285 protein-coding genes, 1 other RNA gene and 1 pseudogene are annotated in these 330,592 nt (G+C 61.6%); 114 read left to right on the forward strand and 173 right to left on the reverse strand.

What is annotated here, in order from left to right; all coding sequences use genetic code 11:
- Positions 1-98: 98 nt before the first annotated feature.
- From G4923_RS09705 to G4923_RS09750, 10 genes are all read right to left on the reverse strand, one after another.
- The gene (locus G4923_RS09705; protein WP_240455283.1) at positions 99-530 is read right to left on the reverse strand and encodes a superantigen-like protein SSL4; all 432 of its coding nucleotides are present in this window, start codon (positions 528-530) and stop codon (positions 99-101) included.
- 97 nt (positions 531-627) lie between these two features.
- Positions 628-724, reverse strand: an RNA gene (ffs, locus tag G4923_RS09710) — signal recognition particle sRNA small type.
- Between the two features lie 102 nt (positions 725-826).
- Positions 827-1,615 (reverse strand): sulfite exporter TauE/SafE family protein, encoded by a 789-nt coding sequence (locus G4923_RS09715; protein ID WP_111912060.1) that lies wholly within the window; start codon positions 1,613-1,615, stop codon positions 827-829.
- Positions 1,616-1,707: 92 nt separating this feature from the next.
- The gene (gene arcD / locus G4923_RS09720) at positions 1,708-3,144 is read right to left on the reverse strand and encodes an arginine-ornithine antiporter (RefSeq protein ID WP_042650365.1); all 1,437 of its coding nucleotides are present in this window, start codon (positions 3,142-3,144) and stop codon (positions 1,708-1,710) included.
- Between the two features lie 387 nt (positions 3,145-3,531).
- Complete coding sequence (locus tag G4923_RS09725) at positions 3,532-4,293, reverse strand: SDR family oxidoreductase (protein ID WP_163136850.1); 762 nt, start codon at positions 4,291-4,293, stop codon at positions 3,532-3,534.
- A gap of 182 nt (positions 4,294-4,475) precedes the next feature.
- Positions 4,476-5,399, reverse strand: coding sequence for a 3-hydroxyisobutyrate dehydrogenase (gene mmsB, locus G4923_RS09730; RefSeq protein WP_163136852.1), 924 nt, complete (start codon positions 5,397-5,399; stop codon positions 4,476-4,478).
- Positions 5,400-5,457: 58 nt separating this feature from the next.
- The gene (locus tag G4923_RS09735; protein ID WP_163136854.1) at positions 5,458-6,555 is read right to left on the reverse strand and encodes an enoyl-CoA hydratase/isomerase family protein; all 1,098 of its coding nucleotides are present in this window, start codon (positions 6,553-6,555) and stop codon (positions 5,458-5,460) included.
- Positions 6,548-7,345 (reverse strand): enoyl-CoA hydratase, encoded by a 798-nt coding sequence (locus G4923_RS09740; protein WP_111912052.1) that lies wholly within the window; start codon positions 7,343-7,345, stop codon positions 6,548-6,550. Before G4923_RS09740 ends, G4923_RS09735 begins: the two co-directional genes overlap by 8 nt.
- A 142-nt stretch (positions 7,346-7,487) precedes the next feature.
- Positions 7,488-8,645: an acyl-CoA dehydrogenase family protein gene (locus G4923_RS09745; protein ID WP_139745683.1), complete on the reverse strand. Its 1,158-nt coding sequence runs from the start codon at positions 8,643-8,645 to the stop codon at positions 7,488-7,490.
- Between the two features lie 109 nt (positions 8,646-8,754).
- Entirely contained in the window at positions 8,755-10,266 is a 1,512-nt protein-coding gene (locus G4923_RS09750; RefSeq protein ID WP_163136856.1) for a CoA-acylating methylmalonate-semialdehyde dehydrogenase, read from the reverse strand.
- A 275-nt stretch (positions 10,267-10,541) separates the two neighbouring features.
- On the opposite strand from G4923_RS09750, the gene G4923_RS09755 reads away from it, so the two are divergent.
- The 9 genes from G4923_RS09755 to G4923_RS09795 all read left to right on the forward strand — a co-directional run bounded on the left by G4923_RS09755 (position 10,542) and on the right by G4923_RS09795 (position 22,431).
- Positions 10,542-11,690 (forward strand): isovaleryl-CoA dehydrogenase, encoded by a 1,149-nt coding sequence (locus G4923_RS09755; RefSeq protein WP_163136858.1) that lies wholly within the window; start codon positions 10,542-10,544, stop codon positions 11,688-11,690.
- 55 nt (positions 11,691-11,745) lie between these two features.
- Positions 11,746-13,365, forward strand: coding sequence for a carboxyl transferase domain-containing protein (locus G4923_RS09760; protein ID WP_163136859.1), 1,620 nt, complete (start codon positions 11,746-11,748; stop codon positions 13,363-13,365).
- 10 nt (positions 13,366-13,375) lie between these two features.
- Positions 13,376-14,230 carry an enoyl-CoA hydratase-related protein gene (locus tag G4923_RS09765; RefSeq protein WP_163136861.1) on the forward strand — a complete coding sequence of 285 codons (855 nt, stop codon included), beginning with the start codon at positions 13,376-13,378 and terminating at the stop codon, positions 14,228-14,230.
- Positions 14,227-14,364 (forward strand): hypothetical protein, encoded by a 138-nt coding sequence (locus G4923_RS09770; protein ID WP_163136863.1) that lies wholly within the window; start codon positions 14,227-14,229, stop codon positions 14,362-14,364. The genes G4923_RS09765 and G4923_RS09770 overlap by 4 nt, the downstream gene beginning before the upstream one ends.
- Positions 14,361-16,322 (forward strand): acetyl/propionyl/methylcrotonyl-CoA carboxylase subunit alpha, encoded by a 1,962-nt coding sequence (locus G4923_RS09775; protein ID WP_163136865.1) that lies wholly within the window; start codon positions 14,361-14,363, stop codon positions 16,320-16,322. The genes G4923_RS09770 and G4923_RS09775 overlap by 4 nt, the downstream gene beginning before the upstream one ends.
- Positions 16,319-17,290 (forward strand): hydroxymethylglutaryl-CoA lyase, encoded by a 972-nt coding sequence (locus tag G4923_RS09780; protein ID WP_163136867.1) that lies wholly within the window; start codon positions 16,319-16,321, stop codon positions 17,288-17,290. The genes G4923_RS09775 and G4923_RS09780 overlap by 4 nt, the downstream gene beginning before the upstream one ends.
- A 69-nt stretch (positions 17,291-17,359) precedes the next feature.
- On the forward strand, positions 17,360-17,773 hold the full coding sequence (locus G4923_RS09785) for a MerR family transcriptional regulator (RefSeq protein WP_111912089.1): 414 nt from the start codon (positions 17,360-17,362) through the stop codon (positions 17,771-17,773).
- Positions 17,774-18,080: 307 nt separating this feature from the next.
- Complete coding sequence (locus G4923_RS09790; protein WP_205597155.1) at positions 18,081-20,981, forward strand: DUF748 domain-containing protein; 2,901 nt, start codon at positions 18,081-18,083, stop codon at positions 20,979-20,981.
- Between the two features lie 853 nt (positions 20,982-21,834).
- Positions 21,835-22,431 (forward strand): acetate uptake transporter, encoded by a 597-nt coding sequence (locus G4923_RS09795; protein ID WP_163136871.1) that lies wholly within the window; start codon positions 21,835-21,837, stop codon positions 22,429-22,431.
- A gap of 78 nt (positions 22,432-22,509) precedes the next feature.
- On the opposite strand, the gene G4923_RS09800 is transcribed toward G4923_RS09795, so the two are convergent.
- Together G4923_RS09800 and G4923_RS09805 are read right to left on the reverse strand one after the other, a co-directional pair.
- Positions 22,510-23,319, reverse strand: coding sequence for a M90 family metallopeptidase (locus G4923_RS09800; protein WP_163136873.1), 810 nt, complete (start codon positions 23,317-23,319; stop codon positions 22,510-22,512).
- A 19-nt stretch (positions 23,320-23,338) separates the two neighbouring features.
- Positions 23,339-23,770 (reverse strand): GNAT family N-acetyltransferase, encoded by a 432-nt coding sequence (locus tag G4923_RS09805; protein WP_163136875.1) that lies wholly within the window; start codon positions 23,768-23,770, stop codon positions 23,339-23,341.
- A gap of 312 nt (positions 23,771-24,082) precedes the next feature.
- On the opposite strand from G4923_RS09805, the gene G4923_RS09810 reads away from it, so the two are divergent.
- Positions 24,083-25,579 carry an alanine/glycine:cation symporter family protein gene (locus G4923_RS09810; RefSeq protein ID WP_163136877.1) on the forward strand — a complete coding sequence of 499 codons (1,497 nt, stop codon included), beginning with the start codon at positions 24,083-24,085 and terminating at the stop codon, positions 25,577-25,579.
- A gap of 73 nt (positions 25,580-25,652) precedes the next feature.
- Here G4923_RS09810 and G4923_RS09815 read toward each other — a convergent pair whose 3' ends face one another.
- Positions 25,653-26,459, reverse strand: a complete 807-nt coding sequence (locus tag G4923_RS09815; RefSeq protein WP_163136879.1) for a crotonase/enoyl-CoA hydratase family protein — start codon at positions 26,457-26,459, stop codon at positions 25,653-25,655.
- A gap of 160 nt (positions 26,460-26,619) precedes the next feature.
- Between G4923_RS09815 and G4923_RS09820 the strand changes: the two genes are divergently transcribed.
- From G4923_RS09820 to G4923_RS09840, 5 genes are all read left to right on the forward strand, one after another.
- On the forward strand, positions 26,620-28,407 hold the full coding sequence (locus G4923_RS09820; RefSeq protein ID WP_163136881.1) for a putative nucleotidyltransferase substrate binding domain-containing protein: 1,788 nt from the start codon (positions 26,620-26,622) through the stop codon (positions 28,405-28,407).
- 2 nt (positions 28,408-28,409) lie between these two features.
- Positions 28,410-29,036, forward strand: coding sequence for a 3'-5' exonuclease (locus tag G4923_RS09825; protein ID WP_163136883.1), 627 nt, complete (start codon positions 28,410-28,412; stop codon positions 29,034-29,036).
- A gap of 106 nt (positions 29,037-29,142) precedes the next feature.
- A complete protein-coding gene (locus tag G4923_RS09830) occupies positions 29,143-29,454 on the forward strand; it encodes a DUF485 domain-containing protein (RefSeq protein ID WP_163136886.1) in 312 nt (103 codons plus the stop codon).
- Positions 29,451-31,106, forward strand: coding sequence for a cation acetate symporter (locus G4923_RS09835; protein ID WP_139745698.1), 1,656 nt, complete (start codon positions 29,451-29,453; stop codon positions 31,104-31,106). Before G4923_RS09830 ends, G4923_RS09835 begins: the two co-directional genes overlap by 4 nt.
- Positions 31,107-31,317: 211 nt before the next feature.
- Positions 31,318-32,910, forward strand: a complete 1,593-nt coding sequence (locus G4923_RS09840) for an ABC-F family ATPase (protein ID WP_106886930.1) — start codon at positions 31,318-31,320, stop codon at positions 32,908-32,910.
- A 258-nt stretch (positions 32,911-33,168) separates the two neighbouring features.
- Here the strand turns inward: G4923_RS09840 and ppiD are convergent, their stop codons facing one another.
- The 6 genes from ppiD to tig all read right to left on the reverse strand — a co-directional run bounded on the left by ppiD (position 33,169) and on the right by tig (position 41,605).
- The gene (gene ppiD / locus G4923_RS09845) at positions 33,169-35,082 is read right to left on the reverse strand and encodes a peptidylprolyl isomerase (protein ID WP_163136888.1); all 1,914 of its coding nucleotides are present in this window, start codon (positions 35,080-35,082) and stop codon (positions 33,169-33,171) included.
- 149 nt (positions 35,083-35,231) lie between these two features.
- On the reverse strand, positions 35,232-35,504 hold the full coding sequence (gene hupB / locus G4923_RS09850) for a nucleoid-associated protein HU-beta (RefSeq protein ID WP_005315375.1): 273 nt from the start codon (positions 35,502-35,504) through the stop codon (positions 35,232-35,234).
- A 240-nt stretch (positions 35,505-35,744) separates the two neighbouring features.
- Positions 35,745-38,099: an endopeptidase La gene (gene lon, locus G4923_RS09855; RefSeq protein WP_043130769.1), complete on the reverse strand. Its 2,355-nt coding sequence runs from the start codon at positions 38,097-38,099 to the stop codon at positions 35,745-35,747.
- Between the two features lie 140 nt (positions 38,100-38,239).
- Positions 38,240-39,514, reverse strand: coding sequence for an ATP-dependent protease ATP-binding subunit ClpX (gene clpX, locus G4923_RS09860; RefSeq protein ID WP_005324108.1), 1,275 nt, complete (start codon positions 39,512-39,514; stop codon positions 38,240-38,242).
- Between the two features lie 70 nt (positions 39,515-39,584).
- Positions 39,585-40,208: an ATP-dependent Clp endopeptidase proteolytic subunit ClpP gene (gene clpP / locus G4923_RS09865; RefSeq protein ID WP_005324106.1), complete on the reverse strand. Its 624-nt coding sequence runs from the start codon at positions 40,206-40,208 to the stop codon at positions 39,585-39,587.
- 86 nt (positions 40,209-40,294) lie between these two features.
- A complete protein-coding gene (tig, locus tag G4923_RS09870) occupies positions 40,295-41,605 on the reverse strand; it encodes a trigger factor (RefSeq protein WP_106886931.1) in 1,311 nt (436 codons plus the stop codon).
- A gap of 430 nt (positions 41,606-42,035) precedes the next feature.
- On the opposite strand from tig, the gene G4923_RS09875 reads away from it, so the two are divergent.
- A complete protein-coding gene (locus G4923_RS09875; RefSeq protein ID WP_106886933.1) occupies positions 42,036-42,470 on the forward strand; it encodes a YccF domain-containing protein in 435 nt (144 codons plus the stop codon).
- Positions 42,471-42,560: 90 nt separating this feature from the next.
- Positions 42,561-43,151, forward strand: coding sequence for a 5'-deoxynucleotidase (gene yfbR / locus G4923_RS09880; RefSeq protein ID WP_106886934.1), 591 nt, complete (start codon positions 42,561-42,563; stop codon positions 43,149-43,151).
- Positions 43,152-43,251: 100 nt separating this feature from the next.
- On the opposite strand, the gene lolE is transcribed toward yfbR, so the two are convergent.
- From lolE to G4923_RS09895, 3 genes are all read right to left on the reverse strand, one after another.
- Positions 43,252-44,493, reverse strand: a complete 1,242-nt coding sequence (lolE, locus tag G4923_RS09885; protein WP_163136890.1) for a lipoprotein-releasing ABC transporter permease subunit LolE — start codon at positions 44,491-44,493, stop codon at positions 43,252-43,254.
- Positions 44,493-45,191 (reverse strand): lipoprotein-releasing ABC transporter ATP-binding protein LolD, encoded by a 699-nt coding sequence (gene lolD / locus G4923_RS09890; protein WP_042650389.1) that lies wholly within the window; start codon positions 45,189-45,191, stop codon positions 44,493-44,495. The genes lolE and lolD overlap by 1 nt, the downstream gene beginning before the upstream one ends.
- Before the next feature lie 97 nt (positions 45,192-45,288).
- The gene (locus G4923_RS09895; RefSeq protein ID WP_163136892.1) at positions 45,289-46,524 is read right to left on the reverse strand and encodes a lipoprotein-releasing ABC transporter permease subunit; all 1,236 of its coding nucleotides are present in this window, start codon (positions 46,522-46,524) and stop codon (positions 45,289-45,291) included.
- 308 nt (positions 46,525-46,832) lie between these two features.
- Between G4923_RS09895 and G4923_RS09900 the strand changes: the two genes are divergently transcribed.
- Entirely contained in the window at positions 46,833-47,408 is a 576-nt protein-coding gene (locus tag G4923_RS09900; RefSeq protein WP_106886938.1) for a PilZ domain-containing protein, read from the forward strand.
- Positions 47,409-47,448: 40 nt separating this feature from the next.
- Positions 47,449-50,901, forward strand: a complete 3,453-nt coding sequence (gene mfd / locus G4923_RS09905) for a transcription-repair coupling factor (RefSeq protein ID WP_163137056.1) — start codon at positions 47,449-47,451, stop codon at positions 50,899-50,901.
- Positions 50,902-50,981: 80 nt separating this feature from the next.
- Here mfd and fbp read toward each other — a convergent pair whose 3' ends face one another.
- Entirely contained in the window at positions 50,982-52,016 is a 1,035-nt protein-coding gene (gene fbp / locus G4923_RS09910; RefSeq protein WP_025326809.1) for a class 1 fructose-bisphosphatase, read from the reverse strand.
- Positions 52,017-52,377: 361 nt separating this feature from the next.
- Here fbp and G4923_RS09915 point away from each other — a divergent pair, with 361 nt between their 5' ends.
- Positions 52,378-53,994, forward strand: a complete 1,617-nt coding sequence (locus G4923_RS09915; RefSeq protein ID WP_163136894.1) for a peptide ABC transporter substrate-binding protein — start codon at positions 52,378-52,380, stop codon at positions 53,992-53,994.
- Positions 53,995-54,041: 47 nt separating this feature from the next.
- On the opposite strand, the gene G4923_RS09920 is transcribed toward G4923_RS09915, so the two are convergent.
- From G4923_RS09920 to sixA, 3 genes are all read right to left on the reverse strand, one after another.
- The gene (locus G4923_RS09920; protein WP_163136896.1) at positions 54,042-54,962 is read right to left on the reverse strand and encodes a DMT family transporter; all 921 of its coding nucleotides are present in this window, start codon (positions 54,960-54,962) and stop codon (positions 54,042-54,044) included.
- A gap of 197 nt (positions 54,963-55,159) precedes the next feature.
- Entirely contained in the window at positions 55,160-55,366 is a 207-nt protein-coding gene (locus G4923_RS09925) for a DUF1107 domain-containing protein (RefSeq protein ID WP_005324080.1), read from the reverse strand.
- A gap of 133 nt (positions 55,367-55,499) precedes the next feature.
- Positions 55,500-55,967: a phosphohistidine phosphatase SixA gene (gene sixA / locus G4923_RS09930; RefSeq protein ID WP_163136898.1), complete on the reverse strand. Its 468-nt coding sequence runs from the start codon at positions 55,965-55,967 to the stop codon at positions 55,500-55,502.
- A 162-nt stretch (positions 55,968-56,129) separates the two neighbouring features.
- Between sixA and G4923_RS09935 the strand changes: the two genes are divergently transcribed.
- Positions 56,130-58,904 (forward strand): insulinase family protein, encoded by a 2,775-nt coding sequence (locus tag G4923_RS09935; RefSeq protein WP_163136901.1) that lies wholly within the window; start codon positions 56,130-56,132, stop codon positions 58,902-58,904.
- 318 nt (positions 58,905-59,222) lie between these two features.
- On the opposite strand, the gene G4923_RS09940 is transcribed toward G4923_RS09935, so the two are convergent.
- A complete protein-coding gene (locus G4923_RS09940; protein ID WP_163136903.1) occupies positions 59,223-59,870 on the reverse strand; it encodes a thiopurine S-methyltransferase in 648 nt (215 codons plus the stop codon).
- 206 nt (positions 59,871-60,076) lie between these two features.
- Complete coding sequence (locus G4923_RS09945) at positions 60,077-61,438, reverse strand: leucine-rich repeat-containing protein kinase family protein (protein WP_163136905.1); 1,362 nt, start codon at positions 61,436-61,438, stop codon at positions 60,077-60,079.
- Positions 61,439-61,577: 139 nt separating this feature from the next.
- On the opposite strand from G4923_RS09945, the pseudogene G4923_RS09950 reads away from it, so the two are divergent.
- Positions 61,578-61,736 (forward strand): annotated as a pseudogene (locus G4923_RS09950) (methylated-DNA--[protein]-cysteine S-methyltransferase); the annotation flags it as partial.
- A gap of 29 nt (positions 61,737-61,765) precedes the next feature.
- On the opposite strand, the gene G4923_RS09955 reads toward G4923_RS09950, so the two are convergent.
- The 6 genes from G4923_RS09955 to G4923_RS09980 form a co-directional block, all read right to left on the reverse strand.
- Entirely contained in the window at positions 61,766-63,049 is a 1,284-nt protein-coding gene (locus tag G4923_RS09955) for a hypothetical protein (protein WP_163136907.1), read from the reverse strand.
- Between the two features lie 587 nt (positions 63,050-63,636).
- Entirely contained in the window at positions 63,637-63,909 is a 273-nt protein-coding gene (locus G4923_RS09960; RefSeq protein WP_163136909.1) for a hypothetical protein, read from the reverse strand.
- A gap of 381 nt (positions 63,910-64,290) precedes the next feature.
- Complete coding sequence (gene guaA / locus G4923_RS09965) at positions 64,291-65,880, reverse strand: glutamine-hydrolyzing GMP synthase (protein WP_163136911.1); 1,590 nt, start codon at positions 65,878-65,880, stop codon at positions 64,291-64,293.
- 83 nt (positions 65,881-65,963) lie between these two features.
- A complete protein-coding gene (gene guaB / locus G4923_RS09970; RefSeq protein ID WP_041205879.1) occupies positions 65,964-67,427 on the reverse strand; it encodes an IMP dehydrogenase in 1,464 nt (487 codons plus the stop codon).
- Positions 67,428-67,695: 268 nt separating this feature from the next.
- The gene (locus G4923_RS09975; RefSeq protein WP_163136913.1) at positions 67,696-68,331 is read right to left on the reverse strand and encodes a YitT family protein; all 636 of its coding nucleotides are present in this window, start codon (positions 68,329-68,331) and stop codon (positions 67,696-67,698) included.
- A 629-nt stretch (positions 68,332-68,960) separates the two neighbouring features.
- Positions 68,961-72,167: an alpha-amylase family glycosyl hydrolase gene (locus tag G4923_RS09980; protein WP_240455284.1), complete on the reverse strand. Its 3,207-nt coding sequence runs from the start codon at positions 72,165-72,167 to the stop codon at positions 68,961-68,963.
- A gap of 386 nt (positions 72,168-72,553) precedes the next feature.
- Here G4923_RS09980 and G4923_RS09985 point away from each other — a divergent pair, with 386 nt between their 5' ends.
- Positions 72,554-73,468 (forward strand): DMT family transporter, encoded by a 915-nt coding sequence (locus tag G4923_RS09985; RefSeq protein ID WP_111911009.1) that lies wholly within the window; start codon positions 72,554-72,556, stop codon positions 73,466-73,468.
- A gap of 161 nt (positions 73,469-73,629) precedes the next feature.
- The gene (gene xseA / locus G4923_RS09990) at positions 73,630-74,994 is read left to right on the forward strand and encodes an exodeoxyribonuclease VII large subunit (protein WP_111911007.1); all 1,365 of its coding nucleotides are present in this window, start codon (positions 73,630-73,632) and stop codon (positions 74,992-74,994) included.
- Between the two features lie 60 nt (positions 74,995-75,054).
- Here the strand turns inward: xseA and hutW are convergent, their stop codons facing one another.
- The 12 genes from hutW to pspA form a co-directional block, all read right to left on the reverse strand.
- Positions 75,055-76,428, reverse strand: coding sequence for a heme anaerobic degradation radical SAM methyltransferase ChuW/HutW (gene hutW, locus G4923_RS09995; RefSeq protein ID WP_163136915.1), 1,374 nt, complete (start codon positions 76,426-76,428; stop codon positions 75,055-75,057).
- A 265-nt stretch (positions 76,429-76,693) separates the two neighbouring features.
- Positions 76,694-77,182, reverse strand: a complete 489-nt coding sequence (gene yfiB / locus G4923_RS10000; RefSeq protein ID WP_106887963.1) for an outer membrane lipoprotein YfiB — start codon at positions 77,180-77,182, stop codon at positions 76,694-76,696.
- A gap of 34 nt (positions 77,183-77,216) precedes the next feature.
- On the reverse strand, positions 77,217-78,458 hold the full coding sequence (gene dgcN, locus G4923_RS10005; RefSeq protein WP_163136923.1) for a diguanylate cyclase DgcN/YfiN: 1,242 nt from the start codon (positions 78,456-78,458) through the stop codon (positions 77,217-77,219).
- Complete coding sequence (yfiR, locus tag G4923_RS10010) at positions 78,455-79,003, reverse strand: regulatory sequestration protein YfiR (RefSeq protein ID WP_163136925.1); 549 nt, start codon at positions 79,001-79,003, stop codon at positions 78,455-78,457. Before yfiR ends, dgcN begins: the two co-directional genes overlap by 4 nt.
- A gap of 195 nt (positions 79,004-79,198) precedes the next feature.
- Positions 79,199-80,746 (reverse strand): transcriptional regulator TyrR, encoded by a 1,548-nt coding sequence (tyrR, locus tag G4923_RS10015; RefSeq protein ID WP_106886955.1) that lies wholly within the window; start codon positions 80,744-80,746, stop codon positions 79,199-79,201.
- Positions 80,747-80,886: 140 nt separating this feature from the next.
- Complete coding sequence (locus G4923_RS10020) at positions 80,887-81,225, reverse strand: 4a-hydroxytetrahydrobiopterin dehydratase (protein WP_163136927.1); 339 nt, start codon at positions 81,223-81,225, stop codon at positions 80,887-80,889.
- Between the two features lie 40 nt (positions 81,226-81,265).
- On the reverse strand, positions 81,266-82,060 hold the full coding sequence (phhA, locus tag G4923_RS10025) for a phenylalanine 4-monooxygenase (RefSeq protein ID WP_163136929.1): 795 nt from the start codon (positions 82,058-82,060) through the stop codon (positions 81,266-81,268).
- 222 nt (positions 82,061-82,282) lie between these two features.
- A complete protein-coding gene (locus G4923_RS10030) occupies positions 82,283-83,314 on the reverse strand; it encodes a YcjF family protein (RefSeq protein WP_163136931.1) in 1,032 nt (343 codons plus the stop codon).
- Between the two features lie 30 nt (positions 83,315-83,344).
- Positions 83,345-84,751, reverse strand: a complete 1,407-nt coding sequence (locus tag G4923_RS10035) for a YcjX family GTP-binding protein (RefSeq protein ID WP_163136933.1) — start codon at positions 84,749-84,751, stop codon at positions 83,345-83,347.
- Between the two features lie 76 nt (positions 84,752-84,827).
- A complete protein-coding gene (gene pspC / locus G4923_RS10040; protein WP_106886959.1) occupies positions 84,828-85,229 on the reverse strand; it encodes an envelope stress response membrane protein PspC in 402 nt (133 codons plus the stop codon).
- 94 nt (positions 85,230-85,323) lie between these two features.
- Positions 85,324-85,560: an envelope stress response membrane protein PspB gene (gene pspB, locus G4923_RS10045; protein ID WP_106886960.1), complete on the reverse strand. Its 237-nt coding sequence runs from the start codon at positions 85,558-85,560 to the stop codon at positions 85,324-85,326.
- Positions 85,561-85,563: 3 nt separating this feature from the next.
- Entirely contained in the window at positions 85,564-86,241 is a 678-nt protein-coding gene (pspA, locus tag G4923_RS10050) for a phage shock protein PspA (protein ID WP_106886961.1), read from the reverse strand.
- 195 nt (positions 86,242-86,436) lie between these two features.
- Here pspA and pspF point away from each other — a divergent pair, with 195 nt between their 5' ends.
- The 6 genes from pspF to G4923_RS10080 all read left to right on the forward strand — a co-directional run bounded on the left by pspF (position 86,437) and on the right by G4923_RS10080 (position 93,316).
- Positions 86,437-87,480, forward strand: a complete 1,044-nt coding sequence (gene pspF, locus G4923_RS10055) for a phage shock protein operon transcriptional activator (RefSeq protein WP_163136935.1) — start codon at positions 86,437-86,439, stop codon at positions 87,478-87,480.
- A 170-nt stretch (positions 87,481-87,650) separates the two neighbouring features.
- On the forward strand, positions 87,651-89,246 hold the full coding sequence (gene sapA, locus G4923_RS10060; protein ID WP_163137058.1) for an ABC transporter substrate-binding protein SapA: 1,596 nt from the start codon (positions 87,651-87,653) through the stop codon (positions 89,244-89,246).
- A 76-nt stretch (positions 89,247-89,322) separates the two neighbouring features.
- The gene (locus G4923_RS10065) at positions 89,323-90,282 is read left to right on the forward strand and encodes an ABC transporter permease (protein ID WP_106886964.1); all 960 of its coding nucleotides are present in this window, start codon (positions 89,323-89,325) and stop codon (positions 90,280-90,282) included.
- A gap of 137 nt (positions 90,283-90,419) precedes the next feature.
- Positions 90,420-91,313 (forward strand): ABC transporter permease subunit, encoded by an 894-nt coding sequence (locus tag G4923_RS10070; RefSeq protein WP_005325348.1) that lies wholly within the window; start codon positions 90,420-90,422, stop codon positions 91,311-91,313.
- Positions 91,314-91,395: 82 nt separating this feature from the next.
- A complete protein-coding gene (locus tag G4923_RS10075) occupies positions 91,396-92,394 on the forward strand; it encodes a peptide ABC transporter ATP-binding protein (protein WP_005325353.1) in 999 nt (332 codons plus the stop codon).
- A gap of 136 nt (positions 92,395-92,530) precedes the next feature.
- Positions 92,531-93,316 carry a peptide ABC transporter ATP-binding protein gene (locus tag G4923_RS10080; protein WP_111910994.1) on the forward strand — a complete coding sequence of 262 codons (786 nt, stop codon included), beginning with the start codon at positions 92,531-92,533 and terminating at the stop codon, positions 93,314-93,316.
- A gap of 145 nt (positions 93,317-93,461) precedes the next feature.
- On the opposite strand, the gene miaE is transcribed toward G4923_RS10080, so the two are convergent.
- Together miaE and G4923_RS10090 are read right to left on the reverse strand one after the other, a co-directional pair.
- Positions 93,462-94,220, reverse strand: coding sequence for a tRNA isopentenyl-2-thiomethyl-A-37 hydroxylase MiaE (gene miaE / locus G4923_RS10085; RefSeq protein ID WP_005325367.1), 759 nt, complete (start codon positions 94,218-94,220; stop codon positions 93,462-93,464).
- Positions 94,221-94,348: 128 nt separating this feature from the next.
- Positions 94,349-95,362: a LacI family DNA-binding transcriptional regulator gene (locus tag G4923_RS10090; protein WP_276208948.1), complete on the reverse strand. Its 1,014-nt coding sequence runs from the start codon at positions 95,360-95,362 to the stop codon at positions 94,349-94,351.
- A 250-nt stretch (positions 95,363-95,612) separates the two neighbouring features.
- Between G4923_RS10090 and ascF the strand changes: the two genes are divergently transcribed.
- Positions 95,613-97,067 carry a PTS cellobiose/arbutin/salicin transporter subunit IIBC gene (ascF, locus tag G4923_RS10095; RefSeq protein WP_163136937.1) on the forward strand — a complete coding sequence of 485 codons (1,455 nt, stop codon included), beginning with the start codon at positions 95,613-95,615 and terminating at the stop codon, positions 97,065-97,067.
- Positions 97,068-97,098: 31 nt separating this feature from the next.
- Positions 97,099-98,529: a 6-phospho-beta-glucosidase gene (locus G4923_RS10100; protein ID WP_163136939.1), complete on the forward strand. Its 1,431-nt coding sequence runs from the start codon at positions 97,099-97,101 to the stop codon at positions 98,527-98,529.
- A gap of 106 nt (positions 98,530-98,635) precedes the next feature.
- Here the strand turns inward: G4923_RS10100 and purF are convergent, their stop codons facing one another.
- The 7 genes from purF to lrp form a co-directional block, all read right to left on the reverse strand.
- A complete protein-coding gene (gene purF / locus G4923_RS10105) occupies positions 98,636-100,156 on the reverse strand; it encodes an amidophosphoribosyltransferase (RefSeq protein ID WP_163136941.1) in 1,521 nt (506 codons plus the stop codon).
- Positions 100,157-100,174: 18 nt separating this feature from the next.
- Positions 100,175-100,666, reverse strand: a complete 492-nt coding sequence (locus G4923_RS10110) for a CvpA family protein (protein ID WP_163136943.1) — start codon at positions 100,664-100,666, stop codon at positions 100,175-100,177.
- A gap of 187 nt (positions 100,667-100,853) precedes the next feature.
- Complete coding sequence (serS, locus tag G4923_RS10115; RefSeq protein WP_163136944.1) at positions 100,854-102,149, reverse strand: serine--tRNA ligase; 1,296 nt, start codon at positions 102,147-102,149, stop codon at positions 100,854-100,856.
- 288 nt (positions 102,150-102,437) lie between these two features.
- Positions 102,438-103,775, reverse strand: coding sequence for a replication-associated recombination protein A (locus G4923_RS10120; RefSeq protein ID WP_163136945.1), 1,338 nt, complete (start codon positions 103,773-103,775; stop codon positions 102,438-102,440).
- A gap of 148 nt (positions 103,776-103,923) precedes the next feature.
- Positions 103,924-104,532, reverse strand: coding sequence for an outer membrane lipoprotein periplasmic chaperone LolA (lolA, locus tag G4923_RS10125; RefSeq protein WP_163136946.1), 609 nt, complete (start codon positions 104,530-104,532; stop codon positions 103,924-103,926).
- A gap of 69 nt (positions 104,533-104,601) precedes the next feature.
- The gene (locus G4923_RS10130) at positions 104,602-107,109 is read right to left on the reverse strand and encodes a DNA translocase FtsK (RefSeq protein ID WP_163136947.1); all 2,508 of its coding nucleotides are present in this window, start codon (positions 107,107-107,109) and stop codon (positions 104,602-104,604) included.
- Between the two features lie 192 nt (positions 107,110-107,301).
- Positions 107,302-107,793: a leucine-responsive transcriptional regulator Lrp gene (lrp, locus tag G4923_RS10135; protein WP_005300047.1), complete on the reverse strand. Its 492-nt coding sequence runs from the start codon at positions 107,791-107,793 to the stop codon at positions 107,302-107,304.
- Between the two features lie 150 nt (positions 107,794-107,943).
- Here lrp and ald point away from each other — a divergent pair, with 150 nt between their 5' ends.
- From ald to G4923_RS10150, 3 genes are all read left to right on the forward strand, one after another.
- A complete protein-coding gene (ald, locus tag G4923_RS10140) occupies positions 107,944-109,059 on the forward strand; it encodes an alanine dehydrogenase (protein WP_106886973.1) in 1,116 nt (371 codons plus the stop codon).
- Between the two features lie 183 nt (positions 109,060-109,242).
- The gene (gene trxB / locus G4923_RS10145) at positions 109,243-110,193 is read left to right on the forward strand and encodes a thioredoxin-disulfide reductase (RefSeq protein ID WP_106886974.1); all 951 of its coding nucleotides are present in this window, start codon (positions 109,243-109,245) and stop codon (positions 110,191-110,193) included.
- Positions 110,194-110,249: 56 nt separating this feature from the next.
- Entirely contained in the window at positions 110,250-111,491 is a 1,242-nt protein-coding gene (locus tag G4923_RS10150) for a diguanylate cyclase (RefSeq protein ID WP_163136948.1), read from the forward strand.
- Between the two features lie 102 nt (positions 111,492-111,593).
- Here G4923_RS10150 and G4923_RS10155 read toward each other — a convergent pair whose 3' ends face one another.
- Complete coding sequence (locus tag G4923_RS10155; RefSeq protein ID WP_111910984.1) at positions 111,594-112,064, reverse strand: outer membrane lipoprotein; 471 nt, start codon at positions 112,062-112,064, stop codon at positions 111,594-111,596.
- 17 nt (positions 112,065-112,081) lie between these two features.
- Here G4923_RS10155 and aat point away from each other — a divergent pair, with 17 nt between their 5' ends.
- From aat to infA, 3 genes are read left to right on the forward strand one after another with little or no spacing between them, the layout of a single operon-like run.
- Positions 112,082-112,789 (forward strand): leucyl/phenylalanyl-tRNA--protein transferase, encoded by a 708-nt coding sequence (gene aat, locus G4923_RS10160; RefSeq protein ID WP_111910983.1) that lies wholly within the window; start codon positions 112,082-112,084, stop codon positions 112,787-112,789.
- A complete protein-coding gene (locus G4923_RS10165; protein ID WP_111910982.1) occupies positions 112,786-113,502 on the forward strand; it encodes an arginyltransferase in 717 nt (238 codons plus the stop codon). Before aat ends, G4923_RS10165 begins: the two co-directional genes overlap by 4 nt.
- On the forward strand, positions 113,472-113,789 hold the full coding sequence (gene infA, locus G4923_RS10170) for a translation initiation factor IF-1 (RefSeq protein WP_231557514.1): 318 nt from the start codon (positions 113,472-113,474) through the stop codon (positions 113,787-113,789). Before G4923_RS10165 ends, infA begins: the two co-directional genes overlap by 31 nt.
- Before the next feature lie 69 nt (positions 113,790-113,858).
- On the opposite strand, the gene clpA is transcribed toward infA, so the two are convergent.
- On the reverse strand, positions 113,859-116,111 hold the full coding sequence (clpA, locus tag G4923_RS10175; protein ID WP_106886978.1) for an ATP-dependent Clp protease ATP-binding subunit ClpA: 2,253 nt from the start codon (positions 116,109-116,111) through the stop codon (positions 113,859-113,861).
- A 60-nt stretch (positions 116,112-116,171) separates the two neighbouring features.
- Entirely contained in the window at positions 116,172-116,489 is a 318-nt protein-coding gene (gene clpS / locus G4923_RS10180; RefSeq protein WP_005325410.1) for an ATP-dependent Clp protease adapter ClpS, read from the reverse strand.
- A 228-nt stretch (positions 116,490-116,717) separates the two neighbouring features.
- Between clpS and cspD the strand changes: the two genes are divergently transcribed.
- A complete protein-coding gene (gene cspD / locus G4923_RS10185) occupies positions 116,718-116,936 on the forward strand; it encodes a cold shock-like protein CspD (protein ID WP_005300025.1) in 219 nt (72 codons plus the stop codon).
- A 126-nt stretch (positions 116,937-117,062) separates the two neighbouring features.
- Here the strand turns inward: cspD and asd are convergent, their stop codons facing one another.
- Positions 117,063-118,175: an aspartate-semialdehyde dehydrogenase gene (gene asd, locus G4923_RS10190; RefSeq protein ID WP_163136949.1), complete on the reverse strand. Its 1,113-nt coding sequence runs from the start codon at positions 118,173-118,175 to the stop codon at positions 117,063-117,065.
- Positions 118,176-118,504: 329 nt separating this feature from the next.
- Between asd and sugE the strand changes: the two genes are divergently transcribed.
- Entirely contained in the window at positions 118,505-118,819 is a 315-nt protein-coding gene (gene sugE, locus G4923_RS10195; protein WP_106886980.1) for a quaternary ammonium compound efflux SMR transporter SugE, read from the forward strand.
- 81 nt (positions 118,820-118,900) lie between these two features.
- On the opposite strand, the gene G4923_RS10200 is transcribed toward sugE, so the two are convergent.
- Entirely contained in the window at positions 118,901-119,599 is a 699-nt protein-coding gene (locus tag G4923_RS10200) for a B3/B4 domain-containing protein (RefSeq protein WP_163136950.1), read from the reverse strand.
- Between the two features lie 310 nt (positions 119,600-119,909).
- Between G4923_RS10200 and ycaO the strand changes: the two genes are divergently transcribed.
- The 3 genes from ycaO to pflB all read left to right on the forward strand — a co-directional run bounded on the left by ycaO (position 119,910) and on the right by pflB (position 125,224).
- Positions 119,910-121,670: a 30S ribosomal protein S12 methylthiotransferase accessory factor YcaO gene (gene ycaO, locus G4923_RS10205; protein WP_163136951.1), complete on the forward strand. Its 1,761-nt coding sequence runs from the start codon at positions 119,910-119,912 to the stop codon at positions 121,668-121,670.
- Between the two features lie 381 nt (positions 121,671-122,051).
- Positions 122,052-122,900 (forward strand): formate transporter FocA, encoded by an 849-nt coding sequence (gene focA, locus G4923_RS10210; protein ID WP_106886983.1) that lies wholly within the window; start codon positions 122,052-122,054, stop codon positions 122,898-122,900.
- Between the two features lie 41 nt (positions 122,901-122,941).
- The gene (gene pflB, locus G4923_RS10215) at positions 122,942-125,224 is read left to right on the forward strand and encodes a formate C-acetyltransferase (RefSeq protein ID WP_163136952.1); all 2,283 of its coding nucleotides are present in this window, start codon (positions 122,942-122,944) and stop codon (positions 125,222-125,224) included.
- A gap of 121 nt (positions 125,225-125,345) precedes the next feature.
- Here pflB and phnX read toward each other — a convergent pair whose 3' ends face one another.
- From phnX to phnW, 3 genes are read right to left on the reverse strand one after another with little or no spacing between them, the layout of a single operon-like run.
- Positions 125,346-126,185, reverse strand: a complete 840-nt coding sequence (phnX, locus tag G4923_RS10220; RefSeq protein WP_163136953.1) for a phosphonoacetaldehyde hydrolase — start codon at positions 126,183-126,185, stop codon at positions 125,346-125,348.
- Positions 126,178-127,575 carry an aspartate aminotransferase family protein gene (locus G4923_RS10225; RefSeq protein ID WP_163136954.1) on the reverse strand — a complete coding sequence of 466 codons (1,398 nt, stop codon included), beginning with the start codon at positions 127,573-127,575 and terminating at the stop codon, positions 126,178-126,180. Before G4923_RS10225 ends, phnX begins: the two co-directional genes overlap by 8 nt.
- Complete coding sequence (gene phnW, locus G4923_RS10230) at positions 127,575-128,714, reverse strand: 2-aminoethylphosphonate--pyruvate transaminase (protein WP_163136955.1); 1,140 nt, start codon at positions 128,712-128,714, stop codon at positions 127,575-127,577. Before phnW ends, G4923_RS10225 begins: the two co-directional genes overlap by 1 nt.
- Before the next feature lie 229 nt (positions 128,715-128,943).
- Here phnW and phnR point away from each other — a divergent pair, with 229 nt between their 5' ends.
- From phnR to G4923_RS10255, 5 genes are all read left to right on the forward strand, one after another.
- The gene (gene phnR / locus G4923_RS10235; RefSeq protein ID WP_163136956.1) at positions 128,944-129,651 is read left to right on the forward strand and encodes a phosphonate utilization transcriptional regulator PhnR; all 708 of its coding nucleotides are present in this window, start codon (positions 128,944-128,946) and stop codon (positions 129,649-129,651) included.
- Positions 129,652-129,785: 134 nt separating this feature from the next.
- Positions 129,786-130,805, forward strand: a complete 1,020-nt coding sequence (locus G4923_RS10240; RefSeq protein WP_139744385.1) for a putative 2-aminoethylphosphonate ABC transporter substrate-binding protein — start codon at positions 129,786-129,788, stop codon at positions 130,803-130,805.
- A 252-nt stretch (positions 130,806-131,057) separates the two neighbouring features.
- Complete coding sequence (locus G4923_RS10245) at positions 131,058-132,152, forward strand: putative 2-aminoethylphosphonate ABC transporter ATP-binding protein (RefSeq protein WP_163136957.1); 1,095 nt, start codon at positions 131,058-131,060, stop codon at positions 132,150-132,152.
- The gene (locus G4923_RS10250) at positions 132,149-133,915 is read left to right on the forward strand and encodes a putative 2-aminoethylphosphonate ABC transporter permease subunit (RefSeq protein ID WP_163136958.1); all 1,767 of its coding nucleotides are present in this window, start codon (positions 132,149-132,151) and stop codon (positions 133,913-133,915) included. The genes G4923_RS10245 and G4923_RS10250 overlap by 4 nt, the downstream gene beginning before the upstream one ends.
- A gap of 18 nt (positions 133,916-133,933) precedes the next feature.
- Positions 133,934-135,340, forward strand: coding sequence for an FAD-dependent oxidoreductase (locus G4923_RS10255; RefSeq protein ID WP_163136959.1), 1,407 nt, complete (start codon positions 133,934-133,936; stop codon positions 135,338-135,340).
- A gap of 123 nt (positions 135,341-135,463) precedes the next feature.
- Here the strand turns inward: G4923_RS10255 and G4923_RS10260 are convergent, their stop codons facing one another.
- The 10 genes from G4923_RS10260 to sdhC form a co-directional block, all read right to left on the reverse strand.
- Entirely contained in the window at positions 135,464-135,919 is a 456-nt protein-coding gene (locus G4923_RS10260) for a YcgN family cysteine cluster protein (RefSeq protein WP_163136960.1), read from the reverse strand.
- A 255-nt stretch (positions 135,920-136,174) separates the two neighbouring features.
- The gene (locus G4923_RS10265) at positions 136,175-137,239 is read right to left on the reverse strand and encodes a hypothetical protein (protein ID WP_205596978.1); all 1,065 of its coding nucleotides are present in this window, start codon (positions 137,237-137,239) and stop codon (positions 136,175-136,177) included.
- Positions 137,240-137,430: 191 nt separating this feature from the next.
- On the reverse strand, positions 137,431-138,303 hold the full coding sequence (gene sucD / locus G4923_RS10270) for a succinate--CoA ligase subunit alpha (RefSeq protein ID WP_042649072.1): 873 nt from the start codon (positions 138,301-138,303) through the stop codon (positions 137,431-137,433).
- Positions 138,303-139,469 carry an ADP-forming succinate--CoA ligase subunit beta gene (sucC, locus tag G4923_RS10275; protein WP_106886993.1) on the reverse strand — a complete coding sequence of 389 codons (1,167 nt, stop codon included), beginning with the start codon at positions 139,467-139,469 and terminating at the stop codon, positions 138,303-138,305. Before sucC ends, sucD begins: the two co-directional genes overlap by 1 nt.
- A 106-nt stretch (positions 139,470-139,575) precedes the next feature.
- A complete protein-coding gene (odhB, locus tag G4923_RS10280; protein WP_163136962.1) occupies positions 139,576-140,766 on the reverse strand; it encodes a 2-oxoglutarate dehydrogenase complex dihydrolipoyllysine-residue succinyltransferase in 1,191 nt (396 codons plus the stop codon).
- A gap of 92 nt (positions 140,767-140,858) precedes the next feature.
- On the reverse strand, positions 140,859-143,669 hold the full coding sequence (sucA, locus tag G4923_RS10285) for a 2-oxoglutarate dehydrogenase E1 component (protein ID WP_163136963.1): 2,811 nt from the start codon (positions 143,667-143,669) through the stop codon (positions 140,859-140,861).
- 114 nt (positions 143,670-143,783) lie between these two features.
- A complete protein-coding gene (locus G4923_RS10290) occupies positions 143,784-144,500 on the reverse strand; it encodes a succinate dehydrogenase iron-sulfur subunit (RefSeq protein WP_025326736.1) in 717 nt (238 codons plus the stop codon).
- Positions 144,501-144,517: 17 nt separating this feature from the next.
- Positions 144,518-146,284, reverse strand: a complete 1,767-nt coding sequence (gene sdhA, locus G4923_RS10295) for a succinate dehydrogenase flavoprotein subunit (RefSeq protein ID WP_106886997.1) — start codon at positions 146,282-146,284, stop codon at positions 144,518-144,520.
- Between the two features lies 1 nt (position 146,285).
- Positions 146,286-146,630, reverse strand: coding sequence for a succinate dehydrogenase, hydrophobic membrane anchor protein (gene sdhD / locus G4923_RS10300; protein WP_005326929.1), 345 nt, complete (start codon positions 146,628-146,630; stop codon positions 146,286-146,288).
- Entirely contained in the window at positions 146,624-147,013 is a 390-nt protein-coding gene (gene sdhC / locus G4923_RS10305) for a succinate dehydrogenase cytochrome b556 subunit (protein WP_025326734.1), read from the reverse strand. Before sdhC ends, sdhD begins: the two co-directional genes overlap by 7 nt.
- Positions 147,014-147,436: 423 nt before the next feature.
- Between sdhC and G4923_RS10310 the strand changes: the two genes are divergently transcribed.
- The 3 genes from G4923_RS10310 (at position 147,437) to G4923_RS10320 (ending at position 149,722) form a co-directional block, all read left to right on the forward strand.
- A complete protein-coding gene (locus G4923_RS10310; RefSeq protein ID WP_041205909.1) occupies positions 147,437-148,723 on the forward strand; it encodes a citrate synthase in 1,287 nt (428 codons plus the stop codon).
- Between the two features lie 95 nt (positions 148,724-148,818).
- The gene (locus G4923_RS10315; RefSeq protein ID WP_106886998.1) at positions 148,819-149,133 is read left to right on the forward strand and encodes a DUF4377 domain-containing protein; all 315 of its coding nucleotides are present in this window, start codon (positions 148,819-148,821) and stop codon (positions 149,131-149,133) included.
- A gap of 94 nt (positions 149,134-149,227) precedes the next feature.
- A complete protein-coding gene (locus G4923_RS10320; protein WP_163136964.1) occupies positions 149,228-149,722 on the forward strand; it encodes a GNAT family N-acetyltransferase in 495 nt (164 codons plus the stop codon).
- 62 nt (positions 149,723-149,784) lie between these two features.
- Here the strand turns inward: G4923_RS10320 and fabB are convergent, their stop codons facing one another.
- Positions 149,785-150,996, reverse strand: a complete 1,212-nt coding sequence (gene fabB / locus G4923_RS10325; protein WP_111910965.1) for a beta-ketoacyl-ACP synthase I — start codon at positions 150,994-150,996, stop codon at positions 149,785-149,787.
- Positions 150,997-151,086: 90 nt separating this feature from the next.
- Between fabB and mnmC the strand changes: the two genes are divergently transcribed.
- Positions 151,087-153,102 (forward strand): bifunctional tRNA (5-methylaminomethyl-2-thiouridine)(34)-methyltransferase MnmC2/FAD-dependent 5-carboxymethylaminomethyl-2-thiouridine(34) oxidoreductase MnmC1, encoded by a 2,016-nt coding sequence (mnmC, locus tag G4923_RS10330; protein ID WP_205596979.1) that lies wholly within the window; start codon positions 151,087-151,089, stop codon positions 153,100-153,102.
- A 99-nt stretch (positions 153,103-153,201) separates the two neighbouring features.
- Here mnmC and G4923_RS10335 read toward each other — a convergent pair whose 3' ends face one another.
- Positions 153,202-153,807, reverse strand: coding sequence for a DUF922 domain-containing protein (locus G4923_RS10335; protein WP_111910963.1), 606 nt, complete (start codon positions 153,805-153,807; stop codon positions 153,202-153,204).
- Positions 153,808-154,128: 321 nt separating this feature from the next.
- Between G4923_RS10335 and dcuC the strand changes: the two genes are divergently transcribed.
- The 5 genes from dcuC to G4923_RS10360 all read left to right on the forward strand — a co-directional run bounded on the left by dcuC (position 154,129) and on the right by G4923_RS10360 (position 160,639).
- Positions 154,129-155,481 (forward strand): anaerobic C4-dicarboxylate transporter DcuC, encoded by a 1,353-nt coding sequence (gene dcuC, locus G4923_RS10340; protein WP_111910962.1) that lies wholly within the window; start codon positions 154,129-154,131, stop codon positions 155,479-155,481.
- A gap of 101 nt (positions 155,482-155,582) precedes the next feature.
- A complete protein-coding gene (locus G4923_RS10345; RefSeq protein ID WP_163136966.1) occupies positions 155,583-157,244 on the forward strand; it encodes a bifunctional metallophosphatase/5'-nucleotidase in 1,662 nt (553 codons plus the stop codon).
- 270 nt (positions 157,245-157,514) lie between these two features.
- On the forward strand, positions 157,515-159,158 hold the full coding sequence (locus G4923_RS10350; protein WP_162627260.1) for a hypothetical protein: 1,644 nt from the start codon (positions 157,515-157,517) through the stop codon (positions 159,156-159,158).
- 131 nt (positions 159,159-159,289) lie between these two features.
- Positions 159,290-159,793, forward strand: coding sequence for a M48 family metallopeptidase (locus G4923_RS10355; protein WP_111910960.1), 504 nt, complete (start codon positions 159,290-159,292; stop codon positions 159,791-159,793).
- Positions 159,794-159,874: 81 nt separating this feature from the next.
- The gene (locus G4923_RS10360; RefSeq protein ID WP_163137060.1) at positions 159,875-160,639 is read left to right on the forward strand and encodes a DUF2927 domain-containing protein; all 765 of its coding nucleotides are present in this window, start codon (positions 159,875-159,877) and stop codon (positions 160,637-160,639) included.
- 95 nt (positions 160,640-160,734) lie between these two features.
- Here G4923_RS10360 and G4923_RS10365 read toward each other — a convergent pair whose 3' ends face one another.
- Positions 160,735-160,989 (reverse strand): DinI family protein, encoded by a 255-nt coding sequence (locus G4923_RS10365; RefSeq protein ID WP_025326722.1) that lies wholly within the window; start codon positions 160,987-160,989, stop codon positions 160,735-160,737.
- 255 nt (positions 160,990-161,244) lie between these two features.
- Here G4923_RS10365 and G4923_RS10370 point away from each other — a divergent pair, with 255 nt between their 5' ends.
- The 7 genes from G4923_RS10370 (at position 161,245) to G4923_RS10400 (ending at position 169,560) form a co-directional block, all read left to right on the forward strand.
- Positions 161,245-161,514 (forward strand): type B 50S ribosomal protein L31, encoded by a 270-nt coding sequence (locus G4923_RS10370; RefSeq protein WP_025326721.1) that lies wholly within the window; start codon positions 161,245-161,247, stop codon positions 161,512-161,514.
- Entirely contained in the window at positions 161,511-161,636 is a 126-nt protein-coding gene (ykgO, locus tag G4923_RS10375) for a type B 50S ribosomal protein L36 (protein WP_010674479.1), read from the forward strand. The genes G4923_RS10370 and ykgO overlap by 4 nt, the downstream gene beginning before the upstream one ends.
- Before the next feature lie 447 nt (positions 161,637-162,083).
- The gene (locus G4923_RS10380; RefSeq protein WP_106887010.1) at positions 162,084-162,791 is read left to right on the forward strand and encodes an oligogalacturonate-specific porin KdgM family protein; all 708 of its coding nucleotides are present in this window, start codon (positions 162,084-162,086) and stop codon (positions 162,789-162,791) included.
- A 545-nt stretch (positions 162,792-163,336) separates the two neighbouring features.
- Positions 163,337-165,799: a hypothetical protein gene (locus G4923_RS10385; RefSeq protein WP_163136967.1), complete on the forward strand. Its 2,463-nt coding sequence runs from the start codon at positions 163,337-163,339 to the stop codon at positions 165,797-165,799.
- Positions 165,796-166,869 (forward strand): beta-galactosidase BglB, encoded by a 1,074-nt coding sequence (gene bglB / locus G4923_RS10390; RefSeq protein ID WP_111910956.1) that lies wholly within the window; start codon positions 165,796-165,798, stop codon positions 166,867-166,869. The genes G4923_RS10385 and bglB overlap by 4 nt, the downstream gene beginning before the upstream one ends.
- A 35-nt stretch (positions 166,870-166,904) precedes the next feature.
- The gene (locus G4923_RS10395) at positions 166,905-168,548 is read left to right on the forward strand and encodes an alpha-glucoside-specific PTS transporter subunit IIBC (protein ID WP_111910955.1); all 1,644 of its coding nucleotides are present in this window, start codon (positions 166,905-166,907) and stop codon (positions 168,546-168,548) included.
- Between the two features lie 178 nt (positions 168,549-168,726).
- A complete protein-coding gene (locus tag G4923_RS10400) occupies positions 168,727-169,560 on the forward strand; it encodes a sugar phosphate isomerase/epimerase family protein (protein WP_163136968.1) in 834 nt (277 codons plus the stop codon).
- Between the two features lie 153 nt (positions 169,561-169,713).
- Here the strand turns inward: G4923_RS10400 and G4923_RS10405 are convergent, their stop codons facing one another.
- Positions 169,714-170,046, reverse strand: coding sequence for a SemiSWEET family sugar transporter (locus tag G4923_RS10405; protein ID WP_111910953.1), 333 nt, complete (start codon positions 170,044-170,046; stop codon positions 169,714-169,716).
- Positions 170,047-170,326: 280 nt separating this feature from the next.
- On the opposite strand from G4923_RS10405, the gene kduI reads away from it, so the two are divergent.
- The 3 genes from kduI (at position 170,327) to G4923_RS10420 (ending at position 172,599) form a co-directional block, all read left to right on the forward strand.
- On the forward strand, positions 170,327-171,163 hold the full coding sequence (gene kduI / locus G4923_RS10410; protein WP_163136969.1) for a 5-dehydro-4-deoxy-D-glucuronate isomerase: 837 nt from the start codon (positions 170,327-170,329) through the stop codon (positions 171,161-171,163).
- 82 nt (positions 171,164-171,245) lie between these two features.
- Complete coding sequence (gene kduD / locus G4923_RS10415) at positions 171,246-172,007, forward strand: 2-dehydro-3-deoxy-D-gluconate 5-dehydrogenase KduD (protein WP_163136970.1); 762 nt, start codon at positions 171,246-171,248, stop codon at positions 172,005-172,007.
- A 67-nt stretch (positions 172,008-172,074) separates the two neighbouring features.
- Positions 172,075-172,599, forward strand: coding sequence for a YgjV family protein (locus G4923_RS10420; protein WP_163136971.1), 525 nt, complete (start codon positions 172,075-172,077; stop codon positions 172,597-172,599).
- Between the two features lie 124 nt (positions 172,600-172,723).
- Here G4923_RS10420 and kdgR read toward each other — a convergent pair whose 3' ends face one another.
- The gene (gene kdgR / locus G4923_RS10425; RefSeq protein ID WP_106887019.1) at positions 172,724-173,518 is read right to left on the reverse strand and encodes a DNA-binding transcriptional regulator KdgR; all 795 of its coding nucleotides are present in this window, start codon (positions 173,516-173,518) and stop codon (positions 172,724-172,726) included.
- A 313-nt stretch (positions 173,519-173,831) separates the two neighbouring features.
- Here kdgR and kdgK point away from each other — a divergent pair, with 313 nt between their 5' ends.
- On the forward strand, positions 173,832-174,794 hold the full coding sequence (gene kdgK / locus G4923_RS10430; protein WP_163136972.1) for a 2-dehydro-3-deoxygluconokinase: 963 nt from the start codon (positions 173,832-173,834) through the stop codon (positions 174,792-174,794).
- The gene (locus G4923_RS10435) at positions 174,778-175,398 is read left to right on the forward strand and encodes a bifunctional 4-hydroxy-2-oxoglutarate aldolase/2-dehydro-3-deoxy-phosphogluconate aldolase (protein ID WP_106887021.1); all 621 of its coding nucleotides are present in this window, start codon (positions 174,778-174,780) and stop codon (positions 175,396-175,398) included. The genes kdgK and G4923_RS10435 overlap by 17 nt, the downstream gene beginning before the upstream one ends.
- A 76-nt stretch (positions 175,399-175,474) precedes the next feature.
- Here G4923_RS10435 and araC read toward each other — a convergent pair whose 3' ends face one another.
- From araC to G4923_RS10455, 4 genes are all read right to left on the reverse strand, one after another.
- Positions 175,475-176,386 carry an arabinose operon transcriptional regulator AraC gene (gene araC, locus G4923_RS10440; RefSeq protein ID WP_111910948.1) on the reverse strand — a complete coding sequence of 304 codons (912 nt, stop codon included), beginning with the start codon at positions 176,384-176,386 and terminating at the stop codon, positions 175,475-175,477.
- Between the two features lie 132 nt (positions 176,387-176,518).
- Positions 176,519-177,520 carry an L-arabinose ABC transporter permease AraH gene (gene araH / locus G4923_RS10445; RefSeq protein ID WP_111910947.1) on the reverse strand — a complete coding sequence of 334 codons (1,002 nt, stop codon included), beginning with the start codon at positions 177,518-177,520 and terminating at the stop codon, positions 176,519-176,521.
- 50 nt (positions 177,521-177,570) lie between these two features.
- Entirely contained in the window at positions 177,571-179,067 is a 1,497-nt protein-coding gene (araG, locus tag G4923_RS10450) for an L-arabinose ABC transporter ATP-binding protein AraG (protein ID WP_163136973.1), read from the reverse strand.
- A 66-nt stretch (positions 179,068-179,133) separates the two neighbouring features.
- Positions 179,134-180,117, reverse strand: a complete 984-nt coding sequence (locus G4923_RS10455) for an arabinose ABC transporter substrate-binding protein (RefSeq protein WP_163136974.1) — start codon at positions 180,115-180,117, stop codon at positions 179,134-179,136.
- 361 nt (positions 180,118-180,478) lie between these two features.
- Here G4923_RS10455 and G4923_RS10460 point away from each other — a divergent pair, with 361 nt between their 5' ends.
- Genes G4923_RS10460 through araA form a run of 3 tightly spaced genes read left to right on the forward strand, consistent with a single transcriptional unit; the run spans position 180,479 to position 184,365 of the window.
- Entirely contained in the window at positions 180,479-182,155 is a 1,677-nt protein-coding gene (locus G4923_RS10460; RefSeq protein ID WP_163136975.1) for a ribulokinase, read from the forward strand.
- The gene (locus tag G4923_RS10465) at positions 182,152-182,850 is read left to right on the forward strand and encodes an L-ribulose-5-phosphate 4-epimerase (RefSeq protein WP_139744405.1); all 699 of its coding nucleotides are present in this window, start codon (positions 182,152-182,154) and stop codon (positions 182,848-182,850) included. Before G4923_RS10460 ends, G4923_RS10465 begins: the two co-directional genes overlap by 4 nt.
- 15 nt (positions 182,851-182,865) lie before the next feature.
- Positions 182,866-184,365, forward strand: a complete 1,500-nt coding sequence (gene araA / locus G4923_RS10470; protein ID WP_163136976.1) for an L-arabinose isomerase — start codon at positions 182,866-182,868, stop codon at positions 184,363-184,365.
- Between the two features lie 110 nt (positions 184,366-184,475).
- Here the strand turns inward: araA and G4923_RS10475 are convergent, their stop codons facing one another.
- Positions 184,476-185,366 (reverse strand): LysR family transcriptional regulator, encoded by an 891-nt coding sequence (locus tag G4923_RS10475; RefSeq protein ID WP_111910941.1) that lies wholly within the window; start codon positions 185,364-185,366, stop codon positions 184,476-184,478.
- A gap of 113 nt (positions 185,367-185,479) precedes the next feature.
- On the opposite strand from G4923_RS10475, the gene G4923_RS10480 reads away from it, so the two are divergent.
- The 4 genes from G4923_RS10480 to G4923_RS10495 all read left to right on the forward strand — a co-directional run bounded on the left by G4923_RS10480 (position 185,480) and on the right by G4923_RS10495 (position 189,255).
- Entirely contained in the window at positions 185,480-186,631 is a 1,152-nt protein-coding gene (locus G4923_RS10480; protein ID WP_111910940.1) for a methionine aminotransferase, read from the forward strand.
- 8 nt (positions 186,632-186,639) lie between these two features.
- The gene (locus tag G4923_RS10485) at positions 186,640-187,455 is read left to right on the forward strand and encodes a carbon-nitrogen hydrolase family protein (RefSeq protein ID WP_111910939.1); all 816 of its coding nucleotides are present in this window, start codon (positions 186,640-186,642) and stop codon (positions 187,453-187,455) included.
- Positions 187,456-187,508: 53 nt separating this feature from the next.
- Positions 187,509-188,279, forward strand: a complete 771-nt coding sequence (locus G4923_RS10490) for an ABC transporter substrate-binding protein (protein ID WP_111910938.1) — start codon at positions 187,509-187,511, stop codon at positions 188,277-188,279.
- A gap of 262 nt (positions 188,280-188,541) precedes the next feature.
- Positions 188,542-189,255 (forward strand): metallophosphoesterase, encoded by a 714-nt coding sequence (locus tag G4923_RS10495; protein WP_163136977.1) that lies wholly within the window; start codon positions 188,542-188,544, stop codon positions 189,253-189,255.
- 291 nt (positions 189,256-189,546) lie between these two features.
- Here G4923_RS10495 and G4923_RS10500 read toward each other — a convergent pair whose 3' ends face one another.
- The 25 genes from G4923_RS10500 to G4923_RS10620 all read right to left on the reverse strand — a co-directional run bounded on the left by G4923_RS10500 (position 189,547) and on the right by G4923_RS10620 (position 213,935).
- The gene (locus G4923_RS10500; protein WP_205596980.1) at positions 189,547-189,912 is read right to left on the reverse strand and encodes a hypothetical protein; all 366 of its coding nucleotides are present in this window, start codon (positions 189,910-189,912) and stop codon (positions 189,547-189,549) included.
- Entirely contained in the window at positions 189,909-191,567 is a 1,659-nt protein-coding gene (locus G4923_RS10505) for a LamG domain-containing protein (protein ID WP_163136978.1), read from the reverse strand. Before G4923_RS10505 ends, G4923_RS10500 begins: the two co-directional genes overlap by 4 nt.
- A 57-nt stretch (positions 191,568-191,624) precedes the next feature.
- The gene (locus tag G4923_RS10510) at positions 191,625-197,033 is read right to left on the reverse strand and encodes a phage tail tip protein J-related protein (RefSeq protein ID WP_163136979.1); all 5,409 of its coding nucleotides are present in this window, start codon (positions 197,031-197,033) and stop codon (positions 191,625-191,627) included.
- Positions 197,033-197,434 (reverse strand): DUF6950 family protein, encoded by a 402-nt coding sequence (locus tag G4923_RS10515; protein WP_163136980.1) that lies wholly within the window; start codon positions 197,432-197,434, stop codon positions 197,033-197,035. The genes G4923_RS10510 and G4923_RS10515 overlap by 1 nt, the downstream gene beginning before the upstream one ends.
- A gap of 5 nt (positions 197,435-197,439) precedes the next feature.
- Complete coding sequence (locus G4923_RS10520; protein WP_163136981.1) at positions 197,440-198,024, reverse strand: hypothetical protein; 585 nt, start codon at positions 198,022-198,024, stop codon at positions 197,440-197,442.
- On the reverse strand, positions 198,021-198,617 hold the full coding sequence (locus tag G4923_RS10525) for a hypothetical protein (RefSeq protein ID WP_163136982.1): 597 nt from the start codon (positions 198,615-198,617) through the stop codon (positions 198,021-198,023). The genes G4923_RS10520 and G4923_RS10525 overlap by 4 nt, the downstream gene beginning before the upstream one ends.
- Before the next feature lie 2 nt (positions 198,618-198,619).
- Complete coding sequence (locus G4923_RS10530; RefSeq protein WP_163136983.1) at positions 198,620-200,749, reverse strand: hypothetical protein; 2,130 nt, start codon at positions 200,747-200,749, stop codon at positions 198,620-198,622.
- Positions 200,727-200,963: a hypothetical protein gene (locus G4923_RS10535; RefSeq protein WP_420884900.1), complete on the reverse strand. Its 237-nt coding sequence runs from the start codon at positions 200,961-200,963 to the stop codon at positions 200,727-200,729. Before G4923_RS10535 ends, G4923_RS10530 begins: the two co-directional genes overlap by 23 nt.
- 101 nt (positions 200,964-201,064) lie before the next feature.
- Complete coding sequence (locus G4923_RS10540) at positions 201,065-201,502, reverse strand: hypothetical protein (RefSeq protein ID WP_163136984.1); 438 nt, start codon at positions 201,500-201,502, stop codon at positions 201,065-201,067.
- Positions 201,499-201,972 (reverse strand): phage tail tube protein, encoded by a 474-nt coding sequence (locus G4923_RS10545; protein WP_163136985.1) that lies wholly within the window; start codon positions 201,970-201,972, stop codon positions 201,499-201,501. Before G4923_RS10545 ends, G4923_RS10540 begins: the two co-directional genes overlap by 4 nt.
- Complete coding sequence (gpU, locus tag G4923_RS10550; protein WP_163136986.1) at positions 201,972-202,373, reverse strand: phage tail terminator protein; 402 nt, start codon at positions 202,371-202,373, stop codon at positions 201,972-201,974. The genes G4923_RS10545 and gpU overlap by 1 nt, the downstream gene beginning before the upstream one ends.
- A gap of 32 nt (positions 202,374-202,405) precedes the next feature.
- The gene (locus tag G4923_RS10555) at positions 202,406-202,570 is read right to left on the reverse strand and encodes a hypothetical protein (protein WP_163136987.1); all 165 of its coding nucleotides are present in this window, start codon (positions 202,568-202,570) and stop codon (positions 202,406-202,408) included.
- Positions 202,571-202,604: 34 nt separating this feature from the next.
- Entirely contained in the window at positions 202,605-203,213 is a 609-nt protein-coding gene (locus tag G4923_RS10560; protein ID WP_163136988.1) for a phage tail protein, read from the reverse strand.
- Between the two features lie 7 nt (positions 203,214-203,220).
- Positions 203,221-203,514 carry a hypothetical protein gene (locus tag G4923_RS10565; protein ID WP_163136989.1) on the reverse strand — a complete coding sequence of 98 codons (294 nt, stop codon included), beginning with the start codon at positions 203,512-203,514 and terminating at the stop codon, positions 203,221-203,223.
- Positions 203,511-203,825 carry a DUF2190 family protein gene (locus tag G4923_RS10570; RefSeq protein ID WP_163136990.1) on the reverse strand — a complete coding sequence of 105 codons (315 nt, stop codon included), beginning with the start codon at positions 203,823-203,825 and terminating at the stop codon, positions 203,511-203,513. Before G4923_RS10570 ends, G4923_RS10565 begins: the two co-directional genes overlap by 4 nt.
- A 58-nt stretch (positions 203,826-203,883) precedes the next feature.
- On the reverse strand, positions 203,884-205,986 hold the full coding sequence (locus tag G4923_RS10575) for a ClpP-like prohead protease/major capsid protein fusion protein (protein ID WP_338120451.1): 2,103 nt from the start codon (positions 205,984-205,986) through the stop codon (positions 203,884-203,886).
- Entirely contained in the window at positions 205,898-207,460 is a 1,563-nt protein-coding gene (locus G4923_RS10580) for a phage portal protein (protein ID WP_163136991.1), read from the reverse strand. The genes G4923_RS10575 and G4923_RS10580 overlap by 89 nt, the downstream gene beginning before the upstream one ends.
- Positions 207,457-207,666, reverse strand: a complete 210-nt coding sequence (locus G4923_RS10585; RefSeq protein ID WP_163136992.1) for a hypothetical protein — start codon at positions 207,664-207,666, stop codon at positions 207,457-207,459. The genes G4923_RS10580 and G4923_RS10585 overlap by 4 nt, the downstream gene beginning before the upstream one ends.
- Positions 207,663-209,513: a phage terminase large subunit family protein gene (locus tag G4923_RS10590; protein ID WP_240455285.1), complete on the reverse strand. Its 1,851-nt coding sequence runs from the start codon at positions 209,511-209,513 to the stop codon at positions 207,663-207,665. Before G4923_RS10590 ends, G4923_RS10585 begins: the two co-directional genes overlap by 4 nt.
- A gap of 70 nt (positions 209,514-209,583) precedes the next feature.
- Entirely contained in the window at positions 209,584-210,120 is a 537-nt protein-coding gene (locus G4923_RS10595; RefSeq protein WP_205596981.1) for a terminase small subunit, read from the reverse strand.
- 121 nt (positions 210,121-210,241) lie between these two features.
- Entirely contained in the window at positions 210,242-210,781 is a 540-nt protein-coding gene (locus G4923_RS10600; protein ID WP_163136994.1) for a DUF2514 family protein, read from the reverse strand.
- Positions 210,781-211,272: a lysozyme gene (locus G4923_RS10605; RefSeq protein ID WP_163136995.1), complete on the reverse strand. Its 492-nt coding sequence runs from the start codon at positions 211,270-211,272 to the stop codon at positions 210,781-210,783. The genes G4923_RS10600 and G4923_RS10605 overlap by 1 nt, the downstream gene beginning before the upstream one ends.
- Positions 211,273-211,274: 2 nt before the next feature.
- Positions 211,275-211,481 (reverse strand): hypothetical protein, encoded by a 207-nt coding sequence (locus G4923_RS10610; protein ID WP_033132437.1) that lies wholly within the window; start codon positions 211,479-211,481, stop codon positions 211,275-211,277.
- A gap of 216 nt (positions 211,482-211,697) precedes the next feature.
- Entirely contained in the window at positions 211,698-212,777 is a 1,080-nt protein-coding gene (locus G4923_RS10615; RefSeq protein WP_163136996.1) for a DUF3800 domain-containing protein, read from the reverse strand.
- A 489-nt stretch (positions 212,778-213,266) separates the two neighbouring features.
- A complete protein-coding gene (locus G4923_RS10620; RefSeq protein ID WP_205600436.1) occupies positions 213,267-213,935 on the reverse strand; it encodes an SOS response-associated peptidase family protein in 669 nt (222 codons plus the stop codon).
- A 127-nt stretch (positions 213,936-214,062) separates the two neighbouring features.
- On the opposite strand from G4923_RS10620, the gene umuD reads away from it, so the two are divergent.
- The 3 genes from umuD (at position 214,063) to G4923_RS10635 (ending at position 216,856) form a co-directional block, all read left to right on the forward strand.
- A complete protein-coding gene (gene umuD / locus G4923_RS10625; RefSeq protein ID WP_163136997.1) occupies positions 214,063-214,482 on the forward strand; it encodes a translesion error-prone DNA polymerase V autoproteolytic subunit in 420 nt (139 codons plus the stop codon).
- A gap of 2 nt (positions 214,483-214,484) precedes the next feature.
- A complete protein-coding gene (gene umuC, locus G4923_RS10630) occupies positions 214,485-215,759 on the forward strand; it encodes a translesion error-prone DNA polymerase V subunit UmuC (RefSeq protein ID WP_163136998.1) in 1,275 nt (424 codons plus the stop codon).
- Positions 215,760-215,953: 194 nt separating this feature from the next.
- On the forward strand, positions 215,954-216,856 hold the full coding sequence (locus G4923_RS10635; RefSeq protein WP_163136999.1) for a flagellin N-terminal helical domain-containing protein: 903 nt from the start codon (positions 215,954-215,956) through the stop codon (positions 216,854-216,856).
- A 66-nt stretch (positions 216,857-216,922) separates the two neighbouring features.
- Here G4923_RS10635 and G4923_RS10640 read toward each other — a convergent pair whose 3' ends face one another.
- The 10 genes from G4923_RS10640 to G4923_RS10685 form a co-directional block, all read right to left on the reverse strand.
- Positions 216,923-217,447 carry an antitermination protein Q gene (locus tag G4923_RS10640; protein ID WP_240455286.1) on the reverse strand — a complete coding sequence of 175 codons (525 nt, stop codon included), beginning with the start codon at positions 217,445-217,447 and terminating at the stop codon, positions 216,923-216,925.
- Positions 217,448-217,541: 94 nt separating this feature from the next.
- Positions 217,542-217,928 (reverse strand): RusA family crossover junction endodeoxyribonuclease, encoded by a 387-nt coding sequence (locus G4923_RS10645; RefSeq protein WP_205596983.1) that lies wholly within the window; start codon positions 217,926-217,928, stop codon positions 217,542-217,544.
- Positions 217,915-218,907 carry a DUF968 domain-containing protein gene (locus G4923_RS10650; RefSeq protein WP_338120453.1) on the reverse strand — a complete coding sequence of 331 codons (993 nt, stop codon included), beginning with the start codon at positions 218,905-218,907 and terminating at the stop codon, positions 217,915-217,917. Before G4923_RS10650 ends, G4923_RS10645 begins: the two co-directional genes overlap by 14 nt.
- Positions 218,904-219,101 carry a DUF3283 family protein gene (locus tag G4923_RS10655; protein WP_005324004.1) on the reverse strand — a complete coding sequence of 66 codons (198 nt, stop codon included), beginning with the start codon at positions 219,099-219,101 and terminating at the stop codon, positions 218,904-218,906. Before G4923_RS10655 ends, G4923_RS10650 begins: the two co-directional genes overlap by 4 nt.
- Entirely contained in the window at positions 219,098-219,796 is a 699-nt protein-coding gene (locus G4923_RS10660; RefSeq protein WP_234922228.1) for a phage antirepressor KilAC domain-containing protein, read from the reverse strand. Before G4923_RS10660 ends, G4923_RS10655 begins: the two co-directional genes overlap by 4 nt.
- A gap of 88 nt (positions 219,797-219,884) precedes the next feature.
- A complete protein-coding gene (locus tag G4923_RS10665) occupies positions 219,885-220,163 on the reverse strand; it encodes a hypothetical protein (RefSeq protein ID WP_163137000.1) in 279 nt (92 codons plus the stop codon).
- The gene (locus G4923_RS10670) at positions 220,163-220,648 is read right to left on the reverse strand and encodes a hypothetical protein (RefSeq protein ID WP_205596984.1); all 486 of its coding nucleotides are present in this window, start codon (positions 220,646-220,648) and stop codon (positions 220,163-220,165) included. Before G4923_RS10670 ends, G4923_RS10665 begins: the two co-directional genes overlap by 1 nt.
- On the reverse strand, positions 220,626-221,636 hold the full coding sequence (locus tag G4923_RS10675) for a helix-turn-helix domain-containing protein (protein ID WP_163137001.1): 1,011 nt from the start codon (positions 221,634-221,636) through the stop codon (positions 220,626-220,628). Before G4923_RS10675 ends, G4923_RS10670 begins: the two co-directional genes overlap by 23 nt.
- A gap of 52 nt (positions 221,637-221,688) precedes the next feature.
- Positions 221,689-221,955, reverse strand: a complete 267-nt coding sequence (locus tag G4923_RS10680; RefSeq protein ID WP_163137002.1) for a hypothetical protein — start codon at positions 221,953-221,955, stop codon at positions 221,689-221,691.
- The gene (locus G4923_RS10685) at positions 221,945-222,091 is read right to left on the reverse strand and encodes a hypothetical protein (protein WP_163137003.1); all 147 of its coding nucleotides are present in this window, start codon (positions 222,089-222,091) and stop codon (positions 221,945-221,947) included. Before G4923_RS10685 ends, G4923_RS10680 begins: the two co-directional genes overlap by 11 nt.
- 106 nt (positions 222,092-222,197) lie before the next feature.
- Between G4923_RS10685 and G4923_RS10690 the strand changes: the two genes are divergently transcribed.
- On the forward strand, positions 222,198-222,452 hold the full coding sequence (locus tag G4923_RS10690; protein WP_163137004.1) for a hypothetical protein: 255 nt from the start codon (positions 222,198-222,200) through the stop codon (positions 222,450-222,452).
- A gap of 191 nt (positions 222,453-222,643) precedes the next feature.
- Here the strand turns inward: G4923_RS10690 and G4923_RS10695 are convergent, their stop codons facing one another.
- Both G4923_RS10695 and G4923_RS10700 read right to left on the reverse strand, forming a co-directional pair.
- Positions 222,644-223,165 carry a phage regulatory CII family protein gene (locus G4923_RS10695; protein WP_205596985.1) on the reverse strand — a complete coding sequence of 174 codons (522 nt, stop codon included), beginning with the start codon at positions 223,163-223,165 and terminating at the stop codon, positions 222,644-222,646.
- A gap of 7 nt (positions 223,166-223,172) precedes the next feature.
- Positions 223,173-223,346, reverse strand: a complete 174-nt coding sequence (locus G4923_RS10700; protein ID WP_163137005.1) for a Cro/CI family transcriptional regulator — start codon at positions 223,344-223,346, stop codon at positions 223,173-223,175.
- Positions 223,347-223,433: 87 nt separating this feature from the next.
- Between G4923_RS10700 and G4923_RS10705 the strand changes: the two genes are divergently transcribed.
- On the forward strand, positions 223,434-224,084 hold the full coding sequence (locus G4923_RS10705) for a LexA family protein (protein ID WP_163137006.1): 651 nt from the start codon (positions 223,434-223,436) through the stop codon (positions 224,082-224,084).
- 113 nt (positions 224,085-224,197) lie between these two features.
- On the opposite strand, the gene G4923_RS10710 is transcribed toward G4923_RS10705, so the two are convergent.
- Positions 224,198-225,334 carry a hypothetical protein gene (locus G4923_RS10710; RefSeq protein ID WP_163137007.1) on the reverse strand — a complete coding sequence of 379 codons (1,137 nt, stop codon included), beginning with the start codon at positions 225,332-225,334 and terminating at the stop codon, positions 224,198-224,200.
- A gap of 328 nt (positions 225,335-225,662) precedes the next feature.
- Between G4923_RS10710 and G4923_RS10715 the strand changes: the two genes are divergently transcribed.
- Genes G4923_RS10715 through G4923_RS10730 form a run of 4 tightly spaced genes read left to right on the forward strand, consistent with a single transcriptional unit; the run spans position 225,663 to position 228,314 of the window.
- A complete protein-coding gene (locus tag G4923_RS10715) occupies positions 225,663-226,007 on the forward strand; it encodes a DUF4406 domain-containing protein (RefSeq protein WP_163137008.1) in 345 nt (114 codons plus the stop codon).
- Complete coding sequence (locus G4923_RS21245) at positions 226,004-227,698, forward strand: phage N-6-adenine-methyltransferase (protein WP_240455287.1); 1,695 nt, start codon at positions 226,004-226,006, stop codon at positions 227,696-227,698. Before G4923_RS10715 ends, G4923_RS21245 begins: the two co-directional genes overlap by 4 nt.
- On the forward strand, positions 227,695-228,111 hold the full coding sequence (locus tag G4923_RS10725) for a hypothetical protein (RefSeq protein ID WP_163137009.1): 417 nt from the start codon (positions 227,695-227,697) through the stop codon (positions 228,109-228,111). The genes G4923_RS21245 and G4923_RS10725 overlap by 4 nt, the downstream gene beginning before the upstream one ends.
- A gap of 8 nt (positions 228,112-228,119) precedes the next feature.
- On the forward strand, positions 228,120-228,314 hold the full coding sequence (locus G4923_RS10730; protein ID WP_163137010.1) for a helix-turn-helix transcriptional regulator: 195 nt from the start codon (positions 228,120-228,122) through the stop codon (positions 228,312-228,314).
- Here G4923_RS10730 and G4923_RS10735 read toward each other — a convergent pair.
- Entirely contained in the window at positions 228,261-229,454 is a 1,194-nt protein-coding gene (locus G4923_RS10735) for a tyrosine-type recombinase/integrase (protein ID WP_163137011.1), read from the reverse strand. The two genes, G4923_RS10730 and G4923_RS10735, sit on opposite strands and share 54 nt — an antisense overlap.
- A 180-nt stretch (positions 229,455-229,634) precedes the next feature.
- Here G4923_RS10735 and sbcB point away from each other — a divergent pair, with 180 nt between their 5' ends.
- Entirely contained in the window at positions 229,635-231,062 is a 1,428-nt protein-coding gene (gene sbcB, locus G4923_RS10740) for an exodeoxyribonuclease I (protein ID WP_163137012.1), read from the forward strand.
- Positions 231,063-231,208: 146 nt separating this feature from the next.
- Positions 231,209-231,715, forward strand: coding sequence for a hypothetical protein (locus tag G4923_RS10745; RefSeq protein ID WP_163137013.1), 507 nt, complete (start codon positions 231,209-231,211; stop codon positions 231,713-231,715).
- Between the two features lie 58 nt (positions 231,716-231,773).
- Here the strand turns inward: G4923_RS10745 and G4923_RS10750 are convergent, their stop codons facing one another.
- The gene (locus G4923_RS10750) at positions 231,774-233,489 is read right to left on the reverse strand and encodes a glycoside hydrolase family 36 protein (RefSeq protein WP_163137014.1); all 1,716 of its coding nucleotides are present in this window, start codon (positions 233,487-233,489) and stop codon (positions 231,774-231,776) included.
- A 130-nt stretch (positions 233,490-233,619) separates the two neighbouring features.
- Between G4923_RS10750 and G4923_RS10755 the strand changes: the two genes are divergently transcribed.
- The 3 genes from G4923_RS10755 (at position 233,620) to cdd (ending at position 235,782) form a co-directional block, all read left to right on the forward strand.
- Complete coding sequence (locus tag G4923_RS10755; RefSeq protein WP_106887037.1) at positions 233,620-233,979, forward strand: CidA/LrgA family protein; 360 nt, start codon at positions 233,620-233,622, stop codon at positions 233,977-233,979.
- Positions 233,976-234,662, forward strand: coding sequence for an LrgB family protein (locus G4923_RS10760; RefSeq protein WP_106887038.1), 687 nt, complete (start codon positions 233,976-233,978; stop codon positions 234,660-234,662). Before G4923_RS10755 ends, G4923_RS10760 begins: the two co-directional genes overlap by 4 nt.
- Before the next feature lie 238 nt (positions 234,663-234,900).
- Positions 234,901-235,782, forward strand: coding sequence for a cytidine deaminase (cdd, locus tag G4923_RS10765; RefSeq protein ID WP_163137015.1), 882 nt, complete (start codon positions 234,901-234,903; stop codon positions 235,780-235,782).
- Positions 235,783-235,856: 74 nt separating this feature from the next.
- Here the strand turns inward: cdd and G4923_RS10770 are convergent, their stop codons facing one another.
- The 3 genes from G4923_RS10770 to G4923_RS10780 form a co-directional block, all read right to left on the reverse strand.
- Positions 235,857-237,521: an AMP-binding protein gene (locus tag G4923_RS10770; protein WP_163137016.1), complete on the reverse strand. Its 1,665-nt coding sequence runs from the start codon at positions 237,519-237,521 to the stop codon at positions 235,857-235,859.
- A 99-nt stretch (positions 237,522-237,620) separates the two neighbouring features.
- Entirely contained in the window at positions 237,621-237,899 is a 279-nt protein-coding gene (locus G4923_RS10775; RefSeq protein ID WP_005332956.1) for a YfcL family protein, read from the reverse strand.
- 108 nt (positions 237,900-238,007) lie between these two features.
- Entirely contained in the window at positions 238,008-239,123 is a 1,116-nt protein-coding gene (locus G4923_RS10780) for an ATP-NAD kinase family protein (protein ID WP_163137017.1), read from the reverse strand.
- A gap of 109 nt (positions 239,124-239,232) precedes the next feature.
- Here G4923_RS10780 and G4923_RS10785 point away from each other — a divergent pair, with 109 nt between their 5' ends.
- Positions 239,233-239,955: a TerC family protein gene (locus G4923_RS10785; RefSeq protein WP_404835121.1), complete on the forward strand. Its 723-nt coding sequence runs from the start codon at positions 239,233-239,235 to the stop codon at positions 239,953-239,955.
- Positions 239,956-240,033: 78 nt separating this feature from the next.
- Here G4923_RS10785 and aroG read toward each other — a convergent pair whose 3' ends face one another.
- The 5 genes from aroG to G4923_RS10810 all read right to left on the reverse strand — a co-directional run bounded on the left by aroG (position 240,034) and on the right by G4923_RS10810 (position 245,987).
- Entirely contained in the window at positions 240,034-241,089 is a 1,056-nt protein-coding gene (aroG, locus tag G4923_RS10790; protein WP_106887042.1) for a 3-deoxy-7-phosphoheptulonate synthase AroG, read from the reverse strand.
- A gap of 208 nt (positions 241,090-241,297) precedes the next feature.
- Positions 241,298-242,578 (reverse strand): 3-phosphoshikimate 1-carboxyvinyltransferase, encoded by a 1,281-nt coding sequence (gene aroA / locus G4923_RS10795; RefSeq protein ID WP_025326697.1) that lies wholly within the window; start codon positions 242,576-242,578, stop codon positions 241,298-241,300.
- A 310-nt stretch (positions 242,579-242,888) separates the two neighbouring features.
- Positions 242,889-243,977 (reverse strand): 3-phosphoserine/phosphohydroxythreonine transaminase, encoded by a 1,089-nt coding sequence (gene serC, locus G4923_RS10800; protein ID WP_163137018.1) that lies wholly within the window; start codon positions 243,975-243,977, stop codon positions 242,889-242,891.
- Positions 243,978-244,201: 224 nt separating this feature from the next.
- Positions 244,202-245,131 (reverse strand): electron transfer flavoprotein subunit alpha/FixB family protein, encoded by a 930-nt coding sequence (locus G4923_RS10805; protein ID WP_163137019.1) that lies wholly within the window; start codon positions 245,129-245,131, stop codon positions 244,202-244,204.
- A 103-nt stretch (positions 245,132-245,234) separates the two neighbouring features.
- On the reverse strand, positions 245,235-245,987 hold the full coding sequence (locus tag G4923_RS10810) for an electron transfer flavoprotein subunit beta/FixA family protein (RefSeq protein WP_163137020.1): 753 nt from the start codon (positions 245,985-245,987) through the stop codon (positions 245,235-245,237).
- A gap of 126 nt (positions 245,988-246,113) precedes the next feature.
- Here G4923_RS10810 and G4923_RS21250 point away from each other — a divergent pair, with 126 nt between their 5' ends.
- The 5 genes from G4923_RS21250 to G4923_RS10835 all read left to right on the forward strand — a co-directional run bounded on the left by G4923_RS21250 (position 246,114) and on the right by G4923_RS10835 (position 249,814).
- Positions 246,114-247,784, forward strand: a complete 1,671-nt coding sequence (locus G4923_RS21250) for an electron transfer flavoprotein-ubiquinone oxidoreductase (protein ID WP_163137021.1) — start codon at positions 246,114-246,116, stop codon at positions 247,782-247,784.
- Between the two features lie 10 nt (positions 247,785-247,794).
- Positions 247,795-247,881 carry a 4Fe-4S dicluster domain-containing protein gene (locus G4923_RS21445; RefSeq protein WP_369123945.1) on the forward strand — a complete coding sequence of 29 codons (87 nt, stop codon included), beginning with the start codon at positions 247,795-247,797 and terminating at the stop codon, positions 247,879-247,881.
- A gap of 1 nt (position 247,882) precedes the next feature.
- Positions 247,883-248,086 (forward strand): 4Fe-4S dicluster domain-containing protein, encoded by a 204-nt coding sequence (locus G4923_RS21450; protein ID WP_163137023.1) that lies wholly within the window; start codon positions 247,883-247,885, stop codon positions 248,084-248,086.
- Positions 248,087-248,272: 186 nt separating this feature from the next.
- Positions 248,273-249,220, forward strand: a complete 948-nt coding sequence (gene corA, locus G4923_RS10830; protein WP_005332981.1) for a magnesium/cobalt transporter CorA — start codon at positions 248,273-248,275, stop codon at positions 249,218-249,220.
- 132 nt (positions 249,221-249,352) lie between these two features.
- On the forward strand, positions 249,353-249,814 hold the full coding sequence (locus tag G4923_RS10835; protein WP_163137024.1) for a DUF2919 domain-containing protein: 462 nt from the start codon (positions 249,353-249,355) through the stop codon (positions 249,812-249,814).
- An 18-nt stretch (positions 249,815-249,832) separates the two neighbouring features.
- On the opposite strand, the gene G4923_RS10840 is transcribed toward G4923_RS10835, so the two are convergent.
- Entirely contained in the window at positions 249,833-250,579 is a 747-nt protein-coding gene (locus G4923_RS10840; RefSeq protein WP_163137025.1) for a hypothetical protein, read from the reverse strand.
- 287 nt (positions 250,580-250,866) lie between these two features.
- Between G4923_RS10840 and G4923_RS10845 the strand changes: the two genes are divergently transcribed.
- The 5 genes from G4923_RS10845 (at position 250,867) to G4923_RS10865 (ending at position 257,161) form a co-directional block, all read left to right on the forward strand.
- Positions 250,867-252,102, forward strand: coding sequence for a siderophore amonabactin export MFS transporter (locus tag G4923_RS10845; protein WP_163137026.1), 1,236 nt, complete (start codon positions 250,867-250,869; stop codon positions 252,100-252,102).
- Positions 252,103-252,160: 58 nt separating this feature from the next.
- Positions 252,161-254,134 (forward strand): siderophore amonabactin TonB-dependent receptor, encoded by a 1,974-nt coding sequence (locus G4923_RS10850; RefSeq protein WP_163137027.1) that lies wholly within the window; start codon positions 252,161-252,163, stop codon positions 254,132-254,134.
- A gap of 75 nt (positions 254,135-254,209) precedes the next feature.
- Positions 254,210-255,226: an amonabactin ABC transporter permease subunit 2 gene (locus tag G4923_RS10855; RefSeq protein WP_163137028.1), complete on the forward strand. Its 1,017-nt coding sequence runs from the start codon at positions 254,210-254,212 to the stop codon at positions 255,224-255,226.
- Positions 255,227-255,249: 23 nt separating this feature from the next.
- Positions 255,250-256,314, forward strand: a complete 1,065-nt coding sequence (locus tag G4923_RS10860; protein ID WP_420884901.1) for an amonabactin ABC transporter permease subunit 1 — start codon at positions 255,250-255,252, stop codon at positions 256,312-256,314.
- Between the two features lie 43 nt (positions 256,315-256,357).
- Positions 256,358-257,161 (forward strand): ABC transporter ATP-binding protein, encoded by an 804-nt coding sequence (locus tag G4923_RS10865; RefSeq protein WP_163137030.1) that lies wholly within the window; start codon positions 256,358-256,360, stop codon positions 257,159-257,161.
- A gap of 75 nt (positions 257,162-257,236) precedes the next feature.
- Here G4923_RS10865 and G4923_RS10870 read toward each other — a convergent pair whose 3' ends face one another.
- The gene (locus tag G4923_RS10870; RefSeq protein WP_163137031.1) at positions 257,237-257,962 is read right to left on the reverse strand and encodes a 4'-phosphopantetheinyl transferase family protein; all 726 of its coding nucleotides are present in this window, start codon (positions 257,960-257,962) and stop codon (positions 257,237-257,239) included.
- A gap of 210 nt (positions 257,963-258,172) precedes the next feature.
- On the opposite strand from G4923_RS10870, the gene G4923_RS10875 reads away from it, so the two are divergent.
- The gene (locus tag G4923_RS10875; protein ID WP_163137032.1) at positions 258,173-259,111 is read left to right on the forward strand and encodes an ABC transporter substrate-binding protein; all 939 of its coding nucleotides are present in this window, start codon (positions 258,173-258,175) and stop codon (positions 259,109-259,111) included.
- Positions 259,112-259,186: 75 nt separating this feature from the next.
- On the opposite strand, the gene G4923_RS10880 is transcribed toward G4923_RS10875, so the two are convergent.
- Genes G4923_RS10880 through G4923_RS10910 form a run of 7 tightly spaced genes read right to left on the reverse strand, consistent with a single transcriptional unit; the run spans position 259,187 to position 274,699 of the window.
- Positions 259,187-260,737 (reverse strand): amino acid adenylation domain-containing protein, encoded by a 1,551-nt coding sequence (locus G4923_RS10880; protein ID WP_163137033.1) that lies wholly within the window; start codon positions 260,735-260,737, stop codon positions 259,187-259,189.
- Positions 260,734-267,033, reverse strand: coding sequence for an amonabactin biosynthesis non-ribosomal peptide synthetase AmoG (gene amoG / locus G4923_RS10885; RefSeq protein WP_163137034.1), 6,300 nt, complete (start codon positions 267,031-267,033; stop codon positions 260,734-260,736). Before amoG ends, G4923_RS10880 begins: the two co-directional genes overlap by 4 nt.
- 14 nt (positions 267,034-267,047) lie before the next feature.
- Positions 267,048-267,797 (reverse strand): amonabactin biosynthesis protein AmoA, encoded by a 750-nt coding sequence (gene amoA / locus G4923_RS10890; RefSeq protein WP_111913637.1) that lies wholly within the window; start codon positions 267,795-267,797, stop codon positions 267,048-267,050.
- Between the two features lie 29 nt (positions 267,798-267,826).
- Positions 267,827-270,916: an amonabactin biosynthesis non-ribosomal peptide synthetase AmoF gene (gene amoF, locus G4923_RS10895; protein ID WP_163137035.1), complete on the reverse strand. Its 3,090-nt coding sequence runs from the start codon at positions 270,914-270,916 to the stop codon at positions 267,827-267,829.
- On the reverse strand, positions 270,913-271,845 hold the full coding sequence (locus G4923_RS10900; RefSeq protein ID WP_111913631.1) for an isochorismatase family protein: 933 nt from the start codon (positions 271,843-271,845) through the stop codon (positions 270,913-270,915). The genes amoF and G4923_RS10900 overlap by 4 nt, the downstream gene beginning before the upstream one ends.
- Before the next feature lie 23 nt (positions 271,846-271,868).
- Positions 271,869-273,539: a (2,3-dihydroxybenzoyl)adenylate synthase gene (locus G4923_RS10905; RefSeq protein WP_163137036.1), complete on the reverse strand. Its 1,671-nt coding sequence runs from the start codon at positions 273,537-273,539 to the stop codon at positions 271,869-271,871.
- A complete protein-coding gene (locus G4923_RS10910) occupies positions 273,536-274,699 on the reverse strand; it encodes an isochorismate synthase (protein WP_163137037.1) in 1,164 nt (387 codons plus the stop codon). The genes G4923_RS10905 and G4923_RS10910 overlap by 4 nt, the downstream gene beginning before the upstream one ends.
- A 321-nt stretch (positions 274,700-275,020) precedes the next feature.
- Here G4923_RS10910 and G4923_RS10915 point away from each other — a divergent pair, with 321 nt between their 5' ends.
- Both G4923_RS10915 and G4923_RS10920 read left to right on the forward strand, forming a co-directional pair.
- The gene (locus tag G4923_RS10915) at positions 275,021-275,572 is read left to right on the forward strand and encodes a lipoprotein (RefSeq protein WP_163137038.1); all 552 of its coding nucleotides are present in this window, start codon (positions 275,021-275,023) and stop codon (positions 275,570-275,572) included.
- Between the two features lie 148 nt (positions 275,573-275,720).
- A complete protein-coding gene (locus G4923_RS10920) occupies positions 275,721-277,718 on the forward strand; it encodes a hypothetical protein (protein ID WP_163137039.1) in 1,998 nt (665 codons plus the stop codon).
- 63 nt (positions 277,719-277,781) lie between these two features.
- On the opposite strand, the gene glgC is transcribed toward G4923_RS10920, so the two are convergent.
- Entirely contained in the window at positions 277,782-279,056 is a 1,275-nt protein-coding gene (glgC, locus tag G4923_RS10925; protein WP_106887061.1) for a glucose-1-phosphate adenylyltransferase, read from the reverse strand.
- A 187-nt stretch (positions 279,057-279,243) separates the two neighbouring features.
- Here glgC and G4923_RS10930 point away from each other — a divergent pair, with 187 nt between their 5' ends.
- Positions 279,244-280,884 carry an EAL domain-containing protein gene (locus G4923_RS10930; protein WP_163137040.1) on the forward strand — a complete coding sequence of 547 codons (1,641 nt, stop codon included), beginning with the start codon at positions 279,244-279,246 and terminating at the stop codon, positions 280,882-280,884.
- Here the strand turns inward: G4923_RS10930 and G4923_RS10935 are convergent.
- The 9 genes from G4923_RS10935 to recR all read right to left on the reverse strand — a co-directional run bounded on the left by G4923_RS10935 (position 280,847) and on the right by recR (position 290,560).
- Entirely contained in the window at positions 280,847-281,341 is a 495-nt protein-coding gene (locus G4923_RS10935) for a hypothetical protein (RefSeq protein WP_163137041.1), read from the reverse strand. The genes G4923_RS10930 and G4923_RS10935 overlap by 38 nt on opposite strands.
- Before the next feature lie 172 nt (positions 281,342-281,513).
- On the reverse strand, positions 281,514-281,876 hold the full coding sequence (locus G4923_RS10940) for a DUF2750 domain-containing protein (protein ID WP_010674427.1): 363 nt from the start codon (positions 281,874-281,876) through the stop codon (positions 281,514-281,516).
- Positions 281,877-281,990: 114 nt separating this feature from the next.
- On the reverse strand, positions 281,991-283,619 hold the full coding sequence (locus G4923_RS10945; RefSeq protein WP_240455288.1) for a methyl-accepting chemotaxis protein: 1,629 nt from the start codon (positions 283,617-283,619) through the stop codon (positions 281,991-281,993).
- 161 nt (positions 283,620-283,780) lie between these two features.
- Positions 283,781-285,085 (reverse strand): inosine/guanosine kinase, encoded by a 1,305-nt coding sequence (locus G4923_RS10950; protein WP_106887064.1) that lies wholly within the window; start codon positions 285,083-285,085, stop codon positions 283,781-283,783.
- A 186-nt stretch (positions 285,086-285,271) separates the two neighbouring features.
- Positions 285,272-285,649 carry an MAPEG family protein gene (locus G4923_RS10955; protein WP_163137042.1) on the reverse strand — a complete coding sequence of 126 codons (378 nt, stop codon included), beginning with the start codon at positions 285,647-285,649 and terminating at the stop codon, positions 285,272-285,274.
- A gap of 64 nt (positions 285,650-285,713) precedes the next feature.
- Entirely contained in the window at positions 285,714-286,688 is a 975-nt protein-coding gene (hemH, locus tag G4923_RS10960; protein ID WP_025326668.1) for a ferrochelatase, read from the reverse strand.
- A gap of 154 nt (positions 286,689-286,842) precedes the next feature.
- A complete protein-coding gene (gene adk, locus G4923_RS10965; protein ID WP_106887067.1) occupies positions 286,843-287,487 on the reverse strand; it encodes an adenylate kinase in 645 nt (214 codons plus the stop codon).
- 253 nt (positions 287,488-287,740) lie between these two features.
- The gene (gene htpG, locus G4923_RS10970; protein ID WP_106887068.1) at positions 287,741-289,654 is read right to left on the reverse strand and encodes a molecular chaperone HtpG; all 1,914 of its coding nucleotides are present in this window, start codon (positions 289,652-289,654) and stop codon (positions 287,741-287,743) included.
- 306 nt (positions 289,655-289,960) lie between these two features.
- Positions 289,961-290,560 carry a recombination mediator RecR gene (recR, locus tag G4923_RS10975; RefSeq protein WP_025326665.1) on the reverse strand — a complete coding sequence of 200 codons (600 nt, stop codon included), beginning with the start codon at positions 290,558-290,560 and terminating at the stop codon, positions 289,961-289,963.
- A gap of 891 nt (positions 290,561-291,451) precedes the next feature.
- On the opposite strand from recR, the gene hypF reads away from it, so the two are divergent.
- From hypF to hypA, 5 genes are all read left to right on the forward strand, one after another.
- Positions 291,452-293,863, forward strand: a complete 2,412-nt coding sequence (gene hypF / locus G4923_RS10980) for a carbamoyltransferase HypF (RefSeq protein ID WP_163137043.1) — start codon at positions 291,452-291,454, stop codon at positions 293,861-293,863.
- A gap of 5 nt (positions 293,864-293,868) precedes the next feature.
- Entirely contained in the window at positions 293,869-294,120 is a 252-nt protein-coding gene (locus G4923_RS10985) for a HypC/HybG/HupF family hydrogenase formation chaperone (protein WP_111912945.1), read from the forward strand.
- Positions 294,114-295,232 (forward strand): hydrogenase formation protein HypD, encoded by a 1,119-nt coding sequence (hypD, locus tag G4923_RS10990; RefSeq protein WP_163137044.1) that lies wholly within the window; start codon positions 294,114-294,116, stop codon positions 295,230-295,232. The genes G4923_RS10985 and hypD overlap by 7 nt, the downstream gene beginning before the upstream one ends.
- A gap of 85 nt (positions 295,233-295,317) precedes the next feature.
- Complete coding sequence (gene hypE, locus G4923_RS10995; protein ID WP_163137045.1) at positions 295,318-296,322, forward strand: hydrogenase expression/formation protein HypE; 1,005 nt, start codon at positions 295,318-295,320, stop codon at positions 296,320-296,322.
- 84 nt (positions 296,323-296,406) lie between these two features.
- A complete protein-coding gene (hypA, locus tag G4923_RS11000) occupies positions 296,407-296,748 on the forward strand; it encodes a hydrogenase maturation nickel metallochaperone HypA (RefSeq protein ID WP_163137046.1) in 342 nt (113 codons plus the stop codon).
- Here hypA and G4923_RS21255 read toward each other — a convergent pair.
- A complete protein-coding gene (locus G4923_RS21255; protein ID WP_338120454.1) occupies positions 296,726-297,094 on the reverse strand; it encodes a hypothetical protein in 369 nt (122 codons plus the stop codon). The two genes, hypA and G4923_RS21255, sit on opposite strands and share 23 nt — an antisense overlap.
- Between G4923_RS21255 and hypB the strand changes: the two genes are divergently transcribed.
- On the forward strand, positions 296,987-297,835 hold the full coding sequence (gene hypB / locus G4923_RS11005; RefSeq protein WP_338120455.1) for a hydrogenase nickel incorporation protein HypB: 849 nt from the start codon (positions 296,987-296,989) through the stop codon (positions 297,833-297,835). The two genes, G4923_RS21255 and hypB, sit on opposite strands and share 108 nt — an antisense overlap.
- Before the next feature lie 393 nt (positions 297,836-298,228).
- Here hypB and G4923_RS11010 read toward each other — a convergent pair whose 3' ends face one another.
- From G4923_RS11010 to hybO, 11 genes are all read right to left on the reverse strand, one after another.
- A complete protein-coding gene (locus G4923_RS11010) occupies positions 298,229-298,870 on the reverse strand; it encodes an ATP-binding cassette domain-containing protein (RefSeq protein ID WP_163137048.1) in 642 nt (213 codons plus the stop codon).
- 114 nt (positions 298,871-298,984) lie between these two features.
- Complete coding sequence (locus tag G4923_RS11015; protein ID WP_163137049.1) at positions 298,985-299,776, reverse strand: ATP-binding cassette domain-containing protein; 792 nt, start codon at positions 299,774-299,776, stop codon at positions 298,985-298,987.
- Complete coding sequence (locus tag G4923_RS11020; protein ID WP_163137050.1) at positions 299,770-300,585, reverse strand: ABC transporter permease; 816 nt, start codon at positions 300,583-300,585, stop codon at positions 299,770-299,772. Before G4923_RS11020 ends, G4923_RS11015 begins: the two co-directional genes overlap by 7 nt.
- Positions 300,575-301,585 (reverse strand): ABC transporter permease subunit, encoded by a 1,011-nt coding sequence (locus G4923_RS11025; protein ID WP_163137051.1) that lies wholly within the window; start codon positions 301,583-301,585, stop codon positions 300,575-300,577. The genes G4923_RS11020 and G4923_RS11025 overlap by 11 nt, the downstream gene beginning before the upstream one ends.
- The gene (locus G4923_RS11030) at positions 301,570-303,198 is read right to left on the reverse strand and encodes an ABC transporter substrate-binding protein (RefSeq protein ID WP_163137052.1); all 1,629 of its coding nucleotides are present in this window, start codon (positions 303,196-303,198) and stop codon (positions 301,570-301,572) included. Before G4923_RS11030 ends, G4923_RS11025 begins: the two co-directional genes overlap by 16 nt.
- Before the next feature lie 104 nt (positions 303,199-303,302).
- Positions 303,303-303,833 carry a hydrogenase-2 assembly chaperone gene (gene hybE / locus G4923_RS11035; RefSeq protein WP_111912965.1) on the reverse strand — a complete coding sequence of 177 codons (531 nt, stop codon included), beginning with the start codon at positions 303,831-303,833 and terminating at the stop codon, positions 303,303-303,305.
- Complete coding sequence (locus G4923_RS11040; protein WP_111912967.1) at positions 303,815-304,345, reverse strand: HyaD/HybD family hydrogenase maturation endopeptidase; 531 nt, start codon at positions 304,343-304,345, stop codon at positions 303,815-303,817. The genes hybE and G4923_RS11040 overlap by 19 nt, the downstream gene beginning before the upstream one ends.
- Positions 304,345-306,048 (reverse strand): hydrogenase 2 large subunit, encoded by a 1,704-nt coding sequence (gene hybC / locus G4923_RS11045; RefSeq protein WP_163137053.1) that lies wholly within the window; start codon positions 306,046-306,048, stop codon positions 304,345-304,347. The genes G4923_RS11040 and hybC overlap by 1 nt, the downstream gene beginning before the upstream one ends.
- Positions 306,045-307,232 (reverse strand): Ni/Fe-hydrogenase cytochrome b subunit, encoded by a 1,188-nt coding sequence (gene hybB / locus G4923_RS11050; RefSeq protein WP_139744840.1) that lies wholly within the window; start codon positions 307,230-307,232, stop codon positions 306,045-306,047. The genes hybC and hybB overlap by 4 nt, the downstream gene beginning before the upstream one ends.
- A complete protein-coding gene (gene hybA, locus G4923_RS11055) occupies positions 307,225-308,274 on the reverse strand; it encodes a hydrogenase 2 operon protein HybA (RefSeq protein ID WP_205596987.1) in 1,050 nt (349 codons plus the stop codon). Before hybA ends, hybB begins: the two co-directional genes overlap by 8 nt.
- The gene (gene hybO / locus G4923_RS11060; protein WP_025326646.1) at positions 308,271-309,404 is read right to left on the reverse strand and encodes a hydrogenase 2 small subunit; all 1,134 of its coding nucleotides are present in this window, start codon (positions 309,402-309,404) and stop codon (positions 308,271-308,273) included. The genes hybA and hybO overlap by 4 nt, the downstream gene beginning before the upstream one ends.
- An 884-nt stretch (positions 309,405-310,288) precedes the next feature.
- Between hybO and G4923_RS11065 the strand changes: the two genes are divergently transcribed.
- Together G4923_RS11065 and G4923_RS11070 are read left to right on the forward strand one after the other, a co-directional pair.
- A complete protein-coding gene (locus tag G4923_RS11065; RefSeq protein WP_139746076.1) occupies positions 310,289-311,503 on the forward strand; it encodes a hypothetical protein in 1,215 nt (404 codons plus the stop codon).
- A 517-nt stretch (positions 311,504-312,020) separates the two neighbouring features.
- Positions 312,021-313,229, forward strand: coding sequence for a tyrosine-type recombinase/integrase (locus G4923_RS11070; RefSeq protein ID WP_163137055.1), 1,209 nt, complete (start codon positions 312,021-312,023; stop codon positions 313,227-313,229).
- A 145-nt stretch (positions 313,230-313,374) separates the two neighbouring features.
- Here the strand turns inward: G4923_RS11070 and iolB are convergent, their stop codons facing one another.
- The 10 genes from iolB to G4923_RS11120 form a co-directional block, all read right to left on the reverse strand.
- A complete protein-coding gene (gene iolB / locus G4923_RS11075; RefSeq protein WP_111912979.1) occupies positions 313,375-314,196 on the reverse strand; it encodes a 5-deoxy-glucuronate isomerase in 822 nt (273 codons plus the stop codon).
- A gap of 52 nt (positions 314,197-314,248) precedes the next feature.
- Positions 314,249-315,139 carry a myo-inosose-2 dehydratase gene (gene iolE, locus G4923_RS11080; protein ID WP_111912981.1) on the reverse strand — a complete coding sequence of 297 codons (891 nt, stop codon included), beginning with the start codon at positions 315,137-315,139 and terminating at the stop codon, positions 314,249-314,251.
- Positions 315,140-315,175: 36 nt separating this feature from the next.
- Entirely contained in the window at positions 315,176-317,086 is a 1,911-nt protein-coding gene (locus G4923_RS11085) for a bifunctional 5-dehydro-2-deoxygluconokinase/5-dehydro-2-deoxyphosphogluconate aldolase (protein WP_111912997.1), read from the reverse strand.
- Positions 317,087-317,160: 74 nt separating this feature from the next.
- On the reverse strand, positions 317,161-318,291 hold the full coding sequence (locus tag G4923_RS11090) for a Gfo/Idh/MocA family protein (RefSeq protein ID WP_111912983.1): 1,131 nt from the start codon (positions 318,289-318,291) through the stop codon (positions 317,161-317,163).
- A gap of 141 nt (positions 318,292-318,432) precedes the next feature.
- A complete protein-coding gene (locus tag G4923_RS11095; protein ID WP_111912985.1) occupies positions 318,433-319,167 on the reverse strand; it encodes a 3'-5' exonuclease in 735 nt (244 codons plus the stop codon).
- Positions 319,164-321,035, reverse strand: coding sequence for a DUF294 nucleotidyltransferase-like domain-containing protein (locus G4923_RS11100; RefSeq protein ID WP_204356817.1), 1,872 nt, complete (start codon positions 321,033-321,035; stop codon positions 319,164-319,166). The genes G4923_RS11095 and G4923_RS11100 overlap by 4 nt, the downstream gene beginning before the upstream one ends.
- Positions 321,036-321,106: 71 nt before the next feature.
- Complete coding sequence (locus G4923_RS11105) at positions 321,107-322,804, reverse strand: solute:sodium symporter family transporter (RefSeq protein WP_111912987.1); 1,698 nt, start codon at positions 322,802-322,804, stop codon at positions 321,107-321,109.
- Between the two features lie 117 nt (positions 322,805-322,921).
- On the reverse strand, positions 322,922-323,908 hold the full coding sequence (gene iolG, locus G4923_RS11110; protein ID WP_111912989.1) for an inositol 2-dehydrogenase: 987 nt from the start codon (positions 323,906-323,908) through the stop codon (positions 322,922-322,924).
- Between the two features lie 398 nt (positions 323,909-324,306).
- On the reverse strand, positions 324,307-326,241 hold the full coding sequence (gene iolD, locus G4923_RS11115) for a 3D-(3,5/4)-trihydroxycyclohexane-1,2-dione acylhydrolase (decyclizing) (protein ID WP_111912991.1): 1,935 nt from the start codon (positions 326,239-326,241) through the stop codon (positions 324,307-324,309).
- 148 nt (positions 326,242-326,389) lie between these two features.
- Positions 326,390-327,244, reverse strand: a complete 855-nt coding sequence (locus G4923_RS11120) for a MurR/RpiR family transcriptional regulator (protein ID WP_111912993.1) — start codon at positions 327,242-327,244, stop codon at positions 326,390-326,392.
- A gap of 364 nt (positions 327,245-327,608) precedes the next feature.
- Here G4923_RS11120 and G4923_RS11125 point away from each other — a divergent pair, with 364 nt between their 5' ends.
- Positions 327,609-329,120 carry a CoA-acylating methylmalonate-semialdehyde dehydrogenase gene (locus G4923_RS11125; RefSeq protein WP_111913001.1) on the forward strand — a complete coding sequence of 504 codons (1,512 nt, stop codon included), beginning with the start codon at positions 327,609-327,611 and terminating at the stop codon, positions 329,118-329,120.
- Positions 329,121-329,361: 241 nt separating this feature from the next.
- Here G4923_RS11125 and G4923_RS11130 read toward each other — a convergent pair.
- A protein-coding gene (locus G4923_RS11130) for an IS3 family transposase (protein ID WP_103259777.1) occupies positions 329,362-330,524 on the reverse strand; the annotation gives its coding sequence in 2 pieces (ribosomal slippage) (positions 329,362-330,269 and positions 330,269-330,524; 1,164 coding nt in all).
- Between the last annotated feature and the right edge of the window lie 68 nt (positions 330,525-330,592).

A 330,592-nucleotide genomic window follows, 5' to 3' on the forward strand; every position in this document is an offset into this window, starting at 1 on the left:
TTACCTGATTGTTTACTACAAATGGCGGCGTCCACATCAACACAATGATGGGAGCGTGCCAGCAAAAGGCGAGGATCGGCCTAACCCAGTTTCCGGATTTAGTTGAAGACGACACTATCCCCTAGCGACTTGATGAAGTAGCCGATGTAGTTCTTCTGATTGCTGAGTTCTTTGGGGGCCCACGAGAGCGCCTTCTCTTTCAGATAACGCTCACTGAGTTCTGAGAGTGCAGGGGATGAAATGGCAGAAGGAGTCGCAGAGACTGCCTTAGGGACAGGGTTGGCCGCTGAGGGTGTCTGTTGCGATAGCTGCTGCTGAGGCTCCGGCGAGGAGCTTGATTGAAGTTCTGGCTGGGCAGCCACAGGCTTTACCCGAGAGCGCGCGCAGGCAAGCAACTGGGCCACCTTGCTTCGTGCGACCAGCTTGTCCCGAGTACGGAGAGATTTCTTGATGTCTTTGCGGCGACCACAGGGGAGCACTGTCACCTTGTGGTAGTACCAGATACCTTGCGGAGAGAGCCAGAGATTCACTATGAAGACTCCTGATCCATCCACACAAAGTGGATTACCAAGAGGTCTGAAGGGGGCTATTAGCTGTAACTTATTGATTTTCAGAAACAGGTGGTGGCCCCACCAGCCACATCCCGGCACTCGAGTCCCCCGCCTTGGCTGCTACCTTCCGGTCCTGACCAGGTTGACGAGTTATCAATGCGAGAGGACCAATGGGACCACCGGCGAGGAGAATAGGCAAACTGGCCTGCCAATGCAATGGCTTTCTGCCAGGAGACGAACCGTTCGCCTTATTTTTCAACAATCTGCCGAATGGATCAGCTAAACAGCATGAATTTGGCCCCCACCACCAGCATCAGCAGGGCGAACGCCTGCTTGAGCCGCTTGGGAGAGAGGCGATGGGCCAGCTTGGCGCCGACACGGGCAAACTGGGTGCTGGTGAGCACTATGCCAAGCAGGGCCGGCAGATAGATGTAGCCGACACTCCACTCGGGCAGATCGGCGTGACCCCAGCCGGCATAGAGGTAGCTCAGGCTGCCCGCCAGGGCGATGGGCATGCTGCAGGCGGCAGAGGCCGCCACGGCGTTGCGCATGGGCACCGAGTTCCAGCTGAGGTAAGGCACCGTCATGGAGCCCCCCCCTATGCCAAACAGCGCCGAGAGCCAGCCGATGACGGTGCCCGCAATGCCGGTGCCGACCGGCCCTGGCATCTGGCGCTCCGCCTTGGGCTTGAGGTTCAGCCCCATCTGCAGGGCCATGGTCCAGGCGAAGCAGCCGATGATGATGTTGAGGGTGCTGGCGCTGAGCTGGCTGGCGGTCAGGCCGCCGAGCCAGGCGCCGATGAACATGCCCGCCCCCAGGCGTCGGATCATCACCCAGTCGACGGCCCCCGCCTCCTGATGTGCCCGCAGGGAACTGAAGCCGGTGAAGATCATGGTTGGCAGGGAGGTACCAAGCGCGAGGTGGGTAATGATCTCCGGGGCCACCCCCTGGGCATGAAAGCTGAGTACCAGCACAGGCACTATGATGAGCCCGCCACCGATCCCGAACAGTCCCGCCAGCATGCCCGCGAAGGCCCCCAACACCAGATAACCCACAAACAGCATAAAAATTCCTTATATAGCTAAATGGCGGTCTAGTTGACCGCCATTTCCCATAAAAAAAGAGATGGCGTCATGCCATCTCTTTATTGTGCCGATTAATGCAGGGGAATGGTACCGTCCATCACCTTGTAGAAGGCCAGCACGGCGCAACCGAGCAGGGCCGCCGTCATCCCGCGCTCCAGCCGGTTGAGGCTGCGCAGGCCGTGGTGCTGGCGCGCCTTCCAGTAGATGAAGATGCCGGGGCTGTAGAGCAGCGCCACCAGCAGCAGGTACTCCACCCCGGCGGCATAGACCAGCCAGCAGCCGTAGACGGTGGCCACCAGGGCCAGCAGCAGATCACGCTTGCGCTGATGGGGCTGGTGCTCGTAGGTGGTGCCCTGCAGCGCCAGCTTGAGGCCATAGGCGCCGGAGAAGACGTAAGGCACCAGGGCCGCCGAGGTGGCGATGTTGACCAGCGCCAGATAGGTGCTGCTCTGGAAGTAGATGATGATGAGGAAGGCTTGCACCAGGCAGGTGGAGCACCAGAGCGACACCTGAGGCGAGCCGTTCTTGTTCTCCTTGGCAAACCAGGCCGGGAAGACCCCTGTCTTGCCCGCGATGTAGGGTACTTCCGCCGCCAGCACGGTCCAGCTCAGCAGGGCCCCCATCACGGAGATCACCAGGCCGATGTTGATGAGCCAGGCGCCCCAGGGGCCGACCACGGCTTCCAGTATCATGGCGGTGGAGGGATTCTTCAGGGCCGCCAGCTGCGGCTGGTTCATGACACCGAGGGAGAACAGGGTCACCATGACGTAGAGCGCCAGGGCGCCGAGCAGCGCAAGTACGGTGGCACGGCCCACGTCCTTGCGATGACGGGCACGGGCGGAGACCACCACGGCCCCCTCTATGCCGATGAAGACCCAGAGCGTCACCTTCATGGTGGACTTGACCTGATCCATCACGGAACCCAGCTCGGTGTTGCCCTGCCCCCAGATGTCCAGGGTGAAGGTCTCCATGTTGAAGGCGAGCAGGACGGCGACGCAGAAGACGATGAGGGGCACCATCTTGGCGATGGTGGTGACTATGTTCACCAGGGCCGCCACCTGGATGCCGCGCAGCACCAGGGCGTGCACCGACCAGATGAGGAGTGAGGCGAGGGTGATGGCGACCGGGGTGTTGCCGTCGCCGAAGATGACGTTGTCCGGCGTGTCGAAGAAGTAGCTCAGGGCGCTGAACACCACTATGGCGTAGGAGACGTTGGCCAGCAGCTGGCAGAGCCAGTAGCCCCAGGCGGCGTTGAAACCGACGAAATCACCGAAACCGGCCTTGGCGTAACTGAAGATGCCCCCATCGAGATCCGGGCGACGCATGGAGAGGTTCTGGTAGACCAGGGCGAGGCAGATCATGCCGATCCCGGTGATGGCCCACCCCAGGGCGACGGCCCCGGCGCTGGCGTGCGCTGCGATGTTTTGTGGCAGACTGAAGACCCCGGCACCGACCATGGAGCCGATCACCAGCGAAATGAGGGCGCCGAGCCCTAGTTTCTTGTCCATCTCAAACCTGTTTTATTAAGCGGCGGCTGAGCATCCGTATTCATACAGCGCGCGACATGGGAGGGGCGATAAATCCGTACCCCGTGAAAAAGGCGGCAACTATATTGCATGACTATTCCGACCGCAATCCTTCGCAGTGCCAATCATGCACCGCCTTGACCGCGCGCAATTCTACAGCACTCACTCACCCGGCCTGTGAGCTGGTTCAAATTCAGAAAGACCCGTTGATCTTTCACGTTTTTCCATGATGTCAGCCCTGTTTTTCGAAGAAGCCCTGCATGCCCATGCAGCGAGTCTCCCTGGGCGTCAGGCAGGTCTTTGGGTTTAAACGGCCATAAAAATGCCCCTGTGCCAGTGGCAAGGGGCATGGGCGGATCGCCGCCGGGGTTAGAGTCGCAGACCGCCGTCGAGATCGATGATACGCCCGGACAGGTAGTCGTTGGCGAGGATGAATTGCACCGTCTGGGCCAGTTGCTCCCCCTGCCCCAGGGCGCCGACCGGAATGGCCTGCTGCATCCGGGCCATCGCCTCCGGCTTCATGGCCGCCGTCATGTCGGTGGCAAAGACACCGGGGGCTATGCCCATCACCCGGATGCCGTGGCGGGCCAGCTCCCGCCCCCAGGTCACCACCAGGGAGGCGACCCCCGCCTTGCTGGCGGCATAGTTGCTCTGGCCTATATTGCCCGCACGGGCGATGGAGGAGATGTTGATGATGACGCCCCCCCGCCCCCCTTTCGCCATCAGCGCCGCCCCCTCGCGGCCGCAGAGGAAGGTGCCGGTGAGGTTGACGTCGATGACGGCCTGCCACTGGGCCAGGCTCATCTTCTCCACCAGCGCCCCCTCTTTGACCTTGATGAGCATGCCGTCCCGCAATATGCCGGCGCAGTTGACCAGCCCATGCAGGGCGCCGAGCTGCTCCTCCATGGCGGCAAAGGTCGCCTCCACCTCGGGCTCATCCGCCACGTTGCAGACGAACAGGGCGCAGCGACCATCCCGGCTGCGCACCTCGGCCTCGGTCACCTCCAGATCGGCGCGGTTGACGTCGACCAGGGCCAATATGGCCCCCTGACTGGCCAGACGCAGGGCGATGGCGCGGCCAAGCCCCCGTCCCGCTCCCGTGATGGCGATGACTTTATCTGTGATATCCATAAATGCTCCTTGTTGCCTGGACCCGGATGACGGGAAAGAATGAATGGCAGGCTCCCGCATCACATAGCGCCGGGCTCGTCCTGGGGTTTATCCAGATAGAGTTCGAGAATGCTGGAAAAATCCCGTGCGCCCTGCCCCTTTGCAGCGTGCAAGTTGAAGAGAGTGATGAGAGGCCAGCGTTCTCACTTCTCACCCTGAGCCTTACCGAGATACAACGCTAGGATACTGGAGAAATCCTTGCACTCCTGACCCTGGCTTGCGTGCAGGTTAAAGAGGTTGCGGGCCAGCGCCCCCATGGGCACGGCGCTGTGGGCGTGCTCGGCCAGCGCCATGGCGAGCCCCAAATCTTTGACCATCAGCCGGGTCATGAAGCCCCCCTCATAGTTGCGGGATGCGGGGACATTCTCCATCACCCCGGGCCAGGGGTTGTAGCGCTCCAGGCTCCAGTTGTTGCCCGAGCTCTTGCCCATGATGGTGGAGAGCACGCCCGGATCCAGCCCCTCCTTGACCCCGAGCGCCAGGGCCTCTGCGGTGCCCGCCATGTGGATAGCGAGCAGCATGTTGTTGCACATCTTGGCGATCTGCCCCGCCCCGAGCGCCCCGGCATGGAACAGGTTCTGCCCCATGCAGGCGAGCACCGGCTTGGCCGCCTCGAAATCGGCGCTCTCGCCACCGACGATAAAGGTGAGGGTGCCCGCCGCGGCACCAGCCACCCCGCCGGAGACGGGAGCATCGAGGAAGCGGATGCCCCGCGCCTTCGCCGCCGTCCCCACAGCGCGGGCCGAGGCCACGTCTATGGTGGAGCAGTCGATCACCAGGGCCCCCGTCGGCAAGGCCCCCAGCAGATCCTGACCGCCCCTCTCTCCTGCACTCTCGCCGAGCCAGAGCGCGCGCACATGATCCCCGGCAGGCAGCATGCTGATGGCCAGATCGCAGCCGGTGACTGCCTCCCGGGCATCCCCGGCGACGATGCAACCGGCCTTGATGGCCCGATCCAGGCTCTCGGGCACCAGATCAAAGACCTGCACTGCATGGCCCGCCCTGGCGAGGTTCGCGGCCATGGGTCCTCCCATGTTGCCGAGCCCGATAAATCCAATCCTTGTCATTCTTTGCTCCTTGCTCAGTTCATTATCCGGCACCTCGGCCGGCGCGCCCTTGGCAGCGCTAGGCCAGGGGGTTGGTCCCCTCGGGCCAGCGATAGAAATCGTCGAGCCACTCGGTGCCGGGCCGGGGCGGCTGCCAGCGGGGGGACTTGTCCTTGTCGATGAGCAGGGCCCGCACCCCTTCCACGAAATCCCCCTTGAGCACGCAGTTGACCGAGAGCGCCAGCTCGTCGGCAAACACCTCGGCCAGGGACTGGCGGCGCGCCGTCCAGTACTGGCGCCACAGGATGGCGCGGCTGATGGGGCTGCCGGTGCGGCAGGTGTCGCGGGCCCGGGCCAGGTCGGGCTCGTCCAGTTCGGCCCTGTCCAACCTGTCCAGCACCCCTTGCAGGGTGCGTCCGGCCAGCAGGGCATGGATCCTGGCCTGATGAGGCAGGATCACGGGGGCCGGCAACTGCTCGCCAGCCTCGGCGTGCAGCCCGCCCAGCAGCCTATCTATCTGCTCGCGTGGATCTCCCTGGTCGGCCCAGTCGAGGGCGGCGAGCCGCGCCGGCAGCTCCGCCCGCTCACGGCTCGCCATGGCGTGATCCGCAAGCCCCAACCCCAGGGCGTCCGCCCCGTTGAAGCGGGCACCGGTCAGGCCAAGCCAAAGCCCGAGTCGCCCGGGCATGCGGCTCAAGAACCAGCTGGCCCCCACGTCCGGGTAGAGGCCTATGGTCACCTCCGGCATGGCGAACAGGCTCTTCTCGGTCACCACCCTAAAGTCGGCGCCGGCAAAGAGGCCGATACCGCCCCCCATGCAGATGCCGTCCGCCACGCAGACGAGCGGCTTGCTGTAGCTGTGGATATGGTGATCCAGCCGGTATTCCTGTTCAAAAAAGTCGCGGGCATAGGCAAAGAGCGCCTGCTCGCTCTCCTCCTGCTGGCGGTAATAGAAGGAGCGGATGTCGCCACCGGCGCAGAATGCCTTCTCCCCGGCCCCCTGCAACAGCACGCAGACCACGGCAGGATCCTGCTCCCACGCGGTGAGCGCCCCTTGCAGGCGCTGGATCATCGGCAGGCTCAGGGCGTTGAGGGAGGCGGGGCTGTCCAGGGTCAGGATGCCGATGAGGTGCCCGTCCGCCGTGGGATGGGTTGCCAGGCGCACGGGTTCAGTCATGGGACTCTCCCGCGCTCTTGTCATAACGCCAGCGCGGGGCACGCTTCTCGAGGAAGGCCGCCACCCCCTCGCGCTGGTTGGCATCGTCAAACAGGGCGAGGAACAGGCTGCGCTCCAGGGGCAGGGCCGCATCCCTGTGGCCGCTGCGCCCCTGGTTGATGAGCTGCTTGCAGGCGCGCAGGGCGCTGGGGCTCTGGCGCTCCACCCGCTGGGCCATCTGCTGCGCCGCCGTCCAGGCGTGCCCTTCGGTCACCACCTCCTCCACCAGCCCCATCTCGTAGGCCAGGGTGGCGCTCACCTTCTCGCCACAGAGGATCATCCGCTTGGCCCAGCCCGGCCCCACCAGCTCGGTGAGCCGCTGGGTGCCGCCGGCGCAGGGCAGCAAGCCCACCGAGGCCTCAGGCAACCCCAGCAGCGCCTGCTGCTCGGCGATGCGAATGTCACAGGCCAGCGCCACCTCCAATCCGCCCCCCATGGCAAAGCCATTGATGGCGGCTATGCTCACCCCGTGGAAGCGGGCCAGCGCCTCGAAGGCGCGACCGAAGGCCTCTGCCACCTCGCGGGCGTGCTCCGGGTTGCCGTCGGCAAACATCTTGAGATCGGCGCCGGCGCAGAAGAACTTGTCCCCCGCCCCGCGGATCACCAGGGCCACCACATCGGGGCGGCTGTCGAGCTCCACCATCATCTGCAAGAAAGCCTGCAGGCTGGCCAGAGTCCAGGTGTTGGCAGGCGGGTGGTCGAGCGTGATGTAGGCCACGTGACCGTGATATTCGAGCCTGATCCTTGTCATTGCACTGTCCTTGTCATTAAACCTGCCGCCATGATGACAGGGTTGAATGGAGCCGAAATTCGGCTGGCTCACAAAGCCTGACGACGGCGCGGCGCCTGTCCGTCGCCCCCCAGCAACAAGAGGCGGAGGACGCGCTGCCCCCCTACTCCAGCGACAGGCCGGGATCCCCCAGCAGACGGCGGGCGATGATGAGCCGCATCACTTCGTTCGTGCCTTCCAGAATACGGTGCACCCGGGTGTCGCGCAGGTAGCGCTCGAGCGGATACTCGCGGATATAACCATAGCCACCAAAGAGTTGCAGGGCCTCATCGCAAACGCGATAACCCACATCTGTGGCGAAACGCTTGGCCATGGCGCACCAGGCACTCTTGTCCGGACTGCCGCTGTCGAGCTTGGCGGCGGCCTGGCGCACCAGCAGACGGGCGGCGGCCAGCTCGGTGGCCATGTCGGCGAGGCGGAACTGCACGCTCTGGAATTCGCTGATCGGGTGTCCAAATTGCTGGCGCTGCTGCACATGGGCCAGGGCGTCGTCCAGCGCCTGCTGGGCTGTGCCCAGCGAGCAGCTGGCGATGTTGATGCGCCCCCCATCCAGCGCCTGCATGGCAAACCTGAACCCTTCCCCCTCCTCCCCCAGCCGGTAGCGGGCGGGAATGCGCACGGCGCTGAAATTCACCTCCCGGGTCGGCTGGCTGTTCCAGCCCATCTTCTCCTCCGCCTTGCCATAGCTCACACCCGGCGTCTCGGCGGGCACCATAAAGGCAGATATCCCCTTGGCCCCCTCGCCCCCGGTGCGGGCCATCACCACCAGCACCTCTGTGCTGCCCGCCCCCGAGATGAAGACCTTGCTGCCGTCGATAAGGTAGTCATCGCCGTCCCGCACCGCACGGGTCTTGAGGGCAGCGGCGTCCGATCCCGCCCCCGCCTCGGTGAGGCAGTAAGAGCCCAGCAGCTCGCCGCTGGCCAGCCTCGGCACCCACTCTGCCGCCACCTCGGCTGGCAGCCAATTGCCCAGCATCCAGCTCACCATGTTGTGTATGGTCAGGTAAGCCGTGGTGGAGGTGCAGCCCATGGCGAGGCGCTCGAAGATGAGGCTGGCGTCGAGTCGGCTCAGGCCCAGCCCGTCATATTGCTCCGGGGTGTAGAGGCCACACAGGCCCAGCGCCGCCGCCTGCTTGATGGTGGGGATGGGGAATTCGTGCTCCCTGTCCCAGCGCGCGGCGTGGGGCTTGAGCGCCAGATCGGCGAAGGCACCGGCCGAGTCGACACAGGCCCGTTGGGATTCGGTCAGGGTAAAATCCATCTTGTTCGCTTCCTCGTTATCTCGATTGCTTGTCGCAGATCCACCGTTCGGCGCAGGGGGATAGCCATGGTGGGTGTCGGCGGGAGTGCCGTCATCCATCGGCCATTGCTCACCGCAGGTGGATGGTCATGTTGGGGCCGGTCGGTATGTCCTCGTCGAACCAGCGCTCGGTCACCGTCTTGGTCTCTGTGTAGAAACGCACCGCCTGCTTGCCATAGGCGTGCAGATCCCCGTAGAAGGATCCGCGCCAGCCGGTGAAGGAGAAGAAGGGCAGCGGCACCGGAATGGGCACGTTGATCCCCACCTGACCCACCGCCACCTCGTGGCGGAACTTGCGGGCCGCGGCGCCGCAGTTGGTAAAGATGGAGGTGCCGTTGCCATAGGGGTTGTCGTTGATGAGGGCGAGCGCCTCGTCCAGGCTCTCCACCTCCAGGCAGGCGAGCACGGGGCCGAAGATCTCCTCTTTATAGATGCGCATCTCGGGGGTCACGCCGCGAAACAGGGTCGGCCCCACCCAGTTGCCCACCGGGTAACCGGGCACGTCGCAAAAACGCCCGTCCAGCAGACACTGGGCCCCCTCGGCCATGCCTGCTTCAATCAGCCCCTCGACTCGTACCTTGGCTTCAGGGCTGATAAGGGGACCATAAGCTGCCTCTGGATCGTGCCAGACCCCGGGTTTCACCTTGGCAAACTCGGCGGCGAGATCCGGGATCCAGTCGCGGGCACTGCCCACGAAGACCGCCACGCTGATGGCCATGCAGCGCTGACCGGCGGCGCCCACCCCTGCCCCCACCAGGTTGCTCAGCACCTGCGCCTTGTTGGCGTCCGGCATTATCACCATGTGGTTCTTGGCGCCGACGAAACACTGGGCGCGCTTGAGGTTGTCGGTGGCGGTGCGATAGACGTGAGCCCCGACCCGGGCCGAACCCACGAAGCTCACCGCCTTGACGTCGGGATGGGCGAGCAGCGCATCCACCTGCTCGGCGCCGCCGTGCACCACGCTGAGGATGCCCGCTGGCGCCCCCGCCTCGGTGAACAGCTCGGCCAGCCGCATGGGGGTCAGGGGATCCTGCTCCGAGGGTTTGAGCACGAAGCCGTTGCCGCAGGCCACCGCCAGAGGGAACATCCAGAGCGGTATCATGGCCGGGAAGTTGAACGGCGTGATGCCAACGCAGACCCCCAGCGGCTGCACCCAGGAGTGGCCATCCACCCGGCGCGCCACGTTGCCCATGGTCTCCCCCAGGGTCTGGCTGGCGACGCCGCAGGCCTGCTCCACCACCTCGATGCCGCGCCACACATCTCCCCTGGCGTCCGCCAGATTCTTGCCCGTCTCCTGGGCCAGCAGGGTCGCCAGCTCGTCGTGATGGGCTTTGAGCAGATGCTGGTAGTTGAACATGACCCGGGCCCGCTCGGGGGCCGGCACCTCCCGCCACAGCAGGTAGGCGTCGTGAGCGCGGCGCACCGCAAGCTCCACCTCGGCCGGGGTGGCTCTCGGCACCCGCGCCAGCAGACTCTGATCCGCCGGGTTGGTCACCTCGATCCAGGCTTCGCTCGCGGAAGGGTACGCCTCGCCACCAATATAAAGCGGCAGATCCCCGTACTGGGTGTGGTGTTGGCTCATGCCGCACTCTCCTTGGCTGCCCGGGGGCTGGCACTGTGCCAGAGTCCTTCAGGCAGGCCGGCAGACCGGATGCACTCGCTGATCATCTTGCTCACTCCTTGCGTTTGCCCGCTCGGGGCTATGCCCCTTGCAGTCGGCACTCAACGAATTTACCTTAGACTAACAACTCATTTACGTTTACGCTAACGTAAACTTAAATCACGAATGGACTGACCAGTTTCCCTCCGTTTCGGAGGCGTGAGATTGGTGAGCACCAGAGACCAAGGAGAGCAAGGATGCATGCCCTGATGGATGAAACCCTCCGCGCCCTGACCGAGCAGGTCGAGGCCTTCTGCCAGAAAATGATAGCCCCGCGCGCCGCCGAGATTGACCAGAGCAACGCCTTCCCGCGCGACCTCTGGCCCTTGATGGGTGAGCTCGGGCTGCACGGCATTACGGTGGCGGAAGAGTATGAGGGGGTGGATCTGGGTTATCTCGCCCATGTGCTGGTGATGGAGCAGGTGAGCCGTGCCAGCGCCTCGGTCGGCCTCTCCTACGGCGCCCACTCCAACCTCTGCATCAACCAGATCCACCGCCACGGCACCCCTGATCAGAAGGCCCGCTACCTGCCCGACCTGGTCAGTGGCAAGCACGTGGGGGCGCTCGCCATGAGCGAGCCGGGGGCCGGCTCCGACGTGGTCAGCATGCGGCTCACCGCGATGCGCGAGAATGATCACTATGTGCTGAACGGCAACAAGATGTGGATCACCAACGGCCCGGATGCGGACACCTTCGTCATCTATGCCAAGACGGATGCCAATGCCGGGGCCAAGGGGATCTCCGCCTTTATCGTCGAGGCGGGCACCCCGGGTTTCACCACGGCCCAGAAGCTCGACAAGCTCGGCATGCGCGGCTCCAGCACCTGCGAGCTGGTGTTCGACAACTGCCTCGTGCCGGCAGAGAACCTGCTAGGCACCCTGCACGGTGGCGCCAGGGTACTGATGAGCGGCCTCGACTACGAGCGGGTGGTGCTGGCCGCCGGCCCCCTTGGCATCATGCAGGCCTGCATGGACGTGGTGCTCCCCTATGTGCGCGAACGCAAGCAGTTCGGCCAGGCCATCGGCGATTTCCAGCTGGTGCAGGGCAAGCTGGCGGACATGTATACCCGGCTCGCCAGCAGCCGCGCCCTGGTCTATTCGGTGGCTGCGGCCTGCGATCAGGGCCATACCAGCCGCAAGGATTGCGCCGCCGCCATCCTCTTTGCCGCCGAGAATGCCACCCAGATGGCGCTGGATGCCATCCAGCTGCTCGGCGGCAACGGCTATATCAACGAATACCCCACAGGCCGCCTGCTGCGGGACGCCAAGCTCTACGAGATAGGGGCCGGCACCTCGGAGATCCGCCGCTGGCTCATCGGCCGCGAGCTGTTGGGAGATAACGCATGATGCTTCTCCCTTTGTCACCTGCCATCGGCAACAACAACCAGATGGGAGAGAACGCATGAGCCAGATCCACTCCCGCCTGGATACAACGAGCGCCGACTTTGCCGCCAATCGGGAGGCCATGCAGGCCCTGGTTGCCGATCTCAACGCCCGCCTCGCCGAGATAGCCCAGGGCGGCGGGGCCGCCAACAACGCCCGCCATCAGGGCCGTGGCAAGCTGCTGCCCCGCGAGCGCATAAATCAATTGCTGGACCCGGGCTCCCCCTTCCTCGAGCTCTCGGCCCTGGCCGCCTGGCAGGTCTATGAGGAACCCGTGCCCGCCGCCGGCATCATCACCGGGCTCGGCCAGATTGCGGGCCGGCTCTGCCTGCTGGTGGTGAACGACGCCACCGTCAAGGGGGGCACCTACTACCCGCTCACGGTGAAAAAGCACCTGCGGGCCCAGGCCATCGCCGAGCGGCTGCGCCTCCCCTGCCTCTATCTGGTGGATTCCGGCGGCGCCTTCCTCCCCATGCAGGACGAGGTGTTCCCCGACCGGGAGCATTTTGGCCGCATCTTCTACAACCAGGCCCGCATGTCGGCCCAGAATATCCCCCAGCTCGCCGTGGTGATGGGGCTCTGCACCGCAGGGGGCGCCTATGTGCCCGCCATGGCGGATGAGTCCATCATGGTCAGGGAACAGGCCACCATCTTCCTGGCGGGCCCGCCCCTGGTCAAAGCCGCCACCGGCGAGGAGATCAGCGCCGAGGCCCTGGGGGGCGCCCTGGTGCACTGCGCCCACTCCGGGGTGGCCGACCACCTGGCCGAAGACGATGCTCATGCCCTGGCCATAGCCCGCACCCTGGTGAGCAATCTGGGGGAAAACAGCATGCCAGCCTCGGGTTTGCCTTCATGCCACCCAAGCTACGATGAGCCCCTCTACCCCATAGAGGAGCTCTACGGCCTGGTGGGTACCAGCCTCAAGCGCCCCTATGACGCCCGTGAGCTCATCGCCCGCCTGGTGGATGGCTCCGTGTTCGACGAATTCAAGGCCCTGTTCGGCACCACGCTCGTCACCGGGTTCTCCCGCATCCAGGGCATGCCCGTGGGGATACTCGCCAACAACGGCGTGCTCCACAGCGACAGCGCCCAGAAAGGCGCCCACTTTATCCAGCTCTGCAACAGGCGCGCCATTCCCCTGCTGTTTTTGCAAAATATCACCGGCTTTATGGTGGGAAGCCAAGCCGAGCGGGAGGGGATCGCCAAGCACGGCGCCAAGCTGGTCACCGCCGTCGCCTGCAGCAGGGTGCCCAAAATAACCCTGCTCGTCGGGGGCAGCTTTGGCGCCGGCAACTATGGCATGTGCGGCCGCGCCTATGAGCCCGATTTTCTGTTCAGCTGGCCCAACAGTCGCATCTCCGTCATGGGGGGCGAGCAAGCTGCCAACGTGCTGGTGCAGGTGCGCCGGGACAAGCTGGCGGCCGACGGCAAGACCCTGGGGGAGCAGGAGGCGGACGCCATCCGCGCCCCCGTCATCGCGCAATATGAACGCCAGGGGCACCCCTACTACGCCAGCGCAAGGCTGTGGGATGACGGCGTCATCGATCCCGCCCAGAGCCGCACCGTGCTGGCCCTGGCGCTGGCCGCCTGCCAAGGGGCCAAGCCCGGGCCCGAGCAATACGGCATCTTCAGGATGTAAGGAGTTCGACATGTCCGATCCACTGTGCAATGACCCCCTGGCTGGCTGTCGGCTTGAGCGCCACGGTCCGCTGGTTGAGCTGGTGCTGGCGCGCCCCGCCCGCCACAACGCCCTCGATGCCGATCTGATGCAGGAGCTGCTCGATTGCCTGGATGATCTGGCCCATAGCCACGGCCAGCCACTGGCCGAACGCCCCCATGTCCTGCTGCTGCGGGCAGAGGGCAGGCACTTTTGCGCCGGTGCCGATCTCAACTGGATGCGCAACCAGCTCAATGGCGACTTCGATCCCAGCTCGTTTGAAAAAAACCGGGAGGATGCCCGGGTGCTGGCCAGGCTGATGCAAGCCCTGGACGAGCTGCCCTTCCCCACCGTGGCCCTGGTGCAGGGGGCAGCCTATGGCGGAGCGCTCGGCCTGCTCTGTGCCTGTGACATAGTGCTGGCCAGCGACGACGCCCGCTTCTGCCTCTCAGAAGTGAGCCTGGGGCTGGTGCCTGCGGTGATCAGCCCCTATGTGGTGCGCGCCATGGGGATGCGCCAGGCCCGCCGCTACATGCTGAGCGCCGAGCCCTTCGATGCCATCACCGCCTGCCGCCTCAACGTGGCGCACCGGCTCTGTGCGCCGGAGAAGCTGCTCTCGGAGGGACGGGCTTTAGGCATGCGTCTGTGCCGCAACGGCCCCCAGGCGATGAAGGAGACCAAGCGACTGCTGGCCGCCATCGAACACCAGCCTGGCCATCAACACGAAGAGATAACCGTCGAGACCATAGCCCGGGTGCGGGTCGGACTCGAAGCCCAGGAGGGGATGCAGGCCTTCTTCGACAAGCGCCCCCCCAACTGGCGCCCCCGTTTCAAGGATGAGACATGACTCCATACCAACCCATCAAGCGCCCTCTTGTCGCCAACCGCGGGGAGGATAACCGGGGGACGAATCAACGCCTTGCCCCCCACGATCTCTTCATGAACGAGTGTGCCTTTATGAATAACGAGGAGCAGACATGACAGATCAGGCTCCCATCAAGCGCCTGCTGATCGCCAATAGAGGCGAGATAGCCGTGCGCATCATCCAGACCGCCCGCCGCCTCGGCATTCACACCATAGCCCTCTACTCGGACGCCGACGCCCGCGCCATGCATGTGCGGGAAGCGGACGAGGCCTGGCACCTGGGGCCTGCCCCCGCGCGGGAGAGCTACCTCGATGCCGCCAAGGTGCTGAAGATTGCCCGCGAGGCCGGGGCCGATGCCGTGCACCCCGGCTACGGTTTTCTGTCGGAGAACAGCGACTTTGCCAGCGCCTGTGCACAACAGGGGCTGCGCTTTATCGGCCCGAGCGGCGCCGCCATCCTCGCCATGGGGGACAAATCCGGCGCCAAGGCGTTGATGCAGGCGGCCGGCGTTCCCGTGCTGCCCGGCTATCACGGCGCGGATCAGACGCCGGCCCTGTTGCGTTATCAGGCGCACCAGGTCGGCTTCCCCCTCCTTATCAAGGCCGCCAGCGGCGGCGGCGGCAAGGGGATGCGCCGGGTCGAGCAGATAGACGAGTTTGACGCAGCCCTGGCGGCGGTTAAACGGGAAGCCCTGGCCGCCTTCGGGGATGACAGTGTGCTGCTCGAGCGCTATCTCGCCCGCGCCCGTCACGTGGAGGTGCAGGTCTTCGCCGATACCCTCGGCAACGCCATCTACCTGGGGGACAGGGACTGCTCCTTGCAGCGCCGCCACCAGAAGGTGATAGAAGAAGCCCCCGCCCCCAACATAGCCCCGGCGCTTCGCCAGGCCATGGGTGAGGCCGCCGTGGCCGCCGCCCGGGCCATCGACTATGTGGGGGCCGGTACCATCGAATTTCTGCTGTGCGGGGAGGCGTTCTTCTTCATGGAGATGAACACCCGGCTGCAGGTGGAGCACCCTGTCACCGAGGCCGTCACCGGCCAGGATCTGGTGGCCTGGCAGCTGGCAGTCGCCGAGGGCAAGCCCCTGCCGCTCACCCAGGAGGAAGTGGTGCTGCGCGGCCATGCCGTGGAGGCGCGCCTCTACGCCGAGGACGTAGGCGCAGGCTTCTTGCCCGCCAGCGGCCCCATCCATTGGCTGCGCTGGCCACAGGGGGTACGCATCGACACCGGGGTCGCCGCGGGCGATGAGGTGAGCCCCTATTACGATCCCATGATCGCCAAGCTGGTCGCCCACGGCCAGAGCCGCGCCGAGGCCTTTGCCAGGCTGGCCGATGCCCTGGCGGCCCTGAGTCTCGGCCCCCTGGTGCACAACGGCCCGCTGCTGCTGCGCCTGTGTGAGGAGCCGGATGTGCTGGCCATGGCACACCACACCCAGTGGCCCATTCCCACCGAGCCCTTGGGTACCCCGGACCTTGCCTGGCCGCTGGCCACCCTCTGGCTCGCCAGTCGCACCGGTCCCTCCCCCTGGCAGCAAGCCCCCGGTTTTCGGCTGGGTCAAAGCAAAAGCTGGACAGCAGCAGTTCGGATCGGCGAGGAGGCCCGGGTGCTGACCCTGGCCGAGCGCGCCGGTCGGCTCACCTGGCAGGGGGAAGCCTACCCCTATGAGCTGGGCACTGATCATATCCGCCTGCAGCGGGCGGGCCGCTGGGTGCGCTGCCCCGTCACCCCGGCGGCAGAGGCCGCCTTAGTGCTGCAACTGGATGGCAGGCGCATTCCCTTCGCCGCCGATGATCAACGACATAGGCAACACCATGATCACGAAACAGCCCAGGGCGCCCTGGCCCCCATGCACGGCATTGTGGTGGCGCTGCTGGTCGAGGTCGGGCAATCCGTCAGCAAGGGGCAACCCCTGCTGGTGCTGGAGGCGATGAAGATGGAACATGTCTTGAAAGCAGACAAGGAGGGGGTGATCACCGCCCTCTGCTGCCGCCAGGGGGAGCAGGTGAGTCAGGGTGCAGTCCTGGTGCACTTTGCCGACCCGAGCGCAGAGAAGGCTCAGGGAGGTGCAGCATGAGCAAGGAGCATGGCACGCCCGTCGACAGGGTCAGTCTGGTGGAGGTGGGACCGCGGGATGGGCTGCAGAACGAACCCCGCCTGTTGTCGCTGGCGCAGCGGCTTCTGCTTATCAACCGCCTCGCCGAGAGCGGCCTGCAACGGATCGAGGTGGGGGCCTTCGTCTCCCCGAAGCGAGTGCCGCAGATGGCAGACTCCGCCGAACTTTTTGAGGCCCTGCCCCGCAAGGGAGCGACCCGTTACGGCGCCCTGGTGCCCAATTTGCAAGGTCTGCAGGCCGCGATCCAGGCCAGGGTCGACGAGATTGGCCTCTTCACCGCCTGCTCAGACGGCTTCACCCGCGCCAATATCGGCATCAGCGTGGAGGAATCCCTGGTGAGCTTCGCCCCGCTGGTGGCGGAGGCGCGCCGCCTCGGCATCAAGGTGCGGGGATACCTTTCCACCGTCATCGCCTGCCCCTATGACGGCCCGACCCGCCCGAAACGGGTCGCAGCCCTGGCCGAGCGGCTGCTGGATCTCGGCTGTCACGAGATCTCCCTTGGTGACACCATAGGAGTCGGCACCCCTGGCACTGTGGCGCCCATGCTGGATGCTGTGCTGCACGAAGTCCCGGCCGGCCGGCTCGCGGTGCACTTTCACGATACCTATGGCCAGGGGCTCGCCAACCTGCTGCCGGCGCTCGAGCGCGGCATCCGCACCATAGACTGCTCTGTGGCGGGGCTCGGTGGCTGCCCCTATGCCCCCGGCGCCTCCGGCAACGTCGCCTCGGAAGAGGTGGTTTACCTGCTGCACGGCCTTGGCATGAGCACAGGAGTGAACCTCGACAAGCTGGCCGCCACCGGCCAGTGGGTGAGCGAGCAGCTCGGCCGCCCCAACGGCTCCCGGGTCGGGCAGGCGCTCCATGCCAGGGCCAGAGAGCAGCAGCCAGGACTCGATGAGATAGCACAAGGAGAGTGCCATGACCCCTGAAAGCGCCCCCGCCAGGAAGAGCGGCAGCATGTCGTCATGTCAGGAGGTAACCCCATGCAGGATCAGGCCATGAGAGCCGGCAGCTTCTGCGGCAAGGAGCGAACCTACAGCATCTCCGAGCTGGCTCAGGAGTTCGACATCACCCCGCGCACCATCCGCTACTACGAGGACGAGGGGCTGATCACCCCGGCCCGGGAGGGGCAGACCCGCATCTACAGCCACAAGGACAGGATCCGCCTGAAATTGACCCTGCGTGGCAAGCGGCTCGGCTTCAGCCTGGCGGAGATCCGCGAGCTGTTCGACATGTATGACACCGACCGCTCGAGCCGGATGCAGCTGCACTCCATGATCCAGCTCATAGAGGCGCGGCGCCACTCCCTGCGCCAGCAGCTCGAAGATATCCAGATGGTGATGGCCGAGCTGGATGCCGCCGAGCAGCGCTGCATTCACTCCCTGAGCGGCTTGAAGACAGACGCGGATTGACCCGCTACGGGGAACCTTTGCCCCCAGCACAGATGGGGCCAGGGTGCAGGCAGGCGCCCTGGCCCTGACAAGGCCCGCCTGCCCGGCTCCCTAAGCCCCGCTGGCCTGCGCACAGCCCATCAGAGCGGGCGTGAAAGGCTGCCGACGGCTCAATATCCCTCCCATCCCGAACAAAAAGGCAGGGCCCCACTCTGGCGCAGGAGGCCGAGCCTTGCTCAATAATTCGGCTAACCCGGACAGAGCAAGGCGCAGCCCGAGAGCCATACCATGATCGAACGGCGATTAATTGCTACCATGTGCGCATCAAATGGAGACCATCATGCTCAAGCCTCTGCCCGCTCGCCTGTTGCGTTACGCCCTCTATCTCTGCGCCGGTCTGCTCATCTGCGTCTCCATCTTGCTCTGGCAGGCCCCCAACCTCATCCAGCGCCACCTGCCGGGCTGGCTCGCCACCCATTATGGTCTGCAGCTCACCCTGGGGAAGATAGAAGTCGGGCTGCGCTCCCCCTCCCTCACCCTGGGGCCCAGCGCCCTGCTCGATGAGCAGCAACATCCCCTGGTGTCGTTCGACGGGTTGCGGCTCATACCCAGACTAAAGGAGAGCTGGCGCCAGAGGGCCCTGGTGCTGGAGGAGCTGACCCTGACCGCCCCCAGGGTGGATCTGATGCGCCTGGAGGACAACAAGGGAGAGGTTCGTTGCAACCTGACCGAGGCGCTCGCCCCTTTGCTCTCGCCAGTGCAAGAGCAGACGCCACCGACCGCCACCGAGCCCGTGGTGGTAAGCATCGGCAAGCTGGCCCTGGTCCAGGGCCAATTCCACTACCGGGATAGCCGCAAGCAGCGCAGCCCGGGCTGGGTACCGCCCCTGACGCTCGGCAAGATCGCCCTGCAACTACCCGATTTTTCCAGCGCACCGACGGCCCTCAACCGCTACCAGCTGAGTGCGACCCTCAATGAGAAGAGCCCCCTCAAGGCCGACGGTGAGTTCAACATCATGACGGGGGCCGGCAAGGGGCAGCTCAGCCTCGGCAAGCTGGCCCTCGCCCCCTTGGCCCCGCTTTGGGCCCCCTATGTCAAGGCCACACTGGCCAAGGGAGAGGCCAGCGCCGAGCTGGCGTACCGGCTCACGTCAGGCAAGCAGGGGCTGGCATGGCAGATCTCCAAGGGCAAGCTGACCCTGGCCAACTGGCAGCTCAAGAGAAACAAGGGAAGCGAATTCGCCCGCTTCAACCAGCTGGCCCTGACCGGGATCCGGGTCGATGGCAGCAAGCAGTCCCTCGAGGCCGGGGCCCTCACCCTCAAGGCCCCCGCCGTCACCGCCGTGCTCGATGAGAAGCAGCAACTGGACCTGGCCGCGCTGCTGATCTCGCCGCCCAGCACCAAAGCGGCGGTCAAACAGCCGAAAGCGAGCAAGCCCTGGCGCTGGCAGCTCAAGCAGGCCCGCATCAGCCAGGGGGCGCTCAAGCTGACCGAGTCCAGCAGCGGCAAGCCCCTGCTGCGGGATCTCTCGGGGTTGGAGCTCACTCTGGGGCCCCTCGGCAGCCAACCCGGCCAGAGCAGCCCCCTCACCCTGAAGGGCACCCTGCATCCCCAGGCGACGGTGGCCTTTGATGGCACCCTGGATCTTAGCCCCTTAGCCCTGAACGGCACCCTCAAGCAACAGGGCTTGCCGCTCACCCTGGCCCAGCCCTATCTGCAGGATCTGCTGCGCATCAGCGTGCGGGACGGCCAGCTTGCCAGCCGCACCAAACTGGCCCTGGCCACCGATGACAAGGGGGCCCTCAGCAAGCTGGACATCAGCGGCGGGCTCGACATCGAGGGGCTCGACGTGCTGGATCGGGCCGACAACCAGCGGCTGCTGCAGATAGACAAGCTGCAACTGAGCGGCCTCCACTATGACGGCATCAGCCAGCAGCTGAAGATAGCCGACATACTGCTGAGCAAACCCTTCGCCCGCATCGAGATAAGCGAAACTGGGGTCACCAACGTCCAGCAGTTGCTGCTGCCGCAACCGGCCAGCAAGCAGAGCGCGCCCGCACCGCACATCCTCATCGACCAGGTCCGCACCACCCAGGGCAACCTGCGATTTGCCGATCGCAGCCTGAGCCCGGAATTCGTGGTGGACATCGCCTCCCTCGCGGGCCAGAGCCGCCACATCACCAATGTCCCGGGGCAGCGCTCCGAGCTCGACTTCAACGGCAAGGTGGACAGATATGCCCCCGTCACCATCAAGGGGGGTGCCAACCTGCTGATCGCCGATCCGGTGCTCGATGTCGCCGTGGCCTTCAACAACCTGGAGCTCACCACCTTCACCCCCTACTCCAGCACCTATGCCGGCTACGCCATCGACAAGGGGCAGCTCTCCATGAAGCTCAACTACAAGCTGCAGGGCAACCGGCTGGAGGGGGACAACGACATCACCATCAAGAAGCTGCAGCTCGGCGAGAAGGTGAAGAGCGAGCAGGCCAAGGATCTGCCTCTGGGCCTTGCCATCGCCCTGCTGAGCGATGCCAGCGGCGTCATCAAGATGAACCTCAAGGTGAAGGGCAACCTGGATCAGCCGGATTTCAGCCTGGGCAACATCTTCTGGGACGTGCTCGGCAACACCCTCGGCAAGGCCATCACCTCCCCCTTCTCCCTGCTGGCCTCCCTGACCGGCGGCACCAAGGACCTCGATGAGCTCCCCTTCCTGCCAGGCGATCCCGCCCTCACCCCGACCCAGCAGAGCAAGCTGACCACCCTGGCCCAGGCACTGAAAGACAGACCCAGGCTCAGCATGAACATCCGCGGCAAGGTCAACTTCAACCAGGAGCGCCCCATATTGCAGCGCCAGAAGCTGGAGCGGGTGCTGGCCAAGATCACCGGCAGCCCGGTGGATCTCGCCCTGCTGGAGCAGGACCCCGCCCTGCAGAGTGCCCTGGCCGAGGCTTATGAGGCCAAGTTCAGCGAAAACCTCGGTACCCTGGCCGATCGCCTGACGCTCCCGGCGCAGAGCCCGGCTCTGCGCGCCCAGGCGGTGATCCTGTTGCGGGACCAGCAGCTGATCACCGCCAAGTCCCTGCGCAACCTCGCCATGCGCCGGGCCCAGAACACCAAGGAGTATCTGGTGGATACCCAGGGCATCACGCCGGATCGCCTGTTTGTGCTCGACAGCCAGGTCAAGGAGACGGACAAGGAAGCCAAGGTGGTCCTCACCCTGGATAATTGAGCCGCGATGATGGCCCCGCTAAGGGGGGATTTCCCCCCTTCTGGTTCCTCTTCTCTGATCGCCGCTTAGCTCGCCTCCTTGCTAGCCGCACGCCCTTGGCCCTGCGCCATTCCTCCCCAGTGAAGAGGCTGACAAGCCGGCACCTGTCCACCCCATGGGAAGATGGGCAAACCCGGCGCGCCACACCGGCCTCCTTCCTGGCGGTGGGCAGACCGCCTCTGTGTGCCCGCGCCCTCCCCTCAAGCCGGTTGGCGGCAAATACGCGCGCCTTCCTTCTTGTCCCGCCTTGTCCCGCGCTTTCTGGAAGAGAATTCTCGGCTTCGCTGGCCGGATCCCTGTGTCGGGACCAGCAGCGCCACACTCTCCTCTATCCAGCCTCTGTCCGGTCCCAAGTACGCCCCTGCCTGGCGTAGGGACCAGTAACGCAACTCCGGCCTCAACCCTGCCCCAGGGACGTATTTCCTGCGAAACAGGGCGCTGGCAACACCATGCAGCGGAAGGCTCTGGGTCATCAAAGGGTGTTGAACAACTCTTGTCTGATGGCATATGAGATGAATTTTCCACCCGGGCGTCACTTGCTCAAGGGCGAGGCGGTACCCACAACCCGGTCATAGCGGCAGAGGCGTATTTTGTTGCCCGCTTTCATTTCGGAAGCCGCGCATACAAAAAAGCAACATTGAAAACGTTATCCATTCACCTGTCGTCTACCTGAATGGTACGAATGGTTGGTCACTTAAAATTTCGTGTCATTTTTTTACCATTTAGCCCCCTCACCCCCTTGCTCGGGACCAAGAGCCTGCCTAAAATCGCGCGTCTTTTATCAACCCCCACCTCTATTTTTGGAGAACGCCACGTGAGCGAAAAATTGGCCAACCCTGCCCCTCTGGGTCTGATGGGTTTCGGTATGACCACCATTCTGCTGAACATCCATAACGCAGGTTTCTTCCCCATCAGCGCCATGATCCTGGCCATGGGCCTGTGCTATGGCGGTCTGGCCCAGATCATCGCCGGTATCATGGAGTTCAAGCGTGGCAACACCTTCGGTGTCACCGCCTTCATCTCCTACGGCACCTTCTGGTGGAGCCTGGTGTTCCTGCTGGTAATGCCGACCATGGGTCTGGCCGAAGCCACTCCCCACGCCTACATGGGCTGGTACCTGCTGATGTGGGGCATGTTCACCCTCTTCATGCTGGTTGGCACCGTCAACTTCCCGCGCGTGAAGCAGTTCGTGTTCGCCTCCCTGACAGTGCTCTTCTTCCTGCTGGCCGCCCGTGACTTCACCGGCAGCACCCTGATCGGCACCATCGCCGGTTTCGAAGGCATCATCTGCGGCGCCAGCGCCATCTACCTGGCCATGGCCACAGTGATCAACGAGCAGTTCGGCCGCACTGTGCTGCCGATTGGCGATCACAAGAAAGCCGCTGCCGTGTCGCTCAAGGCTGCCGCATAATCTGCCGCGCCCTGGCGCTCGCGCCCATGCAAAAGGCACCCTCGGGTGCCTTTTGTTTTTCTGTCGCCGCAATGCCGGTCAGCTGTGCTGCTCGGCATCCCCCGCCAGCAATCGGGTGGCCGGGAAGCGGGCGGCAGGCTGCTGACCATAGAAGCGGGCGAGCTGCTCGTAGACGGCGGGATAGACGGCCCGCAGACGCAGGGGCTCGGTGAAGAAGCTCTCGCTACACACCGCGAAAAACTCGGCGGGGTGGGTGGCGGCATAGGGGTCTATCTGCGTCACCTCTCCCCTGGCCAGCTCTGCATTCATCTCATCGAACGCGCTCTGCAGCGCCTGGGTCCATTGCCGCTGATCCATGCCGCTCGGGAGCGGCGGCCCCCCGTCGGCATCCCCCCCCAGCATGTCGAGCTTATGCGCCAGCTCGTGGATCACCAGGTTGAAGCCATCCCAGTCCCCATCCTGCTGCAGTTCGCTCCAGGCCAGCACCAGGGGCCCCTGAGGCCAGGATTCGCCGGCGTTCTCCTCCTCCCACTCGCTCACCAGCCCGAACTCGTCCTGCACCTCCTGGCGGCGGGTAACGGGCTCGGGGATGATGATCACCTCGTGAAAGCCGCGATACCACTCCAGCCCCAGATGCAAGATGGGCAGCACCGCCTGCAGGGCCAGCACTCCCTGCTGACGGGGGCTGAGCTCGACCCCGAGCTGGGTCAGCGTCTTGCGGGAGAGGAAGTGGCGGGCCAGTTCAATCAACTGCTGCTCTTCATCCTGGGAGAAGCCCTGCAAGATGGGCACGGCCGCCAGGGCCTGCTGCCACTCCAGCGCCTGCGGGGCATGACGCTCCCCGGGAGAGGCAAGACCGAATACCGCTTTCAACCTGGACCAGAACACACAGACTCCTCATGCCACATCAGAATAATTTCACGAACCGTTTCGGCCGCTCGCCATACCCTTGCGCCAGGTAGAAGCGGTGAGCCCCCTCGCGCTTTAGGCTGCTGGAGAGCTCCAGCTGGCTGCAGCCCGAGGCCAGCGCCCGCGCCTCGGCCTCTGCCAGCAGCAGGGCGCCAATGCCGCCACTCCTTGCACCTTCATCGATAACCAGCGCCGAGATCAGGCCCCAGGCTGGTGCAAGGTGCACGGGTTGCAGCCGATGCCAGATCAGCACCCCCACCATGTCCCCATGGCGCTCTGCCACCAGCACCTCCCGAGCGGGATCCGGCTCGGCCAGCCGTCCGTCCACCTCCTCGCCCGGGATGGGATAACCCAACTGTGCGAACAGTGCTGACAACAGGGCGCCATCCCCCCGCTCGGCGAGACGAATGGTGCAGTTATCTTCTCTCATTGTCACTCCTGGCCTCCTATTTGCACTGTGCCCTGCGGGCTCCTGGATCTGGAAAAGATGCACCTGATGGGTAAGTTCCGAATCTTGTCCAGTTCCACGCACCATTTGTTAATGTCAATTCACAAATTAACAAAGTGACAACACTTTTCACTAGGAAGGGCCGATACAAACCGATATGTTAAATCCCGCGGACTAACCAGTCGAAAGTCCCGCACAATACTGAGTGGCCCCCTTGGTCACCGCATATTTCAATGTTAAGGGAGCGAGGCATATAGACCTCGCCAAGACAGCGCAACAAAGGAGTTGTTGTACATGAATGAGATCGTCAATGCCATCAATGGCGTGATTTGGAGCCCAGCGCTCATCTATCTGTGCCTGGGGGTGGGCCTCTACTTCTCCCTGCGCAGCCGTTTCCTGCAACTGCGCCACATGAAAGAGATGGTGCGCCTGATGTTCCAGGGCAAGGGCAACGATGCCGGTGTCTCCTCCTTCCAGGCACTCTCCATGACCCTGGCCGGTCGGGTCGGTACCGGCAACATCGCCGGCGTCGCCACCGCCATCACCTTCGGGGGCCCGGGCGCCCTGTTCTGGATGTGGATGGTCGCCTTCCTCGGCGCCAGCTCCGCCTTCGTGGAGTCCACCCTGGGTCAGGTCTACAAGGAGAAGATCAACGGTGAATACCGCGGCGGCCCGGCCTTCTACATCGAGAAAGGGCTCGGCATGAAGTGGTACGCCTGGACCTTCGCCATCGCCACCATCTTCGCCTGCGGCGTCTTGCTGCCTGGGGTGCAAGCGAACTCCATCGGCTCCAGCCTGCAGACCGCCTTTGACATCGATCCGAACGTCACCGCCGCCGGTCTGGCGCTGCTGCTCGGCTTCATCATCTTCGGCGGCGTCAAGCGCATCGCCAACTTCGCCAGTACTGTGGTGCCCTTCATGGCGCTGGGCTACATCATCGTCGCCTGCGTCATCATCGCCCTCAACATCGGCCAGCTGCCGGGTGTGATCCTGCTGATCTGGAAGAGCGCCTTCGGGATGGAAGCCGGTTTCGGTGCCATCCTGGGTCTGGCCATCATGTGGGGCGTCAAACGCGGCGTCTACTCCAACGAAGCGGCTCAGGGCACAGGCCCGCACGCCTCCTCCGCCGCCGCCGTGAGCCACCCGGCCAAACAGGGCCTGGTGCAGGCGTTCTCCGTCTACATCGACACCCTGTTCGTCTGCTCCGCCACCGGCTTTATGCTGCTGATCACCGGCCTGTACAACGTACAGGGACCGGACGGCGCCGCCATCTATACCGGCATCGCCGGCATCGCGGCCGGTCCCGGCTATGTGCAGACCGCCATGGAGAGCATGATGCCCGGCTTTGGCAACTACTTCGTCGCCATCGCCCTGTTCTTCTTCGCGTTCACCACCATAGTGGCCTACTACTACATCGCCGAAACCAACATCGCCTTTATCAACCGCAAGATTAACCGTCCCTGGCTCACCTTCCTGCTGAAGATTGCGCTGATGGCGGCCACCGTCTATGGCACAGTCAAGACCGCCGATCTGGCCTGGGGTCTGGGTGACATCGGGGTCGGCCTGATGGCCTGGCTCAACATCGGCGCCATACTGATGCTGCAAAAGCCCGCCTTCGCCTGCCTCAAGGATTACGAGGCACAGCTGGCACAGGGGGTTGATCCCGTGTTCCACCCGGAGAAGCTCGGTATCAAGAACGCGGATTACTGGATTGACAACCGCGCCGAGGTCAACCTGATGCGCGAGCAAACCGGCCACCCCTTCGAGGCGGACCCGGATACCGTCAAATAATCAGACGGCACAATGCAAAATGGCAGCTTAGGCTGCCATTTTTATTTGTGCTCTCTTGAGAGTGAGCGCCGGTTCAGAGCGCGTTGCGGCGGGGTCCGAACGGCAGGCGCCAGCGAAACAGGCTGTTGAGGGTCGCCCGCCACTGATTGGGGCGCCCCAGGATCTGCTTTTGCAACCGGGTCTCTTCCTTCAGCATCACCTCATCGCTGCGGGCCCAGGCCTGATGGTAGAGCTGTTTGATCCCCGCCAGCGCATCCGGCGACTTGGTGATCAGGGTCCTGGCGAACTCCCGCGCCGCGTCGAGGGGATCCTCGCAGACCCGGCTCACCAGCCCGAGCGCCCGCGCCTCATGGGCATCCAGCTCGCGGCCGCTCATGGCCAGTTCCATGGCGGTGTCCACCCCCATCAGATTGCGCAGGGTGACGCTGCCACTCATGTCGGGGATGATGCCCCACTTGATCTCCATCACCGAGAAGCGGCAATCCGGGGTGCTGAAACGAAAATCGGCCCCGAGCGCAATCTGCAGGCCGCCGCCGAAACAGACCCCCTGGGTCACGGCGATCACCGGCACCGGCAACTGGTGCCAGCCATAGGCGACCCGCTGGGCCAGGTTGGTCGCCTCATCCGCCTCGCGTCTCAATATTTCCAGGGCCGCCACCGGCTGTCTCAGCATGGATTTCACATCCAGCCCGGCGCAGAACGCCCGCCCCTCGCCGTGCAGGATCACAGCCCGCAACCCCTTGTGGCGCGCAAGCTGGTTCAGCGTCTCGTCGATGGCGCCGAACATGGTCCTGTCCAGCGCATTGAGCTTGTCCCCCCGGGTCAGCATCACCTCTGCGATGCCGTCCCGGATCTCGCACCTGATCCTTGGCTTGTCCATTTCCTTCCTCTTCCTTGTGCCAACACTGGTCATACCACAACGTTACCAGAGTGGTATCGGCAGGTACAGGGAGGCCAGCCCGGCTCTGCGACTAAAGTCGGCTGGCCCCGCCCTGGCCCCTTTGCCAGACTGGCCCCATGCCCACAGGCCGAGAGTTTTCATGTCACTTCTGTTCGATTTTGCCCGCCCGCCCTTTGACTGCCTGGACGAGGCGGCCCGTGAACGGCTCGGCCAGCGCCTCAGCATCTGCTACTTTCGCGCCGGCCAGACGGTGCAACAGCCCGGGGATGAGCCCGCCGGCCTCTACCTCGTCATCAAGGGCGCGGTGGAAGAGTCGGCACCCCACCAGCCCTTCGGCGACTATGGCGTGGGGGACATGTTCGATGTGCGCGCCCAGTTCGACGGCCGCTGCCGCCATCGTTTCAGCGCCCTGGAGGACACCCTCTGCCAGCTGATCCCCCGCGACACCTTCCAGGGGTTGTGCGACGCGCACCCCGCCTTTGCACACTATTTCACCGCCACCCTGGCCGAGCGTCAGCGAGAGCAGGAGCGCCGCGGCCAGCTCGGGCAACAGAACCTGGCGGAATTCATCCTGACCCGCATCGACCCCGGCCACCTGCAGCCGCCCCTGCAGCTGGACAGCCAGACCAGTCTGCTGGCCGCCAGCGAAGCCATGGCCAGCCGGGGCACAGATTGCCTGCTCTATCCCGCCGCTGACGGCAGCCTTAGCCTCGCCACCCGCAAGACCCTGCTCCATGCCCTGACCCTCAAGGGTCTGCCCCTGACGGCGCCGCTGGCGGTGCTGACCCCGGCGCCGCTGATCGGCCTGACACAAGGCAGCTATCTGTTCGACGCCCTGCTGCTGATGACCCGCCACCGCATCAAGCGGCTGGTCATCTGGCAGGGGCAGGAGGTGGCGGGGATACTGCACCTGACCCAGGTGCTGGGACTCTTCTCCGCCCACTCCCATGTGCTGACCCTGCGCATCGCCCGGGCAGACAGCCAGGCGGCCCTGGAGGCGGTAGCCAGGGAGCAGCAGCAACTCATTCGCACCCTGTTTGCCCAGGGGATCCATACCCTGTTTCTGATGAAGCTCATCGCCACCATCAACGAGCAGTTGATCGCCAAGGCCTTCGCCCTGGTGATCCCCCCCGAGGTACAGGAGCAGGTGTGCCTGCTGATGCTGGGCTCGGAGGGGCGCGGCGAGCAGATCCAGAAAACCGATCAGGACAACGCCCTGATCCTGCCGGATGGCCTGCATTGGCCAGACCGCCAGGCCGATCTGGCCGCCTTCAGCGCCCTGCTCGCGCGGCTCGGCTATCCCCCCTGCCAGGGGAAGGTGATGGTCAGCAATCCAGAGTGGGTCAAGGGTGCCCGGCAGTGGCGGGCTGAGATAGAGCAGGCATGCGTGCGCGCCAGCGAGGCCGATCTGCTGTGGCTCGCCACCCTGGCCGATGCCCAGGCCATCATGGGGGATCGCCCCCTGCTCGCCCCCCTCGCCCGCCACCTGAGAGAGCGCCTGGCCGACAGGCCGGATCTGCTGGCGGAGATGGCCCGGGCGGCGGTCGCCTTCCACACCCCCCTCACCCTCTTTGGCCGGCTGGAGCAGGCCCCCGAGGGGCTGGATCTCAAGCGTGGCGGCCTCTTCCCCCTGGTGCACGGCATGCGCGTGCTGGCCCTAGAGGCAGGAGTGCTGGAGACCTCGACCCTGGGGCGGATCGACGCCCTGGTGGCCGCGGGGCGCCTCAGCCCCGACTATGGCGCCAACCTGGCGGAAGCCTTCCGGCTCTTCATCCGCTTGCGACTGCGCAGCCAGCTCAAGGATGGCGACAGCCGGGTACAGGTCGCCGAACTCGCCCACGGGGAGCGGGATCTGCTGCGCCATGCCCTGCATCAGGTGAAGAAGTTCCAGCAATGGCTCACCTTGCACTTTCGTCTTAGGCAATAGGCATGTGGCACCACTGGCGACGTCGTTGGCTGGGTCGGGGCTTTTGGGACGGGGAGTTTGCCCCGCTCTTTGCGACGCCCCCAAAGGAGGAGTGGGTGGCGCTCGATTTCGAGACCACCAGCCTGGATCCCGCCAAGGCGGACATTGTCTCCATCGGGGCTGTGCGCATCCAGGGCAACCGGGTGTTGACCGGCGAAGCCCTCACCATCAGGGTGCAGCCACCGGCCAGTCTGAGCGCGCAGTCCGTGGTGATCCACGGCCTGCGCCATCAGGATCTGCAACAGGGCATGACGCTGGAGGCCGCGCTGCGCCTGCTGCTGGCCTTCATCGGGCCCCGCGAACTGGTGGGCTACCACATCGCCTATGACCTGCGGATCCTCAATCTGGCCTGCCAGAAACTGTGGGGGCTGACCTTGCCACAGCGTGGCATAGAGGTGAGCCGGCGCTATCACGACCACCTCTATCGACGCTATCCCGACGCCGTCATCGACCTGCATCTGACCGCCATCTGCCAGCACCTGGGGTTGCCGCCCCTGCCCCTTCATGACGCTCTGAGTGACGCCACCGCCGCCGCCCTCATCTTTCTGCGCCTGCATCAGGGCGGCCCCCTGGCTTATCCCAAAGTCTAATTGTTCGAAAATAACATTTTCTTCACATTTTGATTACATGAGCAGCCCCCTGCTCGGTAGGGACACCCTTCAATCACAGCTGACACAACCGTCACGGAGAACTGCAATGGAACAGCAACGTTATCTGAGGATCCAGCAAGATCCCAACTTCAAGGAGCTGGTCAGCAAACGCCAGCGTTTCGCCTGGACCCTCTCCATCCTGATGCTGGGGCTCTACCTGGCGTTTATCCTGCTCATCGCCTTCGCCCCGGGCTGGCTCGGCACCCCGCTCAGCGAAGGCTCCAGCATCACCCGCGGCATCCCGGTTGGCGTGGGCCTCATCCTCTCCTCCTTCGTGCTGACCGGCATCTATGTGCTGCGGGCCAACGGCGAATTTGACGAGCTGAACCAGAAGATCCTCAAGGGAGTGCAATCATGAAAGGCAAGTCTCTGCTGCTGCTCACCGGCCTGGCCTCCACTCCCTTGCTGGCGGCCGATGCGCTGACCGGCGAGGTGCAACGCCAGCCCCTCAACATCTCGGCCATAGTGATGTTCGTGGCCTTCGTGGCCGCCACCCTCTTCATCACCTACTGGGCCTCCAAGCGCAACCGCTCGGCCTCCGACTACTATGCGGCCGGTGGTCGCATCACCGGCTTCCAGAACGGTCTGGCCATCGCCGGTGACTACATGTCCGCCGCCTCCTTCCTAGGCATCTCCGCCCTGGTCTACACCTCGGGCTATGACGGCCTCATCTACTCCATCGGCTTCCTGGTGGGCTGGCCCATCATACTGTTTCTGATCGCAGAGCGGCTGCGCAACCTCGGCAAGTACACATTCGCCGACGTGGCCTCCTACCGCCTCAAACAGACCTCGGTACGCAGCCTCTCCGCCAGCGGCTCCCTGGTGGTAGTGGCCCTCTACCTCATCGCCCAGATGGTGGGTGCCGGCAAGCTCATCGAGCTGCTGTTCGGCCTGCAATACCATGTGGCCGTGGTGCTGGTCGGCATACTGATGGTGCTCTACGTGCTGTTCGGCGGTATGCTGGCCACCACCTGGGTCCAGATCATCAAGGCGGTCATGCTGCTCTCCGGCGCCTCCTTCATGGCCATCATGGTGATGAAGTCCGTCAACTTCGACATCGGCGCCCTGTTCAGTGAAGCGGTCAAGGTCCATGCCAATGGCGCCGCCATCATGAGCCCGGGTGGCCTGGTGGCCGACCCCATCTCCGCCATCTCCTTAGGGCTGGCCCTGATGTTCGGCACAGCAGGTCTGCCCCACATCCTGATGCGTTTCTTCACCGTGAGCGACGCCAAGGAAGCCCGTAAATCGGTGTTCTATGCCACCGGCTTCATCGGCTACTTCTACATCCTGACCTTCATCATCGGCTTCGGTGCCATCCTGCTGGTCAGCACCAACCCGGACTTCAAGGACGCCACCGGCGCCCTGCTGGGAGGCACCAACATGGCCGCCGTCCATCTGGCCGACGCCGTGGGTGGCAGCCTGTTCCTCGGCTTCATCTCCGCCGTGGCCTTCGCCACCATACTCGCCGTGGTCGCCGGGCTGACCCTGGCGGGTGCCTCTGCGGTCTCCCACGACCTCTATGCCTGCGTCATCAAGGAAGGCAAGGCCAACGAAGCCGACGAGCTGCGCGTCTCCAAGATGACCACACTAGTGCTGGGCGTGGTCGCCATCGGTCTGGGCATACTGTTCGAGAAGCAGAACATCGCCTTCATGGTGGGCCTGGCCTTCTCCATCGCGGCAAGCTGCAACTTCCCGGTGCTCTTCCTCTCCATGTTCTGGTCCCGCCTTACCACTCGCGGCGCCGTCTACGGTGGCTGGCTGGGCCTCATCAGCGCCGTGACCCTGATGATCCTGGGCCCGACCGTGTGGGTGAAGGTGCTGGGCCATGCCCAGGCTATCTTCCCCTACGAGTACCCGGCGCTCTTCTCCATGGGGTTGGCCTTCGTCGGGATCTGGTTCTTCTCGGTCACCGACAAGTCCCAGAACGCCAGCGAGGAACACCAGAAGTTCTTCCCGCAATTCGTCCGCTCCCAGACCGGGCTCGGTGCCTCCGGCGCCTCCGCCCACTAAGGTTGTCTGACCGCCCCAAAGCCGGCCCTGTGCCGGCTTTTCTTATTCTGGGCCTCACCTTCGCCTCCCCTTTCCCGTCCTCCCGGCAAGTGGCGGCTTTCTCGCCAGCCGGCCCCCGGTGCAATGGGCCCCGATCACAGTTCTTGCTAAAACTTTCGGGGGATCTGTGCCATAATGCGCGCCATTTGACAGACAACCTGGGACATCTCCTTTGTTAAGCAGCAACAACATCACCATGCAGTTCGGCGCCAAGCCGCTGTTTGAGAACATCAGCGTCAAGTTTGGCGGCGGCAACCGCTACGGCCTCATAGGCGCAAACGGCTGTGGCAAGTCCACCTTCATGAAGATCCTCGGCGGCGATCTGGAGCCCACTGGCGGTAATGTGAGCCTGGACGTCAACGAGCGCATCGGTAAGTTGCGCCAGGATCAGTTCGCCTACGAAGAGATGCGCGTGCTGGACGTGGTCATGATGGGCCATAGCGAGCTGTGGGCCGCCATCGCCGAGCGCGATGCCATCTATGCCAACCTCGAAGCGACCGACGACGACTACATGAAGGCCGCCGAGCTGGAAGGCCTGGTCGCCGAGTATGACGGTTACACCGCCGAGGCCCGTGCCGGCGAGCTGCTGCTGGGTGCCGGCATCCCCATCGAGCTGCACAACGGCCCCATGAGCGAAGTGGCCCCGGGCTGGAAACTGCGGGTGCTGCTGGCACAGGCGCTGTTCTCCAACCCCGACATCCTGCTGCTGGACGAGCCGACCAACAACCTGGACATCAACACCATTCGCTGGCTGGAGCAGGTGCTCAACGATCGTGAAAGCACCATGATCATCATCTCTCACGACCGTCACTTCCTGAACTCCGTCTGCACCCACATGGCGGATCTGGACTACGGCGAGCTGCGCGTCTACCCGGGCAACTACGACGAATACATGACGGCGGCCACCCAGGCCCGCGAGCGTCTGATCTCCGACAACGCCAAGAAGAAGGCCCAGATTGCCGACCTGCAATCCTTCGTCTCCCGATTCAGTGCCAACGCCTCCAAGTCGAGCCAGGCTACCTCCCGCCTCAAGCAGATCGACAAGATCAAGATTGAGGAAGTGAAGGTCTCCAGCCGTCAGAACCCCTTCATCCGCTTCGAGCAGGACAAGAAGCTGTACCGCAACATCCTGGAAGTGGAAGGGGTGTCCAAGGGTTATGGTGAGGCACCGCTGTTCAAGGGCCTGAGCATGATGCTGGAAGTGGGCGAGAAGGTCGCCATCCTGGGTACCAACGGCATAGGTAAATCCACCCTGATCAAGACCCTCATGGGCGAGCTGGCACCGGACAGCGGCACCATCAAGTGGTCCGAGAACGCCCAGATCGGCTACTACGCCCAGGATCACGCCGACGATTTCGACACCGATCTCAACGTGTTCGACTGGATGGCCCAGTGGAAACAGGCCAACGAAGACGAGCAGGCGGTACGCTCTGTGCTGGGTCGTCTGCTGTTCACCCAGGACGACATCAAGAAGCCGGTCAAGGTACTCTCCGGTGGCGAACAGGGTCGCATGCTGTTCGGCAAGCTGATGATGCAGCGTCCCAACATCCTGATCATGGATGAGCCGACCAACCACCTGGACATGGAATCCATCGAATCCTTGAACCTGGCGTTGGAGATGTACCAAGGGACCCTGATCTTCGTCTCTCACGACCGTGAGTTCGTGTCGTCCCTGGCGACCCGCATCATGGAACTGACCGAGAACGGTATCCGCGACTTCGGCGGTACCTACGAGGATTACCTGCGCAGTCAGGGCGTGGTGTAACCCCCCGGGTTTTCCATCATGAAACCGGCGCCAATGGCGCCGGTTTTTTTATGCCTCCTTGATCACGCCCCCACTGGGGATAGGGAGAAAGCGCGCTGTTATGCCCTATCCGGCTTATCCCCTGCCAGCATAGGCAGCACAAGCCCGTGCCAGTCTCCTTCCCTCTTCAGCCCGCCCGCGCTTGCCGAGCAGGCACGTGTGCGGGACATAAAAAAACGGCTCCATCAAGGAGCCGTTTTCAATGAGGGCGAGGGTCGATTACTCGACGGTCGCCTCCACGTCGGTGAAGTACTCAATCTTGGCCGCTTTGCGCAGCTCGTCGATCAGCGACTTGTAGTCTGCCTGGGCCTTGCCCTGACCGAGCTGGCCTTGCAGCAGGCTAACCATCTGGGACGGCTCCTTGGTCACATTGACCTTGTCCAGCGCCACCACCACGCGATCGCCATTGGCTTCGGCCACCAGCTCGACGCTCGGCTTGCCATCCTTCGGATGGGGCATGCGGAACGCCTGGGCCAGCAGGTTCTGATCCATCTCCTGGGCGAAGCGGGAGACACCCTTGTGGCTCTCAACCTTCAGCCCGAGGGCGGTCAGATCGGCCTGGATGTCCTCGCCGGCGTGCAGCTTGTCAAGCAGGCCCTGGGCCTTGCCACGGGCTACTTCGCTGGCCTTCTCATGCTTGATGGCCGCAATCACCTGGTCTTTTACCTCCGCCAGCGGCTTGGCCGCCTTGGGCTGGTGACCCATGATGTGCAGCACCAGCGCCTTGCCATCGGCGAGCTCGATCACGTCGGAGTTGGTGTTCTCGTCGCGCAGTTGCTCGGAGAAGGCGGCAGCAAGCACCTTGGGATCATTGAGGGGCGCCTGGGCATCGGCCTGGCTGAAGTAATCAGACGAGACCACCTTCAGACCCATGGCTTCGGCGGTCAAGTCCAGCGAATCCGGGTTCTCGAAGCTGCTGTCGGCCATCTTCTGCTGCTCGGCGAAGAACAGTTCCTTGGCCTTGTCCGCTTGCAGACGGGTGATGGTTTCGCTCATCACATCCACGAACGGCTTGGTCTTGGCAGGCTCGACGGCCAGCAGCTTGATGATGTGGAAACCGAACGGGCTCTTCACCACAGCGGAGAGATCCCCCGCCTTGGCCAGCGCAAAGGCAGCCTGCTCGAAGGCCGGATCCATCACCCCTTTCTCGAACCAGTCCAGTTCGCCGCCCTTCTTGGCAGAGAAGGTATCGCTGGAGTTGGCTTTGGCCAGGGTAGCGAAGTCTTCACCGCCCTTGACCTTGGCCAGCAGCTCGTCGGCCTGCTTCTGGGCCGCCTTCTCATCCTTGCCAAAGGGGATCAGGATGTGTGCCACACGGCGACGCTCGGCACGCTGGAACAGGTCCTGGTGCTGATCGTAGTAATCCTGGGCATCCTGCTCGGTCACCTTGATGTTCTTGCCAAGGTTGGCGGCATCGAGCAGCAGGTAGTCGACCTTGACCTTCTCGTCGTTCATGAAGCGGCCACTATTGGCCTTGTAGAACTGATCCACCTCGGCGTCGCTCACCTCGACCTCACCCATGTAGGCGGAGGCAGCCAAGCGCACCAGGCGCAGGTCCCGGGTCTGGTTGTAGAGCTTGTCGAGCTGCTCGGCCTCGCCCTTGAGGGCGAACTCGGAGCCCAGCAGGGCGCCCATCAATTGCTGGCGCACCATGTCCTGGCGCAGGGAGTCGCGGAACATCTCGGGGGTCATGCCGGCACGGCGGATCAGCTGCAGGTAACGATCGTTGTTGAACTTGCCGTCCTCGGCAAACTCCGGCATCTCCACGATGGCCTGCTTGATCTGCTCGTCACTGACCCGCAGGCCGAGCTGACGGGCCTTGTCATCGATCAGCGCCTGATCGATCAGCCTGTCCAGCACGCCGCGGCGGAACTGTTTCATGTAGTCGGGGTTGGCGGCTAGCTGGTTGAAGGCCTCACCCATTTGGGATTCCATGCGGGCCCGCTCGTTGCGATAGGCATTCTCCAGTGCGGGGGCACTGATGTCATTGCCGTTGACGGTAGCGGGGGCGGTACGTGCCGGGCCATTGAGGTAGCTGCCTACACCGGCCAAGGCAAAGGAGAGGATGATCAGGCCCAAGATAACCTTGGCTACCTTGCCCTGCGCCCCTTCGCGTAGTTTATCCAACATCATGTTTGTACTTATGCTCCCGAACTCGATGGGCATGAATAATGAAAAGGCGCACCGATTGCGATGCGCCTTGGTCAATCAGTATGAGGGAGAGCCCTCTCACTTGTCTGGTCAGCGACCAAGGTCGGAGCCGATGAGAATCAGCGCCCGGCTTAGTTGACCGCGTCTTTCAGGGCCTTGCCGGCTTTGAAGGCAGGAACTTTACCGGCAGCGATTTCGATGGTCGCACCAGTTTGCGGGTTACGGCCAGAACGAGCGGCACGCTCGCGAACGGCGAAAGTACCGAAGCCAACCAGAGCAACCTGGTCACCCTCTTTCAGGGCTTCACCCACGGCGTCAATGAAAGCATCCAGCGCACGGCCAGCGGCAGCTTTGGAGATATCAGCACCGTCTGCAATCTTGTCAATCAGTTGAGATTTATTCACTCTTATATTCCCCTTTTATCGAACATCGCTGCGGCACTGATTTCCCTGGCCACAACAAGTGGAGGTTTTATAACAAGCCTCCTGATCAGTTGCAAGTGACAATCTGGCGCAAACCCGCGCCACATCACGCATTGCGACTCATCATGAGTACCCGATCGGTGGTCAAGGCTACTTCCGTTATCCGGCGCATGCAAGCCTTAACCACCCCCCGAATGCGCCAAATTTGCGGCGCATCAACATTTACACGACAGAAACGCGTTCGAAACCCTGCGGATTGTCCTGCAACGCCAGTGCAAGCACCTCATCAATCCAGCGAACCGGATAAATTTCAAGGTCTTGTTTGACATTGTCCGGGATCTCCTCGAGATCTCGCTCGTTCTCTTTCGGGATGAGCACCCGCTTGATGCCACCACGGTGAGCCGCCAGCAGTTTTTCCTTGAGACCCCCGATGGGCAGCACTTCGCCGCGCAGGGTAATCTCCCCCGTCATGGCCACATCGGCACGCACCGGGTTGCCGGTGAGGCTGGAGACCAGGGCGGTACACATGGCGATACCGGCGCTCGGGCCGTCTTTCGGGGTCGCCCCTTCCGGCACGTGCACGTGGATGTCGCGCTTCTCGTAGAAGTCGGCGTTGATGCGCAGCTTCTCGGCACGGGCCCGCACCACCGTCATGGCAGCCTGGATGGACTCCTGCATCACATCACCGAGTGAACCGGTGTAAGTGAGCTTGCCCTTGCCCGGCACGTTGGTGGTCTCTATGGTGAGCAGATCGCCCCCCACTTCGGTCCACGCCAACCCGCACACCTGGCCTACCTGGTTCTGATCGGTGGCCTTGCCGTAATCGAAACGCTGTACCCCGAGGAACTCCTTGAGGTTCTCCTGATTGACCTGAACATGCTTGATGCTCTTGTCCAGCAGGATGCGTTTGACTGCCTTGCGACAGATCTTGGAGATCTCGCGCTCCAGGCTACGCACCCCCGCCTCGCGGGTGTAGTAGCGGATGACGCCGACCAGAGCAGAATCCTCGATGGTGATCTCGGACTCTTTCAGACCGTTGCGCTGGATCTGCTTGGCCAGCAGATGCTGCTTGGCGATGTTGAGCTTCTCGTCCTCGGTGTAACCGGACAGACGGATCACTTCCATCCGGTCCAGCAAGGGACCCGGGATGTTCATGGAGTTGGAGGTGGCCACGAACATTACGTCCGACAGGTCATAATCCACTTCCAGATAGTGATCGTTGAAGCTGCTGTTCTGCTCGGGATCCAGCACTTCCAGCAGGGCGGACGCGGGATCACCGCGCATGTCCGAGCTCATCTTGTCGATTTCGTCGAGCAGGAACAGCGGGTTCTTCACGCCGACTTTTGCCATCTTCTGGATGAGCTTGCCGGGCATGGAGCCGATATAGGTGCGGCGGTGACCGCGGATCTCAGCCTCGTCACGCACGCCACCGAGCGCCATGCGCACGTACTTGCGACCGGTCGCCTTGGCGATGGACTGACCCAGCGAGGTCTTGCCCACACCGGGAGGCCCGACCAGACAGAGGATGGGGCCCTTGAGCTTGTTCACCCGTGCCTGTACCGCCAGGTACTCGAGGATGCGATCCTTGACCTTGTCCAGGCCATAGTGATCCGAATCCAGCACCTCTTGTGCCTTGGCGAGATCTTTCTTGACCTTGGAGCGGGCCTTCCAGGGCACCTGCACCATCCAGTCCACATAGCTGCGCACCACAGTGGCTTCGGCGGACATGGGGGACATCATCTTCAGCTTGGCAAGCTCGGCCAGGGCCTTCTCACGGGCATCGTCCGGCATCCCCGCCTCGTCAATCTTGCGATTGAGGGCTTCGAATTCGTCCGGGCTGTCTTCCAGCTCACCCAGCTCTTTCTGGATGGCCTTCATCTGCTCGTTGAGATAGTACTCCCGCTGGCTCTTCTCCATCTGCTTCTTGACCCGGGAGCGGATGCGCTTCTCGACCTGCAAGAGGTCGATCTCCGACTCCATCATGGCCATCAGAAACTCGATGCGCTCGGACACAGAGGCGATTTCCAGCACCTTCTGCTTGTCTTCGAGCTTGAGCGGCATGTGGGCAGCCATGGTGTCAGCCAGGCGCGCCGCATCGTCGATCGCCGAGATCGAGGTCAGCACCTCGGGCGGGATCTTCTTGTTGAGCTTGATGTAGCCTTCAAACTGGCCGATGGCGGAGCGCACCAGCACATCCTGATCCTTCTCCTCGATGGGGGCAGACGCTATGTACTGCGCCTCACCGACGAAGAAGTCCTTGTCATCGATCATCCGCTCAAGACGGGCACGCTGGCCCCCTTCCACCAGCACCTTGACGGTGCCGTCAGGCAGCTTGAGCATCTGCAAAATGTTGGCCACTGTCCCGACGGAGAAGATCTCCTCCACCGTCGGCTCGTCAGTTGACGCATCCTTCTGGGCCACCAGCAAGACTTTCTTGTCCTGCTCCATGGCCGCTTCCAGACAGCGAATGGATTTTTCCCGCCCCACAAAGAGTGGAATGACCATGTGGGGGTAAACCACCACGTCACGAAGAGGCAGGACGGGAATCTCGATGCGTTCTGAACGCTCTAGGTTCATATATGTCCTCTCGGCTTGTTATACCGTTGGCAAAGCGCTTGGCTGAGTATATGGGGGCGCAAAGATGAGATTCAATCGCCTTGGCCGTAAAAAGCATGAAAGGGGCAAAATGCCCCTTTATGTGATTAAAAATCAGTCAGTTACTCTGACGCTGCGGCCTGTGTCTCGGGATTGTCGTAGATCATCAGGGGCGCGGAGTCCCCCTTGATCACCGTCTCGTCGATCACCACCTTGCTGACCCCTTCCAGGGAGGGCAGGTCGTACATGGTGTCGAGCAACACGGCTTCGACTATGGATCTCAGGCCACGGGCACCTGTCTTGCGCTCCATCGCCTTGCGCGCGATGGCGTTCAGGGCGTCGTCACGGAACTCCAGCTCCACCTCTTCCAGGGCGAACAACGCGGCGTACTGCTTGGTCAGCGCGTTCTTCGGCTCTTTCAGGATCTGGATGAGGGCAGCCTCGTCCAGCTCGGTGAGCGTTGCCACTACCGGCAGACGACCGATGAACTCGGGGATCAGACCGTATTTGATCAGATCTTCCGGCTCCACCTTGGCAAAGTTCTCGCTCAGGGTCGCCTTGGCATTCTTGGATTTGACGTCAGCGCCAAAGCCTATGCCGGTCCCCTTGACGGAACGCTGCTCGATCACCTTGTCCAGGCCGGCGAAGGCACCACCACAGATGAAGAGGATCTTGGAGGTATCGACCTGCAGGAACTCCTGCTGCGGATGCTTGCGGCCCCCTTGCGGCGGCACTGAGGCGATGGTGCCCTCGATCAGCTTCAGCAGTGCCTGCTGCACCCCTTCCCCGGAGACATCGCGGGTGATGGAGGGGTTGTCCGACTTGCGGGAGATCTTGTCGATCTCGTCGATGTAGACGATGCCGCGCTGGGCCTTCTCCACGTCGTAGTCGCACTTTTGCAGCAACTTCTGGATGATGTTCTCCACGTCCTCGCCCACATAACCGGCTTCGGTCAGGGTGGTGGCATCGGCCATGGTGAAGGGCACATCCAGCAGACGGGCGAGCGTCTCGGCCAGCAGGGTCTTGCCGCTGCCGGTCGGGCCAATCAGCAGGATGTTGGACTTGCCAAGCTCCACACCACCGGACTCGCTGCCGCTGCGCAGACGCTTGTAGTGGTTGTAGACGGCAACTGCTAGCACCTTCTTGGCGTACTCCTGCCCGATCACGTAGTCGTCCAGATGGGCGCGGATTTCATGAGGGGTCGGTAGCTCGCTACCATCGCGCTTGGGAGAGATCTCGCGGATCTCCTCGCGGATGATGTCGTTGCACAGCTCGACACACTCATCACATACGTAGACGGAAGGGCCAGCGATCAGCTTACGCACTTCATGCTGGCTTTTGCCGCAGAAAGAGCAATAAAGCAGCTTGTCGCCCTCACCCTTGCGTTTCTCTGTCATTCAGCGACCTCGTTTTATCAATAGAGGATGGATCGTCCTGTTGAGTTTACAACAGGACGGGATACCCTGCTCAGCCGCGCTGGCTCAGGATGCCGTCAACCAGACCATAGGCCACGGCCTGCTCGGCCGACATGAAGTTGTCACGGTCGGTGTCGCGTTCGATGGTGGCCATGTCCTGTCCGGTATGGAAAGCCAGACGATCGTTCAGGGTATTCTTGATTTTCAGGATCTCCTGGGCATGGATCTGGATGTCAGATGCCTGGCCCTGGAAGCCGCCCAGCGGCTGGTGGATCATCACGCGAGCGTTAGGCAGGCAGAAACGCTTGCCCTTGGCACCGCCGGCCAGCAGGAAGGCACCCATGGAGCAGGCCTGCCCCATGCAGACGGTGCTGACGTCCGGCTTGATGAACTGCATGGTGTCATAGATGGACATACCCGCAGTGACGGCACCACCCGGCGAGTTGATGTAGATGCTGATGTCCTGATCCGGGTTCTCGGACTCCAGGAACAGCAGCTGAGCCACCACCAGATTCGCCATGTGATCTTCAACCTGACCGGTCAGGAAGATCACCCGCTCTTTGAGCAGACGGGAATAGATGTCATAGGAACGCTCCCCTTTCGCCGTCTGCTCGACCACCATAGGGATGAGCGCATTGCGTGGGGATTCAGTCACATCGTTATAGTTCTTGTACATAAGGCATTGTCCCTAAAATAAAATGGCCCGAGTGGAGATCACACGAGCCATTATACTTAACAGTTTTGACCTTAAGTCAAATGTTCTTAGGCAGCGGCACCGGACTTGTTGATCACTTCGTCGAAGGCAACTTCTTTCTCGGTCACTTGCGCCTTGGACAGGATCAGGTCGATGGCTTGATCTTCGATGGCCAGGTTACGAACGCCGTTCAGCATCTGCTCGTTCTTCTGGTAGTACTCGATCACTTCCTTCGGATCTTCGTAGGCGGTGGCCATGGACTCGATGATGCTGGTCACACGGGCGTCGTCAGCCTTGATCTCGTTGGTGCGGATGACGTCACCCAGCAGCAGACCGACGCGTACACGACGCTCGGCTTGCGCCTGGAACAGCTCGGCCGGCAGCTCGGGAGCGTTGCCGCCCTGGAAGCCACCGAAACGCTGCAGGGCTTGCTGACGCAGGGTGTCGATTTCCTGGGCAACGGCAGCCTTCGGCAGATCGATCTGGTTGGCTTCAACCAGGCCGTTCAGCACTTGCTCTTTCACGCTGTTTTTCAGGGCTTGAGCCAGTTCGCGCTCCATGTTCTTGCGCACTTCGGCTTTCAGCTCTTCAACGCTGCCGCTCTCGATGCCAAAACGCTTGACGAACTCTTCGGTCAGCTCAGGCAGTACCTGCTCTTCAACCTTGTTCAGCTTGGAGGCGAACTTGGCCGCTTTGCCCTTCAGGGCTTCGGCGTGGTAGTCAGCCGGGAAAGTCACCTCGATGGTGAACTCGTCGCCCGCTTTCTTGCCCAGGATGGCGTCTTCGAAGCCAGGGATCATGCGGCCGGCGCCCAGTTCCAGAGTGAAACCTTCAGCCTTGCCACCGTCGAACTCTTCACCGTCGATGGAACCGACGAAGTCCAGGGTGACACGCATGCCATTGGCGGCAGCGGCATCGACGTCAGACCAGGTGGCGTGCTGCTTGCGCAGGGTGTCGATCATGTTGGCCAGGTCGGCATCCTTGACGGAGGCAACCGGCTTCTCAACCTTGATGCTCTCGAGACCGGCAACTTCAAACTCAGGGTACACTTCGAAAGTGGCGGTGAATTCGAAATCCTGGCCTTCCTTGATCTCTTTCGGATCCATGGTCGGTGCACCGGCCGGGCTCAGTTTGCTCTCGATGATGGCCTTGATGAAGTTGTTCTGCATCATTTCATCGGCAACGCGGGCATGGGCCATGGCGCCGAACATCTTCTTGATGATGGCAACAGGAGCCTTGCCAGGACGGAAACCGTCGATGCGACGAGTCTTGGCCAGGCCATTCAATTCTTTACGCACGGCAGCGTCAACGGTAGCAGCCGGTACAGTGATGGTAAGACGGCGTTCCAGACCTTGGGTTGTCTCTACAGAAACTTGCATTCTTTTACCTCGTTCAACTCAGCACTGTGTGCTGACCCTTTATTACCCCTGGGCAAAGCCCGGAGTCTTCCTGTTTATAAAGACAACGACTGTCTTTGTGATGAGAAAATATGACGCGACATTATAGCGGCGCACATTGGTCGCGTCGAGCCGCACATCCCCCATCCGGGGCACAGACAGCACAATTTGCGCAAGACTGCCTCCTATATGGGGAAGCCTTGAGCCGAGTTCAAGCATCAGGTTCGCAATAATTTGCACTTGCTCACCTTTTTGCACGCCACCCTATGCTTTTTTCATCTCCCGGCGTCGCCGGGAGCGGTGCGCTCAGGGGGTCTGCGACCCAAATTGTCCGCCTTCTCGCATCAGCCATTGCGTCCCTCGGCGCCGCTCGCTATGGTGACTGCCAATTTATGAGTCTGGAGAGACCCACATGTCCTTTTTCCGCTTCTTGTTCAATCTGCTCTGGTTTGTACTGGGGGGCGTCTTTATGGGGCTGGCCTGGTGGCTGGCCGGGCTGCTCTGCTTCGTCTCCCTGATAGGGATCCCCTGGGGGCGAGCCTGTTTCGTCATCGGCACCTTTACCTTCTTCCCGTTCGGCAAGCAGGCGGTCAACCGCAAGACAATGACGGGGCAGAGCGACATAGGCACAGGTGCCCTCGGGATGATTGGCAACATCCTCTGGTTCCTGGTGATCGGAGTCTGGCTGGCCATAGGCCACATCGCCTCGGCCCTGGCCTGCTTTGTGACCATCATCGGCATCCCGTTCGGCATCCAGCACCTCAAGCTGGCCCTGATTGCCCTGGCCCCCATAGGCCAGATGATAGTCACCAACCACGAGGCCGAATCCGGTCGCTATATTCGCTAAACAAGAATGCATCGCCAGGCTATGCCTGGGATGTCAAAAAAGGGCAGACTAGGGTCTGCCCTTTTCCATTGCCCCAATTCGAGGTCCCCCATGCTGCCCAGCCACTTCTTCGCCAACCTCGCCCGCATGCGGCTCATCTACCGCTGGCCCCTGATGCGCAACATACAGCCGGAGAACATCGCCGAGCACAGCCTGCAGGTGGCCATGGTGGCCCACGCCCTCGGTGTCATCAGCAACCGGCTGTTTGATGGCAAGGTGGATGCCAACCACGCCGCCGTCATGGCCCTCTACCACGACAGCAGCGAGGTGCTGACGGGCGACTTGCCGACCCCCGTCAAATATTTCAACCCCGAGATAGCCCGCGAGTACAAGAAGATTGAGCTCGCCGCCGAACAGCGTCTGCTGGGGATGCTGCCCCCCGAGCTGATGGAAGACTTTCGCCCCCTGCTCGACTCCGGTGCCCAGGACGACGCCCTCGCCCGGTTGGTGAAGGATGCCGACACCCTCTGCGCCTATACCAAGTGTCTGGAGGAACTGAGCGTCGGCAACCGGGAGTTCGAGCCCGCGCGCAAGCGCCTCGAGCAGATGCTGGAGGCCAGGATGAACCCGGCCATGCGCTACTTTATCGATGTGTTCGTGGCGAGCTTCTCGTTGCCGCTCGATGAGCTCAACGCCCACTGAGCCAGTCCGAACGACCAGAAGACAGAAGGGCCCGCCGGTGTGCACCGGCGGGCCCCTCTTTTTCAGCATATTGCCAGGTTTGGCAAACCTGGCCCTAGGATCAGTGGCCCAGCTCCCGGGAGGGCACCAGACCGCTGGCCCGCCAGGCGGGATAGAGGGTGGCCAGCAGGCTCATCAGGATGGCGGCACTGGTCACAATCACCAGATCCTGCATGTGCAGCTCGGTCGGTAGGAAGTCGATGAAATAGATGTCCGGGTTCAAGAAGCGATGGCCGATGAGCTTCTCGATAAAGCCCAGGATCTGGGTCAGCTTGCTCGAAAGCAGGCCCCCCAGCAGGGCACCGAGCAGGGCGCCTGCCACCCCGTTCACCATCCCCTGGATGACGAAGGTGAGCCGGATCTGGCCCGGGCTAGCCCCCATGGTCTTGAGGATGGCGATCTCGCTGCGCTTCTCGTTCACCGCCATCACCAGGGTGGAGACGATGTTGAAGCAGGCCACCGCCACCACCATCAGCATCACCACGTACATGACGGTGCGCACCATCTGGATGTCCTGATAGAGGTACCCCTGGCGACTCATCCAGCTGCTGATATAGACGTAGTGTGGGAATTTGCGGGCGGCCGCCACAGTGATGGACTGGGCCTTGAGCACGTCGTTCACCTTGAGGCTGAAGCCCTCCACAGCGCTGCCCATGCCGGTGATGGACTGGGCATCGGCCAGGTGCATGAACCCGAGCACGCCGTCGAGCTGGCCGCCTATTTCCAGCAGCCCCACCACGGTCAGTGTCTCCCGCCGGGGATTCTTGATCCCCGTCTCGTCTCCCCCTTGGGGCAGCAGCAGGGTCACGGGGTCACCTATCTTGACCCCCAGCTTGTCGGCTATGGTCTTGCCGAGGATCACCCCGTGCTCGCCCGCCTGCAGTTCACGAAACCCCAGCCCCGTCATGTAGTTGCCCGCATCCGACAGGTTCGCCTCGAGCTCGGGCAGCACGGCGCGCACCTGCACCCCCTTGATGGCGGAGCCGTGCTCCAGCAGGCCATCGAGGCGGATGACAGGGGCCGCGGCCTCGATCCCGGGCTGGGCCAGCAGGTAGTCCCTAAGCCTCGGCCAGTCGGGCAGCGGCGCCTCCATGCCGATGAGTTCCCCGTGGGGCACCACCGAGAGCACCCTGTTTTTAAGTTCCCGCTCGAAGCCGTTCATGGCGGAGAGGCCAAGAATGAGGGCCATCACCCCGAGGGCTATGCCAATCAGGGAAGAGGCGGAAATAAAGGCGATGAAGCCGTTGCGACGGCGGGAGCGGCTGTAACGCAGGCCCAGAAAGAGGGGCAGCGGCTTGAACATCAGGCGACCTCCGCCATGATGCCGCTCACCAGGGTCACCCGGCGGTGCAGCTTGGCGGCGAGGCTCAAGTCATGGGTGACCACCACGAAGGCCGTACCCAGCTCCCGGTTGAGCTCGCAGAGCAGCTCGTACACCGCAGTGGCGCTGGCGTGATCCAGGTTGCCGGTGGGCTCGTCCGCCAGCACCAGGCTCGGCTCGTTGACCAGGGCACGGGCGATGGCCACCCGCTGGCGCTCGCCACCGGAGAGCTCGGAAGGCCTGTGATTGAGGCGATGGGAGAGCCCCACCCGTCCCAGCATGCGGGTCGCCTTGTCGGTGGCGCTCGCCACCGACTCGCCGGCGATCAGCAGCGGCATGGCGGTGTTCTCCAGCGCGGTGAACTCGGCCAGCAGGTGGTGGAACTGATAGACGAAGCCCAGCTCCTGATTGCGAAAACGGGCCTGGGTCTTGCTGTCCCAGTGGTGGATGTCCTGCCCCTTGAACAGCACGGCACCGCTCGAGGGGTTGTCCAGCGCCCCCATCAGGTGCAGCAGGGTGGTCTTGCCCGAGCCCGAGCTCCCCACCACCGCCAGCATCTCGCCAGGGGCGACGCAGAGATCTATCCCCTTGAGCACCTGGGTCTCCAGATTGCCCTCTTTATAGACATGGTTGAGGGCCTGGCAGCGCAGCAGAGGCTCGCAGGACTGGGGTTCATTCATAACAGGGGCTCCACTTATACCGGTGACAACATTGGCACCGGTCACAACGCCGGCACTCGCACCGGAGGTAACAACAGAAGATGATGGATTCACGGCGCTATTCATAACGTAATGCCTCGGCCGGTTTGACCCGGGCCGCACGGGCCGCCGGATAGAGGGTGGCACTGAAGCTCAGCAGCACGGCACCCAGCAAGATAGTCATGACCTGGGCGGGTTCGACGATGACCGGCAGACCGCTGCCCCCCGCCGCCATATAGAGGTTGAGCCCCGCCGCATCGAGCAGGGGGTTGAGTCCGAACGACAGGGCCAGCCCCGCCAGACCGCCAAACAGGGCACCGATGACGCCGCTCGACGCCCCCAACACCATGAAAATCTTGACTATCCCCGACTCGCTCATGCCCATGGTACGCAGTATGGCGACCTCGCCTTCCTTGTCGGTGACCACCATCACCAGGGCGGAGAGGATATTGAAGGTGGCGACCGCGATGATCAGCACCAGCATCAGCCCCATCATGCGTTTCTCCATGGCCACGGCCTGGAAGAGTTCACCTCGCTCCCGGCGCCAATCCTGCCACTCCATCCCGTCCGGCAGCGCGGTTTTCACCACCTGGTCGGCGGCGAAGGGATCGTCGAGCCAGAGGCGGATGCCGCCCACCGTCTCCTCGGGCAGGCGCAGCAGGCGCTGGGCGTCACCAAGGGCAATCAGCGCCACCTGGCTGTCCACGTCGGCACCGACCCCGAAGATGCCGGAGACGGTGAAGAGCCGCTGGGCCGGCACCCGGCCAAAGGGGGTGAAGCGGGTCCCTTCGGTCAGGATGAGACGCACCTCGTCGCCAATGGAGACCTTGAGGCGGTTGGCCACCCCCTGCCCCAGCACTATGTGGTATTGGCCGCGTTGCAGGCTGTCCAGCCGCCCCCCCAGCATCTGGGCATGGAGGATGTCATCCTTGGGCCAGCGGGCCGGGTCTATCCCCTGCACGCTCACGCCGGTGAGCTGGCCCGGGCTTTGCAACATGCCTTCGCTGTCGAGCATGGGGGCCGTGGCCACCACGTGGGGCAGCGTGTCGAGATCGGGCAGGCCTGGCGGATGGGCATCGATACGCCCCGCCGGATTGGTCACCACCACGTGGGGGATCACCCCGAGAATGCGCCCCTTGAGCTGCCCTTCGAAACCGTTCATCACCGAAATGACCACCATCAGGGCCGCAACCCCGATGGCGATGCCAAAGGTGGAAAACAGGGAGATAAAGGAGACGAAGCGGTTACTGCGTCGCGAGCCTGCATAACGCAGGCCTATGGCCAGCGAGAGTGGCTGAAAAAGTCCAGTCTTCAAGGATATCTACGTTGCCAACAAAATAAGATGCCGGATAATAGGGTCTGTTGACGCCTCAACGCAAGCCGCGTTGCCGCAGCAGATGACGCCGGGGCAGGCGCAATGGCCCATTCTCCTGAGCCTTAAAGGCAGCCCATGGCGCCATGTTTCGCCCAATGCGCAGCCCCCGCCGCCATGTTGCGCGTCCCGCCGTGACGGGAGGGCCCCGGGGGATGACCGGACCTGGCTCGCGCCAGGCCGGGGACGCCGCCGCGGGCAAGGTCAACAGCGCCGTTAAAAATCGTCTATGACAACAAGGGATAGCCTCCATGCAGGAACAGTTCTTCAGCGTCACCCATGCCACGCCGGTCAATGTGATCCCCATGCCGGCCGACTTTCACCTGCCGACGCTGGAGGCCCTTGATGCCGAGCTGCCCGAGCCCTTTCGCATCGCCTCCGCCATCACCTCCATCGATCTGGTGAGCAGCCGCCTGCTGCGCAACCAGAACGAGTCCATGCACGATCTGGTGGAGATCATCAATCAGCAGTCCCGCAAGATCGACATGATCATGGGCTTCGTGCTGGCGGCGCAGGATCACCCCGAACATCGCTTCCACACCCTGCGCTTTGGCGCCGGCCAGCTCACCTACCTGCACCCGCGCCAGGGCCACGGCGAGCCGCCGCAACTGCACCAGCTGGTACGACTCAAGATCTTCCTGCGGGAAGAGGCCTCCGCCGTCTACTGCTATGGCGAAGTCAAGCAGCGGGAGCCCGGCGAGCACGGCACCCATGTGGTGCTCGACTATGTGCGGATCCGCGAGGATGACAGGGAGCTGCTGGTGCGTGCCAGCCTGCATGTGCAATCCAAGCAGCTCAAACTGCGTGCCCAAGAGCGTCAGCGCTAATCACAGCCAACGTCAACGTTAAAAGAATCGAACGATGCCAATGAAACTCCCCGCCTTGCCCGCCAAAGCGGGCCAGAAAATAACCCTGGGCCAGCTGGTCGGCAGCAGCCTGGCACTGGTCGCCGCCCGCCTCACCCGGGAGGCCAACCGCCCCGTCCTGCTGGTGACCGCCGATACCCCGAGCGCCCTGCGCCTCGAACAGGAGCTCAGCTTCCTGCTGGCCGATCAGGGTTGCCCCGTGCTGATGTTCCCGGACTGGGAAACCCTGCCCTACGACACCTTCTCCCCCCATCAGGACATCATCTCCCAGCGGCTCGAGACCCTCTATACGCTGCCGCAGATGAGCAGCGGCGTGCTGATAGTGCCCATCTCCACCCTGATGCTGCGCACGGCGCCCCAGGCCTATCTCGACAAATACAGCCTGATGGTGACCAGCGGCCAGCGCCTCAACCTGCAACAGCTGCGAGGACGGCTGGCGGAGGCGGGCTATGTGGCGGTGGAGCAGGTGCTGGAGCACGGCGAGTTCGCCGCCCGCGGCTCCCTGCTGGATCTCTTCCCCATGGGTAGCAGCCGCCCCTATCGCATCGACTTCTTCGACGACGAGGTGGACTCCATCCGCCCCTTCGATCCCGAGAGCCAGCGCTCCAGCGAGCCGGTCAAGTCGGTGAGCCTGTTGCCCGCCCGGGAGTTTCCCACCGACGAGGCCGCCATCGAGCTGTTTCGCGGTCAGTTCCGCGAGCAGTTCGAGCTGTCGCGGGCGGAGGGATCCGTCTATCAGGAGGTGAGCAAGGGGCGCTGGCCCGCCGGCATCGAATACTATCTGCCGCTCTTCTTCAGCCTGACCGCCAGCCTGTTTGACTACCTGCCAGACAACACCCTGCTGCTCACCGTGGGGGAGATCTACCCGGCGGCCCAGCGCTTCTGGAACGACATAGGCCAGCGCTATGAAGACAGGCGCTGGGACAATACCCGCCCCCTGCTGCCTCCCCAGCAAATTTACCTGCCGGTTGAGCAGCTCTTCGCCGCCCTCGGCCAGTACGGCGCCGTGCGCCTGCAGGAGGCGGCCACCGACGGCGGCGCGGGCCAGCACGACTTGCCCATTGCCCCCCTGCCCGACCTGCAGCTCGATCACAGCAAGGAGCAACCCCTGCTGGCCCTCAGCCAGTTCCTGCAAGGCTTTGCCGGCCGCACCCTGTTCGCGGTGGAGTCCGAGGGGCGGCGCGAGGGGCTAGGCGATCTGCTGGCGCGGATCAAGCTGCAACCCAGGGAGTTCGCCTCCCTCGAGGAGTTCGTCGGGAGCAAGGCGCGTCATGGCCTGCTGGTCAGCCCGCTGGAGCGGGGCTTCCTGCTCGAACCTGCCGGGGCAGAGGCCCTGGCCCTCATCACGGAGACCGAGCTGCTCGGCGGCAAGATCAGAAGCAAGCGGCAGCGGGAGAAGAGCAAGAACCTGAGCTCGGATGCGGTGATCCGCAACCTCGGCGAGCTGACCCAGGGCCAGCCCGTGGTGCATCTGGATCACGGGGTCGGCCGCTATCTCGGGCTCGAGACCCTGGATGCCGGCGGCCTGCCCACCGAGTTCCTCACCCTGGAGTACGCAGGTGGCGACAAGCTGTTCGTGCCGGTCACCAACCTGCACCTTATCAGCCGTTACACGGGTTCGGATAACCCCCCCAGCCACAAGCTAGGCGGCGAGGCCTGGGTCAAGGCGCGGCGCAAGGCGGCGGAGAAGGTGCGCGACGTGGCCGCCGAGCTGCTCGATGTCTATGCCATACGCGCGGCGCGGGCCGGCTTTGCCTTCAAGCACGACAAGGAGAGCTACCGCCAGTTTGCCGCTAGCTTCCCGTTCGAGGAGACAGAGGATCAGCTCAATGCCATCAATGCGGTGCTCGGCGACATGTGCCAGGCCAAGAGCATGGACCGGCTGGTGTGCGGCGACGTGGGCTTTGGCAAGACGGAGGTGGCGATGCGCGCCGCCTTCGTGGCGGTGCACGGCGGCAAGCAGGTGGCCGTGCTGGTGCCCACCACACTGCTGGCCCAGCAGCACTACGACAACTTCCGCGATCGCTTCGCCAACTGGCCGGTGCGGGTGGAGGTGCTGAGCCGCTTCCGCTCAGCCAAGGAGCAAACGGCCGTGCTCAAGGAGCTGGCCGATGGCAAGGTGGACATCATCATAGGCACCCACAAGCTGCTCGGCTCCGACCTCACCTTCAAGGATTTGGGGCTGCTCATCGTCGACGAGGAGCACAGATTCGGGGTGCGGCAGAAGGAGAAGATCAAGGCGCTGCGGGCCGATGTGGACATCCTCACTCTCACAGCCACCCCGATCCCGCGCACCCTCAACATGGCGATGTCCGGCATGCGGGATCTCTCCATCATCGCCACCCCGCCCGCCAAGCGGCTCGCCATCAAGACCTTCGTGCGCCAGCACGAGCCGGCCGTGGTGCGCGAGGCTGTGTTGCGGGAGCTCAAACGGGGTGGTCAGGTCTACTACCTGCACAACGACGTCGAGAGCATAGAGAAGTGCGCCGCCGATCTTGCCGAATTAGTGCCGGAGGCGCGCATCGGCATCGCCCACGGCCAGATGCGCGAGCGCGATCTTGAGCGCATCATGTCGGACTTCTACCACCAGCGCTTCAACCTGCTGGTGTGCACCACCATCATAGAGACCGGCATAGACGTGCCGAGTGCCAACACCATCATCATGGACAGGGCCGATCACCTGGGGTTGGCCCAGTTGCACCAGCTGCGGGGCCGGGTCGGCCGCTCCCACCATCAGGCCTATGCCTACCTGCTCACCCCCCATCCCAAGCTGATGACCAAGGATGCCGCCAAGCGGCTGGAAGCCATCGCCTCGCTTGAAGATCTCGGGGCCGGCTTTGCGCTCGCCACCCACGATCTGGAGATCCGGGGCGCGGGCGAGCTCTTGGGGGACGATCAGAGCGGCCAGATCGAATCGGTCGGTTTCACCCTCTACATGGAGATGCTGGAGCAGGCGGTGGAGGCCCTCAAACATGGCAAGGAGCCGTCGCTCGAGCAGCTGATGAGCCAGCATACCGAGGTAGAGCTGCGCCTGCCCGCCCTCTTGCCGGACGACTACATCCCGGACGTCAACATGCGTCTGTCCATGTACAAGCGCATCGCCAGCGCCGCCGACGAGCAGGAGCTGCGCGAGCTGAAAGTGGAGCTTATCGATCGCTTCGGCCTGCTGCCTGAGCCGACCAAGACCCTCATGGAGATCGCGGCCTTCCGCCAGCGGGCCACGGCCCTTGGCATTCGCCGGGTGGAGATGAGCGATCGCGGCGGCTATCTGGACTTCACCCAGGAGACCCGCGTCAACCCGACCTATCTGGTAAAACTGCTCTCTGAGCAGCCACGTATCTATAAAATGGATGGACCTACCCGTTTGCGCTTCCAGGTACCGAACCAGGACAGAGCCATGCGCCTGAAACTGGTGGATGCCCTGCTGACGGATCTCGCCAACAACAGCCTCTAGTGGCAGCGAGTGCCAAACAAAACGGGAGCCAAATTGGCTCCCGTTTTTTATCTGCTCATCGCAGGCACGACATCCGGGCATCACCCCTGATTGGCCGGATCCTCGTGGGCGGAGAATTCCCGCATAAAGGCCTCGGCCCGCTCCACCATCCTGGTGGAGCCGACGAAGTAGGGGGTACGCTGGTGCAGCGCCGTGGGCTGGATGTCCATGATGCGGCCAAAGCCGTCGGACGCCTTGCCACCGGCCTGCTCCACCAGGAAGGCCATGGGGTTGCACTCATAGAGCAGGCGCAGCTTGCCGTTCGGGGAGTTGGTGCCGGACGGATAGATGTAGATGCCGCCCTTGAGCAGGTTACGGTGAAAATCCGACACCAGGGAGCCGATGTAACGGGAGGTGTAGGGCCTGTGGGTCGCCTCGTCCCGCTCCTGGCAATATTTCAGGTACTTCTTCACCCCGTCCGGGAACTTGATGTAGTTGCCCTCGTTGATGGAGTAGATCTTGCCCTCCTCCGGGATGCGGATGTTCTCGTGGGAGAGGCAGAAGCAGCCGATGGAAGGGTCATAGGTGAAGCCGTTGACCCCGAAGCCCGTGGTGTAGACCAGCATGGTGGAGGAGCCATAGACCACGTAACCGGCGGCCACCTGGCGGTTGCCAGGTTGCAGGAAGTCCTCCAGGGTCACCCCGGCGCCCGGCTTGCTGACCCGGCGATAGATGGAGAAGATGGTCCCGACTGAGACGTTGACGTCTATGTTGGAGGAGCCGTCCAGAGGGTCTATCAACACCACGTACTTGGAGTGACGGGAGAGTTCGGAATCGAAGGAGACGAAGTCCTCTTCCTCCTCGGACGCCATGCCGCACACCTCGCCACGGGCCTCCAGCGCCGCCTTGAAGCGCTCATTGGCGTAGACATCCAGCTTCTGCTGCACCTCCCCCTGCACGTTTTCGGCCCCCATGGAGCCGATGATGTCCGCCAGCCCCGCCTTGTTGATCTCCCGGTTCACCACCTTGGCAGCCAGACGAATGGAGCTGAGCAAGGAGGTCAGCTCGCCGGTCGCGGTAGGGTAGTCCGCCTGCTTTTTGACGATGAACTCGCCCATGGTGATCATGTTTCGCATTCTTGTTCCTTTAAGATCGTTTCCGTTGGCCGTTGAAAACGTTTGCAAGTGTCGGCAAAAAAAGTGCCGATCCTCGGCAGCGTTGTTTTGTAACCTAATGTAACGCCTGTTTTTTGTTTTTGCAGCGAATTAAGCCGCCGTATAAATCGCCAGAAAACCCCGTCGACAGGGGTCCTAGCGCTGAAAAGCGGGCTTCAATCGGCCTCTTTCTTCATGTTAATTCGTGACAAGAATACTATTTCACCCCGCCCCTCCCCATCCGGTTCTCTCCCCCGACGCCAGCCGCTCCCCCTCTTGAGATCTCGCCCTCAATCCAGCACACTGGCACGGCTTTGGAAGCAAAAAAACATAAGGATATTCAATGAAAAGGACTCTCATTGCCGGCGCGGTTGCCGCCCTGATCTCCCTCCCCGCCCTGGCGGCCCAGGTGCCCGCAGGCACCAAGTTGCTACCCAGTGCCCAGCAAACCTTCGTGCGCAACATAGGCACAGAACCCGCCTCCATCGACCCCCAGATGGTGGAAGAGAGCGCGGGCAGCGACATAGTCAACGATCTGTTCGAGGGGCTCTACACCCTGGATGGCGACGGCAAGCTGCAGGCGGCCGGCGCCCTTGGTTACGAGCTAGATGACACCGGCACAATCTACACCTTCAAGCTCAGACCCGATGCCAAGTGGTCCAACGGCGAGCCGGTGACGGCGGCGGATTATGTCTATGGCTGGCAGCGGGCGGCGGATCCCAAAAACGCCTCCAACTACGCCTGGTTCATCGAGCTGACCGGCGTCGCCAACGCCAGCGAGGTGGTGCAGGGCAAGAAGAGCCCGGATGCCCTGGGGATCAAGGCGCTCGATGATCACACCCTGCAGATCACCCTCAAGGCCCCTGTCCCCTTCTTCCTCAAGACCCTCTCCCACTACACCACCTTCCCGGCCCCCAGGGCCACCATAGAGAAGTTCGGCCACGAGTGGGTCAAGCCGGGCAACATAGTCTCCAACGGCGCCTTCGCCCTCAAGGAGTGGACCCCCAACGAGCGCCTCATCGCCGAGCGCAATCCCCACTACTGGGACAATGAGCACACTGTGCTGAACAAGGTGATCTATCTGGAGATCGTCTCAGATACCGCGGCCTACAACCGCTATCGCGCGAGCGAATTGCACTACACCACCTATCCCCTGGAGCAGTATCAGCAGATCAAGCGCCAGAGCCCGGACGATCTGGTGAGCGCCCCCATGCTCGCCACCTACTACTACGTGTTCAACACCCAGCGCAAACCCTTCGACGACGTCAGGGTGCGCAAGGCGCTCTCCCTTGCCATAGACAGAGACACCATCACGGAGAAGATCCTGGGACAGGGGCAGCTCTCGGCGTTCAGCCTGACCCCGCCGAGCGTCGATGGCTTCGAGCTCAAGCCGCCCGCCAGCGAGCTGATGAGCAAGGAGGCGCGGATCACCCAGGCCAAGGCGCTGCTCGCCGAGGCGGGCTACGGGCCGCAAAATCCGCTGGATGTGGACATCCTCTACAACACCAACGAGGGGCACAAGAAGATAGCGCTGGCCATCTCCTCCATGTGGAAACACAACCTGGGGGTCAAGGCCGAGCTCAACAACATGGAGTGGAAGACCATGGTCTCGGCCCTGAACGAAGGGGATTTCGGGGTCAGTCGCTATTCCTGGAACGGGGATTACAACGATGCCTCCACCTTCCTCGACATCATGACCTCCAGCAGCAGCGCCAACAGCGGCAAGTGGTTCAACAAGGCCTATGACGCCCTGCTGGCCAAGGCCCATGACGCCAAGGATCCGGCTGAGCGCAACCGGCTCTATCAGCAGGCCGAGGCGCTGATCGACGAGGAGGCCCCCATAGCCCCCGTCTACTTCTATGTGAAGTCACGGCTGCTCAAGCCCTTCGTCAAGGGCTACCCCTACCATAACCCGCAAGATCTGGTCTATGCCAAAGACCTCTATCTGACGGCGCAATAAGCGCCCCCCAGATAGCAAAAGACCGCCTCCAAGGGCGGTCTTTTCGTTCAATCTTCCTGGCAGCCGGCCATCGCGAGCCGGGCCCGCCGCCGCACGACCACGGGTTTGACCAGCAGCTGTGCCAGCAGCACCCCCAGCAGTGTCATGCCGCCGCCGATGAGGTGATAGCTGGTGAGCGTCTCTCCCAGCCAGCTGATGGCCAGGGCCGCCGTCATCACAGGCAACAGGTTCATGAAGATGGCGGTGCGGCTGGCCCCGAGCAGGGCGATCCCCTGCATCCAGAGCCAGGGGGAGAGGGCCGAGGTCGGGATCCCCGCATAGAGGATGAGCCAGAGCGCGCTGCCATCCGGCCACTTGCCATCCACCAGCAGGTAGAAGGGGGTGAGGAACAGCAGGCTGCAGAGCACCTGGCCGTAGAGCATGGACCAGTTGTCGAGCCCCAGATCCCAGCGCTTGAGCAGCACGCTGTAGAGCGCATAGGTGGCCGCCGACAGCAGCATGTAGACGGATCCGATGTGAATGCCCTGGGTGAACAAGCGGGTCGGATCCCCCTGCCCCAGCAGGATGGCGAGCCCCAGGATGGAGATGACGCCGCCGACGAGGGCCCCCCAGGTGGGGCGCTCGCGCAGCAGCCAGATGCTGAGCAGCACCGTCATCAGCGGGGTCAGCCCCATCATCAGCCCGATCTCGGTGGCCCCCAGGGTCTGGGCCGCGTAGTAGCCGAAGGTCTGGTTCAGCACCATGCCGAGCAGGGCCAGCATGGCCAGCCGGGAGAAACCGGCCCGCAGCTTGTCACGCATGCGCCAGGCCCGCCGTGCGAGGAAGGGGGTCAGCACCAGGGCCGCCACCATCCAGCGCGACCAGGCCAGGGCGGCCGGTGAGAGCACCCCCACCGCCAGCTTGCTGACGATGCCGTTGCCGGCCCAGATGGCCATGCAGGAGAAGGGGAACAGGAAAGCAAGGGGCATCGCTATGTCCAGAGAAAGGGGGCGGATATTTCGCGGGAGTATAGAGAGGCAAACAGGATAAGCAAGCACCCTGATGCGGGACGCGGCAACCTTATTCGAAAATCGATTTAAGAGGCCTGAGAGGTGTCACAGAGGCCCAGATGCAATCATGCCCGCACTGGGCGGGCATGAGGGGGAGATGACACCATAGATGCGATTCAAGCGGCATCCATGTGCAGCCTCGATATCAGCTCGTTGACTTCGAGCACCGTCTGACGGTGGGGAATATCGGCTTGCAATGGCATCATCAGCAGGCCCGACTGGAAATCGAAGCGCCCCCTGCCGTGGATGTAGATCCGTCCCTTGAAGAAGGTTTTGACATGTTTTGCCACCATCAGTGGCAGGTACTTCTTGAACACTCTCATCGTTTGCAACCTCTTGCAGTTGTATCCGTATGACAGCAGCTTATGCGAGATAATTCCGTTAAATTTGTATAAAAAACCGGAAAAATCGACTCTCTCTTCCCCAAAAAACCAAACTGTAACTTTTTATTAACTTTTACCGTATTGTATGCGGTCCTTCCAGCCAGAGCAAGGCCCCCTTGCCATCTTGCCACTCGATGCAGGCCAGGCCCGAGGTGGCAAACATGGGCGCACCCGCCGCCGGACAGAGGCTCTGCACCAGATACCCGACCAGGGGCAGGTGGCTGACCATCAGGATGTTGTCGTGGGTCGCCGCCAGCGCGGTGAGATAACTCGCCACGAAGGCCGGATCCCCGTAGGGGGTGATCTCGCCGCTCTCCTCGACCTTGAGGGCCTCGGGCAGCTCGACAGAGATGGCCTGCCAGGTCTGTCTGGCACGCAGGTAGTTGCTGTGGATCACCAGGCTCAGGGAGCCGGCCAGCTGAGGTGCCAACCAGCTCGCCATGTGGATGGACTCTTCGATGCCTTGCTCGGTCAGTGGACGCTGTTCATCAGTCTTTGCGTTCATGCCAGCCTGGCCATGACGCATGATGTAGATTTTCATTACAACCTCGCCCAGGGGGCCTGTTTAAATAGCGGGGGGATCTTACCCCGCCATGCAGGGGGAAACAATTGCGCTACCTCTCAGAAAAGGGTTTGCCTCGTGAGATAGCGGGGTCGATAATCATGTTTAAATTCAAATAAATTCACCGCGAGTCACGCCCCAATGAGCCCATATGCCAGTCCCAACGACCATCGGCGGTATCACTATCTGGAGCTGGCAAACCGGCTCAGGGTCTTGCTGATCTGCGATCCCGAGACCGATAAATCGGCCGCCTCCCTGGCCGTCAACACCGGCCACTTCGATGACCCTGTCGATCGCCAGGGCATGGCCCATTTCCTTGAGCATATGCTGTTCCTCGGTACCCGTACTTATCCCAAACCCGGCGAGTACCAGCAGTTCATGAGCCGCCACGGGGGCAGCAACAACGCCTGGACCGGCACCGAGTTCACCAACTTCTTCTTCGACATCGACAACGGCTTCTTCGAAGCGGGGCTGGATCGCTTCTCCCAGTTCTTCATCTGCCCCACCTTCGCCCCCGAGTGGGTCGACAAGGAGCGCAACGCGGTCGACTCCGAATACCGCCTCAAGTTGCAGGACGATGTGCGCCGCAGCTATCAGGTGCACAAGGAGACGGTCAACCCGGCCCACCCCTTCTCCAAGTTCTCGGTCGGCAACCTGGATACCCTGGCGGACTTGCCCGGCCGGGATCTGCGCTCCGACCTTATAGCGTTCTACGAAAGCCACTACAGTGCGGATCGCATGGCGCTGGTAATGCTCTCTCCGGCATCTATTGAAACCCAGCTGGCCTGGTGTGATCGCTTCTTCAGCACAATTCCGGATCGTCGCCTGGGCCCCCCCGCCCTCTCGGCGCCCCTCTACCGGCTCGATGATCTCGGCATCCGCATCCAGATAGCGCCGGTCAAGGAGACCCGCAAGCTGGCGCTGACCTTCCCGCTGCCGAGCGTGGATGCCCTCTATGACAAGAAGCCCCTCACCTTCCTGAGCCACCTCATCGGCTACGAAGGGGAAGGCAGCCTGCTCTCCCTGCTCAAGGCGAGAGGCTGGGTCAACCAGCTCGCCGCCGGAGGCGGCATCAGCGGCGCCAACTTCAAGGACTTTGGCATCAGCTTCGGCCTCACGCCCCTCGGGCTTGCCCATGTGGACGACATCATCGCCGCCCTGTTCGGCTACCTGAAACTCATCGAACGCCATGGCCTGCAGGCCTGGCGTTATGACGAGAAGCGCAGCGTGCTGGAATCCGCTTTCCGGTTCCAGGAGCGGGGCCGGGCGCTGGACACAGTCTCGGGGCTGGTGCTCAACCTGTTCAGCTATGCCCCGGACGATCTGCTCCACGGCGACTACATGATGCGCGAGTACGATGAGCCCCTGATCCGGCGCTTCCTCGCCAAGCTGACCCCCCACAACCTGCGCGTCACCATACAGGCGCCGGAGGTGAGCACGGATCGCCTGGCCCGCTGGTATCAGACTCCTTACAGCGTCCAGGCCATCACCGAGGCCGAGAAGATCCGCTGGCAGCAGAGCGAGCCGGATCCCGCCCTGCATCTGCCCTCCCCCAACCCCTTTATCAGCAACCGCCTCGATGCCAGAACGCCGTCCCTCAGTGCCGACATGCCGGCCTGCCTGGTCGACCGCCCCGGCTTTCGGCTCTGGCATCTGCACGAGCACCTGTTTGGGGTGCCCAAGGGGAGCCTCTATATCTCCATCGACAGCGAGCATGCGGTCAGAAGCCCGCGCCACATCGCCATGGCCAGGCTGGCGGTGGAGCTGCTCACGGATCACCTCAATGCCCTCACCTACCCGGCCGAGCTCGCCGGGCTCGGCTACCAGATCTATGCCCATCAGGGGGGCTTTACCATCAACCTGAGCGGCTTTGCCGACAAGCTGCCGCTGCTGCTCGACATGATCCTCGGCAACCGTACCCTGGGCTATCCGGATCCGGCTCGCTTCAGCGAAATCAAGGAGCAGCTCATCCGCAACTGGGAGAACCAGTCCAAGACCAGGCCCATCTCCCAGCTGTTCAACCAGCTCACCAGTTTGCTGCAACCAAACAACCCGCCGTTCGAACAGTTGCTGCGCCATCTGCGCACCATAGCACTCGACGAAATGCCCGACTTCGTCGCCCGACTCTTTGCCGAGGTGCACATAGAAACCCTGGTGCACGGTGACTGGACCGCCGCCGAGGCGCTTGAGCTGGCCGCCCTGCTGGAGCGTCACCTCGGCGTCAGCAGCCAGCCCAGTGCCGAGACCCGCCGCCCTCTCATCTCCATTCAGGACAGAGGGACCCTCATTCGCGAGCAGGGGTGCGATCACGAAGACTCAGCGCTGCTGGTCTATTACCAGTCCCGCACCACCCGGGCGCGAGATCTCGCCTGCTTCACCCTGGCCAACCACATCATGTCCTCCACCTTCTTCCACGAGCTGCGCACTCGCCAGCAACTGGGATACGTGGTGGGGGCCGGCAACCTGCCCCTCAATCGCCATCCCGGCCTCATCTTCTATATACAGTCGCCGGTGGCCGGGCCGCAGATCCTGCTGGATGCGGTGGAGGAGTTCATCGATCTCTTCCCGCTGGCCATGCTGGAGTTCACCGAGCAGCAGTGGCAGGACAGCAAGGCGGGCCTGCAGGCCCAGCTCAGCGAGCGGGATGCCAACCTGCGCAGCCGTGGCCAGCGGCTCTGGGTCAGCATAGGCAACAAGGATCTGGGCTTCGATCAGCGGGAGCGGGTGCGCGAGGAGGTGGGCAGGCTCAGCCGCGCCGATCTGGTGCGCTTTATTACCCAGCTGCGCTCGCGCACCTCCGACAGGTTGATCCTCTGCAGCTATGGCCTGGGCCACGAGCACGACGAGCGGATCACCGGCCAGTTCATCGACGACCCCAAGGCGTTCCGGCTCAATGCCGCCACCTTCGAGGCCTGATCAGGCCTCGATACCCGCCCCATTCCCCCGTCCCACGACAGATTGCAGACAATAAAAAGCCGACCCCTGGGGGTCGGCTGGAAAAACCATAATCAATTGCGACCAGAGCCGCCAAAAGTGAACATGAGCGTGAAAATCAGACACTGAGTCGATGAACGGCCGAATGGTTCAAACCAGAGCGTATCGGTCGACACCTGCAGTGATTGAGAAACAGCCTTATCTTAGGCATTCCCCCGATCTGTCACGTTGATCTATGTCAAAGGAGGTAACAAAGTGTCGCGCGCCTGCGGCTTTATCAGGCGGGATCACATTGTCACCTCAGCCCCGACGGATCAGGCGATAGGCCACCTCATCGAAATAGGAGAGCTGCCCCGAGAGCACCCTGGGGTGATCCAGCTCGGCGGCACGCCCCAGCACCTCCACGCTAAAGTCGCGCTCAAACAGGGTGCGCACCTCCATCTCCCCCACCGAGAACGGCGGCTGCACCTGCTGCTCCGGCTGATACTCGAGGGTCACCAGCAGCACCTGACCACCCGCCTCCATCATGCGGCTCATCAGGGTCGCATACTGGCGGCGCATGGCCGTCGGCAGGGCGATGAGGGCGGCCCTGTCATAGGCGAGCCGGTAGCGGCGTCCAAGCTCGGGGGCGGCGAAAAAATCCCCCTGATAGATGCGCAGATCGTCGTGCTGGTGACACTGATAGGGGCCCACCTCGGTCAGTGCCTCGGTCAGGCCGTTCTCGCTGAAAAACTGGCTGATGGCCAGGGCCGAGAGTTCGAAACCATCCACCGGATGCCCCTGATCGCTCAGCCAGAGCAGGTCGCGGGACTTGCCACACAGGGGCACCAGCACGGGCTCACCCTGCTGCTGGGCCGACCACCAGGATTGCAGCCAGCGGTTGAAATCTGCCTGATGAAAGCCAATCCGGTTCTCTTTCCACTTCTGATGCCAAAACGCCGCTTCCATCATCATCCTCTCGTCATCTGCAATGATGCATCAATATCACAACTTCATCGGGACGGCGCAACCCTTGTTGCCCCCTGCCCCGCCTTTTTGCAAAACAGAGGGTTACAACTTCAGCGGGGGCCGCGAGGAGTCGTTTCCAAGAAGTTCATCTCATGGCCAGACTCTATATCGGGAGCGAATGCCCGGTGACGCCCGGGCGGCCTGGCTCAGGCACAGACGGGCTCCGCCGTCATGGTGGTCGCCACGGCGTCTATCCGGGCAACAATCTCTGCAAACGAGGGGCGCTGCAACACAGCCTCCAGGAGACACTCTTCGGCCAGTGAGTGAAGCGCCCCAAGCGCCTTGTCATTGGGGCGGCAGCGCGCCAGCAGCTCCTCCAGCAGGCAGCCAAAGGCCCTGACCTCCAGACGCTCGAGCCGGGCAGCCCGCTCACGGTCAGCGCCGTCATAACAGGAGGCGGCGCCGAAATCCCCGAGCAGCACCCGGCCCTGTTCCTGAACAGAGTGCAGCAGAGAGTGCAGCAGGTTGTGGGCGTAGAGATCCCCGTGCAGTATCCCCCTCTCATGCAGATGCCGGGCGGCGGCGGCCACCCCCTGCACCATGGTAATCAGGGCGTTCGGGGTGAAGGTCAGATCCGCCGGATAGACATCCCGGGTGCAGGAGTCCAGGCTCGGCGGCCCCGCCAGATTGACAAACCGGGGGTCTATCAGCGTCATCACCAGGGTCGGCATGCCGGAGGGGTGATCGCTGACTCGGCCCACCACCCCGATGAGGTTGGGGTGCCTGCCTGCGGCGAGCGACACCGCCATCTCGCAGCGAGGCAGGCCATCGCTGGTCACGGCCCCCTTGAAGAGCTTGACCGCCACCCCCTGCGTCCCCTCATCGGAGAGCAGTGCTGCGCTGTGGATAACCCCGGACGCCCCCTGCCCCAGTTGCTCCCCCAGCGTCAGCGCCTGCCAGGGGATCTCGGCCGCGGCTGCCGTCTCGCCGAGTCTGCGCTCCTGCTTGTCGCTAAAGGGATTGCCTGCATAGGCCAGCCAGGCGAGGCGTGGCAAACCGAGCAGCCACTCGGGAAGCGCCTCCAGCCGGTTGGCGGCGATGCGCAGCAGCTCGAGCCGATGGCAATTGGCCAGAGTCTCTGGCAAGGCGGTCAAGCGGTTGCCCGCCAGCATCAGCTTCTGCAATCCGGCGCACTGGCCCAGCTCGTCCGGCAGTCGTTCGATGACGTTGTCGGTCAGGATCAACCAGCGCAAGCCAGCAGGCAGGGATGCGGCCGAGACAGTGGCAATCCGGTTGGCCTTGAAGCCCACCATGGTGAGTGCCGGGCAGCGTCCCAGCACCTCTGGCAGTTCGGTAAAGCGGTTCTCGGAGCAGAAGATAATGCGCAGCTTCTTGCACTCTGCCAGTTCGTTGGGCAGCTCGCTAAGCTGGTTGCCGGTAAGATCCAGCACCTCCAGGGTCTCTTTGAGGCTAAAAATCTCGGGGGGGAACACCGTCAGGTTTTCGGCGAGTTTGAGGTGGCGAGCGCCAAGCAGTTCGCCCGCGCGCAGCTGTTCCAGGGTATGCATAACCATTTCTCAATCTTGTCGTGGCCCTGCCTAGCGGCGCTAAAGCAGACCATATGGTACTGCCGGACATGAGCCCGGCGGTTTTAAAGGAGGGCATTATAGAGAATTGGGATCGAGATCGCCTGTTTTGTTACAGATGGCCGCCAGTGCCATCGGCCTCGTGGTGGGCGCCAATCCCGTCGCCTTGATGATCCCCTGCCACAGACTCATCCAGCAAAATGGCAAGTTCGGCGGCTATCACTGGGGCGAGACCCGCAAACAGGCGATACACGCCTGGGAAGCGGCGAGGAATGAATAAGGTACGGCCAATAACCACAAAGCTCAGGTCTACGAGTAGTCTTCCAGGGTAGCTCTCACCTCTCCAAACTCCGGTATTCCATACCCATTACGCCCAATAATAGGTTTGTATATTAGTTCAAAACTCACACTTATTTTATGCCCTGAATAGGGTCTGTCCTCATCTGTCTCACCTTGAATTTCTGCAGATGCGTCAACTACGATGCTTCCATCCTTTGCGTTTCTAATACTTATAAACTCAGCATACTCAACCCCGAATGAGTGAGCATTAGTTTCAGCAATTACGCTATTAACCCCATCATCACTAACCAAATCAAAAATATTACTTGAATCATCTAAAAAATCTTTTGCTACATCCTCCTTTAGTTCAGATGAAATAAACCTAAATCTATCCAATAGTTCAAACGTACTAACCAAATGATCAAATAGCACCCCCTCGTTGATATTCTCTTTGTGTTTTTCTATAATGTTTTTCAAGTCGCTTAACAATGTGTTGCCATCGTATACAACAAAAGACACCCCCCCTAATTTATGCAATGTAAAATCATTATCCATCAGTAATGATTCAACATCCTCGTAACCAAAAGATACCGATATAGACTCAGCCATCAACCCCAAAGAAATGTGTAACCCATCTTCACGTAGTGATTTCGATAAAACATCTAAAAACAGGTAGAGTGTAGGAAAGTGTAAATCAACTAATTCTTGATGATGTTTAGCTTTTGCTATTTCATGAGCCTGTTGTTCACGTTCATTTTTACGCTGTACTTCATCGACTATCAATTTTAATTCTTTAGCTTCAAGCTCAGATTTCTCTTGCTTAGCATTAGCTTCTTTAAGTTCAGCCTTTGCTTTGTCTGCATCAGTACGAATTTTTTCTGCTTCAGCATCTTTTTGTTTCAACTCAGCTTCAAGTTTTCTACCAATATATGGATTGGCAGGATCTGCTTTGTACAACTCCTCATTTAACTCGGCTTTCTTTCTAGCTTTTATAATATCAATATTGACAATTTCAATGTGCCTCCACTCCTCGGCTTTCTTTAAAATTTTGTGACTGACTACATTCAGATATGGCAGACCAAACGCATACAACAGCGCAACTAAAAATGGCCAAAGCCATACACTAAGATTTTCAAATGTAAGAATGTTTTCGAAAGCAATCAACCTTACCTCTAGTGTACCACCGCCCCAAAAAAGCAATAGAAAATGCTTCCAATTAAATATAGCCCAAGCCCCAATGAAAGCACCCAGCACAGGGCTTGTGATTTTTACTTTGTTATCGCTAAACCAGCTTTTTAGTAAATCTTGCACCATAAAAATTCCCCCAGCACGCTAACTGCATCGCAAAACCATACAACATAATAAACACCATCTAAGCGAATTTTTTAGTTCTCGATGGACTAACAGCAACAATATAATTTCCATTAATTTGTAATTTATTACAGATACTTAGCTGTGCTTAAATGAAAGGCGGTACTAATCCAATAGCAGAGCCTTACGTATAACTCTGCTTCATCTTCACAACCACCTAAAAACTCATTTTAAATCAATACATTACCAAACCATCACTGATAGGTGATCACACTCGCTCAAACTACCTCCCGACTACTTAAAGCCTGCTGCGTGCTACCTATGACGTTGCTTTGGTGTGCTTAATAGGTGACTTCATAGAGGCAATCTCCGAACGACCATCCTAGCGAGCAAGGCAGATAAGCAAAAGCGGATGATGATAATTTGCTGAGCAAGATCAACAAATTAAATAATAAGTACAAATGCTGGCCACATATCAGAGGCGCAGAATCGTAGATGAAGAAAAGATGCCCTAAGGCGTCTTTCTTTATTGCTGGTTGTTGGGCCAACCGGTTAGAGACCATGTCCTCCCGCCTTGCCCCGCACCCAAATCAGATCGGGGTGATGGAGGTGATATGAGCAGAGCCATCCAGAGACTGGAAGATCTGCACCACGGCTTCCCCGTGGATCGGGTTGGGCAAGGGCACTGTGGTTTTGCATTTGAAACGGTAGTTGGTGCCGGCGACGACCTGGGTGGAGACTTCAAAGGGTGTGTACTGCACCCCGACAAATCCTTCCAACGCCTGGTTGAATATGGCCTGATCTTTGGCGCTCAGCTTGTGGTATGCGGTCCATCCACCCAACAACACAGCTTGTTCTGACATAGCAAACCCTCCGTGATCTCTTGTCCCTACTCGTTTGGCTGTTCGGGTTCCGCCCCGTTGATTCAAGTGGTGTCCGGTCTCCACCGGAGTGCCATCAGTGCCGCTTGGCGTGATGACGATGGGCCAGTTTTCGCGGCTGTTTGCACGTGAGCCTAGGCCCTCCCCCTTGCCACGAGCGATTGATGATAATGGTCTCAATTGGCATGAGAGAACCTGGTGCGGGATCGCGGAAATGCCCCTGTCACATATGACAGGGGCAAAGCGGCGAAAAAGCTGCTCGGAAAAAGAAGATGTGTGGCGCAAACGATTGAAAAAAGAAAAGACGCCTCAAGGGCGTCTTTTTGACAGTTTTGCATTATCGGCAAGGAAAGCGGTGAGCGCTTATTCCCATTCGATGGTCGCGGGCGGCTTGCCGGAGACATCGTACACCACGCGGGAGATGCCGTTGATCTCGTTGATGATGCGGTTCGACACCAGGCCCAGGAAGTCGTACGGCAGATGGGCCCAGTGAGCGGTCATGAAGTCGATGGTCTCGACGGCACGCAGGGCGATGACCCAGTCGTACTTGCGACCGTCGCCCATGACGCCGACGGAGCGCACCGGCAGGAAGACGGCAAACGCCTGGCTGACCTGGTTGTAGAGGTCGGCCTTGCGCAGCTCTTCGATAAAGACGGCATCTGCCTTGCGCAGCAGGTCGCAGTACTCTTTCTTCACCTCGCCGAGCACCCGCACGCCCAGACCCGGACCCGGGAAGGGGTGACGGTAGAGCATGTCGTAGGGCAGACCCAGCTCCAGACCAACGCGGCGCACTTCGTCCTTGAACAGCTCGCGCAGCGGCTCCACCAGACCCATCTTCATCTCTTCCGGCAGGCCGCCGACGTTGTGGTGAGACTTGATGACGTGGGCCTTGCCGGTCTTGCTGGCGGCAGATTCGATGACGTCAGGGTAGATGGTACCTTGCGCCAGCCACTTGGCGTTTTTCAGCTTCTTGGCTTCGTCGTCGAACACTTCCACGAAGACGCGGCCAATGATCTTGCGCTTGGCTTCCGGCTCGTCTTCACCTGCCAGGGCAGAGAGGAAGCGCTCTTCGGCATCGACCTTGACGATCTTGAGGCCGAAGTGATCGCCAAACATCTCCATGACCTGGGTGCCTTCGTTCAGGCGCAGCAGGCCGTTGTCGACGAAGACGCAAGTCAGGCGATCGCCGATGGCGCGGTGCACCAGCATGGCGACCACGGAGGAGTCCACGCCGCCGGAGAGGCCCAGGATCACTTCATCGTCACCCACCTGCTCGCGGATGCGGGCGACGGCGTCGTCGATGATGGTGGCCGGGGTCCAGAGGCATTCGCAGCCACAGATCTCCTTGACGAAGTGCTCCAGCATGCGGGCACCCTGACGGGTGTGGGTCACTTCCGGGTGGAACTGCACGCCGTAGAAGCGACGGGCCTCATCGGCCATGGCCGCATGGGGGCAGGTCGCGGTCTGGGCTATGGTGGTGAAGCCGGCGGGGATCTCGGTGACCTTGTCGCCGTGGCTCATCCAGACGTCCAGCAGGGCGTGGCCGTTCTCTGCGATGGCGTCTTCGATGTTGCGCAAGAGGGCGCTGGTCTTGCCGGAGTGGCCCAGCACTTCGACCTGGGCATAACCGAATTCACGCAGGGTGGAGGATTGCACCTTGCCGCCCAGTTGCTCGGCCATGGTCTGCATGCCGTAGCAGATGCCGAACACCGGCACGCCGGCGTTGAAGACGTACTCGGGGGCACGGGGGCTGCCCGCCTCGGTCACGGATTCCGGGCCGCCGGAGAGGATGATGCCGCTCGGATTGAATTCGCGGATCTGCTCTTCGGTTACGTCCCAGGCCCACAACTCGCAGTAGACGCCGATTTCACGGACACGACGGGCGATGAGCTGGGTGTACTGGGAACCGAAATCCAGGATGAGGATGCGGTGCTGGTGAATGTCTTTAGTCATTTTATTCCTGCATCAGGCTGATTTGTCACAAAAAGCGTGGGGATAAAAACGTGTTAAAGAAACGGGGCCAGAGCCCCGTTTCATCAGCCCATCCGGTAGTTGGGGGCTTCTTTGGTGATGGTCACGTCATGGACGTGGGACTCTTTCATCCCGGCGCCCGAGATGCGCACGAACTCGGCCTTGGTGCGCATGTCGTCTATGGTGGCGCAGCCGGTCAAGCCCATGGAGGAGCGCAGGCCGCCCATCTGCTGGTGAATGATCTCCTTGAGGCGGCCCTTGTACGGCACGCGCCCTTCGATACCTTCCGGCACCAGCTTGTCGGCGGCGTTGTCGGTCTGGAAGTAGCGATCGCTGGAGCCCTTGGACATGGCGCCGAGGGACCCCATGCCGCGGTAGGACTTGAAGGAGCGGCCCTGATAGAGCTCGATCTCGCCCGGCGCCTCTTCGGTACCGGCAAACATGGAGCCCACCATGACGCAGCTTGCGCCCGCGGCGATGGCCTTGGCCACGTCGCCGGAGAAGCGGATGCCGCCATCGGCAATCACAGGCACGCCTGTGCCTTCCAGGGCGTCAACGGCGTCGGAGATAGCGGTGATCTGGGGCACGCCGACACCGGTCACGATGCGGGTAGTGCAGATGGAGCCAGGGCCTATGCCGACCTTGACGGCATTGACGCCGGCAGCGACCAGCGCCAGGGCACCGGCGGCGGTGGCCACGTTGCCACCGATGATTTGCAGCTCAGGATAGGCGTCGCGGGTCGCCTTGATGCGATCCAGCACGCCCTGGGAGTGGCCATGGGAGGAGTCAATCAGCAGCACGTCCACACCGGCTTCCACCAGGGCGGCGACGCGCTCTTCGTTGCCTGCACCGGCGCCGACGGCGGCACCGACCCGCAGACGACCGCGCTCGTCTTTACAGGCGTTCGGCTTGCGCTCGGCTTTCTGGAAGTCTTTGACGGTGATCATGCCTTTCAATTTGAAGTCGGCGTTCACCACCAGCACCTTCTCGATACGGTGCTTCTGCATCAGGGCAACCACCTCTTCGCGAGGGGCCCCTTCACGCACGGTGACCAGACGATCCTTCTGGGTCATGATCTGTTCAACGGTCTGGGAGAGATCGATCACGAAGCGCACATCACGGCCGGTGATGATGCCGACAAGCTGGTTGCCGTCAGTGACCACAGGGTAACCGGCGAAACCATTCTTGTGGCTCAGCTCCTTGACCTGGGCAATGGTCATGTCAGGGCGTACGGTGACGGGGTCGGAGACCACGCCGCTCTCGTACTTCTTGACCTTGCGCACTTCGGCAGCCTGCTGCTCGATGGACATGTTCTTGTGAATGAAGCCGATACCGCCTTCCTGGGCCAGTGCGATAGCCAGACGGGCTTCAGTCACTGTGTCCATGGCAGCGGAAATCATCGGGATATTCAGGGAGATAGCAGACGTGAGCTTGGTACGCAGGTCGGCGGTATTCGGAAGAACAGTGGAGTGTGCTGGAACCAACAGTACATCGTCGAAGGTCAGCGCTTCTTTGGCAATCCTGAGCATGGCAATATCTCACCGTTGAGGAGTGGGGGTGTAAAATATTGCCGACAAATTTTACTCATGCATTGGTCACTGGTAAAGAAGTTTTTTGAATTTTTTATGGTGTAGCCCGGTTTAACGGCGCCAACGGGGCAAAAAACCAATAAATTCAGGCGTAACCATGCCTTTTTTCGCGACAAGATGATCTTTTTTGCAGTTGGCAGCCAAATGCCCGCCAGGCGCCCCTCGGGTCACTTTTTAACAATTCCTCTCCCCCTCTCGGGGCCGCCACTCAGCCCCCCTGATAACGACCGGGTTTGTGCCAGTTCATCAGCATGGCGTTCATGGCGAGCGCGCTCAAGGTGGACCAGAGCAGCAGGGAGAGCGGCAGCGTGAGCAGGGAGAGCGCAAACACCAGCACATCGAGCAGCATCTGGCTCTTGCCCGCGTTGATGCCGGTGCGCCTTTGCAGCCAGAGCGTCACCACGCCTATGCCCCCCACGGAGGCGTTGTGGCGGGCGAGGGAGAGCACCCCCATGCCGAGGAAGGTGCCCCCCACCAGGGCGGCAAACAGCGGGTGGATGTAGCTCACCGTCAAGAGCAGCGGCACCCCCTGGGTGGCGGCCGAGAGCGCCACATTGACCACCAGCGTCTTGAGCATGAAGCCCCGCCCCATGGTGAAGTAGCTGAACACCAGAAAAGGCAGGTTGGCCAGGAAGAAGAGCACCCCTATGGGCAGGCTGCTGACGTGTGCGAGCAGCAGGGCTATGCCCGCTATGCCGCCGGTGATCATGCCGGAGCACTTGAGCAGATTGAGGCCGACTGCGATAAACATGACCCCGAGGATCATGCCGTAGACGTCGTCCTTGAGGGTGTGGGCCAACCCTCTGCCCACAGCCGCCGGCTGCATGATCATTTCACCTTCCATATGACTCCTTGACACGAATTGATTGTGGCGTCCCTTGCCCGAAAAGCAGACCGTTCCGGCACGGATGGCGGCGGTGCATTCAGCCTGCTGGCACCAGCCCCCGACCTTACGGCCCCCTGCCCCTGACATCGCCATCATGGGCATGACAAGTCACAGCAAAAAGAGCGCCAATCAAAACAAGAGTCCGAGATACCATCAAAAATCGAATTTAAATTCCGCATAGCCATAAAAAAACAGATAGATCATACCAATACAGGGATCAACTCCCGTGCCGGATCAGCATGTTTACCCAATTAACCCAAAAACATGTCGTGGTCCTTCCTGATAAATTCGTTTAATCGGTTGATCATGCCGATAAAATGTCACTTTACAGCATGGAAGATGCCCGTCAGGAGGGCGCCATGGGGCTGTCTGACATGTTTCTGCGGGATTGGGCGCAAGGGCAAATAACAAAGAAATGCACCAAATCAGGGCGAGCGCACCAAAGGCGTGCAATTTGGGGCCCTGCGCTTGCCTCGCCCGGCGCGACCTGGGTGGGATGCGCCGGCCCTCATCCCCCGCTTCATGCCTCGGCGCCATAAAAAAGTCGGCCCCAAGGCCGACTCGCTGCACACCATCACAGGCGCCCCTTATTTGAGGTACTTGCCGTCCACCCCCACCTTGCCAGGGCCACCCAGCACCCAGACTCGGGCCGAGTAGGCAGGCACCTGGAAGCTCAGGCTGCCGTTGCTGACGCTGACCGTGGTGCCGGTAACCGCATCCCTGTAGGTGCCGTTTTTCAGGCCGCTCAGGCTTATCTGCTGGGCCGAGTTGGCCGCGAGGCCCACGGCGGCGTAGCTGCCTTGCGCGCTCAGGTCACGCACGAAGCTGATGCCGCTCCCCCACTCGTTCACCTGGCTCATGGGCGCCTTCTGCAGGGCGGGCACCGCCTTGCGGATCTGGTTCAGGCGCTTGATGTGCTGATAAAGCGGGTGACTCGGGGTGGCCGGGTTGTCCAGCACGTCCCCAAAGTAGGCACGGCCTGTCTGATCCACCGTCATGGTGGCCCCGTCGATGTCCTGGGGCTTGCCAGCCTGGAACATCACCTCCTCCCCGTAGTAGAGGGTCGGGATGCCACGGGCTGTCCAGAGCAGGTTGTAGGTCATGGCCGCATTGCCCTCTTCCCCGCCGTAGCGGTACTTGAAGTCATTGTCCGGCCCCACGTCGTGGTTCTGGAAGAAGGTAATGAGCTTGGTGGCATCCCCATAGACCCAGTCCATGGCGAAGATCCCCCCCACTCCGCCAAAGCTCCCCTTGGTGACGTTGTCACGGAAGGTGGAGAAGAGGGAGAAGTCCAGCACCGAGAGACCCGAATCACCGCCAGCGCGAGGGTTGGCCGGGTTCGGGGTGGTGCGGGTGTACCACCAGGGACGGATCACCGCGGAGGCGTTGTCGTTGGCCAGCTCGGATCCCCAGCCGGTACCCTTGACCAGGTTCTCGCCGAACACGAACAGCCCCGGCTTGTGGGCCTGCCAGTCGTGCACATAGGTCAGCAGTTCGTCCCGCTCTATGTGCTTGAGGGTATCGATACGGATGGCATCCACCCCCATGTCGAGGTACTGACGAATGGCGCCGTTGAGGTAATCCTTGACGTTCTGGTTGCCGGTGGCGAGATCGATGCAGTCCCCCGCCATGTGCTTGCGCTGCAGGGCGAGCGGGTTTTCCCAGTCGCCGCCGGACATGAAACCGTCCAGGTGATACCAGCTGGGATCCAGGGTCTGGGCATCGATGCCAAAGAAGCGGTTCGGGTTGTAGCCTGCACTCGGCACGCTGGCCCCTGTCTTGGGATCGATCAGGGGCTGGGTGCCGGCCGGATCGGACTGGCAGCGGGCCTTGTACCAGTCGGGGGCGGCGGGGTTGTCATCATCACAGCGGTTGGCGCTGGCGTAATCCCCGAGGTTGCCCTGATAGGGGCCGTTGTTGATGAGCCCCTGGCTGGATCCTGCCGGCACGTAATATTTGACCGGCAGGCGATCGATCCAGGTCTTGCCACGCAGGCCGTACTGGCTGGAGTGGTTGATCACCACATCCTGTATCACCTTGATCCCCTTGGCGTGGGCGGCCTGGATGAACTCCCGGTAGCCCGCTCCCGGCGACTCCAGTCGGGGATCGACCCGGTAGAAGTCGTAGGCGTGATAGCCGTGATAGTCGAGGCCGGAGCGGTTCTCCACCGGCGGCGTCACCCAGATGGCGGTGAAGCCGAGATCCTTGATGTAGTCGAGCTTCTCGATGAGCCCCTTGAAGTCGCCACGCCAGTGGGGATCCCCCGCCTTGTAGCGGTCCCGGTTGTAATAGTTGTTGTTCCCGTCCCCATCGTAGAAGCGGGCGGTCAGCAGGAAGTAGATGCTCTCGCCACGAAAATCGCCCCCCGCCACCGGGGTCTCGCCAATCTGATAGCTGAAGCTCTGCTCCCCTTGATTGCCGGTCACATCGACACTCAATGTCTTGATCACCAGATCGGTGCCGCTACCCTTGTCGCTGGCGACAATGGCCTGGCCGGCGTAGCGGGGGGACGCCGTGGTGGGCTGGCTGCCGTCCGTGGTGAAATGGACCCTGGGGGCGCTGTCGTTATCGTCGCTCACCGAGAGGGTGATGGACTGCGCCTCTGCATAGCTGCCCGGGGCCGGGGTGGCGGTCACAGTGGGCGCCTGATTGTCGGCGCCAGCCAGGGGTGCCACCTCCAGTGTCTTGTCCTGGCTATCGAAGCAGATGCGGTAACTGGTGTCGGCGCTCACCTTGTAGTCCTGGGCCGGATAGGCTTCGGTCCAGTCCCCCTTGCGATCAATCTTGAAGCGGGGATTGCTGCTGCCAAAGGCCTGCTCGGTGCAGAAGGTCACTCCGTCCTCGCTGGTCATGACGGTCAGACCCCAGTTGTTGGGGGTACCGCGGAAATACCAGCTGCCGCCGGTCTGGGGGGCGGACACCACCAGGCTCACGCTGCTGCTGCTCTTGGCCCCCTGATCGTCGGTGACCGTCAGGCCATAGGTGAAGGTGCCCGCCTGAGCCGTGTTGACGCTGATGCTCTCCGTGGTTTCGCCGCTGCTCCAGAGATAGCTGACAATCTGACCATCGGGATCCGTGGAGTCGCTGCCGCTCAGGGTGAGCCCATCCCCCACAGCGATATTGAGGACGCCGCCCGGGGTGATGACAGCGATGGGGGGCTGATTGTCGTCCCCGAGCGGCGTGATGCTGTAGGCCTGGGTCTCGTCATTGACCTGGAAGCGCACCATTCCGGTGCCGCTCCAGAGGATGTCGCCGCCGCTGCGCTCCAGCACACCATCGGCATTGCTGTCGCCGAAGTTGATGGCCCAGTCCCCCGCCTGATCGAACTTGAGCCGCTGGTTGGTCTTGCCATCCATATAGGCTTCGGCCTGCCACAGGTGGTCGGCCACCAGCGTCATGGGCAGGCTGGCCCAGCCATTGAAGGTGCCGCGCACCTGAAGCTGCGGCAGCGTCCTGGCAAACCCCGATGCCTCGCAACTCGCCACCGCCGTGGTGGTGATGGCCTGGGTGCCGGCATGAATGCGGATCTGATAGTGGGTGTTGGCAGTGACCGCGTAGTCGGCGGTTGGGTAGCTCTGCTGCCAGTTGCCGTATCGGTCGATCTTGAAGCGCGGGCCGCCGCTGGCGTCCCCGCTCTGGAAGAACTGACAGGTGTCAAAGTTGAGCCCATCGGTCGACACCATGGAGGTCGCCGCCCATCCATTCGCGGTGCCCCGGAAGAACCACTCCGCCGCCGCACAGGGCGCCGTGATCAGGGTTCCCAACAATCCGGCCGCGAGTATCCATCTAGCCATTGATAGTCCTTTATTTTCATTGTTTTGTGTGTGACGCCGGTGTGCCCCGGCATTCCCCATCCGCTACATTCCCGCCTTCGAATGAGTCACGCCAGTCTAGGGCGTGCACAGGCCGACTCATGGCAGATACGTATGAAATGTGACCTAAATCGCCCCGCAAATAATGCATATGTGATTGATAGCGCTTTCATTTCTCTCGATGGCGACAGAGGGTGACCCCTCTTCACTGGGCACAGAATCCGGTGCTCGGCCGGTGAACAAGCCATCCCCGACGAGAGCGGATCGCGACATGCCCCCCTTCGCCGTTGCCATTCGGGGAGCTTGCCGCCATGATGCAGAGCCTCTCCTTCTCATGTCGGGCAGGAAGAGCATCCAAGGGAGTGGAGATGAGAACATCGGATTACGTGCGACTGCTGGTGCTGGCGGCCATCTGGGGCGCCAGCTTCCTGTTCATGCGCATAGCGGCGCCCGCCTTTGGCTCGGTCAACACCACCTTCCTGCGGGTCTTCTTCGCCCTGGTCGGGCTCGCCGCCATGCTGTTGCTGCTGCGCACTCCCATGCAGTTCCAGGGCAAGCTCAAATCCATCATGGTGCTCGGCATCATCAACTCGGGCGTGCCCTTCCTGATGTACGCCATCGCCGCTCTCTGGCTGCCCGCCGGCTACTCGGCCATCCTGAACGCCACCACACCGCTGATGGGGGCAGTGATCGGCTTCTCCTTCTTCAACGAGACGCTGACCTTGCGAAAGTGGAGCGGCGTCATGCTGGGGCTGATGGGCATAGCCCTCATCACCACCACGGGAGAGGTGAACCTGACCGGCAATCTCGTCACCGGCGTGCTGGCCTGCCTCATCGCCACCGCCTGCTATGGCTGCGCCGGTTTCCTGACCCGACGCTGGATCAGCGAGCGGGGCGGCCTCGACGCCAAGCTGGTGGCCTTTGGCAGCCAGCTCGGCGCCTGCCTCTTCCTGCTCCCCTTCTTCGGTTACACCCTGGTGACAGGCCCCGCCGTCAACTGGGCCCTCCCCGAGGTGTGGGCCAGCGTGCTGGCGGTCGGCTTCATCTGCACCGCCCTCGCCTATCTTATCTACTTCAGGCTGATCGCCGATATCGGGCCCCTGCGCTCCCTGACGGTCACCTTCCTGATCCCGCCCTTTGGCATCTTGTGGGGCTATCTGGTGCTGGGCGAAACCCTCACCGGTGGTTTCGTGGCGGGCGGCGCCATCGTCTGTCTCGCGGTCTGGCTGGTGGTGAGCCCGAGCAGGGCCACCAAACCGGCCAAGGCGCAGCCACAGGGCTGAACGCTATCTGCCGGGCCCCGTGGCTCGGCAGATAGCACAGGCAGACTGAAGCCAGACGCCGCTTCTGCCACAGACACGGACTCGGCGGATGGGCTGAACTGGGGTAAGATGTGCCCCATCGTTTTCTCCCCGCTCCGGCGGACACAGCAGCAGGGCCAGCCTTGAACCACCTCGACGAATCCAGCCAGAGCAGGCAACAGCAGATCTTCACCGTCACCCGCCTCAACAGCGCCGTGCGCATGATACTGGAGCAGGATCTGGGGCTGGTGTGGCTGACGGGGGAGCTCTCCAACCTGGCGATGCCAAGCTCGGGCCACTGGTACTTCTCCTTGAAAGACATCTCGGCCCAGGTGCGCTGCGCCATGTTCAAGGGCAACAACCGCCGGGTGCCGTTCCGACCGCAAGATGGTATGCAGGTACTGGTGCAGGCGCGGGTCTCCCTCTATGAACCCCGCGGCGACTACCAGCTCATCATCGAATCCATGCAGCCCGCCGGGGACGGCATGCTGGCCCTGCGCTTCGAAGAGCTCAAGCGCCGCCTCGACGCCGAAGGGCTGTTCGACGAGGGCCGCAAGCGCCCGCTCCCCCGCGAACCCCGCGCCGTGGGGCTGGTCACCTCGGCCACCGGCGCCGCCCTGCACGACATGCTGACGGTACTCAAACGCCGGGCGCCAGACCTGCCAGTCTTCATCTACCCGACCCAGGTGCAGGGCAGCGCCGCCACCGCCCAGATAGTCGCGGCCATCACTCTTGCCAACCGCCGCGCCGAGGTGGATGTGCTCATCGTCGGTCGCGGCGGCGGCTCCCTTGAGGATCTCTGGTGCTTCAACGAGGAGGTGGTGGCCCGCGCCATTGCCAACTCCACCATCCCTGTCATCAGCGCGGTGGGCCACGAGGTGGATGTCACCATCAGCGACTTCGCCGCCGACTTGCGCGCCCCCACCCCCTCCGCCGCCGCCGAGCTGGTGGCACCGGACAGAAGCGCCCGCGCCCAGCGCCTGGGTCACCTCAAGCAGCGTCTGCTGCAGGCCATCTCCCGGCGCCAGACCGCCGCCCGCCATGGCTTCGCGCTGCTGCAAAAGCGGCTCGACCATCAGGATCCCAAGCGCCTGCTGGAGCAGCAGTCCCAGCGTCTGGACGAGCTGTCCGGCCGCCTGCAGCAACTGCTCAATCTGCGCCTGCATCAGGGGGAGCGGCGCCTCGCGAACCTCGAACTGCGGCTGCAGGCCAGGAGCCCTTCAACGCTGCTGGCCGCTGGCAAGCGCCGCCACCAGTTGGCCGAGGAGCGGCTCCATACCCTGATGAACAAGCGCCAGGATCTGGCCGCCCACCGCCTCGCCATGCTGAGTGCGCGGCTCGACGGGATAAGCCCGCTGGCCACCCTGGGGCGAGGTTACTCCATCACCCGCACGCCAAGTGGCGAGGTGATAAGCCGTGCCGCCCAGGTGAGCCCGGGCCAACAACTGGTCACCACGCTCGCAGAGGGGGAGCTGCGGGTGCGGGTGGAGGAAGTGCACAACCAATAACGAAAGGGGGGCCATCAAGCGGCCCCCCTTTCGTTCCCTCCTTAGTCTTGCCCCTGCCCGCTACACCGGCGAATGATGCCGGGCCCCGCCCGGATGAGCGGCGGGGGTTGCCGCCTCACCTCCCAGGGGATTTGACTGCAGATACTCGAACAAGCCCGCCTGCAGATTGACGTTCCAGAAGCGCCCCGCCAGGGTCAGCGCCAGTGCCTCCCCGGTCAGCTCGGCCAGGCCATGCTGCTGCCAGCGATCAAAGAGCGGCAACAGATGCGCCCGCAAGGGGGATGGCAAGCGCCCGAGGGCAAGCCAGCCGGTATCGAGGCCACCGCGCAGCAGGCCGTCCATAGACGCGTTGGGGTTGGGCCTCATCACCATGCCGGGCGCTCGCAGATCGGCGGCCAGCGCCTGGTGCCAGGCCCCTAGATCCCGGCCATACATGAGACCGTGGCCATGAATGCTGCCCCCCGCCCCCGCACCGAAGGGGAGGATCTCGGCGCCGCGCTTGGCCATCTGGTTGTAGCGGCTCTGCTCGGCCTCGCTTCGCCGCCAGTGGCTGCAGGAGAGCCGCTGCCAGCCCCCCTGCTCCAGGGTGCGGGCGCCATAGGCATACATGGTCGCCCGCTGCTGACCATCGGCGGACCAGCCGAGCCGGCCCTTCTCCTGCGCGCGATCCAGATTGGTGCCCTGCATGGGGATGAGCTGATAGAGATCCACCCCGTGCACGCCGCTGGTCATCACATCCGCGATGTCCTGGCGCCACAGGGCGTCATCCTGCCCCGGCAGGCCGAAGATGAGATCCGCCACTATGACGGCGGCGTCATCCCGGGTCAGCTCCTCCAACCGGGCGAGCAGTGTCTCCCTATCGTCGAAACGGGCCGCTTGCTGGCGCACTTCTGTGTTGAAGCTCTGCACCCCGAACGAGAAACGGTTGAAGCCCCCCGCCAGGGCCGTCTGCCACTTCTCATCATCAAAGCCGTTGAGCCGCCCCTCCAGGGTCACTTCCGCATCGGCCGTCAGCGGAAAACGGCGGATCGCCTCGGCGAGGCGCGCCAGATCGTCCGCCGCCATATCGGTGGGTGTGCCGCCCCCCACATAGACGGCCGAGAAGGGGTGACTCTGGCCAAAGGGAGAGTCGGCGGCCCGGTGCAGACTGTCACACAGGGCCGCCATATAGCGGCTCATGCGCGCCGGGTTGGCGCCATTTTCGAAGAAGTTGCAGAAGCTGCAGCGCTTGCGGCAGAAGGGTACATGGATATAGAGCGCCCGCTCCTGGGCCTCGCTCGGTCGCTGCCACCAGGCTTGCCAGCCGGCGTCGTCCAGCGTCAGGGGGCCTGCGCCGCCCCGGCTGGCATGGGCCGAGGTCTTGGCGCCAAAGGCGAACTTCAGGGGATCCGGGGTGGCGAGCCCCGTCATGGTCGGGGTGAACTGTGGCGTCATCACTGGCAGGTTACCGTCTGGAAATAATGCAAATGATAACGAATATCAGTTAAGCCCTGTGTTGTGCTGGATCAAGTCAGGGGCATTGAGAGGACGTCATCTCCCCCCTCTGCCTGGGCGCGAGAGCAGATGTAAAGCGAGATCATGCAGGAGGCGTGGCAGGAAGAGAGCCACTCTCCGGCGGGAGAGTGGTGGCACACACGCGATCAGGCCAGAGGAAGGATCCCGGCGGCGGGATCAGGGCGCTGACGCCGGGCTGGACAGATCAGCCGTTGTCTATGATGATGGCGACCCGGCGATTCTCCGCCCGTCCGGCGGCGGTGCCGTTATCGGCGATCGGCGCCTCTTCACCGCGTCCACGGATGTCCAGGTTGGCCGCGGGCATGCCCACAGACGCCAGCACCTCGGCCACGGACTGGGCCCGTTTCAACGAGAGCTGCTCGTTGTAGGCCGCCTCGCCGTTGGAGTCGGTGTGACCGTCCACCCGGGCCCGGTTCAGCCCCACCTCAATCAGGGCCCTGCCCAAGGCTTCCACCACCTGGCGGGTGCCGGGATTGAGGGCCCCCACGTTGTTGGCAAAGAGCACCTTGTTGGAGATATCCAGGGTCCAGCCCTCGTCGGTCAGGTGAAACCCCTGCTCCTTGAGTGCGGCGATCTGCGCCTGCGTGAGGCCCTGGGGAGCGCTCTGGCAAGCCGCCAGCCCACCGAGCAAGAGTGCGAACAGACCTGCTCTCATCAGGTTGAAAAACGTCATCATTCTGGTCCTTTCATTATTTTCCATATCAATTTCACGTGGTTGTCTGGTTGTCTCTGTGTCCCTCCCTGCGTTGTCGTTTGGATTCATACATGGCACCGTCGGCGGCCTGCAACAAGGCATCCGCCGTCTCCCCCTGCTCGGGGTAGAGGGCGGCGCCGACGCTGATGCCGACCCCCAGATGACGGCCATCGCTCAAGACCACGGGGGTGCTCATCGCCTGCTGGATCCGCATCATCACCTCCTGCACCTCACTCCCCTGATGCACCGGAAAGAGCAGGACCACAAACTCATCCCCACCCAGCCGGCACACCAGGTCCATGGGCCTGAGCTGATGCTGCACCCGCCGCGCCAGGGTGATGAGCACCTCGTCACCGATTGCATGGCCCAGGTTGTCATTGATCTGCTTGAAGCGATCACAGTCCAGATAGAGCAGGGCGAAGCGCTCCTGCCGGGTGCGCCCGGCCTGGATGGCTTGCTCCAGCCGCGCCTCGAACAGCGCCCGGTTGGGCAATCCGGTGAGGGGATCATGGGTTGCCTGGTGCAGCAGGGTGGCGTTCTCCCGCTTCTGATGGGCCTGCCAGGCTTCCAGCTCGTCGAGCAGTGAATTGAAGTCCTCCCCGAGCTCGTGCAGCTCGGCGATGTTGGCCGCCGGCACCCGCTGCTTGAGGGCGCGCTGGCGGCTGACGTTGTAGGCGACCTCGGTCAGGGCCTTGAGGGGCGCCGTGATGGAACGCTGCATCCGGCGCGCCACATAGAGCGCCCCCAGGATACTGAGCAGCAGGCACAGCAGGGTCGCCATCAGGGTCTGCAACAGGAAGCGCAGCAGGTGCTGGCCGTGACCGACCAGGTGAACCTGGGCTATCTCCTTGCTCTCCCGCACTATGGGCTGCTCCACAGGTCCCGGCAGGATAAGCTGGGCCAGATGCTGCTCCAGACTGCTCCAGGGGGTCGTAATGTCCCGGCGCCAGCTCGCCAGCACCTGACCGCCGGGCAGCAGAATGCGGGCGCTGGCCACGTCCTCCCGGGAGGTGATGGCCTCCAGGGCATCCTTGGCCGCATCCTTGTCATCGAACACCACGGCCGCTTCCGCGGTGTAACTGATGGCCCGCGTCACCAGCTTGAGGTTGTGATCCGCATAGAGGCGCAGCGCCAGCAGCGCCGTGATGGTCAGGAAGAGGCCCGCCATGCAGACGGCGGTCAGGGAGATCATCATGTGGGTGCGCCCCAGACTCTGGCGCAGGGTGAGCCGGGGGCTGGCGTGATTGATGGTCATCGCGCCTCCGCATCCGCTCTGGCGAGCTTGAGCACGGCCGGGTGCACCCGCACGCCGCTGCGGGCGAGTGCATCCAGGTTGACCCGAAAACGGACCCTCTCTTTGCCGGCCTGCAGGCAGAACACCGCATCGGCGATGCACTCGCGGCTCTGCTCGCTGATGCTGAGGATGGCGTACCCCCGCAGACGTTCGAACAGGGAGAGCCGCTGCTCGGGGACCAGCACCCCCAGATAGATCACATCGCAGCGCTGGATCAGCGCCTCGTCGTCGACCTCGTAGCGATGCACATCGACCGGGCGGCCATTGGCCTGCTGGCGGATGGTGAGCAGCGACGCCGCATATTCCGTGGGCGCGGCGACGCAGAGCCGCAACCTGGCAGGCTCGCTGGGCCAGCGGGTGTAGCTCAGGATATCGAGCACGGTTTGCCGCACCAGCTCGCTGCGCACTTCCGCCGAGGTAGCCGGCGCCGCCTCGCAAGTCAGCACCCAGAGGCAGCACAGGGGCGTGAGCCACGCCAGGATCCGAAAAGAGGAGAAAAACTGCATGATGCCCGCGCTTATGCCCACGTCGGTACCTGGGGGGTCCGACGCCCATGGAGGGAGTGCCAGAGAGGAGTCGCATCGAGCTTATCAGCCGCCAGGCGGCTGCCTATCCGTACTGGCATCGGCTGCGTCAGCGGCCGACGCAGCGAGGGCGACACCACAGACCAGGACGGGCACCCCTGGGGCACGCCTTCAGGGTTACTTTTTGCCAATCCCATATTCACGCAGCTTGTTGGCGATGGCGGTGTGGGAGACCCCGAGCCGCTTGGCCAACTGGCGGGTAGAGGGGAAGGCCGGGTAGAGCCGCTCCAGCAGCCGGCTCTCGAAGCGCTTCACCGCCTCGTCGAGCCCCCCCTCGAACCACTCGTCGATAAGGGGCATGGCGTCGGCCGCCACCGGCAGGTCCACGTGCTCGGGGCCTATTTCGTCCCCTTCCAGCAACGTCATGGCCCGGTAGAGGCAGTTGCGCAGCTGGCGCACGTTGCCGGGCCAGCGGTAGGCGGTCAGGTACTCGGCCATGTTGCGGGTAAAGCGCGGGCGTGGGCGCTGCAACTCGCTCGCGAAGCGGGAGACGAACTGCTGTGCCAGGGCCATGATGTCCGCCTTGCGCTCGCGCAGGGGGGGCAGCGCCAGACTCAACACGTTGAGGCGGTAGTAGAGATCTTCCCGGAACTTGCCTTCGTGCACCAGATCCAGCAACTGCTTCTGGGTGGTACAGATAAAGCGCACGTTGACCCTCACCTCCTGCTCGTCCCCGACCCGGCGGAAGACGCCGTCTTGCAGCACCCGCAGGAACTTGGTCTGCAGATGGGGGGACATGTCGCCTATCTCGTCCAGCATCAGGGTGCCGCCGCTCGCCAGCTCCAGCACGCCGCGCTTGCCTTCGGTGTTGTTGCCAAAGGCGCCGGGGGCGTAGCCAAACAGCTCGCTCTCGGCCACGTTGTCCGGCATGGCGGCGCAGTTGAGCGCCATGAAGGGATGGCTGGATCTCAGGCTGGCGCCGTGGCAGGCGCGGGCCAGCAACTCCTTGCCGGTGCCGGTCTCCCCCACGATGAGCAAGGGGGCATCCTGCATCGCGAGCTTGGCGGCCTGGGCCAGCACCTCCTTCATCTTCTGGCTCTCGGCCTGCAGGTGCTCGAAGCCCCCGACTTCCACCGCGTGCAGCGCGCTGAAGTGCATACCGACCCGGCGGGCGGATTTGAGCACCACAACGGCGCCGGCCAGGGCCTGTTTGCCCTTCTCCTCGGCCACGAACAGCGGCATCAGATCGCCGAGGTACTCCTCGCCGCCGAGGCTGAGTTTGCAGGTCTGGGGCTTGATCTCGCTCGCCTCCAGCCAGCGGGCGAAGGAGAAGCCCTTGACCAGGGAGCCGAGCGCCACCCCGCGCACCTCTTCCGGCGGCAGCGCCAGCGTGGTGAGGGCGGCCTGGTTGGCCTGGGTCACCCGCCCCTTGCTGTCGAGGGAGAAGACCAGATCCGGCAGCGCCTTGAGCAGGGCCTCTATCTCGTGATGCTCCCGCTCGGAGGGCATATAGGGGATGGTCTTGACGTCATAGACGCCGGGAATGCGGCGGATCTCCGGCATCAGGTGCTGGAAATCGCGAAACTCCAGCTCGGGGAAATTGAGATAGATGATGCCTGAGGTATCGATTTCGATGCCGCGCAGATCGATGTTGTGCTCCACCAGTCGGTCGAGCAGTTCCCGGGTCAGGCCCAGACGGTCTTCACAGCTGACTTCAAGACGCATTCGGCACACACTTCCTAGCTAACATTCTGAATAGCCGGATGATACAGACTCGATCCCGCCAGTGCGAGCGCTCCCCCATAAAAATGCGGGCCCGCCACGTTTTCACCGGGCAGGCCCTGTTTCTCCGCGTCAAGCCGCTGTTACTTCATCAACTCGTCGGTGCGCGCCGCCATGATGAAGTCGTTGCGATGCAATCCACCTATCTTGTGGGTCCACCAGCTCACTGTCACCCTGCCCCACTCGAGCAAGATCGCCGGATGGTGGAACTCGGCCTCCGCCAGCTCGCCCAACCGGTTGGTGAAGGCCAGCGCCTCCTTGAAGTTGCGAAAGGCAAATTCACGCCTCAGTTGCAGCTCGCCGTTCACCACCAGGGGCTGCCAGTCGGGGATGGCGTGCATCAGCTCGCTCAGCTCCTGCTCGGTCACCCTGGGGGCATCGGCGCGGCACGCTTCGCACCGCTGGTTTGCCAGTTCAGACATTCGGGACTCCTTTCATCAATGGAATGGGTTGGAAACGGATTCAGCTCGCCTGCCGGCCAGAGGCCGGGGCAAAGCGGGGCGGACGCAGACCGAGGCGACGGGCCTCGGCCACCGCCGCCATGATCTGCTGCGGCCCCAGGCGGTAGAGGCAATCCAGGCTTGGCAGCACGAAATAGACGGGTTGCATGATGTCGATGCGATAAGGGGTGCGCAGCACCTCCAGCAGATCGAAGGGTTGCAGCACCGGCTTGCCGGAAAGGGCATAGGCGGTCTCGCCGATGGAGGAGAGGATGCCGCCACCGTAGATGCGCAGCCCCTCCCCCTCCTGCAGGAGACCAAACTCCACGGTGAACCAGTAGAGCCGCGCCAGATAGACCCGCTCCTCCTTGCTGGCGTTCAGCCCGAGCTGGCCATAGAGGTGGGTGAAGTGGGCGAAGGCGGGATTGGTCAGCATGGCGCAGTGGCCGAAGATCTCATGGAAGATGTCGGGCTCTTGCAGATAGTCGAGCTCGTCCCGGCGGCGGATGAAGGTAGCCACCGGAAACTGGCGATCCGCCAGCAGGGCAAAGAAGCGATCGAAGGAGATGAGGGCAGGCACGGCGGCCACCGACCAGCCGGTGGTGGGGGTCAGGGCGGCGTTGATCTCCCCCAGTTGCGGGATACGATCCCGGGGCAGTGCCAGCCTCTCCAGCCCCGCCAGGTATGCATCGCAGGCCTTGCCATCGAGCGCCTCGAGCTGGCGCGCGATCAGGATCTGCCAGGTCCCCTGCTCTTCCTCCGAGTAGTGGATGCAACCCTGATCGTCCGGTTGGTGTGCTGTGTAGCTACTTGCCATGATCCCTGCCATCTTCGGCCCCTAAAGGCCCCTTGTCGTTGCTCTTCAGGATCACTGTAACGGCTTGCCCATCAAAAAAGCAGCCGACCCCGAGGTCGGCTGACTGCCACAGATGTAAATAATTTGTAACATCTCGATATACTTTCCCGGGGCGCTGCCGTGGTTGAGGCACGCCGCCCGGGGGATGGCTCAGGCAGGGAGATCACAGCCCTTGAATGGCCCCTATGACTTGCGAAGATAGCCCGCCAGCTGGCCGACAAGCCGCTTGCGCAGCTCACCTAGCCTGGGTTTCTCGTCCGCACACCAGGGCAGCGGGCGGCACGCCTCTATGGTGCGCAGCCCCAGGCGGGCGGTGAGCAGACCAGCCCCCACCCCTTGCGCGGCGCGGGCGGAGAGCTTGGCGGTGAGCTCGGCCCCCAGCAGATCCATGCCCACCTCTGTCACCAGCTCGGTGGCGCCGGCATAGAGCATGTTGCGAAACACCTGGCGGATGAGGCGAATGCGGCTCCAGTAGCCGAGCTCGATGGCGTAGACATCGGCGATGTCCTCGATCATCCGCAGGTTGCGCCACAGCATCAGCATCATGTCGACGGTGGCGAGCGGGCTCAGGGCCACCAGCACGGCTGCCTCCCCCGACCATTTGGCGACCCGGGCCTGGGCGAGCTTGTCCCGCTCGCCCAGCACCAGCTGGCTGTAGAGGGTCAGCACCTCCCGATCGCTGTGGCTCTCGTCGAGCTGGCCGAGCCAGGTCTGATACCCCTCCCGCCCCTTGTCGCCACTCTTTTCGGCCAGGGCCTCGCAGAATGCCTGCCCCTGCCCCACCCCCTGATGGGCCAGCAGATCTTCGGCCCGTGAGCGCACATCCTGGCGCCGCTTGAGGGTGCGCAGCCGCAGCCACTCGCGCCCGACCACGCCGGCCGTGCCCACCGCCACCAGGCCAGAAGCCAGCAGCCAGGCACCGCCCCAGAGCGGGGTGGTGAGAAACTGGTCGTAGAGGAAGGCGCCAAACTGGCCCAGGGAGAGCAGGCCGACCGCCCCCAGCCCCCAACCCAAGAGGCGATGGCGGCGACGGGGCCGCACCGTCAGGGCTTGGGCCACCTCGGTGAACTCATCGAGCTCCTCGAGTCGCTCGAAGCTCTCTTCTTCCAGCCGCTGGGCCGGGGCCGGAGGCGGCGCCTCGCTCGCCACCGACAGGGTCGGCTCCAGGATCACCTTGCCTTGCAGCGGCATCGTCTGTGTTGTCTGATCGTTCATCTTGTTCTCTGCTCCTTGGTGCGGCGCCGGTTATTCGAGGTGATCCCCGAGCAAGAACTCCAGTGCCGCGTCCAGCCGGATATGGGGCAGCGCCTGATGGGCGCTCATGGGCATGGGGCGAAATGCCTGAAAATCAAAACCTTGGCTTTGCCACCACTGGGCAGGCGGGATCTGGGGCGGTACCTCCCCCGGGAAGAGCAAGAGCGGCTCCCCTGCCAGGCTGGTGCCACGGATGGCCGGGAACTCGCGGCCATTGGCCTGCCCCTTGCCCACCTCTGTGGCCTTGATGGCGGCCAGCGCCAGGCATTCGGTCTCTATTCCCTCGAAGCGGGCCTGGCCCCGGCCGCTGCTCACCAGATGCTGGAGCAGGGAGACCAGAGGCCCATGCTGCTCCGGGGTGACGTGATCGGCCTTGCTCGCCACGAACAACAGCTTGTCGATGCGCGGGGAGAACAGGCGGCGCCACCAGTTGCTCTTGCCATAGGCGAAGCTCTCCATGATGCGGGCTATGGCCTGCTGCATGTCGCCAAAGCTGGCGGCCCCGGCGTTGAGGGGCGCCAGGCAGTCCACCAGCACTATCTGGCGATCGAAGCCGGCAAAGTGCTGCTCGTAGAAGCCCTGCACCAGGTGCTGCTTGTACTGCTCGAAGCGCTGCTTGAAGGTGGCGTAGAGGCTGCCATCGGCGGGCTCGGAGGCGGGTTTGTCCCAGACCCAGGGCACGAATTGCAGCAGCGGCGCCCCGGCATACTCCCCCGGCAGCACGAAACGGCCCGGCTGGATAAGGTGCAGCCCCAGCTCGCGCTTGCAGGCGTGCAGATAGTCGGTGTAACGCGCTGCCAGCTCGCTCGCCGGCCGCTCTTCGAAGGCTTGCTCGGCCTGCCAGCCGGGGGTCAGCCAGTCGGCGGCCAGGGCCTGCAGCTCGGGGCGACGCAACTGGTTTGCCACCTGCTCGCTCCACTGTTCGTAGTCGAGATCCAGCAGCGGCAAGTCCAGCAGCCACTCGCCGGGGTAGTCCACCAGATCCACATAGAGGGTGGAGATCTCCCCCAGGTGCCGGCGCAAGGGGTGGCGGGTGCGGTAGCGAATTTCCAGGCGCACCTCGGCCACCCCACGTGTCGGCTCAGGCCAGGCGGGGGGCTCGCCGAACAGGGTGTCTAGGCCCCGCTCGTAGGGGAAGGTGGGAATGTGGGCGTTTTGCTGGGGAACCCGGCGGGCGCCGAGGATCCGCCCCTGGCGCTGGGCATCCCACAGGGGCAGACGGCCGTCGATGGCGGCGTGCTCCAGCTGATTGACCAACGCCGTGATGAAGGCGGTCTTGCCGCTGCGGGACAGGCCGGTGACCGCCAGCCGGATGTGGCGATCCCGAGCCCGGTTCACCACCTCAAAGGCCTTGTGCTGCAGCACAGACCATGACTGTTCGAGTTTGTTGCGTATCAAGGCGGGTCTTTTTCTCCTGTCACAACCGAACCATGGGGATAAGGGCCGGGGCCAGGGCCCCGCGCCCTTGCGGTACTCAGAGCTTGCTGAACTCGCGCTGCAGGGTGAACTCCTTGGAGGTCACCAGCTTCTCGATGCGCTGCAGTCTGGGCTCGAGCGTGTCGAGCTCCTGGGCGATGCGGCCGAGCGCCTGATGGGGGGTGACCCCCGCCTGCCAGCTGCGCGCCTTCATGCGCACCTCGGCAAAATCCGCCTCCTGCTCCCCGTAGAGGGTGACCGGCTTCTTGTCGAGCAGGAACCAGGCGGCAATGTAGGCGGTGAAGGTGATGAAACCGGCGAAGATGAGGCCTGTGATAGCCAGCAACCGCACTATCCAGGTCTCCACCCCGAAGTAGTCGGCAAGGCCGGCGCAGACGCCGGCTATCTTGCCCTTCTGGGGATCCCGGTAGAGATTGCGAGAGTTATTCGAGGCGCTCATACCTTGTTCCTCCAACCGGGGACTTCCGCATCCGCAATGAAACCCTGTGTACCGACCGACGCAGACTTCACGCCATGGCAGCCATAGATGGCATTCATACCTTGTTCCTCCAACCGGGGACCTCGGCATCCAGAATGGATTCCAGTGCCCCGACTCTCTCCTGCATCTTCTCGGCACGGACCAGCAGGCCCTGCAACTGCTCCCGCTCATTGTCGGCGAGACCCGCACCAATCCGGCCCTTGGCGCGATAGTGCAGCACCAGCCAGATGGGGGCCACTATGACCATGAAGACGATGAGTGGTGTCGCCAATATCCCAAGAATGTCTTCCATTCATCACTCTCCTTTCGAGGCGGTGTCGCTCTGGCCGAGCTTCTGGCGCATGGCCTCGAGCTCGCGGCTGATCTGATCGTCCGCTTCCAGCTCGGCAAACTGCTGGGCGAGCGCCTTGTCGGACTGGCCGAGATCGGCGCGGGCCTCCATCTCGTCGATGCGGCGCTCCATGCGCTCGAACTTGCTGACCACGGCCTGGCTATCGCCACGGGCCACCTGGCTCTGCACGTTCAAACGGCTGCTGGCGGCCTCGCTGCGAATGGCCATCGCCTTCTGGCGGGCACGGGCGTCTTCGAGCTTGGCTTCCAGCTGGCGGATCTCGTCACCCAGCTTGTCGATGCCGCTGTCCACCGCCTGCTGCTCGCGATAGAGCGCCTCGGCAAGCTCGCTCTGCTTGTTCTTCTCGATGAGGGCGGCACGGGCCAGATCCTCGCGCCCCTTGGTCAGGGCCAGCTCGGCCTTGGCCTGCCATTCGTTCACCCGCTCCTGATGGCGGCTGACCTGACGGCCAATCTCTTTCTGGTTGGCGAGGAAGCGGGCCAGGTTGGAGCGCTCCTTCACCAGTTCATCTTCCATCTCTTGGATGATCAGGCGCACCATCTTCTGGGGATCCTCGGCCTTGTCGAGCAGGGACGTCAGATTGGAATTGATGATGTCGGCCAGGCGGGAAAAAATACTCATGGTTGTACTCCTGTGATGGGCATTGGGTTGTTTCTCCATTGACAATGGCAACTTGTGTGCCAATCTGGAACAATAATTAACTTGTTGATTTATATGGGCACTCTCCATGAGTTTCAAGATGCCCGGAACAAGAGATGATTAAAATAACCAACTTTTGGTAAGATTAACCAGATTTTTCAACGAACAGGGATCAGGATGACCACGGCCACGGAAAGTCTGTTGGGTGAGTCCAACGCGTTTCTAGAGATCATCGAGCAGGCCTCGCGACTCGCCCCCCTGCGCAAACCCGTGCTGATCATCGGCGAGCGGGGGACCGGCAAGGAGCTCATCGCCCACCGCCTACATTATCTCTCGGATCGCTGGGATCAAAGCTTTGTCACCATCAACTGCGCCACCTTGAGCGAGAGCCTGCTGGAAACCGAGCTGTTCGGCCACGAGGCGGGATCCTTCACCGGCGCCGCCAAGCGTCATCAGGGTCGCTTCGAGCGGGCCGATGGCGGCACCCTGTTCCTCGACGAGCTGGCCACCACCAGCGCCCGGGTGCAGGAGAAGCTGCTGCGGGTCATAGAGTACGGTGAATTCGAGCGGGTGGGCGGCGCCAAGGCACTCAAGGTGGATGTGCGCCTGGTGTGCGCCACCAACGAGGATCTGCCGCAGCTGGCGGCCCGGGGGCAGTTTCGTCACGATCTGCTGGACCGGCTGGCCTTCGACGTCATCACCCTGCCCCCGCTGCGGGAGCGGCGAGAAGATATCCTGATGCTGGCGGAGCACTTCGCCCACGGCATGACCCGGGAGCTGGGGTATCCGCTGTTTGCCGGCTTCTCTCGCAAGGCGACCCAGTTGCTGCAAGATTACCCCTGGCCCGGCAACGTGCGGGAGCTCAAGAACGTGGTGGAGCGCAGCCTCTACCGTCAGGGCAATCCGCAGTTACCGCTCTCGGAGCTGGTGATCAACCCCTTCGACTCCCCCTGGCGCCCCCGTACCGGCAGCCCGTCCCCGGTTGCCACCGAGTCGACCTCGGCAAGCGGCCCCCAGGCCATGAGCCTGCCACTGGATCTCAAAGGGGCGGTCGCGGAATACGAGATTAATTTACTCAAGCAAGCGATGCAGCAATCCCAGTATAATCAGCGCAAAGCCGCCCAATTGCTGACCCTGAGCTACCACCAGTTCAGGGGCATGCTGCGCAAATACCAGCTGCTCGAGGGGGATGACAACAATGGCAACATGGACAACGACTGACCCTCTGCCATCACCCCCATCGAGACATGCCTGGTAAATACCCGCTGCTCGAGGGAATTGACGAGGGGAATGTTCGCACACCCCGATGGGACACCCTGCCCGGCAGGATCCCGCAACGCGCCCGCCCTCTGGCGGGCAACTCTGTCTGAAAACATGGTTCCAACATGAGAATGCTCACACCACTGCTGCTCGGCCTCCTGGTACTGGTCACCGGCTGTCAGAAACAAGACGATGCCTCCAGGACCGGGCTCATCTATTGTGCCGACGGGGCGCCCAGATCCTTCAACCCGCAGCTTGCCAATTCAGAGGCGACCCTGGATGCCAGCGCCCGCCCGCTCTACGATCGCCTGCTCGAGGTCAATGCCAATACCCTCAGCATCGAGGGGGGCCTGGCCACCCACTGGCGCAGCAGCGAGGACGGCCTCTCCTATACCCTGACCCTGCGCAAGGGCGTGACCTTCCATCGCACCCCCTGGTTCAATCCGACGCGCCGCTTCAACGCCGACGACGTGCTCTTCACCTATCATCGCCTGCTGGACGAGCACCACCCCTTCCACAGCATCTCGGGTGGCGAGTACCCCTATTTTCACAGCCTGGGGCTGAGCAGCCTCATCAAGCGGGTCTACAAGAAGGGCCCCCATGAGGTGGTGTTCGAGCTGAACCGGCCGGATGCCTCCTTCCTCGCGACCCTGGCCAGCGACTACGCCATAGTGCTCTCGGCCGAATATGGCGAACAGATGGACAAGGCAGGCACCCCCGAGCTGCTCGACAGCCGCCCCATAGGGACGGGCCCCTTCAGCTTCAAGGAGTACCGTCACAACGAGTTCGTGCGCTACCTGCGCCACCCCGGCTACTGGGGCGGCGAGGCGAAGATTGAGCAGCTCATCTACGACATCACCCCCAAGTCGTCCAAGCGGCTCGCCAAGCTGCTGACCGGCGAGTGCGACGTGATGAGCACCCCCTCCGCCAGCCAACTGTCGGTGATAGACAAGGACTCCCACCTCAATCTGTCGGTGCAGTCGGGCATGAACGTCGCCTTCCTCGCCCTCAATACCCGCAAGGCCCCCTTCAACAAGGTGCAGGTGCGCCAGGCGCTGGCCAGTGCCATCAACGTGCAAAACCTGTTGCAGGCGGTCTATTTCGAGACAGGTCAGCCTGCCGCCAGCCTGCTGCCGCCGCTCTCCTGGGGCTACAACCCCTCCCTGACCCAGCGCAAGCCCGATCTGAAGCTCGCCCGTCAGTTGCTCAGGGATGCCGGCTACCCGCAAGGGTTCGAGATGCAGGTGCTGGTGCAGCCCGGCGCCCGCCCCTACAACCCGGACGGTCTCAAGACGGCCCAGCTGATGCGCAGCGATCTCGCCAAGATAGGGGTGAAGCTCAAGATAGTGCAGCAGGCCTGGCCGGTCATCGAGACCCGGCTCGCCCACGGGCAATATGACAGCCTGCTCTCCGGCTGGATCGCCGATAACGCGGATCCGGACAACTTCTTCCGCCAGCTGCTGAGCTGCGCCGCCGTCGAGCGGGGCAACAACTACAGCCGCTGGTGCAGCCCCGCCTTCGATCAGCTGCTGGACGACGCTGTGACCACACCGCAACTCGCCTTCCGCCTGCGCAACTATTACTATGCCCAGTCGCTGCTCAACGAACAGCTGCCGCTCATCCCGCTGGCCCATGCCCTGCGCACCCAGGTGAGCCGCAGTGACATCCAGGGACTGACCCTGATGCCCTTTGGCGGCACCACCTTCAACCAGGCCTATCGGGAGTGAACATGGCGGGCATCCATCCCATCGGTGGCATCTGGCCTCCCTTCCCATCGACGCACCCCTGCGCGGAGGCATAAGCATGTTTTTTTATATTCTGCGTCGCATCACATTGCTGGTGATCACCCTGCTGGTGCTGACCATGGGGGCCTACCTGCTGGAGTTTCGCCTCATCGGCCAGGTGCTGGACTTCTGGCACGGCTACCCGGACTTCCTGCAGCGCATCGCCGCCGGCGATTTCGGCCTCTCCAGCGTCTCCGGCCTGCCGGTGCTGGACGAGATCCGTCACTACTTCCCGGCGACCCTGACCCTCTGTCTCGCGGCCTTTGCCATCTCGCTGCTGGTGGGGATCCCGCTCGGGACCCTGGCGGCCCTCTACCAGGGGCGCGGCCTGGATCTCTCCATCATGGCCGCCGGCCTCATCGGCTACGCCGTGCCCGTCTTCTGGCTGGCGCTGCTGATGGTGATGTTCTTCTCCCTGGATCTCGGCTGGCTACCCTCTTCGGGCCAGATCAGCCTGCTCTACGACGTTCCCTCCATCACGGGGATCGCCATCGTCGACGTGCTGATGAGCCAGGAGCCCTGGCGCGAGGCGGCACTCCATGACGCCCTGCGCCACCTGGTGCTGCCGTCCCTGGTGCTGGCCGTGGTGCCCACCACCGAGGTGATCCGCCACGTGCGCAGCTCCCTCATCGACGTGATGAAGCAGAACTACATCAAGGCCGCCGCCAGCCGTGGTCTCTCCCGCCGCCAGATCGTCTGGCGCCACGGCCTCAAGAATGCCCTGCCCCCCGTGCTGCCCCTGCTCGGCCTGCAACTCGGCAGCGTGCTCACCTCCGCCATGATCACCGAGGTGGTGTTCGACTGGCCCGGGATCGGCCGCTGGCTGGTGAGCAGCATAGCGCTGCAGGACTATGCCGCCATCCGCGGCGCCTTCCTGGTGGTGGCCAGCTTCGTCATCTTCATCAGCGTCAGCACCGAGTTGCTGACCACCATAATGTATCCGGCACGGCGCAAAGAACTCTATGCAAAACAAGACTGAGTACGCCCACAGCGGCACACACGCCAGCATGTCGGCCTCGCGCTGCTCACCGCCTTCATGCTGTATCCGGCACGACGCAAAGAACACCATGCAACACAAGACTGACCCCGCTCATGGCCAGGGCTGGAGCCTGCATCATGCACGATAAATCGAACATCTATCCGGAGCTCAAGATCCTCTCCCCCCTGGAGCAGACCTGGGCCTCCTACCGCCGCAATCCGCTGGCCATGGGCGGCCTCTGGTGCTTCGGCCTGCTGCTGCTCATCACCCTGGTGGGCCCCCTGGTGGTGCCCTACGGCATCGATGATCAGCACAGCGGCCGCCTGCTGCTGGCCCCCTCCTGGGCCAGCACAGGGAACATCGACTACTTCCTCGGCACAGACGATCTGGGCCGCGACATCCTCTCCCGCCTCGTGGTGGGGGCCCGCCTCACCTTCGGCAACGCCTTGCTGGTGGTGGTGATAGCGCTCCTCGTCGGCTCCGCCATCGGCATCCTCGGCGGCATGAGCAAGGGGGTGAAGTCGAGCGTGCTCCATCACCTGCTCGATACCCTGCTCTCCATCCCCTCCCTGCTGCTGGCCATCATAGTGGTCGCCATCCTGGGGCCAGGGCTGTTCAACACCCTGATCGCCATCACGCTGGCGCTGATCCCCCCCTTCATCCGGGCGACCTACAACGCCGTCCACGCCGAGATGCAGAAGGAGTACATCATCGCGAGCCGCCTCGACGGTTCGCCCCCCTTGCGGATCATGCGCCTCGCCATACTGCCGAACATAGTGGAAACCCTGGTGACTCAGACTACCCGGACCCTCTCTGCCGCCATCCTGGATATCTCGGCGGTGGGCTTTCTCGGCCTCGGTGCCCAGTCACCCCAGCCGGAGTGGGGCGCCATGCTGGCGGATTCGAGCGATCTCATCTATCTGGCCCCCTGGACAGTGACCCTGCCGGGCATGGCCATTTTGTTCAGCGTGCTGGTGACTAACCTGGTAGGCGAAGGGATCCGCGAAGCGCTCAAAGAGGGGAACGATTGATGATACTGCGGCTCTATACCATCAAGGACGGCATGGCCCAGATGCAGCACGCCCAGCCACACCCTCATGAGGAGCGCCACTGATGCCCTTGCTCGACATACGCAACCTGACCATAGAAATCGACACCCCCCAGGGCAAGGTCAAGGCGGTGGACAGGGTCAGCCTGACCCTGAACGAGGGGGAGATCCGCGGCCTGGTAGGAGAATCGGGCTCGGGCAAGAGCCTGGTGGCCAAGGTGATCGTCGGTATCCAGAAGGACAACTGGACGGTGCGCGCCGACCGGATGCGCTTCAACGACATGGACTTGCTGACCATGGCCCCCAAGGAGCGACGCCGCATCATGGGCCGGGAGATCGCCATGATCTTCCAGGATCCCATCAGCTGCCTCGACCCCTCCGAGGAGATAGGCACCCAGCTGGAAGAGGCCATCCCCACCAGCGCCTTCGCCGGCAAGTTCTGGCAGCGCTTCCAGTGGCGCAAGAAGCGGGCCATCGCCCTGCTGCACAGAGTCGGGGTCAAGGATCACCGCAAGGTGATGCGGGCCTATCCCCACGAGCTGTCGGATGGCATGTGCCAGAAGGTGATGATCGCCATGGCCATCGCCAACCAGCCGCGGCTGCTGGTGGCGGACGAGCCCACCAGTGCCATGGAGTCCACCACCCACTCCCAGATCCTGCGGCTGCTGGACAAGATGAACAAGCTGGGCAACACCACCATCCTCATCATCAGCAACGACATCGCCGCCATCGCCAACCTGACCGACACCATCAACATCATGTACTGCGGCCAGATGGTGGAAGTGGGCACCCGGGATCAGATCCTCGAATCCCCCCGCCACCCCTATACGGACGCCCTGCTCAAGTCCATTCCCGACTTTGACAAGCTGGTGCGCCACAAGTCCCGGCTCGAGACCCTGCCCGGGGTGATCCCCCCCCTGCAGCACCTGCCCATCGGCTGCCGCCTCGGCCCCCGCTGCCCCTACGCCCAGAAGCAGTGCGTGCAGACCCCGCTGATGAGCAAGGTCAAGGGACATCAATTTAGTTGCCACTTCCCCTTGAACATGGAAGAGCCGAAGAAATGAACCCGAGTCATCACCACTCCATGTCACATCGGCAAGGCCAAGGGAGATCCATTTCCCAGCTACCACTGCCCGCTGAACATGGAAGAATCGAAGAAATGAGCCTGACCGTGAATACCGCCATAAAGGAGCCCAGCCTGTGATCGAACCCGCCCTGTTGCAGGTCAGGGGCCTGTGCAAGACCTATCAGAATCGCACCGGCCTGTTCCGGCGCCAGGCGGTGGAGGCCATCAAGCCCCTGTCGTTTGATCTCGGAGTGGGCCAGACCCTGGCCATCGTCGGCGAGGCGGGCTCTGGCAAGAGCACCCTGGCGCGGATCCTGGCCGGCATGATAGAGCCGAGCGGCGGCGAGATCGCCATCGAGGGGCAGCCCCTGGTCCACGGTGACTATCAGACCCGCTGCAAGCTGCTGCGGATGATCTTCCAGGACCCCAATACCTCGCTCAACCGCAAGATCCGGGTCGGCCAGATCCTGGAGACGCCGCTGCGCCTCAACACGGCCCTGAGCGAGGAGGAGCGCCGGGAGAAGGTGGTCCAGACCCTGCGCATGGTGGGCATGCTGGCGGATCACGCACTCTTCTACCCCCAGATGCTCTCCGCCGGTCAGCAGCAGCGGGTGGGGCTGGCGCGGGCGCTCATCCTCAATCCCAAGATAGTGGTGGCCGACGAGGCGCTCTCGACCCTGGACATCTCGGTGCGCTCCCAGATCATCAACCTGCTGCTGGAGATGCAGGAGACCACGGGGCTGAGCTATGTGCTGGTGGCCAACGATCTGGGCATCGTCAGCCACATCAGCGACGAGGTGCTGGTGATGCACGAGGGCCGGGTGGTGGAGCGCGGCAAGACCCTCAAGGTGTTTGCCGATCCCCAGCACGACGTGACCCGCCGCCTCATCCAGAACTACAACAACGAATATCGCCGCTGATCCCCAGCCGTTCCCCCTCCGGCCCATGGGCCGGGCATAAAAAAACCCGGCCTGATGTCGCATCAGTCGCCGGGGGATTGCGCTCAAAAAAGTGATTGCGTCGCTCGTAGTAGGAACACCGAGATAGTAGGCAGCCCCTCTGGGGTCAACAACTGTCAGATCTGACAGGCAGGCCGCTATGGAACCTGAATTGCGGATCCGGCGAGCAGATAAGCTCGGCTTCAATCCGGCCAAAATAGGCGACCCGCTCGCTGATATCCTCCCCGGCGTACTGCTCGGCCAGTGCCAGATAATCCTGGTAGTGGCGCGCCTCCGATCGCAGCAGGGAGACATAGAAGCGGCCCAGCTCCTCGTCCAGGTGGGGGGCAATCTTCGCAAAGCGCTCGCAGGAGCGCGCCTCTATATAGGCGCCGATGATCATCTTGTCCACCACGGCCGCCGGCTCGTAGGTACGCACGTGGGCCAGCAGGCTGCGGGCATAGCGGGAGGCGGTGACGGGCCCGTAGGGGATGCCGCGGGCCTGCATTATCTCCAGCACCTGCTCGAAGTGATGCAGCTCCTCCTGGATGAGCCGCACCATGGGAAACAGCAGGGGATTGCGCTCGAGCTCGGCGAACACGCTTCTGTCTGACTCCCCCATGGTGCGTTTGCCGAGGATCTCGGCCTTCTCGGGGATGGCATCCAGCTCACGATAAAACTCAAGCTTGGGCAGCAGGTGGCGCTTCTCCTTGGGCAGGCAGTAGCGGCGCACCAGGCTGTGGGCGGTCAGGGCGGCCTTGTTCTCGCAGTTGGCGTGATCGATGAGCAGGGTCGGCAACTGGGCGGGATCCCGCGCCATCTCCACCCACTCATCCGGGGTCTCGCAATGCAGGAACTGACGAACGGGGGCTAGCAGGTCATCCATCTGAACTCTTGTGCTCTCTGGTTAGTCTTGATTGGCATATTTTGATGCGGCTTGATACAGCGGGCGAAGCCCGCGAAGGGGGCCCATGCTAACGGATCCCGCCCCGCCTGCCCAGCGCAGAGGCGGCCTCACTCCAGCAGGCGCTTGAGGGAATCGCGCCGGATCAGCTTGCCGCTGAAAGAGGGCAGCGTCTCGGGCTCACCCTCCTCCACCATGGTGATCAGCCGGCTGATGGTCTCCTGGATCATCTCGGTCACCGGCATCTTGACGCTGGCCAGCGAAGGAATGACGTAGGGAGCCAGGGCGATGTCGTCGAACCCCACCACAGAGACCTGCTCCGGCACCGACACGCCGCACTCGTGCAACTGCTTGATGGCACCGATCGCCATGTCATCGTTGCTGGCGATCAGGGCACTGAAGCTCACCCCGCGCGCCAGCAGGGTCGAGACCCCGGCCGCGCCGCAGGCGGGGGTCCACTTGCCTTGCGCGATCAATTCGTCGCGCAGCGGGATCTCGTGCCGGACCAAAGCCTGCTTGTAGCCAGCCAGACGCTCGATGCCGGTGGGGGAATCCGCCGAGCCTGTGATGAAGGCGATGTCGCTGTGCCCCATCTCCACCAATTTATCCACCACGGCCGCGGCGGCCGCCTGCTGATCGGAGTAGACGCAGTGCACCGGGTGGCGCCGTAACTTGCGGTTGAGCACCATGATGGGCTGGGAGTGCTGCTCGATGATCTCGTCCATCTCCTCGACGCTGAGAAAACGCGGGTAGATGATGACGCCGTCACAGCGGGAGTCGAGCAGGTACTGGATGGCCTGTCGCTCCTCCTCGGCGCTGTGCTTGCCGTCGGCCAGGATCAGCTGCCGGCCCCGATCTTCGGTCAACCGCGCCGCGTGGGAGAGCAGCTCGCTGAAATAGACGCCGTGATAGAGGGTATTGGTCACCACCAGGCCCAGAGTCTGGGTGTTTTTGGTGGCCAGTTGCCTCGCCAGCAGGTTGGGGCGATAGCCGCTCTCCTCTATGGCCTGAAACACCCGATCCCGGGTCTCCTGACTGGTATAGCCATTGCCCGACAGCACCCGGGAGACAGTCGCCTTCGACACCCCTGCCCGCTTCGCCACCTCCAGCATAGTCGTCATCATCTTCCCCTCTTCTCGACGGGCCGCAGTGTACTGCACGGGACCCGCTTGTGCTAACGAGAATGGGCACAGGCCCCCCCTTTCAGTGATCCCATTCACGGTTCTGCACAATGGCGGTGCGACCGTCTTGTCTGTGAGCATGAAACTGAGCATGCTATGTGGAACCGGTTCCACAATGCAGTTTCATTCCCGTTCTTCCCGTCGTCAATGACGGGGTTCGACAGGCCTCATTTGGTAAAAAGGATACAACTAGATGTCAAAGAACTACGCGGCCCTGGCCGGCAAGGTCATCACGGCCCTCGGCGGAACCGGCAACATAGTCGCCGTGACCCACTGCATGACGCGCCTGCGCTTCGTGCTGCAAGACCCCACCCTGGTGGACAGTCCAACACTCAAGGCCACTACCGAGGTACTTGGGGTGGTCAGCAGTGATAACCAGTGCCAGGTGATCATCGGCAACATGGTCTCCCACGCCTATCGCGAGGTGCTTGCCCAGTTGCCGGAAGGCGCACAGGGAGACGTGCCGGCGGCCAAGCCAGGTTTCAGCCTGCGCCGCATGGGCGCCGCCATTCTGGACGCCCTGATCGGCACCATGTCGCCGCTCATTCCGGCCATCATCGGCGGCTCCATGCTCAAGCTGCTGGCCATGGTGCTGGAGATGACAGGGGTGCTGGAGAAAGGATCCTCGACCCTCACCATACTCACTGTGGCCGGTGACGGCGCCTTCTTCTTCCTGCCCCTGATGGTGGCCGCCTCCGCCGCCGTCAAGTTCAAGACCAATATGTCGCTCGCCATCGCCATCGCCGGGGTGCTGGTGCACCCCAGCTTCATCGAGCTGATGGCCAGGGCCGCCCAGGGGGAGCAGGTGACCTTCGCGCTGATCCCGGTCACCGCGGTGAAATACACCTATACAGTGATCCCGGCCCTGGTGATGACCTGGTGCCTCTCCTACATAGAGCGCTGGGTCGACCGGATCACCCCGGCAGTGACCAAGAACTTCTTGAAGCCCATGCTGATAGTGCTGATCGCGGCGCCGCTCGCCATCCTGCTCATCGGCCCCATCGGCATCTGGATTGGCACCGCCATCTCCGGCCTGGTCTACACGGTTCACGACTACCTGGGCTGGCTGTCGGTAGCCATCATGGGCGCGCTCTGGCCCCTGCTGGTGATGACCGGCATGCACCGCGTCTTCACCCCGACCATCATCCAGACCATCGCCGAGACCGGCAAGGAAGGCATGGTGATGCCCTCCGAGATAGGCGCCAACCTCTCCCTCGGCGGATCCTCCCTGGCGGTGGCCTGGCGTACCAAGAACCCCGAGCTGCGCCAGACCGCGTTGGCGGCGGCCGCCTCCGCCATCATGGCGGGGATCTCCGAGCCCGCCCTCTACGGGGTGGCCCTGCGACTGAAGCGGCCCCTCATCGCCAGCCTTATCAGTGGCTTCATCTGCGGCGCCGTGGCGGGCATGGCCGGGCTCGCCAGCCACTCCATGGCGGCACCGGGTCTCTTTACCAGCGTGCAGTTCTTCGATCCGGCCAACCCCATGAGCATCGCCTGGGTGTTCGCCGTGATGGCACTCTCGGTGGTGCTCTCCTTCGTGCTGACCCTGCTGATGGGCTTTGAAGACATACCTGTGGAGGTACCCGGCGAGAGCGCCGCACCCCAGCCCGTCGCGGCCAGCCAGGCGCAGGTCACCGCCAGCGCGTGACTCCCCTATCAGACATGACAAGAGGTAACAGATGTCGTTAGCAAGATTTCCACAAGGCTTCCTCTGGGGCGGCGCCCTGGCCGCCAACCAGGCGGAAGGCGCCCATCTCGAGGGGGGCAAGGGGCTGACCACGGTCGACATGATCCCCCATGGCGCCAACCGCATGGCGGTCAAACTTGGCCAGGAGCAGCGTTTCACCCTGCGAGATGACGAGTTCTACCCAAGCCACGAGGCCATAGATTTCTATCACCGCTACAAGGAAGACATCGCCCTGATGGCAGAGATGGGCTTCACCGTATTTCGCACCTCCATCGCCTGGAGCCGGCTCTATCCCAAGGGCGACGAGGCCGAACCCAATCCCGAGGGCATCGCCTTCTACCGGGCGCTGTTCGAGGAGTGCCGCAAGTACGGCATCGAGCCCCTGGTGACCCTGTGCCACTTCGACGTGCCCATGCACCTGGTGGTGGAGTACGGCTCCTGGCGCAACCGCCAGATGGTGGACTTTTTCACCCGCTACGCCCGCACCTGCTTCGAGGCGTTCGACGGCCTGGTGAAGTACTGGCTCACCTTCAACGAGATCAATATCCTGCTGCACAGCCCCTTCTCCGGCGCCGGGCTGGTGTTCGAGGAAGGGGAAAACAGGGAGCAGGTCAAATATCAGGCCGCCCACCACGAGCTGGTGGCGAGCGCCCTGGCGACCAAGATTGCCCACGAGGTCAATCCGCACAACCAGGTGGGCTGCATGCTGGCGGGGGGCAGTTTCTACCCCTACTCCTGCAAGCCGGAAGATGTCTGGGCCGCGCTGCAAAAGGAGCGGGAGAACCTGCTGTTTATCGATGTGCAGGCCCGGGGGGCCTACCCGGCTTATGCCGCCAGCCTGTTTCGCGAGAAGGGGATCCAGCTCGTCAAGGCGCCGGAGGATGATGACATCCTCAAACACAGCGTCGACTTCGTCTCCTTCAGCTACTACGCCTCCCGCTGCGCCTCGGCCGACATGAACGCGGGCAACACCAGCGCCGCCAACGTGGTCAAGTCCCTGCGAAACCCCCACATCCAGCAGAGCCAATGGGGTTGGGGCATAGACCCGCTCGGCCTTCGCATCACCATGAACAGCCTGTACGATCGCTACCAGAAGCCGCTGTTCCTGGTGGAGAACGGCCTGGGGGCCATCGACGAGATCAACGCCGCTGGCGAGATAGAGGACGACTATCGCATCGACTACCTGCGCGCGCACATCAGCGCCATGGGGGATGCCATCGCCGACGGGGTGCCGCTCTTGGGCTACACCAGCTGGGGCTGCATCGATCTGGTCTCTGCCTCCACCGGCGAGATGAGCAAGCGCTACGGCTTCGTCCACGTGGACAGGGACGATGCCGGCCGGGGCACCTTGGCGCGCAGGCGCAAGAAGTCGTTCTGGTGGTACCGACAGGTGATCGCCAGCAACGGGGAAGATCTGGCGTGACGAGGGCCGCCCCCGGTGAGAGAGGGGTGGCTTGAGACAGAGACGAAAACAGAGATGGGGGCCTGGCCCCCATCTCTGTTTCATGTCGACGGCAATCGGAAAACGTTTAACTGCCTTCGTTGAAGATCTCCAGATTGCTGGTCCCTTCCTGCCACTCGCGCACCGCCTTGTTGTCGTCGCTGCGCAGGGCGTTCAGGTGGTCCAGATACCCCTGATCCACGTCCGAGGTCACGTAGTGGCCATTGAACACCGAGGTCTCGAAGTGGCGCAGCTCGGGGTTGATCTCCCGCACAGCCTCTTCCAGATCTTCCAGAGCCTGGAAAATCAGGCCATCGGCGCCGATCAGCTTGCACACCTCTTCCACTTCACGGCCATGGGCGATCAGCTCGTTGGCGGTGGGCATGTCGATGCCGTAGACGTTGGGGAAGCGGATCTCCGGTGCCGCCGAGGCGAAATAGACCTTGGCCGCCCCCGCTTCACGGGCCATCTGGATGATCTGCTCCGAGGTGGTGCCACGGACGATGGAGTCATCCACCAGCAACACCTTCTTGCCCTTGAATTCGGAGCTGATGGCGTTGAGCTTGCGACGCACCGACTTCTTGCGCTGGGTCTGGCCCGGCATGATGAAGGTACGGCCTATGTAGCGGTTCTTCACGAAGCCCTGGCGGTAAGGCAGGCCCAGGGTATGGGCGATTTCCAGCGCCACGTCGCAGGAGGTCTCGGGGATGGGGATGACCACGTCCACGTCGAGATCTTCCCACTCCCGCGCAATCTTCTTGCCCAGCTTGCGACCCATGTTGAGGCGGGCGGCGTAGACGGAGACCTTGTCGATGCAGGAGTCGGGACGGGCGAAGTAGACGTACTCGAAGATGCAGGAGCTCATCTGGGGGTTCTCCGCACACTGCTCGGAGAAAAGCTGGCCCTGCTCTGTGATGTAGATGGCCTCGCCCGGGGCGACGTCACGCACCGTCTCGAAACCGATGGCGTCCAGCGCCACGCTCTCGGAGGCGAGCATGTACTCCACCTGGCCCTGATCGTCGACGCGACGACCCAGGATCAGCGGACGAATGCCGTTGGGATCGCGAAAACCGATGAGGCCATGGCCGATCACCAGCGACACCACGGCATAGGCGCCGCGGATCTGCTGGTGCACCTTGCGCACCGCAGAGAAGATGTCCTCCGGCCGCAGCGCCATCTTGTCGCACAGATCCAGCTCGTGGGCCAGCACGTTCAGCAGCACTTCGGAATCCGAGGTGGTGTTGATGTGGCGGCGGGCCACCTTGAACTGCTGCTCCTTGAGATCCTTGGCGTTGGTGAGGTTGCCGTTATGGGCCAGCACCATGCCGTAGGGAGAGTTCACGTAAAAAGGTTGGGCTTCAGCGGCACTGGAGCTGCCTGCGGTGGGATATCTGACATGTCCTATGCCGATATGCCCCTTCAGTCGCTGCATGTGGCGCACTTCAAACACATCCTTCACCAGGCCGTTGGCCTTGCGTTGCCGGAAGTTTCCACTGTCAATGGTCACGATCCCGGCGGCATCCTGTCCCCTGTGCTGCAACACCGTCAAGGCGTCGTAGAGGGCCTGATTGACGGGGGTGGTGCCAACTATACCGACAATACCGCACATGTCTTTGCTACCTCGAAGTCACTGTACCTGTTGAAGAAAACTGGACGAGTTCAGCATGAACCCGAAAAACCACTGGATCACCGGCTTGAACTCGGGAACCAGTTTGGACGCCACCCACCAGTCGCTCTGGGAGAGGCTGGTGAAGGTATCCATAAAAAACAGCAGGGCACTGACGATCAGTACCCCGCGAATGGCGCCAAAACAGACACCCAGCACCCGATCCGTGCCGGAGAGCCCCGTCTTTTCCACCAGCAGGCCCACCACGTAGTTGACCACGCTCCCCAGGATCAGGGTCGCCACGAAGAGGGCGGCGATGGCCAGGCCGTTGCGCACCATGGCGTCAGAGAAGGAGGTGAAGTAGATGGCGAGATCGGGATAGAAATGGCTGGCAATGAAAAAGGCGACGAACCAGGTGACGAGGGACATGGCTTCCTTCAGGAAGCCGCGCACCAGGCTGATGAGGGCAGAGAAACCGACGATGCCGATGATGGCGTAATCAATCCAGACCATAGAAAAAGATGTCCTGCGAAATTGCGGCGCAGTCTAACAAAAACGATTGCGCAATGCTTGATAAAAATGTGTTAAAGGTTCAATGGAGCGCCGAAGGAGACTGCTCCTTTCCCCTGCCGGGGGGCGACTGGCGCCCAAATGCACAACGCCATGGCATGGCCATGGCGTTGTGTTCAGCAAGAGGCGCTTACCCTATGTGGGTCAGGCCGCCCATGTAGGACTGCAGCGCCGCCGGGATGGCGATGCGGCCATCTTCCTGCTGGTAGTTCTCGATCACCGCCACCAGGGTGCGGCCCACCGCCAGGCCGGAGCCGTTCAGGGTGTGCAGCAGCTGCGGCTTGCCGTCGACACGCACGCGGGCCTGCATGCGGCGCGCCTGGAAGTCGGTGCAGTTGGAGACGGAGGAGATCTCGCGGTAGGTGTTCTGAGCCGGCAGCCAGACTTCCAGATCGTAGGTCTTGGCGGCGCAGAAGCCCATGTCACCGGTACAGAGCGCCATCACGCGATACGGCAGCTCCAGCAACTGCAGCACCTTCTCGGCGTGACCCACCATCTCTTCCAGCGCATCCCAGGACTTTTCCGGGTGCACCAGCTGGACCATCTCGACCTTGTCGAACTGGTGCATGCGGATCAGACCCCGGGTATCACGGCCATAAGAGCCGGCTTCGGAGCGGAAGCAGGGGCTGTGAGCCGTCATCTTGATGGGCAGTTCCTGCTCGTCGAAGATCTCGTCGCGGGCCATGTTGGTGAGCGGCACTTCGGAGGTCGGGATCAGGGAGAACTTGCGCACCTTGCCCTCGTCTTCCCCTTCGCCCTCGATACCTGTGTTGAACAGGTCCTGGGAGAACTTGGGCAGCTGGCCGGTGCCGTACAGGCTGTCCGGGTTCACCAGGTAGGGCACGTAGCATTCGGTGTAGCCGTGCTGCAGGGTGTGCAGGTCCAGCATGAACTGCGCCAGGGCGCGGTGCAGGCGGGCAATCTGACCCTTCATCACCACGAAGCGGGCACCGGAGAGCTTGACGCCGTTCTTGAAGTCCACGCCCTTGGCCGCTTCACCGAGATCGATGTGATCGCGCACCGGGAAGCTGAATTCGCGCGGGGTACCCCAGTGGCGAACGATCACGTTGTCGTTCTCGTCGCGGCCCACCGGGGTTGTGTCGCTCGGCAGGTTGGGGATGGCGTCGGAGATGGCCTTGATGTCGGCCAGCAGTGCCTCGAGCTCGACCTTGCTGGTCTCCAGCTCGTCGTTGATCTTGGTCACCTCGGCCTTGAGGGGAGCCACATCTTCGCCGCGACGGGCAGCCTCACCGATGGACTTGGAGCGGGCGTTGCGCTCGGCCTGCAGCTCCTGGGTACGGGACTGCAGATCCTTGCGTTTCTCTTCCAGAGCGTTGACAGCCGCTACGTCCAGCGTGTAGCCACGTGCAGCCAGACGAGCGGCGGCCTCTTCGATATCGCTGCGCAGATATTTGGGATCCAGCATGGTTTACCTACTTTTTTTAATGGGATCTGGGCCTGGGTCATCCGCCCTGGCGAGAAAACAGATCCGGAAGTTAACATCGGTTGGCGCACCCCTATGTCTTCGGAATCGGGCCTTCTAAATCAAGAAGATGGTGCAAGGCCAAGACAAGCGGGGTCAGAGGGGCAGTGTAGCAGACCGCCCCCCCGCCCGAACAGGGCGTATTGCTGTCGTTTTTGCCAAGTTTGACGGCATCGGCAGGCTTATCTTCGCCGATCCGAGGGATCGCCATGCTGCCCGGGCAAGGCACCCTTACTTCTCTCTTTGGCGCGGGCTTTGGCGGTCCAGCTCGCGCAGATAGTCGAGCTTCTGGGCGATCTGCTTCTCGAGACCCCGTTCGGTGGGCTGGTAGTAGTGCTTGCCAGCCAATTCCGGCGGGAAGTACTCCTCGCCGGCGGCATAGGCGCCGGGTTCGTCGTGGGCATAGCGGTACTCGGCGCCATAGCCGAGCTCGCTCATCAGCTTGGTCGGCGCGTTGCGCAGGTGCGGCGGCACCTCGAAGTCCGGCAGGTTTTTGGCGTCATTGAGCGCCGCCTTCCAGGCGGTATAGACCGCATTGCTCTTGGGGGCGCAGGCGAGGTAGACGATGGCCTGGGCGATGGCCCGTTCCCCTTCCGCCGGGCCTATGCGATGGAAGCAGTCCCAGGCAGACAGCGCCACCTGCATGGCGCGGGGATCGGCGTTGCCCACATCTTCCGAGGCAATCGCCAGCAAGCGGCGGGCAATATAGAGGGGATCGCAACCGGCACTCACCATGCGGGCATACCAGTAGAGGGCCGCATCCGGCGCCGAGCCGCGAATGGACTTGTGCACCGCCGAGATGAGGTCGTAGAAGTGATCGCCCCCCTTGTCGAAGCGGGCCACGTGCTCCCCCACCACGGCGGCGAGCAGGGCGCTGTCGATCACCTTCTCCCCTGCCCCATTGGTCTCGGCCATGTCGGCCAACAGCTCCAGGTAGTTGAGGGACTTGCGCCCGTCCCCATCCACGGCTTTGGCCAGCGCCACCTTCACCCCGGGGGCAAAAGTGAGGCTAGGGTCATTGAGGCCACGGGGGTCTGTCATCGCCTGATCGAGCATGGCGAGGATGTCCTCCTCCTCCAGCCTTTTCAGCAGGTAGACCCGGGCCCGGGAGAGCAGTGCGTTGTTGAGTTCGAACGAGGGGTTTTCGGTGGTAGCGCCGATGAAGGTGATGGTGCCGTCTTCGATGTGAGGCAGGAACACATCCTGCTGGCTCTTGTTGAAGCGGTGCACCTCATCGACGAAGAGGATGGTGCGCACCCCGCGCCAGCTGTTCTCCTTCGCCTTGTCGATGGCGGCGCGGATCTCCTTGATGCCGGAGGTGACCGCGGAGAGCCGCTCCACCTCGGCCTGGCAGTAGTGGGCCATCAGCTCGGCGAGGGTGGTCTTGCCGGTACCGGGCGGCCCCCACAGGATCATGGAGTGACAGTGCCCCGCCAGGATCGCCTTGCGCAGGGGCTTGTCGGCCCCCAGGATGTGCTGCTGGCCTATGTATTGATCCAGGTTCTGCGGCCGCATCCTGGCCGCCAGCGGACGAAAGTCCGACGAGAAATCCAGGGACAAGTTGCTCATCTGCGTTAACCGTCCAGTGCCACGCCGGCCGCCGGTGAGAGGCGCTCCGACGATGATTCCAAAGAGCGCTTGCTCATCTTGGTTGAGAGCCCCCGAGGGGGCGTCAGCGGATGACGGCCCGACCGGAGATCCAAAGAGAGAGGGCTCATCAGCGCTGATCGTCCAGTGCGACCCCCTTGGGTATCTTGAACACGAACTCGTTGCCCTTTAGCACCGGCTTGCGGTTGAAGCTGCTCAAGGTGAATTCGCTCCACTGCCCCTGGGCCTCTTTCACATCGAACCGGCTGATGTTGTTCTGACGGTCGAAGGTGATGCGAAAGGAGGCAATAAGCTCATCCTTGTTGCGGCTGGTGACTGTGTAGACGTCCCCCTGCTGGGTCACGTCGTAGTTCTTCCAGAGCCCGATATCGTTGCCGGCGATCAGCACGAAGGGGGTGTTGAGTACAGCATCCTTCATCTTGAGGGCGGTAACCTGCTCGACGAAGGGGTCATAGACCCACACATCCTTGCCGTCCGCCACTATCAGGCTCTCGTCCGGGGCAGTGGTGTGCCAGTTGAAGCGGTTCGGGCGCTGTACCAGCAGGGAGCCGCTCGCCTTCTGCAGCTCCTTGCCCTTGCTGTCATAGACGGTCTGGGCAAACTTGGCCGAGAACAGGCTGACGCCCGTCAGCTTCTGCTTGAGATCGCTGGCCGCATCGGCCCACACCTGGCTGCTGGCGAGCAACAGTACAGAACCCATCAATAATGCTTTTTTCATCGCGATTCCCGTTGAAGAGGGTCAGATAAAAGGCCATGTCCGCAGACATGGCCAGGATGATATGAAGGCTTAATCACGCACCGGGGGCGGTGCCAGCACGTCGCGCTGGCCGTTGCCCCCGGGAGAGCTGACGATGCCCTGGTTTTCCATCTGCTCGATGAGACGGGCCGCCCGGTTGTAACCAATCTTGAACTTGCGCTGCACGCTGGAGGTCGAGCCACGGCGGGATTCCACCACGAAGGCGACCGCCTCGTCGAACAGGGGATCCAGCTCCTCGTCACCACCGCCGCCGTACTCGCCGCCACCGCCCTCGCCGTCCGACTCACCGGAGAGGATCTCCTCGATGTAGTTCGGCTCGCCGCGCAGTTTCCAGTCCGCCACCACCTTGTGTACCTCGTGGTCATCGACGAAGGCGCCGTGGACCCGGGTCGGGTTGGAGGTACCGGCCGGCATGTAGAGCATGTCCCCCATGCCAAGCAGGGATTCGGCGCCGCCCTGATCCAGGATGGTACGGGAATCGATCTTGCTCGACACCTGGAAGGAGATCCGGGTCGGGATGTTGGCCTTGATGAGGCCGGTAATGACATCCACCGACGGACGCTGGGTCGCGAGGATAAGGTGAATACCGGCCGCCCGCGCCTTCTGGGCGATACGGGCGATGAGCTCTTCCACCTTCTTGCCGACGATCATCATCATGTCGGCGAACTCGTCCACCACTACGACTATGTGGGGCAGCTTCTCGAGCTCAGGCGGCATCTGATCCATGGAGTCACCCGGACGCCACAGGGGATCCCGCAGGGGCTCGCCCTCGGCGGCCGCGGCCAGCACCTTGTCGTTGTAACCCTTGAGGTTGCGCACCCCGACCGCGGACATCAGCTTGTAGCGACGCTCCATCTCTCCTACGCACCAGCGCAGGGCGTTGGCGGCGTCCTTCATGTCGGTGACCACCTCGGTCAGCAGATGGGGGATACCTTCGTAGACCGAGAGCTCCAGCATCTTGGGGTCGATCATGATGAAGCGCAGATCATCGGGGGATGACTTGTAGAGCATGGAGATGATCATGGTGTTGACCCCCACCGACTTGCCCGAGCCGGTGGTACCGGCCACCAGCAGGTGAGGCATCTTGGCGAGGTTCACCACCACGGGTTCCCCCGCGATGTCCTGCCCCAGCCCCATGGTCAGTGGATTGTGGCTGCCCGAGAAGGCCTCGCAGTCCAGGGTCTCCCGCAGGTAGACGGTCTGGCGCACCCGGTTGGGCAGCTCGATGCCGACGAAGGTCTTGCCCGGAATAACCTCCACCACCCGCACACTGCTGGCGGACAGCGAACGGGCGAGATCCCGGGAGAGGTTGGTGATCTTGCTCGCCTTCATGCCCGGCGCCAGATCCAGCTCGAAGCGGGTGATCACAGGGCCCGGATAGACACCGACCACCTTGGCCTGCACGTTGTAGTCGGCGAGTTTCGCCTCCACCAGCCGGCCCATGCGGTCCAGCTCGTCCTTGCTCATCATCTGGGTCTTGGCGGGCGGTCTGTCCAGCAGATCTATGCTCGGCAGCGGCGCCATGGCGGGCTGGGGGCGACGCTTGGGCTTGACCGGTGCGGCGACCGCAGGCGCGGCAGCGGCCTCCTCCCCTTCCGCCCAGGGCAGATCGAGCTCGTCGTCCCCGTCATCGGCCAGGGCCGGCTGACGGCGGGCATGGGCAACGGCGGCGCGCTTGGGTCTTGCCACGGGCGCCGGCTCGTCCTCTTCATCATCGAATTGCGGATCGAACTGGAAGGTATCGTCATCGAGCTCCGGCAGCCATTCGTCAGATTTTGACTTCTGGCTCCCCTTGGTCTTGGGGTTGCGCGTCCAGCTGCTATGAGGCTCGTCCTCTTCCTCGTCGAGATCCAGGGCTCCCACGCCCCCTTCCAGCAGGGGATCCGGTCCCTCAAAACGGGGCTGGCGCCAGCCGCCGGTCAGCCAGCGACCCAGGGTTGTCGGGAAATGGTAGATGGCGCTGACGCTGCCGGTGCAGGTGGCACCGATCCGCTCGACTATGGTGAGCCAGGACCAGCCGGTGAACAGGGTGATGCCGGTGGCCACGAAGCAGAGCAGCATCAGGTTGGCCCCGACCCCGCCAAACAGGGGCACCACGGCAGACGCGATCACGTCACCCACCAGGCCGCCTGCGGAGAAATTCTGCAAGTCATTGAAGTTCATGCTGGCAATGGCCGACATGCCGAGCACCGTCAGCACGAAGCCGATGATACGCACCGACAGGGTGAGATAGTCCACCTCCAGCAGCCGGCTCGGGCGCCAGAACAGGCTCCAGCCGAGCAGCACCACCAGAGGAGGCACCAGATAGGAGAAGGCCCCGAAGGTGAACATGGTGATGTCGGCGAGCCAGGCACCGGCGCTGCCCGCCAGGTTCTTCACCTCTCCCTGCCAGGAGGTCTGGGACCAACCGGGATCGGCGGGATGGTAGGTCAACAGGGCAAGCAAGAGATAGGCAGCCATCAGCGTGATGGCGATCAAGACGGCCTCGAAGATCCGTTGCGTACCTGACAAAGGAGTAAACAGCTTTTTATCGGCCAAACTCCGGCTCCTTTCTGAAAACATGTAATGCGGGGATAGGGGGCCTAGTATCCCTGAAAAGCCCACCGATTGTCAGCCAGTGCCTGAGGGCGGGGCCATGAATACAGTAATAAGAAGAAACGAGCGGACCGGCCGCTCGTTTCTGACTATCGTGACTCGTCGTGGTGCTTGCAAGTCACAGCACAATCCCGCTTATCGGGTGCTGATCACCAGACGGCTGCTCTGCTTGACCTCTTCCATGACCACATAGGTACGGGTGTCATTGACGCCGGGCAGACGCAGCAGGGTTTCCCCCAGCAGGCGGCGATAGGCCGACATGTCGCTGACGCGGGTCTTGAGCAGATAGTCGAAATCACCGGACACCAGATGGCACTCCTGGATCTCTTCGAGCACCTGAACAGCCTTGTTGAACTGTTCGAACACGTCGGGGGCGCCACGATTGAGGGTAATTTCCACGAACACCAGCAGAGACGCATCCAGATAATGAGGGTTCAGAATAGCGGCATATCCTTCGATATAGCCTTGACGCTCGAGGCGACGAACCCGTTCCAGACACGGTGTGGGACTCAGGCCAACTCGTTTGGACAACTCAACGTTCGAAATCCTGCCATCCTTTTGCAGTTCATTCAGAATGTTGCGGTCAATCCTGTCCAAATCCTTTAGCCGACTCTTAGCTTCCATCATTTAATTCCATCCTTTGGCTATTTTTTGGTAAGAATCACCAGTCATTTTATAATAATGGTCACAAATCCTGTCAATACCTGAATATACTAGGCGCAAATGTTGCTTAACATCTGGGCAACATAAACCACCAATCGATAGACGAGGGATAGCATGATTATCGGTGTACCTAAGGAAATAAAAAACCATGAATATCGCGTAGGCATGGTTCCGGCCAGTGTACGTGAACTGACAGCACGAAACCATACCGTTTTCGTCCAAAGCGGCGCAGGAAATGGCATTGGCTTCAGTGACGCAGATTATCTGGCTGCCGGAGCCGAGATCCTGGCCTCCGCAGCAGACGTTTTCGCCAAGGCGGAGATGATCGTCAAGGTCAAGGAACCCCAGGCGGTCGAGCGCGCCATGCTGCGTCCGGGCCAGACCCTCTTTACCTACCTGCACCTGGCGCCAGACCTGGCCCAGACCCGGGAACTGGTCGACAGCGGCGCCGTCTGCATCGCCTACGAGACAGTCACCGATGGCCGTGGCGGCCTGCCCCTGTTGGCACCCATGTCGGAAGTGGCCGGGCGCATGTCTATTCAGGCCGGTGCCCAGGCGCTGGAGAAGTCCCGCGGGGGTAGCGGCATGCTGCTCGGCGGCGTGCCCGGAGTCGAACCGGCCAAGGTGGTGATCATCGGCGGTGGCGTGGTGGGTTCCAACGCAGCCCGCATGGCCATCGGCCTGCGTGCCGATGTCACCATACTCGACAACAACATCGACACCCTGCGCCGTCTCGACAGCGAGTTCCAGGGGGCGGCCAAGGTGGTCTACTCCAATCGCGAGACCCTGGAGCGCCACCTGCTGGCGGCGGATCTGGTCATCGGCGGCGTGCTGGTGCCGGGCGCCACTGCGCCAAAACTTGTCAGCCGTGACCACATTGCACGCATGAAGCCGGGCTCCGCCATCGTGGACGTGGCCATCGATCAGGGCGGCTGCGTCGAGACCTCGCACGCCACCACCCATGAGGATCCCACCTTCATCGTCGACGAGGTGGTGCACTACTGCGTGGCCAACATGCCAGGCGCCGTGGCCCGCACCTCCACAGTGGCCCTCAACAACGCCACCCTGCCCTTCATCATCAAGCTGGCGGAACAGGGCTATCGCGGTGCACTGCTCAGCGATCCCCACCTGTTGCACGGCCTGAACGTGATGGCGGGCAAGATCACCTGCAAGGAGGTCGCCGTGGCGCACAACCTGGCCTACACGGATCCCCTGACCCTGTTGAACTGATCCCGCCCCCGCAAGGGTGCGTCGATGAGTGAAAATCCGCCCGCGATGGGCGGTTTTTTTATGGCGCAATCCGGCCACCCTCCCCCCTCTTTGGCGATTGCCACAATCGATGCCCTGGCCTTTGACCCCGGATCACGAATTACCTACAATCGCGCAAACTCATCACGTCTCGGAAATCACATCATGAGCCAAGTCATTCATAGCAAACTGCTGATCCTGGGGTCAGGCCCGGCGGGTTACACCGCCGCCGTCTACGCCGCCCGCGCCAACCTCAATCCCCTGCTCATCACCGGCATGCAGCAAGGTGGTCAGCTGACCACCACCACTGAGGTGGAAAACTGGCCAGGTGATGCGGAAGGGCTGACCGGCCCGGCCCTGATGGAGCGCATGAAAGAGCATGCGGAAAAATTCGATACCCGCATCCTCTTTGATCACATCAATGAAGTGGAGCTGACCCAGCGCCCCTTCCGTCTCAAGGGTGACAACGGTGAATACACTTGCGACGCGCTCATCATCGCCACCGGCGCCTCCGCCAAGTACCTGGGGCTGCCTTCCGAGGAGTCCTTCAAGGGCCGCGGCGTCTCCGCCTGTGCCACCTGTGACGGTTTCTTCTACCGCAACCAGGAAGTGGCCGTGGTCGGCGGCGGCAACACTGCCGTGGAAGAGGCGCTCTATCTGGCCAACATCGCCAAGAAGGTGCACCTGATCCACCGCCGCGACGAGTTCCGCGCTGAGAAGATCCTGATCAAGCGCCTCAATGACAAGGTCGAGAGCGGCAACATAGTGCTGCACACTCACCAGACCCTGGACGAGGTGCTGGGTGACAACATGGGCGTGACCGGCGTGCGCCTGCGCAGCACCCGGGACGACGCCACCTCCGAGCTGCCGCTGATGGGGGTCTTCATCGCCATCGGTCACCAGCCCAACACCCAGATCTTCGAAGGCCAGCTGGCGATGGAAAACGGCTACCTCAAGGTGCGGGGCGGCCTGGAAGGCTTCGCGACCCAGACCAGCATCCCGGGCGTGTTTGCCGCCGGCGACGTGGCCGACCACGTTTACCGTCAGGCGATCACCTCAGCCGGTACCGGCTGCATGGCGGCCCTGGATGCCGAGCGATATCTGGACGCACAATAAGCACAAGGATATAAAGGGCATGCCAAGTGGCATGCCCTTTTCTTTTAAGGAGCCGGATGAAACGGAAAATAATGATTGTGGAAGACAGCCTGACGGTGCGCCGCATGTTGACCCAGGCCATTGCGCAGCAAACCGGGCTGGAGATAGATGCGTTCGATACCCTGGAGGGCGCCCGCGACTGCCAGGGAGAAGAGTACGTGGTCGCCCTAGTGGATCTCACCCTGCCGGATGCCCCGAGCGGAGAAGCCGTCAACGTGTTGCTGGCGCGAGGGTTGCCCGTGGTGATCCTCACCGCCGACATCAGCGAGGAGAAACGGGAAGCCTGGCTGGAGGCCGGGGTGCTGGATTACGTGATGAAGGATTCACGGCACTCCCTGCAATACGCCGTCAGCCTGGTGCACCGCCTCTACCTCAACCAGGCCATAGAAGTGCTGGTGGTCGATGATTCGCTCACATCCCGTCATCGCACCGCCGCCCAATTGCGCAAGCAACTGCTGCTGGTGCACGAGGCAACCTGCGCCCGGGATGCCCTGGCCCTGCTCGAGCAGCACCCTGCCATTCGCCTGATGCTGGTGGATTACTACATGCCGGAAATCGACGGCATCAGCCTTGTGCGGGTGCTGCGGGAGCGCTACAGCAAGCAGCAGCTCGCCATCATCGGCATCTCGGTGTCGGACAAGCACGGCCTCTCTGCCCGCTACCTCAAGCAGGGGGCGAACGATTTTCTCAACCAGCCGTTCGAGCCCGAGGAGCTGCAGTGCCGGGTCAGCCACAATCTGGAGGCCCTTGAGCAGTTCAACAGCATCCAGGAATCCGCCAATCGCGACTACCTGACCGGGCTCTACAACCGGCGTTACTGGTTCAACGAGGGGCAGAAGTGGTTCGAGGAGCATCAGCGTCAGCAGGCGCAGCTCGCCCTGTGCGTGCTCGATGTGGATCATTTCAAGCAGGTCAACGATCACTGGGGCCATGCCATCGGCGATGAGCTGCTCTGCCACCTGACCCGGTTGCTCTCCCAGTTCTTCCCGGATGCCATGATAGCCCGCTTCGGTGGGGAGGAGTTTGCCCTGATGGTGCCCCATTGCCCGGTTCCCGTGCTGCTCAAGCGGCTGGAAGGGCTGCGCCAACAGCTGCGTCAGCAGCCGCTGTCACGGGAAGTGCCGCTGTTCGTGCGCGCCAGTTTTGGCGTCATCAACGTCGGGCGGCTCTCCATGGACGAGGCACTCTGCGAGGCAGATCGCCAGCTGTATCAGGCAAAGAACACGGGTCGTGACAAGATAGTCTCCCAGGACGCCTGAGCACGTCTCGAGTGAGACGCTCCGTGTAGTACCGCCCGGCGCCCTTTGCGGCCGCCGGGTTATTCCCCCCTCCTCACGCCCCCTGCCCGCCCACGGGTTTCCTCAATAGGTCTTGTCGACCCGCACCCCATCGCTGAAATAGAGGATGCGCACCTTGTCCCCGCTAGCAAACACCATGGCCGGATCGTAATCCTGGATCACGTTGATAAGCCCGTCTTGCTCGTTGCGGATTAGCAGCTCCACCAGCTTGTTCTCCACCACGCTGCCACCTGACTGGTAGTGCTGCACCGCGGCCGCCCCCGCCAATGCCCCCACGGCGGTGGCTATCTCCCGCCCATGACCGCCGCCAAACTGGTTGCCGAGCAGCCCCCCCAGCACAGCGCCACCCAGGGTTTTCCAGCCGGTATGCTCGGACTCCAGCACCTGGCGCTGGGTGATATTGCGCACCGTATCCACCTGGCCAAACACCACCTGATCGACGGGGCGCGCCGTATTGCGCTCATAGGGTGCGGCCCAGGCGGGCGCCGTGACAAAGCCCAGCAAGCTGGATACTATCAGGATAACGGCCTTCATCTGTGAACCTCTGTCTTATGTCTCGCTATCTCACCGAACTGGATGATGAGCTGTGCTGGTTTCCCTCCCCCAGCCATGCGCTGGAAGAGCCCAACGGCCTGCTGGCGATTGGGGGAGATCTCTCTCCTGCTCGATTGCTGGCAGCTTATCACAGCGGGATCTTTCCGTGGAATGAGCCACACCAGCCACTGCTCTGGTGGTCGCCGGATCCCAGGGGGGTGATAGTGCCCGATGAGCTGCACATAGGGCGCAGCCTGCAGAAGTATCTGCGCCGCACCAGCTTCGACATTACCGTCGACAGTGCCTTCGATGAGGTGATAGCGGCCTGCGCCGCCCCCCGTCGCAGCGCCAGCGGCACCTGGATTAGCGCCCCCATGATCGACGCCTATCGGCAGTTGCACCGCCTGGGCCATGCCCACTCCATCGAGATCTGGCAGGATGGTCAGTTGCAGGCAGGGCTCTACGGCCTCTCCCTTGGCCGCCTCTTCTGCGGCGAATCCATGTTCAGCCGCATCGATAACGGCGCCAAACTGGCCATGGTGGCGCTCTGTCGTCATTTTTCACGCCATGGGGGTGCCCTCATCGATTGCCAGATGCAGAACGACTTCCTGGCCACCCTGGGGGTCCAGGAGTGGCCAAGAAGCCGGTTTCTGACCACATTGGCGAGCCTGACCAGGCAACCACTGCAGGACGGTTGCTGGCAGCAGAGGAGAATCAGCCTATGACAGAAGAAGTGATCCTCAAGGTAGGCCTGACCCCCAGACACCCGTGCAGCTACCTCGGCCATGAGCAGGAGCAGTTGCTGGTACTGATGGATCATGAGCTGCTTAATGCGGCCGGATATGAGCGATTGCTGACGGCAGGATTCAGGCGCAGTGGCAACGACATCTATCGCCCCCATTGCCCGGCCTGCAGTGCCTGCCAGTCCCTGCGCATCCACAGCGAGCATTTCGTGCCGAACCGCAGTCAGAAACGCGTTCGTCAGCTGAACCGGGATCTCGAGCTGGTACTGAGTTACGACGACAAACCCGAGTATTACCAGCTCTATGAGCGCTACATCCGCGAGCGCCACCACGATGGCAGCATGTACCCGCCGAGTCGGAGCCAGTACAAGGGATTCCTGCACTGCGACTGGATGCCACCGCTCTACATGGAGATACGCAAGGAGGGACGCCTCATCGGGGTGGCCACCACGGACCTGCTTCCCCACTCCATGAGCGCCATGTATACCTTCTTCGATCCTGACTATGCCGACCGCTCTCTGGGCACTTTTGCCATTCTGAGCCAGTTGGAACTGGCCAGGCGCACGGGTCGCAGCTGGCTGTATCTGGGCTATCTGGTGGAGGCCTGTCGCAAGATGAATTACAAACGCCAATACCTGCCCCACGAGCTGCTGGTGCAGGGAGAATGGAAAAATATCGACACCAAGCCCGAGTAAACTTTACACATAGCCTTAAATCCGGCATGATCCAGCGGTTTTTTGTTGTGGCTTATCAAGAGGATTCAATGGCTAAAGAAGACAGTATTGAGATGCAGGGTACCATTCTCGAAACCTTGCCCAATACCATGTTCCGTGTGGAACTGGAAAATGGTCACGTGGTTATCGCTCATATTTCCGGCAAGATGCGCAAAAACTACATCCGTATCCTGACTGGGGACAAAGTAACGGTGGCTCTGACTCCGTACGATCTCTCCAAGGGACGTATTGTTTTCCGCTCTCGCTAAGCCAGGAATTCAGCAAAAAACCCCAGCCTCTCGGCTGGGGTTTTTTGTCGTTTCTGGCCTCAATCACATTTAGTGAGAGACAGCTTCAACATTGACCTGGAAGTCAAAGCTGAGGCTGTTATTCACCAGCTCCACTCTCACCACTCCGCCATCGACCAGTGAGCCGAACAGGATCTCATTGGCCAACGGCTTCTTGAGGTGCTCCTGAATGACCCGTCCCATGGGTCTTGCACCCATTGCCCGATCATACCCCTTCTCGGCCAACCAGTGGCGCGCCTCTTCAGATACCTCCAGTGACACCCCTTTGGCATCCAGCTGTACCTGCAGTTCGACGATGAACTTGTCGACGACCTGATGGATCACCGTCATGTCCAGATGGTTGAACCAGATGGTGTGATCGAGCCGGTTGCGGAACTCCGGACTGAACGTCTTGTTGATCACCGCCATGGCATCGTGGCTCATGTCCTGCTGCTGGAAGCCAATGGACTTGCGCTGGGTCTCCTGCACGCCCGCGTTGGTGGTCATCACCAAGATCACGTTGCGAAAATCTGCCTTGCGCCCGTTGTTGTCCGTCAGGGTGCCGTTGTCCATCACTTGCAGCAGCAAGTTGAAGACATCCGGGTGCGCCTTCTCGATCTCGTCCAGCAGCACCACCGAATGGGGATGCTTGAGCACAGAATCGGTCAGCAAGCCGCCCTGCTCAAAGCCCACATAGCCGGGAGGTGCCCCAATCAACCGGGAGACGGTATGGCGCTCCATGTATTCGGACATATCAAAACGCAGCACCTCGACCCCGAGCGCCTTGCCGAGCTGCTGGGTGACTTCTGTCTTACCCACCCCGGTCGGGCCGGCAAACAGGAAGCAGCCCACAGGGCGACGCTCGTTGCCAAGGCCGGAGCGTGACAGCCGGATGGCATCGGTCAATACGGTGATGGCCTTGTCCTGGCCGAACACCACCATCTTGAGGTTACGCTCCAGGTTCTTCAGCACCTCCTTGTCGGAAGAGGAGACCGATTTCTCCGGGATGCGGGCAATCTTCGCGACTATGGCCTCGATCTCCGGCACATTGATCACTTTTTTACGCTTGCTGACCGGCAACAGACGTTGTCCCGCCCCTGCCTCGTCGATCACGTCGATGGCCTTGTCCGGCAGGTGACGGTCATTGATATATTTGGCGGAGAGCTCGACCGCGGCACGGATGGCCTTGACGGTGTAACGCACGCCATGGTGCGCCTCATAGCGGCTCTTGAGCCCCATCAGGATACGGGTGGTGTCATCTATGCTCGGCTCGACGATGTCGATCTTCTGGAAACGGCGCGCCAGAGCCCGATCTTTTTCGAAGATCTGGGAATATTCCTGATAAGTGGTTGATCCCACACAGCGCAGCAGGCCATTGGAGAGCAGTGGTTTGATGAGGTTGGCCGCATCCAGCTGACCGCCGGAGGCTGCACCCGCCCCGATGATGGTGTGGATCTCGTCGATGAAGAGGATGGCACCTTCCTGGCGTTCGATCTGCTTGAGCAGCACCTTGAGACGCTTCTCGAAGTCGCCGCGGTACTTGGTGCCTGCCAGCAGGGAGCCCATGTCCAGAGAATATATAGTGCTGTTTGCGATAACTTCGGGTACATCACCCTTGACGATGCGATAGGCGAGCCCCTCGGCGATGGCGGTCTTGCCCACGCCAGCCTCCCCCACCAGCAAGGGATTGTTCTTGCGCCGACGGCACAGCACCTGGATGGTGCGACTCAGCTCCTGATCGCGACCGATCAGCGGGTCGATGCGCCCCTCCAGCACCAGCTGGTTGAGGTTAGTGGCAAAACTCTCGATCTGGGCGGACGAGACCTCATCATCGGACTCGGCATTGTTGCCGCCACTCTCGGGCTTGCTGTCTTTGCGCACCCCGTGGGAGAGGAAGTTCACCACATCCAGGCGGCTTATTTCGGCTTTTTTCAGGAAGTAGGCGGCCTGGGACTCTTGCTCGCTGAAGATGGCGACCAGTACATTGGCGCCGCTCACCTCGGTATTGCCCGACGACTGGACATGGAACACGGCACGTTGCAACACGCGCTGGAAACCAAGGGTCGGTTGGGTTTCTCTGTCTTCGTCATCGCGGGGGATGAGCGGGGTCGTTTGATTGATGAATGCGCGAATTTCCTTGCGCATCTGCTCCACATCCGCACCACACGAACTCAGCGCCTCATGGGCTGAGCTGTTATCCAGCAGGGCTAACAACAGGTGCTCGACGGTCATGAATTCGTGGCGCTCATCACGGGCCAGTTTGAAAGCCTCGTTCAGCGTCTTTTCTAGATCTTTGTTCAACATAGGCACCTCCCCTCAGTACAGCAACAATGCGGTGTCGTTATCGCCATCAAGTCATCAGATTCAAGCCTTTTCCATGGTACATAGCAGTGGATGTTCGTTGTTACGTGAATAGGTGTTGACCTGGACCACTTTGGTCTCGGCAATCTCGGCGGTAAATGTGCCGCAGACTCCCTTACCACTATAATGCACGCTCAGCATGACCTGAGTCGCCTTCTCCAGATCCATACCAAAGAACCTTTGCAGCACCTCCACCACGAATTCCATCGGCGTGTAGTCATCGTTGTTCAAGACGACCTTGTACATGGGTGGCGGTTGCAGCTTCGTTTTCTCTGCTTCTGCAATCTCTTCATTAGCAAAGAGTTCTTTCTGCTTGCTCATAGTTGCGCTTTGGTACCTCTAGATTACTACCGTCTCGCTCAAGATTGTCAATAGACTTGTTAACCAGATCACATCGGTTGTTAACAACTTCTTGACTCGCTTAAAAGTTGGACTAGATTGGTTACTTGCTAATCGGCGCCCGTCTGCTACGGGGTGATGCTCTAGTTATATAAGGCTGGCGCAGGTTACTCAACGACTTCAGGGTAATCAATAAAAGGATGTAGATGTATGGCAACCGGAACAGTCAAGTGGTTCAACAACGCAAAAGGATTTGGGTTTATCTGTCCGGAAGGCGGTGGTGAAGACATCTTCGCTCACTACTCCACGATTCAAATGGAAGGTTACAAGACCTTGAAAGCGGGTCAGGCAGTCAACTTTGAACTGCAGCAGGGGCCGAAAGGAAATCACGCCTCTGTCATCGTGCCAAACGAAGCACAGAACATGTAAGAGTCAAACTGGATCAATTAAAAAACGGCATCCCGCAAGGATGCCGTTTTTTTATGTCGCTCGTTGTACCGACACAATAAGAAAGGCCAGGCCTTCCTTATTGTGTGCTCTTGCGAGCTATCCCTGTCAGCGTGCCAGCAGGATATTGAGCATGCGGCGCAGCGGCTCGGCGGCGCCCCACAGCAGTTGGTCACCCACGGTGAAGGCAGCCAGGTATTCCGGGCCCATGTTGAGCTTGCGCAGACGGCCTACCGGGATGCTGAGGGTACCGGTGACGGCGGCTGGGGTCAGCTCGCGGGCCGTAACGTCGCGATCGTTCGGGATCACCTTGACCCAGTCGTTGTGGGCAGCCAGCAGGGCCTCGATCTCGGGGAGCGGCACGTCTTTCTTCAGCTTGATGGTGAAGGCCTGGCTGTGGCAGCGCAGGGCACCGATCCGCACGCAGAGGCCATCCACCGGAATGGCAGTGTTCTCGATACCCAGGATCTTGTTGGTTTCGGCCTGGCCCTTCCACTCTTCGCGGCTCTGGCCGTTGTCGAGCTTGGTGTCGATCCAGGGGATGAGGCCACCGGCCAGCGGCACGCCGAAGTTGTCCACCGGCAGGGTGCCGGAGCGGGTCTTCTCGGTGATCTTGCGCTCGATGTCCAGGATGGCGGAGGCGGGATCCGCCAGCTCTACCGCCACTTCGTCACGCAGCAGCCCCATCTGGGTGACCAGCTCGCGCATGTGGCGCGCGCCACCGCCCGATGCGGCCTGATAGGTAGCCACACTCACCCACTCCACCAGATCGGCCTTGAACAGGCCACCCAGGGCCAGCAGCATCAGGCTGACGGTGCAGTTGCCGCCGACGAAGGTCTTGATCCCCTTGTCCAGCGCCTCGTCGATCACGTCGCCGTTGACCGGATCCAGGATGATGACGGCGTCCTTCTCCATGCGCAGGGAGGAGGCGGCATCAATCCAGTAACCCTGCCAGCCGGAGGCCAGCAGACGGGGATAGACATCCTTGGTGTAGTCGCCGCCCTGAGCCGTGATGATGATCTCCTGGGCGGCCAGCGCCTCGATATCGAAGGCGTCCTGCAAGGTACCGGCATCGACGCCGAAATTGGGGGCGGCCTCACCGGCCTGGGAGGTGGTGAAGAAGGTGGGTTGAATGCGGGCAAAATCCTTCTCTTCCTGCATCCGGCTCATCAGTACCGAACCCACCATGCCACGCCAACCGACCAAACCAACTTTTTTCATAATGTCCTACCCTGGATAGCTGCTGTAAAAATGAAGTCTCATACGCCGTGATCCCTTGCCGGACAAGGGTCCGTTCACAAATTGGCCACAAGCATGATGTGTAATTAATGCGTCTGTCCACATTACGGATTGTGGCGACGGGCGCAAGTCGAATTGCGCAATAATCTGTGTCATTTGCCGCAATAACCATGGGTTCCGGGCTACCGCGCTTGGCGGACTCCCCATCGCTCAGGCATCATGATGTCCGACTGGCAACCACTGCCCCCTGGGGACGACCCCAAGGCCTTCTTGACTCGCAGGGACGACCCTGCCCCGCGTGGAATACTCATATGCCCTGGTTACTCCTGCTACTGGCCGGCCTGTTCGAGGTCGCCTGGGCCATCGGCCTCAAGTACACCGACGGTTTCAGCCGTCCCCTCCCCACCCTGCTGACCCTAGCTGCCATGGGGGTGAGCGTGCTGTTGCTCGCCATGGCGGTCAAGCAACTGCCCCTTGGCACCGCCTACGCGGTCTGGACCGGCATAGGCGCGGTCGGCACGGTGTTGATGGGGATCTGGTTGTTCAACGAGCCGGCCACCCTGGCCCGGGTGCTTTGCCTGCTGCTGATCATCGGCGGTATCCTGGGGCTCAAGTTTATCGGCTGATAACGAGATGGAAGCGTAGTCCCGCGGCGCCCCACCAGCGCGTATAAAAAATGGCCACCCAGGGTGGCCATTATGTTTTCCTCATACCCAGTCTGGGCTTCCTATCAGCACACTCTCAATCCGGGCGCCCGGCATCATCTGCCTTAACCCCTCGATCAGCCGATCACCGGCCTCCTGCAGCGCCGCCAGCGGCATTTCAGGCAAGCTTTCCAGGATGAACCACATCTGCCCGGACTCGGCGCTGAGCCGGGTTCTGGTCCCCTGACGCCAATTCCAGCGGCGACAGGTCACGCCTCTGTCATCACACCACACCACCTCGCCAGGTTCGGGGGTCTCGTGGGCAGGGGCCCCCTCCTTCATGGTGTCAAACAGTTCGGTGCCATCGGCAATGATCAACCGGGGCGACCCCTCATACGCAGTGAGATCCTCTCCACCGACGGGGATGGCGTATTCGATGCTGATGGCGTTGTAGAGATCGACGACGGGATCGATGCAGGGCAGGCAGCCCTCCCGTTGCACCCGCTTGAGCAGCGCCTGGGCCGAGCAGGGGGTCCGCTGGGGCTTGGCACCGAAGCGTTTGAACACCTCACCCCAGGCGGACAGATGATCCTGTGCCCAGGGAGCACCGCCCGCCGCAACGGATTGGCAGGCCCGCGCCAGCGCCTGTGCGCCGACGTTGCGATCGACCATGGTGGCCCCCTCGACCTGGATGCTCAGGGCCCGGAATCCCGGGGCCAGGCTGGTCACCCTGGCATCAATCTGTGGTGTCATGAATGGCATAGCAACTCCCAATGGGTGAATCGTGGCGAAGGCGATAACGGCAGACGAGGCCAAGTGACCCGTGCCCAGAGGGCTAGCGCGCGATGCTTGTCACCACGAAGAAACAAGTCGGCCCCATGATGGACGGCGGCATGGCATAAAAAAATCTACTTTTTCTTAATGTTGTTCAGGAGAGCTAATAACCCAGACTATGCCGGCCACCGACGGCAACCTGACCCGCACCTGGCAGGGGATTGTCCTGGCCGCTTTTCCCGCCACTCATGCTATTATCTGCGACCGAACATGAGCCATTAAAAATCAGGATATTGTGATGACCGACCACACTTTTATTCCCGGCAAGGACGCAGCGCTGGAAGACTCCATCGAGCGGTTCCAGACCAAATTGCAGGCCCTGGGGTTTGATATCGAAGAGGCCTCCTGGCTCAACCCAGTGCCCAACGTCTGGTCCGTGCACATCCGGGACAAAGAGTGCGCCCTCTGCTTCACCAACGGCAAGGGAGCCAGCAAGAAGGCGGCCCTGGCGTCGGCCCTGGGGGAGTATTTCGAGCGTCTCTCCACCAACTACTTCTTCGCCGACTTCTATCTGGGGGAGCAGGTGGCGAACGGTGACTTCGTCCACTACCCGAACGAGAAGTGGTTCCCCATCCAGGGTGACCAACTGCCTGCCGGTCTGCTCGACAGCTTCACCCGCAAGTTCTACAACCCGGATGGCGAAGTGACTGCCGACATGCTGGTGGATCTGCAATCCGGCAACGAAGAGCGCGGCATAGTCGCGCTGCCCTTTGAGCGCCAGTCCGATCATCAGACCGTCTATATCCCGATGAACATCATCGGCAACCTCTATGTCTCCAACGGCATGAGTGCCGGCAACACCAGGACCGAGGCCCGCACCCAGGGCTTGTCCGAGGTGTTCGAGCGTCACGTGAAGAACAAGATCATCGCCGAGGCCATCAGCCTGCCCGAGATCCCAAGCGAGGTGATCGCCCGCTACCCCGGCATCAAGGCCTCCATTGATGCGCTGGAGGCCGAAGGCTTCCCCATCTACAGCTTCGATGCCTCCTTGGGTGGCCGTTATCCGGTCATCTGCGTGGTGCTGCTCAACCCGAGCAACGGCACCTGCTTTGCCTCCTTCGGTGCCCACCCGCGCTTCGAGGTCGCCTTCGAGCGGACCGTCACCGAACTGCTGCAGGGCCGTGGCCTCAAGGATCTGGACGTCTTCGTGCCGCCGTCATTCGACAACGAGCAGGTGGCGGATCACCACAATCTGGAGACCCACTTCATCGACTCGTCCGGCCTCATCAGCTGGGATCTGTTCAAGCAGGAGTCCGACTTCGAGTTTGCCGACTGGGACTTCCGCGGCAGCTCCCAGGAGGAGTTCGATCACCTGATCGGCATCTTCCACGAGCTGGAGCAGCCGGTCTACATCGCCGACTACGAGCACCTGGGCGTCTACGCCTGCCGCATCCTGGTGCCGGGCATGTCCGACATCTATCCGGTCGAAGATCTGCTGCTGGCCAACAACACCATGGGCGCCCACCTGCGGGAAATCATCCTGGCCCTGCCGTCCCTGGAGTGGGACGCGGAGCAGTACATGGCACTCTTTGATCAGCTGGATGAAGAGGGTCACGACGAGCGCACCCGGGTGCGCGAGCTGCTCGGCATCGCCGCCGCCAAGGGCACAGCCCTGCACACCCTGCGGGTCGGTGAGCTCAAAGCCATGCTGGCGCTGGCCGCTGGTGAGCTGGAAAGCGCGCTGGATCTCATCGACTGGACCATGGAGTTCAACCAGTCGGTGTTCCCGGCGGATCGCGCGAACTACTACCGCGCCCTGCGCGCCTGCGTCGAGCTGTTCCTGGATGAAGAGCGTGACCCCGAGCAGTACCGCCCGGTGTTCGCCCGCATGTTCGGGGAAGATACCCTGGCCGAGGCCTGGGCCCATGCCTGCGGCGAGGCGCGTTTCCACGGGCTGGAGGCGGCCGATCTGTCCCTCTCCCAGTTCCCGCTGCATCAGAAATTGCTCGCGGCCTACGAGAAACTGCAAAAAGCCAAACGAATCCATACGTGGAACTGATATGCTAGTGTGACGAAGGGGCCTGATGGCCCCTTCTGTTTTATGGGCTACGCTTTGGCGGGCCCTTACTCAAAGATGAAATAAATAACAAAAAATACCTCTTAGGGGGTTGTCAGTTAGAGGTTCATCATGTTCGGGAGGCGTAAAGGTGCATTGCCGGTGCTTTTTTTGATGAGAAAGATATAAATTCTTAAAAATCATGAGATTAAAAACAGACCCATTTCTGTTTCACCTGAAACCTGGTGTAAAGTCAAGCTTCCGGATGAAGAAAAAACCTGTAGTAAAATTACATTCACAATCTGTAATTCTTGATCGGAGTCAATTTTGGGGATCAGCCCCTTTGTTATGATTTCCACAGGCAAAATATGCAGGTACTGAGAATTGAAAGCAGAATCTCCCTTTGATTGTCTGAAGCCCGAAGCCATAGCCGCGCTGGCCGAAGACATTACCTATGCCAAGGCAACCAAGCCCGCCCACAAGGTCATACCTCTGGCCATCACGGCAGGTGCTTTCATCGCCATCGCATTCGTCTTCTATATCACCGTCACCACGGGATCGAGCGGCATGGCCTGGGGAATGTCCAAGCTGGTCGGCGGTCTCTGTTTCTCCCTCGGTCTCATTCTGTGCGTACTGCTCGGTGCCGAGTTGTTCACCTCCACCACCCTGACCCTGGTGGCCAAGGCCGCCAACCGCATCAGCTGGGCTCAGCTGTTCAAGAACTGGGGTCTGGTCTACTTCGGCAACCTCATCGGCGGGCTCATCATAGTCGCGCTCATCATCATGTCGGCCGAATACACGGCGGCGGATGGTCAGTGGGGGCTGAATGCCATGAAAGTGGCCCAGCACAAGATCCATCACACCTTCTTCGAGGCTCTGGCCCTTGGCATCCTCTGCAACCTCATGGTGTGTCTCGCCGTGTGGATGGCCTTCGGCGCCCGCACTGCCACCGACAAGGTGATGGTGATGCTGCTCCCCGTCGCCATGTTCGTGGCCTCCGGCTTTGAGCACAGCATCGCAAACATGTTTATGATCCCGGTCGGCATCGCCATCCATGCGGTAGCAGGCCCGGAATTCTGGCAGGCCATCGGCCAGGACCCGGCATCGTTCGCCGACTTGACCGTATCCAACTTCGTCCTAAACAACCTCATTCCGGTCACCCTTGGTAATATCATTGGTGGCGGCGTCATGGTTGGTCTGACTTACTGGTTTATCTTCCGTCGCCATCATTAAGGATGGCGGCAGACACATAAATACCTTGAGAGGTAATGAAAATGGCAGAACTTAACGAACAGTTCCAAAAAGCATGGGAAGGCTTCGCGGCCGGTGAATGGCAGACCTCTGTCAACACCCGTGACTTCATCCAGAAGAACTACACCCCGTATGAAGGTGACGAGTCCTTCCTGGCTGGCGCGACCGAAGCTACCACCAAGCTGTGGGACAAGGTCATGGAAGGGATCAAGATCGAGAACCGCACTCACGCGCCGGTCGATTTTGATACCGACCTGCCCTCCACCATTACCGCTCACGATGCCGGCTATATCGATCAGAGCCTGGAGCAAATCGTCGGTCTGCAGACCGACAAGCCGCTCAAGCGCGCCATCATCGCCAACGGCGGTATCAAGATGGTCAAGACCTCTTGCGAAGTCTACGGTCGTCAACTTGACCCCATGGTCGAGAAGATCTTCACCGAGTACCGCAAGACTCACAACCAGGGTGTGTTCGACGTTTACACCAAGGACATCCTGAACTGCCGTAAATCCGGCGTCATCACCGGTCTGCCGGATGCCTACGGCCGTGGCCGCATCATCGGTGACTACCGCCGTGTTGCCCTGTACGGTATCGACTTCCTGATGGCCGACAAACTGGCCCAGTTCAAGTCCCTGCAGGCCGATCTGGAAAACGGTGTCAACCTGGAAGCCACCATCCGTCTGCGCGAAGAGATCTCCGAGCAGCACCGTGCCCTGGCCCAGATGAAGGTGATGGCCGCCAAATATGGCTGCGACATCTCAGTGCCGGCCAAGACCGCCAAAGAAGCCGTGCAGTGGACCTACTTCGCCTACCTGGCGGCAGTCAAGTCCCAGAACGGTGCCGCCATGTCCTTCGGTCGTACCTCCAGCTTCCTGGACGTCTATATCGAGCGTGACCTGAAGAAAGGCCTGCTGACCGAGCAAGAAGCCCAGGAGCTGATGGACCACATGGTCATGAAGCTGCGCATGGTTCGCTTCCTGCGTACTCCTGAATACGATTCACTGTTCTCCGGCGACCCCATGTGGGCAACCGAGACCCTGGCCGGTATGGGCGTTGATGGCCGTACCCTGGTCACCAAGAACAGCTTCCGTATGCTGAACACCCTGTACACCATGGGCCCGTCCCCTGAGCCGAACCTGACCATACTCTGGTCCGAGAAGCTGCCGGTCGGTTTCAAGAAGTACTGCGCCAAGGTATCCATCGAGACCTCTTCCGTTCAGTACGAGAACGACGATCTGATGCGTCCGGACTTCAACAACGATGACTACGCCATCGCTTGCTGCGTGTCCCCGATGATCGTCGGCAAACAGATGCAGTTCTTCGGTGCCCGTGCCAACCTGGCCAAGACCATGCTGTATGCAATCAACGGCGGCATGGACGAGAAGCTCAAGATCCAGGTCGGCCCGAAAACCGAGATGGTCAAGTCCGAGTACCTCGACTACAACGACGTGATGGACAGGCTGGATCACTTCATGGACTGGCTGGCCAAGCAGTATGTCGCCGCCCTGAACATCATCCACTACATGCACGACAAGTACAGCTACGAAGCCTCCCTGATGGCGCTGCACGACCGTGACGTCTATCGCACCATGGCTTGCGGCATCGCCGGTCTGTCCGTGGCAGCTGACTCCCTGTCTGCCATCAAGTACGCCAAGGTCAAGCCGGTTCGTGACGAAGATGGCGTTGCCATCGACTTCGAAATCGACGGCGAGTACCCGCAGTTCGGTAACAACGACGCTCGCGTCGATGACATCGCCTGTGACCTGGTCGAGCGCTTCATGAAGAAAATTCAGAAGCTGAACACCTACCGTGGTGCCGTGGCTACCCAGTCCGTGCTGACCATCACCTCCAACGTGGTGTACGGCAAGAAGACAGGTAACACCCCGGATGGCCGTCGTTCCGGTGCGCCGTTCGGCCCGGGTGCCAACCCGATGCACGGTCGTGATCAGAAGGGTGCCGTTGCGTCCCTGACTTCCGTCGCCAAGCTGCCGTTCGCTTACGCCAAAGATGGTATCTCCTATACCTTCTCCATCGTGCCGAACGCCTTGGGTAAAGACATGGAATCCCAGAAAGCCAACCTGGCTGGCCTGATGGACGGTTACTTCCATCACGAGACCAACCTGGAAGGCGGTCAGCACCTGAACGTCAACGTGATGAACCGTGAAATGCTGCTGGACGCCATGGAAAACCCGGAGAAATATCCGCAGTTGACCATCCGCGTATCCGGTTATGCCGTTCGCTTCAACTCTTTGACCAAAGAGCAGCAGCAAGACGTCATCACCCGTACCTTCACCGCTTCTCTGTAATAGAATCTCGGTGAACAAAAACCGGCGCCCAGGCGCCGGTTTTTTTATGTCAGCTCTTCAGGGCTCAGCGGCTTGCAAGGCCGATGACAACCCAACCCACCCTTCCCTCATACCACCTTGTTCAGGGCCGCTCGCCAGCCGCCAGACGGCGGTTGATATCGGCGATGACGGGGGCTATGTCGGCCAGGGTGTCGATCACGTAGTGAGCCCCCGCCGCCCGCAACTTGGCCTCGGCCGGTGCGCGCTTGGCGGCGATCTCCACCTCGCTCATGGCATCAAATTCTTCCCAGGTTGCGCCGAATTCGTTGCCGGAAACCGACAGCCCCACCGTCCACATGCCGGCGTTCAGCCCCTCGCTGATACCCGGCACGGCGTCATCGACCTTGATGCAGCGATGCACTGCACTCACTCCCAGCTCAATCACGTTGGCCAGCGCCATCCAGGGGCCGGGGCGCCCGCCCGCCTTGAGATCGTCGGTGGCAACCCAGTGATCGGGGCTATAGCCGTACTCGGCTGCCGCCGGCACCAGCGCCTCCATCACCGGGCGGGGGTAACCGGAGCAGGATCCGATCCGCATCCCTTGTGCTCGCAGCGCCTCCAGCACCGGCAGCACACCTGGTATGGGGGCGGCGAAGCGGGTCACGGCGGCAATCTGAAGCGGCATGAAGGTGTGATAGAGGTGGTCCACCTCGGCGTGGCTCATGGGGTGGCCGAAGCGGGCCTGCCAGCGCGCATCCACCGAGGGCAGACGGCCCAGCGCGGCGATATGATCCCACTTGCCCAGCCCCATGGGCTGGCGCGCTTCATCCAGGGTCACCGGGAAGTCATAGGCGCGGGCGAAGGCCTCGACGAAAATGGAGGTGGGAGCGAAGGAGCCGAAATCGACGACGGTGCCGGCCCAGTCGAGGATCAGTGCCTCCACGTCGGTGGTCGGGTCTGCGGCAATCTGCAAGTCAGTCATGGTGATGTTCCTGTTTCGGTGAAAGCGCGATCTCGCCAAGGGCGCGATCGAGAATGTTGATGGCGCGCACCAGATCGGCGCGAGCGATATTGAGCGGAGGCGAGAGCTGAATGACATTGCCCTGGGAGACCTTGAAGCTGAGCCCGAGTTCCAGACAGCGGTAGAGCAGCCGCTCGGCGGCCTGGCTATTGCGCGTTCGACTCTGGTGATCGACCACCAGATCCAGCGCCCACAAGAGGCCGATACCGCGCACCTGACCGATCAGCGGGTGGCGCTCGGCAAGCGCCGCGAGCTCTGCCGCCATAAAGCGGCCATCCTCCTGCACCTTGGCCAGCAGCCCCTCTTCACGGATGGTGGCTATGGTGGCGAGGGCCGCCGCGCAGCCGATGGGGCTCTTCTCGTGGGTGTAGTGACCCAGCGAAATAGTCGCAGCCTGATTGAAACGATCCCGGGTGATAAGCGCGGCAAAGGGCACCACCCCGCCCCCCAACCCCTTGCCGAGACAGATGATGTCGGGTTCTATGCCGAACTCTTCGAAGCTGAACCAGTGGCCGGTACGGCCAAGGGCATTGGGGATCTCGTCTACGATCAGCAGCACCTTGTGGCGATCGCAGATCTCCCGCACCCGCTGCCAGTAGGCCTTTGATGGCACCTGCACGTCGGTGTTGCGAATAGGCTCGGCGATAAAGGCACCTATCCCCCCCTCCTTCTCGATGACGTACTCCAGATAATCGGCGTAGTGCAGGTCGTCCCCCTCCCCGCGATACCAGACGCCGCGATAACGGGTGGGCGGCGGGATGCGCTCCACCCCGGCCATCAAGGGGCCCATGCCGGCGCGAAAACAGGCCTCGCCACCGACCGAGATGGCATCGAGGGAGGCGCCGTGAAAGGCATCCCACAGGGACACCACCTTGCTGTTGCCTGTGATAAAGCGGGCGAGCTTGAGCGCAATTCCCACCACCTCGCTGCCGCCGGGAGCGAACAACACCCGGTTGAGATCCCTGGGAGCCAGCTCGGCCAGGGTGCGGGCGCAGTCGATGGCGACCTGATGGGTGTAGCGGCGGGGCGCGAACGGCAGATCGGCAAGCTGCTGCTGCACCGCGGCCACGACGTTGGGGTGACCGTGGCCCAGTTGATGAACGCTGTTGCCGTGAAAATCGAGGTAACGCGCGCCCGATACGCTGGTCAGCCAACTCCCCTGCGCCCCCTCAAGCAGATCGAGGCAGGGGCTGGAGAGGGCCTGATGAAGGAAGTAGCGGCTATCTTCCGCCAATCCCGCCTGCACCGCCTCGCTCTGGTCTGCCCACCAGCGCACGCGTCCCTCCCCCAGATTGATGTCCCCTTCGCTGTCGGCCCGGCCACTGCCGTGAAGAGCATCGCGCATCATCATCACGCCTCCCCTTGCCAGTAGCAGGCACTGGCCATGGCGGCGAGCAGGGCTCGCACCCGCGCCGGGGTCACGTCGCCGATATTGCCGATACGGAAGCAATCGGCCTGGGAGACCTTGCCCGGGTAGATGACAAAGCCCTGCCCCTTGAGCCGCTGGTAGAAGTCGGCGAAGCGGTAGTCAGGGTGAGCCGGGGAGTAGAAGGCGGTGATGATGGGGGATTGCCACTGCTCGGACAGCAGCGGCGCAAAGCCGAGTTCGGCCATACCCGCCACCAGAATGCGCTGGTTCTCGCTGTAGCGCTGATAACGGGCGGCAATGCCCCCCTCTTCATCCAGCTCGCGCAGGGCCTGGGCAAAGGCCAGCACCGTATGGGTGGGTGAGGTAAAGCGCCACTTGCCCCCCTGCTTCTCCATGGTCTGCCACTGGGCGTGCAGGTCGAGGGAGACCGAGCGGGCGCGACCGGCGCAGGCCGTGAGCGCGGCGCGACGGGCGATGACGAAGCCAAAGCCCGGCACCCCCTGAATGCACTTGTTGGCGGAGCTGATCAGAAACTCTATGCCAAGGCGCCCCATGTCGATGGGGATGCCGCCAAAGCTGCTCATGGCATCGACGATGAGGCGAATGCCGCGGCGCTGGCAGAGCTCAGCCACCTCTTCAAGGGGGTTGAGCATGCCGGTGGTGGTCTCGCAGTGCACCATGGCCAAGTGGGTTATTTCGGGGTGGCGCGCCAGCATGGCGTCGATGGCGGCAGGCTCGGGGCGGGTCGTCTCGCCGCAGTCGAGCTCATGGTGGCGCAGGCCGAGGCAGCGGGCCATCTCCCCCATGCGAGCGCCGTAGGCGCCGTTGTTGATGATGAGCAGACACTCCTCGGCGCCGATGGCCGACCCCAGCACGCTCTCCACCACATAGCTGCCGCTCCCCTGCAGCAGCACGGCGCTGTAGTTGCTTTCATATTCCGGGCCAGTGGCCAGCCGCACCAGCTCGCGGCGGATGGGCTCCACCACGCCGAGGTTGTAGTCCGCATCCCAGGTGCAGCTGTCTTGCAGCATGGCGGCGCGCACAGTGGCGGTGGTCGAGAGGGGGCCCGGGGTCAGCAGCAGGTAATCGACGGCGGCGGGGGCCGCAGGAATATGGGTCATGACTTCGCTCCTTTTGGTATATACCAGAATGAGCGCATTGTGGGTAACTGCCCCGCCAAGGTCAAAGGGGTGGGGCCACGTGCAACAAAAAATTCATTTTCGGCGCCGGGATCGCGATAATCTAGGAAGCCTGAACAACAGGGGTAACACTGGTATCTACCAATGCATTATATCGCCTCCATCTAGCGACCGGACCTGCGCCCCAACCATTGCCCAGCCAAGGATTTTCATGAGCAAACCCCAATACCTGCAGATCAAGGATGCCCTCGCCAACCAGATCCTGGCGGGGGGCCTGGCCCCCAACGACAAGCTCCCCTCCGAGCGGCTACTGGGGGAACTCTACGGCACCACCCGGGTCACCATCCGCGAGGCGCTGGTGCAGCTGGAGGCCAATGGCCTCATCTATCGGGAGGATCGCCGGGGCTGGTTCGTCACCCCGCCGCGCTTTCGCCTCAACCCCAGACGCACCTCCAACTTTCACCAGATAGTGCGCGAACAAGGGGGCGAGCCGCGCACCGAGCTGCTGGAAAAAAGCCGCCAGGCGGTGCCCCCGGCACTAATGGCGCAGTTGCAGCTCAAACCGTTCGACAGCCTGTTTCTGCTCAAGCGGCTGCGCTATGCCAACGGGCGCGCCATCTGCTATTGCGAAAACCACTGCCTGCCAGAGCGGGTGCCCGGTCTGCTGGAGCTGGATCTTGCCGGCAGCCTGACCGAGATCTACCAGGCCCATTACGATCTTCACTACGCCCGCATGCAGGTGCGCTTCTTCCCCACCGCCCTGCCGGACGAGGTGGCCAAGGCGCTGGGGGCCACCGCCGGGCTACCCGCCCTGCGCCTGGAGCGACTCAACTTCGATCAGCACGGCCGGGTGCTCGACTTCGATCTGGAGTACTGGCGCCACGACAGTCTGGAGATAGAGGTGGATACCCAGAATTAGGAACAGACAAGTTAAGTGCGGCAAATCGAGTGCGGCAAAACGTCACTGAGCCGTCACCGTACCGTCATAAAGTTCCCCTAGCCTCTGCTTCGACCAATCTGGTTTATACCAAGCCAACCAAAATGGAGAAGAGGATGAAACAGGGAACCCATTTGCTGGCCGCCGCCGTGCTGGCCGCCATGACAGCCCCGGCACTGGCCGCGACCGATCTCACCGTCTACACCGCCTTCGAGCCGGAGCAGCTCGGCGAGCTGAAGACGGCGTTTGAGCGCCAGCACCCGGACATCAACATCAAGTGGGTGCGCGACTCCACCGGGGTGGTCACAGCCAGGCTGCTGGCGGAAAAAGCCCAGCCCAAGGCCGACGTGGTGTGGGGACTGGCCGCCACCAGCCTGATGCAGCTCGATCAGCAGCAGATGCTGACCGGTTACGCCCCCAAGGGGCTCGATAAGCTCGACAGCCGTTTTCGTGACGGCAAGGCCGAGCCCCACTGGATTGGTCTGGACGCCTTCTTCAGCGCCATCTGCTTCAACAAGGTAGAGGCAGAGAAGCAAGGAATACCGGCGCCGACCAGCTGGGCCGATCTCACCAAGCCCATCTACAAGGGCAAGGTGATCATGCCCAACCCCAGCTCCTCCGGCACCGGCTATCTGAGCGTCGCGGGCTGGCTGCAGACCATGGGCGAGCAGCAGGGCTGGCAGTTCATGAACGGCCTGCACCAGAACATAGACCGCTACACCCACTCGGGCTCGGCCCCCTGCAAGCTGGCCGCCAGCGGCGAGACGGTGATCGGCATCTCCTTTGACTTCCCGGCCACCAGCCTCAAGGCCAAGGGGGCCCCCATAGAGGTGGTGTTCCCGAGCGAAGGCTCGGGCTGGGACATGGAAGCCGCCGCCATCATCAAGGGCACCCCCAAGCTGGATGCGGCCAAGCAGCTGCTCGACTTTGCCGCCACCGAGCAGGCCAACGCCCTCTACAACAAGTCGTTCGCCGTGGTCGCCATCCCTGGGGTCGCCCAACCGAGAGCGGGCTATCCGGCAGATATCAAGGGCCAGATGATCGACAACGACTTTGCCTGGGCAGCCCGCGAGCGCAACGCCATCCTGACCCAGTGGAGCGCCAGCTTCGACGGCAAGTCGGAAGCCAAACAGTAACAGTGACAGGAGCGGTTTGTGCACCCCAGACAAACCGCTGCCAATCAACCCCTTGCCGAAGGCCAACAGGTGTTGGCCTTCGTTTTTTTGTTTCACCCCCAATTGGCGACGCCTCGCCCATCTGCATAGGGCCAAGCCACCTGCCGAATGCCCGCCGTCATCTGACTGTCATCGAGCTGTCATCCCGCGATCACCTGACCGTCACACTTCACTAGCAAACTGGTATATACCAAATCAGTAGCGAGTCGAATCATGACCCAGCCCTATCTGGACATTCAACACCTCAACAAGCAGTTCGGTGCCTTCCAGGCCCTCAAGGGGATCTCTCTGAGCATCCATCCGGGGGAGTTCATCTGCTTTCTCGGCCCCTCCGGCTGCGGCAAGACCACCTTGCTCAGAGCCATCGCCGGTCTGGATCTGCCGGACAGCGGCGAGATCTGGCAAGGGGGGCGCAATATCTCCCGCCTGCCGCCCCAGGAGCGCGACTTTGGCATAGTGTTTCAGTCCTATGCCCTCTTCCCCAACCTGACGGTGGCCCAGAACATCGCCTTCGGCCTTGAGAATCAGGGATTGGCGCGCGATGCCATCAAGGAGCGGGTCGATCACTGGCTGGGTCTGGTGGATCTCGGTGCCCAGTCCCACAAGTACCCGAGCCAGATCTCCGGCGGCCAGCAGCAACGGGTGGCGCTGGCCCGGGCGCTCGCCCTCTCCCCCGGCCTGCTGCTGCTGGACGAACCGCTCAGCGCCCTGGATGCCCTGGTGCGCACCCACCTTCGCAGCGAGATCCGCGCCCTGCAGCAGCGCCTTGGCATCACCACCATCATGGTGACCCACGATCAGGAAGAGGCGCTGACCATGGCGGACCGCATAGTAGTGATGGAAGGCGGCCGCATAGTGCAGGTGGGCACACCGCAAGAGATCTACCACCAGCCTGCGAGCCGCTTCGTGGCAAGCTTCGTCGGCACCATGAACTTCCTCGAGACCCTGGTGCTCGGCCCCACTCAGGTGCGCCTCAACGAACAACCCTTGACGCTCGCCAACCGGGCGGCGGCTGGCAGCAAATTGCAGGTGGCGATCCGCCCCGAGGCGATCACCCTGGGCGCCCCCCATGAGCATTATCCTGGTCAACATGGCGTAGAAGCGCAGATCGATCAGGTGGAGTTTCTCGGTGCCGCCCAGCGCCTTATCTGCACCGCCGACACCTATCTGGGCCCACAGCAAATTCTGGTGGAGCGCCCGACCCAGGAGCTGCCCCACCACGAACAGGGTGGCTGGCGCAGTGGCATGCGCTGCTCCCTGCACTGGCCCGCCGGGGCCATGCAGCTGTTTGAAGGGGAGCGCCCATGAGCCCTCATCTCTCCACTCCGGCACTGGCAACCCCAGCACAGGCAACATCAGAACAGGTAACCCAAGAGCCCCAGCCTCGCTACCCCTTGTGGCAGCGGCTCTGCTCCGGCTGGAGCCGGGATCAGCTGCTGCAACTCCTGCTGCTTCTGCTAGGCATCGCCCTGCTCACCGGCGGCCTCTTGCTACCGCTGCTCACCATGCTGCAAAAGAGCCTGCAGGATGAAAACGGCCTCTGGGTGGGGCTTACCAACTTCAGCGCCTACTTCGACTCCCCCCATCTGGGTCAAACCCTCGGCAACACCCTCTGGCTCGGGGTGCTCATCACCGCCCTGGTGGTGACCATCGCCTTTGGCTACGCCTATGCCCTCACCCGCACCTGCATGCCGGGCAAGAGCCTGTTTCGCCTCGTTGGCCTTATTCCACTCTTGATGCCCTCCCTGCTGCCCGCCATCAGCCTGGTCTACTGGTTTGGCAATCAGGGAGTTGCCAAGGGGCTGCTTGGGGGCGAGAGCATCTACGGCCCCATCGGCATCGTCATCGGTCTGGGCTTCTGGTGCTTTCCCCACGCCCTGATGATCCTCATCACGGCGCTCGGTCAGAGCGATGCCCGTCTCTATGAGGCGGCCCGGGTGCTGGGCAGCAGCGGCTGGCGCACCTTTGTCACCGTCACCCTGCCCACCGCCCGTTATGGTCTGCTCAGCGCCGCCATCGCCGTCTTTACCCTCACCATCTGCGACTTCGGGGTGGCCAAGGTGATTGGCGGCCAGTACAGCGTGCTGGCCACCGATATCTACCGGCAGGTGATCGGGATGCAGAACTTCTCCCTCGGGGCGGTTGCCAGCGTCACCCTGCTGCTGCCGGCGCTGCTCAGCTTTGCGCTGGAGCACAGGGTACGTAGCAAGATGCAGGAGCAGAGCAGCACCAAGGCGGTGCCCTATCAGCCCAAACCCCATCGGCTGCGGGATCTGCTGGCGCTCGGCTGGTGCACTCTCTGGGCCCTGCTGTTTCTGGCGCTGGTGGGCATGGCGGTCTACGGCTCCCTGGTGCAGTTCTGGCCCTACAACCTTGGGCTGACGCTGGATCACTACGCCTTTGACAGCAACAGCGTCTACGGCTGGCAGCCCTTTACCAACACCCTGCAGCTGGGTCTCTATACCGCCCTTGTGGGCACAGTACTGGTCATGGTGCTGGCCTGGGCACAGGAGAAGGGGCGCCACTTCGCGCCCCTGCGCCAGCTGCTGCATCTGCTCGCCATGCTGTCGCTGGCGGTGCCCGGCATGGTGCTGGGGCTGGGTTACATCTTCTTCTTCAACGGCAATCCGCTGTTTGGCAGCCTCCATGGCACCCTGCCGCTGATGGTGCTCTCCTGCGTCATCCACTACTACACAGTGGGCCATATGACGGCCCTGACCAGCCTCAAACAGTTGCCCAGGGAGCTGGAGCTGGTGGCCATCTCATTGCGCATTCCGCTCTGGAAGGCGTTCTGGCGCGTCACCCTGCCCGCCTCCCTGCCTGCGCTGCTGGAGATTTTCATCTATCTGTTCGTCAATGCCATGACCACCACCTCGGCGGTGATCTTCCTCTATTCGAGTGACAGCGTGCTCGCCTCCATCGCCGTGCTGAATATGGAGGATTCCGGTGATACCGCCGCAGCCGCCGCCATGGCCACCCTGATCCTGCTGGCCGCCGCCACCGTCAAGCTGCTCCAGCTCTTTTTGAGCCGCGCCCTGCTGGATCGCACCCAGCGCTGGCGCCATCAATAACCTATCCAAGGAGTCATCATGTCCACTCGCCCCTTTTGGCTGGCCGAAGCGCTCGCCGCCGAACAACCCGCGCCCCCCACGCCCCTTGTCGGCAACCACGAGGTGGATGTCTGCATCGTCGGCGGCGGCTTTACCGGACTCTGGAGCGCCATCACCCTTAAGACCGCCGAGCCTCACTTGCGGATCCTGGTGCTGGAAAAAGATCTGTGCGGCAGCGGGGCCTCCGGGCGCAACGGCGGCTGCCTGCTCACCTGGTCGGCCAAATACCTGACCCTGAAGCGCCTGTTTGGGGAGCAACAGGCCGCCTGGCTGGTGCGAAGCTCCGAGCAGGCGGTGCACGAGATAGCCCGCTTCTGCGCGGCGCATCAGATAGAGGCGGAACTGAGGGTCGAGGGCACCTGCTACACCGCCACCAGCGAGGCCCAGCGCGGCCTGATGGATCCGGTATTGAGGGAACTAAAGCGAGCCGATCTTAACCAGTGGCAGACGATTGAGGAGGATAAACTGGCGAGCCAGAGCGGCTCCCACGTTCATCTGGAGGGGCTCTACAGCCCCCACGCGGGCTCGGTGCAACCGGCGCTGCTGGTGCGCGGCCTGCTGCGGGTGGCACGGGAACTGGGCATCGAGGTCTATGAGCACTCCCCCATGCAGCGCCTTGAGGCGGGCCAGCCTGCACGGGTGCAAACGCCAGAGGCCATCGTGCGCGCTCGCAAGGTGGTGCTGGCCCTCAACAGCGCCATGACGGCGCACTTTCTCGAGTTTCGCCGCAGCATAGTGCTGGTCTCCTCCGACATGGTGATCACCGACCCGGCGCCGAAGGCGCTTGCCGCCCAGCAGCTTGAGCACGGTCGCTCCGTGGTGGATGGTCGCACCTTCGTGCACTACTACAGATCCACCCCGCAAGGGCGGCTGATGTTGGGCAAGGGGGGCAACACCTTCGCCTTTGCCAACCGCCATCTGGCCGAGTTTGATGCCCCGAGCCGCTATCTTGCGCCCCTCACCCGCACCCTGCGCCGCTTCTTTCCGGCACTTGAAGATGTACCCGTCGCCGCCAGTTGGTGCGGCGCCTCCGATCGCTCGGTGGATGGCCTCCCCTTCTTCGGCCACTGGCGAGCGCAGCCCAACGTCGTCTATGGCCTCGGCTATTCAGGCAACGGAGTGGCCCAGAGCTGGATGGGCGGTCAAATACTGGCGGCCCTGGTGAGAGATGAGGTGCGGGAAGCGGACAAGGTGTGGCGCGAATGCGCCCTGGTGAGCGGCCCGCGCGGCTATTTCCCGCCGGAGCCCTTGCGTTGGCTGGGGGCCATGGTGGTGCGCAACGCCATCCGGCGCAAGGAGCGAGCGGAAGATGAAAACCGCCCTGTGCCCTGGTATGACAAACAGCTGGCCCGGCTGGCGGATGCGGCGGGCAAGGCCGACAAATAGAGGCCGCACGGCACGCCAACATGCAGAAGGGGCAGGAGAGTATGACTCCCCTGCCCCTTCGGTTACCCGCGCGGCACGTTCTGACCGCCGGGTTTCACTGGCTCAGATTAAACTCGCCAGTATTTAGCTCGCCCAGGTAATGATGTGATCTATCCAGTCGCCGGCATGGGCCTCGTGCACCACCTTGCCGCGCACCGACTGACCGGCCTGATGCATGGCGCTGCGGCTGCCGGTGATGAGCGGATGCCACTCAGGCAGGCTCTGCCCCTCTGCCAGCAGGCGGTAGGCGCAGCTCGACGGCAGCCAGTCAAACTCGGCAATCTTGTCGAAGGTGATCTGCAGGCAGTCCGGCTCTTTCTTGAAGCGGTTGCCGTAGTCGGAACACTGGCAGGTCTTGGTATTAAGCAGGTTGCAGGCCACGTTGGTGAACACCAGCTCCTCGGTGTCCTCGTCGATCAGCTTGTTCAGGCAGCACTTGCCGCAGCCGTCGCACAGGGACTCCCACTCCGTCATGGTCATCTGTTGCAGGCTCTTCACCTGCCAAAAGGGGGCGTTCTGCACGGGTTCACTCTGCTGCATAAAAGTTGGCTCACTCAATACACTGACAAGCGCGTGGTTATACGCCTTATGGCCCGATTTTTCAAGGTAAACGGGGCGATGCCAGAGAATCGGAAAGGTCAGAAACTGTGGTTAAACGTTGGGCTTCGCTACGCTCAGCGCCAACCTACAACGCCTGTAGGTTGTGGCTGAGCCTGCGAAGCCCAACATACGAGATTAAACCAAGTACACGGTTACACTGCAGTCAAAAAGGTGAAGCCCCAGATTTCCTACAGCCTAGGACTTAATCGACTTTATGAAGTTTCCTATTTGTTCAACTCCATCAAACGTAGACGGCAGGCTTCCATCCTCGGTCACTATTCCAGAGAATATGATTCGTTCAAATTTATCTAAAGCATCGGCATCTTGGCTTTTTATCTCGCTAGCATACCCAGAATAACTTTGAATGAACCTGCATAATGTTTTCCTAAGGTCTATTTGCAATAACTGTGATTTAACAGACTTGTAATTAAAAAGAAGAACTCTAAAGTAATAAATAGAGATCGCAACTAAAGAAAGCGTTGGAAAAATGGATACCAATAAACCATCTCTAATGGCAGATATGTTATCTATATTCTTATATATGAGTACAAATTCAGCAACTATCGGTAAGATAATTATCACAGACAACAATTTAAGCCAAAATAGAATCCCGTCCCGTTCATTTTTCTTTTCATTTGCTAAATCATCAAAGCCTTGAAATAAACCAACAAAGTTAAACGCATTCTCGTACTTAGATAGAGACGCCTCTATATTTCTTGCTCTACTCTCCCTCTCACTTAAGTCTCTATCCCATTCTTCTTTAATATTTTTAATTTTTTCTGAAACAGCATCGAAATTCTTTAAACTTTCAATTCCCTCACTGTTTGCAATCTCCTTGAAAATACTAATAGGCATGTCACGGATCGCAAACTCAATCTGTTCCTTGGCCGTAACTTCAAATAAGTTTACATTATCAAAGACGAAGCGTCTTGCGGCTTCGAACTCCATTGCCAGGTCATTTTTGGTTGAGAGATACAGCTCGAAAAGAAATCTAAAACACATCGAGCAAATATCATCCAATCGATCTTTCGTTAGATCTTTTTCATCAGCAAGCCTATTAATGAATTGATCGCCTATCCACTTTATATTTATCTGACAGAACGTATTCCATTCACTAGGTCTTTTTTCCATAGCATTAACAATTAGGCGGATAAGACTATTCCGCTGTTTATCGAAATCATCCGAAGGAACTAAGCCATCAATTTTTTGCCTAAATTTAGCAAGCACAGTTTTACTCTGGTTTGTATCAAATAATTCCATCATAAATATCGCTACCCACGAAATATGAAAAAATAAATTGTCATTTAGCCATCATCTATCCTACGCAGGGTTCTATTCAAGATCTAGCTGTAGATAGAATAACTATTTGAAGAGTGACCATAATCATATTCTATCCATAAAAAATGCCGCCCAAGGGCGGCATTTTTATTAGAGATAACAGGCTAAAGAAATTACCAGCCGGTTACTTCACGCAGGGCTTTGCCGATATCGGCGAGGGAACGCACGGTTTTTACGCCGGCATCTTCCAGGGCGGCAAATTTCTCTGCTGCCGTGCCCTTGCCACCGGCGATGATGGCGCCCGCATGACCCATGCGCTTGCCAGCCGGAGCGGTGACGCCCGCGATGTAGGAGACCACCGGCTTGGTGACGTGGGCCTTGATGTAGGCCGCCGCCTCTTCTTCGGCGCTGCCGCCGATCTCGCCGATCATGACGATGGCTTCGGTCTTGGGATCGTTCTGGAACATCTCCAGGATGTCGATGAAGTTGGAGCCCGGGATGGGGTCACCACCGATACCGACGCAGGTGGACTGGCCGAAGCCCTCGTCCGTGGTCTGCTTGACCGCTTCGTAGGTCAGGGTGCCGGAGCGGGAGACGATGCCCACCTTGCCCGGCTTGTGGATGTGACCCGGCATGATGCCGATCTTGCACTCACCCGGAGTGATGACGCCCGGGCAGTTGGGACCGATCATGCGCACGCCGGTTTCCTGCAGCTTCACCTTGACCTGCAGCATGTCCAGGGTCGGGATGCCTTCGGTGATGGTGACGATGAGCTTGATGCCCGCATCGATGGCTTCCAGGATGGCGTCCTTGCAGAACGGGGCCGGAACATAGATGACGGAGGCAGTGGCGCCGGTGGCTTCCACGGCGTCACGGACTGTGTTGAACACCGGCAGGCCCAGGTGGGTGGTGCCACCCTTGCCCGGTGACACGCCGCCGACCATCTGGGTACCGTAGGCAATGGCCTGTTCGGAGTGGAAGGTACCCTGACCGCCGGTGAAGCCCTGGCAGATCACCTTGGTGTCTTTGTTGATCAGAACGCTCATTATTTGGCCTCCGCTGCTTTAACCACTTGCTGAGCTGCGTCAGTCAGACTCGTTGCGGCGATAATATTGAGGCCGCTGTCGGCCAGTTTACGGGCACCCAGTTCGGCATTGTTGCCTTCCAGACGCACTACCACGGGCACCTTGACCCCCACTTCCTTGACCGCGCCGATAATGCCTTCCGCGATCATGTCGCAGCGCACTATGCCGCCGAAGATGTTGACCAGCACGGCTTGTACCTTGCTGTCAGACAGGATGATCTTGAAGGCCTCGGTCACGCGCTCCTTGGTGGCGCCGCCGCCGACGTCCAGGAAGTTGGCCGGTGAGCCGCCGTGCAGGTTGACGATGTCCATGGTGCCCATGGCCAGACCCGCGCCGTTGACCATGCAGCCGATGTTGCCATCCAGCGCCACATAGTTCAGCTCCCACTGGGCGGCGTGCGCTTCGCGGGGGTCATCCTGGGACGGATCGTGCATCTGGCGCAGCTTGGGCTGACGGTACAGAGCGTTGGCGTCGATGTTGATCTTACCGTCGAGGCAGTGCAGGTTGCCCTTGTCGGTGATGACCAGGGGGTTGATCTCCAGCAGGGCGAAGTCGCAGTCCAGGAACATCTGGCCCAGACCCATGAAGATCTTGGTGAACTGCTTGATCTGATCGCCGACCAGACCCAGCTTGAAGGCCAGCTCGCGTGCCTGATAAGCCTGCGGGCCCACCAGGGGATCGATGGCAGCCTTGTGAATGAGTTCCGGGGTTTCGTGGGCGATCTTCTCGATGTCCACGCCACCCTCGGTGGAGGCCATGAAGACCACGCGGCGGCTGCCACGGTCCACCACGGCGCCGAGGTAGAGCTCCTTGGCGATGTCGGTGCAGGACTCTACCAGGATCTTGGTGACCGGCTGACCATTGGCGTCAGTCTGATAGGTCACCAGGTTCTTGCCGAGCCAGTTCTGGGCGAAGGCACGGATCTCGTCCTTGCTCTTGGCCAGCTTGACGCCGCCCGCCTTGCCACGCCCACCGGCGTGGACCTGGCACTTGACGACCCAGGTGTTGCCGCCAATCTTGTCGGCCGCTTCGGCCGCTTCCTGCGGGGTAGCGCAGGCATAACCTTCGGAGACCGGCAGGCCATACTCGGCAAACAGCTGTTTTGCCTGATATTCATGCAGATTCATAGATGCTCTATCCGTGTTGTAGGTATTTCCGTCCGGGGCTCGTGTTTCTCAATCCCCTGTGAATGGGGGCCTGGGCGGCCCCTCGTTATCTTTCAGTCACTCTTGCTCAGACATCCAACAGCAGACGGGTCGGGTCTTCCAGCAGCTCCTTGATGGAGACCAGGAAGCCCACGGACTCGCGGCCGTCGATGATGCGGTGATCGTAGGAGAGCGCCAGGTACATCATCGGCAGGATCTCGACCTTGCCGTCGACGGCCATGGGTCTGTCCTGGATCTTGTGCATGCCCAGAATGGCGCTCTGGGGCGGGTTGATGATGGGGGTGGACATCAGGGAGCCGAACACGCCGCCGTTGGTGATGGTGAAGTTGCCGCCGGTCAGTTCGTCCACGGTCAGCTTGCCGTCACGGCCCTTGCCCGCCAGATCCTTGATGGCCTTCTCGATGTCGGCGAGGCTCATGTTGTCGCAGTCACGCAGCACAGGGGTCACCAGACCACGGGGGGTGGAGACGGCGATGCTGACGTCGAAGTAGTTGTGGTACACCACATCATCACCATCCAGCGCCGCGTTCACTTCCGGATAGCGCTTGAGGGATTCGACCACGGCCTTGACGTAGAAGGACATGAAGCCGAGCTTGATGCCGTGCTTCTTCTCGAAGATCTCGCCGTACTGCTTGCGCAGCTTCATGATGGGCGCCATGTTGATCTCGTTGAAGGTGGTCAGCATGGCGGTGGTGTTCTTGGCCTCCAGCAGACGTTCGGCGATGCGCTTGCGCAGACGGGTCATGGGCACGCGCTTCTCGGTGCGACCAGCCAGCGGGGCTATGGGCGCAACAGGTGCGACAGCCACTGCAGCGACGGGGGCTGCCGGCTTGCCCAGGTTCTTGATGAAGGCATCCACGTCTTCCTTGGTGACGCGACCACCCTTGCCGGTGCCGGTCAGCTTGGCCACGTCGATGTCGTGCTCGGCCACCAGGCGGCGCACCGAGGGGCTCAAACCGTCGGCAGCGTCATCGGCTGCCACTTCCACCGGCTTCTCCTTGGTCTCTTCACCGGCCACAGGGGCCGCCTTGAGGATGGCGATCAGCTGGCGGGAGAGCACGGTCGCGCCTTCCAGTTGCAGGATGTCGCCCAGTACACCGGCTTCCGGCGCGGGGACTTCCAGCACGACTTTATCGGTTTCGATGTCAACCAGCACTTCGTCACGGGCAACCAGATCACCCGGTTTCTTGTGCCAGGTGGCGATGGTGGCGTCTGCCACTGATTCCGGCAGGTCCGGTACCTTGATCTCGATAGTCATGTAATCAGTTCCTTGTTACTTCTTGGCCAGCAGGCTTGTTCCAGAGACGGAGAGGGTCGGCTTCACGGAGCCCCCTCCCCTTCACAACTCGTTTATTCCAGGGTCAGCGCGTCTTCCACCAGGGCTTTCTGCTGCTTGGCGTGGACAGACATGTAACCGACGGCCGGTGAGGCCGAGGCCGGGCGACCTGCGTAACGCAGACGGGCATTGCTTGGCAGCACGCTGTCATAGTGATGACGGGTGCTGTACCAGGCGCCCTGGTTCTGCGGCTCTTCCTGACACCAGACGAAATCGGTGACGTGGGCATAATCGGCCAGGATGGCGCGCACTTCCTCTTCCGGGAAGGGGTAGAGCTGCTCGATCCGTACCAGTGCCACATCCTGCTGCTCCGCCTTGCGACGGGCATCGAGCAGGTCGTAGTAGACCTTGCCGGAGCAGAAGACCACCCGCTTGACGGCTTTCGGATCCAGGGCATCGATCTCGCCGATGGCGTTCTGGAAAGTGCCTTCCGCCAGCTCGTCGAGCTTGCTCACCGCCAGCGGGTGGCGCAGCAAGGACTTGGGCGTCATCACGATGAGCGGACGGCGCATCGGGCGCACCACCTGACGGCGCAGCATGTGGAACACCTGGGCCGGGGTGGAGGGCACGCACACCTGCATGTTGTGCTGGGCACACATCTGCAGATAGCGCTCCAGACGGGCGGAGGAGTGTTCCGGACCCTGCCCCTCGTAGCCGTGGGGCAGCAGCATGGTCAGACCGCACATCCGGCCCCACTTCTGCTCGCCGGAGGAGAGGAACTGATCCACCACCACCTGGGCGCAGTTGGCGAAGTCGCCGAACTGGGCTTCCCAGATGGTCAGACCGGCCGGCTCGGCGCTGGCGTAGCCATATTCGAACGCCAGTACCGCGTTTTCGGTCAGCACCGAGTCGTAGATCTCGAACGGACCTTGCTCGTCGTGCAGGTTGCACAGCGGGGTGTAGGTGCTCGCATCGGTCTGGTTGTGCAGCACGGCGTGGCGATGGAAGAAGGTGCCACGACCGGAGTCTTCCCCGGTGAAGCGGATGCGCGCACCCTTGTCCACCAGGGTGGCGTAGGCCAGGGTCTCGGCAAAGCCCCAGTCCACCAGCTTCTCGCCAGCGGCCATCAGGCGGCGGTCTTCGTAAATCTTCTCGACCTGACGTTGCAGCACATGGGTCGCCGGGTACTGGCTGATGCGCTCGCCGAGGGATTTGAGGTGATCCATGGGCACAGTGCTGTCGTAGCTCATGGCCCAGTCGTGACCCAGATACGGGGTCCAGTCCACGGAGTGCAGCTCCATGGGACGCCACTCCTTGCTCACCCGCTCGCCCCGATCCAGGGTATCGCGATAGTCGTTGACCAGGGTGGTGGCCAGCTCGGGGGTGATGGTGCCTTCGCCAATCAGCTGATCGGCGTAGATCTTGCGCGGCGTCGGGTGCTGCTTGATCTTCTGGTACATCAGGGGCTGGGTCGCGCTCGGCTCGTCGGCCTCGTTGTGACCGTGACGACGGTAGCAGACCAGCTCGATCACCACGTCGCGCTTGAAGGTGTTGCGGTAATCCAGCGCAATCTGGGTCACCAGCACCACGGCTTCCGGGTCATCTCCGTTAACATGCAGGACAGGTGCCTGCACCGCCTTGGCGATGTCGGTACAGTATTCGGTGGAGCGCAGGTCACGTTGATAGGAGGTGGTGAAACCGACCTGGTTGTTGATGACGATGCGCACAGTGCCGCCGACGCCGTAGGCACGGGTCAGGGACATGTTGAAGGTCTCGGCCACCACACCCTGCCCCGCGATGGCGGAGTCACCGTGGATGGTGATGGGCAAGACGCTGGAGCCGTCCTTGTCACCGCGTCTGTCCATGCGGGCACGGACCGAGCCGATGACCACGGGGTTGACGATCTCGAGGTGGGACGGGTTGAAGGCCAGCGCCAGGTGGACGTTGCCGCCCGGGGTGGCGAAGTCGGAGGAGAAGCCCATGTGGTACTTCACATCCCCTGTCCCCCAGGATTCGCCGTGCTTGCCGGCGAACTCGTCGAACAGCTCCTGGGCGCGCTTGCCCAGCACGTTGATCAGCACGTTCAGGCGACCCCGGTGGGCCATGCCGATGACGGCCTCTTTGCAGCCCTGCTCACCGGCGCGGCGGATCAGCTCCTTGAGCATGGGCACCATGGCATCGCCCCCTTCCAGGGAGAAACGCTTGGCCCCCGGGAACTTGGCACCCAGGTATTTTTCCAGCCCTTCGGCGGCGGTCAGGCTCTCGAGGAAGCGGGTCTTCTCTTCGAGGGTATAGGTCCCCTTCCCTTCGATGGATTCAAGACGGTCTTGCAGCCAGCGCTTCTCCTCGGTGGAGGTGATGTGCATGTAGTCTGCACCTATGCTGCTGCAGTAGGTTTTCTTCAGCGAGGCGTAGAGATCGGAGAGCACCATGGTCTCGCGACCTATGGCGTAGGAGCCCACATTGAAGGTGGCCTCCATGTCTGCGCCCTGCAGGTTGTGAAATGCCGGGTCGAGCTCGGCAACGGTTTCACGGGTCCAGAGGCCGAGGGGATCCAGATTGGCATTCTGGTGACCGCGGAAGCGGAAGGCGTTGATCAGCTGCAGTACGCGCACCTGCTTGGCATCCACCTGGGGATCGGAGACAGGGGCGCTGTAACGGGAGGGATCCTTGGCCAGGCGGCGGAAATAGTCGCGAACCTGGGAGTGGGGTTGTTCAACTGCATGGCCATTGACCTGGGGCAGCTCGCTAAACAGGCTGCGCCACTCATCGGCCACGGAGTCGGGGTTTTCCAGGAAGGATTCGTACAAATCCTCAATGTAGCTTGCATTCGCACCAGCCAGGTGAGATGACTCCAACCAGGCCTTCATCACGCCGTTATGCATTTCTATCCCTTGTACATCTTGTTCACTGCAGCGCAGCTTGTAGGGTCATAGCCATCCCGGGACGGGATGGCTATCCAGAGGTCGGGCCCGGCGCAAGGCGCCCTGGCCCTGGTATCAAACAGCCCGGTTGAGCAACATCGACTTGATCTGACCGATGGCCTTGGTCGGGTTCAAGCCCTTGGGACAGACGTTCACGCAGTTCATGATGCCGTGGCAGCGGAACACGCTAAAGGCGTCATCCAGGTTGCCCAGTCGTTCAGTGGCGGCGGTGTCGCGGCTGTCCGCCAGCCAGCGGTAGGCGGCGAGCAGGCCAGCGGGGCCTATGAACTTGTCCGGGTTCCACCAGAAGGAGGGACAAGAGGTGGAGCAGCAGGCACAGAGAATACACTCGTACAGGCCATCCAGCTTGGCGCGCTCTTCGGGGGATTGCAGGTGCTCACGCACGGGCGGCAGTTTTTCATCGTTGATGAGGAAGGGCTTGACCTTCTCCCACTGGGTGTAGAACTGGGTCATGTCGATCACCAGATCGCGGATCACCGGCAGACCAGGCAGGGGCCGGATGACGACCTTGTTGCCCTTCTTCAGCAGATCGGAGAGCGGGGTGATGCAGGCAAGACCGTTCTTGCCATTCATGTTGAGACCGTCTGATCCACAGACCCCTTCGCGGCACGAGCGGCGGAAGGAGAGAGTAGGATCCAGCTCTTTCAACTGGATCAGTGCGTCGAGCACCATCATGTCGGAACCTTCAGGAATATCAAGACGATATTCCTTCATATGCGGGACGTTATCAACGTCCGGGTTATAGCGATATACCGAGAATGTGACGTTCATTGTGCTTGGCTCCGCAATCAGTAAGTCCGGACCTTGGGCGGGAACGCCTCACGGGTCTTGGGTGACATGTTGACCGCGCGACGGGTCATGGACTCGGTGTCCGGATGATAGAGGCTGTGGCACAACCAGCTCTCGTCGTCACGCTCCGGGAAGTCGAAGCGGCTATGGGCGCCCCGGCTCTCGGTACGGAAGTTGGCGGCAACTGCGGTGGCAAACGCCGTCTCCATCAGGTTGTCCAGTTCCAGACACTCGATGCGCTGGGTGTTGAACTCCTTGGAGGTGTCGTCCAGACGGGCATTCTTGAGGCGCTCGCGGATGAGTTTCAGCTCGGCCAGCCCTTCTGCCATGGCGTCCCCTTCACGGAACACGGAGAAGTTGTTCTGCATGCAGCGTTGCAGGTCACGGCGGATCTCGGCGGGATCCTCGCCATCGCGGTTGTTCTCCCAGCGATTGAAGCGGGCCAGCGCCGCGGCGATATCGGACTCGGAGGCATCGCGGCCATGATCCATCTCGCCCAGGGTCTCCACCAGGTGCATGCCGGCGGCACGACCGAACACCACCAGATCCAGCAGGGAGTTGCCGCCGAGGCGGTTGGCACCGTGCACGGAAACGCAGGCTATCTCCCCCACCGCGAACAGGCCGACCACGGGGACGTCGTTGCCGTCTTTATCCTGGGTCAGGCACTGGCCGTTCACGCTGGTCGGCACACCGCCCATCATGTAGTGGCAGGTCGGGATGATGGGAATGGGTTCCTTGACCGGATCCACGTGGGCGAAGGTGCGAGAGAGCTCGCAGATGCCCGGCAGACGGGATTCCAGTACCTCTTTACCGAGGTGATCCAACTTGAGCTTGATGTGCGGGCCCCAGGGACCGTCACAGCCACGGCCTTCGCGGATCTCGATCATGATGGAGCGAGCCACCACGTCGCGACCGGCCAAGTCCTTGGCGTTGGGTGCATAACGCTCCATGAAGCGCTCGCCATCTTTGTTGAGCAGATAGCCGCCTTCACCACGGCAACCCTCGGTCACCAGTACCCCTGCCCCGGCGATGCCGGTGGGGTGGAACTGCCAGAACTCCATGTCCTGCACGCCAACCCCGGCACGCAGTGCCATGCCGACGCCGTCACCCGTGTTGATGTGGGCGTTGGTGGTGGACTGGTAGATGCGACCGGCGCCGCCGGTGGCGAGCACCGTGGCCTTGGCCTTGAAGTAGACGACTTCGCCGCTCTCCATGTCGATGGCGGTACAGCCGACGATGTGGCCGTCCTGGTTCTTCACCAGATCCAGGGCATACCACTCGGAGAAGACGGTGGTCTTGTTCTTGACGTTCTGCTGATACAGGGTATGCAGCAGGGCGTGACCTGTCCGGTCGGCCGCCGCCGCGGTACGGGCCGCCTGCTCGCCACCAAAATTCTTGGACTGACCGCCGAAGGGGCGCTGATAGACAGAGCCGTTGTCGAAGCGGGAGAAGGGCAAGCCCATGTTCTCCAGCTCATAGATGGCCTCGGGGCCCGTCTTGCACATGTATTCAATCGCTTCCTGGTCACCGATGTAATCGGAGCCCTTGACGGTGTCATACATGTGCCACTGCCAGTTGTCGTCATGGGCATTGCCCAGGGCGACCGTGATCCCGCCCTGGGCGGAAACCGTGTGGGAACGAGTCGGGAAAACCTTGGAAAGCAGTGCGCAGCTCTTGCCGGACTGGGCAATCTGCAGCGCGGCGCGCATGCCGGCACCACCGGCACCGATCACGACCGCATCAAATTCACGAGTTGGAATAGTCACCTTACACACCCCACAGCACGACGAAACCCGTCATCAGATAGACGAACAGCACCACCACCAGCGCAAACTGCAGCGCACCGCGCAGCCCGACCGGCTTGATATAGTCGGTCAGCACCTGCCACAGACCGATCCAGGCGTGGATCAGGACGCACAAGAGCGTCAGCAGGGTGAAGACCTTGGTGAAGGTTGTGGCGAAGAAGCCGGTCCACACCTCGTAGGTAATGTCGTTGAAGGCGACAAAGCCGACCAGGTAGAGGACGTAAGCCGTCATGATGAGGGCGGTGGCGCGGATCAGGATGTAATCATGAACACCGCTGCGCCCGAAAGTTGCAGAATTGGTTACCATACCAGTACCCCCGCCAATACCGCCAGAATCCCGGTAATCACGAAGCCCACCCGGGCACTCTGATTCGCGGAATCCAGCTCTTCCCAATGCCCCATGTCCATGACCAGGTGACGCAGGCCGCCCACTATGTGGTATGCCAGCGCAGTCAGGATCCCCCACAACACGAACTTGACCAGGAAGTTGTCCATGATGGCAACCACGGTTTCAAATCCTTCGGGAGAGGAGAGTGAAGTACCAAGCATCCACAGCAAGATGGCCAGCGCCACAAAGGTGATGACCCCTGAGACACGGTGCAAGATGGAAGCGATGGCGGTGACAGGAAAGCTGATCGTTTGCAGGTCGAGGTTTACAGGTCTCTGTTTATTTTTCACGGCTTTGCCCACTCAGCTCCATTGAGCACGTTAGTTATTGTTTTCACACGCTTTGAGGGCTAGGAGTGGCATTTGTTAGGTTTTTGTTACCAAAACAACTCGGAAAAGCCAAAAACAACATTTTAGATATCACATCTGGCTTTGCGAAAGCGTTTCAAACACCGACGGCCATCACCCACGAGGCGCAGTATATCGGCGGCCTTAACCAATGACAATCAATTAGCTACATAGAAAACCCAAAACCGTAAACCAGATCTCACAACCGCTTTAACAAGTCATTAATGATCATTCAAGAAAATTGACAAGAAGGTGGTTCTCTGGTTCAAATAAGGCGCTCCAGCCGCCGTGGTACGGGTAAGAACCTTTGCCAGCGTCATGAAAGTCGTAATAAAGTAGGACTGGAACCAAATTATAAAAGAGCAAAGGAGACGTGCTATGGCTGATAAGATAGCCACCCTACATCTGCCCGGAAAAGAGCCGGTAGAACTACCGATCCTGTCCGGTACTGTTGGACCCGATGTAATCGATGTCAGAAAACTGGGCGCGCAAGGGTATTTCACCTTCGACCCCGGCTTTATGGCCACCGGTGCTTGCAAATCATCCATTACCTATATCGACGGAGATCAGGGTGTCTTGCTGCACCGTGGTTATCCCATCGCCCAGTTGGCCACCCAGGCCAGTTACCTGGAAGTCTGCTACATACTGCTGTACGGCGAGGCGCCAACCAAGACGCAATACGCGGAATTTGAACGTCTGGTCACCCGCCACACCATGGTGCACGAGCAGATCGCCTTCTTCTTCCGCGGCTTCCGCCGTGACTCCCACCCCATGGCGATCATGTGCGGTGTGGTCAGCGCACTGTCCGCCTTCTATCACGATGCCCTCGACATCAACAACGAAGAGCATCGCGAGATCTGTGCCTTCCGTCTGCTCTCCAAGATGCCGACCCTGGCCGCCATGTGTTACAAGTACTCCATCGGCCAGCCCTTCATGCAGCCGCGCAACGCCCTCTCCTATGCCGGCAACTTCCTGCACATGATGTTTGGCGTGCCGACCGAAGAGTACAAGGTCAACCCCATCGTCGAGCGGGCCATGGATCGCATCTTCACCCTGCATGCGGATCACGAGCAGAACGCCTCCACCTCCACGGTGCGTCTGGCCGGCTCCTCCGGTGCCAACCCCTTTGCCTGTATCGCCGCGGGGATCGCCTCCCTGTGGGGACCGGCCCACGGTGGTGCCAACGAAGCCTGCCTCAAGATGCTCGAAGAGATTGGCTCCGTGGATCGCATCCCCGAGTACATTGCCAAGGCCAAGGACAAGAACGACCCCTTCCGTCTGATGGGCTTCGGTCACCGGGTCTACAAGAACCACGATCCCCGTGCCACAGTGATGCGCGAAACCTGCCACGAGGTACTGACCGAGCTGCAGATCAAGGATCCGCTGCTGGATGTGGCCATGGAGCTGGAGCGCATCGCGCTCTCCGACCCCTACTTCATCGAGAAGAAACTCTACCCGAACGTGGACTTCTACTCCGGCATCATCATGAAGGCCATTGGCATCCCCATGTCCATGTTCACCGTGATCTTCGCCATCTCCCGCACCATCGGCTGGATCGCCCACTGGAACGAGATGCACTCGGACCCGGATCAGAAGATCGGTCGCCCGCGTCAGCTCTATACCGGCCTGGCCCAACGGGATTTCACTCCGCTCGATCAACGCTGATCCGGCAAGTTGTCATGGTTTGTTACAAAGGCGGTCATTGACCGCCTTTTCATTTGAGGGTTTAATCGCGCCCTTTTACGCCAAGGACACCCGTCATGAAAGCTCCCCTGCTCCTCTGCTCCGCCCTGTTGCTCAGCGCCTGCCAGAGCACCCCGACCACAGAGACCCTCTATATCCAGGACAAGCTGGCCGACTGCGTCGGTGTCGCCCCCATGAAGTGCATGCAGGTGCGCAGCCAGCCCGGTGAAAGCTGGACCCTCTTCTACCAGCAGATCGAAGGCTTCACCTTCGAGCCCGGTTTCCGTTATCAGCTGGAAGTGCGCACCGAGCAGCTCACCGACGTGCCGGCGGACGCCTCCTCGGTGCGCTATCAGCTGATCAAGGTGGTGAGCAAGCAGGCCGTTCGCTGAGCCTTGAGGGACCCCGGTTCCGTTTGCGCGCCCCTTGGGTTATGCTGACCCCCTTCTTTCATGGGTTGACCAGGGGCGCACGCCCTCCAGTACGATGATCAAGATAAGAACCATACGGCCCCCAGACTGGCCCGCCATCATGGCCATTCAGCGCGAGTGCTACCACCAGCTGGAGCCCGAGCCCCTCGAGGTGATGAGCAACAAGGCAGAACTCGCCCCCGCCTGCTGCTGGGTCGCCGAGCGTCAGGGCCGGGTACTCGGTTACCTGCTCTGCCATCCCTGGCGCGCCCACTGCCCTCCTCCGCTCTCGCAACCCTTGCAGCCTCTCACCGACCACGAGGAGTTCTACCTGCACGATCTCGCTGTCAGTGGCGAGGCGCGAGGCCTGGGGGTGGGCCAGCGGCTGCTCGCTACCGCTCTCGCCTTTGCCAGCGATGAGGGTTACCAGCATGCCGGGCTGGTGGCGGTGCAGGATGCCCCGGCCTTCTGGCGCAAGCAGGGCTTCGTGCCAGCCAGGACCCCCAAGTCGCTGGAGGAGTACGGTGAGGGCGCCGTTTATATGCGGCTGCCTTTGACCGAACCGGCCTGAGGCCCAGTTCAAGCCCAATAAAAAAGGCGCCTTTCGGCGCCTTTTTTCACTTCATCGGTTCATCAAGCCTTGAACTTGCTGAAGACCAGGGAAGCGTTGGTACCGCCAAAGCCGAAGCTGTTGGACATGACGGTATTGAGATCGGCGGTTTCGTAGGCGCGCACTATGGGCAGACCCACGGCCTTCTCGTCCAGGTTCTCGATGTTGATGCTGGGGGCGATGAAGCCGTGTTCCATCATCAGCAGGGAGTAGACGGCCTCGTGCACACCGGCGGCGCCCAGGGCATGACCCGTCATGGCCTTGGTGGCGGAGAGCTTGGGCGCATTGCTGCCAAACAGGGTCTGGATGGCTTCAAGCTCCTTGGTATCACCGACCGGGGTGGAGGTACCGTGGGTGTTGATGTAGTCCACGGAGCCGACGTCCTTCATCGCCATCTTCATGCAACGCACAGCGCCTTCACCGCTCGGGGCGACCATGTCGTAGCCGTCGGAGGTGGCACCGTAACCGGTGATCTCGGCGTAGATATGGGCACCGCGGGCCAGGGCGTGTTCCAGCTCCTCGACCACCAGGATGCCGCCGCCACCGGAGATGACGAAACCATCGCGGTCCGCATCATAGGTACGGGACGCCTTTTCCGGGGTGTCATTGTACTTGGTGGAGAGGGCGCCCATGGCATCGAACTGTATGGTGGAAGACCAGTCCAGCTCCTCGCCGCCGCCGGCGAAGACGATGTCCTGCTTGCCAAGCTGGATCAGCTCCAGTGCGTGGCCTATGCAGTGGGCAGAGGTGGCACAAGCTGAGCTGATGGTGTAGTTGACACCCTTGATCTTGAACGGGGTGGCCAGGCAGGCAGAGGTGGTGGAGGACATGGTGCGCGGCACCATGTAGGGACCCACGCGCTTGACCCCTTTCTCACGGGCAATGTCCGCAGACTCCGAGGTGTTCTTGCCGGAGGCGCCGCCGGAGCCGACCACTATGCCGGTACGCTCGTTGGAGACCTGATCCTCTGGCAGACCCGCGTCAGCGATGGCCTGCTCCATGGACAGATAGGCATAGGCCGCGGCGTCACCCATGAAACGCATGACTTTACGGTCGATCAGTTCAGACGGATCGAGTTTGATGTTACCCCAGACACGGCTGCGCAGGTTGTACTGTTCAAACTGCTCGGAATAGGTGATGCCGGATTTGCCTGCTTTCAGGGAGGCCAGCACCTCTTCCTTGTTGTTGCCGATACTGGAGATGACGCCGATACCGGTGATCACTGCTCTTCTCATTAATTCATCTCGTCTGGAAAAACTGGCACCGAGTCTACCCGCTTTCGGCTGCCAAACTGGTCTGCTTTCACGTAGAATGCCCGCGAATTTATGACGCGAGCAGAGGAAAACGTGAGTCAAACATCCTTACATCATGCCCGATTGGACTGGAATGAAGCGGGAACTCCAGTCTCCAGTGAGTTCGGGGATGTGTACTTTTCCAATGATAACGGTCTAAGTGAAACCCGCTACGTCTTTTTATTGCAAAATCACCTACCGGCACGATTTTCGCACCACGATAGTGACAGTTTCGTGATTGGCGAAACAGGTTTCGGCACAGGTCTTAACTTTCTGGCGACAATGGCCGCCTTCCTGGAACAGGCGCCCCAATCCGGCAACGGCTCGCGCCTGCACTTCATCAGCTTCGAGAAATACCCCCTGGCCCAGGCCGATCTGCGCAAGGCCCTGGCGGCCTGGCCCGAGCTGGCGTCCTTAAGCCAGCCTCTCATCGACCAGTGGCCGCTGCCGGTATCCGGCTGCCACCGTCTGCTGTTTGCCGGCGGCCGTATCCGCCTCGATCTCTGGCTTGGCGACATCAAGGAGATGCTGCCCCAGGTGCCTCACGGGCCCCAGGGCCTGGTGGATGCCTGGTATCTGGATGGCTTCTCGCCGGCCAAGAATCCCGAGATGTGGACGCAAGCGCTGTTCGATGGTCTGGCTCGCCTCGCTCGCCCCGCCGCGACCCTCTCCACCTTTACCTGCGCCGGTTTCGTGCGCCGCGGCCTGATTGACGCCGGCTTTGCCATGAAGAAGGTGAAGGGGCACGGCAGCAAGCGGGAGATGCTGGCAGGGATGCGGGAGGGCAAGTCGCCCGAGCAGAGCATCTCCCCCTGGTATGCCCGTCCCGTCGGCCGTGACGGCGAGGTGCTCATCATCGGCGGCGGCATCGCCTCCGCCATGACGATACTGTCGCTGGTGGAGCGGGGCCGCAAGGTGACCCTGCTGTGTGCAGAGGGCGAGCCCGCCACCGGCGCCTCCGGCAACCGCCAGGGGGCGCTCTATCCCCTGCTCAATGGGGAGCACGATGCGCTGTCGCGCTTCTATTCCCTGGCCTTCGGCTATGCCCGCCAGCGGCTGCAGGCCCTGGCCGCGCGCCATCCCGTCGCCTTCTCCCTGTGCGGCGTCACCCAGCTTGGCTATGACGAGAAATCCGCCGCCAAGCTCGCCAAGATGGGTCAGGGCCCCTTCCCCCCCGAGCTGATGCACCCACTCTCTGCCTCAGAAGTTGAGCAGGTGGTCGGCCTGCCCTGCGGCCATGGTGGTGTCAGCTATCCCCTGGGGGGCTGGCTCTGCCCGGCGGATCTCACCCGCGCCGCCCTGAAAGAAGCGCAAGCCAGCGGCCTGCTGCACCTTGAGTACCACACACCAGTGAGCACCATTACCGAATTGGCGGACGGCTGGCAGGTGGAGAGCCAGGATGGCCGCCAGTGGCTGGCTCCCAATCTGGTGGTGGCTGCCGGTCATCAGCTGCCCGCCCTGATCCCCTTTGCGGAGTTGCCGCTCTACCCGGTGCGCGGCCAGGTGAGCCATGTGCCGACCACGGCGCGGTTAAGCCAGCTCAGGACTGTGCTCTGTTACGACGGCTACCTCACCCCGGCCCACGACGGAGCGCACTGCATCGGGGCCAGCTATGGCCGCAATCAGAGCACCCTCGCGTATAGTGCCGAGGAGCAGGTTCAGAACCAGGCGCGGCTGCAAGCCTGCCTGCCGGATCAAAGCTGGCCTGCCGAGGTGGATGTGAGCGGCAAGGAGGCGCGAGTGGGAGTGCGCTGCGCCAGCCGGGATCACCTGCCGGTGGTGGGGCCAATCGCCAGATTGGCAAGCCTGGCGGATCACGACCTCAAGGCCCCCGCTGATCAGCAGAGCGCGCTGCCCCTGCACGCCGGTCTCTATGTGCTGGGCGCCCTCGGCTCCCGGGGTCTGTGCTCGGCGCCGCTCTGCGGTGAGCTGGTCGCGAGCGAAATCTGCGGTGATCCACTGCCACTGGCCGCCGATCTGCTGGAGGCGCTGCATCCGGCCCGCTACTGGGTGCGCAGGCTGCGCAAGGGCAAGCCGCTACGGGACTAGGCAAGGAGGCGTGGCGGCCGCTGCCGACCGCCGCACCATTGCGCGCCAACAAAAAACGGGCTTCCCCAGGGAAGCCCGTTTTTTTATTGGCGATGACGCTCAACTGCCCTCTGGCCAGAGGACCCCGAGCTTGCGTCCCCTATCGGTCTGCTGCGCCAGGGTGGCGAATCGATCGCGGGTTGCCTCCAGCACTGCCTGCCCCTGTTGCCAGCCCTGGTACTGCAAGGCGGCGCAATCCTGGGCGACGGGCAGCTGGGCAAGCCGGATGCCAAGCTGGCTGACGCTCTCCAGCAATATGTCCTTGTGACGGCTCTCGTAGTCGAACATGGCCGCCACCAGCTTGTCCCACTTCTGCCGCTCCACCGCGGACGCCCTGCCCTTGTCCATCCAGTTCGGCACCCTGACCTGGATGCGGGCCGTCACGCTGGCCTGATCCAGCTCGCAGCGCGCCGGGGTCGCCCTGGTCTGCAACTGCCAGGAGAGCTGATAGCTGGCCCTGCCGATATGGCCATCGGCCTGGGCCGGTGCCTGCCTGGCTATCTGGCGCATCACGGCGGCCACATCGGCCCCTGATACCCGATAGAACTGGAAATCGACCTTGATATCGGGCGCCACCCGAATACCTGCATAATGGGAGGGTGCCGCTCCGATTGAGGCGGCATATATGAGGGCCGCCACCGCCCCTGTCTTGCTGAAGAATCCCATCGTTGTGCTGCCTTGCTCCTTGTGAGTCCGGCGTAATTTCAATTAATAATCAATGAATTAATAGTCAGTGTGGGAGATTAACCGCGATCAGGGACGCTGTCACCTGCTCTCGGTGCCGGGGGCGACAAAGGGGCGGGATCCGACCCTGTTCCGGATGGGGATTTGCAAGGGAGATCACAGCCAGCCACCATCCCCATGGTGAATTACTCCTTATGAGGTAATAATCCCGGCGTTTTTGTTGGCACATGTCGAGCTAGCCAGTCCAACCCTCTGCTCAGCCCGCTAGATGCCCGACGTCACTCCATACTCAGGAACCTATTTATGATGGAACTCCTTATTGGCACCCTGGTCACCCTGGCCGTGGGTCGCTACATCTTCAAGGGCTATTCGGCGACCGGGGTGCTGCTCAGCGGCGGCCTCTTGCTGCTGGCGATCACCGCCCTGATGGGCAAGGCGGTGCTGCCTGCCAGCGTCGCTTCCACCGGCCACGTGGCTACCGACGTGTTCGAGTACGTGCGCTTCCTGCTGGTGGACAGGGGCGGTGGCCTCGGCATGCTGATCATGGTGCTGTGCGGCTTTGCCGGCTACATGAGCCACATCGGCGCCAACACCATCTTGGTGAAACTGGCCAGCAAGCCCCTCGGCATCATCAAGTCTCCCTATATCCTGCTGGTGGCCGCCTACCTGGTGGCCTGCGCCATGTCGCTGGCGGTGAGCTCGGCGACCGGCCTCGGCGTGCTGCTGATGGCGACCCTGTTCCCGCTGATGGTCAACATGGGGATCTCCCGTGGCGCCGCGGCTGCGGTGTGCGCCTCCCCGGCCGCCATCATACTGGCCCCCACCTCGGGGGACGTGGTGATGGCCGCCCAGGCCGCCAACATGGAGCTCATCGAGTTTGCCTTCAAGCTGACCCTGCCCATCTCCCTGACGGCCATAGCCGCCATGGCGGTGACCCACTTCTTCTGGCAGCGCTATCTGGACAGAAAGTCCGGCGAGCACAACGAGGCGGTCGCTCCGAGCGATCTCATCACAGATGCCCCCGGCTTCTACGCCATACTGCCGTTCACCCCCATCATCGGCGTGCTGCTGTTTGACGGCAAACTGGGCCCCAAGCTCGACATAGTCACCATCATCGTCATCTGCCTGGTGCTGGCCGCCTTGCTGGAGCTGGTGCGCAAACACAACGGCAAGGAATTGCTGGACGGTCTGCAGGTGTGCTGGCGCAGCATGGCTGACGCCTTCGCCGGCGTGGTCATGCTGCTGGTGGGGGCCGGGGTCTTCGCCCAGGGGCTGATGGGGCTCGGCTTCATCGCCAACCTCCTGGATCTGGCCCAGAGCTTTGGCACAGGCGGCATCATCATCATGCTGGTGCTGGTGGTCATCACCACATTGGCCGCCTTCACCACGGGTTCCGGCAACGCCCCCTTCTACGCCTTCGTGGAGCTGATCCCGCACCTGGCCACCAGTCTGGGCGTCAATCCCGCCTACCTGGTCATCCCCATGCTGCAGGCTTCCAATCTGGGTCGCACCATCTCGCCGGTCTCCGGGGTGGTGGTCGCCTGCGCGGGCATGGGCAACCTCTCTCCGTTCGAGGTGGTCAAACGCACCTCTATGCCGGTCGCCGTCGGCCTGCTGGTGGTGATCCTGGCCACCCAGATCCTGGTGCCTGCCTGAGTACCGTCTGACTCTTTTCCAGCCCGGCGTCTGCCGGGCTGGCATCCCCCCCACCCCTTGCAGTAGACTCGGTGCTCTTTTTCCCTAAGGAGGACCGAGCCTTGAGTATTACGGTTCAACTTGCCCACTTCAGTGACTGCCACTCCCATTTCGATGGCGCGCCCATGCGCTTCTCCCCTGAGGGTGAGTCCGAGTGGCGCACCCAATGTGGCGGCTACGGCCGCATCCTGACCCGGCTGACCGCCCTGCGCCAGCAGGCCGCCGCCGCGGGCCAGACCTGCCTGTTGCTGCACGGGGGTGACACCTTCCAGGGGTCGCTCTATTTCAACCGCTTCAAGGGACGGGCCAACGCCGACTTGCTCGGCCTGCTGCGACCGGATGCCATGGTGATCGGCAACCATGAATTCGATCTCGGCAACGGCCCGCTGGTGGAGTTTCTGCGCCAGCTCGACTATCCGGTGCTGGCCGCCAACCTCGACAGCAGCCAGGAGCCGGCCGATGCCCCGCTGCGACTGCACGGCTTGCCACAGCTGTTTGATGCCAGCCGCCCCTGGCACAGGCGCGTCATCGACGGCGTCCCCTTCGCCCTGCTCGGCATCACCTTGCCGCAGATGGCCGCCATCGCGAGCCCGGATCCCCACACCCGCTTCCACGGCATAGAGGAGACCCTCAGCGCCGCCCTCGGCGAGATCAAGGCCGAAGGAATAGCGCACATCATATTGCTCAGTCACCTGGGGCTGGCGCAGGACAAGCGGCTGGCGGCCCGCTTCCCCGAACTCAGCCTGATTGTCGGCGGTCACACCCACAGCCAGCTGGGGGATCTGGCCCCGCTCGGGCTGATAAGCGAGGGGAGCTACCCCTTGATGATCGAGGGGGTCGCCATACTGCATGCGGCCCACAGCGCCCTCTGCCTCGGGGTGTGCGAGCTGGAATTTGATGAGCGCGGGCGAGTTTGCCGAAGCCGCGGCCAGCTGGAGTGGCTACCCTGGCAGCCCTGGCCCTTTGCCTCGCCCCCGCCGGCAGGCCTCCATTTCTGCGAGCAGGCTGCCGAGCTCGAGCAGCACCTGGCCAAACGTTACCGGCCCGAGCTCGAGACCATGACCCGGCGCATAGTGACCCGCCTCGCCGGGCCACTGCACCATCAGCGCCTGCCCGATGCCGCCCTGCCCGCCGGCAGTCAGGTCGCCCCCCTGGTGGCCCAGGCCATGCTGGCCGGCGCCCGCGAACAGGTGGGTCAGGTGGATTTCGCCTTGCACAACGCAGGGGGGGTGCGCTGCTCTCTCGAGCCCGGGCCCCTAAGCGAGGCGGACATCGCCGGGCGCCTGCTGCCCTTTGCCATCCCGCTCACCCTCTACCGGGTGCACGGCCATGAGCTGGCGGAGGCGCTGGAAGGTGCCATCGACAACGCCACCAACAACGGCGTGGTCGGCAATGGCAGCGGCAGCTTCCCCTATACCGCCGGGATGCGCTTCTGTTATCAGGCAGACAGGCCCAAGGGGAGCCGGATCACCCGCCTCGAATGGGAGGCGAGCCCGGGTCAGTGGCAGAGCGTCGAGATGGATGCCATCTATCGGGGGGTCTCCAGCGCCTACACCGCCTCCGGCAAGGAGGGCTACACGGCCCTGGCCCGCACCCTGACCCAGCACAATCAGGAGCTCGGCATTACCCTGGCCGATGCCTTTATCCGCTGGGCCCGCCATCTGCCCGAGCTGGCCCCCCTGCCGCCGCTGGTGGAATACCAGGGTGCCAGTCCCATGGCCTGAGGCCCTCATCGGGCCATCCCCTGTCAAGGCGCCGCTTTTCTTCGTGAGAGCGGCGCTTATTACATTTTTCGAGCACAGTCCCCAGCCCATTGCATCGGACTGCCGGCCTCGGCAACACCAGGCACCGCCGTTCGTCTTGTGCAATGCAGGCACTGAAAACGTTACTTTTATACATTATTTCAAACACATCGCCCCAGCCCATTGCATCGGACTGCCGGCCTCGGCAAGATAGGCCCGCTTTTACGTCTTTCCCGCAGGAACAGGTCATCCATGAATCACGCCATCCGTTTTACCCCTCAGCGCTACAACCCCGGGCTCAAGCCGCTGGTTGTCCTGCTCACCGCCCTGATGGCGCTGCTGTTTTGCTTGCGCAACCCGCTGTTCCACGGCATGGCGCCCGGCTTTGATGCCTCCCTGTTCGCTGTGATGGGCAAGATGTGGAGCGAGGGGGGCGTGCTCTACCGGGACATGATCGACATCAAGGGCCCCATGATCTTCGCCCTCGATGCGCTCGGTTACCATCTGGGGGGCTTCTTCGGGATCTGGCTGCTGGAGTGGGTCCTCTGCTGGCTCGGCCTGCTCGCCAGCTGGCAGGCCTTCTCCCAGCTGGGTCTCTCCCTGCGGGCCCGCCTCGGCAGCATGCTGGCGCTCCTCGCGCTCTACAGTACCCGCTACTACTACGGCAACATGACCGAGGACTGGACCTTCCACCTGGCCCTCATCGCCCAGTGGGCCTTCATCACCCTGCTGCTGGACAAGCAGTTTCGCTGGGGCCCGGCCCTGGTGGCGGCCCTCACCTTCGCCATAGTGGCCTGGATGCGCACCAACAACGGCGCCTTCTGGGGGGCCTGGTATCTGGTGCTGTTCTGCCACTGGTGTCTGCGTGAGCAGTGGCGCTGCGCCTTCGGTCTGCTCTGCTCCAGCCTGCTGGGGCTGGCCCTGATCGGCGGCCCGCTGTTTGCCTACTTCCAGCACCACGGGTTGCTGGCCGAATTCAAATACTACGCCTTCGGCATCTTCTTCGAGGGGAGCTACGGCAACGGCTTCTCCCCGGAAGTGGGGGCCGTCGGCTTGCTGCGTACCGGCCTCGTCATGCTGCTGCCGGCCTTCATTGTGCTGATGCTGGGACGCCGCCAGGAGTGGTATCTGCCCGCCTTGTGCGCCACCCTGTTCGGCGTGCTCTTCACCCTGATAGCCAACTCCGTCTCCGGCCACGTGTTCGATCACTACGACGTGCTCTACCTGCAGCTTGGCCTGCTGCCACTCGCCTGCCTGCTGGATCGCAGCGAGCAGCAGTCCGACGCCCTGGGCCTGCTCTGCATCTCCCTGGTGGTGCTGACCGCCAGCTGGCTGCTGGCCCAGCAGCTCGGTTACGGCTGGAGCACCAAGGAGTGGTCGCTGCCGCGGGTGCGCGAAGTGCTCGGCAACAGTCTGCTGTGGGCCCTGCCGGTGCTCATCCTGGTGCCGCTCTGGCGCGCCTGGGATGTACGCAGCGCCACCCCCTGGCTGGCGTCGCTCGCCATGCTGGCGCTCCTGGTCAACAACGCCTGGGAGGGCAACCTCAAGGGCAAGCCGTTCAATCCGCCGGCCCAGGTAAGGGTCGACAGGATCAAGGCCGAGACCGGGCCTGCCGACAAGATCTGGGTCGATGGCATACAGCCGCAATACTATCTGTGGACAGATCGCCAGCCCGCCTCCGCCTATCTGTTCTTCGCCAACGTCAACCCGCCCTATGACGTGCGCGAGCGGGTGCTGGCCGACATCAGGCGGCAGGACCCCAAGTTCATCATCGCCAAGCCGGAGCGGGTGGCAGAGCAGTTGAAAACGCCGAGTTCTCCCTCCAGCCTCGCCTTCTATCAATATCTGACGGACCGCTACGAAGAGGTGGATCCGGGTCTCTATCGCCGTCGCTGAGACCGATTGACGAAAGTCGGGGCCGTTGCTGGCAACAGCGACGGCCCCTTTCATTGGTGTGAAGACGTGTGTTCAAGGGGGCCCATCATGATTACAATGGCGCTCTTTTTTAGTGTGAAGGGGGAGACATCATGGCCGAACTGACCTATCTGGGGGGCTATCCTGACCCTCTCAAGAGCCAGGTACAGCAGTTGATCGCGGCGGGAAAACTCGGCGAGATGCTGGCCAAACGCTACCCCGAGACCCACCTCGTCCAGAGTGACAAGGCGCTGCTGGCCTATACCATGGAGCTGAAAAACCGCTACCTGAAAAGCTCGGCGCCGCTCTCCAAGGTGATCTTCGACGGCAAGATCAATGTGATCAAGGATGCCCTCGGCCTGCACACCTATGTCAGCCGGGTACAGGGCAACAAGCTCAAGGCCAAGAACGAGATCCGCATCGCCGCCCTGTTCAAGGAGGCGCATCCCGCCTTCCTGAAGATGATAGTGGTGCACGAGCTGGCCCACTTGCGGGAGAAGGATCACAACAAGGCCTTCTACCAGCTCTGTCAGCACATGGAACCGGACTATCATCAACTGGAGTTCGATCTCAGGCTCTGGCTCACCTGGCGTGACATCGAACGCTCCTCGGGCTGACCCTATCGATTGCAAGGAGGCAAGATGATCCCAGGGCACACTCGTTCAGGGCACAGCCGTCGTCATATCACGCCAGGCCGGATGCTGGCCCTGTGGCTCGCCACGCTGCTGCCCTGCACCCTGCAGGCCGCCGAACGCTGGCAGAGCAACGACTATCTGGTCCAAAGCTTCATGGAAGTCGCCATGAAGCGGGAATATGGGCATGAGGCCCAGGTACGCTTCTCCCGCTGGCAAGGCCCCATCCGCCTCAAGCTCATCAACGAATTTGGCGACAAGGCGCTGCAGGCCGAGGTGGTCAAGGTGCAGAGCCAGCATCTGGCCAGGATCACCGGCCACCCCATACAGCTTGTCAACGACAACCCCAATCTCACCCTCATCATGACAAGGCACCAGCAGATGGCCAGCTGGGCCGGCCGTACCATGCGCCAGGATGACTCCGTCAGCATTGCCCTCAAGGAGGGGATCTGCCTGGCCAATTTCGCCACCAATGCCCGCTACGAGATCACCCGTGCCACCATCATCATCCCGGTGGACTACAGTCGGGCCAAGGGCCGCTTCCTGGATTGCGTGGTGGAAGAGCTCACCCAGGTGATGGGGCTGCCCAACGATTCGAACAAGGTGTTTCCCTCCATCTTCAATGACAACAGCATCGACAGCTTCCCCACCGGCCTCGACTATGTGCTGCTCAAGCTCGCCTATCATCCCGCCCTCCGGGCAGGGATGACGGCCGACGAGGTGCGCACTGCCCTGCCCATTGCCCTCAAGGCGCTTCGCGCCAATGGGGACATCGCAGAGGCCAACCAGCGGGTACAGAGCGGTAGCCTCAAACGCTGGGCCGGGCTCTGATTTTTCTGGCCTGGCTCAGTTCCCGGCCCCCTGCCCACAAACACGAAACGCAGCCTTGAGCTGCGTTTCGTTCAAACGGGGGAAGCCTGCCCTGATCAGGCCTCGGCGCCTTCTGCCTCCGGCATCCAGCTCTCGGCGTTCTCCCATACTTCCTGCACCATGGTCTCGGCCAGTTCCCTGTCCTCCTTGCTGGCACGGCTGACCGTCAGGGCCATGGCACTGCCCGGGGCGACCCGCACATGCAGATCAGGGAATCGCTCGCCCAGTTGCTTGAGCAACTCCTGGCGCAGCGCCTCCATGGTCGCAGTGGGGATCTGATGTTTTCTGTCGATGATGATTTCCAGGCGCATAGGATAGGTCTCCATAATGGTTAACTGTATTTTTATACAGTAAAAACCAAAAGTAAAGGCTCAGCTTCTCGTTCCACCTCCATCGCTCAACAATCCATCATTCTCCCTGTCATGACCACATCCGCATTCCCTGCCGCTCACTTTCCTTGAGCGCGTTTCATCCTGCCTAGTCACCTCGGGAGAAAAAATGGTTGATATTGGTTCTCATTCATCGCATCATCAGCCTGTGTTATAACATAACAAAAAGAGACAATCATGCGCCCCAATATTCACCCTGAATACCGCAAGGTCCTGTTTCACGATCTGGCCAGCAACACCTGCTTCCTGATCGGATCTACCTTGCAGACCGATCGCACCAAGCAATGGGAAGATGGCAACACCTATCCCTATGTGACGCTGGATGTCTCCAGTGCCTCCCACCCCTTCTATACCGGCAAGCAGAAGCAGGTCGGCAAGGAAGGACAGGTTGCCCGCTTCGGTCAGCGATTCGGCCAATTCTTCAACAAAGGAAAAGAGACATCATGAAAGTGCTCGCCTCCCTGAAATCAGCCAAGTCACGTCACCCGGATTGCCAGATCGTTCGTCGACGCGGCAAGCTGTTCGTGATCTGCAAGAGCAATCCCAGATTCAAGGCTCGCCAGGGCTAAACACGCAGACACACTGTCCATCCTCCCTGGCCCTCTTTCCGAGGGCCAGATCATTTCTGGCTCATCGCAAACACCGCCTGCTCGTCTTCGAGCCATGAATGTTCCCCCCCAAGTTCCAGTCAACCCCCTCCACCACCATAAAAGAAACATCGTTTCATTTTATATAGATGCAGATCCCATTTTTGGATGTGATCATGTCGCCACCATTGTAAATGAAACACCAAATGAACTATATTTGAACCGTCGTTTTGAAATTGCAAAATGCCTGGTGAGATGAAACCTGGTCGGCACGTCCTCGCAGATGCGCGTGCTGACCTTCACAACCCACGGCCGTGCCTTGCCACCAAACTCGACCCCAACGAGTCCAACCCAGATTGAAAGCCACATGCGCTATCTGGCAATGGGACCACTGTCAGTAGCTTTTTTTCATAGGATTGATCGAACGTTATGACGTTGAAATTCACATGTGCAGCCATCGCCGTCTGCTCGGCGCTCACCAGCATGAATGCAAATGCATGGAGCCTCAATTATCGACACGAGTTCCTGGAAAAACAGGATCAACAAAGCGATCGTCTGGTGGTTTCCCACCGCTTCGATAATGGTTGGGGATTTGGCGTCGAATCCAAATTTACCAACGGAGGTGAGGGTGAAGGTGCTTTCGATGAACTTCATACCACGGGCACTGAATATGACTTGAGCTATCTTGCCAAGCCCAATGACAAATGGTGGTGGGAAGCCGGATTCAATACCGAGATCACCAATGACGTGCAAGATCTGCGTGTTCATTTCAAACCAACTTACTGGTTCAATCCCAACTTTTATACTGCCGCACGTTTCCGGGTGGGTCAGCGTAACTACGATGATTCACTCAACAAGGAGAACGGTCATTATTTTCAGTTGAATTATTACCTTGGTTATAACGCAGAGAATTGGTCTGTTGCCTATGACTTCGAATATAAGAAGCTCGATTATCCTGACTTTAATGGCGAAGAGTATTCATATCTGAATAACGTCACCATCCGCGTGCCCATCAACAAGAACTGGCGACCCTTCACCGAAATCGGCTACGTATCATACAACGATCCGGCCGATGACAACCCCTACCCCAATGACTGGCAGTGGCGCTGGCGGGTCGGGATTGAGTACATCTTCTAAGCCTGAGCCTCCCCCCTCATGGCAGAGCCCCCAGGTTCATCTCTGCGGCATCAAGAGCCATTGGGGTCAGTGAATAACGACAGCACCCTTGAAAGTCGATGCCAATTTGGTCCGATGACACGGCAAATAAAAGGTCGTGAGAGATGAAGTAAAAAGGGAATCCAATGAACCCTTACATTCATTACGAATGACAATTCATCACTGAATATGGGCCTTGTGTCACGCAATACTGACTTATCTTAAATTGACATTTTGCTGTCACTGAATGAACAAGCATTATGGTTATGCTCCAATTCAGGAAGTATTAACCGGTTGGCTGGTGACATATTGTCGCCCAGGTCACAGTTTGCATCATTGCGTTGAATGAGGGATGAAATCAGATGTCAAACGGCCCAATGACTTTCATCGACTGCCGTTAAAGAAGACTGCTATTCGCTTTTATATTCATTAAGGTGACGAACCCCTTTAATTACATAAAAGGGGTTCGTCTGGTTACTCAATATAAATAAAGCCCTATGGGTGTCAATAGCTTCAAGGAGAGTTGTATGAAGCTTGGAAATTGGGTGCTTGAGCCAAATGCGGCACTCACCCGTTTTTGCGTATCTGAGCCACGCGAGGAGCGATTCGCCGAGTTTTTTGCCGGTGAAGCCATGGACATGGCCATGGATTACCGCTTCCAGAATGGTGCCGGGCCGCAAGACGATGCCTTTTGCCGGCGTATTTTCCGCCAGCAGATGGCCGAGCGCACCGTCGAACCGGATGAAGCCCTGCCTCGCACTCAGGTGAGTTTCACCGGCGAGAGCGATACCGTCTCTTTTTCCTCCTTCCAGCGTGTGCCATTCCATGTGCAGCGCTGGCTGGAGGTGGAGTTGCATGCCGACGAGGCGGGCAACTATCCCTTCCAGCTGTCGACTTGTGGGGGGGCCCGCCTGTGGTGCGACGGGGTGGCCATCACCCGGTTCACCCCCTTCACCCGCAACAAGCTGCAGAGCTGCGAGCTGATGCTGCCCTTGCAGGCGGGCAAGAACACCCTGCTTGTCCATCTGGAAGAGCTGTTCGAACGGGATACGGTGTTTGCGCTGCGACTCATCTACCGTGGTCACGCGCCTCTTGGGGTCTCGCTGCCCCATATCGATGCCAACGTGCTCGATGAGCTGTGCCAGTTTGCCGGCGCCATGCGCCCCGAACTCAGCGCCTGGCACAACCAGGCCCGAATCCGGCTCGGCGTGGCCGCACCGGCTCATCCCGTTCGCCTGCAAGGCGAGATCCACGGCATGGGCAATGACAATTTCAAGGTGCGTCAGGTGGATTTCGGCACCCTCTCGCCGGGTAGCCAGCTGCTGACCCTGGATCTCCCCGCCGACATAGGGCCGGCGCACTACCAGATCGTGCTGAACATGCACTGTGCCGGCGTCACCATCAGCCGCAGCGTCGGTGTCAACGTCATGCAACCCCTCGGCCAGGCCGAGCAATCAGCCAGCCTGAGTGATCGCAAGCAGCAGGCGCTGCGCCACACCGCCCGTCATGGCATGGATCGCACCGCTCGCCTGCTGGCCATGCTGCACTGCGGCGAGTTAACGGCCGAAGCCGATCAACTGCTGCTAGACACCCTGGCGCGGATCAGCGCCCGCGAGGATTGCTCCGATTTTTCCCTGGTTCCGCTGCTCTGGATCTGGCAACGCCATCAGGGCGAGCACTTCCAGCCCGCCATGTGGCGCCGGGTGCGCAGCTCCATACTCGGTTACCGCTACTGGCTGGATGAGCCGGGCAACGATGTGATGTGGTTCTGGAGCGAGAACCATACCCTCTGCTTCCACACCGCCCAATACCTGGCCGGCCAGCTGTTCCCTCACGAGCGCTTCCTGGCCTCGGGACGCAGCGGCGAGCAGCAACGCGCCATCGCGGCAGAGCGTCTGGCGCAGTGGTTCGATGCCATCGATCGCCACGGCTTCGTCGAGTGGAACTCGGCGCCCTACTACCCGGTCGACTACATCGGCCTGTTCGCGCTCTATCAGCTGGCGGGAGATGCCTGGGTGCGCGAGCGCGCCAAGGCGCTCATCGATCGGCTGATGCTGCTCAGCTCCCTGCATTATCAGGCAGGGATCGCCGCCGGCACCATGGGGCGGGTCTACGAGAAAGAGCTGCTGGCCGGCGTGCTCACCGAGCTGTCGGCCTACGGCAACGTCGCCTGGGGCGGCGGCTGGTATAACCGCAAGTGCGCCTCACTGCCGCTGTTCTGCGCCAGCGACTATCAGCCCCCCCTCGAGGCTGACCGCTACGCGACCCTGCAACAGGGCACCCTGGCGGCCTGCTATCAGGCGGGAGGCGGCAAGATAGTCGTCTGGAAGGAGCCGGGCGTCAGCCTCTCCAGCTGCGTCGACCACAACACCGGTCAGCGCGGCCATCAGCAGCATCTGGTGGATGTGCAGTTCGCCTCCGGTCATGACGCCAAGTTCTGGGTCAACCACCCCGGCGAAGCCGAGCCCGGCGGCGAGCAGCGCCCCTCCTACTGGTCCGGCAACGGCGTGCTGCCGCGGGTGATGCAGGTGGAAAACCGCACCCTGCAGCTCTATCAGCTGGCCGAGGATGATCCCTTCCCCTGGACCCACCTTTACTTGCCGGCAGAGGCCTTCGATCAGGTGATCGTGACGACTCACTGCTGCCTGATCCGGGCCGGGAATGCCTTCGCCGCCATCGGCTGCTCGACCCCCCTGTGCGCGGTGACGGCGGGGATGACCGCCGGCAACGAATATCGCGCCAAGGCGCACCGGGTGGCCTGGTATATCGAGGTCGGCCATGGCGACGACATGGCCTTCGCAGCCTTCTGCCAACGCATGGCGGCGCTCGAGGTCCGCCTCGAGGGCGAGACGGCCATCGCCTGTACCCCGGAGTCTGAGCTCATGCGCCTGGACTGGCAGGGCAACTGCCTGATCGAGGGGGTTTCCTACTCCTTCCCCGCCGAGGCGGGATGCGATCCCATCGTCACCTATCGTGGAGAGGCACAATGAAACAGCAAGCACTCATCCCTACCCTGGAGCGTGTGGTTCGCGGCTTCTGCCAGCTCAAAGGCATGGGCGAGCTGACCGCCAGCCAGGGCCTGGTCATCCAGTTCGAGCAGTGGGAGTGGGAAGTCGGCGTCGGGCTCTACGGCTTCTGGCGCTATGCCCGGCACAAGGACGACGCCGAACTGCAAGCCTCGTTGCTGGCCTGGTATGAGGGGCAGATAGCCAAAGGGCTGCCCGCCATGCAGATCAACACCACTGCCCCCATGATCACCCTGGCGCTGCTGGCGGGCCACAGCGGCCGAGCCGATCTGCGCGAGGTGGTCAACGCCTGGGCCGACGATCTGCTGGCCAACCTGCCCAGAACCGAAGAGGGCGGCTTCCAGCACGTGGTGAAGGAGCAACCCAACACCGGCCAGCTCTGGGATGACACCCTCTTCATGACCTGCCTGTTCCTCGGCACCGCCGGAAGAGTGCTGGCACGGCAGGATCTGATCGACGAGGCCGTCTACCAGTTCCTGTTGCACACCCGCTACCTGAGCGAGCCCAAGAGCGGCCTCTGGTACCACGGCTGGACCTTCCTCGACCGGCACCATTATGCCGAGGCCTTCTGGGCCAGGGGCAACGCCTGGATCACCGTGGCCATTCCCGAGTTCATCGATCTGATGGGGGATCACCTGGACGCCGGTGTGCGGCGCTACTTCACCCAGGTGGTGGCGCGCCAGGTGCGCTCCCTGTGCGAGCTGCAGGCCGACAACGGCATGTGGCACACGGTGCTGGATGACCCCTTCTCTCCCCAGGAGTCCTCGGCCACGGCGGGGATCGCCTATGGCATGTTGCGCTGTGTCCGTCTGGGCCTGCTGGATGAGAGCACGGTGGAACCGGCGCTGCGGGCGGCCCGTGCCGTGTGGCAGCGCATCGATGGGGACGGCATCGTCCTCGAGGCCTCCAAAGGCACCATGGTGGGTCATGACCATCAGTACTACTGCGACATTGCCATGGCGCCCGTGCCCTATGCCCAGGCGCTGACGATGTTGCTGCTGCTCGAGCTGGAGCAGGGCCAGTGGCTGGCCTGAACACTTTATTGCTGTAACCATTCGGAGAAAATTTAATGTCCAAACGGAACTTTATGGGGGCCTTCCAGACCTTTGGCGGTGCCATGGCTGTCCCCATTGCCTTTCTACCCTTTACCGGTCTGCTGCTCGCCATCACCGGGCTGCTCACCATGCCCGATATCATGGGGGATCTGGCTCACCCAGACTCCAACTTCTTCAAGGTGATGACCATTATCAAGTCGGGGGGCTGGACCATCTTCCGCAATTTCCCCCTGCTGTTCTGCATGGCGCTCCCCGTGGGTCTTGCCAAGACAGGTCAGGCCCGGGCGGCGCTGGTCGCCTTCTTTGCCTACATGGCCTACAACTACTTCACCAACAGCATGCTCACCTTCTGGGGGCCCGAGTTTGGGGTCAACTTCAATCAGGAAGTGGGCGGCTCCAGTGGCCTGGCGCTGGTGGGGGGCATCAAGACGCTGGATACCAGCATCGTCTTCTCCCTCATCATCGGCGGCGTGGTGACCTGGATCCACAACCGTTTCTTCGAGAAGAAGTTGCCGGATTACCTCACCATCTTCCAGGGCATGAGCCTGGTCTTCATCATCTCCTTCTTCGTCATGTTGCCCATGGCCTGGTTGACCTGCGAGTTCTGGCCCAAGGTCCAGGTGGGGATCAACGCCATGCAGGGCTTCTATGTGGAAGCCGATGCCTTCGGCATGTGGCTGCTCGCCTTCGTGGAGCGGATCCTGGTGCCGACCGGTCTGCACCGCTTCGTCTATTTCCCCTTCTTCTTCGGCCCGGCCGTGGTCGACGGTGGCCTCTATACCCACTGGATCGAGAACGTCTCCACCTACGCGGCTTCCACCGTGCCTTTGGTTGAGCAGTTCCCGGCTGCCGGCTACTCCCTGTACGGCAACATCAGCGTGTTCTGCTCCCTGGGGGCCGGCCTTGCCATCTATGCCACCGCCAAACAGAAGATGAAGCGCAAGATAGCCGCCCTGGTGATCCCGGCCATCATCACCGCCATGGCGGTCGGCATCACCGAACCCATCGAATTTACCTACCTGTTCGTGGCCCCTGTGCTCTATCTCATCAATGCCGTCATAGGCGCGACCCTGTGCGTGGCGCTCTATCTGTCCGGCGTGGTCGGTTTCATGGGCGGCGGTCTGAACGACATCATCCTGTTCAACTGGGTCTTCTACGCCAAGAACCATGCTCACCTCATCTGGATCCACCTGGCCTTGGGCCTCGGCTTCGCCGCCATCAACTTCTTCGTGTTCCGCTACATGATCCTGAAGTTCAACTTCCTGACCCCGGGTCGTGGCGATGAAGAGGAAGAAGAGGACGTGCGTCTCTACTCCAAGCAGGACTACCGCGACAAGCAGTCTGGCAAGGCCGTGGCCGGTCAGGAGCCAGATCGCCTCAGAGCCGCCGCCATCCTGCGTTGTGTCGGGGGTTGTGACAACGTCGAGACCATAGGCAACTGCCAGACCCGTCTGCGCCTGGTGGTGAAGGATTCCACCCTGGTACAGGATGACAAGGCCCTCAAACAGGCCGGTGCCCTGGGGGTCATGCGTTCTGGCAAGAACCTGCAGGTGGTGGTCGGTCTGTCGGCCCCCATGGTGCGTGAGTACTTCGAGCAGGAGTACAACAAGGGCCCGCAGCCAGCCCCCGATGCCGTCGTCCCGGCCCCTGCCGCCTGATGAAGCACTGACTGTGCCGATGGCAAGCGTCCGTATCGGGCCCCGCAGGGGCCCATTCGTGATACCACTTGCCTCTTGAACTTGCGAGCCCCCCTGGGCTCGCAAGCCGTTTCTGATGCCGGCCCTTGCCAGGTGCCAAACCGCTGTCAGAGACAGCCATGACCCACAGGAGCATGTCATGAACAGATTGAAGATTGGGGCCCGTGCCCATGATCTCGCGGATCAGACGCCCCAGGCGCTGATCGCCCAGGCACATGAGCTCGGCCTCGACGGGCTGCAGCTGGCCGTGCACAAGAGCTGGCCCGAGGCCTATCAGGCCCGTGATATCCACGCCCTGACTACCCACATCCAGCAGTTGCAAGAGGCCGGTCTCCCCCTCTTCCTGCTGGCCAGCTACTTCAACCCCGCCCACTCCGACGCCGACGTCCTGGGGCGCGAGCTGGCGCGGGTGCGCCTCAACATCGAGCTCGCCCAGCGCTGCCACATCGGCACCGTGGGCAGCGAGACCGGCTCCCTGAACGACGATGACTGGACCCGGCACCCGGACAACCACGGCGCCGCCGCCTTTCACAAGGTGGAGCAGACCCTGGCCCAGTTAAAACCCGATCTGGCGCAAGCCGGTTGCGACTTTCTGGTCGAGGCGGTGTGCGATCACATCATTCACGACGCCCGGAGCCTGACGCGGCTGAATGCCCGCCTGGGGGAGCACTTCCTGGTGACCCTGGATCTGGCCAATCTGCTGGATGCCGACAACGCCGCGAACTGGCGCGAGATCCTGGCGGATTTTCTCGACCAGCATGGCGAGCGCATCCGGCTGTTTCATTTCAAGAACTTCATCCTGGCGGGACGTGACAAGGTGTCGGTGGGGTTGGCGCAGGGGCTGATCGATTATGCCGAGGTGCTGGTCATGCTGGCGCAGTGTCAGCTGACCCATATTCCCATCATCGTCGAGGAGCTGACGGGGGACGCCTTGCGGGAGAGCTTGGCCTATCTACGCCACTTGAGTCGATAACACGGGATGCTGGAGAGGATGAGCCCCCTACGACAAACGGCGCCCGGGGCGCCGCTTGGTTCATCCACCAGAGGGAGGGAGCTGAGCCCCGATAAGGATGGCGCGTCCGATGGCCATCCCCGGTGGAGGATGGTCATCTTCGCGGCTATTAGGTCAGGCCCGCTCATTGCTCCACTTCAGCACCATGACGGCGCTGGCCAGCAGCAGTGTGATGCCATTGGCCATGATCAGCGGCGTGTCGCCCGATTTCAGGCCATAGGTCAGCCAGAGCAGCAGGCCGCTGATGAAGACCAGGTACATCTTGGTGGAGATCGCCTTGGTTTCCCGCGTCTTGAGGATGTCGAACACCTGCAGGGAAAAGGATCCCGTGGTCAGGAAGGCCGCACAGAGCCCGAGGGAGGCGGTATCGAAGGCAAACAGAACTGTGCTCAGGGCAGCCACCCCGGCCAGCATGATGATTCGATTGGATGAAACACACTTGTTCATTGATAGACCTGTTATTGAATGAGATTGGCAACGAATGACCTGTCGCCACCACCCGGCAGGGAGGCAGCCGCTCTTGGCCGCGCACATATCTTGGTGCGGCAAAGGGATCTGTGGCCCGGTTTCACGGGCCCGGCACGGCCATGAGCCACACCGGACAGGAAGTTTAATCTCAACAAATAAAAATACAAAACAGTGTTTTGATTTTTATTTTTCACTTGTTATCATTATTGACACTACAGACAACGCGACTGCCAACCTGCGGCGCTCATCGAGGTTAACCATGCAAATTCGTCAAAGCATTCACAGCGATCATGCCAGGCAGCTGGACACTCAGGGCCTGCGCCGTGAGTTTCTGGTGGAAGAGATCTTCAGCGCCGATCGGCTGACCATGACCTACAGCCACATCGACCGCATCGTGTTCGGCGGCATCATGCCAATTCAGAGCTCCCTCGCCTTCTCGGATGCGCTGGGCAAGACCTTCGGCGTCACCTATTTCCTGGAGCGCCGCGAGCTGGGGCTCATCAACATCGGCGGCCCGGGCGTGGTGGTGGTGGATGGCACTACCTATGAAGTTGGCAACGCCGAGGCGCTCTATGTGGGTCAGGGTGCCCGCGAGCTGAGCTTCGCCAGTGTCGACGCCGCGCAGCCGGCCAAGTTTTACTACAACAGCGCCCCGGCCCATGTGAGCTTCCCGACCCGCAAGGTCACCCGGGCAGAGGCCTCACCGGCCACCCTGGGAGATGCGGCCACCAGCAACCGTCGCACCATCTACAAGTACCTGGTGCCGGATGTGCTGCCGACCTGCCAGCTGGTGATGGGCATGACCCAGCTGGAAGAGGGCAGCCTGTGGAACACCATGCCCTGCCACACCCACGAGCGCCGCATGGAGGTTTATTTCTACTTCAACATGAAGGACGACGCCGCCGTGTTCCACATGATGGGCAAGCCGGACGAGACCCGTCACCTGCTGGTCCACAACGAGCAGGCGGTGATCTCCCCGAGCTGGTCCATCCACTCTGGCGTCGGCACCCAGGCCTACACCTTTATCTGGGGCATGGTCGGCGAGAACCAGGTATTCGGCGACATGGATCATGTGGCCGTCAGGGATCTGCGCTGATCCCCGCTCTTTGCCGGGCAGTGTGCACTGCCCGTTTTCCCCCATCATGCCTGCCACTTCGGGTGGCAGCAGAGGAAACAAGATGATTCTCAATGCATTCGATTTGAAGGGTAAGGTTGCCATAGTGACCGGTTGTGACACTGGTCTGGGTCAGGGCATGGCGCTCGGTCTGGCCGAAGCCGGCTGTGACATCGTCGGCATCAACATAGTCGAGCCCACGGATACCATCGCCAAGGTGGAGGCGCTCGGGCGCCAGTTCCTGAGCCTCAAGGCCGACGTCAGCAAGGTGAATACCCTGCCCGCCCTGGTAGATCAGGCTGTCTCCTGGTTCGGCCGCGTCGATATCCTGGTCAACAACGCCGGCATCATCCGCCGCGACGACGCCATCAGCTTCAGCGAGAAGGACTGGGACGACGTGATGAATATCAACATCAAGAGCGTCTTCTTCATGTCCCAGGCGGTCGCCAAACAGTTCATCGCCCAGGGCCAGGGCGGCAAGATAGTCAACATCGCCTCCATGCTCTCCTACCAGGGCGGGATCCGCGTCCCCTCCTACACGGCATCCAAGAGTGGCGTCATGGGGATCACCCGCCTGCTGGCCAACGAGTGGGCCAACAAAGGCATCAACGTCAACGCCATCGCCCCCGGCTACATGGCCACCAATAACACCACTGCCCTGCGCGCCGATGAAGAGCGCAACGCCGCCATTCTGGAGCGGATCCCGGCCGGACGCTGGGGCGTGCCGGATGACATGATGGGCCCCGTGGTCTTCCTGGCCTCCCCCGCCTCCGACTACATCAACGGCTACACCATTGCCGTCGATGGTGGCTGGCTGGCTCGCTAACCCTTAGCCCATACAAAAGGCGCCATCAGGCGCCTTTTTTCGTTCATCTCGTCTCGGAATCTATCCAATGCCGCTCGACCCCCTGGCCCAACTGCTTGGCCTGCTGGCCTGTGCCATAGGTATCACCGCCTTCATGCAATCTCAGGACAGCAAACTGCGGCTGCACCTGACCCTCAACGGTGCACTCCTCACAGCCCATTTCATGCTGCTCGGCGCCACGGCCGCCGCCATCAACTGCCTGCTCTGTGCGGTACGGACCTGGGTCTCCGGCTATTATCGCGGCCTGGGTGTGATGCTGTTTTTTCTGGGACTGACTTGGCTATTGGTGATGCCCAAGGTCATACACCCCATCCAGTTGCTGACGCTGCTCGGCACCACCTTGAGCACCTACGCCCTGTTTCGGCTCGAGGGCATGGCGCTGCGGTTGTGCATGTTGAGCAGCACAGTCTGCTGGCTTGTCCACAACATCTGGGCGGGGTCATGGGGAGGCATCTTGCTGGAAGGCAGCTTTTTCATCGTCAACGGCCACATCATCCTCGGCCTCTACAGGGCGCGGCGACGGGGAAGATGCACGAGCACGCCACAGTTATAAGTCCCTGGTGCCCGGGCGAGCACGGCAAGGGACAAAAAAGCCGGTGGCGGAACTGCTGTCAGACAGTCCCGCCACCGGCTTGGTTCGAGAAAGAGCGCGGCAGGCTGCCGCGGCTCATCCCCTGTTACCTGGCCAGGAATGGATAATCGTGAAAACCGAGTTCGGCCGAGATACGGGCCGCGGCCTCATGGAGCAAGCCCACCAGCTCTTCCTTGTTCTCTTCACTGAAACGCACCAGGGGCAGTGACAGTGAGAGCCCGGCGATGATGCGCCCCATGCGGCTGTAGATGGGCACGGCGAAGCAGCGCAGGCCAGGCTCCATCTCTTCGTTGTCTTCCGCGTAACCCTGCTCGCGCACCAGGACCAACTGGGCCAGCAAGGCGTCGATGTCGGTCAGGGTGTGTTCGGTAAAGCGCTCAAAGCTCACATTGGCCAGCATGCCGCGCACCTCTTCCTCGGGCAACCAGGCCATCATCACCTTGCCAAGGGCAGTGCTGTAGAGCGGGCGGCGGCGACCGATGCGGGAGTACATCCGCAGGTTGTACTCGGAGTCTACCTTGTGCAGATAGACGATGCTGTCCTCATCGAGGGCCCCCAGGTGCAGGGTCTCCTTGGTCAGCTTGCCCAGGCGATGCATCTGGATATCCGCGATCGGGATCAGCTCCTGATGCTCCAACGCCTTGCCACCGAGTTCAAACAGCTTCAGGCTCAGGGTGTACTTGTCGGACTCCCCCTCCTGATTGACATAACCCAGGGTCTTCATCGTCTGCAAGAAGCGATAGACGGTACTCTTCGACATCATGATCCGCTGGGACAACTCGGTGACGCCAATCTCTTTCTGCTCCCCCAGCGCCTGCAGGATGCCAAAGACCTTCAGGACGGATGAAACGGAATCTGGCGAGGTATCTACCACTGACATAGGGTTCTCCTTATAAGCTCCATCGTTTCAGTGTATTTGAAACGCAAGCCCAATCATAGCCATGGGTGTGTCTCACAGGCGGCAACACCCGACTTTGCGCCATTGCCGATGAGGTCACAGACCCGGCTGACCGACGCCGCCGCCCTTGCAACCGGGCGGCACGGCGGCCATGCAGCCCCCTCCCCCGACATCAAGATCGCACCGTTAGTCCCATAGCGGGGCCACATCGCATTTTTATGAAATGATGTTTTATTTTATTTGATGCGAGTTGCACATTAAATATAATGACGGCGTCATCAACACGGGAGGGCATATGCCGACCAAGATTGCCGTCATTGGCGAGTGCATGATCGAACTATCCGAGAGCAAGGCGGGCATAGTCCGTCATTTTGGAGGGGACACCCTCAACACCGCCGTCTACCTGACCCGTACCAACCCCGAGCTGGCCGTCTCCTATGTCACTGCCCTTGGCACCGACACCATGAGCGACGCCATGCTGACCCAGTGGCAACAAGAAGGGGTGCACACAGAGCTGGTACAGAGGCTGGAGCACAAACTGCCCGGCCTCTATCTCATCGAAACCGATGAACAGGGTGAGCGTACCTTCCACTACTGGCGCAGCGATGCCGCCGCCCGCTACTGGTTGCAGGGCGAAAACGCCGGGTCAATCTGCCAACAGTTGCAGCACGTTGACTGGCTCTATTTGAGCGGTATCAGCCTCGCCATCCTCCCCCTCGCCGATCGTGCCAGCCTGCTGCAGCAACTGGCCTTGTGTCGGGCCAAGGGGGTGAAGATCGCCTTTGACAACAACTTCCGGCCACGGCTGTGGGAAAGCAAGGAGGCGGCGCAACAGGCCTACCGTGCCATGCTGGCCCTCACCGACATCGCCTTCCTGACCCTGGACGACGAATTCTCCCTGTGGGGCGACAGCCAGGAGGTTGAGGTTGTGGCGCGTACTCAGGCGCTCGGGGTCGGCGAGATCGTCATCAAACGCGGGGCCGCGCCCTGCCTCATAGTACAAGGCGAGCGGCACGACGAGGTGCCTGCCATGTCACTGGCCAGGGAGCGGGTGATAGACACCACGGCGGCGGGCGACTCCTTCAGCGCCGGCTACCTCGCCACGCGGCTCGCCGGGCAAGCGGCAAGCGAAGCGGCCCGCTATGCCCATCTGCTGGCCGGCACCGTCATCCAGCATCGCGGGGCCATCATTCCCGGCTCGGCGATGCCAACAACCCCCCTTCCCACTGCTGAGGCAACCCATGTCAACCTTGCTTGAAACACTCTCGACCCTGAAGATCATCCCCGTCATCGCCATCCAGAACGCCGACGACGCCGTGGCCCTGGGCCAAGCCCTGATGGACAACGGCATGCCGAGCGCCGAGATCACCTTCCGCACCCCGGCGGCGGCCGAGGCCATCCGTCAGCTGCGGGCCGCCTTCCCCGCCATGATCATCGGGGCCGGCACAGTCCTCACCACGGACCAGGTGGATCAGGCCATAGACGCCGGGGTGGACTTCATCGTGAGCCCCGGCCTCAACCCGCGCATCGTCCAGTATTGCCAGGCTCGCGGCGTGCTGATGATCCCCGGGGTCAACAACCCCAGCCTGGTCGAGCAGGCGATGGAGCTTGGCCTTCGCGCCCTCAAGTTCTTCCCGGCGGAGCCCTCCGGTGGCCTGCCCATGCTCAAGGCCATGAGCGCCGTCTACCCGGTTCGCTTCATGCCCACCGGGGGCGTCAGCCTCGCCAATGTGAAGGATTACCTGGCCCTGAACTCGGTGTTTGCCTGCGGAGGTACCTGGATGGTTCCGGCGGATCTCATCGAGAAACAGGAGTGGGACAAGATAGGCGCCCTGGTCCGTGAGGCCGTCGCGGCGCTCTGAACCCAGGCCCGCACCTGAATGACAAAGCCCTCATTGTGAGGGCTTTGTCATCTCTGGGAGCTTGCCGTGCCCGGCATCACAGGGGGGTGGCGCACTTGCGGTATTCGGTGGGGCTGACGCCGACCCGCTTTCGGAACACCCGGGAGAAGTAGAGCTGATCGTCATAGCCCACCTGCTGGCCTATGGTGGCCACCGACATGGGGGTGGTCTGCAGCAGCAGCTTGGCCCGCATGATCCGCTGATCCTCGCGCCAGCGCACTATGCTCACCCCCACCTGCTCGCGGAACAAGTGGGCGAGGCGCGAGGGGGACAAGAAGACCTGCTCGGCCAGCGCCTCCACCGAGATCTCGGCACAGAGTGACTCGCTCAGGATCTGGCACGCCTGGTGAACTCTGTGATCTATGGTGGGGTAGGCACTGAGGGAGGAGGCCTCGTAGCAGCGAATGAGCAGCCGCTCCAGCAGGTTCATGGCGAGCTGCTCCGACATGGGTCTGAGCTGCTGGTGGGTCTCTTCGATGTCGAGGAAGAGGGCGTCAAATTCGGCGAGCAACTGATTGTCTGCCAGTTGCAATCGCCCCACCCGCTCCGTCACCTGGGGCCACTTGAGCCAGTCTGCCCAATAGGCCCGCGGCCGGAAATAGACCCAGCGGTGATACCACTCCCGGGCATCCGGCGCCCGGCCGTAATAGTGCACGGCCGCGGGCGGAAACAACAGCAGGTCGCCGGGCTCCACGGTGAAGGCCTGATCCCCCTGAAAGATCTGCCCCTTGCCCCTGATGGTCAGGTTGACGATGAAACCCTTCATTCCCTGGGGGCGGTCGATGATGAAGTCGAGGGCGCTCCCCTGCTCTATGGGGGTCATGCCCGAGACCAGGAAGACGTCGAAGGCGTAGCCCGGCAACAGGGGATTGAGTTGTTTCGGCTTCTCTTTTTGCATCGAAGACATGGCGGAAAACAGCGCTTGGGTAAAAAAATCGGCTTGGGCCATTGTAGAGATCCGGCGTTGGAACAACCTATTTTCGCAAGCGGCCTGATGTGAATTTATTGAACTGGCTCACAGCTTGCTCGAAGGAGGCACCAGGCCAGCGTGGGCCGACCCGGTGCCTGAGGGCGCAACCGCTCAGACGCGCGCCTTGCGAACCTGCTTGTAGCGGTCGAACAGCACGGCGGCGAGCAGGATGAGGCCGCGCACCACGTACTGGGCAAACGGGGATATGTTGAGCAGGTTCATGGCGTTCTCCATCAGCCCCAGGATCAGCACACCGGCGATGATGTAGGAGATCTTGCCAATCCCCCCCTTCATGGAGACCCCGCCCAGCACGCAGGCGGAGATGACCACCAGCTCGAAGCCGATAGAGGTCATGGGCTGGCCCGAGGTCATGCGCGACGCCAGTATGATGCCGGCGATGGAAGCAATCAGCCCGGTCATGGTGAAGATGATGATCTTGGTGCGCACCACGTTGACCCCGGCGAGGCGCGCAGCCTCCTCGTTGCCCCCCATGGCCAGGGTGTTGCGGCCGAAGGTGGTCTTGTTGAGCAGCAGGCCGAAGAGCACGAAGCAGAGGGCCGTCAGCCAGACCGGGGTCGGGATCCCGAGCAGGGCGGAGTTGCCGAGCTCAAAGAAGCCCTCTTCCACTATGCCGACCGCCTTGCCGTCCGAGATGATGTAGCCCACCCCGCGAGCCATCTGCATGGTGGCGAGGGTGGTGATGAGGGCGTTGATCTTGAATTTGGCCACCACTATGCCGTTGATGAGGCCAAACAGCACTCCCACCGACATGCCGGCCAGGATGCCGACCGTGATGCTCTCGGTGGCGTTGATGCCCACGGCGCAGGCGACGCCGGAGCAGGCCACCACGGATCCGACCGACATGTCGAATTCGCCGGAGGCGAGGCAGAACAGCATGCCGCAGGCCACCATGCCTGACATGGAGACGGCCAGCCCCAGGCCACGCATGTTGATCAGGCTGGCAAAATTGGGCACCAGCGCGCAGGCCAGCAGGAACAGGATGGCGAAGATCACCAGCATGCCGTACTGATCCCACACTCGGGCCAGTTGCACTCTGGAGCCGGTGGCCGCCGAGACAGTCGCGGCCTGACCGGCAGAGGTAGTTGTTGTCATGGTATTTCTCCTAAAAATTCCGGGTGCTATCCCGTTGCAGTCACGGGGGATTAACGGGCCGGCATGGCCAGATTGAGCGCCTTGACCTCGTCGGCCTCGTCGTGGGAGAGCTCCCCTGCTATCACCCCCTCCCGCATGACCATGATCCGATCCGCGATGCCCAGCACCTCAGGCAGCTCGCTTGAGACCACCACCACGGCGATGCCCACCTTGGCCAGATCGTAAATCACGTTGTAAATCTCGTTTTTTGCCCCGACGTCTATGCCGCGGGTCGGCTCGTCGAGCAAAATCACCTTCATGTCTTCGGAGAGCCAGCGCCCCAGAATGGCCTTCTGCTGGTTGCCGCCGGAGAGGTTCATGATGGCCTGATGGGGGGATGGGGTCTTGACCCGCATGTCGCGGATCCTGAGCCTCGCATTCTCGTCCTCCCATTTCTGGTTGATCCAGAAGCCCCCCCACGCCTTGTGGCGGCGGGCGCTGATGTTGATGTTCTCCTGCACCGAGTGGATGGGGATGATGCCGAGGGCCTTTCTGTCTTCGGTACAGAGCATGATGCCGCTGTGAATGGCGTCGATGGGGTTGCGGATGGGCACCGGTTTGCCAAACACGGCTATCTCGCCCCCACTCGCCTTCTCGGCGCCGAAGACAAGCTTCATCAGCTCGCTGCGACCGGCCCCCACCAGCCCGAAGATGCCGAGGATCTCGCCGCGTTTCACTTCAAACGACACCGGCGCCTTGAGTCCCGGCCCCATCAGGTTCTCTACCTTGAGGCCCACCTCGCCGAGTGCCCTCGGGCTGTAGCCATAGATGTCGGTCAGATCCCGCCCCACCATGGTCTTGACCAGCAGATCCCGGTTGACCTCGGCCATGGAGGCGAAGGTGCGCACGAACTGGCCATCCTTGAAGACGGTGATGGCATCGCACAGGGCGAAGATCTCGTCCATGCGGTGGGAGACGTAGAGAATGACCTTGCCCTCGTCCCGCAACTGGCGAATGACCCTAAACAGCTGATCTATCTCGCGAGACGACAGGCTGCTGGTCGGCTCGTCGAAGGCGATGACGCTGGCGTCCCGGGTCAGGGCCTTGGCGATCTCCACCATCTGCCATTGACCCAGCGACAGGTATTTGAGCGGCGTCTCGGGCGACACATCCATGCCGAGGCGCGCCAGCTGTTTCGCCGCATCCTGATAGAGCTTCTCCCTATCGATGACGCCGCGCCGGGTGGGCAGCTGGCCGAGGTAGATGTTCTCGGCGATGGTCATCTCGGGCACCAGATGCAGCTCCTGATAGATGATGGCGATCCCGCTCTCCAGCGCGTCGACCGTGTCTTGAAACACCTTCTCCTGGCCGGCCAGCTTCACCACCCCTGTGGTGGGCGCCTGAAAGCCGCTCAGGATCTTGAGCAGGGTGGATTTGCCTGCGCCGTTCTCCCCCATCAGCGCATGCACCGAGCCCTGCTGGCAGGAGAAGGAGACGTTCTGCAGCGCCTTGACGCCGGGGAACTCCTTGCTGATGCCGCAAAACTCCAGATATGGAACTTGATTCATGACATGACTCCAGCCAGCCGGCACGGCGCAGGGCACCATGCCGGCATGGGTATCAGGGGTTGGCGATCACAGACCTTTCTTCTGCAGCTCAACCTTGAAGTTGTCGCGGGTGATGAGCACAACATCGGTCACTTCGGTGAACTTGGCAGGTTCGGTGCCATTGACGACCCAGTCATGGAGCATCTGGATGCTCTTGTAGCCGTGCACGTCCGGGCTTGGCAGCAGGGAGCCGAGGAAGCCGGTGGCGCTGGACTTGGAGAGCTCGTTCACCGCATCCACCCCGTTGATACCGATGCCGATGACGTTCTCGGCCTTGAAGCCCTGCCCTTCGGTGGCACGCACGCCGCCGAGCACTGTGTTGTCATTCATGCCGACGATGAGCCAGTTTTTGACCTCGGGGTGCTGCACCAGCATGGAGTTGGCGGCATCCAGCGCCCCCGGAATGTCGTTGGCCTTGGTGGGGGAGCGGTAGATCTGGCCTTCGGGGAAACCGGCAGCCTTGAGCGCGCTCAAGGAGCCGTCGACCCGGCGACGGGCGGTATCCAGCTCATCGGCGGTGATGGCCAGCACCCCGGTGGCCTTCAGGTCCCACTGGCGTTTTTGCATCTCCTTGTAGAGCTCCTGACCCTGGCGCTCGCCAATCTTGGTGGCGGCCATCATCACCAGGGGCACCTGCTCCATGGGCAGCCCCTTGGCGTTGACGAACTGGTCATCCACAGTAATGACCTTGAGATCCATGCTCTTGGCCTTGGCCATGATGGCGGCCCCGAGCTTGGGATCCGGGGTGCAGATGACGAAACCCTTGGCGCCATTGGCCGCCAGGCTGTCGATGGCATTGAGGGTCTTCTCCCCATCGGGGACGGCTATCTTGATCACCTCGAAACCGAGATCCTTGCCCGCCTTGTCGGCGAAGTTCCATTCGGTCTGGAACCAGGGCTCCTCCGGCTGCTTGACCAGGTAGCCCAGCTTCAGCGCCTCGGCCGAGAAAGCAGAATTTGCCATACCGAGGGCAAACCCCATCGCGATCATGCCTTTAACGATTTTGTTCATGCGAGTGTCTCCAGATGTTCCATCAATCCATGTATCCATGAAACGCAGCCATTGGGTCCATTCCTCTGACCGCCACATAAAAACATGTCCAAACATGACGTTATTGTTGTTGCTAGATGAGCGAACCAAGTTGTAATCGTTTTCACATGGAAAAATGGAGAGCAGGATCACGCCATGAGATTGCAGCCATTTTGTCTATATATTTAGCAAAATCGTTACATACGGAATCCTCGACCAGGGTCACCCTCTTGCGCTTGTAGCGTTTAAATCCATATTTCCAGCAGCCAATGGCTAACAGTCCGTCCGGTGCATCTCCTATGGTTCCTCCCCAGTCACCCCTCATTGATGGTCAGGAGCACATATGTCTGAGCACATCGTCATCGGACTCGATTTCGGCAGCGACTCGGTCAGGGCACTCGCCGTGCGCTGCCAGGACGGCGCCGAGCTGGCGACCCATGTCGTCTATTACCCACGCTGGCAGGCTGGCCACTACTGCCAGCCGGTCAACAACCAGTTCCGCCACCACCCCCTCGACTACATCGAATCCATGGTGCAGGCGGTGGTGGCTGTGGTGAGCCAGCTCACCCCCGCCCAGCGAACCGCAGTGCGCGGCATAGGGGTGGACAGCACAGGCTCCACCCCGGCCCCCATCGATGAGGAAGGGCGGGTGCTGGCCCTGCGCCCGGAATTTGCCGACAACCCCAACGCCATGTTCGTGCTGTGGAAGGATCACACCGCCATCGAAGAGGCCGAGGCCATCACGGCGCTGTGTCACGGCGGCCAGTTCCCCGACTACAGCCGCTACATAGGCGGCATCTACTCCTCCGAGTGGTTCTGGGCCAAGATACTGCACGTCTCCCGAGCCGATGCGGCAGTGCGCGCCGCCGCCTGCAACTGGGTCGAGCTGTGTGACTGGGTGCCCGCCATACTGAGCGGCACCCAGGCCCCGGCGAACCTCAAGCGCGGGCGCTGCGCCGCCGGCCACAAGTCCCTCTGGCACCCGAGCTGGGGCGGCCTGCCTGCCGCCGACTTTCTCAGCGCCCTGGATCCGCTGCTGACCGAGGATCTCGACTTCCCCCTCTTTACCGACAGCTGGACCGCCGATCTGCCGGTCGGCACCCTGACCCCGGAGTGGGCCGAGCGGCTGCACCTCTCCTGCGAGGTGGTGATAGCGGGCGGCGCCTTTGACTGCCACATGGGGGCTGTGGGGGCCGGGGCTGGCAACAATGCGCTGGTCAAGGTGATAGGCACCTCCACCTGCGACATCCTGATCGCCGATGAGGCCACCATAGGCGAGCGCGCCATTGCCGGGATCTGCGGCCAGGTGGACGGCAGCGTGGTGCCGGGGATGGTGGGGCTGGAGGCGGGACAATCTGCGTTCGGCGACATCTATGCCTGGTATCAGCGCCAGCTCGGCTGGCCGCTGGAGAGCCTCGCCGCCCAATACCCCGAGCTTCGCACCGCCATCGAGGCCCACAAGCGGGAGCTGTTGCCCAGCCTCGCCGCCGCCTGGGAGCAGCAGCGCGATCTCGCCCACCTGCCGGTGGTACTCGACTGGTTCAACGGCCGCCGCACCCCCTATGCCAACCAGCGCCTGCAGGGCACCCTCACGGGGATCAACCTCGGTACCGATGCGCCAGACCTGTTCGGCGCCCTGGTGGCCTCCACCGCCTTCGGGGCCCGCAGCATCATGGAGTGCATGACGAGCCAGCAGGTGCCGGTGGAGCAAGTGATTGCGCTGGGCGGCATTGCCCGCAAATCAACGACTGTGATGCAGACCTGCGCCGACGTGATGAACAGACCCATCCAGGTGGTGGCCTCGGATCAGTGCTGCGCCCTGGGGGCGGCCATCTTTGCCGCCGTGGCGGCCGGTCTCTACGCCGATGTGGCTGATGCCCAGCGCCATATGGCGAGCGCCGTGGAGCGCACCCACCAGCCGGATCCGGTGCGGGTCGCCGAGTATGAGCGGCTCTACCAGCGCTACCTCGCCTGGGGCGCCGCCGCCGAGCCCCTCTACAACCGGGGGGCACTGGCATGAGCCTCAACACCCTCAAGGAGCAGGTACTCGCCGCCAACCTGGATCTGCCGCGCCACGGTCTGGTGACCTTCACCTGGGGCAACGTGAGCGGCATAGACCGGGAACAGGGTCTGGTGGTGATTAAACCGAGCGGCGTCAGCTACGAGCGGATGCGGGCCGAGGACATGGTGGTGCTGGATCTCGCGGGCAAGCAGCTGGAAGGCGCCCTGCGTCCCTCCTCCGACACCGCCACCCACCTGGTGCTCTATCGCACCTATCCCGAACTTGGCGGCGTGGTGCACACCCACTCCACCCATGCCACCGCCTGGGCCCAAGCCGGACGCCCCATTCCCATTTTCGGCACCACCCAGGCCGACTACTTCAACGGCGAGATCCCCTGCTCCCGCCTGCTCACCCCGGGGGAGGTTGCAGAGGACTACGAGGGGCTGACCGGTCATCTCATCGTCGAGACCCTCAAACAGACCCCCATTCTCACCATGCCGGGGGTGCTGGTGGCCAACCACGGCCCCTTCAGCTGGGGCAAGAGCGCCGAGGACGCTGTACACAACGCCGTGGTGCTGGAAGAGGTGGCGCGCATGGCCTGGCTCACCGGCCAGATCAACCCCGCGGCCCGCCCCCTGCCCCATTACCTGCTGGAGAAGCACTACCAGCGCAAACATGGCAAACACGCCTATTACGGCCAGACAAAAGCGTAAAAAGAGGACACCAAGATGGAATTGATGAAACAGCTGGAAGTGTGGTTCCTGGTCGGCAGCCAGCACCTGTATGGCGCCACCACCTTGAAGCAGGTGGCCGATCACGCCCACACCATCACCAACCAGCTCAGCGAGGGGGCGAACCTGCCCCTCAAGATAGTGCTCAAGCCCACAGGCACCACACTCGATGAAATAAGCAGCGTCGCTCGCGATGCCAACCACAGCGAGCGCTGCGTTGGGCTCATGGTGTGGATGCACACCTTCTCCCCCGCCAAGATGTGGATCCCGGCCCTGAGTCAGCTGCAAAAACCCCTGCTGCAGTTCCACACCCAGTTCAACCGGGATCTGCCCTGGAGCGAGATCGACATGGACTTCATGAACCTGAACCAGACCGCCCACGGCGGGCGCGAATTCGGTTTCATGGGCGCCCGCCTGCGGCTGCCCCGCACAGTGGTGGTGGGCCACTGGCAGGATGAAGAGGCCAGGCAGAAGATTGGCAACTGGATGCGAGTTGCCGCCGCCATCCACGACAGCCGCCACCTGAAGATCGCCCGCTTTGGCGACAACATGCGCAACGTGGCGGTCACCGAAGGCGACAAGATTGAGGCCCAGATCCAGTTCGGCTATCAGGTGAACTACCACCCGGTCGGCGATCTGGTCAAAGTGATCGATGCCGTGCCCGACAGCGACATCGAGACGCTGCTGACCGAGTACGAACAGAGCTATACCCTGACCGAGGCGGTACAGGCGGGCGGGCCGCTGCGTGCCTCCCTCCGTGAGGCGGCGCGCCAGGAGCTGGGGATGAAGAAATTCCTCACCGACGGCGGCTTTGGCGCCTTCACCACCACCTTCGAGGATCTCTACGGCCTGCACCAGTTGCCGGGGCTCGCCTGCCAGCGCCTGATGCAGCAAGGCTTCGGCTTTGGGGCAGAAGGGGACTGGAAGACAGCGGCTCTGCTGCGCACCCTCAAGGTGATGGGGCATGGCTTGGCGGGCGGCGCCTCCTTCATGGAGGACTACACCTACCATCTGGAGGCGGGCAACAACCTGGTGCTGGGGGCCCACATGCTGGAGGTCTGCCCCTCCATCACCGCCGACAAACCCGTGCTGGACGCCCAGCATCTGGGGATAGGCAAGAAGGCCGATCCGGCCCGCCTGCTGTTCGCGGCCCCGGCCGGCAAGGCGGTCAATGCCAGCCTCATCGACTTGGGCAATCGCTTCCGCCTGGTGGTCAATCAGCTGGAGGTGGTGGACTTGCCAGAAGCCATGCCCAAACTGCCGGTGGCGAGCGCCCTGTGGAAACCCATGCCCGACCTTCAAACCAGTGCCGAGGCCTGGATCCTGGCGGGGGCCGCCCACCACTCGGTGTTCACCCAGGCGGTCGACATAGCGCAGCTGCGCACCTTCGCCGACATCATGGGCATAGAGTTCGTGGTGATTGACGAGCACACCCGCATCCCCGCGCTCAAGGAGCAACTGCGCTGGAACGAGGTCTACTACAAGATCTGCCACTGACCCCTTAATCGGCCAGCGGCCATCACCATGAAACAGCCCCGCCAGCGGGGCTGTTGTTTTTTTGATGGGGCAAAAAGATATCACTCTGTCAGGGGAGGCACTGACGGCGATCAGGGATGGTCGCGGCTCTCCAGCAACCAGTGACAGGTGCGAGCCACCCCCTGACGCTGGCTGTCGGGGCGGGCGAGCAGGGCGTACTCGTGATCCGTGCTGAGCACGGGGGCAAAGGGGGCCACCAGGGCACCGCTCTCCAGCTCCTCGGCCACGATTGTCGGGTCCCCGAGGGAGAGGCCGAATCCCTGCAAGGCGGCGTTCATCGCCAGGTCCAGGGTATCGAACAGCTGGCCGCCCTGGGGCTGCCAGGGGGTGGCGAGGAAGGCGGCAAACCAGTTGCGCCAGTCCCGCCGATCCGCGCTGGCATGGAGCAGGGGCAGCCGGGGCAGCTCCTCTATGGTGCGCTCGAACAGGCGGTGCTTGGCGGCAAAGGCGGGGGCACAGACCGGGGTCAGCCGCTCCTGGAACAGCGGCTGGCTATGGGGGTACCTGGCCTGACAGGATTGATAGACGATGGCGAGATCGAAGGGCTCGCGGGAGAAGTCGATGCCGTGGCTGTGGCTGCCACGCACTTCGACTGCCTCCCCCTCGAACGCCTGCAACCGTCGCAGCAGCCAGCGGCTGGCGCAGGAGGGCACCTTGATGCTGATGGCCTGCTCGTGGGGCAGGGTTTGCAGGGCACTGAGCCCCTCCCCCATGCGGGCCAGCCCCTCCCTGACGAAGGGCAGCAGGCGCTCGGCGGCCGGGGTCAGGGCCAGGCAGCGGGTGCCGCGCACGAACAGCAGGTGGCCGAGGCGCGCCTCCAACTGGGCAATCTGCTTGCTCACCGCCCCCTGACTCACGCACAGCTCATCGGCGGCCAGGGTGAAACTCAGGTGGCGGGCAGAACACTCGAAAACCTGCAAGCCATACAGGGGCAACTGGCTGCGGGGTTGGCTGGACAACATACAAGCCTCCATGCTTGAGAAAAACTCATGCATAACATGCCGAATAATCCGTTGTCCGGCAAGGAAGCGAGGGCTAAAAAGGGACATCTTTCACACACATCGGTGACGGCGCCATGTCTTCCCCCCGCATTGTCAGCAAACTGCCCCAGGTGGGCACCACCATCTTCAGCGTGATCGGGGATCTGGCTGCCCGCCATCCCAGCATCAACCTCTCTCAGGGGGCCCCGAGTTTCCCCTGCGATCCCGAGCTCATCCGGGTGACCCACGAGGCCATGCTGGCCGGGGAGAACCAGTATGCCCCCATGACGGGGCTGCCCGCCCTGCGCGAGCAGCTGGCGGCCAAGATAGGGACCAGCTATGGCCACCACTATGACGCGGGCGAGGAAATCACCATCACCGCCAGCGCCAGCGAGGCCCTGTTCTGCGCCATCACAGCCCTGGTGCACCAGGGGGACGAGGTGATCATGTTCGAGCCGGCGTTCGACAGCTACCGCCCCATGATCCAGCTGCAGGGGGCCACCCCCGTGGTGATCGCCCTCAAGGCTCCGGACTTTGCCATCCCCTGGGATGAGGTGGCGGCCCGCATCACACCGCGCACCCGCATGATAGTGCTCAACACCCCCCACAACCCCACCGGCACCGTCTGGCAGGCGGGGGATCAGGAGCACCTCGCCCGCCTGGTGCGCGGCACCGACATCCTGATCCTCTCGGACGAGGTGTACGAGCACGTGGTGTTCGACGGCGCCCTGCACCAGAGCGTGATCCGTTACCCCGAGCTGGTGGAGCGCTCCGTCGCCGTCTTCTCCTTCGGCAAGACCTTCCACGTCACCGGCTGGCGAGTGGGTTACTGCGTGGCGCCCCGCCCCCTGATGGAGGAGATCCGCAAGGTGCACCAGTTCGCCATGTTCGCCGCCGACACCCCCATGCAGTACGGTTTCGCCCACCTGTTGCAGCAACCGGCTCACTACCAGGGGCTGGCGGACTTCTACCAGCGCAAGCGGGACCTGCTGGTCTCGGCCCTGGGGGATTCGCGCTTTACCCTGCTCCCCTCGGCGGGCAGCTTCTTTATGCTGGCGAGCTATGAACGGATCAGCGACGAGCCGGACAGCCTCTTCGTGCAGCGCCTCATCCGCGACCACGGGGTCGCCACCATACCCGTCTCCGCCTTCTATCACGACGGTACGGATCAGCGGGTCATCCGCCTCTCCTTCTCCAAGGATGACGACACCCTGCTGGCGGGCGCCGAGCGCCTGTGCGGCGTCTAGGAGGCACCATGGATTCTGTGCGCGTTGCCGTCCTGCAGATGGTGTCCGGGGACCAGCTTGACCACAACCTGGCCCAGGCCGAGGCGCTGCTGCGTCAGGCCGCGGCCGAGGGGGCCGAGCTGGCCTTGCTGCCGGAATATTTCTACCTGATGCCTGCCGACGAGCGGGCGCGGGTGGCCCTGGCCGCCCCCGTGAGCGATCACCCTCTGCTGGCCTGGGCCCAGGGGCTGGCCCGGGAGCTCGGGATCTGGATACTGGCTGGCACCCTGCCCCTTGAAAGCGACGAGCCCGGCAAGATGCACAACAGCAGCCTGCTGATCGACCCGCGAGGGCAGTTGGCCAGCCGCTATGACAAGCTGCACCTGTTTGGCTTTTGCACCGGGCAGGAGCAGTATGACGAGGCCGCGACCATGAGCCCGGGCCGGGAGGTGGTGAGCCATCCCCTGCCCTGGGGGCTGCTGCGCTTCGGGATCTGCTACGACCTGCGCTTCCCCGAGCTGTTTCGCCTGGGGCCCGCCCCCGACTTCATCGCCCTGCCAGCGGCCTTCACCCACACCACTGGGCTGGCGCACTGGGAGCTGCTGCTGCGGGCCAGAGCGGTGGAAAACCTCGCCTTCGTGCTGGCCTCGGCCCAGGGGGGAGAGCACCCCGGCGGGCGCCGCACCTTCGGCCACAGCATGATCATCGATCCCTGGGGCCGGGTGCTGGCCCAGGTAGAGGAGGGTCAGGGACTGGCCATCGCCACCCTGGATCTGGCGGCCCAGCGCAAGGTGCGCAGCCAGCTGCCGGCCCTCACTCATCGCAAGATAGCCGTCGGCCCCTGAGGCCGGCACCATTTAGAACCATAGGAATGACACCACACTTCAAGGGACTGACCATGAAACTCAACACACTGATGATGATGCTGGCCCTGGCCACCGCCGGCCAGGCGGCCGCCAAACCCCTGGTGATCGCCACCGACGCCACCTACCCCCCCTTCGAAATGGTCGACAGCAGCGGCAAGCTCGGCGGCTTCGAAGTAGATCTCGCCTATGCCCTGTGCGCGGCCATGAAGACGGAGTGCGAGGTGATCAACCAGCCCTGGGATGCCCTGCTTCCTGGTCTGCAGGTGCGCAAGTACGACGCCATCATGTCCTCCATGAACATCACGGACGAGCGGCGCCAGAAGGTCGCCTTCAGCCAGGTCTACTACATGATGCAGAACCGCTTCGTGGGGCGCAGCGACAAGGCGGCCGACTTTGCCGACACCCCTGAGCACTTCAAGGACAAGGTGATAGCGGTGCAGGAAGGCACCCCCCAGGACAACTTCATCACCGCCCGCTACGGTGACGTGGCCAAGATCAAGCGCTACGTCAACGCCCAGTCCCCCATGCTGGATCTGCAGTCCAGCCGCGCCGACTACACCTTCGGCAACATGGTGCAATTGAAGGTCGGCTTCCTCGACAAGGAGATGGGCAAGCAGTTCGCCTTCGTCGGTCCCCAGTACAACGGCACTCAGGACAAGATCCTGGGAGAAGGGGTAGCGGTGGCCCTGCGCAAAAACGATGACAAGCTCAAGAGCCAGTTCGATGCCGCCATCGAGAGCGTCAAGGCCGATGGCACCTTCGACACCTTGCTCAAGAAGTACCAGCTCGAAGACCTGCTCTGATCACGACGACGGGCATCCGTCAGGCCATACCTTGCATGCCAGTCGACACCGACTGGCATTTTTTTACCCGGGTTCTGCCGGCAAGGCGGCAAACGGCCCTCCTTTATGCAGGCCGCCTGTCACCTCGACGCGAAAGCCCCCCCATCTGCCTCTACTATGGCGAGGCAGAGCATGCCATGCTGCACTTGTCCACGAGCCCCGGCTCCCCCATAGGTCATCCGGCGGCGCCGCGAGCCGGTCACACCAGACAAGGAGGCAAGCCATGAACCCGTCGCCACTCATCAGACGCTTCTCCCGCAATCCTTTGGGGCGGGATCTCGCCGTCGGCGATATCCACGGCTACTTTTCTCGGCTGGAACAGACCCTGAACCAGGCGGGATTCGACCCCGCTCGGGATCGCCTCTTCTCCGTCGGCGATCTGACGGATCGCGGCCCCGACTGCACAGCTGTGCTCGACTGGCTGGCCAAGCCCTGGTTTCACCCTGTCTGCGGCAATCATGACGACTACGTCTGCCGCTACGAGAGCTGCGATCGGGAGAACTGGATCCAGAACGGCGGCGGCTGGTTTCAGCAACTGACCCCGGGCGAGCAGGGGGCGTTCGCCGCCCACTACCGCACCCTGCCTATCGCCATCGAAGTGGTCACCCCGGCCGGCCCGGTCGGGCTGCTCCACGCCGATTGCCCCTTCTCCTCCTGGCAGGGGCTGCTGGACAAACTGGATGCGGGGGTGAGCGGCGGCAGGCTTAGGGCCATCAAGAACGTCTGCCTCTGGTCAAGGCGCCGCATCGAGGGGCTGGACGAGAGCGGCGTCGAGGGTCTCGTCGCCCTGGTGGTGGGCCACACCCCGGTAGGCTGCCCGGCCCACCTTGGCAATGTCTACTACATAGACACCGGCGGCTGGTATCCCGACGAAGGCGGCTACTTCACCCTGCTCGACCTGCATACCCTGATGCCGCTGCCGGGTACAACCCGATAAGCCCCATCCAGCCGCAGTCAGGTACCGCCCTCTGAACCGACGCCCATGAGCGTTCAATAAACCGGCAGCCGGGCTGTCTGCCCTTCGCTCTGCCTGCGCTATGGTTTACCATGCTGGCAACTGCGGTGCATGGCACCGCCCACCCAGGCGCCATGGCGCCGCCATCGGACACCTCACCTCGAGCAACATGAGCAAAACAGCACAGCCCGGCAGCGAGCCCACCTTCTACTTCCACGATTATGTAACTGCACTATAAACAATTGAATATAATGCCTTAATTTATAATCCAATTTATTCTGTACCATCCTCTGTACCTTTTTTAACTGTGAACATTTCAGGCTCTGCGAGAATTGATGCCCAAACGTATTGCGGGGTTTCAACCACGACCGTCACCGACGCCAAGGCGGCGGTCATTGCCGGGTCTTGGGTTCGCACGTTGGCGTGATAGCCAGGGACGGGCTCGCGCACCGGCAGCCCCTCAGCATCCACCACACCTGTGGGGCGAGTGACCATGCCGGGCGGCAATAGCTGCAAGCTGGCGCTTGGGTGATAGAGGGTTCCTGTCTCAGGGTCTTTGATAAAACCAGCCGCGAGCAGCGCCTTTGTCATGGCGGCCTTATCGGCCGCCTTTAAGTTGAGGTCGATAAAGTCGGTCATGCTACCGCCTTGATTTGATCGTCAGTAAGAGTGCGGCGCCAAATCTTCACATCACGAATATGACCAAACAGAGTGTCGGCCGATGAAAGCGTGGTGGTGGAGCCAAGGATAAGATCGCCAGACATATCTGCATCAGACAGCGCAGATATGGCTGATGCTGGCCCGAATTTCTTCGCGCTAAACAGCTTGGCTGTCGCCCCATTAAAGACCATGCCGCTGACTGCGCGACCTATCGGGTTTAATGAAAACGCAGTGACGGGTGATGTGGAGTTGAATCGCCCAGATATGTTTGTGTCCGTGAAGAACGCATAGCACGCGGGGCCGCACGTAAACAGACGAGCATAGCGGCTGGTTGAGTTAATCCCTCTGAAGTTGACTTCCATTGCCACCGTAAATGGCGATGCCGCAATATTTCCGGCCGTTTGGATCCACGCCTTGTCAGGCGCTCTGGTGACTGCGGCCCCAGCCGTTGGGATATATGAGCTGGCAAACGTCAGAGCTTCCAGCTGGAATGAGCCAAACGTCTCATTGGCAACCGGATCCCCTCTGTAGGTGCGGTAAGTCGTACTGTCAGACACGATAGTTGTGCCGATAATTCGCACCAGCGTTGGGCTGACCTTAACAACAGACCATGCTGAAAGCAGGCCGTTTGCATTGGTAACAACAAGCTCGCCCGTCGGCTTCACTCTAAAAATAGCCGTCCTGCCAGTAAACGAACCATCACGAGTCTGGAAGGTAATAACAGTGTCTGTCGCCCCCAATTTTACAAAGAACGACAAGGTTAAAACCGTGTTTGCAGGGACGGTACAGTCTTTGGCGAGAGCACCTGTGCCGACATATTTGACAAGCGTTACGCCGTTCTCAACAACCACCACTGAATCTGGCTCAGGAGCGAGTTGAGTTAATCCTTCTGATCGCACAATGTAGTTTGTGCTCTGCCCCTCGACCAGCAGCCCCTCTTTCTCAAAGCGCGGCTCATTCGCGGCAGCGGTTTTCAACTGACCATCCTTACCGATGTAGGTTGCCGTGGAGTTGCGGCTGAAATTCACCATCCGAGCCACCACATCCGACCCGACCAGCACATCCCGCCCATAGCCGGTGATGAGGCGCAGGCTGTCAGAGAGCGGCGCCCACACATCCGGCAGCGGGAGGGCAGATGTTGCAACAATATCGCCAGCCAGGGCTGCGCTGGCCGCTGCTTTGTCCGCTTCCATCTTGGCGCGGGCAGCCTGTCCCTCCCCTTCGCTGGTCACTTTCTTCCAGCTGGGGATAGTGGTGTTGGCGCCGGTATCCGGGTTGAGAATGGACACATCACCAGAACCGGTCAGCCAGGTCATCATGCCGTCAAACCAGGTGCGGTACTTGCCGACCAAGGAAGCCAAGTCAGCGGCAAACTGGCTGATGGTAGAGGTGCGGGTGATGTCAATCCGGTATGCCTGGTTAGCCAGGGTGCCGCCGCGATAGGTATCAACCAACAAGATGCTTTCGTCGCTGACTACGGTGTCCACTTCATAAGCGGCATTGTCCGGGCCATAGAAGGTGTGCCCCTTCTGGATAGGAAGGGTGCCAGTTTTCCACTTGGTGCCAAAACCGGTGATGGTCTTGCTGCCATTCGTCACCGTGACATTGCCGGTGCGCTGCCAAAGTCCTGCCATTGCAAGGTTCCTTCAAAAGAAAACCCGGCGCGAGGCCGGGTTGTAAGGTGGTCAGTGTTACTTCAAACCAGTGAGCCAGACCGCCTGGCCACTGAACCCGGTGGAGCTGATGCCAGCGCCATTGCCAATCGCCTCGATGCCGAAGGTGATGGTGGCATTGGTGTTTGCCGGGATCTCGAACGAGGGCTTGATGTCGATGGATAAATATCGGGTGCCACCAGTAGCGACGTATTCCGTCTTGGATACGCGGCCTTTCTCCACCCCATTGAGGTAAAAGACCACCGCGATCCCTATCGTTCCCTGGCCCGATACGTTGCCATAGGCCGTCACCGGATCGATGCACACCACGTTGCGGGCGCGGCGGTACGCCGGGATCGAGAAGTTGGCCACCGCCTTGATCAGGGTGGTGATGTCGCCCACCACCTGGTTCACATCGAGCTGACCCAGGATCTGGCAGTTCTCTCGCATGACTACGTTGTTGAACGTGCCACGGTTGGCATTCACCTCGCCGGTAAACGACCCCTCTGCTGCATAGAGGCGGTTGGTTCGGATGGTGCCATCGGCATAGATGATGGTGTGCCACCCCTCGCCCCAGCCGCTGTAAGGGCCGCCAGGCCCGAACCCAGCATTTCCCCCTTTGAACTGGCTGTTCTCGATGGTGACGGCTGACAGGTTGGTGACCTTGATGTACTTGGCGATCACGTTGCCGATCTCGGCCGTGTCCATCATGGCGTGATTCATGTAGACGGTGCCGTTTTTGATGACGAACGGGTTGCGCTTTGTCGTCGCACCGCCCGCCCTCGACATCACGGCGAACACATCCGCATCGATCACGAAGGTGCTCAGCACGGTGCCATCTTCATTCAGCTTGACCGACAGGCCAAAGCCGCCCCCTTCTCCAGCGATTTGGGCCTTGGTGTACCAGCCCGCCTCCACGTTGCCTTTCAGGTCAGCCACCGCCTTGGCTGCCGTTTCTACGGCTGCCGTGGTTTGGTTGAGGCTGGCTTGCACCTTGGTGATGGCGTCGGCGTTGGCTTTGTCCCCCTCCACCTGGGCCTGCTGATTCTGCTGAATGGCCGACCCCAGGGTGGTGTCACCACTGGTCACCTTGGCTTGAAGCTGAGACAGTTGCTCGGCCAGCGCCTGATCCCCCTGCGCCTGGGTGCGCTGGGTTTCCAGGATCGCGGCGTTGAGCGTCTGGTCATCCCCTTCCAGGGAGGCCTGCAGTTGGTCCATGCGGGTGGCCAGGGCACTGTCACCGGTCACCTGGGCTTGCTGGGCCTGCTTGATGGCCGCATCGAGCACCTTGCCATCCGTCTCCACTTTGGCGGCAAGCTGGGTCAGTTGCTCAGCCAGTGCCTGATCCCCCTGCGCCTGGGTGCGCTGGGTTTCCAGGATAGCGGCGTTGAGCGTCTGATCATCCCCCTCCAGGGCGGCTTGCAGTTGGGTCATCCGCTCAGCCATGGCCTGATCGGCTGCGCTCAGGGTGCGGTTGCTCTCTTCCAGGGCGGCACTGGTCCTGCTGTCTGCCGCCTGGTAATCGGTCTTGAGCTGGCTTAACTCCCGGGCGGTGGATTGCTCCACCCCGGCGATTACCTCCCGCACCCCGGTGAGCGCGGCGGACGTTGCAGCCTGATCCCCTTCGAACTCGGCACGGAACTGGGTCACCTCGCGGGCCAGCGCCTGGTGTTCGTCGGCCTGGGTCTCTTGCCGACGGGTGATCTCGGCGCGAGCCTTGCGGGCCCTCTCCTCCCCCCGCTCATCAGACAGTGTATTGCCGATGCTGGCCAGGGCCGTCAGATCGACCTCTGCCGAGAGGTCATCTTGCTTGGCTGCCAACGCCTTGCCCTGTTCTGCTACGGCCTCTGAGAGGGTGCCAACGGCGGATTGGGTGTTATCCGTCTTGGTGGTGAGCTGTTGCAGGGCCTCGCCGGTGGCCTGCTGGCCATCACTGACCACCTTACCCAGGCTGGTAAGCTGGGCGGCTTGCTCACCGGTGGAGGTCTTGAGCTGACCGATTTGCTCAGCGAGCGCCTGATCCCCCTGCGCCTGGGTGCGCTGGGTTTCCAGGATAGCGGCGTTGAGCGTCTGGTCATCCCCCTCCAGGGTGGCCTGCAGTTGGGTCACTCGTTCGGCCATGGCCTGATCGGCGGCACTCAGGGTGCGATTGCTCTCCTCCAGGGCGGCGCTGGTCTCGCTGTCTGCCGCCTGATAATCGCTCTTGAGTTGGCTGATCTCCCGGGCGGTAGACTGCTCCACCCCGGCGATCACCTCCCGAACAACGGTCAACCGCGCGGCAGTGTCTGCCTGCTCCCCTTCAAACTTGGCGCTGAGGTCGGTGACCTCGCTCGCCAACGCCTGGTGCAAGTCGAGCTGTACCTGCTGGTCGCGGCGGATCCCCGCCGCCGCTGTGCGGTGACGTTGCTCCCCCTGCTCACCGGCGAGGGCGTTGGCAATGGCGGCCTCGGCGGCTTGGTCAGCCGCCTTGGCCGTCAGGTCCAGGGTGGCGGTGATCTCGTCAAAGCGGCCAGCGGTGATCCCGCCGTCACTCTCGACAATCTCCTCCAGCGCCCTGATCTTGCCCTCGGCGGTGTCGGTTCTGACTTCCACCCCGCTGACCCGCTGGGCCAGCACCTGGTCAGCCTCGGTACTGACCCGCGCCACTTCGGTGATGTTGGCCAGCAGGGTCTGGTCATCTGCCTCCAGCTCGGCCTTGAGGCCGGATACGCGCTCGGCCAGGGCCGACTGGGCATCGCTGTTGACGGTGATCCGTTGCTCTGCCGCCGCGAGCCGTTCGCCCTGCTCGGTCACGGTGGACTGGGCGGCCTTCTGCTGGATCTGCCCCATGGCGGCATCCAGCGAGCTGCTGACTTCGGTCAGGCGCTGCTGTTCGCTGGTAAACTCCGATTTGGTGACCGTCTGGGTGAGCTTGGCATTGATGCCATCCAGCACCTGCTCGGCCTCGGTAAGCCGTTCGCCCTGGGCATCCACCACAGCATGATCGGCCTTGGTGGCCAAGGTGCCGGTGGCGGCGTCCAGTTTCTGGTTGACCTCGGTAAAGCTGGCCTGGGTCTCATCACGAAGCGCCCGCACCACATCCATTTCAATCTCGCCGGTGCCAGGGTTAACCGTGAAGATGGCATCGCGCAGATCGCCCATCTCACTCTGCACCTGGTCAATCTTGCCGTGCAGCTTGTCTTGCTGCAGGACGGTATCTATCCCCATCTGACCCAGGTGGTTCTGCTCATCGCGCAGCAGGTTTTCGGTCTGCTTTGACCGATCATCGAGCGCCGCCAGGGCGTCACCCAAGCCCGTCATCTGCTGATCAATGACCGGCACCCGCTCAGCAATCGGCGCGACGGTTTCGCTCAGATCGGTGAACTCGCGCTCGACCAGCGCCAACTTGCCGGCGATGTCCGGGATCTGCTCGATGGGTTTGCGCAGCTCCTCGCGCAGGTGCTCGCCACCGATCTGATCATCCAGGATGTCGAGAATGGAGGCGGCGTCGTAGGAGGTTTTCCCGCTGGCGGCAAACAGGCCGGATTTGCCATAGGCGTTGACCGACCGCAACCACACGTAGTAGGTGGTGTCTGGCTGGAGCTGAGTGAACAGCATGTAAGACCCCAGTCCGCCAGCCCGGGCCTTGGTCATCACATCGGCGAGGGGTAAGTTAACTGCGCTCACCCACCATTCACACAAGGTGCCGTAAGACTGGCCGCCGGTGAACACCGGGCGAAATGCCAGGGACCAGTTGCCCGCCTCGACCTCCACCCCCACGGGAATGGCTGGCACTTGGATGGTGAAATTGACCGACGCAACAGGCGACGGGGCGCCGGTCATGGCGATGGCGCGGACTTGGCCAACGTAGTTTCCGGCCGCCAGGCCATTCACCCGGCAAGATTGCCCCGGCACCTGGGCAGTCAGTACCACCACCGGCGGCTTGCCGGGGTCAAGGCGCTGGATGATCACCTGGTTGTAGGCGATGGTGCCGACGTTGCGCCAGGACAGCACGCCCTGGATCACCTCGCCAATCTGCTCCACTTCATAGCGGAGCTGATCCGGCATGGCCACACCGCCCGAGGGCAGCTCGGTGATCTCCGGGCGTTCCATGGGCTTGCCAATGGCATCCGACCAAAACAGCGGGCTCTCTTCTCGCAATGTGAGCTCGACGGCGCTGGTCAGCGAGAATGACCAATCGACCACCCGAAACTCGGGGCCGTTGATGCCCAGGGCTGGGATGTAGAGTTTGATCGAGCTGCCGGGGCGATAGCGCCAGCCAGAGAGGTTGATAGGGCATGTCAGGGTGCGGGCGGCGCGGCGCTGACGCAGCATGATATTCGCCAGGCGCTGGGCCTGGTATTCGCTGGTCACACAGCGCAGGTCGAGGTCTTCCAGCAGGGCCAGGCCGCCGTCCTCTTCCACCCATTCGTTGACAATCACCGCCGGGAAGTCGGTCTTCTTGAAGGTGATCGGGTCTACAAATGTCCCGGTCACCTGGTTGATTTTCTCGCTGCTGGCTGGCTCAGGCAGCAGCTCGATATCCCCGATAATCTGGTGAGCCCGGATTTCGTCGCTGGCAGGCCCGTAATAAGCGCCTGCGATGATGCCGTGCTTGCCGCCGATGTAAGTCGGCTGACCGGCACACGCCATATGAAGCGCTTCCAACACCTTGGATCTGGCTTCGCCCAGATCGAACTCGACGTTGGCCGTATAGCGGGGCTCCAGCGTCCCATCCGGGCGCGTGACCAGTTCATCGCAGATATTGGCGGCAACGATGAACTCGTTCATGCGGATCTCGTCGTCCGGCACTTTCAGCCAGGAGCGGTAATAGTCGAGGATGACCAGGGCGACGTTATCGCTCCACTTCCATTTGCCATCCCGGGGATCCCACACCTCTTTGCCGAACTTCTCCACCTTGATGTTGGGGAGCCCCGCCGGGAACTTCTGGGGGTCGAACTTGAGTGACAGGCGCAGCCAGGTAATCCCCTGGCCAATCATGTCTTCCTTCCAATCGGCACACTTGGCCAACATGAAGGGGTCGCAGGTGTTGCGGTCGGCATGGAGTTCGTAGGACACCAGATCCGAGAACTCGCTGATCAGGTCATCGCCCAACCAGATGCTCCCGATGCGAGACAGCTTATGCCCGGCGAGTACCAGGGCCAGGTGCAACCACTCCCCTTCATCCTGTTCACCGGCCTGCTCGGCGGCGAACGACAGCAGACCGGACGAGATCACACGGCCATAGACGCAGGTCTTGTCGCTGGCGGCAGCACGCAGCACCTGGCTACGCTCGCTCGCGCTGCGATAGTCAGAGAGCGACGGCTTTTTCGTCGTCAACATCATGGTGGCAGTGGCCACCGCTGTGCCGATGGAAAGCGCCATGCCCACCGTGACAGCCGTCACGGCAGCATAAGCGCCCGCGCCAGCAGCGGCACCAGCGATAAGAGGGACGGCAGCGGCGGGCATTATTCAACTCTCCAGGCAATGAGGGGGACTTGATCCGGAATGGGGCGGGCGCCTTGTTCTGTCATGGCCCAGACTTGGCCGGCCCACATGACCCCGGCGGTCAACCCGTTTGGGCCATCAAACACCAGGGCATCACCACGCTGGGCCATGGCAATTGGCACACGGACAAACAGCGCATCGAGGGCGCCCTCAATGCTGCCGTGGGTCTTTGCAAGCACCCGCTTGGCACCGATCTCCGTGGTGTAGCGCCCCCGGTACTGGGCGGCGGGATCCTTGTCGCAAGCGGCCAGGCACACGTCAGCGACAAACAGACAGCAATCATTTTCACCCCAACAAAAAGGCCGCTCGGAGGCGGCCTGAATGGTGGTGATGATGCGGATTTGCCAATCTGGATGGCGCATGGCGGTCAGTCCTTATAGTTGAAACTCGGGGCATCTTTCTTGGAGCCCCAGAAGATGGAGTGGTCGGCCATCTGGTTCTGGTAGCGGAAGAAGCGATCATTCGGGTGAATACGGCGGTGGCTTTCGTCGGTGTTGCGCAAGTTGAGGCCCTTCTGCCAGTCCTCAAACTTGTTTGAAATGGTGAGCTGGATGGCGTTGGTTCGCCCCGCCTTGATGGGGGTTTGCGCTATCTTGCCGCTGTACTGAAGGCAGGCATTGAGGGGGGCACCATCAGGGCCAAGCACCACCAAATACAGCCATGCCATCCGGTCAACGATGCGCTCTCTCATCACCTCAGCCAGCAGTGCGTTGTCCAACCCCGTCAGGGTGACGCTCAGCTTGGTCGGCGAGGTGGAGATCTGTTCTTTCTGGGGGCTGACCGCCCCTAGGGCACCGACCCCGTAATACACCTCACCACCCAGCACCAGCTCCCCCAAGCCAGAGTGAAGGCGGCTCATGCCGCTCACCAGGTCCAGCTTGAGGGCATAGAGCGCTGTCACGTTGGGCTGATTGAGGGCGGCGATCACATCAGGATCAAGGCCGGTGATCATGGATAGAAGCTCTCCTTGAACTTGAGGGTGCCGAGATCACGGCGAAGGCCTGACGGGCGACGAGATTTGCCGCCGCCATCGAGGCGAAACACACCCATGGGGCGCTCGACCACCAAGGGGGTGCCGCTCGGGTGGCTCTTGCGCAGCATGGGGGCAAACGCAATCCGGGCCGCGCCAGACTGATCCGACCAAACATCTGCCGTCACCCGCTTGAGTTCATCGCCCACCTGTAGCCAGTCGCCGTACCGCAGCACCAGGGTCGAGGGCTTCCACCCTCTGCTGGTCATCGCGGTGCGCATGTTCAGCGCCTCACTGACGATAGGGGCGCCATGTACCGGCTGTTTGTGGTGCGCAAAGTCCCACAGTCTGACCCGGTTGGTTTTTCCATCCAGCTTGGCGATGAAGGCTTCCAGGCGGCCGGCAACAGCGGGCTCCATCTTGCCCATGGTCAGCTCCATCAGCCACTTGCTGCCCGGGGTTGCAACGGTCTGCTCTGAGCCGTCAAACGGCGATTCGAATACCCGCCCCATGGTTTCAAGGTCAAGGGAGTTTTCCCGCACCCTGAACTCGGCGGGCCAGTCATAGATTTCCATCGTCATATCCCCAGCATTCGACGCGCCTGGCCATTGCTGCCAAGGTCTTCGATAAACATGTGGTAACCCCGATTAGCGGCCTCTGTGATCACCTGATTGCGGTCGGCGTCAGTCATGTCGGCACTGAAATGAAAGTGCTGCTCAAACACAGCGCCGCCGCTGGCCGCCACGCCTCCCCCAGTCATCAGCTGGTCATACATCTGATCGATACGCTGGGCGGACTTGTTGGTGTAAACCCGCTCGCCGGTATTGAGCAGCCAGGTTCCCTCCCGGGGGATGGTGTCGATGCCGTCATGGGCCATGCCTGCAATGGCCGTCCCGGCGACGATGCCGACCGATATCATGGTCTGGGCCTTGAGCATTGCGCGGGCAGACTCTGCCGCGAGCAGGCCGCCGGTCATCGCGGCAAACGCCGCCGCACCGGCCTCTGCTTGCTCACCGGCCACCAGGATCGACGGGATTGCTAACAGCTTCTGAGCGGCCAGCAATGCCTTCATGATGAAGGTCTGCTCTTTGCCAGACTGCTGGAGCATGTCAGTGGTGAGGCTGAGGGTCTGACTGGTGAAGTTGAGCATGTCGCGGGCGGCCTGTTGCTGGGCCGCTTTCTGCCTTTCAACGCGCTGGCGCTCCTGCTCGGCAAGCTGATCCTGCTTGCGCTGATCCGCCTCCAGCTCCTTGGCCATCGCCTCTTCACGCTTGGCCATGTAGTCAGCTTGCTGCTCGGCGAAGTAATCCGCCTCCTTCTGGCGGTACTCCTCTCGCAGTTCCCCCAGGCTCTCATAGCCGCGGCGCCGCAATTCGGCCTCGCTGACCTGCATGCTGTCGATTTCTGCCAGGCGCTCCTCATGGGAGAGGCGCAGCTTGTCCAGCTCACTGGCATATTGCATGTCCAGGGCGCTGAGACGTGCCTCCCCCTGCTCCAGCAGCTTCTTGTTATCGGCGCTGGTATCTCGAGAGCTGACTGGCTCCGGGGGTTGGTACTCGGGTTGCTCACCAATCCCGAAGCGCTTCTTGCCATACGCCTCCTGAATCCGGTCTATCTCTGCTTCAATCTCGGCGCGACGCTGCTGGAGCTCCGGCAGGGCAGCGCGGCCCGCCGTGTCGCCCAAAATGGCATCAAGCAGGCCGACGCCGCCGAATGCCTTTTGCTCGGAGGTTTCCTTGATCTGGTCATCCAGATCCTTGAGTTCGTCACGCAGGTTCCCGAGGCGACGGCTCATGCCGTCAATGGTGCGTGGGTTGTCTGCCCAACTATCGAGCAGCGTCCCCCAGTAGCTGACGGCATAGCCGAGCTTTTCGGTCAGCCAGTCGATCTGATCCGATGCCCCCAGCACGCCCTGGGCGAACGAGCTTTGCAGGCGCAGGCTCACATCCTTGAGCTTCTGGTCCATCTCTTTGAGCTGGGTGATGTCGGTCTGTGACAGGGCAACGTTGAGGTTTCGATAGTGCCCGGTCAGGCGCTGGAGTTCGGCGCCGTTGTTGCGCAGCAGGGGCTGGAGCGTGGAGACATCATTGGCGATAGACTCCAGGTAGAACACCTGTTCCGAGGCGCTGACGTTGGTCGCGTCCATGGCGTTCTGGACGGCGATCAACGCCTCCGGGCCCGCCATCTGTTGCAGCTTGGTGACGGTTAGCCCCACCTTGGGGGCGATGTTCTCCATCCAGTCCTTGAACTCGCCGCCGCCGGTGGCCGAGAAGTCGCCGAGCTTGTCCTGTACGTCCTTGAGCATGTCGGCCAGCTTGTCGCCGCTGCCATTGTATTGCTCGGTGGCATAGGTAAGCTCTTGCATCCTCTCAACAGACACCCCCGCCTTGAGCGACATTTGCTCCAGCTCGCGCCCTTGTTGAGCCAGCGCACTGACGGACGCTGCCAGCCCCGCCGCCGTCCCGACCAGGCCCAACACGGCCCCCTGGACGACGCTGAACCCTTGCACGATGGCAACGGATTTGTGAGACAGCAGATCTGCCGTTTCATTGAACGAACGGCCAAAGTTGAATGTCGAGTCTTCGGCATTCTTGGCGTCGGCGGCATAGCTTTTCAGCACATTCGCAGCGGAGCGGACATCAGCAGGCAGGGACGAGAGATCCGCGCTGAGCAATACCCGAAGGTCAGCAATCTGGGTCGATGACATAGGTTCTCTCTATTCCCGGGATGGAGGCGGCCAGGTTGGCAATGTCCTCGTCACTTTGTTCAATCACCACGGGTTCGGGGCGGTTATAGAAAAATTCTGAGGGGCTGACCCAGTGCTCGGCCTTGAGGTGGACATTCAGCAGCAGGGCGCAGATCTGGCCGGTTTCGTATTGGCGGATCCGGTAGTCGGTCGGGTGCTTTGAGAAATCAGCCACCCAGTCCAGGTACTCAGCAGCCGAAAACTCGCTCAGCCAGCGCCGCCAGTCTGCTCGACCAAACTGGCGGGCCAGGCTCAGGATGAACGCCTTTTCAGCCGCTAGGCTTTTTTTGGGTCAGCTGGCTCCTGTGCTTCACCCTCTTCCACCGCTTTCTCTTCATCGGCAGCGGGCGGCTGTGCCAGGCCGCTCAGCTCCTTGACCGCCAGCGCCAGACGCATGATGTGATCGGGTAGGGGGTAGGAACGGATCACCCGGGCTCTGACTTCCTCGATCGATTCCACCGGATGCAGGTACTGCAACCCAAACGCCGCCATGGTGGCATTCAGCTCATAGAGCGCCTTTTGCACCTGCAGGGTGTATTTGTCGAGGGCCTTTTTATCCCCTTCCTGTGGCTGAGATGGCCACTCAACATCGACCAGGTAGGTCTGATATTCAAACAACTGCAGGGCCGTCAGCGCCCGCACGGTGACATCAGACTCCAAGCCACGGGGGGTGCGCAGCTTGATGGTTCGGCTATCAATGTGTGGCTCGGTCATGCGGCAGGATTCCAGTCAGTCTCTGCCGGGGACTGGCGGCCAGAGAGGGAGATTTTTACCGAACGGGTGATAGTCTCTTTCGCCTGAATGGCCTTACCAACGCTGCTGACAAAGCCATAGAAGCCATCCCACGCCCCATTGGGGTACTTGATGAAAAACCAGCGAGGGGCTTGGGCAAGCAGGTTCACCAGTTGTTTCTGGGTTGCTTCCGAAGGCTTCCAGGCCAGGGTGATCGAGAGCTGACCGGGGTCGATTTGACCGGCGGTTTTCTCTTTCCACTTCGGGTCCGGCGCGTCCAGATATGCATCTTCTATCTCTTCGGCGCTCATCTCGGGCGGCGTCAGCTCTTTGACATCAGCCAAACGGATAACCGCATTGCCGGTGGTGGGGTCCGGCTTATCGGTGCCAGCAGCGGCAGCCATGAAAAATTGAGTACCGGCGCCCTTCACCGGCTTGGTTGCATCAGTCATCAGGGTTTGCTCCAGGTCGCGTTAAAATTGAGGGTCAGAGACATAAGGCCAGTGCCCCGGTCATCTACACCGTATTGCCAGCCCGCCGAGGCCAGCCCTTCGAGCAGCAGCCCGCCGAGGTCGTCCCCAGCCAGCGGCGCCAGCTTCTCAGCCAGCTCGTCCAGATCGGCGTCTGCCTGGTTGGTTTCGGCCACATAGAGGGAGACCATCAGCAGGGCCTGATCGCTCTCCCCATCCAGGGAGAACTCACCATCGCCTCCTTCCAGGAAGTAGCAGAACGCCAGAGGCAGATCCTCGGCGGATACGTCTACTGGGCGGGAGGGATACACCTCCCGCAGATCAGGCACGCAGGTTCGCACCCGTTCGGCCAGGGCCGCCCGGATGTCGGTTCGGATTGTCATATTGGATCCAATAAAAAACCCGCCGAAGCGGGTTATCGTGAGGGGGTTTGCCGTCTGGCATCCCAGCGGTTGAACATGCCATTGAGGATAAGGGTCATGCCGACTGTGATGACGAATCCCAGCCAGCCTCCCTGGAAGGTGCCAATGGCGATCAATGCCAGCATCAGCAGGGCAACCACGATTTTCAGGATGATCATGAGCTCTCCTTGAGTGAAGATCAGAATCCTATCCTCATTTGAAGGTCAATTGAAGCTGACGCAACAGCGCCCGCTGCATTTCGCGGGGCAAGTCACGGGCCATCCCCGCTTTTGATTCCCGTTCATAGTGCTCGGTGATCGGGGTCACCAGCGGGATCCGCATCACCTCCAGGGCATGACGGCCTTTGCCGACCCGGCGCAAGATCTGCCAGCTCTTGAGCTTGGTGGCCGCATAGCCACCGCCCCGTCGGTATTCGCCAAAGCCTTGGCCACCGTCCGCGATGAAGCCACCAGGCACACGATGACGACCGACCTGCATATCCCCGATCCCCGTGAAGGCGCTCTGCCGATAGCGCACTAGGCGCTGCTGGACGGCCCCCACCTTGATCAAAGGGATGGGGCGGCGGCGCACCCGGATCGTGGCTGATGGCTTCTGCTGTGACGCCTTGAAGATCTTCACCCGGGGGCGCAGCAACTTGGCGGGCACCTGCACCCGGCTATCCTTGGCGGTCAGCCGGATAGCTCGACTGGACGCGCCAGCCGCCACCCGGTTGACCGCCTGAGCGCTCGCCTTCGGCACCAGCTTGGTCGGCAGCAGGTTCAGGTTCGCCAGCGCCTTGTCCAAGTCTTGCTTGATGGGCATGACGTCCTCACTTGATTGGAATGACGAGCTGACCAGCCCGGGTAAAAGGCGGCTCCCTCACGGAAGTGACCAGCGACATGCTGGGGATCTCCACCTTGTCGCCCGACTTGAAGCGCACCCCCGGCGGGGGCGACGTAACGGACAATTCGCGCAACGTGGTCAACACCTGCCCAAAGGCATCGGGGTTTTCATCATAGAGCGCCACCAACGGGTGCCCCGCGATGATGACAGCAATCCCCAGGGCATCATCCACAGCAGCATTCAGGCGAGTGGCGGCACGTTGCCAACGCGCACCGGTCATTGAACGATCAGCGCTTCGGCGTAACCGCTGGCGCCGCTGCTGACCAGCTTGCCGAAGTCATCCGCGTCCTTGGTGGTGTCCGCGACCAGCTTTGCACCATCCCATTTGACGGCGGCGCCGAGCGTCAGGGCGGTGTCACAGGGCAGCAGCCAGACGCCGGCGGTGGCACCGGTAAATTCCGCGCCGGCCAGCGCCGACTCAAGGGGAACGACGGTCAGGGCGCCGATCTTGACTGGCTTGCCCGATACTACGCCGCCGGCGGGGGCCACGAAGGACAGTTGACTGCCGGTGCCGACAAAGTTTTTAGCCATGGAATTACTCCTGTATTAGGGCTGTCAGAGATGGCCCGCGCAGAGCGGGCCAGGGGGATTACTTGCCTGCGGACTTGACCAGACCACGGTAATCGAGGGCGGAGACGCCCGCGTCGATACGTACCTTGGTGGTCACACCGTCTACGGTGAAACCTTCTTGCTGCTCGATCCAGGGAGTGTCCTGGCCGTCGAGGTAGGCCACCTCGATGGTGTCGCCCCCCTTGGCCGCCAAGTACCACGCCTCGGTGCTGGCGTCGGAGAGACGAGGCTCACCGATCACATCCACGAAGCCCTTGATCGGGTTGGCTATGCCAGAGTTGGCATCCGCGCCCGGGACAGAGGTGCTGTTGATGAGTTGCAGCGCGGTATCTTCCAGCTCAATCGGCACCAGGGCATACCCCGGGCGGATGTTGAGGGCACGGCCCGGCTTGTCATCGGCCCCGACGGCGCGCTGGCCGCGCATCAGGGTCTTGGCAGCGGAGAGCCCCTTGATCCCCATCGCGGCATCAGCGCCGGTCAGCAGGTTTTTGTGATCCGCATGGAACAGCGTCTTGTTGTCCGGCATCTTGACGTTGCCCGTAAGCACCGCATACACCAGGTCGCCGATGGTGCCGCGAGCGGCCGCTCCGAACAGCGCTGGAACGCGGGTCAGCATATCGAGGTCATCGTTGATGATGGCCTGGCGGGTGATGGCAAACAGCTCGCCATAGGTGGCCAGCTGGATGGTGGCGCCAGTATCGGACAGGGTGACGTGCTTGTATTCCGCCCCCTCCCGCACCTTGCGCAGGCTGGGGATGTCACTCAGACCGATACGGCTCGCCACCTTGAAGTCGGACAGGGTGCCTTTGCGCGTCCACTTATCGAAGGTTTCTTCGGCATGTTCCCAGCCTTCCAGCACCGACTTGTTGGCGACATCCAGCAGGATCTTGCCAAAGTCGGAACTGGTGTGAGTGAAGGCCATGCCGACGTAGGCCATCGGGGAGTGTCCGCCGGTCAGAATGCCGCGACCATCCAGTGACGCGCGGGCCAGCTCGCGCAGGCTGTAACCGCCGTAATGGTTGTCACCCTCGGCGGCAGCATGACCACAACGGGCCAGCAGCGAGGCGCGGATCGAATCGCCGATCAGGTTGCCGTTGCCCACATGAATATGAGCTGCCGGGCCAGTCGGCCCCGCCTCGCCAGCGGGCTTGCCCAGCGCCGCCTTGATTTTCTCTTTGGTCTGGGCGGGAGTCACATCCATATCGCACAGGCACTCGGCCATCAGCTCAGGGAAGCGGCCGCCGGTGAGGGCGAACAGATCCTGGATCTCGTTGCGGCGGCCCTGCTCCGCCTGTTTGAAGGCGGCCAGCGCCTCGGCTTGACTCGGCGCAGCGGCCGGCTGAGTCGTGACGGAAGCAGGGGTCGCCGACGCGGGAGGCTGGCCAGCGGTCGCTTTGGCACCGAACAGGGCTCGGGCCTGGGTAGGCATATTGGTGAAGTCGTTCATTTTGTTCTCATTTACGTAGGCGGCGGCCAAGATCGGCTCTTCCAGGACATCGACAAAACCCAGCTCCTTGGCCTGGGGGCCATCGAGCCAGGTGTCTGCCGACAGTAGCGCGGCCAGCTCCTCGCGGGTCTTGCCGGTTTTCTTCTCGTAGGCGTTGAGCAACAGCGCCTCATTGCGATCCAGCCAATCCGCCATGTCGCGCAGATCGTCGGCATTGCCGACCGTGCCAGACCAGGGCTTGTGGATCATCACCCAGGCATTGCTTGGCATGTGGACGGTGGCATTGGGCAGGCAGAGGATGACCGAGGCCATGCTGGCCGCCAGGCCATCGTTCCAGATATCGATCTTGCAGGTCAGGCGGGCCAGGGTGTTGTAGATGGCAAAGCCATCCATGATGTCGCCCCCCGGACTGTGGATGTGGATGTTGAGCTGCTTGGCATCGAACACCCCGGCGGCCTTGCAGTCGGAGATGAACTGCTGGGCTGATACCCCCCAGTACCCGATCACGTCGTAGATGTAGATCTCGACTGTGGGCACAGCACCGGATAAGGCGCTTATGCTGTACCAACTCTGGGCATTGGGGATTTCATGCTCGGGTGCGGGGTGGCCGCTGGCGGCCGCCCGCGCTGGCATCAGCGTGGTTTGCATCGCCGCCGTCAGATGGTGCTTTTTCACTGGGTTGTGCTCCTGGGTCATTGGCTGGGTTGGTATCTGTCATCACGCCGTTTTTCTCAGCCCACTCCAGCTCGGACAAGCGCTGGTCGCGTACCTCATCGGGATTGCGGTTGCGAGCCCGGATCCACTCGGTTTCTGTCCCGGCACCGCCACGAATGACCGCCTTCCAGCCGTTGGCTTCACGCTCCGGGTCAATCCAGGGCATGACGGGCGCAAGATAGATGGCATCGAACAGGGTTTTTGGGTCGAGTTCAGGCGGCAGGACAAGGGGATCTTTGCTGCGCAGGGTTTCGGCCAGCAGCCAGTCACGAAACACCGGGCGCGACCAAAGCGCCACAAAGTCATCCTGCAGAACGGCAAAACCCTCCCACCCTTCAACCAGCTCCTGGCGCTGGGCGGAATAAGTGCCGTCATAGTCGCGGGCCACGCTCGAATACTGGCTGCGGGTTCCGGCACACGACGACCGGAGCTGCCCAGCCCGCCAGACGTTCAGGGCGGTGTTCGGACGGTTGGACTGGATCACCCCCACATCCTCGCCGGGACGCAGGTCGTCAAACGTCGTTCCGGGGGTGATGTCGATCATCCGTGGGGCTCGTTCCCCCTCGCCGGCCTCCGGCTCGATGTAGTTGTCTGGCACCTCCCGCTTGATGAAGAAGGCGAGCGAGGCACTGATGCGGGCCGCCACCCGTTCGGCTTCCTCCACGGATTTCAAATCGGCCAGGCGGGTGATCACCCCATGGAGCAGAGACACGCCGCGCAGCTGATGAATCCGCTTGCGCAAGGCCAGGTGGTAGATCTCGGCGGCATCGATCTCCTTGTGGCGATAGCGGAACCCCTGCAACTCACCGGGGTGATCGAACATCACAAAGTACGACTTTGGGCGCCGCCAGCCATCTAGCTTGATGCCTTGCCGGATCCCCTCTGCTACCTGGTTGTAGTCGAACGGGACGAAATCAGGCTCTAACAGCTCTATCGAGTAAGGCGTATCGCTGTGATGCTTGTAGCCAGGCACCGTGCCGAGCAGGCGGCGGCCAAACATCTCCCCGTCGCGCAGCCAGGTACGGCAAACCAGCCGCTCCATCGCGGGGCGAGTGAACGTGCCGGTGGTTTCCGGTTTCAGCGACCAGGCGGCCCAACGGCGGCGGATCTCTTTGGCAAGATCCAGCAGCAGGGTACCGTCCACCGCCCGGGGCTGCGGCTCGATCTGGATACCTTTGCCACCGACGATCCGCTCTTCCAGCTTGTCGAGCAGGCCGATCACGATGTCGTGGTTTTCATCAAGCGCCCGCGCCTGCTCGCGCAGGCTGATCGCCGACATATGCACCGCCTGGTTGGCTCCACGGCGCTCCCGCTTGGCATTGTGGGTGCGACTCGGCATGGCAGCCTCATAGGCTTGCATCCGCAGGCGGTCACGCATTCGGTTGGCTGCCCAGCCTGGCGAGACAAATCCGAGCAGCTTATCCAGCGCAGTCATGTGAACCTCGCTACTGCATAGGGGCGGCGACGCGGTGACGCTACCTGCTGACGCCGGCGCTCCCACTCCTGACGGCCAGTGCGGATCTCGTTGAGATTTTCAGAGGTGACCGAGCGCCCCTGAAAAGTGATCTGCTTGCCTGCCAGTAAATCGCGCTCGGCCTGAAGGTAGAGCGCGATCATGCTGTCAATATCTTCCAGCTTCACAGCCAGCCTCCTGATCCTGATGATGTGCCCAGCCAGCTATTGCCCGCAGCGGACGCGGCGGGCTTGACGCTGGCAGGCGGTGAGGGGTTGATGGTGGTCGGGCGCGGCTTGGCTATCAGCCGCCATCCCCGGTGCTGCACCCCGAGGCGAATGCCCGCCAGGGCATACACGGCGCAGTCGGTTGGCTCGTTACGGGCGCCAGACGGGGCGACCCAGCGATACACCCGGCGCCCCTTGACGAACTCAACCCGTTTTCGTTCACAGGTGAGTCCCTTGAAGTAGAAATCGTCAGCCCACTCGGCCACCGGATGATGGCGGTAACCCGGTGATGGGCCAGACAATGAGGTCGGCACATCCCCCAGGCGGCCATAAAGCACATCTTTGGCGGAGTCGGTGCCTACCTCGGACAGATAAACCCCCTTGCGGTTTCGCTTACGCGGGAAGGTGATGATGGGCTTCCCCATCATGGTTGCGCCCTTGATTGGGATGTACTTGTGCGGGTTGCGACGGCAGAACTGATATACCTCGTCGGTGTAGTGGCCGCCCGAGTCGATCATCACCAGGCCGATGTCCAGCACCTCCCCGGACGCCTTTACGAACTGGTGGGAGAATTGCTCATGCAGCCTCTCCCAGATCTCGGAGCGGTGCAGGTCACCGTAGAGGCGCTGATAGTCCAGCACCCATGACTCCTCCCCCGCTCCCCAGCCAGTGATCTCAAACTCGAAACGGTCATCCTGGGTGTCAGCCCCCACGGTGATGTAAAGCACGCCGTCAGGTACTGCGACAGGCCACACCTCACGGCGGGCGGCAATGGCCTCCCACTCCAGTTTCTCGCCGGTGTCATCCTCCCAGGTTTCCCCGAGGGTGGTGTTGACGAAGGTCTTGAGCTTGCCCTGGTCATCCTTCGCCTTGAGGAAGTCAGAGACAATCCGCACCCATGTCGTGAGCGGACTGTACGCCGTCCAGATATGGAAGGTGACCGACTCAGGGGGCGTGATTGGCTGATCGTCACTGTCGAACCAGTCGATGGAGTCCCGCGTCCAGATGCCGGTGCGCTCGCAGATCCAGCGCTCTACCGTCTCGTAATCCATCTCGTGCTGGCGAATGGCGCAGCCATTTGCCTCACAGAGATAGAACGCGGAGTGGTGGTTGGTGCCATCCCATTTGATGCCGAACTCTGCATCCGGCCCGCCCCACTTGAGGTACTGCTCGGCCTCGCAATGAGGGCACTTGATGTGATAGCGCATCAGGTGTGGCGATTCACTCGCCGCCCGCTCTATCTGGCACTGGCCTGCAATCTTGGGAGTTGAACCACGGATCGACTTGGGATGGGTCGAACCCTCCATCCGCTTATCACCCAGGAAGGTGGGCGAGCCCTCCTTCTCGATGTCATCATCAAAGGCGGCCAGCTCGTCATAGATCCCGAAATCAGGCGACGCCTCCCGGTAGTTCTTGGCGGCCTTCCCTCCCCGCAGCTCAAGTCCCCGACCGTTGGCGAAGCGCTTTAGCTCCAGGGTGTTGTCCCGATGCTTCTTGCCATACCAAGGGGCGAGCGCCCGAATTTTCGGCACATCCCGGATCATGGGTTCAACGTGCTTTTTGACGAACAGCTCGGCATCGCCATCGGTCGGCTGCCAGATCAGGCCGTTGCGCTTCTTGTGCTCCAGCAAGTAGGCGGCGACGCCAAGCAGCATCTTGGTGTACCCCACCCGCGCCGACTTGACGAAGTTGACCTCGCGGATATCGTCGTTGGCCATCGCGTTGATGATGGCCACCTGAAACGGCAGCGACTTCCAGCGGCCCTCCTGATAGGAGGACTCAACCGGCAGATAGTAATGCTCATCCATCCACTCAGCGGCAGTCTGAACCGGCGGGCGGAGCAGGGCCGACAGACCAAGTGTGACGACAGCCGCCAGGCTACTTACTTGTGCTGTCGATATATTCATCCAGTAACTCCGGCAGCAGATCACCCAGGGATGCCGCCTCGTTGCTGGCTATGACCAGTTCACGCTGGATCCCCTCAATGTGCTTGGTCTGCAGTTCGGGGTAACGGCGGCGCATGGTGAGTGGAACGGTGTCGAGCAGACTGCTGACCTTGGCGGCTATGCGCGTCAAGGCGAAGGTGGCAAATTCGGTTGGCACCTGGTGGCGCTCAGCGATCTTGTTCTCGCGCTCGGCCTTGTCGGCCTGCTCCTTGGTGAGTCGCCACCGCTGGAAGTCCAGTTGATCCTCACCCATGTTTTGCGGATCCGTTGGTTGGTGTTTCTGGATCGCATTCTCTAGTCGGTTATCCACAACCGATCGCACATCAAAATAGACATTGCGGCCAACCTTCTTGACCGGCTTAACCCCCCATTTATCAAAGGCTTGAACTGATATGCCAAGGCTGGCGGCCATGTCGGACTTATTGAGCCAGCCTGGCTTTGCGAGCCCCTTGTCTGATGGCTCTGACATTGAAACAACAACCTCGCTTTTTGGGGTTTCATATGTAGTGAAAATCCGCGCCTCAACGACCCGTCGAGGACGAGGGGCTGGGGGGAGTACCTTTGACCGGGGGGGTATTGCGGTAGTTGGGTTAACGGGCTTGGGTCAATGAGAGATAGGCTCTTTCGCAGGCTAGTCCTGACGCTCGAGCTCGGTCATACGCTGCTGCCAGCTCACCCGCTCTCTCGTCAGCCCGGCTGAGCAGGTCGGCGAGCACCACAGCAGGTTGTCCGGCTGCCTGGCCTCCCTGGGGAGCGCTGGTGCTGCTGGCACACTGACTTGCTCGGGCTGCCAAGCGACGGGCTTGCTCGAGCAGCCGGCCAGACTCAATACCAGCAACAGCGGCATCAGCCTGTGCTTGGGCGATTTCTTCTTGTGCATGGTCTCTCACCTCATCGATTTCAGCCTGCCGACGCTGCTCCTCCTCTCGGGCCTCCTGTTCGGCCTTGGTCCTGGCAGTAGCGAGACGGGTAGCCTCTTCATTCCACTTCACCTGCCAGGTCTTGCGCTCCCCCTCCTCCCCAGCAGCATGACCAGAGCGATAGAGCGCCACCCCACCACTGGCCAAGCCTGCTATCACCAAGGCGCCGGCCAGGAACGGCAGCGCCTTGCTCTGCGCAGTTGTCCTCATCACTCCCCCTTACACTTAGCATTGAGGCGCAGTCGGTCTTTCCAGAGCCCAGGGCATACCCGATTCCCCGGTGCCGAGCAGTCTTGATTGCCGGCACGTTTAAACAACAGGATCGCCTCGCAGGCACCTGGGTAGTCGCCAGTGTTCAGGCGCTTCACGATGGTGGAACGGCAGAAGGCGCCGGGGCCGATATTGTGGGAGAGCTCGACATAGGTGTCGAACTCATACTGGTGGAGTGGCACCTGGATGCAGGCCTTGAGGGAATCCTCAAAAAACCGCACTTCCCGAAGGCTCCTGTTCACCGCGGCGACTGGGGTGATGGTGTCACCCATCTTGACCCCTTCGGTACTCCCAAATCCAATAGTGGGCAGCTTGGTCCCGTGTACCGGGTCGGGGTAAGCCACCGGCCCCCATCCCTCCCGATTCAGGATCCCCACAAAGCCAGCGGCACTGAGCGTGAGCGCCGCTATGGCAATTCGCATTTTTGTCATGCCTACCCCACCTGCTTGGCGCGTGGCTTGATGATGTTCGACCAGATAAACCAGCCGATCTGAACCGAAAGCCACACAAGCGTCGCGATCAGCACCCAGTCATTCAAAGAGACACCAGCCCACGACATACTCACCACCGCTACAGGAGGGGCTGATTTCGCAGTTTCACCGACCACAGTGGTAGCGATCTGCTCATGTCCTTGATTCATGAATTCACCCCAGAAACGAAAAAACCCCGGCGAGGCCGAGGTTTGGAATCAGAAAAAAAGACCGCATCCTTTTGGATGCAGTCTTCCACTGTTAGCTTTTAACTTACACAAAATTGCAAGTAAGTGTCCAATGATTTTTTCTACCTCGTTACTTTACTGTAATGCTCTGTCGCTTTACTCTCCTTGTTCGTTTTAAAGGAATAGAGAACACATTCACTATTTATACTTCCAAAATGAATTCCAAGGAAATCCAACCTGATGTCTACCCGTTGTAATTAAATCGCCGACATGATCAAATCCAATATATTTCATCTCTCCTAAACGCACTGGATCAAGATCGATATTTACCTTCTCAAACCTGCAATACAGATACCGTGCAATGACATAGCTGACGAAGTCAGCAATTTCAAGAAGAGGGCGGGAAGCTGGTTTTACAAACTCTGGCTCTGGAATATCTATACCATGAGTCAAATGTGCGTATAACAGACTTTGTTGACTTCCAAGGAAAGCGTCTCGTGCCCATTCATGCACAATTGTTTCTGCGGCAGAGTCTTTAACAGAGTCGAAAATGAAATACGGCTTTATTGAATTTTTTGTCGATATATCGATCGTATCCATAAGTAGCGCGGCATAGACTTCTTGCTGCAGAAAATACTGTGAATTAGCAATCTCTTTCTTACTGCTCGGTCTCACCAGCACTCCAGTTGCATTCACCATAATAAAATATGGACCAAAACTATCAATCAATTTAAATAGCCCATCGATACAGGCCATGACTTTGGCATCACTCCAATTTCCAAAAATTGGATCTTTCTTCCTTTGCTGTCCAGAACGTAACTTGGTCATATGGAGCGTCCAAGTATCTGCTGGGCGGTCAGGTTCGAGACCAATTTTAAACTGATGAACAAGAGACTCAATACGTTCCAAGTGAATGTGATCGCAACCCACAACTGACAAAGTAAAAATCAACTCATTTTTGGTTATACGAGAGGCTTCATCACCAAAAAAACCATATTTCCCCTTAGCCTTTTGGTGGGGTAGTTCGTGCTCAACGGGATATTTGCAGTCAGGACATTCAATCATAACTGTCCTCCTACGCCAAACACATCCATTATGTGATTTTATTGATGTTAATGGGGATCTTTTTTCAAGCCATGGCAGTTCAAATAAGCAGCCACATTCCAAGCACTGCTGCTTTTGCATATTATCAGGCACATACGGAAGCTGGAATTTTGTACGATTAAATTCTTTATCATCTGGTTCATAAACTTTATTCGGCACTCGAAATGGTCTCATAATTTACCCTTCGAAAGAAATTAATATCATGTGGTATATTAGGCATCATTAAATTATGGAATTAGCCTCCAATTTCTGCTGCAAGTCTAGCTTTCGCGTTCCTGTCCAAATATCAGCTCCAGTTTCTTATGATTTCAATTAGTCTATCCTCACACCACCATTACCTTTTTGTAAACCCCCTTTGCTTCACTATCCAGCTCATGGCATCAAGCCAGAACCACCAGATAAAGCGGATACCAACTCGTTCCAATTACCTACAGGTCAGCCCACCAGCAAGCAGTTCAATGGCTCGCCTTATCTGGGTGCCCGGGATAGAGCGCAGTCCAGTACCGTTGCAACGTAGGCAGGCCTTGTCGACAGCCTTGTCATGCAGGTGGCAGATCACTCCCCTACCCTCGCAGAACTGCAGGTGGTAGACGGCCTCCAAGGTTGCTGCAGTCCTCCAATGCCTACTCGCTCATTCAGCAGATGGCCGGACCATAACCTCGCTCATTGTTGGCGCGGTATTGACATCCCGAACAGTAGCCCAGTGGCCTGCTGTACCAAGTAGGTTTTCGCCAGTTCAGAATCCCGACACCCCAGCCAGGCGTCGTAGTCATCCGGCGACACGATGACCAGGCTACGCTTCTCGTCCCCTGGCTTGTGCATTCGCCGCAACAGTGGGTGAGTGTCGGCATTAATGGTGAGCTGGGAGAAGCTGAAGGTGTAGCCCTGTTCCTCCTGCCATGCCCGCCAGATGCCGGCCACCGCGAAGGGCGTGCCGTCGGCCATGCTGATCCGCCAGCGCTCGGCCTTGCCGCTTTCGTAGCAGGGCTCGAAGAAGCCGGTCATGGGCACCAGGCAGAGATGCCCCTGCAGCCAGGCACGGCGGTAGGTCGGCTTTTCCCCTACCGTCTCGGCCCTGGCGTTCATCGTGGTGTAGTGCTTGTTGCCTAGCTGCACCTTCCTCTTCGGCACCATCCCATAGCTGGAGATCAGCGCCTGCCGCCGGCCGTCTCGCTGGATCAGGATCGGGGCCTGGTAGTCCTGCCACACCTCCTCCTTCCAGTCATACCCTGGATCATCAACCCCGAAGTATTCCACCAGCACCGCCCTGGTAGTCGGGATGTAGTTGATGCACATGCGCAGCCCCTCCATCGTATGAGAGCCCAAACTCACCAGGTCGGCCTCTGCCAAGCATAATTGGCCGCGAACCCCCTTGCCTTGCCAAGACCCGATCGCCGACCAGTGATCTTTCCGGATCCCTCAGATAGAATAACTGTACGTTCATACAGTGAAAATCACCATGATTCCCCATGCTATCGATGCACCTCTCATCGAAATCCCCCTGTACCTCACCCCTGCCGCCTGCGGGTTCCCCTCACCGGCTCAGGACTATGTGGAACAGACCATCGACCTCAACCAGCACTGCGTCTCCCACCCGGCGGCCACCTTCTATGTGAAAGCCAGCGGACACAGCATGGTGGAAGAAGGTATCAACGACGGCGACATGCTTGTCATCGATCGCGCCATCACGGCACGCCACGGCGACATCGTGCTGGCCTGCCTGGATGGCGAGTTCACCGTCAAGAAGCTGCAGGTGCAACCCATCCCCGCACTGCTGCCAGGCAACCCCGATTTTCCGCCGATCTACCCGCAAGAAGGGCAAGAGCTGGATATCTTCGGCGTCGTCACCTTCGTCCTGCACAAAACCCGGCGAGGGTAGCCATGTCAACCGCCATTGCCCTGGTCGACGTAAACAACTTCTATGCCTCCTGCGAGCGCCTGTTCCGCCCCGACCTCAAGGGGGTGCCGATCGTGGTGCTCTCCAACAACGATGGCTGCGTGGTTGCCCGATCGGCAGAAGCCAAAAGGTTGGGGGTCAAAATGGGGGTGCCCTACTTCCAGATCCGCGAGGTATATGAAGAGCAGGGCGGCATCTGGTTCAGCTCCAACTACGCCCTCTACGGCGACATGTCAAACCGGGTGATGACGACCCTGGAGAGCATGGCTCCAACCGTCGAGGTCTACAGCATTGATGAAGCCTTCGTCGAGCTCAGCGAAAGCTGGGCCGGTGACCTGCTGGCCTATGGCCGCCAGATCCGCGAACGGGTGCAGCAGTGGACCGGCCTCACCGTCGGAGTCGGCATTGCGCCGACCAAGACCCTGGCCAAGCTGGCGAACTACGCCGCCAAGAAGTGGCCTGCCACCGGCGGCGTAGTGGATCTGCGCGATGAGGGGCGCCGCGCCAAGCTGATGGCCATCACCCCGGTTGAGGAAGTCTGGGGGATAGGGCGCAAACTGACAGCCAAGCTCAACAAACAGGGCATCAACACCGTGGCTGATCTGGTGGCGGTCGACCCCAAGAGCCTGCGTCGACAGTATGGCGTGGTGGTCGAGCGCACGGTACAAGAGCTGCGGGGGCTCCCCTGTGCCGAGCTGGAGCAATTGGCCCAGCCCAAGCAGCAGATCATCTGCAGCCGGAGCTTTGGCGAGCGCATCACCGAACTGGGCCCTATGCAGCAGGCGCTGGCCGGCTACATGGAGCGGGCCGCCGAGAAGCTGCGTGCCGAGGGGCAACGGTGCCGCCATGTGACTCTGTTTATCCGGAGCAGCCCCTTCTCGGAGCGGGAAACCTACTACAGCAACCAGATATCGACCCGGTTGCAGACACCCACCTCAGATACCCGGGACCTGCTTGCCCTGGTTGAACCACTGCTGCGCCGGATATGGCGGAATGATGTCCGCTATATGAAGGGGGGCGTGATGCTGGCTGACTTCACCCCGGCCAGCATGCACCAGGGAGACCTTTTCACTGACCGGCAGCAGGATCCCCGTAGCGAGGCACTGATGAAGGTGATTGACCAGATCAATCAGGGAAGGTGGGGAAAGGTCTACTTCGCGGCCCGTGGCCGGGACACCAGCGAGTGGATGATGAAGCGAGAGCAGCTCAGTCCCCGCTACACCACATCTATCAGCGAGCTCCCTGCGGTGAATGCATGACCTTCCTCAATGCCTTCCACCTGATGGTTCATGTGAAGCTTTTTTTCCTTAAGGAAAGCGCATCTGGGCCGAAATAAGAAGCAGCACGGCGAAGACATCCCTGGTACAGGGTCGCTGGTAGAGAAGTACCGGATGAGCCAGAACATCTGACAAAAAAACAAAATTAAAAAATGCTCGGGAGATAAAAATAAGCCATGTTTATCAACACTAATGGCTCATCGCTTAACGCACAGCGAAATCTTAGTAGCATTACTAAGTCGCTGGATACGTCATACACTCGTCTTGCCTCAGGACTACGTATCAATAGCGCAAAAGACGATGCCGCTGGCCTACAGATCGCCAACCGTCTGACCTCCCAAGTCAATGGCTTGGATCAGGGTATCCGAAATGCCAATGATGGCATTTCGGTAGCTCAGACCGCCGAAGGCGCGATGGAAGAGATTGGCAACATGTTGCAGCGCATGCGCACCTTGGCACAACAGTCACTCAATGGTACCACCAGCATTAATGATCGTGGCGCCCTGCAGAAAGAGTTTGATGCATTGAAATCCGAGATTGCGCGAATAGCAGAGGACACCACCTTTGGCGGCCAGAAGTTGTTAAATGGAGGATATTCAGGAGCTTTTCAGGTAGGGGCCGATGCTGGCCAGACGATCAACTTTGATATAAACAATTCCTTTAATCTATACCAAATGGCATTTGTAACTACCGGGCATGCCACGATAACGTACAATGCCGCCGATGGTACTTATACGGTAAATCATCTGAATGGGCCTGGCGTCCCAGCCTACTTGAGCAGCATTCAGTCCAAACCTGCGTCACTCTTGGCAATGGCCAATCTGGATTATTATATCGAGGTGGTTGACAGCAAGCGCGCCGAACTTGGTGCTGTACAAAACCGTTTCGATTCGGTTATCCGCAACCAAGCAAACGTGTCGGGAAACGTTAATTCTGCTCGTTCGCGTATCAGAGATGCCGACTTCGCGGTGGAAACCGCAAATCTAACTAAACAGAACATTATGCAACAGGCTGCCTCGTCTATATTGTCTCAGGCAAACAAACGCCCTCAGTCCGCATTATCCCTATTGCAGAGTTAGCAGACTGAAAGAGAGGGCCATAAGGGCCCCAATTTTCGAAATATCTAGTCGTTCACGGAAACTCCATTACACCGCAGTCACCCGCTTGTAGAACGCCTCCACCTCGCTCTCCTGCTGGTGGCACCAGGCCAGTACCGCCAGATAGAGCGGATACCAGCCCCGCTCCCATTGGCCACGGGTCAGTCCACCAGCCAGCGGCTCAATGGCGCGTCTGATCTGGGTACCTGGGATGTGGCGCAGCCCGGTACCGCCGCAGCGTGGGCAGACCTTATCGATCGCCTTGCCGTGCAGGCGGCTCAGCTCCAGGTCGCGGATCACTCCCCTCCCCCTGCAGAACTGCGGGTGACAGGCCGCTCCCGGGGTGTCCACTGTGCGGCAGTAGTGTTCCAGGGCCAACTCGGCCACCCGGCGCAAGGCCATGCCTTGGCCACGTTCCTTGTTAGCGCCCACAAAGCGGGGGGCTATCTTGGTGCACTGGGCTTGCACCGCCCTCAGGGCCTTCTTGGCATCCCCCAGGTCTTTGCAGTAACGCGCCATCACCAACGCCATGCCGGCACCATTGTGCTTCTGAACCATTCCCAATGCCGTCATTACATCACTCTTTGTCAGATGAGAACGCCCCGTTGACTGGGCCTGATAGGCCTGCAGCATCACAGAACGCGGATCCCCTACGGTAATTGCATATTCAAAGCGCACTCATCACCTCCACTGTTACCAACACCATTCCCCCTTTCACTACCGGCCCGCGCTCCACCAGCAACCGGTCGATCTGGCTATCGTCCAGCCACACCCCGGCGTGGGTCAGGGCGTCTTGCACCGCCTTCACCGTGTTATCCAGATCCCGGGCTCGCCGGTCAGGGGCCTGCACCAATAGCCGCAGGGCCAGCCGGTCGGGAATCTGCTTGCCGGCTAACTTGGCAGCCAGGCAGGCATCGGCCGCGGCCTTGCGATAAACCCTCCCCTCCTGGCTCAGCAAGGTTCTGGGCTTGCCGCTCACGGCCACATTGCGCCAGATCCGGTTGGTTGAAGGGGGCCATGGCAGGGTCACCGTCCATGAATCAGCTTTTGGCATTGAACACTCCCAGGGAGCATGCCAGCTCCAATGTGTTGATAACGTGATCCAACTGCGAACCATGCTGGGCCTCCCAGGCCTTCCACCCGATCCGGTGCAACTCCATGTGTGGCTGGTGGGCGAGCGGGAACACCATCAGATCATGCGCCTTGCTACCCATCACACTCATTCCGTGACCCACGACATGGTGCGCCTCGATGCCCTCGCGCTGGCCCGTTACCACACAGGGCAACTGCCGGACAAAGGCCAGGTAGGCTGCACACTCCCAGCGCTGGCGCTTGGGCTTGCCCAGATATAGGGCCGCGGGTTCGGGGTCGATCTGACGAATAGCCGGTTTGGCATTGATGCGGGCCCGCAGATCGGCAAGCGGATCACGCTCTGCCACCTCAAGGCGATGATCACGATAGCGGGAATCGGTCTCCCGGTTACCGCGGGGCGACCACTTCCGATCCGGTTCTATGGGTGCCAGACGACAGGCAGAGCGCAGCAGCGGATCCGGCAATGAAGGCAGCACCTTGTAGACGGTCGCCCACCAGCACAGATCCCGGGCAGTCAGGTCAGCTGCGGCCACCCCGCACCAGCCAGCAACCCGCTGCAGTACAAGCTGCGCCAGCCACCCGGCCACATCGGCGAGGCGGATCGGTAACTGCCCATCGTGGCGCTCATTGTCGTGATGCCAGCACAAAGGCAGATGCACCCCCTCCACTTCTGCGGTGACGGTTTCCCCGATACAGCCATCGGCTATCACACAAGCCGTGGCATTGGCGGTCAGCAGATCCCCACCGGCGGCATTGACCACCGCGGCGCAGGCCAGGGCCGACACCAGCGCAGGGAACTGGGTCAGCAGGTCGGATCCCTGATCGCGCACCAGGCGCACCGGCTTGCCAGCCAGTTGGCGTCGTACCGCCGGCAGGCTGTCGCCCAGCGGCACCAGGGCCAGCCCCAGCGCTTCGACAAACACCGCGTTACCTGCGCTCACGCTTGCCCCCTGATCGCGTTCAACTGTTGGCGAAACCACTCACGGTGCTCTTCATCCACCTCATCGATGGCGGCCACCACGACCTCACGCCCGATCTCGTTGCGGCGCCGGCGCCACACCAGCAGGTGCGCCTGCTTGATCAACTCAATGCGCTGCCGTTCAGCCGATGGCAACAAGGCCAGGTTGTGACTCATGCCGCCACCCCGCGCAGGATGCCGTCACGGATCAGTCGCTCAACCAGCCACTGCTGGCCCTTGCCGGTGATCAGGGGGGTGAAGCTGATACGCCGCTCGCCGTTACTGTCAAACGAGCTCTCCCGGGTCGCGAACAGCCCGCGGTCCACATACTCCTGCATCGGCAGGTTCCAGCGCTCCCCGCGGCAACTCATCAAGATCTTGCGTTCCCTCAGCAGGGAAAACAGGGTATTGGGGCCGAGGCCCACCGTCTTGGCAAACGCCGACAAGGTGATCCCCTTCTCCACACTGGCGATCTGTTTGGCGAACTCCACCGCCGGGGCATCCATCGCCACCTTCTGTTCCAGCGCCATCTTCTGCTCGGCCAGCTCGGCAGCAAGGCGCAGTGCCTCCGGCAGCGACTGGGGGATCACCAGAGCGTTCTGGTTGCCCTGCTGCTCCAGCTCCTGCCAGCGGCGAATAATCCGGATCCGCAATTGGGCGCTGTAACCGGCCACCAGACAAAGGCTCTCGTCCTTGTCCAGCAGCAAGCACGGTTGGGCCCTGCCCAGGCTGTCCTGGTACTCGGCTGGCTTTTCAGCCGATTGAATCTCCACCAGCATGCGGCGAATATCGGCCAGCACGTTCTTGTGCTCCTTGCCGGTCAGCTCGGCGATTTCCACGCTGGTCATCGTCAAAGGGGTCACGCCCCTCATCATCAACTCCATCTCTCTACCCCCATCGAAACATTGGCGGCCAGGTACAACGCCAGACCGACGAGCAACAACAGCATCAACGCCGGCATCACGAGATCGCGCATGGGATCATCTCCAACGTCGCAGGCTGCTGCTGGCCGCGCAGGGCATTCACCGCCTTCATCACCTCAGCCAGTTCGGCACCCTGTATCAGGTAGTGCCCGGCCCGGTGGGTCTTCGAGGTGAACCCCAGTTGCCGCGGGCAATCCGACACCTCAAGGCGCACCTGCACCGGCAACCAGTCCTTCACCTCCGGGTACACCGCCACCCGCACATACCGGGCGCGGCGAATGTCCCTCTCACAGGCATCACTGAACGTCACCGCCATCACGCAATCCTCCCGGTTATCGTCACACCCTCGCGGCGCAGCTGGGCCAGCAATGCCTGCAGCTCGGCCTGCACCGCCTCATCGGTCACTTCGCGATCACGCACATAAACCCGGGCCTCTGCCTGCATCTCGCAGGCTCGCAAAGAGACCTGGCGGCCCACAGGGGCGGACTTCGGTACCGGATTGCGCTGCAGGATGGTGGCCTTGACCTCGGCCGGGCGCGGGGCGAACTGGCGGCCAGCGTCATCGGCCAGCTCCAACACCGCCTCGCGGATCTGCTGGGCGGTGAACCCCCGCAGTTGAACACCCCAGGCCATGGCCACGCCGCGGGCATTGGCATCCAACTGGCTGGCACTGGCGGGCCAGCACCCAGCCATCAGCGGCAGCAGCTCATCCGCCAGGAACATCGACATGCCGGTGCTCACCTGCAGACTGGCCTGATTCACGGGCAGACTGGTCACGTTAGAGGGGAGTGTTGTCGTCATAATCGACCCCCGCGGCTCGCAGGGCCTGGGCCTGCTGTTGGGCTTGCGCCAGATTGGACAGAGGGCGCTGGTGGCCGGCAGACGGGTTGCCGCGCTTGGCCTGCAACCGATCCCACTGCTGGCGTAGTTTCTGCGGGGCTAGGATGTTGGTGCACCAGAACGCATCACGGCTCACCCAGTCATACAGCTCGCAAATATCGCGATGACTGCGCTGGTCAAGCTCACGCATCAGCCGGATCACGTTGGACCACTGCGCCCAGTTCGGCTCAAGAGCGGTCGGGGTGATCAACTGCACTCGACGAAACATCCACTTCGCGGTCATCAGGTCATCGCTGGTCCCCCACGCTTTACCGCTCGGGGTCTGGATGGCAGCCTCGGGAATAACCCGGGTCTTGGACTTGGGTTCGGGATCGGCAACGTCCAGAGCGGCGGGATCATCCCCAACCTGGTCGAAAGTCGCGTCAGCGAGTTGCGACGAAGAGTCTTTAAGATCTTTGTTTGTTTTGTTGTTTATCTTGTTTAGATCTTCGGCGTGATACTCCGCGCCTAACTCCGCACCATCAGATTGCGATACCCCCTCACTCCCCTGCCCTGATGCGGGTTGCAACTCCGCGCCCAACTCCGCGCCAATGTGTTCTGAAACTCCGCGCTGGTAAGGGTCGTAGTTGAGCAAGGTGACCAGGGTGTAACCCCGGGTACCCTGCTTGCTGGTGCGGCTGATCATCCCCTCCTGCTCGAAGGCCTCCAGGGATCGGCGAGCACTGTCTTCAGAGATGCCGCAGGCCTCCCCCAGGGATCGGGCCGAGCCCACAATCTGCCCACGCTGCAGCAGCAGACGATTGCCGTTGAAGGTCACCTCACAGCGCTCATGCGCGGCCTCCAACAGCAGGTGCAGCCACAGCGCCTTGCGCACCGGGTCACGGTAGAACGGCGCCTCCTTCAGGCTCTTGTAAAGCAGCACAAACCCGCTGCGGCGGTTGTCGGCCACGTTGCATCCTCGTGATACTGGGGCGGCCACCGGGACCGCCAGTCTGACTACCTCACCCATGGCTCACCTTCTTCAATCGCGTCGGCTTGGCCGCCTTCTTGGCGTCCCTCTTCTGCTGGCGCAGCTTGCGCTGCAGCAACTTGGCCATCTTCTTTCCCTCCGCCAGGCACTTGGCAAAGGCCTGCCCCTTGGCAAAGCACGGCGTGGTGCGAAAATGCCGTAGAGCCGCCTGGGTTGCGGTGTGCACCACATCCGGGGTGTATCCCCCCGCCGTCAGGATCTGCGCCACGTTGCGCTCGATAAACAGCTCAGGATGCATAGCCTGCCTCCTGTAACTGCTGCAATTGCACAAACACTTGACGGGCCTGTGCCAGGGAGATCGGCAAACTCACCCCCATCACCACCAACTGATAGCCGTTACAGAACTTGAGCCGCGGCATGACATTCTTAGTCATGATGGTGCCCTCCAAACATCAAGCACAGGGAGCGACCTGATTGAGTCGTAATCTTTGCAAGTGCTATGGTTATATTTCGCAACTGACATTCGACACAGGAACCTGCATGGCGGCCAATGACGACAAATCCCTGCTCCCCATCTCCGGCTGGTTTATCAGCCCACAGGACCACAACAACATCACTGTCAAACTGAACTGCAGCGCGCCTAACCTGCAGACATGCGAGGGCATCTTTCTCACCCCGAGCTATGTGCTGACCGCAAGCCAAGCGATTGCACTCGCCAATACGCTGCTTACCTCGGCCCGCTACTTGGCGTTCCAGGAACAGCAAGGTGTTATCTACGACAGTCGACCCCAGTAAGCGCCCAAGGTGACTACATCCTTGCGGGCGCGGCCACTCGGCTGAATTGCCCCAAGAGACATGCCGAAGGCCTGAACCTTGCGCGATCGGCGTTTGTTCGGTACGCTTCTCCATGTTCTTTTCTCCGCGAAAATGGACCTCGGGTCGGGCTGTTACAGCAGCGCCGGCCCACTCTTTTTGTGCTTCCTTCATCACTTCTCTCCTTGTGCATGTGAACCCGGGAACGGGCGCACCTGACTGGCTACCGACTCTTCCAGGCTCAGCAGCTCCTTGATGGCTCTATGAACTGCCCCCGTGATGGCTTGCCGTTCCACAGGGTCGATCACCCCGTCTTGCCGCGCTTCACGCAGCTCCCCAAACACTGCCGCAACCACCTCCCCCACCAGCATTACCTGGTCGGCCAGCTCTTCTTCGGTCACAGTGCTATCCGGCAGGGCCACCAGCGCATGACCCCGAGCCAGTGCCCAGGCCTGCAGGATGGCGTTGTCACCGGTCAGTTCGGTAACCGCCATCGCTTCGGACAGGGTCAGGTGGTGATCTTCGCAAGCCGGATTGAACTTGTTATTCAGGGTGGTAGGGCGCTTGCAGCCCATCAGTTTCGCCAGATCGGATATGTTGTACCGGCGGCTCAACTGATAAGCGGCGTCAATAGGGTCAGAAAGGTGGGAGTGTTCCCGCTTCACTCTCGTGGTTGTTCTGGTGGGTTTTGTCATGATGGTTTCAACTGTCCCGCGGTTCGACTTTCAATCGCCCTTTGGTGACAAGCTGTACCTGACAAGCTCGTCCGTATGGGATGACTTCTCCCCATAGAGACACCGCAGACTTGCTTATGCCTAGTGCTTTTGCTGTCTTTGTCACCCCGCCAAAGAAAGCGATGACATCTGGTTTCTTCATAGTCCCTCCTGTAGACACAGCGAGGTTAAGCAAACACAACAATCAGGTCAAGCACAATTAACCCCGAAAGGTTTAAATTACTTAACTATGAACATTGGAGAACGCATCAAGCTGTCTAGGTCGCGCCTTAAAATGACCCAGCAGCAACTCGGCGACAGAATCGGCGCAAACAAAGCATCCATTTCTCAATGGGAAAATGGTGTGTACACGCCTGATGCCAAGAACTTATCAGCACTGGCAAAAGCGTTATCTGTGTCTGTGTTCTGGTTGATGGATGGTAAGGGTGACCCAAGTGGTCAGAACTTGGAGCTAGCGCCACCGGATAATCACCGTATCCCAGTGATCAGCTATGTGCAGGCTGGAGTATGGACAGAAACCAGTGAGATCCGTGAGTGCGATGGCAACCTGGTCTACATCACCACCGAACTCGAACTAGGGGAGCGGGCCTTTGCTATCGAACTAAAAGGCCACTCCATGGAACCTGAGTTTGTTGAAGGCGATCTGGTCCTAATCGACCCGGACGAGCACCCTCATCCGGGAGATTTCGTAGTTGCAAAGAACGGTGAAGAAGCTGCCACCTTCAAGAAGTACCGTCCTAGGGGCATAGGTGAAGACGGCCAAGAAGTCTTCGAACTCGTACCGCTAAATGATGATTTCCCCACCATGCGTTCAGATCGACAGCATATCCAGATCATCGGCACTATGGTTGAGCACCGCCGTCGAAGGAAACGACGTTAGGAATAACACAACGTCATGTATAATTATATAAATAATATTGCTCTGTCGAGCACAATATGAACCTACAAAAATAGGCCCGCCAAATTGGCGGGCACGATTTTATTTTTAAAAAATCATATTGTCTTTATTTGACTCGAGAACCCATTATATACATCGCTAATCATTGCATTTGCTTTAACATTGTATGCTCGTGGTATCTCATTAGACTTAAAATCATTATAAGCGAAAGGCAACAAAGCTCCCCCGGGTATTGTGGACTTTGCCTCACCACTGCTAGTATTAATTGTAAAGCCTCCGTCTAATATTTCAACACCGCCAGTATCTGAAACAACCCAATGCTGATCAATTACAAATTTATTAATAACCAACTCTGGAAGTGCACTTTTTTGCAAAGTTAAGTTGTCAGCTAAAGAATCTGAGAGCTGTTTCTTTTCATTTGGTAAAAAACTCAACCTTTTATTGAGACTGTTTTTGTATTCGTCTATCGTAGCATGAAACTCAGTCGATACATTATCATCCGCAGTCCAATCTGCACTAGATATATTAATTAGCGTTCTAACTAAATCATAGTTTAAGCTAACTTCCAAAGATTGATAATCTTTATAGAAAGCTAAAAAAATAGGACTAATAACTTTTACACACGACTCAACCATCTCTGCCTGATAGGCCTCTCCAGCATTAATAACGTCAATAGGGTTTTTAGTATTTTTTGAAGAGGGCTGACATAAGCTATCAACGTTTATAGGATCTTGGCCTCTGCGAGTCACCTCAAGTAAATCCGTTAGATAACCCCTATAATTTAATTCAGGATGAACTTTATTACTTAGAAAAGATTGATGGAGATCATTTACATACTTATAAATGAACTCACTGCCTTTCTCCAATGATGCCATTTCATCGCTCTTTTCCTTAATCTCCCTGTCAATGCTGGCAGTCTTGTTATTGATGTAGCCATTCATCCGATCAACAGATTGAATAAATCTTTCTGAAATTCCATTATTAATTATTGAAAGCCCCTCATCCGAAAGGTTACATGTATAACTTACAATTATCCTATCGCGATTATCTTTGCTCTCACTCCATGCACCATTCTTACAGTCACTGCGTGTTTCAAAAGCCTTACCAGTTGTTAAACTAGAATCAATGTCATAATTCACCGTTCCCTTTACCTTTTCAATTCCGCCAGAATCACAGGCTGAAAGTAAAAACATACTTGCTAACGCTGAAATAATGCTATTCCTTTTAAACATTTAAACACCCCAATTACGTGTCAATAAGTTCGTCTGTGATACTTCAACTTTTTGTTAAATTATATAATATTTTTGTCTACAGGAAATACAGGTCTATATCACATTATTCAAAATAATACAGATTTGAAAAAATAATAAAACCCCTATGCCGCAACTAGTAGGGTTAGAAAACATCATTGCTAACCTAGTGTTCCATCGATTGAGAAGCATCAGAGCAGGATAGGTTAAGCACACCATTTGTGTTAAGCATGCAAAACTTCATACTTTACATTGATGTTTGGCAGTCTTAACATTCTTGTCTCGTATCTACTAACTTTCGAGATAAGTCATGCCATACCTACCAAACCGCAAGCGCATCTACATCGCCGGACCCATGTCCGGCCTGCCAGATTGCAACCGCCCCGCCTTCCACACCGAGGCCAACCACCAGCATGAGCGCGGCCATATCCCGCTCAACCCTGCCACCCTCCCCGAGGGCCTGACCCAAGCTGAGTACATGGCCTGCAGCCTGCCCATGGTCATGCTCGCCGATGAGCTGGTCATGCTCCCCGGCTGGCGCGATAGCCAAGGCGCCACCGCCGAGTTCCATCTCGCCATGAAGTGCGGCAAGGTCATCCGCCAAGCCGAAGATGGCTTTGCCTGGTACCCCACCAACTCCGAGGTGACGGCATGAACCACTACGCCCAAGCACTGGCCGAGCTGCAGGTCCTGCCTGACCACGAGCTCAAGCAGATCGGCGACCAGTGGCAGACCCCCAAGGCGCTGGCCTGGGGCCTGTTCCACCAGTTCGCCCCCACTCTGGGACCTGTGGTGCTCGACATGTTTGCCGACGACTGCAACCACCTGGTGCCGAACTACTACGACGCAGAAGACAACGCCCTCACCCAGGAGCTGGCCACCGACCTTCGCCGCTTGGGGGGGGCAGCCTACGCCAACCCGCCCTACTCGCGCCCCTGCACGGATAGCGAGGGGAACACCATCACCGGGATGGAGGCCATCCTCAACTACTGCCGCGAGCAACGGGCGCTGGGCGCCAAGATCATGTTGCTCATCAAAGCCGCCACCAGCGAAACCTGGTGGCCGGAAGATGCCGACTTCATCCAGTTCATCAGCGGGCGCATCGGCTTTGAGGTACCGAGCTGGTACGTGCCCCGCGACCCGAAGAAGGACAAGCCCAGCTCTAGCGGCTTTGCCTCAGCCGTGGTGATCTTCGACGCCGGCTGGCAGGGCGAGCGCCGCCCCGAAGCACGCCTGCGCCGTGACGACCTCATCACCACTGGCACCATCATCCTCGACATGATCCACCGCCAAGCGGTGGAGCTCACCCTTGCCGCCGATCACGTTATCCGTAGCGCCGCCCCCAAGCTGTCCCCCGTGGTCACCCAGGAGCAACCCGCCAAAACAGAACCGGCCGCGGGGGAGCCACCAGCAGCCGACGATAACGAGGCCAGCGCCGCGGTGGCGGCCGAACTGGGCTATGCCGATGCCAGCAGCATCATGGCCAAGCAGTTTGAGTGCGCTGATCTCGGCGAAGAGCAACAGGATACGGTCAGGGGTTATGTGCAAGGCTGGCTGGACGAGCCTTATCCGCTCTCCGAGATCTTCTATCGGCTCGATCTGGCCGTCGCCAACTTGCTGGCCGGCAAGCCTATCTACCAGGGTTTTGCCCTAGAGGATAATCGGGCCCCCACCCTGCCCCACTGGCAGCGCCACCCTGCGGTGAAGGACATCATCTACCAAATTGATGATGCCGATATCCTGACCCCAGCCAAGACTGCAGAGCTGGCCGCCTGGATCATCGATAACCTGACGGCCCCCGGCGACCTGCTGGTACTGGCCACCACCAAGGCCGCCGAGCTGCTGGCGCAGAGTGCCGAAGCCACCAGCCCAGAGCCTAACCATGCAGAGAGGCAGCTCGAGCTGCTGGATGCCCACCACGCAACCGAAGAACCCAGCACCAAGCCGCTCGAGGACTGGGCCTTCGACTACCAGAACAACGAGCTCAATTTGGGCGGCGCAGTCTGGCATCGCTTTGTCACCGTGCTGACAGTCCTCTATGGGAAGCGGGAGCTCTACACCGCCCGTGAAGTGGCCATCGCCATCTCATTGAGTGATGCGCAGTTGCGTGACCAGTTCACCACCATGCCCGATGACGAGCGCGAGCGCCTGGAGCGAATCCTCAATGCTATGGACACGATGGAATGGAACTATAAAGGCGCTCAGAGACCGCTGAACGACCCGCAACGGCAAGCTGCTGCTGTCGCAATCTTCACGGCTCTAAAAGAAACGGCAAATACCCCTAAGCATGAGTTGCTCGAACGGGCCATTGCAGCCATCGACAACCTCAAGGAGGAAGTCGTATGAGCATCATTCAGGAGGTTGCCGAGTGGGTTCATGCCCGAACCGGCGGCGCCATCAGCGCAGAGGTGGCAGCGACCTTCTCCCTCACTGTCAACAAGGCCAGCATCGTGATGGGCCAGATACACAGGGAGGCCCGCTTCACCACCCGGGTTGAGCACTTTTGCATGGTCGGGGAGAACGGCAGAGGGCGGCACACCCGCCGCCTCTTCGTGGACCAGGTGCGGGATCCGCAATGGCACAAGACGCCAGTGATCGGCATCAACGACGAGCAACAGATTGTGAGGTTCGACAGCATTGTCGAGGCGGAACGAACAGGCGGGTTTGTACGCGTCAGCATCACCCGGTGCCTGAACAACTCTCAGGCAACCCATGGTGGCTATCGCTGGACCGTCGCAACAAATGAGCAGAATGGATAGGAGAAATCATGCAAGAACAGATTGAGAAGATTGACCAGAGTGAGCTGATGGTCATGTTGGGAAAAGGGCGCACAGCGCTGTATCACCTGCGCATGAGGGATACCACCTTCCCCAAACCCATCGACCACCAGCCACTGCGCTGGATCAAGTCACACATCATGACCTGGATTGACAGCCACAACCGGATCAGTGGCAACGCCTAGCTCCCGCTGGATCACTGTCCACCAGCGCTCATAGGCAACAGCTTGATCCTCAAGCCAGTCATGTTTGTTGTAAACAGCCATCACGCCAAGCAGGGTGTGCCCCAACATCACTTCGGTGATATGGGGCGACACCCCCATTTCCGATAACCGGGTCGAAAGCGTTCGACGAGCATCATGAATCCGCCAATGGGGGATCCCCAGGCTGCTGCGCAAGCGGCTCACCAGCCGATTGCACGAGTGGATCTCCAACGGCCCATTCCCCTCCCCTTGCCCAGGGAACAGATAGACCTGGTCCACCGACGCCATCGCGGCTCGTTCGAACAGTTGCTTGCCCACCGATGTGATGGGGCGGCGGATAGGCCTGCCGGTCTTGCTGATCTCCGCCGGCACGGTCCAGACCATAGACTCGAAATCCAGGTCCTGGCGTTTGAGCGTTCTGGCCTCTGACAGCCGGCACCCATAGACCAGGCAGAGCAGATGAATCACCTTGTTGCCGGTTCCGGCCCGGCTGGCCTCGATGGCCCGCCAGATCTTCGCAACCTCTGGCACAGTCAACACCCGGTGACCGGTCTTGGCGGGGGCGCCAACATCCCTGGCCCGCAGACTCATCATGTTGGGCATGTTGATCGTGCCGCGGCGAGCATGCCAGTTGAAGCACGCCTTCAATGCCGTGATCACAGCCCGGGTTACGCCGGGTGCCCGCTCACTGATGGTATCGAAATAGCTCAACCACATGTCCATGGTGATCTGGTTGATTGGCCGGTCAGGCAAGCGGTTCTTCACCGACGAGAAGGTATAGCGATAGTATTTCTGGGTGCCTTCTCGGCACTCCCGCATCACGTACTTCTCGAACCACTCATCGAACAAGGCTGCAGGCGTAGGCTCGTCGCCCGAGGCACTGATCGGCGCAACACCACTTTTGAGCTCATCGGCCTTAATCCGGGCCTCTCGCAAGGTCAGAGCCGGGTACCGACCGAGAGAGGTCCGAACCCGCTTTCCATCGACCACATGCCGAACCTGGAACGCAACCACCCCCTTCGGTGAGACCCGGACACTCAACCCATCACCGTCGCTCACTTCGCTCGGGCCAGCATATGGTTTACCATTCACCCCTCGAAGCCAGCTATCTGATAACGCCATTGCTACCCCATAAAATTTTGTACCACTCTCATGGGGTGTTTTGTACCAGATAATGTACCAGCAGGCCATTGAACAACGTCAGGTTTGGGTGAACGATGAAAGTGTCTTCGGAATTTGCATCTCACCATAACGGCACTAAACCCTGAAAAATCAATCAGAAGCGCGAACACACAAGAACACATGAGCACATTAGCGAAGCAGACCACCCAGCCCACTTACTACTTCCACGATTACGAGACCTTCGGCATCAGCCCCGCCAGGGACAGGCCGTCGCAGTTTGCGGGCATTCGCACCGACGCCGATTTCAACATCATCGGCGAGCCGCTGGTGATCTATTGCAAGCCGCCCGCGGACTACCTGCCGGAGCCGGAGGCCTGCCTCATCACCGGCATCACGCCGCAGAAGGCGATGAAGGACGGGCTCTGCGAGGCGGACTTCATTCGCCAAATTCACGAGCAGTTCGCCACCCCGAACACCTGCGTGCTGGGCTACAACAGCATCCGCTTCGATGATGAGGTGACCCGCTACACCCTCTATCGCAACTTCTATGACCCTTATGCCTACGCCTGGCAGAACGGCAACTCCCGCTGGGACATTCTCGACATGCTGCGGGCCTGCTACGCCCTGCGCCCGGAGGGGATAGAGTGGGCCCTCGACGACGAGGGCAAGCCGAGCTTCAAGCTGGAGAGGCTGACGGTGGCCAACGGGGTGGCCCACGCCAACGCCCACGATGCGCTCTCCGACGTGCTGGCCACCATAGAGATGGCCAAGCTGGTGAAAAAGGCCCAGCCCAAGCTGTTTGACTACCTGTTTGCCCTGCGCAACAAGAACAAGGTGAAGGCGCTCATCGACGTGGTGACCATGAAGCCCCTGATCCACGTCTCCGGCATGTTCTCCCCCTGGCAGGGGTGCGCGAGCTGGGTATCGCCGCTCGCCTGGCATCCGACCAACCAGAATGCGGTGATCATGGTGGATCTGACCCGTGACCCGACGCCGCTTGTCGAGCTCACGAGCGAGGAGATCCGCGAGCGCCTCTACACCAGGAAGGATGATCTCGGGGATCTGGCGGCCATTCCGGTGAAGCTGGTGCACATCAACAAGTGCCCCGTGCTGGCGCCGGCCGCCACCCTGACCCCGGAGCGGGCCGACCAGCTTGGCATAGACAGGGAGCAGTGCCGCAAGAGCCTGGATCTGCTGCGGGCCCATCCCGAGGTGCGGGAAAAACTGGTGGAGGTGTTCAATCAGGAGTTTGCCGGCAGCAATGACAGCGATCCCGATACCCAGCTCTACGCCGGTTTCTTCGGCCACGGCGACAAGTCCACCATGGATCTGGTGCGCGCCACCCCGGCGGATCTGCTGGGGGAGCGGGAGTTTGCCTTCACCGACTCACGACTGCCGGAGATGCTGTTCCGCTACCGTGCCCGCAACTGGCCCCACACCTTGAGCGAAGCTGAGCAGAAGCGCTGGCGCCTGCATTGCAGCGACTACTTCAGCCGCCGTCTGCCGGACTATGTGCCCCGTCTCGAGGCGCTGGCGGAGCAGAATCAGGGTAACGAACGGAACTTTGCGATCCTAAAGAGTCTCTATCACTATCTGGAAGATCTATGAGATGTGAGGCGTTTCACACTTAAAACCCTGTCGGCTCCCCGCGCCTGCGACATAATGAGCAGGGGAGCCAAGCTCCTGATAGTTTGATGATTACATGCGCTGCCGGCATGGATGCCGCGCCTCGACTGTTGGGGATCTTTCGTCATATGCGTTCAGCACTGCCTGCTCTCACCCTTGTCGTCTGTGCCTTGCTGCCCCAGGCCACCCTGGCCGGGGTACGTTTCGAGGTGCCGGACTACCTGCTGCGTCTGCCGGAGCAGACCTATCAGCTCATAGAGCGCAACTTCAGCACCCTCTATCAGCAGACCGACTTCACCCCCCAGATCACCAACAGCTATTTCAACCACTCGGATCTCTATCGCTTCGCCGGCATTCCCCTGGCCATCACGCCCCAGAACGGCTTCCAGATGGAGATCTTCGGCCAGCTCTACAACAAGTCGTCCCAGATCTATGCCCAGATGAGCCAGGATCTCTCCCTCTATCGCACCCTGCGGGTCGACATGATGGGGGATCAGAGCGACGAGGTCGCCATCGGCATGGGGCTCGGCATTCCCTTGGGCGCCCGTCTGACCCTCAAGGCGCTCGCCTCCAGCAACGAGATCCCGGGTTATGGCTCCGCCAACTACGCCATCGGGATGGAGTGGCACTTCTAGGGGTCAACCCCACCCGATAAAAAGGCTCCCGAGGGAGCCTTTTTGCTGAGTGCAGCACTCAAAGATAACGGATCACCCGCCCCTGGCCCCCCGCCAGTTCCAGCGTCTCTCCCAGGGCAGTGTCGTCCCAGAAATCCCTGCCCCCTGCTGGCAGCTCAAACTGTGCAGCATGCTCGCCCCAGTTGAACAGGCAGAGCAGCTCGCCACCCCCGGGCAGGGCCACCCGGCCGCGGCCAAACCCCATGTCATCGAAACGGGCCGCCGGGGTGCGCGCCGCGCACAGGGCCAGCAGCTTGCCAAGGTGCATCCCCTGCACCTCGTCCAGATCCTGCAGCCGGTCGCCGGCCAGCACCATGCCACCGCTCGCCACCAGGGCGGCCAGGTGGAACTGATACTCGGACTCGCTGGCGTGCTGGCCCGGGATATTCCGCAGGCAGACGCAATCGGGATCCAGCGCCCAGAGCCGGTCGTTCTGCCAGGCGCGGCAGAAGGCTTCCCGCGCTATCTGGCGAAAACGGGGGCCCTGGCGCTCCACGTCGTCGCTCACCCGCATGCCGTGCACCAGGCCAAGGCTAGGCCAGAGGGGGGCGTTGCAGCCGAGCAGGAAGGCGCCCTCGCCCGCCCCGCGCAGCACGGCCGCCATGCCACGTCTATAGGCCTCGACCCGGGTGGCGGCGGGGTCATGGAAGCGGCCCCCGTGGATGGCGCCCCAGAAGTTCGCATCCAGCTTGAAGTAGTGGATGCCCCACTGCTCGCGCAGGGTGCGGAACACCTGCTCGAGGTGGGCCTGCACCTCGGGATGGGTGCCGTCCAGCACATACCAGGGGGTGCAACGCCAGCCGCCGTAGGTGACCCGCTCCGAGGGCAGCGGCAGGCCATCCTCCCCTTTCACGAACCAGTCCGGGTGTTGCTGGAACACTTGCGAGCCGGGCTCGGCGATGAAGGGGGCGACCCAGAGCGCGGGCTCGCAACCGGCGGCGCGGATCTCCCCTGCCAGGGTTGCCACCCCCTGCTCGAACTTGGATGAAGGGGTGAGCCAGTCCCCCATCCTGGCCTGATAGCCGTCATCTATCTGCACGTAACGCAGAGCCGGGAAGCGCATCGCCCGCACCGCCAGGTTCTCGCGAATGTCGGCGGCGCTCACGTCCGCATAGTAGTGATACCAGGAGCACCAGCCACTCGGGCGCGCGGCCAGGTCCGCCACCAGCGAAGGGTGTTCGGCCTCGATATAGTCCGCCAGCGACCCCAGCAGTGCCTCCCTGTCCGGCCCCTCCAGGCAGATCAGCGCCTCGCTATGCCAGTGCTGGCCCGGTGCGAGGGTGCGCCCTTCGGCGTTCATCACTATCTCAAGGCGGCCGTCCGGATAGAGACGGAACTCGCCGCCAAAGCGCTGGCAACTGGCGAAGGCGAGCAGCAGCCAGCCCTGCTCCCGCTCGACCAGCAGCAGGTTGTGCACTGTGTGATAGCCGTCGTCGTCGGTGATGCGATAGACGCCGGCGTCGGGGCAGCGGCCTACCGGCTCGGGGGCCTGCCAGCTGCCCATGGTCTGGGCCAGCATCTGGAACCCCTCTCCGTAGATGGCCGCATCGGGAGAGAGGCCAAGCGCCCCCTCAAACAGCCGCCAGTGGCGAACGACCTCGGGACTGGACCCGGTATTGTCCAGCCTCACCCGGCACAGGGGGCCGTCCCACTGACGGGTTTGCAGCAGTTGGGGAGGCAGGGCGGGATCGGCGGGCAACTGGCGCAATCTGGCCAGGAAAGAGGGGTACGACATGGGAGCTCCTTCTTGTGAATGAGGATGATGCCGGGGCCATTGTATCCCCTGTGGGTCAGTTGACCCTGTTCCATGCCCCCCGTGCCTGTTAAACTGCGACCTCGCTCACAGTTGCCAAGATGAGGCCCCCGTGCTGTTGCAACGCGCCTTGCGCTACCTTCGTGATTTTCTGGTCATCATCGCCTGCCTGCTGGCGGGCAAGGTCCTGGCCGCCCTGCTGCCCTTCGCCTTCCCCGGCAGCATCATCGGCATGCTGCTGCTGTTCGTGCTGCTCTCTTTGCAGCTGATCCGCTTCTCCTGGGTCGAGCAGGGGGGCGGCCTGCTGCTCCGTCACATGGGGGTCCTGTTCGTGCCGGTCGCCGTCGGTCTGGTGGCCTGGCTCGAGCCCCTGCGTCAATCCTTCGGCCTCATCATGCTCTGCGTGGTGCTCGGCATAGTGCTGATCCTGGGCGCCGTCGGCCATCTCTACCAGAGGATGAACAGACAATGATGTTCTGGTTGGCCATTCCCCTGACCCTGGCGCTCTATTTCATGACCCGGGCCCTCTACCGCCGCCTGCCCTGGCCCGTCATCAATCCGGTGCTGATCCCCACCGCCGTCATCATTGGCCTGCTGCTCTGGCTGGATCTGCCGCTGGATCAGTACCAGCGCGGTACCGCCCCCATCACGGCCCTGCTGGAGCCCGCCGTGGTGGCGCTGGCGCTGCCCCTCTACCAGCAAGCCCGCCAGATCCGTGACAAGCTCAAGCCCATCATCCTCTGCACCCTCACCTCTGTGCTCATCTCGGTCTGCACCACCTTGGGCATTGGCCACCTGATGGGGGCGGATCCGGCCCTGCTCGCCTCCATCGCCACCAAGTCCATCACCACGCCGCTCGCCATGAGCGTCAGCCAGTCCCTCGGCGGCATTCCCGCCATCGCCGCCGCCGTTGTGGTGGTGGTGGGGATATTGGGGGCCCTGATAGGGTATCCCCTGCTCAGGCTGATGCGGGTGACCGACCCCGAGGCCCAGGGACTCGCCATGGGGGCCTGTGCCCACGCCATCGGCACCGCCGCCTCCGCCGAGCAGGGCGTCACCCAGGGGGCCTTCTCGTCGCTGGCCATGGTGGTGTGCGGCGTGCTGACCGCCGCCGTCGCCCCCCTGCTGTTTGCCCTCTATCACTGGCTGACCTGAGCCCGGCGCCACGCCCTCTGCCATGGCCGCCCCCTGCGGCCATGGCCTCTTTGCCCCTTCAAGCAGTCCATACGACACCGCCATGCCCCTGATGCTGCGAGCAAGCGCACAGATTGCGAAAGACAAACGTTTCCTTTACCATCCCCGGCCCTTTGCCCATCAAGGCGTGAGCGCGCTCACACATTTCGCCGCGCTTGCTCCCTACAATGGCCCCCCAATTGGCCTTTGAGGACACAGTATGCATCCCCGCTTTGCCAAGCCGTTCGAGACCCTTTCCGCCCCGCTCCAGGCCGCCCTGCTGCCCATGCTGGGGGACGATTTCCAGGCCCGTTTTACCCCTGAGCAGGTGGCGACGCTGAAAGCCGCCACCGGGCTCGACGATCGGGCCCTGCGCCTGGCCCTGCTGCCGCTGGCGGCCGCCTGCTCGGTCGCCCCCATCTCCAGGTTCTTCGTCGGCGCCATCGCCTGCGGCCTGAGCGGCAGCTGGTATTTTGGCGCCAACATGGAGTTTGCCGGTCAGGGGCTGTTCCACTCGGTGCACGCCGAGCAGTCCGCCATCTCCAACGCCTGGCTCGGCGGCGAGACCGGGATCAGTGAGATCACCGTCAACTACACCCCTTGCGGTCACTGCCGCCAGTTCATGAACGAGCTGAGCACCGCCAAGACCCTGAAAGTCTCCCTGCCGGACGACTTGAGCGAGCTGCAGTCCTTCCTGCCTCACTCCTTCGGCCCCGCCGATCTCGAGATCACCGATGCCCTGATGAGCCCCCAGGCCCACGACGAGCTGGTGCTTGAGAGCGACGACCCCCTGTGGCAGGCCGCGCTGGCCGCCGCCCGCCAGAGCTATGCCCCCTACAGCCAGGGCTATGCCGCTGTGGCGTTGCAGTTCGAGGACGGCCGTATCTTCTGCGGTCGCTACGCCGAGAACGCCGCCTTCAACCCCAGCCTCCCCCCCATGCAGATGGCCTGCGCCCATGCGGTGCTCAATGGCGAGGAGCTCACCGCAGTACGCCGCGCCGTGCTCTTGGAGAGCAAGGATGGCCAGATCAGCCAGCGGGATTCGGCCCAGTCGACCCTCAAGGCCCTGGGATCCGTCCAGCTGGAGTACCTGGCGGTCTGATCCGGCGCCGGAATGTATTAGGGGAGCCACTGGCTCCCCTTTTTGCATTAATTTTCCAAATACCTTTGCCCCTGTCAGGACTCCCAGATGATGGTCCTGGCACCGGACCAGCGCTCGCCTATGTCCGCGTATTTTTGCTCCAGCAGGTGGCGGCGGATCTTCATGGTGGGGGTCAGCACCCCGTTCTCGATGTTCCAGGGGCTCTTGACCACCAGGATGCCGCGCAGGCGGGCATGGGATTCGAGCTGGCCGTTGACCCGGGTCAGGGCGGCCTCCAGCTGGGCGTCGACGGCCCCCCTGTCCCCCTTCATGGCGCTCTCGGCGAGCTGCACCAGGGCGACCGGTTGCGGCATGCCGTAACCGATGACGCACAGCTGCTCTATGATGGGCTCCTGCCCCAGCATCCCCTCGATGGGCACAGGCGCCACGTACTTGCCCTTGGCTGTCTTGAACACATCCTTCATGCGGCCCGTGATGGTGAGGTAGCCCTCCCTGTCCAGCTTGCCCATGTCACCGGTGTGCAACCAGCCGTCGGCGTCGATGGCCTCGGCGCTGTGCTCGGGATCCTTGTAGTAGCCCAGCATCATGCCGTCACAGCGGCAGAGGATCTCCCCCTCGTCGGAGATCTTGAGGGTCACCCCGGGGCCCGCCTTGCCGACAGTCCCGATCTTGTCCGCCCGGAAGGGGTAGTTGAGGGTGGAGTAGGCGTGGTTCTCGGTCATGCCCCAGGCCTCGGTGATCTCGATGCCTATGCTGTGATACCACTCGAGCAGCGCCGGGGCCACCGGGGCCGAGCCACAGCCCAGCACCCGCGCCTGATCCAGCCCCAGCCCCTTTTGCAGCTTGCTCTTGATGAGACCCGAGATGAGCGGGATCTTGAGCAGCAGCGCCAGCTTCTTCTGGGGCAGCTTCTCGTGGATCTTGATGCGGAACATGGCCCACAGCCGCGGCACCGAGATGAAGACGGTGGGTCGGCAGCGCTTGACGTCCTCGATGAAGGTATCGAGGGACTCGGGGAAGGCGATGGTGGCGCCGCTGAACAGGCTGCCGCCGTAGATGTAGACCCGCTCGGTGATGTGGGCCAGCGGCAGGTAGGAGAAGCCGCGATCCGCGGCCGTCAGGGAGACTGCCTCCACCAGCTTCTCGCAGGACCAGGCGTAGCGCTCCACGCTCAGCATGGCGCCCTTGGGCTTGCCGGTACTGCCCGAGGTGTAGACCAGGCTCAGCAGGGCATCCGGCGCCTGCACCGGGCTGTCCGGGATGGGGTCATGGGCATCGAGCAGCGCGTCCCACTGGTGGGCGGCCGGCATGGTGTCATAGGGCAGCGCTATGCGCAGCAGATCCGCGGGCACCCCTGCCTCCTGGCTCTTCCAGTCGTCCAGCTTGCCGACGAAGATGGCCTTGGCCTCGCTGTGGCGCAGTACGTATTCGATGGTGTCGACGTTGGCGGTCGGGTAGATGGGCACGCTCACGTACTGCCCCATCTGCATGGCGAGATCGGCGATGAACCACTCTGCGCAATTCTTGGAGAGCAGCGCTACCTTGTCCCCCGGGACCAGCCCCAGGGCACGCAGTGCCGTCACCATGCGGCGCGCCTCGTCGGCGACCTCACCCCAGGTGAAGTCGACGTATTCGCGGTTGATGGTCTGGCGAAGATAGATCCGGTCGGGACACTGCCGCTCCCAGTGATAGAGCATCTCGAGCGGCAGTTTGGTGGCAATGCGTGAGGTGGAGGCCATAGTTTAATCCCTGAAACAAAAGGCGAGCCTCATTATTAACCTTTTGATAACACTCAGGGAAGCAGATTACTTAAACTTCTGTTTGAATTGCGAATGGGATCAAGCTTCCGCCTGCTGCTGCAGCCGCTTCCACATCTCCTGTACCAGCACCTCATCCTGCTCGGAGAGCTCCCCCTGCAAGATGGCCTCGTTCAGGCTGCGCAGCACATAGCTCTTTACGTCCCGCACCAGCGTCTTGCCCTCCAGCTCGGCGCGCGCCACCGCGAGCGAGATATGACCCCGCAGGTAGCCGCCCGCAAACAGTTCGTCCTCGCTGGCCGTGGCGACCATGGCGTCGATCAGTCCCAACAACTTGTGTTCAAAATCGTGAATCGTCATTTAACGCAGCCTCATTTCCGGGATTGCCGGCAAAAAATTCGGGGGAGTGGAACCGCGATCTTGTTGATCGCGGCTCTCTGGCGCCAGGCCAGCCGCATCCTTGATGTCCTATTCCGGGTTGGCCACCGGGTAGATGACCTGATCCTTGTATCCCGTGGTTATGCGCAGATAACCACGTAACGACCGGTTCAGTGCCGGGTCATCGGTATCCACCAGCAGCGGACGACCCTCGAGGGCCGCCAGCTTGGACTTGGTGGCGAGCACCTGAATATGGTCTCGCCCGACGGCCCGGATCACCTCTGGACTCAGTTGCTGATTTCCGCGCCCGAACAGATGTCCCTGACCACCGATCAGGGTAATGATCAGGCGGCAGCGACGACCGCGGATCCGGGTCAGGATCTCGGCGGCGCTGAGATCCTGCCCGATAAGTTGGCCATTTTCCACCAGATCCACACCGAGCAAGGTATTTTCCAGACCCAGCTCTGCCATGCAGGCGGCCACTGTGCTCCCCGACCCCATCAGATAGAGGGTGTCAGGCTCCATCTGCTCGACCACGCCGGCGGCGAGATCCGCCAGCACCAGCTCCTCGGACTCCCGCCCGCCCTGCTTGACCGCCTGGACGTAACGCAGATCCCCGGGCACCAGCAGCTGGCCGTAGTGGCGGGCGCGCACCTTGCCCGCCCGAAACGCCTCTTCGTCGATGTCCATCACCTCGGCATCCACCAGGCTCAGCAGCTCCCCTGCTATCATCCGCGCCGCCACCCGGCCGCTCGCCGTCGGGGTCACGCCGTAGACCCCGGAGTGGATCTTGCACCCCGCCGGGATGCCGAGCACATGGCAGGACTCCCCCACAGCCGCGCAGATGTCCCGGGCTGTGCCATCCCCACCGGCAAAGAGCAGCAGATCCACCCCGGCTTCGCGCAGGGCCAGGGCGGCGGCCCGGGTATCCTCGGCGCACGTCTGGGCCCCGGCGGGCTGGTAGAGGATGCGGTGAGGCAAATGCAGCTCGGCGGCGAGCGTCTCCCCCATCTCTCCCGCCACCGTCAGCAGCTCGAACTGGTCTGTGAGCGAGCACAGGGGCAGCAGGGCCTGACGGGCCCGCTCCCGGGCCTTGGGCATGGCGCCCCGCGCCAGCGCCTCGGCCACCATGCCGTCGCTGCCCTTGAGACCGACCGCACCGCCAATGCCGGCGATGGGGTTGATGATGAGCCCTAATCGAAACATGTTTTCCTCCCGTTGGATGGCTGCCATTTTTATCTTTTCGCGCTACTGGGACAAGCCATAACCCCCTGCTAGAATGCGCTGCTTCAAATTATTCAACCAAGGTTCAATCATGCTGGAATGGATTGCTGACCCCTCAGCCTGGGTGGCGCTCGCCACCCTGACCCTGCTCGAGATCGTGCTGGGCATCGACAACATCATCTTTATCTCCATCCTGGTGGGGCGACTGCCGGAGGCTCAGCGCCAGAAGGCGCGGATCCTCGGGCTGGGGCTTGCCATGGGCACCCGCATCCTGCTGCTGCTCTCCCTGGCCTGGGTGATGCGCCTCACCGAGCCGCTGTTCAGCATGCTGGATGAAGCCATCTCGGGCCGGGATCTCATCCTGCTGGTGGGGGGCCTGTTCCTCATCGCCAAGAGTACCCACGAGATCCACCAGAGCCTAGAGGGCGCCGCCGAAGAGCCCGGCATGGTGAGCAAGACCGCCGGCTTCATGTCGACACTGGTGCAGATCGCCATCCTCGACATCATCTTCAGCCTGGATTCCGTCATCACAGCGGTCGGCATGGCGGATCACGTGCCCGTCATGGTGCTGGCCATCATGATCGCCGTCGGCGTCATGATGTTTGCCGCCAAGGCCATAGGTGACTTCGTCGACGAGCACCCCACCATCAAGATGCTGGCGCTCGCCTTCCTGATCCTGGTCGGGGTCGCCCTGGTCGGCGAGGGGCTGGACATGCACATTCCGAAGGGTTACATCTACTTCGCCATGGCCTTCTCGCTGGTGGTGGAGATGATCAACATCCGCCTGCGCGGTCATCAGGAGCGGGCCAAGTAAGCCCCTCTTTGAGCCAACAAAAAGCGCGACCCTGGGGTCGCGCTTTTTTATTGCCGTGAGCGGGGCATCCCCCCGGCCTCAGAGTGCATTGCGGGTGGCGACGGCATCGGCCAGATTGCGCAGCAGCACCTCGGTATCGGCCCAGCCGATGCAGGCATCCGTGATGCTCTGACCGAAGGTGAGCTCGCACCCTTCCACCAGATCCTGACGGCCTTCCACCAGGTGGCTCTCCACCATGACGCCGAACACCGCCTTGCTGCCGGCGCGCAGCTGACCGGCCACGTCCTCGGCCACCAGCATCTGGTTCTTGAACTGCTTGCTGCTGTTGGCGTGGCTGAAGTCGATCATCACCTTCTGGGGCAGACCGGCCTTGTCCAGCCCCTTCACCACCTCATCCACGTGGGCGGCGCTGTAGTTCGGCTCGCGGCCACCGCGCAATATGATGTGACAATCCGGGTTGCCGGCGGTCGAGACGATGGCGGAGTGACCGTACTTGGTCACCGACAGGAAGTGGTGCGGGGCGCTGGCGGCGCCGATGGCATCGATGGCCACCTTGATGGTGCCGTCGGTGCCGTTCTTGAAGCCCACCGGGCAGGAGAGACCTGAGGCCAGCTCGCGGTGCACCTGGGATTCGGTGGTGCGGGCCCCGATGGCGCCCCAGCTCATCAGATCCGCCACGTATTGCGGGGTGATCATGTCGAGGAACTCGGAGGCGGTCGGCAGCCCCATGTCGTTGAGATCCAGCAGCAGCTTGCGACCCAGGCGCAGGCCGTCGTTGATCTGGCAGCTGTTGTCGAGGTAAGGGTCGTTGATCAGCCCCTTCCAGCCCACTGTGGTGCGCGGCTTCTCGAAGTAGACCCGCATCACGATTTCCAGCTGGCCCTTGAGCTCGTCGCGCAAGGTCTTGAGGCGTTTGCCGTATTCCAGCGCGGCCACGGGATCGTGGATGGAGCAGGGACCGATCACCACCAGCAGGCGCTGATCTTCACCGGCCAGGATCTGATGGATGGCCTGACGGGATTCAAACACTGTATTTGATGCGGTCTCGGTCGCCGGAAACTTCTCAAGCACCGCAACCGGGGGCAATAACTCTTTGATTTCACTGATACGAACGTCGTCGGTTTGATGCTGCATGACCAAGTTTCCTGCTAAATGACTGCGATGAAGAAACTTCAATCTAGCCCGCGACCGGGACGGTGTAAATAGAAAATTACATTCTTCTACAAGGAATTTTATCTGCGCACCTTGCAAGTTTGGATAATGCTGCTAAGGGCGTTGGCAAACCGGGGGAGAAGACGGGAGACAGAAACGAACGGGCCCGCACAAGGCGGGCCCGACGGACTTAAGCCTGGCTGATGCTGGCCAGCTTGGTGAAGTAGTCCGGGAAGGTCTTGGAGGTACAACCCGGATCATTGATGGTGACCGCGGTATCGGACAGCGCCACCAGGGAGAAGCACATGGCGATGCGGTGATCGTTGTAGGTATCGATCTCGGCGTGCTTGAGCTGCTCCGGCGGAGTGACGGCGATGAAGTCATGCCCCTCCTCCACTTCGACGCCCAGCTTGCGCAGCTCGGTCGCCATGGCGTGCAGGCGATCCGTCTCCTTCACCCGCCAGTTGTAGATGTTGCGAATGGCGGTGGGCCCCTTCGCAAACAGCGCCGCGACGGCTATGGTCATGGCCGCATCCGGGATGTGGTTCATGTCCATGTCGACGCCGTGCAGGGGGGCCTGCTCGGCCTCGATGAAGTCGTCACCCCAGGTGATGCGGGCGCCCATCTTCTCCAGCACGTCGGCGAAGTGGATATCCCCCTGGATGCTGTGCTTGCCGATGCCGGTGACCCGCACCTTGCCCTTGATGGCGCCCGCCGCGAGGAAGTAGGAGGCGCTGGAGGCATCCCCTTCCACCAGGAAGTCACCGGGGCTGACATAGGTCTGGTTGCCCTTGATGTAGAACACCTTGTAGTCGTCGTGCTCGATGACCACACCAAACTGCTTCATGATGTGCAGCGTGATGTCGATGTAGGGCTTGGAGACCAGCTCCCCCTTGATGTGGATGCGGGTGTCGCCAGCCGCCATGGGGGCCGCCATCAAAAACGCCGTCAGGAACTGGCTGGAGACGGAGCCGTCGACGTGCACGTCGCCGCCCCACAGACCCTTGGCATCCACCACCAGGGGCGGATAGCCATCTTTTTTCAGGTACTGGATATGGGCACCCGCTTCTCGCAGGGCATCCACCAGGTGACCGATGGGACGCTCTTCCATGCGCGGCTCGCCCCCCAGCATGTACTCACCGGAGCCCAGACAGAGCGCGGCACAGAGCGGGCGCATGGCGGTGCCGGCGTTGCCGAGGAAGAGGTTGACCGGTGCCGATACCGCAAAGCTGCGACCCAGGCCATGCACGGTGCACTCGGTCTTGTCGGCGGAGAGCTTGTACTTGACCCCGAGCTGGGTCAGCGCCGCCAGCATGTGGCGGATGTCATCGCTGTCGAGCAGGTTGGTCAGCCGGGTAGTGCCCCGTGCCAGGGCTGCCAGCAGCAGGGCACGGTTAGAGACACTTTTGGAGCCAGGCAGATTGACCACCCCGGCCACGCTAGAAATGGGTTCCAAACGCAACGAATTCATAGACTTCCTGTACAATCTCAAGTAAATCACCTGACCGGACGTTAACAGCCCGCGCCCCGCGCGGCAAGACCGTCTGTGGCACAAAACCGGAGCAGCCGGGCTGGCGGTCAGGATCTTCTGGAAAAACAGACGCCGGGGAGTCCCCGGCGCCTTGCATCAACGGCAATACCCTGGCTGTTCACGCTCTGTCGCGAGAGGTCGTCAGCAAGGTGAAGCGCAGCACAGGAACCGGAGTTGATACCCATCAATGAGGTTCCGCGCAGCACATAAGCCTTGATCACGGCGTCGCAGCCAGCGCGTGAGCGGCGGCTCAACCGTGGCGCTTGGCAAAACCATCCATAAAGCTGACCAGCGCCTTGACCCCTTCCAGCGGCATGGCGTTGTAGAGGCTGGCACGCATGCCGCCGACGATGCGGTGCCCCTTGAGCGCCAGCAGACCGGCCGCTTCCGACTCCCCCAGGAACTGCTTGTCCAGGGCCTCGTTTTTCAGCTGGAAGGGCACGTTCATGCGGGAGCGGCAGGCCACGTCCACCTTGTTGCCGTAGAAGCTGGAGTCGTCGAGGTAGCCGTAGAGGAAGTCGGCCTTCGCCTTGTTGCGCGCCTCCATCGCCTCCAGCCCGCCCTGTTCTTTGAGCCACTCGAACACCAAGCCGGCCAGATACCAGGCGTAGGTGGGGGGAGTGTTGAACATGGAATCGTTCTTGGCGGTGAGCTGGTAATCAAAGATCGAGGGCACGTCGGCTCTCGCCTGGTTCAGCAGGTCGTCCCGCACTATGGCGATAGCCAGACCGGACGGCCCAATGTTCTTCTGAGCGCCGGCGTAGAGGATGCCGAAGCGGCTCACGTCGAGGGGACGGGAGAGGATGGTGGAGGAGAGATCCGCCACCAGGGGCACAGGGCCGGTGGCCGGGATGTCGAACATCTCTATGCCGTCGATGGTTTCGTTCGGGCAGTAGTGCACATAGGCCGCATCGGCGCGAAACGCCGGGGTCGGCAGCAGGTGGCTTATCCCCTGCGCGTTCTTCGCCACCCCCTGGAAGGTCTGGATGTCCCCGTATTTCTGGGCCTCATCCACGGCGCTCTGGGCCCAGACGCCGGTCAGCAGGTAATCGGCCTTTTTATTGGCGCCGCCGAGCAGGTTCATGGGCACGGCAGAGAACTGGCCGCGACCGCCGCCGTGCATGAACAACACCTTGTAGTTGTCCGGCACCGCCAGCAGATCCCGCAAATCGGCTTCGGCCTTCTCGGCGACCGCCATATAGGGCTTGCCGCGATGGGAGAGCTCCATGACCGAGGCTCCCAGCCCCTGGAAATTACAAAATTCGCGCTGGGCGCGCTCCATGACTTCAACCGGCAACATGGCGGGGCCGGCGCAGAAGTTGTAAATCTGTTTGCTCATGACGCTTTCCGTGAATGGATGAGAGTGATCGATGACTTGAATGTTTTTACACGACAGGCCCCCGTGGGGGCAAAGGCTTTTTGGGATCTGGCGCAACCTTTTGCCCCCATGGCCGACGCCGACACTATGGAAAAAGCCCTGAACGGGCCAGGGCTTGCAGAGAACATGCATGGAAACGGGGGCGAGACAGCACAGAAGGCTTTCTGTGCCCCTTTTTGGCAAATTTACAGCTTGGCGGTGAGCTCGGGCAGCAGGGTGAAGAGATCCCCCACCAACCCGTAGTCCGCCACCTGGAAGATGGGGGCTTCCGGGTCCTTGTTGATGGCGACTATCACCTTGGACTCCTTCATCCCCGCCAGATGCTGAATGGCACCCGAGATGCCGATAGCGATGTAGAGCTCGGGGGCCACTATCTTGCCGGTCTGGCCCACCTGCAGATCGTTGGCGACAAAGCCCGCATCCACTGCGGCCCGCGAGGCCCCGACCGCGGCCCCCAGCTTGTCGGCCAGGGCGTCAATCAGTGCAAACTGCTCTTTCGATCCGAGCGCCCGCCCGCCTGAGACCACCACCCGCGCCGCGCCAAGCTCAGGCCGTGCGGATCGCACCGCGCGCCGCTCGATGAGCCGGGTCCGGCAGGCCAGCTCGGGGACGGGAAGGTGCTCGACCCTGGCCTCAGCCCCCCCGCTCTCGGCGCAAGGGAAGGCCGATGCCCGTATGCTGAGCACCTTGACGGGCGCCGTGCTCGCCACCCGGGCAATGGCGTTGCCCGCATAGAGGGGGCGCAGGAAGGTGTCGGGCCCCTCAATGTCCGTCACGTCTGAGATCATCTCCACCCCCAGCCTGGCCGCCACCCGTGGCAGCAGATCCTTGCCGTGGCTGCTCGCCGCCATCAGGCAGTGCTGATAATCCCGCACCACGGGGGCCAGCAGCCGATCGATACCGTCATTGAGCCCTTCCGCCAGCATGGGGTGTTCGGCCAGCAGCACCCGGGTGACTCCCTGCAAGGAGGCCGCCTGCTCCCCCGCCTCCGCCAGCCCCTGACCCAGCAGCAGCAGGTGGACCTCGGCGCTGATCCGGGTCGCCGCCGTGACCAGACGGGCGGCGCTGTCCGCCAGCTGGCCCTGATGATGTTCGGCAATAATGAGTACGCTCATGGCAGCACCTTGAAGTCGTCCGTTGTTGTTCCTGTCTGTTCGCCAACGCACCCGCTGGCGGCAGCCGGCCGGCCCGCGGGATAGGCCGTGACCCTGCATGTGCTCATGGGATCACCTTGGCTTCGTTCTTGAGCCTGTCCAGCAGCTCGTCCACCGAGCCCACCCTGATGCCGGCGCGCCGGGGGGCAGGCGCCATCACCCCGAGCAGCCGGGTCTGACCGGCGGGCTCGACCCCAAGGGCCGCAAAGGGGGCGCTCTCAATCGGCTTGCGCTTGGCCTTCATGATGTTGGGCAGCGAGGCGAAGCGGGGTTCGTTCAGGCGCAGGTCCACCGTCACCACGGCAGGCAGCCCCATGCCGAGGGTCTCGAGACCACCGTCTATCTCGCGGGTCACCTGCAGCTCCCCCTCCACCAGCTTGATGGCGGAGGCGAAGGTGGCGAGCGGCCAGTCGCAGAGGGCCGAGAGCATCTGGCCGACCTGGTTGTTGTCGGAATCGATGGACTGCTTGCCGAGCAGCACCAGGCTGGGCTGCTCCCGCTCGCACACCTTTTGCAGGGCGCGAGCCACTGTGAGCGGGGTCAGGGTCTCGTCGGTGACATAGTGCAGGGCCCTATCCGCCCCCAGCGCCAGGGCATGGCGCAGCTGCTCGGCCGCCGCCTCCGGGCCCAGGGTCACCACCACCAGCTCGGTGGCCACCCCGGCTTCGCGCAGCCTCACTCCCTCCTCCACCGCGATCTCACAAAACGGGTTGATGCCCATCTTCACATTGGCGAGCTCCACATCGGAGCCATCGCTCTTGACCCGGATCCTGACGTTGAAATCAACGACCCGTTTGACAGCGACCAGCAGCTTCATGGCGGTCATCCCTCGTATCGGTTGAGTGAATCCATTTTGCACTCTCACACTTTTATGCTGACAAAATGGTTTACGTTTACGTAAACTACCAGCACTACCCTAGGCCAAGTCGAGCGCAGAGGCAAGATGGAACGCGAAGCAATGGAATTTGATGTCGTCATCGTCGGTGGCGGCCCGGCTGGCCTCAGTGCCGCCATCGCATTGAAGCAGCAGGCCCCGGCTCTCTCGGTCTGCCTGCTGGAGAAGGGGGCTGAAGTGGGCGCCCATCTGCTCTCCGGCGCCCTGCTCGATCCCGTCGCCCTCAAGGAGCTGCTGCCGGCGCGCTGGCAAGAGGCGCCCCTCGGCGTACCGGTCACGGATGATCAGGTCCATCTGCTGCAAAGCGCGTCGCGTGCCCTGCAACTGCCCAACTGGACGGTGCCGCCGCGGATGCACAACGACGGCTGCCACATCATCAGCCTCGGCAACCTCTGCCGCTGGCTCGCCCGGGAGGCCGAGGCGCTCGGGGTCGAGATCTACCCCGGCTTCGCGGCGAGCGAACTCATAGTGGAAGAGAGCAGGATAAGAGGGGTGGTAACAGGGGATCTGGGTCTCGACAAAGAGGGCAACCCCAAGGCGGATCACGTGCCCGGCATGGCGCTCTATGGTCGCTACACCCTGTTCGCCGAGGGGGCCCGCGGCCACCTCGGCAAGCAGCTGATCGCCCAATTCAATCTGGAAAACACCGCCCAGCCCCAGCACCAACCCCAGCACTATGCCATCGGCTTCAAGGAGCTGTGGCAGGTGCCCGCCGGTCAATCTCATCCCGGCCGCGTGCTGCACGGCAGCGGCTGGCCGCTCGGGGAGCAGAGAGGCAGCAAGAGTCAGGGGGGCTTTTATCTCTATCATCTGGCGGACAACCAGGTGGCGGTCGGCCTCATCGTCGATCTCAACTACCAGAATCCCTGGCTCAGCCCCTTCGACGAGTTCCAGCGCCTCAAACACCACCCTCTCATCGCGCAGACCCTGCAGGGGGGGGAGCGCATCAGTTACGGCGCTAGGGCCATCACCAAGGGGGGCTGGCACTCCCTGCCCCGCATGCATTTCCCCGGCGGCCTGCTCATCGGCTGCGATGCGGGCACCCTGGATTTCTCCCGCATCAAGGGCATTCACACCGCCATGAAGTCCGGCATGCTGGCGGCCGGCACCGTCGCCATGAGCCTGCGCGGCGGTGATGAGGGCGGGCGGGATCTCGCCGAGTATGGCGATGCGCTGCAACAGAGCTGGCTGGCCAGGGAGTTGATCGCTGCCCGCAACTTCGGCGCCGCCCTGCACCGCCTCGGTCCCTGGCTCGGCGGCGCTTTCAACTGGCTGGAGCAGCGGCTGTTTGCCCGCGCCTCTCCTTTTACCCTGCTGGACAAGGAGCCGGACTACCGCCAACTGCGCCTGGCCAGCCGCTGCCAGCCCATCGACTACCCCAAGCCGGACGGGCGGCTCAGCTTTGACAAGCTCTCTTCGGTGTATCTGGCCAACACCAGCCACGACGAGGATCAGCCCTGCCACCTCAAGTTGCAGGACGAGCGCATTCCGGTGACTGTCAACCTGCCCACCTGGGCGGAGCCCGCCCAGCGCTACTGCCCGGCCGGGGTCTTCGAGATAATTGAGGCCGAGACCCAGAACGCAGAGCAGCAGCCCCGTTTGCAGATCAACGCGGCCAACTGCATTCACTGCAAGACCTGCGACATCAAGGATCCCAGCCAAAATATCGTCTGGACGCCACCCCAGGGAGGATCCGGCCCCAACTATCCCAATATGTGATGGTGCAAGGATCTGCAACATCAAGGATGCTCAGCCCCAGAACATCGTCTGGACCCCGCCTCAGGGAGGCTCTGGTCCCAACTACCCTAATATGTGAGATGGGCAAACGGGCCTGTGACATCAAGGATGCTCAAGCCCAGAACATCGTCTGGACCCCGCCTCAGGGAGGCTCGGGGCCCAACTACCCCAATATGGGATCCCTGGGATCCCAGGGATCCTGGTCGATTTATCCCCCGGCAATCCCCCGCCTGGGCCGGGTTATGCCGGCTCAGGCAGCTGCTCCGACCTCGCCGTTTTTTTGAGCAAACAGGCTGAACCCCCGATGAATAGCCCCTGACAAGCGGTGCCCGCCCCTGTATAGTTCGCCGCATTCAGGTTGTCCATCGGCCTCGTTATGCTATTTCATGGGATCGCTTTCTGTGCGATCTAGGGCCGCATGAACCTGTGCAACCATCCCTGATTACCCACGACTTCTTAAGGGGGGACAGATGATCACCGCCTACATTCTCAATAACAAGGTGCTGGACATAGTCACGCTCGGGCCGGACGACATAGTCCCCGACAACACCGTCTGGCTGGATGCCTACAAGCCGGACACGGCGGAGCGAGAATGGTTGACGGGCCTCTTTCTGGAAGAGGTCCCCGACAAGGAGGAGCTGGACGACATCGAGGCCTCCGCCCGTTTCTACTGGGACACAGATGGTCTGCACATCCACTCCCTGTTCCCCCAGCGGATCGGCCGTGACACCAAGGGTGTCCACGTCTCCTTTACCCTGCGCAACAACCTGCTGATCAGCATCCGCGAGGATGACATCGGCCTGGTGCGCCTGCTGCGTCACTACATGCGCCAAGACAGGCTGGAGGTGGAGAATGCCCTCGACATCCTGCTGGAGGTGCAGAACCTCAAGGTGGAATACCTCTCCGATCTCATCGAGGACGGCTACAAGACTCTGGAGAACACCGCCGATCAGATCTTCGAGCCGGATCAGATCAACTCCATGCTCAAGGAGCTGATGGCCCAGGAAGAGGCCAACGGCCAGATCCGTCTCTCCCTGCACGATACCCGCCGAGCCCTGCGCTTCTTGAAACGCAGCCTGCGCCAGCGGATGACAGGGGAGCAGAACAAGTGGATCGACGAGATGCTGCACGACGTGGAGTCCCTGCTGCCCCACACCCAGTTCCTATTCGACAAGATCAACTTCCAGCTGGAGGCCTCCATGGGGGTGACCAATCTGGAGCAGAACAAGGTGATCAAGATCTTCTCGGTGGCAGCGGTGATCTTCCTGCCCCCCACCCTGATCGCCAGCATCTACGGCATGAACTTCGGCCGCATGCCGGAGCTCGCCTGGGAATACGGCTATCAGATGTCCCTGGTGCTGATGGTGATGTCGTCGCTCGGCACCGGCCTCTTCTTCAAGCGCAAGGGCTGGCTGTAACGCCATCCGGCATCAGACAAGCTGAGCAGAGATTGGGGGGCACTGGCCCCCCGATTAATTCCCCCGCCTTGCAAAGGGCCGCCTCCCGCCCCATATCCCCTGCATCAATAGTTCAACCCCGGAACGGGCCTTATGACCCTCTACCCCGAACATCGCTATGACGATCATGGCCAACTGCGCCCACCGCTCTGGTTCTGGCCCATCGCCCTCTTGCTGACCCGCTCGGTCTGGCTGTTTCTGATGGCCGGCGTCACCCGGGAGAGCGGCAGCGCAATCCTGACCCTCTTCTACCCGGACAAGATGAGTCTCTATCTCAGCCTGCTGACGGACGTGCCCGCCATGCTGGCGCTGCTCGCCTTTGGCGGCACCTATCAGCAGACTAACAGCCTGCGCGCCTGGCTCAGGCGCCACAGCCGGGGCCTGCTGCTCTGCTCCACCGCGAGCGGTCTGCTGATGCAGCTGCACAGCCTCAATCTGCAGAAGTGGTCATTTAGCTGGCCCACCGCCCTGGTGCTGGTCGCCAGCCTCTGGGCGCTCTGGTATCTGCTCAAGAGCCGCCAGCTGCGGGATTACACCCAGGATCAACCCCATTAACGGGCACCGTCGTCCGCCTCATTGACGGGTGACCCGGATCTGCAGGGTCTGGCGTTCGCTGCCGCTCGCCACCCCGACCCGTGACGGATTGGAGAGTGCGGCCCCCTGGCCCTCCTGACTGGTGGAGAGTTCCCCCACCGTCAGCCACTGCCCCGGGGCGCCGCTCACCTCGGTGGCGCTCTGCCCAGTCTTGATGTCGCCGCGCTCAAGCCTGGCCTGCTCGCTGCTGAGCGCTATCTGTACCCTGTCCCCTATCAGGGTGGCGGTGGCGTAGAGGCCGCTTATCAGCGGCATCATGCCCACCACCCGACCCCCCTGCCAGCGATAGAAGGTGACCGGCTGATAGGAACCCATTTGCAGCAGCACGGGCCGCCCCGAGAGGCCGCGCACCTGCCAGTTGTCCTGCTGGGTGCGCTGGTAATCCTCAGCGCCCCCCTCCAGCAGCCACTGCCGTTTGGCGTTGTCATTGCCGATGCCTATCCCCGCCTGCCGGCTGCTGGACGCCCCCGCCACCCGCCACTCGATAAGCAGGCTCTGGGGCGGCTGGTTGAGCTTATCCAGCACCCTCTCGGCCTCCTGCAACTGGGCGGGCGTACCGCTCAGCACCAGCTGGTTGCCCATGGCACTGACCCCAAGCTCGGGGTATAGCTCCTTGAGGGTCTGCACCATCCCTTCTGCCTCAAACACAGGTATGACCTTCACCTCGGCCCGCAGGGGCAAGGCCCAAAGCACGCAGCACCCGAGCACCCAACACCAAGCTCTCATCCTCGTCCCCCTCTTGCCGTCCCTTTTGCCGTCCCTTTTGCCGTCTCTCATGGCGTCTCTCTCATCACTCCTTGCCATCATGGGCCATGGCGCCCCGATTGCAATGGCAAGGGGCAAAACTGCCGGGCCCATGACGGAGTCATGAAGGTCCTTATCCGGCTCGTTTTCGAGCCCAAAGAAAAGACTCATTGAGAGACCACTCAATACAAATAAAAATGGTTATCATTTGTTGTCACAACAATATCCCTCGGATACAATTCGGACTCATTTTTTCGAGTCAGCCTCTGATGAAGCCAGAACCTGTCGTCTCCTCCTCTGCAGCCATCCATCTGGCCCTGCTGATCAACATGCTCTCCATGGGCAGCATGATGATGGTGATGCCGCTCGGGCCGGATCTGGTCATCAGCCTCGGCATGCAACCGGAACAGACGGGTTATTTCAGCGGCGGTGCCACCCTGGGCGCGGCTCTGATGGGGCTTATCGCCGCTCCCTGGCTCGATCGCGTCAACCGCAAACCCACCCTGCTGGTGCTGCTGACCCTGCGTTTCCTGCTGCTGATGGCCTGCGCCCTGGTCCAGAACAGCCAGCAACTGCTGATGCTGTTCATTCTGTCGGGCTGCGTGGCCGGGCCGCTGGCCGCCATCCTGATGGCCGCCGTGCTGGACCTGGTGCCGCCGGCCGAACGGGGCCGCCGCCTCGCCTACGTGGGCATGGCCTTCTCGCTGGCCGCCATTTTGGTGGTGCCCGTCGCCCTGGTGCTGGCCCAGTGGCTCGGCTGGCAGAGCCCCTTCCTGCTGTTTGGTGCGAGCGGCCTGCTGCTGGCCCTGCTCTGCGCCCGGCTGCTGCCCTCACTGCCGGTGACTCGAGCCCCGCAAGGCCAGGGGCTGCGCCAGTTGCTGGGCTCGCCGCTCTGTCAGGGGGCCCTGTGCATCCTCTGCCTGCAGATGTTCGGCCACTTCCTGCTGATCCCGCACTTTGCCAACTACTTCCAGTTCAACCTCGGTTTCCCGCGGGAACAGATCGCCGCCCTCTACCTGTGCGGCGGCCTCGCGAGCATGGCCACCATGCGCCTGTGCGGCGGCTGGATAGACAAGGGTCGTGCCCAGGGCGCCATACTGCTCACCAGCCTGTTGCTGGCCCTGGTCACCCTGCTCGGCTTCGCCGCCCCCGTCGGCCTGCCCGTCTACCTGCTGTTTACCCTCTTCATGGCCCTGAGCTCGGCCCGCGCCAGCACCACCCTAGCTGTCACGGCGGCCATTCCGGCCCCCCATCAGCGCGCCGCCTTCATGTCCTTCCAGGGCACCGTCACCAATGTGGCGGCCGGGGTCGGCAGCCTGCTTTCGGCCAGATACCTGGTCTCCGATGCGGGGGGCGCCCTGCACGGTTTCTCCACCCTGGCCTGGATCAACATCGGCTGCGGCCTGCTGGCCTGCGCCGGCGTCTGGTTCCTCATCCGGGGACTGGAGCGGACAAGAGATAACAATAATCCTGCCTCTGGTACTGCCAGACAAGGAAGTCAGTGAGCATTTGGGCCCACAGCGCCCTACCCCATAACCTCTGTTTATTCATGGAGTTTTGACAATGCAGTTGCAGCATGGCGTATTTCGTTTGAACCCGATTTTGCTCTCCCTCGGCCTGCTGGCCGTACCTGGCCTGGCCCAGGCAGAGTCGGTCAAGGCCAACGAGACCATGGTGGTCACCGCCACCCAGACCAAGCACACCGAGCTGTCCGCCCCGGCCAGCGTCTCGGTGGTGACCCGTGCCGATCTGGACAAGATGAACGTCAACAACATCGGCGATGCCCTCAAGCACGTGCCGGGCGTCAACATAGTCTCCACCAACCCCACCGGCCGCAACGAGATCAAGATCCGTGGCATGGGGGGTGACTACACCCTGCTGCTGATCAACGGTAAACGGGTCAACGCCCGCGAGACCCTGGGCAGCGCCTACGGCAACGACTTCGACTTGAGCTCCATCCCCATGGCCGCCATCGAGCGCATCGAGGTGATCCGTGGCCCCGTCTCCTCCCTGTACGGGGCTGATGCCCTGGGCGGCGTGGTCAACGTGATCCTGCGCCAGGCCAAGGAGAAGACAGAGGCCGCCGTCGGTTACACCCACAGCATGCCCACCGAGGGTGATGGCGGCGATGCCAACCAGGCCAGCGCCTATGTTTCCGGCGCCCTGATCGACAACAAGCTGCTGGGCAGCGTGGTGGTGGAAGGCTATCAGCGCGACAACTGGAAGAGCGATCAGTCCAACAACCCGGACGCCGATGCGCTGGAAAAACGGGAAGTGGTCAACGTGCTGACCAGCCTGAAGTGGCTGGTGGCAGACAACCAGGACATCGACTTCGATCTGGGTTACAACCAGAACGACATGGACAGCTACTTCAACAACGTGCCCCGCGCCCCGACCGCACCGGCCACCCCCCACAACGTGCAGAACCTGGATCGCCTGAGCCTGGGGCTGACCCACAACGGCCGTTGGGAGCACTTCGACAGCCGCGCTCGTTACTACTTCGAGCAAATCGATCTGATGGATGACTCCCAGCTCAATGGCGGCGCCGCCGATGTCACCCAGACCAACAACACGGTTGACGGTCAGGTCAGCGGTTACCTGGGTGATCACCTGCTCACCTCAGGCGCCGAGCTGCGCAAGACAGAGCTGGAGCACAGCCGCAACATCGCCAATGGCAGCGTGGATGCGACCCAGAGCGCCGTCTACCTGCAAGACGAGTTCGGCTTCGGCGATCTGGCCCTGACCCTCTCCGGTCGCCTGGATCACCACGAGACCTATGGCACCGAGTTCAGCCCGCGCGCCTACGCCCTCTACACCCTGACCGACGAGTGGGTGATCAAGGGTGGCGCCGGCAAGGCGTTCAAGGCCCCGACCCTGGCCCAGTCCAGCGAAGGCTTCTCCACCACCGCCTGCCGCGGCGCCTGCCAGGTCATCGGCAACCCGGATCTGAAGCCGGAAACCGCCGTCAGCTATGAGCTGGGCACCGCCTACGAGGCCGCACGCTTCGGTGCCGGGGTGACCGGCTTCCACAACGAGATCGAGGATCTGATCCAGAGCGATCAGTGGGGCCCGGGCTACCGTCCGACCGTGATGACCTACCTCAACGTCAAGGAAGCCCGCATCAAGGGTCTGGAGCTGACCGGCTGGGTCGACGTGCTGGACAACGTGACGCTGACCGGCAACTTCACCCTGCTGGACTCAGTGGACAGGAGCACAGGGGATGATCTGGCCAAGACCCCGGATCACACCGGCAACCTCGGTCTGGACTGGCAGGCGAGCGAGTTCGTCAGCGCCAACCTGGCCTGGCAATATGTCGGCAGCCAGGTGATCAAGGTCCCGGCCCGCAACTCCCAGGCGTTCACCTCCAAGCACTACCAGACCCTGGACGTCAACACCAACTGGACTGTCACCCCGGCGCTGGACTTCAAGCTCGGCATCACCAACCTCACCAACACCAAGCGTGATGAGGTGGCCACCGACGCCGACTTCATCCTGGAAGGTCGCACCGTCTACGCTGGCGTAGATTACAAGCTGTAAGATCTCCCTGCGGGAGCCCCGAGATCGGGGCTCCCTTTTTGCGTTTCTACTGCCCCGTATCAAAGGAGTTGTTGCGTGCTCAGATACCAAGCTCAGCTGTTCTGGCTCGGAGTGCTGCTCCTCATACTGCTGATTTCTCTGTCACTGGCCACAGGCGCCGGTGTCTATGGTGGCCGCGAGGTCGCCGGTTTCCTGCTGGGCGATCCCGCCCTGGTGGCCGATGAAAAACTCGCCATGATAGTCAATACATTGCGATTGCCCCGCACCCTGGCGGCCCTGGTGGTGGGAGTCTGTCTCGCACTCGCCGCCTCCATGCTGCAAAGCGCCACCCGCAATCCCCTGGCCGAACCCGGCCTGCTCGGGGTCAACGCCGGTGCCGTCTTCGCCCTGGTGATCGGGCTGACCTATTTCGGTGTCGAATCCGCCTACGGCTATCTGCTCTGGTCCGGCATGGGGGCCCTGCTCGGCAACCTCATCGTACTGGGTCTCGGCCTCATGGTGGGGCGCTCCAACCCCCTCAAGCTCATCCTGGTGGGGGTCGCCCTCTCCGCCACCTTCGGCGGCCTCTCAAACTTCCTGCTGCTCTCCAACCGGGTGGTGCTGGAGCAGTTCCGCTTCTGGAACCTGGGGTCGCTGGCCGCCTCCAGCCTGGAGTCCGTGCTGACGGTGATCCCCTTCGCGCTGGCCGCCCTGCTGCTGACCCTGGCGCTGTGCCGCCAGCTCACCCTGATGCAGATGGGGGACAACCAGGCCCAGGCGCTCGGCATACGGCCGACCCGGGTGCGCATCGGCGTGCTGCTGGCCGCCACCCTGTTCACCGCCTGCGCCATCGCCATTGCCGGTCCCATCGGCTTCGTCGGCTTCCTGGCCGCCTACTGCGCCCGCCTGGTGGAGCCGGTGCGCCTGGCCATCCAGGTGCGCTTCTCCGCCCTGTTCGGGGTGCTGTTCCTGCTCGGTGCCGACATACTGGCGCGCTGGCTGCTGCAGCCGTTCGAGCTGCCCAACGGCGTCATTCTGGCGCTGATCGGTGCCCCCGTGCTCATCCTGGTGGTGCGCAGCGGCGGCTTCCGCTCCCTGCTGGCCGTCAAATAAGGTGCCCTCCCATGAATAACGCCATGAACATGAGGGCCCCCCTGCCCGAAACCCGACTCCCCACCGGCACCCTGCGCCTGCGCCTCGGCCGCCGCACCCTGCTGCTGGAGCGCCGCGCCTGGCTGATCACCCTCGGGCTCGTGCTCGCCCTCACCCTGCTCTCCCTGCTGGCCCTGACCCTGGGCTCCGGCAAGATCACCATGATGGGTGTCGTCCAGACACTGCTTGGGGAGGGGAGCCGGCTCGACCAGGTGACGGTGTTCAAGATCCGGCTGCCGCGCATCGTCGCCGTGCTGGTGGCGGGCGCCGCCATGGGCCTCTCCGGCTGCCTGGTGCAGACCCTGGTCCGCAACCGCCTCGCCACCCCGGACATGATAGGGGTCAACGAGGGGGCGTCGCTCGCCATCATCATCTTCTCCCTCTACCTGACGCTCGGCAGCTGGCCCTGGTGGGCCGCGCCCTTCGGCGCCCTGTTTGCCGCCGCCGTGCTCTATGCCCTGTGCAACAAGCCGGGGGAGCAGGGCTACCTGTTCGTGGTGATCGGCATAGGCGTCTCCGAGCTGATGAACGCCATCGGCCAGTTCGCCATGTCCACCCAATCCCTGGTGCACCTCACCAGCCTTTATCTCTGGAACATGGGCAACTTCGTCGGCCAGGGTTACGGCACAGTCGTGCCTGTGGGGATACTGATCCTGCTCATCTGCCCCTGGGTCGTCTATCTCTCCCGCGCCCTCGGTGTGCTGCGCCTAGGATCCGTCACCGCCAGGACCCTGGGGGTCAACGTCAACCGGGTGCAGCTCGGGGTGCTGGCCCAGGCCATACTGGTGGCGGCCCTTGGCACCGCCATCGGCGGCCCCGTGGTCTTCATCGCCATGGCGGCCCCCATACTCGCCTCCTGGCTCTCCCGGGATCGCATAGTGCCGCTCTGGATTGCGGCCCTGTGCGGCGCCCTGATGCTGCTCGCCAGCGACACCCTGGTGCGGGTGCTGGCCAGCCCCCATGAGGTGGCCACCGGCATCATGACCCGCATTCTCGGCGGCCTGCTGCTGCTGTTCATCCTGATCAAAGACAGACAACGGGCGGACTGACCATGCCATTCATCCATTTTCAAGACAGACCGAGGGCCGCCTGATGACGCTCACAGTGAATCGACTCCATTTCGGCTACCAGCACAAGGCCATCTTCGAGGAGATCTCCCTCTCCATCCCCCAGGGCAAGCTGGTGGGCATCGTCGGCCCCAACGGGGGCGGCAAGTCCACCCTGCTCAAACTGCTGGCGGGCCAGGTGCAGCCCCAGTCCGGGGAGATACTGCTCAAGGGCAGGCCCCTGGGTAGCTATAGCATGAAGGCCCTGGCCCGGGAGCTGGCCTACCTGCCCCAGCGGCCGCTGGTGCCGCCTGGCATCCGGGTCGAGCAGCTGGTGCAGTATGGCCGCCATCCCCATCAGGGCTGGTTCACCCAGTGGAGCGAGGAGGACGCCCGCATGGTGGACTGGGCCCGGGAGCGGATGCAGCTCGATGCCATCTGGCAGCAGAGCGCCAATTCGCTGTCCGGCGGCCAGGCCCAGCGGGTCTGGCTCGCCATGGTGCTGGCCCAGGATGCGGACATCATCTTGCTGGACGAGCCCACCAGCGCCCTGGACATAGGCCACCAGACCGAGGTGATGGAAGCCATCCACAGGGTCGCCGCCGAGGGCAAGACGGTGCTCATCGTGATCCATGACCTCGCCACCGCCGCCCGCTACTGCGACGAGCTGATTGCCCTGGGGGACGGCGGTATCCAGGCCATGGGTCCGGCCCGGGAGGTGGTGACCAAGTCCCTGATCGATCGTCTCTATCAAACCGATGTGGACATACTGCACGCCCCCGGCGATGGTGCCCCTGTCATAGTGCCCCGCCGGCGCCAGGATACAGCGCCAAGCAAGCAGTCGGCCTGAGAGAGATAGCAAGAAACCGCCTGATGGCGGTTTCTTTGTCTGGGCAGTGACGGGGCGCGAGGGCCCGGGCGGAACTCACAGCAGCAAGGTGGTGAGCACGCCCCCCGGCAACCGCTGCCAGTGCAGGGTGCAGCGCCAGCCGGCGGGCAGGGTCGGCGTCAGGGGGGCCTTAAGCTCCAGGGTGAGGGTCTGCTCCGTCAAGGCGAGCCAGCGGGCATCGAGAAAGTCGAAGTAGCGCCCCACCCTGGGATAGAGCGCCTTGAACAGGCTCTCCTTGGCCGAGAACACCAGGGTCAGCCCCCGGGATCTGTCGAGCCCGAGCGCGCCGGCCCCGGCCTCCAGCCGCCCCCACTCATCCTCATCGGCTATGCCGGGCCAGAGCTGCGCCGCTTGGCCGGCCTCGAGCCAGGCCTCCAGATCCAGCCCCATCCCCCCCTGGGCGGGACGCACCCCACAGAGCGCCACCCCCTGCCCCGCCAGCTGGCTGTGGCTGATGCTCCCCTCCATCCCCACAGGCCAGAGCGGCTCGCGGGCGCGCCCTATGGCCACTGTACTCCCCGCCAGGCCGAAGGGGCGCAGGGCCTCACGGGCCGCGAGGCGTCCCGCCAGAAACTCCCCCAGCCGCTTGGGGGCTGCCCCTTGCAGGCTGGCGGGCAGCGCCATGCCCTGGGCCTCGAAGCAGGCGGGGGTAAAGGCGGCGGCATCGAAGCAGATCCGGTGCAACAGGAGATCAGGGGAGCCTGGCAGCGGCAGGTGATCCCGTTGCAAAAGGAAAGGAGTGAGAGGGGATAAGGGGGGCATCTGGGCTCCTCGCAATGGAGCCTTATGGTAACAAAACCGCCAGGGCCAGCACCACAAATACAAATGACAATGTTTCTCACTTGCGCTTCTGTGGTAGCATGTCCCCGCCCATTTGGACCCCGGTTTTAGGCTGACTGGCAGGCACGACCAACAGGGGCCGCCCGGCATGGGCCAAGAGTGCCGCCGATTTCACCCATTAAGGATGTAACCATGAAGATCTCCTCCCCCCTGGCCGCCGCGCTCATGCTGGCCAGCCTGGTCGGCTTTCAGGCCCAGGCCGGCACCCGCCAGGTGCTCGATGCCAACGGCCAGTCCCAGACAGTCCCCGATGATCCCCAGCGCGTCGTGGTGCTGAGCGAGCTCGATCTCGACAGCGCCCTGACCCTGGGGGTGCAACCGGTCGGCACAGTCAACGGCCGCGGCCAGGGCACCCTGCCCCGCTATCTGCTGGACAAGGCGGGCAAGGCGATCCAGGTGGTCGGGGATCTCGACAACCCCAATCTGGAGAAACTCATCGATCTGGAGCCCGACCTCATCCTCACCGGCCAGACCAAGCCAGAGCTCTTGGCCCTGCTGCAGGAGATAGCCCCCACAGTGGTCACCGGCAACTGGGGCGAGCCCTGGAAAACCGTGTTCAACCGCAGCGCCAATGTGATGAACAAGGAGGCCGAGGCCAAGGCCTTCCTCGCCCGGTATGACGCCCGCCTGGCAGAGGCCCGCAGCAAGCTCGCCAAGCACCAGGGGGAGCAGGTGAGCATAGTGCGCTGGAACCCCAAGGGGCCTAGCTACATGCACGGCGGCACCTTCGCCAGCAGCGTGGTCACCGAGATGGGGCTGGCTCGCCCTGCCCACCAGATAGGCGACAAGAGCCCCCACTCCCCGGCCCTCAGCCTCGAATCCCTCAACCTGCTGGACGGTGACTGGCTGGTGGTCGGCACCCTGAGCGCCAGCGGCGATGCGGTGGATGCCATGAAGCAGGCCGAGCAGACCCCGGCCTTCCAGCAGCTCGGCGCCATCAAGGGCAAGCGCTTCGGCGCCGTGGACGGGTCGCTCTGGACCTCCACCGGCGGCCCCCAGGCGGCACTTAGAGTCATTGAGGATGTCGAGGGGCTGCTCACCAAACCCGATGCGGCCCCCATCACCCAATAAGCCCGCGTGATTGAACGCCAAAAAGGAAGCCCGCATCATGCGGGCTTCTTTGTTTCTCTACGCTTTCGGACAATGCTACTCCGGCAAGGGCAGCGCCTTTCTGTCGAGCTTGCCACTACCAGTCTTGGGCAGGGCATCCAGCAAGAGGATGCGCGCCGGCACCATGTAATGGGGCAGGCTGGCCTGCAGCCCCTTGCGCAGGGCGAGGCGATTGAGGATCACCCCGGCCCTGGCCTCCACATAGCCCACCAGCATGGCGTCATCCCCCTCGCCCATCAGGCGCACCGCCGCCTCCTGCACCCCGGGTTGACGGCGAAGGCCCGCCTCCACCTCCCCCAGCTCGATGCGAAAGCCCCGCAGCTTGACCTGATCGTCCCGCCGCCCGAGATAGAGGAAGCGGTCCGCCCCAAGGAGGCGCACCCTATCCCCGGAGCGGTAGAGGCGGTGGCTCTCCAGGCGTAGGAAGGCGGCCGCCGTCAGAGCAGGCTTGCGCCAGTAACCCTCGCACAGGGCCGGGCTCTCGATGCAAAGCTCACCGACCTCCCCCTCTGCCACCGGCTGCCCCGCCTCGTCCAGCACCCAGTGGCGGTAGCCGGGCAGGCTGTGGCTGATGGTGATCTGCCCATCAAACGGTGGCCAGCGCACCTCGCTCACCAGGGACCAGACGGTGGCCTCGGTGGGCCCGTAGCAGTTCCACAGCCGCTGGGTGCGAGTGCAAAGCTGCTCGGCCAGCCCCATATCCAGCGCCTCGCCGCCGCACAGGGCTGTGAGGGTATGGCGTCCCTGCCATCCTGCCTTGAGCAACATGCGCCAGCAGGCCGGGGTGGCCTGCAGGACGTTAATACTGGGGTCTGCCGCCAGCAGGGCCAGCATCCCTAAGGGATCCTTGTTGTGCCCGCCGCCCGCCACCGTCAGCCGGCCTCCGCCCCAGAGCGGCCCCAGCATCTCCAGCAAGGAGATGTCGAAGGCCGGGGTGGTAATAAAGAGCCAGTGGCAGCTCGGTGAGAGTCCGAGTCGCTCGCGGATCCCGTCGAGGAAGCAGAGCAGGGCCCGCCGACTGATGACCACCCCCTTGGGCTCGCCGGTGGAGCCCGAGGTGAACATCATGTAGGCCGCCAGGGCGTCGTCCACCCTGGGCCAGGAGAGGGTCCCGCCAGGGGCGGGCCCCTTGAGGGAGCGCAGGGGACAACCGAAATCCGGGGTCCCCACCTCGTCATCGCAGATCACCGCCGAGAGCCGGGCCTGACGGGCTATCCCCTGCAGCCGCTCCACCGGGAAATCCGGCTCGAGCGGCACAAAGGTGAGACCGAGGCGCAGGCAGGCCAGCAGGCTGGCCACCAGATCCGGGCTGCGCGCCAGATAGAGGCCAACCCGCTCTCCCACCGCCAGCCCCTGCAGGCGGGCGGCGATCTGACCGACCCGCAAGCTGAGCTCGCCATAGTTGAGCCAGGCGCCGGGGCCGGCCTCGCCCATGCCGTGCTCACTTATGCCTTGCTCACTTCTGCCAGCCCCGCCCAGGCGGATGGCGGGGGCCAGCGGGGTGGCTGCGAGGCAAGCCGCCAGCCGAGAGCCGAGGGTGTGCTCCCTTGCCCCGACCCCCTTGCCTGAGCCTATCGCCATCGTCATAGCACCTCCTCGGGCTGGCGCACCAGCCAATGGTGGAACAGCCGGCAGGGGCAGCCGTATGTCTTGAGATCCCCCAGGTTGAGGGGGGCCCGCCCATCGGCAAAGGCTTCATTGAGGGCCGCAAGCAGGGCAAGCTGCTGCACCGAGTCCACCCCAAGATCCTGCAGGCTCTGCTGCCAGACACCGGGCACGCCGCAATGGCGCTCCCACAGGGCTACCAGCACGCGGGCCTCGGCCGGTGGCTGAGCCTGGCCGGGCTCAGCCCTGGTGGCGGCCATCTGTGTGACTGCCGATGGTGTGGCTGCTCCTTGCGCTGGGGACGGCGCGGCCGCCGCCACTCTGGCCGGTTGGCTCAGGTCCGCCTGCGCCAGCCATTCCAGCTCTCTTATCCAGGCGGCCAGCACGGCCTCGGCCCGCGCCATGGGGATCAGATCCCCGTCGAACTCGAGGCGCAGGTTGAGCCGGCCGCCGCGGGCGTTTACCACCAGGGAGAGCGGCAGCTCCACCTTCTCCACCACAGTGCCAAACTGCGGCACCAGCTGATGGGGCTCGGGGGCGGCAGGGGCCGCCGGCATGGGGTAGTTCTCGAACACGAACAGGCTCTGGAACAGGCGCGCCCTGCCTTTCGTCAGCGCCGAGAGCGACTGGATGCCGTGCTCATTGAGCGCCATCAAATCCGACTGCAGCCTGGCTATATGCTCGGCCAGGCTTAACTCGTTGCGCCACTCCAGGGCCAGAGGCAGGCTGTTGATATAGAGGCCGACGCTCTGGGTGATCCCCTCGACGGGATAGTCCCGGCCCGGGGTCACATTGCCCACCAGGGTGACGACATCGCCACAACGGCGCGCCAACAGGCGATGCCAGGCATATTGCGCCAGCAAGCCCGTGGTCACCCCGAGCTCACGGGCACGGCTCTCCAGCTGGCGCGACAGCGCCGGTGCCAGGGTCTGGCCGCACACCGCAGGCCTATGCTGGGTCAGGTGTGGCTCCAGCGCCACCCCGAACAAGGCGGACAGGTCGTTGGGTCTGGCCAGCAGCGCGCCACGTCCCTGCCAGTAGGCCTCAGCGGTGCGGGCCTGGCTCGCGATATGGCGGCCAAATTCCAGCCAGGCGGTATCCGGCTCTGCCTGGGGCAGCTGGCCCTTCATCAGTTGCTGATAGTGACTGTGCAGGCTGCCCAGCAGCACAGGGCTGCTCCAGCCATCCAGCACGCCATGGTGGGCACTGAAGACAACCTTGTGGTGATCGGGCGTCAGTTTGAAGCAGGCTACCCGCAGCAAGGGAGCCTCGCTCAGCGGGATCGGGCGGGCCAGATCCTGCTGGCGATAGGCCGCGATGCGCGCCTCGGCCTGCTCATCCCCCACCAGATCCTGATAGTGGAACGGCAACTCGGCGTGCTTGAGGATGCGCTGGAGCGCCACCCCGTCTGCCAGCACCAGTTCGCTGCGCAGGGCCGGCCAGCGGGCGATCTGCCCCTGCCAGGCCTGACGGTAAACAGCCACGTCCAGCGGCTGGTGATAGTCCATCTCGGTCTGCAGGTGATAGGCGTGATCCCGGGGCAGCAGCGCCCTGTGATGGAACATGCTCTGCTGCAAGGAGGTCATGGGCAGCAGGGTCTCCACCTCGCGCCCGTTCAGCACCCGATCGAGCGCGGCTTGCGAGAGAGCGATCCCCGGGAAGTCGCTCGGGGTATGACGCGGAGCCTTCAGGTTGCAGCAGTGCTCCACCAGCGCCGTCAGATTGTCCGCCAGCCGCGCCATCAGGGCGTCGCTCCCTTGCTGGTTGAGGGCGCCCACCTGGCGCAGGGTGAGGCGGCCATCAAACACGCCACCGTGCAGGCTGACCAGCTCGCGCGGCAGGTTGTCAGGGGAGGTGGGTGCCCCCGGTGCCATCGGCAGGGGCTGCCAGGGCTGAGCGGCCTCGCCCTGATGGCTGACCCCCAGGTAGTTGAAGACAACCAGGGCTTGCGGTAACTCCTGCCCACGGGGATGGTGCAGCCGCAGGGCGTTGAAGCCCACCCCCTTGTCCGGCACGGCGCGCAGTTGCTCCTTGGTGGCGCACACCAGCGCATCCCACGCCCCTGCATCTTCCAGCGCCAGCGGGTAGGTGCTGGTGAACCAGCCCAGGGTACGGCTCACGTCGAGTTCGGCATCGATGGCCTCGCGGCCGTGCCCTTCCAGCATCACGCAGTGACGGCTACCGTAGCCGAGCTCGCTCAGGGTACGGGTCAGTGCCGCCAGCAGCAGGTCGGGCACCCGGGTGAAGTAGGCCTGGTTGGCGGTGTCGATAAGACGGGCCGTGGTCTCCTTGTCCAGTTGCAGCAGGCTGGCGGCGGCGCGGCCATCTTCGGCGCGTTCGGCCTCCAGCAGACCTTGCTGGCTACCCTCCCCCTGAGCCAGCCAGAAGCCAAGCTGATCCTCTTCCCGTTTGGCGTAGGCCGCCAGCCCCTCGCCCCACTGGCGATAGCTGCTGCCCTTGGCGGGCAGCGGCTCGCCCCTGCTCACCCGTGCCAGATCCTCGGCCAGAATGCGCCAGGAGACCGCATCGATCACCAGGTGATGGAAGGCGAGGAAGAGCCCCTCCACCGTCTCGCCCTCCCGCTCGCCCTCCCGCTCGCCCTCCCGCTCGCCCTCCAAGGAGAGATTACGCAGGCGGGCCCAGGCCAGGGTGTGGCCGCTGGCGGGGTCGAAATCTCCCTGCAGCTCGGTCAGGCGGGCCTGCAGTTCGGCCTCATCGAGGCTGCCAGCATCCAGGGTCGGCAGCGGCGGCAATGGCAGTTCGGCCAGGTAGCGCTGGCCGGTCGGGGTCACCGCCAGACGCAGGGCGTCGTGATGCTGGCGCAGTGTGGTCAGCCAGCCATGCAGGGCGGCATCGCCCACCCCGGCTGGCAGGCGCAGTATTACCCCCTGGTTCCAGTGGCCGGGCTTGGCGTAGCCCTGCTCGAAGAACCAGTGCTGGATGGGATGGAGCGGGAACTCCCCTGTCAGATTGCCCTGTTCGGTCTGGTGACTGACTGCCTGCTGCTGGCCGAGCTGGCGGCAGAGGCGGCGCACCGTCTTGGCCTCGAACACGTCCTTGACGCTGCAGTGCAGCCCCGCATCCCGCAACCGGGTGGTGAGCTGGATGCTGAGGATGGAATCCCCCCCCAGGCGGAAGAAGTCATCCTCCACTCCGAGGGGCTGCTTGAGCACCCCCTGCCAGATGGCGAGCACCGTCTGCTCCAGCTCGCTTTGTGGCTCACTCTTGCTCTGCTGCCAATCAATGGCGGGCAGGCGGCGCAGGTCCAGCTTGCCGTTGGGGGTAAGCGGCATCTCGGGCAGCCAGCAGAGTCGTACCGGCACCATGTATTCGGGCAGGCATTCGCCGGCCCGTTGCAGCAGGGCCTCGCCGTCCGGCTCACTCGCCCCCTCATGCAGGCAGGCGTACGCCAGCAGGCGGCCCTCCTGCACCACTACCTTGATCTGGCGGATGGCCGGACACAGCGCGGCGACTTGCGTCTCTATCTCGCCGGGCTCGATGCGATAGCCGCGCAGCTTGATCTGCTCATCAATCCGGCCCAGATATTGGACCTTGCCGTCGCGGCGCTTGAGCGCCCGATCGCCGGTGCGGTAGAGGCGATGGGTACGACCGTCGAGAGCCAGCTCGATAAAAGCCTCTTGGGTTCGCTCAGGCAGATTGAGGTAGCCACGAGCAAGACCCAGACCACTCAGGCAGAGCTCACCGGGCACACCGACGGGGCAGAGGTTGCCCCCTTCGTCCAGGATCAGCGCTTTTAAATTGCTGATGGGCTGGCCGATGGTTATAGGCTGACCCGGCACGAGCCGCGCGCAGAGCGCCGTGACTGTGCACTCGGTCGGGCCGTACATATTAAAGAGTGCTACCCGCTCCCCCCAGCGTTCCACCAGGCTGCTCGGGCAGGCTTCGCCGCCAAAGCCGATGGCGCGCAGAGAACCGAGATCGGTCGGTGGCAACAGGTTCGCCAGCAGGGCGGTGGGCAGGATCATATGGCTGGCGCCACAGTTGATCGCAGCCGTGATGACCCCCTCGCCCGGCTCGCCAAAGTGCAGGGCCGCGCCGCAGTAGAGCGGCAGCAGGGTTGTCATGTTGCCCGCATCGAACGAGAGGGACATGCAGTTGAACATGGCCCCCTCATGATCAAGGGCGATGCGCTCTGCATGATCCGCCATCAGGTTGACCAGGCTGCCCTGCTCCACCATGACCCCCTTGGGCAGACCGGTGCTGCCGGAGGTGTAGATGATCTGGGCCAGCATGGCCGCATCCCGGGGGATGGCGGGAGCCTTGCTTGGTAGCCCATCCAGCGCCAGCCGATGCAGGTTGTGGTAACCGGCATCTGTGCCCTTGATGGTCTCGGCGAGCCGGGCATCCGGCTCTCCCCCCAGCACCAGCGCAATGCTGGCGTCGCTCAGGATATGAGCCAGCCGCTCGGCGGGATAGGCGGGATCGAGCGGCACACAGGCCGCCCCCACCTTCCAGCAGGCGAGCAGGGCGACCACGAAAGCCACATCCCGTTTGGCCTGGATGCCGATGGTGCTCCCCGGCGTCACGCCTCGGGCCAGCAACCAGTGAGCCAGCCGGTTGGCGCGCGCCTCCAGCTCGCCGTAACTCAGGGCGCCTTCGCCATCACTCACCGCCAACGCATCGGGAAACTGAACAGCGCGCCGTTCGATATGGCAAAGCAGGGTGTCGCGGCTCGGGTAATCCCGCGGCAGGCTGGCAAGCTCGGCGGCCAGCGCCGCCTGGTCTGTGCCCGCCTCCAGCGGCAGTTGCCAGATGTCGGTCTCCGGGGCCGCCACCACAGCGCGCATCAGGTGCAGCAGACGATCGGCGTAAGCCTGGATGGTCTCTCGCTCGAACAAGGCGGTGGCGAACAGCCAGTCCACCCTGACGGAATCCATCAACTCGGTCACCTTGACCGAGATGTCGGTCTTGGCAGGCAGCACCGGCGAGGTCTCCTCCACTAGCTGGCAGCCGGGGATGAGATCGTTGAAATCCACCTTGGCCTGATAGACCAGCATGATCTGGAAGATGGGGTTGATGGCGGTCGTGCGATCGGCGCCTATGGCTTCGGCCAGCGCCTCGAAGCGGTAGAGCTGGTGATCGAAGGCCGCCAGATCCTCCTCCCGGCACTGCTGCAGGTAGTCGATAAAGTTGGGCCGCCCTTCCAGCTGTGTTCTCAGCACGAGCGTATTGACGAAGAAGCCCACCAGGGACTCTATCTCGTGGCGCTCGCGGTAGGCGAGCGGCGTGCCTATGACGACTTCCTTCTCGCCGCTCTGGCGCACCATCAGCAGGGCAAACAGGGCGTGCAGGCCGATGAAGTTGGAGGTGTTGTGGCGCTGGCACAGCCGCTTGAAGCTCTCCCACAGGGCGTTGTCTATGGTGGAGAAGACCAGCTCGCCGCCGCTGGCCTGATGGGCCGGGCGCGGCTTGTCGAGCGGCAGACCGTGCACTTCGGGACTGCCGCCCAAGCGATCCACCCAGAACGGCTTGAACTCGGCGTGATAATCGAGAAAACGGTCCGAGTTGAACCAGCGGGCATAGTCGATGTAGGTAAGCGGCAGCTGGCTCACCTTGAGGGGTTCGCGGTTCTGATGGGCCAGAAAGGCGCGTTTGAGATCCGCGAACATGTTCTTGACCGACCAGCCGTCGGAGATGATGTGGTGCTGGGTGATCAGCAGCACGTGCTCGCGGCTGCCGAGGCGAATGAGGTGCACCCGGCTCAGATCCCCCTGAGTCAGGGAGAAGGGGCGCCCGATCTCCTCGCGCACCCGCCTGGCCACATAGGCCTCGCGCTCGACATCAGGCTCTGCACTCACATCCTCTATCTGCAGTTTGAACGGCTGGTGGGGCAATATCTCCTGGGCCCCCCTGCCCGCCTCGTCCTTGATGAAACGGGTACGCATGCTGGGGTGGCGGGCAAACAGATGGTCGAAGGCAAACTCCAGCGCCGCCGTGTCCAACTCTCCATTAACGCGAAAATAGACCGGCATATTGTAGAGGTGGGAGGCCTCCTCGTACTGCTCGATAAACCAGAGTCCGCTCTGGGAGGAGGAGAGCGGGCCGCTCAATGCCCCTTGCACCTCGATAGGTGCCTCGAAGGCGACGCGGGCCGCCAGGCAGCGCACCAGCTCATCCTTGTGCGCCTTAATGGTGGCGCCGATGGCCGGCGTCACCGCCTCCTTGCTCGACTGAGAGATAAGCTGGCCCTTGTCGTTCAGAGCCAGCTTCACTCCCTGCCGTTCCAGCTGTTTCAACAGCAAAATCATATTGTTCATCTGTTTCTCAAGCCTCAGGCACTCAGGGTGGCGCCGCCGTCGACGACCAGATCCTGCAGCGTGATGTGGCTGGCCAAGTCCGAGGCCAGGAAGAGGACGGTATGGGCGATCTCCGCCGGGGTGGCGATTTTGCGCAGGGGAATGCCGAGCTTGAACTGCTCCGGCAGCCCGGCAATGGTGCGGGCCATGGCCCCCTCGTCCGGCAGCATGCCGCGCAGCATGGGGGTATCCGTCGAGCCCGGCGACACCAGGTTGGCGCGCACGCCGAAGGGGGCCAGCTCCAGCCCTACCGTCTGGGTCAGGCTGGTGACCGCCGCCTTGGAGGCGCAATAGGCCGCCATCTGCATGCGCGGCACATGGGCGGCGTTGGAGCCTATGGTGACGATGGTGCCGCGCTGCTGCGCCTTGAAGTGGGGCACCAGGGCCCGCAGCAGATAGAAGACGCCGCTGGCGTTGACCGTCATGCAGTCGTGCCAGTCATCATCGGTCAGAGCGTCGGTGGAGCCGAGGCGCAAGACGCCGGCCCCGTTGACCAGCACATCCAGCCCGCCGTCCGCCAGCAGCGCTGCGCAGCAGGCGTTGACCGCCTTCGAGTCGCCAATATCGAGCAGCCGGGTGGCATAGGGGTAGTCGGCTTCGGGAAACGCCAGATCCAGCCCCACCACTGACGCGCCGGCCGCCACGAACTGCTCCGCCACCTCGCGCCCTATGCCACGGCCAGCCCCGGTCACCCAGACCCGCTTGCCAGTGAAATCAAACGCCATTTTTTGCTGATCCTTCGTCATCTTGCCCATCACCACACCATCTCCACGCTCTCTTCATCCTCGGAAAGCAGGCTGTCGAGGAAACGGCAGAAGTCGTCGAGGCGCGGGTGATCGAAGACATCGGAGACCTTGACATGCACCCCGAACTCGGCGCCGAGCCGGTTCACTATCTGGATGGTCTGCAGGGACTGCCCCCCCAGCTCGAAGAAGTTGTCCGCAGGCGCCATGGTGGCCAGCCCCAGGATCTGCTGCCAGATGGCGCCGACCCTGTTCTCGGTTTCACTGCCGAGGGCCAGTGCCTCATCCGTGGACTGGTACTGAGCCAGCAGGGCCTTGCGATCCAGCTTGTTGGAGCCGGTGCGGGGCAGCTGGTCATAGTGGCGATAGTCGGTGGGGATCATGGCGGCAGGCAGCACCTTGGCCAGCTGCGCCTTGATGACCCGGCTGTCGCGCTCCGGCCCGGCCACGAAGGCCACCAGCCGGCGCACGCTGCCGATGCTCACCCCCTGCACACAGGCCTCATCCACCCCCGGCAGGGCCAACAGTTGGGCCTCCACCTCACCGGGCTGGATGCGATAGCCGCTTATCTTGAATTCGTTGTCGCGCCGGCCCAGATAAACCAGCCGGCCGGACACCAAGCGCACTCGATCGCCGGTGCGATAGACGGGCATCTGCTCCGCGCCAACCCGCAGGGTATCGAAGCTGCCTTGCACGCCCCCCACATAGCCGTTGGCCAGCTGTGGGCCGAGCAGCACCAGCTCACCCTCGATGGCAGGTTGCTCCCCCGCCCCCAGAATGAGCGCCTGCATGCCGGGCAGCGGCAGGCCTATGGGCAGCTGGGCCTGGTTCGGATCTTCCTGCTGCAGCTCCTGGGTGGTCACCACCACTGTCGTCTCGGTGGGGCCGTAGGTGTTGAAGAGGCGCACATCGGTGCGGCCCTGGCGCTGCCACTGGGCCAGTTGCTCGGGGTAGACCGCCTCGCCGCCTATGATGACGGTGGCCAGATTGGCCGGGATATGGGCCTGACCCGCCGTCAGCGCCACCACCCACTCGTTCCAGAACGCGGTGGGCAGATCGAGATGGGTGATCCCCATCTTCTCCACCCCGGCCGCAAAGGCGGGCATGGATTCGAGCAGGGCGTCGGTGCGCAGCACCAGGGTGGCGCCAGCGCTCAAGGTGGCGAACACCTCCTCTATGCTGGCGTCGAAGTTGAAGGGGGCGAATTGCAGCATCCGCGCGTCTTCATCCAGGTGATAGCGGCAGCGGGCGGCGGCAGCGAAGTGATCCAAGGCGCCGTGGCTGACCGCCACCCCCTTGGGCAGACCGGTCGAGCCCGAGGTGAACATCAGGTAGGCGACGGCGCGGCCGGCGGCAGGCTGATTGAGCCGATCGTCGCTCACCAGGTCCCCCGCCAGCAGGGTGCGGCCCTCAAACAGGCTGGCCAGCTTGTGACGATACTCGGCCTGGGTGATCAGGGTCTTGACCTCCCCCAGCCGCAGTATATTGCCCTGGCGCTCCAGCGGCTGCTCGGGGTCGAGGGGCACATAGACGGCGCCCGCCAGCAGCACCGCTAGCTGGGCGAAGATGGCCTGGGAGCTGCGGGCCAGCATGACACCAACCCTGTCCCCCGGCTGCACGCCGGACGCCTGCAGGGCGGCCGCCATCTGTTCGGCTCTGGCCAGTAGCGCCTCGTAGCTGACGCTCACCTCCCCTTGCTCCAACGCAATCTTGTTCGGGGTCTGGGCGGCGAAGTGGCAGAGCGCCTCCAGCACCGGCCGCACCTGGAGAGCCTCGTGAGCGGGGCCGGCGATCAGGGCCCTGGCCCGCTGCTCGGCCAGCCAGTCGGCCTTGAGCGTTCCCAGGGACTGGGCGGGCTCGGCCAGCCAGCGCTCCAGCAGGGCGAACAGGGTATCGGCGATGGCCGCCAGATCCGCCTGCCGGTAGCAGCCGGGGTTGGCGTCCAGATCCAGGCGTGGCTGGCCATCGGCGCCGACCTGCACCTCTATGGTGAGATCCTCCACCGGGCCGGCGCTGATGTTGAGAATATGGGCGCTGAGCGGCCCGAAACGGCGGGCGTGATCGAAGGGCATTATGTTGACCAAGGGGCCGAACAATCGCTTGTCGCCCCCCACCAGGCCAAGGTCGCGGCGCAGCAGCTCGTAGCGGTAGTGCTGGTGCTTGCGCACCCCTCGCTTGGCCTTGGCCACGGCGCCGGCGGCTCCCGCCAGACTCAGCCCCTCTTCGAGCTCCAGAGCAAGGGGGGTGATGTTCATCTGCATGCAGGGCACGGTCAGCGACGCCGAGCCGATGCGGTTCATCATCATCAGGCCGAGCAGGGTCTGGCTCTGGCCGCTCGACAGCGACAGTTGGGCCGAGAGGCCGGCCAGCAGAAGATCGGGCCAGCCCAGCTTGTGCTCGTCGGCAAAGCCGGTCAGGGATTGCCAGAGCGCCGCGGGCAGCGGGCGGCTCTCGCGGATAAATTCGGCGGCAATCGGCGCCCGTAACGAGCCAAAGGATGTCACCTCGGGCCAGCCTTGCAGCTGCTCCTGCCAGAAGACACGGGCGGCGGCGTTCTTGCCGCTCTGCTCGCGGCTCGCCTCTTCGGCCAGCACCTCGGCCAAAGAGCCGAAGGGGGATGGGGAGTCCATCTCACCGGCCAGCCCCTCTGCATACAGCTCGGCGATGCGCTGGAACAGCAAGGTGGTGCCAAAGCCGTCCAGGGCTATGTGGTGCACACAGCTGTAGAGGTAATCGCGGCCGGGGCCGCGCAGCAGGGCGAAGCGGCAGGGGGCCTCCTCGGTCAATGTGAACGGACGGCGCAGATCGGCCCAGGCCCAGGCGCGGGCCAGCGTCTCGTCGTCGCGCTCGAGGGAGACCTCTTCATAGGCCAGGGGCAGCTCGTGCGAGACGAAGCAGACCGCCTCCCCATCCTGCTCGAAATGGCCCTTGAGCGCCTCGCACTCCCCCACCGCCTTGGCAAGGGCCGCGGCCAGCACAGCAGCCTCGACCTTGCCATCGAAGGCGATGCACTCGGCGGTGTTGAACATCGCCTTGTCGTCATTGAGCCGATGTCCGGACCAGAGCCCCTGCTGGGGTATGGTCAAGGGGAAGCGGTTCATGGGGTCACCTCCAGAGCCTGGGCTGCCAGCCTGGCCTCTATGAGGCGCCACCAGCCGTTGAGGGTCGGCAGCTTGGCGAGTTCCACGAAGCCGAGCTCCACCCCGGCCGCGCGCCACTCGGTGAGCAGGGACATGATACGCACCGAATCCAGACCGTAGTCGATGAGGTTCTCGTCCGGGTCAAACTCCCCTTCGTCCTCGTCGATATGACTCAGCAGCCGCGCCTTGAGCCCCTCGTAGGTCAGTAATGGATTGGTCAGCAACGGATTGGTGGACAACGGATTGTTCTGGGCGGCCGAAGCCGGAGCGAGCGCCAGCACCTCCTCACAGCAGATCACCTTGCCGCAGCGGGTCGCCACGTAGTCCAGCGCCATCTGGTGATCGGCCAGGGAGAAGTCCGCCACCCCGTCCGCCAGGAAGAAGGGCTGGATGTCGCGCATGAAGGCATCGCAGGCGGTCATCATACAGCCGATGTGGCCGTAGATGCCGCCTATGATGAGCTGATCCCGGCCTTGGGCCTTGAGCATCTGTTCGAGCTCGGAGCGCTGGAAGGCGCTGTAGCGCCACTTGACCAGCACAATATCGTCAGGCTCCGGGCGCAGCCCTGCCACCACCTGCTGCTGCTCGGGACTCTTGTTGAGCCCCGGGCCCCACATGTCGTTGAGCAGGGCCCTGTCCTCGGGGGATTGATCCTTGGGCTGGGCGGTGTAGAAGACCGGAATGCCGAGGGCCTTGCACTGCTTGCGTACCGCGGCGAGCCGCTCGGTCAGTGCGGCGATGAGGGGGCTGTTATCACCATAAAACGCGGTGAAATACTCCTGCATGTCGTGGATCAGCAGGGCGGCGCGTTTGGGATCCAGGGTCCAGTTGACCTTGTTGGCCTTCCACTGGCTGGGCATGGCGTAGTTGTTCAGGGTTGGGATAGCCATAACGTCATGATTCCTTTTTAGTTTTAAGCTGTGGTCAGGGGTTGGCTGGCGGCGATGATCTCGGCGATACGCGCGCGCAGCCCCTGCTTGTCAATCTTGCCCACCGCCGTCATGGGCAGGGCGTCCAGGGTTTCGAAACGGTCGGGCAGCTTGAAGTCCGCCACCCCGCGCTCGCGCAGAAACTTGCGCAAGGCGAGCGGCTTCAAGGCGGGATCCGTGCTGACGATAAAGGCGCAGCTCTTCTCCCCCATGGCGCTGTCAGGCATGGAGACCAGGGCCGCCTGGGTGATGGCCGGGTGGTGCAGCAGCTGGTTTTCCACCTCTTCCGCCGCTATCTTCTCGCCGCCTCTGTTGATCTGATCCTTCTGTCGCCCCACGACCGTGAGGTAACCATCGGCATCCTGTACCACCAGATCTCCGGAGCAGTAGAAGCCCTCGCTATCAAACACCCGGGCGTTGTGAGCCGGGCTCTGGTAGTAGCCGCGGAAGGTATAGGGACCGCGGGTGTGCAGGGCACCGGGCTGGCCCGGGGCGACCGGATTGCCCGCCTCGTCCAGCACGCGCACCTCGTCGTCCGGGCTCATGGGACGGCCCTGGGTGTGGATCACCTTCTCGTCGGGGTCGTCCAGCCGGGTGTAGTTGACCAGCCCCTCCGCCATGCCGAACACCTGCTGCAGCCGGCAACCGAGCAGCGGGGTGATCTTGCGCGCCACCGCTTCGGCGAGCTTGGCGCCGCCCACCTGCAGCAGGTCGAGGCTCTCAAGCTGACTGCGGACGGACGGATCAGATTCGGCGGCCTGCAACCAGAGGGAGACCGCCGGCGGCACCAGGGAGCAGAGGTTGACCTGGTGGCGGGCGATCAGCGGGAAACAGCTGATGGGGCTGGGATCGGGGGCGAGCACCACTGTGCCGCCTGCCTCGAACACCCCCAAGGCCCCGGGGGAGCTCAGGGGGAAGTTGTGGGGGGCTGGCAGGGCGCACAGATAGCGGGTATGGGGGCCGAGGCCACAGATCTCGTTGCTGCGGCGCACGCTGTACAGGTAGTCATCATGGGTGCGGGGAATGAGCTTGGGGGTGCCGGTGCTGCCACCGGAGAGCTGGAAGAAGGCCACCTCGTCCGCCGGAGTCGGGCCATGGACGGGGATGACCAACTCTTCGGCCCTGGCCAGATCACTCAGCCAATGGGTCAGCCCCAGCTCCCCGCTCTCGCCATCGAGCAACACCAGCTCGGCGCCTATGCCTAGCAGCAGATCACTGTGGCGATCCCCGCTGGCAAACAGCGGATGGGCGAGCGAGCCGATAAAGAGGCGGGGCCGGATCTGTTCGGCGTAAGAGGCCAGCTCCAGCCGGTTGTGGCTAAAGAGGGCGTTGACCGGGGCAATGCCGACTTTGAGCAGGGCGAAGAACACCAGATAGAACTCGGCCACGTTGGGGAGCTGCACCAGGGCTGTATCCCCCACCCCCAAGCCGTGGCGGGCCAATCGCCCGGCCAATCGACTCGAGGCGGCGTCCAGCTCCCTATAGCTGAAGCTGCGCTCGCCGCAGAGAATGGCGACCGCATCGGGGGCCAGCTCGCACTGGCGCGCCAGCATGGCGGTCAGGGGCTCGCCGCGCCAATGACCCTTGGCGCGGTACTGCTGGGCCAGCTCCTCGGGCCAGCGGGTATAGGGCAGGAAACGGTTGGGCTGCGTCATTGCGCCACCTCCAGACTCAGGCCCAGGGCTTTCAACATGGTACCCAGCTTGGTGCCGGTCTCGGCCCACTCCATGGCGGGATCCGAGCCTGCCACTATGCCCGCGCCGGCAAACAGCTCCACCTGGTGGCCATCGAGCACGCCGCAGCGGATCACCACGGCCCACTCGCCGTTGCCCTGGCTGTCACACCAGCCGACGATGCCGCTGAACAGGGCTCGCCTGAAGGGCTCCTGCTCGCGGATGAACTGGCGCGCCAGATCCGTGGGATAACCACACAGGGCCGGGGTGGGATGGAGTTGGCAAGCAAGAGAGAGCACTGAGGCGTCGCTGCCGTGCAACTGGCCCGCTATGGGGGTACCCAGATGCCAGAGGGTGTCCGTGCTCATCAGGGTGGGACCTGGGGGGATCGCCAGCTCGCGGCAGTGGGGAGTCAGCACCCGGCGGATCTCGTCGATCACCAGGCGGTGTTCATGCTGATCCTTGCTGGACGCCAGCAGATCCCGGGCCACCGCCTCGTCCTGCTCCGGCTCGCTCGCCCGTCTGGCTGAACCCGCCAGCGGGTGGGTGAACACATCTCCCCCGCTGACCCGCAGCAGCAGCTCGGGGCTGGCTCCAAGCAGGCGGCGGCCCTGACCGAGCGGCAAGGAGAAGTGGAAGGCGTGGGGATTCTGGGCCATCAGACGGGCCAGCACCCGCTCGGGATCGGCGGGCTTGTGCAGGGTGAGGATCAGCTTGCGCGACAGCACCACCTTGGCGAGCTTGTTTTGGGCGAACGCATCCAGCGCCGCATTCACCGAGGCCTTGAATTCACCCGACGCGGGGGTGCTCTGCACCGCGATGACGCTGTTGGTCTCGGTGGCCTGCTCTTCTGGCGCGACGCGCTCCCCCCGCTCATAGCGGCCGGGCACATAGAGACAGGAGGCTTCCGCCGGATCGAAGGCGAAGGCACCGATGAGCAAGGGGTTGGCCTGGCCGGCGGCCCTGGCGGCATCGAGGGCCCGGGTTATCTGCTGCGCCAACAGAGGCCAGTCACCGGCTGGGGTCGCTATGGGTTGACCCAGGTCATAGGCACCAAGGCTCCCCTGACCCGAGGTAAACAAGAAGTCTGGCGGTGTGTCCGCCTCGGCAGGTGCGCCATTTTCCATTACACGAGTATTCACGTTACACCCTCAAAAAGATTCAAAATGATAATGATTATCAGTTTGATTTTGTGCGGCGGTAAAATACTCGCTTTGAAATCACGGGGTCAATGGGATTTTGAGTCGATAAAACAGGAGCTTGTCTGTGGGTATTGGCACTATGGCGCCGCGGCGGGCCTGCCGGCGCAGGGGGTGGCAACGCTACTCGAATGAACACGAATTGCCATCCCCATATGGGGGATGCGACAGAAACTGGGTCAGGCTGCCCCCACTGGCGGCCGACCCGCTTTGCCCCTAAGATGGCGCCATCTGTTGTTGCCACCCATTTGATGGAACCTTCCCATGTTAAAGCACCTGCTTCTGCTCCCCTTCGCCCTGCTGCTGGCGGCCTGCTCCCTCACCCAGTACAGCGTCAGCGAGGGCGAGATCAACCAGTACCTCAAAGAGCGAGTCGCCTTCGAGAAACAGCTGGGGATCCCCGGCATCATGTCGAGCAAGATCCGCCTGGACGACATGGAGAGTCGCATCGGTCGCACCCGCGCCGATCGGGTCGAGCTGGATGCCGCCGGTGATCTGGAGGTGGCGAGCCCCCTTGGCAGCCAGCAGATGAAGATCCGCCTCTCCCTCAGTGCCCGCCCGGACTATGTGGCCGAGCAGGGCGCCATCTACCTGCGTGACCTCGAACTCATCTCGGTCAAGACAGAGCCGGCCGACGTGGGGGCCGCCCTCACGCCGCTGCTGCCCACCTTCAACCAGTCCCTCTCCCTCTTCCTCTCCCAGACCCCTGTCTATCGGCTGGATGGCAATCGCAAGAACGAGGCCAGGATCAAGGAGAAGGTCGAGGCCCTCAAGGTGGAGCCCGGTCGTCTGGTGATCCCCTTCAAGCTGATGTAACCCCTGCTGCCGCGCCCCCCTCTCCCCAGACCCCAGGGGCGCGGTTTTTCGCTTCTAAAGTTCCCTCCCTTGCCTCATAATGCACACCATTCTCATTTAGATTCATGAGAAGCGTCATAATAAAATCAAACATATGGGTGAAAAGGACATGAGAAAAACCGTACTGGTGCAGGCGATCGCCTGTGCACTGCTCAGCAGCGCCGCGCACGCTGCCGTCAAGGTGGAAGACAAGACCTTCAACACCGCCGCCAGCATGCTGGCCTATACCGAATTCGAACTCTCCGGCGAGCCGCTGGCCGAAGCCCTGGGGCTGGATCTGGACGTGCTGGACGCCAACCGCGCCGATGAACCGACCCCGTTCGACTTCGCCGCCGGCATCGAATCCTACGAGTACTCCGAAGAGGCGATGTACGCCCTCAACTACCAGTCCGGCATGGGCCCGCACCTGGTGAACGGGCCGCAGAACCTGGCTCGTGGTGGCACCCTGGCCGACCTTGGCAAGCGGGTGCTGGTCATGGCCGATGCGGTCGGCTTCCCGGCCGATGAGGTGCCCCAAGGCATGTATCCCCTCTCCCTGCCCTATGCCTCCGCCAATCCGGAGTTCGCCCAAGCGGTGAACGCCGCCCCGGTCAACGGCGATCAGCTCACCATCAAGACCGCCAAGGGCACCGAGAAATCGGTCAAGACCCAGGTCCCGGCCTACTTCCGCGACTACGCCACCCTGCGCTGGAGCGGCAGTGACAACCTGCTGGTCCCGGCGGCCGTGGGCGGCATACTGCTCAAGGAAGTGATGTGGTCCCAGGACTTCCTGGGCGGCATGCACGTGGCCGAGAGCGATGAAGAGGTGGAAGCCGCGTCCGCCACCATGGATCAGGATGGCAAGCACAAGCTCGGCGTCTCCGCCGCCGACGGCTTCAACGGCATGATGCTGACCGAGCAGTCCATCGACAAGCTGGCCATACTGCAGGGCCAGCTCGGCTTCGATGGCAAGCAGCTCGGCGCCAGGATCAGCCCCCAGTACGATCCGGCCAAGGGTGTCGTCTACTTCCCCCATCAGGTGAAAGTGACCGAAACCAGCAAGAACGACGTCGGTGCCATCGGCAAGCTGGAGGTGGTGGACGGCTCCGCCCAGCTGCGCGATGCCTGGATGCTGCTGTGGCCGCTCTCCGAGTTCTACGCCTTCAGCGATCAGCGCAGCGCCAACACCAACCAGAACCCGGCCTTCCACGCCGTGTTTGACGGCGCCCCCTTCGCCGCCGCCCCGGCCGCCAACAAGGCCAATGATCTGGGCAAGGCAGTGGCGGGCAGCGATGCCTTCTCCCTGGCGCTGAACCTCTCCAACCTGACCTTCAAGAACCTGGCCGCCCTGCACTTCGAGCCCAAGGCCGGTACCCTGGTGGACAGCTGGCAAGAGGGCAAGCAGAGCGCTCACGTCACCACCTTCGACGCCGCCTACGCCCTGGTCGCCCTGCAGATCTTCCAGCGCGCCCAGGATGCCTTGCCGGTCGGTTACGCCGCAGGTGACAACGGCGAGCTGAACCTCAAGACCCAGCAGGGTCAACAGGCCCTCGAGCTGGTACGCAAGCAGGCTGACTTCATCCTCGGCAAGCTGGTGGGCAAGAACGGCCTGGTCCACGATGGCCTGACCCTGGGTGGGTCGCTGGATGCCGGTCAATCCATAGAGGCGCAATTTGCCGCCATCCGTGGCCTGACCGCCGCCTTCCTGGCCACCTCGGATGCCAAGTACCGCACTGCCGCACGGGATCTCTTCATCGCCACCGACAAGGCCTACTTCAATGCCAAGGCGGGTACCTGGCTGGCGGGCAAGCAGGGTGAATACACCCCCTGGACCCAGGCTGCCATCTCCGGCGCCCTGCGCTCTGCCATGCTGAACCTGCGCAACGAAGGGGCCGAGAAGGCACCCGAGCTGGAGCTGGCCAAGCTGACCGGCCAGTACGTCAGCTGGTTCCGTGGCACCGTCAACGGCGGCATGCAGATGGCCGAGTGGGTAGGCGACTCCGGCGAGAACGTCATCGACGGCGCCGGTGGTGACACCGACGAAGACGGCGTGCCCCAGGTGACTGCCGCGGGCGGCAAGCACGGCACCGCCATGGTGATGGCCGGCAAGGCCATCGTCAGCGAATAAGTCAGCGATGACCGCATGAAAAAGGGAGCCTTCAAGGCTCCCTTTTTGTTGGTCTCAGTCTCATCAGCCGAGCTTGGCCACCATCTCCTTGGTCACCAGCACTATTCCCTGCTCGGAGCGGTAGAAGCGACGGGCATCCTCGTCCGCGTTCTCCCCCACCACCAGGCCATCGGGCAGCTTGCAGCCCTTGTCCACCACCACCCGGCGCAGGCGGCAGCCCGCCCCCACTTCGACCCCGGGGAAGATCACCGCCTGATCCAGGGTGCAGAAGGAGTGCACCCGCACATTGGTGAAGAGCACAGAGTTCAGCACGAAGGAGCCACTGACGATGGAGCCGCCCGCAAACATGGAGTTGATGGTCATGCCGTGCTGGCCGTTTCTGTCCTGCACGAACTTGGCGGGGGGCGACATGTTCTGGCTGGTCCAGATGGGCCAGTTCTCGTCATAGATGTCGAGCTCGGGCACCACGGAGGCGAGATCCATGTTCGCCTCCCAGAAGGAGTCCAGGGTCCCCACGTCGCGCCAGTAGGGCTTTTGCCCCTCCTTGGCCCCGACGCAGGAGATGGTGAAGGGGTGCGCAAAGGCCTTGCCCTCTCCCACTATGCGCGGGATCACGTCCATGCCGAAGTCGTGCTTGGACTCCAGATTGTGGATGTCCTCCTCCAGCAGCTGATAGAGGTATTCCGCATCAAAGATGTAGATCCCCATGGAGGCCAGGGAGATCTGGTCATTGCCCGGCATGGCGGGCGGATTGGCCGGTTTCTCCACGAAGGCGCGGATCTTGCGCTGCTCGTCGATGTCCATGACCCCGAAGGCAGACGCCTCCGCACGCGGCACCTCGATGCAGGCCACCGTCACCTTGGCCCCGAGGCGCACGTGATCGAGCAGCATGGCGGCATAGTCCATCTTGTAGATGTGATCCCCCGCCAGCACCACTATGTATTTGGGGCCGTAGTCACGAATGATGTCGACGTTCTGGTAGATGGCATCGGCGGTGCCGCGATACCAGTGCACCTCGTCCACCCGCTGCTGGGCGGGCAGCAGATCGATGAACTCGTTCATCTGATAGCGCAGGAAGGACCAGCCAGATTGCAGATGGCGCAGCAGGCTGTGGGACTTGTACTGGGTGACCACACCCACCCGGCGAATGCCGGAGTTGATGCAGTTGGAAAGCACGAAATCGATGATGCGGAACTTGCCGCCGAAATGGACGGCGGGCTTGGCGCGATTGTCGGTCAACTGCTTCAGGCGACTACCGCGTCCCCCTGCGAGCACCAAGGCCATACTCTGATTCAATAGTTGCCGTGCTTTGGCTGTGTCTACGGGTTCTAGCAACATATCTACCTCTGCTCTGTTGGGGCTGTTTTCAACCCATCTTCGCTTTTTTTGCGAACTGTGAAAGTGTTTTCACTCACATTTAGTGGCTTTCCGACGGTCCTTTTCATGGAGTTGCGTGAGTACTCAAGCTTTGTGCCGGCGGCTTGGTTAGAATTTCTACATCACGAGCATCATCAAGGATGAAACGATGTTGAATAAACACGAGGGAAATCTGCTGCTGGTCAGCGCCCTGGTCTGCATTCCCATGCTGTTGCTGCAGGGACTCTGGCTTGCGCCTCCGGCCTCCCCCCTCACCCTGCTGCTGGTCCTGATGACCACCCTCATCGGCTTCGCCCTGCTGCTCTTTCTCACCCACAGCGTGCGCAAGGGGGAGCGGGAGAGGCAGGAGCAGCGCTGGCTGCTGGCGCTGCAACAACGGGATCCCGCCATGCTGGAGAGCCCGCAGGCACAAACGGCGCTACGCCAGTTGCTTGCCTCCTTCAGTGAAGCCGAACTCGATGCACATCGCCAGATAAGCGAACTGCAGCAGCAGGCAACCCAGGACGAGATGACGGGCCTGCGCAACCGTCATGCATTCAGGCGCGATCTCACCGAGCTGCTGCTGCAGGAGACGACCCAGACCGCCATCCTGGTGCTGATCCGCGCCACCGAGCTTGCCCGCCTCAATGCCCAGCGCGGCTTCCAGTCCGGGGATGCCTACATCAGGGATATTTCCAACCTCATCAATCTGGTGGTCAACCGCTTTCCCGGGCATCAGGTCTATCGCATCTCGGGCTCTGATTTTGCGGTGCTGCTCCCCTCTGACATCAACATTCCGCCCCATTTGCTGGGGCAGGAGTTCAAGCGGGCCTTCGATCATTATCATCGGGAACGGGAATTGGAAAATGTGGCCTACACAGGGCTGACCCAGCTCTCCCGCGCGCAGAATATCGAGGCTATCCTGGCCCGCGCAGATCTCGCCCTGGCACGGGCTCAGACTGAGACCATCAACGGCTGGGCCATCCAGCAACATGATCACTCCAGCAACCTCCATGGCCAGCAGCACTGGAAGAGAGTGCTGGAGGATCTATTGTCGCAGCCGGATTGCATCACCCTCTTCAGCCAGCCGGTGCAGGCGTTCAATCGGGACATGGTGCCCTACCAGGACATCTCTGCCCGCTTCAGCAATCGAGAAGGCATACAGCTCCCCACAGACACGCTCTTTGCCATGGCACAGCGACTGGAAATGCTGATGCGGCTGGAGCAGATGCTGATCACCCATGTCATGCGCCAGTATCGCGCCTTCGACCTGCAGACCCACCGCTGGGGGCTCAACCTCTCCAGCTGCCTGCTGCAAAACAGCGCCTTTTTGATCTGGTTTGATCACCAGCTGCAAAAGGATGCGAACATCAGCGCCAATCTGGTCTTCGCTCTGGATGAAGAGCACCTGAAACACAACATGAACGGTGGAAAGCGGCTGTTTGAACTGCTCAGGCGCCATGGCAGTCGCTCCACCATTCGCAACTTTGGCAAGGGGATGGACTCCTTCACCCTGCTTCATGAGCTGAGGCCGGATTATGTGAAGCTGGATCCGCTGCTGCTTGGCACCCTGGAACGGGACATCGCCAACCAGCAGTTCGTGCGGATGATAGTCGACGTCTCCCATCGCATGGGCTGTCTGGTGATAGCGGAAGGGGTGGAGGAGCTCGGTCAGAAGCAGTTGTTGCAAGGCATGTATGTGGACGGATTGCAGGGGTATCTGATCGCACGGCCCCAGGAGCTGAGGCCTGACATTCCCCATCCGGGGGTCTTCACTGGGGACGTTTCAACTTCAGCAGGGTCAGAATGATGTCATTGAGCTGGCGATAGCGCTCCAGCTCCTTCTGATCGTAACGGGTCGCCAGCATGGTCGGGTTGTGGCGGTTCTTGAGGTAACGGTTGATCTGCAGACGATTGAAACCGGCCACCTTGTAGACCTGACCGAGCAAGGCATTGAGCTCCTCGTCCGCCAACCCCGCCCGGGCCAGATAGTCCTCCTGGGACGGGCTCTCCAGCTGGCAGCTCTGCTTGTCGAGGTGGCCGCTCTCCTGCAGATAGGCGAGCCACTGCTCCACGTAGAGCGGCTTGCAACCGGCCAGCAGATCGAAATAGCCCACCGCATCGCAGCGGCAGCCGGTCAGCAGCACCAGGGCCAGGGCATCGCTGTCGCATTGTAAGGTCACGGGACCGCTCTGGCCCCAATCCAGCGCCTGCACCCGGATCCGGGCCCGCCCGCCCGCCGCTGTAGTCACGTCAAAGACAAACATGGCACCTCCCGATCGGCAAAGGGTTGATGATGACCCATCTCGGTGACGGGTGCAAAGCCAAATCGCCCGCTCATCTTGGCGCCCTTGCCGGGCATAAAAAAACCGACGGCCTCGCAGCCGTCGGTTCTGGTCTCGACGATGGCCCGCATCGGGGCCATCAGTGCAGCACAGTTCAGGCGTCCAGCTCAACCAGCGCCTTGGCCAGCTCGATGGGTTCGAGCTCCTGGCCTTCCAGATCGGCGTTCCAGTTCGGGCCGACCAGCACATCGTCTTCGTCCAGATCGTTGATCCAGATGTCGAGAAACTCTTCGAGCTCGATCACTTCCGGCTCGTAATCCGCCCACTCGTCCACGCAGTGCAGACGGGCATCACCCTCGGCAGACCAGAGCGGCATGACGTCGGCATCTTCGAACTCGGCGGAGCGGCACACCACCCAGTCTTCACCGTAACGCAGACCCCACACCTGACCCGACTCGCGGACTTCTTCGATGAACAGCTGGAAATTGGCGTCAAGATTGTCAGTTAGTTTGCTCATGGGGGTCTCTCTCTTGCAGGCGGTCGGCCAACGCTGGCCAATAATGGGGCTGATGGTGTCCCAAAAGCCCCCCAGACTCAAGCCTTATCCCCAAAAAGGCGGGGATAAGCGCCATCAGGTTCGATATTGGGCGACCAGGGCCCCCAACTCATCGCAAGAGAGCGCCAGCTGGCTTGCCGCCTGCTCGGTCAAGCGGTTCTGGGCCAGGGCATCCGCCGCCAGCTCTGTGATGGCCACCAGCCGCTGGTTGATCTCCTCGGCCGCCCGGCTCTGCTCGGCGGCGGCCGTGGCGATCTGGCTATTCATGGCATTGATGGTGTGCACTGATCCATCGATGGCATGAATGGCACCGTCGGCATCACCGGCCCTGTCCGCTGTCGAGCGGGAGAGTTGCTGCAACTGGGTGATGCCGCTGACCACCCGGCCCGCCCCCTCCTGCAGCCGCTGGATCATCTGCCGGATCTCGTCGGTGGAGCTGTGGGTGCGGGTCGCCAGGGTGCGCACCTCGTCGGCCACCACAGCGAAGCCACGCCCCTGCTCGCCGGCCCGGGCCGCCTCGATGGCGGCATTGAGGGCCAGCAGGTTGGTCTGCTCCGCCACCCCCCGGATCACGTCGAGCACGGAGCCAATCTGCTGGGTCTCCTGCTCGAGCTGGCTCACCGCCTGCACCGTCTCCACCATCTCGTCCGCCAGCTGGCTGATGGTCTCCCTGGTCTGGGCCACCACCTGACGCCCGTGCTGGGCGAGATTGAGCGCTGAGTCAGCCGCCTCGGCGGCCTGGGCCGCGTGCTGACCCACCTCCCGGCTGCTCACCGTCATCTGCTCCATGGCGCTGGCCACCCGCAGGGTGTCCTGCTCCTGGCCGGTGACGATGGCGCCGGTCCGGTCGACGATCTGGGCCAGCTGGTGCGCCTGCTCCCGGTTCTGGGCCGTGATCTGCTGGCTGCGCCCCACCAGCTGCGCCATCTGGCCGGCGAAGAGGTTGAAGTTGACCGAGAGCTGGCTCAGTTCGTCCCGGCCCGACTCCGGCAGCCGAAAACGCAGATCACCCTCCCCCCTGGCGATGTTGCCGAGGGCCGATACCGACTGGGAGAGGGGCACCACTATGCTGCGCACTATGAGCCCGACCACGGCAAACAGCAGTATGGCCAGCACCAGGCCTATCCCGAGCAGGGTGCGCAGCACCTCCTGATACTGGGCCTCGACGTCGTCCACATAGACGCCGGTGCCGATGATCCAGTCCCAGGGGGCGAAGCGCTTGATGTAGGAGATCTTGCGCACCGGCTCCTCCACCCCGGGCTTGGGCCAGTAGTAGGCCACCTCTCCCACGCCCTGCGCCCTCGCCAGATCGGCGAAGGCGACGAACAACCTGAGCCCCTGCTTGTCCTCCACCCCGGAGAGATCCTTGCCGTCCAGCTCGGGTTTCATGGGGTGCATTACCATGGTGGGGTGGCTGTCATTGATCCAGAAGTAATCCTCCTCGCCATAGCGCAGCCCCTTGATCGCCGCGAGGGCCTCGGCCTTGGCGCGCCCCTCGTCGAGCTCCCCCTTGCGTACCCTGGCCTCGAATCCGGCCACCAGGCTGTAGGCGGTCTCGACCTGAGCCCGGGTCTGACGGCTCTTCTCCCCCATCAGCCCCTGCTGATAGATCTGCAGGCAGAAGAACAGCAGCAGTCCCAGCAGCGCCAGCACCATCAGGGTCACCAGCGACAGGCGCCGGCCGATACTCCATTGTCTCAACATACCCTAGTCCCGAACCAGCTACATGTTGTTAACAAGGTATGTCGCCTTGGCGCGGCCTGTCCACGATGACAGCAAAAGCAGTGCCAAAAACATGATCCAGCCCCAAAAACAAGAAAGGGTGCCCAGTGGCACCCTTTCTTGTTGTCGACTGGATGACGCTATCAGCGCTCCCAGTACACCTCTTCCAGGCTGTCTTCCTTCTCCGGCAGGCCGCGGGAGAGACGCGGGCTGCTCTGGGCCAGCACCTCGTAGCTCACCCGGTTGGCGTACTTGCACACCTGGGCCAGGGAGGAGTAGGTGAGGAACTCGGAGAGGTGCTTGGCGGAGTTCGGCACATTCATGCGGTGATAGGCGTTGGCCACCATGTCGTGCAGCACCGCGGACAGGGCGCCATCCCCGGCGCCATTGGTGTTCTTGATCTTCTCCGGGCCGCCCATGTAGGGGGAGATATGGGAGTAGATCCGCGCCGGATTGCGGCACTTCTCGCGGGCCATGGGGCGGCTGAACTCATACATGTTGAACTCGGGGATCACCCCGGGCAGCAGGGTATGGGTGGTCTCGCGCTTGTAGTCTTCCTCGGTGTAGCTCGCCATGTAGAGGCCGATGGGACCGGCGGTGCAGAGCACCATATCGGCCCAGTCCAGCGCCTTGTCGGCGGCGCCGAGCGGGTCTTTGATCCCGGTCAGGGCCTCGGCCTCGTCCTCGTTCATGGCGAGCACTGTCACGTTCTCGCTGATGAAATCACGCCACCACTGGGGGTTCTCGTCGATGACGAAACGGGTGCCCAGGGTCAGCACCACGGGCACACCGGCCTCGCGGGCATAACGGACGGCAGCCATGGCCGCCTCCTTCATGGGAGTGCCGTCTGCGCCGCGCACCAGGTAGGCGGTGATCACCAGGGCGGAGGAGTCCTTGATGATGGCTTCCGGGATGTGCGCCACGTCCAGGTGGTCCATCTTGCCGGCGTTGATGCCAAAGCTGCGCTCGCCCCCTTCGGTGATGAAGGTGAAGCAGCGACCGACAGGGCCGTCCACCGGCTGCAGGTAGTCGAGGTTGACCCGGGACGAGGTGTTGCACAGATAGCGGTAGGCGTAGCTGCCGATGCGGATGTCCTGGCTCATCACCCCGAGCAGGATGGAGTGGGAATCGGCCAGCACAGAGTAGTTGTGCATGGTGTTGCCTATAGTGCCGCCGGCAAACTCGCTCACCACCATGTTGTTGGCCTTGAGCTCTTCATAGACCCGCTCGGCCACGTCGTCGGAGATGAGCATGGAGTGGCCCTTGCTCAGGCCGTACCGGTTCAGAAAGTCCTCGTCCACATGGGCTTCGATATCCACCAGAGTCTGATCTATACCCACCACATAGGCCTTGCCCAGTTCGGTGAGCTGGGGATTTTGCGGGATCAGGGGATCACGCCTGTCGACCGGGAAGTAGTGTTTGGACTTGCGCTGACCGGGAAATTTCATGGCAATCTTCTGTGCTCTGGGGGAAAGAGGGGCGGGATTTTAACACAATCCACCCCGCCGAAAAGTCGCCCGATTAAAATATGGGGTCAGTATAGGCAAGGGTTTGCGAGGAAAACGTTTGATCTTCCCCCCTCAAAAAACCACCTCGCGCTGAGGTGGTTTTTCGCACTCAAGTGGCCTCTGGCCTCAGCCGAATGACAGCCCCTGCACCAGCGCCAGCACCGAGAAGAGCCCCAGGGACAGCCAGAAGAAGAGGGTGCCAAACAGGCGCGGCTTGTTCGGCGCCTTGGGGATCTGGATGCCGATGGCGTGCAGTATGCGCCCCACCAGCAGCAGCGCCCCACCCAGGTGCAGCCAGAGCGCCCCCACCCCGGCCAGCTCGCACAGGGCCATCAGCAAGAGGGTGAGCGGCACGTACTCGGCGAAGTTGCCGTGGGCACGGATGGCGGAGAGCATCTCGGGCGCCTCCCCTTCCCCTATCATCACCTTGAACTGGGCCCGGCGCTTGAGCAGCAGGAACAAGAGCCCCAGCAGGCCGCCGTAGATCAGCGTGATATGCATCATCAAGACACTCCTTTATCGTTGAACCCGAACACCCGGCGCGCGCCATCGCGGCCGTGAAGCCCCCTCACGCCAGCTCGCGGCAGATCAGCGACACCATCATGCGGATGTGGGCCTGATCGCTGTTGAGGGCCGGTATGTAGTGGAACTGCTCTCCCCCCGCGTCCATGAAGACGGCGCGGTTCTCGACCTGGATCTCCTCCAGGGTCTCGAGGCAATCCGCCGAGAAGGCCGGGCAGATCACATCGAGCCGCTTGACCCCTTGTTCCGCCAGCTGGGCTATGGTGACGTCGGTATAGGGCTTGAGCCACTCCTGCTTGCCAAAGCGGGACTGGAAGCTGGCACTCCACTGCTCGGGGGACAGACCCAGCGCCTCCGCCAGCAAGGCGGCGGTGCGGCGACACTGATGACCGTAAGGGTCCCCCTCGTCCTCGCTGCGCTGGGGAATGCCGTGGAAGGACATCAGCAGGTGCTCACCCTGTCCCTGCTGCTCCCACTGGCGGCGCACGCTCATGGCCAGTGCCTGGATGTACTCGGGGTGGTTGTGATAGTCGCGGATGAGGCGCATCACCGGCAGGTGGCGCTCCTTCTTCATCACCCGGGCCCAGCCGTCGAACACGGCGGCCGTGGTGCTGGCGGCATACTGCGGATAGAGCGGCAGCAGTATCACCCGGTTGACCCCCTGGGCCTTGAGCGCCTGCCAGCCCTCGTCGAGGGAGGGCGAGCCATAGGTCATGGCCAGCACCACGGGCACATCGACCCCTTCCCGCTTGAGCTCCTGCTCCAGCGCCGCCCGCTGCCGCTGACTGATGGCCATCAGGGGCGAGCCCTGTTCGGTCCAGACCTGCTGATAGAGCTTGGCGACCCTGGGGGCCCGAAACGGCAATATGGCGAAAGTCAGCAGCGGTGCCCACAGCAGGCGAGGTATCTCGACCACGCGCGGGTCCTGCAGGAACTGACTGAGAAAGGCCTTGACGGCCGCCGAGGTTGGCGCCGCTGGGGTCCCAAGATTGACGAGCAAGATCCCGGTTTTCGTGGTCACGTTAGCGTCCTGTCGTGGGGTGTTTGTGTTGCTTGTGATAATGCAAGAAAGGGCCCTGTGTGGACCCTTGTCTCAATGTCGTTGCCAGGCGATCGCCCTTGGCGTGGCAAGAGGATTGCCAGCACGCCGGGCAATGTCGGTGGCAAGACCAGCTTTAGCCGAGGATCGCCGCCAGCTGCTGGCTGACCTGATCCACCGGCTGGGTGCCGTCGATCTTGACGTAACGGGTGTTGCCCGCTTCCGCTTCCTTGCCGTAGAAGCCGATGAGCGGTGCGGTCTGCTGATGGTAGACATCCAGACGCTTGCGAACCGTGGTCTCTTCGTCGTCGGCACGGATCACCAGATCCTCGCCGGTCACGTCATCCTTGCCTTCCACTTTCGGCGGGTTGAACACCACGTGGTAGGTACGGCCGGAGCCGGAGTGCACGCGGCGACCGCTCATGCGCTTGACGATCTCTTCGTCCGGCACCGCGAATTCCAGCACGAAGTCCACCACCACACCGGCATCCTTCATGGCTTGCGCCTGGGGGATGGTGCGGGGGAAGCCGTCCAGCAGGAAGCCGTTGGCGCAATCCGGTTGCGCGATACGTTCTTTGACCAGGCCGATGATGATGTCGTCGGAGACGAGCTGACCTGCGTCCATCACGGCCTTGGCCTTGAGGCCCAGCTCGGTACCCGCCTTGATCGCCGCACGCAGCATGTCGCCGGTGGAGATCTGCGGAATACCGTGTTTTTCCATGATGAACTGAGCCTGGGTACCTTTGCCGGCACCCGGTGCTCCCAACAGAACAATGCGCATACACGCTCCTAATTGATTGGTTATTCAATTCTTGAGAAGGCAAAAAACTACACGTTTTCGCCCATATTAACAAGCTCGCCCCGTGTGAGTGGCCAGATTATCACCAGCCCCTGGCGCCGTCTCTGCGACCAAAGACGCAGGCCCCTGCCACGAAAAATGATTGAAAATGCAGCAGACACTCAGGGCGGACAACGCCGCCCCGGGGCGGCGTCGGCCAAAAAAAAGCCCACTGCCTTGCAGTGGGCCAATTACATCACGCCTGGAGTAGCAGACGGTTGATACGGGAGACGAAGCTCGCCGGATCATTGAGGCCGCCCTGCTCCGCCAGCTGGGCCTGCTCGTGCAAGAGGCTGACCCACTCACCGAACAGCGCCTCGTCTTCGATGGTGTCGAGCTTCTTCACCAACGCGTGGTCGGGGTTGAGCTCCAAGATGTACTTCTGCTCCGGTACCGGCTGGCCGGCGGCGCGCATCAGCTTGATCATCTGAGTGCTCATGCCGTGGTCGTCGGTGACGATGCAGGAGGGGGAGTCGGTCAGGCGGTGGGTGACACGCACCTCTTTCACCGCATCGGCCAGGCTCTGCTTGACCCGCGCCACCAGACCGGCGTTGGCTTTTTCAGCCTCCTCCTGGGCTTGCTTGGACGCCTCGTCCTCCAGCTCGCCCAAGTCCAGCTCGCCACGGGTGACGGAGACCAGCTGCTTGCCGTCGAACTCGGTGAGGTGGCTCATCAGCCACTCGTCCACCCGCTCCCACATCAGCAGCACTTCGACGCCCTTCTTGCGGAAGATCTCGAGGTGCGGGCTGTTCTTGGCCGCGGCATAGGAGTCGGCGGTGATGTAGTAAATCTTCTGCTGGCCTTCCTTCATGCGGCCAACGTAATCCTCAAGCGAGACGGTCTGGGCTTCGCCCTCGCCGGCGGTGCTGGCAAAGCGCAGCAGCTTGGCGATCTCCTCGCGGTTGGCATAATCCTCGGCCGGGCCCTCTTTGAGCACGTTGCCGAACTCGCTCCAGAACTTGGCGTACTTCTCGCTATCGTCCTTGGCCAATTTGTTCAGCATGGTCAGGACGCGCTTGGAGCAGGCCTTGCGCAGGGAGGCGGTCACCTTGTTGTCCTGCAGGATCTCGCGGCTGACGTTGAGCGGCAGATCGTTGGAGTCCAGCACCCCTTTGACGAAGCGCAGGTAGGTCGGCATAAACTGCTCGGCGTCGTCCATGATGAAGACGCGCTGCACGTAGAGCTTGAGGCCGTGCTTCTGCTCGCGGTTGTAGAGATCGAAGGGCGCGCGGGCCGGGATGTAGAGCAGGCTGGTGTACTCCTGGGCCCCTTCCACCCGGTTGTGACCCCACAAGAGCGGGTCTTCGAAATCATGGGCGACGTGCTTGTAAAACTCCTGATACTCCTCGTCCTTGATGTCTTTGGGGTTGCGGGTCCAGAGCGCGGTGGCGCGGTTGACCTGCTCCCACTCGCCCGGGGTACCGACTATGGTCTCGCCATCTTCTTCGCGATCCGGGGTGCCCTCCTTGTACATCTCCACCGGCACAGAGATATGGTCGGAATACTTGGCGACCACGGCGCGCAGGCGCCAGTCGTCCAGGAACTCCTCTTCCTCGGCACGCAGGTGCAGGATGACGTCGGTGCCGCGCCCTTCTTTGGTCACGTCAGCGACCGTGAAGGAGCCTTCCCCTTCCGATTCCCACTGTACGCCCTGGCCCGGCTCTGTGCCGGCGGCGCGGGAGATGACGGTCACCTTGTCGGCGACGATGAAGGCGGAGTAGAAGCCCACCCCGAACTGACCGATCAGCTGGGAGTCCTTGCCTTGATCACCGGAGAGGTGCTTGAAGAACTCGGCGGTACCGGATTTCGCTATGGTACCCAGGTGCTCGATCACCTGGTCCCGGGTCATGCCGATGCCGTTGTCCGAGATGGTCAGGGTCTTGTTCTCTTTGTCCACCACCAGGCGCACGCGCAGCTGGCCGTCGTTTTCGAACAAAGAGGCATCGGAAAGCGCCTTGAAGCGCAGCTTGTCCGCCGCATCGGAGGCGTTGGAGATAAGCTCGCGCAGGAATACTTCTTTGTTGGAGTAGAGGCTGTGAGCCATCAGGCTCAGCAGTTGTTTGACTTCAGTCTGAAAGCCGTGGGTTTCGGCGTGAACACTTTGGGTCATCGACCAGTCCTCAAAACGTCGGGTTGAACAGATTCCCAACCTAGATGGGGTTGGCCCACCAAATATCAAGGGGCTTGCGTGCAAACTTGAGAGCAAAGTTGCACACTGGCCCCTGGTGGCGGGCTTGGCTGCCCATTTTTCGTACCATCCAGCCAAACCAGTTTATGAGCCGTCGCGAGAAGCCGTCAGCAAGGTATCGATCCGCGCAGGAACCGGAACGTATAGGTATACGTGAGCCCCTGGTTTCACATAAGCGAGCAGCACATGAGCCTTGATCACGGTTTCGCAGCAGGCCCATAAGCAGGTTTAGATGCGCTGACGCCCCATCAGGGAGTGAGACAGCGTGGTGCCATCCACCAGCTCCAGCTCGCCACCCACCGGCACCCCGTGGGCGATGCGGCTCACCTCCACCCCGGCGGCGCGGGCCATGTCGGCGATGTACCAGGCGGTGGCATCCCCCTCTATGGTGGGATTGGTGGCGAGGATCAGCTCCTTGATGTGCTCATCCTTGAGGCGCCGCTCCAGGATCTCCAGCCCCAGCTCCTCCGGGCCTATGCCGTCCAGCGGCGACAGATGGCCCATCAGCACGAAGTAGCGGCCGGAGAACTGGCCGGTCTGCTCGATGGCCGCCACGTCTGCCGGGCTCTCCACCACGCAGAGCAGACCGTTCTCCTCGCGCTTGGGATTGGCACAGATCTCGCAGCGATCGTTCTCGGTGAAGGTGCGGCAGTGGCTGCAATGACCGATTTCGGTCAGCGCCCGATTGAGCAGGGAGGCTAGACGCAGGCCGCCGCTGCGCTCGCGCTCCAGCAGGGTGAACGCCATGCGCTGGGCCGACTTGGGGCCCACGCCCGGCAAGACCTGCAGCGCCTTCATCATCTCATCGAGCAGGGGACTGAATTTCATGGAGATTTCCTTTAAAGCCGCGCCGAAGGGAGGAGTCGGCCCGCTTGCCTGACGCGGTGCCGACGCCTCCATCCGAACCTATCTTGTTGGCGCAGGACTATACCCGAGCCGCCCCCAGCCGCCAATGGCAGATCCCGCCAAATGGCCCCTCCCCCTTGCCACACAGCTCCCCGGCAAACCGGGCGAACCGGGCGGCGCCCCGCTTTCCAGGCCCATGCAGACCCCGCATGGCCATCCAGGGCTCACAAGGCGATAAAAAGCGCCTAGGTCGTTTAGTCTTTTTATTCGATTGAACGGTATCGTTAAGTAAAACCAAACAAAAATCCCTCCCCCGATGCCAGCGCCCCTGGACGCGGCCCACTGCAAGGGCGCTATCAGGGCACCCAATAAGCTGCGCCGTCACCGCCCCGCCGATTATCTCACCTGATGCCCCTCATCAATACCGAACGGGGCCCGCCTCGCAGAGCTGTGCCGTCACTGTCCCGTCGATTCCCCCTACCCTATGTCTACCATCCGATACCGAACGGGCCCACCTCGCAGGATCGCAAAGAAGCGCCGCGTCTGGCACTCAAACCGGTGCGAGATCAAGGTAATGGGGGCCACTGACCCGATAAACTTGGCCCCCGCGGCAGGGCCGACTCTCCTCTTTTCCCTGCCAAGCCAAGGCCCCTTCCCCTCCCGGCGCCGCCCATTGCAACACTGTTCGTTGCACCCTGAGGCCGACGCCGTGGCGGCAGGCCAGCAGACGGGAGTTCGATATCGCATGACATCCCTCAAGATGATCGCCGGATGGCCGCCCCTGCGGGCCCTCCCCTGCCCTCTTGTCATCATGGAAGGCTATCTGCCCCCTTGTTATCAGGGAGGGGCGCCTGCCCCTCTTTGGATGGCGTCATGACGGCCCGGACCCAGACGCCTTCCAGGCTGCGCCGCGAATTTCATATGGACGGTATAGTGCAGGGGGTCGGCTTTCGCCCCTTCGTCTATGGGTTGGCGCTGCGCCACGGCCTTGCCGGCTATGTCTTGAACGACGCCAATGGCGTCACCATAAGTGCCGAGGGTTCCCCCGAGCAGCTGGCAACCTTTGCTCGCGAATTGCGGGAGCTGGCGCCGCCGCTTAGCCGAATCGATCGCTTCAGCGAGCGTGCACTTCCCCTTTGCCATGATCCTGACTATGACGGCGCCTTTCATGGCCAGTTTCGAATTAAAGCCAGCCAGCAGCAGAGCGCCGCTACGGTCGCCATCTCGCCGGATCAGGGAATGTGCGAGGCGTGCGCCCGGGATGTGGCCAACCCTGCGGATCGCCACCATTACTACCCCTTTACCAACTGCACCCACTGCGGCCCGCGCTACACCATTATCCGCCGCCTCCCCTACGACAGACCCCACACCGCCATGGCGGGCTTTACCATGTGCCCGCGCTGCGCTGCGGCCTATGAAAACCCGCTGGACAGACGCTACCATGCCCAGCCGGTGAGCTGCCCCGAGTGCGGGCCCCATCTCAGCTGGCGCAATGGCAATGCCTTGGCCGAGCGGGAGGATGCCTTGCAGGCCGCCGCCCGTGCCCTGCAAACGGGCAAGCTTATCGCGGTCAAGGGGATGGGGGGTTATCACCTGATATGCGATGCGCGAAGCGAGTCCGCCGTGGCACGGCTTCGCGAGCTCAAGCGGCGCGAGCGCAAGCCGCTGGCGGTGATGATGGGCTCCCTTGCCGAGGCCAGGCGCCATGTCACTGGTTGCGAGGCGGAGTGGAAGCTGCTCGCCTCTCAGGCCAGACCCATCACCTTGCTGCGCAAGCGCACCAAGGATGATCGGCTCTCAGAATCCCAACACACCGCGGCCCCATTGGCCGACGGGATAGCCCCCGGCATTCCCTACCTCGGGGTTATGCTCCCCTATACCCCGCTCCATCAGCTGTTGCTGGACGCCTGCGCCATGCCGCTGGTGGCCACCAGCGCCAATGGTCGCGGCAGCCCGATCCTCATCGAATGCGAGGCGGTGGTCAGGGAACTCGGCAGCGAGATTGACGGCATCCTGGATCACAACCGACCCATCCTGCACCCCTGCGACGACAGTCTGGTGCAGTGGGCAGGCGGGCGGAGCCAGACCCTGCGCCTCGCCCGGGGTTATGCTCCCTGCACCCCCAGCCTGAAGCAGGCGGTCAAGGTGCCGCTGCTGGCGGTCGGGGCGCAGCAGAAGAACCAGCTGGCGCTGGCCTTCGGCCGCCAGCGCATCTACAGCCCCTATATCGGCGATCTGCACAGCCTGCCGATGCAGGGCCACTTCGAGCAGACCCTGGCGACCTTCCGCGAACTCTACGATCTCAAACCCGAACTGCTGGTATCGGATCGCCACCCCGGCTATCTCAGCCACCAGTGGGCCAAGGGCTATTGCCGCGATCACAATGCAACCCATCTCGAGGTGCAGCACCATCACGCCCACCTGCTCGGGGTGATGGCCGAACATGACATCACGGGCCCTGTGCTGGGTTTTACCTTCGACGGCACAGGCCTTGGGGATGACGGCACCCTCTGGGGTGGCGAGCTGCTGCTGGCCGATGTGAAGGGCTTCGATCGTGTTGCCCACCTCGCGCCTTTCAAGCTGATCGGCGGCGAGGCGGCGATTCGCGAGCCGGTGCGCCAGCTGCTAGGGCTGCTGTTCGAATCCTATGGCGTGGCAGAGATCAGCGCCCTCGATATTCCGGCGATCAACAAACTGCCCCTTGAGCGGATCAGCAACCTGCACCAGCTCTGGCATCTTGGTCGCAACGCCCCCCATACCAGCTCCATCGGTCGCCTGTTCGATGCCGTCGCGGCGCTGCTGGGGGTGATCGATACCCCCGACTACGAGGGAGAGGCGGGGCTCTTGCTGGAGGCAGCGGCCTTGCAGCTTTCCCCCGATGAACTGCCCTTCCCCCTCACCTTTGGCCTGAGCCTATCAGCGGAAGGGCCACTGCAGATCGAGTGGGCCGAACTGCTCAATACCCTTGTCGGCGAGCGGCGCAAAGGCACCTCGACCGCCAGCCTGGCAGCCGGTTTTATCCGCGCTATCAGCGCTCTGGTCGTTGCCCTGGCCGAGCGCTTCCCCGGTTATCCGGTGGCGCTCGGGGGCGGCGTCTTTCAAAACCGGGTGCTGATGGACCAGCTGGTGCCCGCTCTCGAAGCGGCTGGCCGGCAGGTATTGACCAGCGAAACCCTGCCGCTCAATGACGGTGGCATCGCCGCCGGTCAGCTCTGGTTTGCCATCCACCATATTGCCACGCACCAGCCTGCCACAACCGGTTGTGCCACCTTGTCGGAGTCCTGAAATCCATGTGTCTATCCATCCCTTCTCAGGTGGTGCAGCTGCACCCCGAAGATAACTGCGTCACCGTCGACACCCTGGGGGTGCAACGCCGGGCCAGCTGCATGTTGCTCGAAGATCCCCTCAACCTCGGCGACTATGTGCTGCTCCATATCGGCTTTGTGATGAGCAAGATTGATGAAGAGGAGGCGCAGGCCAGTCTCGAGAGCTTCCGCCAGATGGTGGCCCTGATGCCCGAACAGGATATCTTGCCATGCTGACCTTGAATGACCTGTTTCAGGGCTTTCGTCAGCCCGACGTCATCCGCGCCCTCGCCGCCCAGATCACCGAACTCGCCAAATTACTCCCCGAGCCGCTGCGAGTGATGGAGGTGTGCGGCGGCCATACCCACACCATCATGAAATACGGCCTGCACCAGCTGCTGCCGGCCAGCATCGAGTTCGTCCACGGCCCCGGCTGCCCGGTCTGCATCATGCCCAAAGAGCGCATCGATCAGGCCATCGAGCTGGCGAGTCAGCCCAACGTCATTCTGGTCACCCTGGGGGACATGATCCGGGTGCCGGGCTCCAAAGGCACGCTTGCGCAGCAGCGCGCCAAGGGGAGCCATATCCGCCCAGTCTATGACCCCCTCGACGCCCTGCGCATCGCCCGTGAGAACCCGGAAAAAACCGTGGTCTTCTTCGCCATCGGTTTCGAGACCTCCACCCCCATGACGGCCGCCTTGCTGGCTGCCGCTGAAGAGCAAGGGATTGAGAACCTCCTGTTTCATATCAACCATGTGCTGGTGCCGCCCGCCATTCACGCTGTGATGGCCGACGGAGTGGCCAAGGTGAACGCCTTTATCGGTCCTTCTCACGTCAGCGTCATCACAGGCGCCGATATCTACCTGCCCATAGTCCAGCGCTATCAGGTGCCTGTGGTGGTGAGCGGCTTCGAGCCGGTGGATGTGATGGAGGCACTGCTGATGATGGTGCGCCAGAAGGTGGAGGGTCGCTACGCGCTGGAGGTGCAGTACACCCGCGCCGTCACTGCCAGTGGCAATAAAACCGCCCAGCGGCTGGTCGAGCGCTTTTTCGAGACCCGCGATCACTTTCGCTGGCGAGGTCTGGGGGATATCAACGCCTCCGCCCTGCGCCTGCGCGATGCCTTCGCCAGGCGCGATGCGGAGCGTCACTTTGCACTCAGTGAGACCCCCATCGATGACCACAAGGCGTGCCAGTGCGCCGATATCCTGCGCGGGCTGGCCAAGCCGAACCAGTGCAAAGTCTTCGGCCGGGGCTGCACCCCGACCCAGCCCATGGGCAGCTGCATGGTCAGCTCCGAAGGGGCCTGCAATGCCTACTACCGCTATATGGGGATCCAGCAGCAATGATCGAAATTCAGTTAAGCCACGGTGGTCGGGTGATGAGGAGAGATGAACCAGCCTGTTTCGGCAATCTTGTGGAGAACCAGACCCGATGAGAGAAATCCAGTTAAGCCACGGCGGCGGCGGTGTCGAGATGAATCAGCTGATCAACCAGCTCTTCTTTCGCCACTTTGGCAACGAGATCCTGCTGCGCGGTGAAGATGCCGCCCTGCTGCCGGTAAGCGGCCCCGTCGCCTTCACCACCGACAGCTTTACCGTCTCGCCGCTCTTCTTCGAGGGGGGCGATATCGGCAAACTGGCCATCGCCGGCACGGTCAACGATCTCGCCATGATGGGGGCCAAGCCCGAGTATCTGAGCTGCAGCTTTATCATCGAGGAGGGGTTCCCCTACTCGGACCTCACTCGCATCGTCGAATCGATGGCCACTGAGCTTGCCAAAAGCGGCGCCCGCATCGTCTGCGGAGACACCAAGGTGGTGCCCAAGGGGGCGGCCGACAAGATCTTCATCAACTCCAGCGGGGTCGGCACCTTCCCGCTGCCCGAACAGAGCCGGGGCATCTCGGTACGCAACCTTAAAGCCGGTGACGCCATCCTGGTGTCGCGGGATATCGGCAGCCACGGCGCCTGCATCCTGATGGCCCGCGACGCCCTGCAACTGGGCTCGGATCTCAAAAGCGACTGCACCACCCTCTGGCCACAGGTAGAAGCGCTGCTGAAGGCAGGCATTACCCCCCACGCCCTGCGCGATGCCACCCGCGGTGGCCTTGCGGCCGTGCTGAATGAATGGAGCACCGCCTCCCAAGTGGCCATCGAGCTGGAGGAGTCCGCCATTCCGGTCTGCGATCCGGTGCGCGGCCTGTGTGAGCTCTACGGTTTCGAGCCCCATGATCTCGCCAACGAGGGAACCATGGTGCTGGCACTGCCTGCCGAACAGGCGCAGGACGCGCTGGGCATCTTGCGGCAATTCAACCCAGCAGCCAGCCAGATCGGCGTGGTGCAGGCGAGTGATCGCCACAAGGTGATCCTCAATAACCCCTGGGGCAGCCGCCGTTATCTGGAGCTGCCGCAAGGGGAACTGCTGCCGCGGATCTGTTGAGCGGCCATGCCGTTCACCCATATGCCATTTTCCCAATTAGGGGGAGGAGTCACTCCTCCTCCCCATATCGGTTAAGGAGCCACCATGCACGAAATGTCTCTGGCCATGGCCGCCATCGATCTGGCGGCCGAACAGGCCACCCAGCGGGGCTTTACCAAGGTGACCGCCCTCTGGCTCGAGGTCGGCAGCTTCTCCTGCGTCGACCCGGACACCATTGCCTTCTGTTTCGAGGCCGCCGCCAAGGGCACAGTCGTCGAGGGGGCCCAACTTCACTTTCAGCACCAGGCGGCAGAGGCCTGGTGTTACGACTGCAACCAGACGGTCACCCTCACCGAGCGTGGACAAGCCTGTCCCGAGTGTGGTGGATACAAATTACGAGTCGCGCAAGGGAACAGCCTGCGCATCACCGACATCGAGGTAAGTTGATATGTGTAGCGTATGCGGATGCGGCCAGGCGCGGATCGCCGGCCATAAAGATGGTAACGACCATGCCCACCACCACGATCACGACCATGAACACGCTCATGAGCACCACCATGAACATGGCCATGAGCACGATCATCATCATGCCCATGAGCAGAGCGCGCCGCGCACCCTGATCATTCACCACCACTATCACCATCAGGGGGATGTCCATCACCACTACCACGGGGTGCGGGCGCCAGTGGGAGCAGAGGGTCATGAGCACCATCACAATCACCCCCACGACCATCATCATGATCACGCCCACCCGCATCACCATAGTCATGCTCATGACCACGAGCATCCCCATGACCACGACCACGACCACGACCACGACCACGACCATCAACAGGGTGAGCTGCACTATGGCAAAGGGGAAGCGGGATTGTCGGTGCCCGGCATAGGGCAGCGTCAGCTGATCGCCATCGAGATGGATGTGCTGGCCAAGAACAACAAGCTGGCAGCCCACAACCGCGAACACTTCGACGAGGCGGCCCAGTTGGTGCTCAATCTCGTCTCTAGCCCGGGTTCAGGCAAAACCACCTTGCTGTGCGAAACCTTGCGCCAGCTGGCCGACAAGCGCCCCTGCGCCGTGATCGAAGGGGATCAGCAGACCAGCGCCGATGCGGATCGCATCCGTGCCACTGGTGTCCCTGCCGTGCAGATCAACACCGGCAAGGGCTGCCATCTGGACGCCAAAATGGTCCACGATGCCTGCCACCAGCTGCCCGCCAATGAAGGGGGCATCCTCTTTATCGAGAACGTGGGCAATCTGGTCTGCCCCGCCAGCTTCGATCTCGGCGAGAAGTACAAGGTGGCGATCCTCTCCGTCACCGAGGGGGAAGAGAAGCCGCTGAAATACCCGGATATGTTCGCCGCCGCCCAGCTGATGGTGATCAACAAGATCGATCTGCTGCCCCATGTCAGCTTTGACGTGGCCCGCTGCATCGAGAACGCCAAACGGGTCAACCCCTATATTCAGGTGATCCAGGTCAGCGCCACCACAGGCGAAGGGATGGATGCCTGGCTCAACTGGCTCGCCAGCGCCTAAGTACGAACCGGTTAAACACCGTTGCTAACGGTGGATAACAAGAGAGGGAGGCTGATGCCTCCCTCTCTTTATCTGCGAACCTTGCCAGCCGTTCTATCTATCGACGCCAAACGGCCAGCTTCTCATGTTAGCCACCCCCTCACCCTAGCCCTCTCCCCAGGGAGAGGGAACCGGTTTGTGGATGCCGCATTCCACTCCCGTCTCAACAGGGAAAGGGAAACCTGTTTATGGATGCTGGCATTATGCTCGAAATATTCGCCCACTGAGAGAGACTGCGAGTATAACAACCCGTCATATTGCCCAAACCCCAAATCCCGTGTCTGGCGAAATGGCACCTTCCGCTCCCTTCTCCCCTTGCGGGAAAAGGGTTGGGGATGAGGGGGAAGCCAATCCTCAGGCCACGCTACGAGCCATCGCCTCCTGCTCAGCAGGCACCTCACCAAAGCGCAGCATCCGATGGCAGACCTGGCGCAGCAGCGCCTGCTGGTGACTGAAGATCAGCATGCCAAGCCCGCGCTGCTCGCACTCGCGCATCAACTCCTGCCAGAGCTGGCGCTGGATTTGCGGATCCAGCTGGGCGGTCACCTCATCGGCGACAAGCAACCGGGTGCGGGGATCGAGGGCGCGCAGCAGCGCGATGCGGGCCAGCTCGCCACCGGAGAGCTGACCGGGTTTACGGCCAAGCCACGCAGGCTTGACCATAAAGCGGGCCAGCATGGCGTCATCAGGGCGCCACAGATCCCACAGCGCCTGCCCGGTAGTGCGATAAGGATTGAAGGTGAGCTCAGGGTGCTGGGGCACCAGCTGGATGGGGTTATAGCCTTTTACCTGTTCAGGCATAGGCTGCCCATCCAGCAGCATTTCCCCGCTTCCCCGAACCGGTTGCCAGCCCGCCAATACCCGCCCCAGCGTGGTCTTGCCATAACCGCTCGGGGCAGATATCCCCAGCCGCTCGCCCGCTTTCACCGTTAGCGATAACCCCTGCCAGAGGGGGCGTTCCCCCTGGGCGATGGTGAGATCCCGAACTTCAAACATCAACAGACCTCCGGGGTAACAAAGGATGAATGGCGTTGTTGCGAGCCCTGAGATTGAATCCCCGCCATTGCATATTTGCCGCGCAGCAAGCTGCCTGTTTAAGAGACGTAAACATCAGGAGACCTCCGACGTAGCAGGAAAGAGCGCGTTGAACTCGGGCAGCGCCTGCCAGTGGGCGCGCAGCATCTCGCTCCCCTGCCCTTGGCGCAGATGGTGGCTGCTCAGGGTATCGCTCACCTTGCCCTGATGCAGCGCGACTATGCGATCGGCAAAGCGGACCGCCAGCGCCAGATCATGGGTGACCCAGAGAATGCCGCTGCCCCGATTGGCCAATTCGCGCAATTGGCTGAGCAACAGGCAGGCCAGCTCCTCATCGAGCCAGGCGGTGATCTCGTCCGCCAGAATGTAGCGGGCGCCGCCGAGCGCCGCAGTGCAGGCCAGAATGCGCTTGGCCATGCCGCCGGAGAGCTGGCGCGGATAGCGGTCCAGCGTGGTAGCAGGCAGCTGGTAGCGCAGCAGCTGCTGGCCGAGCCGCTCGCGAGAACCGTTCTGGCCACAGAGACGTGCCGCACGGCCCAGCTGGCGCTCTACCGTCAGCAGTGGATTGAGGGCGCTTACCCCCTGTGGCACATAGCAGAGGGTGTGGCCGCGCAGACGGGCACGACTGGCATCGCACAGGGGCGTGCCATCGAGGGAAATGGTGCCACGCATCCGCAGGTTGTCCGGCAGCAGGGTCAGGGCGCTTTGCAGCAGCAGGCTCTTGCCCTCGCCGCTCCCCCCCACCAGCGCCACTATCTCCCCCGGCGCCAGTTGCAGGCTGATATCGGTCAGCAAAGGCTGCCAGCCGCGCCGTCCCAGCCAGGAGTAGTGGGCGGCCTCTATGGTCACGTGGTCAAAACTCAGCATGCTTCACTCCTGTGCCACAGCAGCTGTTGCAAAGCGCGGGTAGCCTGATCAAACAGCAGGACCAGCAGCAGCAACATCAGCCCCGGGAAGAGGGCCAGCCACCAGCCGCCGCCGGCCAGATAACGCAGGGCATCGGCCAGCAGCAGGCCAAGAGAGGCCTCGTGGGCCGCCAACCCGAAGCCGAGAAAGCTCAGCGCAGCGCTGTGCAGCACCGCATGGGGAAACATCAGCAGGGTGCCGATAAACCACTGGGGCAACAGCCCCGGCAGCAGGTGGGTGCGCCAGCGACGCAGCGCCCCCATCCCCTGACAACGGGCCAGCACCACGTAGTCGCTGCAGGCGATCCGCCGCGCTTCTGCGCAAAGGACCAGCGCCAGCTTGGGCCAGTGGGTGAGCGCCACCGCCAGGATCACCCCGCGCATGCCGCCCCCTGCGGTAAAGCAGATGAGGATCAGCAGCAGCATATGGGGCAGCGCCAACATGGCGTCGATCACGAGGCGCACCGCCGCATCGCACCTGGGGTGAACCAGCGAGAGGCTGGCCGCCACCATGGCCAGCAGGCCGCTACACAGGGCCGTGCTGATGCCCAGCTCCAGACTGGTGAGGGTGCCCTGAAAGGCCCGCAGCCAGAGGTCCCGTCCCATCTGATCGGTACCGAACCAGTGCACCAGCGAGGGGGGCTGCTGACGGGCCAGCAGATCCATCGGCACATCCTGATGAGAGAGGCTCCAGCCATAGCTGGCCAGCAGCAGCAGGCAGATCAGGGCAAAGCCCAGACGTAGCAAGGAGGGGAGCGGATTAAACAGCATGCACACCCTCCCAACCGCGGTTGATGCGGGCCAGCAGTACCCGCGCCGCCGTGTTGCCCAAAAAGACCAGCAGGGTGCAGAAGAGCACTATGCCCATCAGCAGGGGAATGTCGCCACGCAGCCCCGCATCCACAGTCGCCTGCCCAAGCCCAGGATAGGAGAAGACCTTCTCCGCCAAGAGCGATCCGCCAATCAACTCACCCAGCGAAGCAAACTGCAGGCAGAGCGCCGGGGTCAGGGCATGGCGCAGCACGTGAAAACGCAGCATGGGCCAGCCGCCATCCCCCTGGGCGCGGGCGTAGCGAATAAAATCGCTCGCCAGCACCTCGGCTACCCGCGCCCGGGTGTGCAGCGCGATATTGCCAAGCCCCAGCAGGGCCAGGGTTGTGACCGGCAGCAGCAGATGACGCAACCGCATGGCCCAATCGGCCTCATCGGCAGAGAGACCCGGCGTCCAGGCGCAGCAGACCGGCAACAGCGGCCAGTGCACCGCAAACAGGGCGAGCAGCAAGAGGCCGACCCAGAAGGTGGGCAAGGAGGCGAGCAGATAGGCAAAGCGGCAGATAAGGCGATCGGGCCAGCGATTGAGATAGCGACCGGCGCAGAGGCCCAGCAAAATGCCGAAAAAGCCGGAGAGCAGCCAGGCGCCCGCCAACAGCAGAAAAGAGGCAGCAAAGCGCTGGCCAATGACCTCGCTCACCGGTGCGTTGTAGAGCATGGAGTAACCGAGATCCCCCCGCAGCACCTGGGTAAACCAGTGCCAGTAGCGCAGCCACAGCGGCTGATCCAGCCCCCAGCGGGCTGCAATGCGGGCGTACTGCTCGGGGGGCACATGGAGCAGATCGTTGCCGATATAGGCCTTGATGGGATCTATGGGGGAGTAGCTCAGCAGCACAAAGGTGGCGACAGAGACCAGACACAAGAGCCCTGCCAGACGCAGCAGGGCTTTTAGCAACAGATAACCTGAATGACTCAAGGGCGAACTTAACGGCACGTCCACCGCCAATCCTGCAGGTTGTTGAGCAGGGACCAGCTACCGTGGATCTCCGGCGCCCCCTTGCCAAGGTCAATGCAGCGGTTGGCCAGATAAGTGTGCTGCACATTGAGCAGCCAGGACCAGGCGGCATCTCCCTGCACCCCGGCGCCAGTTTTGCCATCCCACTCCACCTGCTGCCAGAACGGCACGGCCGCCTGCCAGTTCGGGGCATCCAGCGCCTGCTTGAGGTGCGCATCCACCACCGGATTCTGGTAGTAGCCCGGGTTGTAGAACTCAACACCGCCCGAACCACTCTGGTAGTGGTGATAGAGCTCCATGGGATCCAGACTCCCCCACCCCATCAACACCGGATTGGCGTGCATCTCGCGCTCCACCTGCTCCCAGCTGCCGGATTTGAGGCTCACCTCCAGACCTATGGGTTTGAGCATGGCGCGCACCGCTTCAGCCAAATCCCGGCGAGTGCTGTCGCCACTGGTGTACCAGAGGGTAAAAGCGGCGCGCAGGTTGCCCTTGTGGCGAATGCCGTCGCTGCCCATCTTCCAGCCTGCCTCGTCGAGCAGGGCATTGGCATGGGTGACATCCCCATCCTTAAAGGCGGCTGCAGGGTTCTTCCAAGGCAGGCCTTCCACCGCGCTGTATGCGGGGATAGCGTGCCCTTCCAGCAGCTGATCCGCCAGCAGCTTGCGGTCGATGGCGTAGTTGATGGCGCGGCGCACCGCCACGTCCGAGGTCACGTCGTTGCCGATGGGATAACCCTTGGCATCCTTGCCGCCCGCAGGCGGAATGGGGAAGACGATGCCACGGTTCTCCACGCTCGGCCGCACCCAGAGCCGCAGCGAATCCGGCACAGTGGGGGCCAGCGACGGGGGAATGCGCACCAGATCGAGCTGGCTGCTCTGGGCGGCTGCATAGGCGCTCTCCTCGTCGATGAAGACGAATACCAGCCGCTTGAAGTCATTGTTGCCACCGGCGTAATAGGGGTTCGCCTCCACCACCAGTTGCTGACCGGGCAGGAAGCTCACCAGCCGGTAAGGGCCTGCGCCGACTGGCTTTTGGGCGTACGCCTTGGCGTTGTAATCGTGCTTTGACACTATCCCCAAGGAGCCCAGCACATTGACGAAGGTGCTCTGGGGGGCGCTCAAGACGATGGCGACCTCGGTGGGCGACACCACTTCAGCCTTCACGATATTGCCCATGTCGATCTTGCCGCCACCCTTGGCTGCGCTGTTGTAGGTAAAGGCCACATCCTCTGCGGTGAGCGGCGCGCCATTGGAGAATTTCAGGCCAGGCTTGAGGGTAATAAACCACCCCTTGCCATCCTTGCTCGGGGTCACCGCTTGGGTGAGCAGATCCTGCCAGCCGAGATCCGCACTATCGCCAGCAATCTGCTTGAGCAGCGGGCTGTGCAGCAGCAGATGGCTGCCGTGACTCCAGCCAAGCAGGGGGTCGAACCCTTCGGTGGGCTCGCTGCCGATGGCAAGCTTGAGTTCGGCAGGCACAGGTTGGGCGGCCTGCACCGAATGAGACATGCCCGAGAGCAGAGCCAGCAGTAGGGTGGCAACCACAGGGGCGCCATAAGGGCGAACCTGGCTGCGGGCATGACGGGGGATGGTCATAAGACTCCTTATCCATCTGAGCCAGCCGACGCAGGGCGCCGGGCGACACATCGAACGAGGGGGCCGACAGGGGCCCCCGATATATGGCGGATGCTCCCTGAAACCTAGGACTCGGTGGCCCCTAGCCCCTGGCTGCGGCGGGCACCAAACAGCCGTCTGCGCCCCAGATCCACGCCGACGGCACCTTGCTGTAGCGGCAAGGAGTGCAGCATTTTGAGGGTGCTGCTCACCAGCGAGCGCCCCTCCTCGGCCCCGAGATGGGGATCGAGCGGCGACATCAGGGAGCTGGCCAGCAGCTGTCCCGTCTCGGGCAGTTCGCCCACCATAAAAGTCATGTTGCCGCAGGGGAGCTGCAGAGCGAGCCGATCGCTGCTGCGGCGCACCGGCCAAAGCTGATCCGGCCCCGGCAGCACCACCAGGCTCAGCATCCAGGGGGTGAGCACGCAACCGAGCCACTGACCTTCAAACAGCACGCACTCGGCCACTATGGGCATGGTGGCGTGATAGAAGGGCAGCCCTTGCATCTGTTCCCGGGCGATCCGCTCATACTGGGCCACCAGCAGGGGCGCAGGATTGCTGGCAAAACCGATGAACTCCTGCACGTCATCAAGCTCGCTTAAATGGGACTGCGCCATAAACCCTCCTGCTCCTGTTTTGCCTTTTCCTGTTCGGAAAGCGGCATTGCGGGGGCGCCAACACTGGCCAGCAGGGTCAAAACCCGATCCGTCGCCTCCCCCATGGCGGCCGCCACCACAGGAGTGAGCCCGATGCGCGGTTCGAGGGATTCGGGTTCGACCCCGATCAGGGTGAGCCGCTTGGGCGACTCCCCAGTCATGTGCAGCGCCGAGAGCACGTCTGCCAGCCCCAGCTGATGGGGGGAGATCTTGCGGCCAAACAGGGTCGGGATCTCCTCATCCTTCAGGGTCACGACGGTGCCCGGCGGGTTACCGCTGCGCACCGCATCCGCCAGAATGATGTGATCGCGACTGGCCATGGCTTCGAGCAGCTCCATGCCGGCGGTGCCGCCGTCGAGCAGCTCTATGCCGGGGGCGAAACGGTATTCGCGCCCCAGCGCCTCGACGATGCGCACGCCCACCGCCTCGTCGCTCAGCAAGAGGTTGCCGACCCCCAGGATCAGGGTGTTCATCACAGCACCTTCACCTGAGTCGTTTCGCCATTCTGGGTATCCACCACGTGGACCGCGCAGGACATGCAGGGGTCGAACGAGTGGATGGTGCGCACCACCTCCAGCGGCTTGGCGGGATCCGCCACCGGGGTGCCCACCAGCGCCTGCTCGTAGGGGCCGGGTTCGTCGTTGAAGTTGCGCGGGCCCGAGTTCCAGGTCGATGGCACCACAGCCTGATAGTTGGCGATCTTGCCCTCCTTGATGACTACCCAGTGGGAGAGCATGCCCCGCGGCGCCTCTTCAAAGCCCACCCCGCGAAACTCCTTGTCCGCCGGGATCTCGGCCTTGATGTAGGCGGTGAAGTCCCCCTTGCCGATGTTGTCGATGAGCGCCTTCCACTGGTGCGCCAGGGTATCTTTCAGCACGCAGCAGCGCACCGCGCGACCTATGATGCGACCCAGGGTGGAGTGCAGCTGTTCAGTCTTGATGGCCGAGCCGGTGAGCGCCTTGTAGATGCCGTTCAGCTGATCGAAATGGGTCACAGTGCCAGGGTGCTTGGCCGCCAGTTTCACCAGCAAGTCTGCGAGCGGCCCTACCTCCACCACCTTGCCGTAGAAGGTGGGGGATTTGACCCAGGAGTATTTGCCGTCATCCTGCCAGCCGGTGTAGTTCGGCTCCGTCTTGCCCTCCCAGGGTTTGAGGGGGGCGTCATCCTTGTACCAGGCGTGCTTGTTGCTCTCGGCGATGCCCTCCATCAGCCAGGCGTCCTGATGGCTCTCTATGGGGCGGTAATTCGCCAGATCGCCATTCTCGATATAGCCGCCCGGCATCAGGAAGCTGCCGCCGCTGGCGTCGGTGGGGAGCTCCGGCACGCTCAGGTAGTGTTTGGCCCCCTGTCCCAGGCTCAGCCACTCGGGGTAGTGGGCGGCTATGATGGCTGCATCCACCTTGTAGACCTGCTCGATAAACTCGCCGAGCCGGTCAATAAAGCTCTTCACATACATGAGGCGCTCGAGGTTTAGCACGCTGGGCGCATCCAGGTTGATGGGGTTGGCCACGCCGCCTACCGCCAGATTCTGAATGTGCGGGCTCTTGCCCCCCAGAATGGCGACGATGCGGTTGGCATCGCGCTGGCACTCCAGCGCCTGCAGGTAGTGGGCCACGGCGATGAGGTTCACCTCAGGGCTCAGCTTCATCTCCTTGTGACCCCAGTAGCCATTGGCAAAGATGCCGAGCTGGCCGCTCGCCACCAGAGCGCGAATTTTATCCTGCACCTTGGCGAGCTCTTCGGCGCTGTTGAGGGACCAGGTCGATACCCCCTTGAGCAGGTCGGCCGCTTTTTGCGGATTGGCCTCAAGGGCCGCCGTGATGTCCACCCAGTCCAGCGCGGAGAGCTGGTAGAAGTGGACTATATGATCGTGAATGTTGTGGGCCGCGATGATGAGGTTGCGGATGAACTGGGCGTTGACCGGCACCTTGGCGCCGATGGCGTTCTCCACCGCCCGCACCGAGGCGATGGCATGAATGGAGGTACATACCCCGCAGATGCGCTGCACAATCATCCAGGCATCGCGCGGGTCGTTGCCCTTGACGATCTCCTCCATGCCGCGCCACATGGTGCCGGACGACCAGGCCTTGGTGACTTTGCCGCCTTCGATCTCGCAGTCGATACGCAGGTGCCCCTCAATACGGGTGATGGGGTCTATGGTGATACGTTGGCTCATACGTTGGCTTTCCCTCGGGCCTGATAATCTTGGTGAACACGTTCAAGTGATGGCAGTACCGGCAACAGCCGGATCAGCAGCAAATAGGCACAGACCTCGATGGCGACGAAGCCCAGGGAGATCAGCACCTCCTCCGCGGAGGGGAAGTAGTGGTAGCCATTACCGGGGTTGAAGGCGAGCAGGGAGTAATCCAGTCGCCAGAGGGCTGCGCCCAGCAGCATGCTGAGGGCCCCCAGGAACAACATGCGCGAATCCCGGCGGCTCTTGTCCCAGTGGAACACCAGCAGCGGGAATATCATCAGGGCGATCTCGCTCCAGAACATCAAGGCGTAGCGATTCCACTCGGAGAGGTACTCCGACTTGTCGTTGATGACGATCTCGGCAAAGCGCAGCGCCACAAACAGGATCAGGAAGATGTCGATCACCTGGGTCAGCTTGTAGAAGAGTGACTTCTCGTTGGGCCCACGCCCCGCCAGCCCCGCCTGCACCAAAGAGCCCTCGAACACTACGATGGAGAAGCCCATGATGAAGGCGGTGAGCAAGGAGAAGACCGGCAGCAACTCGTAGCTTTGCCAGAGCGGATGTATCTTCTCCCCCGCCACTATCATCAGGGAACCCATGGAGGACTGGTGCATGGTGGGCAGCAGCGCCCCCAACGCCAGCACGAAGAACATGATCTTGTTGAGGCGAATGAGTGACGCCTTCCAGCCGAACTTCTCCAACAGCACAGGTGCGAACTCCAGCGCCATGACCCCGATATAGATGGTCATGCAGACCGCCGTCTCGAACAGTACCGAGGAGGTGTTGAAGTGGCCGGGCAGATAGAAGTACGGCAAATTCCAGTAACGCCCCACGTCTATGGTGATGGAGAGGCCCCCCAGCGAGTAGCCGAACAGGCTCGCCAAGAGCGCCGGTCTGACCAAGGGGTGATACTCGCCCCGGTTGAACACATAGACCGCCCAGGCCAGCGCCCAGCCGCCGCAGGCAAAACCTGTGCCGATCAGCAGGTCAAAAGAGATCCAGAGCCCCCAGGGATAGCCGCCGTTGAGATCGGTGACCGAGCCCAGCCCAAAGAAGAGGCGCTTGAGAATAAGCATGCCGCACAACACGGCGAAGGGGGCCAGCACCAGCACGGGCCAGCTGACCAGCTTGCCGCCAAGCGGATGCGCCTTGTGGTTACTCATGATCCTTGCCTCCCTTTGCCGAGCCTTGCTCCTGGTGACTGTCCGGCCCATGGCCCTCGTCATCATGGTGATCGTGGCCATTCTTCTTGCTGTTGCGACGAATGAGCACCGAGAGCCCGGTCAGCACCACCATGGGCAGCACCATCCCCTTGTAGAGGGTGTGCTGGATATGCTCCGAGCGGGCTCCGGAGGAGAGCTCCGGCAAGTCCGGCATGTCGAGCCTGGTGTAGGGCACCCCGGCCAGCACCAGCACCTGGGTACCGCCCCCCTCCTTCTCGCCATAGACGTAAGGCTGGTAGCTCGGCACCTGATGCAGGTAGGGGTCATTGGCAGAGAGGGTCTGGCGCGGATAGGCATATTCACTGCCAGGGGTCGCCAACAGGCGGCGCTTGGCCTCGGCCATCAGCTCCTCGCGGGTGCCGAAAATCACGGCGCCGGTCGGGCACACCTCGACACAGCCGGGCAATTTGCCCTGATCAATCCGTTCAAGCCCCTTCTGGTTGCAGAGCTCGCACTTGTGGATGGCCCCAAGCGGATTGTCGTAGTCATATTTGGGCACATCGAAGGGGCAGCCCACCATGCAGTAGCGGCAGCCGGTGCAGACGTCCGGATCGTAGTGAACTATGCCGGTCTTGGGATCTTTGGTCAGGGCCTGCACCGGGCAGACAGAAACGCAGTTGGGATCGACGCAGTGCATGCACTGCTTCTTGATGTAGGCATAGCCATCCACCAGCTGATCCTTGTGCTCGCCAGTGCCGCTCTTCCACACCTGAATGATGTTGTTGGTGTAGGGCGTCAGCTTGTCGTTGGTGGACCAGGTCTGTGCTCCCTCCGGATTGGCCGGGTTGCCGTTCAAACGCTGGCACTCCGCCACACAGGCCTGACAGCCTACGCAGAGGGTGGAGTCGTAGAGCATGCCGAGCGACCCGGGAATGGGCGGCTTGTTCTTGGCTGCCGCCAGTGCGGTGCCGGGGACGGCTGTGCCCGCCGCCAATGCACCGACGGAGGCGAATTTGAGGAAGTTGCGTCTGTTCACGGTCATTCCTCCCGTGATGGGTGCTGCCCGGCTTCGTGGCGCTTCTGCTGGCGACCGAGTTCACGCACCGTCATCAGACTTACCCCCACCAGCACCCCGAGGGCCCCCCCGATGAGACCCGTGGCTGTGGGCGAGGTATAGCCCCCCTCCTGGATCTTCACATCGGGTTTATCCACCCGTGGGGTCGGGTTCTCTACCTTGGCGAGCTGGAAGATCCCCTTGCTAAAACCTACCCCTTGCTCGTTGCAGCCATAACAGGGGTGGCCGATACCGACCGGCCAGATGCCGCCGCCCACGTCGCAGAACTCCAGGGTCGAACAGTTGCCGTAGGTCTCGGGCCCCTTGCAGCCCAGATGGTAGAGACACCAGCCCTGACGGTGGCCTTCATCGCCAAACTCCTTGGCAAAACGGCCGGCGTCGAAGTGCGGACGGCGCTCGCAGTTCTCGTGGATAAGCCGCTCATAGGCAAACAGCGGACGCTTCTTGCTATCCAGCGCTGGCAGCTTGCCGTAGGTGATGTAGTAGGCGACCGTGGTGAGGAAGTTGTGGGGATTGGGCGGACAACCCGGGATATTGATGATGGGGGTGCCGATATTGCCGAGGGCCTCTTCCAGACTGACGGCGCCGGTCGGGTTGCCACCGCTGGCGGGCACGCCGCCCCAGGCGGAGCAGGAGCCGATGGCGATGACGGCAGCCGCATCGGCGGCCGCACGACGAATATGGTCGACGATGGGCTCACCGGCCACCATGCAGTAGACACCACCATCCTTGAGGGGAATGGAGCCATCCACTACCAGCACATACTTGCCTTTATAACGCTTGATGGCGTTGTGCTTGTTCTCTTCCGCCTGATGACCAAAGGCCGCCGAGAGCACCTCGTGGTACTCCAGCGAGATGGTGTTGAGGATCAGGTTTTCGATGGTGGGGTGGGTGGCGCGCAGCAGTGACTCGGTACAGCCGGTACACTCCTGCGCCCCAATCCAGATCACCGGCGGCCGCTCCGGGCTGGTGAGCGCCGTGGCCATCTTGGCCACGGCATTCTGGCTTAATCCCAGGGTTGCGGCCATCCCGGCGCACAATTTCATAAAGTCACGGCGATTAATTCCATGAGCCGATAAAAATGTATCCTCGACCATTCTTTTTATTCCCGTCAGTGAGCATTGTTTGACAAATGCTTAATGGCGGGAATGCTATTCCTACCCCTTACCCCCCATGTTGATCTTTATCAAACAGAAACACATTACTTGCCCATGATATCGACATTTCGAAACAAAAAGCTATATATAACATGCACTTATTAATCTCAATACGCAACCAGCCATACCCATAAAGCAGTATTTATTGGCGCATCGTGATTTAAATAAATATAAATTACGCCCTATTCAGAACATGCGTTATGAAAAATGAAAGCGTTGTCACAGTATTTTCTATTTGATGCTGTTAATCGACCATTTAACCCCATGATCTCACCTTGGTATAAATAACACTCCCTTGTTCCAGACCACCAGACTGCAGGAGAATCAATCAACAGATCGCGATTGGCAGAGTCAAGACGCCGGTTGAATGACAGAAATTATCGATGCTGATCGACAGGGAGGTTTTCCTGCATTTCGCAATCAGACATAACCCTTTCCGGGACATTCAACCACCCGTTGTGTGCATCAGACGCTATGGTGCACTCCATCTGCAATGCCTGTGCAAAACGCAATAAACAAGGATGTCAAAATAGGCTGGTTATCACACCATGAGCATGGGCAAACGCTATACCTATAGCCATGGGGCTTGGCTCAGGGGCATTGCGGTGGAACCCGCCGTCACGACAGCCATTTTCCTCTGCCAATCCTGTTTTCATATGGGGTTTTCAGCCAACAGAGAGGCTGAGCTCAGAGGATCCGTCATGGTGCACTCATGACACCAAGCCCGAATCCCGGCACGCAGCAGCCTCCCCTTCCACCCTGGTGGCAAGGGGAGCCGGTGGCGGTCGGATAGCACATTTGTCGCACAGCAAGGTGGTCCCATCATGTCGCATCACAGGCCTGTCACCCCGCCCGATCCCCTCAGCCCTCCCCTGTCCGATCCCAGCAACTTCTCCCTGATCCTGGGGGGCCCCCTCTATCAGCTGTGGAGCCGGGCGCATCTTGGTGACATAGAGGCGCACATCAGGCGACGGATCCTCGTCCTGAGCGGGATCTGCTGGCTGCCCCTGTTGTTGCTGTGCGGGTGGGACGGCAGCCTGCTGCAAGGGGTGGCGGTGCCCTTTCTGCTGGACGTAGAGACCCATGTCCGCTTTCTCATCTGCGTCTCCTTGCTGGTGTTCGCCGAACTCGTCGTCCACCAGCGCATCCGGGGGATCGTCAGCCAGTTCATCGAACGGGGGTTGATCTCGCCGCTCTCCTTGCCACGCTTTCATGACGCCATTCGCAGCGCCATGATCTGGCGAAATTCGATCCCCGCGGAGGTCGGCCTTATCCTGCTGGTCCTCTCTATGGGGTACTTCATCCGGACCCACACCTTCGTCCTGGAGTCCTCGACCTGGTACGCCACCATGGAAGGAGGTAGCCCGACCCTGACCCTGCCCGGCTTCTGGTTTTTCTGGGTGAGCAACCCCATCATCCAGTTTCTGCTCCTGCGCTGGCTCTACCGGCTCCTGATCTGGACCCGCTTCCTCTGGCAGGTCTCCCGGATCCCCCTCTCCCTCATGCCGACCCATCCCGATCGCAACTGCGGCCTCGGCTTTCTCGGTGGCTCGGCCTACGCCTACTCGCCGCTGCTGACCGCTCTGGGGGCCCAGCTTGCCGGCTTTATCGCCAACCGGATCTTCTATGACGCCGCCGTGCTCACCGCCTACAAACCGGAGATCATTCTGCTCGCCGGCTTCGGCTTGCTGCTGGTGCTGGCGCCTCTGACGGTCTTTGCTCCCCATATTCTGGCGGCCAAGCGTCTGGGACTGCGGGAATACGGCGCCCTCGCCGCCGAGTACAGCCGCAGCTTCGAGCACCGCTGGCTGCGCACGGCGGACAGAGACGGGGAATCCCTGCTCGGCGCCTCGGATATCCAGTCCCTCGCCGATCTGGGTACTGCCTATGCCGTCATCAAGGAGGTCAGGCCCATGCCATTCAGTCGGGACATGTTCCTGCAACTGGTGCTCGCGACTGTGGTGCCCTTCCTGCCCCTGCTCCTCACCCTCTTCTCCTTCGAGACACTGCTCGACAGGCTGGTGGGGGTGATCTTCTGATGCAGATAGGGAAGGAAAAGGTGGCATAAGACGGACGGATTGCCGTCTCCGGCAAGGAGACACAGCCACCCTGCGCTGAAGCCGAGGAGATGACGGCCCCAATAACAAAAAAGCCCGACCATCAGGTCGGGCTTTGAATGTGGCGGTGGGTCGGGATTGACTCGCGCCATCCCTGGCGCTCACTCTGCGGGCAGCCTTCGGCTGTCCAAGCGGGCTATCCTGCCCCCTTGTCGAACCAGGGCCCGAACCTAGCCGCCCCTCGCTGGGCATCAGGGAATATGATAACCCCAGATGCAAAAAGCCCGACCATAAGGTCGGGCTTTCAATTTGGCGGTGAGGGAGACCGCCTGAATTAAGTCCAGCCAAAGCCAGATACATCCATAACATTAATTTAAAATCAATCACTTACAGGAAAGATCGTCCAACATCATCCGATTGAAAATGACTCTATCCCGCACTAAATGGCACAATGGATGGCATAGTCCATGGCATGCCACATTCTCAAGGAATCCTTCCTATGGCACTTCTTACAGATACCAAAGCACGTAATCTCAAGCCTAGCGACAAAGCGATTGCACATGGTGGCGTGACTGGCCTTGCACTTCATCCGTCAACGGCAAAAGGCCGTGGCAACTGGGTCCTTCGCTATGTCAGCCCGGTGACTGGCAAACGCAGAAATACAGGGCTGGGCTCTTACCCCGAGATATCCATCGCGGATGCAACCAAACAAGGGCAAAAGATGCGAGAGCAACTCGCCAATGGCCTTGACCCACTCGAGCTCAAACGCGCAGAAGAGAGCAAACCATCTATCCCGACTTTCGAGGCTGCTGCTCGGGAAGTTCATTCCAAACTGCTACCTGGATGGAAAAACCCCAAACACGGTAAACAGTGGATTTCGACTCTTGAGCAGTATGCATTTCCCATGATTGGCCAGTACTCAATTTCTGCCATCACTCCTGCACAGATAGCCGATGTCTTAATGCCGATCTGGTTGGAGATCCCTGAAACTGCCAGCCGTGTAAAACAGCGGCTGCATGCGGTGATGGCGTGGGCCTGGGCGCATGGCCACTGCCAAGCAAATCCAGTAGATGTCGTGAATCACTTGCTCCCACTACAACCCAGTAAAGCCGTTCGTATAGAGCATCAGCCTGCTATGCCTTGGCGTGATATTCCCGCCTTTGTTCAGCAGCATTTGAGGACTGTACAACGCTACGATGTAACCCGCGCCATGCTGGAGTTCTTGATCCTGACAGCTTGCCGTTCAGGTGAGGTCAGGGCCTTGAAATGGTCAGAAGTAGACCTGGAAGCAAAGATCTGGACCTTGCCAGCAGAACGAATGAAGGCCAAACAAATGCATCGCGTCCCGTTATCTCCTCGAGCTGTTGAGATCCTGATGGGCTTGCAGGGGTTGCATGATGAATTGGTATTCCCTTCGCCACGCGATCAAGTCCCACTATCAGATATGGTGCTAACGACGTTCTTACGGCGGGTAAAGGCGCCAAGTTGTACCCCAGGCCGTATGGCAACAGCTCATGGCTTTCGTTCCAGCTTTCGGGACTGGTGCAGCGAGCAAGGATATGCACGGGATTTGGCCGAGCGAGCGCTAGCTCATACCGTTCAGAACAAAGTCGAGGCGGCTTACCATCGCACTGACTTGCTGGATCAGCGTCGGCCCATGATGGATACATGGGCTCAGTTTGTGGCTGGAGATTTACTGATCGTATAAGAAGGAAGCGGCCAGATGGGCTGTTTCCTTCTTAGTTTTTTAGTTTTTTAGTTTTTTAGTTTTTTAGTTTTTTAGAACCGACGATGCCATCTTGAGCTCTCTTACTGCACCCTGTACCCATCCCGCAAAAATGATGTCATTGAGGCTATGTGGTCTGCGCATAGGATGCTGTGTTGATCCACTGATGGTCCGCCTCCCAACTAAATAGCCATTTGCGGACCGGCCCTGCCATGACATTCAGATAGTAGTTGTCGTAACCCGCCAAGGTGGCGACCGGGTGATAGCCTCGGGGGGCCATGACCACATCCTTGTCATACACCGCCATCGATTCATCGAGGGTGCGATCATCGGTATAAACGCGCTGAAAGCAAAAACCTTGGGGCGGATTGATCCTGTGGTAGTAGGTCTCTTCCAGATAGGTCTCGTCAGGCACATTGTCCGTATCGTGCTTATGACTCGGGTATGAGCTGGTGCACCCCTCTTCAGTAAACACTTCTACCACCAGTAAGCTATCGGCCAGGGCGGTATCGGGCAAAATATTGTGCACGAAGCGACGATTGTTGCCCCGGCCACGCGCCTCGGCCCCAATATCCTGCGGCCGGATCAGCCGGGAAGGATAAGTCCCTTTACCGGGTGCCCGACACACGGCAAGCTCGAGTGGCGTCTCGGCCACCACACTGCAGCTATCACCACGGGTAATGTAAACCGCCCAGGGCTTTTTGCGCTCGAACGGATTCATCCGCTCGCCGATGCGCGGATAACGGGCATGGGGCGTCGCAATGGACGCAAGACCCGCCACCAACACCAGGCAGAGTTCATCCTCACCCGCCGCAAACTCGATACGCTGGCTGGCCGCCAACTCGTACACCTCGAAGCCCACATGCTGCCAACCAGCAGACGCAGGGGTGATGCTGTGAGTACGTCCCTGTCCATCCGGAGAGTGATGGCGGGACAAGAGTTTAGACATGCTGATCTCCTTAATACAGAAGCGGCGGGGCATGCCCCGCCGCTTCAAATGGTCAGATAAGACCCGCGTCCTGCGCAAAACGATGCAGATTCTGATAACCCATTGAGGCATAGGTCAAGGGATGGGCAATTGCCGGATCCTGTTCTGCCTCAACGACCAGCCAGCCCTGATAACCATTCGCCTTCAAGATGGGGAACAGCGCGCCGTAATCCACACAGCCATCTCCCGGTACCGTATAAACCCCCGCCAATACCGAGTCTAGGAAACTCAACTTGCGATTTTTCACATCCGCCAGCACATTGGCACGCACATCCTTGCAGTGCACATGGTTGATGCGCGTCGCCCAACGTTGCGCTATCGCCACCGGATTGGCACCCGCAAAGGTCAGGTGACCGGTATCGAGCAACAACCCGACCTCATCGCCGGTATGGCGCATCAGATTATCAATGTCTTGCTCGGTTTCGATGACGGTCCCCATGTGGTGGTGATAGGCAATTTTGACTCCCTGGCTCAGGGTGTAGCGGGCAAATTCGGTTAACTTGCGGCCATACTCCTCCCAGCGATCCGCCGGAAAGAGGGGACGCAGGTGTACCGGCATCTGCTGGTTGCCATGGATGCAGCCGGTAACCTCGGCAAACACCATGACGTTAGAGCCGAGCTCGCGCAAGAGCGTCAGGTGATCCTGTACTGCCGCAATTTCCTCTTCCACGCTGCGGCTCAGCAACTCGCCCGAGTACCAGCCAGACACCATTTTGAGTTGATGGCGCGCTAAAATCGGCCCCAGCACACTCGCCTGACGAGGGAATTTATTACCCAGTTCAAAACCGGCAAAACCAGCCTGTTTGCCTTCAGTGAGGCAAGTTTCAAGCGATGTGTCAGCGCCGAGCGAGGGAAGATCGTCATTGGTCCAGGTCAGCGGGTTGATTCCAAGTTGTACAGTCATGCTTAATACTCCTTTAAAATGTCACATGTCGATCATTCATTGCATTGTGCGCTGACGCCACAGGGCGATAAGACGCAGGTAATTGTCCCGGATCTGGCCAACCAGTTGTTCATCACTGAGATCACCGGCAAGCCAGGCCCGCGAAGGGGCGCCAAATAAGGTACGCCCGACCGCAAATCCTTTAACTAGGGGGCTGCAAGCGGCATCGGCGAAGGCCGCCGCCAACTCAGCCTCGGGGGCATCCAAACCGAGCAACACAACCCCGCGGCAATAGGGGTCTCGCTCGGTGACCACTTGCTCGAGCGCTTGCCAACCCGTACGTGCCATCGGGGGGAGCTTCCACCAATCAGGTTTGACCCCCAGATTGTAAAAACGCTGAACAGCACGAAGATAGAGCCGGTCGTTGCGCGCCATGCCCACCGGCAGGATCACCTCAAGCAATAATTCATGGCCACTCTCACAGCAGGCACGATAGACCTCTTGCACCATGACTTCCTGCTCCTGGCGCAACTCAGACGCGTCCTCCGGATGGCAAAACACCAGACACTTGACCACATGCTCGCGCGGCCAATTGACCAGTTGCGTGCCGATATTGCCATGCTCGAGGGCCAGCGGGCGGGACCCAGGCAACTCGATAGGACGCCCAATCCACCAGCCACGGCCGGTCACATCATTGAGCACGCCCTGACCAAATGTGCTGTCACACAGCAACCCCGCCTTCCCAGCCAGCCCCGCTAGCTCCACGGTCTCACAACTGGCGCGATAGATAAGTTGTTTGAGGGGCGCAATGCGATCGAGCGAGGCGCCAACTGCGCGCGCCATATCCACAAACTGGCTGCGATGATCAAACGCCATGACACACAACTCGTTCCATTGACTGGCTCGGGTCGTCACACGGTGCAGGTGATTGAGATGTGAGTCCAGATCGGGGCGCAACACCTCGGCAGCGCGAGCCAGGTAATTATCCAGCTCGATGGCGGTCGGCATCGCGGGGGCACAACCATGACGTGAAACCACTAACGCACCGCACGCATTGGCGTAAGCGCAGGCACGCTCCCATCCCTCACCGTTGAGATAACCACGCAGCAAACCCGACATGAAGGCATCGCCCGCGCCCAACACGTTGAGCACTTCGACGCGCACCCCTTTGACGGTGATCCCTTGATCCAGCGAATCCGGGATCTCGCCGGTGAATACGGAGCAGCCCAGCGGCCCGCGCTTGCATACCAACTCAGCCCCGGTCAACTCACGCACCCGGCGCAGGGCGCAGATGGTATCCGTTGAGCCGCCAGCAATATGAAACTCTTCTTCCGTCCCGACGATCAGATCGAACTGCCCCAGCACTTCCTGCAACCGGGTGGTCACCTGTTCATTGGCGATGAAACGGGTCTCGCCATCCCCTAAAGAGGTCAGCCCCCACAGTACCGGACGATAATCGAGATCAATGGCGGTCTTGACCCCGTGGCGCCGGGCGTAATCGAGCGCGGTAAGCACTGCGTCTCTGGTCTTAGGATGGGAGAGATGGGTGCCCGTGATGGCAAGGCAACGGGCGGATGCGATAAATTCCTCGTCAATATCGGCACGGGTCAGCGCCATGTCGGCACAGTTATCACGGTAGAAAACCAGCGGAAATGTTTCTTGATCTTTGATACCCAGGATCACCAGTGCGGTGAGATGATCCCGATCCGTGATGAGGTGGCTGGTATCGCAACCAACCCGCTTGAGCTCCTCGCGCAGGAAACGGCCCATATGCTCATCGCCCACCCGGGCCAGCATCGCGGACTTGAGGCCCAGACGTGCCGTACCAAACGCCACGTTACCTGATGATCCCCCCAGATACTTGGCAAATGAGCCCATATCCTCGAGTCGAGCGCCAATCTGCTGTCCATACAGATCCACGGCAACCCGGCCAAGACAAATCAGATCGAGTTTCTTGTTATTGATCATACCTAACTCCAAGCTGGCTCCCTCGGGAGCGGTGATCCGCCACTGCGGCCACGGGAAAATGGGCACGGAGCCACTTAGCATTCACTGACATCAACCCAGCGAGCATGAGCATGGGAAAAAGCAATGGCGTCCAGCACCCTTGAAACCTTCCACCCCTCCTCGAAATCGGGCCAAAGGGCACCATCGGTGGCGATGGCATCGACCAGATCGCGCACTTCCACCGTCTTTTGGTCGTTGAACCCGATGCCATGTCCGGCACCACCACAGAAGGGGGCGTAATCGGTGTGCGCCGGGCCAACCAATATGGTCTTGAAGCCTTGGCGAGCGACAGGATCATCGTGGCGATAGAGCTTGAGCTCGGCCATGCGCTCCTGCGTGAAGGAGAGGGTTCCTTTCGTGCCAGTAATCACGTAACTGAGCCCCATCTTGCGGCCACACGCGATGCGAGAGGTTTCGATAAGACCACGTGCACCATTGGCAAACCGCATCATGGCATGGGCCTGATCCTCATTCTCGACCGGCACCATGGTACTGGCACCCGCCTGCGCAGGCCGATGAGTGATCACCGTCTGCAGATCCCCGCAGACCTGATCGATATCACCGACCAGATAGTGGGCCATGTTGACGATATGGGCGGCGAGATCGCCCAGCGCGCCCAAGCCAGCGGTTTCCTTGAAACAGTGCCAATGGATGGGCGCGAGCGGATCGGCCATGTAATCTTCGTTGTGAGTACCGTAGAAATGCACAACGTCACCAATTTCGCCACTCGCGATGATCTCGCGCGCCAATGTCGCGGTGGGGTTTTTCATGTAGTTGAAACCAACCAGCGTTTTGACCCCGGCCAATTTGGCCGCTTCAACCATCTCACGGGCATCGGCGGCAGACAGCGCCAGGGGTTTTTCCGAATAGACATGTTTACCGTGACGAATGGCCGCCAGCGCCATCTCTTTGTGCAGATGATTGGGTGAGCAGATATCAACGACATCGATAGCCGGATCTGCAACCAGGGCACGCCAGTCTCCGGTCGAGCGTCGAAAACCAAACTCCTGCGCCCGCTGCTTCGCCAACTCAGGGGTGACCTCGGCCACCATCTCACACACCAACTCACCCTTGAGAGGGAACACGGTGGGCGCCTGGGCAAACGCGATGGCGTGAGCCCTGCCGATATAACCTGTTCCTATCAGACCGATGCGAACCTGCGTCATACACTCTTCTCCTGCTCTGGCCGGCACAGGGCCGGATCTCATTTCATGCCATGCTGGTACGAAATATATATTTCAGATAGGAGAGTAAATGAAATCAAAGATTCATTTTGTGATCTGAGCGAAATTTTTGTTTCTATCGGCTCACATCCGCATGCCATGGGCTTGCACGCGCTGATAGAGAGGCCCCAGCACCCGTGGCTGACCCGCCAGGATCTCTTTCATTTGGACCAAAAGTAGCTCGCCAGTAGCCACGGCATCGGCCAGCGCATTATGCGCAAGATAAGGGGGTAAACCGCGCCGTTTGCGGATTTCGCTGAGCCGGTAATCCACGCGGTGCTCCTGCCGGTTACACAGCAACGATCTCTCCAGCGCCAACGTGTCGAGCCAAGGCAGTGGCAATTCATGCTCAATACCGTAATGACGAGCCAACAACGCAGTAAGGAAACGTCGTTCAATGGCGGCGCCATGGGCCACCAATAATCGCCCGGTCATCGCCTCGAGCAACGTAGACAGGGCATCCCTTTCATCGAGGCCGCCGTACAGTACCTGCGGGGTGATATGATGGATCACCGAACTCTCGGCGCTGACGGCTGCAGACGCCAGATAGTGGTGGCAAGATTCACCTAGGCGCAAAGTGCCCTCCACCACGGGTATCCACCCCATTGAGAGAATACGATCTTGTGCGGGATCCAATCCGCTGGTTTCCATGTCCAGCACCAACATCGGCAACAGCCAAGGATCGGCACTAGCCATCGGGTGATGCTGAGCCAGCAGGGTGCGCACCAGCGGTTCATGCCCAAAGCGGACCAGCGCCCTTGCCCGCCGCCGCTCAAGGGCGGCAAGGGGATCGATCCAACGTCGCAAAGAGCTTATCATCGCAATATCCCCGCGGCATGAAAGCGCTGACCTGCAGCTTCCTGCGTTCGGGCAATGATACGAAACGCATCCTTGAGATGATTGCGCTCAAACTGACTGAGGTTAGTGGGTGCAATACCGTGTCCCGGCGTGTCACCCTGGCGCAGCGCCTGGATCTGGTGTCGAAAACGCACCTGATTCAGGAATTCGAACGCCTCTAGCAACTCCTTGCGGCTTCCCTCACTGATAATCTCGCCCGCCACCGCATCCGCGAGCCGCGTCGCCGTTTCACTGGCACTGCTACCTGCGGCCAAGGCATAGACCCGAGCGAGCTCAACCACCAGATTGATCGCCTGCTTCTTGATGTTGAGAGTACTGCGATTCTCACCATCTCGCGCCAGCACAAACTGACGAAACAGGCCAAGAGGCGGGTTAACCCGGAGCGAATTTGCCACCAACACAGTCAAAAAACGGGGATGACTGCCAATCAGTCGCCCCAACCCTGCTTGCAGACGGCTGACTAAGGAGGTGTCACCATAGAGAGCACGCAGGTCAAGAAAGACGCTCGCATGAAGCAGTGCCTCGGTCTCCGGCTTGGCAATCCACGTCCGATAACGGGCCAACCAAGCATCAAGGCTAATACACCAGGCGGGGTTGGATGCCATCATATGACCAGGGCAGAGTTGGTAGCCACATTCAGCCAAACCGTAGCAAACCCACTCCCCCAAACGGCGAAAATACGCCAATCCCTCTCCTTGAACCTCACAGGACAATACCAAGGCATTGTCCTGATCAGAAAAAGGATGCATTTCACCACGGGCTTGGGAACCTGCCGCCATCCAGGCATAACTACAGGGTGGAGCCCCTAACTCCCGCTCCGCAAGTTGCAGCAGCCGACGAGTCATGGCATCAGCAATGAGGGTCATTATCTGGGCAATGCGCCCAGCCTGTACCCCGCCTTCCACAAGCGCCTCAAATAAGGCCTGGCGCTGTACACACAGCGTTTGTAACCCGGCCACGGACTCCTGCCGATAGATCCGACTGATCAGAAATACCGCCTGGGCCTGGTTACGCTGCACCAGGCTGGTTGCTGTTAGCACCCCGCATATCCGCCCCTGTTCCATGACGGGCAGGCTGCGGACGTTATGATGCATCATCAGTTCCATCGCCTGGATCAGCGGTGCGTTGCTGTCAATCGTGCATGGGTTGCAACTCATTACCAACCTGATCGGCTGATCAAATTGCAACCCCTGAGCGATCACCCGTTTGGTCATGTCTCTATCGCTCACGATACCAAGTAAGGCTCCTCTTTCCATGATCAACGCACTGGATCTATGCTCACGCACCATCACCTTTGCGGTCTCATGTATGGATGTTTCCGGCGATACCACCGCCATCTTACGATTGACCATGACTGAAACCGGCTGAAGAGAAAAAAGCACCTCATCGGAGGGACGATCACGCTGTTGTCCAGAGGCCAGGCGCCTGTGTTCCGCCTCGGCAAAATGCTCTTTGAGTGAGTAATTCTGCTCCATGACCTCATAGAGCACCGGCTTCGGAATACAGTAGATAAGGGCAGGCTCGATCGCTATCACCTGATAGTCGCAACCACCTTCCCGTTCGAGCTGGCTGAATCCGAACAGATCACCACTGCCCAAACGGGCACGTAAACTCTGATCTTGATAGCGTTGTTCAAGTGCGCCGGTGCGCACGACAAACAGCCCCTTCCCTACGATGCGTTCACCTGGCAATGCCTCCCCCGCAGACCAATAAGAGATCTCAATCTGTCCCGCCAACAAATTCAACTCTGACTCTCGCAAAAGATCGAACGGGTCTGTGGAGGAAAGAAAGTGACAAATATTTGGCAACAGGGATTGGTCCAACGACATGGGAATACAACCTCCAGGTATTACTAATAGGAACGCCCCCTAATGAAGGGGGCATCGACAACAAGAATAATTTAATCCTTAGCTTCCACAGCCAATTTACGAGAAGCACCAAAAAGTTCACGACCTATAGTCCAAAAAATATAACTAAGGGAGGCAAATGCCACGAGATAGTAAAAGCTCATCAGCCAAGTCGGTACGTTTTGCGCAAGGAATACATACATTGAAACAGAACCAAGGACAATGAGCACAGCAACCGGTTTTACCAGACTCCAAGGCTGGATATCCACTTGCTCGGTATAGACCTCCTCATAAGCCTTTTGAGGATAAAAATGGCCAACCAATAACATGAAAACCACATTGAGTAAAAACAAGATCCCCAGCAAGTGGAAAAAGTGGATATCTACCTTGATAACGAAATTGAACAGAATGTAAGCGGACATCCCGAACAATAGGCCCAGCTTGGCTGCAATGGCAGGAACCCTCTTGGTCAACAGTCCCACTAATACAACACTCAGGATTGGCGCATTAAAAATCCCTTGCAGTTGCTGGATCAGATAGAATAGTCCATCAGGGGCATTTGCAACCAAAGGGGCAACTATCATTGCCACCAGCGCAAGTCCAAGGCCAAGATATTTCCCGACTGCGACGGTTTGCGCTTCGGTAGCATCAGGCTTAAGACTCTTTTTGTAAATGTTGATAGTAAATAACGTCACCGATGAATTAAGCCCCCCACTAAATGTGGAGAAAACAGCACCTACCACCACCGCAGCAAAGAAACCAACTAACATTTCTGGCAATACCAATTGCACCAAACGAGGATATGCATGATCAGGATTATCAATCTGCCCTTGGAATATATGGAAAGCAACAATGCCGGGAAGAATAATGATTGAAGGAATCATCAGCTTGAAGAATGCACACAACAATACACCCTTTTGTCCCTCAGCCAGATTTTTTGCACCCAGCGCTTTTTGTACAATAGATTGATTGGTACACCAGAAAAACATATTAGATATGATAAGACCGGTAAACAAAGTTGAGAATGGGACGAGCGAATCTTCAGCACCAATAGAGTTGAATTTCCCTGGATTGAACTCATATACCTCAACCAAGCCGCTCAATACATTGCCATTTCCTACATAGGCCAAGGCAAATAGTGTCACCATTAAACCACCAGTAATAAGACCAACACCATTGACTGTATCAGCTACGGCAATGGCCTTGATCCCACCAAATACGGCATATATTGCGCCGAGTCCCCCAACACCCCATACCATGATCCAGAGAGCTGTCGTCTTATCAATTTGGAAAACCTCCGATACACGAAAGAGGCTTTCTAGAGCAATCGCGCCGGTATATAACACAATTGGCAGCAAAGAAATAACGTACATGCCGAGAAACAAAATAGATGTAATGGTGAGGGTCTGCTTGTCAAAACGCCGTTCAAGAAACTCGGGAATGGTCGAGATACCCAGCTTCAAATATTTTGGTAGAAAAAATATCGCAAACAGCACTATGGTCATGGCAGCCATTACCTCCCAGGCCATCACGATAAAACCGGTGCGAAATGACAGTCCATTCAGACCAACAAGATGTTCTGTCGAGAGGTTCATCAGTAGCATAGAGCCACCAATATACATACCAGTCATGGACCGACCACCGAGGAAATATCCCTCCGCCGATTCGGTCAAATGTGCATTATGTGTTTTGTAGTAGGCAATAGCGGCCACCAGCAAGGTGAAGCCGATAAAAGAGGTAAAGGCTAACATGTGTGTGTTCTCCGTGTCTTCAATATCCCATACGCTGCCTCATGTAAGAGGCAGCGGAATTTGGTGCGAAGAAATGTGAGGATTGGCGCAAGGCCTTGTTATTATTTTCTCACGAGATCACAGCTTGACTTCACGACCGCTGTGGAGGGATTCTAGGGCCTTATCGGCCAGGTAGAGAGCCTGAGCACCATCGTGACCACTGCATTCAGGGGTAACTCGCCCGGCCAGTACATCGACGAAGTGCTGCCATTCAGCAATATAGGCAGCAGCATAGCGTTGCAGGAAGAAGTGTTCTGGCTTAGCAGCAACACACCCTTCCTCACTCCAAAACTCGACCGCGTTCTCATGGATGTTCTTGGCCGTCAGCAATCCCTTGGCTCCGTGCAACTCCAAGCGCTGATCGTAGCCGTAACCTGAGCGACGACTGTTGACAATTGTAGCCATCGCTCCGGATGGGAACTTCATCACCACAAAGGCTGTATCTATATCGCCAGCTTCACCGATAGCAGGATCGACCAGGTTACTTCCTTGGGCATAAATAGAAACAGGGTCCTCTCCAATGATAAAGCGAGCCATATCGAAATCATGGATAGTCATATCACGGAACATGCCACCAGAAACTTTGACGTAATTAGCAGGGGGGGGAGAAGGGTCTCGTGAGGTGATCAACAAGGACTCTGCCTTACCAATCATACCGGCCGCCAGCAGCTCTCTCACCCGACGAAACTGGGGATCATAGCGACGGTTGAAACCAACAAATAGAGGAACGTTGCAAGCAGCTACGGTCGCCAAGCAATCACGTACCCGCGCCAAATCCAGATGAACCGGTTTTTCACAAAAAATTGTCTTGCCTGCACGTGCCGCCTGTTCAATGAGATCAGCATGGGTATCAGTGGCTGAGGCAATCAGCACCCCATGGATCTGGGGATCAGCCATTGCCTCCTCACAACTTTGTACCTTGGCACCATACTTGGTTGCCAAAGCAACAGCCCCCTCTTGATGAGGATCGACGACAGAATATAAGCGAGTTTCCTTGTGTTCATCGATGTTGACCGCATGAACCTGACCAATCCGACCGGCACCAAATAACGCGATATTAAACATACCAACTCCTTGATACTGTTTATCTGCACAGTGTTGTAGGTTGTAGGCGTCCTGCCGAGATGCCGGCTGCGCCTGCGAGTCCAAGCTGACCTAGTGTCGAACCACTTTTTCTTGGCACTACGGTCTGGATTAGATGAACATACCACGTGAAATTTTCATTTCAACTTAATGCTAATTGGACTTTTCATTTTTGCGCGCGAGTTAACACTTTACAATCCCACAACGCATTTACGCTCATGGTGAAAATTAATCTTTCACTTTAAAAACAAATGATTGTGTATTTATTACATGTTTAATCCGGTCATATTTACACATTTCATTTCTAGCCTTTATGAAACACATAAAAAAGGGAGGCAATTGCCTCCCATACAGTTCCTTTGGATTACTCAAAAACAACTTCAGTATTGGCGGGCGCGAGTCGCCAACATGTCGCGAATCGCGGCCGCTGCTGCCTCGATTTCGGGCTTGTCTGCTATCTGCGCAGTGCCTGTATGCCACCACGCTTCGTAACCATGGGTCATGGTTTTTGGCAGCACCTTGATATCGATCAGTACAGGTCCCTTGTCACTGGCAGCAGCGCCCAATGCAGCCTCCAACTCCACCTCGTCGTGCACCCGATAACTGGTACAACCGTAACTCTCTGCATTCTTGGCAAAATCTACTCGTACCAGAGGACCATTCAACATACCGCTATCTGGGTTTCGATGACGATTCTCGGTACCAAAACTGCCCATGCCCTGCCCCATTTGCAGGTTATTAATACAACCAAATCCCGCATTGTCGAACAACAAGACGATGATCTTAAGGCCCTCTTGCACGGCAGTTTGCAACTCGGTGTGTAGCATCAGGTAGGAACCGTCACCGACAAACGCATAGACCGGTTGTGCTGGCGATGCGATACGGGCGCCGATGGCAGCAGCAATCTCGTAGCCCATGCAGGAGTACCCATACTCAAGGTGATAGGTATCGGGATGCCGTGGCCGCCACATGCGCTGCAGATCACCGGGCAGAGAACCTGCCGCCCCCACCACTATTGCATCGGGCTCAAGCCACTTATCCAACAATCCCAACACCCGGGTTTGTGTCAAGCGGGTAGCCAGACTATCCATATACTCAGGCAGGGAATCATCAAGTTGCCCAGCCACTTCTGGCACAAAACGCGGGTCAACCTGGATATTGGCTAATCGCTGCCACTCGCTTTCCCACTCGGTACGAGCGGCAACAATCTCCCCTTGATACGCGCTGCGATACGCGCGAGCGTCGAGCTGCTCACCCAGCGCCTCCAGAGCCACCCGAGCATCCGCAACCACGGGCACGGCATCCAGCTTGTGTGCATCGAAGCTGGCGACATTAATGGTCAAAAATTGTGCTTCTGGATGGCTAAACAATGACTTGGACGCTGTTGTGAAATCGGTGAAGCGGGTACCCACCCCAATGATCAAATCAGCCTCTGCTGCCAAGCGGTTAGCAGCCAAGCAGCCGGTAGTGCCCAGCCCCCCAACGTTGAGCGGATGCTCCGCTTCTATGGCCCCCTTGCCAGCTTGGGTCTCGGCAAAAGGAATATTGAATCGTTCGACAAAATCACGCAATGCGCCATGAGCTTCGCTATAACGTACGCCCCCTCCACATACCAACAGCGGTTTACGCTTGCCCTCAATCAGGGACACTGCATCGGCCAGCATGGCCTCGCTGGGGGGGCGGCGTTCGATCCGGTGTACTCGCCTGACAAAGAAAGAAGCAGGGTAATCATAGGCTTCGCCTTGCACATCCTGAGGCAAACAGAGCGTGACTGCACCTGTATCAACAGGGTCCGTGAGTACCCGCATGGCATTGATCAGGGCACTCATCAACTGCTCCGGTCGAGAGATTCTGTCCCAATAACGAGATACGGGACGAAAGCAGTCATTAGTACTAATGCTGGCATCATGGTACTGCTCTACCTGTTGCAACACAGGATCAGGCTGACGACTGGCAAACAGATCGCCAGGCAATAGCAGCAAAGGAAGACGATTAGCGGTAGCAGTCGCAGCCGCAGTCACCATGTTGGCAGCCCCCGGCCCAACGGAAGAGGTGACAGCACAAATCCGCTTGCGTTTGTGTTGCTTGGTAAACCCGAGGGCTATATGAGCCATTCCCTGCTCGTTACACCCCTGATAAACCTTCAATCCACCTGCATCTTGCTCTAGCGCCTGGCCCAGCCCCAACACATTCCCATGACCAAAGATGGTAAAAATACCATGTACAAACTTGTGTTGTGCCCCATCAATTTCCACGAACTGCTGATCAAGAAACTTCACCAGCGCCTGGGCCATCGTCATTCTGATCTGCTGCATAGAGACTCCCTGCTATCGGCCTCCGTGCCCCCACCATGGGCTGAGGATCTTCTCTACGAAGAATCGACACGGGCAATGGCATCACTCTATAGAACAAAATTTTCATTTAAAGAAAATAATGAAACAAAAGCGATTTTTGTGATCCACTTTACGAAACAATAGAGCCTTGCTCAGCTACCTCTTCGCTCTTCTTGAAAGCAAGCCCCACCGCAAGCGACTGCAGCAGGCACAAAGTCGCAGCCTGGGAACGGAATGCCCCTACTTGGGCCTCTTTTACCACGAAACAGACATCACTCAAGGAGGCAAGAGGACTTATTTGGCTATCAGTGATCACAATTTGGCGAGCACCGGCCTGAGCCGCTTTCTCACTCACCATCAGCGTTTCATCAGCATACGGAGTAAAACTAATCGAGATCACCACATCCCGGCTGTTCATCAGGGCCGCCTCCTCGATCATCATTCCTCCCAGACCATCCAGCAACACGGTACGTCGCTCCAGATGACCCAGTGCGTAACGAAGGTAAACGGCAGCACTGAAAGAACGTCGTGAGCCGATCACATAAATTGTGTCGGCCTCCTGCAAGAGGGAAATAGCTTGGCATAGTTCTGCTTCCGGTGTGTGAAGAACCAGCTGTTGCATCGATTGGGTGTTTGCCCGGACAAACTCTTGCAGAATATGGTGAGGTTGCTCTACCTCAGCCCCCCCATCCATCTCACGGAACAGACGGGCACGTTCCGTATAGCTCGCGGTCTCTTTGACCAGATCAAGGCGAAAAATTTGTTTCATTTCATTGAAGCCGCTGAAACCAAAGGTACTGGCAAACCGGATCAGGGTCGAAGGAGGAACGCCAGCCTCCTTGGCAATGACCGCGACAGTTTGCATGGCAACTATATTTTTATTATCTATCAAGTACTTAGCGACCTGCTGTAAACGCTTACTCAGCTCACCATAGCGGGTTCGGATCTGATCTTGTAGTTCTGCTAGATTCTTCGCCACTGTCATTATGCTCTCCAATCTGTTGCAACCATGTTCACTGGGGCACCAGCCAGTCACAATCCCCACATCAATGTCGAGTCAATTGATATCGATCAGAAATCACAACCACTAAAAAGCCCGGTTTCATTAACGGCTACAGAATCACGTTTCCTGTCAGCAGCAATGGAACAGCCATTCTTTCATATCATGAAAAACTGTAAACCATTTCGTAACTACAGACAGGGGATTAAGCCAGTGCCAGGAACTCATTTGATACATGGTGTCAACAATGTTGGATTGATCACAAAAAGGAATTTTTATTTCGCATAGCATTTTTATGGAATTTAAATTTCAATTAGTTTCCGTGATCATCAGCCAAGAGAGACACCGAATGGACATCGTACAGAATTACATCGGGGGTGCCATCACCGCCAGCCTCAGCGCACGTATTGCCCCCATCTTCAATCCAGCACTGGGTGAGCCGATACGCCAAGTCTTACTGAGCACGGCCGATGAAGTTCGCCAGGCCATTGCCGTTGCCCACGCGGCCTTCCCTGCCTGGGCACAAACGCCCCCGCTACGCCGAGCCAGGATCCTGTTTCGTTTCAAAGCATTACTGGAGATCCAACGAGATGAGCTAGCCCGTCTCATCAGCGAAGAGCACGGCAAGGTATTCTCTGATGCTCAAGGTGAACTAACGCGTGGTATAGAAGTGGTAGAGTTTGCCTGTGGCATTCCTCATCTGCAAAAAGGAGAACACTCCGCCAACGTTGGCACCGGCGTCGACAGTCACTCTCTCATGCAACCCCTCGGCGTATGCACCGGGATTACACCATTCAACTTCCCGGCCATGGTGCCCATGTGGATGTTCCCCATCGCCTTGGCGACCGGTAACACCTTCGTACTCAAGCCTTCGGAGAAGAATCCCTCGTTGGCGTTACGATTGGCACAGTTGCTTCAAGAGGCAGGGCTGCCGGATGGGGTATTTAACGTGGTTAATGGTGACAAGGAGGCCGTGGATGTATTGCTCACCGATGAGCGAATTCAAGCGGTCAGCTTTGTCGGATCCACCCCCATCGCCGAGTACATTTATTCGGTTGCCTCCGCCCACGGCAAGCGCTGCCAGGCTCTGGGTGGGGCCAAAAATCACTGCATCGTGATGCCGGATGCGGATATAGAACAAACTCTTTCAGCCATCATGGGCGCAGCCTACGGCGCGGCCGGTGAACGCTGCATGGCGCTCTCTGTTGCGGTCGCGGTGGGTGACGACGTCGCAGATAAGCTGGTGACCGGAGTCACAGAGCGCATTGCCAAAATGCGCGTTGGACCAGGTATAACCGAGGGCCAAGAGAATGATATGGGTCCGGTTATTTCCGCCCAGCACAGGGCCAAGATCCTTGAGTATATTGACCAGGGTGTCGAACAGGGGGCCACGCTTTGCATTGATGGCCGCAATTTTACCGTTCCCACTCACCAACAGGGTTTCTTCGTAGGCCCAACGCTGTTTGACCGGGTTACCCCCCAGATGAGCATCTATCAGGAAGAGATATTCGGCCCGGTCTTGTGCATCGTCCGTGCGCCTGATTACCGCACCGCAGTGACATTAATCAATCGCCACCAATATGGTAATGGCACGGCCATCTTCACCCGCGATGGGGATACAGCCCGCCAGTTCAGCGAAGAGGTACAGGCTGGCATGGTCGGCATCAATGTCCCCATTCCGGTACCAATGGCATTCCATAGCTTCGGGGGATGGAAACGCTCCATCTTTGGACCACTGAATGTGCATGGTCACGATGGGGTTCGTTTTTACACTCGAATGAAGACTATCACGAGTCGCTGGCCCACTAGCGTACGACTCGAACAGCACACCGGCAGCTTTACCATGCCAACGTTAGGATAGCGGGCAATGCAACAAAAAGAGAGGGAGACACCTCAGCTCCCTCTCCTACATGAGTCACATTAAGAATCCCCTTGTATAAGAAGGAAATGGTCATTTGGCCGCTTCCTTCTATGTTCATTTTTTAGCTGTTCTTGATGGTTGATGGCACCTTGCCAAACCAGTACTCCGGCAGCTTCTAAGCCTGTTTGATCTCCGGCTTGCTCATCACAACCTCGAACTCATCACACGCTGGTTGTAGTGGTCAACTAAATCCGGACACTTGGTTAGGCCGATCCTCGGCTTTTGCTGGCGCGCTCCCGTCATTGTGTTGATGTGGACGCCGCCAGTTGTAGTAATCCATCAGGTAATAGCTGATATCCCGCTTCGCCTCCCGCAGGTTCATATATCCCGTTGTCGGGAGCCACTCTGTCTTCAGACTCCTGAACAACCGCTCCATCGGTGCATTATCCCAACAGTTGCCACGCCGACTCATGCTCTGGGTCATGCGATGGCGCCACAGCCGCTGCCGAAATGCCCGGCTGCCATATTGGCTGCCTTGGTCGGAGTGAAACAGCACACCTGATGGGCAACCCCGCTGCTGATAGGCCATCTCGAGCGCTTTTATTACCAGCTCTGCATCAGGCTTGTCAGACATCGCCCAGCCCACGACTCGGCGGGCATAAAGGTCGAGCACCACCGCCAGATAATTCCAACGACCACCTGCCCAGACGTAGGTGATATCGCCACACCACACCTGATTGGGCTGCTGGACATCAAATTCACGGGCCAGCAGATTGGGAATATCCGGTCGTTCAGACCGGGCGACCTGATAGCGATGAGCGCCCGGTTGCTTGGATACCAGACCGACCTCCTTCATCAGACTGCGCACTTTGAATCGGCCAATCTGATGCCCCAGCTCTCGCATCATCGACATCAAGGCGCGGCTGCCCGCTGAGTTCCGGCTCTCTTTGAACAAACGGCGCAACTCGCTGCGTTGCTGCATCCGCTCACGGTTAATCGTCCGCTTGCGGGCCAGATAGTCGTAAAAACAGGATGTTGGAACATCGAAAGCACAGCAGACCAGAGTGATAGGGGCTTGCTCTCTTAATCGGTCTATCAGCGCGTACGTTTGAACTCGTCCGTCATCAAGAGAGCCGTAGCCTTTTTTAGAATGTCCTTTTCGCGCTCGAGCCGGTTGATGCGGGCTTCCAGCTCCTGGATTTTCTGCTGCTCCGGGGTCAGCGCCTTGCCGATTGGGGTGGTGCCGGTTCGTTCGGATTGAAGCTGCTGAACCCATCGGCGAAGTATGGTTTCACCGACATCCAGTGAACGGCTGGCTTCGGGGACAGAGTATCCCTGGTCGAGTACCAGGGATGCGGCTTCGAGTTTGAATTCAGCAGTAAATGAGCGACGTAATCTTGTCATTGAACACCTCAAGTCATGGTGGCGACTGTACCACCTAAAATGGTGTCCGGGATGATTAGACCACTACA

This window comes from Aeromonas rivipollensis (genome assembly GCF_010974825.1).
In the GTDB taxonomy this organism is placed as follows: domain Bacteria; phylum Pseudomonadota; class Gammaproteobacteria; order Enterobacterales; family Aeromonadaceae; genus Aeromonas; species Aeromonas rivipollensis.

Bases quoted from the DNA above. Each gene is read 5' to 3' on its own strand.
- G4923_RS09765 (WP_163136861.1), top strand. From the start codon at position 13,376: ATGTCCGATCCACTGTGCAATGACCCCCTGGCTGGCTGTCGGCTTGAG.
- kdgR (WP_106887019.1), bottom strand. From the start codon at position 173,518: ATGTCAGTGGTAGATACCTCGCCAGATTCCGTTTCATCCGTCCTGAAG.
- sixA (WP_163136898.1), bottom strand. From the start codon at position 55,967: ATGAAAATCTACATCATGCGTCATGGCCAGGCTGGCATGAACGCAAAG.
- yfiB (WP_106887963.1), bottom strand. From the start codon at position 77,182: ATGACGTTTTTCAACCTGATGAGAGCAGGTCTGTTCGCACTCTTGCTC.
- G4923_RS10030 (WP_163136931.1), bottom strand. From the start codon at position 83,314: ATGAACGATCAGACAACACAGACGATGCCGCTGCAAGGCAAGGTGATC.
- asd (WP_163136949.1), bottom strand. From the start codon at position 118,175: ATGAAAAAAGTTGGTTTGGTCGGTTGGCGTGGCATGGTGGGTTCGGTA.
- kduI (WP_163136969.1), top strand. From the start codon at position 170,327: ATGCAAATTCGTCAAAGCATTCACAGCGATCATGCCAGGCAGCTGGAC.
- iolE (WP_111912981.1), bottom strand. From the start codon at position 315,139: ATGACTGTACAACTTGGAATCAACCCGCTGACCTGGACCAATGACGAT.
- G4923_RS10310 (WP_041205909.1), top strand. From the start codon at position 147,437: ATGGCTGATAAGATAGCCACCCTACATCTGCCCGGAAAAGAGCCGGTA.
- sbcB (WP_163137012.1), top strand. From the start codon at position 229,635: ATGAGCACATTAGCGAAGCAGACCACCCAGCCCACTTACTACTTCCAC.
- G4923_RS11015 (WP_163137049.1), bottom strand. From the start codon at position 299,776: ATGCTGAGTTTTGACCACGTGACCATAGAGGCCGCCCACTACTCCTGG.
- recR (WP_025326665.1), bottom strand. From the start codon at position 290,560: ATGAAATTCAGTCCCCTGCTCGATGAGATGATGAAGGCGCTGCAGGTC.
- G4923_RS21450 (WP_163137023.1), top strand. From the start codon at position 247,883: ATGGGCAAACGGGCCTGTGACATCAAGGATGCTCAAGCCCAGAACATC.
- G4923_RS10090 (WP_276208948.1), bottom strand. From the start codon at position 95,362: ATGATGACGACTATGCTGGAGGTGGCGAAGCGGGCAGGGGTGTCGAAG.
- G4923_RS10165 (WP_111910982.1), top strand. From the start codon at position 112,786: ATGACAGAAGAAGTGATCCTCAAGGTAGGCCTGACCCCCAGACACCCG.
- G4923_RS11030 (WP_163137052.1), bottom strand. From the start codon at position 303,198: ATGACCATCCCCCGTCATGCCCGCAGCCAGGTTCGCCCTTATGGCGCC.
- clpA (WP_106886978.1), bottom strand. From the start codon at position 116,111: ATGTTGAACAAAGATCTAGAAAAGACGCTGAACGAGGCTTTCAAACTG.
- G4923_RS10680 (WP_163137002.1), bottom strand. From the start codon at position 221,955: ATGCATCCTGAGCTGTTTATCGAGCGCAACGTGGCGCAGATCCTGACG.
- G4923_RS10540 (WP_163136984.1), bottom strand. From the start codon at position 201,502: ATGACCGAGCCACACATTGATAGCCGAACCATCAAGCTGCGCACCCCC.
- G4923_RS10955 (WP_163137042.1), bottom strand. From the start codon at position 285,649: ATGATGCATATCACGCTGATCTACGGCGGCCTGCTGGGGCTCTTGTTC.
- G4923_RS09920 (WP_163136896.1), bottom strand. From the start codon at position 54,962: ATGCCCCTTGCTTTCCTGTTCCCCTTCTCCTGCATGGCCATCTGGGCC.
- G4923_RS10665 (WP_163137000.1), bottom strand. From the start codon at position 220,163: ATGGCGGTGACGTTCAGTGATGCCTGTGAGAGGGACATTCGCCGCGCC.
- G4923_RS10240 (WP_139744385.1), top strand. From the start codon at position 129,786: ATGAAACAGGGAACCCATTTGCTGGCCGCCGCCGTGCTGGCCGCCATG.
- hutW (WP_163136915.1), bottom strand. From the start codon at position 76,428: ATGACGCCACAGTTCACCCCGACCATGACGGGGCTCGCCACCCCGGAT.
- amoF (WP_163137035.1), bottom strand. From the start codon at position 270,916: ATGAACCGCTTCCCCTTGACCATACCCCAGCAGGGGCTCTGGTCCGGA.
- G4923_RS10865 (WP_163137030.1), top strand. From the start codon at position 256,358: ATGACGCTCACAGTGAATCGACTCCATTTCGGCTACCAGCACAAGGCC.
- hypE (WP_163137045.1), top strand. From the start codon at position 295,318: ATGAGAGAAATCCAGTTAAGCCACGGCGGCGGCGGTGTCGAGATGAAT.
- trxB (WP_106886974.1), top strand. From the start codon at position 109,243: ATGAGCCAAGTCATTCATAGCAAACTGCTGATCCTGGGGTCAGGCCCG.
- G4923_RS10360 (WP_163137060.1), top strand. From the start codon at position 159,875: ATGCTGGCCCTGTGGCTCGCCACGCTGCTGCCCTGCACCCTGCAGGCC.
- G4923_RS11125 (WP_111913001.1), top strand. From the start codon at position 327,609: ATGGACATCGTACAGAATTACATCGGGGGTGCCATCACCGCCAGCCTC.
- G4923_RS10780 (WP_163137017.1), bottom strand. From the start codon at position 239,123: ATGTTTCGATTAGGGCTCATCATCAACCCCATCGCCGGCATTGGCGGT.
- G4923_RS10320 (WP_163136964.1), top strand. From the start codon at position 149,228: ATGATCAAGATAAGAACCATACGGCCCCCAGACTGGCCCGCCATCATG.
- G4923_RS09900 (WP_106886938.1), top strand. From the start codon at position 46,833: ATGCAGGAACAGTTCTTCAGCGTCACCCATGCCACGCCGGTCAATGTG.
- odhB (WP_163136962.1), bottom strand. From the start codon at position 140,766: ATGACTATCGAGATCAAGGTACCGGACCTGCCGGAATCAGTGGCAGAC.
- G4923_RS10850 (WP_163137027.1), top strand. From the start codon at position 252,161: ATGCAGTTGCAGCATGGCGTATTTCGTTTGAACCCGATTTTGCTCTCC.
- G4923_RS09760 (WP_163136859.1), top strand. From the start codon at position 11,746: ATGAGCCAGATCCACTCCCGCCTGGATACAACGAGCGCCGACTTTGCC.
- hybO (WP_025326646.1), bottom strand. From the start codon at position 309,404: ATGGTCGAGGATACATTTTTATCGGCTCATGGAATTAATCGCCGTGAC.
- G4923_RS10950 (WP_106887064.1), bottom strand. From the start codon at position 285,085: ATGAAATTTCCCGGTCAGCGCAAGTCCAAACACTACTTCCCGGTCGAC.
- hypF (WP_163137043.1), top strand. From the start codon at position 291,452: ATGACGGCCCGGACCCAGACGCCTTCCAGGCTGCGCCGCGAATTTCAT.
- G4923_RS10520 (WP_163136981.1), bottom strand. From the start codon at position 198,024: ATGATCACCGGCCTTGATCCTGATGTGATCGCCGCCCTCAATCAGCCC.
- G4923_RS10255 (WP_163136959.1), top strand. From the start codon at position 133,934: ATGTCCACTCGCCCCTTTTGGCTGGCCGAAGCGCTCGCCGCCGAACAA.
- araH (WP_111910947.1), bottom strand. From the start codon at position 177,520: ATGACAACAACTACCTCTGCCGGTCAGGCCGCGACTGTCTCGGCGGCC.
- G4923_RS21245 (WP_240455287.1), top strand. From the start codon at position 226,004: ATGAACCACTACGCCCAAGCACTGGCCGAGCTGCAGGTCCTGCCTGAC.
- lolD (WP_042650389.1), bottom strand. From the start codon at position 45,191: ATGAATGAACCCCAGTCCTGCGAGCCTCTGCTGCGCTGCCAGGCCCTC.
- ald (WP_106886973.1), top strand. From the start codon at position 107,944: ATGATTATCGGTGTACCTAAGGAAATAAAAAACCATGAATATCGCGTA.
- G4923_RS10335 (WP_111910963.1), bottom strand. From the start codon at position 153,807: ATGGGATTCTTCAGCAAGACAGGGGCGGTGGCGGCCCTCATATATGCC.
- G4923_RS10920 (WP_163137039.1), top strand. From the start codon at position 275,721: ATGAGAAAAACCGTACTGGTGCAGGCGATCGCCTGTGCACTGCTCAGC.
- G4923_RS10770 (WP_163137016.1), bottom strand. From the start codon at position 237,521: ATGGCCTCCACCTCACGCATTGCCACCAAACTGCCGCTCGAGATGCTC.
- sucC (WP_106886993.1), bottom strand. From the start codon at position 139,469: ATGAATCTGCATGAATATCAGGCAAAACAGCTGTTTGCCGAGTATGGC.
- G4923_RS10580 (WP_163136991.1), bottom strand. From the start codon at position 207,460: ATGACTGCGCTGGATAAGCTGCTCGGATTTGTCTCGCCAGGCTGGGCA.
- phnR (WP_163136956.1), top strand. From the start codon at position 128,944: ATGAGCAAACCCCAATACCTGCAGATCAAGGATGCCCTCGCCAACCAG.
- G4923_RS10945 (WP_240455288.1), bottom strand. From the start codon at position 283,619: ATGTTGAGACAATGGAGTATCGGCCGGCGCCTGTCGCTGGTGACCCTG.
- aroA (WP_025326697.1), bottom strand. From the start codon at position 242,578: ATGAATTCGTTGCGTTTGGAACCCATTTCTAGCGTGGCCGGGGTGGTC.
- G4923_RS10595 (WP_205596981.1), bottom strand. From the start codon at position 210,120: ATGTCAGAGCCATCAGACAAGGGGCTCGCAAAGCCAGGCTGGCTCAAT.
- kduD (WP_163136970.1), top strand. From the start codon at position 171,246: ATGATTCTCAATGCATTCGATTTGAAGGGTAAGGTTGCCATAGTGACC.
- hybA (WP_205596987.1), bottom strand. From the start codon at position 308,274: ATGACCGTGAACAGACGCAACTTCCTCAAATTCGCCTCCGTCGGTGCA.
- purF (WP_163136941.1), bottom strand. From the start codon at position 100,156: ATGTGCGGTATTGTCGGTATAGTTGGCACCACCCCCGTCAATCAGGCC.
- G4923_RS10560 (WP_163136988.1), bottom strand. From the start codon at position 203,213: ATGCCCATCAAGCAAGACTTGGACAAGGCGCTGGCGAACCTGAACCTG.
- infA (WP_231557514.1), top strand. From the start codon at position 113,472: ATGGAAAAATATCGACACCAAGCCCGAGTAAACTTTACACATAGCCTT.
- G4923_RS10695 (WP_205596985.1), bottom strand. From the start codon at position 223,165: ATGACAAAACCCACCAGAACAACCACGAGAGTGAAGCGGGAACACTCC.
- lrp (WP_005300047.1), bottom strand. From the start codon at position 107,793: ATGATGGAAGCTAAGAGTCGGCTAAAGGATTTGGACAGGATTGACCGC.
- G4923_RS10705 (WP_163137006.1), top strand. From the start codon at position 223,434: ATGAACATTGGAGAACGCATCAAGCTGTCTAGGTCGCGCCTTAAAATG.
- G4923_RS09985 (WP_111911009.1), top strand. From the start codon at position 72,554: ATGAGAACATCGGATTACGTGCGACTGCTGGTGCTGGCGGCCATCTGG.
- G4923_RS10805 (WP_163137019.1), bottom strand. From the start codon at position 245,131: ATGAGCGTACTCATTATTGCCGAACATCATCAGGGCCAGCTGGCGGAC.
- G4923_RS10350 (WP_162627260.1), top strand. From the start codon at position 157,515: ATGAATCACGCCATCCGTTTTACCCCTCAGCGCTACAACCCCGGGCTC.
- G4923_RS10225 (WP_163136954.1), bottom strand. From the start codon at position 127,575: ATGATGATGCGCGATGCTCTTCACGGCAGTGGCCGGGCCGACAGCGAA.
- G4923_RS09875 (WP_106886933.1), top strand. From the start codon at position 42,036: ATGTCCTTTTTCCGCTTCTTGTTCAATCTGCTCTGGTTTGTACTGGGG.
- miaE (WP_005325367.1), bottom strand. From the start codon at position 94,220: ATGGATGACCTGCTAGCCCCCGTTCGTCAGTTCCTGCATTGCGAGACC.
- G4923_RS10315 (WP_106886998.1), top strand. From the start codon at position 148,819: ATGAAAGCTCCCCTGCTCCTCTGCTCCGCCCTGTTGCTCAGCGCCTGC.
- G4923_RS10110 (WP_163136943.1), bottom strand. From the start codon at position 100,666: ATGGTCTGGATTGATTACGCCATCATCGGCATCGTCGGTTTCTCTGCC.
- G4923_RS10785 (WP_404835121.1), top strand. From the start codon at position 239,233: ATGCTGGAATGGATTGCTGACCCCTCAGCCTGGGTGGCGCTCGCCACC.
- G4923_RS10690 (WP_163137004.1), top strand. From the start codon at position 222,198: ATGGCGGCCAATGACGACAAATCCCTGCTCCCCATCTCCGGCTGGTTT.
- ascF (WP_163136937.1), top strand. From the start codon at position 95,613: ATGTCAAAGAACTACGCGGCCCTGGCCGGCAAGGTCATCACGGCCCTC.
- G4923_RS10365 (WP_025326722.1), bottom strand. From the start codon at position 160,989: ATGCGCCTGGAAATCATCATCGACAGAAAACATCAGATCCCCACTGCG.
- G4923_RS10845 (WP_163137026.1), top strand. From the start codon at position 250,867: ATGAAGCCAGAACCTGTCGTCTCCTCCTCTGCAGCCATCCATCTGGCC.
- G4923_RS11120 (WP_111912993.1), bottom strand. From the start codon at position 327,244: ATGACAGTGGCGAAGAATCTAGCAGAACTACAAGATCAGATCCGAACC.
- G4923_RS10810 (WP_163137020.1), bottom strand. From the start codon at position 245,987: ATGAAGCTGCTGGTCGCTGTCAAACGGGTCGTTGATTTCAACGTCAGG.
- G4923_RS10730 (WP_163137010.1), top strand. From the start codon at position 228,120: ATGCAAGAACAGATTGAGAAGATTGACCAGAGTGAGCTGATGGTCATG.
- G4923_RS10265 (WP_205596978.1), bottom strand. From the start codon at position 137,239: ATGGAATTATTTGATACAAACCAGAGTAAAACTGTGCTTGCTAAATTT.
- G4923_RS21250 (WP_163137021.1), top strand. From the start codon at position 246,114: ATGGAACGCGAAGCAATGGAATTTGATGTCGTCATCGTCGGTGGCGGC.
- sdhD (WP_005326929.1), bottom strand. From the start codon at position 146,630: ATGGTAACCAATTCTGCAACTTTCGGGCGCAGCGGTGTTCATGATTAC.
- G4923_RS10635 (WP_163136999.1), top strand. From the start codon at position 215,954: ATGTTTATCAACACTAATGGCTCATCGCTTAACGCACAGCGAAATCTT.
- G4923_RS10075 (WP_005325353.1), top strand. From the start codon at position 91,396: ATGCCCTTGCTCGACATACGCAACCTGACCATAGAAATCGACACCCCC.
- lolA (WP_163136946.1), bottom strand. From the start codon at position 104,532: ATGAAAAAAGCATTATTGATGGGTTCTGTACTGTTGCTCGCCAGCAGC.
- G4923_RS10600 (WP_163136994.1), bottom strand. From the start codon at position 210,781: ATGAGGACAACTGCGCAGAGCAAGGCGCTGCCGTTCCTGGCCGGCGCC.
- G4923_RS10935 (WP_163137041.1), bottom strand. From the start codon at position 281,341: ATGTTTGTCTTTGACGTGACTACAGCGGCGGGCGGGCGGGCCCGGATC.
- G4923_RS10260 (WP_163136960.1), bottom strand. From the start codon at position 135,919: ATGCAGCAGAGTGAACCCGTGCAGAACGCCCCCTTTTGGCAGGTGAAG.
- G4923_RS10500 (WP_205596980.1), bottom strand. From the start codon at position 189,912: ATGACCGACTTTATCGACCTCAACTTAAAGGCGGCCGATAAGGCCGCC.
- G4923_RS10875 (WP_163137032.1), top strand. From the start codon at position 258,173: ATGAAGATCTCCTCCCCCCTGGCCGCCGCGCTCATGCTGGCCAGCCTG.
- G4923_RS09775 (WP_163136865.1), top strand. From the start codon at position 14,361: ATGACAGATCAGGCTCCCATCAAGCGCCTGCTGATCGCCAATAGAGGC.
- aat (WP_111910983.1), top strand. From the start codon at position 112,082: ATGTCTCGCTATCTCACCGAACTGGATGATGAGCTGTGCTGGTTTCCC.
- G4923_RS10715 (WP_163137008.1), top strand. From the start codon at position 225,663: ATGCCATACCTACCAAACCGCAAGCGCATCTACATCGCCGGACCCATG.
- G4923_RS11010 (WP_163137048.1), bottom strand. From the start codon at position 298,870: ATGTTTGAAGTTCGGGATCTCACCATCGCCCAGGGGGAACGCCCCCTC.
- iolG (WP_111912989.1), bottom strand. From the start codon at position 323,908: ATGTTTAATATCGCGTTATTTGGTGCCGGTCGGATTGGTCAGGTTCAT.
- G4923_RS10530 (WP_163136983.1), bottom strand. From the start codon at position 200,749: ATGTCATCGACCCAGATTGCTGACCTTCGGGTATTGCTCAGCGCGGAT.
- G4923_RS09740 (WP_111912052.1), bottom strand. From the start codon at position 7,345: ATGACAAGGATCAGGCTCGAATATCACGGTCACGTGGCCTACATCACG.
- mmsB (WP_163136852.1), bottom strand. From the start codon at position 5,399: ATGACAAGGATTGGATTTATCGGGCTCGGCAACATGGGAGGACCCATG.
- G4923_RS09820 (WP_163136881.1), top strand. From the start codon at position 26,620: ATGTCACTTCTGTTCGATTTTGCCCGCCCGCCCTTTGACTGCCTGGAC.
- tyrR (WP_106886955.1), bottom strand. From the start codon at position 80,746: ATGCGTCTTGAAGTCAGCTGTGAAGACCGTCTGGGCCTGACCCGGGAA.
- serS (WP_163136944.1), bottom strand. From the start codon at position 102,149: ATGCTGGATCCCAAATATCTGCGCAGCGATATCGAAGAGGCCGCCGCT.
- G4923_RS10750 (WP_163137014.1), bottom strand. From the start codon at position 233,489: ATGTCGTACCCCTCTTTCCTGGCCAGATTGCGCCAGTTGCCCGCCGAT.
- G4923_RS09960 (WP_163136909.1), bottom strand. From the start codon at position 63,909: ATGTCAGAACAAGCTGTGTTGTTGGGTGGATGGACCGCATACCACAAG.
- G4923_RS10880 (WP_163137033.1), bottom strand. From the start codon at position 260,737: ATGACGATGGCGATAGGCTCAGGCAAGGGGGTCGGGGCAAGGGAGCAC.
- fbp (WP_025326809.1), bottom strand. From the start codon at position 52,016: ATGCGAAACATGATCACCATGGGCGAGTTCATCGTCAAAAAGCAGGCG.
- aroG (WP_106887042.1), bottom strand. From the start codon at position 241,089: ATGCAGCATCAAACCGACGACGTTCGTATCAGTGAAATCAAAGAGTTA.
- iolB (WP_111912979.1), bottom strand. From the start codon at position 314,196: ATGTCTAAACTCTTGTCCCGCCATCACTCTCCGGATGGACAGGGACGT.
- hypA (WP_163137046.1), top strand. From the start codon at position 296,407: ATGCACGAAATGTCTCTGGCCATGGCCGCCATCGATCTGGCGGCCGAA.
- G4923_RS10455 (WP_163136974.1), bottom strand. From the start codon at position 180,117: ATGAACAAAATCGTTAAAGGCATGATCGCGATGGGGTTTGCCCTCGGT.
- G4923_RS10590 (WP_240455285.1), bottom strand. From the start codon at position 209,513: ATGGATGAGCATTACTATCTGCCGGTTGAGTCCTCCTATCAGGAGGGC.
- G4923_RS09750 (WP_163136856.1), bottom strand. From the start codon at position 10,266: ATGAGCCAACACCACACCCAGTACGGGGATCTGCCGCTTTATATTGGT.
- cspD (WP_005300025.1), top strand. From the start codon at position 116,718: ATGGCAACCGGAACAGTCAAGTGGTTCAACAACGCAAAAGGATTTGGG.
- G4923_RS10930 (WP_163137040.1), top strand. From the start codon at position 279,244: ATGTTGAATAAACACGAGGGAAATCTGCTGCTGGTCAGCGCCCTGGTC.
- G4923_RS10565 (WP_163136989.1), bottom strand. From the start codon at position 203,514: ATGACCGGTGCGCGTTGGCAACGTGCCGCCACTCGCCTGAATGCTGCT.
- G4923_RS09805 (WP_163136875.1), bottom strand. From the start codon at position 23,770: ATGAGAGAAGATAACTGCACCATTCGTCTCGCCGAGCGGGGGGATGGC.
- G4923_RS10835 (WP_163137024.1), top strand. From the start codon at position 249,353: ATGACCCTCTACCCCGAACATCGCTATGACGATCATGGCCAACTGCGC.
- dcuC (WP_111910962.1), top strand. From the start codon at position 154,129: ATGATGGAACTCCTTATTGGCACCCTGGTCACCCTGGCCGTGGGTCGC.
- fabB (WP_111910965.1), bottom strand. From the start codon at position 150,996: ATGAGAAGAGCAGTGATCACCGGTATCGGCGTCATCTCCAGTATCGGC.
- G4923_RS10420 (WP_163136971.1), top strand. From the start codon at position 172,075: ATGCCGCTCGACCCCCTGGCCCAACTGCTTGGCCTGCTGGCCTGTGCC.
- cdd (WP_163137015.1), top strand. From the start codon at position 234,901: ATGCATCCCCGCTTTGCCAAGCCGTTCGAGACCCTTTCCGCCCCGCTC.
- G4923_RS11100 (WP_204356817.1), bottom strand. From the start codon at position 321,035: ATGTCGTTGGACCAATCCCTGTTGCCAAATATTTGTCACTTTCTTTCC.
- dgcN (WP_163136923.1), bottom strand. From the start codon at position 78,458: ATGACCATCAATCACGCCAGCCCCCGGCTCACCCTGCGCCAGAGTCTG.
- ycaO (WP_163136951.1), top strand. From the start codon at position 119,910: ATGACCGACCACACTTTTATTCCCGGCAAGGACGCAGCGCTGGAAGAC.
- G4923_RS10460 (WP_163136975.1), top strand. From the start codon at position 180,479: ATGTCTGAGCACATCGTCATCGGACTCGATTTCGGCAGCGACTCGGTC.
- G4923_RS10545 (WP_163136985.1), bottom strand. From the start codon at position 201,972: ATGACTGATGCAACCAAGCCGGTGAAGGGCGCCGGTACTCAATTTTTC.
- G4923_RS10290 (WP_025326736.1), bottom strand. From the start codon at position 144,500: ATGAACGTCACATTCTCGGTATATCGCTATAACCCGGACGTTGATAAC.
- yfbR (WP_106886934.1), top strand. From the start codon at position 42,561: ATGCTGCCCAGCCACTTCTTCGCCAACCTCGCCCGCATGCGGCTCATC.
- G4923_RS10155 (WP_111910984.1), bottom strand. From the start codon at position 112,064: ATGAAGGCCGTTATCCTGATAGTATCCAGCTTGCTGGGCTTTGTCACG.
- pspC (WP_106886959.1), bottom strand. From the start codon at position 85,229: ATGAGCGCCTCGAATAACTCTCGCAATCTCTACCGGGATCCCCAGAAG.
- G4923_RS10395 (WP_111910955.1), top strand. From the start codon at position 166,905: ATGTCCAAACGGAACTTTATGGGGGCCTTCCAGACCTTTGGCGGTGCC.
- G4923_RS10505 (WP_163136978.1), bottom strand. From the start codon at position 191,567: ATGGCAGGACTTTGGCAGCGCACCGGCAATGTCACGGTGACGAATGGC.
- amoG (WP_163137034.1), bottom strand. From the start codon at position 267,033: ATGAACAATATGATTTTGCTGTTGAAACAGCTGGAACGGCAGGGAGTG.
- G4923_RS10555 (WP_163136987.1), bottom strand. From the start codon at position 202,570: ATGATCATCCTGAAAATCGTGGTTGCCCTGCTGATGCTGGCATTGATC.
- G4923_RS10660 (WP_234922228.1), bottom strand. From the start codon at position 219,796: ATGAGGGGCGTGACCCCTTTGACGATGACCAGCGTGGAAATCGCCGAG.
- G4923_RS10735 (WP_163137011.1), bottom strand. From the start codon at position 229,454: ATGGCGTTATCAGATAGCTGGCTTCGAGGGGTGAATGGTAAACCATAT.
- ppiD (WP_163136888.1), bottom strand. From the start codon at position 35,082: ATGATGTTGGATAAACTACGCGAAGGGGCGCAGGGCAAGGTAGCCAAG.
- G4923_RS10100 (WP_163136939.1), top strand. From the start codon at position 97,099: ATGTCGTTAGCAAGATTTCCACAAGGCTTCCTCTGGGGCGGCGCCCTG.
- corA (WP_005332981.1), top strand. From the start codon at position 248,273: ATGATCACCGCCTACATTCTCAATAACAAGGTGCTGGACATAGTCACG.
- G4923_RS09785 (WP_111912089.1), top strand. From the start codon at position 17,360: ATGAGAGCCGGCAGCTTCTGCGGCAAGGAGCGAACCTACAGCATCTCC.
- G4923_RS10385 (WP_163136967.1), top strand. From the start codon at position 163,337: ATGAAGCTTGGAAATTGGGTGCTTGAGCCAAATGCGGCACTCACCCGT.
- hypD (WP_163137044.1), top strand. From the start codon at position 294,114: ATGCTGACCTTGAATGACCTGTTTCAGGGCTTTCGTCAGCCCGACGTC.
- G4923_RS10775 (WP_005332956.1), bottom strand. From the start codon at position 237,899: ATGACGATTCACGATTTTGAACACAAGTTGTTGGGACTGATCGACGCC.
- G4923_RS10465 (WP_139744405.1), top strand. From the start codon at position 182,152: ATGAGCCTCAACACCCTCAAGGAGCAGGTACTCGCCGCCAACCTGGAT.
- G4923_RS10645 (WP_205596983.1), bottom strand. From the start codon at position 217,928: ATGCCAAAAGCTGATTCATGGACGGTGACCCTGCCATGGCCCCCTTCA.
- htpG (WP_106887068.1), bottom strand. From the start codon at position 289,654: ATGACCCAAAGTGTTCACGCCGAAACCCACGGCTTTCAGACTGAAGTC.
- arcD (WP_042650365.1), bottom strand. From the start codon at position 3,144: ATGGACAAGAAACTAGGGCTCGGCGCCCTCATTTCGCTGGTGATCGGC.
- mnmC (WP_205596979.1), top strand. From the start codon at position 151,087: ATGACGCGAGCAGAGGAAAACGTGAGTCAAACATCCTTACATCATGCC.
- G4923_RS10860 (WP_420884901.1), top strand. From the start codon at position 255,250: ATGAACATGAGGGCCCCCCTGCCCGAAACCCGACTCCCCACCGGCACC.
- G4923_RS10490 (WP_111910938.1), top strand. From the start codon at position 187,509: ATGAAACTCAACACACTGATGATGATGCTGGCCCTGGCCACCGCCGGC.
- pspA (WP_106886961.1), bottom strand. From the start codon at position 86,241: ATGAGTATTTTTTCCCGCCTGGCCGACATCATCAATTCCAATCTGACG.
- kdgK (WP_163136972.1), top strand. From the start codon at position 173,832: ATGCCGACCAAGATTGCCGTCATTGGCGAGTGCATGATCGAACTATCC.
- gpU (WP_163136986.1), bottom strand. From the start codon at position 202,373: ATGACAATCCGAACCGACATCCGGGCGGCCCTGGCCGAACGGGTGCGA.
- G4923_RS10495 (WP_163136977.1), top strand. From the start codon at position 188,542: ATGAACCCGTCGCCACTCATCAGACGCTTCTCCCGCAATCCTTTGGGG.
- G4923_RS10400 (WP_163136968.1), top strand. From the start codon at position 168,727: ATGAACAGATTGAAGATTGGGGCCCGTGCCCATGATCTCGCGGATCAG.
- G4923_RS10615 (WP_163136996.1), bottom strand. From the start codon at position 212,777: ATGAGACCATTTCGAGTGCCGAATAAAGTTTATGAACCAGATGATAAA.
- G4923_RS10515 (WP_163136980.1), bottom strand. From the start codon at position 197,434: ATGCGCCATCCAGATTGGCAAATCCGCATCATCACCACCATTCAGGCC.
- clpX (WP_005324108.1), bottom strand. From the start codon at position 39,514: ATGACAGAGAAACGCAAGGGTGAGGGCGACAAGCTGCTTTATTGCTCT.
- glgC (WP_106887061.1), bottom strand. From the start codon at position 279,056: ATGTTGCTAGAACCCGTAGACACAGCCAAAGCACGGCAACTATTGAAT.
- clpP (WP_005324106.1), bottom strand. From the start codon at position 40,208: ATGTACAAGAACTATAACGATGTGACTGAATCCCCACGCAATGCGCTC.
- G4923_RS10915 (WP_163137038.1), top strand. From the start codon at position 275,021: ATGTTAAAGCACCTGCTTCTGCTCCCCTTCGCCCTGCTGCTGGCGGCC.
- serC (WP_163137018.1), bottom strand. From the start codon at position 243,977: ATGAGCAAACAGATTTACAACTTCTGCGCCGGCCCCGCCATGTTGCCG.
- umuD (WP_163136997.1), top strand. From the start codon at position 214,063: ATGATTCCCCATGCTATCGATGCACCTCTCATCGAAATCCCCCTGTAC.
- guaA (WP_163136911.1), bottom strand. From the start codon at position 65,880: ATGACTAAAGACATTCACCAGCACCGCATCCTCATCCTGGATTTCGGT.
- amoA (WP_111913637.1), bottom strand. From the start codon at position 267,797: ATGGCGTTTGATTTCACTGGCAAGCGGGTCTGGGTGACCGGGGCTGGC.
- yfiR (WP_163136925.1), bottom strand. From the start codon at position 79,003: ATGCAGTTTTTCTCCTCTTTTCGGATCCTGGCGTGGCTCACGCCCCTG.
- G4923_RS11070 (WP_163137055.1), top strand. From the start codon at position 312,021: ATGGCACTTCTTACAGATACCAAAGCACGTAATCTCAAGCCTAGCGAC.
- G4923_RS10700 (WP_163137005.1), bottom strand. From the start codon at position 223,346: ATGAAGAAACCAGATGTCATCGCTTTCTTTGGCGGGGTGACAAAGACA.
- G4923_RS21255 (WP_338120454.1), bottom strand. From the start codon at position 297,094: ATGGGGATGCTCGTGGTCATGAGCATGACTATGGTGATGCGGGTGGGC.
- sugE (WP_106886980.1), top strand. From the start codon at position 118,505: ATGCCCTGGTTACTCCTGCTACTGGCCGGCCTGTTCGAGGTCGCCTGG.
- G4923_RS10570 (WP_163136990.1), bottom strand. From the start codon at position 203,825: ATGGCTAAAAACTTTGTCGGCACCGGCAGTCAACTGTCCTTCGTGGCC.
- G4923_RS10065 (WP_106886964.1), top strand. From the start codon at position 89,323: ATGTTTTTTTATATTCTGCGTCGCATCACATTGCTGGTGATCACCCTG.
- G4923_RS11095 (WP_111912985.1), bottom strand. From the start codon at position 319,167: ATGATAAGCTCTTTGCGACGTTGGATCGATCCCCTTGCCGCCCTTGAG.
- G4923_RS10605 (WP_163136995.1), bottom strand. From the start codon at position 211,272: ATGACAAAAATGCGAATTGCCATAGCGGCGCTCACGCTCAGTGCCGCT.
- G4923_RS09810 (WP_163136877.1), top strand. From the start codon at position 24,083: ATGAATGAGATCGTCAATGCCATCAATGGCGTGATTTGGAGCCCAGCG.
- umuC (WP_163136998.1), top strand. From the start codon at position 214,485: ATGTCAACCGCCATTGCCCTGGTCGACGTAAACAACTTCTATGCCTCC.
- G4923_RS11040 (WP_111912967.1), bottom strand. From the start codon at position 304,345: ATGAACACCCTGATCCTGGGGGTCGGCAACCTCTTGCTGAGCGACGAG.
- G4923_RS10900 (WP_111913631.1), bottom strand. From the start codon at position 271,845: ATGGCTATCCCAACCCTGAACAACTACGCCATGCCCAGCCAGTGGAAG.
- guaB (WP_041205879.1), bottom strand. From the start codon at position 67,427: ATGCTCAGGATTGCCAAAGAAGCGCTGACCTTCGACGATGTACTGTTG.
- G4923_RS10120 (WP_163136945.1), bottom strand. From the start codon at position 103,775: ATGAGCAACTTGTCCCTGGATTTCTCGTCGGACTTTCGTCCGCTGGCG.
- mfd (WP_163137056.1), top strand. From the start codon at position 47,449: ATGAAACTCCCCGCCTTGCCCGCCAAAGCGGGCCAGAAAATAACCCTG.
- G4923_RS10200 (WP_163136950.1), bottom strand. From the start codon at position 119,599: ATGCCATTCATGACACCACAGATTGATGCCAGGGTGACCAGCCTGGCC.
- G4923_RS10510 (WP_163136979.1), bottom strand. From the start codon at position 197,033: ATGCCCGCCGCTGCCGTCCCTCTTATCGCTGGTGCCGCTGCTGGCGCG.
- G4923_RS10745 (WP_163137013.1), top strand. From the start codon at position 231,209: ATGCGTTCAGCACTGCCTGCTCTCACCCTTGTCGTCTGTGCCTTGCTG.
- tig (WP_106886931.1), bottom strand. From the start codon at position 41,605: ATGCAAGTTTCTGTAGAGACAACCCAAGGTCTGGAACGCCGTCTTACC.
- G4923_RS09925 (WP_005324080.1), bottom strand. From the start codon at position 55,366: ATGAGAGTGTTCAAGAAGTACCTGCCACTGATGGTGGCAAAACATGTC.
- G4923_RS10655 (WP_005324004.1), bottom strand. From the start codon at position 219,101: ATGAGTCACAACCTGGCCTTGTTGCCATCGGCTGAACGGCAGCGCATT.
- sucD (WP_042649072.1), bottom strand. From the start codon at position 138,303: ATGAGCGTTCTGATCAACAAAGACACCAAGGTGATCTGCCAGGGCTTC.
- pspF (WP_163136935.1), top strand. From the start codon at position 86,437: ATGACCACGGCCACGGAAAGTCTGTTGGGTGAGTCCAACGCGTTTCTA.
- bglB (WP_111910956.1), top strand. From the start codon at position 165,796: ATGAAACAGCAAGCACTCATCCCTACCCTGGAGCGTGTGGTTCGCGGC.
- G4923_RS09755 (WP_163136858.1), top strand. From the start codon at position 10,542: ATGCATGCCCTGATGGATGAAACCCTCCGCGCCCTGACCGAGCAGGTC.
- G4923_RS10250 (WP_163136958.1), top strand. From the start codon at position 132,149: ATGAGCCCTCATCTCTCCACTCCGGCACTGGCAACCCCAGCACAGGCA.
- iolD (WP_111912991.1), bottom strand. From the start codon at position 326,241: ATGCAGCAGATCAGAATGACGATGGCCCAGGCGCTGGTGAAGTTTCTT.
- G4923_RS10760 (WP_106887038.1), top strand. From the start codon at position 233,976: ATGATGTTCTGGTTGGCCATTCCCCTGACCCTGGCGCTCTATTTCATG.
- G4923_RS10725 (WP_163137009.1), top strand. From the start codon at position 227,695: ATGAGCATCATTCAGGAGGTTGCCGAGTGGGTTCATGCCCGAACCGGC.
- lon (WP_043130769.1), bottom strand. From the start codon at position 38,099: ATGAACCTAGAGCGTTCAGAACGCATCGAGATTCCCGTCCTGCCTCTT.
- G4923_RS10610 (WP_033132437.1), bottom strand. From the start codon at position 211,481: ATGAATCAAGGACATGAGCAGATCGCTACCACTGTGGTCGGTGAAACT.
- pspB (WP_106886960.1), bottom strand. From the start codon at position 85,560: ATGGAAGACATTCTTGGGATATTGGCGACACCACTCATCGTCTTCATG.
- G4923_RS10640 (WP_240455286.1), bottom strand. From the start codon at position 217,447: ATGACGGCATTGGGAATGGTTCAGAAGCACAATGGTGCCGGCATGGCG.
- G4923_RS11105 (WP_111912987.1), bottom strand. From the start codon at position 322,804: ATGTTAGCCTTTACCTCTTTTATCGGCTTCACCTTGCTGGTGGCCGCT.
- G4923_RS10355 (WP_111910960.1), top strand. From the start codon at position 159,290: ATGGCCGAACTGACCTATCTGGGGGGCTATCCTGACCCTCTCAAGAGC.
- G4923_RS09790 (WP_205597155.1), top strand. From the start codon at position 18,081: ATGGAGACCATCATGCTCAAGCCTCTGCCCGCTCGCCTGTTGCGTTAC.
- G4923_RS10670 (WP_205596984.1), bottom strand. From the start codon at position 220,648: ATGACGACAACACTCCCCTCTAACGTGACCAGTCTGCCCGTGAATCAG.
- clpS (WP_005325410.1), bottom strand. From the start codon at position 116,489: ATGAGCAAGCAGAAAGAACTCTTTGCTAATGAAGAGATTGCAGAAGCA.
- G4923_RS10685 (WP_163137003.1), bottom strand. From the start codon at position 222,091: ATGACTAAGAATGTCATGCCGCGGCTCAAGTTCTGTAACGGCTATCAG.
- G4923_RS09940 (WP_163136903.1), bottom strand. From the start codon at position 59,870: ATGGAAGCGGCGTTTTGGCATCAGAAGTGGAAAGAGAACCGGATTGGC.
- G4923_RS11085 (WP_111912997.1), bottom strand. From the start codon at position 317,086: ATGATCAATAACAAGAAACTCGATCTGATTTGTCTTGGCCGGGTTGCC.
- G4923_RS10985 (WP_111912945.1), top strand. From the start codon at position 293,869: ATGTGTCTATCCATCCCTTCTCAGGTGGTGCAGCTGCACCCCGAAGAT.
- G4923_RS11065 (WP_139746076.1), top strand. From the start codon at position 310,289: ATGTCGCATCACAGGCCTGTCACCCCGCCCGATCCCCTCAGCCCTCCC.
- G4923_RS09825 (WP_163136883.1), top strand. From the start codon at position 28,410: ATGTGGCACCACTGGCGACGTCGTTGGCTGGGTCGGGGCTTTTGGGAC.
- G4923_RS10370 (WP_025326721.1), top strand. From the start codon at position 161,245: ATGCGCCCCAATATTCACCCTGAATACCGCAAGGTCCTGTTTCACGAT.
- G4923_RS09770 (WP_163136863.1), top strand. From the start codon at position 14,227: ATGACTCCATACCAACCCATCAAGCGCCCTCTTGTCGCCAACCGCGGG.
- phhA (WP_163136929.1), bottom strand. From the start codon at position 82,060: ATGGCAAGTAGCTACACAGCACACCAACCGGACGATCAGGGTTGCATC.
- G4923_RS09835 (WP_139745698.1), top strand. From the start codon at position 29,451: ATGAAAGGCAAGTCTCTGCTGCTGCTCACCGGCCTGGCCTCCACTCCC.
- hybC (WP_163137053.1), bottom strand. From the start codon at position 306,048: ATGAGCCAACGTATCACCATAGACCCCATCACCCGTATTGAGGGGCAC.
- G4923_RS09945 (WP_163136905.1), bottom strand. From the start codon at position 61,438: ATGCATACCCTGGAACAGCTGCGCGCGGGCGAACTGCTTGGCGCTCGC.
- araA (WP_163136976.1), top strand. From the start codon at position 182,866: ATGGAATTGATGAAACAGCTGGAAGTGTGGTTCCTGGTCGGCAGCCAG.
- G4923_RS09735 (WP_163136854.1), bottom strand. From the start codon at position 6,555: ATGACTGAACCCGTGCGCCTGGCAACCCATCCCACGGCGGACGGGCAC.
- G4923_RS09725 (WP_163136850.1), bottom strand. From the start codon at position 4,293: ATGGATATCACAGATAAAGTCATCGCCATCACGGGAGCGGGACGGGGG.
- G4923_RS09915 (WP_163136894.1), top strand. From the start codon at position 52,378: ATGAAAAGGACTCTCATTGCCGGCGCGGTTGCCGCCCTGATCTCCCTC.
- G4923_RS10940 (WP_010674427.1), bottom strand. From the start codon at position 281,876: ATGAGCAAACTAACTGACAATCTTGACGCCAATTTCCAGCTGTTCATC.
- G4923_RS09815 (WP_163136879.1), bottom strand. From the start codon at position 26,459: ATGGACAAGCCAAGGATCAGGTGCGAGATCCGGGACGGCATCGCAGAG.
- hybE (WP_111912965.1), bottom strand. From the start codon at position 303,833: ATGGCGCAGTCCCATTTAAGCGAGCTTGATGACGTGCAGGAGTTCATC.
- G4923_RS10475 (WP_111910941.1), bottom strand. From the start codon at position 185,366: ATGTTGTCCAGCCAACCCCGCAGCCAGTTGCCCCTGTATGGCTTGCAG.
- G4923_RS09745 (WP_139745683.1), bottom strand. From the start codon at position 8,645: ATGGATTTTACCCTGACCGAATCCCAACGGGCCTGTGTCGACTCGGCC.
- G4923_RS10150 (WP_163136948.1), top strand. From the start codon at position 110,250: ATGAAACGGAAAATAATGATTGTGGAAGACAGCCTGACGGTGCGCCGC.
- G4923_RS10020 (WP_163136927.1), bottom strand. From the start codon at position 81,225: ATGTCTGAACTGGCAAACCAGCGGTGCGAAGCGTGCCGCGCCGATGCC.
- hybB (WP_139744840.1), bottom strand. From the start codon at position 307,232: ATGAGTAACCACAAGGCGCATCCGCTTGGCGGCAAGCTGGTCAGCTGG.
- araG (WP_163136973.1), bottom strand. From the start codon at position 179,067: ATGAATCAAGTTCCATATCTGGAGTTTTGCGGCATCAGCAAGGAGTTC.
- lolE (WP_163136890.1), bottom strand. From the start codon at position 44,493: ATGTTCAAGCCGCTGCCCCTCTTTCTGGGCCTGCGTTACAGCCGCTCC.
- G4923_RS10480 (WP_111910940.1), top strand. From the start codon at position 185,480: ATGTCTTCCCCCCGCATTGTCAGCAAACTGCCCCAGGTGGGCACCACC.
- G4923_RS09955 (WP_163136907.1), bottom strand. From the start codon at position 63,049: ATGGTGCAAGATTTACTAAAAAGCTGGTTTAGCGATAACAAAGTAAAA.
- G4923_RS09975 (WP_163136913.1), bottom strand. From the start codon at position 68,331: ATGGAAGGTGAAATGATCATGCAGCCGGCGGCTGTGGGCAGAGGGTTG.
- phnW (WP_163136955.1), bottom strand. From the start codon at position 128,714: ATGACCCATATTCCTGCGGCCCCCGCCGCCGTCGATTACCTGCTGCTG.
- G4923_RS10870 (WP_163137031.1), bottom strand. From the start codon at position 257,962: ATGCCCCCCTTATCCCCTCTCACTCCTTTCCTTTTGCAACGGGATCAC.
- sucA (WP_163136963.1), bottom strand. From the start codon at position 143,669: ATGCATAACGGCGTGATGAAGGCCTGGTTGGAGTCATCTCACCTGGCT.
- araC (WP_111910948.1), bottom strand. From the start codon at position 176,386: ATGGCCCAAGCCGATTTTTTTACCCAAGCGCTGTTTTCCGCCATGTCT.
- G4923_RS10435 (WP_106887021.1), top strand. From the start codon at position 174,778: ATGTCAACCTTGCTTGAAACACTCTCGACCCTGAAGATCATCCCCGTC.
- G4923_RS10840 (WP_163137025.1), bottom strand. From the start codon at position 250,579: ATGAGAGCTTGGTGTTGGGTGCTCGGGTGCTGCGTGCTTTGGGCCTTG.
- G4923_RS09780 (WP_163136867.1), top strand. From the start codon at position 16,319: ATGAGCAAGGAGCATGGCACGCCCGTCGACAGGGTCAGTCTGGTGGAG.
- pflB (WP_163136952.1), top strand. From the start codon at position 122,942: ATGGCAGAACTTAACGAACAGTTCCAAAAAGCATGGGAAGGCTTCGCG.
- G4923_RS09980 (WP_240455284.1), bottom strand. From the start codon at position 72,167: ATGGCTAGATGGATACTCGCGGCCGGATTGTTGGGAACCCTGATCACG.
- G4923_RS09715 (WP_111912060.1), bottom strand. From the start codon at position 1,615: ATGCTGTTTGTGGGTTATCTGGTGTTGGGGGCCTTCGCGGGCATGCTG.
- G4923_RS10380 (WP_106887010.1), top strand. From the start codon at position 162,084: ATGACGTTGAAATTCACATGTGCAGCCATCGCCGTCTGCTCGGCGCTC.
- G4923_RS10525 (WP_163136982.1), bottom strand. From the start codon at position 198,617: ATGGAAATCTATGACTGGCCCGCCGAGTTCAGGGTGCGGGAAAACTCC.
- G4923_RS11090 (WP_111912983.1), bottom strand. From the start codon at position 318,291: ATGACGCAGGTTCGCATCGGTCTGATAGGAACAGGTTATATCGGCAGG.
- phnX (WP_163136953.1), bottom strand. From the start codon at position 126,185: ATGACTGACTTGCAGATTGCCGCAGACCCGACCACCGACGTGGAGGCA.
- G4923_RS10070 (WP_005325348.1), top strand. From the start codon at position 90,420: ATGCACGATAAATCGAACATCTATCCGGAGCTCAAGATCCTCTCCCCC.
- ykgO (WP_010674479.1), top strand. From the start codon at position 161,511: ATGAAAGTGCTCGCCTCCCTGAAATCAGCCAAGTCACGTCACCCGGAT.
- G4923_RS10710 (WP_163137007.1), bottom strand. From the start codon at position 225,334: ATGTTTAAAAGGAATAGCATTATTTCAGCGTTAGCAAGTATGTTTTTA.
- G4923_RS09935 (WP_163136901.1), top strand. From the start codon at position 56,130: ATGAGCCCATATGCCAGTCCCAACGACCATCGGCGGTATCACTATCTG.
- sapA (WP_163137058.1), top strand. From the start codon at position 87,651: ATGCTCACACCACTGCTGCTCGGCCTCCTGGTACTGGTCACCGGCTGT.
- G4923_RS10905 (WP_163137036.1), bottom strand. From the start codon at position 273,539: ATGACGCAGCCCAACCGTTTCCTGCCCTATACCCGCTGGCCCGAGGAG.
- G4923_RS10485 (WP_111910939.1), top strand. From the start codon at position 186,640: ATGGATTCTGTGCGCGTTGCCGTCCTGCAGATGGTGTCCGGGGACCAG.
- adk (WP_106887067.1), bottom strand. From the start codon at position 287,487: ATGCGCATTGTTCTGTTGGGAGCACCGGGTGCCGGCAAAGGTACCCAG.
- G4923_RS10405 (WP_111910953.1), bottom strand. From the start codon at position 170,046: ATGAACAAGTGTGTTTCATCCAATCGAATCATCATGCTGGCCGGGGTG.
- G4923_RS10245 (WP_163136957.1), top strand. From the start codon at position 131,058: ATGACCCAGCCCTATCTGGACATTCAACACCTCAACAAGCAGTTCGGT.
- G4923_RS11020 (WP_163137050.1), bottom strand. From the start codon at position 300,585: ATGCTGTTTAATCCGCTCCCCTCCTTGCTACGTCTGGGCTTTGCCCTG.
- G4923_RS09830 (WP_163136886.1), top strand. From the start codon at position 29,143: ATGGAACAGCAACGTTATCTGAGGATCCAGCAAGATCCCAACTTCAAG.